The organism is Acidaminococcus massiliensis, assembly GCF_900095825.1.
In the GTDB taxonomy this organism is placed as follows: Bacteria; Bacillota; Negativicutes; order Acidaminococcales; family Acidaminococcaceae; genus Acidaminococcus; species Acidaminococcus massiliensis.
On the sequence record NZ_LT608315.1, the window covers coordinates 2,036,123 to 2,409,311 of the forward strand.

At 54.5% G+C, this 373,189-nt stretch carries 342 protein-coding genes, 8 tRNA genes, 6 pseudogenes, 1 riboswitch and 1 other annotated feature (1 of these 358 only partly in view); of the genes and pseudogenes, 44 read left to right on the plus strand and 312 right to left on the minus strand.

All coding sequences use genetic code 11. The annotated features are described in order from the left end of the window. The 39 genes from cas5c to BQ2657_RS09975 all read right to left on the minus strand — a co-directional run. Positions 1-146, minus strand: the 5' portion of a protein-coding gene (cas5c, locus tag BQ2657_RS09805) for a type I-C CRISPR-associated protein Cas5c (RefSeq protein ID WP_075580442.1). Its footprint begins 508 nt before the window's first position; 146 of the gene's 654 nt are visible here — the first part of the coding sequence; its start codon is at positions 144-146; its stop codon lies beyond the left edge, outside the window. 31 nt (positions 147-177) lie between these two features. Further along, positions 178-2,373 carry a CRISPR-associated helicase/endonuclease Cas3 gene (locus tag BQ2657_RS09810; RefSeq protein ID WP_083236248.1) on the minus strand — a complete coding sequence of 732 codons (2,196 nt, stop codon included), beginning with the start codon at positions 2,371-2,373 and terminating at the stop codon, positions 178-180. Positions 2,374-2,541: 168 nt separating this feature from the next. Further along, the gene (gene smpB / locus BQ2657_RS09815; protein WP_075580444.1) at positions 2,542-3,006 is read right to left on the minus strand and encodes an SsrA-binding protein SmpB; all 465 of its coding nucleotides are present in this window, start codon (positions 3,004-3,006) and stop codon (positions 2,542-2,544) included. Continuing rightward, on the minus strand, positions 2,957-5,416 hold the full coding sequence (gene rnr, locus BQ2657_RS09820; protein WP_075580445.1) for a ribonuclease R: 2,460 nt from the start codon (positions 5,414-5,416) through the stop codon (positions 2,957-2,959). Before rnr ends, smpB begins: the two co-directional genes overlap by 50 nt. Continuing rightward, a complete protein-coding gene (locus BQ2657_RS09825) occupies positions 5,413-5,814 on the minus strand; it encodes a PaaI family thioesterase (protein WP_075578801.1) in 402 nt (133 codons plus the stop codon). The genes rnr and BQ2657_RS09825 overlap by 4 nt, the downstream gene beginning before the upstream one ends. Before the next feature lie 343 nt (positions 5,815-6,157). Further along, entirely contained in the window at positions 6,158-6,310 is a 153-nt protein-coding gene (locus tag BQ2657_RS12995; RefSeq protein ID WP_154667109.1) for a hypothetical protein, read from the minus strand. A gap of 252 nt (positions 6,311-6,562) precedes the next feature. Next, positions 6,563-6,829, minus strand: a complete 267-nt coding sequence (locus tag BQ2657_RS13305; protein WP_222704327.1) for a hypothetical protein — start codon at positions 6,827-6,829, stop codon at positions 6,563-6,565. A 323-nt stretch (positions 6,830-7,152) separates the two neighbouring features. Next, positions 7,153-7,371, minus strand: a complete 219-nt coding sequence (locus BQ2657_RS09835; protein ID WP_075580447.1) for a helix-turn-helix domain-containing protein — start codon at positions 7,369-7,371, stop codon at positions 7,153-7,155. Between the two features lie 238 nt (positions 7,372-7,609). Further along, the gene (locus tag BQ2657_RS13150) at positions 7,610-7,777 is read right to left on the minus strand and encodes a hypothetical protein (protein WP_187119196.1); all 168 of its coding nucleotides are present in this window, start codon (positions 7,775-7,777) and stop codon (positions 7,610-7,612) included. A gap of 50 nt (positions 7,778-7,827) precedes the next feature. Next, positions 7,828-7,962, minus strand: a complete 135-nt coding sequence (locus BQ2657_RS13440; RefSeq protein ID WP_261796470.1) for a hypothetical protein — start codon at positions 7,960-7,962, stop codon at positions 7,828-7,830. Continuing rightward, the gene (locus tag BQ2657_RS13310; protein WP_232709069.1) at positions 7,950-8,972 is read right to left on the minus strand and encodes a hypothetical protein; all 1,023 of its coding nucleotides are present in this window, start codon (positions 8,970-8,972) and stop codon (positions 7,950-7,952) included. Before BQ2657_RS13310 ends, BQ2657_RS13440 begins: the two co-directional genes overlap by 13 nt. A 591-nt stretch (positions 8,973-9,563) precedes the next feature. Beyond that, positions 9,564-10,577 (minus strand): Gfo/Idh/MocA family protein, encoded by a 1,014-nt coding sequence (locus BQ2657_RS09845; protein ID WP_075580448.1) that lies wholly within the window; start codon positions 10,575-10,577, stop codon positions 9,564-9,566. A 21-nt stretch (positions 10,578-10,598) separates the two neighbouring features. Then, on the minus strand, positions 10,599-11,858 hold the full coding sequence (locus BQ2657_RS09850; RefSeq protein ID WP_075580449.1) for a sensor histidine kinase: 1,260 nt from the start codon (positions 11,856-11,858) through the stop codon (positions 10,599-10,601). A 12-nt stretch (positions 11,859-11,870) separates the two neighbouring features. Further along, the gene (locus tag BQ2657_RS09855; protein WP_075580450.1) at positions 11,871-12,551 is read right to left on the minus strand and encodes a response regulator transcription factor; all 681 of its coding nucleotides are present in this window, start codon (positions 12,549-12,551) and stop codon (positions 11,871-11,873) included. A gap of 30 nt (positions 12,552-12,581) precedes the next feature. Next, on the minus strand, positions 12,582-13,193 hold the full coding sequence (locus BQ2657_RS09860) for a GTP pyrophosphokinase (RefSeq protein ID WP_075581065.1): 612 nt from the start codon (positions 13,191-13,193) through the stop codon (positions 12,582-12,584). 101 nt (positions 13,194-13,294) lie between these two features. After that, the gene (locus BQ2657_RS12705; protein ID WP_083236249.1) at positions 13,295-13,495 is read right to left on the minus strand and encodes a hypothetical protein; all 201 of its coding nucleotides are present in this window, start codon (positions 13,493-13,495) and stop codon (positions 13,295-13,297) included. Continuing rightward, positions 13,496-14,074: an HD domain-containing protein gene (locus BQ2657_RS09865; RefSeq protein WP_083236250.1), complete on the minus strand. Its 579-nt coding sequence runs from the start codon at positions 14,072-14,074 to the stop codon at positions 13,496-13,498. A gap of 85 nt (positions 14,075-14,159) precedes the next feature. Beyond that, positions 14,160-15,443: a phosphopyruvate hydratase gene (gene eno / locus BQ2657_RS09870; protein WP_075580451.1), complete on the minus strand. Its 1,284-nt coding sequence runs from the start codon at positions 15,441-15,443 to the stop codon at positions 14,160-14,162. 134 nt (positions 15,444-15,577) lie between these two features. After that, on the minus strand, positions 15,578-17,107 hold the full coding sequence (gene gpmI / locus BQ2657_RS09875; protein WP_075580452.1) for a 2,3-bisphosphoglycerate-independent phosphoglycerate mutase: 1,530 nt from the start codon (positions 17,105-17,107) through the stop codon (positions 15,578-15,580). A gap of 8 nt (positions 17,108-17,115) precedes the next feature. After that, positions 17,116-19,041, minus strand: a complete 1,926-nt coding sequence (gene tpiA, locus BQ2657_RS09880) for a triose-phosphate isomerase (protein ID WP_075580453.1) — start codon at positions 19,039-19,041, stop codon at positions 17,116-17,118. A gap of 22 nt (positions 19,042-19,063) precedes the next feature. Next, positions 19,064-20,068 (minus strand): type I glyceraldehyde-3-phosphate dehydrogenase, encoded by a 1,005-nt coding sequence (gene gap, locus BQ2657_RS09885; protein ID WP_075580454.1) that lies wholly within the window; start codon positions 20,066-20,068, stop codon positions 19,064-19,066. Positions 20,069-20,089: 21 nt separating this feature from the next. Beyond that, on the minus strand, positions 20,090-21,151 hold the full coding sequence (locus BQ2657_RS09890; protein WP_075580455.1) for a sugar-binding transcriptional regulator: 1,062 nt from the start codon (positions 21,149-21,151) through the stop codon (positions 20,090-20,092). A 160-nt stretch (positions 21,152-21,311) separates the two neighbouring features. Beyond that, positions 21,312-22,151 carry a carboxylating nicotinate-nucleotide diphosphorylase gene (gene nadC / locus BQ2657_RS09895; protein ID WP_075580456.1) on the minus strand — a complete coding sequence of 280 codons (840 nt, stop codon included), beginning with the start codon at positions 22,149-22,151 and terminating at the stop codon, positions 21,312-21,314. After that, complete coding sequence (locus BQ2657_RS09900; protein ID WP_075580457.1) at positions 22,129-23,748, minus strand: L-aspartate oxidase; 1,620 nt, start codon at positions 23,746-23,748, stop codon at positions 22,129-22,131. Before BQ2657_RS09900 ends, nadC begins: the two co-directional genes overlap by 23 nt. A gap of 126 nt (positions 23,749-23,874) precedes the next feature. Further along, positions 23,875-24,780, minus strand: a complete 906-nt coding sequence (nadA, locus tag BQ2657_RS09905; RefSeq protein WP_075580458.1) for a quinolinate synthase NadA — start codon at positions 24,778-24,780, stop codon at positions 23,875-23,877. Positions 24,781-25,162: 382 nt separating this feature from the next. Next, positions 25,163-26,992 carry a glutamine--fructose-6-phosphate transaminase (isomerizing) gene (gene glmS / locus BQ2657_RS09910; protein ID WP_075580459.1) on the minus strand — a complete coding sequence of 610 codons (1,830 nt, stop codon included), beginning with the start codon at positions 26,990-26,992 and terminating at the stop codon, positions 25,163-25,165. A gap of 404 nt (positions 26,993-27,396) precedes the next feature. Beyond that, on the minus strand, positions 27,397-28,740 hold the full coding sequence (gene glmM, locus BQ2657_RS09915; protein WP_075580460.1) for a phosphoglucosamine mutase: 1,344 nt from the start codon (positions 28,738-28,740) through the stop codon (positions 27,397-27,399). Positions 28,741-28,773: 33 nt separating this feature from the next. Continuing rightward, positions 28,774-29,424, minus strand: coding sequence for a bifunctional phosphoribosyl-AMP cyclohydrolase/phosphoribosyl-ATP diphosphatase HisIE (hisIE, locus tag BQ2657_RS09920; protein WP_075580461.1), 651 nt, complete (start codon positions 29,422-29,424; stop codon positions 28,774-28,776). Further along, complete coding sequence (gene hisF, locus BQ2657_RS09925; RefSeq protein WP_075580462.1) at positions 29,421-30,179, minus strand: imidazole glycerol phosphate synthase subunit HisF; 759 nt, start codon at positions 30,177-30,179, stop codon at positions 29,421-29,423. Before hisF ends, hisIE begins: the two co-directional genes overlap by 4 nt. Positions 30,180-30,183: 4 nt before the next feature. Beyond that, on the minus strand, positions 30,184-30,912 hold the full coding sequence (gene hisA / locus BQ2657_RS09930) for a 1-(5-phosphoribosyl)-5-[(5-phosphoribosylamino)methylideneamino]imidazole-4-carboxamide isomerase (RefSeq protein WP_075580463.1): 729 nt from the start codon (positions 30,910-30,912) through the stop codon (positions 30,184-30,186). Beyond that, positions 30,909-31,523 carry an imidazole glycerol phosphate synthase subunit HisH gene (gene hisH / locus BQ2657_RS09935; RefSeq protein ID WP_075580464.1) on the minus strand — a complete coding sequence of 205 codons (615 nt, stop codon included), beginning with the start codon at positions 31,521-31,523 and terminating at the stop codon, positions 30,909-30,911. The genes hisA and hisH overlap by 4 nt, the downstream gene beginning before the upstream one ends. Beyond that, positions 31,524-32,111: an imidazoleglycerol-phosphate dehydratase HisB gene (gene hisB, locus BQ2657_RS09940; RefSeq protein ID WP_075580465.1), complete on the minus strand. Its 588-nt coding sequence runs from the start codon at positions 32,109-32,111 to the stop codon at positions 31,524-31,526. Between the two features lie 19 nt (positions 32,112-32,130). Continuing rightward, positions 32,131-33,282: a pyridoxal phosphate-dependent aminotransferase gene (locus BQ2657_RS09945; RefSeq protein ID WP_075580466.1), complete on the minus strand. Its 1,152-nt coding sequence runs from the start codon at positions 33,280-33,282 to the stop codon at positions 32,131-32,133. Positions 33,283-33,371: 89 nt separating this feature from the next. Next, positions 33,372-34,721, minus strand: coding sequence for a histidinol dehydrogenase (gene hisD, locus BQ2657_RS09950; RefSeq protein ID WP_075580467.1), 1,350 nt, complete (start codon positions 34,719-34,721; stop codon positions 33,372-33,374). Further along, positions 34,718-35,368, minus strand: coding sequence for an ATP phosphoribosyltransferase (gene hisG / locus BQ2657_RS09955; protein WP_075580468.1), 651 nt, complete (start codon positions 35,366-35,368; stop codon positions 34,718-34,720). Before hisG ends, hisD begins: the two co-directional genes overlap by 4 nt. A 12-nt stretch (positions 35,369-35,380) precedes the next feature. Next, on the minus strand, positions 35,381-36,556 hold the full coding sequence (gene hisZ, locus BQ2657_RS09960) for an ATP phosphoribosyltransferase regulatory subunit (RefSeq protein WP_075580469.1): 1,176 nt from the start codon (positions 36,554-36,556) through the stop codon (positions 35,381-35,383). Continuing rightward, positions 36,553-36,855 carry a YerC/YecD family TrpR-related protein gene (locus BQ2657_RS09965; RefSeq protein ID WP_075580470.1) on the minus strand — a complete coding sequence of 101 codons (303 nt, stop codon included), beginning with the start codon at positions 36,853-36,855 and terminating at the stop codon, positions 36,553-36,555. Before BQ2657_RS09965 ends, hisZ begins: the two co-directional genes overlap by 4 nt. Positions 36,856-37,092: 237 nt before the next feature. Next, positions 37,093-39,039 carry an oxidoreductase gene (locus BQ2657_RS09970; protein ID WP_075580471.1) on the minus strand — a complete coding sequence of 649 codons (1,947 nt, stop codon included), beginning with the start codon at positions 39,037-39,039 and terminating at the stop codon, positions 37,093-37,095. Between the two features lie 113 nt (positions 39,040-39,152). After that, entirely contained in the window at positions 39,153-40,016 is an 864-nt protein-coding gene (locus tag BQ2657_RS09975; RefSeq protein ID WP_075580472.1) for a LysR family transcriptional regulator, read from the minus strand. Between the two features lie 179 nt (positions 40,017-40,195). Further along, positions 40,196-40,305, plus strand: a riboswitch (SAM riboswitch). 71 nt (positions 40,306-40,376) lie between these two features. Between BQ2657_RS09975 and BQ2657_RS09980 the strand changes: the two genes are divergently transcribed. After that, a complete protein-coding gene (locus BQ2657_RS09980; RefSeq protein WP_075580473.1) occupies positions 40,377-41,414 on the plus strand; it encodes a methionine ABC transporter ATP-binding protein in 1,038 nt (345 codons plus the stop codon). Further along, on the plus strand, positions 41,404-42,066 hold the full coding sequence (locus tag BQ2657_RS09985; protein WP_075580474.1) for a methionine ABC transporter permease: 663 nt from the start codon (positions 41,404-41,406) through the stop codon (positions 42,064-42,066). The genes BQ2657_RS09980 and BQ2657_RS09985 overlap by 11 nt, the downstream gene beginning before the upstream one ends. Positions 42,067-42,194: 128 nt before the next feature. Here BQ2657_RS09985 and BQ2657_RS09990 read toward each other — a convergent pair whose 3' ends face one another. Further along, entirely contained in the window at positions 42,195-42,779 is a 585-nt protein-coding gene (locus BQ2657_RS09990) for a hypothetical protein (protein ID WP_143224874.1), read from the minus strand. 320 nt (positions 42,780-43,099) lie between these two features. Here BQ2657_RS09990 and BQ2657_RS09995 point away from each other — a divergent pair, with 320 nt between their 5' ends. Continuing rightward, positions 43,100-44,761, plus strand: coding sequence for a hypothetical protein (locus tag BQ2657_RS09995; RefSeq protein WP_143224875.1), 1,662 nt, complete (start codon positions 43,100-43,102; stop codon positions 44,759-44,761). On the opposite strand, the gene dpaL is transcribed toward BQ2657_RS09995, so the two are convergent. From dpaL to BQ2657_RS10015, 4 genes are read right to left on the minus strand one after another with little or no spacing between them, the layout of a single operon-like run. After that, positions 44,719-45,915 (minus strand): diaminopropionate ammonia-lyase, encoded by a 1,197-nt coding sequence (gene dpaL / locus BQ2657_RS10000; protein WP_075580477.1) that lies wholly within the window; start codon positions 45,913-45,915, stop codon positions 44,719-44,721. The genes BQ2657_RS09995 and dpaL overlap by 43 nt on opposite strands. Before the next feature lie 15 nt (positions 45,916-45,930). After that, the gene (locus BQ2657_RS10005) at positions 45,931-47,079 is read right to left on the minus strand and encodes an amidohydrolase (protein ID WP_075580478.1); all 1,149 of its coding nucleotides are present in this window, start codon (positions 47,077-47,079) and stop codon (positions 45,931-45,933) included. Between the two features lie 21 nt (positions 47,080-47,100). Further along, complete coding sequence (locus BQ2657_RS10010; protein WP_075580479.1) at positions 47,101-48,501, minus strand: alanine/glycine:cation symporter family protein; 1,401 nt, start codon at positions 48,499-48,501, stop codon at positions 47,101-47,103. 18 nt (positions 48,502-48,519) lie between these two features. Then, a complete protein-coding gene (locus tag BQ2657_RS10015) occupies positions 48,520-49,740 on the minus strand; it encodes a Zn-dependent hydrolase (RefSeq protein WP_075580480.1) in 1,221 nt (406 codons plus the stop codon). Between the two features lie 164 nt (positions 49,741-49,904). Between BQ2657_RS10015 and BQ2657_RS10020 the strand changes: the two genes are divergently transcribed. Next, positions 49,905-50,801 carry an AraC family transcriptional regulator gene (locus BQ2657_RS10020; protein ID WP_075580481.1) on the plus strand — a complete coding sequence of 299 codons (897 nt, stop codon included), beginning with the start codon at positions 49,905-49,907 and terminating at the stop codon, positions 50,799-50,801. A gap of 4 nt (positions 50,802-50,805) precedes the next feature. Here BQ2657_RS10020 and BQ2657_RS10025 read toward each other — a convergent pair whose 3' ends face one another. Then, a complete protein-coding gene (locus tag BQ2657_RS10025; RefSeq protein WP_075580482.1) occupies positions 50,806-51,198 on the minus strand; it encodes an ArsR/SmtB family transcription factor in 393 nt (130 codons plus the stop codon). Positions 51,199-51,292: 94 nt separating this feature from the next. Next, positions 51,293-52,764 (minus strand): annotated as a pseudogene (locus tag BQ2657_RS13735) (C69 family dipeptidase). Positions 52,765-53,110: 346 nt separating this feature from the next. Here BQ2657_RS13735 and BQ2657_RS10035 point away from each other — a divergent pair. The 4 genes and pseudogenes from BQ2657_RS10035 to BQ2657_RS10050 all read left to right on the plus strand — a co-directional run. Next, positions 53,111-54,406 (plus strand): ABC transporter substrate-binding protein, encoded by a 1,296-nt coding sequence (locus tag BQ2657_RS10035; RefSeq protein WP_075580483.1) that lies wholly within the window; start codon positions 53,111-53,113, stop codon positions 54,404-54,406. A gap of 70 nt (positions 54,407-54,476) precedes the next feature. Next, positions 54,477-55,376 (plus strand): carbohydrate ABC transporter permease, encoded by a 900-nt coding sequence (locus tag BQ2657_RS10040; RefSeq protein WP_075580484.1) that lies wholly within the window; start codon positions 54,477-54,479, stop codon positions 55,374-55,376. A 10-nt stretch (positions 55,377-55,386) separates the two neighbouring features. Further along, on the plus strand, positions 55,387-56,226 hold the full coding sequence (locus tag BQ2657_RS10045) for a carbohydrate ABC transporter permease (RefSeq protein WP_075580485.1): 840 nt from the start codon (positions 55,387-55,389) through the stop codon (positions 56,224-56,226). Positions 56,227-56,238: 12 nt separating this feature from the next. Next, positions 56,239-56,733 (plus strand): annotated as a pseudogene (locus BQ2657_RS10050) (ABC transporter ATP-binding protein); the annotation flags it as partial. A gap of 58 nt (positions 56,734-56,791) precedes the next feature. Here BQ2657_RS10050 and BQ2657_RS13740 read toward each other — a convergent pair. Together BQ2657_RS13740 and BQ2657_RS13745 are read right to left on the minus strand one after the other, a co-directional pair. Then, positions 56,792-57,667, minus strand: a complete 876-nt coding sequence (locus tag BQ2657_RS13740; protein WP_408607743.1) for an IS3 family transposase — start codon at positions 57,665-57,667, stop codon at positions 56,792-56,794. Next, positions 57,634-58,212, minus strand: coding sequence for a helix-turn-helix domain-containing protein (locus tag BQ2657_RS13745; RefSeq protein ID WP_075578809.1), 579 nt, complete (start codon positions 58,210-58,212; stop codon positions 57,634-57,636). The genes BQ2657_RS13740 and BQ2657_RS13745 overlap by 34 nt, the downstream gene beginning before the upstream one ends. A 17-nt stretch (positions 58,213-58,229) precedes the next feature. Between BQ2657_RS13745 and BQ2657_RS13450 the strand changes: the two genes are divergently transcribed. From BQ2657_RS13450 to BQ2657_RS10075, 3 genes are all read left to right on the plus strand, one after another. Beyond that, positions 58,230-58,850, plus strand: a complete 621-nt coding sequence (locus BQ2657_RS13450; protein WP_075580487.1) for an ABC transporter ATP-binding protein — start codon at positions 58,230-58,232, stop codon at positions 58,848-58,850. After that, entirely contained in the window at positions 58,847-59,608 is a 762-nt protein-coding gene (locus BQ2657_RS10070; protein WP_075580488.1) for a sugar phosphate isomerase/epimerase family protein, read from the plus strand. Before BQ2657_RS13450 ends, BQ2657_RS10070 begins: the two co-directional genes overlap by 4 nt. 98 nt (positions 59,609-59,706) lie before the next feature. Continuing rightward, entirely contained in the window at positions 59,707-60,717 is a 1,011-nt protein-coding gene (locus BQ2657_RS10075; RefSeq protein ID WP_075580489.1) for an oxidoreductase, read from the plus strand. 75 nt (positions 60,718-60,792) lie between these two features. On the opposite strand, the gene BQ2657_RS10080 is transcribed toward BQ2657_RS10075, so the two are convergent. From BQ2657_RS10080 to BQ2657_RS10090, 3 genes are read right to left on the minus strand one after another with little or no spacing between them, the layout of a single operon-like run. Further along, a complete protein-coding gene (locus tag BQ2657_RS10080; protein ID WP_198524552.1) occupies positions 60,793-61,995 on the minus strand; it encodes a CaiB/BaiF CoA transferase family protein in 1,203 nt (400 codons plus the stop codon). A gap of 8 nt (positions 61,996-62,003) precedes the next feature. After that, the gene (locus BQ2657_RS10085; protein WP_075580491.1) at positions 62,004-62,336 is read right to left on the minus strand and encodes an AtuA-related protein; all 333 of its coding nucleotides are present in this window, start codon (positions 62,334-62,336) and stop codon (positions 62,004-62,006) included. 1 nt (position 62,337) lies between these two features. Beyond that, on the minus strand, positions 62,338-63,708 hold the full coding sequence (locus BQ2657_RS10090; RefSeq protein ID WP_075580492.1) for an acyclic terpene utilization AtuA family protein: 1,371 nt from the start codon (positions 63,706-63,708) through the stop codon (positions 62,338-62,340). A gap of 159 nt (positions 63,709-63,867) precedes the next feature. Here BQ2657_RS10090 and BQ2657_RS10095 point away from each other — a divergent pair, with 159 nt between their 5' ends. Continuing rightward, the gene (locus BQ2657_RS10095) at positions 63,868-64,779 is read left to right on the plus strand and encodes a LysR family transcriptional regulator (RefSeq protein WP_075580493.1); all 912 of its coding nucleotides are present in this window, start codon (positions 63,868-63,870) and stop codon (positions 64,777-64,779) included. A 134-nt stretch (positions 64,780-64,913) separates the two neighbouring features. Here the strand turns inward: BQ2657_RS10095 and BQ2657_RS10100 are convergent, their stop codons facing one another. From BQ2657_RS10100 to BQ2657_RS13005, 37 genes are all read right to left on the minus strand, one after another. Continuing rightward, positions 64,914-66,053 carry a mandelate racemase/muconate lactonizing enzyme family protein gene (locus BQ2657_RS10100; protein ID WP_075580494.1) on the minus strand — a complete coding sequence of 380 codons (1,140 nt, stop codon included), beginning with the start codon at positions 66,051-66,053 and terminating at the stop codon, positions 64,914-64,916. An 11-nt stretch (positions 66,054-66,064) separates the two neighbouring features. Continuing rightward, a complete protein-coding gene (locus BQ2657_RS10105; RefSeq protein WP_075580495.1) occupies positions 66,065-67,351 on the minus strand; it encodes an SLC13 family permease in 1,287 nt (428 codons plus the stop codon). A 228-nt stretch (positions 67,352-67,579) separates the two neighbouring features. Further along, positions 67,580-68,680, minus strand: a complete 1,101-nt coding sequence (locus BQ2657_RS10110) for a helix-turn-helix domain-containing protein (protein ID WP_075580496.1) — start codon at positions 68,678-68,680, stop codon at positions 67,580-67,582. Between the two features lie 197 nt (positions 68,681-68,877). Beyond that, the gene (locus BQ2657_RS10115; RefSeq protein ID WP_075580497.1) at positions 68,878-69,972 is read right to left on the minus strand and encodes an amidohydrolase family protein; all 1,095 of its coding nucleotides are present in this window, start codon (positions 69,970-69,972) and stop codon (positions 68,878-68,880) included. Positions 69,973-70,073: 101 nt separating this feature from the next. Continuing rightward, on the minus strand, positions 70,074-71,642 hold the full coding sequence (locus BQ2657_RS10120; RefSeq protein WP_075581066.1) for an AbgT family transporter: 1,569 nt from the start codon (positions 71,640-71,642) through the stop codon (positions 70,074-70,076). A 247-nt stretch (positions 71,643-71,889) separates the two neighbouring features. After that, positions 71,890-72,321, minus strand: a complete 432-nt coding sequence (locus BQ2657_RS10125; protein ID WP_075580498.1) for an Asp23/Gls24 family envelope stress response protein — start codon at positions 72,319-72,321, stop codon at positions 71,890-71,892. Between the two features lie 15 nt (positions 72,322-72,336). Beyond that, positions 72,337-73,149, minus strand: a complete 813-nt coding sequence (locus BQ2657_RS10130; protein WP_075581067.1) for a nitroreductase family protein — start codon at positions 73,147-73,149, stop codon at positions 72,337-72,339. Positions 73,150-73,252: 103 nt separating this feature from the next. After that, positions 73,253-73,327, minus strand: a tRNA-Asn gene (locus BQ2657_RS10135). Between the two features lie 72 nt (positions 73,328-73,399). Beyond that, positions 73,400-73,831 (minus strand): GNAT family N-acetyltransferase, encoded by a 432-nt coding sequence (locus tag BQ2657_RS10140; protein WP_075580499.1) that lies wholly within the window; start codon positions 73,829-73,831, stop codon positions 73,400-73,402. 67 nt (positions 73,832-73,898) lie between these two features. Then, on the minus strand, positions 73,899-74,282 hold the full coding sequence (locus BQ2657_RS10145) for a metal-dependent transcriptional regulator (RefSeq protein ID WP_075580500.1): 384 nt from the start codon (positions 74,280-74,282) through the stop codon (positions 73,899-73,901). A 159-nt stretch (positions 74,283-74,441) separates the two neighbouring features. Beyond that, complete coding sequence (locus BQ2657_RS10150; protein ID WP_075580501.1) at positions 74,442-75,575, minus strand: cation diffusion facilitator family transporter; 1,134 nt, start codon at positions 75,573-75,575, stop codon at positions 74,442-74,444. A 211-nt stretch (positions 75,576-75,786) separates the two neighbouring features. Continuing rightward, entirely contained in the window at positions 75,787-76,671 is an 885-nt protein-coding gene (locus BQ2657_RS10155; RefSeq protein ID WP_075580502.1) for a DMT family transporter, read from the minus strand. A gap of 57 nt (positions 76,672-76,728) precedes the next feature. Further along, the gene (locus tag BQ2657_RS10160; protein ID WP_075580503.1) at positions 76,729-77,217 is read right to left on the minus strand and encodes a hypothetical protein; all 489 of its coding nucleotides are present in this window, start codon (positions 77,215-77,217) and stop codon (positions 76,729-76,731) included. Between the two features lie 13 nt (positions 77,218-77,230). Next, positions 77,231-77,659, minus strand: coding sequence for an FKBP-type peptidyl-prolyl cis-trans isomerase (locus BQ2657_RS10165; protein ID WP_075580504.1), 429 nt, complete (start codon positions 77,657-77,659; stop codon positions 77,231-77,233). 250 nt (positions 77,660-77,909) lie between these two features. Continuing rightward, on the minus strand, positions 77,910-78,680 hold the full coding sequence (locus tag BQ2657_RS10170) for an SDR family NAD(P)-dependent oxidoreductase (RefSeq protein ID WP_075580505.1): 771 nt from the start codon (positions 78,678-78,680) through the stop codon (positions 77,910-77,912). A 28-nt stretch (positions 78,681-78,708) separates the two neighbouring features. Beyond that, positions 78,709-79,251 carry a flavodoxin family protein gene (locus tag BQ2657_RS10175; RefSeq protein ID WP_075580506.1) on the minus strand — a complete coding sequence of 181 codons (543 nt, stop codon included), beginning with the start codon at positions 79,249-79,251 and terminating at the stop codon, positions 78,709-78,711. A 238-nt stretch (positions 79,252-79,489) separates the two neighbouring features. Further along, complete coding sequence (locus tag BQ2657_RS10180) at positions 79,490-80,287, minus strand: class I SAM-dependent methyltransferase (protein ID WP_075580507.1); 798 nt, start codon at positions 80,285-80,287, stop codon at positions 79,490-79,492. 151 nt (positions 80,288-80,438) lie between these two features. Beyond that, the gene (locus BQ2657_RS10185) at positions 80,439-80,852 is read right to left on the minus strand and encodes an amino acid-binding protein (protein ID WP_075580508.1); all 414 of its coding nucleotides are present in this window, start codon (positions 80,850-80,852) and stop codon (positions 80,439-80,441) included. Between the two features lie 19 nt (positions 80,853-80,871). Beyond that, positions 80,872-81,912, minus strand: a complete 1,041-nt coding sequence (locus BQ2657_RS10190) for a 3-deoxy-7-phosphoheptulonate synthase (RefSeq protein WP_075580509.1) — start codon at positions 81,910-81,912, stop codon at positions 80,872-80,874. A 23-nt stretch (positions 81,913-81,935) separates the two neighbouring features. Continuing rightward, positions 81,936-84,863 carry an insulinase family protein gene (locus tag BQ2657_RS10195; protein ID WP_075580510.1) on the minus strand — a complete coding sequence of 976 codons (2,928 nt, stop codon included), beginning with the start codon at positions 84,861-84,863 and terminating at the stop codon, positions 81,936-81,938. Between the two features lie 87 nt (positions 84,864-84,950). Beyond that, entirely contained in the window at positions 84,951-88,727 is a 3,777-nt protein-coding gene (locus BQ2657_RS10200) for a phosphoribosylformylglycinamidine synthase (protein ID WP_075580511.1), read from the minus strand. Between the two features lie 11 nt (positions 88,728-88,738). After that, complete coding sequence (locus BQ2657_RS10205) at positions 88,739-89,920, minus strand: GNAT family N-acetyltransferase (RefSeq protein WP_075580512.1); 1,182 nt, start codon at positions 89,918-89,920, stop codon at positions 88,739-88,741. A 13-nt stretch (positions 89,921-89,933) separates the two neighbouring features. Continuing rightward, the gene (locus BQ2657_RS10210) at positions 89,934-90,860 is read right to left on the minus strand and encodes a DUF2156 domain-containing protein (RefSeq protein ID WP_315968742.1); all 927 of its coding nucleotides are present in this window, start codon (positions 90,858-90,860) and stop codon (positions 89,934-89,936) included. Positions 90,861-90,921: 61 nt separating this feature from the next. After that, positions 90,922-91,530 carry a histidine phosphatase family protein gene (locus BQ2657_RS10215; protein ID WP_075580514.1) on the minus strand — a complete coding sequence of 203 codons (609 nt, stop codon included), beginning with the start codon at positions 91,528-91,530 and terminating at the stop codon, positions 90,922-90,924. A gap of 89 nt (positions 91,531-91,619) precedes the next feature. Next, positions 91,620-92,177 (minus strand): elongation factor P, encoded by a 558-nt coding sequence (gene efp, locus BQ2657_RS10220; RefSeq protein ID WP_075580515.1) that lies wholly within the window; start codon positions 92,175-92,177, stop codon positions 91,620-91,622. Positions 92,178-92,217: 40 nt separating this feature from the next. After that, a complete protein-coding gene (locus tag BQ2657_RS10225; protein ID WP_075580516.1) occupies positions 92,218-93,267 on the minus strand; it encodes a M24 family metallopeptidase in 1,050 nt (349 codons plus the stop codon). A 113-nt stretch (positions 93,268-93,380) separates the two neighbouring features. After that, positions 93,381-94,601, minus strand: a complete 1,221-nt coding sequence (locus tag BQ2657_RS10230) for a peptidase U32 family protein (protein ID WP_075580517.1) — start codon at positions 94,599-94,601, stop codon at positions 93,381-93,383. Next, positions 94,598-95,626 carry an endolytic transglycosylase MltG gene (mltG, locus tag BQ2657_RS10235; RefSeq protein WP_075580518.1) on the minus strand — a complete coding sequence of 343 codons (1,029 nt, stop codon included), beginning with the start codon at positions 95,624-95,626 and terminating at the stop codon, positions 94,598-94,600. The genes BQ2657_RS10230 and mltG overlap by 4 nt, the downstream gene beginning before the upstream one ends. A gap of 16 nt (positions 95,627-95,642) precedes the next feature. Continuing rightward, entirely contained in the window at positions 95,643-95,957 is a 315-nt protein-coding gene (locus BQ2657_RS10240; protein WP_075580519.1) for a DUF1292 domain-containing protein, read from the minus strand. 2 nt (positions 95,958-95,959) lie between these two features. Next, positions 95,960-96,379, minus strand: a complete 420-nt coding sequence (ruvX, locus tag BQ2657_RS10245; RefSeq protein WP_075580520.1) for a Holliday junction resolvase RuvX — start codon at positions 96,377-96,379, stop codon at positions 95,960-95,962. Beyond that, entirely contained in the window at positions 96,379-96,639 is a 261-nt protein-coding gene (locus BQ2657_RS10250; RefSeq protein WP_075580521.1) for an IreB family regulatory phosphoprotein, read from the minus strand. Before BQ2657_RS10250 ends, ruvX begins: the two co-directional genes overlap by 1 nt. Positions 96,640-96,913: 274 nt before the next feature. Further along, positions 96,914-97,444, minus strand: coding sequence for a TetR-like C-terminal domain-containing protein (locus tag BQ2657_RS10255; RefSeq protein WP_075580522.1), 531 nt, complete (start codon positions 97,442-97,444; stop codon positions 96,914-96,916). 37 nt (positions 97,445-97,481) lie between these two features. Beyond that, positions 97,482-100,109 carry an alanine--tRNA ligase gene (gene alaS / locus BQ2657_RS10260; RefSeq protein WP_075580523.1) on the minus strand — a complete coding sequence of 876 codons (2,628 nt, stop codon included), beginning with the start codon at positions 100,107-100,109 and terminating at the stop codon, positions 97,482-97,484. Positions 100,110-100,298: 189 nt separating this feature from the next. Then, positions 100,299-101,672 carry a DNA repair protein RadA gene (gene radA, locus BQ2657_RS10265; protein WP_075580524.1) on the minus strand — a complete coding sequence of 458 codons (1,374 nt, stop codon included), beginning with the start codon at positions 101,670-101,672 and terminating at the stop codon, positions 100,299-100,301. Continuing rightward, positions 101,673-102,107: a CtsR family transcriptional regulator gene (locus BQ2657_RS10270; protein WP_075580525.1), complete on the minus strand. Its 435-nt coding sequence runs from the start codon at positions 102,105-102,107 to the stop codon at positions 101,673-101,675. A gap of 83 nt (positions 102,108-102,190) precedes the next feature. Then, positions 102,191-102,463, minus strand: coding sequence for a DUF1294 domain-containing protein (locus tag BQ2657_RS10275; protein WP_075580526.1), 273 nt, complete (start codon positions 102,461-102,463; stop codon positions 102,191-102,193). 34 nt (positions 102,464-102,497) lie between these two features. Then, positions 102,498-102,671, minus strand: a complete 174-nt coding sequence (locus BQ2657_RS13005; protein WP_154667111.1) for a hypothetical protein — start codon at positions 102,669-102,671, stop codon at positions 102,498-102,500. 109 nt (positions 102,672-102,780) lie between these two features. Here BQ2657_RS13005 and BQ2657_RS10280 point away from each other — a divergent pair, with 109 nt between their 5' ends. Further along, positions 102,781-105,393, plus strand: a complete 2,613-nt coding sequence (locus BQ2657_RS10280) for a DEAD/DEAH box helicase (protein WP_075580527.1) — start codon at positions 102,781-102,783, stop codon at positions 105,391-105,393. A 3-nt stretch (positions 105,394-105,396) separates the two neighbouring features. Continuing rightward, positions 105,397-106,140: an SWIM zinc finger family protein gene (locus BQ2657_RS10285; RefSeq protein ID WP_075580528.1), complete on the plus strand. Its 744-nt coding sequence runs from the start codon at positions 105,397-105,399 to the stop codon at positions 106,138-106,140. A gap of 374 nt (positions 106,141-106,514) precedes the next feature. On the opposite strand, the gene BQ2657_RS10295 is transcribed toward BQ2657_RS10285, so the two are convergent. From BQ2657_RS10295 to BQ2657_RS13010, 6 genes are all read right to left on the minus strand, one after another. Continuing rightward, positions 106,515-106,694 carry a hypothetical protein gene (locus BQ2657_RS10295; protein ID WP_075580530.1) on the minus strand — a complete coding sequence of 60 codons (180 nt, stop codon included), beginning with the start codon at positions 106,692-106,694 and terminating at the stop codon, positions 106,515-106,517. A 51-nt stretch (positions 106,695-106,745) separates the two neighbouring features. Then, on the minus strand, positions 106,746-107,015 hold the full coding sequence (locus BQ2657_RS13160; RefSeq protein WP_187119198.1) for a hypothetical protein: 270 nt from the start codon (positions 107,013-107,015) through the stop codon (positions 106,746-106,748). 217 nt (positions 107,016-107,232) lie between these two features. Continuing rightward, a complete protein-coding gene (locus tag BQ2657_RS10300) occupies positions 107,233-107,538 on the minus strand; it encodes a YjcQ family protein (RefSeq protein WP_075580531.1) in 306 nt (101 codons plus the stop codon). After that, positions 107,531-107,761 (minus strand): glycosyltransferase family protein, encoded by a 231-nt coding sequence (locus tag BQ2657_RS10305; protein ID WP_075580532.1) that lies wholly within the window; start codon positions 107,759-107,761, stop codon positions 107,531-107,533. The genes BQ2657_RS10300 and BQ2657_RS10305 overlap by 8 nt, the downstream gene beginning before the upstream one ends. After that, a complete protein-coding gene (locus BQ2657_RS10310; protein ID WP_075580533.1) occupies positions 107,758-108,819 on the minus strand; it encodes an anti-CBASS protein Acb1 family protein in 1,062 nt (353 codons plus the stop codon). The genes BQ2657_RS10305 and BQ2657_RS10310 overlap by 4 nt, the downstream gene beginning before the upstream one ends. Beyond that, positions 108,819-108,968 (minus strand): hypothetical protein, encoded by a 150-nt coding sequence (locus tag BQ2657_RS13010; RefSeq protein WP_154667112.1) that lies wholly within the window; start codon positions 108,966-108,968, stop codon positions 108,819-108,821. The genes BQ2657_RS10310 and BQ2657_RS13010 overlap by 1 nt, the downstream gene beginning before the upstream one ends. A gap of 690 nt (positions 108,969-109,658) precedes the next feature. On the opposite strand from BQ2657_RS13010, the gene BQ2657_RS10315 reads away from it, so the two are divergent. Further along, the gene (locus tag BQ2657_RS10315; RefSeq protein ID WP_075580534.1) at positions 109,659-110,828 is read left to right on the plus strand and encodes an IS110 family RNA-guided transposase; all 1,170 of its coding nucleotides are present in this window, start codon (positions 109,659-109,661) and stop codon (positions 110,826-110,828) included. A 387-nt stretch (positions 110,829-111,215) separates the two neighbouring features. Here BQ2657_RS10315 and BQ2657_RS10320 read toward each other — a convergent pair whose 3' ends face one another. The 22 genes from BQ2657_RS10320 to purE all read right to left on the minus strand — a co-directional run bounded on the left by BQ2657_RS10320 (position 111,216) and on the right by purE (position 132,949). Continuing rightward, positions 111,216-111,509: an HIRAN domain-containing protein gene (locus tag BQ2657_RS10320; RefSeq protein ID WP_075580535.1), complete on the minus strand. Its 294-nt coding sequence runs from the start codon at positions 111,507-111,509 to the stop codon at positions 111,216-111,218. After that, complete coding sequence (locus tag BQ2657_RS13750; protein ID WP_390621278.1) at positions 111,506-111,757, minus strand: DUF4417 domain-containing protein; 252 nt, start codon at positions 111,755-111,757, stop codon at positions 111,506-111,508. The genes BQ2657_RS10320 and BQ2657_RS13750 overlap by 4 nt, the downstream gene beginning before the upstream one ends. Before the next feature lie 171 nt (positions 111,758-111,928). Beyond that, positions 111,929-112,002, minus strand: a tRNA-Trp gene (locus BQ2657_RS10330). 1 nt (position 112,003) lies between these two features. Then, positions 112,004-112,078: transfer RNA gene (locus BQ2657_RS10335), tRNA-Gly, on the minus strand. Positions 112,079-112,080: 2 nt separating this feature from the next. Then, a tRNA-Asp gene (locus tag BQ2657_RS10340) sits at positions 112,081-112,157 on the minus strand. Between the two features lie 73 nt (positions 112,158-112,230). Beyond that, on the minus strand, positions 112,231-112,422 hold the full coding sequence (locus BQ2657_RS10345) for a ferredoxin (RefSeq protein WP_071142542.1): 192 nt from the start codon (positions 112,420-112,422) through the stop codon (positions 112,231-112,233). 129 nt (positions 112,423-112,551) lie between these two features. After that, on the minus strand, positions 112,552-113,727 hold the full coding sequence (locus BQ2657_RS10350) for a M20 metallopeptidase family protein (protein ID WP_075580537.1): 1,176 nt from the start codon (positions 113,725-113,727) through the stop codon (positions 112,552-112,554). A gap of 17 nt (positions 113,728-113,744) precedes the next feature. Then, complete coding sequence (locus tag BQ2657_RS10355) at positions 113,745-115,148, minus strand: YfcC family protein (RefSeq protein WP_075580538.1); 1,404 nt, start codon at positions 115,146-115,148, stop codon at positions 113,745-113,747. Between the two features lie 31 nt (positions 115,149-115,179). Continuing rightward, positions 115,180-116,463, minus strand: a complete 1,284-nt coding sequence (locus BQ2657_RS10360; protein ID WP_143224877.1) for an L-cysteine desulfidase family protein — start codon at positions 116,461-116,463, stop codon at positions 115,180-115,182. Positions 116,464-116,692: 229 nt separating this feature from the next. Then, the gene (locus BQ2657_RS10365; RefSeq protein WP_232709073.1) at positions 116,693-117,358 is read right to left on the minus strand and encodes a GntR family transcriptional regulator; all 666 of its coding nucleotides are present in this window, start codon (positions 117,356-117,358) and stop codon (positions 116,693-116,695) included. A 76-nt stretch (positions 117,359-117,434) separates the two neighbouring features. Further along, on the minus strand, positions 117,435-117,974 hold the full coding sequence (locus tag BQ2657_RS10370) for a nitroreductase family protein (RefSeq protein ID WP_075580540.1): 540 nt from the start codon (positions 117,972-117,974) through the stop codon (positions 117,435-117,437). Between the two features lie 11 nt (positions 117,975-117,985). Further along, the gene (locus BQ2657_RS10375; protein ID WP_075580541.1) at positions 117,986-119,446 is read right to left on the minus strand and encodes a nicotinate phosphoribosyltransferase; all 1,461 of its coding nucleotides are present in this window, start codon (positions 119,444-119,446) and stop codon (positions 117,986-117,988) included. A 130-nt stretch (positions 119,447-119,576) separates the two neighbouring features. Next, positions 119,577-122,015, minus strand: a complete 2,439-nt coding sequence (gene pheT / locus BQ2657_RS10380; protein WP_075580542.1) for a phenylalanine--tRNA ligase subunit beta — start codon at positions 122,013-122,015, stop codon at positions 119,577-119,579. A gap of 14 nt (positions 122,016-122,029) precedes the next feature. After that, positions 122,030-123,052 carry a phenylalanine--tRNA ligase subunit alpha gene (pheS, locus tag BQ2657_RS10385; RefSeq protein WP_075580543.1) on the minus strand — a complete coding sequence of 341 codons (1,023 nt, stop codon included), beginning with the start codon at positions 123,050-123,052 and terminating at the stop codon, positions 122,030-122,032. A 34-nt stretch (positions 123,053-123,086) separates the two neighbouring features. Beyond that, positions 123,087-123,280: a binding site (T-box leader), on the minus strand. 75 nt (positions 123,281-123,355) lie between these two features. After that, positions 123,356-125,587, minus strand: coding sequence for a hypothetical protein (locus BQ2657_RS10390; protein WP_075580544.1), 2,232 nt, complete (start codon positions 125,585-125,587; stop codon positions 123,356-123,358). A 154-nt stretch (positions 125,588-125,741) separates the two neighbouring features. Then, entirely contained in the window at positions 125,742-127,253 is a 1,512-nt protein-coding gene (locus BQ2657_RS10395) for an IMP dehydrogenase (RefSeq protein ID WP_075580545.1), read from the minus strand. Positions 127,254-127,403: 150 nt separating this feature from the next. Next, a complete protein-coding gene (gene purD, locus BQ2657_RS10400) occupies positions 127,404-128,687 on the minus strand; it encodes a phosphoribosylamine--glycine ligase (RefSeq protein WP_075580546.1) in 1,284 nt (427 codons plus the stop codon). Positions 128,688-128,700: 13 nt separating this feature from the next. Continuing rightward, positions 128,701-129,303: an IMP cyclohydrolase gene (locus BQ2657_RS10405; protein WP_075580547.1), complete on the minus strand. Its 603-nt coding sequence runs from the start codon at positions 129,301-129,303 to the stop codon at positions 128,701-128,703. Positions 129,304-129,315: 12 nt separating this feature from the next. Beyond that, positions 129,316-129,927 carry a phosphoribosylglycinamide formyltransferase gene (purN, locus tag BQ2657_RS10410; protein ID WP_075580548.1) on the minus strand — a complete coding sequence of 204 codons (612 nt, stop codon included), beginning with the start codon at positions 129,925-129,927 and terminating at the stop codon, positions 129,316-129,318. Beyond that, on the minus strand, positions 129,920-130,975 hold the full coding sequence (gene purM / locus BQ2657_RS10415) for a phosphoribosylformylglycinamidine cyclo-ligase (RefSeq protein ID WP_075580549.1): 1,056 nt from the start codon (positions 130,973-130,975) through the stop codon (positions 129,920-129,922). Before purM ends, purN begins: the two co-directional genes overlap by 8 nt. A 12-nt stretch (positions 130,976-130,987) precedes the next feature. After that, positions 130,988-132,430, minus strand: coding sequence for an amidophosphoribosyltransferase (gene purF, locus BQ2657_RS10420; RefSeq protein WP_075580550.1), 1,443 nt, complete (start codon positions 132,428-132,430; stop codon positions 130,988-130,990). Between the two features lie 15 nt (positions 132,431-132,445). After that, positions 132,446-132,949: a 5-(carboxyamino)imidazole ribonucleotide mutase gene (gene purE / locus BQ2657_RS10425; RefSeq protein ID WP_075580551.1), complete on the minus strand. Its 504-nt coding sequence runs from the start codon at positions 132,947-132,949 to the stop codon at positions 132,446-132,448. A gap of 347 nt (positions 132,950-133,296) precedes the next feature. Between purE and BQ2657_RS10430 the strand changes: the two genes are divergently transcribed. From BQ2657_RS10430 to BQ2657_RS10440, 3 genes are all read left to right on the plus strand, one after another. After that, a complete protein-coding gene (locus tag BQ2657_RS10430; protein WP_261796540.1) occupies positions 133,297-133,542 on the plus strand; it encodes a UPF0236 family transposase-like protein in 246 nt (81 codons plus the stop codon). A 610-nt stretch (positions 133,543-134,152) separates the two neighbouring features. After that, complete coding sequence (locus tag BQ2657_RS10435) at positions 134,153-135,322, plus strand: IS110 family RNA-guided transposase (protein ID WP_075580553.1); 1,170 nt, start codon at positions 134,153-134,155, stop codon at positions 135,320-135,322. 333 nt (positions 135,323-135,655) lie between these two features. After that, the gene (locus BQ2657_RS10440) at positions 135,656-136,129 is read left to right on the plus strand and encodes a hypothetical protein (protein ID WP_075580554.1); all 474 of its coding nucleotides are present in this window, start codon (positions 135,656-135,658) and stop codon (positions 136,127-136,129) included. Positions 136,130-136,177: 48 nt separating this feature from the next. On the opposite strand, the gene BQ2657_RS10445 is transcribed toward BQ2657_RS10440, so the two are convergent. The 24 genes and pseudogenes from BQ2657_RS10445 to mraZ form a co-directional block, all read right to left on the minus strand. Beyond that, on the minus strand, positions 136,178-138,550 hold the full coding sequence (locus BQ2657_RS10445) for an endonuclease MutS2 (RefSeq protein WP_075580555.1): 2,373 nt from the start codon (positions 138,548-138,550) through the stop codon (positions 136,178-136,180). Between the two features lie 75 nt (positions 138,551-138,625). After that, positions 138,626-141,091, minus strand: coding sequence for a U32 family peptidase (locus tag BQ2657_RS10450; protein WP_075580556.1), 2,466 nt, complete (start codon positions 141,089-141,091; stop codon positions 138,626-138,628). 166 nt (positions 141,092-141,257) lie between these two features. Further along, positions 141,258-142,118, minus strand: a complete 861-nt coding sequence (locus BQ2657_RS10455) for a protease inhibitor I42 family protein (protein ID WP_075580557.1) — start codon at positions 142,116-142,118, stop codon at positions 141,258-141,260. 143 nt (positions 142,119-142,261) lie between these two features. After that, positions 142,262-143,119 (minus strand): hypothetical protein, encoded by an 858-nt coding sequence (locus BQ2657_RS10460; protein ID WP_075580558.1) that lies wholly within the window; start codon positions 143,117-143,119, stop codon positions 142,262-142,264. Further along, positions 143,109-143,621, minus strand: a complete 513-nt coding sequence (locus BQ2657_RS10465) for a hypothetical protein (RefSeq protein WP_187119200.1) — start codon at positions 143,619-143,621, stop codon at positions 143,109-143,111. The genes BQ2657_RS10460 and BQ2657_RS10465 overlap by 11 nt, the downstream gene beginning before the upstream one ends. Next, on the minus strand, positions 143,581-143,925 hold the full coding sequence (locus BQ2657_RS10470; protein WP_075580560.1) for a hypothetical protein: 345 nt from the start codon (positions 143,923-143,925) through the stop codon (positions 143,581-143,583). The genes BQ2657_RS10465 and BQ2657_RS10470 overlap by 41 nt, the downstream gene beginning before the upstream one ends. Next, positions 143,912-144,376, minus strand: coding sequence for a hypothetical protein (locus BQ2657_RS10475; protein WP_075580561.1), 465 nt, complete (start codon positions 144,374-144,376; stop codon positions 143,912-143,914). The genes BQ2657_RS10470 and BQ2657_RS10475 overlap by 14 nt, the downstream gene beginning before the upstream one ends. Beyond that, on the minus strand, positions 144,373-144,768 hold the full coding sequence (locus BQ2657_RS10480; RefSeq protein ID WP_075580562.1) for a type II secretion system protein: 396 nt from the start codon (positions 144,766-144,768) through the stop codon (positions 144,373-144,375). The genes BQ2657_RS10475 and BQ2657_RS10480 overlap by 4 nt, the downstream gene beginning before the upstream one ends. Before the next feature lie 15 nt (positions 144,769-144,783). Next, positions 144,784-145,977 (minus strand): type II secretion system F family protein, encoded by a 1,194-nt coding sequence (locus tag BQ2657_RS10485; protein ID WP_075580563.1) that lies wholly within the window; start codon positions 145,975-145,977, stop codon positions 144,784-144,786. Between the two features lie 199 nt (positions 145,978-146,176). Further along, positions 146,177-146,641, minus strand: a pseudogene (nrdR, locus tag BQ2657_RS10490) (transcriptional regulator NrdR). Positions 146,642-146,660: 19 nt separating this feature from the next. Next, positions 146,661-147,779 (minus strand): cell division protein FtsZ, encoded by a 1,119-nt coding sequence (gene ftsZ, locus BQ2657_RS10495; protein ID WP_075580564.1) that lies wholly within the window; start codon positions 147,777-147,779, stop codon positions 146,661-146,663. A gap of 142 nt (positions 147,780-147,921) precedes the next feature. Beyond that, on the minus strand, positions 147,922-148,248 hold the full coding sequence (locus BQ2657_RS10500; RefSeq protein WP_075580565.1) for a small basic family protein: 327 nt from the start codon (positions 148,246-148,248) through the stop codon (positions 147,922-147,924). Then, a complete protein-coding gene (locus BQ2657_RS10505; protein WP_075580566.1) occupies positions 148,245-148,937 on the minus strand; it encodes a DUF881 domain-containing protein in 693 nt (230 codons plus the stop codon). The genes BQ2657_RS10500 and BQ2657_RS10505 overlap by 4 nt, the downstream gene beginning before the upstream one ends. A gap of 13 nt (positions 148,938-148,950) precedes the next feature. After that, positions 148,951-150,135: a cell division protein FtsQ/DivIB gene (locus tag BQ2657_RS10510; protein ID WP_075580567.1), complete on the minus strand. Its 1,185-nt coding sequence runs from the start codon at positions 150,133-150,135 to the stop codon at positions 148,951-148,953. Position 150,136: 1 nt separating this feature from the next. Then, on the minus strand, positions 150,137-151,069 hold the full coding sequence (locus BQ2657_RS10515; protein ID WP_075580568.1) for a D-alanine--D-alanine ligase family protein: 933 nt from the start codon (positions 151,067-151,069) through the stop codon (positions 150,137-150,139). A 2-nt stretch (positions 151,070-151,071) separates the two neighbouring features. Next, positions 151,072-152,457: a UDP-N-acetylmuramate--L-alanine ligase gene (gene murC / locus BQ2657_RS10520; protein WP_075580569.1), complete on the minus strand. Its 1,386-nt coding sequence runs from the start codon at positions 152,455-152,457 to the stop codon at positions 151,072-151,074. Between the two features lie 12 nt (positions 152,458-152,469). Continuing rightward, positions 152,470-153,579, minus strand: a complete 1,110-nt coding sequence (murG, locus tag BQ2657_RS10525; protein ID WP_075580570.1) for an undecaprenyldiphospho-muramoylpentapeptide beta-N-acetylglucosaminyltransferase — start codon at positions 153,577-153,579, stop codon at positions 152,470-152,472. Next, entirely contained in the window at positions 153,576-154,949 is a 1,374-nt protein-coding gene (gene murD, locus BQ2657_RS10530; RefSeq protein ID WP_075580571.1) for a UDP-N-acetylmuramoyl-L-alanine--D-glutamate ligase, read from the minus strand. The genes murG and murD overlap by 4 nt, the downstream gene beginning before the upstream one ends. Before the next feature lie 258 nt (positions 154,950-155,207). Further along, positions 155,208-156,170, minus strand: coding sequence for a phospho-N-acetylmuramoyl-pentapeptide-transferase (mraY, locus tag BQ2657_RS10535; RefSeq protein WP_075580572.1), 963 nt, complete (start codon positions 156,168-156,170; stop codon positions 155,208-155,210). Next, complete coding sequence (locus BQ2657_RS10540; protein ID WP_075580573.1) at positions 156,164-157,546, minus strand: UDP-N-acetylmuramoyl-tripeptide--D-alanyl-D-alanine ligase; 1,383 nt, start codon at positions 157,544-157,546, stop codon at positions 156,164-156,166. Before BQ2657_RS10540 ends, mraY begins: the two co-directional genes overlap by 7 nt. Continuing rightward, positions 157,539-159,032, minus strand: a complete 1,494-nt coding sequence (locus BQ2657_RS10545; RefSeq protein WP_075580574.1) for a UDP-N-acetylmuramoyl-L-alanyl-D-glutamate--2,6-diaminopimelate ligase — start codon at positions 159,030-159,032, stop codon at positions 157,539-157,541. The genes BQ2657_RS10540 and BQ2657_RS10545 overlap by 8 nt, the downstream gene beginning before the upstream one ends. A gap of 144 nt (positions 159,033-159,176) precedes the next feature. Further along, a complete protein-coding gene (locus BQ2657_RS13165) occupies positions 159,177-159,401 on the minus strand; it encodes a septum formation initiator family protein (RefSeq protein WP_187119201.1) in 225 nt (74 codons plus the stop codon). 217 nt (positions 159,402-159,618) lie between these two features. Continuing rightward, complete coding sequence (gene rsmH, locus BQ2657_RS10555; RefSeq protein WP_075580576.1) at positions 159,619-160,548, minus strand: 16S rRNA (cytosine(1402)-N(4))-methyltransferase RsmH; 930 nt, start codon at positions 160,546-160,548, stop codon at positions 159,619-159,621. A gap of 153 nt (positions 160,549-160,701) precedes the next feature. After that, positions 160,702-161,127, minus strand: coding sequence for a division/cell wall cluster transcriptional repressor MraZ (mraZ, locus tag BQ2657_RS10560; RefSeq protein ID WP_075580577.1), 426 nt, complete (start codon positions 161,125-161,127; stop codon positions 160,702-160,704). A gap of 182 nt (positions 161,128-161,309) precedes the next feature. Between mraZ and BQ2657_RS10565 the strand changes: the two genes are divergently transcribed. The 3 genes from BQ2657_RS10565 (at position 161,310) to BQ2657_RS13760 (ending at position 163,020) form a co-directional block, all read left to right on the plus strand. Further along, on the plus strand, positions 161,310-161,531 hold the full coding sequence (locus BQ2657_RS10565) for a DUF1858 domain-containing protein (protein ID WP_022486910.1): 222 nt from the start codon (positions 161,310-161,312) through the stop codon (positions 161,529-161,531). A 68-nt stretch (positions 161,532-161,599) separates the two neighbouring features. After that, a complete protein-coding gene (locus BQ2657_RS13755; RefSeq protein ID WP_075578809.1) occupies positions 161,600-162,178 on the plus strand; it encodes a helix-turn-helix domain-containing protein in 579 nt (192 codons plus the stop codon). Continuing rightward, the gene (locus BQ2657_RS13760) at positions 162,148-163,020 is read left to right on the plus strand and encodes an IS3 family transposase (RefSeq protein ID WP_408607740.1); all 873 of its coding nucleotides are present in this window, start codon (positions 162,148-162,150) and stop codon (positions 163,018-163,020) included. The genes BQ2657_RS13755 and BQ2657_RS13760 overlap by 31 nt, the downstream gene beginning before the upstream one ends. 132 nt (positions 163,021-163,152) lie before the next feature. Here the strand turns inward: BQ2657_RS13760 and pyrE are convergent, their stop codons facing one another. The 10 genes from pyrE to BQ2657_RS10625 form a co-directional block, all read right to left on the minus strand. Next, positions 163,153-163,725, minus strand: coding sequence for an orotate phosphoribosyltransferase (gene pyrE / locus BQ2657_RS10580; RefSeq protein ID WP_075580578.1), 573 nt, complete (start codon positions 163,723-163,725; stop codon positions 163,153-163,155). A gap of 2 nt (positions 163,726-163,727) precedes the next feature. After that, positions 163,728-164,447 carry an orotidine-5'-phosphate decarboxylase gene (pyrF, locus tag BQ2657_RS10585; protein WP_075580579.1) on the minus strand — a complete coding sequence of 240 codons (720 nt, stop codon included), beginning with the start codon at positions 164,445-164,447 and terminating at the stop codon, positions 163,728-163,730. A gap of 12 nt (positions 164,448-164,459) precedes the next feature. Next, positions 164,460-165,398, minus strand: coding sequence for a dihydroorotate dehydrogenase (locus BQ2657_RS10590; RefSeq protein WP_075580580.1), 939 nt, complete (start codon positions 165,396-165,398; stop codon positions 164,460-164,462). Then, positions 165,392-166,159, minus strand: coding sequence for a dihydroorotate dehydrogenase electron transfer subunit (locus BQ2657_RS10595; protein ID WP_075580581.1), 768 nt, complete (start codon positions 166,157-166,159; stop codon positions 165,392-165,394). Before BQ2657_RS10595 ends, BQ2657_RS10590 begins: the two co-directional genes overlap by 7 nt. Positions 166,160-166,162: 3 nt before the next feature. Continuing rightward, positions 166,163-169,369 carry a carbamoyl-phosphate synthase large subunit gene (gene carB / locus BQ2657_RS10600; protein ID WP_075580582.1) on the minus strand — a complete coding sequence of 1,069 codons (3,207 nt, stop codon included), beginning with the start codon at positions 169,367-169,369 and terminating at the stop codon, positions 166,163-166,165. A 1-nt stretch (position 169,370) separates the two neighbouring features. Further along, positions 169,371-170,447, minus strand: a complete 1,077-nt coding sequence (carA, locus tag BQ2657_RS10605; RefSeq protein WP_075580583.1) for a glutamine-hydrolyzing carbamoyl-phosphate synthase small subunit — start codon at positions 170,445-170,447, stop codon at positions 169,371-169,373. Continuing rightward, on the minus strand, positions 170,435-171,727 hold the full coding sequence (locus BQ2657_RS10610; RefSeq protein WP_075580584.1) for a dihydroorotase: 1,293 nt from the start codon (positions 171,725-171,727) through the stop codon (positions 170,435-170,437). The genes carA and BQ2657_RS10610 overlap by 13 nt, the downstream gene beginning before the upstream one ends. After that, positions 171,711-172,667 (minus strand): aspartate carbamoyltransferase catalytic subunit, encoded by a 957-nt coding sequence (locus BQ2657_RS10615; protein ID WP_075580585.1) that lies wholly within the window; start codon positions 172,665-172,667, stop codon positions 171,711-171,713. Before BQ2657_RS10615 ends, BQ2657_RS10610 begins: the two co-directional genes overlap by 17 nt. A 209-nt stretch (positions 172,668-172,876) precedes the next feature. Beyond that, the gene (locus BQ2657_RS10620) at positions 172,877-173,305 is read right to left on the minus strand and encodes an HD domain-containing protein (RefSeq protein ID WP_075580586.1); all 429 of its coding nucleotides are present in this window, start codon (positions 173,303-173,305) and stop codon (positions 172,877-172,879) included. 2 nt (positions 173,306-173,307) lie between these two features. After that, positions 173,308-173,829, minus strand: coding sequence for a hypothetical protein (locus BQ2657_RS10625; protein ID WP_075580587.1), 522 nt, complete (start codon positions 173,827-173,829; stop codon positions 173,308-173,310). Positions 173,830-174,059: 230 nt separating this feature from the next. Here BQ2657_RS10625 and BQ2657_RS10630 point away from each other — a divergent pair, with 230 nt between their 5' ends. Next, on the plus strand, positions 174,060-174,938 hold the full coding sequence (locus BQ2657_RS10630) for an Rpn family recombination-promoting nuclease/putative transposase (protein WP_075580588.1): 879 nt from the start codon (positions 174,060-174,062) through the stop codon (positions 174,936-174,938). Between the two features lie 55 nt (positions 174,939-174,993). Here BQ2657_RS10630 and BQ2657_RS10635 read toward each other — a convergent pair whose 3' ends face one another. The 5 genes from BQ2657_RS10635 to BQ2657_RS10650 all read right to left on the minus strand — a co-directional run bounded on the left by BQ2657_RS10635 (position 174,994) and on the right by BQ2657_RS10650 (position 181,989). Continuing rightward, on the minus strand, positions 174,994-176,793 hold the full coding sequence (locus BQ2657_RS10635; protein ID WP_222704328.1) for a DUF2357 domain-containing protein: 1,800 nt from the start codon (positions 176,791-176,793) through the stop codon (positions 174,994-174,996). A gap of 7 nt (positions 176,794-176,800) precedes the next feature. Then, entirely contained in the window at positions 176,801-179,968 is a 3,168-nt protein-coding gene (locus BQ2657_RS10640; protein WP_143224880.1) for a hypothetical protein, read from the minus strand. 96 nt (positions 179,969-180,064) lie between these two features. After that, on the minus strand, positions 180,065-181,153 hold the full coding sequence (locus tag BQ2657_RS10645) for a glycosyl hydrolase family 18 protein (protein ID WP_075580591.1): 1,089 nt from the start codon (positions 181,151-181,153) through the stop codon (positions 180,065-180,067). A 21-nt stretch (positions 181,154-181,174) separates the two neighbouring features. Continuing rightward, positions 181,175-181,339, minus strand: coding sequence for a nucleoside triphosphate pyrophosphohydrolase family protein (locus BQ2657_RS13015; protein ID WP_154667113.1), 165 nt, complete (start codon positions 181,337-181,339; stop codon positions 181,175-181,177). Positions 181,340-181,395: 56 nt separating this feature from the next. Continuing rightward, positions 181,396-181,989, minus strand: a complete 594-nt coding sequence (locus BQ2657_RS10650; RefSeq protein ID WP_075580592.1) for an HD domain-containing protein — start codon at positions 181,987-181,989, stop codon at positions 181,396-181,398. Between the two features lie 250 nt (positions 181,990-182,239). Here BQ2657_RS10650 and BQ2657_RS10655 point away from each other — a divergent pair, with 250 nt between their 5' ends. Beyond that, on the plus strand, positions 182,240-183,778 hold the full coding sequence (locus BQ2657_RS10655) for a pyruvate kinase (RefSeq protein ID WP_075581069.1): 1,539 nt from the start codon (positions 182,240-182,242) through the stop codon (positions 183,776-183,778). 90 nt (positions 183,779-183,868) lie between these two features. Here the strand turns inward: BQ2657_RS10655 and BQ2657_RS13765 are convergent, their stop codons facing one another. The 5 genes from BQ2657_RS13765 to BQ2657_RS13170 form a co-directional block, all read right to left on the minus strand. After that, positions 183,869-184,744 (minus strand): IS3 family transposase, encoded by an 876-nt coding sequence (locus BQ2657_RS13765; RefSeq protein ID WP_408607743.1) that lies wholly within the window; start codon positions 184,742-184,744, stop codon positions 183,869-183,871. Then, positions 184,711-185,289, minus strand: coding sequence for a helix-turn-helix domain-containing protein (locus BQ2657_RS13770; RefSeq protein ID WP_075578809.1), 579 nt, complete (start codon positions 185,287-185,289; stop codon positions 184,711-184,713). The genes BQ2657_RS13765 and BQ2657_RS13770 overlap by 34 nt, the downstream gene beginning before the upstream one ends. Before the next feature lie 72 nt (positions 185,290-185,361). Next, positions 185,362-189,927, minus strand: a complete 4,566-nt coding sequence (gene gltB / locus BQ2657_RS10670) for a glutamate synthase large subunit (RefSeq protein WP_075580593.1) — start codon at positions 189,925-189,927, stop codon at positions 185,362-185,364. Positions 189,928-190,191: 264 nt separating this feature from the next. Continuing rightward, positions 190,192-190,941 carry a hypothetical protein gene (locus BQ2657_RS10675; protein WP_143224881.1) on the minus strand — a complete coding sequence of 250 codons (750 nt, stop codon included), beginning with the start codon at positions 190,939-190,941 and terminating at the stop codon, positions 190,192-190,194. A gap of 114 nt (positions 190,942-191,055) precedes the next feature. After that, on the minus strand, positions 191,056-191,226 hold the full coding sequence (locus BQ2657_RS13170) for a hypothetical protein (RefSeq protein ID WP_187119202.1): 171 nt from the start codon (positions 191,224-191,226) through the stop codon (positions 191,056-191,058). A 484-nt stretch (positions 191,227-191,710) separates the two neighbouring features. Between BQ2657_RS13170 and BQ2657_RS10680 the strand changes: the two genes are divergently transcribed. Next, positions 191,711-192,880: an IS110 family RNA-guided transposase gene (locus BQ2657_RS10680; RefSeq protein ID WP_075580534.1), complete on the plus strand. Its 1,170-nt coding sequence runs from the start codon at positions 191,711-191,713 to the stop codon at positions 192,878-192,880. Positions 192,881-193,063: 183 nt separating this feature from the next. Here BQ2657_RS10680 and BQ2657_RS10685 read toward each other — a convergent pair whose 3' ends face one another. The 8 genes from BQ2657_RS10685 to BQ2657_RS10720 all read right to left on the minus strand — a co-directional run bounded on the left by BQ2657_RS10685 (position 193,064) and on the right by BQ2657_RS10720 (position 199,146). Beyond that, positions 193,064-193,624 carry a hemerythrin domain-containing protein gene (locus BQ2657_RS10685; RefSeq protein ID WP_075580595.1) on the minus strand — a complete coding sequence of 187 codons (561 nt, stop codon included), beginning with the start codon at positions 193,622-193,624 and terminating at the stop codon, positions 193,064-193,066. Between the two features lie 11 nt (positions 193,625-193,635). Continuing rightward, complete coding sequence (locus tag BQ2657_RS10690) at positions 193,636-194,244, minus strand: hypothetical protein (protein ID WP_075580596.1); 609 nt, start codon at positions 194,242-194,244, stop codon at positions 193,636-193,638. A 14-nt stretch (positions 194,245-194,258) separates the two neighbouring features. Next, entirely contained in the window at positions 194,259-194,471 is a 213-nt protein-coding gene (locus BQ2657_RS10695; protein ID WP_075580597.1) for a DUF1858 domain-containing protein, read from the minus strand. A 187-nt stretch (positions 194,472-194,658) separates the two neighbouring features. Continuing rightward, on the minus strand, positions 194,659-195,768 hold the full coding sequence (hydE, locus tag BQ2657_RS10700) for a [FeFe] hydrogenase H-cluster radical SAM maturase HydE (protein WP_232709075.1): 1,110 nt from the start codon (positions 195,766-195,768) through the stop codon (positions 194,659-194,661). Between the two features lie 33 nt (positions 195,769-195,801). Further along, positions 195,802-196,323, minus strand: coding sequence for a YbaK/EbsC family protein (locus tag BQ2657_RS10705; RefSeq protein WP_075580599.1), 522 nt, complete (start codon positions 196,321-196,323; stop codon positions 195,802-195,804). A 796-nt stretch (positions 196,324-197,119) separates the two neighbouring features. After that, entirely contained in the window at positions 197,120-197,707 is a 588-nt protein-coding gene (locus BQ2657_RS10710) for a transposase (protein ID WP_455692632.1), read from the minus strand. Positions 197,708-198,076: 369 nt separating this feature from the next. Further along, the gene (locus BQ2657_RS10715; RefSeq protein WP_187119203.1) at positions 198,077-198,349 is read right to left on the minus strand and encodes a hypothetical protein; all 273 of its coding nucleotides are present in this window, start codon (positions 198,347-198,349) and stop codon (positions 198,077-198,079) included. Further along, entirely contained in the window at positions 198,346-199,146 is an 801-nt protein-coding gene (locus BQ2657_RS10720) for a UPF0236 family transposase-like protein (protein ID WP_075580602.1), read from the minus strand. Before BQ2657_RS10720 ends, BQ2657_RS10715 begins: the two co-directional genes overlap by 4 nt. Positions 199,147-199,354: 208 nt before the next feature. Between BQ2657_RS10720 and BQ2657_RS13330 the strand changes: the two genes are divergently transcribed. After that, complete coding sequence (locus BQ2657_RS13330) at positions 199,355-199,513, plus strand: site-specific integrase (protein ID WP_222704329.1); 159 nt, start codon at positions 199,355-199,357, stop codon at positions 199,511-199,513. A gap of 261 nt (positions 199,514-199,774) precedes the next feature. Here BQ2657_RS13330 and BQ2657_RS10730 read toward each other — a convergent pair. From BQ2657_RS10730 to BQ2657_RS10765, 8 genes are all read right to left on the minus strand, one after another. Then, positions 199,775-199,863: transfer RNA gene (locus BQ2657_RS10730), tRNA-Ser, on the minus strand. Positions 199,864-199,915: 52 nt separating this feature from the next. Further along, a complete protein-coding gene (locus tag BQ2657_RS10735) occupies positions 199,916-200,392 on the minus strand; it encodes an LURP-one-related/scramblase family protein (RefSeq protein ID WP_075580603.1) in 477 nt (158 codons plus the stop codon). A 157-nt stretch (positions 200,393-200,549) separates the two neighbouring features. After that, the gene (gene coaBC / locus BQ2657_RS10740) at positions 200,550-201,755 is read right to left on the minus strand and encodes a bifunctional phosphopantothenoylcysteine decarboxylase/phosphopantothenate--cysteine ligase CoaBC (protein WP_075580604.1); all 1,206 of its coding nucleotides are present in this window, start codon (positions 201,753-201,755) and stop codon (positions 200,550-200,552) included. 12 nt (positions 201,756-201,767) lie between these two features. After that, positions 201,768-201,989 carry a DNA-directed RNA polymerase subunit omega gene (gene rpoZ / locus BQ2657_RS10745; RefSeq protein ID WP_075580605.1) on the minus strand — a complete coding sequence of 74 codons (222 nt, stop codon included), beginning with the start codon at positions 201,987-201,989 and terminating at the stop codon, positions 201,768-201,770. Between the two features lie 13 nt (positions 201,990-202,002). After that, positions 202,003-202,647 (minus strand): guanylate kinase, encoded by a 645-nt coding sequence (gmk, locus tag BQ2657_RS10750; protein WP_075580606.1) that lies wholly within the window; start codon positions 202,645-202,647, stop codon positions 202,003-202,005. Continuing rightward, positions 202,640-202,930, minus strand: a complete 291-nt coding sequence (gene remA, locus BQ2657_RS10755; protein ID WP_075580607.1) for an extracellular matrix/biofilm regulator RemA — start codon at positions 202,928-202,930, stop codon at positions 202,640-202,642. The genes gmk and remA overlap by 8 nt, the downstream gene beginning before the upstream one ends. A gap of 20 nt (positions 202,931-202,950) precedes the next feature. After that, positions 202,951-203,847 carry a YicC/YloC family endoribonuclease gene (locus BQ2657_RS10760; protein WP_075580608.1) on the minus strand — a complete coding sequence of 299 codons (897 nt, stop codon included), beginning with the start codon at positions 203,845-203,847 and terminating at the stop codon, positions 202,951-202,953. 16 nt (positions 203,848-203,863) lie between these two features. Further along, on the minus strand, positions 203,864-204,487 hold the full coding sequence (locus BQ2657_RS10765; RefSeq protein WP_075580609.1) for a hypothetical protein: 624 nt from the start codon (positions 204,485-204,487) through the stop codon (positions 203,864-203,866). A 102-nt stretch (positions 204,488-204,589) separates the two neighbouring features. Here BQ2657_RS10765 and BQ2657_RS10770 point away from each other — a divergent pair, with 102 nt between their 5' ends. Both BQ2657_RS10770 and ilvD read left to right on the plus strand, forming a co-directional pair. Continuing rightward, a complete protein-coding gene (locus tag BQ2657_RS10770; RefSeq protein WP_075580610.1) occupies positions 204,590-206,329 on the plus strand; it encodes an Rqc2 family fibronectin-binding protein in 1,740 nt (579 codons plus the stop codon). Positions 206,330-206,421: 92 nt separating this feature from the next. Continuing rightward, positions 206,422-208,089, plus strand: a complete 1,668-nt coding sequence (gene ilvD, locus BQ2657_RS10775; RefSeq protein ID WP_075580611.1) for a dihydroxy-acid dehydratase — start codon at positions 206,422-206,424, stop codon at positions 208,087-208,089. Positions 208,090-208,175: 86 nt separating this feature from the next. Here the strand turns inward: ilvD and BQ2657_RS13775 are convergent, their stop codons facing one another. From BQ2657_RS13775 to BQ2657_RS10840, 13 genes are all read right to left on the minus strand, one after another. After that, entirely contained in the window at positions 208,176-209,051 is an 876-nt protein-coding gene (locus BQ2657_RS13775) for an IS3 family transposase (protein WP_408607743.1), read from the minus strand. Further along, the gene (locus tag BQ2657_RS13780) at positions 209,018-209,596 is read right to left on the minus strand and encodes a helix-turn-helix domain-containing protein (protein WP_075578809.1); all 579 of its coding nucleotides are present in this window, start codon (positions 209,594-209,596) and stop codon (positions 209,018-209,020) included. Before BQ2657_RS13780 ends, BQ2657_RS13775 begins: the two co-directional genes overlap by 34 nt. 78 nt (positions 209,597-209,674) lie before the next feature. Beyond that, positions 209,675-211,048 carry an aminopeptidase gene (locus BQ2657_RS10790; RefSeq protein ID WP_075580612.1) on the minus strand — a complete coding sequence of 458 codons (1,374 nt, stop codon included), beginning with the start codon at positions 211,046-211,048 and terminating at the stop codon, positions 209,675-209,677. 58 nt (positions 211,049-211,106) lie between these two features. After that, on the minus strand, positions 211,107-212,216 hold the full coding sequence (locus BQ2657_RS10795) for a glycoside hydrolase family 3 N-terminal domain-containing protein (RefSeq protein ID WP_075580613.1): 1,110 nt from the start codon (positions 212,214-212,216) through the stop codon (positions 211,107-211,109). Positions 212,217-212,317: 101 nt separating this feature from the next. Next, positions 212,318-213,106 (minus strand): enoyl-CoA hydratase-related protein, encoded by a 789-nt coding sequence (locus tag BQ2657_RS10800; protein WP_075580614.1) that lies wholly within the window; start codon positions 213,104-213,106, stop codon positions 212,318-212,320. Positions 213,107-213,126: 20 nt separating this feature from the next. After that, positions 213,127-213,987: a 3-hydroxybutyryl-CoA dehydrogenase gene (locus BQ2657_RS10805; RefSeq protein ID WP_075580615.1), complete on the minus strand. Its 861-nt coding sequence runs from the start codon at positions 213,985-213,987 to the stop codon at positions 213,127-213,129. A 134-nt stretch (positions 213,988-214,121) separates the two neighbouring features. After that, positions 214,122-215,273 (minus strand): acyl-CoA dehydrogenase, encoded by a 1,152-nt coding sequence (locus BQ2657_RS10810; protein ID WP_075580616.1) that lies wholly within the window; start codon positions 215,271-215,273, stop codon positions 214,122-214,124. Between the two features lie 89 nt (positions 215,274-215,362). Continuing rightward, a complete protein-coding gene (locus tag BQ2657_RS10815; protein ID WP_075580617.1) occupies positions 215,363-216,544 on the minus strand; it encodes an acetyl-CoA C-acetyltransferase in 1,182 nt (393 codons plus the stop codon). A 195-nt stretch (positions 216,545-216,739) separates the two neighbouring features. Continuing rightward, the gene (locus BQ2657_RS10820) at positions 216,740-217,141 is read right to left on the minus strand and encodes a zinc ribbon domain-containing protein (protein WP_075580618.1); all 402 of its coding nucleotides are present in this window, start codon (positions 217,139-217,141) and stop codon (positions 216,740-216,742) included. 9 nt (positions 217,142-217,150) lie between these two features. After that, positions 217,151-218,677: a hypothetical protein gene (locus BQ2657_RS10825; protein WP_075580619.1), complete on the minus strand. Its 1,527-nt coding sequence runs from the start codon at positions 218,675-218,677 to the stop codon at positions 217,151-217,153. 42 nt (positions 218,678-218,719) lie between these two features. Further along, entirely contained in the window at positions 218,720-219,352 is a 633-nt protein-coding gene (nth, locus tag BQ2657_RS10830; protein WP_075580620.1) for an endonuclease III, read from the minus strand. Then, entirely contained in the window at positions 219,352-220,713 is a 1,362-nt protein-coding gene (locus BQ2657_RS10835; RefSeq protein WP_075580621.1) for a PFL family protein, read from the minus strand. Before BQ2657_RS10835 ends, nth begins: the two co-directional genes overlap by 1 nt. A 12-nt stretch (positions 220,714-220,725) precedes the next feature. Then, positions 220,726-220,995 (minus strand): ACT domain-containing protein, encoded by a 270-nt coding sequence (locus BQ2657_RS10840; RefSeq protein ID WP_075580622.1) that lies wholly within the window; start codon positions 220,993-220,995, stop codon positions 220,726-220,728. Between the two features lie 480 nt (positions 220,996-221,475). Between BQ2657_RS10840 and BQ2657_RS10845 the strand changes: the two genes are divergently transcribed. Next, the gene (locus BQ2657_RS10845) at positions 221,476-222,351 is read left to right on the plus strand and encodes a phosphoribosylaminoimidazolesuccinocarboxamide synthase (protein ID WP_075580623.1); all 876 of its coding nucleotides are present in this window, start codon (positions 221,476-221,478) and stop codon (positions 222,349-222,351) included. A 184-nt stretch (positions 222,352-222,535) separates the two neighbouring features. Here BQ2657_RS10845 and BQ2657_RS10850 read toward each other — a convergent pair whose 3' ends face one another. The 14 genes and pseudogenes from BQ2657_RS10850 to BQ2657_RS10915 all read right to left on the minus strand — a co-directional run bounded on the left by BQ2657_RS10850 (position 222,536) and on the right by BQ2657_RS10915 (position 235,822). Beyond that, positions 222,536-223,309: a 5'-methylthioadenosine/S-adenosylhomocysteine nucleosidase gene (locus tag BQ2657_RS10850; RefSeq protein ID WP_075580624.1), complete on the minus strand. Its 774-nt coding sequence runs from the start codon at positions 223,307-223,309 to the stop codon at positions 222,536-222,538. Positions 223,310-223,312: 3 nt separating this feature from the next. Next, entirely contained in the window at positions 223,313-224,032 is a 720-nt protein-coding gene (locus BQ2657_RS10855) for an SIMPL domain-containing protein (protein ID WP_075580625.1), read from the minus strand. Between the two features lie 66 nt (positions 224,033-224,098). Further along, positions 224,099-224,620, minus strand: coding sequence for an RrF2 family transcriptional regulator (locus tag BQ2657_RS10860; RefSeq protein ID WP_075580626.1), 522 nt, complete (start codon positions 224,618-224,620; stop codon positions 224,099-224,101). Positions 224,621-224,669: 49 nt separating this feature from the next. Continuing rightward, positions 224,670-225,587 (minus strand): thioredoxin-disulfide reductase, encoded by a 918-nt coding sequence (gene trxB, locus BQ2657_RS10865; protein WP_075580627.1) that lies wholly within the window; start codon positions 225,585-225,587, stop codon positions 224,670-224,672. Continuing rightward, positions 225,584-225,910 carry a thioredoxin family protein gene (locus BQ2657_RS10870; protein WP_075580628.1) on the minus strand — a complete coding sequence of 109 codons (327 nt, stop codon included), beginning with the start codon at positions 225,908-225,910 and terminating at the stop codon, positions 225,584-225,586. The genes trxB and BQ2657_RS10870 overlap by 4 nt, the downstream gene beginning before the upstream one ends. Positions 225,911-226,038: 128 nt before the next feature. Continuing rightward, positions 226,039-227,348, minus strand: a pseudogene (locus BQ2657_RS13785) (Na+/H+ antiporter NhaC family protein). A 92-nt stretch (positions 227,349-227,440) separates the two neighbouring features. Next, positions 227,441-227,875 (minus strand): OmpH/Skp family outer membrane protein, encoded by a 435-nt coding sequence (locus tag BQ2657_RS10880; protein WP_075580629.1) that lies wholly within the window; start codon positions 227,873-227,875, stop codon positions 227,441-227,443. Between the two features lie 239 nt (positions 227,876-228,114). Next, positions 228,115-228,315 carry a heavy-metal-associated domain-containing protein gene (locus BQ2657_RS10885; protein ID WP_075580630.1) on the minus strand — a complete coding sequence of 67 codons (201 nt, stop codon included), beginning with the start codon at positions 228,313-228,315 and terminating at the stop codon, positions 228,115-228,117. A 52-nt stretch (positions 228,316-228,367) separates the two neighbouring features. After that, positions 228,368-228,658 carry a metal-sensing transcriptional repressor gene (locus BQ2657_RS10890; RefSeq protein WP_075580631.1) on the minus strand — a complete coding sequence of 97 codons (291 nt, stop codon included), beginning with the start codon at positions 228,656-228,658 and terminating at the stop codon, positions 228,368-228,370. Positions 228,659-228,923: 265 nt separating this feature from the next. Beyond that, positions 228,924-231,668: an isoleucine--tRNA ligase gene (gene ileS / locus BQ2657_RS10895; protein ID WP_222704335.1), complete on the minus strand. Its 2,745-nt coding sequence runs from the start codon at positions 231,666-231,668 to the stop codon at positions 228,924-228,926. 352 nt (positions 231,669-232,020) lie between these two features. Continuing rightward, the gene (locus BQ2657_RS10900) at positions 232,021-232,803 is read right to left on the minus strand and encodes a TrmH family RNA methyltransferase (protein ID WP_075580633.1); all 783 of its coding nucleotides are present in this window, start codon (positions 232,801-232,803) and stop codon (positions 232,021-232,023) included. Then, positions 232,800-233,459 (minus strand): potassium channel family protein, encoded by a 660-nt coding sequence (locus BQ2657_RS10905; protein ID WP_075580634.1) that lies wholly within the window; start codon positions 233,457-233,459, stop codon positions 232,800-232,802. Before BQ2657_RS10905 ends, BQ2657_RS10900 begins: the two co-directional genes overlap by 4 nt. An 8-nt stretch (positions 233,460-233,467) precedes the next feature. Continuing rightward, entirely contained in the window at positions 233,468-234,796 is a 1,329-nt protein-coding gene (locus BQ2657_RS10910) for a TrkH family potassium uptake protein (RefSeq protein WP_075580635.1), read from the minus strand. Positions 234,797-234,808: 12 nt separating this feature from the next. Next, complete coding sequence (locus BQ2657_RS10915; protein WP_075580636.1) at positions 234,809-235,822, minus strand: alpha-hydroxy-acid oxidizing protein; 1,014 nt, start codon at positions 235,820-235,822, stop codon at positions 234,809-234,811. Positions 235,823-236,107: 285 nt separating this feature from the next. On the opposite strand from BQ2657_RS10915, the gene BQ2657_RS10920 reads away from it, so the two are divergent. Beyond that, positions 236,108-237,259, plus strand: coding sequence for a sodium ion-translocating decarboxylase subunit beta (locus tag BQ2657_RS10920; RefSeq protein ID WP_075580637.1), 1,152 nt, complete (start codon positions 236,108-236,110; stop codon positions 237,257-237,259). Between the two features lie 13 nt (positions 237,260-237,272). After that, positions 237,273-237,395 (plus strand): hypothetical protein, encoded by a 123-nt coding sequence (locus BQ2657_RS13455; protein ID WP_261796511.1) that lies wholly within the window; start codon positions 237,273-237,275, stop codon positions 237,393-237,395. A 43-nt stretch (positions 237,396-237,438) separates the two neighbouring features. Here BQ2657_RS13455 and BQ2657_RS10925 read toward each other — a convergent pair whose 3' ends face one another. The 17 genes from BQ2657_RS10925 to BQ2657_RS11005 form a co-directional block, all read right to left on the minus strand. Next, positions 237,439-237,888: a GatB/YqeY domain-containing protein gene (locus BQ2657_RS10925; RefSeq protein ID WP_075580638.1), complete on the minus strand. Its 450-nt coding sequence runs from the start codon at positions 237,886-237,888 to the stop codon at positions 237,439-237,441. Between the two features lie 31 nt (positions 237,889-237,919). Beyond that, positions 237,920-238,096, minus strand: a complete 177-nt coding sequence (gene rpsU / locus BQ2657_RS10930) for a 30S ribosomal protein S21 (protein ID WP_012938095.1) — start codon at positions 238,094-238,096, stop codon at positions 237,920-237,922. A gap of 106 nt (positions 238,097-238,202) precedes the next feature. After that, complete coding sequence (locus tag BQ2657_RS10935) at positions 238,203-238,538, minus strand: histidine triad nucleotide-binding protein (protein WP_075580639.1); 336 nt, start codon at positions 238,536-238,538, stop codon at positions 238,203-238,205. Positions 238,539-238,565: 27 nt separating this feature from the next. After that, positions 238,566-239,879: a tRNA (N(6)-L-threonylcarbamoyladenosine(37)-C(2))-methylthiotransferase MtaB gene (gene mtaB / locus BQ2657_RS10940; RefSeq protein WP_075580640.1), complete on the minus strand. Its 1,314-nt coding sequence runs from the start codon at positions 239,877-239,879 to the stop codon at positions 238,566-238,568. 12 nt (positions 239,880-239,891) lie between these two features. After that, a complete protein-coding gene (locus BQ2657_RS10945) occupies positions 239,892-240,626 on the minus strand; it encodes a 16S rRNA (uracil(1498)-N(3))-methyltransferase (protein ID WP_075580641.1) in 735 nt (244 codons plus the stop codon). Position 240,627: 1 nt separating this feature from the next. Further along, on the minus strand, positions 240,628-241,569 hold the full coding sequence (gene prmA / locus BQ2657_RS10950) for a 50S ribosomal protein L11 methyltransferase (RefSeq protein ID WP_075580642.1): 942 nt from the start codon (positions 241,567-241,569) through the stop codon (positions 240,628-240,630). 242 nt (positions 241,570-241,811) lie between these two features. Then, complete coding sequence (locus BQ2657_RS10955; protein ID WP_143224882.1) at positions 241,812-246,821, minus strand: beta strand repeat-containing protein; 5,010 nt, start codon at positions 246,819-246,821, stop codon at positions 241,812-241,814. Between the two features lie 99 nt (positions 246,822-246,920). Continuing rightward, positions 246,921-248,090: an IS110 family RNA-guided transposase gene (locus BQ2657_RS10960; protein ID WP_075580209.1), complete on the minus strand. Its 1,170-nt coding sequence runs from the start codon at positions 248,088-248,090 to the stop codon at positions 246,921-246,923. 367 nt (positions 248,091-248,457) lie between these two features. Next, positions 248,458-248,730 carry a helix-turn-helix domain-containing protein gene (locus BQ2657_RS10965; protein WP_075580644.1) on the minus strand — a complete coding sequence of 91 codons (273 nt, stop codon included), beginning with the start codon at positions 248,728-248,730 and terminating at the stop codon, positions 248,458-248,460. Positions 248,731-248,743: 13 nt separating this feature from the next. Next, positions 248,744-249,088 carry a type II toxin-antitoxin system RelE/ParE family toxin gene (locus tag BQ2657_RS10970; RefSeq protein ID WP_075580645.1) on the minus strand — a complete coding sequence of 115 codons (345 nt, stop codon included), beginning with the start codon at positions 249,086-249,088 and terminating at the stop codon, positions 248,744-248,746. 427 nt (positions 249,089-249,515) lie between these two features. Beyond that, a complete protein-coding gene (locus BQ2657_RS10975; protein ID WP_075580646.1) occupies positions 249,516-252,587 on the minus strand; it encodes a type I restriction endonuclease subunit R in 3,072 nt (1,023 codons plus the stop codon). Between the two features lie 12 nt (positions 252,588-252,599). After that, on the minus strand, positions 252,600-253,823 hold the full coding sequence (locus BQ2657_RS10980; RefSeq protein WP_143224883.1) for a restriction endonuclease subunit S: 1,224 nt from the start codon (positions 253,821-253,823) through the stop codon (positions 252,600-252,602). Positions 253,824-253,832: 9 nt separating this feature from the next. Next, positions 253,833-255,440 (minus strand): type I restriction-modification system subunit M, encoded by a 1,608-nt coding sequence (locus BQ2657_RS10985; RefSeq protein ID WP_075580647.1) that lies wholly within the window; start codon positions 255,438-255,440, stop codon positions 253,833-253,835. A 367-nt stretch (positions 255,441-255,807) separates the two neighbouring features. After that, positions 255,808-256,344, minus strand: a complete 537-nt coding sequence (locus tag BQ2657_RS10990; RefSeq protein ID WP_187119205.1) for an RNA polymerase sigma factor — start codon at positions 256,342-256,344, stop codon at positions 255,808-255,810. A gap of 14 nt (positions 256,345-256,358) precedes the next feature. Beyond that, the gene (locus tag BQ2657_RS10995) at positions 256,359-257,294 is read right to left on the minus strand and encodes an ATP-binding protein (RefSeq protein WP_075580649.1); all 936 of its coding nucleotides are present in this window, start codon (positions 257,292-257,294) and stop codon (positions 256,359-256,361) included. A gap of 165 nt (positions 257,295-257,459) precedes the next feature. Then, positions 257,460-257,978, minus strand: a complete 519-nt coding sequence (locus BQ2657_RS11000; protein ID WP_075580650.1) for a hypothetical protein — start codon at positions 257,976-257,978, stop codon at positions 257,460-257,462. Positions 257,979-258,113: 135 nt separating this feature from the next. Further along, positions 258,114-258,341, minus strand: a complete 228-nt coding sequence (locus BQ2657_RS11005) for a helix-turn-helix domain-containing protein (RefSeq protein WP_083236256.1) — start codon at positions 258,339-258,341, stop codon at positions 258,114-258,116. A gap of 249 nt (positions 258,342-258,590) precedes the next feature. Here BQ2657_RS11005 and BQ2657_RS11010 point away from each other — a divergent pair, with 249 nt between their 5' ends. Next, complete coding sequence (locus BQ2657_RS11010; protein WP_075580652.1) at positions 258,591-259,142, plus strand: peptidoglycan recognition protein family protein; 552 nt, start codon at positions 258,591-258,593, stop codon at positions 259,140-259,142. 236 nt (positions 259,143-259,378) lie between these two features. Here BQ2657_RS11010 and BQ2657_RS11015 read toward each other — a convergent pair whose 3' ends face one another. Next, positions 259,379-260,548, minus strand: coding sequence for an IS110 family RNA-guided transposase (locus BQ2657_RS11015; protein WP_075580209.1), 1,170 nt, complete (start codon positions 260,546-260,548; stop codon positions 259,379-259,381). Positions 260,549-260,954: 406 nt separating this feature from the next. Between BQ2657_RS11015 and BQ2657_RS11020 the strand changes: the two genes are divergently transcribed. The 4 genes from BQ2657_RS11020 to BQ2657_RS11035 all read left to right on the plus strand — a co-directional run bounded on the left by BQ2657_RS11020 (position 260,955) and on the right by BQ2657_RS11035 (position 263,573). Then, positions 260,955-261,182, plus strand: coding sequence for a DUF1659 domain-containing protein (locus tag BQ2657_RS11020; protein WP_075580653.1), 228 nt, complete (start codon positions 260,955-260,957; stop codon positions 261,180-261,182). A 14-nt stretch (positions 261,183-261,196) separates the two neighbouring features. Continuing rightward, the gene (locus BQ2657_RS11025) at positions 261,197-261,445 is read left to right on the plus strand and encodes a DUF2922 domain-containing protein (RefSeq protein WP_075580654.1); all 249 of its coding nucleotides are present in this window, start codon (positions 261,197-261,199) and stop codon (positions 261,443-261,445) included. Positions 261,446-261,447: 2 nt separating this feature from the next. Further along, positions 261,448-261,597: a YvrJ family protein gene (locus BQ2657_RS12735; protein ID WP_083236257.1), complete on the plus strand. Its 150-nt coding sequence runs from the start codon at positions 261,448-261,450 to the stop codon at positions 261,595-261,597. A gap of 338 nt (positions 261,598-261,935) precedes the next feature. Then, complete coding sequence (locus BQ2657_RS11035; protein ID WP_198524555.1) at positions 261,936-263,573, plus strand: subtype B tannase; 1,638 nt, start codon at positions 261,936-261,938, stop codon at positions 263,571-263,573. A 306-nt stretch (positions 263,574-263,879) separates the two neighbouring features. On the opposite strand, the gene BQ2657_RS11040 is transcribed toward BQ2657_RS11035, so the two are convergent. From BQ2657_RS11040 to recG, 27 genes and pseudogenes are all read right to left on the minus strand, one after another. Further along, positions 263,880-265,070: a pyridoxal phosphate-dependent aminotransferase gene (locus BQ2657_RS11040; protein WP_075580655.1), complete on the minus strand. Its 1,191-nt coding sequence runs from the start codon at positions 265,068-265,070 to the stop codon at positions 263,880-263,882. A gap of 10 nt (positions 265,071-265,080) precedes the next feature. Continuing rightward, positions 265,081-266,739: a nucleoside kinase gene (locus BQ2657_RS11045; RefSeq protein WP_075580656.1), complete on the minus strand. Its 1,659-nt coding sequence runs from the start codon at positions 266,737-266,739 to the stop codon at positions 265,081-265,083. Positions 266,740-266,770: 31 nt separating this feature from the next. Beyond that, on the minus strand, positions 266,771-268,027 hold the full coding sequence (locus tag BQ2657_RS11050; protein ID WP_075580657.1) for a pyridoxal phosphate-dependent aminotransferase: 1,257 nt from the start codon (positions 268,025-268,027) through the stop codon (positions 266,771-266,773). Positions 268,028-268,135: 108 nt separating this feature from the next. After that, positions 268,136-268,687 carry a hypothetical protein gene (locus tag BQ2657_RS11055; RefSeq protein ID WP_075580658.1) on the minus strand — a complete coding sequence of 184 codons (552 nt, stop codon included), beginning with the start codon at positions 268,685-268,687 and terminating at the stop codon, positions 268,136-268,138. Next, entirely contained in the window at positions 268,677-270,974 is a 2,298-nt protein-coding gene (locus tag BQ2657_RS11060; RefSeq protein ID WP_075580659.1) for a prepilin peptidase, read from the minus strand. Before BQ2657_RS11060 ends, BQ2657_RS11055 begins: the two co-directional genes overlap by 11 nt. A 16-nt stretch (positions 270,975-270,990) precedes the next feature. After that, a pseudogene (locus BQ2657_RS13335) lies at positions 270,991-272,515 on the minus strand (YifB family Mg chelatase-like AAA ATPase). Positions 272,516-272,651: 136 nt separating this feature from the next. Next, positions 272,652-273,008, minus strand: a complete 357-nt coding sequence (locus tag BQ2657_RS11070; RefSeq protein ID WP_075580660.1) for a YraN family protein — start codon at positions 273,006-273,008, stop codon at positions 272,652-272,654. A 245-nt stretch (positions 273,009-273,253) separates the two neighbouring features. After that, the gene (locus BQ2657_RS11075) at positions 273,254-274,066 is read right to left on the minus strand and encodes a ribonuclease HII (protein ID WP_075580661.1); all 813 of its coding nucleotides are present in this window, start codon (positions 274,064-274,066) and stop codon (positions 273,254-273,256) included. Next, complete coding sequence (ylqF, locus tag BQ2657_RS11080) at positions 274,063-274,956, minus strand: ribosome biogenesis GTPase YlqF (protein WP_075580662.1); 894 nt, start codon at positions 274,954-274,956, stop codon at positions 274,063-274,065. The genes BQ2657_RS11075 and ylqF overlap by 4 nt, the downstream gene beginning before the upstream one ends. A gap of 180 nt (positions 274,957-275,136) precedes the next feature. Next, complete coding sequence (gene lepB, locus BQ2657_RS11085; protein ID WP_075580663.1) at positions 275,137-275,676, minus strand: signal peptidase I; 540 nt, start codon at positions 275,674-275,676, stop codon at positions 275,137-275,139. A gap of 57 nt (positions 275,677-275,733) precedes the next feature. After that, positions 275,734-276,075 (minus strand): 50S ribosomal protein L19, encoded by a 342-nt coding sequence (gene rplS, locus BQ2657_RS11090; RefSeq protein ID WP_075580664.1) that lies wholly within the window; start codon positions 276,073-276,075, stop codon positions 275,734-275,736. 119 nt (positions 276,076-276,194) lie between these two features. After that, positions 276,195-276,965, minus strand: coding sequence for a tRNA (guanosine(37)-N1)-methyltransferase TrmD (gene trmD / locus BQ2657_RS11095; RefSeq protein ID WP_075580665.1), 771 nt, complete (start codon positions 276,963-276,965; stop codon positions 276,195-276,197). 1 nt (position 276,966) lies between these two features. After that, positions 276,967-277,461, minus strand: a complete 495-nt coding sequence (gene rimM / locus BQ2657_RS11100; protein ID WP_075580666.1) for a ribosome maturation factor RimM — start codon at positions 277,459-277,461, stop codon at positions 276,967-276,969. Positions 277,462-277,465: 4 nt separating this feature from the next. Further along, positions 277,466-277,873, minus strand: a complete 408-nt coding sequence (locus tag BQ2657_RS11105; RefSeq protein WP_075580667.1) for a YlqD family protein — start codon at positions 277,871-277,873, stop codon at positions 277,466-277,468. Positions 277,874-277,884: 11 nt separating this feature from the next. Beyond that, entirely contained in the window at positions 277,885-278,112 is a 228-nt protein-coding gene (locus tag BQ2657_RS11110) for a KH domain-containing protein (RefSeq protein ID WP_012937861.1), read from the minus strand. Positions 278,113-278,123: 11 nt separating this feature from the next. After that, on the minus strand, positions 278,124-278,396 hold the full coding sequence (gene rpsP / locus BQ2657_RS11115) for a 30S ribosomal protein S16 (protein WP_012937860.1): 273 nt from the start codon (positions 278,394-278,396) through the stop codon (positions 278,124-278,126). Positions 278,397-278,423: 27 nt separating this feature from the next. Further along, a complete protein-coding gene (gene ffh, locus BQ2657_RS11120) occupies positions 278,424-279,770 on the minus strand; it encodes a signal recognition particle protein (protein WP_075580668.1) in 1,347 nt (448 codons plus the stop codon). Positions 279,771-279,772: 2 nt separating this feature from the next. Beyond that, positions 279,773-280,138, minus strand: a complete 366-nt coding sequence (gene ylxM / locus BQ2657_RS11125; protein WP_075580669.1) for a YlxM family DNA-binding protein — start codon at positions 280,136-280,138, stop codon at positions 279,773-279,775. 77 nt (positions 280,139-280,215) lie between these two features. Next, positions 280,216-280,617: a hypothetical protein gene (locus tag BQ2657_RS11130; RefSeq protein WP_075580670.1), complete on the minus strand. Its 402-nt coding sequence runs from the start codon at positions 280,615-280,617 to the stop codon at positions 280,216-280,218. Positions 280,618-280,629: 12 nt separating this feature from the next. Further along, positions 280,630-281,262: a thiamine phosphate synthase gene (gene thiE, locus BQ2657_RS11135; RefSeq protein ID WP_075580671.1), complete on the minus strand. Its 633-nt coding sequence runs from the start codon at positions 281,260-281,262 to the stop codon at positions 280,630-280,632. Between the two features lie 6 nt (positions 281,263-281,268). After that, positions 281,269-282,084, minus strand: coding sequence for a bifunctional hydroxymethylpyrimidine kinase/phosphomethylpyrimidine kinase (gene thiD, locus BQ2657_RS11140; protein WP_075580672.1), 816 nt, complete (start codon positions 282,082-282,084; stop codon positions 281,269-281,271). A gap of 59 nt (positions 282,085-282,143) precedes the next feature. Further along, complete coding sequence (gene tkt / locus BQ2657_RS11145) at positions 282,144-284,132, minus strand: transketolase (protein ID WP_075580673.1); 1,989 nt, start codon at positions 284,130-284,132, stop codon at positions 282,144-282,146. Between the two features lie 115 nt (positions 284,133-284,247). Then, a complete protein-coding gene (locus BQ2657_RS13185; protein ID WP_261796542.1) occupies positions 284,248-284,421 on the minus strand; it encodes an EamA family transporter in 174 nt (57 codons plus the stop codon). Positions 284,422-284,427: 6 nt separating this feature from the next. Then, on the minus strand, positions 284,428-285,102 hold the full coding sequence (locus BQ2657_RS11150) for a DMT family transporter (protein WP_198524557.1): 675 nt from the start codon (positions 285,100-285,102) through the stop codon (positions 284,428-284,430). 95 nt (positions 285,103-285,197) lie between these two features. Further along, complete coding sequence (gene fusA / locus BQ2657_RS11155; protein ID WP_075580674.1) at positions 285,198-287,276, minus strand: elongation factor G; 2,079 nt, start codon at positions 287,274-287,276, stop codon at positions 285,198-285,200. A gap of 221 nt (positions 287,277-287,497) precedes the next feature. Beyond that, positions 287,498-288,220 carry a TVP38/TMEM64 family protein gene (locus tag BQ2657_RS11160; RefSeq protein WP_075580675.1) on the minus strand — a complete coding sequence of 241 codons (723 nt, stop codon included), beginning with the start codon at positions 288,218-288,220 and terminating at the stop codon, positions 287,498-287,500. Positions 288,221-288,394: 174 nt separating this feature from the next. Then, positions 288,395-290,458 carry an ATP-dependent DNA helicase RecG gene (gene recG, locus BQ2657_RS11165; RefSeq protein ID WP_075580676.1) on the minus strand — a complete coding sequence of 688 codons (2,064 nt, stop codon included), beginning with the start codon at positions 290,456-290,458 and terminating at the stop codon, positions 288,395-288,397. Between the two features lie 119 nt (positions 290,459-290,577). Between recG and rpmB the strand changes: the two genes are divergently transcribed. Further along, entirely contained in the window at positions 290,578-290,769 is a 192-nt protein-coding gene (rpmB, locus tag BQ2657_RS11170; protein WP_012937850.1) for a 50S ribosomal protein L28, read from the plus strand. 62 nt (positions 290,770-290,831) lie between these two features. Here rpmB and BQ2657_RS11175 read toward each other — a convergent pair whose 3' ends face one another. From BQ2657_RS11175 to BQ2657_RS11215, 9 genes are all read right to left on the minus strand, one after another. Then, entirely contained in the window at positions 290,832-291,263 is a 432-nt protein-coding gene (locus tag BQ2657_RS11175) for a zinc-ribbon domain-containing protein (protein ID WP_075580677.1), read from the minus strand. Between the two features lie 15 nt (positions 291,264-291,278). Beyond that, on the minus strand, positions 291,279-291,761 hold the full coding sequence (locus BQ2657_RS11180) for a PTS sugar transporter subunit IIA (protein ID WP_075580678.1): 483 nt from the start codon (positions 291,759-291,761) through the stop codon (positions 291,279-291,281). A 364-nt stretch (positions 291,762-292,125) separates the two neighbouring features. Further along, a complete protein-coding gene (locus BQ2657_RS11185) occupies positions 292,126-294,198 on the minus strand; it encodes a polyribonucleotide nucleotidyltransferase (RefSeq protein WP_075580679.1) in 2,073 nt (690 codons plus the stop codon). 350 nt (positions 294,199-294,548) lie between these two features. Then, positions 294,549-294,989 (minus strand): Fe-S cluster assembly sulfur transfer protein SufU, encoded by a 441-nt coding sequence (gene sufU / locus BQ2657_RS11190; RefSeq protein WP_075581072.1) that lies wholly within the window; start codon positions 294,987-294,989, stop codon positions 294,549-294,551. 19 nt (positions 294,990-295,008) lie between these two features. Then, positions 295,009-296,229, minus strand: a complete 1,221-nt coding sequence (locus tag BQ2657_RS11195) for an aminotransferase class V-fold PLP-dependent enzyme (RefSeq protein WP_075580680.1) — start codon at positions 296,227-296,229, stop codon at positions 295,009-295,011. After that, positions 296,192-297,316, minus strand: coding sequence for a SufB/SufD family protein (locus BQ2657_RS11200; protein ID WP_187119207.1), 1,125 nt, complete (start codon positions 297,314-297,316; stop codon positions 296,192-296,194). Before BQ2657_RS11200 ends, BQ2657_RS11195 begins: the two co-directional genes overlap by 38 nt. Positions 297,317-297,333: 17 nt before the next feature. Further along, complete coding sequence (gene sufB / locus BQ2657_RS11205) at positions 297,334-298,800, minus strand: Fe-S cluster assembly protein SufB (protein ID WP_075580682.1); 1,467 nt, start codon at positions 298,798-298,800, stop codon at positions 297,334-297,336. A 16-nt stretch (positions 298,801-298,816) separates the two neighbouring features. Then, a complete protein-coding gene (sufC, locus tag BQ2657_RS11210; RefSeq protein WP_075580683.1) occupies positions 298,817-299,554 on the minus strand; it encodes a Fe-S cluster assembly ATPase SufC in 738 nt (245 codons plus the stop codon). 590 nt (positions 299,555-300,144) lie between these two features. Then, entirely contained in the window at positions 300,145-301,545 is a 1,401-nt protein-coding gene (locus BQ2657_RS11215) for a GntP family permease (protein ID WP_075580684.1), read from the minus strand. 195 nt (positions 301,546-301,740) lie between these two features. Between BQ2657_RS11215 and BQ2657_RS11220 the strand changes: the two genes are divergently transcribed. Beyond that, positions 301,741-302,733 carry a helix-turn-helix transcriptional regulator gene (locus tag BQ2657_RS11220; RefSeq protein ID WP_075580685.1) on the plus strand — a complete coding sequence of 331 codons (993 nt, stop codon included), beginning with the start codon at positions 301,741-301,743 and terminating at the stop codon, positions 302,731-302,733. A gap of 150 nt (positions 302,734-302,883) precedes the next feature. On the opposite strand, the gene BQ2657_RS11225 is transcribed toward BQ2657_RS11220, so the two are convergent. The 5 genes from BQ2657_RS11225 to BQ2657_RS11245 all read right to left on the minus strand — a co-directional run bounded on the left by BQ2657_RS11225 (position 302,884) and on the right by BQ2657_RS11245 (position 309,257). Continuing rightward, the gene (locus BQ2657_RS11225) at positions 302,884-304,185 is read right to left on the minus strand and encodes a cytosine permease (RefSeq protein ID WP_143224884.1); all 1,302 of its coding nucleotides are present in this window, start codon (positions 304,183-304,185) and stop codon (positions 302,884-302,886) included. 35 nt (positions 304,186-304,220) lie between these two features. Further along, positions 304,221-305,507, minus strand: a complete 1,287-nt coding sequence (locus BQ2657_RS11230) for an S-layer homology domain-containing protein (RefSeq protein ID WP_075580687.1) — start codon at positions 305,505-305,507, stop codon at positions 304,221-304,223. A 216-nt stretch (positions 305,508-305,723) separates the two neighbouring features. Next, the gene (locus BQ2657_RS11235) at positions 305,724-306,860 is read right to left on the minus strand and encodes a helix-turn-helix domain-containing protein (RefSeq protein ID WP_075580688.1); all 1,137 of its coding nucleotides are present in this window, start codon (positions 306,858-306,860) and stop codon (positions 305,724-305,726) included. Between the two features lie 105 nt (positions 306,861-306,965). Further along, positions 306,966-307,841, minus strand: coding sequence for a YitT family protein (locus BQ2657_RS11240; protein ID WP_075580689.1), 876 nt, complete (start codon positions 307,839-307,841; stop codon positions 306,966-306,968). Between the two features lie 12 nt (positions 307,842-307,853). Continuing rightward, positions 307,854-309,257, minus strand: coding sequence for a Sapep family Mn(2+)-dependent dipeptidase (locus tag BQ2657_RS11245; RefSeq protein ID WP_075580690.1), 1,404 nt, complete (start codon positions 309,255-309,257; stop codon positions 307,854-307,856). Between the two features lie 165 nt (positions 309,258-309,422). Here BQ2657_RS11245 and BQ2657_RS11250 point away from each other — a divergent pair, with 165 nt between their 5' ends. Next, positions 309,423-310,460 (plus strand): 2,5-dihydroxypyridine 5,6-dioxygenase NicX family protein, encoded by a 1,038-nt coding sequence (locus BQ2657_RS11250; RefSeq protein WP_075580691.1) that lies wholly within the window; start codon positions 309,423-309,425, stop codon positions 310,458-310,460. Positions 310,461-310,626: 166 nt separating this feature from the next. On the opposite strand, the gene BQ2657_RS11255 is transcribed toward BQ2657_RS11250, so the two are convergent. From BQ2657_RS11255 to polA, 9 genes are all read right to left on the minus strand, one after another. Further along, on the minus strand, positions 310,627-311,931 hold the full coding sequence (locus BQ2657_RS11255) for a YfcC family protein (RefSeq protein WP_198524559.1): 1,305 nt from the start codon (positions 311,929-311,931) through the stop codon (positions 310,627-310,629). A gap of 12 nt (positions 311,932-311,943) precedes the next feature. Next, positions 311,944-313,128, minus strand: coding sequence for a M20 metallopeptidase family protein (locus tag BQ2657_RS11260; RefSeq protein ID WP_075580692.1), 1,185 nt, complete (start codon positions 313,126-313,128; stop codon positions 311,944-311,946). A gap of 228 nt (positions 313,129-313,356) precedes the next feature. Then, positions 313,357-313,443: transfer RNA gene (locus tag BQ2657_RS11265), tRNA-Leu, on the minus strand. A gap of 57 nt (positions 313,444-313,500) precedes the next feature. After that, positions 313,501-313,586: transfer RNA gene (locus tag BQ2657_RS11270), tRNA-Leu, on the minus strand. A 33-nt stretch (positions 313,587-313,619) separates the two neighbouring features. After that, a tRNA-Leu gene (locus tag BQ2657_RS11275) sits at positions 313,620-313,706 on the minus strand. A 51-nt stretch (positions 313,707-313,757) separates the two neighbouring features. After that, positions 313,758-314,357 (minus strand): lytic transglycosylase domain-containing protein, encoded by a 600-nt coding sequence (locus BQ2657_RS11280; protein ID WP_083236260.1) that lies wholly within the window; start codon positions 314,355-314,357, stop codon positions 313,758-313,760. 148 nt (positions 314,358-314,505) lie between these two features. Then, complete coding sequence (gene coaE / locus BQ2657_RS11285) at positions 314,506-315,093, minus strand: dephospho-CoA kinase (RefSeq protein ID WP_075580694.1); 588 nt, start codon at positions 315,091-315,093, stop codon at positions 314,506-314,508. 10 nt (positions 315,094-315,103) lie between these two features. Beyond that, positions 315,104-315,925, minus strand: coding sequence for a bifunctional DNA-formamidopyrimidine glycosylase/DNA-(apurinic or apyrimidinic site) lyase (gene mutM / locus BQ2657_RS11290; protein WP_075580695.1), 822 nt, complete (start codon positions 315,923-315,925; stop codon positions 315,104-315,106). 9 nt (positions 315,926-315,934) lie between these two features. Beyond that, positions 315,935-318,556: a DNA polymerase I gene (gene polA, locus BQ2657_RS11295; protein WP_075580696.1), complete on the minus strand. Its 2,622-nt coding sequence runs from the start codon at positions 318,554-318,556 to the stop codon at positions 315,935-315,937. A 284-nt stretch (positions 318,557-318,840) separates the two neighbouring features. Between polA and BQ2657_RS11300 the strand changes: the two genes are divergently transcribed. Then, positions 318,841-320,034 carry an aminotransferase-like domain-containing protein gene (locus tag BQ2657_RS11300; RefSeq protein WP_075580697.1) on the plus strand — a complete coding sequence of 398 codons (1,194 nt, stop codon included), beginning with the start codon at positions 318,841-318,843 and terminating at the stop codon, positions 320,032-320,034. A gap of 66 nt (positions 320,035-320,100) precedes the next feature. On the opposite strand, the gene BQ2657_RS11305 is transcribed toward BQ2657_RS11300, so the two are convergent. Continuing rightward, positions 320,101-321,627 carry an alanine/glycine:cation symporter family protein gene (locus BQ2657_RS11305; RefSeq protein ID WP_075580698.1) on the minus strand — a complete coding sequence of 509 codons (1,527 nt, stop codon included), beginning with the start codon at positions 321,625-321,627 and terminating at the stop codon, positions 320,101-320,103. Positions 321,628-321,786: 159 nt separating this feature from the next. Here BQ2657_RS11305 and BQ2657_RS11310 point away from each other — a divergent pair, with 159 nt between their 5' ends. Genes BQ2657_RS11310 through BQ2657_RS13795 form a run of 3 tightly spaced genes read left to right on the plus strand, consistent with a single transcriptional unit; the run spans position 321,787 to position 324,814 of the window. After that, on the plus strand, positions 321,787-323,346 hold the full coding sequence (locus BQ2657_RS11310) for a Na+/H+ antiporter NhaC family protein (RefSeq protein WP_075580699.1): 1,560 nt from the start codon (positions 321,787-321,789) through the stop codon (positions 323,344-323,346). A 47-nt stretch (positions 323,347-323,393) separates the two neighbouring features. Continuing rightward, the gene (locus tag BQ2657_RS13790) at positions 323,394-323,972 is read left to right on the plus strand and encodes a helix-turn-helix domain-containing protein (RefSeq protein WP_075578809.1); all 579 of its coding nucleotides are present in this window, start codon (positions 323,394-323,396) and stop codon (positions 323,970-323,972) included. Further along, complete coding sequence (locus tag BQ2657_RS13795; protein ID WP_408607740.1) at positions 323,942-324,814, plus strand: IS3 family transposase; 873 nt, start codon at positions 323,942-323,944, stop codon at positions 324,812-324,814. The genes BQ2657_RS13790 and BQ2657_RS13795 overlap by 31 nt, the downstream gene beginning before the upstream one ends. Before the next feature lie 149 nt (positions 324,815-324,963). On the opposite strand, the gene BQ2657_RS11325 is transcribed toward BQ2657_RS13795, so the two are convergent. The 14 genes from BQ2657_RS11325 to BQ2657_RS11390 form a co-directional block, all read right to left on the minus strand. Next, a complete protein-coding gene (locus BQ2657_RS11325) occupies positions 324,964-325,794 on the minus strand; it encodes a MetQ/NlpA family ABC transporter substrate-binding protein (RefSeq protein WP_075580700.1) in 831 nt (276 codons plus the stop codon). A 93-nt stretch (positions 325,795-325,887) separates the two neighbouring features. Beyond that, the gene (locus tag BQ2657_RS11330) at positions 325,888-326,157 is read right to left on the minus strand and encodes a hypothetical protein (protein ID WP_075580701.1); all 270 of its coding nucleotides are present in this window, start codon (positions 326,155-326,157) and stop codon (positions 325,888-325,890) included. Next, positions 326,154-326,600 carry a VanZ family protein gene (locus BQ2657_RS11335; protein WP_075580702.1) on the minus strand — a complete coding sequence of 149 codons (447 nt, stop codon included), beginning with the start codon at positions 326,598-326,600 and terminating at the stop codon, positions 326,154-326,156. Before BQ2657_RS11335 ends, BQ2657_RS11330 begins: the two co-directional genes overlap by 4 nt. A 112-nt stretch (positions 326,601-326,712) precedes the next feature. Next, a complete protein-coding gene (locus tag BQ2657_RS11340; RefSeq protein WP_075580703.1) occupies positions 326,713-328,665 on the minus strand; it encodes a YadA-like family protein in 1,953 nt (650 codons plus the stop codon). A gap of 143 nt (positions 328,666-328,808) precedes the next feature. Further along, the gene (locus tag BQ2657_RS11345; protein ID WP_075580704.1) at positions 328,809-329,615 is read right to left on the minus strand and encodes an ABC transporter permease; all 807 of its coding nucleotides are present in this window, start codon (positions 329,613-329,615) and stop codon (positions 328,809-328,811) included. A gap of 16 nt (positions 329,616-329,631) precedes the next feature. Continuing rightward, the gene (locus tag BQ2657_RS11350; RefSeq protein WP_075580705.1) at positions 329,632-330,591 is read right to left on the minus strand and encodes an ABC transporter ATP-binding protein; all 960 of its coding nucleotides are present in this window, start codon (positions 330,589-330,591) and stop codon (positions 329,632-329,634) included. A 189-nt stretch (positions 330,592-330,780) separates the two neighbouring features. Then, positions 330,781-332,295 carry a capsule assembly Wzi family protein gene (locus BQ2657_RS11355; protein WP_075580706.1) on the minus strand — a complete coding sequence of 505 codons (1,515 nt, stop codon included), beginning with the start codon at positions 332,293-332,295 and terminating at the stop codon, positions 330,781-330,783. 315 nt (positions 332,296-332,610) lie between these two features. Further along, positions 332,611-333,780: an IS110 family RNA-guided transposase gene (locus tag BQ2657_RS11360; protein ID WP_075580707.1), complete on the minus strand. Its 1,170-nt coding sequence runs from the start codon at positions 333,778-333,780 to the stop codon at positions 332,611-332,613. Positions 333,781-334,509: 729 nt separating this feature from the next. Then, positions 334,510-335,463 carry a UPF0236 family transposase-like protein gene (locus tag BQ2657_RS11365; RefSeq protein ID WP_075580708.1) on the minus strand — a complete coding sequence of 318 codons (954 nt, stop codon included), beginning with the start codon at positions 335,461-335,463 and terminating at the stop codon, positions 334,510-334,512. A 193-nt stretch (positions 335,464-335,656) separates the two neighbouring features. Then, positions 335,657-336,049: a 30S ribosomal protein S9 gene (gene rpsI, locus BQ2657_RS11370; RefSeq protein ID WP_075580709.1), complete on the minus strand. Its 393-nt coding sequence runs from the start codon at positions 336,047-336,049 to the stop codon at positions 335,657-335,659. Between the two features lie 20 nt (positions 336,050-336,069). Then, positions 336,070-336,507 (minus strand): 50S ribosomal protein L13, encoded by a 438-nt coding sequence (gene rplM / locus BQ2657_RS11375; protein WP_075580710.1) that lies wholly within the window; start codon positions 336,505-336,507, stop codon positions 336,070-336,072. Positions 336,508-336,634: 127 nt separating this feature from the next. Further along, positions 336,635-337,534, minus strand: coding sequence for an ROK family protein (locus tag BQ2657_RS11380; protein WP_075580711.1), 900 nt, complete (start codon positions 337,532-337,534; stop codon positions 336,635-336,637). A 4-nt stretch (positions 337,535-337,538) separates the two neighbouring features. Continuing rightward, complete coding sequence (gene gltX / locus BQ2657_RS11385; RefSeq protein WP_075580712.1) at positions 337,539-339,005, minus strand: glutamate--tRNA ligase; 1,467 nt, start codon at positions 339,003-339,005, stop codon at positions 337,539-337,541. A 33-nt stretch (positions 339,006-339,038) separates the two neighbouring features. Continuing rightward, the gene (locus BQ2657_RS11390; RefSeq protein WP_075580713.1) at positions 339,039-340,292 is read right to left on the minus strand and encodes a DEAD/DEAH box helicase; all 1,254 of its coding nucleotides are present in this window, start codon (positions 340,290-340,292) and stop codon (positions 339,039-339,041) included. 584 nt (positions 340,293-340,876) lie between these two features. Between BQ2657_RS11390 and BQ2657_RS11395 the strand changes: the two genes are divergently transcribed. Continuing rightward, on the plus strand, positions 340,877-341,848 hold the full coding sequence (locus tag BQ2657_RS11395; RefSeq protein WP_075580714.1) for an RpnC/YadD family protein: 972 nt from the start codon (positions 340,877-340,879) through the stop codon (positions 341,846-341,848). A gap of 422 nt (positions 341,849-342,270) precedes the next feature. On the opposite strand, the gene BQ2657_RS11400 is transcribed toward BQ2657_RS11395, so the two are convergent. The 26 genes and pseudogenes from BQ2657_RS11400 to BQ2657_RS11520 all read right to left on the minus strand — a co-directional run bounded on the left by BQ2657_RS11400 (position 342,271) and on the right by BQ2657_RS11520 (position 370,853). Further along, positions 342,271-343,440: an IS110 family RNA-guided transposase gene (locus BQ2657_RS11400; RefSeq protein WP_075580209.1), complete on the minus strand. Its 1,170-nt coding sequence runs from the start codon at positions 343,438-343,440 to the stop codon at positions 342,271-342,273. A gap of 190 nt (positions 343,441-343,630) precedes the next feature. After that, entirely contained in the window at positions 343,631-346,354 is a 2,724-nt protein-coding gene (locus tag BQ2657_RS11405) for a two-partner secretion domain-containing protein (RefSeq protein ID WP_075580715.1), read from the minus strand. Between the two features lie 30 nt (positions 346,355-346,384). Further along, positions 346,385-348,151: a ShlB/FhaC/HecB family hemolysin secretion/activation protein gene (locus BQ2657_RS11410; protein ID WP_232709081.1), complete on the minus strand. Its 1,767-nt coding sequence runs from the start codon at positions 348,149-348,151 to the stop codon at positions 346,385-346,387. Between the two features lie 286 nt (positions 348,152-348,437). Continuing rightward, complete coding sequence (gene dnaJ, locus BQ2657_RS11415) at positions 348,438-349,607, minus strand: molecular chaperone DnaJ (protein ID WP_075580717.1); 1,170 nt, start codon at positions 349,605-349,607, stop codon at positions 348,438-348,440. Positions 349,608-349,629: 22 nt separating this feature from the next. Beyond that, a complete protein-coding gene (dnaK, locus tag BQ2657_RS11420) occupies positions 349,630-351,489 on the minus strand; it encodes a molecular chaperone DnaK (RefSeq protein WP_075580718.1) in 1,860 nt (619 codons plus the stop codon). Between the two features lie 52 nt (positions 351,490-351,541). After that, positions 351,542-352,150: a nucleotide exchange factor GrpE gene (gene grpE, locus BQ2657_RS11425; RefSeq protein WP_075580719.1), complete on the minus strand. Its 609-nt coding sequence runs from the start codon at positions 352,148-352,150 to the stop codon at positions 351,542-351,544. 10 nt (positions 352,151-352,160) lie between these two features. Continuing rightward, positions 352,161-353,201, minus strand: a complete 1,041-nt coding sequence (gene hrcA / locus BQ2657_RS11430) for a heat-inducible transcriptional repressor HrcA (protein WP_075580720.1) — start codon at positions 353,199-353,201, stop codon at positions 352,161-352,163. Between the two features lie 109 nt (positions 353,202-353,310). After that, complete coding sequence (gene hemW / locus BQ2657_RS11435; protein WP_075580721.1) at positions 353,311-354,444, minus strand: radical SAM family heme chaperone HemW; 1,134 nt, start codon at positions 354,442-354,444, stop codon at positions 353,311-353,313. Between the two features lie 17 nt (positions 354,445-354,461). Beyond that, entirely contained in the window at positions 354,462-355,409 is a 948-nt protein-coding gene (locus BQ2657_RS11440; RefSeq protein WP_075580722.1) for an L-lactate dehydrogenase, read from the minus strand. 104 nt (positions 355,410-355,513) lie between these two features. Further along, on the minus strand, positions 355,514-356,419 hold the full coding sequence (locus tag BQ2657_RS11445) for a DMT family transporter (protein WP_232709082.1): 906 nt from the start codon (positions 356,417-356,419) through the stop codon (positions 355,514-355,516). Between the two features lie 54 nt (positions 356,420-356,473). Then, positions 356,474-357,094, minus strand: coding sequence for a L(+)-tartrate dehydratase subunit beta (gene ttdB, locus BQ2657_RS11450; protein ID WP_075580724.1), 621 nt, complete (start codon positions 357,092-357,094; stop codon positions 356,474-356,476). After that, on the minus strand, positions 357,094-357,993 hold the full coding sequence (ttdA, locus tag BQ2657_RS11455; RefSeq protein WP_075580725.1) for a L(+)-tartrate dehydratase subunit alpha: 900 nt from the start codon (positions 357,991-357,993) through the stop codon (positions 357,094-357,096). Before ttdA ends, ttdB begins: the two co-directional genes overlap by 1 nt. 61 nt (positions 357,994-358,054) lie before the next feature. Then, positions 358,055-359,323, minus strand: a complete 1,269-nt coding sequence (locus BQ2657_RS11460) for an SLC13 family permease (RefSeq protein WP_075580726.1) — start codon at positions 359,321-359,323, stop codon at positions 358,055-358,057. A gap of 284 nt (positions 359,324-359,607) precedes the next feature. Then, positions 359,608-360,285, minus strand: coding sequence for a GntR family transcriptional regulator (locus tag BQ2657_RS13800; RefSeq protein WP_367620927.1), 678 nt, complete (start codon positions 360,283-360,285; stop codon positions 359,608-359,610). A 153-nt stretch (positions 360,286-360,438) separates the two neighbouring features. Then, a pseudogene (locus BQ2657_RS13805) lies at positions 360,439-360,657 on the minus strand (GntR family transcriptional regulator); the annotation flags it as partial. After that, a complete protein-coding gene (gene lepA, locus BQ2657_RS11470) occupies positions 360,647-362,452 on the minus strand; it encodes a translation elongation factor 4 (protein ID WP_075580728.1) in 1,806 nt (601 codons plus the stop codon). The gene lepA and the pseudogene BQ2657_RS13805, both read right to left, overlap by 11 nt. Before the next feature lie 151 nt (positions 362,453-362,603). Further along, positions 362,604-362,867, minus strand: a complete 264-nt coding sequence (rpsT, locus tag BQ2657_RS11475) for a 30S ribosomal protein S20 (protein WP_012938698.1) — start codon at positions 362,865-362,867, stop codon at positions 362,604-362,606. 75 nt (positions 362,868-362,942) lie between these two features. Next, positions 362,943-363,899: a bifunctional riboflavin kinase/FAD synthetase gene (locus tag BQ2657_RS11480; RefSeq protein ID WP_075580729.1), complete on the minus strand. Its 957-nt coding sequence runs from the start codon at positions 363,897-363,899 to the stop codon at positions 362,943-362,945. Continuing rightward, on the minus strand, positions 363,896-364,789 hold the full coding sequence (gene truB / locus BQ2657_RS11485) for a tRNA pseudouridine(55) synthase TruB (protein WP_075580730.1): 894 nt from the start codon (positions 364,787-364,789) through the stop codon (positions 363,896-363,898). The genes BQ2657_RS11480 and truB overlap by 4 nt, the downstream gene beginning before the upstream one ends. Beyond that, complete coding sequence (locus tag BQ2657_RS11490; protein ID WP_075580731.1) at positions 364,789-365,745, minus strand: DHH family phosphoesterase; 957 nt, start codon at positions 365,743-365,745, stop codon at positions 364,789-364,791. The genes truB and BQ2657_RS11490 overlap by 1 nt, the downstream gene beginning before the upstream one ends. Next, positions 365,738-366,094, minus strand: coding sequence for a 30S ribosome-binding factor RbfA (gene rbfA, locus BQ2657_RS11495; protein ID WP_075580732.1), 357 nt, complete (start codon positions 366,092-366,094; stop codon positions 365,738-365,740). The genes BQ2657_RS11490 and rbfA overlap by 8 nt, the downstream gene beginning before the upstream one ends. A 9-nt stretch (positions 366,095-366,103) precedes the next feature. Beyond that, the gene (infB, locus tag BQ2657_RS11500) at positions 366,104-368,683 is read right to left on the minus strand and encodes a translation initiation factor IF-2 (protein ID WP_075580733.1); all 2,580 of its coding nucleotides are present in this window, start codon (positions 368,681-368,683) and stop codon (positions 366,104-366,106) included. 16 nt (positions 368,684-368,699) lie between these two features. After that, positions 368,700-368,996 carry a L7Ae/L30e/S12e/Gadd45 family ribosomal protein gene (locus BQ2657_RS11505; protein WP_075580734.1) on the minus strand — a complete coding sequence of 99 codons (297 nt, stop codon included), beginning with the start codon at positions 368,994-368,996 and terminating at the stop codon, positions 368,700-368,702. Further along, a complete protein-coding gene (rnpM, locus tag BQ2657_RS11510; protein WP_075580735.1) occupies positions 368,983-369,255 on the minus strand; it encodes an RNase P modulator RnpM in 273 nt (90 codons plus the stop codon). Before rnpM ends, BQ2657_RS11505 begins: the two co-directional genes overlap by 14 nt. Further along, positions 369,252-370,361 carry a transcription termination factor NusA gene (nusA, locus tag BQ2657_RS11515; RefSeq protein ID WP_075580736.1) on the minus strand — a complete coding sequence of 370 codons (1,110 nt, stop codon included), beginning with the start codon at positions 370,359-370,361 and terminating at the stop codon, positions 369,252-369,254. The genes rnpM and nusA overlap by 4 nt, the downstream gene beginning before the upstream one ends. Before the next feature lie 30 nt (positions 370,362-370,391). Further along, the gene (locus BQ2657_RS11520; RefSeq protein ID WP_075580737.1) at positions 370,392-370,853 is read right to left on the minus strand and encodes a ribosome maturation factor RimP; all 462 of its coding nucleotides are present in this window, start codon (positions 370,851-370,853) and stop codon (positions 370,392-370,394) included. Between the two features lie 234 nt (positions 370,854-371,087). Here BQ2657_RS11520 and BQ2657_RS11525 point away from each other — a divergent pair, with 234 nt between their 5' ends. Next, a complete protein-coding gene (locus BQ2657_RS11525; protein ID WP_075580738.1) occupies positions 371,088-373,142 on the plus strand; it encodes a transglycosylase domain-containing protein in 2,055 nt (684 codons plus the stop codon). Positions 373,143-373,189: the final 47 nt, after the last annotated feature.

Genomic DNA, 373,189 nt, shown 5'->3' on the forward strand with positions numbered 1-373,189 from the left:
AGCCCCGGATGCCAGAATATGGCCTCCACCAGTCCCCGGGCCGCGGAAGGCGTCATCACATCGTAGCTCATCCGCTCCCCCTTCAGTTCCGGCCGGGTAAAGCAGGCATACTTCCCCCAGCAGTCGATTCGTACTCCATAACTCATGGAACCACCTCTGTTTCTCGTTGATATCGCTTCAGGCAAACAGCCCCCGTCCTTCTTCCTGTTGATAAGTAAGGCCGGTTTCTTCCTTATATACGGACAGATCTTTCAGCACTGCCATCTGTTCGTCCAGAGCCTCCGTCACCCCGTCCGCCAGCATCTGTTCATACAGCCCTGGCCGGGGGCCGGTCTGGGACCATACGCTGACCATATAACGGCCGGCTTTCCGCAGCAGCTTCCGGGTCCGGATGCCGCACTGGAGCTGGCGGACAATCTCCTGGGCTTCCTCATTCCAGGGGATCAGCACATTCCTGGTATGGTCTTCGATCAGTTGGAACTGTTGACCGATGGTGGCATAGGCTCCCTTGCCAGATAAATCGACAATTCCTTTTTCATCCAGTATACCGTTTTTTGCCCGATAAAGCCAGTCAAAGTAATTGGCAATGGCTTCCGGCGCTGCCAGGTCCTGGAACTTCTGTGCCACCAGCTGGGTGCTCTGCCGTTCCTGTTCCAGGAAGCGGGACTTCTGGCTGTTTTCCGTGGCGAAGACATAGACCAGGCTGTCCTCCGCTTTGCGCTTCCCTTCCCGGTTGCACCGGCCGGCCCCCTGGATCAGGGCATCCACCCCGTTTTCTTCCACATACACCACCGGGAAATCGATATCCACCCCTACAGAAATGATGCTGGTAGAGACCACCCGGCAGGGTTCTCCTTTTTTCAGCTTCTCCTTCATGGTGCGGATCACCTGCTGCCGATGGGCCGGGCAAAGATTGGTGGAAAGATAAAGGTGCTCTCCCTGGATCCGGCTGCTGATTTCCCGGGCCTCCCCTTTGGTCAGGCAGATGCACAGGCTCTGGGGCTGCCCTTCCATGGCTTCTGCCACCTGGTCATAGGACAGCACCCCCTCATTGACCAGCCGGGTCCGTTTGAAGAAGCGGTAAAGGCCGGGGATATCTTCCATCAATTCCTGGGGCTTTTCCTGGAGGAACCGTTCCAGCCGGGGCTGGGTGGCACTGCACAAAAGAGCCGAAGAGGAAAAATGCCGGACCAGGGCCTCCAGGCTCCGGAGCACCGGAGTCATATAGTTCACCGGGAACATCTGGGCCTCGTCAAACAGCAGCACACTGTTGGCCATGTTGTGGAGCTTCCGGCACCGGGAAGACCGGTTGGCAAAAAGGGATTCGAAGAACTGGACATTGGTGGTGACGATCACCGGTGCGTCCCAGTTTTCCGTGGCCAGCCGACGGGTGTCCATCTTTTCGTCCGTGTCCTCATATTCCACCTGGCTGTGGTGTTCAATGACATTTTCCTCTCCCAGGTAGGACCGGAGGATGTCCGCCGTCTGTTCGATAATGGAAGTATAGGGAATCACATAAATGATGTGTTTTTTTCCGCAGGTCCTGGCCTTTTCCAGCGCCCAGGCAAAGGCGGAAATGGTCTTGCCTCCGCCGGTGGGAACGGTCAGGGTATAGATCCGGTCTTCCTGATTCTTCCCCATCTGGATGCAACGCTGGAGGATCTCATATCGCTTCCGGTTCAGATCATTTTGCGGATGGAAGAACCCCTTTTCCTGCAAGGCAGAAAAGAACCGGTCATGGAGCTGTTCCAGGGAGGCAAAACCGCTCCGTTTCACCGCTCCCTCCTGCATATAGTCTTCCGTATCCAGAAAATCCCCATCCACCAGACAGGAATACAGCATCCGCAGCCAAAGACTGCACCCAATGAAATCCATCTTCCCCTGGATCTGGAAATCCTGGATGACTTGTTCGATTCCCTGGACTTGAACCGGCACTTTCAATTCCTGCCGCCAGGAAGAGCAATCCGGAACCGCTTTTTTCAGCCGGGCTGCAAAAGTGTTTTCTCCAGGCAAATCAGCATTTGTTCCCAAATCCGGCAACCCCGCATGGTGCCCGGCGATACAGAAAGCTTCCATAGTAGAAGTGAGATTTCCATTTTTTGCCAAAAGCTGGGCCCCCGCCGTAGAATGATCCACCCGGCCATGTTTCTGCCCCAAAAGATACTTCTGGAAATCCCCAGAGTACTTCCCAATATCGTGGAGCAGCCCGCACTGCCGGGCCGCCTCCTTCATTTCCGGAGTGGGAGCAAACTTCTCCGCCAGCCGGGCCACCTGCCGGAGATGGTCCAGCAGGAGCTGAGGCGGCCGTTTCCCCGCTGGATCCAGATGGGCCAAATATGGTTTTCCATTCACCATCACTTGTTGCAACTTCATCCCCTCCTTCTGTTCCTTTTACTATATCATATCTCGTGGGTAAAAAAACTCCCCGATGCACACCTTCCTGCAAATGATGTACCCTCCGTTCTTTTCCCCTTGCAAAAAAGCTGCGTCCCCACCGTTCCTTTCCAGGACGGCATGGTCCGCAGCTCATTTTGTTCCAGTTTACCGGTTCCGCTCTTTCATGGCCCGGTCGATATCCCGTTTGGCAGCCCGGTCCGCCATGGCCTGGCGCTTGTCGTAGAGTTTTTTCCCGGTGGCCAGGGCCAGTTTGCATTTCACCAGTCCGTGGCTGAAATACAGCTGGAGGGGGACCAGGGTGAACCCTTTTTCTTTGGTCTTCCCGATCAGCTTCTGGATTTCCCTTTTGTGCATCAACAGCTTCCGGTCCCGGAGGGGATCCACATTGAACCGATTCCCCTGTTCATAGGGGCTGATATGGAGATTGTAGATATACACTTCGCTGCTCTTGGTCACCGCTGCATAGGAATCCTTCAGGTTGGCCTTCCCCTGGCGGAGGGATTTCACTTCCGTCCCGGTGAGGACCATGCCGGTTTCATAGGTTTCATGGATGAAATAGTCATGCCTTGCTTTCCTGTTTTCTGCGATTACCTTCACTGGCTTTTCCATGTTTCCGATCCCTTCTTCTCCGCCGCCGGCGGTTGTTTTTCTTCTTTCCGGTGTTTTCTGCCGCCGTCCCCTGGGGCACCAGCTGGCTCAGAGCTGCTCCTTCCGCTTTTTGGGGCGTGTTTTTCTTCTTTTTTCGACGGCTGCTGTTCTTTTTGCCAGATGCCTTCCGGTCCCCGGACTTCCGGCCGGTGGTCTCGTTCCGCAGTTTCCCGGTGGCGATGCCGGTCTTGGTCTTTTTCTGCCGTCCCAGTTCCCGGCGCATCTGGTCCGCTGCCTCCGGAGTCAATCCAGCCAGGACGAAATCGATTTTCCGTTCGGAGACATCCACCTGGAGCACCTGGATCTCCACCTGGTCGCCCAGACGGTACCGATGGCCCAGATGCTGGCCGATCAGGGCATACTGGCCGTCCACATAATCATAATAATCGTCGGTGAGGCTGGAGATATGGACCAGCCCTTCCACCCCATTTTCCAGCTCCACGAAGAAGCCGAAGGAGGACACTCCGGAAATGGTCCCGGCAAATTCCTTCCCCACGAACTGGAGCATGTATTCGGCCATCTTCAGGTCCACGGTCTGCCGTTCCGCATCGATGGCTCCCCGTTCCCGGATGGAACAATGGGAAGCGATCAGGCTCAGGCGCTGGGTCCGCTCTTCTGCCTGCTGCCGGGTCAGCCGTTCTCCATCCAGCTGCCGGCGCAGGAGCCGATGCACCATCAGGTCCGGATACCGGCGGATGGGAGACGTGAAATGGGTGTAAAAATGGGCAGCCAGGCCGAAATGGCCGATGTTCTCTGTCTGGTAGACTGCTTGACGCATGCTCCGGAGGGCCACCGTAGAGATCAATTTTTCCTCCGGCTTTCCAGCCACTTTATCCAAAGCTCGCTGGAGATCTTTGGGACGCATCTTTTCTTCCACTTTCAGCGTGACCCCGAAGAGGGCCATCAGCTTGGCCAAGTTCTGGATCTTTTCCGGATCCGGCAGATCGTGGACCCGGTAGATGAAGGGCCGTTTGTGCCGGGCCATATAGCCTGCCACCGTTTCATTGGCAGCCAGCATGAATTCTTCGATGAGCATCTCGGCCACGGAACGTTCCCGCTTCACAATGGCCACTGGATGTTTCTGTTCATCCAGGAGCACCTTCTGTTCCGGCAGTTCGAAATTGATGGCGCCTCGGCGTTCCCGCTTTTTGTGGAGCACCTTCTGGAGCTGGGCCATGTTTTCCAGCATGGGGACGATATCTGCATATTTTTTCCGCAGGGCTTCGTCCTGGTCCACCAGGATGGCCCGCACATCGGGATAGTTCATCCGATGATGGTTGTTGATCACGCTGGGGGAAAGGGTAAAGGAGATGGTCCGGCCGGTCTTTCCGTCGATGAGCATCTCACAGCCCATGGTCAGCCGGTCTTCCCCTTCGTTCAGGCTGCAGATGCCGTTGCTCAGTTCCACCGGCAGCATAGGCAGGACCCGGTCCACCAGATATACGCTGGTGCCTCGTTCATAGGCTTCCTGGTCCAGCAGGGAATGGGGCTGGACGTAATAGCTCACATCGGCGATGTAGACCCCCAGGAAATAATTGTCTCCTTGTTTTTCCACATAGACCGCATCGTCCAAGTCTTTGGAATCCACCCCGTCGATGGTGATGATGTTCCATTTCCGCCGGTCCAGCCGGTTCTGGAGCTCCTTCTTTTTGATTTTCTGCTCTACTTTTTCCGCAGCTGCCTGGACCGGTTCCGGGAATTTGGTGGGCAAATCGTTATCTTTGATGATGGAAAGGATTTCCAGGCCGATATCCCCAGGTTTCCCAAGGATCTCCACGATCTTTCCTTCTGCATTCCGCCGTTCGTCCGGCCAGGTGGTGATTTCCACCACCACTTTTTCCTTATCCCGTGCTCCGTTGAAATCTTTCCGACGCACGTAGATGTCCCGGCCCACTCGTTTGTTGTCCGGGATCACAAAGCCGAACTCGCCTGATTTGCTGAAGGTCCCCACCAATTTGTGATGGGCCCGGTTCAGGATCCGGATGATCTTCCCTTCCTGCCGGTCGTCGAAACCGCTTTTCATCACCCGGGCCATGACCGTATCTCCATCCATGGCGCCGCTGAGGCTGCTGGCCGGGATAAAGAGATCTCCATCGGCGGTCTTCTCTTCCGGGATCACAAAGGCAAAGCCCTTGCTGGTCACCTGGCAGCGCCCCACCACCAAGCCCATAGCCGCGGGGAGCCCGTAGGTATTGAACCGGGTCTTCACCACCTGGCCCCGGTCTTCCAGATCTTTCAGCACCTGCCAGAACAGCTTCAGGTCACTGCCTTCCAGCGCCAGGGCCTTCAGCAGTTCTTCCGCCCCCAAGGGAGCTACCGGATGTTCCTTCATATACCCCAGGAGCTGGTTTTCCAATTCCGTGTTTGTCATGATCTCTCCTCATACATCAGCTTGCCGTCCGCTTCCGCGGCAATGGTCCCGTCCTCCCGGACCACCTGCCCGGTCATTTCCAGCAGCTGTCCTTTCCTCCGCTTCACTTTGGTGATCACTTCGATCCGTTCCCCGATCCGCACCGGCTGCCGGAAGCGGACCTCCAGCCGGGCCGTGTAGGCAACTTTGTGTTCATACATATAGGGGTAATTCCCCATGGTTTCGTCCAGCAGGGTGGAAATCAAGCCTCCGTGCATCCGGCCGTCATAGCTCTGATGGACGGGCTGGGGCACAAAGCTGGTATAGCAGCCTTCCGCATCGGTACGGAAATGGAGATGGAGCCCCATAGGGTTGTCCTTCCCGCAGCCGAAGCACATGGTATCTCTGGTTCTTTCCATATTCCTTATTCCTCCAAAAAGGCCTCAATGGCAGCATAAATGGCCTGCCGGCCCTTATATAATGTCATCACATGGCGGGCCTGAGGGATCCACAGCAGGNACCGTCAAGCGGTAGGGGTTCGCAACCGATCCACAGCTCCATTCTAATCGTACCGTAATTCACTATAAAAGAGAATATCTGGTACAACTCTATTATACGAGGGGTTCGCCGCAGGCAAACCCGTCCCGGCCGCCCAGAGGGCAAAAACTTCTATACCTATACACCCGCGAGGGCTCTCCGCCGGGAAGGCAGACCCGTTCGTCCCTGGCGGGAGGCTCACAGCCTATCGCCTTGTCCTGACGGTCAAAGGAGACCATCTGCAGGGGCAGATGCTTTTGAATGAGAAAAGCCGCAGGCCGGGAAGGGCGGGCCTGAGACCGTTTTCATTGCCCGGATGGCAGCCACATTGCTCTGGATTTCCGCTTCCGCAGCGGCCGGTTCCATGAACGTAGTCATAAACATCACCTCATTTCAGGCATGGAAAAAGCATCAGGCATTTCTGCTAGGTGCTTTCTGTTAGATTTTATTCAGCTTCTGGATGCGCTGGTTCGTATTGAATCCCATGATCGCCTGGATACGGCTTATCATGCTTTACCTTTTCGGTAAAAATATCAAAAGGAATCCCTTTTGGAAATGCATCACAGTAGGGACATCCCCGCATATCTTCCCGCGGATAAACCACATAATGCTTACAGCACCTACATCTATTTATCGGAAACATATTCCAAACCTCCTTTCTTTTTTAACAAATGCGACTTTATACCGCGGATCAGTCAAGTCATAGGTAATGGGCTCTTTCAGCTTCTTTTCAGTAGCCAGCCTATGAGGGATTTTCTCCCCTTCGTGCACCTTCACCGTATCCCCGCCATTATTTCCTGGTGTAATATCCACCAGAACCACCTTGCCGGCATGAGGATTTTTCGGAAGCACCTGGGCCTTTACCACATACTTGTCGTGCCATTGGCTATAGGTCATATCCGCCGGCAAATAGTAGTTCCGCCCTTTTTCGTCCCTGGCGATCCGTTTTCCTTCCTGTTTGTGCCCATCTTCAGGACCGTACAGGCTTCCGGCAATGGTAGACCGGCAATTCAAATGTAGGAGCGGCAGGCCCGGCCGCCCGCTGCTCCATCGTTTGGCCCTGCCTGCGGGATGACCGGGCGGGATTGCTGCGTAGCCCTGAGTCATCCCCTACGGAGTTCGCGGACCTTTCGATAAGGCTCCACAGGGGGCGGTCGTAGGGGGGTTCAAGACTTTTGCAAAGCAAAATGTCGCCAGAGCCGCCCGCTCCAAGGATTTCATTAAATTTCTGCCGTTTTTTTGCCGTCTGCCGGTCCGTATACCCGTTCCATCCCAGACCGAGTAATCAGCCAGGTACTGCCGGATTTCCGGGCTTCATCAGCGCGGAACCGGGGCTCTGCCCGGCTGTACCCAGTACAGGCCAGCCGTACAGTCACAGGCTTAAGGCCCCACAATTCTGCGGCTTCCGTTACACTCATAACTTCATCGATTGGATTCATTTAGACTTCCTCCTAGAATTTTCAATAAAGTGATAATTAAATTTTACAGTGCTTTCTATTTATTATCAAGCATATTTGCTTGATGGGGTAAATACAATGTCCCGGATGTCGGCCGCAAAGGCCGTTCCCGCCACACCGGCCACCAGAGCCAGAGTCATCGCCATAGTTTTCACGTTCTTCATCTTGCATCTCTCCTTTTTGTGCATAAAAATAGCAGACCCTATGGTCTGCCAAAAAGCTATTTATATTTAGGCCGCATCCGAACCCTGTACCCATTTGCCGATTGAATGTTATCAGCCGTGATAACAGCAATGGATACAGGGTTTTCTTCATCTGTTTCCACAATCACCCTGGTGATATCTTTCAGGATTCCTTCTTCCAAAGTTTTAGTGTCATTCTCTTTCATGTTCCCCTCCTTTTCAGGCATAAGAAAAGCCCGCTGCCGGAGCAGGGGGCTTAATTCTTTTCATTCTGTTGGTCTTCTTTCAATTCATCATACCATTGCTCAAAAAATGCTACCTGATCATTCCGATCAATAATATGATTATCTTTGTTCTCTGGAAAAGGCGTAATGTTTTTTATTTTTTCCATAAAATCAGCCCTCTCGCATGCAAATCTAATAGAAGGTCTTTCATCATGTATGTAATCATAATATCCTTTTCATTCTTAGATGCCTTTTGATAAGCATTGTCCATTTGAAGACTATTAAAATGGGAATAAGTCACTTTCTTTGTTTTCAGAATATCATATTCATCAGTCTTGGTCAATAGTTGAATGTGACCATTATTTCCAATTGCGGAAATATATTTTAGAGATTCTTGTTTGCAGAATTCGCTCAAATCATCTAGTGAAAAGCCTCCACACCTAGGATGATTATGCAGCAACCAGCTACTATAAAAGACACTGCTTGATAAATTAAGATTGCTTTCCGAGCCCTTTACGGAATCAATAAGATTTAAGTGATTATCTAGCAAAAAGGCGCCTTCATTACTGTCATTTTCATCTTTAGCAAACTTTAATAATTTCATTTGCCAATTTTGCATAATGAGATTTTGTTTATCGGATAATCCAGGATACTTAAATCGTCTTACATTTTGAATTGTCTTATCTGTTATTTCGACTTTTTCTCTCCTGGCGTATGAAACCATTTCAGAAAGCCTGCTTTCTGTCTTTCCAAATACATCAGACAAGTTTCTCGCCTTTTCCATCCACCCAACCCTTCCGGCTCTCCACTCCTGTTCGCCTTTCACTCCCAGGATGGCCTGCCGGATGTGCAGGGGCTGTTTGGCCAGCCAGACACGGCCGTTTTCTTCCACGTTGTCGGACCGTTTCTTTTCATCTATCTCACCCCAGTACACAGGGGCATAATGACACAAGCAATGAGGATGGGCCGGCTGGGGTACTACCTTGTCCTTGGGGAAAATTCCCTTCCCCAGGCCGTACAGGTCCGCATTGGCGTACATGTCACAGATGTCTTCCGCCGGGTGCCGGCTCCCCAGCTTCCACTTGTAGGCCACCACGTCTTCATCTTCCCCGTTCCGGGCCATGAAGGCATCGTAACGGGCCCTGGCCCCTTCCGTCCGGGCAATCCGTTCCGCCACGTACCGGCTTTTCTCCTGTATGGCGTTCTGGAGGGCTCTCTTGGCGGCTTTTTCGCTGCCGTGCTCCAGAGTTTATCCGCCTCCCTAACCAGATTGCAGGCAATAAAAAAGCAGAACCGTTTCCGATTCTGCTTTAAGCACAGTATATTATATTTTATTCATTAAAGGGTCAATAGTACAAAGGGAAGAAGGGCACCAACTATAGAGGCCGCACAACCGGCGGCCCGCCAGACAAAGGGTGAAAAGCCGCAGGCCGGGAAGGGCGGGCCTGCGGCCCGCCCCTCGTATAATAGAGTTGTACCAGATATTCCCTTTTATAGTGAATTACGGTACGATTAGAATGGAGCTGTGGATCGGTTGCGCGCCCCTACCGCTTGACGGTTTTTGTAGAGTCCGACCACAGAATTCATTCAATTTGTTAATGAGTTGGATACCGCTCGACGGTTCATATCTAGCGAGGATACATTATGATGAAGTCTCTGTGGCTTTGATGCACAGCTGCCAATTCAAAAAAAGGAGGTTGATTTTTATGNACGTTGGAGTCGGGCACTCGTTCACCAACTTTCGGAGATTTCCTATCCACAGGGGCGGTCAAATCGTATGACCAGCTGCTTTTTCCAGCACCTCACTGGCGGCAAGGGTCATCTTTAAATAAGCCTCCGCCTCTTCTTTTTTCTTCCCGTCCACGATCCGGGCAAAATCCTCGAACTCTTCCACCATCCGGTTTTCCCGTTTCGGCGGAATCCAGCTTTCAGTCACCTTTTCATTTTTCACAGCGGCGGTGCTGAACTGGTCCTGGTCCGGTCCCTGGATCAGGGTCCACTCCAGTTTTTCCGGGTGGATGGGCTTTCCTTCCACTTTCAGCCACCCTTTTTCTCCCTGGACCAGGAACCCGGAGGGGCTGTCGGAATCTTTGGCGGCGGACAGAGTTGCCTGGAACCCGGGGTATCCCAGGAGCAGCACGCCGGAGGTATCCACCTCATTCCATCCCCGGTTGGGGGCATACAGGACCTTTTCCGGCAGGCCCCAGAGCCCGGTGGTCCAGGCGATGTTGTACACGTTCAGGTCGTACAGGGCTCCCCCTGCTAGTGCCGGATCGAAGGCAGGGAGCACTTCCCCTGTAAGATACCGGTCATACCGGCTGGAATATTGGGAATAATTTCCCTGGACCAGCCGGATGGGACCCAGGGCCGGCACCAGTTCCCGGATTTTCCGAAAGAGAGCCCCGTGCCACAGAGGCATGGCTTCCAGCAGGATGAGGCCTTTTTTCCGGGCTAGTTCCGCCAATTCCTGGGTCTGGGTCAACCGGGTGCAGAAGGGCTTTTCCAGGATCACGTTTTTTCCAGCCAGCAGAGCTTTCCGAGCATAGGCATAGTGGACCGGGTTCACCAGGGCGATGTACGCCGTATCTACGTCTGCTTCCTGAAAAAGGGCCCGGCAGTCCGTATATACCCTGGAAATCCCATACTCCCGGGCCAGAGCTTCTCCCCGCTGCTGGCTGTGCTGCCGGCACCACAGGGCCTCCACCTGGATGGACGGCACCGCCTCCATAGCAGCCAAGGCCACAGGAGCAATGGCGCCAGTGCCCAGCATGGCCAATTTCATGAAAAAAGCCTCCTTTTCTGGTCAAAAGGTCACACCGAAGGTGATCACTCCCTCTTTGTATTCCACCTGGATCTTCCCTCCCAGGAGATGGGTGGCTTCTTCCGCCATGGAAAGGCCGATGCCGTAGCCGGCTTTTTGGCTGTTGTGGCTCTCATCTCCCCGGTAGAACCGTTCGAAGAAGTGGGTGTAATCCACCCCTGCCCCGTTTTTGTAGTCATTGGCTACACTGGCCCGGAAACCATGGCGGCCATGGGTTTCCAAAAAGGCCCGGATGGTGCCTCCCTCATCGCAGTATTTAGCGGCGTTGTCCATGAGGATATTGAAGATTTCATAGAGGTATTTGGGATCGGTTTCCCGTACGATCCCTTCCGGGATCTCTGTCACCAGCTGTTTCTTTTCACTCTGGACCACCGGAGCAAAAGCTTGGACAGCTTCCTGGAAGGTCCGGCTGATATCCACCGGTTCTTTTTTCAGTTCCTGTTCTTTCTTCTCTCCCAACTTGGCCAGCATGATCAGTTCGTTGATCAGCCGGGTCACCCGTTTCACCTGGAACAGGATGTTGTCCGTCCACTGGCTCTTTCCGCTGATCAGCTCCAATGCCTCTGCATTGGCAGAAATGATGGCAATGGGGGTCTTCAGTTCATGGCCTGCATTGGTGATGAACCGTTTCTGGCTGGCCAGGTTCTCTACGAAAGGACGGATGGCGTAATTGCTCAAAAGGCCAAGGATCAGCATATAGAGCAGGATACAGGCCAGGCCGAACCGGAGGGAATAGCGCATGAACGCCTCCACAGCCCCCACATCCCGGGTGCAGTCCATGACCACCACCAATTTTCCTCCCTCGGTCCGAGGTGTCACACTGAAGCAGTAGCTGGCCCGTTTGTTCTTGAACAGGCCCTGAGTCTGGGTGCCATCTGCCAAGCTCCGGGCAATCTCCAAAGCCTGGAGTTCATTGAAGGCGGAAATGTTGGACAGGTTCAGCCGGCGGATCTTGTCGTTTTCATCCAGGATGACGCTGAAATACCGGGTCTGGTGGGCAAATTCCGGGGTATCATTGTACCATTCCGGATCACTGAGCCAGCTTTCCGTGCTGGTCCCAGGCTGGTGGGAGGGCATGATGCCATCGTTCTGGACAATGGCGGTAAGAAGGGTGTTCACTTCTGACCGCATCTTCATATAGGTGATGCCGTTGATCAGCCCAAGGGCCCCGGCCAAGATGATGACCACGGCGATAAAAGCCAGCAGCAGGAATTTCCGCCGCAGACGATGGATCATATCCATAGGGCAGGCTCCTTAACTGGCCAGGGCCGGTGTCTGCAGCACAAAGGCCCCGTCCTGGTGACCATCGATGGTCAGATTGCCGCCGATGGCCCGGAGTTTTTCCCGGAGGTAGGACACATAGATCCACACGATCCCTGGGTCTTCCTGTTTTTCATCCTGCCAGATCCGATCGAAGAGCACCCGTGTCTCACAGGGTTTTCCAGGATGCTGCATGAAAAATTTCATCAGCTGGGTCTCCTTGGGAGAGAGCCGGACTGTGCTCTTGCTGGACAGTTCCCCTTCCGCACAGTTCAGGGTCACCGTCCCGGCCTGGAGGGTATCCCGGTTGAAATCCTCCTGGCGCCGGGTCAGGCTCCGGAGCCGTGCCAGGAGTTCTCCCATGGCAAAAGGCTTGGTCAGGTAATCGTCCGCCCCTGCATCCAGGCCATTGATCCGATCATCCACTTCTGCTTTGGCGGTGAGCATGATCACTGGAGTCCGGTCCCCTTCCTCTCGGAGTTCTGTCAGGGCGCTGATCCCGTCCTTCACCGGCATCATGATATCGAAGATCATGGCATCGTAGATTTCCTGGCGTGCCTTTTCCACAGCTGCCTGCCCGTCATAGACGGCATCCACCTGATAGCCAGAATATTCCAGCACGGCACATAGGGCCATGGACATGGCTTTTTCATCTTCCGCAAGTAATATTTTCATGGATTCTTGGCTCCTTTCCAGAGTGGCTCATCAGTTTTCCCGGATCAGTTTCCGGATGGTCTCCATGGACAGGTCGCAGGCGGCCAGTTCATCGGCGCACCGTTTCAGTTCCTGCCCGATCAATTCCGGATTCCTGATATCCCGTTTGTACTTCATCTCATGTTCCAGGCTGGCCCAGGAATCCATGGCAATGGTCCGCAGCTGCACTTCCGCATAGAAAATCCCCGGAGTATTCCCTTCCACATCGGGAAAGGGCTCCTCCAGGCGAAGGATCAGATGATAAGACCGATAGCCATTGGGTTTCACATTGTGCACATAGTCTTTTTCCCGGATGATGGTGCAGCCAGGGATCTGCCGGAGTAGACGGAGGTTCCGGTCGATGTCGCTGAGGAAGCGGCAGACGATCCGCAGGCCGATGGCATCATAGACCCCGTGGAGAGCCGACCGGGCATTGACCGGCAGACCTTTCCGTCCACATTTTTCCGCCATGCTTGCCGGGTCCTTGATGCGGTAGATCAAATGTTCATAGGCATTTTCCTTGTGTTCTTCCATCTCTTTCTGATTATACTGTTGGATCTGCCGGACCAGCTGTGCCTGGACTTTTTCCAGGACCGGCCGCCAGTCTTCATAGCTGCTGCCCATGGATTGGTTCAAATCAATTCCTCCTTTGGGAGTTATTTTCACATCTCTTTTCTTGTTATTGTATCATAGGAATATGGAATTTGTATGAAAATTGGGGGTACTCAGCCAGCCCCTTCCAATATCCTCCTTGCTTTTTCCTTCACGCTTTCCAGCTGGCGGGCGCTTTTCGGGTTGACCGGCTGGAAGTCCAGGAGTTCTTGGAAATATCCCTGCTGCCGGACCAGGGCAAGACTGGGCCCATAGGTAAAATCGAAGAGCTGGCACAGACAGCCCGTAAAAAAATCCAGAGCTGTCTTTTTCACTTATGTATGGACCAGCTTCTCCCCCAAGGCTTCTTCCAGCACCTTGGGGGAAATCTCTTGGCTGCCCAGATCTTTCAGAGACATTTGCCATATCTGTTCCGGATGCTCCAGATACCCGGCATAGACCCGGAATAAATCGATCTTGTCCGCATCCCGGATCAACAGGGCGAAATCCCGGGTTCGGCCGGTGATACTGGAAGGGACTGCATAGCCATTGTGCCATAAGATAGCCAATTCCAGGATCCGTTCCCGTTCTGGCTCCGGATCCGGCAGGAAATCCCGGATATGGCCTTTTTCGAACAGATACCAGACCCCATACCGAGCATGATCCATGGATTTATAATCGATGAAGGTATGGAACCGCCGAGCCTGTTCGAACCGGCCGATGTCATGGAGCAGCCCCAGCACCCAGGCCAGGTCCTGGTCCTTCCGAAGCCAGCCCAGCTGCCGGGCCAGTGTCTCACACAGGACGCTGACGGTCCGGGAATGGCGCTGCTTGCTGAGGATGCCGGGAGTATCCGGATTGAACTGAGAAACATACCGGTCAAAAGCAGCAGAAACAGATTGTTTGTCTAGCATGAGATTTTCCTTTCGTAAAAAAGGTGTGCCGCACGCTCCATGCAGCACACCTTTTTGTCATCCGGCCGCTGGCCGTTGACAGTTTTTATCTGATGTTGTAAAACACATCCATCCCATTGTACTGGGCAGCGGCTCCCAGATCTTCTTCGATCCGCAGCAGCTGGTTGTACTTGGCCACCCGGTCGGTCCGGCAGGGAGCTCCGGATTTGATCTGTCCGGCATTGGTGCCCACCACCACATCGGCGATGGTGGTATCTTCCGTTTCACCGCTCCGATGGGAAACAATGGCAGTGTACCCGGCCCGTTTGGCCATTTCGATGGCATCCAGGGTTTCGGTCAGGGTCCCGATCTGGTTCAGTTTGATCAGGATGGCATTGGCCACGCCCATTTCAATGCCCTTCTTCAGCCGTTCCACGTTGGTGACGAACAGGTCGTCCCCTACCAGCTGGACTTTTTTGCCCAGGGCATCGGTGAGCTGTTTCCAGCCGTCCCAGTCGTCTTCGGCCAAACCGTCTTCAATGGAGATGATGGGATATTTGTCGCACAGGGCAGCATACCATTCCACCATTTCGGCAGAAGTCTTCACGACCCCTTCCCCTTTCAGGTTGTACTTGCCGTCTTCGAAGAGTTCGCTGGCTGCCGTATCGATGGCCAGCATCACTTCCTTGCCAGGCTTGTAGCCGGCCTTTTTGATGGCTTCTACGATGACCTGCAGGGCTTCTTCGTTGCTGTCCAGGTTGGGAGCAAAGCCGCCTTCATCCCCTACAGCCGTAGCCAAGCCTTTGTCCTTCAATACCTTTTTCAGGGCCTGGTAGATTTCCGCGTTGATCCGCAGGGCTTCTGCAAAGCTGTCCGCCCCCACCGGCATGATCATGAATTCCTGGATGTCCACGTTGTTGTCCGCATGGGCACCGCCATTCAGGATGTTCATCATGGGAACCGGCAGTTCCTTGGCGTTGACCCCGCCCAGATACTGGTACAGAGGCAGGCCGATGGAAAGAGCCGCAGCCTTAGCCACCGCCAGGGAGACTCCCAGGATGGCATTGGCCCCCAGGCGGCCCTTGTTGATGGTGCCGTCCAGACGGATCATGGCTTCATCGATTTCCACCTGACGGGTAGGATCCAGCCCGATGATGGCATCAGCAATGGTGTCGTTTACATTGTCCACCGCTTTGGAGACCCCTTTGCCGCCGAAACGGTCTTTATCCCCATCCCGCAGTTCAACGGCTTCGTGGACCCCGGTGGAGGCTCCGGAAGGAACTGCAGCCCGTCCCACCGTGCCGTCATCCAGCAGCACATCCACTTCTACCGTAGGATTGCCCCGGGAATCCAGGATTTCTCTTGCACACACATTTTCAATGATTGGCATGGTAATCACCTCGTTATGGTTGAGCCTGGGGAACAGCATCCCCAGGCTGGTCACTAGAGACTAGTCACTAGTCTCTAGCCGATGGAAATCAATTTTGGCAAATTGATTTTGAATATGGAAACAACTTGAAAAGATTACTTGCGTACCAGCAGGGAATGGCCAGTCATGGCCTCCGGTTCGGGCAGATCCAGGAGATCCAGCAGGGTGGGGGCAATATCGGAAAGGCCTCCGTCTTCCACTTGGGTCCCCGGCTCCGCCCCCACCACCAGGAAAGGCACCGGATTGGTGGTATGGGCGGTCATAGGAGCATGGGTCACCGGATCTTCCATCTCTTCCAGGTTCCCATGGTCCGCAGTGATACACAGGGCACCGCCCTTTTGCAGCACGGTCTCCGCCAGGCTGCCCACACATTCGTCCACGGCTTCCAGAGCCTTCACCGCTGCTTCCAGGGAACCGGTATGGCCCACCATGTCCGGATTGGCGAAGTTCAGGATCACCAAGTCATACAAATCCTTGGCCAGGGCTTCCTGGAGCTTTTCCGTCACCAGGTAGGCGCTCATTTCTGGCTGCAGGTCGTAGGTAGCTACTTTGGGAGAAGGCACCAGGATCCGGTCTTCATTGGGGAAGGGCTGTTCCCGTCCGCCGTTGAAGAAGAAGGTCACATGGGCGTATTTCTCCGTTTCCGCAATGTGGAGCTGATGGAGGCCGGCCCGGGACACCACTTCCGCCAGGGTATCCTTGATTGCTTCCGGAGGAAAGGCAACCGCTGCCTGGAGGCCCTTTTCGTATTCCGTCATGGAAACGAAGTGGACCGGCAGGGCAGTTTCCTTCCGGGGGAATCCAGCAAATTCCGGATCTGTGAACACATGGGTCAGCTCCCGGGCCCGGTCGGGACGGAAATTAAAGAAAATCAAGCTGTCGCCCTTTTCCACCTTTCCATCCACTCCGGCCACCCGGAAAGGCACCACGAATTCATCGGTCTGGCCGGCTCCATAAGCAGCTGCCAAGCCTTCCGCCGCACTGGGTGCTTCCAGTGCTTCCCCGCCGGTCATGCAGTCATAGACTTTCCGGATCCGTTCCCACCTTTTGTCCCGGTCCATAGCATAATACCGGCCGGAAACGGTGGCAATCTGCCCCACACCCAGTTCCTTGCAGGCTTTTTCCACCTGTTCCAAGAAGGGAGCAGCACTTTGAGGAGGGGTATCCCGTCCATCCAAGAAGGCATGGACGCAGACTTTTTCAACGCCCATTTTCTGGGCCATGGCCAGGAGACCCAGCAGATGATCGATATGGCTGTGGACGCCCCCATCACTGAGGAGTCCCAAGAGATGGAGCTTTTTTTCTCCATCCCGGGCTTCTTCCATGGCTTTCACCAAGACAGGATTCTTTTCCAGGCTGCCGTCTTTCACGGCCCGGCTGATCCGGGTCAGGCTCTGGTAGATGATCCGGCCGGAACCGATGGACAGGTGTCCCACTTCCGAATTGCCCATCTGGCCTTCCGGAAGCCCCACCGCTTCCCCGGAACACCGGAGCTGGCTGTGGGGATACCGGTTGAAGTAATAGTCCAGATGAGGAGTCCGGGCCCGGGTCACCGCATTGGTGGAGCTGGGAGGTGCGATCCCCCAGCCGTCCAGGATCATCAGCATCACAGGTTTCTTTCTCATGGGACGCCTCAGAAAGTATTGGCAATGGCGCAGAATTCCTGGGCAGACAGGCTGGCCCCGCCTACCAGGACGCCGTCGATGCCGTCTTCATGGAAGGCATGGGCATTTTCGCTGGTCACGCTTCCGCCGTAGAGGATCCGCACCCGGCGGGCTGCCTCTTTGCCGAATTTCTCAGCCACAGCTTTCCGGATCAGGTCTGCGGCCGCCACGGCATCCCGTACTTCTGCACTCTTGCCGCTGCCGATGGCCCAGACCGGTTCATAGGCAACCAAAAGGTGCTGGATCTGCCCGTCGGTGAGCACATTGAGGACAGGAGTCAGCTGGCTCAGGATTTTGTCCTTGGTAGAACCGTTCTCATGTTCATCGGCATCTTCGCCCACGCACAGCACCGGATCCAGATCGTTCCGGAAAGCGGCCAGGACCTTCTTCACCACGATTTCATTGGATTCATGGAAGAATTTCCGCCGTTCACTATGACCCACCAGCACATACCGGGAACCGATTTCTGCGATCATAGGACCGGAGACAGCGCCGGTATAGGAGCCTTCATCTTCGTAGAAGATATCCTGGGCGCCGTAGCCGATGCCGTCATCATCCACCATGGCCGCCACGCTTTCCAGAGCGGTGAAAGGAGGGAACAGCACCACTTCCGCCCGGGCCATTTCCGTGCCATGGGCTACCTGATGGGCCAATTCCATGGCTTCTTCCACAGTCTTATGGCATTTCCAGTTGCCGGCCACGATGGGAGTCCGGAGATCATCCAGGGCAGCCAGGCCCGGCAGCACTTTGCCTTCCAGGTATTCCAGAGAGGCACCGCCGCCAGTGGACACATGGCTCATCTTGTCCGCCAGGCCCATCTGTTTCACCGCTGCAGCACTGTCGCCGCCGCCTACAATGGTGATGCCGTCAGAAGCGGCCATGGCTTCCGCCACCCGCCGGGTCCCTTCCGCGTAATTGGGCATTTCGAACACGCCCATGGGCCCGTTCCAGACGATGGTCTTCATGCCGGCCAAGGTCTGGGCATACAGTTCCGCCGTCTTGGGACCGATGTCCAGGGCCATATATTCCGGATTCAGGGCATCCAGGTCTTCTGCTTCATGGTCCGCTTCATTGGAGAAGCTGGCAGCCATGATCAAATCCACCGGCAGGAGCATTTTGGTCTTTTGGGCCGCAGCTTCTGCCAAGAGGTCCTTGGCGATCCCCAGGCTCTCTTTTTCCACCAGGGATTTGCCCAGGTTGTAGCCTTTGGCAGCCAGGAAGGTATTGGCCATGCCGCCGCCGATGAGGATCACATCCGCTTTCTTGATCAGGCTGCGGATGACAGCGATCTTATCTGCTACTTTGGCCCCGCCGATGATGGCGGCAAAAGGACGCTGTGGTTTATCCACCGCATTGCCCAGGTAGGCGATTTCCTTTTCCAGCAGGAAACCGGCCACAGCCGGCAGATAATGGGTAATGCCTTCCACAGAGGCATGGGCCCGGTGGGATACCCCGAACCCATCATTCACGAACACATCCCCCAGAGAAGCCAGTTCCTGGGCAAAATGGGGGTCATTCTTTTCTTCTTCCGGATGGAACCGGAGATTTTCCAGCAGCAGGATATCCCCGTTCCGCAGCTGGGCAGCTGCGGCCTGGGCTTCTTTTCCCACGCAGTCCGAGCAGAACTGCACCGGCCGGTGGATCAGCTGGCTCAGGGCTTCTGCCACCGGCTTCAGGCTGAACTTGGGGTTCACCTTGCCTTTGGGACGGCCCAGGTGGGCCAGGAGGATCACAGCGGCCCCCTGGTCCAGCAGGTAATGGAGGGTGGGCAGGGAGGCTTCGATCCGGATGAAGTCCGTGATCTCTCCCTTGTCGTTCATGGGGACGTTATAATCCACCCGGACCAGCACTCGTTTGCCGGTCAGTTGGATGTCTTTGACTGTTCTCTTATCCATGGCTCAGCGCACTGCCTTTCTCTTACAGGCCCTTTTTGGCCACGAACAGAGCCAGTTCCACCAGACGGTTGGAATAACCCCATTCATTATCGTACCAGGATACCACTTTGGCCACACGAGGTCCTACCATCATGGTGGACAGGCCGTCCACGATGGAGCTCAGGGGGCAGCCGCTGTAATCTTTGGAAACCAGGGGCAGTTCGTTGTAACCCAGGATCCCCTTCATGGTGGTTTCAGAAGCGACTTTCATGGCTTCGTTGATTTCATCTTTGGTGGTGTCTTTCTTCAAGGTCACAACCAGGTCAGTGAGGGAAACATCCGGAGTCGGGACGCGGATGGCCATGCCTTTCAGTTTGCCTTCCAGTTCCGGCAGGACCAGACCGATGGCTTTGGCAGCCCCGGTGGTGGTGGGGATGATGGAGCAGGCACCGGCACGGGCACGGCGCAGGTCTTTGTGGGCTGCATCCAGGATCTTCTGGTCGTTGGTATAGGAATGGACAGTGGTCATCATGCCGTTTTCAATGCCGAAGTTGTCTTCCAGGACTTTGGTAAAGGGAGCCAGGCAGTTGGTGGTGCAGGAAGCGTTGGAAATGATGTGGTCTTTCTTGGGATCGTACTTATCTTCATTGACCCCCAGCACGATGGTGATGTCTTCGCCTTTTGCCGGGCAGGCGATCAGCACTTTCTTGGCGCCATTGTCCAGATGGGGCTGTACGGTTTCCCGGGTCTTGAACTTACCGGTGGTTTCCAGCACCACATCCACGCCCATGTCACCCCAGGGGATTTCTTTCGGTTCGGTGAAGCGGGTGAATTTGATGGCTTTATCCCCTACATGCATCACGTCTCCATCAACGGACACATCTTCATCAAAGGTGCCATGGATGGAATCGTACTTCAGCAGGTGGGCATAGGTATCGATACCGGAACGGGCATTGACCGCTACCACTTCCACTTCAGGATTCTTCACAGCGATACGCAGCGCGCAGCGTCCAATACGACCAAAACCATTGATACCAATTTTTACCATTTTTCATTCCTCCTAAATTTTTTACTGATGGTTGGAATCAGCTTGCAGACAATCGATGATTTCCCGGGCGGCAGCTTCATCGGTGACCAGGATATCATCCTGGCCGCTGCGGAGCATGGAAAGGATCGCCCTTCCCTTGGAACGCCCGCCGGCAATGCCCATGACCGTGTGGATCTTTTCCAGATCATTGACCATGAGCCCCAGGGTGTCGGTGCTGTAGACCACCCGGCCTTTCAGGTCGAAATACTGCCCCAGGGCTTCCCCTACGGCGCCGGCCTGTTCCAACTGCCGCATCAGCTTCGGATCCATACCCCGTTTTTCTGCCATCACCAAGGCCTGTCCCATACCATGGACCAGGATATCCGCGCTTTTGATGGTTTCCACCACCTGCTTCACACGGGCATCTTCTTCCAGGATTTTCTGGAGCACATCCTCGCTGACACTGTCCGGCACATACAGCTGCAGGTACCGGGTCTTGAGGCGGCCGGCCAGCACGGTAGCAATGGTGTTGGCCTGGAGTTCCATTTTGTCTCCCAAGCCACCCCGGGCCGGGACCACAATGGTCTCCGGTTCGTTGCCAAAGGTGTTTTCCGCCATGGCAGCCACCGTGGTTCCTCCGGTGACAGCCACAATGTGCCTTCCATGATCTGCAAGAAGGCGCAGCAGGATACCGGCTGCCACTCGCCCGATTTCCCGGGTGACCACTTTATCCTGGTCCGCATTCCCGGGAAGCACCACCACTTTCTGGAGATGGAGCTTTTCCTGGAGCAGGGTTTCCAGGCTGGAAAGCTTCTGGAGCCGGTTCACATAGTCCCGGAGTTCCTGGAGGAGCACAGCTCCCTCATCAGTGATGCTCATGCCGGTGAGGGTGAAGTCCAAGAGACCCGCTTCCTTGAGGAAATCCACATGGGAGCGGAGGATCCGCTCGCTGAGCCCCAGCTTTTTGGCCAGGGTCCGGCGGCCGATGGGCTGGTCATGGCTGATCTGCCGGAGCACTTTGTAGCGCTCAGTCAGGAGATCCACCATTTCCGGGACCAGTTTATTCTGCAGGTTGATGATTCGATCCAAGCTGATGTTGCACATTTTGTCCCTCGTGGTACTTTTTACGTCCCACCCTGTTCGAAAAAAATAAATTTACTACGACTTCATTATAGCATAGATAAGAAAAAAAGGAAGGGGGCGCCCTTCCTTTTTTTCTGCCCTGCCTGCCAGGCAGGGCGGGTCACGAGTCGCGACCCACCTGTTATTTTATCTCCCCCACATCCAAACTGATGTCCAGGGCTTTTACGCTGTGGGTCAGGGCTCCGATGCTGATTACGTCCACGCCGGCTGCCGCAGCGGCTGCCAAGTTATGTTCATCGATGCCGCCGGAAGCTTCCACCACCGCCCGGTGAGCGATCATCTTTACGCATTCTTTCATAGTTTCCGGAGCCATGTTGTCCAGCATGATCACATCGGCCCCCCCTTCCAAGGCTTCTTTGGCCTGAGCCAGGCTTTCCACTTCGATCTCGATCTTGGTCATATGGCTGGCATAGGCTTTGGCCCGGGCCAGGGCTTCTTTTACGCCACCGGCCACGGCAATGTGGTTGTCTTTGATCAGGATGGCATCATAGAGCCCCAACCGGTGGTTGTGGCCCCCACCGGTGCGGACGGCATATTTTTCCAGGCACCGCAGCCCCGGAGTAGTCTTCCTGGTATCCACCACCCGGGTACCGTAAGGTTTGGCCAGATCTGCCAGCTTTTTGGTCCGGGTAGCGATGCCGGAAAGGTGCTGGAGCAGGTTCAGGGCCAGCCGTTCTCCCATGAGCACGCTGCGGGCACAGCCGCTGACTTCGGCAATGAGAGTGCCCGGTTCCAACAGGTCCCCGTCTTTGGCCAAGGCTTTGAATTCCAAGCGGGGATCCACTTTGGCAAAGACCTTCCGGGCCGCCTCCATCCCGCACAGGACCCCGGTATCCTTGGCATGGATGATGCCGCAGGTCACCGCTTCCGGAGGCAGCAGGGCCTCACTGGTCAAATCGCCGCTGCCGATGTCTTCTGCCAGCCATTCTTCCAGCTGTTTATCCAATGTTCCGCTGTACATGGGGTGCGCCTCCTTGAAGTTCTTCGATGCTGTGATGCTTCCAGCATTCCCGCGGTTCCGGATAATCCAGACGATAGTGGGCACCCCGGCTTTCTTCCCGCCGAAGGGCTGCCTGGGCAATGAGCCGGGAAACCAGGAGCTGAGACTTAAGGTCCAGCTGTGCGCTGGCAGAAGCCGCTGCCCCTTCATATTTTTTGCCGATGGCTGCCAGGGCATCCAGGGCTTTTTCAATGGATTCCCGGTCCCGGGCAATGCCCAGCTGCCGGCTCATGATTTCCTGGAGAGCCTTCCGGTCTGCCTCCAGGGTTCCTGGGGAAATCTCCCAGGGCTGGAGCCGAGACTGCCAATCGCTTTCTTCCGCAAATGACTGGCCAGCCGGAAGATCCTTGCACAGGGCTTGGGCCGCCCTCCGTCCGAACACCAGTCCCTCCAAAAGAGAATTGCTGGCCAGCCGGTTGGCCCCCTGGAGCCCGGTGCAGGCCGCTTCTCCACAGGCGTACAGCCGCTGGATACTGGTATGGCCCCAGGCATCGGTGCGGATGCCGCCCATCATATAATGGGCAGCCGGCGCAATGGGGATCCGCTCTTTGCGCATATCCACCCCATATTCCAGCAGGGTCCGGAAGATCATGGGGAATTTTTCCTCCACCCGGTCGATGACTGTGGCATCCAGCAGTACATGGTCACTGCCGCACGCCTTCATTTCCGTGGCTATGGCCCGGGCCACCACATCCCGGGGAGCCAGTTCCTTCATGGGATGGTATCCGGGCATGAACCGTTCTCCCCTTGTATTGTACAAAAGGGCTCCGGCGCCCCGGACCGCCTCCGAGACCAAAAAGCTGGGATGGCCGGGGATGGCCAGGGCCGTAGGATGGAACTGGACGAACTCCATATCCATCAGCTCCGCCCCCGCCCGGTAGGCCAAGGCCAGTCCGCTGCCCACTGCCCCTTCCGGATTGGTGGTATGGGCAAAGAGACGGCCCACGCCCCCGGTGGCCAGGACTGTTCCCCGGGCCCGGATATGAAGCATCTTTCCCTGATAGAGGGCCATAGCACCCCAGCAGATGCCGTCCCGGACCAAAAGATCCGTCACATAGCAGTGTTCCAAGGTACGGATCCGTTTTTCCCGGCCGGCGATCGCCCGGAGGGCCCGAGAGACTTCCGCGCCGGTGCTGTCGCCATTGGCGTGGACGATCCGGTTCCGGCTGTGACAGCCTTCCCGTCCCAGTGCCAAGGTCCCATCCGGGTTCCGGTCGAACTGCGCTCCGTGATGGAGCAGATCCAGCACCGCCTGAGGACCTTCCGTCACTACGATCTTTGCCATCTTTTCATCGGTCAGGCCGGCTCCGGCCACCAGGGTATCCTGGTAATGGAGGGATGGATCATCGTCCTTCCCCAGGGCTGCAGCAATGCCTCCCTGGGCTTTAGCGGTATTGCTGTCCTGGAGCTCATCCCGGACCGCCACTAGCACTTCCCGTCCGGCTTCCGCCAGGGACCAGGCAGTCTGGAGCCCAGCAGCCCCGGACCCGATTACCAAGATATCCGTTTCAATCACCGGCGCATCCGCCGTATCAAATTGCGTCCAATAGGTTTCCATGAGGAATCCTCCTTTTACAAGTGGCCGCCTGAGCAGCAGCCTGTTACAGCTGGTAGGACAAGGGAAGGAACCCGATCGACGGGTTCCTTGAAGAGAAACGCAGCTGCCGCTGACAGCCAGTTCAGTTCACTTCACTTCCAGCATCCGTTCCAAGGCCGTCCGGGCTTTCACTCTGATTTCTTCCGGCACCACGATCCGGGGTTCCAAAGTCTCCAGGGAACGCTTCACCAGTTCCAAGGTGGTCTTTTTCATATTGGGGCACAGCAGATTGCCGCCGGCCATGTAGAACTTCTTGTGGGGGCAGCTCCATTCCAGCTGGGTCAGCACCCCGCATTCCGTGGCGATGATGAATTCGTCTTCCGGACTTTGTTCCGCATAGTGGATGATGCCCATGGTGCTGCCCACATAATCCGCCAGGGCCCGGACTTCCGGCCGGCATTCCGGGTGCATGAGCACTTTGGCCGCCGGATGTTCTTTTTTGGCTGCTTCCACTTCCTCTACGCTGAGCGCATGATGGGTGGGGCAGGCTCCCCGCCAGGGCAGGATGGTGTGATGGGTCTTTTCCGCCGTAAAAGTGGCCAAGTTCTGATCCGGGACGAAAAGGATGGGCTGCTCTGCCGGCAGGCTTTCGATCACTTTCACCGCATTGGAGGATGTGCAGCAGATTTCACTGAGGGCCTTGACGCTGGCCGGGGTATTCACGTAGGAAACCACTTTGTATTCCGGATGGTCTGACAGAAAAGCCTTTACCCGCGCTTCCAAGGTATCGTCGAACATCCGGCAGCCCGCGTCGATGGCCGGCAGCAGGGTGATTTTCTCCGGGGAAAGGATGTTGGCAGTCTCCGCCATGAACCGGACCCCGCAGAAAACGATCACATCCGCATCGGTCTGGGCGGCCTGCTGGGACAGGGCAAAAGAATCACCGCAGAAATCCGCGATTTCCTGGATTTCCTCCGGCTGGTATACATGGGCCAGGATCACAGCATTCCGTTCTTTTTTCAAACGGATGATGGCATCGAACAAGTCTTCCATGGGTCAGGTCTCCTTTGAGAAACGGAGGATGCCGCAGCAAGGCACCGCTCCGAAGTATTGGGTACATTATACACGATTTTTCCTTTATTGTCATGTCAACAGATGTCAATAGATAATGCAATGAATCCATTGTAGCTGTTTTCCGGAGAAAGTGCAAGGCGGGGGTGTGAATGGATCCACACCCCCGGTCACGGGCACGAGTCTCGGGTCGCGAGCCTGGACGTTCAAGTTGTTTGTCCTTTTTCTATAGAATGATGAGAGAAAATCGAATGAAATCTGGAAAACCGGATTTTCGTTCTCCACCAACAAGCCCGCGACTCACGACCCGTGACCTTTTCCATAAAAAAATGCTCCCCGCGGGGAGCATTTTATCCTTATGAATTTATTCCACTGTCACGCTCTTGGCCAGGTTCCGAGGTTTATCCACGTCGCAGCCTCTGGCCAGGGCCGCATAATAGGCCAGCAGCTGCAGAGGGATGACGGCCAGGATGGGAGCCAGGTCTTCATCGGCTTTGGGGATGATGATCACGTTATTGGCATGTTTGGCCAGTTCCGTATCCCCTTCCATACCGATGCCGATCACGATGGCACCCCGGGTCTTCACTTCCTGGAGGTTGCTGATGGTCTTGTCATAGATATTGGACTGGGTGGCCAGGACGATCACTGGAACCCCTTCTGTGATGAGAGCCAGGGTCCCATGCTTCAGTTCCCCAGCGGCATAGGCTTCCGCATGGATGTAGGAGATTTCCTTCAGCTTCAGAGCCCCTTCCAGGGCCACGGCGTAATCCAGGCTCCGGCCTAGGAAGAAAGCGTCTTCCCGGTTGGCATAATTGGTGGCGTAGACTTTGATCTGGTCTACATGGTCCAGGATCTCATGCATCTGTTCCGGCACCGCCAGGACGCTCTGGATCAGTTCATGGAGCCGTTCGTCACTGAGTTTGCCTCTGATATGGGAAACATACATGCTCAGCAGCAGCATGACGATGAGCTGGGTGGTGTAGGCTTTGGTAGAAGCCACGGCGATTTCCGGTCCCGCATAGGTGTAGACCACCTGGTCGGCTTCCCGGGCAATGGAAGAACCCACCACATTGGTTACGGCCATGGTCTTGGCTCCCCGGCGCTTGGCTTCTTTCAGGGCTTCCAAGGTATCGCTGGTTTCCCCGGACTGGCTGATGACAATGCACAGGCAGCTTTCGTCCACAATAGGGTTCCGGTAGCGGAATTCCGAAGCGATGTCCACTTCCACTGGGATCCGGGCCATCTTCTCGATGTAATATTTCCCCACGATCCCCGCATGATAGGCCGTGCCGCAGGCCACGATGAAGATCTTCTTGATGTCCTTCAGGGTCTCAGCGGTCCAGCCCAGTTCGCTGAATACCACTTTGTCGCTTTCCTTGCTCACCCGGCCCCGGAGGGTATCCCGGACGGCCTTGGGCTGTTCGTAGATCTCCTTCAGCATGAAATGCTCGAAGCCGCCCTTTTCAGCTGCTTCCGCATTCCAGGTGACCCGGAAGACTTTTTTATCGATTTTCTTCCCTTCCAGGTCTTTGACAGTGACCCGGTCCGGTTCCACCACGGCCATCTCCCCATCGCTGAGGATATAGGTATCCCGGGTCTTGCTGATGATGGCCGGGATATCGGAAGCAATGTAATTTTCGCCCTTGCCCAGGCCGATGACCAGCGGGTTGTTCTTCTTGGCGCAGATCAACTTGCTGGGATCCTTGGCGCAGAGGAACACCAGGGAATAGGACCCTTTGATGGTGTGGAGCACCTTCCGGACGGTGCTTTCAAAATCCCCGTCCCACAGATCTGCCATGAGATGGGCTACGATTTCCGTATCGGTTTCGGAACGGAAGTGATGGCCTTTCTTCAGCAGAGCCTGCTTCAGGGGCATATAATTTTCGATGATGCCGTTGTGGACGACGGCAAACTGGCCGCTTTCATCCGTATGGGGATGGGCGTTGATATCGCTGGGTTTCCCGTGGGTAGCCCAGCGGGTATGGCCGATGCCCACCGTGCCCGCCGGTTCATGGCCTACGATTTTCTGCCGCAGGGCATCCAGCCGGCCCACGCATTTTTCAACATCGATCTTGCCATTGTTGTAAACGGCGATGCCGGCAGAGTCATACCCTCTGTATTCCAGTTTGCTCAGGCCTTCCATCAAAAAAGGAGTTGCCTGATGGCGTCCGATATATCCTACGATTCCGCACATAGTTGTGCCCTCCTGCGATTCTTTGTAGTTACCGTCTGCCGCGGTCCCTTCTGTATGCCTCCGTTGCCGGAGGGATTTGTAGGACAGCTTACGGTCTGCAGCTTACCGAGAGGCATCCGCTGACGACTCGATGGACCTCTTCCTCGTCGGCCAGGCCATGCCTGGCACCTGCGCTCAAAGATTTGCAGAAATCTCCTGGCCCGTTCCCCCTCAAAAACGAGCGGCCCTCCAGTCCGGTATGCCCGGAGAGCATGTTTCTGCAGATACTTTATCATACTATGTTTTGGACATGGGGTCAACTGGGAAGGGGGTGTTGCATGAGCAGCATCCCCGTCAGCGGTCAGCTGTCAACGGCCGCTGACAGCTGACAAAAAAAGGCGCTGCCTCAGCAGCGTCTCTTTTCTTTATGCCAGCTCTTTCCGTACCACTTCCGCAATGGCTTCCGTGATATTGTCCAGTTCCACCTGGTTGGGGCCCTGGGCCATGATCCGGATCAAGGGTTCGGTACCGCTGGCCCGGACCAGTACCTGGCCGTCGTCCCCCAGTTCTTCCGTATACTGACGGACCACCTGTGCGATGGCCTGGTTGTCCTGCCAGCCGTTCTTGTCCTTCACCCGCACATTGAGCAGGGTCTGGGGATATTTCACCATCAGGGCCCCCAGCTGGGACAAGGTCTGGTTGTGGCGCACCAGGCTGCTCAGGAGCTTCACCCCAGTCATCATCCCGTCCCCGGTGCGTACCAGGTCCCCGAAGATGATGTGGCCGGACTGTTCGCCCCCCAATTTGTAATCATGCTTCAGCATCTCTTCCAGCACATACCGGTCTCCCACGGAGGTCTTCACCGTAGAGCCACCATGTTCCTTCATGGCCTTGGCCAGGCCCACATTGCTCATCACCGTGGTGACCAGCACATTGTCCTTCAGTTTGCCGGCCTTCATCAGGTCCAGGGCGCAGATCAGCATGATCTGGTCCCCATCCAGCACTTCCCCGTTCTCATCTACAGCCAGGAGACGGTCCGCATCCCCATCGTTGGCCAGGCCACAGTCAGCGCCCAATTCCCGGACCTTGGCCTGGAGGGCTTCCAGATGGGTGGAACCGCAGCCGTTGTTGATGTTGATCCCGTTGGGTTCATGGAAGATGGGGATCACATGGGCTCCCAGAGTCCGGAGGATGGCCGGTGCAATCTCACTGTTGGCCCCGTTGGCACAGTCCATGACCACCTTCAGCCCATTGAGCTTCACATCAGAGCTGTCCACGATATGTTTCACATACAGCATGCCCATATCCGGTTCTTGGATCACCTGTCCCAGGTTGGACCCAGTCACCGTCTGGGTATAATCCACCGGCTGGTTCACGATGGCTTCGATTTCGTCCTCCACTGCATCCGGCAGTTTGTAGCCGGTCCGGGCAAAGAACTTGATCCCGTTGTCCTCAAAGGGATTGTGGGAAGCGGAAATCACCACCCCTGCATTGGCTTCCAGTTTTTCTGTGAGATAAGAGACCGCCGGTGTGGGGATCACCCCCAAGAGATGGGCGTTCCCTCCCGCGCTGCAGATACCGGCCGCCAAAGCGCTTTCCAGCATGGTACCGGAAAGACGGGTATCCCGTCCAATCAGGATCTTGGGTGTCTTCACCTCCCGTCCGAAATACTGAGCCGCCGCACGGCCCAGCCTGTATGCCAGTTCCGCATTGAGTACAGGACCATTGGCGACGCCGCGGACGCCGTCCGTTCCAAACATTCTAGCCATCAGAGCCCTCCAGCTTGTATAGGATTTTGCTGCTTATTTTTCTTCTTCTACTTTACGGCCTGCCATTTCCACCAGCATTTCACCGGGAGTAATGTTATGGTAAGCCAACAGCACTAAGCAATGATACCATAAATCCCCCATCTCGTAAACAACCTGGTCCGCGTCGCTGTTCTTGGAAGCCAGGATGGTCCGGGTGGTATTGGCGCCCAATTCTGCCAGGAGATTGTCCTGGCTGGGAGCCGGCAGCAGCTTCCGAGTCTCTTTCTGTTTTTCTTGGTAACAGACGATCTGTTTGTACAATTCGTTGATCACCTGGGGCAGCCGGTTGTCAGCCACAGGCAGGCTTTCCCCGGAGGCACTGTTCCACAGGGGATTGAAGAAACAGGAATAGTTCCCCGTATGGCAGGCAGCGCCTTTCTGCTCCACCTTGACCAGGAGCGCATCCCCATCGCAGTCATAGGTGATGCTGTACACCTTCTGGGTATGGCCGCTGGTAGCGCCTTTGTTCCACAGTTCCTGCCGGCTCCGGCTCCAGAACCAAGTATAGCCGGTTTCCACCGTGCGGGCCAGACTGGTGCCGTTCATGTAAGCCAGCATCAGCACCTTGTCCGTCTTCACATCCTGGACGATGGCAGGGATCAGGCCCCTGTCGTCAAACTTCAGCTTGCTGATATCGATTTTCATAACCGTACTTCCACTCCTTTGCTCCGCAAGTATTCCTTCACCTGGCGGATCGTGAATTTCCTGTAATGGAATACGGAAGCGGCCAGAGCTGCGTCGGCTTTGCCGGCCGTAAGGACTTCATAGAAATCTTCCAAAGAACCGGCCCCGCCGGAAGCGATCACCGGTACAGGGACCGCTTCAGCCACCTTCCGGGTCAGCGGGATGTCGAAGCCATCCTTGGTGCCGTCCGCATCCATGCTGGTCAGGAGGATTTCCCCCGCCCCCAGGGATACGGCTTTTTTCACCCATTCCAAGGCATCCAGCCCGGTGGGCGTATGTCCCCCGTTGATGTAGACTTCCCAGGAATCTTCTCCCCGGCGTTTGGCATCCACAGCCAGCACCACACACTGGTTCCCGAAAGCTTCTGCGCCCCGGGAAATCAGGCTGGGATCCTTCACTGCCGCGGTATTGAGGCTGGTCTTGTCCGCTCCGGCCAAGAGCACGGCCCGCATGTCCTCGATGGAAGAAATGCCGCCTCCTACCGTCAAAGGCATGAACACTTCCCGGGCCGTCCGTTCGATGGTTTCCACCATGGATTTGCGCTTTTCCAAAGAAGCGGTGATATCCAGGAACACCAGCTCATCGGCCTGCTCCTTTTCATAGAGGGAAGCCAGTTCCACCGGGTCTCCGGCATCCCGGAGGCTGACGAAATTGGTCCCCTTTACCACCCGTCCATCCTTTACGTCCAGACAGGGAATGATCCGTTTTGCCAGCATGGCTCTACGCCTCCTTCGCAATCGCTACAGCCTGGCGAAGGTCAATGGCGCCAGTATACAGCGCCTTACCTATAATACACCCTTCAATGCCATCTGTTTCTCTTTTTTTCAAAATTTTCAAATCTTCCAGGCTGGCCACTCCGCCGCTGGCTGTCACCGCCAGACCGGAAGCCTGGGCCACTTTCACGGTGGCTTCCACGTTCACCCCGCTGAGCATGCCGTCCCGGGCAATGTCCGTGAAGATGATCCGCCGGACGCCTGCTTCCGCCATTTTCCGGGCCAGGTCTTCTGCCTGGATATGGCCGCTGGCTTCCCAGCCTTCCACTGCCACGTCCCCGTTCTTGGCATCGATGCCCACCACGATCCGGCCCGGATACTTTTCACAAGCTTCCTTCACCAGATCTGGGTCCTTCACCGCTGCAGACCCCAGGATCACCTGGTGCACCCCCCGGTCCAGCAGCCGTTCTATCTGCTCCATAGTCCGGATGCCGCCCCCCACCTCGATGGGGATGCCGCCCTCTTTTAAGATGGCGTCAATGGACTGGAGGTTCCGGCTTTCCCCGGCGACTGCACCGTCCAGATCCACCACATGGATGCAGCTGGCTCCTGCCTGGGCCCACTGTCTTGCCATGGCACCAGGATCGGTGCTGTACACTGTTTCTCTGGAAAAATCACCTTTCACCAGGCGGACGCAGTTGCCTCCCCGCAGGTCGATGGCTGGATAGATGTTCATAGTTTCCACTCCTTGAAGGCTTTCAGCATGGCCAGTCCGGCAAATGAGGACTTTTCCGGATGGAACTGGAAGCCCTGTACGCTGCCCCGGCCCACGCTGGCCGTAATTTGGGTCCCGTAATCGCAGACGGAGGTAATGATGGAAGGATCATCAGGCACCGCATGGAAGCTGTGGACGAAGTACACATACTTCCCGTCCGCTTCCTCCATCAAAGGGGACGGATTCACCGTAGAGATCCGGTTCCATCCCATATGGGGGATCTTGTATCCAGTGACGATCTTCTTCACCTGGCCCTTGAAATAGCCCAGGCCCTTCACCCCCGGCGCTTCCTCGCTGCCTTCAAAGAGCAGCTGTTCGCCCAGACAGATGCCCAGGAAGGGCTTGCCGCTGTGGAGGGCTTCCTGGACTGCTTCTTCCAGGCCCCGGCTCCGCATGGTATCCATACAGTCCCCGAAAGACCCCACCCCGGGCAGGATCACCCGAGGGGCTTCAGCGATGACCTTGGGGTCTCCGGAAACAACTGGGGACGCTCCCACTTTCAGAAGGCCGTTGTATACGGAGTGCAGATTCCCCCGTCCATAATCGATGATCACAATGGTATCTTTGTCCATTTACAATGCCCCCTTGCTGCTCATCACCCCATGGACCCTGGGATCCAGGGCTACGGCCTGGCTCATGGCCCGGGCCACACCCTTGAAGATGGCTTCCAGCATATGGTGGGTGTTCTTCCCATAAGGCACATTGATGTGGAGGGTCAGGCCACAGTTCATGGCCAGAGCCCGAAAGAAATCTTCTCCCATCTCCGTATCGAAATTCCCCAAGGTCACCCGGGGAATGATCTCGGCGTTCCACACCAGGTAGGGCCGTCCGGAAAAGTCCAGGGCGATTTCTGCCAGGGCTTCATCCATGGGCAGCAGGAAGCTGCCGTACCGGTGGATGCCTTTTTTGTCCCCCAAGGCCTGGGCAATGGCCTGGCCCAAAGCGATTCCCACATCTTCCACTGTATGGTGGCAGTCCACTTCCAGATCTCCCTGGGCCCGCACCTTCAGGTCCATAAAAGAATGGACCGCCAGCAGGGTCAGCATATGATCCAGGAACCCTACTCCGGTGGAGATATCTGCCTTGCCGGTGCCGTCTAGATCCAATTCCACACAGATCTGGGTCTCTTTCGTATTCCGTTCCACTTTCCCTTGCCGCATATCCATGGCCTCCCTCAGCTTACTGGATGATATCCTTGACAGCCCCGATGATCAGGGGATTTTCTTCCGCCGTGCCCACAGTGATCCGCAGGCCCCCCGGCAGCCGGGGATTCCCCGAGTAGTTCCGCACCAGGATCTTCCGGGCCAGCAGTTCCCGGAACAAGTATCCGCCGGCGGCCATGGCTTTTTCCGCACTGGGCAGGCTGTCCGCCTTGGCTTTCACGGCCAGTCTTTCCAGGGCTTTCCCAGCCGGCAGGGCCAGGAGGAAGTTGGTGGCGCTGGGCAGGACCCGGAAGCCCAGCGCTTCCAGATGCTCCCGCAGATATTTCCGTCCACTAAGCACCGCATTCACCCGTTCCCGGAGTACATCCGGCTTGCTGTAGAGCAGTTCTGCCGTCAGGATGGACACCCCGTTCACCGTATAGGGCAGCAGCACTTTTTTCAGGATCTTCATCAGAGGAGCGCTGCCGATGCCGTAGCCGATCCGGAGATTGGCCAGGCCGTAGGCTTTGGAGAAGGTCTTCAGTACCAGCAGATTGTCCACCTGGTTCACCAGGGACAGGGTGCTCAGGTCTTCCATCTTCCCTTCTTCCACCGCAAATTCCATGTAGGCTTCATCCATGATCACCGGGCAGTCCACACTGCGGATGATTTTTTCCATACCAGCCTTGGGATTGAAGTTCCCGGTGGGATTGTTGGGATTGCAGATGATCAGGAGGGCCGGCTTTTCTTCCCGGCAGAAGTTGATGACCCCATCCGGATCCACATATCCGTCCGCCGTCAGCGGGAACAGCACCGGTTCGCTGTCCGCCAGGATGGCATAGGTCTGGTACATGGAAAAAGAAGGATTGGCGGAAGCAATCTTCCGGCCCGCACCCCCGAAAGCGTAGCAGGCTTTTTCCAACAGTTCGCTGGAACCGTTGCCGATGGCCACCTGGCTGGGATCGAATCCCAGCCGGTCGGCGATGACCTGGCAGAGATCTTCCCCATGCATGGAAGGATACCGGTTGAAGGCATGTCCCGCCAGCCGGCTCCCCAGTTCCAGACGGATCTCTGGAGTCATGTCCCAGTTGGTCTCATTGGCATTGACAACAATATCTGCATCAGGTACCGTTTCCACCTGATAGTCTTCGATCCGGGAAAGGCTCTCCCGGGCAAGGATATTACTCATAACAGCTCCCCCTCATTGATTGATTGCAGCGTGCTGCACCGGCAGCACACTTTTGTCTACAGTCAATAGTCAACGGCCAGCTGACCGTTTTACAGCTGTTTCTCCTTCCGGATCCGGATGGCATTGGCATGTGCCTGGAGCCCTTCCGCTTCTGCCATGGCGATGATGTCGTCAGCGGCTTCCGCCAGGGCTTCTTTGGTATAGGAGATGATGCTGGTCTTTTTCATAAAGGTTTCCACATTCAGCACGGAATAGAACCGAGCCGTGCCGCCAGTGGGCAGGATGTGGTTGGGGCCGGCGTAATAGTCCCCCAGAGGTTCTGGAGAATAGGCTCCCAAGAAGATGGCGCCGGCGTTGCGGATCTTGGGCACCAGGGCAAAAGGTTCTTTGGTGTTGATTTCCATGTGTTCCGGTGCGGAGATGTTGGCCATTTCCACCACGGTGTCCATATCCTTGGCCAGGATGATCTTCCCTTGGACGGCCAAAGACTGGGCAGCGATTTCCTTCCGGGGCAGCTTCTGGAGCTGGACTTCCACTTCGTCCGCCACCTTGTTTGCCAATCCTTCATCGTCGGTGATCAGGATGGCACAGGCCAGAGGATCATGTTCCGCCTGGCTCAAGAGGTCAGCCGCCAAGTACTGGTAATCGGCGGTCTTGTCCGCCACGATGAGGATCTCGCTGGGGCCGGCCAGCATGTCGATGTCCACATGTCCGTAAACCGCTTTCTTGGCCAGGGTCACGAAAATGTTCCCGGGGCCGGTGATCTTTTCCACTTTGGGGATGGTTTCTGTCCCGAATGCCAGGGCTGCAATGGCTTGGGCCCCGCCCATCTTATAGATTTCCGTAATGCCGATTTCCTTGGCAGTGGCCAGTACATAGGGATTCATCTTCCCATCCCGGCCGGCAGGAGCTGCCATGGCGATCCGGGGCACTCCCGCTACTTTGGCAGGCACTGCGTTCATGATCACGCTGGAAGGATAAGCTGCCGTGCCGCCGGGGACGTAGATCCCCACGCTGTCCACCGGGGTCATCTTCTGGCCCAGGAAGGACCCATAAGCCCGGGGAGTGAGCCAGGTCTTGGGCAGCTGTTCCTCATGGAACTTCCGCACATTGGCGATGGCCCGGCGGATAGCGCCCATGGTCTTTTCATCCACGGCCTTTTCCGCTTCCGCAAATTCCTCTTCCGTCACCCGGATGGTGGCGGGAGTCAGATCCGCTCCATCCAGCTTCTTGGTATATTCGAACAGGGCGGCATCCCCTTTGGCACGGATATCATTGACGATGATGTCTACTTCTTCCGCTGCGGTGAGAGGCCGGCCGAACATTTTTTCTACGGCTGCCGCCACTTTCGGGGACAGTTTCACTTCATCAAAAGATTTCTTTTCCAAGAGACGGCTGATCTCTTCCGCCGTACTTTTTCTTTCATCATAGACTTTCATTCCGGTTTTTCCTCCTTCAGGACTACTTTCAGATCTTCTACTAGCTTCCGGATCCGGTCGTACTGCATCTTGAAGCTGACTTTATTGGCAATGAGACGGGCCGTGGACGGGAATACCGTGGCCACTTCCTTCAGATGATTCTCTCTCAGGGTACGGCCTGTCTGGACGATATCCACGATCATTTCACTGAGCCCCACGATGGGCCCCAGTTCGATGGAACCGTTCAGTTTGATGATTTCCATCTGCATCCCCAGCTTGTCGAAGAAATCCGCTGCGCATTTGGGATACTTGGTAGCCACCCGCATATGGGCGTAATCGGTGATTTCCGGCAGTACCTTGGCTTCTGGCACCGCCATCATCAGATGGCATCCCCCGTAGCCCATATCCAGCAGTTCGTAGATGTCCTTCCGTTCCTCATTGAGCACATCCTTGCCGATGATGCCGATATCCGCCGCTCCGTATTCCACATAGGTGGGCAGGTCCACGGTCTTGACGATGATGAACTTCACCTTGGTCTCTTCGTTGGTGATGACCAGTTTCCGGGAATCTTCCACCACATTTTCCGCCGCATAACCGACTTTGGCCAGGAGTTCCACAGATTTTGCAAAAAGTTTCCCCTTAGGCAGGGCGATTGTCAAATAATCCATTCCGTCTCTCTCCTATCCTACATATGCTACGGCTTCACACCGGTTGGCCGCACAGGCTTTGGCTGCTTCTTCCGGGGTCAGGGCATTGGTAGCCACTTTTACGTTCTTGCCGCCCTTGCGCAGCTCGATGGCCTTCTGGATGGCTTTTCCCTGGCAGCCGGGTGCCCAGGCTACGTAAATATCCCATTTGGATTCTCGGTTGAACCGGCCGTCCCGGCGCAGGGACAGGATGATCCGGTCGATGCCCATGGCAAACCCCGTCGCTGGTTCTGGATCCCCGAAAGCTTCCATCATATGGTCGTAACGCCCGCCGCCGCAGATGTTGAACCCGATCTGGGGGGCATAAGCTTCGAACACCATGCCGGTGTAATAATCGAAGTTCCGGATCAGGGACAGGTCGAAGGACAGGTACTGTTCCACCCCATAGGATTCTGCCAGTTTATAGATGGCTTTCAGGTTCTTCAGGGCATCCAGGCTCTTGGGATTCTTCACCCGGGTTTCCAGGGTATCCAGCAGGTCACGGCCGCCTTGGAGATAGAGCAGATCCCGGAACAGGTCCTTCAGTTCCTTGGGGATGAACCGTTCTGCCGCTTCTTCTAAGCCCACTGCATTGTGGCTCAGGATCATGGTCTTTACGAAGTCCGCCTGTTTCTCCGTCAGCTTGGCTTCTTCCATGAGCCCAGCCAGGAAAGCGCTGTGACCGATACTGATGAGGAAATCCTGGAGTCCGGCGGCTTTCAGGCTGCTGACGGCCAGGGCCAGCACTTCCGCATCTGCCATGGGGGCTTCCGCCCCGATCATCTCGATTCCCGCCTGGGAGAATTCGCACTGGCGGCCGGCCTGGGTCTGTTCGTGACGGAACACATTGGCGATGTAGAACAGCCGCTTCACGCCCCTATCGTTTTTCAGCCGGGTAGCCACCATCCGGGCCAGAGGGGTAGTCATTTCACTCCGGAGCATCACCGTCCGGTTGTTCCGGTCCATGAACCGCATGCTTTCATCGCTGATGCCAGCCCCGCTTAGGGCAAAAGTATCGGCGTATTCGATGGTAGGGGTGATGGCTTCATCGTAGCCCCAGGAAAGGAAATTCCCGGCGATCCGATCTTCCAGCTCCCGTTTCATCCGGGCATCTCCCGGCAGGATATCTTTGGTCCCGTAAGGGATCCGCAGTACAGTACTGTTGCTCATTTCTCGTTAGCTCCTTCAGTCAAGATGGGGATCAGGGTACGGTACCCTCCCGCTCCATAGTTCAGACAACGATTGACCCGGGATACGGTGGTGCTGCTGGCGCCCGTATCCTTGACGATCTTCGCATAGTTCTCGCCGCGATGAAGACGCACCGCCACTTCCAGCCGCTGGCTCAATGCCTTCAGCTCATTGGGGGTGCAGATATCTTCCAGGAAGGCCAGGCTGCCGTCCACATCCTGCAGCAGGGTAAAGGCTTTGGCCAGCTGTTTCAGTTCCCGTTCATTCAATCCGGCTACCATGATCGTAACCCCTTTCTTTTCTGGAATCTTTGCCGTTCCGGACCTTTCCGGAACAATTGCTTTACTGATTTAATACTTTACTACGATGATGCGATAAATGCAAGTAGTATTTGGGAATTTGTGAAAATTTTTTATGCGGTTTTCTCCATTAAAAAAGAGGCTGCTGCACGTAATGTGCAACAGCCCGGTCTCATGAGCCGCATAGCGGCTCGGTTTCAAGTCTCGAGACCCGAGACCTCAAATATCCATCCCTGCCCAATGTCCCCAATACACTGCATTGGTGATGGTGGACACCCGTGCTGCGTCTCCGATGACCCTGACAAAGGGGGCACTGTTCCGCAAAGCCTCCACTACATCCGTCCGGGACCGCTGGCCCAGGGCGCAGATCACCGTATCCCCAGGCACCAACACCTGCTTTCCGGAAGGATCGGTGCAGAGGATACCCTTTTGGGTCACTTCTACCCCTTTGTATCCCGTGTGGACCGTGGCTGTTTTGGCGATTTCCGCCAGCAGCAAAGGACGGTGGCGCACATTGGCATCGGGGGCCAGGGTGGGACGCATTTCCACGATTTCCACCTTTTTTCCTTCCTGGCCCAGGTGGATGGCACATTCACACCCGGCCAGGCCGCCGCCGAACACCACCACATGGTCCCCCACTTTGTCTTTTTCCTTGTAGTAGTTGTTCACGATCACCACATTGTCCCCGTCCAGTCCTTTGATGGGAGGCACCAGAGGCGTGGAGCCAGCAGCGATGATCAGGGCATCGGGCTTTTCCGCCTCCACCGTTTCCGGGGTGGATTCCGTGTTCAGCCGGATCTCCGCTCCTGCCTTCCGGGCCAGCAGTTCGTAGGTATGGGCCAGCTGGTACATCTCTTTCTTGAAGGGAATGGCCTGCTCACTTTTCAGGATGCCCCCCACTTCCCCTTCTTTTTCCATCAGGATCACCCGGTGGCCCCGGCGGGCAGCGGTATAGGCGGCGTACAGGCCCCCAGGGCCTCCGCCCACCACAACCACTTTCTTCTTCACCGGTGCCGGCTGGACTTCCGTCCCGTCCAGTTCCCGTCCGATGAAGGGGTTCACCGTACACCGGCGAGTACCGGTGGCCGCCCGTTCCGCCATGCAGGTGAAGCACCGGAGACAATGGACGATTTCCTCTTCCCGGCCTTCTTCGATTTTCCGGGGCGTTTCCGGATCTGCCAGCAGCTGCCGGGCCATGTACACCACATCCGCCTTTCCGGAAGCGACGATTTCTTCCATCATGGCCGGGTCCGTGAGCCCCCCGATGGCAGCCACCGGTTTTGCTACATGCTTCTTGATTTCCGCCGCCAGGTACACATTCCGGCCGTGGTCCTCGAACATGGAGGGATGGGTGATCCCGAAAGTCTTCTGGTAAGTGCCGGCGGATACATGGATCAGGTCCGCATAGGGTTCGACGGCCTGGGCAATCTTCACCCCTTCGTCCAGTCCGTAGCCTCCTTCCGCAAATTCCGCCCCGCTCATCCGGAACTCGATGGGGAAAAAGGGCCCCACCGCAGCCCGCACCGATTTCAGGACTTCCACCGCAAACCGGGCCCGGTTTTCCAAGGAGCCGCCGTATCCGTCCTTCCGGTGGTTGAACAGGGGGGATAGGAACTGGTTGATCAGCCAGCCGTGGCCTCCATGGATCATCACCATTTCAAAGCCCGCCCGTTTGGCCAGGCCAGCAGCATGGCCGTAGGCAGCCACGATGTCATCGATCAGCTCCTGGGTCAGGGCCCGCACCGGAACCCCATCGGCCCGGACTCCGTCACTGGGGCCCCACTGATGGAGGCTGTGCTGCTTTTCCTTATCCGTCATGTAGGTACCGGCAAACTGACCGGAATGGGACAGTTCCAGGGAAGGGATGGCGCCATGCCGACGGATGGCGTCTGCCGTATAGGTGGCGCAGGCCAGGGAATTCAGGATGCTTTCATCCAGATGGTAGGCATGGGAGCCGTCGGTGGCCGGATGGACCATCAGTTCCGAAACTGTGACCGCCCCGGCTCCTCCTTTGGCCCGGAGTTCATAAAAGGCCGTGGATTTAGGGCCGATGCATCCGTCATTGGTGATGTCCGTACCTCCCATGGGAGCGGAGAAGATCCGGTTCCGGAAAGTGGTGCGTCCCAAGGTGATGGGGCTGGACAGATGGGGAAATTTGCGCTGCATGTGATTGCCTCCTCAAAAATCATTTCTATTGTATCTGTCTTCCACCCTATCATAAAAAAGAGACTGCCGTCCAGCAAGGAAGCGGCAGTAGGTATCAATAAATTGTTGATAGATTATACCAGTCGGGGACAAACCGCCAGCAGCTCCTGGAACAGGGTGTCTTCCGCCCGGTTTTGGGGGCACACAAAGAACACCTGCCAAGGGGCGGTTTCCCGGAGAGGGATCTGTCGGAGAGGAGCTTCTACAGGATGGATGGCCGCATCGATGCCGATGCCCCGACCCTCCCTGCAGAACTGGTAAATCAGGCTGCTTTCCATGGTCTTCACCGCAAAATGAGGCGTAAAGCCAAAATCCCCGCACCGCTCCGCCACATTGTGATAAATGGAAAAATGTTCGTTGAGGCACAAGAGGGGCTCCCCTTTCAAGTCTTCCAGGGACAGGCTGTCCCGGCCATAGAGAGGATGCCCTGGGTACACCACTGCTCCCACCGGCGCCCGGAACAGTTCTCGGCGAAAGAACCCCTCCGGAGCCTGCGTCCCCACGCAGAACCCGCAGGACAGGGTCCCTTCTTGGAGCAGCCGCAGGATATTTTCATTGAAATCCTCCACCCATTCCAGCCGGAATTCCGGATGCTGGGCAGCCGCCTCCTGGAGCTTCCCTATGGAAATCACATGGAGGACCCCGCAGGCGAAGCCCATCCGCAGTCCCTGCTGCTGTCGCTTCATTTCCTGGATCCCCAACTGGAGCCGGAGCAGCTGGGCGGAGAAAGAACGGCTGTGTTCATAGAAATAGTCTCCCTCTCGGGTAGGCTCCATCCCTTTGGGAGTGCGGACAAAAAGCTTGGCCTGGAGCTCCCCTTCCAGCACACCGATGATCCGGCTCACCCCCTGGGGCGTCAGGAACAGCACCTTGGCCGCCTGATGGATGCTTTTCTTTTCATAAACCTGCTGGAAACAGCGGATGGCCCTGGTATCCATGCTTCTTCCCTCCTTGGGGAGGATTGTAACACGGGAGGAGTAGGGTGTCAACGGATGGAGGATAGAGAAGGCTAAGCGATTCAGTAGCTAGGCGGTTGGGTGAATTGAGTCTCTTTACTAGGTTTCCCCAATCCCCATTGACAAACTGTACTTTATACGGTATCATTTAAAGCGCATTGATTTCATCGAGAGTAACGGAGGGACTGGCCCAATGAAGTTACGGCAACCATCAGCGGCGCAGCCGGCTGAACGGTGCTAAGTCCACCAGGCAGTGCCTGAAAGATGAAGATGAGTAAGCCCAACTGATTCCTCTTCACATCAGATGAAGAGGTTTTTTTATTTCTACGGAGGTGAACCCCCATGATAGAACTGCAGCATATCGAAAAGATCTATCATACAGCTTCAGGGGACCTACACGCCCTGAAGGATATCAACCTGACCATCAATGAAGGCGAGATCTTCGGGATCATCGGCCTTTCCGGGGCCGGCAAAAGCACCCTGGTCCGCTGCATCAACATGCTGGAAAAGCCCACCAGCGGCAAAGTGATCGTGGACGGCCAGGAAATGACCGCCCTGGGAGAAGAACAGCTGCGGAAAGCCCGGCAGAATATCGGCATGATCTTCCAGCATTTCAATCTGCTCTCCAGCCGCACGGTCTACGGCAACATCGCTTTCCCCCTGGAAATCCAAGGCATGGACAAGGCTTCCATCCAAAAGAAGGTGGCCCCCCTGCTGGAACTGGTCGGGCTCAGTGACCGGGCCGACCACTACCCCAGCCAGCTTTCCGGCGGGCAGAAACAGCGGGTAGGCATTGCCCGTGCCCTGGCCAGCGATCCCAAAGTGCTCCTGTGCGACGAAGCCACTTCTGCCCTGGATCCCCAGACCACGGAAAGCATCCTCTCCCTGCTCCGGGACATCAACAAACGGCTCCACATCACCATCGTCATGATCACCCACCAGATGAACGTGGTGAAGGAAATCTGCGACCGAGTGGCCGTCATCGAAAACGGAGAGATCATCGAACAGGGCTCCATGGTGGATATCTTCACCAATCCCCAGAAGGCTACCACCAAGGAATTCGTAGCCAGCATCCAGCACAATGACCTGCCGGATTTCGTCAAGAAGTTGGACATCCACAAGGAATACCGGCCTGGGGACAAGGCCCTGGTGAGCCTGAGCTTCATCGGGGACAGTGCGGGAGAACCCATCGTCTCTGTGCTGATCAAACAATACGATACCAATGTGAACATCCTCACGGCCAATATCGAGACCCTGCAGGATACCCCCTTCGGGACCCTGCTCATTGAAGTGGAAGGTGACGAGGCCCATCTGAAAAAGGCCCTGGATTACCTCCATGAAAGAAAAGTAAAAGATGAGGTGATCGGTTATGTCTCCTAATATGATCCATCTGCTGATCAAGGCCCTGGGGGAAACCCTTTACATGGTGGCCCTGTCCGCTGCCATTGCATCCCTCTTCGGCATCCCCCTAGGGGTGATCCTGACCATTACCGGGAAAGGGCACATCAAGGAAAACGCTGCCCTCCACAAAACCCTGGGCTCCATTGTGAATGCCCTCCGTTCCGTGCCTTTCATCATCCTCATGGTTGCCATCATCCCCCTGACCCGGCTGATCGTCGGTTCTTCCATCGGGACCACCGCTGCCATCGTCCCGTTGACCATTTCTTGTACCCCGTTCATTTCCCGGATCATCGAATCCTCCCTCCTGGAAGTGGATCCAGGGGTCATCGAGGCAGCCCAGAGCATGGGAGCCAGTCCCATGCAGATCATCTGGAAAGTGCTGCTGCCGGAAGCCATGCATTCCATCGTGCTGGGCATCACCCTGGCAGTGATCAGCCTGATCGGTTCCAGTGCCATGGCCGGAGCATTGGGCGGCGGCGGCCTGGGAGACCTGGCCATCCGGTACGGCTATCAGCGGTTCCAGGCGGACACCATGGTGGCCACGGTCATCGTGCTGATTGTCCTGGTCCAGGTGGTCCAGACCATCGGGAATCGGATCTCGGCTAAATTGAATAAGACGAAAATCAAATAGGATAGGGGCTGTTGCACAGAACGTACAACGGCCCCTTTCTTTCATGTATAATAGTATTTGCAGGATTCCTAAACTGCCCTGCACTCTGCTTAAAATTTTTTAATCACGGATCTTTCTTTTATTTCTCTTCAGATTCCTGCCTGGTTACAATAGACGAATGCCGGTTGGCTGAAGATTTTTTGCTGTTCCATTTCCCGATACTCCAGGAACTGGCCGACTGCGCCGGAGAGCATCCTCCAATTCCGGTAATCCTGCCAGCTGCTGCCCTGTCGGGGATCCTGTTGGGGATCAAACACCTTTTGGCTGGCGATCATCCCTGCCAGCGAAACTCCTGCGTTCAAAGGATCTTTCCAATAGGAAGCCAGCTGCTGTCCCAACTGTTGTTCATTTCCCCAGGAAGGAGACTGGAGCAGGGAGGAATGGGGATCCAGCCGCTGGAGATAAGCAGCTGGCGGCAGCGGATGCTTGAATTTGGACAAAAAGGCCGTTCCTATCCTCCTGGCAAAGGGGTCTTCATCCGGGTCGCCCTTATACAGGGGTTCAGCCAGGTACAGGCTGTCCAGATAAAAGGGATCCATACTGCCCTTCTGGGTTCCTGCGACCTTGGCATATCGGCTGCTTACCACGACCACATCGTACCACCCAGCGGGGCTATCGAATTCCATATCCGGATCCATGCCATTGGGCAGTGCCACATGATGCTCTTTGTCCATAAAAGAATGCTTCCCCCCGGATACACTGAGAGGATGATCCTCGGGGATTTCCATGTCTACTTCCGGATCCCTCTGAAAATCTGCCAGATACCAGGCAATCCCATGCCCCTTCAGGCCTCGGTTGTGAGACGGGTACTCCTGGTAGCGAAAAAGACGGATTGGGTGCGGGGTACCATTGAAGATCCTCATGTGGTTCAGAAGATTACTGTTTTCCATATTTATCCACTCCTTTATTATTGCTGCCTCCACTATACACGGCCGGATCCTTCCAGACAAAGGTAAAATAGCCATTTTCCTTATTTTTTCCTGAGGTGAACATCATGACTATGAGACAGACAAGGAAAGACGTTATCGACCTTCCTGATCCAGATAAGAACATCATGACCATCCAATCTGCAATCAACGAATGCTGGCTGCCTTTGGAAGATTTGATGAAAAAATTCTGCGGCCCAGTTGTCCATCCCTGGCTGTACACCGGTTTCACGGAATATCCAGCATATGAGAATCTTGGCAAACAGCGGAAGGCTCGAGAAAAATATCTGCAAGATCTTTGTCTCAAAGATAAACCAAAAGGACCGGAAGAAAAGGACCATCCTGAAAATTCTTTGGATATTTTCCAGGATCCGAACGTCAAGGGATTTTTTAGGAGACATTTTATCAACAACAACAATAGCGATAGCAATACCTTAGCGAAATTCCTGTCCCCCTACCAGAACAGTTTCCAAAAGCCAAAACCCAATGACAGACATAAGCAATTATATGATGCCAACCGGCTGGCCCAGCTGTATGTGGAATATTTTTTCAGGATAAAGGCCGGTGAAATATCCACCAACCACAAAGAAGCAGCTCTTCGGTGGCATCAGGAGGACTGGTCCTTCCTGGGCAAAAGGAAATATGATTATCTCCAAATCATCCTCCAGCAGCTCTACACGTCGGAAGAAGCCCAGGAGCTCCTGGAGCTTCCCAGCCGGAAAGCTCTTGATGCCTGGATTGTAAAGGGTTCCTTCGAGGGCAGCCTTTCCCTGGTCCCTGCCGCGCCCAACGATCCCCGTCACCCCAGCTTTTATCTGTGGGAAGAAGACCTGCTGGCAGACGTGTCGCACGGGGAAGATATAAGCCCTGAACTTCGGGGCCGCTGGTACAGTCCCCTGCACCGGAAACTGTATAAAGCCATCAAATACGGATATTGGCCCCTGACGAACGCCATCCTGGATTATAAAAATACCCCATCGCCAGATACGTTGATCACCTATGATCCTGCAGAGATCCTCTACAATCGATTAAAAGTGATCATGGGAAAAGAGGGAAAGGAAAAGCTGTATACTTCCCGGCTTTACGGCCTCCAGGACCGGAAGGAGCTCGCAGCCGCCTATTATCTTCTTGCCCAGCGTGCTGAAAGGATCAAGCATGAGATAAATGACATCCGAGAGAAAGAAAGAATAAACCTGAATGCAGATGTCCGTTACAAGGAATGTGTTTCTCAGCTGCTCAGTCCGGCCATCGACTTGGCGGAATTAGAGAAAGATGGCTTGGATGGTACTGACTGCAGAGGATTATTGGAGGATCAATGGATCGATCCTGCTGATGCCGGGGATCCCTTTCTGGACGCCCTGGAGCAGGCACAGGATCTGACCGAAAAGATGCAAAGGATCATCCGGCTGAAGTTGGAACTCAACCGGATGATCCGCGAACCCGAGAACAGATATGAAATTTACGCAGCGTTAGGGGGAATCAACTACAACTTCCGCCCCAGACCGACATCTGAGGAAGGAAGCAAGTATGGAATTGGACCACGGACGGTGGAGCTCAGCTTCTTGCCCAGTATCGTTCCCAGAGGATTTGCCTTCCTGGGTCCAGTCCGTATCCCCTTCTGTGCTGATACAGAGGACCTGGGAAATGCAGGAACTGCTCCCAAAATCATTGCACAGCCAGGGGAAACTCAGCCTCTTGCCCAGGTTCCATCCCAGACGATGCGCCGGTAGCTCTCCCGATCCGTAGCGCCTTCAGTGCTGATGCACAGGACCCGGGAATCTTTGTCCAGGCCCAGCTCCTCTCTCAGGGGTTCCTGCTCTTTGTTCCGGTACAGTTCACAGACAAAGCCGCTGGTCACCGCTCCGCTTTCTCCGGAAATCACCCTGGGGTCCCCGGGGACCGGCGCGCCCAGGATCCGCATGCCTTGGGCCGCCACCCAATCAGGGACAGAAGCAAAATGCTCGGCATGAGCTGCCAGTTCCCCCCAGCCCAAGGTACAGGGTTCCCCGCAGGCCAATCCGGCCATAATGGTGTCCAATGCCCCAGTCACAGTGTGGAGCTTCCCATCCCCGGCAGCAGCAGTACGGAAGATGCAGTCCGCCCGATTGGGTTCCACAATGGTGATCACGGGCTTCTGGCTGCCGTAATAATCGGCGAAGAATCCGGTGAGTGCCCCACTCATGGCCCCCACTCCCGCCTGGAGGAAAATGTGGGTGGGAGGCTGGGATAGAGCCTCTGCCGCTTCCAGGGCCAGGGTGGTGTACCCTTCCATGATCCACCCGGGAATGGTTTCGTATCCTTCCCAAGCCGTATCCTGGACCAATACTCCGCCAGTTTCTTCCGCCACCCGAGCAGCATGGCGCACCGTATCATCATAATTGAATTCCGTGATACAGGCATCGCTGCCCAAAGCCCGGATGTTCTCCAGCCTTTCCCGGGAACTTCCTTTGGGCATGAATACCCGGCTCTTCACTCCCAGGCAGTGAGCGGTCCAAGCAATGCCCCGGCCGTGGTTCCCGTCGGTGGCCGTCACAAAACACAGGTCTTTGATCTTTGCATGGACTGCAGGATCTTGGAGCAGGGCAAAGGTCATTTCTGTTATGGGGATCCCCAGTTTCTCTCCCAGGACTTGGGCCACGCAGAAACTGCCTCCCAGTCCCTTGAAGGCATTGAGGCCGAACCGGAAGCTTTCATCTTTCACATAGAACGCCTCCAGCCCCAAGTGTTTTGCCAATCCCTTCAAATCCACCAGGGGCGTGGGCGCATATCCTGGGATAGTCCGATGGAAGTTCCGGGCCGTTTCTGCTGCCTGTCGGGTAAAAAGCCCGTCCCATTGACATTTCCCGCTGGGTTTCCGGGTCACGATCTTGATTTCGTTCTCCATCGTCATGCTCCCTTCTTATGCTGCTAGCCGGAGTCTTACCAGCTCGGCCCAAAATTCTGCTCCCGTTGCCAATACATCATCATTGAAGTCATAGATATTCTGATGAAGAGAGACATTTCCGCTTTTCTCTTTTCCGGTTCCCAGAAGCAGGAAACAGCCAGGCACATGTTTCAGGAAAGCGGCAAAGTCTTCCGACGCCATCCATGGCTCACAGTCTCCAAAAGTACGGTTTTCTCCCACCACCGCCTGGGCAGCCCGCACCGCATATTGGACGCATCCGGCGTCATTGACCGTGGGGAAAAACTCATGGGTGTAGGCAAAGCTGCACTGGGCGTGGTTCATCCGACAGATTCCCTCCACAATATCCCGCATCCGATTTTCCACCAGCTGCTGGTCTTCCGGCGTGGTAGTCCGGGCATCTCCCCGTACCGTCACGGTGGTGGGGATGGCATTGTGAGCCCCATCTGTCTCGATTTCCGTGCAGGAGACCACCACTGGACGCATGGGCGGCGCATTCCGACTGACGATGGTCTGAAGTGCCAGATAAATTTCTGCAAAAGAGGCCAGTGGGTCATTTCCTTCGTGGGGAGAAGAAGCATGGCCCCCTTTTCCAGTAATGGTGAAGGAAAAATCATCTTCGCTGGCAGCCATGCCCCCCACCCGGGTGGAAAGGGTCCCGGCCGGCAGGAAAGGCGCATTGTGGAGGCCATAGATTTCATCCATGGGGAACCGTTCGAACAGCCCGTCATCGATCATGGCCTGGGCACCCCGGCCCGGTTCTTCTGCCGGCTGAAAGATAAAGCGGACCGTGCCATTGAAATTTTTCCGATCCGCCAGCAGTTTGGCCGCTCCCAACAGCATCACCGTATGGCCGTCATGACCGCAGCCATGCATTTTCCCCGGACACAGGGAGATATGGTCATGGCAGCTCCGTTCTGTGATATCCAGGGCATCCATATCCGCCCGGATGCCGATACAGCCTCCGCCATTCCCGCACCGGAGAGTGCCTACCACTCCGGTCCTGCCGATGCCTTCTTCGACCTGGATCCCCCAGGCCCGCATCTGTTCTGCAGTCAGCTGGGGAGCCGTTTTCTCCTCAAAGGCTGTTTCCGGATGCTGATGGAGATAATGACGCCAAGCCGTCAGCTGTTCTTTGAAATCCATTTCAATCCCATCCTTTCTTTGTCAGTCAAGATCTTCTTCATCCACTTGATGGGTAAAATCCCACACCGGCCGAGCGCCAGCTTCTTTTTTGGCACTCCATTGTCCGGCATAGTCTTTCAGGGCCAAGACCACATATCTGGAAAGTCTCAGCAATGCAATCACATTGAAGAATACCATGAAGGCGCTGGCAAAATCCACCAGATCCCACACCATAGGAACTGGAGCCACCGCACCAGCGATGATGATGGCGCAGCACAGCACCCGATAGATCGTGACAGCTTGGGGCTTCTTCACCAGGATCATCAAATTCACTTCTCCATAATAAATATCTGCCAGCAGAGTGGTGAAACCGAACAAGAACATAGCTAGGAACACAACCCACCGGCCTATGCTTCCCAGATTGCTTTCAAAGGCCAGCTGGGTCAGCGCAATTCCCGTTTCCCCCGTACCCAGCTGATTGGAAAGCAGGATACAGAAAGCTGTACAGCTGCAGATGATGATGGTTGTAATGAAAGTCCCCAACATGGCGGCAAAGCCTTGGTTCACTGGATGGGGAACTACAGCTGTAGCATGCATGGTAGGTGCTGTGCCGTTGCCTGCATCATTGGAAAACAATCCCCGGGCCACTCCGTACCGAAAAGCCTGCTGCACTGAATAGCCCGCCACACCTCCTGCAGCTGCCTGGCCGGAAAAGGCCCCTGTGAAAATCTGGCGGAGCATTTCCGGAAGCATGGAAGCATGGACCACCATCACCCAGATGGCCATAAGCAGGTATCCCAGAGCCATAAAGGGCACGATGTAGGATGCCACTTCTGACAGCCGCTTGATGCCTCCGAAGATGACCAAGGCTACTAGGATCAGCAGCAGGATGCCGGCTGCCAGAGGAGAGACCGGTGCCACCCCTGTAAGAGCTACAGAAATAGAATTGCTCTGGATCATGCAGTAGAAGAACCCGATGCCCACCAAAATGCTGATAGAATACAGGATGGACAATGCCTTGCTGTGAAGCCCCTTTTCCATATAATAAGCCGGTCCGCCCCGATAGGTCCCATCTGGATTCTTTACCCGGAACAGCTGGGCCAGCACCGCTTCCGCAAAGCTGATGGGCATTCCCAGCACGGCCGTCACCCACATCCAGAAGATAGCTCCCGGACCGCCGGAAGCCAGGGCTGTGGCCACACCCACCAGGGATCCGGTCCCTACCTGTCCTCCCACAGCGGCACACAGAGCTCCGAATCCCGACACACTTCCCTCGGCCTTTTCATTGCCTTTCATGCTGCAGGCCAGATTGCCAAACAGCCGGGTGAAGTAGCGGAATTGGGGAAAATGCAGCCGCAGCGTGAAAAACACCCCTGTCAGGAGCAGGATGCCCGCTACCAGCCAGCCCCAGAATACGTTGTTCATTGTGCGGATGATTTCCATAAAGTATTCTCCCCTTTCTTATGCCCCGATCATTTCCCGCACCACATCCAAGAACACATTGGCCCCGTTGATGCAGGCCTGGTCCGGGGTGTATTCGGCCGGATTGTGGCTGATGCCTTTGACGCTGGGTACAAAGATCATGGCGGTGGGACAGATCCGAGCCATCATCTGGGCGTCCTGACCGGCTCCGGACACCATCCGGCGGCATTTCAAGTTCCGGGCAGCAGCGGCTTTTTCCACTTTCTGACAAATTCCTTCATCAAAGGACACTGGATCGAAACAGGTCATCCGTTTGGCGGTGATTTCCACGCCCTCTTCCTGGGCCAGCTGTTCCAGATAGGCAGCCAGGATCTCTTCATCTCCATCCAATCTGGCCTTGTCCGGATTCCGCAGGTCGATGGTGAATTTCGCCTCACTGGGGATCACGTTCACCGCATTGGGCTGGTAGGCCATGGTGCCGATGGTGCACACCCCGCCAGATTTTTCCACCATCTGCCGACAGAACACATTGACTTTGGCCGCAGCCAGGCCCGCATCGTGGCGGAGCCGTGTGGGCGTAGTCCCTGCATGGTTGGCTGCTCCTTTGATGGTCACTTGCTGCCAGTGGATGCCCTGGAGATTTTCTACAGCTCCGATATCGTACCCTTCCACATCCATGATGGGGCCCTGTTCGATGTGGAGTTCCAGAAAGGCAAAAGGCTTCAGGAACCCGGGTTCCACGGTGCCCCCATATCCGATCCGCTTCAGTTCTTCCCCCAGGATGGTCCCATCCGTGCCTACAGAAGCCAGGGCTTCTTCGCAGGAAAGTCCCCCTGCGTACACCAGGCTGCCCATCATATCGGGCGAATACCGGACCCCTTCTTCGTTGGTGAACACTCCCACTACAAGAGGATGCTTGGGACGGACCCCTTGTTCCTGGAGGGTTTGGCACAGTTCGATGCCAGCCAGCACCCCCAGACAGCCGTCATACTGACCGGCATTGATCACCGTATCGATGTGGGACCCCACCATCATGGGGGTTTCTCCCTTGTTTTCCGGCGTTTCCCAGATGCCGAAGATATTCCCGATCCGGTCCACCACTACCTGGAGACCAGCTTCCTCCATCCATGCTGCTACCTGATCCCGGCCCTGCCGATTGGTATCACTGGCCGCCAGCCGGATCCGCCTGCCATCCTCTCCAATGCCGATTTTTCCCAAAGTATTGATATGTTCCATCAGACGCTTTCCATTGATTTCCATACTGTATACCTCCTTGGACTCCCTTTCTTGATGGTTTCATTATAAGAAATCCCTAGAAGGGATTCTATGCGAATCCTGATGAAAAATATCACTAAATTGCGTTTTTTGAAAAATCTGTTATACTGGAACCAAATCCATCTTCTTCAGACGAAAGGAGTTTTTCCATGCAGGTCACCAACATCCCAGTGGATGCCAGAAACCGGGAATCCACCCGCCACGGGACCCATGGATTTCCCATGGCTGTCTACAATTCCATCCTAAGCCGCAATGTACTGGGTTATACCCGGCTCCACTGGCATGAAGAACTGCAGTTCTGTGCCGTAGTCCAGGGTACTGTGACCTTTTCCGTCAACGAAGCCAGCTGGCAGCTTGAGACCGGAGACGGCATCTTCATCAACAGCGGTTATCTCCACATGGCCCGCCCCCTGGGAAATCCGGATGCCGGCTACATTTGCTTGGATATCCATCCCCGGCTGCTCTGCGGATTCCCCGGCTCCGTACTGGAACAAGACTATGTGCTTCCGGCCCTCTCAGATCCTGTACTGACTGCCCGGCCTCTATATCAAAGGGTCCCTTGGCAGGCGGATGTTCTCCAGAAGATCCGTGAAATCTACCAGGAAAGTGAAACAAAAAGACCGGGCTGGGAACTTTTTGCCACAGCCCGGCTCTATGAAATTTTCGCTGCCGTCCTCTGCCACCAGCCATCGGACGAGTTCCAGACACGGAAATGGTCCCGGGCCAATACCGTGGCCCAGCGGATCCTCAGCTACCTGACAGCCCATTATGGGGAAAAAATCACCCTGGCTCAAATAGCCGCTTATGCCTCCTATACGGAAAGCGAATGCTGCCGCATCTTCAAACGGTTCACGGGCGAATCCATCTTTGCCTATCTCCGGGAACTGCGCTTGGAACAGAGCGTCCGACTGCTGGATTCCACCGACCAGTCCATCAGTGAAATTGGAGAAAACTGTGGGTTCCGCTCCCCCAGTTACTACATAGAAGCCTTCCGTCAGCAGTTCCACTGTACGCCCTTCCAGTACAGGAAGAAAAAGCGGACTTGACTCTTCACTCTTCACTACTCTTCTCTGCTTCCGCCTCCTGCTCTGGACAGGTGATGTCGATGAGGAGTTCGATCATGTGGTGGAGGAGCCACACTTCCTCGGTATTGGCGGCTTTATAGTACATTTCTTTCCCGGCCCGGCGGCTGATGATGAGGCCGTTTTCCCGGAGGATCTTCAAATGATGGGACAGAGCTGGACTGCTCATGTGCATCAGTGCCGACAGGTTGATGACGCATTCTTCCATATGACACAAAAACCAGAACAGTTTGATCCGATTGGCATCCGCCAGGCTGCTGAACAGCCCAGACACCGCAGAAAAGTTGGCGTTTTCCGGCAGATCTTTCAAGATATAATTGATATTTTCTCCATGATTGTGGGGCAGCTGATTCTCAGCCATAACAATCCCTCCAATAGTCGTTGTTGTTTTTATTATACCACAAAAGGGGATGCCGCTTACGCAGCATCCCCTTTATAGTGAGTCGCAAAGCGGCTCACGCATCCGACCGTGCAAATCCGTTCTTCATCCCGTTGCTGGCAGCGTAGAGCACCTGACCCAGGACTTTTTGGGTCTCTTCTTTAGCCATAGCGGCCATTTTTTCGTTCCTTGCTTCCAAGTACAGACTCGGATTTTCCCCAGTTTCTCCCCGGTCCCCTTCCTTCAGCAGGGCATGAGCCCGGGCAGCTACCTTGTTCTGGTACCGTTCGATCAAATTGGCGCAGGCACCGAAATGGGCATCGGCCAAGGCTCCGATGAGTCGGTTAGCCCAATAGAACTGATTGGAATCCGGTTCTTCTCCTGTAACCGCCAGATATTCCGGAGTTTTGTCCACATTGGTATAAAATGGCACAAAGGCATTGAACACGTTGCACCCTTCGGCGATCCATTCCACCGCCCGCCGGTCTTCCGGCAGATCCGGCCGCAGTTGGGTGAGGGCCAGGAAATTGGTCCGGTTGATACCGATAGGCCGGTATTTCCCCCCCCCCGTAGGCTCCCATCTCCCTTGTGGCCGTAGGGATCATAAGGAGTCCCCTGGTAGTGGCTGCTGAGGATATATTTCACATCTTCCACCGTCACCTTCCGGTCCGGTTCTACAGACCAAGGCAAGTCGTCATCTTCTGGGTGGAAAGGGACTTCCGGGCCTTCCCACTGGATGCTGAAGGGAATCAGGCACCGGAGCATGTACCAGGCCCGAGGCGTATTGTAGGTATGGTCCGCATCATCGTGGCTGCCAAAGGCGGACCGGCAGTCAAAAGCCGTATCTTCCGCCACCGGTCCTTCCCTGTCTTCTGCCAGGGTCAGGTCCAGATGGTTTTCTTCAATAAAGGCTGCCAAATCCCGGGAGCACAGGTTGTCCTTCCCCGCTCCCAGGGCATCTGCCAGATCCAGGAAATCGATGCCCTGCTGGTTGGGCATCACCACCGCCTCATCATCAGGCACCCGCTTGGCGATCCAGTGATGGCCGCCGATGCTTTCCAGCCACCAGACTTCGTCCACATCCTGGAATCCGATGCCGTTCATTTCGTAGGTGCCGTACTGCTCCAGCAGGCTTCCCAGCCGCAGTACCCCCTCCCGAGCGGACCGGATGTAGGGCAGTACCAAGGTCAAAAGGTCCTCTTCTCCAATGCCTCCTGGCACCAGGGGATCGGCCCCCAGGACCCGGGGATTGGAAGTGATGGTCTCCGTTTCCGTCATGGCCACGTTGGCGGCGTTGATCCCCGCTTCCCCCCAGATCCCTTCCACAGCCTGGGCATTGGGCATGGCCGTATATCGGAGGGGATTGTCCGGCAGAGCGATCTCCACCTGGGAAATCACACTTTTATACTTCCGGGGTTGATCCTCCGGCCGGACCACGATGAATTTCTTGGAAGTGAACTTCCCGGAAGGAGAATCTTCGTTCCGGGCCATCATGGTAGATCCGTCAACGGTTGCATTCTTTCCTACTAATAAAGTGGTACAAGGCATAGTCCCATCTCCTTTCGTATACAGGAGAGGCTGCCGCATCTGCAGCAGCCTCCTTTTTTATTTTCTTTTCATTCCAGTAAACATGGTCATGGCAAAGGCGAAGACCGTGGCCCAAGCCCAGAATTTATGCTGTTTCATGGATGCATACCCCCTTGCAGGTCCTTCCCTGCCGCTTTTTCTTTATTATACCAAGCTAACCTAGGGAATGCAATCTTACAGAGTTTTACAAAGCACTGCAATAAATTACATCATTTTTACTTATGGACTGCGAAACTTTTACCTTATTTTCATATACTGATTTTGTTTCCAAATAAATCATTGTAATGACTGATAGGGAGGTAACGGAATGAACTGGAAAAAGACGATGGCGCTGGCCTTGGCTGGGGTCCTTTCCCTGGGGGTACTGGGATGCGGCGGCAGCACTGGATCCAAGAGTGCTGACAAGAAAGTGAAAATCGAATACTGGCATGTGGCTTCTGAAAGCTTCGGAGGCGCTACGGTGAAGCAACTGGTAGATGAATTCAACAAATCCCATCCGGATATCGAAGTCACCGCCAAATACAATCCGGACATGTACAAGGGCCTGACCCAGAATCTTCAGGCGGCCATGGCTTCCGGCAAGAATCCGGACGTGGTCCAGATGGGCTACAGCTATCTGAACTATGCCAATGACAACCTGAAGTACACTGATCTGAACGACCTGGCCAAACAGGACGACAAGGACAAGAACTTCCTGAAGAACAACTTCCTGCCCAACGTGCTGGCTCTGGCCCAGACCGAAGACGGCAAACAGATCGGTCTTCCCTATTCCGTTTCTGTTCCCGTACTCTACATCAACCCGGATCTGTTCAAACAAGCTGGCCTGGATCCGGACAACCCTCCCAAAACCTGGGATGAAGTGAAGAAAGCAGCGGAAACCATCAAAGCCAAGACGGGGAACGCCGGGTTCTTCATGCAGGAATATGCAGACAACTGGGCCCAGCAGGCTCTCATCGAATCCAACGGCGGAGCCATGCTGAAAAAAGAAAACGGCAAAGTCCGTGCAGCCTTCGACAGCCCGGAAGCTGCCCAAGCCTACCAGCTGCTGGCTGACATGGTAAAAGACGGCAGCGGACTCCATGCCACCAACGAAGAAGGATTCCAGGCTTATCTGTCCGGCAAGGTGGGGATGGTGTGCACCACCATCGGCAAACGGGCCAACTTTGAAAAGAGCGCCAACTTCAAGGTGGTAGCTGCTCCTTTCCCTGTGTTCCAAGGCAAACCTCGGAAAGTCCCTGCAGGGGGCAACTTCCTGATGTGCTTCTCCAAGGATCCGGCCAAACAGAAAGCCGCCTGGGAATTCATCAAATATCTGGAATCCAATGATGCCCTGACCAAATGGTCCACTGGCACCGGCTACCTGCCGCCCCGCAAAGGCATGGACAAGGAAGGTGCTTTCAAGAAAGTCATCGATTCCAACAAAAACATCCAGGCCGCCTTGTCCACCATGCCCAACTTGGTGAAATGGGCAAGCTTCCCTGGCCAGAACGGTCTCAAAGCAGAACAGCTGCTGATCGATGTCCGGGACGTGATCTTAAGCGGCAAGGAACCCGCCGCCCAGGCCCTCCAGGAAACCGCAGCAAAGGTCAACGAATTACTGTAGTTGACAGCTGACCGTTGACAAGGCTGTTGCACATGCAACAGCCTCTTTTATTAACGAAAGAAGGTATCCTATGCTCCATTCTTCCTCCCGGACTGGCGGGAACCGTGCCTGGCTCTACCTGCTCCCTGCCGTCCTGGTGTTTGTCATTTTTTATTACCGACCTTTGCTGGAAGACGCCTACCTGAGCTTCTTCCAGTGGAACATGATCAGCCCCACCATGAAATTCGTAGGACTTTCCAACTACCAGCAGATCTTTGCCAGCAAGGAATTCGGCAAAATCTTGGGGAACACCGGGGTGCTGGTGGTGCTCCTCCTCATATTCAACTTCCTGCTGCCCTACGGGTTCGCCTTTGTGCTCACCCAGCTGATTGGGAACAAAAAGGCCCAGGCCCTGTTCCGCTCGGTGTTCTTCCTGCCCAGCACCATTTCCCTGGCGGTGGCCAGCATCATCTTCCTGTGGATGTACAACCCACTGGCAGGGCCGGTATCCCTGGTGCTGAAGGCCTTCGGGCTGGAAAGTCCCCGCTGGTTCAAAGAAAGCGGGCTGGTGATCTTTGCCCTGTCCACCATCATCGGCTGGAAAGCCTTCGGCTATAACCTGATTGTATTGATTGCCGCCATGGTTTCCGTGCCCCGGGAACTGATCGAGGCGGCCAAACTGGAAAATGCCTCCAACTGGACCATTTTCCGGAAGGTGATCGTGCCCATGACTTCCCCTACTGCCCTCTACGTGTTCACCATCACCATCATCTTCGGTCTCCAGTACATGCTGGTGCCTACCAACATGCTGACCCAGGGGGGCCCGGACCAGGGCAGCTCCAATATTGTCTATATCGTCTACCAGTATGCCCTGGTATTTTTCCAGACTGGGAAAAGCGCTGCCTTTGCCATGCTGTGTATGGCCGTCTACGTGATTTTCCTGTTCCTGAAAGCCCGTTTCCTGGACAAACGGGTCCATTATGAAAACTGAGGAGGCTGCCATGCACAATCCTGAACCTGCTTCATCCCTGTGGGAAAAAGGCTGGATCCTCGTCATGGGACTGGCTGCTTTCCTCATGCTCTATCCCCTGCTGTTCATGTTCTCCACTTCCTTCAAGGATATGAACCAGATTTTCCAGGCCTCTTTGAATCCCTTTTCCTGGCCTCCCACCATGGCCAACTATGAAGTGGTGCTGGAAAAGTTCCCCTTCTACCAGTACCTGGGGAACACCCTGTATATCGCTGTCATCGTAACCCTGGGGAAATTGGCCACCAGCCTGTTGGCTGCTTTTGCCTTTGTCTATTATGAATTCCGAGGGAAAGAAAAGCTCTTTTCCGCCATGCTGCTGACCTTTTTCATCCCCACCACAGTGCTGGTGATGCCCAACTACCTGCTCATGAGCAAAATGGGCCTCCTGAACAATCCCTGGGGTGTCATCCTGCCGGAACTGGCAGACGGCATGGGGATCTTCCTCCTGCGCCAAACCATGCGGGGCATCCCCCGAGCGCTCCTGGAAGCCTCCCGGCTGGACGGGGCCACCCCCTTTACCATCCTTCGGCGGATCATCCTGCCCCTGGTAAAACCTTCTATCTTTGCCACCAGTATCTTTTTCTTTATCAATTCTTGGAATGAATATTTCTGGCCGCTTTTGATCCTGGCGGACCGGGACAACTATACCCTGCCCCTGGCCCTCCAGATGTTCATCAGTGCTGAAGGGGGCAGCGAATGGGGCATCGCCATGGCCGTTGCCATGTTCACCACCCTGCCGCCCCTGATCCTGTATCTGTTCACCCAGAAATTCATTCTCAATACCTTCATGCAGTCAGGCATGAAGGGCTGAAAGGACAATGCCATGCAAGAAAATACTTCTTCTTCCGGTCTCACTTTCCATCATGTTTCCAAAGTCTACGGCACCAATCAGGTGGTCCGGGACCTGGATTTTTCCATCCAGCCCGGAGAACGGCTGATCCTCCTGGGACCTTCCGGCTGCGGCAAGACCACCACCCTGCGGATGATTGCCGGACTGGAATCCATCACCAGCGGTGACCTGTACATGGGCGGGACCCGGGTCAACGACCTGGCTCCCGGCGAACGGAACATCGCCATGGTGTTCCAAAGCTATGCGCTCTATCCCCACATGACTGTATGGGACAACATCACCTTCGGCCTGCAGATCCAGAAACTGGACCCCAAGGAAATCGCCCAGCGGACCAACCAGGCAGTGGAGATTCTCCAATTGGATGGATTGACCCAGCGCTACCCCAAAGAACTCTCCGGGGGACAGAAACAGCGGGTAGCCCTGGCCCGGGCCATTGTGAAAAAGGCACCCTACTTCCTGCTGGATGATGTGACCCCAAAAAGTTAGACCTTAGTAACGAGATGGTTTTTACTGTCTCGTTACTTTTTTATGCTGCCAGCAAAGAAAGCCTGTATTGAACAGGACTTTTCCAGCCCAGTTTTTCCTTGATCCTTTGTTCGTTATAGTATTTGATGTATCGTTCGATAGCGGCTTTTAGTTCTTCGTAGCTGTAGTAGATCACTCCATAATACATTTCCTGTTTCATTAAGCCGAAAAAGTTTTCCATTACAGCGTTATCATGACAGTTACCCTTTCGAGACATGCTCTGAAAAATTCGTTCTTTTTTTAGTTTCCTGGTATAGGCCTTCATTTGGTATGCCCAGCCCTGATCGGAGTGAAACGTTCTTCGATATGGACAATCAGCAGTAATTTCGATTGCTTCAGCTTGAGCTTCCAGTATGCTTTCAGCCGAAGGACGTTTGGCTATTCCATAGCTGATGATTTCATCATCGAACATGTCCAGGAAAGGATCCAGATAAAGCTTGTGCAGGGTCAGATGTCCCTGTGTATCTACTTCATAATATTTGAATTCTGAAGTATCGGTCGTAATCTTCTGATGTGGGATATTCGTCTCAAAACGACGATGTATTCTATTCGGAGCAATGGTCCCTACCTTACCCTTATAGGAACTGTATTTACGGCTTTTCCGGGTAAAGGATGTTACCTGAAGGCTCAGTTTCTGCATGATACGTTGAACTTTCTTCTTGTTCACGCAAATCCCTTGATTCTTCAGCTCACCGGTCATGCGCCGATATCCATAATCTTTATGCTGGCTGCGGATTTCCTGTATTTTGTCCTCTACTTCCTGGTCTGGATTCACGCGGTCAAACCGTTTCTGCCAGTACATATAGGTCGCTTTGGGCATTTGAGTATAGGAGAGAAGGTCTTTCAATTTGAATGATCTTCGGAGACTGGAGATGATTTTCGCAACTCTCTCATTTTTGCTTCGTCCTCTAAACGCAGTCTCCTCAGTTCTTTTAAAAAAGCATTCTCTATACGGAGTTTAAGATTTTCATCCTCTAACTCCTTGACATGTTCCACACTGATGTCGACCATCGGCTGCTGAACCTGGGTATCTGTTTTTTTGGTTTGAGATTTGTTCAAAGTTCTCTTCCTGCCTTTTTTATGTGACCGTAAAGCATCTGGTCCCGCAATTCTAAATTCATTGACCCATCTGGCAATCATTGATGGGTTGTTGATCCCTACTTGAATTGCTAGTTCCTGATATGAGATTTCATTTGTTAAGTAAGACTCTACCACAGAAAGTTTTTCTTTGAAAGAGTATATTTTTTGAGAGCGGGATCTTTTCAGTCCATCATCACCAAATGCCTTGTAAGCAGCAACCCACTTTAGCAGCTGGCTGCTACTTGCCATCCCATATTTACGTGAAATAGAAATACACCCTTCGTCACTGTTCAAATATTCCAGTACTATTTTTTTCTTAAATTCATAGCTGTGTTTTGCCATAAAAAACTGACCCCCAATTGTTAGATTTTTGGTCTAACAATTGGGGGTCAGCTCAGGATGAGCCCCTTTCCAACCTGGATGCCAAGCTACGCCAGCAAGCCCGGACCCAGCTGGTGAAGATCCATCAGCTCTACAACCCCACCATGATTTATGTGACCCACGACCAGGTGGAAGCCATGACCGTCGCCACCCGGATCGCCATCATCAACCAAGGGACCCTCCAGCAGATCGGGACTCCGGAAGAAGTGTATCACCGGCCGGCCAACACTTTTGTGGCCCAGTTCATCGGTACCCCAGCCATGAACCTGCTGCCTGCCCAGGTCCATACGGATATCCTCCAATGGGGAGACCACCGGCTTCCCGTACCGTCCTTTGTAGAAGAGAAGATCCGACTCCAGGACCGGGTGATCCTGGGGATCCGGCCGGAAAAATGCCGATTTTCCGACCAACCCATGATCCCGGCAAAAAGAATCTACACCGAAGACCTGGGAAGCCACTGGATCACTTATCTGGAACTACCTACCGGCGAAAAGCTCCAGGTAAGCAGCCCGGCTCCCATGCCGGAAGACGCCCAGGGCATTGCCTTTGCCTGGCAGGATGCCTGTTTCTTTGACGGAACGAAGGAGGAACTGTTATGAAACTTTCTATCAGCGACCTGGCCTATGCCGGGTTCCGGTATCACGATTTCTGCCAGCTGCCCAAAACCTGCGGCCTGGAATTTTTCTACGAATTCGGTACTCCCACCTACTGGGATACGGTGCTGCCCCTGATGCTGGAGGGCCGGCAGAACGGAGTCAGCGTCCACGGCCCCTGCGTCCAGGTAAACTTGGCGGTGGACGAAAATGTCCGGTTCCTGGAAGTGTTCCTGGACACCTTCCGGTATGCCCAAAAGATCGGGGCAGAATTTGTGGTGGTCCACACCAATGAGGCTCTTCCGGAGGAAGACCCCTTTGTGCTACGGCAGCGGGTGATCCGGAAGCTGGCCCTGCTGCTCCAACTGGGCAAAGAAATGGGCGTCACCCCCGTGATCGAGAACGTGGGACTCCGGCCTTCCGGCAGTCTGCTCTTCGACCGGGAACAGTTCCTGGAACTACCCCAGATCTTCCCGGAAGCGGGATTCCTGTTAGATGTGGGCCACGCCCATGTAAACGGCTGGGATCTGGCCGCCACTGTCCGGGCTCTGGGGCACCGGCTGAAAGGCTGCCACCTCCACGACAACGATGGTACCGGAGACCAGCACCAATATCTGGAAAATGGAACCATCCAGTGGGCCCCCTTCTTTGAGGCCCTGAAAGAAAAGGCCCCGGAAGCCCGGCTGGTACTGGAATACGCCAAACTGCCCCCAGAAGGGATGGCAAAGCATGTGGAGAGTGTCAGGAAGGAATATGGGATATGAAAAAGGGGCTGCTGCCCATGCAGCAGCCCCTTGCTTTTCCTCCTGCTCCCTTGTATAATGACAATTGTATATAAAATAATTACAGGAGGAGCTATCTCATGAACCATCCCCTGCTCCACCAGCCCATCCCTCTGGGTTCCCTGACCCTGAAGAACCGTCTGGTGCTGCCTCCCATGGCTACGGAAAAAGCGGACAAAGGCCAGGTGACCCAGGCCCTTGTGGATTATTATGGAAATATGGCCCAGAGCGGGCCCGGTCTCCTGATCCAGGAACACTGCTTCGTCTCTCCGGAAGGCCGGGCCAGTGTCCATCAAATTGCTTTTGATGAAAGGGCGGATCTGGACGGATTGAAACGGATCACCGCCGCCGTCCATCAGCACCAGGTCCCCATCCTGGCCCAGCTGAGCCATGCAGGCAGTGCGGCCCATAAGGCCCTGACAGGACAGGAGCCTCTGGGGCCCAGTGCCGTCCTGAACCCGGCCCGGACCGCTTCCGCCTACGGACAGCCGGAACTGCCCCGTCCCATGGCGGAGAAAGATCTGATCCGGGTGCAGGACGCCTTCGCCTCAGCTGCCCTCAGGGCTTGGGAAGCCGGCTACGACGGAGTGGAGATCCACGCTGCCCACGGGTACCTGCTGAACCAGTTCTATTCTCCCCTCACCAACAAACGGACGGATGCCTATACCGGCAGCACCCTGGAAGGCCGTACCCGTTATCTCCGGGAAGTGATCCAGGCCGTACGGGCCGCCGTCTCGGCTGATTTTGTGGTGACCTTGCGGCTGGGAGGCGGTGACTACATGGAAGGCGGCTCCCGGCCGGAGGAACTGCCCCAGGCAGTGGAACTGCTGCAGCAGGAAGGCCTGGATGGCATCAGTTTTTCCGGCGGCATGTGCATCTTTTTCCGTCCCGGCCATCCGGAACCCGGTTATTTTGCGGAACTGTCCCAGGCCGCCAAAGAAACGGACCGGATCCCGGTGCTCCTTACCGGAGGCATCGAAACCGGAGATCAGGCAGAACACTTCCTGGCCACCGGTCAGGCCGATCTCATAGGCCTGGGCCGGGCCGCCCTGAAAGACCCTCAGGTGTTCCGGAAGATATTGGAGGAATAAAAAGAGGTGCTGTACGTGTTAATTTTCACACGTGCAGCACCTTTTCAACAATAAATTGTCAGCGGCCTTTTGCTGCTATAGGATTTTTTTCTCCCTGAGCCTAACCAATTCGCTATCCCGCAGGCCCAGTAGACCGCCAAAGACTGCTTTGTTATCCTGTCCAAGGGACGGTGCTGGTGTCCGGATCTTAGTCTGGGTATCCATCAGCTTCACGGCACAGCCGTTGACCGTAATCTTTCCCAGGGTGGGATGGTCCATTTCCACGAACATTTCCCGTTCTTTGACATGGGGATCAGCCAAGATTTGGGAAATGTCCAGAATAGGACCGGCAGGGATGCCATGACGCAGCAGGATTTCTACGGCTTCCTCCATGGTCTTATCTGCCAGCCAAGCTTCAAGGACCTCTTGGATGGCGTCCTGATTGGCCAGACGCCCGGACATATTTATAAATCGGGGATCTGTCACCATATCGGGCCGATCCAAGATTTCCACGCAAAGTTTTTCATAAAGGTGCTGATTGCCGGCAGCCACGATTACCACCCCATCCTTGCATCGGAAACCGTCATAAGGAGAGACCGAAGCATACCGATTGCCCATCCGCGGAGGGAGTTTCCCGCTTTCCAGATATTTCAAAGCGGTGTTCTCGGTGGCTGCAATGACACTGTCCATCAGAGAAACATCCACCCGCTGTCCTCGGCCGGTAAGGGACCGTGCATTGACGGCGGCCAGGATTCCGATCACCGTATGCAGTCCACCCAGTATATCGCCCAAGGCACTGCCTGCCCGGGTGGGAGCCCCGCCCTTGGGACCGGTGATGGCCATCATGCCGCCCATGGCTTGAGCCAAGATGTCATATCCTGGACGGCTGTGGTAGGGGCCGTAGCAGCCAAAGCCGGATACCGCTGCATAAATCAACTGAGGATTTAGTTCCTTCAAGGAATTATACCCCAGTCCCAGCTTATCCATAACCCCGGGCCGATAGTTTTCCACCACCACATCCGCCTTTTTTACCAGCCTGCGGAATAATTCTTTGCCTTCCGGAGCTTTCAGATTCAGGGTGATCCCTTTTTTATTCCTATTGAGATTGGCATAATAAAGACTTTCCCGTTTACCCAACAGATTTTTTTCTCGGAACGGAGGATAACTGCGGGTATCATCCCCGGTCCCGGGTCTTTCGATTTTGATGACCCTGGCCCCCATATCCGCCAGCATCATAGTACAGAACGGACCCGCAAGGACCCGGGTCAAATCCAGCACCGTCAGGTTTTCGAGTGCCATATGCCCGCTCATTTCAACTCCCCTTCATCCACATGGATCTTCATCCGCATCACAGCACTGCCCATAGATTTTCCTAAACTGTCCAGGCGCAGACTCATAGTCGCTCCCCCTCCCAGGGCATGTTCCATGACGAAGTTATAGCCACCCAGGGTGGGGATATCGTACCGTGTGATTTCTCCTTTGACCATATCTCCAAAATAGGTTTTCAGTTTTTCCGGTGTCACTTCCCGCCCTATAATGGCATAATAGCTTGGTTTCCGAGCGAAAACACAAACATTGCTGGTGTCCCCTTTATCCCCGCTGCGCCCATGGGCAATATCATTCAAATAGATTTCTGGCATTTCATTTCACCTCCAATATATGGCTTTCAATCTGAAGAGCATCCCGGGGCACACAAGTGGGCCACAGTGCCATGACTTCCTGTACATGAGGTCTGCCCCCAAAGAAAGAGGCTCCAGGGGGCCCATTCAGCTGCATGGGACTGACTTCTGGGATGATCTTGGCGCATTCTTTTTTATCTTTACTGAATATGGCAATCCGCAGGACACATTCATTCAGATTTGCCAGTGCCTCTTCGCTCATATCGGCCACCCCTAGATGCAGACTGTTTAGACCGATATAACTGATATGGACATCATCCGCTTTCATTCCCAGGCGCCGCATTTTCTTCATGATCAGTTCACCGCAGTACCGAGCTTTCTCATAAGCATCGGGCCAGGCGAAGGAAAGCATGGAAACTGTCTTCCAGCCTTTGTGATAACCGATACACAGTTTCAGGGTATCCGGTCTGGGCTTTCCTTTGATTCCAGAAATACGGACCCGATCCGGCCCCACCTGTCTGATAACAGCATGGGACACGTCCACATTGACGTCTGGAGTCAGATAATTGGCCGGATCCAGTATTTCATATAGAAACTGCTCTTTGCAGCTTTCTTCACTGATGATTCCCCCGCAGTCCGGTGCTTTAGTGATGTCCAGTGTCTCTTCGGTAAGTTCTGCTATGGGAAATCCCAATTCATCCATCCGGGGGACACTGCGCCAGTCATACATGAAGTTTCCGCCAGCACCCTGCCCCCCGCATTCCAGCAGATGGCCGGCCATGATTCCTCGGGCCAGATTGTCCCAGTCATCGGCTGCCCAGCCGAATTCGTGTTGCAAAGGAGCCAGGAATAGAGCGCTGTCAGCCGCCCGGCCAGTTACTACCACATCGGCCCCCTGAGCCAGACATCCTGCAATGCTTTCATGACCGATATAGGCATTGCAGTTGTAAATCTTATCAGCTATCTCCGTGAAATCTCCCTCACCGTCAAAGTTAGGAAATGTCCACCCATCCTTCAGCAATTGAGGGATCTTCTCTTTTATAGAGTCCCCGGTTACGTAACCGATTTTATACCCCGCCATGTGTTCCCCTTCTGCCCACTCCCGGATGGCATCCACACAGCCAGTGATATTCATCCCACCGGCATTGGTACAGATCCGGATGTGTTTATCCCAAGCTTCCCTGCCAGCTGAATGCAGCAGCCGGGTCACAAAATCTGGAGCATACCCCGCTTTGGGATTCTTTACCTGCTGCCTGGCCATGATGGACAGTGTCAGTTCTGCCAGATAATCACAACTCAGATACTGGATATCAGCCCTACGGATCATATGGATGGCTGCATCGGGGCTGTCCCCCCAAAAGCCCTGGCCACCGCCGATAGCGATTTTTTTCATCTGTCTCACCCCATTTTTGATATAAAGAAAATTAACATCTAGTTTTGTGCTTTCAATGTTTTATTTTCTATATCTTGCATTATAAGAGGGTTTTATGGTAATATCAAATTACTTGTATTCATCTTCATATTAGTTTAATTAATATCAATAGGAGCCATTATGGACTTTAACCTGGAATATTACCGTGCGTTCTACTATGCGGCCAAATTTGGCAGTTATTCCAAGGCCGCAGAGCATTTGTATCTGACCCAGCCGGCTGTCAGCCAATCCATCCATCGTTTGGAAAATAGCCTAGGCGGCTGTAAACTGTTTATCCGGAACTCTCATGGCATGGATCTGACCCCGGAAGGCAAACTGCTCTTTACTCATGTAGACAAGGCTTTTGAGCTGCTGACAGCAGGTGAAGTCAAACTATCCCGATTCAATAGCCTGGAAAACAGCGACCTGTATATCGGTGCCACTGAAACGGCCCTGGATTTCCATGTGCTGCCCCATGTCAATGCCTTTTCCCAACGGTATCCTCGGATCAGTCTCCATATCCAAGGCTGTCATTCTGGGGAACTGCTGGAAATGCTGAAAGCAGGCAAGATTGATGTGGCCTTCGGGGTGACACCGGTTTCCAGCAAATCCGGCTTCACATTTGCTTGTCTTCAGACTTTCCAAGATGTTTTTATTGCCGGTTCAGCTTTTTCAGATCTTGCTCTCCGGGAACTGGATCCAAAAGAGCTAACCCAGTTTCCCCTAGTGGTTGCCAGTCCTGGCAGCAGTTTTTCAGGGAACCTGACTCGCTGGCTTCAACAAGAACAGCTGGAATGGCAGCCCCGCTTCCATGTGCTGACTACTTCTTACATTCTTCCCTTTGTACAGAACAACATCGCTATCGGCTGTGTCCCCGAACTGTTTGCCCGGCAGTGGATACAGCAGGGGCAGATTGCTATCCTGAAAGTCAGGAAACTGCCGCCCCGGCGTTCCATTTTTGCCGCCTCCAATCCTGCCCTGCCGCTGAGTGCCGCCAGCCGGGAATTCATCCGGATCATGGAAGCTGAAGCCGACAGCCAGAAAACAGAATAGAAAACAGAACTATGGACAGGCTTCCCCGTTTTTTTCCGAAAAGAGCAAAGTGCTGCTGCATATGTGATTCTCACATATGCAGCAGCACTTTTTGGGTATCGCTTCACGAGTCTCCAGGCTCTTGGGTAAAATGATCAGCGGTCCATGATGGAACCATCATCCTGGAGATAGAATTTCCCATACAGTCCCTCGAATGGAAAACGGGTTTCAATGCCCTCTACCAGTTCAATGCCCAGCCCAGGCCCATCCGGGATCCGGATAAAACCATCCTGGAACAGGAATGGCTCCTTCATCTGCTCATCCAGCCGACATTTCCCTTCACTGTCCACAGGGTATTCCTGGATTTCGAAATTGGGGATACAGGCATCCAATTGCAGACAGGCAGCTGTAGAGACAGGGCCCAAGGGATTGTGGGGAATAACATAAATCTGTTTGGCTTCTGCCAAGGCAGCGATTTTCTTTCCAGCAGTGATTCCCCCAGCCAGACACAGATCCGGACGGATATAGGCGACCTTGGTTTCCGTCATCAGCTGGTCGAATTCCATCAGATTGATGAACCGTTCGCCCGTAGCTACTGGTATATCCACCTGAGAAATCAGCCGTTCCATAGCGAGGGGATTGTCGGGGATTGGATCCTCGTAAAAATAAGGATTGTACTTTTCCAGGATTTTCCCACAGGCAATGGCTTCTGCCGGCTTCATACCCCGATGGCATTCGATAGCGATATCCATGTCACCGCCCACTGCCCCACGGATTGCCTGGAGTTGTTTTTCCATCCGTTTCACCACCCGGGTAAATGATTCCGTGCCCCGGCCTTTTTCATCAGTCTCATGGCCCATGGAATAGCGGATGGCTGTATAGCCCTGTTTCTTCAACAACACGGCTTTTCGGGCCAGTTCTTCACAGGTATCTCCTTTATAGTTTACATAGATTCGCGCCTTATCCCTGACTTTTCCTCCCAGTAGTTCATAAATGGGAACACCGTAGTATTTCCCTTTTAGATCCCACAATGCAATATCGATCCCAGAAATGGCCGCCTGGATGATGGAACCTCGAAAATGCATAGCTCGCATCAGACCGGTATTGATGAATTCAATATCCAGGGGATTCCGGCCGATCAACAGCTTTTCCATAGTACGGACGCAGGCTGCCGTAGCTTCCTGGTAACACCAGGCGCCGCATTCTCCAATTCCCACCAGATCAGTATCCGTATGGATTTTCAGGAAGAGATACCTTTTTCCAGAAAGCAAAGTATCAATTTTCGTGATTTTCATGTTTGACCTCCTCAAAATGCCGGGTAGATTGTCATGACCCAGAAAACATAGCCCACGCTCAACAGGATGGAAAGGAGCCAACCCTGTTTCAAGAGTGCCTTCTGGTCATAGCCGCCTACAGACATGGCCAAAGGAAGGGCAGGTGTAGCCATGGGAGCCAGGATAGCGGCCAGTGCCCCAGAATATACCAGCAGGATTGGCCCGATGGGGTTGGCCCCCACTGCTTTGCAGGTCAGGATGGCAATGGGGATGAAGATTCCGATGACCGCTTTATTCAGCATGAGCTGAGTCAGCAGGAACGGTACCAGGAAAAAAATACCGCCTAGGAGATAACCGTTGTGGGATCCTGCCAGGAATTGGGAAACCGTTGCCCCTACGATATCTCCGGCACCAGTCACTGTGAGTGCTTTGGCCATGGCCAAACAGCCTACATAGATTGTAGAAGCAGAGACGGGAATCGCTGCAATAGCTTCTTTTTCTGTCAGTACACCGCAGAAAACCGTCAGACAGGCACCTCCAAAAGTGACCACCCAGGTAGGGATACCGTGAAACTGCTGGGTAATCAGCAGGAAAATCACCCCGAAGAAAATCACAACTCCCATAAGTTCCCCGAAAGGCGACAGGGGTTTCTTTTCCTTCGTTTTCGCCATATGATATTCAATCGGAACGACCGGCCTATCCGGCGCATGTTTAAACCCGTAAAAATAGGCCCACAGCAAGGTCACAATGGCCAGAGGCAGACGGGCGAACATGAAATCCAACGGGACCATGCGATACTGAGAAAGCCCGTATTCTGCAAGATATCCATTGTAAATCCCAGAATTGGTTATGGCGATGCTCAGTGGCAGGGCACAGCAGCAGACAATGGCCACCACGACCAACGGATAGGCTGTCTTGGAGGGTTCCAGATGGAAAGTTTCCGAAAGGGACAGACTCATAGGAAATACAATAGCAAAAACAGCCAAAGGACTGAAGATGAAGTTGGTCAGGAAAAATGCCATGATTAGATAACCTAAAAATGCATATTTCAGAGATCCCCTTGACCATTTCACGATGAAACGGGACAATTTTTCCGTGAATGTGGTGCGGTTCAGCCCGGCAGCTACAATGAACATGGTGATGATGATCATGTTGTTGGTATCCCCAAAACCGGCCAGCGCTTCCTGGGGCTTGAGACACTTAGTCACCACCAATGCCAGTAAGGTTGCCAGGGATACCACACTCATGGGGAATCGATTCCAGGCAAACAGAAGCATACACGCGGCAAAAATCGTAAGACAAATGGTTAGATTGCTCATCTCTACTTCCTCCTTCAGAATTCTTGTCTTTACTATATCTGAAGGCAGAAGTTTTTTCTTTGCTTATTTTTAGCATTCTATCTGAAATTTCAATGATTTTTCTTTTGGATGCAGCTGTCGAGCATAGTATAATGACTAAAAAAACAGCCTGTTCCTCCGTTCTCTGCCGGCGGAAAACAGGCTGTCTGCCAATTCTTTGTTGTCAAAATGGATATAAGATTCCATAATTTATGACCTAGTCGATTTTTCAGATTCCGGACAGACTTTTTCATAGAAATTCCGAGTCTGTTTCCGGAGTTCTTCTGTCCGATTCAGGAGTATCCGAGCCAGTGCCTGGATTTCCTCCCGTTCCGGGAATGACTGCCCCTGACGTTCTTCTGCTGGAGTTTTTTCTGCTTCTCCATAGGTGCTGTATCTTTCTAGTATGGACCAAATCTCTTTATTGCTCTGGTCGATGTATCTGACATGGTAATCTTTCACGTCTCGTACTTCGATATCTTCGAGCAGTTCCCGGTACTGAGAAGGTGTCCTTCCAAAAACTTCCTTGAATTTCACATTGAAAGATTTCAAGTTTTGGAACCCGTTATCCGTGGCGACCTCCAGGATCTTTTTGGTTGTACGGTCCAGTTCACGGGTAGCTTCCCGCAGTCTTTTCCGGGTTACATATTCATAAAAGTTGACCCCTATTTCCTTTTTGAACAGCTGAGACAAGTAATTTGTACTGTAACCGATTCTCTCCGCAGTTTCTGTCAATGTCAGTTTCTCCATATAATGGGCATCGATAAAATCCGTGGCCATCCGCAGTTTTTCGACTGTTTTCTGTGTCCTCTTCTTTTCTTCCGGATCCGGATCCTTATAGTATCGGGTCAGGAGGAAAAGTACGTCATAAAAAGACTGAAAGAAAGCAATTTTATCCATCTTGTCCCGCTTCACCATGGCCAGCATCATGGCAGCCATATCCCTGCGGAATACAGGATACCAAGTTGACTGTTCCGGATACATCCTGGAGTTTAAGGTAAATGTCATGTTCTGGCAGCCAGGACCGTTGTCGGAAAAAAATACCGGGTCCAGGCGAAAAAGCAGGGCGATGCTTTTTGGTTCCCGAGCCAGGGTGGCATGCCCGATTCCGGGATTGACCAAAACCAAATCGCCGGGCCGCAAAATGGTCCTCACTCCGTTGTTCAGCAGCTCCACTTCACCTTTCAGCAGCAGGAGCAGTTCCAAATCCCTGTGCCAATGATAATGGAATGTACCAATCTTGTAAATATACTCTTTCAGGGCAAGATGGTTCTGCGGCTCTTCATAAAAAAAATGAAAAGGCACTGCCATATTGTTTCTCCTTTCGTTCAAACATCTCATTTCCCTGCTCCATCATCAGGGTACAACTGTGCTGTTGGGTATTTTATTTTAAAATAAAACGAGACATTTTACAACCATACATCAAAAATCTTATGCTTATTGGGAAAAATAGTGAAAAAGGACTGCTGCACATGTGTGGTTTTCGCACGTGCAGCAGCCCCTTTTCCTTACACTCTTTCCCCGTTGATGAATACTGCCACCGGATCCTGGATCACCACGAAAGGTTTGTCCTTCCAGATGACAAGGTCCGCGTCTTTGCCGACAGCCAGGTTGCCTACCCGGTCTTCCACGCCCATGACCCTTGCCGGGTTGATGGTCACTGCCTCCAGAGCCCGTTCATAGGGCATTCCTTTGGCAATGGCCAAGCCCGCACAGAGGGGCAGATACTGGAGGGGAATCACCGGTGCGTCAGTGATCAGGCACACATCCCGGCCTTCCGCCAGTTTCACCACATTTTCAAAGCCTTTTCCGTGGAGTTCCACCTTGCTCCGATGTCCCAGGCTAGGTCCCAGCAGCAGAGGGATTTCCGGCCGTTTCCGGAGGAATTCCAGCACATCGGTTCCGCAGGTCACATGGTCCAAGGTGAATTTCAGGTGGAATTCATCACAGATCCGCACCGCCGTTACAATGTCGATGCCTTCATGGCAGTGGATCTTCAGGGCTTTCTCTCCCCGGATCACCGGCACCATGGGCTCCAGTTTCATATCGAATCTGTGATTGGGATCTTCTGCATAGGCTTTGGCCTGGAACAGAAAATTCCGCAGGGTAGCGGCGATCCCCATCCGAGTGGTCTCATACCCTTTCTTGGGATTTTCCCCCAAGGCACATTTCATGGCGAAATAAGGATCCAGGACCATATCATCGATGATCTCCCCCGCAGTCTTGATGCAGGCATACTGGCCGCCCACCACATTCAGGGACCCCGGGCCGCTGGCACAGGTGGTGATCCCTGCTTTACGCGCTTCCTGGAAGGTTACGTTCTGGGGATCGATGGCATCGATGGCCCGCATTTCCGGGGACAGGATGCTCTTTTTCTCGTTGTGGTCGGAATAGAATTCTCCCTGGGAATCTGCCTTCAGTCCCAGATGGGTATGAGCGTCCACCAGGCCGGGCGTCACATACATTTCCTGGACATCCAGCTCCACCTCTTCTTCGGCATCGATATGGGGAGCGATCTGGGCGATTTTCCCATCCCGGATCAAGATGTCATAGATGCCCCGTTCCGTACCGGGGTTCAACAGATTGGCATTGCGGATCAGCATAGTTTTACCTCCTTATATCGTTGGTCGTTCATCGTTCGTCGTTGGTCGTTCAACGTTCAGCGCAAAGCACTGCCCTCTGCACGCTGCACTTCCCACACCACTCAAATATACAGCGTCACCCCCGGCCCGATGGGCAGATCCAGGAGCATCCAGACGATGAACATGGCAGTCATGGTAGACAGGAGCACCATGGAATAGGGAATGGTCAGGGAGAATATGGTCCCCATCCCGATATCCCGCTGTTCCGTTTCTCCCGGCCGCAGGGGGATCAGCCCTTCACTCTGGTATTCTTCCAAGAGACCGATGATCACCGGCAGGGCTGAATGGAGAGGGGAGCAGATATTGGTGCAGGAATCCCCGATCCGGTAGGCCAGCTGGGCATAAGCTGGATGCACATGGAGAATGGCGAACATGGGAACAATCATAGGTGCAATCAAAAGCCACTTGGAAGAGCCGCTGGTCATGAAGGGGTTCACCAGCGTGGTCACAAGGATAACCAAGAGGCAGAGAGGCAGCACGCCCACATCGGCCCCTTTCAGGATTTCTGCTCCGGCAATGGCGACAATCCGGAAGATGTTGGATTTATTCACCATATCGATGAACACGCAGGCCATAAAGGTGGTGGTCATGAGGGGAATGGCTGTCTTCAGTCCGGCGTTCAGGATGCCAGCCAGGTCACGGCCTTTCTTGATTTGCCCGGTGGCAAAGGCATAGGGCATACCGGTGCTCACGAACAGGAAGGCGATGATCATGGTGATGCCTTGGAACAATGGAGATTTTGGCAGGAAGCCGCCCGCCTCGTTCCGCAAAATGGCATCCTGGGGTACGGTCAAAAGGGCCATCACCGCCAAGAAGAACAGGAACCCGTAAGCACTCCAACGCAGGCCCTTTTCCTGCTCCGGCGTGGGTTTATATTTTTCCAAAAGGGAACGGTCTACCACACCTTCCCCATCCCCCACCATCTTGCAGACCACTTTTTCCGTGAACAGGGTCAAAGTAATGGCTAGGAAGAATGTGGCGGAAGCCATGAAGAAATAGTTGATGGCTGGGTTGATGGCCACAGGAAGGCCCATCTGTTCCACGATGTTTTCCGTAATGCCGGCCAGCAGAGCATCCGTTCCAGCCAGGAACAGGTTGGCCGTAAAACCGCCGCTGCACCCTGCATAGCCCAGGATCACCCCAATGAGAGGATTTCGGCCCATGGCGTGGAAAATGACCCCGCCGATGGCCAGGGAGAAGTAGGTCCCGGCATCGCTCATCAGGTTGGCATTGACAGCCATAAAAGCAACGGCAAAAGTGATCAGGGATTTAGGAGCCTTCAGTAAGTATTTTTTCATCAAGGTCTCAAAGAAGCCGGTCTTATCGATGAAAGCCGTTGTAGCCATCATGACCAGGGTCAGCTTCAGGGGGGTATACCCCACATAGATGTCCGGATATTTGGTGATCAGATACCGGAGGTTGTCTGCAGACAGCAGATTGACCACCTTTACCGTCACTTCTTTTCCGGCAGCGCCTGCCGTCTTAGAGGCGCTGTAGTAGGTGATACTGGTTCCCAGCTGGCTGAAAATAAAGGATAAGACCAGAATTGCCACCAGGAGGATACCAAACAGGATGAAGGGATGCGGGAGTTTGTTGCCGCCTTTTTCGATGATATCAATAAAGCGGTTCATGAGAGATTTTTTTTCTTTTTCCATGGGATCACCTCTTATAATGATTTGATTACACTCATTATAAGAGATATTGAATTATTCGTCTAGTATGAATTTTATTAATTTACGATAATTTCCAATAATTTATCTTTCTGTCAAAGGACTGTGTACCGTCAAGGCAAAAGAGCAGAATTCTGTATATTCCAAATGGACAATTGAAAAGGGAGCTGCTGCGTGTGCAAATCCACACATGCAGCAGCTCCCCTTTTCATTGACCATTCTCCCGGTCTTGCTCTTCTTCAGCCGTCTCTTCCGCAGCAATGGGAAGCTGTTCCGCTCCTTCCAGCTGGGCCACGATGATATCCACCCGGTCCACCTGGAAATCCGTGATCCGGACCACTTCTTTCACCACGGCTTCCCGCAGTTCTTCCACAGTTTCCGGAATGGAAGCATCATAAGCAGCGGACACTTTCAGGACAAAACTCACATGGCCTTTTTTCACCGTGCCATTTTCCTGGACTTCCGCATCCGTCTTTTCCACCGAGACTGCAGGAGTATTCTTCCCGGCCAGCCCCTTGGCAAAAGACATGAGGCCGCCTCCGCTCTGTTCCCACAGGGTCACTTTCTCCACCCGGGCAGCAGCCAGACGGACCAGCTGGACAAAAACTTCTTCACAGATAATGGTTTTTCCCTGGATCATGGAATCAGCTCCTTTTTACCGGAACTCTACCTTTAGATGCTGCCGGTCCACCAAACGGTTATATTTATACTTGGGATACCCCACCAGCAGAGTCCCTACAATGACTTGTTTCTGAGGCACCTGGAGCAGTTCCCGCAAGGGGGCATAATCTGCCCGGGCACAGGTTTCAATAAAGCCCATGATCGTGGTTCCCAGGCCCAGGGTGGGTGCATATAGTTCCACATAGGCCCAAGCCTGTTCGCAGTTGCTCACACCAGTGACGTTCAGCCGGCGGGCCAGGGCAAAGACCAGCTGTTTGGCATTCCGTCCGATGATATCCACGCCCCGGTCCCGGTAGACTTCCAAGACTTTCCGGAAATACCGGCGGCGGGGAGAATTGTTGTCGATTTCCTCCTGCATCCAGTCGGCCACACAGTCCGTGATCTTTTTGATCAGTTCCCGGTCTGACACAACAATATAGTACAAGCCCTGGGAATTGGCAGCTGTAGGAGCATACCGAGCGATATCCAGCAACTGCTTCATCTTTTCTTCGCTGACCAGTTCAGGCGTGAAATTCCGGATGCTCCGGCGCATACGCAGGAAGTTGTAGGCCGTCTTGGCATCCAGCACTTCCATGGGGATGGGTTCAGTCTCTGCATAAGGGCAGCGGGAATTGTCAAGAGCACCGGTGGGGCAGACGGAAACGCAGTGACCACAGGACATGCAGGACATATCATTGATGCAGACGGGGCCGTTTTCTCCCATTTCAATGATACAGCTGGGACAGACTTTGGAGCAGATCCCACACTTTACACATTTATCTTGATCAACCGTTAAAATTCCAACCAAATAAAACACCTCATATTCTCTTGGACAGCTTCGGTGCCGGGCAAAGCGGCAAACCCATTATAATTTAAAAAAAGCCGGACATCCGTCCGGCATGATTTGCAATTGGCTCCCCGAGTAAGACTCGAACTTACAACAACTCGATTAACAGTCGAGTGCTCTACCATTGAGCTATCGGGGAATCTCAACGAAGATTATTCTACACGAAATCTTCATTGGTGTCAACAACAAATTTCAAAAAGACGGGATTTTTTTATTTTTCCATTTCCAAGGTCTTCTTCATCCATTGATGGAGCACGCCCTCTTCTGGTTCTTCCGGCCCATAGGCCTGATACCCCAGGGTTTCGTAGAAATGCCGGGCCCGTACTTGGGCATGGAGCTGGATTTCCCGTCCGCCCAGTTTCCGGACAGCCTCCTCCATCCCCCGGATCAGTTCCGATCCCACACCGGTTTTCCGCAGGGCTTTTTTGACAGCCACCCGCCCCAGGATCCAGGTTCCTGGTTCTGGGCCTGGGAAGAACCGGCAGACCCCTACAGGCTGGCCTCCATCATCCCACAAGAGGCCATGATGGGCCGTGCGGTCGGTTTCATCGAATTCCTCCTGGAAACCCTGTTCCCCGCAGAACACCTCTTCCCGCAGAGCCCGTGCTTCTTGAGGCAGCTGTTCGTAAGCCGTAAAACGCATGTTGTTTCCTCCTTTTGTGAAAGCACAGGGGTGCTGCACGTGATCCGCGCAACACCCCTGTGATCGGTTATTTTTTAGAACGAAGCCTGAGATATTCCTTTTTCAGGGCATCGAATGTCTCATCGCAGATATCGTGCTCAATCTTGCAGGCGTCATGTTCCGCATGTTCCCGAGATACCCCCAGGGACATAAGGATATGGGTCAGCACCTGATGCCGTTCATAAATCCGTTCGGCAATATCCCGCCCCGCTTCCGTTAAGTTGACGAACCCGGATTCATCCACGGTGACCAGGCCCTCTCCCCGGAATTTTTTCATGGCCACGCTGATGGTGGGCTTAGAATAGCCCATTTCATTGGCTATGTCAATGGAGCGCACCAGCCCCAGCCGATTTTTCAGCACCAGGATGGTTTCCAGGTACATTTCCGTCGATTCAGATTCATGGTATTCCATTCATTTCACCTTATTGCTGCAGCATCCAAGATGCCTGAATTTTGATAGTCTTTACATACTATTCTACACTATGCAAAGGAAATGTGCAAATTGGCAGGACGGGCCTTCCAAGACCTATTCATTCCGCCAGGAAATGACCATTCCTCATAGGCAAATGGATTATCCTTGGAGAGCCGAAATATCCCGGTCGATATCCACGGAGACCTGATAATCAGGATACAGCCGGGTGATTTCCTGCTGGAGCTCCTGGATGAGCGGCTCCCGATCCCGGCCAAAGGTGACCACCACATCAAAGCGCATGGTTTTCTTCGTCCTGTCCACATAGAATCCATGGACCTGGAGTGCCCAGGGATGCTTCATCACCAGCTGGCTCACCTGTTCCCGCATCTGGGCCGCTTCCGGATCCCGGGTGTTGTAAGAATACACGGTGACCCCGGACAGATGGACGCCGGTGGCTTTGAAGACCTTTTCGTGGATCCGGTGGGTCAGCCGGTCCACCTGCTCTACGGTCATCACATCGGGCAGTTCGATGTGGACGGAAGCATAGTTTCGGCCGGGTCCATAATTATTGATCATCAGGTCGTAGGCTCCCCGGATCTCCGGTTCTTCCACCAGGAGGTTCTTGATCTGCCGGACCAGAAGGGGATCCGGCCGCTCTCCTAAGATTTCGTTCAGGGTATCCCGGAGCATGCCAAAACCGCTTTTCAGGATGAAACAGGCAATCACCGTGCCCACATAGGATTCCAGGGAGACTCCGCAGCCCAGGTAGATCAAAGCCGCCACCAGGACGGAAAAGGAAAGGACTGCATCGAACAGGGCATCGGATCCGGAACCGATCAGGGCCCCGGAATCAGCTTCTGCTCCCTTGCGCTTCACGTACCGGCCCAGGATGATCTTGACGATGACAGCCACCGCCAGGAGCACGAGGGAAGCCGTGGTATATTCCGGAACTTCCGGATCCAGGATCTTTTTCACGCTTTCCACCATGGCGGTGACGCCAGCGTAAAAGATGATGATGGAAATCACCAGGGCACTGAGGTATTCATATCGGCCATGGCCGAAAGGATGCTCGAAATCTGGGTTCCGGTCCGCCAATTTGGCTCCGGCCACGGTGATCACTGAAGACAGCACATCGGACAGGTTGTTCAGTGCATCCATCAGGATGGCGATGGAGTTGGTGCTGAAGCCGACCACAGCCTTGAATCCAGCCAGCAGGAGATTGACCAGGATCCCGATGCAGCTGGTCCGCAGGATGATATTTTCCCGCCGCCCGTTTGTCAATGAAATACCCATAAGTACCAGCCAGCCTCTCTCGTACAGAATTGCCCCCATTATAGCACAAATGGAATGGTTGGAAAACGGCCATCCCGGCGTTTTCCTTCCGATGAATAGAAAGAAGTCAAAACGGCCTTCACGGGCCCTTCAGAAATTAGACGTCAGATTGTTGGCAATCAGCAGGACGGACTTGCTGCTTAACCGTACAAAACTGACGTCTGACTTCTTCTCAAGCCCCCTGGCGGGCCGCCAGGCTGTTCAGTACCATGGCCGCTACGATGCAGGCGGCTCCCAGGAGCAGGTGCGGGGTCATGACTTCTCCCAGCATGGCTACCCCTAGGACCATGGAAGTAAGGGGCTGGAGGGGATAAAAGGAGGCACAGTAGGTGGCCGGCAGCTTCTGGAGCAGCTCATTCCACAGCAGATGGGCCAGGGCCGTGCACACAATACAAGTGTACAACAAAGGAGCCCAGATATTCCCCGTAAAAGATACCGCAGCCCCGGTGGTCCGTACAAACACCCAGGCGCTGGGCAGAGACAGCAGGGCCGCAATGGCCATGCCGTACCCGGTGACCAGCAAAGGATCGTACCGGGCGGTAAGTTTTTTCAGATGGATGGTGGCATAGGCCCAGGAAAACAGGGCAAAGACGCAGATCACCATACCGGCGGTGGTCACCCCCTGGGTGGGCCTGCCGATGATGACGGCTGCCCCCACTACCGCCACCAAAAGGGATAACCCCTGGAGTTTGGTCACCTTTTCCCCCAGCAAAACAATGGCCAGGCCGGAAATCACCACCGGAGTCAGGGAATTGATCAGGGAAGCAAAAGAAGCACTGGAATATTGGATACCCAGAAACAGAGCCGCATTGGACAGGAAGTATCCCACCACTCCCACAAACAGCAGCTCGCCCCAATCCTTTCGGGCAATGGCGATTTGGCCGTGGAGACTGTGGTATCCCACCCCCAGCAGGATCACCGAAGAAAGGGCATACCGGATGAACAGCACCCACAGGGCCGGAATCTGCTGGAGCACCAGCCGACCGGAAATGTACAGGCTCCCCCAAATTACAATCACCAAGGTGCAGAGCAGCGGGCTCCGCCAATTTTTATCCATGAATATCGCCTCGAAATAGAATGGTTGGAAAACGCCCGGACGTTTTCCTTCCGAGCACTACACCATCCGCCCCTTCTCCCGTTTCAGGATCAGGGCCAGTTCTGGGTCTTCTCCCAGATCCACCGGGCCGAAGTTGGTGTGGTTCCCTTCTCCGTCCCAGCTGCAGAGCATGTATCCCATGGTGTTGGCATCATATTCCACAGTATAATACCGGGGATCTTCTCCCTGGAGCCCGTGGACCAGATAGGCCCGAGGACACAGGGTGTTGAAGTTCCAGCCTTCTTCAAAGGGAAAATGCATCCGCAGCACATAGCACTGGGGCTGTCCCGTGTGTTCGTTGCGGATTTCCAGTCCTTCCGCAGCGAAATCTTCTTCCTGATAGAACCTTTCGTTCTCGTCCCCGGTTTCCGGCAGGTCCGTCAGGACACTGGCACACAGGGTCCCAAAGGCATTTCCCAAAAGGAAAGGACTGATCTGCTTCCCCTCCGGATCCGGATAGACCACAGCAGGGAAGAATTGATGTTCCAGGAAATACAAAGGGTTCATGAGAATCCTCCCTTTACCCTTCCACCTCGACCAGTTCGATCTTGAAATTCAGTTCTTTGCCGGCCATTTCGTGGTTGGCATCGAAAGTGATGGTGGACCCGGTCTTTTCGGTGACCCGCACCGGGATCTGCTGGCCGTTAGGGGTGCCCAGGGCCACCCGCTGGCCCAATTCCAGGTTTTCCGAGCCGGGCATCTTGGCGATTTCCACGGTGAGGATGTTCTGGGGATTGGGCTGCCCATAGGCTTCTTCCGGCATCAGATGGATGTTCTTCACTTCCCCTACGGCCATGTCCCGGACCGCATCATCGAATCCCTTGATCATCATGCCGGCCCCGACCACGAATTCCAGAGGCTCTCCCCGGTCATAGGAAGAATCGAATTTGGTCCCGTCGTTCAGGGTGCCTTCATAATGGACTTTCACTTTTTTGTTTTCGTTGCTCATGATTGGCTCCATTCTGTCAGTTTTCTCAAAAATTATCAGACGGTTCTTATTGTACCGTACTGGGGAGAGAAAGTAAATGGCAGAAAGGCCGCCGGTTGGTCCGGCGGCCTTTGTCAGCGGTCAATTGTCGATTGTCAATGGGCGTTGGAGATCAGATGCTCCCCCATCTGGTTTTAAACTTATCGGCCTCTTGACGACCGTATTTGCTGGTACAATGGAACAGTCCCATCCAGCCAGTCAAATCCATTCCTTACAGAAATGCACCGTTGCAGACCTGGATGACCTGTCCTTTGACATGTTTTCCCATATCCGATGCCAGGAACAGACAGGCATTGGCCTGATCTTCCGGTTCACATTCCGGTCCTGGGAAATACACAAAATGCTTGCTGTATTCCAGCATTTTGGCGCCTCCCGGCTGCTTGCCCGCTTTGTTGGCCAAGTGAGCCGGGGTAATGGTGGATCCGGGAGCCACCGCATTGATCCGGATATTGGTATCGATCAGCCGCATGGCCACATTCTTGGTCAGCGTATTGATGGCGCCTTTGGAGGAAGTATAGGAAGCTCCACAAAAAGGCCGGGTCCCGTTTACGGAAGAAATATTGATGATGCACCCTTCATTTTTCGGCAGGAAGATTTTCAGGGCTTCCCGGATGAACCGGAAGGGTCCGAACACATTGGTTTGGTACACATATTCCAGCCATTCATCATCGGTTTCATCGATCATCTTCTGTTCCCCGATGGCCGCGTTGTTGATGACGATATCCAGATCTCCGTAGGTCTCCAATGCCATCTGGAATACCCGCTGTACATCTTCCAGATTCTTGTTGTCCGCCGCCACTCCGGTTACTTCATATCCTTTGTCCCGGAGCGCTTTTACCGCCGCTCCCAATTTTTCCTGGCCACGGGCAGTCATGATCACTTTGGCCCCTTCCCGGGCAAACACCTCAGCCATGGAAAAGCCCATACCGTAACTGGCTCCCGAAATAATGGCCACTTTTCCCTCCAGCATCTTTGCATCCATTGATTGTTTCCTCCCTATCTTGTCCAAATCATTGCAGTTTCATTCCAAAGTCATAGGCTCTGGCCAGATCCTTTTCCCGGGTTTCTGCTTCTTTCCCATCATTGACACCGCCACAGAAGAAAGAACCTGCCAGTTCTGCCCGGCCAAAGCAGTCCACCCAGCCCTGGAGCCCGGACAGTGCCTTCTCCGGCACATGAGGAGCATCCTCTGCCGCAGTAGACACCAGATACACCTTCCTGAACTGGTAATCGGACCCGAACAGGGGATTGCACCGGTCCAGCAGAGTTTTCATCTGGCCGCTCATTTCATAGTAGTAAATAGGCGTAGCGAACACCAGGGTATCGGCACGGCGGACCTTTTCCGCAATTTCCGCAGCCCCGTCATGGAATATGCATTGATGGTTTTCCAGACAGGCGAAGCACCCGGTGCAGAAATGGATTTCTTTTCCCTTCAGCGTCACCCATTCCACCTCATGGCCGGCGGCTTTGGCACCCCGGACCACTTCTTCCGCGAATCTGTCAGAGTTGCTTCCAGTCCGGAGACTGGTCCCGATTACAAGTACTTTGCTCATATGACCTCCTGTTGTCTCTCCAGCGTATTTCCCGCCCCGGAATCCAGGGTAAGGTGCTGTGTTTCTTACAGGGACCAGTGTAACACAGATTGGTATCCATTGCTAATTGTTATAATTCATGTTTAACGATACGTTTTTTGTATTGTTTAAAGAAAAAAGGAGGGACGCACCTGCGCCGCTGCATCCGCCTTTGAACATATCGGCTTCCGGGCAGCCAGGGTACGCCCTTCCCTGTTCCTTACTTTCTTCCCACCAGGAGACAGGACCCGGTGAGCATGGCTCTGCCGGCTCCTTCTTTTGTCATGAGGGTTCCATTATCGGTAGAGATGAGTTTGGCTTCTTTGCAGCCGCTTTCCAGGACCCGTTTCAGCAGGATGTCCCGGTCTCCATAGAATCCTTTGGTCATTAGGTCGTGGATCACAAAAATACCTCCCGGCTTCAAGGTCCGCAGGGCTTCCAGAATGGCGTCCACCCGATCCATACCCCGGACGTGGTGATAGACATAGTTGCTGATCACGGCGTCGAAAGTGTTGTCGGGGAATTCCACTTTCTGGGCGATGCCGTACATGAAGACCACGTGCTTTGCCCCTTCGGCTTTGGCATTGGCCTGGCACAGTTTCTGGTCCACGCCCGGGGTGACTTTGGGATCCCAGGGATCGGTGCCGATGATCACGGCGTCAGGATGTGACTTGGCCACTTCCAGAGTCAGGGCGCCGCTGCCGCAGCCGATATCCAGACATCTGCCCCTGGGTGGCAGTTCCACATAAGAGGCCACCCCTTTGAGGATCTTCCAGGCCAAGGAACTGGGGTTGGTCAGATCCATGGCTTTCCAGGCCGTCCACAGTTCCCAGGCCCGATACCCGAACCAGAATGCGGCCATGGTAAAACAGAACACCAGCACCAGACGGATGGGTACCGGAAGACCTCCCACGCCCCATGCCCCGAACACAATGGCCAGCAGCAGGGGGATCAGGGCCTTCACGCCGCTTTGGATGACAAATTTTTCAGGAAACCAGTTTTTATAATCAGGTTCCATAATTCCACCTCCCATACCGGGATAATTATAGCACAAAGGTAGGAAAAGGCCGCCGGAAAATCCGGCGGTCTTTGTCAACGGTCAGCGGCCGGCGTAAGACTGAAGGGGATGCTGCACCCATTTCACGTGCAGCATCCCCTTCTCTGTTCTCTCAGAACCGGTCCAGCAGGGTATACCCCTTCCCCTGGAGGAAGGTTTCGGTTTCGGGCTCATCGGTTTTCAGCACCACGATGGGGCTGGAAGTCTTCCGGTCGAAGGAAATATACAGATAACGGACAAACACGTTGGCCTGGCTCAGGTGGGTCAGGATCTTATCCAGGGTACCGGGCTGGTCGGAGCCCATATCCACAGCCAGCACATAGTCGATCCGGCACTGGTAGCCGGCTTCCTGGAGGGTGTCCAGCGCCTTGTCAGGATTGTCCACGATCAGCCGGATGATGCCGAATTCGGCGCTGTCCGTAGCCAGCATGGTGTAAATATTGATGTTGTCCTTAGCCAAGTCATTGGTGATCTTTCCCAAGGCCCCTTTGTGATTGGCCGCAAAAATAGAAATCTGCTTCAGCATGCAGTTTGCCTCCTTTTTCTCAGTAATCCACCCGGCCTGCCAGTTCCAGGATCAGTTCTTCGGTTTTCTGCCAGCCCAGACAGGGATCGGTGATGGATTTCCCATAGACCCCTTCTCCGATTTTTTGGCTGCCGTCTTCGATATAGCTTTCGATCATGATGCCTTTCACCATCTTCTTCAGATCCGTATTCATATGACGGCTGTACAGGACATCATTGGAGATCCGGATCTGTTCCAGGTATTTCTTGCCGGAATTGGCATGGTTGGCATCGATGACCACGGCCGGATTCACCAGGTCCCGTTTCCCGTATTCTTCGTAGAGCCGGACCAGGTCTTCATAATGGTAGTTGGGCAGGCTCTTACCGAATTTATCCACATACCCCCGGAGGATGGCATGGGCCAGAGGGTTCCCCTTGGTCCGCACTTCCCAGCCCCGGAACAGGAACTGCTGCTCATGCTGGGCAGCGGCAATGGAATTGAGCATGACGGAGATGTCGCCGGAAGTGGGATTCTTCATCCCCACCGGGATCCCCACCCCGCTGGCAATCATCCGGTGGAGCTGGTCTTCCACGGACCGGGCTCCGATGGCTGCATAGGAGACCAAATCGGAAAGATACCGGTGGTTTTCCGGATACAGGATCTCTTCCGCACAGGTGAAGCCGGTTTCCCGGATGACCCGGATGTGCATGTTCCGGCAGGCAATGATCCCCGCCAGCATATCTTCCTTCCCTTCCGGGTCGGGCTGGTGGGCCATGCCCTTGTAGCCCACTCCGATGGTCCGGGGCTTGTTGGTGTAGACCCGGGGAATGATGTACAGGGTATCCTTCACCTGCTCCTGGACTTTGGCCAGCCGGTGGCAGTAATCTACCACCGCATCCTCATTGTCCGCAGAACAGGGACCGATGATCAGCAGGAAGCGCTTATCCTTCCCAGTGAGGATATCCCGGATCTCGGCGTCCCGCCGCCGTTTGGTTTCATAGATGGCCGGCTCCACAGGATGTTCCACTTTCAATTCCTGGGGAGAGGGCATTTTCCGGATGAATTCCATTTCCAGTTCCATTGTATCCCTTCTTTCTTACGCTCTTATGCTTTGATGATTTTCTTGAAGAGCTCTTTATTCTCCTGGATCTTCCCTTCTCCGCCCACTACACAAAGGTATCCATCGGAAAGCGTGTCTTTGACCAAGGGTGCCAGAGCCCGGATATCGTCGACAGTACAGTCGATGATCTGGTCCCGCTTCTTCTGGGCGACGGCTTCCGGCGTCCCTTTCAGCCGGGCGGTAATGGCCTTTTCCAGATGCATAGCCGGGGTCAGCGGGGTATCCACCAAGCTGATGGTCCCGATCACATACTTGGTCATTTCCCGGTCGGAAGCCTGGAATTTTTCCAGGTAAGCCGGCAGATCCCGATAGGCCTGGAGGCTTTCCGCCAGTTTAGGATCCCGGTAGGAAGACAGATAGAAGGTACCGCTGGGATCGAACCGGGTACCAGCTCCGTAGGCGCCGCCCTGGACCCGGATCTTGGTCCACAGATAGCCATACCGGAGGATGGTCTCCAGCACCTTCATGGCTCCCGTATAATGGTAGCCATGGTCATGGAAGTTCCCTCCAGCCAGCACGTACTGGACCTTTCCGGAAGTGATGATCCCTTCATCCTTCCCAGGTGCTTCCAGCCGGGGCATGGGCTGGCCTGCATAGGGAGAATGGGGCAGCTGTTCCGTGAAGGCAGCCATCTTTTCCAGGGCTTCCTTCTCCATCTCTTTGTCACAGGAAAGGGATTGGAGCTGTTCATCCTGGTGGAAGAAAGCCGGCAGCAGCTGCTGGAGCTTTTCGATCACCTGATCCACCCGCTCCTCGAAATGGGCCCACAGATCCTGGAGGAACTGGTAATAAGTCAGCTGGTCGTGTTCCATGCTCCGGGCAGATTTGGAGAAATAGCTCATGAGCCGCAGGGTGGCTACCGTCATCCCCCGAGCAAAGAAGTTGTTGTCCCAGTCCGTCTTCACTTCGCTGACGATTTCCTTCAGCCGCTTCTTGTCATCCAGATGGCTCCGGAGAGCGATGCTGCTGAGGATCTCAAAGAGCTTGTCCTCGTTCTTTTCCAGCACCTTGGCCGACACCTTGAACACGTTCCGGTAGGTATTGGTGTCATTGTAACAGGTGTAGGGCTTCACTTCGAAGTTCAGTCCCCCCAGATACAGGTCCGCCAGAGTGGTCAGTTCCTCATAGGAATAGTCGTCGGTGTCCACTTTTCCCAGTACATCCGTCAGCAGATAGGCATAGCACAGCAAGTCTTCCGGCACCCCGGTCAGATCGAAGCACCAGTCGAAATAAGCAATCTTGTTGGTGAACTGATGGAGCACAAGACGGATATGTTTCCCTTCCTGGGTCACCTGGGGATGTTCAAAATCATTTTTCCGGGTAATGTCGGACCGCTGGAGCAGAGGAATGGAAGCCAGGGCTTCCGGAGTGTCAGGGGCAGCCTGGCGGGCATGGAGCTCGTCGGCGATGGTTTCCACTTCCTGGAGCTGACTGGCATCCATCTTTCTCTTCTTTTCCGCCATCTCTTGGGCGAACTGGGCAGCATCCCGGGCTTCCTTCCCCGGTTCAGGGGTCAGTGTCACCAGGCATTTATGGGTGTTGTCCAAGAGCACCGTTTCAATCAATTGTTCATAATACCCTTTGTCAATGGCACTGCGCAGGAAGTCCAGGCAGTCGGTGAACCGGAGGCAAGCAGTAGGGTCTCCCCCGTAGAGCCAGGTTTCCATCACATTCAGGCCATAGATCAGGCCTTTGGGATAGATATTGAAATCCGCTTCCCGCATCTTGAATTCTTCCGAATTCAGTTCTGCTTCCAGGAGCCGGCGAGGGATCCCGTTCCGGGACAGTTCCTGGAGGGTCCGGTACAATACCTTCACGAACTGGTCTTCCTTATCCGGATCGGATCCGCTCACTTCCACAGAGAACACCGGTTGGAGCTGGGATCCATTCAGGCTGCCGGACACATCGCTGCCGATGCCCGCCCGGAGAAGGGCCAGCCGCAGGGGAGCATTATTCCCGTCCAGGAGCACATGGGTCAGGAGCTTCAGGGCCATGATCCGTTTCTGGTCCAGGGCGGACCCTACTACGATGTTCATGGAAAGATAGGTCTTGTGAGCGGTGTCATCCCCTTCCGGCACCGGATAAGATGCCTTCACTTCCCGGGTCTGGTCGAAAGGTACCTGGAGGGGGATTTCCACCTTCAGCTTCCCCGTTTTGGGGAAATGGCTCAAGTAGTCCCCATCCAGGTAAGAAAGATAATCTTCCAGATCCATATTCCCGTACAGATAGATATAAGCATTTTCCGGGCTGTAGTACTTTTTGTGGAAGGCCACGAAGCCTTCCTGGGTCAGCTGGGGAATGGCGGACGGCAGGCCGCCGGATTCGAACCGGTAGGGGGAATCCGGGAACAGGGCCTTCATCACTTCATGTTCTTCAATGGCGTCGGGGGACGAATAGACCCCCTTCATTTCGTTGTATACCACCCCATTGTAAATCAGAGGTTTATCCCCTTCTTTCCCCAGTTCGTAATGCCAGCCTTCCTGGCGCAGTGTGAAGGGATTTTCTCCAATCAGGGGATAGAACACCGCATCTAGGTATACATCCACCAGGTTCCGGAAATCCTTATCATTCCGGCTAGCCACCGGATACACCGTCTTGTCCGTATAGGTCATGGCATTCAGGAACGTGTTCAAGGACCCTTTGACCAGTTCCACGAAGGGTTCCTTCAGGCGGTATTTCCGGCTGCCGCAAAGCACGGAATGTTCCGTGATGTGAGCCACCCCAGTATCATCCTGGCTGGGAGTCCGGAAACCGATGGTGAACACCTTGTTGTCATCGGCACAGCCCAGATAGAACAAATGGGCACCGCTGGCATCGTGGATCATCTCATAGGCTGTAGCTTCGATATCCGGCAGGGCTGTGATTTTTTGTACGGTAAAACCGTGGAGTTTCGTTCCAACAGAAAGTTCCATGCAGAATCTTCTCCTTTGTGTCTGATTTCGTCTTTTGTATAAAAGAAAGGGGAGCTGCTCCATAGCAGTCTCCCCTTCCCTGAAAAATTACTTGAAATACTGCACACCGCCCAGGAACAGGGGCTGCAGTTTGTTGCCTGGGATGTTCTTCATCAGGCCGTCAGTGAACCGTTCTGTATGGCCCATCTTCCCCAGGATCCGGCCGTCGGGGCTGGTGATGCTCTCAATGGCATACAGGGAACCGTTGGGGTTGTAAGGACTTTCCAGGGTGGGATCCCCAGCCTGGTTCACATACTGGGTGGCTACCTGGCCGTTGGCGAAGAGCTTCTTGATTTCCTCTTCCGTGGCCACGAACCGGCCTTCCCCATGGGAAACAGCCACCGTATGGATATCTCCCGGTTCCGTCAGGGCCAGCCACGGGGACTTGTTGGAAACCACTTTCGTCTCCACCATCCGGGAAATGTGCCGGCCGATGGTGTTGAAGGTCAGGGTGGGAGATGTTTCCGTCAGAGGACGGATGTCTCCGTAAGGCACCAGGCCCAGTTTGATCAGGGCCTGGAAGCCATTGCAGATTCCCAGGGCCAGGCCGTCCCGGTTGTACAGGAGATCCATCACGGCTTCTTTCAGGGCCGGGTTCCGGAACATGGTAGCAATGAACTTGCCGGAACCTTCCGGTTCGTCACTGGCAGAGAATCCGCCAGGGATGGCCAGGATCTGGGCTTCCTTGATCCGTTTGGCCATTTCTTCCACGCTCTCTTTGATGGCTTCCGCTGTCAGATTCCGGATCACGCAGATATCGGCTTTGGCACCGGCTGCTTCAAAGGCAGCAGCGGTGTCGTATTCACAGTTCAGGCCCGGGAACACGGGAATGAAGACCCGGGGCTGAGCCACATTATACGGTGCAGTGAGAGGCAGGTCGTTCCGGTAATAGGGCATCCGACAGATATCCTTTCCGGAATCCTTCACCACAGAGGGGAATACTCCTTCCAGGGTACGGGTATAGGCAGCCTTGATTTCGTCCAGGGTAATGGCCGTGTCGTTGACGGTGACTTTCCCATCGTCAGTCAGGGACCCCAGCACCAGGAAGTCGTTGCCTGCAAAGACTTTTTCCACATCGGCTCCCGGTGCCATTTCTACCAGGAAACCGCCGGGCTGCAGGGTGAACAGGCATTCCTCATGGAGGAAGGGTTTCACGAAGCCAAAGCCCAATCCGTTGCCCAAGCACATGGTGGAGATGGCGGCTGCCACGCCCCCTTCCTTCACCACACCGGCGGTGAGGATCCGTTTGCCCAGGATGGCTTTGTGGACATTGTCTAAGAGAGTCCGGAGGGCCGGGTAATCCACCACTTCGTGCTCATCGCAGGGCACGGGGATGAAAACCACGGTGTTGCCGGCCTGTTTGAATTCGTTGGAGATGGTATCGCGGCCGTCCATGACCCCCACTGCAAAGCAGATCAGGGAAGGCGGGACTTCCAGATCCATGAAGGTACCGCTCATGGAATCTTTGCCGCCAATGGCCGGCAGTTCCAGTTCGCAGCAGGCTTTATAGGCACCCAGGAGAGCGGCAAAGGGCCGGCCCCAGGTATGTTCCGTATGGAGTTTGGGGAAATATTCCTGCATGGAAAGACGCAGTTTCTTCGGATCGGCGCCCATGGACGCAGCCCGGCACACGGCTTCCACCACCGCGTACATAGCCCCGTGGTACGGGCTCCAGCAGCACACATTGGGATCATAGCCGCTGGCCATGATGGAGGTAGCGTTGGTCTTGCCATGGAGGACGGGCAGACGGGCTGCCATACCTTCGGTACGGGTCAGCTGGTTCCGGCCGCCGTAGGGCATCAGTACGCTGCCCCGGCCGATGGATCCGTCGAACCGTTCACCCAGTCCTTCTTCGCTGCATACGTTCAGCCGGTCTAAGTTGGCCAGCCAGGCTTCCTTGATGTCCTTCTTCCCTTCCACTTCTGCAGGGGTGCTATTGAAAGGAGAGGTTTCTTCCACTCCATCCACCACAACATTGGACTTTTGAGGAATGCCGTTGGTGTCCAGGAATGCCCGGGACAGGTCCACGATCTTTTCCCCTCTCCAGTACATCACCAGACGGGGATCTTCCGCCACTTCAGCCACTACCGTGGCTTCCAGATTTTCTTTGGCGGCAGCAGCCATGAACTTGTCCAGGTCGCCGGCGGCAATGCACACCGCCATCCGTTCCTGGGATTCACTGATGGCCAGTTCCGTGCCGTCCAGGCCTTCGTACTTCTTGGGTACCTTGTCCAGATTGATCACAAGACCCGGCGCCAGTTCCCCGATGGCCACAGAGACGCCGCCAGCCCCGAAGTCGTTGCACCGTTTGATGAGACGGGTCACTTCCGGATCCCGGAACAGCCGCTGGATCTTCCGTTCGTTGGGAGCGTTCCCCTTCTGGACTTCTGCACCGCATTCGCTGAGGGACTTGGTGGTGTGTTCCTTGGAGGCACCAGTGGCGCCGCCCATGCCGTCACGGCCGGTACGGCCGCCCAAAAGGATGATCAGGTCGCCGGCAGCTGGCCGTTCCCGGACCACAGCATCCCGGGGAGCAGCCCCGATGACGGCCCCTACTTCCATGCGTTTGGCCACGAATTTGGGATGATAGTATTCTTCCACAGAACCGGTGGCCAGACCGATCTGGTTGCCGTAGGAGCTGTACCCGGCAGCGGCCCCCAGGGTGATCTTCCGCTGAGGCAGCTTGCCCTTCAGGGTCTTTTCATAAGGAGTCCGGGGATCGCCGGATCCGGTGACCCGCATGGCCTGGTATACATAGCTCCGGCCGCTGAGGGGATCCCGGATGGCTCCGCCCAGGCAGGTGGCAGCGCCCCCGAAAGGTTCGATTTCGGTGGGATGGTTGTGGGTCTCGTTCTTGAACATCACCAGCCAGTCTTCTTTTTTGCCGTCCACGTCAATGGGGGCCACGATGCTGCAGGCGTTGATTTCTTCCGAAGCATCCAAATCGGGGATCTTCCCTTCCTTTTTCAGCTTCTTGGTGGCCAGGCAGGCCATGTCCATCAGGGTGATGGGGCGCTGGGTATCTTTCCCATAGACGAAATCCCGGTCTTTTTTATACAGGTCGTAGGCTTCTGCCACCGGCTGGGTGTAGACACCGTCGGTGATGGAAACGTTTTCCAGTTTGGTTTCAAAGGTGGTGTGCCGGCAGTGGTCGGACCAGTAGGTATCCAGCACCTTGATTTCGGTGATGGAAGGATCCCGGTCTTCTTTTTTAAAGTATTCTTGGATGAAAGCCAGATCTTCCAGGCTCATGGCCAGTTCCTGTTTGTTCAGGAAATCTTCCAGCCCTTTCCGGTCCAGGTCCCGGAACCCCTTCAAGACGGCTACCGGTTTGGGGACGTCCCAGGTCATATCCAAAGTTTCCGGTTTTTCGATGGCGGCTTCCTGGGCTTCCACCGGGTTGATGCAGTAATCCTTGATTTTTTCAAAGTCGGCGTCGGACAGATCCCCTTCCAGCAGGTATACTTTGGCGGCTGCCACAATGGGACGCTGTCCCTGGGTGATCAGCTGGATGCACTGAGCGGCAAAATCTTCTCTCTGGTCATACTGGCCGGGGAGCAGTTCCACGGCAAAGCTCCGGACCCCAGCAGGGATCTCCAGTTCTTCGTCCCGGACCACATCCACCGGCGCTTCGCTGAGCACCAGGTTCCTGGCAGCCTGGTAGTCCTCCTCGCTGAGGCCTTCCAGATCATACCGATTGACGATCCGGACGCTTTTCAGGTTCTTCAGGCCCAGGGTCTGCTGCAGATCAGAACACAGACCTGCTGCTTCCACAGCATATGCTTTCTTCTTCTCCACATAAATTCTTGTAATCTTGTCGCTCATGACAGCCTCCCTTAAAAATACTCATTGATAAAATTATTCTCCCGGGGGAACAATTTGTCAAGGATTTCCAGTGCATTTTCACTGTCCCCATAAATCATGCCAGCCTGTTGGAGCTGCCGGGCCCCATAGAGTCCGAAGAACAGCTGGGTGAAGGTTCCCGCATCCAGCAGCACTTCCGGATCATCCAAGGTATTCAGCAGCTGGATGCCCTTTTCCGTGAAGTCCAGTTTCACCAGCATGGTGTTGAGGGCGATCTGTTCATCTTTCAAGCCCAGGACCAGTTTCTTTCCCACCAGTTCCCGGGGTACGGGCATAGCTTTCAGACAGGCCGCGGCATTGAGGACCCGCCCCATCATGAAAGGGGCTTCCTGAGGGGCCAGGGCCTGGTCCGGCAGCTGGAGGTATGTCAGATCATCCTCCGCAGCCAGCCATTTCAGCCTTTGATAGATGCCGGCCAAGCCTTTGAAATACTGGAGCAGCCGGATCCTGCTGGGCGCATCCACAGCCAGGAGTTCCTGGACCGTCACCGTCCCACTCTCCCTATTATACAACGCATAAGCCGTCGGTGCACCGTCAAACTTTACAACAACCGTCTCAAAATTCTCCTGGGCTGCCGTCACTAAGGTATTTTCCCAGACCCGGTGATCCCGCTCGGCATAGCCGTGGTACCGGACCATGGTTTTGGCGTAAATCGGAGCCAGCAGGCTTTCCGCCTGCCGGGTATCTACCCGTTCCGCCGTAAAGCCGTCCAAGATCCGGCCTGCCAGGTCCAACTGGGCCAAGGGCAGGGTATACCGTTTCCGCAGATGGGTCCAGGCAAAGCCGTAAGGCTGGTAGATCCCGGCATAAATGGGCATGAGGATGGCAAAAGGCACCTGCATGGCCCGGAGAGTGGTAAAAGCCGTCTCCATCAGCTGGCCCATTGCATGCTGTCCCCGGGCCACTGGATCTGTAGCTACGCCTACGATATAAGGGACCTTCCAATCCTTTCCCCGGACCCGCAGCACATAGGGGTTCAGATGGAGCATAGTCTGGAGCCTCCCATCCTGGAACCCGCCCAGGATCCGGTTCTGCTTCAAGGCATATTCCTTGAAATACCATTCGTAAAAGGGCGTCCCCTTCTTCTCAAAGCAGTAATCCCATAGGTCCGCCGCCTGGGACAGGGTATCCTGCTGGAGCAAACGAAAATCCATGGCAATCCTCCTTTTAGCGGATGATCGTATTGTATTTTTTCACCATGAACACAGGCTTATAGGATTCCTTGGCTTCCCGGAGGCCCTCCTTGCCCATATCCTCTTCCCGGTTGATGTAGGTCACATCCGGCCATTCATGGGCGATGTATTCCTTGTTGATGGCGGTGTACAGGCCCCGGATGTCCGGATCCGCCTTTTCCACGTGGATCACCGCCGTATTCTTGCCGGTCCGCTCGCCAAAAGTAAAGGCCTTCACCTGGCCGTCCAGCCGGATCAGCCCGCCCCGGAGCTGGAGTTTGTCCAAATTATCCAGGCCTTCCCGGATGGCATCATATTCCGCCACAATGGAAGGATCGGTCAGTTCCCGTTCTTCCACCCACTGTTTGCCATAGGCGATGCATTCATCTTTGTTGGCCAGAGTGATGGGTTCGTAGACGAAATCCGGATGGTCCTTGATGAATTGATTGTAATGGTTCTTTTTGCCGTGGAGCTTGCGCCCGCTGAGGCTGGCCAGGCTGGCACGCTGATACACATAGTCCCAGTTGTCCCGGTCAGGGGTGAAGGTATTCACCTGAGGCAGATACTTCTGGAACCGTTCGATGGTATGCTCGTAGATGCCATGCATTTCAAAAGGTTCCCCTTTGAAATACTGCTTCAGGGCACAGATCACTTTGGGCAGATCCTCGTTGACTCCTCCAAACGGAGGCAGGACGAAGGTATTTCCGTTCACGGTCACTTTGATGAGCAGACAGCCATGGCTGATGCCCCAATAACTGTCATACTGGTTCCGCCAAATAAAGATGGAACCGAAACAGCATTCCGAGGCATGGTAATCCTCTTCGGTAAAATAATCATCGAATATCGGCTTGTCGTCAATACTGATGTGCTTGAATTCTAAAATAAAAATCGCTCCCTCATTTGTAAGATGATTGATTTGTATCTATTATTATAACAGATGAGTCAAGAGGCATAAACTGCCAGCGGGCAGGCAACAGCCCCCCTTACAGCATCCCCATATCATTCAGCCGATCCACCCGGAAGCCGTAATCTTCCGTCTGGACTACCTGGACGAAGGCCGTATTGGCCAGGCTCATCCGCCACATATTATCAATGGGAAAGCCTAGGATCCGGCAGACCAGGAGCCGGATCAATCCTCCGTGGCTGACGCACAGGATGGTGCCGTCCGGTTCCATTTCTTCTACCAGATCTGTAAAGGCCTTCCAGCCACGTTCCTGAGAAGCGGCCAGATTTTCCTCCGCTGCCAGATCCACCTGTCCCGGCTTGAGGAAAATATCCCGGAGCGTATCCGGATCCTTTTCCTGGATCTCTTTCAAATGGTGGCCATCCCATTTGCCGAAAGAGATTTCCCGCAGGCCCGGCACCACCATTGGTTCCAGGCCCCGAGCAGCAGCCAGAGGAGCAGCGGTTTCCTGGGTCCGGATCAAGTCCGAGGTATAGAGCGCATCCACTGGTACCCGGGATGCCCGGGTCACCAGGGCCGCCGCCTGCTTCCGGCCGGTATCATCCAAGGGATTGTTGCTCCAGCCCTGGAGGATGCCCTGCCGGTTGGCCAAGGTCTCCCCATGGCGTACCAAATAAATCGTCTTCATAAAGCCATCCTTTTCTAAACATTCCAGGCCAGCAAGAAACAAAAGGATACAAAACGGGGCTGTCCACGGACAGCCCCATTTTCTGCTTCTTAAGCTCTTGCAATGTAATCGCCGGTACGGGTATCGATCTGCAGCACATCCCCTTCGTTGATGAACAGAGGGACCTTTACGACATAACCGGTATCCATCTTGGCGTTCTTGCTGCCGCCGGTAGCGGTATCCCCTTTGATCCCCGGTTCGGTTTCCACTACGGTCAGTTCCACCGTGTTGGGCAGTTCCACGCCCAGGATCCGGTCCTTGAAGGTGATGACCTTCACATCCATGTTTTCTTTCAGGAAATTCACGGCCTTGCCCAGCTGGTCCTTGTTCAGTTCCAGCTGATCATAGGTTTCATTATCCATGAACACATAGGTGCCGTCGGATTCATACAGATACTGCATGCCCTTTCTTTCAACAATGGCATTTTCCAGACGTTCAGCAGCGTTGAAAGTCCGTTCCACCACAGCGCCGGTGCACAGATTGCGCATCTTGGCCCGTACGAAAGCGGCGCCTTTGCCGGGTTTTACATGCTGGAATTCAACGACCTGCCATGCATCGCCGTCAATTTCAACCGTTACGCCTGTTTTGAAATCATTTGTAGAAATCATGAAAACAACCTCCAAAATAGTAGTTTCTAATCTATAAGAATCAAAGTTCTACCAATTCTTTCGGGACGGAAGTAAGCCGCTCACAGCCGTCCCCGGTGACCAGCACCGTGTCTTCGATCCGGACCCCGCCTTGGTCAGGCAGGTAGATGCCCGGTTCGATGGTCACCACTGCCCCTGCCGGCAGCGGCCGGTCATTGGCTTTGTTCAGCACCGGTTTTTCATGGATGTCCAATCCTACGCCGTGGCCCAGTCCATGGCCGAAATTCGGTCCATATCCTTTGGCAGTGATGAAATCACGCACAGCCCGGTCCACCTGGATGCCGGTCAGCCCGGCCTTCAGGGTCTTTTCCCCCAGCAGGTTGGCCTCAAGGACGATTCCATAGATTTCCTTCTGCCAGGGCGCTGCCTTCCCCACCACCACCGTACGGGTGATGTCAGAGCAGTAGCCTTCGTAGGTAGCACCGAAATCAAAAGTGATGAAATCGCCCGGCTCCACCACCTTTTCCGAAGCCACCCCGTGAGGCAGGGCACTCCGTTTCCCAGAAGCACAGATTGTCTCAAAGGAAGGTTTGGTGGATCCCAGCTTCCGCATATTGTATTCCAGCTCAGCTGCCAAATCGCTCTCTTTCCGGCCGGCCCGGATATGGGGCAGCAGCTGCAGGAAAGCCTCATCAGAAATCGCTACGGCCTTGCGGATCAGGGTCATCTCTTCAGGGGTCTTCACCGCCCGGAGACCTACCAGATTCACATTCTTCCAGCGGACATCCGGCAGGGCTTTTGCCAGAGCACACTGTTCCGTATAGGAAAAATAGTCTCCATCCAGGGCCAGGTTCTCAGAATTCGGCAGCTTGGCCGCTTCCGGCCAGAATCCATGCTGGTGTTCGATCAGTTCACATTCCGGAGACTGCTGGCGTACCTGCAAAGTATACCGGGAATCCGTGATGATCACCGCCCGCCGGGGATCCACATACAGCAGGCTTTCTCCTCCTGTAAACCCGGTGAAGTACCGGATGGAGGAATCGCCTTTGATAAAGATGCCATCCACCTTTTCCTGTTCCAGGAAAGTCCGCAGCCTGTCCAAAGCCTTCATCCTATCGTCTCCTCGTCCATGGTCGAACAGAATCAGTTCGACTAATCTATTTTACTCTTAAACCCCTGAAAAAAGCAAGGGTTTCTATACAGTTTGTTACAAATAGTTTCGGTTCATCCTTTCAGCCGGCGTACCAAAGAGAAAGGTTCCATCCGGGAATCTCCTTTGGCAGTAAAGATCATCTGGGCATGGGGAGCGGCCTGGATGGGATTCCCTTCTCCATCCTGCATCTCTTCCAAGGTCCAGGAGAAGATTTCCCCGCCGGGAGTCAGCACTTCCAGCTGCTGGCCTTCCTTCACATGGTTCCGCTGTTCCAAGGCTGCCCGGCCGGTGCCAGGGTCAAAGCCCTTGACCAAGGCCACGAAATCCGCGCTCTGTTCATAGGAACTGGTGGTATAGACCTGGTCTTCCGGGCCGGTCCTGCGGACAGCGAATCCCGTAGTATAGGGCCGGTGGGACACTTTCTCCAGTTCTTCCCGGAGACTCTCCGGCACGGTGAAATGGGCCGGATCCTGCCAACACAGATCGATGGCCTTCCGGTAGGCGCTGACCACCGTAGCCACATAATGGACGCTTTTCATCCGTCCCTCGATCTTCAGGCTGCTGACCCCTGCCTCCATCAGTTGGGGCAGGTACTCCATCAGGCACAGGTCTTTGGAATTCATGATATAGGTGCCCCGCTCATCTTCCGCTATCGGGAACACCTCTCCAGGCCGGTTCTTTTCCGTCAGGCCGAACTCCCAGCGGCAGACCTGGGCACAGGCGCCCCGATTGCTGTCCCGGCCGGTGAAATAATTGCTCAGGAGGCAGCGGCCGGAATAGGAGATACACATGGCCCCATGGACGAAGACTTCCAAGTCTGCGGAGATTTTTTCCCGGATCTCCCGGATTTCCTGGATAGACAGTTCCCGGGCCAGCACCACCCGTTCTGCTCCCAGCTCTTCCCAGGCCTTTGCCGCAGCCCAGTTGGTCACATTGGCCTGGGTGCTCACATGGAGTCCCAGTTTGGGTACCGTCTTTCGAGCCGTCATCCAGACGCCCAGATCAGAAACCAGCAGGGCATCTACCCCGGCTTCTTCCAGATTCCGGAGGTATTCCGGCAGCGCGGTAAGATCGCTGTTGTGGGGGTAGATGTTCACGGTCACATAGACCTTCTTTCCCCGTGCATGGGCAAAAGCCGCCAGTTCCCGGATCTCCTCCAGGGAAAAATTGGCGGCAAAAGCCCGGAGCCCGAAAGCCTTTCCTCCCAGATAAACGGCATCGGCTCCGTACAGCAGGGCCATCCGGCCCTTTTCCAGGCTCCCGGCGGGAGCCAGCAGTTCTGGTTTGTTCACTGTGCTTCTCCTATGATTTCTCCAGGGTTCAGTTTCTGTATCATGGCTACATGTTCTTCGTAGGTTTTGGTGAAATGGTGATAGCCTTCCTTGTCAGCCACGAAATACAGATAATCGGTCATTACCGGATGGATCACCGCCCGCAGGGCATCCATACTGGGGTTCCCCACTGGTCCTGGGGGCAGCCCCTTGTTCAGATAGGTATTGTAGGGAGATTCCAGCTTCAGATCGTCATAAGTGACTTCTTTTTTCTGGGCCCCCAAGATATACTGGATGGTGGTATCGGACTGGATGGGCATCCCCATCTGGAGCCGTTTTTCAAAAACGCCGGCAATAAGAGGCATCTCCTCCTTATGGGTGGCTTCCCGTTCCACCATGGAAGCCAATGTCACGATATCCCGCAGGGGCAGATAGCTTTTGTTCAAATCGCTCCGCAGATCCGGCGTCAGTTTCTTGTTGAACTCCTGGACCATCATGGCCACAATGTCCTTGGCTGTAGCATTTTCCGGTACATTGTAGGTGGCCGGGCAGATGAACCCTTCCGCTTTGTAGACCACATCCGGATTGCTGGTCTCCATATAGGTATAAGGGGTGTAATTCCGGCAGGCATCCTTGAAGGCCTGGGCTGTGGCCAGGTGTTCCCGTTCCAGTTTCAGAGCCACTTCATTGATGGTAGCGCCTTCCGGCACAGCAAAACGGTTGGAATGGACCTTGCCCTTGGATAGGATATTGATGATTTCCCCATCGCTCATGCCGGCTGTGATTTCATAGGTCCCGGCCTGGAGGTGGTTCTCCAGACCTTTGACCCGGGCTGCCAGCCGAAAGGATTCCGGGGTCTGGATCAGTTTCTTGTCATGGAGCATAGTGGCGATATCCGAGGTGGTCATGCCCTGGGTTACGGTGAATTTTATCTTCTGCCCAGTAGCCAGGCTGGTGTTGGTATTGAAATAATCCAGGTACCAGTAGGCACCGAACAGCGCCGCCAGCAGCAGTGCGATCCCGATGGGTAAGAATTTTTTCCGCATGATGCTTCAGTCTCTCTTATTGGGCGTCCATTTCGTCCATGATTTCTTCATAGGCTTTGCGGACTGCTTCGAATTCTTCATCGGTGGGGTCCAGATACACCGGTTCCCCGTTCTCATCGAAATCCACCCGGGCGATGATCACATTGTCTTCCCCATCATCCGGATCCGTATCATCGTCTTCCGGTATCTGGGTCAAGAGGGCAAAATTCTTCTTGTCCATGGGGATCACCATTTCTTCCAGGTAATAGGTCTCATTCCCCTTTTCGTCGGTGATCACCACCACCGCTTCCTGGTCTTCCGTCGCCAGCAGCTTTTCGTCTTTCTTCTCCATTGTCAGTTCCTCCTCGGGCTGTCCAGATAATTTTGCAGGATGACCACAGCGGCCATCATGTCGATGATCTTCTTCCGTTTTTTCCTCTGGAGATCCGCCTCGATCAGGACTTTTTCCGCTGCTACCGTAGAGAGCCGTTCATCCCACAGGACAACCGGGATGGACGGGAAGCGTTCCTCCAGGATTTTTTTGAATTCTTCGCTGGCCCTGGCTCTGTCGCCAATGGACCCGTTCATGTTCTTGGGGTAGCCCAGTACAAACTGCCCCACTCCTTCTGCTGCCACCAGTTCTCCCAGGCGCTGCAGGTCATTTTCCAGGCCTTTCCGGCGGATAGTCTCCACCCCCCGGGCCAAGAAGCCGGTTTCGTCGCTGACGGCCACCCCGATGGTCCGGGTGCCCAGATCCAAGCCCATGATCCTCATCAGCGGCCCGATTCTTCCAGATAAGCCTGGAGCAGGGCTTCGATCAGCTCATATCTCTCGAAACGCCGGATCTTCAGCCGGGCATCTTTGTAACTGGTCACATAGGCCGGATCCCCGCTCAGGAGATACCCAGCCAGCTGATCGATGGGATTGTATCCCTTTTCTTTCAGGGCTTCTGCCACCTCCCGGATGGTTTCCGCCACACTCTTGGTTTCCGGAACCGGTTTGAACATAGTGGTTTCCTGTGTAGTACGAGACATGTCTCTCCCTCCTTTTTTGTCAAGAAGGGGCTGTTGCGTGCAACAGCCCCAGTCTCGGGTCTCGAGTCTCGGGCCGATGGAGAGGACCCGTCCCTTAATGCCGGGTTCTTTTGATTATACAGAACCACATCCGTACTGTATAGAGAAACGCATATCTGGATTTCAGACAATCTGGTTCCCCACATTCAAAAAAAATTGCCTGCAAATTTATCCATCGGCTAGAGACTTGAGACTGATTGGCTGAACGTGCGGTTTTCACGTTCGGCCAATCCACTCAATAAAAATACTGACTGATGATCAGTGGAATGGATTCCTGGAACAGGACCAGCATCACCTCGATGGGGACTTTCATCCCTTCCTGGATCCAGCGCATGGTCATTTCTTCTCCCCCGTAGATCACCATTTCTGTGGCGAACTGGATATGGGGGTTCTTCAGATCCGCACCGGCTTTTTTTAGCATTAGGTGATAGGCATCCCGGACGAACCGCCGGTTGGTCTTTCGGATGTCTTCCACATCGCAGCTGGCATACAGATTCTGCAGGAATTTCAAGTTGGCTTCGTACAATTTGAACTTTTTGTACAAGGCTTCCGACCAGCACCGGCTCTTCAAGATTTCCCGCCCATGCCGGGCCAGGATATGCAGATACACCCAGTGGGCCAGTTCCTTCTTGTTCTTGCAGCAGCGCTCAAAATCTTCGTTTTTCAGCCCCGCATCCCGGACAATCTCGTCCACCGTGATGTCGCGGAGGTGTTTCTTCTCCAGCAGATGGTACAGGGCTTTTCCCAGTTTTTCCTTTGGATCCATTTCCACACCTTCTTGTCAAGCAATCGTATTTTCTGTTTTACTGCAGCTGGCCTTCCACCAGTTCCCAAGCTTTATCCAGCCCGGCCTGGAGTTTGCTGGCATCCTTGCCGCCAGCTTGGGCCATATCCGGCCGTCCGCCGCCGTTGCCGCCCATGGCCTGGGCCACACCTTTGGCGATTTTGCCAGCATGGATGCCCTTCTGCACTGCCTCTTTAGCAGCCATGACCAGGATGTTCACCTTGTCGGCGCTCATGGGAGCTGCCAGGACCACCACCCCGCCGGTCTTATCCCGAAGGGTATCACCCATTTTCCGCAGGGCATCTACATCCTGGACTTTTACTTCCTGGACCAGCACAGGGACACCTTTTACTTCTTTGGCATCCGCCGTGACGCTGGCAGCCTGAGCAGCCACCAGTTTCTTTTCCATTTCATCGGCCCGGTGCTTTTCTGCCCGCAGGTCTTCCTGGAGTCCATTGATCCGGCTCACCAGGTTGTTGGGACGGCCCTTCACCGCAGCCGCCACTTCTCCGATCAGGCTTTCCAGTTCCCGGGTGTAAGCCAGGGAACCCCGGCCGGTCACTGCTTCGATCCGCCGCACCCCTGCGCCTACGCTGGATTCGGAAAGGATCTTGAAGAGCCCGATATGGCTGGTATTGGACACATGGACCCCACCGCACAATTCCATGCTGTAACCGGGCACATTCACCACCCGGACGATTTTGCCGTATTTTTCTCCAAAGAGAGCCATAGCGCCCATTTCTTTGGCTTTTTCCAGTTCCTGCTGGGAAATTTCCACATCCACCGCATCCAGGATCTTTTCATTGACGATATCTTCTACCTGGGCCAGTTCTTCTTCCGTCAGAGGAGAGAAATGGGAGAAGTCGAACCGGAGACGGTCCGGTCCCACATAGCTGCCGGCCTGGTTCACATGGCTGCCCAGCACCTGTTTCAGAGCTGCATGGAGCAAATGAGTGGCCGTATGGTTCCGGGCAATGTCTGCCCGCCGTTTCAGGTTCACTTCGAATTCCACTTCATCCCCTACGCTCAGGGTACCTTGTTCCAAGGTCCCCAGCTGGATGGTGAAGCCGTCAGGCAGCTTTTTCGTATCCGTTACATTAAAGATGCCCTTGTCAGACACCAGCCGTCCCGTATCTCCCAGCTGGCCGCCCCCTTCAGCATGGAAGGCCGTATTGGTTAGGATCACCGCCAGTTCATCCCCGCTCTTGGCGTTTTGGATGGCCTGGGTATCGTGAGCCGGGAAGATGGCAGCTACTTTGCCACTCTTGCTGGCTTCATCTACGGTCAAGTTCCCCAATTTCAGGTGACGGGTTTCGTAGAGCACCGGTTTGCCCTCTTTGTCGTTCCGAGCAGCCCGGGCTCTTTCCCGCTGGGCTTCCATGGCCTTTTCAAAGCCTTCCTTATCCATGGTGAAGCCCTGTTCTTCCAGGATTTCTTCCGTCAGTTCCCAAGGGAAGCCGAAGGTATCATAGAGCTGGAAGGCATCTTCCCCGTCAAGGACCGTGCTGCCAGCTTTCCGCATGGCATCGATTTTCTGGTTCAGCAGATCCGTCCCCTGTTCCAGGGTCTGGAGGAAGGAATTTTCTTCCATGGCGATGACTTTTTCAATGTAGCTTTTCTTTTCCCGCAGGTCCGTGTAATGGTCCCCATACATGTCGATGACCAGATCCGCGGCTCCTACCAGGAATTCCTTCCGGATGCCCAGCAGACGGCCGTGGCGGATGGCCCGGCGCAGCACCCGGCGGAGGATATAACCCCGTCCCTCATTGGAAGGCAGGATCCCGTCCCCGATCATGAAGGTGACGGAACGGGCATGGTCGGCAATGACCTTCAGGGAAATATCATCCTTGGGATCCGCATTGTAAGTCTTGCCAGAAATCTTGCAGGCATATTCGATGATGGGGAAGATCAGGTCCGTCTCGAAGTTGCTGGGTTTGTTCTGGAGCACAGAAGCCACCCGTTCCAGCCCTAGGCCGGTATCGATGTTCTTGTGCTGGAGCGGGGTGTAGCTGCCGTCCGCTTCTTTGTTGTACTGGGTGAACACCAGGTTCCACAGTTCCAGGAAACGGCCGCAGTCACAGCCAGGTCCGCAGTCAGGACTGCCGCAGCCCCGTTCTTCGCCCAGATCGATGTGGATTTCGGAATCCGGTCCGCAAGGGCCGCCGCTGGCAATTTCCCACCAGTTGTCGTCCAGCTTCACGATCCGTTCCGCCGGGACTCCGCATACATCATGCCACAGGTCATAGGCTTCCTGATCTTTGGGATAGACCGTGATCCACAGTTTGTCTTTGGGGAGTTCCAGGACTTCCGTCAGGAATTCCCAGGCCCAGGGAATCACTTCTTTCTTAAAATAATCCCCGAAGGAGAAGTTCCCCAACATTTCGAAATACGTATGGTGCCGGGCAGTGCGGCCCACATTTTCAATATCTCCGGTCCGGACGCATTTCTGGCAGGTGGTGATCCGTGTCGCAGGCGGTTTCACCTTGCCGGTAAAATACGGCTTGAAAGGAGCCATGCCTGCGCCGATCAAGAGAAGCGTAGGGTCATCGTGGGGAATGAGGGACGCACTGGGCAGCACCAGGTGGCCTCGTTCCTTAAAGAAATCAAGATATTTCTGCCGAATCTCATTACCACTTAAATATTTCATTACCAACTCTCCCAAATTCGCTCCAGCAAAAAGGAAAACTGCATCCCATCAGCCAGAAAATTAAATTCTCTTTCGTATCCCATAAATTATATAAAAAGTAAAGAGGGCTGTCAAATAAATAAGGGGTGTGAATAAATTCACACCCCGGTCACGGGCCGCGACCTGTGGCTGCTGCCCGGGCAGCAGCCCCTACTCCCTATACATCCCTGCAATAGCCTCTTCCACGGTCCTTGCTTGGATGATGGTCAATCCTTCTGGTTCTTTTCCGAATGGGAAGCTGCCTTTGGGGACGATGAACCGTTTGAATCCCAGCTGGGCAGCTTCTTTGATCCTCCGGTCCGTCAGTCCTACCCGGCGCAGTTCACCCGTAAGGCCCACTTCCCCGATGGCCAGCACCCCCATGGGCACCGGACGGTTCCGATAACTGGAAACCAAGGCCCCCAGGATGGCCAGGTCCGCCGCCGGTTCCTTGATTTTCATACCGCCTACTGCGCACACATAGGCATCCTGGTCTCCAAAATTCATGCCGCAGCGCTTTTCCAGCACCGCCAGCAGCATATTCACCCGGTTGAAATCCACTCCCACCACGGTCCTCCGGGGCAAGCCAAAGGGAGTATGGGAAACCAGGGCCTGGATTTCTGTGAGGATCGGCCGGTTCCCTTCCATGGCCGCCGTGATCACCGAGCCGGAAACCGCCTCTTCTTTGGCTTCCAAGAACAGGCCGGAAGGATTGGACACTTCCCGGAGCCCTTCTTCTTCCATAGAAAAGATCCCGCATTCACTGGTGGAGCCGAATCGATTCTTCAGCGCCCGGAGCACTCGATAGGTGTAGGAGCGGTCTCCTTCGAACTGGAGCACCACGTCCACCATATGTTCCAGCAGCCGAGGCCCGGCGATGTTCCCCTCTTTGGTCACATGGCCGATGATGATCACCGCGATCCCCGTCTCTTTGGCAAAAGTCAGCAGCTTGGCGGTACATTCCCGCACCTGGCCCACGCTGCCCGCCGCGCTTTCCAGCTCCTGGTTGTACATGGTCTGGATGGAATCGATGACCAGGAGGCGGGGTTTCACCTGTTTGGCCTGGACCAGGATGGTCCCCAGTTCTGTAGCCGTCATGATCTGCAGGGCATCCGTTGCCTGTCCCAGCCGCTCTGCCCGCATGGCCGTCTGGGCTTCACTTTCTTCCCCCGATACGTAGAGCACCCGTTCTCCACTAGCTGCCGCCTTCATGGAAACATCCAGGGTGATGGTGGATTTGCCGATGCCCGGAGCCCCGCCCAAAAGGATCAGGGAACCGGGGACGATGCCGCCCCCCAGCACCCGGTCGAATTCGTGGATCCCGGTAGTCATCCTCCGTACCTTCACCTTCTCCACCTGCTTCAAGGTCTTAGGGGTAGGAGATTCCGTCACCGCCAGATAGGAAGGCCGCTGCCGGCTGGGAGCCGGAACTGCAGTTTCTTCCACCAGAGTATCCCACTTCCCGCATTCCGGGCATTTACCCAGCCATTTGGGTGTAGAATACCCACAGTTCTGACATACGTAATGGGTCTGTGTTTTGGCCACTTATTCTTCCTCCTGGAGCAGCCGATACGCATTCCGCACGATCTGTTCCTTGTTTTCCTCGCTGACATGGTCTCCCAGCACATGGAGGAAATAATCCAGCAGCCGGGCTTCCCGGCCAGTGATCAGTTTGTGGGCGGCCAGAGCCTGGACCAGCTGATTGGAAGACAGGTCTCCTTTGCCCGCTGGCAGCTGGGATTGGACGGCTGTCTGCCGAGGCAGGCGGATGATCCGGATGAAGCCCCCGTTTCCCCGTTTGGACTCCACCTCATAGCCCCGTTCTGGGGTAAAGCGAGTGGTCAGGGTATAAGTGATCTGGCTGGGCGCACAGGACAGCTTTTCCGCCAGCTGGCTCCGCTTTACGTCCACCCGGTCCTGTTCGTTGGCGAACAGCTCGCTGATGATGAATTGCTCTATGGCATCTGCTATATTGCGCATGATGATTACCTCCTATGGGAAAGACAGGTTCTCCCATGCTCTATTATATTTGACATTTTGACGTTTGGCAAGAGGGAATTGTTTCACCCCATCACCCGCGCTCCCACAAAAATCTGCAGCCCCAGGATCACCGGCACCCCGATGGTGAATTTCAGATGTTTCGTCTTGTGCCTGAACAGAAACATGGCCAAAAGGGCCCCTGCACTGCCCCCCAGGGCCGCCAGACCCAGCAGCCGGATTTCCGGCACCCGCCAGGCCCCCTTTTTGGCACAGAATTTGTCATAGCCGTACACGGCAAAAGTAATGGCGTTGATCAGAAGAAGCCCCGTTGTAAGCGGGGTAAATGGGAAAGGCATGACATATACTCCTCCATGGTTTAGCGTGGATTGTTCATCGTTTCGGAAGCCATAAGAAAGAAGTCAGACCGGCCCTCTGGGCCATGATCCTCACCGGCGATGCCCCGGTCTTTCCGTCCCGCTGCCTCTGGTCCACCCTGCATCCTGCCAGAAGGACCAGCAGCAGGCACAGGGCCGCCAGGGCCATGGTCTTTCGTGGACATTTCATCGTGGCCGTCCTCCTTGTTTCTTTCTATTGTAGCATATAAAGGAAATATTGACTCTTTTCCCCCTTTTCCCTACAATGAAATTACCTGCAGTATAAAGGAGATCTGTCTATGAAAGCCCGCACACAACCCCTGGATTTTTTCTTTACCCCCGGCGGTTTCCAGCCGGATTCCCCGGAAAAAGGTCTATCTGCTGAACAAGCCCGGCTTCGGAAAAACTTCCAGGAACATCCCTGGCTGACCCTGTATCAGCTGGGCTTCTCTTCCCTTTCTCAGGATGCCAGTCCTTCCTTCCAGTTCCTTCATCGTCTAGCCGCCGCTTTTGTGGAAGCCCTGAGCCATGATCCGTTCCTCCAGATATCCCTGTCAGAAACCCGAATCCCTCTTTCCCCGGAACAGGAGGACAGGCTGCTGGACGGGGTTCCCTTTGCCCCCGGCAGCACCTGGATCGACTCAGGCTGGCTCCATCACGCCTGGGACCAGCTGAATCAGGCCTTTGCCCAGGATCTGGGGAAATTTTCCGGCACTGTGGAAGATTATCTGAAGACCCGGAGCGGTGCCCTCCGCCCGGCTGACCGGATCTACTTCCACCTGGTGGAAAACAAAAGGAGCGAAACCTATCCTTTCGCCTTCCTGGCCACCTATGCAACCTATGATGCAAAGAAAGAGGCCCGTCACATGCCTCTTTCCTATGCCCTCCAGGAATACAAGGATGACCGGGACAAGCTCATGCAGCTGCTTTCCTCCCTGGACAAGGTGGCCCAGATTTCTCCCTTCCACGGCCGGTTCATCTCCTCGGGAGAGATCTTCCACCCCTTTGGACTGACACCTTCGGAAGCCTATGAATTCCTGAAGACCATCCCCCAGGTAGAAAGCCTGGGCATCCGCTGCCGGATCCCCAACTGGTGGCGCCAGGGAAAACGCCAGGTCTCCCTGTCTGTGAAAATCGGAGACCAGGAAAAACCCCTGCTGGGCGCCGAGACCCTGCTGACCCTCCAACCTTCCCTGACTGTGGACGGGGTAACCCTCACCCCGGAAGACATTGCCCGGCTGCTGTCCGGTACCGAAGGCCTGGCCCTGATCAAGGGCAAATGGGTCGAAGTGGACCACCAGCATCTGAAGGAACTGCTCCAGCAACTGAAGGGATTTTCCGGCACCGTCACCGTGGCGGTGGCCCTCCGGGAAGAACTGTCCGTTCAGGACGGGGTGACTTTCACCCACGGCCAGTGGCTGACCAGGCTCCTGGACCGGCTGCGCCACCCGGAAAAGGCAGCTCCTCTGGAGGTTCCGGAAGCTGTCCAGGCCACCCTCCGTCCCTACCAGAAAACAGGATTCTCCTGGCTGTGCACCCTGTCCGATTATGGATTCGGCATGTGTCTGGCCGATGACATGGGGCTGGGAAAGACCCTGGAAGTCCTGACCTATCTGGCCCGTCAGCAGCAGAAGCTTCCGGAAGGACGGTTCCTGCTGGTAGTCCCGGCTTCTCTGCTGGACAACTGGTCCCGGGAACTGGACCGTTTCACTCCTTCCCTTTCCTATACCGTGCTCCACGGACGGACGGCCAAAAAGCTGGAAGAAGTGCTGGCTGATTCTCAGACCTTCCTGACCCTGACCACCTATGCCCTGGTCCCCCGTCTGGCCGGCCTCCAGAAAATCCCCTGGGACGGAGTGATCCTGGACGAAGCCCAGGCCATCAAGAACCCGGGCACCCGGCAGGCCCGTCAGATCAAAGAGCTGAAAGCCCGCCACCGTCTGGCCATGACCGGGACGCCGGTGGAAAACGACCTGTCCAATCTGTGGTCTCTTTTCGACTTTCTGGACCCGGGACTCTTGGGAAGCCGGAAAGAGTTCGCTGCCTACGCCGCAGGCCTGAAAAACAGCGGGAACTACGAACCCCTGCGGGCGGCTCTTTCTCCTTTTATCCTGCGCCGCCTCAAAACGGACAAGTCCATTATCTCCGATCTGCCGGAAAAGATCGAAAAGAACGAGTACATTTCCCTGTCTCCCCGCCAGGTGGCCCTGTACCGCAGCGAAGTCAGCCATTTCCGCACCTTGCTCCAGGAAGACACGGAAATCAGCGGGATCAGACGGAAAGGTCTGGTGCTGGCCATGCTCAACAAACTGAAGCAGATCTGCAACCATCCGGACCAGTTCCTGGGCACAGGGAACTACCAGGAAACCGAAAGCGGGAAATTCCGCCGTCTGGGGGAACTGTGCCGGAACATCTACGAAAAACGGGAGCGGGTACTGGTATTCACCCAGTACCGGGAAATCACCGATGCCCTGTCTGCCTTCCTGACAGAAGTATTCGGCCGGCCCGGCTTTGTGATCCACGGGGGCGTACCGGTGAAGAAGCGGCAGGCCATGGTGGACGCCTTTAACGGGGAAGACTATATGCCCTATATGGTCCTGTCCCTGAAGGCAGCCGGCACCGGACTGAACCTGACCAGCGCCAGCCATGTGATCCACTTCGATCGCTGGTGGAATCCGGCCGTGGAAAACCAGGCCACCGACCGGGCCTACCGGATCGGGCAGACCCGGAATGTGATCGTCCACAAATTCATCTGTTCCGGTACCATCGAGGAACGGATCGACGCCATGATCAACAGTAAAAAAGACCTGGCAGAACAGGTCATTGGAGGCAGTACCACATGGATCACCGAGCTTTCCGACCGGGAGCTGCTGGATCTGATGAAGTTGGACCTGCCGGAAAAGAGGCGGTAGTCCATGAGTGCCAAACGAAAATATTCCTGGGGTTTTTCCTATGCAAAGTATCCCCAGCCTACCATCGAAGCCCTGCAGAAGCAGGCAGAACAGACCCTGCGGAAGGCCGGTGAAAAAAGCCGACAGTATCAGCCGGTCCATGTAACCGGGACCCAGCTTTGCCGCCACTGGTGGGGCAAAGCCTGGTGCAGGGCCATCGAATCCTATTCAGATATCAGCAACCGGCTGGCCCGGGGACGCCGGTACCTGAAGGCGGATACCGTACTGGATCTCCAGCTGGCACCGGGAGAAATCCATGCCCTGGTCCAGGGATCCCGGGTGAGACCCTATAAGGTCCAGATCACCCTGGGCCCTCTTTCGGACCAGAACCGGAAGAAAATCGAGGAAGCCTGTGTGGGATTCCTTCCCAACATGGAAGCGCTGCTTAACGGAGATCTGCCTCCCACGGTAGCGGAGGTGTTCACCCAGGAAGGGGGCTTATTCCCCCGGCGCTGGGAACTCCATATCCGCTGCAGCTGCCCTGACGACGCCATTCTGTGCAAACATGCGGCCGCCGTACTCTACGGCGTGGGGGTGCGTATCGACGAAAATCCCTTCCTGTTTTTCCAGCTGAGAGGTATCTCGGTGGAAAAGCTGATCGGCCAGAAACTGGAAAGCCGGGTGGAAGAAATGCTGTCCCATGCCCAGGACGCCCCCACAGACCGAACCCTGCCGGAGGAGGAGATCGGGAAGCTGTTTGGGGTATAAAACGGCAAGAAATCAGACCGGCCCTGACTTCTTGCCTTGCTCTGCCGGGCGGCCGGGAAGGGCTTGCCTGCGGCAAGCCCCTACGCCGTCGCTGCCCTACGGCCGATGCAACACCGAACAACCGATGATAATCCCCGTAGGGGCGGTTCAAAACTTTTGCCCCTGGCAAAATGTTGCCAGAGCCGCCCGCCTCCTGCTGAATGTGAAAACTGCCCATTGTTCGCTCTTGGGTGCTTGCTTTCTTCCCAGGCGTCCAGGGTCCGCTGCATCCTGCCCAGCTTGATTCCGATTGCCAGTGCATCTTTTGTTTTCATCCTGTTTCCTCCTGTTTTCGGGTATAAAAATGCCGCCCCGCTAGGGACGGCTACTTTCAATCAGTCGACAATGATTCCTCTTTTTTCCCGCATTTCCTTTTTCCACTTTAAATAGTTTGCAAATGCTTTTTGGATTTCTAAAGGAGTATCTTTTTTTAGCCTGTTGCTGCACGCTGGAGCATTCTTGTCGAGATAATCCCAGAATTCCCGATATCCCCATTTTGAATAATCTTTTTCCATGGCATCTACCCCCTTTAAGTTTAATTATCTCCTATCCCCCGAAGAAGTCAACTAAAATTTAATATTCGCGTCATTCATGAATCGTTCTGTTTCCTCAAGAACTTGGGAAGCAGTTTTTCTAGGATGCGGTGATGTTAAGGCTTCCGCTATTGCTTCAGCAAAAAATTCTGCATGGTCTTGGTATGCATATTTGCTTAGAAGACGTGTAATTTCATTTTCAGTTTTCCCCCTCATCTTACACACATCCAAAACTATATAATCGCTGAAATTTTTAACAGTAGAACTTGCTGCGTTATTCTTGGTTAAAAATTCGTCTATCACATGACCATATTCATGGACTATGATGGATTGCCATTGAGTTCCTTTCGGATGAAATCCAATTTTTACATCTTTACGATGATCCAGACAATGGCCAGCAGCCGGCGCCGGAACGCTGCCTCAATACGGCGTTTGGGCTCCCAGAGATGACGGTTCTTTTTCATGGTTGCTCACTTTCAGGCATGAAAAAACCGCCGACGTTTTCACGAAGGCGGTTTTGTTAAAATCCAGGTGTATATAAGGGGTTGAGCTTTGTTTTTTCATAATCATCAGGGTACAGTCGATCCAGGCCTTTCAGAGTAATCTTTGGACGTCCTTTGCTGACCAGGAAGTGTCCATCTGTATCCACGTCCACGGAGATTCCTTCCGCCAGCCCTCCCTGGATCAGCATCCTCATCAAGGCTAGAAACCTGACCCGGGTGATTCCCAGGGTTTCCGGCGAAAGGCTGCGCTCATCGAAGGTTTCTGTATCCATGCTGGAATTCAACACGGATAGGATACGGTAAATGATTCGGATGTTATCCATGAGGAACGCCTTCTTTATCTAGCTGAAGAGCATAATAGATGGCATCTTCTTCTGTCTGGACGTCGCCATCTTTAATAGCTTCACTCATTTCCTGGCGCAGCTCATCTGTTTCAAGAGTCGCCCGGATTCCAAACAGAAATTTTTCATCTTTGGATATACTTTCAAGCGCCTCTATCATTTTTTGTTCGATAGCCGTAGGCTTCGGCAGTTTATATCCATTCATTTCAGTTTTCTTCTCCCTATAAACTGGTATTGATTAAACCCGCAATTCCGAAATGTGTATAAATAGTTCCCGATTGCTCTTTGAAGTACCGGCTTTGCTCTTTCTTCTTCAGTAAGGTTGGTATTCAGCTCACTGACCACTTTAGCATATTCCTCTTTTGGAAGTTTAACCTCTCGATGCTGACGATCAATCTTCCTTGACGTCTTCACCTTACCATTGTTTCTGGGATTTTTCAAGCTGTTCTTGCTACCGCTTGCTTTAGAGAACTGGCCCGTGTTGTTAGGGTTGCCTCCCCTGGGATGTTTCCCCTCCTCCCAGGAATCCATAGTTCTCTGGGGCCCTTTAGGTTGTGCAGATTCGTCCGGCCTAGGCGACGGGTCCTGCTTGCCATTTTCCCCGCTCTCACCCTGGTTTCCGAGGCTGCTGCGGGCATTTCCAAAGAATCCATCCATGTCGCCCATCCCCTTGTTGGGGTCCTGTATGGTATCGTCAGCCTTTTCGATGTCCTCATCGGTGATGTTGGTCCACATCCCGGTGATCTCGCTCTGGCTGCGCAGCTCTTTGAGAGCTGTGCGCTGAGAGATCAGGCCAGCCTGGAAGGTTATGGTCACAGAGTTGGTGTTCTTAGATGCCAGGTCGCTCATTTCATCTTCGTCTGGCCGCCGGACTGCGTTAAACTCAAAGTCCAGGCCGTCCGGGACAGCCCCAATGGCAGACATGGCCATAATGGGCAGCAGCTTGTCATAGATGGGTCGGAGGATGGATTCCTGCTTCTCTTCTATGGTGTCATAGTAGTTCTGCATGTCGCTTTCCCCTGTGGCATTCATACCGGCAGGGCTGCGGCCAAACAGTTTGGTGACCGGGGTCTCTGCGGCTCCGGCTACGTCCATCATGAACCGGTCATAGGTATCGGCAATCCCCCCGAAGGTGTACTGGTGAGTCTCGAAGCTGTCGTTTTCCCCGTCGATGACCGCAGCAAGCACACGGATTTTTAAATCCAGGTTTTTCCCATTTGTAGAGCTAATGAATTTCTCAGGGCAACAGTTCCCTGCACTCATTACCTCTGCTGTGTATCTAATTCAGGTATAGGATTCCTCCGTACACACTCAGCCCATTTTTCTTCCAGGATTTTTCGTTCCTTTTCATCTGTACATTTTTTTAATTTCTCGCATATTTCATATTCTTCTTTTGACGGTTGAATCATCATTTCTATTTTCCTCCATCAAAATGTCTCCAGCTGCCACATTTCCTGCAAACCAGGGTAATGGATCTTCTGCCTTTATCCAAAACAGTTATTTCTATATCCCTGCTGCCACACCGTGGACAGGGCCGGATTTCTCCTGTTGCCGCGTAAGCAATGGCATTGTCCAGCCAGGGGATATTTTTTCTTTTCTTCATTTTTTCTTTTTCCAATCCAAAAATCTGCATATCATATAGATAACATACAAACCCCAGATGATATAACTCAATGTGTCAATCTTGTGAGTGGATCCCAGTACACAGATTGTCATAAGGATATCAGTGGTTTTCAGTTTCATGCAGGATTCCTCTCTTTCATTTTATACAAAGGAGGCCAAATGATGTCGCATTTGCCTTGAAACATATAGGCCCTGCCGGGAGGCCGGGACGGGCTTGCCTGCGGCAAGCCCCTCGTATAATAGAGTTGTACCAGATATTCTCTTTTATAGTGAATTACGGTACGATTAGAATGGAGCTGTGGATCGGTTGCGAACCCCTACCGCTTGACGGTTTTCGTAGAGTCCGACCACAGACTTCATTCAATTTGTTAATGAGTTGGATACCGCTCGACGGTTCATATCTAGCGAGGATACATTATGATGAAGTCTCTGTGGCTTTGATGCACAGCTGCCAATTCAAAAAAAGGAGGTTGATTTTTATGCTTTGTATCGGAATTGACGTTGCAAAGCGGAAACATGACTGCTGTATCATTGACTCGGATGCATTGAAAACAGTTGAATCTTTTACATTTCCCAATTCACGGGAAGGCTTTGACATGCTCCTTTCCAAGATTTCTGAACTGGGCATTCCAAAAGATAAAATAAGAGTAGGATTGGAAGCAACCGGTCACTATTCCTCGAATCTCGCCCATTTCATCTCAGAACATGACCTTCCACTGCTCACTTTCAATCCGCTTCTCACGAATAGATACAAGCAAGGATTCAGCCTGCGTAAAACCAAGACTGATAAAGTCGATGCCTGCGCTATTGCACAGATGATTGTGTCAGGGAAAGGATCCCAAACCTACTCTTCTTCATTGTACCATAACGAGGAAATGAAATCACTCTCTCGTTACAGATCTCAAACCATGCAGAAGTGTTCCAAGCTAAAGATATCAGTTTCCCGTCTGGTTACGATTTTATTCCCAGAGCTGGAAGGGCTGACATCTTCCATCCATCTTGCTTCAATCTATGCGCTTCTAAAAGCCTATCCTGGCCATGAACAGATTGCTCATTGCAGCATGAAGCGGCTGACGCGCCTGTTAAGTGATGCCTCACAGGGGAGATTTGACAAAAGCAAGGCTTTGGAAATCCACCAGGCAGCATGCCGTTCTATCGGTAAAGTCTCGCTTTCGGCTTCTATGGAACTCGTCCATACCATTACGGATATTGAAGTGTTGAAGCAGCATATCGTTGAAATCGATGAGAAGCTTAAGGAAATGGTGGACCAGGAAGAATCTTCGATTATTGACATACCAGGGATCGGTTATACCCTTTGTGCCAGCATTCTGGGCGAAGTTGGTGATTTCAAGCGTTTTCCGGATGTCGACAAGCTCCTTGCTTACGCAGGGATGTCACCTTCCAAACATGACTCTGGAGACTACCATTCGAAGCATAACAAGATGGAAAAAAGAGGATCCCCCTATCTGCGAAAGACACTGTACCTTGCCGCCCGCCTGGTTGCACAGAACGTACCGAAATTCAAAGAATACCTTGAAAAGAAACTGTCAGAACACAAGCCTTACAAAATCGCTTTGTCCCATGTAGCCAAGAAACTGATCCGATTGATTTACCGGCTTGGTATTAGTGGCTGCCCTTATTTAGCCTGATTTTTTTAAGCCCACAAAAGGGGGCTTGGGTAAGTGCGCCCTTTTGCCAAGATCCATAGCAACTGAAATTTATTTTAAAATTGGCTTGACTTTATATAGTTGGTCTACGCCGTCGCTGCCCTACGGCCGAGAACAACGGTGTCCTCCGGTTGTTGTCCTTGGCGGGCCGGCCGCTGGCCGGACCTCTTGCACGGACAACCGCAGATTCCGTCCACCCGATTGAACAGTCACCATCCGCCCCTAACGTGGTAGGGGAGTGCCGCAGGCCCGCCCGTCCCGGCCTGCGGTTTTACAAGTTCAGACCCATCTGCCTCCTGGCAGATGGGTCTCCTTTGACGCGAGACGAGAGACAATGAGCGTTAGACTGAAAAGCGGCTTCCCCGCTTTTCACCCCTTCACCCGCGCCACCACTCCCCGGTCGGTGATCAGCACCACTTTGGCATGGGCTTTTTTGCCGATCTTGTCATAGATCCGTCCTGCACTGCAGGTATCTCCCAGCACGGTGTGGGTGCTGTTGGCCACGTAGCCCACTTTCCCGATACCCGGCAGTTCTGCTCGGATGGCTTCACGATCATACTCATTGTCCGGCTCCTTTTTCAGCACCAGCTCCATTTTCCGCCGAAATACTCCGTAACCCATATAATGATTGCAGCCTGTGATCGTAATGAAAATCTTTTTCATATTTCCCACCTTCCTTTTCTTGTTTCCATTATAGAAGATTTGATGGGTAAAATGGGGGACAGATAAGAGGCAATGGATTCCTTATCTCGTTTCACTCCGATGGTGGAAACAGAAACCGTTCCGCCGGGTTCAATCCCATCAAAGCAGAATTGAAAGCTGGCATCTTCCGCCCAGGACAGTGTTGGGATTGCCTTTCCCTGCATATCCTGCTGGAAAACCGCACCCTGCCTTGTTCTGCGGGGTATGATTCCCTATTTTTTATAAAAAATATCCCTATATTTTCCGAATAGGGAAAATATAGGGAATCCGTTCGTGCATTACACGATATTTAGTGATACATGACAACAGGTCGAAATCCTGAGAAACAAAGCTCCATTGCGAAAAAAGGACTTTCCTTTCGGAAAGTCCTTTAAAGTCTCTGGCAGGAGTACTAGGATTCGAACCCAGATCGACGGTTTTGGAGACCGTTGCTCTACCATTGAACTATACTCCTATGGAGCGGAAAACGAGATTCGAACTCGCGACCCCCACCTTGGCAAGGTGATGCTCTACCACTGAGCTACTTCCGCATTGGCGACCCAGGACGGACTCGAACCGACGATCTCCGCCGTGACAGGGCGGCATTCTAACCAACTGAACTACTGGGCCGTTGCCTCAACGCCTTCCAGCGCTGTCGACTTGTTTAGTATACGATACATCTGCCAGATTGTCAAGGGAATTTTTAATCTTCCACCTTTTCAATGGCACCTACTGGGCAGCCTTCCATGGCAGCCACTGCATTGGCTTCTTCCTCTGCAGGCACAGCATCCGGAATGGCTTCTGCCTGGCCGGCATCCGTCATATGGAACACTGCCGGGCAAGTCCCTTCACACAAACCACAACCGATGCAAGTTTCATTGACTTTGAATTTCATATTTCCCACTCCCCTTTTTACTGGAGCCAGGAGCCGGTCCCGTTGACCGTCTCCCTTGCTCTTTCTGGCTCCAGTATAGGGCAAAGGGGAAATGCAGACAGTTGGTATGACAACGTTCTGCGAAAAAATTCATTCAGCCACTTCTTTTTCCCATTCTAAGACATACTGGACGAAATACTGGACACCCAGGCCCAGGGCTTTTTCGTCGATGTCGAAATAAGGGCTGTGCTGCGGATACCGTTTGGCTTCATCTGCAAAGCCGCCGCCCAGGAGCAGCAGGCATTTGGGATTGTAATACTTGGCGAAGTCTTCCCCACCCATCTGCAGTTCCCAGTCGATGATCTTGTCTTTGTCGAAGACCTTTGCACAGGCCCGGCGTCCCGTATCCACACAGGCATCATCGTTGATCATAGGAGGCGGTCCGAAGTGGTATTCAGTGCGGATGGCAGCCCGGGTTGCGGTCCCGACACCTTGAGCTACCCGTTCCAAGATATGGGGGTAGGCTTCCCGCAGTTCCTTATTGAAGGTACGGGCAGTGCCGGACAGATGGGCTTCGCCCGGGATCACATTGGAAGTGGTGCCGCTCTGGAAGCTGGTGACGCTGAGCACGGCCGGTTCCAGGGGATTGACTTCCCGGCTGACCACGGTCTGGAGGGCGGTGACGAATTCTGAACCAGCCACAATGGGATCGATGGTCTGATGAGGCAGGGCCCCATGGCCCCCTTTCCCTTCCACATAGATATCGAAGGTATCCGCCGCACTCATCACGGGACCATAGCGCAGGGAAGCACAGCCTGCTGGGATCTTGCTCCAAATATGCAGGGCGATGAGCCGGTCACATTCCTTCACCAGGGGTTCTTCCTTCATATAGTAAGCCCCGCTGTCCTCGATGAATTCTTCTGCCGGCTGGAACAACAGCCGGACAGTGACTTTCAGCTGGTCTTTCATCCCAGCCAAGATCTTGGCCGTCCCCAGCAGGATGGTGATGTGGGTATCATGGCCACAGGCATGCATGGTGCCTTCATTCTGGGATTTATAGGCTTCCGTCCCCAATTCTGTGATGGGCAGAGCATCGATATCTGCCCGGATGCCGATGATCTTGTCCGAAGAATGCGGCCCCTTGACGGTGGCAATCACACCGGACTTGCAGGCTTTCACGCAGGGGATCCCCAATTTCCCCAGATACTCCATGATGTATTTCTGGGTTTCAAATTCCTTCCAAGATCTTTCTGGATGCTCGTGGAAATGTCTCCGCAGGGCAACCAGTTCTTCTTGGATTCCATTGACTTGTTCTTTTACATCCATTGTTCAACGCCTCCAGATCAAAATGGACCATAATTGATTTTTGTAGCGACCAGCAGTGCAATCACACATACCACAGTCAAGATCAGCAGCAATGGCGTCACGAACTTCCACCATTTCTTCAGCGGAATCCCAGCAATGGTCAGGAAGATCAGCAGGGTGCCGCTGGTGAACCAGGCGGAGTTGGTCAGCCCATCCCCGAATTGGAAGGCCAGGATCATGGTCTGCCGGGTCATCCCCACCAAATCTGCCAGAGGGATCAGGATGGGCATGAGGGCCATGGCTTTGGCGGAACCGGAAGTGATCAGTCCGTTGAACAGGGCGATGACGATCATGACGGCGATCGGAGTCAGGTATTTAGGCATAGCCATCAGAGGTTTGGAGATGCTGTTGATGATCGGGTCGATGATGGCAGAAGCGGTCAGTATCCATTGTATCCCTCTTGCCAGGCCGATGACAAGTGCCGGTGCCAGGCCGTCTTTTGCCCCGGCGATGATCACATTGACCAGTTTGCTGGCGGGGATCCGGTTGATCAGCCCGGCAGCGATGGCCGTGAAAAGGAAGCAGGCGGACAGGTCATTCATGGACCAGCCCATGGTGGAAACCCCCACGATGGAAGCTACGAAGGTGACCAGGAACACTACCAGAGAGATGCTCTGCCGCTTGTTCAGGGGGTCTTTCAAGGTTTCACTGTAATCGATGCGGAATTTGCTGTCGTCCAGATCCGCCGTCAAGGACGTGATCTTGCCGGATTTCACGCCTCTTGCATACCGCAGTACATAGACGGCCATGATGATATTGGCGATGATCAGCAGCACCAGACGGAAAAGGAAACCGGAGAACATAGGCAGCTGGGCGATTTCATCGGAAATGCCCACGGTGTACACACTGGTGGGAGAGAAGGAAAAGCTGATCATATCCACCATGGCGGAACAGGCCACACCGGTCATCAGGTCATAGCCCAAAGCCAGGCAGAGGGAAATGATGATGGGGATAAAGGGAACGATCTGTTCGTTCCACCCCAAAAAGCCGCCCAGGCAGCCAAAGACGAACATGATGGCGCAGAGGATTTTTTCAGAGCCCATGGTGTCTGATTTGGCCAGGACGCCGGCTACGGCCTTATCCAGGGTACCTGTCTGTTTGTAGACCTCGATGCACCCTGCTACCAGCATGACCAGGAACATCATGCTGGCACTGGAAACCAGCCCGTTGGGGATGGCCTGGAAGATAGCCTGGGGTCCCAGATAGATCTTGGGGACACTGTGGAAAGAATTGGGGACCACTACGGTCCGTCCGTTCATGCCCGTCCGTTCAAAGGCGCCAGGGGCGATCAGGAAGGACAGCAGCCAGCAGCCTATGATGACAGCGAAGACAATGACAAAGGCATTGATCGTGCCCACTTTCTTTTTTTCTTTTTTCTCCATTTTTTTCATCTCCTGTTACGTATTGGACAGGTTACTGCAGTGCAGCATCTACATCGACTTTACCGATCATGGTCTTCAAGATTTCGATATCCGTCTGTTTCATCCCTACCTTTCCCAGATACCCGATATTTTTGATGGTCTCTTCGATATTTTTGCCCACCAGTCCTTCGCCTTCCTTGAACACCTGGCCGTGCATGCTCATATAATGGCCCATGAGAGCTGCATGGACGGCAGCGGCGATTTTGGCGGCACAGCTGGGTTTGGCACCATCGCAGACCATCCCGCCCACATTGCACAGGGTGTTGGTGATGGTATCTGCCACATGCTGGTAATCCCGGGTGGCCATCCAGGTGATGGCTGCCCCTGCCCCGCAGGCGGCATTGACAGAACCGCAGAAAGCGGAAAGAGGCCCGATATAATGCTTGATGTAGACAGAGATCAGATCCCCGACGATCAGTGCCCGGAGTGTCTCATCGTGGGAGAGACCCCATTCTTTGGCATAGACCAAGATGGGCATGGTGACGGTGATCCCCTGGTTGCCGCTCCCGGCATTGATGACCACCGGTTTGGGGCATCCGCTCATCCGGGCATCGCTCCCAGCGGCAGCGGCTGCCTCGGCTCGGGCCATGACGCTATCCCCGATGGTCTCCCGGATGGTCCGGCCCACTTGCGTCCCCCAAGGATGATCCAGCCCTTCCTGGCTGATGGCCGCATTGTCTTTGATTTCTGTTTCCAGTACATCCCGCACTTTTTCCAGATCCACCGTGGAAGCATATTCCAGGATCCCTTCCAGGGACATGAGGTTCCGATCAGCCCCTTTATGCTTCCCTTCCTTGGCTTCCAGGCTCTGGTCATAGAGGACGTTGCCGTCCTGGACGATTTTGTACACATTGGTATGGTTCCCGGAAAGAATCACTTCTGAACTGTGTTTCTCTCCCCAGAGCTTTACATCGATGTACAGCCCCGGAACCCCTTCCACCAATTCCACATCACATACATTCCGAGCCACCAGTTCCCGGCAGGCTTCCCGCTGGGCGTCGGTGACACCGGCAATGACTTCCAGGACCTTCGACGGATCCCCGCCGCAGATGCCCAGTGCCGCAGCCGCTGGAATCCCTTTCTGGCCGTTGGAATTGGGGACGGTTACGCCTTTCACGTTCTTGATCATGTTCCCGGAGCAGTCCACCTCGTAACGGACCACCTCTTCCGGCAGGTAGCTTTTTGCCTTGGCAGCGGCATAGGCGATGGCAATGGGTTCTGTACAGCCCATTGCGGGGATCAGTTCCTCCTGTAGGATTTGCGAATAGTTATCCATGATTGCAGCAGACAGTGCCATCTTGCTTACCCCTTTTCTCCAAGAGATTTCGGATTATTGTCCTTGTTTATAATATATCACTAATATGATTAGTGTGCAAGAATTTTCTGAATACATAGTGTATTGCTAGCAATTAAAAAAGTAACGAGACGATAAAAGCCATCTCGTTACTAAGGTCTAACTTTTTTTGGGGTCACATCAGGCTTCACACACATGCAGCAGCCCCTTTTCACTTCAACAAGGTAAAATCTCCCAGATCCTGTTTCAGCATTTTTACCGCTTTGGCACTGTTCTTTTCCCGCAGGGCTCCCAAGATGGCTTTGTGATGCCGACAGTCGCAGGACATGTGGAGTTCCTGTTTGTCCACTCCCCACCGGAACTGGGCATAGGCACGGGTCAGCCGTCCCATACAGTTCTTTACCTGCTGATCGATGTAGTCGTTGCCGCAGGCATGGATCAGAGCCACATGGAATGCCAGATTGGCCATCCAGTGTTCCCGGGGCGTCACATCATCCCGCAGACATTCCTGGTTCAGCTTTTCCAGTTCGTCGATCTGATGATCGGTGATCCGATTTCCCCGGTTCAAGAGGGCCCCGCCTTCCAAACAATAGCGGAATTCCAGCATTTCCCGGATATCATCCATGGTCAGCCGGGTCACTTCGTAGCCATATCGGGGGATGTTCCGGAGCACATGGTTCTCACACAGGGCGATCAGGGCTTCCCGCACCGGAGATTTGCTGCACCGGTATTTCGCCACCAGGGTCCCCTCGTTCAGGATGTCCCCGGGCTTATGGACTCCTGCATAGATGTCTTCCATGATGGCATCATATACTATATCCTTAAGGTATTTTTTCTTCATCCTGCCACCCTCTTCCTTCCCTGCATCTCTTTTCATTATACTCTCTTTTTTTAGAAAGAGATAAAAAAGGACCCAGCCGGAAAAGCTCCGCTGCTTCCGGCTGGCCTTATGCTCAGTATTTTCCCCAGTGGATCCGTTCCGGCCGGGCTTCTTCCAGGGTCCGGGGCCGCAGTTCCCGGGCCGGATGGCCTAGGGCCAAGATGGCTTCTACTTCCACCCCTTCCGGAAGGTCCAGGAGCTGCTGGAGATATTGATGGGAGGTCAGCGGCTGACCGTCTTTGCCAAGGGTTTCCGAAACCATATGACGCACCTGGACCCAACAGCTGCCCAGCCCCAGTTCTTCTGCCTGGAGCATCATGGCGAAAAGAGCCAGAGAAGCGTCTTCCACCCAGGCATGGGAAGCCAGCTGCCCCATGACCACCACAGCCGCCCGAGCCTCTTCAAGCATCCCGGCGAAATGGGGTTTACAGCGGGCCAACGCATGGATGGTTTGCGGATCTTCCACTACCAGGAGTTCCGTACTGTGGAGATCCTTGCTGCTGGGAGTCATCAGTCCGGCTGCGGTGATTTTCTCCAGATCCGCCCGGCTCACCGGTTCCTCCGTATAATGGCGGACACTCCGCCGTTTTGCCAATAGGTCAAAGAATGCCATCCTGCGCCCTCCTATTTCCCTTTCTTGGCGTCTTCCAGCAGCCGCATCTTCATGGCATAGTATTTGGGGCTCATATCCAGAAAATGGGTATGGGGGTTGCTGAAGCGCTGTTCTTCCGGCCAGATCTCATGATCCAGCTGCTGCCGTACATAATGGCGGATTTCTTCCAGAGATGGAGAGGGATGGGTCCGTTTCCCTTTTTCCAGGACCAATTCCTGGAGTTCTCGGAAGGTGCAGTCCCGGAAAGTCATCTTCTTCCAGGGCCGCTGGGTATCCACAAAGGGGAATTCCTTCACTTCCCGAGGATCTTCATCCAAGAGGGTCAAGAGATCCGCAATGGCATGACCGGTCTTATCATACACCCTCCAAGCCCGTTTCCGGCCTGGATTGGTGATTTTTTCAAAGGTCTCGGAAATCTTGATTTTGGGGATGATGGCCTTGTCCTTGTGGACGGCAACCAGTTTGTACACCGCTCCGAACACTGGATCGCTCTTGGCGGTGATCAGCCGCTCTCCTACCCCGAAGGAATCCACACAGCCTCCCTGTTCCAGGATCGAGCTGATGGTGTATTCATCCAAGGAGTTGCTCATGACGATGATGGCATCGGTGAGCCCAGCTGCATCCAACATCTTCCGGGCCTTCTTGGACAGATAGGCCAGGTCCCCGGAATCGATCCGGATGCCCTTCAGCCGCTTGCCCATGGGTTCCAGGACTTCCTTAGCCACCCGGATGGCATTGGGGACCCCGGAATCCAGCACATCATAGGTATCTACCAAGAGGATGGCGTTGTCCGGATAGATTTCTGCAAACCGTTTGAAAGCAGTGTATTCGTCATCGTAATACATGACCCAACTGTGGGCCATGGTCCCGCTGACCGGAATGTTGAACATCTGCCCGGCCAAGACTGTCGCCGTACTGTTGGCCCCGCCGATGTAGGCAGCCCGAGCCCCGTAAACGGCAGCATCCATGTTGTGGGCCCGGCGGGCTCCGAAATCAGAGACACCCCGCCCCTGGGCTGCCTTGACGATCCGCTGGGCCTTGGTGGCGATCAGGGACTGGTGGTTGATCTCACAGAGGATGGCGGTTTCTACCAGCTGGGCATCGATGAGAGGAGCATAGACTGTCAGCAGGGGTTCATCGGGATAGATGATGCTCCCTTCCGGCATGGCATAGACGCTGCCCCGGAACTGGTAGGTTTCCAGCCACTGGAGGAAGGGTTCGCTGAACACATGGAGGCTCCGGAGATAAGAGATGTCTTCTGTGGAAAAATGCAGGTTCTCCAGATAATCCAGGACCTGCTCCAGCCCGGCGAAAATAGCGAAACCGCCGGCATCCGGATTGTTCCGATAAAACACATCAAAAGATACGTAATCGTCCCGGTCCCGTTCTTTATCTTCAAAATATCCATTGGCCATGGTCATTTCGTACAAGTCGAACATCATGGACAGGTTCCTTGCGTCAAATTGTTTCATGATCCTCCGCCTTTCCAGGTACTGTATTTGTAACCCATTGTACCACAGTTTGTCCGTTTTCGGAAAAGTAAATTAAGAAGGGGCTGTTGCACGTGTATAGTTTTTACACGTGCAACAGCCCCCTATCCCTTTACTCTCTCAGCGCTCCTTCGAAGCGATCCTGTACTTTCTTCACCACCTGGTTGATGATGTCGTTGATTTCCTTGTCTTTGAGAGTCCGTTCCAGATCCTGGAAGGTGAGGCTGAAGGCCACGCTCTTGCAGCCGCTCTTCACCTGTCTGCCGCTGTACACGTCAAACAGACGTACATCCTTCAGAAGAGGACCGGCCTGTGTGCGGATCTCCGCCATCAGATCCACGGCACTCACGGCCTTAGGCACCACCACGGCGATATCCCGGCTGGTGCTGGGGAACTGGGGAATATGGGTGAACTGGGGGATCCGTTCCGCGTCTTCCACGAAGCTGCTCAGGTCCATCTCCAGCACATAGGTTTCCGCACTGAGGCCGAACCGTTCCTGGACTTCCGGATGGAGAGCCCCCATGAAGCCCACAGCCTTCCCGTTGTGGAGCACGGTGCAGCTCTTGCCGGGATGGAGGAACTTTTCTTCCGGTTTGGCGTAAGTGACGCCGGAGGATTGGAGCACTTCCAGCACCCCTTCCAGAACCCCCTTCAAATCGAAGAAGTCCACTGCATCCTTGCTTTCGGTCCAGTTCAGTTCGTTCCGTTTCCCGGCCAATACCAGGCAGAGACGGGTCTTTTCCGCCGGCTGTTCCGTGAGAGGCAGGGCTTTTGGCAGGAACACCCGGCCCACTTCGAACAGGGCCACCCGGTCGTTCTGCCGGGCCAAGTTATAGGAAGCGGTATTCAGCAGGCTGGGCACCAAAGTCGTCCGCATGGTCCGGAAATCGTCGCTGATGGGATTGATGATCTGGATGGCTTTCCGGCGGCTGTCTTCTGCCGGAAGGCCCAGCTTATCGAAATCTCCGGCGTTGATGAAAGTGTAGGTCATCACTTCGTCCATTCCTGCATCGGCCAGGTAATTCCGGATCTTATCCTTCACATCTTCGATGGGAGCCTGCCCGCCCCGGGCCATATCCAGCTGAGGCAGGGTGGACGGGATCTTGTCGTAACCGTACATCCGGGCCACTTCTTCCGAAAGGTCCGCATCGCAGGTACAGTCATTCCGCCAGGTAGGGACCGTCACCAGCCAGCTGCCGTCGGCTTGGGGTTCCACTTCGAACCGGAGTCCTTCCAGGATGGTCCGCATCTGGTCATCCGTGATTTCTTCCGTGCCGATCCGGCGGCGGAGAGCTTCCGGCACGGCTTTGATCCGGACCGGTTCCTGGGGCACCGGGTAGTCTTCCACCACACCGGCTACAGCTTTGCAGGCCCCCATCTCTTCCAGCAGATGGACGGCCCGGTCCAGGGCATCGTGGTCCCGGATGGTATCCACGCCCCGTTCGAACCGCTGGGAAGCCTCACTGCGCAGGCCCAGATCTTTGGAGGTATGCCGGATGCTGGGTCCGTAGAAGGTGGCAGATTCCAGCATCACGTTCACGGTCTTGCCGGTGACTTCCGTCGCCAATCCCCCCATGACCCCGGCCAGGCCGATGGCCTTTTCCGGGTCTGCAATGACGATCATATTGGAGGTCAGGTCCCGTTTCTGGCCGTCCAAGGTCACCAGTGTCTCCCCTTCTTCCGCCCGACGGACGATCCAGGTGTGATCCTTTACCGTGTCATAGTCGTAGGCGTGCATGGGTTGGCCCAGTTCCATCATCACATAGTTGGTCACATCCACCACATTGTTGATGGGACGGATGTTCACGGCCCGGAGGAGTTTCTGCATCCACTCAGGGGATTCCGTTACCTGGATGTCCTTCACCAGACGCATAGCGAACCGGCTGCACAGATCCGGGCAGCCGATTTCCACCTTGGCACAGTCTGCCGCACTGCCAGCAGCTGCATCCCGGGTGGCCAACTTGGGAAGGCGCAGGTTCTCACCCAGCACCGCCGCCGTTTCCCGGGCCAGGCCCAGCATGTTGAAGCAGTCACTGCGGTTGGCGGTCAGATCGATATCCAGCACCACATCGTCCAGGCCCAGGAGCTTCTTCACATCCACCCCGATGGGAGTATTGGCCGGCAGGATGAAGATCCCGTCCCTCTGTTCCGGCAACAGCAGTTTGGCATCGATGCCCAGTTCTCCAGCGCTGCACAGCATGCCGTTGGAATCCAGTCCCCGCATCTTGGCGGCTTTCAGAGTCATGCCGTTGGGAAGATGGGACCCCACCACGGCCACCGGCACCATATCTCCCTGGTGTACGTTCTGGGCTCCAGTGAGGATCTGGACCAATTCCTGCTGTCCCAGGTCCATCTGGCACACCCACAGATGGTCGGAATCGGGATGCCGTTCAATCTGGGCCACCTTCCCGGTGATGACTCCTTCCAGGCCTTCCCCCAGATGGATCACCTGTTCCACTTCCAAACCCACCCGGGTCAGTTTATCCGCCAGCACTTCCGGCGTAACGGGAATATCCACATATTGTTTTAACCAGTTGATCGAAGCTAACATATCTCTTTGCCCCCTTAGAATTGACGGATGAACCGCAGATCATTTTCAAAGAACAGACGGAGATCGTCGATGCCATAGCGCAGCATAGCGATCCGTTCCACGCCCATCCCGAAGGCAAAGCCCTTCATCTTATCCGGATCATAGCCGCTCATCCGCAGCACGTTGGGATGCACCATCCCAGCTCCCAGGATTTCCAGCCAGCCGGAATTCTTACACACCCGGCAGCCCTTGCCTCCGCACATGACACAGCTGATGTCCACTTCACAGGAAGGTTCCGTAAAGGGGAAGAAACTGGGCCGCAGCCGGATTTTTACGCTGTCCCCGAACATTTCCTTGCAGAACAGTTCCAGGGTCCCTTTCAAGTCCGCCAGGGAAATATCCTTATCCACCACCAGTCCTTCCACCTGATGGAACATGGGAGAATGGGTGGCATCGTAGTCATTCCGGTACACGGTGCCCGGGCAGATCATCCGGATGGGGGTATTGGGTTCCCGGCTCTGCATAGTGCGGGCCTGTACCCCGGAAGTCTGGGTCCGGAGCAGCAGATCATCGGTGATGTAGAAGGTGTCCTGCATATCCCGGGCCGGATGGTCCTTGGGCAGGTTCAGGGCCTCAAAGTTGAAGTAGTCCGTTTCGATTTCTGGGCCTTCTTCCACTTCGAACCCCATCCGCATGAAGACTTTCTTGATGTCCCGCAGGGTCTGGGTCACCGGATGGAGATGGCCCAGGGCCGGTTTCCGCCCCGGCAGGGTGAAATCCAAGGTCTCGCTGGCCAGTTTTTCTTCCAGTTGATGGGCTTCCAGCAGCTTCATCTGGTCATTGATCCGCTGTTCCATCTTAGCCCGGACTTCGTTGACCATCTTGCCGATCTTCGGCCGTTCTTCTGCCGCCACGTCCCCCAGGCTCCGGAGGATGGAGGTCAGGGCCCCCTTCTTCCCCAGGTACTGGACCCGGATGTTCTTCAGATCTTCCACACTTTTGACTTCGCTGAGATCCTTCTGGATCTTCTCCCGCAGTTCCTGCAGTTTGTCACTCATGTTCACGCCTCCTAAAAAATAGAACCTCCGCCCCACAAGGGGCGAAGGTTCGCGGTACCACCCTATTTTTCACTCATTCAGCCGATAACGCAGCCAGCGCCGGGCCTACTCCGTTCAGTCCGGTTGCTCCCAGGTGAACTTCCTCATCTCTTTCCGTGCGGGGCTCCCACCTGCTCCCCACTCTCTGTGACCTCCGGAAATGCGTACTCTCCTGTTCATGGCAAGGTATGGAATTGAATGAAAATATTATAGCACAGTTGGAAAAAGGGGGCAAGAGGGCAGCTGCCGGCGGACTACAGTGCCTTATAAAGCTGCAGCCTGTTCCAGCTGTTCACTTAAGCGTCCCTGCTCCTTCAGTCTTTGAATATGGGCCCGGGTCAATTTTTTGCAGCTCTTTCCTGGCAGGGTCAGGCCGAACTGAAGCAGCTTCTCCTCGTCGATATCCACCTGGCTTTCGTCAATCACCTGGAGGATTGTCTGATAGGCCTCCATTTCCAAATTGAGAAAAATCTGGCCGTCCAGACAGTTCTCCTTCCCTCCGGTGACTTTTTCCACAAAGAAATCTGCCATTTCCTGGATATCTGATGGCTTATCCAACAGATGCAGCAGGTGGAAATTTGCCTCCCAGTCTCTGCGGAAAGCAATCTTGGCTCCCTGGGCAGCGTCCAATCCTTCCATGGCAGCCAGGAAAACCAAATTCCCCTGTTCCTGCTGCTTTTGGAGATACTCCAGGCAAACAGGAGTTTGGAGAATTTGCTCCGCCTGCTGCACAATTTTCTTTCTGTGGGTCCGTTCTGCATACTGCTGGACGTAGAAAGCCATCTGATACAAGGTGCCGTCGGGTTCCGCTTTGCCGATTTTCTCCAGGAAGCTGCGGAGCAGTTCCTTTTTCCCATGATAGGCTTCGATATCCGGAGCAGGACCACCTTTGATCATGGAACAAAGGATCTTTCCGGCATCCAGAAGATCTGCGCTGTCCGGCTGGCAGTTCCTGACCACCTCTGTCAGATCGATTTTCTGAGCGGCTTCCAGCGAGGAATATTCCGGCAGGATGATGTTGTCGATGCCTTCATGGAGGAGCCAGGCTTTGACTTCTTCATTGCATGGCTGCAGCTGATGGACCGCAAAGATCCGTCCCCAGCCATGGACTTTCTGCGCCAACTGAAAGATTTCAGCATCCCGGTTTTCCCAATTTTCCATATTCCGCAGCACATGGAAAGTGAATTCATCTGCCTGGCCCAGTTCACGGAGCATCTCTTTGTCCTTTTCTTCCCAGGGATGCCGGCTCTGTGCTGTCAAAAACAGAGCTGCTTTGACACATTCGATTTCTCCGGAACGTTCCATGAGATTCCAGGCAAAATCCAACAGCTTGTACACATCCAAAGATTCTTGGTGCCTGTAGAGCCAGGAACCGAGTGCATCCATATAAGGGAGCAGGATCTCATCCGAATCGGCAAAGAATGCTTTCAGGCAGTTTTCCGCAGCCACGCCATCTCCTTGGCTGGCCAGCCGGAAGGCTTTCTTCAGAGGCCGTGGCACCGGCCTGGGAACATAAGCATGATGATACCCGACCCCATCCGGGAACCCATCGATGAAAGAAGATTTCTGGGATTCCTTGGGAGGGCGCAAGGTAAAATCAGGAGACAGGCTTCCCTTTTCCTCCAGTTCGTGATGGATTTTCTGATACAGGGACTGTTCCCCGGAAGAGGCAATGCCCATGGCCCGCCGTCCCAAAGGGCCCCGGTAAAAAGAGAGGAGCGGTCCATCTGCTTTGGCCTCAGTCCTTTTCAGGATAAATGCCTCCTTCCAAATCCCTGTATACCGCCCAGCAAGCTGATTATGGACCGCCTTCAGCAGTTCCCCTTCGGTAAAAGCCATTTTGTTCTCTGCCTGGATCCGGGCCTTTATGATAAAACGGGAATAGGCGCTTCCCGGGATTTCTTCTTTCTTGATCAGCTTTTCATTCTCTCGCAGATATGGCTCCTCTTTTTCACAAAACAGCAAGTCCAGATAGCATACAGGGTACGCTACAGCCGTGAAATCCGGATGCCAATTTCCTGCATTCCCGGGGCTAAAGGCGTTGACAGCTTCTACAAAAGTATGGGTATCTTGGTAGGGCTGGGAAGGAAAATTCCAGTGCAGCTGCCCTTTGCCCATAAGAGGGCCTGAACCAAAGACATTGACGAACAGCCATCCACTAAAATTAGGAACCCTATGGGCTGTAAAATACTCCTCAAAGATTTTTTCCAACTGAGACTGGGGAGCCGGATAATTCCGCATGATCATATTTTCTCCATCTTTCAGCCTGAATCCGAATTCGATTCCATAAAGCATACCATCAGCAGGATCAAATTCATAAGATGCCTGCAAAAAAGCAGTTTCTCCAATCATACGGGAAGGCTGCAGAACCAGGAATTTGATTTCCTGCCTTTCCAGCCGTTCCAGCTGTTCCCTCAGCCGTTTTTCCGTTACCTTGCCATAGGTTTCCAGATCCGTTATCAGTTCCCAGCCAAGTGCCTTCTTTTTCACTGCCATGGTATCTCCTCCCCTTTTTCTACAGTATACCATATCATCTGTGGCATTTTCTGGACTGGGAAATACAACAGGAATGTTGAGTGGTTTGATTCTCCCTAAAGACGCAAAAAAGAAGGACCGTGATGATCCACAGTCCTTCTTTTTTGTTTCTGGATTATTTCGGATAGTTGCTGCTGGAATTTTCCTTCAGCAGTACGTCGTGGGCCCCGCCTTCTACCAGGCTGGTAGCGGATACCAAGGTCAGTTTGGCCTTTTTCTGCAGTTCGGGGATGGTGAGGGCCCCGCAGTTGCACATGGTGGACCGCATCTTAGAGATGGTCAGGTTCACATTGTCCTTCAGGCCGCCGGCGTAGGGTACGTAGGAATCCACCCCTTCTTCGAAGGAGAGTTTCTTGTCGCCGCCCAGGTCATACCGCTGCCAGTTCCGGGCACGGGCAGAACCTTCGCCCCAATATTCCTTCATGTAGGTGCCGTTGATGTTCACCTTGTTGGTGGGGGATTCATCGAACCGGGCAAAATACCGGCCCAGCATCAGGAAATCAGCCCCCATGGCCAGCGCCAGGGTCATATGGTAATCATACACGATGCCGCCATCGGAGCAGATGGGCACGTAGATGCCGGTTTCCTTGTAGTATTCGTCCCGGGCCTTGGCCACTTCGATTACAGCCGTAGCCTGGCCCCGGCCGATACCCTTCTGTTCCCGGGTGATGCAGATGGAGCCGCCGCCGATCCCGATCTTCACGAAGTCGGCACCACATTCTGCCAGGAAACGGAAGCCTTCGGCGTCAACCACGTTGCCGGCCCCTACCTTGACGGAATCACCGTATTTGTCCCGGATCCATTTCAGGGTCCGTTTCTGCCATTCGCTGTAGCCTTCGGAAGAGTCGATGCACAGTACATCTGCACCGGCATCCACCAGGGCCGGTACCCGCTGTTCGTAGTCACGGGTATTGATGCCGGCGCCTACTACATGGCGCTTCTGGTTATCCAGCAGTTCCAGGGGATACTGTTTGTGAGTGGAATAATCCTTCCGGAACACCATGTACATCAAATTGCCTTCCTTGTCGATGATGGGCAGGGTGTTCAGTTTGTGTTCCCAAATGATATCGTTGGCTTGTTTCAGGGTGATGTCGCTGCTGCCGACCACCATTTCAGAAACCGGAGTCATGAAATTCCGTACCTGGTCTTCCATGTCCATCCGGCTGATCCGATAGTCACGACTGGTGACGATCCCTTCCAAATGGCCGTTCTTGGTGCCGTCGCTGGTCACGGCCATGGTACTGTGGCCGGTCTTTTCCTTCAGGGCCAGCACATCAGCCAGGGTGCTGTCAGGGCGCAGGTTGGAATCGCTGACCACGAAACCGGCCTTGAAGCTCTTGACACGAGCTACCATGGCAGCTTCGCTTTCAATGGTCTGGGACCCGTAGATGAAGGAGATGCCCCCTTCCCGGGACAGGGCAATGGCCATATTGTCATCAGATACAGACTGCATGATGGCAGAAACCAGGGGAATATTCAAGCTCATCGCCGGTTCTTCACCTTTTTTGAATTTCACCAGCGGAGTCTTCAGACTCACGTTTGCCGGAATGCATTCACTGGATGAATATCCAGGAACTAAAAGATACTCACTGAAAGTATGGGCAGGTTCATCATAGATAAAAGCCATTGTATATCCCCCTTTAAAATATTTTTTCCATTTTAGCACCAGTCTGTCACAAATGCAACAGGTTTTTCTGGTTTTTTCCAAAAAACAACAGATCCACTGCAGAAACAGACCGCAGCGGCTGGTATCGGGCTGCGGTCTGGTGTCTGTACACTATTTCGTTTTCAGCCGGCGCAGGGCTCTCCAAGCAATATCCTGCCGGAAATGGGCTCCTTCAAAATGGATTTTATCCACCGCGTCATAGGCTTTCTGCTGGGCAGAGGGAATATCGTCCGCCACAGCGGTGACTCCCAGCACACGGCCGCCGTTGGTGAGGATCTTCCCATCCTCTTCCCGGGTACCGGCATGGAACACCACCACGTCTTCCATGGCGCCGGCTGCTTTCAAGCCGGTGATGGGAAGACCTTTCTTGTAAGATCCCGGATAGCCGCCGCTGGCCATGACCACGCAGACGGCCGCCTTATCGCTCCATTCCACCATTTCAGGCCGCAGGGTGCCCTTGGCGCAGGCCGTCATGATCTCGGCCAGGTCGCTTTGCAAGAGGGGCAGTACCACCTGGGTTTCCGGATCCCCGAACCGGGCGTTGAATTCCACCACTTTCACACTGTCCCCTTTGATCATGAGGCCGGCATACAGGCAGCCGGAATAAGGCCGTCCTTCCTTGGCCAGGGCATCCACGATGGGGCGCAGCACTTCTTTCACGGTCTTTTCTTTCAGGGCAGCGGTCATTACAGGCGCTGGGCAGTAAGCGCCCATTCCCCCCGTATTGGGGCCCTGGTCCCCATCGTTCACCCGCTTGTGGTCTTGGGCGGCCAGCATGGGGACGATGGTCTTTCCATCGGTGAAGGCCAGGAGGGAAGCTTCCTCCCCTTCCATGAACTCCTCGATGACCACCCGGTTGCCGGCGCTGCCGAACTTGTGATGCCCCATCATATCGTCCAGGGCATCCAGTGCTTCATCCTTGGTCATGGCCACCACGACCCCTTTGCCGGCAGCCAGTCCGTCTGCCTTGATCACGATGGGAGCGCCCTTTTCCTCTACAAAGGCACGGGCGTCAGCCAAATTGTCGCACACTTTGAAGAAGGCCGTGGGTACTCCGTATTTCTCCATCAGCTCCTTGGAGAAGATCTTGGAGCCTTCGATTTCCGCCGCTTTGGCACTGGGTCCGAAAATGGTCAGTCCCCGGGCTTTGAACACGTCCACGATGCCGGCCACCAGCGGAGCTTCCGGCCCCACCACCGTCAGGTCGATGGCATGCTTTTCCGCCCAGTCCGCCAGGCCGTCCAGGTCCGCGATATCAAGGTCCACACATTCCGCCAGGCCCTTCATCCCCGGGTTCCCCGGTGCTGCATAGATTTTCGTCACACTCTTGCTTTGGGCCAGCTTCCAGACCAGGGTATGCTCCCGGCCGCCGCCCCCGATTACCAGTACCTGCATGCTATGGCCTCCCTTATTCTGCGCTTTCCAGCTGTTTCTTCAGATAGGCTGCGATGGCCGTGTCGTATTCCGCCGTATGGGCAAAGGCTTCCTGGGCCAGCAGTTTCCGGGTATGGAGATCGATGTCCCCTTTTTCTTTCAGCATGTGGATCAAGTCTTCATACCGGTCCGGATTGGTGATGATCACCACATCATGGAAGTTCTTGGCGGAAGCCCGGACCATGGCCGGACCGCCGATGTCGATGTTCTCGATGGCTTCGGCTTCCGTCACATCCGGTTTGGCAATGGTTTCCTGGAACGGGTACAAGTTCACCACCACCAAGTCGATGGGCTGGATCCCGTTTTTCTTCATGTCTTCCATGTGTTTGGGGTTGCTACGCACCGCCAGGATGCCCCCGTGGATCTTGGGATTCAGGGTCTTCACCCGGCCGTCCATCATTTCCGGAGTCCCGGTCACGTCACTCACATAAGTCACCGGCACGCCGGCTTCCTTCAGTACTTTCATGGTGCCGCCGGTGGAAATAATCTCTACTCCATTGTTGCTGAGGAAATAGCCCAGCTTCACAATGCCCGATTTATTGGAAACACTCAGTAATGCTCTGCGAATTTTTAACATGGATCATTCTCCTTATTTCCGGATTTTCACTTTCCGGCCGTTTACGGTCAGCCGGTCTTCCGCCCACAGCTTCACCACTTCCGGCAGGATGGTATGTTCCTGGACCAGGATCCGGGCGGCCAGGGTATCATGGGTATCTTCATCCAGCACTGGCACAGCAGCCTGCATGATGATGGGGCCGGTATCCATCCCCGCATCCACAAAGTGGACGGTGCAGCCGGCAATCTTCACCCCGTAGTTCAAGGCCTGTCCCTGGGCGTCCAGCCCAGTAAAGGCAGGCAGCAAGGCCGGATGGATGTTGATGATCTTATGGTACCAGGAATTCACGAAATCTCCGCTGAGGATCCGCATGAACCCAGCCAGCACCACCAGTTCCACCTCCGCTTCCCGGAGTGTCTTGTCGATGGCTGCTTCAAAGGAAGCTTTGTCCACAAAGTCCTGGCGGGCAATGGCGTAATGGGGGATTCCCATCTTCTCCGCCCGCTGGAGGGCATAGGCTTCCGGACTGTCGCTGATCACCACGGCGATCTCGATGGGGAGATTTTCCTTCTGGATCTTGTCGGCCACGGCCTGGAAATTGCTTCCCCGGCCGCTGACCAGTACTCCGATTTTCCGTTTAGTCACCGAAGACCCCGCCTTTCATGACGGTCTTCTTCGTCCCAGGCACCACATGGCCTAGTTCGTAGAAAGTTTCCCCGTTTTCTTTCAGATGGGCCCGGACAGCATCGGCTTCGGCGGGATCCACCACCAGCACCATGCCCACACCCATGTTGAAGGTCCGGTACATCTCTTTCACCGGCACATTGCCCCATTCCTGGAGTTTCTGGAATACGGCAGGCACTTCCCAGGCATCTGCATGGACTTCTGCATCACAGTCTTTCGGCAGGATCCGGGGAATGTTGTCGTAGAAACCACCCCCGGTGATGTGGACCATCCCGTGGAGGTCGAATTTTTTAATCATGGGCAGGATGGTCTTGGGATACAGCCGGGTGGGGGTCAGCAGTTCTTCTCCCAGGGTCTTGCCGAATTCCGGGATATACGTGTCCACCGTGAAGCCCTGGGCTTCAAAGCAGATCTTCCGGACCAGGGAGAACCCGTTGGAATGGACCCCAGTGGAAGGCAGACCCAGGAGCACGTCCCCCGCTTTCACCTTATCTCCGGTGATCATTTTGCTCCGTTCCACCACACCGACGCTGAAACCGGCGATATCGTATTCATCCTTGGCATAGAAGCCGGCCATTTCAGCGGTTTCCCCGCCGATCAGGGCACAGCCGCTTTCTTTGCAGGCATTGGCCACCCCTTTGACGATGTCGGCGATCTTTTGGGAATCCACTTTGGCAGTAGCGATATAATCCAGGAAGAACAAAGGTTCTGCCCCCTGGACCAGGATATCATTGACACACATGGCCACGGCGTCCTGGCCGATGGTATCGTGCCGGTCCATCAGGAAGGCGATTTTCAGCTTGGTGCCCACACCATCGGTGCCGGATACCAGCACCGGATCCTGGTATTTATTCCCCAGGGCAAAGAGACCGCCGAAGCCCCCCAGATCCCCAATGACTTCCGGACGGTAGGTGGCCCGGACGCTGTCCTTCATCAGTTCCACGGCTTTATTTCCTGCGTCGATGTCCACCCCTGCATCTGCGTATGTAATGACCTTTTTCTCGCTCACGCTGTTTCCTCCTTAGCAACCCAGTTCAAACTGTAATTTGGATCCTTTTTTCATCTCTTTATCTGCTTCATCCGGATAATGGGAATTGAAGCAGGCATAGCACATATCATCCGGGTTCAGCACGGACAGGCTGGCCCGCAGGCCTTCCATGGTAATGTAATGGAGACTGTCCGCCTTGATGTACTGGCGGATCTCTTCTTCCGTCTTGCTGGCGGCAATCAGTTCTTTCCGTTCAGAAGTATCAATGCCATAATAGCAGGAATCCATCACCGGAGGAGAGCTGATGCAGACATGGACGGCCGTAGCCCCGGCATCCCGAAGGAGCTGGACGATCTTGCCGCTGGTGGTACCCCGGACAATGGAGTCATCCACCATTACCACGGATTTCCCTTCCACCAGGCTCCGGTTGGCGTTCAGTTTCAGCCGCACCGCATTGAGGCGCTGCTTCTGGGTAGGCTGGATGAAAGTCCGGCCGATGTATTTGTTCTTGGTAAGGCCTTCCACAAAGGGGATTCCTGCTTCCAAGCCATAGCCGATGGCAGCGGGCGTACCGGAATCCGGGACGGATATCACCACATCCGCCTTGATTCCCTTGGTTTCCCTAGCCAGGATCCGTCCCATGTTCAACCGGGCCTGGTACACACTTTCCCCGTCGATGATGCTGTCCGGACGGGCAAAATACACGTATTCGAAAATACAGTGGGCACAGTGAGCCGGCACATGAGTGCTGTACATGATGCTCTTGGGTTCTGTTTCCTCGTTGTCGATGACGATCATTTCCCCGGGCTTCACGTCACGCACATAGTGGGCCCCCACCAGGTCCAGGGCGCAGGTTTCACTGGTCACCACCCAGCCATGATCCAGCCGGCCCAGGCAGAGAGGCCGGAACCCGTAGGGATCCCGGAAGGCGATCAGCTGGTCATCATTCATGATCAGGATGGCAAAGGCACCCCGGATGGTATCAGCGGCTTCCGCCACCCGTTCCGGCAGTGTCTTTTTCCGGCTCCGGGCAATCAAGCTCAGCACCACTTCACTGTCGATTGTGGTCTGGAACACCACTCCGTCATTGGCCAGGTCCCTCCGGAGCTGGGCCGCGTTGGTCAGGTTTCCGTTGTGGCTCATAGCCAAGTTGCCCCCGTCGTAGAACACCTTCAGAGGCTGGACATTGTAGGGCATGCTGGCCCCTGTGGTGGAATAGCGCACATGGCCCGTAGCAATATATCCGTCCAGGCCCTTCAAGCCGTCCTTGAACACGTCGTTCACCAGACCCATGCCCTTCTTGATGTGCATGTTCCGGCCGTCGGTCACTGCAATGCCGGCGCTTTCCTGGCCTCTGTGCTGCAGAGCGAACAGCCCCCAGTAGGTATTCAGTGCTACATCGTCTTTCTTGGAATAAATGCCGAAGACACCGCATTCTTCATGGAGCTTGTCTTCTGCGAAATACTTTTCCCCCATAATTCCTCCCGTTTTTTATGCTTTGGCAGCAGCGGCTCTGGCCTGGGCCAGTTTTTCCCCTTTGGCTTTCACTTCTTCCTGCATCTTCACCCTGGCATCCGCCAGTTTCTTCACCAATTCCGGATGGGCTCCGGCCAGGATCTCCACTGCAAAGATGGCAGCGTTCTTGGCTCCATTGATAGCCATGGTGGCCACAGGGATCCCAGAAGGCATCTGGACGAAGCTCAGGAGAGAATCCATCCCGTTGAGGGGCGTAGCATTGATGGGGATCCCGATCACCGGCAGGGTGGTATAAGATGCAATCACGCCGCCCAGATGGGCTGCCGCCCCGGCAGCAGCGATGATAGCTTCCACACCCCGATCACGGGCGCCAGCGGCAAATTCCTTGACCAGTTCCGGAGTCCGGTGGGCACTGGCTACCACCACTTCCACCTCTACCCCGAACTCCTTCAGGGTCTTTTCCGCAGGTTCCAGCACCGGCCAGTCCGAATTACTTCCCATGATAATTGCTACTTTCATTCGTGAGCACCTCCAATGAAAAAAGGCCCTTGATACCGCCCGCACAGCCAGTGTTCAAGTTTCTCAGAGCCAAACCACCACAATCATTTTTCTTCTCTTATTCTATCAATGGACTGTTTCTCTGTCAATGTTTTATCGAACTTTTATAACATAAGTTACACTATCGTTCGAAACGGGGAAGGCTGATGCAGGGGCAACAGCCCCTTTTAGGAGTCCCGAGTCGTCAGTCTCGAGACCCGCGACCGATTCGCTATGCGGCTCTATAGCCAGGGGTTGTTGCACTTAGTGTAAAATAGTTCTCGGTGAAATGAATAATCCCTTATAAACTTGCAAAAAGGAAGACCTTCATCCTATACCACTACAGAGAGGAAGAGAATGTCAGGAAACTGCGGGCTTATTTGGAACATAACTGGGAATGCCTGACTCCTTTGCCGCTGAGGGAGGGACTGGAAGACTGTCGGAAAGGGCTGGGGACTTGTGAAAGCAACCATCGGACGTATACCTATCGGATGAAGAAACAGGGACGGCGCTGGAGCTATAGAGGCGGCCTGGCAATGGTCAAGGTAATCTGGGACTGCTGGCCGCAGCACTGAACTGGTGATAAGGACGGTCCCAAAGTCCGCCCTGTGAGGGGCGGACTTGGCCTCCGGCTATGCTGGTACTCTTTGCGGGTATACGTCGATACCCCGGGAGCTGGGAGGGCAGGCCCAGGAGGAGTCGGCGGGATAACATCGACAGTGGTCGTTCCACGGGTGGAGCACGCGGGCGATAGTGTCCGGCTTCCTGGTCCGTAGCCGCTGCCTTTGACCGACAGGGCAAGGCGATAGGCTGTGAGCCTCCCGCCAGGGACGAACGGGTCTGCCCTCCCGGCGGAAAGGTGAGGTGCAGGTCAGTACGGGTATAGGAGGACTTTTTCCCTCTGGGAGGCCGGGACGGGTTTGCCTGCGGCGAACCCCTCGTATAATAGAGTTGTACCAGATATTCTCTTTTATAGTGAATTACGGTACGATTAGAATGGAGCTGTGGATTGGTTGCTCGCCCCTACCGCTTGACGGTTTTCGTAGAGTCCGACCACAGACTTCATTCAATTTGTTAATGAGTTGGATACCGCTCGACGGTTCATATCTAGCGAGGATACATTATGATGAAGTCTCTGTGGCTTTGATGCACAGCTGCCAATTCAAAAAAAGGAGGTTGATTTTTATGCTTTGTGTCGGAATTGACGTTGCAAAGCGGAAACATGACTGCTGTATCATTGACTCGGATGCATTGAAAACAGTTGAATCTTTTACATTTCCCAATTCACGGGAAGGCTTTGACATGCTCCTTTCCAAGATTTCTGAACTGGGCATTCCAAAAGATAAAATAAGAGTAGGATTGGAAGCAACCGGTCACTATTCCTCGAATCTCGCCCATTTCATCTCAGAACATGACCTTCCACTGCTCACTTTCAATCCGCTTCTCACGAATAGATACAAGCAAGGATTCAGCCTGCGTAAAACTAAGACTGATAAAGTCGATGCCTGCGCTATTGCACAGATGATTGTGTCAGGGAAAGGATCCCAAACCTACTCTTCTTCATTGTACCATAACGAGGAAATGAAATCACTCTCTCGTTACAGATCTCAAACCATGCAGAAGTGTTCCAAGCTAAAGATATCAGTTTCCCGTCTGGTTACGATTTTATTCCCAGAGCTGGAAGGGCTGACATCTTCCATCCATCTTGCTTCAATCTATGCGCTTCTAAAAGCCTATCCTGGCCATGAACAGATTGCTCATTGCAGCATGAAGCGGCTGACGCGCCTGTTAAGTGATGCCTCACAGGGGAGATTTGACAAAAGCAAGGCTTTGGAAATCCACCAGGCAGCATGCCGTTCTATCGGTAAAGTCTCGCTTTCGGCTTCTATGGAACTCGTCCATACCATTACGGATATTGAAGTGTTGAAGCAGCATATCGTTGAAATCGATGAGAAGCTTAAGGAAATGGTGGACCAGGAAGAATCTTCGATTATTGACATACCAGGGATCGGTTATACCCTTTGTGCCAGCATTCTGGGCGAAGTTGGTGATTTCAAGCGTTTTCCGGATGTCGACAAGCTCCTGGCTTACGCAGGGATGTCACCTTCCAAACATGACTCTGGAGACTACCATTCGAAGCATAACAAGATGGAAAAAAGAGGATCCCCCTATCTGCGAAAGACACTGTACCTTGCCGCCCGCCTGGTTGCACAGAACGTACCGAAATTCAAAGAATACCTTGAAAAGAAACTGTCAGAACACAAGCCTTACAAAATCGCTTTGTCCCATGTAGCCAAGAAACTGATCCGATTGATTTACCGGCTTGGTATTAGTGGCTGCCCTTATTTAGCCTGATTTTTTTAAGCCCACAAAAGGGGGCTTGGGTAAGTGCGCCCTTTTGCCAAGATCCATAGCAACTGAAATTTATTTTAAAATTGGCTTGACTTTATATAGTTGGTCTACATCGTTGGGGTCAAAGACTCGTACATCTGGCGAGCCGCCGGTTGTGCGGCCTCTACGGGCCCATGCTCTTCACTCTTCACTCTGCACTCTTCACTTTCGGACATGAATGAATAACTATACTGTGATGAAGGCTTCACCGAGAACTTGTTGACACATACCGTTGTTGCGCGTTCCGTGCAACAACCCCTTCCAATATGCTATAATAGGACCAAAGAGGTGATTCCCATGAAACAGTCCATCTGGACACGGCTTTTTATGACCATCCTGACCGCTTTTTCCGTCTGTGGTTCTGCTCTGGCAGCCGGAGCGATCCCGGTGCCCAAACCGGGCCGTATCGGAGCCGCGGTGCCCCGCCCCACTGTGCCCATCGGTGATTATCAACGGCGGAATCCCATCCCTACTCCCGTTTACTCCCCTGTGACCCCGTCCCGTCCGGTACAGGTACAGAAGATTCCCCTGCGCCCCATCGTCCAGCCCATGACGGGAAGCCTGGCTCCTACGGGAGAACAGCTGGAGGTCTTCAAGCCCAACCTGACCCTGTTTTCCTGGGCTGCCCCCCGGGAAATCGGCACCCCCTTCAGCCAGACCTTCCTGAACAATCCCAGGGAGTCCCTGGTCTGGTGGAAACCCGCCAGCGCCATTACCCAGGGAGATATCTTCCAGAGCCGGCTGGCACGGATAGTGGAAGAGGTGAAGTAAAAAAAGGCTGTGAAGAAATGTACGATGCATTTCTTCACAGCCTTTTTTTCATTTCACCCACACAATGGTCGCCCCAAATCCCCCTTCGTTCAAGGGGGCCATTTCTGTTTTCAGCACGTTGGGGTGCTGGTCCAGGTATTCCAGGAGGCCTTTTCGGAGCATGCCGGTGCCCTTTCCATGGACCAGACGGAATCGATCCATGCCGGCCAAAAGGGCGTCGTCGATGGCCTTGTCCACATAGGGGATGGCTTCGTCCACGGTCTTGCCCCGTACATCGATCTGCACCGTGGCATCCTGGGCCTTCTTCACAAACAGATTATGGCCCTGGCTGGTGCTCTTTTTCAAGGTCCGGTGGGTGCTCCGGGGCTGGCTGGGGGCTTCCTTCAGCAGCAGACAGTCCTTCAGCTTCAGGTTCATCTTCATGATCCCGATCCGCACGGTGACTTCCTTGCCGTTCAAGGCCACAATGGTGCCGCTCTGGCCGATCTTCTTCACATACACCTTCTTGCCCACCGCCGCATTGCCGCTGGTGAGCCCCTGGCCTTCCGGCAGGGGCTTCCCGTCAATGGAGAAGTTCTTGTTCAGCACCTTCCGGGACAGTTCCGCCAGCTGTTCCACCTTCCGGCTTTCTACCATGTCCTGGTTGGCCCGGAGCTCCTTCAGGATGGAGGTGGATTCCCGCCGGGCGTTCCGGTACAGTTCGTCCGCCTGTTCCCGGGCCTTCCGCAAAATGGCGTTCCGGCTCTTTTCCAAGTCTTGTTTCTGGCGGGTCAGTTCGTTCTTCAGGTATTCCGCTTCCCGCTGGAGGGAAGCGATTTCATCCTTCCGGCTTTCGTATTCCCGGCGCTCTCCTTCCAGATTCTGGAGCACCCGTTCCATATTGCTGTGGCCTTCCCCGATGAAGGTCTTGGCTTCGTCCAGGATCTCCTGTGGCAGGCCCAGCCGTTTGCTGATATAGAAGGCGTTGGAACTGCCGGGCACCCCCATGAGCAGCTTGTAAGTGGGCCGGAGGGTTTCCGGATCGAATTCCACGCTGGCGTTTTCCATGCCCTCATGCTCGTAGGCAAAGGTCTTCAGTTCACTGTAGTGGGTGGTCATGATGGTGAGCACTTTTTTGTTGTACAGGTACTCGATCATGGCCATGGCCAAGGCCGCCCCCTCGGTGGGGTCGGTCCCCACGCATACTTCATCCACCAGCACCAGATCCCCTTCCCGGACTTCCTCCAGGATGGAGATCATGTTCTTCATGTGGCCGGAGAAGGTGGACAGGCTCTGTTCGATGCTCTGTTCATCCCCGATATCCGCATAGACGCCCCCGAATACCGGCAGGATGGCTTCTTGGGCTGGGACAAACATCCCAGCCTGGGCCATGAGGGCGAACACTCCCACGGTCTTCAAGGCCACGGTCTTGCCCCCGGTGTTGGGGCCAGTGATCAAAAGGGTGGTAAAATCATCCCCCAAGTTGATGTCTAAAGGCACCACCTTTTCCTGGTCCAAGAGAGGATGGCGTCCCTGGGTGATCCGCAGCCGCTGCTGGAGGATCATCATAGGCCGGCAGCAGTGGAGCTTCTGGGCCAAGGCAGCTTTGGCCCCGATCAGATCCACCTGGGCAGCCACTTCTAGGGAACTGAGGATGTTTTCCGCCTCGCTGCCCACATGGCCGGTCAGGGTCCGGAGGATCCGCTCTACTTCCGCCTGCTCCTCCAGCCGGTATTTCTTGATGTCGTTGTTCAGGTTCACCACGGCCATGGGTTCCACGAATAGGGTAGCCCCGCTGGCACTTTGATCATGGACCACCCCGGGGAAGTTCAGCCGGTATTCCTGTTTGATAGGGATCACGTATCGGTCTTCCCGCATGGTCACCAGAGCATCCTGGAAATATTTCTGGTTGTTGGGATCGTGTAAGATATTGGTAAGCTTGTCCTTGACCCGGTTCTTGGCCGCCAGGATCCCGGTGCGCAGGCCCTGGAGCTTCACAGAAGCATTGTCCTTGATGTTGCCTTTTTCATCCAGAGCGCTGGACAGCTGCTTGCTCAGCCGGGTGAAATCTCCCAGCTGGGGGCCGTAGTCCCGGAGGGCTGGAGCATTTTCCGTGTCTTCCAGCAGGAACTGTTTCAGATGACGGAGCCCATCGATGGTATCTCCGATGGCCTTGAAGTCTTCCGGTTCCAGGATGCTTCCCACCCGGGTCCGTTTCACCAGGGGGCTGATATCCGTCATGCCCCCCAGGGGCAGCCGCTTCCCTTCGTCCAACAGCTGGACGGCTTCGGCAGTTTCCTCTTGGGCCAGTTTCACCTGTTCGAACCGGCTGGAGCTCACCAGGTCCAGGGCCAGTCTCCGGCCCAGAGAAGTCCCCGCCTGGTCCGCCAAGAGAACCTTCACTTTATCGAATTCCAATGTATTGACAGCAAATTTCGCCATAATATCTCCTTTAATATTGAAAAGTCAGCAGCCAAAGGCGGGCTTCCGCCGCTGCCTGTTGACTGCTGACCGGTTTTACAGGACTCCCCGGAAATAATGTCCCCGAGTGGTGTGGGGACGGTTCTCTTCCACTTTGGTGTCCCCATCCAGCACGCCCCGGTACATAGCCGTCAGTTCACCCAGCTCTTCGGCAGTATAGCCCCGGCCGTCGATCCGCATCCGAGCGATCCCCGCCTTTTCCAGATCCGGCACATTGGCCAGCATGGAAAGAGGATGGCCGTTGAGCACGTGCATCCGGCCGAATTGGTCCTGCTTCAGGGGGAACCTTTCCTTCTTCCGGTCTTCCAGGAACCCTTGTTCTTTGCAGTGGAAGCTGCAGGACCCTTTGTGCAGGTTCCCTAAGAAACTCCCTTCCACGCAGTATTCGCTGACCATCATTTCCAGGGCCCCTTCTGCCAGACATTCGATAGGGAGAGGGCTTTTTTTCACCAGGGCCGCCACCTGCTGGAGGGTCAGTTCCGGAGACAGGGTAATCCCTGCAAAGCCCTGTTCCTGCCAGAACAGGATGCTCTGGCTGTTGTAGGCGTTCATGTCATAATCCAGCCACAGAGGCAGTCCCAGCTCCCGGGCCATTTCCACCAGCCCGTTGTTGGCAATCAGGAACCCGTCCGGTTGGAGGGCCGCCCACTGGGCCAGGGTGTTCCGGAAGTATTTCAGCTGGCCTTCGCTGACGATCCTACTGGTGGCTGCCAGCCACTGTTTCCCCCGGGCCCGGGTCCACCCGCTGATGGTCCGGTAATCTTCCAAAGTGAGAAGCGGCAGGGTATAGCTGTCTCCTCCCACCAGCAGCACATCGGCCCCGGCTTCCAGGGCCACCTTGGCCTTTTCCAGGGTGTCTACCTGGACGCTGAGCTGGCTGTGTTTCCGGGTACCATGGTTTTCCCGCTGCCGGAGCACCTCCTTGTGCCACACGGCCCTCTTCCGAGGCGGCAGAAAAGCATCCAACCTCTTCTGGGTCAGTTCTTCCACTGCGGCCCGGCGGGCTTCGTTGATTTCGCTCATGGGCACCATGACCCCTTCATCCAAATGGCAGACCAATTCTCCCAGGGAGAATTCCGTGGTCCCCAGCCGGTCCAGCTGCTTTTTCACAGCAGCTTCATCCAGGGCATGCTTCCTGGCCTTTTCCACGATGAACCCGGTTTGGGCAGAGCCGGTATTCCCCTCTTCATCCGTAAGGATTACCTCCATGGGCTGGCCCAGACGGGCAGTGACTTCCGCGTACAGAGGAATCCTTTTCTTGTGGTCTTCCCCGAAATACTGGGCGGCGTACTGCATCAGTTCATTGTCATAGGTCCGGAACACCCGGTCATTGAGCCGGATCCCCCGGGGCACGGGAATGGTGACACTGCTGCCGGCCCGGGCCACCGGCACCTGTTTTCCGTTTACGGTCATCTGTTCCACGGAGGTGCCTACCCGGCCTCCCACGCTGACCCAGAATTCCAGTCCGTCGCCCAGGTGCAGGTCCCGGTCCAGCTTCAAGGTACCGGCCGTATGGTCCTTGCTGAGGCTCTGGACCCGCCCCAGGAGCACCCCCCGGTTGTTGGGCCGCCGGTCGCTCATCATAGTCCGTCCGGGACGGTTCACCATATAGGCAGTGGTGAAATCCCGGTTGAAGATCTGCTCGATGTTGTCCCTGTCTTCCTGGGGCACTTCATAATGGCCGGCCAGGTAACTGTCGATGGCCCGGCGGTAAATATCCGTCACTACCGCCACATATTCCGGCCGCTTCATCCGGCCTTCGATTTTAAAGGAATGGATCCCTGTTTCGATCAGCTGAGGCAGCACATCCAGGGTGTTCAAGTCTTTGGGGGACAGCAGGTAATGGCCGGCATCCACCTTGGCCAGCAGGTCCTTCCCCTCCTTATCCACTAGGGTATAGGGCAGCCGGCAGGGCTGGGCACACCGGCCCCGGTTGCCGCTGCGGCCCCCGATCAGGCTGCTCATGAGGCACTGGCCGCTGTAGCAAACGCACAGGGCTCCATGCATGAAGCCTTCGATTTTGCCTGGAGTGGCTGCGCAGATGGTCTTCAAATCTTTCAAAGTGGTTTCCCGGGCCATCACCGCCTGTTCCATGCCATTGTGGTAGGTGAACAAAGCACCAGCGGAATTGGTCACTGTCATCTGGGTACTGGCGTGGAGAGGCAGTTCCGGAGCCACCTGCCGGGCCACTCGGATCACGCCCAGATCCTGGACGATGATCCCGTCCACCCCGATGTTGCTCAAAAAGCACAAATATTCCCCCAAATCGGGCATCTCTCCATCGTCCACCAAAGTATTCACGGTCACATAGATCTTCACCCGATGAAGATGGGCGAACTGGATGGCCCGAGTCATTTCTTCCGGCCCGAAGTTCTCCGCATAGGCTCGGGCCCCGAAATGGCTGCCTCCCAGGTACACCGCGTCGGCTCCGGCGAAGACAGCGGCCTCCAGGGCAGCCCAGGTCCCGGCCGGGGACAAGAGTTCGATATCTTTTCTTTCCATGATTGCTCCTTCTATTCCTTTTCAAAAAGGGAAAACTTCCCGTTCAACACTTCATTCATGACTTTTTATTTTACCATATTCTTCCGGCCCTTGCCAGCTCTCCCCGAGACACAGGGGCATAAGAAAAAGGCTGCTGCATGCGCAACAGCCCTTCTCATTCCCTGCTCTACCGTACCTTAAACTTGAAAACCCGTTCCCGCAGGGGAGCCGCCATGGTCTTGGCATAGACGGCCTTTACTTGGTAATCCCCCGGCTGGGTGAAGCTGGCAAACAAGATGGTCACCCCAGGAGATCCGGCTTGGCCGGTAGGGTTCAGGAGGGGCAGTGTGAAAGAATGGCCCAGATTGGCAAATCCCGGCTGGCTGCTCTGGTCCACCAGGACCCACTGGTTCCCACTGGTAGGGTTGGCTTCCATATAGAGAGCCACCAGTTCCCCAGGTTTCAGGTCCAGTGTCATGTCCTCCGCAGCACTGTCCAGTTTATAGCTGGTCAGCAGACGGGCTCCTTCCGCCACATTGATGGCCTTGACCAACTGGGTATAAGGCACCATGGTGTCCAAAGGTCCTTCCGGAGCCGAAGCTACCCGGATGCCGTTTTCTGCAAACACGTATTCCTTTCCTTGGAGATACTTGGCATATTCTGCTGAATTGGTATACAGCAAATCCTGATCCTCCAGGGCTTTGCCTCCTGATACGTCCAGGTTCAGCCCGCCATAGACAGTCCGGTCCCCTTCCGCCTTCAGGATCACGCTGAACAAAGTGGGCCGGTTCATGGTCACTTCATAAGAAAGGACAGCCTTGCCTCCTGCGGCCTTGCCCAGGGCATTGGCTTTTTCCTTGATCAAATGGTTCAGGTTGTTCTGCTGATAAGGTTCTTTCAGCCCATCTACAAAAGGGACCTGGCCGGAAGCCTTCCCTTCGGAATAGTCCTGGCGCAGCAGGGTGGTATGGCCAAACGCGAAAACAGGCAGCGGCAGCGCCAATGTGATGCCCAGTGCCAATGCGGCTGCAGATTGTTTCAGATGCATGGATGGATTCCTCCTTCGATTTGCCCAGCTGCTGCAGAGATTTCTTCTGCAGCAGGAGCCGGGGCTGGCAGACTGAGCCGCTCCGGTATCCTTTCTTTATTGTACACGAAAAAGGAGGACAGAGGGATGAAAATTTGGGGAACTCAAAACACATACCGGGTGCAGAAGGGCTCCAATACGGAGGGATCCGGCTGGAAAAGAGCCTTCTCATGGATCTGGATGTCTCTGCGGCAAGCTAGGATACCCTGCACAGCAGCCCCTTCTTCCAAAGTGATGCCGCCCGTTGCATACAGGTAAGCCTTATCCAGCCGCACTCCCCTCCCCACCCGCAGTTTTCCGAACACCAGGATCCGGAAATCCCCTTCTGCTGCGAAGGGCCCTTCCAGGTCTAAGTCCCGGCCGTGGACCAGGACAGCCCGCCCCCGGAGGATACTCTTCCCGCCCCAACGGAGCCGTTCCTTCCCATAACAGAGCTGTCCTGTCAGGGGCATTTCCATCCTCCGGGCATCCGGCAGGGGCCAGCTCCTGACCCTGGAAAACACCGTTTCTTTCACATACAGGACATGCTCCGCCCAACCGTTGCTCCAGATTCCTGTTTCCGGAAAGGAGCTACCTTCCTCCGTCCCCGGCATGGAGATTTCATAACGGCTGCCCTGCATCAAGGGTTCTCCTGAACCATGGCGGAGCTGGAGCCGTTCCTGGCGGAGCAGATCCTTTTTCTTTCCCTTCGTTTCCAGGGTGAGGAATACCTCCGGTGACTGGGGACCGAAAGAAATTCCCGGCAGCTTCCGTTCCCCAGATACAGTGAAAAACGGTTCCCCTTCCCGAATCCGGGCCAGGCTCTTCCCTAGGATTGCCCACTGCCGGGCCTCCTGCTGGAGCTGCTGGGTCTTGAGGCTCTGGGCTGCTGTCCGCAGGAAAGCCCAGGAAAAGCTGCCCAGAAGCACCAGCCCTGCCAGCAGCAGAGGAGTAAGCATTCCAGGAGACCGCTTACGGTCCATAGGAAAACACCTCCTGAAATTCTTTTTCCACCCCGGTTTTCCGATGGATCAAGGTCATCTTCCAGGAAAGCCGGCCAGGTCCTGCCAGTTTTGCCGCAAAACCAGTGACTGCCACATGGTCAGGAGAAATGGGGTTGACGCCAGGTTTCTTGGCCTGGGGATTCCAGGTCCGCCGGTACAGGACCGGACAGCGGGAAGAAGGCGATTCCTTCACATAATAATCCCGCCGGGCAAATCCTGGGCCTCCATAACACCGTACCACCGTCCCTTCCGGCCCCTCTGCCACCTGGACCTGTTCCACATCGAACAGGAACCGGGCTTCCAGCCGAGCATGGAGATCCTGCTCCACTCGATCCAGTTCCGCTTGGAGGCAGAGCCGTCCCAGAGCATGAAGTCCGTGGGGCACTGCCCGAAGCAGCAGTCCCACAAGGAGCATACCCAGAAGAAGGACCAGATATCCTTCAGCCACCAGGCTGCCCTGGCTTTTTTTCATAGCACCCATAGGTACAGAGGATCCTTTCTCCCTGGCGCAGGGTCACTTTCCGCAAAACCACCCCAGGCAGTCCAGCCACCGTATCCTGCCGGATATCCGCCTGGAACTCCTTTTCCCAGCGGGGAGGGAGGGCACCGGTATCCAGCAAATGCACCGCAGCCCGGCTGCTTTCTTCCAGGGTACGGCGGGCCAGGAAAAGACCCTTTCCGGCCTGGAACACTTCCAGAGCCAGGAGACCTCCAATAAGGACACAGACCCAGGCCCCTAATCCATCCAGCAGCAGGAACCCGGCCTGTTTCTTAGGGATTCCCATAGCTCATCCTCCCGGTCACCGGTTCAAAGGTCATCTCTCGGCCCAACTCCGGCTGGTTCAGATGCCGCAGTTCCAGGGTCAGGGGCTCTTCCACATTTCCGCCAGGGGTAAAGCCTCCCCCGGCCCCAGAAAGAGAAATTTCCCCAAGTCCCAGCCGGGGATAATCCAGGATCGTTTTCCGCCGGGTGCCTGCCACCGCATACAAGCGACTCCCGTCCGGGGTGCAGCGGAACCGGATATCATAATGATGGAGATACTGGGTCCTTTGCTGGAGAGCCGTCAAGGATCCGGCCAAGGCTCGTTCTGCCAGATCCAGCTGCCCCAGGGAATGCCATTTTTTCCACTGTCCCAGCCAAGGCAGGGTCAGGGCCATCCCCAGAAGAGATAAGCTCAGCCCCAGCAGGAGATCTGCCAGGAGAAAGCCCGGATGCTTCTTTCTTGCCCTTTTCATGATTGCTCTCCGGAATTGCCCTCCGGTTTCTCTCCCAGCTGGTCACTGCGCACGATATTTCCATTGCTCAGTTCAGCCGTAAAGATCACTGGATCGGCGGTTCCATCTTCGATCTGGATGCCCTTATAATCCCGGTTGGGCACATACTTCCCATTGACCAGGGCGGCCAGGGTCACTTCCTCCCCGCCTTTTTCCATCCGGTACAGCTGGGCTCCGCTTTCCAGCAAGGCCATGTCCGAGATCAGCTGGGTATCCTTGGATTTGTTGATGGCATTGCGGATAGAAGGCAGCAGGAAGGCGGCCAAACCGCCGATAATAGCCAGGACTGCCATCAGTTCGATCAAAGTAAAACCAGGTTTCTTTTTCCGTTGGATCATCTTTTTGCAAGTCATGTTCTTCTTCTCCTTTCAGGTCAGCAGGGGCAGTCCCTGCAGCAAATCACACAGAGGGGACAAGAGGAGGGCCATGAGACTGGCGCATCCTCCTGCCAATAAGACCAAGAGGGCCGGTTCCAAGAGGGTCCTGGCATTTTTCAGCCAGCTCTGGAAATCCTGGTCCAGGATATGGGCAGCTTCTGTCAAAAGAGCCGGCAGCTGGCCGCTTTCTTCTCCCAAGGCCATGAATTCCACTGCAAGGGGACTGAACAGAAAAGGCGTCTCCCGGGCGATGGCCGACAGGGAAGAACCTGCAATCACCGCTCTTTCCAGCCGAGCAGCCTGGAGCCGGAAAATCCCGGCTGGAAGGATCCCAGAAGCTTGGGGCAGGGCTTGGTCCAGGGGCAGCCCGCCCCGCAGGAGCAGGGCCAGGAGCCGCAGGAAACGGATTTCCCAGAAAGATCGGAGCAGCTGGGAAACCAAAGGACAGGACGGCAGCCAGCGGTCTCTCTCTTTCCAAAGGAATACAGGCAGGCTCCCCAGGGCCAGGACCCCAAGGAGGAGCAGCAGAAGATGGCTCTGGAAAAAATCCTGGCAGGCCAGCAGCACCAGGAATCCCCTGCCCGGCTGCAGCCCTAAAGAAGCATACAGCTCCCCGAAAAGGGGCACGAGCCACCAGCAGAAACAGGCTCCCATAGCCAAGGCCAAGCAAAGGACCAGGGCCGGGTAGAGACAGGCCTGGAGAACGGTTTTCTGATTTTCCCGCTTTTTCTGATAAAAAAGAGCCAGCTGCTGGAAGACAAAGGGAAGCTGTCCGCTGTTTTCCCCAGCTTCCGCCAACGAGGCAGCCAACAGCCCAGCCTGTTTTTTCTGCCGGGCCAGGACTTGGGAAAGGGACATTCCACGCTGGAGCCCCCGCTCCAATTCCCGGCAGAAAGCCCTGAGCCCTGGGGATCCATGGCCTTCCAAGGCACGGAGCGCCCGCAGGATGGGAAGCCCCCCCTGGAGCAGAAGTCCCAGTTTTCGGAAAAAAGTTTCCCGGTCCAGATCCGTCAACTTCTGCCGGCCCAAAAACAGCCGCTGGAAAGGACTCACTGGCCGGAGCTGCAGGATGTGGGGGAACCGGGCTTCCAGCTCCTTTCCCGCTTCCCTAAGGCATCCTGCCGCAAGGATTCCCTTACGGACCCGGCCTTCTCCATTCCGTGCTTTCCAGGCATAATAAGGCATTTGCTTCACCTCCCTTCTCTGTTTCCCTTTCGGGAAAGAAAAGGAAATCCCTTCCCAGACCGTCATTAAGTGTAAGAAAACCGGCATTTGGTAAAAAAAGACTGTGAAAAAATGAAAAATCATTTTTTCACAGTCCTTTTTTGTCACGATCTGTGACCAGAGGGGGTGCTGCACAGAACGTGCAGCACCCCCTCTTCTTTTATTTCTCTTTCCCTTTATCCAGCATATTCTGGATTTCCTGCATGAAACTGTTCACATCGGCAAACTGGCGGTACACAGAAGCAAAACGGACATAAGCGATCTGATCGATCTTTTCCAGATGGGCCATGACCACTTCACCGATTTTTGTGGATTTCACCTCGTTTTCTCCAGATGCCCGGATCTCATTCTCGATCTGGTTGGTCAAACTCTAGATCTGTTCGTAAGTGAAAGGCCGCTTCTCAAAAGCCCGCAGGAGGCCTGCCAAAATCTTCTTGCTGTCGAACATTTCCCGCCGGCCGTCCCGTTTGATGACCAAGAGAGGGATCTGTTCATATTTCTCGTAAGTCGTGAAACGCCGGCCGCAGCGGGGACACTCCCTCCGACGCCGGATGGACGCCCCCTCTTCAACGGAACGGGAATCGATGACACGGCTATCTTCGCAGCCACAGAATGGACATTTCATAACCTACACCCCCTGTTCCTTATTTGTTGCGGATCCAGGGCGGAATCTCCGAAGTGGGAGAAGTGAAGCTGCTCACCTTGGAACCGGCAGCTTCTTCGGCAGCCTTGGTGATCCGGCTGGTAGAAGTCTGGGGTTTCACAAAGGAAGCAGGTTTGGGGGTATTGCCCACGGAAGGTTTCCCTTCATCGATGCCGGTGGCAATGACGGTGACACGGATTTCATCTTCCATGTTCTCATCGATGTTGGCCCCGAAAATGATGATGGCATCCGGATCCACCACATCGGTGATGATCTTGCTGGCTTCATTCACATCCATCAGGCTCAGGTTGGGACCGCCGGTGATGTTCAGCAGCACACCCTTAGCGCCTTCGATGGTGGAATCCAGGAGCGGGCTCTTCACGGCATTTTCAGCAGCAGCCGCAGCGCCTTCATCCCCTTTGGCCGTACCGATTCCCATCATGGCAGAACCGGCATTAGTCATGACAGCCTTCACATCGTTGAAGTCCACGTTGATCAGGCCGGGGACGCTGATCAGGTCAGAGATCCCCTGTACGCCCTGGCGCAGCACATCATCGGCCAGTTTAAAGGCATCTTTCATAGAAGTCCGTTTATCCACGACCTGGAGCAGACGGTCGTTAGGGATGGTGATCAGGGCATCCACCTTGGCTTTCAGGTTAGCGATTCCCTGTTCAGCCACGTTGAAACGGCGGCGTCCTTCAAAGGAGAACGGTTTCGTCACCACACCCACGGTCAGTGCGCCGGCCTGTTTGGCCATTTCAGCCACCACATGGGCAGCTCCGGTACCGGTACCGCCGCCCATACCGGCGGTGATGAAGACCATGTCGGCACCTTTTACGCACTCTGCCAGTACATCTTTGGATTCTTCTGCAGATTTTTCCCCTACTTCCGGGTTGGCCCCTGCACCCAGGCCTCTAGTTTCGTCCTCACCGATCTGGATCTTGGTGGGGGCGCTGGATTTCTTCAGCTGCTGTGCATCGCAGTTCACAGCGATGAATTCCACACCCTGCAGTCCGGCTTCGATCATGCGGTCCACAGCGTTGTTGCCGCCGCCGCCGACGCCGATGACTTTGATTTTTTCCAGGGGCTGATCCATCGTATCTTTGTCTGCCTCAAACATGTTTCATGGTCCTCCTCATCTATTGTGTGATAAGATACTTGTTTCTTCGTACACTATATCTAGTATACCATTTAACAGATAATATTTCATCCCCATTTTGGGGAAAATTTTGCCTTCTTTGGTGGAGATTGTTCACCGCCTCTCAGTCCCCCATCAGCAGCCGCCGGATAATGGCGATGTTGTTGAAGATCCGGAGACCGAAGGCGATTAGGGCCACATAATACAGGTCGATGCCCAGCCGGTAGCCGAAATAACACAGGAACACGGCAAAGATCCCGTTGGCAAAAAAGCCGCTGAGAAAGATCCGGTGGTTGAAATGCCCTTCCAAAGAAGACCGGTAGCCCCCGAAAGCCGCATCCAGACAGCCCATGAAGGCCACCGCCACCAGCTTGCTGTACATGGGCGGCACCACAGGGAAATAAGCTCCCAAGGCAATCCCTGCCGCCAGCCCCAACAATGCGTAGATCATCCTTTGCCCCCTTCCTCCGGCCGGGCATATTCAAAGTGCCGGGTCCCTTTGTAAGCCGGGATCACCAGATTGTCCTTTTTCTTCACATCTACGGTGATGCCCCAGAATTTCAGGTTCTCCACCACTCCGCCCCGGAGCCGCAGAGCGCTTTCCAAGGTCTTAGGGTCACCGATGGCCCGGATCTCGTAAGGAGGACTGAACCGGGTATTGTTCACGGAGACCGTGGGACCGGCACACCGCACTTCAGAAATATCCAGCAGCCGTTCCTGATTGATGGAAAGGGCTTCCGCCCCGGCTGCCCGGAGTTCGTTCAGGAGCCGGAGCAGGTCATCATCATGGATCACATACAGATTGGGATTTTCCCCGGCTTTGGGAGTCACCTTGCTGTCATTGACCACCACCAGGACCCCGGGGCCATGGAGAGGGACTTCCCCCGCCTTGATTTTCAGGTCGTTCAGGACTTTCCGGTCTCCGCCGGCTCCCTGGGTCTCCATTTCTTCCAGTTTGGCGGACAATTCCTTATTTTCTTTCTCCGCATTCTTCAGTTTTTCCACCAGATCTTCCGCCCGCTGCTGGTTCACAGACTGCTTGGCCTGTTCAGCGCTGCGGAACTGGGTGGAAATCATCGCTCCTACGATCAAACACACCAGGAACACGAAGAATTTCTCTCTTGGACTGTGCGCAGCCATGCCATTCTCCTAACTACAGTTTGATATAGGGTTTCTCGTACGTCAGATCGATATACTGTGCCTTGATTTTCTTGGCTTCCAGCTCCTGGCAGATGGACTTGAAGGTTTCCAGCTTCTGGATTCCGTTCTCCCAGGTCCCCAGGATGATGGGGATCCCGTTGTGGAGGTAGATCTTGAGGCTTTTGTTTTCGCCCACATGGATTTCCATGATCCGGTCCCGCAGGTCCGGATCCAGTTTCCCCAAAAAGCCCAAGATTCCTTGGATTTCCTCATCCTCCGTCACATCTCCCAAATCTGCTGCAGCGATATGCCAACCGGAAACAAAGGGAGCCTCCCCGCCGGTGACCCCATCCGCTACGCCGATGATATGGCCGGTGGGATCCACTTGGGCATACTGTTTCCCTTCCATGGCCACATACAGAGCCGGCTTCCGGTCCGTGATCACCACTTTCAGCACATTGGGCCAGCCCAGAGCCAGCTCCGCCTTCTCCACTCGGTAATCGCTCCGGAGGCTGGCAAGGAGTTTCTGTCGGTTGATGTTGAAGATATTCAGAGGTTCCCCTGCATCCCCCATCTCCCGGACTTCCTCCAAGGTTACCGCCGTATCCCCCACCACCTGCAGCTGCCCAAAGGCCAGCCAAGGCTGATGGAGCAGCACATAAGAAGCGATGAGCAGCAGGAGGGAACACAGGAAGAGCGCGGCCCGGGCCTTGTTCAACCGGCGCCGGGGCTTCCTCTTGCTCATTTTCTCTCCAGAGTCCGGTGGTTTCCGTCCCTTTCTCCGCCTGCTTTTTTCAGGAGGGGTTCCCTGCTGTTCTTGCTGTCCCTGCCGGGACCGGAATGTCTCCCGTCCCGCAGCCCGGTCTTCCAGGGCCTGGGCTTCCTGGGCCTCGGTCCGGCCATAGATGTAAGCTTGGGCCTCCTGCCGGATCTTTTCCCGTTCCTGGGCGTTCACTTCTGCCTGTTTCCGGGCTTTTTCCTGGCGCAGCCGGGCCGCCCGCATCTCCTGGCGGAAGCTGCTGGTCCTGGGCTGCGTGTCCCCGGCTCTTCCCTGCCGACCGTCTGCCGGTTTTTCCTGGGGACCACCCTGGTCAGGCTGGTCCTTCCGGACCTCTACCTGCCGGTTTTTCCGAAGGTCCTCCCCGTTTCCCCGGTGCCCCCGCCCGATCCGGGGCTGGAGCCATTTGGGCCTCATCATCTCAATGGGCCGTCTTCAGGATCTTCTCACACAGATCCGGGAAGGAAATACCCATGGCCGCTGCCGCTTTGGGAATCAGGCTGGTAGCCGTCATCCCTGGGATGGTGTTGACTTCCAGGGCGATGCAGTCCCCGTTGTCCGCCAGCATCAGGTCCGTCCGTGCCACCCCGCTGCAGCCCAGGGCTTCATAAGCCGCCACAGCGATTTTCTGGAGCCGCTGGGTAGTCGCTGCATCAAAAGGAGCCGGGCAGGTATAGGTGGTAGCCCCTTTGGTATATTTGTTGTGGAAATCATAGAAATTCACATGAGGTTCGATGAGCACCAGAGGCATGGGAATGGCCCGTCCGTCTTCCCCCATCATTACGCCGGCAGCTACTTCCTTGCCGGTGAAGAAAGCTTCGCACAGCACATGGTCGCCGTACTTGAAAGCTTCGTCCAGGGCCCCGTCCAGCTGGCTTTCGTCTTTGACGATCACTACGCCGATGCTGGAGCCCTGGGTGGCCGGTTTCACCACACAGGGGATCCCGATTTCCTTCAGGATCCGGACCTTGGGTTCCTTATCTATTTTTTTGTCCAGGAAGATACATTTAGCGGTGGGTACATGGTTGTTCTGGAACAGGTGCTTGGTATAGACCTTGTCCATGGCCAGGGCACTGGCCAGGACGCCGCTGCCCGTATAGGGGATGCCCAGCATTTCCAGGATGCCCTGGAGCCGGCCGTCTTCCCCGTAGAGCCCGTGGACCGCATTGAACACAACCTTGGCCCCGGATTCCTTCAGCTGGTCCACGATGTGATGGGGATCTAGGTCGATGGCCACGGCGTCATACCCTTTTCCTTTCAAGGCATTCAGGATAGCGTTCCCGGTATTCAAGGAGACTTCCCGTTCCTTGGAAGGGCCTCCCATGACGACTGCGATACGATCTTTTTTATCCATTGTCAGTTCCTCCGTTCCAGTGCCTGTACCAGATGTTCACCCAGTTTGTAGATATCGCCGGCCCCGATGGTCATGATCAAATCTCCGCTCTGGGCCTCCTCTTTCAGGCGGTCCAGGATGGCCGGCTGGTCCGGCAGATAAGTCACTTCTTGGCCGGTGGTGGCCCGCACTTTATCCGCCAGCAGTTCGCCGGTGACTCCGGGGATGGGGTCTTCGCTGGCTGCATAGATATCCGTTACGATCAGCTGGTCCGCATCTTTGAAAGCCACGGCGAATTCATCCAGGAGCAGCTGGGTCCGGGTATACCGGTGAGGCTGGAACACCACGATCAGCCGCTGCGGATGGGTCTGCCGGGCTGCTTTCAAAGTCGCCTCGATTTCCGTGGGATGATGGGCATAATCGTCCACCACCCAAATACCGTCCACTTTTCCTTTGGTCTCGAACCGGCGCTTGGCCCCGCTGAATTTTTCCAAGGAAGCCAGGATCCCGTCCAGGGGAAGGCCCAATTCCCGGGCTGCTGCAATGGCTCCCAAGGAATTGAGCACATTGTGCCGGCCAGGGATGATCAGATGGCCTCGGCCGATGATCTCTCCTTTGTAGACCACATCATAATGGGTGCCATCCGTGCCATAGACGATGTCCTTGGCCTGGTAATCCGCATCCGTGCTGTCGATGCCGTAGCTGATCACCCGTTTGTCCGTATGTTCCCCGATGGTCCGCACCTTGGCGTTGTCATAGCAGAGGACGGCGCAGCCCTCTTCCTTGATCTGGGAGACAAACTGGGCAAAGGCCTTTTGGATGTTTTCTTCGCTGCCGTAATGGTCAAGATGGTCATCCTCGATGTTGGTGACCACGGCGATGTACGGCCGGAATTTCAGGAATGAACCGTCGCTTTCATCCGCTTCCGCCACCACATAGTCACTTTTCCCATTGGCCGCATTGGACCCTAGGTTGTTTACGATGCCCCCCACTACGATGGTGGGATCCAGGCCGCAGTCATAAGTGATGCAGCTGAGCATGGAACTGGTGGTGGTCTTCCCGTGGGCACCAGCCACGGCAATGCCCTTGTGCTTGTTCATCAGGTAGGCCAGCACATCGCTCCGGTGGATCACCGGCACTTGGCGCCGATGGGCTTCCACCAGTTCTGGATTGTCCGGATGGATGGCAGTGGAAACCACCACCACTTCCGCCCGTTCGATCTGGCAGGCCGCATGGCCGATGAATACCAGAGCCCCTTCTTTGGCCAATTTGGTAGCCATATAGCCGGGTTTGGCGTCGGAGCCGGACACATGATAGCCCCGTTTGATCATCACATAGGCCAGGGCGCTCATGCCGGCCCCTCCGATACCGATGAAATGTATGTTTTTAATCGTATCCAAATCAACCAATGGTCGTTCCTCCTATTTGTTCCGTTCTGCCAGTTCCATGGCAGCCTCTGCAATGGCATCCGCCGCCTGGGGCATGGCTGCCCGCAAGGCACTGCGGTGCATGGTTTCCAGCCGTTCCGGTTCCCGGAGCAGTTTTTCTACTTTTTCCAGGAGCCAGTCCCCTGTCAGGTCTTTGTCCAGCGCCACCAGGGCCGCTCCCTGGGCTGCCAGGGCCCGGGCATTGTATTCCTGGTGGTTGGCGGTAGCATAGGGATAGGGGACCAGGATGGACGGGATCCCCTTCACCATCAGTTCCGCCAGTCCGATGGCGCCGGCCCGGGAAACGGCCAAATCTGCCGCAGCCAGGGCCAGGGGCATATCGTGGAGATAGGGCACCACATGGATGTTCCCCGCATGGAGCACCTTGTCCCCCAAGGCTTCTGCATGTTTTTCATAGCCGGCGGTCCCGGTGGCATGGAGGATCTGGATCCGTGGATTCCCCGCCAGTTTCTGTTCCACCGTCACCATGGCCTGGTTGATGGTCCGGGCTCCCCGGCTGCCCCCAAAGGCCAGCAGGGTCGTCTTTTCTGGATCCAGGCCGAATTTTGCCAGACCTTCTTCCCGTCTGGCTTCCAGGATCTCCTGGCGGACCGGGTTCCCAGTATAGACTTTTTTGGCATGGGAGGCAAAGTATCGGCCCCCTTCCTTATAGCCCAGGAACACTTCATCCACGAACCGGGACAAGATCTTGTTGGTGACCCCGGGCATGGCATTCTGTTCCTGGATGCAGGTGGGCACCCGTTTCATGGCCGCCCAGAACAGGATGGGCCCGCACACATACCCCCCCGTGCCGATCACCAGGTCCGGATCCAGTTGGTTCAGCAGGCTGTAGGCTTCCTTCATACCCAACACCAGCTCACAGGCACTTTTCAGAGTGCCCAGGCCCAAGTGCCGTTCAAAGCCAGCCACCTGGATGAATTTCAGGGGATAGCCGTACCGAGGGATGATGTCCTTTTCCAATCCCTTCCGGGTCCCCACAAAAGTGATTTCACAGTCAGGGTCCAGCCGCCGCAGGGCACCGGCAATGGTCAGTGCCGGATAGATGTGGCCGCCGGTTCCCCCGCCGGACAGTACAACTTTCACGCTTCTGCCTCCTTGGCCAGATCATGGACGATCTGCTTGAACACCCGGCCCCGTTCTGGGAAATTGGCGAACATGTCATAGGAAGAACAGGCCGGGGAAAGGAGCACCACCTGAGGTGCCCGGGCCAGGCTGTAGGCTTTCCGCACGGCGTCTTCGAAGGTACCGTCGATCATGATGATGTGCTGCACCCCGTGTTTTTGTGCTGCTTCATAGAACCGCTGCCGAGCTTCTCCCAAAAGGATCAGGGCATCGGTCTTGGCCTTAATCGTTTCCATCAGATCATCCAGGCCGGTCATCTTATCGTGGCCTCCTGCCAGGAGGATCACATGGCCGTCCTTGAAGGCTTCCAGGGCCTTGATGGCAGAATCCGTATTGGTGGCCTTGGAATCGTTGTAGTATTTCACTCCGTTGATGGTGGTCACATATTCCAGCCGGTGTTCAACGCCCCGGAAATCTTTCAGTACCCGGGCCATGTTGACCGCAGTGACGCCAGCAAAATGGGCGGAGAGGCAGGCAGCCAATACATCTTGTTCATTGTGGGCCCCGAAGATCTGGAGGTCGGCCACTTGGCAGATCTTTTCCGTCTTCCCGTCCAGGGCCAGGGTGAACCATCCGTCTTGGATGAAGCCCCCTTCCGGCAGCACTTTCTGGGTGCTGAACCAGATCACCCGGCTTTTGGCCTTATCTCCCAGTTTGCTGGAAACCGGGTCGTCAGCATTGAGGATCAGGATCTGATCCGGAGTCTGGAAGGCAAAGATCTTGGATTTGGCAGCCACATAGCCGGCCATGTCCCCGTGCCGTTCAAAATGGTCGGGGGTGATATTTACGATGCAGGCCACGTCCGGTGCCAGACTGGTGGTCCCTTCCAGCTGGAAGCTGGAGAGTTCGGCGGCCACCCAGGAATCAGCGTCCAATTCCTGGAGCTCCTTGCTCAAGGCAAAACCGATGTTCCCGGCCACGGTGGTCTTCACCGGCAAGGTAGCCAGCATCCGGCCCAAAAGAGTAGTGGTAGTGGTCTTGCCGTTGCTGCCGGTCACGGCGCACCAGTGGCCTTTGTAGAGCCGGCTGGCTTCTTCCGCTTCAGCAATGATCTCCATCCCCAGTTTCCGGGCCTTTTTCACCGTTTCCGTGGTGAAGGGGATCCCGGGAGAGATGATGAAGAGACGGCACTGTTCCAGATAAGGTTCTGGATCTTCCCCGCAGACGTAGATCCCTCCCTTTTCCTGGAAAGCCTGCAGCCAGGCCGGATCCAGATCTTTTTTATCATCATTGTACAGGATCACCCCAGCACCTTTTTGGGCCAAGACTTCTGAAACGCCCTGGCCGCTGATGCCGGCCCCGTACACAAAGATTTTCTTCTTGTCATCCATGAATGATGCCCCCCAAGTTTATGTTTATCGTCCATCGTGAATCGTTTATTGAGTCGGAAGTCAGAAGTCGGAAGCCCCGGGATGAATTTGCAAAGCAAATTCTTTGAATATGTATAACCTTTGTACGAAATGGTCATCATGAGAATTTCTTTACTGGTTCTACATATTCAGTAGAATCCGTCCAGCCAGACGGATTCTGTCCTAAGGCTTCTGACTCCAGACTTCCGACTGCGGGCTATTGTTCAATCAGCAGCCCTATTACTTCATCAGATACATCCCCACACCCAAGAGGGAGAACAGGCAGCTGGCCAGGAAGAACCGCTTCACTACAATGACTTCTTTCCAGCCTCCCAGTTCGAAATGGTGGTGGAGAGGTGCCATCCGGAAGATCCGCTTCCCGTGGGTCATTTTGAAATACCCCACTTGGAGCATCACGGACAGAGCTTCCAGTACGTAGATGCCCCCGATCACCACCAAGAGCAGTTCCGTATGGGTCCCGATGGCTACCGCGGCCACCGCCCCGCCCAGTGCCAGAGAGCCGGTATCCCCCATGAAGCACTTGGCCGGATGATGGTTGTAGATGAGGAAACCCAGGCAGCAGCCCACGATGGAAAGGGCGAACAGGGCTTCCGGCAGGAGACCGCTGGCAAAACCGATATAGGCAAAAACCAGCATCACCGGGATGGTCACGCTGGAAGCCAGCCCGTCCAGTCCGTCGGTCAGGTTCACCGCATTGGTGGTGCCCACCAAAAGCAGCAGCAGGAAGAGATAATATCCGGTGCCCAGGTCCACCGTGGTGTTCACCAGGGGGACCCAGATCCGGGTGCTGTACACAGTCACGTCCCCAGGATAGAACAGGTAGACAGCCGCCACCAGGATCTGGAGGGCCATCTTCTGTTTGGACGTAAGGCCTAGGTTCCGCTTGAAGAAGATCTTCAGGCCGTCATCGATGAATCCGATGAGCCCATAGCCTACAAAGAGCCACAGAGCCACGATGGTCCGGGAGTCCAAGGGGATCCACAAAAGGGACGCCGCAATGGCCGCAGCGATCATCATCAGGCCTCCCATAGTGGGAGTGCCGCTTTTCTTCAGATGTTCTTTGGGGCCGCATTCCCGGATGCTCTGGCCGAAATGCCATTTGTGGAGCAGGGGCAGCAGGAACCGGCCGAACAGGGCCGTCAGGACAAAGGAAGTGACCAGGATGCCCACGCCGCTCAGCATGTCTTGGCCCCCTTCCGGAACACCGTATCGATCAAAGAATAGACTTCCATCCCATGGGAGCCTTTCAGCAGCACCACATCATCAGGCCGGACCAGCCGTTCCAGCACTGGAGCTGCCGCTTCCTTATTTTCCACATAGTGGACAGGGACACCGGCTTTTTCTGCCGCTTCCGCCGTATACCGGCTTTCCGGCCCATAGCAGATGAGGGCATCCACTCCGTATTTGCCGCACCATTCTCCCACCTGGGTATGGCCGCTGCGGGAATGGGCTCCCAATTCCAGCATATCTGCCAACACGGCGATGGCCCGCCCTTTCCCCTGGTCCTTTACTACATCTCCCAGGGTCTTGAGGGCTGCTTCCATAGAAGCTGGACTGGCATTGTAGGCATCGTTGATCACCGTCACCGGTCCGAAATGGAGGATTTCCTGGCGCATGCCGGTCATCTTCAGGTTTTCCAGACCCTGGGCGATGGCTTCGTCAGGGACGCCGTACACTTCCCCCACTGCCACCGCAGCCAGGGCGTTCATTACATTGTGCCGACCTAAAAGAGGCAGCTTCACTGCCTGTGTGTTCCCTGTGATCCGGCTCCGATACACGAATCGGGTGGCCAGTCCGTCGGCAGTGATTTCTACTGCCTTTACATCGGCGTCGCTGTCGATGCCATAGGTATGGACCGTAGCTCCGGTTTCCATGACGCTGACCCGAGGATCATCCCCGTTCAGGAAAGCATGGTTCTTAGGGGTGAAATCTTCCAAGATCTCACTTTTGGCCTTGGCGATGTTTTCCAGGGACCCCAGCAGTTCCAGATGGGTATCCCCTACATTGGTGATCACGGCGGCATCCGGGAACGCAATGTGCTTCATGGCCCGGATCTGTCCCAGGCCCCGCATGCCCATTTCCACCACGGCCATTTCCGTATCCTCCCGGATGGTCAGGAGGGTCTTGGGCAGGCCGATTTCATTGTTGAAATTGGCCTGGGTCTTGATCACCCTATATTTTTCTCCCAATACAGCAGCGATGCAGTCCTTGGTAGAAGTCTTGCCGTTGCTGCCGGTGATGGCGATCACTGTCAGTCCCTTTTGTTTCAGCCGCCAGCAGCTGGCGATCTTCTGGTAGGCTTCCAGAGTATCGTCCACCTGGATGCACCGGTCCGCTGGTACCCCTTCCGGCACTTCTGAGACCACCGCTGCCCGGGCTCCCTCCTGGAGGGCCTGGGCCACGAACCGGTGGCCGTCGAACCGTTCTCCCTTCAGAGCCACAAACAGGCACCCGGGCACAATGGCCCGGGAATCGGTGGTGACATCCGTAAACTCTTCCAAATCCCCCAGGGCCATAGGCACCTGGAGTGCTTCCTTCAATAAAGCAACATCAAGCATTGGTCTTCCCCTTCTGGAAAAAGTCACGGACCACTTCTCCATCATCGAAATGGATGGTCCGGTCCTTCAGGACCTGGTAGTTTTCGTGGCCTTTTCCCGCTATCATGACAACATCTTCCGGTTTGGCATGGGCCATGGCATAGTCGATGGCTTCCCGCCGGTCGGTGATCTTGTGGATTTCTTTTCCTTCCGGATTCTCTTTCAATCCTTCTTCGATATCCCGGATGATGGCTTCCGGATCCTCGGTCCGGGGATTGTCGCTGGTGACGATGACGATGTCCGCCAAATCAAGGGCAATCTGCCCCATGATGGGCCGTTTCTTCCGGTCCCGGTCTCCTCCGGCCCCGAAGATCACCCACAGTTTCCCTTTCGTGATCTGCCGGGCCGTCTTCAGCACGTTTTCCAGACCGTCCGGAGTATGGGCATAGTCCACCACCACCGTAAAAGGCTGGCCTGCATGGATCAGCTGGAACCGGCCAGGCACCCCAGCGAAATCGTCCAGTCCCCGGATGATATCTTCCCGGGACAGGCCTTCTGCGATGGCGGCACAGATGGACCCCATCACATTGTATACATTGAATTCCCCGGTGATGTGGAGTTTCAGATCCATTTCCCCCACAGGGGTATGGAGATTCAGTTCCATATGGGTGGCAGCCACGTGGAAGGTGAGGGGATACACATCGTTTTCCTTCCCCTTTCCATAGGTCATGATCTTCGTCTTCACCCGAGGCATGATCAGGGCCGAACTGGGATCATCGCTGTTGAACACCGCCGTCTTATTGGGTTTCACCCCTTCATGGAGACGGGTGAACAGCAAAGCTTTGGCTTCCCGATAGTTTTCCATGGTCTTGTGGAAATCCAGATGGTCCTGGGTGATATTGGTAAGGACCGCCGTATCGTATTCGATGCCGGCCACCCGGTCCAGGGCCAGGGCATGGGAAGAGACTTCCATGACACAGGTGTCACAGTGGTCTTCCACCATCTCATAGAGCATCTTCTGGAGGTCCACCACGTCCGGGGTGGTATTGTGGCTGGTGCGGACTTTTTCCCCGATCATCACATTGATGGTGCCGATGAGACCCACCTTGTGGCCGGTCCGGGTCAGGAGGGTCCGGAGGATATTGGTGGTGGTGGTCTTGCCGTTGGTGCCGGTGACCCCGATCATCCGCATTTTCCGGGCTGGCCAATCGTAGAACCAAGGTGCCAGGGTCTTCACCGCTTCCTGGGTGCTGGGGACCCGGATCACCGTCATCCCTTCCGGTGCTTCCGTTTCTTCTTCCGTCAGGGCAGCTGCAGCTCCCTGGGCTGCGGCCTTTCCGATGTATTTGTGGCCATCCGTATTGGCCCCTTTGATGCATATAAAAAGGCTGCCAGGGCCGGCGGTCCGGGAATCGATGGTCAAATCGCTGACAATCTGATCCGCTCCATTCCCTGTAACCACGGCACCAGGCAGCTGGCTGATTACATCCTGCAGTTTCCTTTCCATGTTGATCCCCCTTATGATTGGCAGACAACTGGAAAACAGGCTGTCTGCCAATGGCTATGTGGGCCTTTCGGGCCCGGTCTCGCGTCTCGAGACCCGTGACCGCTTTGGACAGGATACTGCCCAAAGCACAGGCAGCTCCGCTGCCTACTCTCTTACATAAATATTGCTCCGGGCAGTCTGCATCCCCAGTTTCTTTTCGGCGATGCTGGTGATCCGCTCCGGGCTCCGCAGCCGTTCCACGTCGATTTTCAATGTCTCATTTTCATCCAAGCATTTGGCCTCTTCGCTTTTCAGCTGGACCAATGCCTGGGAACGGGTATAATACAGGGCACTCAGGGCAATATTCACGAATACTAATGATAATACCAAACACACCAAAAATGCAACCCGACGAAGCACAATATTTTGCTCCTTTACGGCTTTTTTCGGCCTCACCGGACGGGAAGGCCGGTCATGCCCGGGAACAGGTTCTTCCTGGACAGCCGCGGAGCCATAACTATATGGATGATGAGACGGCCACTCCATGGGTCGACTGGATTTCCTGGTAACCATGCTGCCTCTCCTTCGTTGTTGGATGGATATCTTCCTAGATTTTTACGGCTCCCCGCAGCCTGGCACTCCTGGCTCTGGGATTCTCAGTCAGTTCGGCTTCACTGGGGGTGAACTCCTTCAGTTTCTTCAGTTCCGGCTTCCGGCCGCAGACACATACCGGCAGTTCCGGCGGACAGATGCAGCCCCTCTGGAGCCGTTTGAAAGCCTGTTTGATGATCCGGTCTTCCAAGGAATGGAAAGTGATCACTCCGATATGGCCTCCGCTCTTCAGATGATGGACCGCTGCCTCCATGGTGGCATCCAGGATCTTCAGTTCGTCATTCACTTCGATCCGGATGGCCTGGAAGGTCCGTTTGGCCGGATGGGGACCGTCCTGGCGAGCCCCCTTGGGGATGGCCGCCTTGATGATGTGCACCAGTTCCCCGGTGGTACGGATGGGATGTTCCTTCCGAGCCGCCGCAATGAACTGGGCGATCCGTTTGGCCCACCGTTCTTCTCCGTATTTGTAGATGATCCCGGCCAGGTCGTCTTCCTTATACCGGTTCACCACCTGTTCCGCCGTCAGGCTGGCTTCCTGATCCATGCGCATGTCCAAAGGACCGTCATGCATGTAGGAAAAGCCCCGTTCCGGAGTATCCAGCTGGTAGGAGGATACTCCCAGGTCGAAAAGGATCCCATCCACTTGGGAGATCCCCAGGTTTTCCAGGATCCGATCCAGGTTCCGGAAATTGTCATGGACGATCTTCACTTGGCACCGGGCGTCTTTCAGCCGCTGGGTAGCTGCCGCAATGGCATCCTCATCCTGATCGATGCCGATGAGCAGCCCTTCCGGGTCCAAAAGTTCCGTCATCCGATGGGAATGGCCCGCCCCGCCCAGGGTGCAGTCCACATAGATCCCCTTGGGATCCGTGACCACCCACTGGACACTTTCTTCCAATAATACACTTTTATGGACAAATTCCATGTCAAACCCCATTCTATCCGAAAGGCCGCACCGCAGCCTATTTTATCTTGCAGTCACTTTCTCTATCCGCCCTTTTCCAAGGGCGGGGGCCCAGCCGCCAGGCTGGTGGTGGGTTAGCCACGCCCGCTCCGTTTCCAATCAGGCCGAACGCCTTTACTCAAAATCCAATTCTTCGATCAGTTCTGCCACATCGCTTTCCACGGCTTTGGTATATTCCGCATAGCGCTGGGCATCCCAGATTTCTGCCTTGTTCCCCACTCCCACGATCAGGGCCGTTTCCCCAATCTGGGCATAGGTCCGCAGATTGGCCGGCAAGAGGATCCTCCCCTGTTTATCCGGTTCTGCTTCACAGGCGCCGCCGAAAATGAACCGGGACACGTCCCGCATTTTCTGCTTGGGCATCATTTTCTGTGCAAAGCTATTTTTCAGTTTTTCCCAGGCTTCCATGGGATACACATCCAGACAGCCATCCACTCCTTTGGTCACAACAAATGGTGTTCCCAGGCTTTCCCGCATTTTGGCCGGGACGAACAAACGGCCCTTGCTGTCCAGGGCATGTTCAAATTCACCCATCAACATAAGCCGTCCCTCCTGACCTTGAGAAAAATTCGCCACTTTTCACCACTTTTCACCATTATAGAATGTTTTTAGGGAAAAATCAATGAAAAATCGGACAAGACAACGGTAAACTTAGATTACAGGGTTGACAAAATATGATATAATGATTGCATACCCATTAAATGTAATCGAGGAGGATTCAGATGGAAAAAGTAACTGCTGATTCCAGCATTATCGAAACGGTGCAGATGCACCCTGAAATCGTCAATATCTTCATGCAGTATGGTTTGGGCTGCATCGGCTGCATGGCCGCCAACTTCGAAACCATCGGCCAAGGCGCTGCTGCCCACGGCATCGACGTGGATGCCCTGATTGCCGACATCAACGACTGCATTGCAGAGGTTGAAGGAGAAGAAAAGAAATAAAAAACAGGCTGTCTGAGCTGACCCCCAATTGTTAGACCAAAAATCTAACAATTGGGGGTCAGTTTTTTATGGCAAAACACAGCTATGAATTTAAGAAAAAAATAGTACTGGAATATTTGAACAGTGACGAAGGGTGTATTTCTATTTCACGTAAATATGGGATGGCAAGTAGCAGCCAGCTGCTAAAGTGGGTTGCTGCTTACAAGGCATTTGGTGATGATGGACTGAAAAGATCCCGCTCTCAAAAAATATACTCTTTCAAAGAAAAACTTTCTGTGGTAGAGTCTTACTTAACAAATGAAATCTCATATCAGGAACTAGCAATTCAAGTAGGGATCAACAACCCATCAATGATTGCCAGATGGGTCAATGAATTTAGAATTGCGGGACCAGATGCTTTACGGTCACATAAAAAAGGCAGGAAGAGAACTTTGAACAAATCTCAAACCAAAAAAACAGATACCCAGGTTCAGCAGCCGATGGTCGACATCAGTGTGGAACATGTCAAGGAGTTAGAGGATGAAAATCTTAAACTCCGTATAGAGAATGCTTTTTTAAAAGAACTGAGGAGACTGCGTTTAGAGGACGAAGCAAAAATGAGAGAGTTGCGAAAATCATCTCCAGTCTCCGAAGATCATTCAAATTGAAAGACCTTCTCTCCTATACTCAAATGCCCAAAGCGACCTATATGTACTGGCAGAAACGGTTTGACCGCGTGAATCCAGACCAGGAAGTAGAGGACAAAATACAGGAAATCCGCAGCCAGCATAAAGATTATGGATATCGGCGCATGACCGGTGAGCTGAAGAATCAAGGGATTTGCGTGAACAAGAAGAAAGTTCAACGTATCATGCAGAAACTGAGCCTTCAGGTAACATCCTTTACCCGGAAAAGCCGTAAATACAGTTCCTATAAGGGTAAGGTAGGGACCATTGCTCCGAATAGAATACATCGTCGTTTTGAGACGAATATCCCACATCAGAAGATTACGACCGATACTTCAGAATTCAAATATTATGAAGTAGATACACAGGGACATCTGACCCTGCACAAGCTTTATCTGGATCCTTTCCTGGACATGTTCGATGATGAAATCATCAGCTATGGAATAGCCAAACGTCCTTCGGCTGAAAGCATACTGGAAGCTCAAGCTGAAGCAATCGAAATTACTGCTGATTGTCCATATCGAAGAACGTTTCACTCCGATCAGGGCTGGGCATACCAAATGAAGGCCTATACCAGGAAACTAAAAAAAGAACGAATTTTTCAGAGCATGTCTCGAAAGGGTAACTGTCATGATAACGCTGTAATGGAAAACTTTTTCGGCTTAATGAAACAGGAAATGTATTATGGAGTGATCTACTACAGCTACGAAGAACTAAAAGCCGCTATCGAACGATACATCAAATACTATAACGAACAAAGGATCAAGGAAAAACTGGGCTGGAAAAGTCCTGTTCAATACAGGCTTTCTTTGCTGGCAGCATAAAAAAGTAACGAGACAGTAAAAACCATCTCGTTACTAAGGTCTAACTTTTTGGGGTCACATCAGTCACTGCGACAGCCTGTTTTTTGTCAATTGACAGGGGGTGTTGCACGTTACGTGCAACACCCCCCTCTTTTATTTCCCCGTCCGTCCCCGCTGGGTCAAGGGTACACCCTGTTTGCACAGGGGGCAGTCTTCGGGTTTATAGGCTTCTACGTCCAGGCGCAGCAGAGGTTCGGTGCGGACGCCGAAATCCACTTTGCCGCCGCTCCGGTCTACCAAAAGGCCCACCCCGATGGGTACGCCGCCTTCGCCTTTCACCACGTCCAGCACTTCCCGTACGCTGCCGCCGGTGGTGACGATGTCTTCCACGATCAGTACCCGGGTGCCCGGTTCGATGTGGAACCCTCTCTTGAATGTCATCTTCCCATTCACCCGTTCCGTGAAGAAGAACCGGGTGCCCAGGTTCTTGGCCACTTCATAGGCCAGCAGGATGCCGCCGGTCATAGGGCCCACCACCAGTTCCACGTTGTCGTTGACGAACCGGGCGGCGATTTCCTTGCACAGTGCTTCCGTGTACCGGGGCTGCTGCAGTACATTGAATTTTTCCACATAAGTAGGGCTGTGCAGGCCGCTGGTCAGCAGAAAATGACCATGCATCACCGCGTTGGTTTCTTCCAGCATATGCAGTACCGTTGTATCGTTCATTATCAAAAGGCTCCTTCCATTTCTTCCAGGATTTTCCGTACAGCTTCCTGTTTGTCTTTTGCTTGGGTGATGGGCCGTCCCACCACCAGATGGGTGGACCCGTTGCCGATGGCTGCCGCCGGAGTGGCGATCCGGCTCTGGTCGTTGGCAGCCGCCCAAGCCGGACGCACTCCCGGGGTCACGATGAGAAAATCTTTTCCGCATCTTTCCCGGATCCCGGCCGCTTCCCGGGGGGAAGCTACGACCCCGTCCAGGCCGCTTTCCTTGGTAAGGGCCGCCAGGTCCAGCACCTCTTCCCCGATGGGTTTGGCATAGTTCAGGGGTTTCCACTGGGCTTCATCCATACTGGTAAGCACGGTGACGGCAATCAGCTTAGGGGCGGGCCGGCCCATTTCCGCTGCAGCTTCCTGCACCGCCTTCATGCCTTCCGCCATCATCTTGGGGCCGCCCACCGCGTGGACGTTCATGATATCAGCCCCCAGCCGGGTCAGTACCGCCAGGCTGTGAGCCACCGTATTGGGGATGTCCTGGAGTTTCAGATCCAGGAATACCTTTTTGTCTTTATCTTTCAGATAGCGGATGATATCCGGTCCTGCTCCGTAGAACAGTTCCATCCCCACTTTATAGAAGGTCACTGCATCCCCCAGTTCCTCCACCAGGGCTTTGGCCCGGTCGAAGGTGGGGAAATCTAGGGCCGTGATCAGTCTGTCTCTTGCATCCATGGATTCCACTCCTCAGTTCCGTCCCGGCAGGGCCTGTCCCCGGAGTTCCTCCAGAGAAGCCGCCCCGCTGGCGTCCAGATAGTCCTGGATCCCCTGGCTGATGGTTTCCGCCAGGCTGGGATCCGTAAAGCTGCAGGTGCCCACAGCCACTGCCGTGGCCCCGGCCAGGATGAATTCCACTGCATCCTGCCAGCAGCTGATGCCCCCCATGCCGATGAGAGGCACCTTTACCGCCTGGGCCACCTGATACACCATGCGCACCGCCACCGGGTGCACCGCCGGGCCTGAAAGGCCTCCCACGATGTTCCCCAGCACCGGCCGCTTCTTCTGGATGTCGATCTTCATCCCCACCAGGGTGTTGATGAGAGAAATGGCATCGGTTCCGGCGGCTTCCACCGCCCGGGCGATTTCCGTGATGTCCGTCACATTGGGAGACAATTTGGTGATCACCGGTTTATGGGTGCGGGGCTTGGCCGCTTTCACCACTTCTCCTGCCGCATGGCAGTCAGTGCCGAAAGCCAGGCCCCCCTGGGCCACATTGGGACAAGAGATATTCAGCTCGATGGCGTCCACCCCGTCCACATCCAGCAGCTCTGCCAGAGTGCCGTAGTCTTCCGCACTGTCCCCGTCGATGTTCACGATCACCGGAGTCTTGGTCACCTGCCGCAGATGAGGCAGGGTTTCCTTGAGGAAGAATTCCACCCCGGGGTTTTCCAGCCCCACACAGTTCAGCACCCCTGCCGGGGTTTCCACCAGACGCTGGCCCTTGTTCCCGGGCCGGGGCTTCAGGGTGGTCCCCTTCACGGTAATGGCACCGATATGGTCCAGGTTGAGGAAATCGGTGAATTCCAGACCGAACCCGAAGGTGCCAGAAGCAGTGGTCACCGGTGTCTTCATGGTCACCCCCGCCAGGTCCACCTGCATCCGGGGATCTTCATAAGGCTTCACCATTCCACCACCTCCTGGCTCCAGAACACTGGGCCGTCCTTACAGATCTTCATCCGCCTGCCGCCTTTGCCCTCACAGGAACAGGACAGGCAGGCTCCCAGGCCGCAGCCCATGTATTTTTCCAGGGATACCTGGCAGGGCACCCCGTACTGGTCCACCACTTCCACCACAGCCTTCATCATGGGGCTGGGGCCGCACACATACACGCAGTCGTACTGTCCCGTGGCCAAAAGTCCCGGCAGTACCGCATTCACCGTGCCCTTCACCCCATATGAGCCGTCATCGGTGGTTTCATACTGCTTGGCGGTCTTATCCTTGAACAGATCTGCCCAGAACACTTCCGCTTTGGTCCGGCCCCCTACGATCACTTCCATTTTGTGGTCCGGGTCTGCTTGAGCCAGAAAGTGCAGAGGTGCCAGGCCCATGCCGCCGCCTACCAAAAGGCCCCGTTTGGCTCCCAGATGGAACCCGTGGCCCAAAGGCCCCACCACGCTGATGGGTTCCCCGGCCTCCATGTCATCCATGAGCTCCGTGGTCTCTCCCACGATCCGGTACATCAGGGAAAAAGTCCCGGCAGCCCGGTCTGCCCCGGCTACCCCGAAAGGCCGCCGAAGCAGGGGCTGGTGGAGTTTGTTCACCCGTACTGTCACAAACTGTCCCGGCTGGGCCGATTCCGCCACCTCTGGGCAGCGGATCTCCATGAGCCGGATATCCGGGGAGAGTTTCTCCTGCCGGACAATGGTTCCTTCTAAATATACTGCCATGGCTCACTCCGTTTTCAGATCCTGGAGGGCCACCACACTCACCACATGGCGCCGGCGCATGGCTCCCATGGCCTTGTACAGGGCCCGTGCGGTATCCAGGCTGGTCAGGCAGGGAATGGCATGTTCCACCGTAGAGCGGCGGATCTTGAAGCCGTCCCGGGTGGCATCGGAGCCGTGGGTCAGGGTATTGATCACCATGCAGATCCGGCCTTCCTTGATGTCATCCAGCAGGTTGGGGGTCCCGGCGCTGGCCTTTTCCACCCGGCCTACATGGATGCCCTTTTCTTCCAGGAACTTGGCTGTCCCGGCAGTAGCCACCAGTTCATAGCCCAGGTCTTCGAAGCCTTCTGCAATGGGCACTACTTCGTCTTTGTCCTGGTCCGCCACGGTGATCAGGATGGCCCCGCTCTTGGGGATATGGGTGCCGGCAGCGATGCATGCCTTATACAGGGCTCTGGGGAACTGGGCGTCGATGCACATCACTTCCCCGGTGGATTTCATTTCCGGCCCCAGGGTGATATCCACATCGGTCATCTTGTTGAAGGAGAAGACCGGTGCCTTCACCGCATAGTAATCCGGGAAGAGCTTCAGGCCCGGTTCCAGTCCCTGCTCCCGGATGGATACGCCCATGGCGCATTTGGTGGCCACATCCACCATGGAGATGCCGGTGACCTTGCTCAGGAAGGGCACCGTCCGGCTGGACCGAGGGTTCACTTCGATCACATACAGCTTTTCGTCCCGGACGATGTACTGGATGTTGATCATCCCATGGACTTCCAGACCCAGGGCCAGCTTGTTGGTATAGTCGATGATCTGTTCGATCACGTGCTCGCTGAGGGTCCGGGGCGGATATACCGCAATGGAATCCCCAGAATGGACCCCAGCCCGTTCGATATGTTCCATGATCCCGGGCATCAGCACGTCTTTGCCGTCGCAGATGGCATCCACTTCCACTTCCGTGCCCATCAGGTAGTGATCCACCAGCACCGGATGTTCCTGGGACGCCTTCACGGCGTTGTTCATATAGTATTTCAGTTCATCATCGTTGTAGACGATTTCCATGGCCCGGCCGCCCAGCACATAGGAAGGACGCACCATCACAGGGTAGCCCACATCGTTGGCCGCCTTCAGGGCTCCTTCGATGTCGAATACCGTATGGCCTTTGGGACGGGGGATCCCTACGCTGGTCAGCAGTTCGTCGAACCGTTCCCGGTCTTCTGCCCGGTCGATGCTGTCCACAGAAGACCCCAGGATCTTCACCCCGCAGTCGTTCAGAGGCCCCGCCAGGTTGATAGCCGTCTGGCCGCCAAATTGGACGATGACCCCTTCCGGTTTTTCCCGGTCGATCACGTTCAGCACGTCTTCCAGGGTCAGGGGTTCGAAATACAGCCGGTCAGCCGTATCGAAATCCGTGGAAACCGTTTCCGGGTTGTTGTTCACGATGATGGTTTCGTAGCCCAGTTCCTTCAGGGCCCAGACAGAATGGACGGAGCAGTAGTCGAATTCCACCCCCTGGCCGATCCGGATGGGGCCGGAGCCCAGCACCAGCACCTTCTTGTTGGGGGTATCTTCCACTTCGTCTTCCACCCCATAAGTGGAGTAGTAGTATGGAGTTTCTGCGTCGAATTCCGCCGCACAGGTATCCACCATCTTATACACCGGCAGGATCTTCCATTCCTTCCGCAGGGCCCGGATCTCCAGGCCGGTCTTCCCCACCAGCTTCCCAATGGTCACATCGGCAAAGCCCCGTTCCTTCACTTCCCGGAGGAGTTCCGGCGTCAGTTCCTCGCTCTTCAGCCGCACTTCCAGTTCCACGATGTGGCGGATCTTCCGCAGGAAGAATTCGTCGATCTTGGTGATGGCGTGGGCTTGGTCCACGGTCATCCCTCTCCGGAAGGCTTCCGCGATGGTAAAGAGCCGTTCATCGTCCACTTTCCGGACTTTGTCGAACACTTCTTGGTCCGTCAGCTTGTGGAGTTCCGGCATATCCATATGGATCAAGCCGATTTCCAGGCAGCGGACTGCCTTCAGCAGGCCGGCTTCAATGTTCCGTTCGATGGCCATCACTTCCCCGGTGGCCTTCATCTGGGTCCCCAGGGTATGGTCGGCATTGACGAATTTGTCAAAGGGCCAGCGGGGGATCTTGATCACGCAGTAGTCCAAGGTGGGTTCGAAGCAGGCGGAAGTCTTCTTGGTCACCGCGTTCTCGATTTCATCCAGGGTGTACCCGGCGGCGATCTTGGCGGCCACTTTGGCGATGGGATAGCCCGTCGCCTTTGAAGCCAGAGCAGAAGACCGGCTCACCCGGGGATTCACTTCGATGACGATGTATTCTTCGCTGTCCGGATTCAGGGCATACTGCACATTGCAGGCCCCTTCCACGCCCAGTTCCCGGACGATGTCGATGGCAGCGGTCCGGAGCATCTGGACTTCCCGGTCGGTCAGGGTCTGACAGGGCGCCACCACGATGGAATCCCCAGTATGGACCCCCACCGGATCGATGTTTTCCATGTTGCAGACAGTGATGCAGTTGTCTTCATGGTCCCGGACCACTTCGTATTCGATTTCCTTCCAGCCGGCCACGGACCGTTCGATCAGGGCCTGGCCGATCAGGGAGTACATGAGCCCTTTGGTGGTGATGTCATCCAGCTGGTCCATGTTGTGGGCAATGCCGCCCCCGGTGCCGCCCAAGGTATAGGCCGGCCGCACGATCAGGGGGAAGCCCACCTTCTTGGCGAATTCTTTGGCCGCATCCACGCTTTCCACGATGGTGCTCTGGGGAATGGGCTGGTGGAGTTTTTCCATGGTTTCCTTGAACAGTTCCCGGTCTTCCGCCTTCATGATGCTGGCGATCTGAGTGCCCAGGAGCTGTACATTGTATTTCTTCAGGATGCCCTTCTTATCCAGTTCGATGGCCAGGTTCAGGCCGATCTGCCCACCCAGGGTGGCCAAGAGAGAATCCGGCCGTTCCTTGGCGATGATGGCTTCCAGGAACTCCACGTCCAACGGTTCCACATAGACCCGGTCCGCAATGTGCACATCGGTCATGATGGTGGCCGGGTTGGAATTCACCAGCACCACTTCCAGCCCTTCTTCCTTCAGGGCCCGGCAGGCCTGGGTGCCGGAATAGTCGAATTCAGCCGCCTGACCGATGATGATCGGGCCGGAACCGATGACCATGACTTTTTTCACATTCTCTTTTTTTGGCATATCAGTGCCCTCCCATCATTTTGATAAACCGGTCGAACAGATAGGCGTTGCCGCTGGGACCGGGGGAAGCTTCCGGATGGTACTGCACTGTAAAAGTAGGATGGTCCAGATAGCGCAGGCCTTCGATGGTATTGTCGTTCAGGGAACGGTTGATCACTTCGATGGGCAGGCCCTTCAGGGAATCCTCGTCCACCATGTAGCCGTGGTTCTGGGACGTGATGCAGATCTTGTGATCCACCAGATCCCGGACCGGCTGGTTGATGCCCCGGTGGCCGAAGAGCATCTTCTTGGTCTTGGCCCCGTTGGCCAGTGCCATCACCTGATGCCCCATGCAGATGCCAAAGATGGGCTTCTTGCCGATCATCTTCTTGATGTTCTCGATTTCCGGCTTCAAGTCCGCCGGGTCCCCAGGGCCGTTGCTCAGGAAGATCCCATCCGGATCGATGGCCAGCACCTCTTCTGCCGGAGTTTCTGCCGGGAACACCGTCAGTTTGCAGCCTTTTTCCACCAGGCATTCCAGGATGTGCCGCTTCACCCCGTAGTCCATGACGGCTACGGAGTATTTGGCATCCTCCGGCCCCATGGTATATACCTTCTTGGTGGTCACCTGGGCCACCTGGTCATGTTCTTCCGGGGTAGCCAGGAGAGCCTGGATTTCGTCATCGGGAGTATCCGCCGGCACCAACACCCCCTGGAGAGTCCCGTAGGACCGGATCCGCCGGGTGATGGCCCGGGTATCCACTCCCGTGAGCACTGGGATATCGTTCTTTTCCAAGAATTCCATCACCGTGCCCTCATCCCGCCAGCTGGAAGGTTCATCGCACAGTTCGCTGACGATCAGCCCTTTATAACAGCAGCCTTCGCTCTGGTTGAAAAGATCATTGCAGCCGTAGTTGCCGATCTGGGGATAGGTGAAGATGACGATCTGCCCGCAGAAAGAGGGGTCCGTCAAAGTCTCCTGATAGCCGGACATGCCGGTGGTGAACACCACTTCCCCCACTGCTTTGTGGGTGCTGTAGAGGGTTCCCTCATAGACGCTTCCGTCCTTCAATACCAATTTGCCTTTTACTTTTTGCATACCACACCGTCTTTCATCACAAACCGGCCATCGACCATGGTCGCCACTGCCATGCCTTTGCAGTGCTTTCCGTCAAAGGGTGTCACTTTGCCCCGGGTATAGAATTTTTCACTGTCCACCGTCCATTCCCGGTCCAGATCCAGGATGGTGATATCCGCATTCCGGCCCACTTTCAAGCTGCCAGCGTCCAGATCCATGATCCGGGCGGGGCTGGTGCTCATTTTATCTACGATTTCATTGATGGAGAATTCTCCCGTATGGTACAGGTCCGTCAGGACCACCCCCACAGAAGTCTCCAGACCGCAGAACCCGTTGGGGGCATACCGGAATTCCACATCCTTTTCTTCCGGTGCATGGGGCGCATGGTCCGTGACGATGGCATCGATGGTGCCGTCCTTCAGACCTTTCCGCAGGGCTTCCACATGGTCCCAGCTCCGCAAAGGCGGGGAAACCCGGGTGGCCGTATTGTAGCCGGCACAGGCTTCGTCGGTCAAGGTCAGGTGGTGCACCGTCGCTTCGCAGGTGATGTTCACCCCTCGGGCCTTGGCCTGCCGGACAATGTCCACTGCCCCTTTGCTGGCGATGTGGGCAATGTGGATGTGGGCCCCGGTGTATTCCGCAATGGCCGCATCCCGGGCCACACAGATGTCTTCGGCGATGGAAGGGATGCCGGGCACCCCCAGCCGGGCAGAGACGGCCCCTTCGTGCATGAACCCTTCGTGGTTCATTTCTTCATCGATGTCGTGGCAAATGAGGGGCTTATCGAAAGCGCTTACATACTGGGCCGCCAGGTTCATCACATAGGCGCTGGACACATAGTGGCCGTCATCGGAGAAGCCCATGACCCCGTGCTGGGCCATGTCCCCCATTTCAGACAGTTCCTTGCCTTTTTCCCCTTTGGTGATGGCCCCGATCACTTCCACATGGACGTACCCTTCTTTCTGGGCCCGTTCCTGGATGCCGCTGACCACAATGGAGCTGTCGATCACGGGTTTGGTATTGGGCATGCAGGCCACCCGGGTGATGCCCCCGTGGGCTGCTGCCATGGTGCCGGTGACCAAATCTTCCTTGGCTTCCAGCCCCGGTTCCCGGAGATGGGTGTGGAGGTCGATGAAGCCGGGAGCCACCACAAGGCCCGTTGCGTCAAATACTTCATCCGCCGCTGCATCGATGTGAGGCGCCGCTTGGGCGATTTTCCCGTCTTCCACCAGAAGGTCCATCACCTGGTCCAGCTGCTGGCTGGGATCTACGATCCGTCCGTTCTTAATTAGCGTTTTCAACTGGCTTTCCTCCCATAATCGTCAAGAATAACACGGCCATCCGCACCGCGACCCCGTTGGTCACCTGTTCCCGGATCACCGCCTGGTCGCTGTAGCCCGTATCCCAGGAAATTTCCAGGCCTCGGTTCATGGGGCCCGGATGCATCACCAGGCAGTCCGGTTTGGCCAGTTTCATCCGTTCTTCGTTGACTCCGTAGATCCGGGCGTATTCCCGAGGCGTAGGGAACATGGCTTTATCCTGGCGTTCCAGCTGGATCCGCAGCACATCCACCACATCCGCCCCTTCGATGGCGTCTTCCACCCTTTTGTGTACCGTGACCCCCAGTTCCTGGATGTCGTGGGGGATCAGGGTCATGGGCCCTGCCACATGGACATCCGCTCCCAGTTTGGTCCAGGCCGCAATGTTGCTCCGGGCCACTCGGCTGTAGAGGATATCCCCGATGATGGCCATTTTCAGGCCCTTGAACTGTTTTCCGTGTTCCAGGATGGTGAACATGTCCAGGAGACCCTGGGTGGGATGGGCATGAGCCCCGTCCCCCGCATTGATCACAATGGGGGCAGCGATATCCGCTGCATATTTGGCAGCTCCTTCCACCGGGTGCCGCATGACGATGGCATCGCAGGCCATGGACTGCATGGTCAGGATGGTGTCCTTCAGGCATTCCCCCTTCTTCACACTGGAAGTCCCGGTGCTCAAATTGATCACATCGGCTCCCAAGTACTTCCCAGCCAGTTCGAAAGAACTCCGGGTCCGGGTGCTGTTTTCATAGAACAGGTTCACAATGGATTTGCCCCGCAGAGAAGGGAGCTTCTTGATGTCCCGTTTCATGACCTTTTTCATCTCTGCTGCCGTTCGCATGATCAGATCGTACTCTTCCACGGACAGGGAGGAAAGATCCAGGATATCCCGTCCGGACAGGCTGACTGCCGCCTTTGTCATGTTGTAGCCTCCTATTGTTACAGTTCGCTGGAATAAGGACCGGGCCAGTGCCCCATCCTGTTTCATAAAAATAAGCCTTCTCGTCCTAAGACAAGAAGGCTTCTAATTAAATGCTTCTGGATAAAAGTCCCTTTCTTAGTCTCACAGGACTAGGTTAAAAGGTAGTACTTTTGAAGTTTGTTCTAGTGTAGCACGGGGGGGAGGAAAAGTCAAGGCATCAGGATGCTGTAAGCTATCCGGTACTTTTCCACCCGCTTCCGGTCCTTTTCCGTCACTTCCGGCAGCCGGGTCAGGTCCATGTTGTTCCGCAAGTCCGCCTTTTTCACCGCGATGGCATAGGGATTCCCGCTTGCCTTGATGTTCCGCACATAGTCCAGATAGGGGATCTTTTTGTCGTGGGTCAAAAGGGCCACCGCCTCCGCCACGGTCTTCCCGAATAATTTTTCCAGGGTTTCCCGGTCCATGGCCGTATCTTCCAGGGTGTCATGGAGCATCCCCACCAGGGCATATGTCTCTCCCAAGGAGAGCACCTGGTCCGATACGAACTTCACATGATGGATATAGTCTTTTCCTGCCCGGTCCTTCTGTCCCGCATGATATTTCTTTGCCACCTCATAGGCCAATGTCAGTTTCTCCATTTTCACCGCTCCTTACTCTCCTCTGGATCTTCCAATGCATCCACGAACCGCACATCCCAGTCTTCATATTTCACCATCATTTCATGGATATGCTGGGCAATCATGATCGCCGGTGCCCCTGTATTCACATGATACATGAATCGGAACTCCTGGAAATGGAACGGTTCCCCCAAAAGGCCGCTGTAGAACCGGTCCAGTACCTGAGGAGTCAGCGGCCCCAGGGCTTTGCCCGGGCCTCCTTTTTGAGAAAATTCCCAGGCCTGGCCATTTTCATCGACAAAAAGGTATCCCTTCTGCCCGAACCGCCGGCTCATGGCAGGCCCCAGGCGTTCCAATTCCGGCCGGTACAGCACATTCATATGGACCAGCACCTGGCAGCAGGGCTGCCGGCCGCCCCATACCCATTCACAGTGGAAATCCACCAGGCGCAGCCATTGCTGCAGGGCTTCCAGATCCTTGGGCTTCGCCGAAAGAAACACCCCGCAGCGCTGCCGTCCGAACTGCTCCAATAATGGTTTTTCCATATCCATTCCCCCTTCCGCACTTTCATTGTAGCAGAAAAAGTGGGAAAAATGGGGGACAAATGGGAAGGACGTCAGACCGGTCCTTGATAAGAAGACAGGGCCGTGTCTGCCTTCTTTTCTCTCTTACAACACTTTTTTCCACTTAATGACGGTATTTTTCCACCCAGGAAGGAAGTTCTTGTTTCTTGACGAATGGTATCACTATACCTATTCTATAAGGAGGCAGAACTATGGAAAAAATCAAGACCTTTGACGAACTCACTATCCGGGATAATTTTCTCTTCCAGCATGTCATGCGCAATGAACGGCTTTGCACCCATCTCATCGAAAAAATCTTGAATATCAAAGTCCGTTCCCTCCACTACCTGGATTTCGAAAAGACCATCGACCTCCGTCTGGACGGCAAAAGCATCCGTTTGGATGTCTATGTAGAAGACGAAGAAGGCCGGGTCTACGATATCGAGATGCAATGCTCCAACTCCCCCAGGAACGACTTAGCCAAACGCAGCCGTTTCTACCAAAGTATGATCGATGGAGAACTGCTGGACAATGGCAAACCGTATGAAGAACTGAATCCCTCTTATGTAATCTTCATTTGTACATTTGACTCTTTCCACAAAGGACTTCCCATATACACATTTACCCATTGCTGTAAAGAGGATTACAAGGTACAATTAAAAGACGAAGAGACCCGGATGTTTCTCAACAGCAAGGGCAGTGAAAATGCAACAGATCCTGATATCGCTGCTTTTCTCCGGTATGTGGACGGAAAAGCTGCTAAGGGGAATTTCGTAGAAAGATTGGATCAGGAAGTCCATTTTGTTAAAAGTATAGATAAAGTGAGGCGAGAGTATATGATTTTAAGCGATGAAATCAGGAGACGCCAAAGAGAAGCCGCAGAAGAAGGCATGAAAAAAGGATTAGAACAGGGATTAGAACAAGGATTGGAGCAAGGCCGCCTGGAAGGGAAACGGGAAGGCAGTGAAAACGAACGCCGCCAGTTGCTGATGAACCTTTTGGACAGCGGTATGCAGGCGGAACAAATCGCAGCCGGAACCAAAGTTCCAGTAGAATACGTACGGAAACTGGCTGAAGAAATGAAAAATTAATATTTCAAAAGGGGCTGCTGCACGTGTGATTTTCACACGTGCAGCAGCCCCTTCTTCACTCCCTCAGCTCCCGCAAAAGTTCCTGGAGATTCTTCTGCTGGTTCTCTTCGCTGACTTCTTCGGAAGAGGGAATCACATTGGCCGCCGGGCGGATCTGGTTCCCTTCCAGCCGGCAGTTGTAGAAAGATTCCAGTTCCTGGTCTCCGTTGGTGAGCCCGTAGAGGATCTCCAGCCCCCGGATGGAAACGTCCACTTCTTCCCCTTCTTCCTCATAGGGCATGGGGCTCAGGGAAAGGAGATATTTATAGGCCATCTCCGGCATCAGCTCTTGGAGGACTTTTTTCTTATAGCTGTATTTGGCATCCAGGATCAAGTAAGTCTCCCGCCCTCTTCCCCGCCATTTCAGCAAATAGTCCGGGGTGTAATAATGGCCTTCCTCCAGGGCCTTGAAGGCATAGGTGGTATTCCGGTAGAGGTGGATGCCCCTTTCGGCGTTTTCCGCCTGGTCCGTGATCACCGGCTGGAAATACAGGGTCAGGCTCTCTTCTCCCTTGTGGAAGTGGAACACATTCTGGTAACCGGAAGGGTCGTACAGGTTCCGTGCCCCCTGGCTGTAGCGCTGCCGGCGGCGGCTGTCCAGGATGTAGCCGGCTCCCTGGAGCTGGCAAATCAGTTTGGCCAAGCAGTACACTTCGAATACGAAGGTGTTTTCATACAGGTTCAGCAGCATCTGCTCCCGGGGGAAGTGGTGGCAGGTATTCTGGATCCACTGGTGGATGCACAGGTAGATCCGGTGATACTGAGGAATCCGGAAAAAGGGTTCCGTGGGCACCGGCAACTGGAGGCCATCCAACAAGGTCACTGGAAGGATCTGCTGGTAGGAGACGAACATCTCCTGGAGCCGCTCTTCCACCTCTTCGCACCGTCCCAGGAAGCTCCGGAGCATCCGGGCCGCATTTTCATAGAGCACCTGGGAAGACAGGATATAGCCGTTTTCCAGGGCATCCGGCAGTTCCAGCCCTTGGAGCTGGTCCTGGATTTCCTTCCGTCCTTCCCCGATGTCGTAGAGCATCCGTTTGAGGAAGCTGAGGACCACCTGGTTCTCATAGACATCCCGGCTCATCTTATCCTGGGTCATCAGGAGCTTTTCGGGCAGGCAGTGCCGGTCCCCAACCTGGATCCCAGCAGGAGACTCCTTCAGATATTCCGGATGGCGGACCAGATACTGGAGGGTATGGGAATTCACCGTCTGGACTTTTTCCGTCCAGTCCACCACCTCGGCGGTTTCCAAGGTGTGGCGGCAGTTGGCCTTGAAATACCCATAGCTTTCTTCATAGACCTGGAGGATCTCATCGGCCAGGGTCAGTTGGGAAAGGAAATCCTGGAAATCGCTCCGTTCCCCCTGGACCAGGCCCCCGGTCTTTTCCCGGAGCAAGGGCTTCTGGTGGGCATAGATGAATTCCAGCATGGCTTTCAGGTTCTGCTGCTGGGGAGAAGGCTGGATCAGCACCGGCAGAAGGTCGGTATACCAGGTGCTGTCAGTGCCGTCTTCCTGCTGGAGGGTGATTTCCAGTTCCACCAGGCCCATATGGTAGGCAAAGATATTGTTGGGGAACAGGACGGTGCCGTGGCGCCGGTCGTACATACTGTTCAGCGGCTTTCCGTTCAGCGCCACCGCTACGGAAGCACAGTCCCAACCGGCAGGGAGCTCCAGGTCGTAGTGGAGGTTTTCCCGCACCCCCGGATGCCCCGCTGCCGCCAGGACCCGTTCTGCCGAATAGGGACGGGCCTGATCGGTCACCGGCAGCAGCAGTCCTGGCCCGTTCTGTTCCAGGAGACGGATGGTGTTTTCCATGGCCATCTCAGTGGAAGAACTGGAAGAACTTCATCCGCCGGTTCCCCCACTCCAGGATCTGATCCAACAGCGCCGCGCTCTGGACCATCCGGTTGCTGGCACAGTCATCCCGGAACTGGATCAGCCATTTTTCGAATTCTGCCCCATTGCCGCTGAGTTTGGGCAGGACTTTCTGGGCCACGGCATAGTCCAGGGCGATGACCCCGGGGCGGATGTGGTCTTCCGGTTCCATGAGACGGGAAGCCACCCGCCAGTACCGGTGCAGGGCCAGTTCAATCCGCATGCTCAGATAGATATTCTGTTCCGCCAGCCGGGCTTTCACCCGGTCATAGACATTCTGCTCCACGCTGGTCAGCTGGCAGCTTTCCCGGGGAGCCACATCGAAGAGGCTCTTCAGCTGCTGCCAGGAGACCTGCTGGATTTCCCCATTGCCCAATCCCCCGTCTACTTCTGGGACGAACTCCGTATGGGGCAGGGTGACGATCCAGGCCCGGTCGATCAGCCGGGGAGAAAGTGTCTCCGTGGTGTGGTCGTTGTTGATGGTAGCTAGGAAATGGAGGGTCTCCGGCAGCTGGAACCGATGGTTGTGGCCCAGGTTGATGGTGTGCTCCTCATTCCAATCATCGCATACATTCATGAAATCTGCCCAGTAGTATTCCATGGGGGAAAGGTTGGCTTCATCCAGGAGGATGTAATAGGGATACTGCCGGATTCCATGACGTTTTTCCCAATCCAGCAGCCGCAGCCCGTCATAGACATCCCGGTTGCTTTCTTCGAAGGCCTTGGTGAGGGGATTGTAATAGCCGATCAGATCCCGTTTGGAAGTCCAGCCCCGCTCCACGGAAACAGGGATATACCGATTGGTGGTGCTCATGAAATCCTGGGGCCCGATTTTCCGTTCGAACTGGGTCAGTCCCAGCACCTTGCCCAGAAGGTTGCAGAAAGAAGTCTTGCCGCTGCCGGGAGAGCCGGAAAACACCGTCAAAAAGCCCTGGGTAGCGCAGATCAAGAGATCCAGGATCAGGTTCCGGCTGTATTGGGGCCGTTCTTTCTGGATGGAAGTGATCAAGTATTCCAGGCATTTCCGATTGTTGCTGCTGGAAGCTGGGATCCCGTTGATCCGTTCTGCCAGCTCTTCTTCCGTCTGGGGCGGAGCCTGGCGGGTCTGTCTTTCCTGGACCAGGGCCAAGGCTTTCCGGTTCCGGGCGGATACACCCTTGGCGTTTCCCAGTTCCTGCCAGATATCCGGATACCGTTCCAAGAGGGCGGAGATGAAATCCTGTCCCCACCGTTTGTTCACATTGTCCAGGAGATGCTGGTACAGGAAGTCCCCCACCTCTTCATAGCCTTCCCGGGCCGCCTTATCCCCTTCCAAGATGGCTTCCAGCCGCTGGATCCGCTGCTGCCGGATGGCGGAGGGAAGATTGCTGAACAGCTGGTCCTGTTCCCGTTCCAGGAAGTTTTTCAAGGTTTCCGGCTTTACCATGTCGCCGGAATCCACCTGGGCGCTTTTCACCAGGCTCTGGAGCAGTACTTCATCCGGGGCCATATCCACCAGCTGGGAAGCCGTGCCCGGCAGACGATGGTAAAAGGTCCACTCTGTCTTTTCCTGCCGGCTGGCCCAGGTCCCTTCGGCCGGGGAGAAGACCACTTTCTGCCAGGTTTCCGGCGGGCAGGCAGTCAAGAGATACTGGTTGGCAGGCACTTCGCTTTCCACAAAGAAACCGAACCGGTTGTTCTTCTGGACTTCATAAGGGCCGGCGATCCAGCCATTTTCCAGCTGGATCAGGATCTGCTCTCCGGCAAAGAGATCCTCTTCCTGGAGCCGCAGCACCGTATCTTTAGAAATGGGATCCAGGAGCCTTTTTTCCGGCACCACCGTATACAGTCCCTTTTCAAAGGGATACTGCAGGTGCCCTTCCTTCAGGGCATCGATGCAGAACACCCGATAAGCGGTGGACCGGAGGTTCCCCTGGTTGTCTTTGTTTTCCACCAGGGTTTCCGGGCTGATTTCCAGGAAGATGATGTCATTCTCATGGAAATGGTCTTCCATATATTTCTGGTCGCTGTGGAGGCTGTACCACAGGTTGATGTTCTTGTACTGTTCTGCCCGGGGGATCAGGGCATCGATTTCTTCTCCCGAAAGGGCCCGGTAGGCTTCATCCTGCCAGATCCCCATGGGCGTGAAATTGTAAAAGCTGTCCACGATGTTGATCCGGCCCACATAGGTGGTGAAGTTCTTTTCTTCCGAGGCTTCCTGTCCGTCGTCGGCGCTTTCCGGAGCGGAGGCGGGCCCTGCAGGCACCATTGCCGCTTCCGGGGCCTGGGCAGGATCCAAGGCAGCAGAAACGGCCTGAGGTTCCGAGGTGGCCGGTGCCATGGTCTCCGCCGGAACTTCTTCCGGGGCCGGTTCCAGGACGGCATTCTTCTTTGCCCGGCCGTTCCGGTTCCGGACAGCCTTATCCCGCATCCGGCTGTCCCGGTTCTTCCGGGCAGCAGGCTCTTCCGGGTTTTCTTCTGCAGAGACTTCTGGTTCCCGGTTCTCTTTGGCTTCCCGGTCTCCCTTGGTCCCTTTGCCGTTTTTGGTCTCTTTGGTCTCTTTGGTTTCCCTGGCTTCCCGGGCCTCTTTTTCTTTCTTCTTCAGCAGGGCTTCTGCCTGGTGCTGCTTCCCTTCCGGATATGGCATTTCGGCCATTTCCAGCACCATCCACAGGGCGTTGGGCCGAAAAGGCTCTTTTTTCTTCTGGCAGATCCGTCCATATTTCAGCAGCAGGTCCGCCATGGCATCCGGGCTGTATTTGCTGATTTTTTTCATGTTCTCCGGATCTTTCCCCACGATCTGCTGCAAGTTCCGGCACACCTGGCCCAGGAAGGCTTGGAAGGTATAGGCGGCAATATCCTGGTAGATCCGGTCCCCTTCCTGGTACAGCTCGACGGCAAAGGGAACGATTTTCTCCCTCACCCGGGGGGACCGTTTGTCCAGTTTTCCCAGTTGGATGATGTATTTCCGGTATTTCCGGCTGTTCCCCTTCATGGGCTTCAGCAGTTCCTCCACTGGGGTGGTTTCAAACAGCATCTGCAGATAATGTTCCTGGACCTTGTCCGCAGTGCTGCTACTGAGATCGACGGGCAGGGCAGCCTCTTGTTTTTTTGGTAATTTCTGGGGTTTCATCATGGCCTCCGACACATAGGATATAAGAGTAATTTGACAAATAAAAAGAAAAGCCGACGCCTCTCCCAGCGCGGCTCTTCCTATTATACCCAATTTGGGTCATTTTTTCCACTTTTCCATGGTGCTCCACACGTCCGGCTCTTCCAGACCCTTCCGCCAGTAGGCGCTGCCAGCTAAGTCGTACCGGCTGATCAGGGCATTCTTCAGAGCCAGGCTCCGAGACTCTTCCTGCCACACCCGATGGAGCACCCCCTGTTCCCGGTATTCGAAATAATATTGGCCTTCTTCGCTGCGCCAAGCCGGCACCATCCCTTTTTCAGCGATCAGCTTCCGGGCACCTTCCATGGAAAGGGTCTTGGCGCTGACCTTTCCCTCTTCTTCCTTCCAGTCCCGCATGTAGAGGGGCATCCCCAGCACCAGTTTTTCTGCCGGGACTTCCTGTAACGTATTCCGGATGCCTTTTTCCACCCAGGGCAGGCTGGCTACGGAGCCGGCCCGGGGAGACAGCCGGGAATGCTCATCGTAGGCCATGAGCATCACATAGTCCACCTTCCCCGCCAGGGCCTTCCGGTCGTAGCAGCGGGACCAGTTGCTGTTGTCCGAGGGAACTGTCACATCGATGGAGACGGTATACCCTTCCTGCTGCAGGGGGCCGGCGATCTCTCCCACGAACTCCGTCAGCCGGTCGCTGTCTTCCGCCCGGATGTTTTCGAAATCCAGGTTGATCCCATCCAGCTGGTACTGTTTCGCCAGGGACAGGATCCCCTCCACCGCATTCTTCCGGCCGGCTGGATTGTCCAAGAGGCCATGGGTCCGGTCCGGGTCGAAGCCGTTGGTGATGAGCGCCCACACTTTATACCCCTGGGCATGGGCCTGGGGCGCATAGTCCAGGGACGCATGCTTCACCTGGATGTTCCCCTCTGTATCCCCGATCACGAACCAGCTGGGAGAAAGGACATTGATCCCCGGCAGCTTCTTTTCCCGGGAAAGCCGGGAAGCGTTTTCTCCGGGAGCCTGCCAGTCCCACACCAGCCCCACCGGACCCTCCACCTTCTGGGGACGGTAGGGTTCCTGGACCGGAGGCTGCTTCTCCTTTCCCGGCCCAATGCTTCCAGGGGTCCGGGCACAGGCCGTGCCGGTGAGGGCCATCAGGCAAAGGCAGAAAACGGGTATCCATCGTTTGTTCATGAAAGTCCTCCTGTCGTGCTTTTACTCTTTCAGTTCTTTTTCCTTTTCTTCCAAAAATTGTTCCACACAAGCGGCAAAATCCAGATCCTGCCGCTGGGACAGTACCGCCAGCCACCAGACGCACTCTCCGATTTTTGCAGCCAGCCTGTCCTTTTCCTCACTGGGCCAACGGCCCTGGGCAGCCATGGTCAGCCGTCCCTATTCTTCACGCTCTACTCTGTACTCTTCACTCTGCCCTGTTCTTACGGCTTCAAGTTCCCTTTTGCCACATTCCGGTCGATGATGGCCTGGACGGCCTGGCCGATCTTTTCGCTGCCTTCACCGGTATGGGCGTTCCGTTTTTCCACCTGCAGCCGGCCTACCTGGTGGAGCCGCCAGTCTTTTCCGTCATTGGCATCGTTCAGCAGGATGGGCTGGAAATTGTCCAGGGCATGGGCGTACCGGGCTTCCGGCGTATCTCCCCGATCGAATTCTTCAAAAAGATCCCGGAATTCCCGCGCCTGGTCTTCCGGCAGCAGTCCAAAGATCCGGTCCGCCGCCTTTTCCTCCCGTTCCCGCTGGGTCTTCACCCCTTCCGGGTCGTAGGCATAGGTATCCCCTGCATCGATTTCCACCACATCGTGAAGGAGGATCATCAAAAGGGTCCGGGCCAGATCGATCGGTTCGTTGGCATATTCCTGCAAAAGACAGGCCATCACCGCCATGTGCCAGGCGTGCTCCGCATCGTTTTCCTGCCGGCGGTATCCGGTGAGATGGGTCTGGCGGAGAATGGTCTTTTCCTTATCCAGTTCCAGGATGAACTGGAGCTGTTTGGCAAAACGTGGATCGTCTGTCATTTGTACTGCCTCCTGTTTCGTTCATTACAGGTTCCATTATACCATGGAAAAAGAGACTGTGCCCGCCGTCCTGTTCTGCAAGCCTTCCTCCGTACTTGATCCTCTGTAAAATTTCTGTAAAATCTGACGAGTTCTGTAAAACCTGGGTAAAATCTCCTCTTTCCGGCACTGTGCCAGTACGGAGGTGGTTTATACTAAAAGCAAGACAAGGAAAATCCAATGCTTTTTGTATCAATCGGGGTGTTTGACCATGAAAAATCAACTGTACAAATCACCGGAAGCGCTTTATCAGGGACTGAGCCGGCTGCGCCAGGATGTGCTGGTGAAGGGGGAAGCTCTGTATCGATCCTGGCGTCCCCAGATCCAGCGGACCCATTTCCTGAACAGCGCCTTGAACATGGCTTTTTATCTGGCTCTGCGTTCCCACGACCTGCGGAAGATCCAGCATTCTCTCCTGCCCCTGGGCCTTTCTTCCCTGGGCCGGGGCGAAGCCCGGACCATCACCAACCTGGATGCGGTGATGGCTTCTCTGGGACGGATCTGCCAGGTGCCCGAAGCCCAGCAGATTCCCTATCCGGATCCCAAACGGTTCTTTTCCGGGGATACCCTGCTCTCCTACAATACAGGGCGTCTCTTCGGCCGGGAAAAAAGCGGTACCCGGATCATGGTGACCCTGCCCACCGATGCAGCCCTGGACGGCGGGAAGCTGATCCGGGAACTGGTGGCTGCCGGCATGGACAGTGCCCGGATCAACTGTGCCCACGATACCCAGGCCGAATGGGAAAAGATGATCGGATACATCCGTCAGGCAGAACAAAAGACCGGCCGCCGCTGCCGGGTCCATATGGATCTGGCAGGGCCCAAGGTGCGGATCGATCATCTCCTGCTGCTTTCCCTGGATGCCCGGGTATTTCCGGGCGATTCCCTGTTCCTGGTCCGGGACAGCATCGCCGCCTGGGACCCGGCCTACCAAGGAGGGATCGTGATTTCCTGCAGCATCCCGGAAATCTTCCAGCACCTGAAAGCGGGAGACCCGGTGCTCATCGATGACGGGAAGATCCGGGCGGAAGTAGAAAAGATCGTCCCCCAGGGAGCTTGGCTAAAGATCCTTTACGCCCGTCCCGGGGGAAGCAAACTCAAGAACCAGAAAAGCCTGAACTTCCCCCAGACTCCGCTGGATATCTCCCCCCTCACCTCCAAAGACCTGGAGGACCTGGACTTTGTGGCAGCCCAGGCAGATTCCATCGGCTATTCCTTCGTGAAATCCGCAGAGGATATGGCCCGGCTCCAGCAGGAACTGCGCCGGAGATTGGGCCGGCAGTACCGGAAGAAGGCCATCATCGCCAAGATCGAGACCCGGGAAGCGGTCCACCACCTGCCGGACATCATCGTCCAAGCCGCCTCCCGGCAGCCCTTGGGCATCATGATCGCCCGGGGTGACTTGGCTGTGGAAGTGGGCTGGCAGCGCTTGGCAGAACTCCAGGAAGAGATCCTGTGGATCTGTGAAGCAGCCCATGTGCCGGTGATCTGGGCCACCCAAGTGCTGGAGAACCTGGTGCGGACAGGCCTCCCCTCCCGAGCAGAGATTACCGATGCGGCCATGGGGGAACGGGCGGAATGCGTCATGCTGAACAAAGGTCCCTACATCGTGGAAGGGGTCTCCGTCCTGAACAACATCCTGAAACGGATGGAATCCCACCAGTATAAAAAATCTCCGGAACTCCGTGCCCTGAGCCTGGCCAAGGAAGAATTCCAGCGGCTCAAGACAGCGGCAGGAGGGAAGAAATAAGGAAAGAGGGTGTTGCACAAAACATGCATGATGTGACCCCAAAAAGTTAGACCTTAGTAACGAGATGGTTTTTACTGTCTCGTTACTTTTTTATGCTGCCAGCAAAGAAAGCCTGTATTGAACAGGACTTTTCCAGCCCAGTTTTTCCTTGATCCTTTGTTCGTTATAGTATTTGATGTATCGTTCGATAGCGGCTTTTAGTTCTTCGTAGCTGTAGTAGATCACTCCATAATACATTTCCTGTTTCATTAAGCCGAAAAAGTTTTCCATTACAGCGTTATCATGACAGTTACCCTTTCGAGACATGCTCTGAAAAATTCGTTCTTTTTTTAGTTTCCTGGTATAGGCCTTCATTTGGTATGCCCAGCCCTGATCGGAGTGAAACGTTCTTCGATATGGACAATCAGCAGTAATTTCGATTGCTTCAGCTTGAGCTTCCAGTATGCTTTCAGCCGAAGGACGTTTGGCTATTCCATAGCTGATGATTTCATCATCGAACATGTCCAGGAAAGGATCCAGATAAAGCTTGTGCAGGGTCAGATGTCCCTGTGTATCTACTTCATAATATTTGAATTCTGAAGTATCGGTCGTAATCTTCTGATGTGGGATATTCGTCTCAAAACGACGATGTATTCTATTCGGAGCAATGGTCCCTACCTTACCCTTATAGGAACTGTATTTACGGCTTTTCCGGGTAAAGGATGTTACCTGAAGGCTCAGTTTCTGCATGATACGTTGAACTTTCTTCTTGTTCACGCAAATCCCTTGATTCTTCAGCTCACCGGTCATGCGCCGATATCCATAATCTTTATGCTGGCTGCGGATTTCCTGTATTTTGTCCTCTACTTCCTGGTCTGGATTCACGCGGTCAAACCGTTTCTGCCAGTACATATAGGTCGCTTTGGGCATTTGAGTATAGGAGAGAAGGTCTTTCAATTTGAATGATCTTCGGAGACTGGAGATGATTTTCGCAACTCTCTCATTTTTGCTTCGTCCTCTAAACGCAGTCTCCTCAGTTCTTTTAAAAAAGCATTCTCTATACGGAGTTTAAGATTTTCATCCTCTAACTCCTTGACATGTTCCACACTGATGTCGACCATCGGCTGCTGAACCTGGGTATCTGTTTTTTTGGTTTGAGATTTGTTCAAAGTTCTCTTCCTGCCTTTTTTATGTGACCGTAAAGCATCTGGTCCCGCAATTCTAAATTCATTGACCCATCTGGCAATCATTGATGGGTTGTTGATCCCTACTTGAATTGCTAGTTCCTGATATGAGATTTCATTTGTTAAGTAAGACTCTACCACAGAAAGTTTTTCTTTGAAAGAGTATATTTTTTGAGAGCGGGATCTTTTCAGTCCATCATCACCAAATGCCTTGTAAGCAGCAACCCACTTTAGCAGCTGGCTGCTACTTGCCATCCCATATTTACGTGAAATAGAAATACACCCTTCGTCACTGTTCAAATATTCCAGTACTATTTTTTTCTTAAATTCATAGCTGTGTTTTGCCATAAAAAACTGACCCCCAATTGTTAGATTTTTGGTCTAACAATTGGGGGTCAGCTCAGCAGCACCCTCTTCTTTTCACCCTATTTTCTCTTGAAAGGCCCGTTCTACGGCCTCTTTTTCTTCGTATCCTTCTTCCAGGTATTTCCGGATCAGCTGCTGCATCTCTTCATAATCCCGAGGAATGACCCGGGTGAAGCGCTGGACCGTATGTTCCCAATCTGCCAGCAGTTCTCTGGAAAGGGGACTGCCCGTCATGATTCCATGGCGGACCAGGATATCCCGGAGCTTTTCCTGTTCGGCCGGTTCCGCCACCGCCTCCAGGTTCACCATCCCCTGGTTGCAGCAGGCTTCGTCCAGATCCAACACATAGGCCGTACCTCCGGACATGCCGGCGGCGAAATTCTGGCCCACAGGCCCCAGGATCACCGCCGTCCCGCCGGTCATGTATTCACAGCCGTGGTTGCCGATGCCCTCCACCACCGCTGTTGCACCGCTGTTGCGGACGCAGAACCGTTCACCGGCCCGGCCGTTGATATAAACTTCTCCGCTGGTAGCGCCGAAGCAGGCCACATTGCCGATGATCACATTCTCTGAAGGAGCAAAATCTGCTGCTGCCGGCGGGAACACGGCGATCTTTCCGCCGGAGAGGCCCTTCCCCAGATAATCATTGGCATCCCCTTCCAGGCGCAGGGTCAGCCCCTGGGGAATGAAGGCCCCGAAGCTCTGGCCGGCACTGCCTACAAAGGAGAGCTGGATGGTATCGGCCGGCAGCCCTTCTTCCCCGTACCGGCGGAAGATCTCGCTGCCCAAAAGGGTCCCGGTGACCCGATTGGTGTTGTCGATCCGGAGCCGGGCCCGGATGGGTTTCTTCTCTTCCAGGGCCGGACGGCACATCCGCACCAGTTTGCCCTGGTCCAAGGTCTGTTCGATCTGGTGGTCCTGGGGCACCGCAAAATGATGGGCCTGGGCAGGATCCGTGTGAGGCCGGAACAGGAGTTTTTCCAGGCTCACCGTAGCTGCTTTCCAGTTGGCGATGTTCTCCTTCTGCTTCAGCCGGTCATAGCGTCCCACCATCTCTTCCACCGTATGGAAGCCCAGACGGGCCATGATTTCCCGCAGGTCCTGGGCCACGAATTCCATATAGTTGATGATGTGTTCCGGTTTGCCGGCAAAATTTTTCCGCAGTTCCGGCTTCTGGGTGCAGATGCCATAGGGACAGGTATTCAGGTTGCAGACCCGGATCATCCGGCAGCCCAGGGCGATGAGGGGCCCGGTGCAGAAGTCGAAGTTCTCCGCTCCGAACAGGGCGGCGATGGCCACATCATGGCCGGTGAGCAGCTTGCCGTCCACGGACAGTTTCACCCGATCCCGGAGCCGGTTCATCAGCAGGGTCTGCTGGACTTCGGAAAGGCCCATTTCCCAAGGCAGGCCCGTATGGCGCATGCTGGTCCGGGGTGCTGCCCCCGTGCCGCCCCCGTGGCCGCAGATGGTGATGCTGTCGGCTTTGGTCTTCACCACACCGGCGGCAATGGTCCCTACCCCGGAGCAGGAAGCCAGCTTCACGCTGATTTCTGCCTTCTTATTGATGTTCTTCAAATCGTAGATCAGCTCGGCCAGATCTTCGATGGAATAGATATCATGATGGGGAGGAGGAGAGATCAGGGAAACCCCCGGCGTGGAATGACGGGTGTAAGCGATGGCGGGATCCACCTTGCTGCCCGGAAGATTCCCTCCCTGTCCCGGCTTAGCGCCCTGGGCGAATTTGATCTGCAGTTCGTCGGCGTTCACCAGATAATTCCCCGTCACCCCGAAGCGGGCAGTGGAGACCTGTTTGATGGCATCGCTGGGATTGCTGCCATCCGGCCGCAGGGTGAACCGTTCAGAGTCTTCGCCTCCCTCGCCGGTATTGCTCCGGCCGCCCAGGCGGTTCATGGCAATGGCGATGCATTCGTGGGCTTCCTTGCTGAGAGCCCCATAGCTCATGGCCCCGGTGCGGAACCGCTTGACGATGGATGCTACTGGCTCCACTTCTTCCACCGGGATGCTGCAGCCGTCCGGGTAGTCGAATTCCAACAGATCCCGGAGGCGGAACAGGGCGCCGCTGTTGACTCTGTCCGCAAACTGCCGGTAAGCATCCCGGTCCCCTGTCCAGCACGCTTTCTGGAGCAGAGCGATGGCCTCCGGATCCAAGATATGGGGTTCAGGCCCGTTTTTCTTATAGGCATAGATGTCCCCATCGGACAGCCCCTGCTTTCCCTGGAACGCCTGACTGTGGCGCATTTCCGTTTCTCGGGCGATTTCTTCCAGACCCAGTCCTTCAATCCGGGAAGGAGTATGGACGAAATACTTGTTGATCACATCCTTGTTGATGCCCACGGCTTCGAAGATCTGAGCCCCGTGATAGCTGCGGACGGTGCAGATCCCCATTTTCGACATGACGGTCTGGATGCCGGCAACAGCGGCCTTCAGGTAGTTTTCCTGGGCTTCTTCCCCGGTGACGCCGGCCATCTTGTGGCCTTCTGCCAGCGCTTTCAGGGTATCCAGGGCCAAGTAGGGATTGACGGCGGTGATGCCGTACCCGATCAGGGTGCAGAAATGGTGGATTTCCCGAGGTTCCCCGGATTCCAGGATCAGCCCCACATCGGACCGGACGGTCTCTTTGATGAGGAAGTTGTGGACCGCAGCCGTAGCCAGAAGGGCCGGGATGGCAGCCAGATACGGGCTTATCCCACGGTCGGAGAGGACCAGGATGTTGGCGCCGCCCTGGACGGCCTGGAGGGCATCTTTGCACAGCCCATCGATGGCTTTTTCCATGGCCTGGGCTCCCTCGCTGACAGGATACAAGAGGGACAGGGTGACGGTGCGGAGCTTCTCGTTTTTCTGGCTCTTGATCACCGCCATCTCTTCATTGGTCAAAAGGGGCCGATCCACCGCCAAGGCATAGGTCCCTTTTTCATCAGGATCCATGATATTGGCTACGTTGCCGATCATCACGGAAGTGGAGGTGACGATGCTTTCCCGAAGGGCATCCATGGGCGGGTTGGTGACCTGGGCAAAGTTCTGCTGGAAATAATCGTAGAGCATCTGGGGCTGTTCGGAAAGCACCGGCAGCGGACAGTCCACCCCCATGGCGCCCACCGGCTCCTTCCCAGTCCGGGCCATGGGCACCAGGATCTGGGCCAGATCTTCTTTGGTATAGCCGAAAGCCTGCTGCTGTTCCAAGAGGGCATCCGGCTTCGGTTTTTCCAGACTGGCATCCCCCGCTTCCTCCATCAGGTCCGGCAGATCCACCAGGTGTTCCTGGCACCACTGGCCATAAGGATGGGCAGAAGCCATGATATGCTTCACTTCCGCATCCGGGACGATCCGTTTCTGCTCCGTATCGATGAGCAACATCTTGCCCGGTTCCAAGCGGCCCTTGGAAAGCACCTCCTTGGGATCCAGGCGGACAGCCCCCACTTCCGAAGTCAGGACCACCCGTCCGTCTTTGGTGATGCAGTACCGGGCCGGGCGCAGACCGTTCCGGTCCAGCATGCCGCCGATCCGGGTGCCGTCGCAGAAACAGATGGCCGCCGGACCGTCCCAGGGTTCCATCATGAAGCTCTGGTAGCGGTAGTAATCCCGTTTTTCCTGGCTCATGAGCGGATCCTTTTCCCAAGGTTCTGGGATCATGGTCATCATGGCATGGGCCAGGGAATGGCCGGACATGTACAGGTATTCCAGGCAGTTGTCGAACATAGAAGAATCACTGCCGGTGGCATCCACCACCGGAAACGCCTTATCCAGTTCCGGATATTTCAGAGAATGGGCCTTGCCTTCCCGGGCGTTCAGCCAATTGGTATTGCCCCGGATGGTGTTGATTTCCCCGTTGTGGATCATGTACCGGTTGGGATGGGCCCTTGCCCAGCTGGGGAAGGTATTGGTACTGAACCGGGAATGGACCAGGGCCATGGCACTGGTGAAATCCAGATCGGAAAGATCCAGGTAGAAATGGCGGATCTGGGTGGCCGTCAGCATCCCTTTAGAGACGATGGTATGGCTGGAAAGGCTGGCAATGTAGAAATCCGACCCCATTTTCTTGCTGGCCGGGGTGATTTTCTTTTCCGCCAGGCGCCGGATCACATAGAGTTTCCGTTCGAAATCCATGGGGTCCTGGAGATCCCGGCTGCGCCCGATGAACACCTGGACGATCCGGGGCCGGACAGAAGCTGCCGTTTCTCCGATGCAGGTATCATCCACAGGCACTTCCCGCCAACCCAGGACGGTCTGGCCTTCTTCCCGGACAATCTGTTCAAAGGCTTCTTTCTGTTTCTCCAAGAAAGCATCGTATCGATGGGCAAAGATCATCCCTACCCCATACTGGCCTTCCGGCGGCAGTTGGAATCCCAGCACAGCACATTCCCGGCTCAGGAAGGCATGGGGGATCTGGACCATGATCCCGGCCCCGTCCCCGCTTTTATGGTCGGCGCCTTCGCCGCCCCGGTGCTTCAGGTTCTCCAGGATGTCCAGGGCATCGTAGACGATGTCATAGGACCGTTCTCCCTTGATGTTGACGATGAAACCCACCCCGCAGGCATCGTGTTCGTTGACCGGGTCATACATGCCCTGCCGCTGCGGCAGGTCCCGCAAATTTTCTTCCATTGTGCAGCCCCCCAAAAATATAGAAATAGATCTCTGATACGTCCTCAGAAGAAAGTTTGTGGATCCGTCCAACGCCGCTTGCTGCAGCCAAGGTTTTGTCCTCTGGAAACGTTCTTTCTTCCGTAAAACAGTAGAGTATGTGCATAAGTTTACTATTATTTTTCAACTCTGTCAAACGATTTTATACACAAAGTCCGTATTTAAGATACTTTTGTATCTTAAATACGGACAAATTAGAAAGAATACAGTATTCTTTTATTTTCTTCAATTGTTATACGTATTCAGCTGGATGCTCCTGGGGTAGTCGTCGAACCAGAGATATTCCCCGTGGCCGATGGCGTAGGCGGCGAACTGGCCGGCTTTGGGAACATTCCGGAATCCGTAAGAAGCCGCATAGTCTTCCAGGCTGCTGGCACAGCCCAGGCCCGACCGGTCGAACTTCCGGTCCCCTTTCCGGTAGATCCGGATGCGGCGGACCGTTTGATTTTCCAGGAATAGTTCCAGACCCAGCCGGGTGTACTTCCATTTTTCAGCCACCACATGGCCGTTCCGGTCCTGGACCCGCTCCAGCCGGTCCGGGATGCCATAGGCGGCTTCCACGGCCCCTGCAGGGGTATCCAGCCCGATGCCTCCCACCGATTCATAATGCAGGGGTTCTGGGGTCCGGCTCAGGAGACGGCCCTTCTCTCCCCGATGGGGATCCCCGCCCAGGAACACATGGGCATGCCAGCTATCCTTCTGGAGGCTTTCACAGACAAGGGGCAGTTCCCGGAGCCCTGCCGCTTCCCGGATCTTCACCCGGCAGCTGAAATCGCTGCTGCCGCCGGCCAGTCCGGCCACTTCTTCCACCGGGCAGCCGTTGACCGTATCTTCTCGGATATCCAGCACCACCTGGCCAGAAGCATCATACCATTTGCCCAATACCTTGGCAGGCAGCCCCATGGCCAGCGCCTCTGCCGCCATCGATAGAGAAAGCCCCGTCACCAGGGTCAGCAGAACCTTTTTTCCATCCATGATCCTTCCCCCCGTTTCTGCAAGAAATTCCAAATCCATTATAACACGGAAAGGAAAGAATTTTCTGGATTCTCTTTCATTCTACCGGGATCCGGATCTCGGTGGATGATTCCCTCAGATTCCTTCTGGAGCCTGCCTCCTCAGTTTCTTGTAGAGCACCAGGCAGATCCCTACGGAGACCAGGGATCCGCCGGCCGTGGCCAGGCCCATGGGCAGCAAGGTAGCGGGAAAGGCCTTGCTGGCAGCGTAGACCAGAGGGATCCGGGCCAGGACAATGGAAATCACATTATGGAAAAAGGAAAATTCCGAACGGCCGCAGGCACAGAAAAATCCACTGAAGCTGAAATGGATCCCTGCGAAAAGGGTATCCCACGATATAGCCCCTGAGATAGGGGGCTCCGGCGCCGATCACCTCTGGATCCGCGGTGAAAGCCCCTCGTATAATAGAGTTGTACCAGATATTCTCTTTTATAGTGAATTACGGTACGATTAGAATGGAGCTGTGGATTGGTTGCGAACCCCTCGTATAATAGAGTTGTACCAGATATTCTCTTTTATAGTGAATTACGGTACGATTAGAATGGAGCTGTGGATCGGTTGCGAACCCCTACCGCTTGACGGTTTTCGTAGAGTCCGACCACAGACTTCATTCAATTTGTTAATGAGTTGGATACCGCTCGACGGTTCATATCTAGCGAGGATACATTATGATGAAGTCTCTGTGGCTTTGATGCACAGCTGCCAATTCAAAAAAAGGAGGTTGATTTTTATGCTTTGTATCGGAATTGACGTTGCAAAGCGGAAACATGACTGCTGTATCATTGACTCGGATGCATTGAAAACAGTTGAATCTTTTACATTTCCCAATTCACGGGAAGGCTTTGACATGCTCCTTTCCAAGATTTCTGAACTGGGCATTCCAAAAGATAAAATAAGAGTAGGATTGGAAGCAACCGGTCACTATTCCTCGAATCTCGCCCATTTCATCTCAGAACATGACCTTCCACTGCTCACTTTCAATCCGCTTCTCACGAATAGATACAAGCAAGGATTCAGCCTGCGTAAAACCAAGACTGATAAAGTCGATGCCTGCGCTATTGCACAGATGATTGTGTCAGGGAAAGGATCCCAAACCTACTCTTCTTCATTGTACCATAACGAGGAAATGAAATCACTCTCTCGTTACAGATCTCAAACCATGCAGAAGTGTTCCAAGCTAAAGATATCAGTTTCCCGTCTGGTTACGATTTTATTCCCAGAGCTGGAAGGGCTGACATCTTCCATCCATCTTGCTTCAATCTATGCGCTTCTAAAAGCCTATCCTGGCCATGAACAGATTGCTCATTGCAGCATGAAGCGGCTGACGCGCCTGTTAAGTGATGCCTCACAGGGGAGATTTGACAAAAGCAAGGCTTTGGAAATCCACCAGGCAGCATGCCGTTCTATCGGTAAAGTCTCGCTTTCGGCTTCTATGGAACTCGTCCATACCATTACGGATATTGAAGTGTTGAAGCAGCATATCGTTGAAATCGATGAGAAGCTTAAGGAAATGGTGGACCAGGAAGAATCTTCGATTATTGACATACCAGGGATCGGTTATACCCTTTGTGCCAGCATTCTGGGCGAAGTTGGTGATTTCAAGCGTTTTCCGGATGTCGACAAGCTCCTTGCTTACGCAGGGATGTCACCTTCCAAACATGACTCTGGAGACTACCATTCGAAGCATAACAAGATGGAAAAAAGAGGATCCCCCTATCTGCGAAAGACACTGTACCTTGCCGCCCGCCTGGTTGCACAGAACGTACCGAAATTCAAAGAATACCTTGAAAAGAAACTGTCAGAACACAAGCCTTACAAAATCGCTTTGTCCCATGTAGCCAAGAAACTGATCCGATTGATTTACCGGCTTGGTATTAGTGGCTGCCCTTATTTAGCCTGATTTTTTTAAGCCCACAAAAGGGGGCTTGGGTAAGTGCGCCCTTTTGCCAAGATCCATAGCAACTGAAATTTATTTTAAAATTGGCTTGACTTTATATAGTTGGTCTATAACGGTTGTAGAGTCAAGAAAAAAAGGCTGTTGTATGCGTATGATTTTCACGCATGCAACAGCCTCTCCTATCTGTCACAGATACTTCTTCTCTAATTTTTCCAAAATGGCCAGGTAATGATCCTGGACCCCTTTGGCACTTTCTTCTTCTTCGAATTTCCGGCTCCGGGCATCGATGGCGGTCATGTCTTCCGGCGGCAGTTGATTCTCAGCAAAGGTGTACACCACATTGTTTTCCTTTTCAACATGGCGTTTCAGCAGCCGGGCATACCCCATGGTTTCCGTCAAGATATCCAGCTTATATTCGGTCTTAGGTTCCTTTTCGTACTGGTCCAGTGCCGTAGCCAGGCTCATCACATGGTCCCGTCCCAGGTCGTGCTCCACCAGCATCCCATGGGTTACCAAGTTATCCGCCACCCGGCCCAATTTGGCCACCATCACCGGGAACAGAAACTTTTCTTCCTTCCCATGATGGTGTTTGTCCGCATAGTTCCGGATGAAATCCACCATCTCCCGGAAATCCCCCAGATCCACCGGCGCTCCTTCCAAGATCCCGATGCAGACCTGACGGATCACTTCCAGCATCCGGCTGATGTTGTGATGTTCTTCTTTCATCAACTCAATACTGTAAGTCATATTTTCCTCCTTCAGGCGGCTTTGGGGCGGAGCACGTAATGGGTATGGTCTTCCTGTTCCAGAGTATAGCCGGTCTGTTCCAGCATCCCTTCCATCATGGCATCCCGCAGGATATAGTACACCCGAGGGTCCACATCTGCCTCCTGCCAGTAAGCCCCATGGAGATCATCGGTCTGGTCCCAGGCAAAAGCATCGGGGTCCTGGTCGGTGACCTGGTTCACCCGGTCGCAGGGCATGCCATTGAGGAACGCGTCTTCGAAAGCCCGGTAGATGGCAGAAGCATCGGCATCTGCTCCCAGAGCCCGGTCCCGGCCCACTTCCCTGGCCAGTTTTTCCAGTTCTGGCAGCAGGTCATCGTTGTGGTGGAGCAGGGCTGAAACCAGCTGGGCATAGCGGCCTTCCGCATCGTGGATCCGGCTCTGGAGCCAGCCATGGATATTCATGGTATCGATCAGTTCGTCCAGGGGACGGGTTTCTTCCTTTACATAGTCGGCAGCCGGCTTATCTCCGGTGCCCCAGCCCTGGGCTTCCGCTTCTGCCGCGATCCGGGCGATGATGGCCTCCTGGAGCTGGATCTTGCCGTACAGCCAATGATGGATGGGTCCCAAAAATGCGCTCATGGTCTCCCCTCCCCTCAGTCTTCCGCCAAAGCGGCGTTCACAGCATCAACCACCTTTTGCGGGTCCAGCCCATGGACAAAGGCAGCGTCATTCAGAGATTCCATCTGGGAAGAGGGGCAGCCCAGGCAATGCATCCCCACAGCCTGGAGAGCCGGGATGGCTTCCGGATATTCCGCACAGATCTTGCCGACCAACATTTCGCCCGTGATTTTTTTTGCAGTTTCCATAATTGTTTCCTCCATTGTATGATGATTTTTTATTTTTCCCAATCAACAGAACCTGGCCTTGGGACAGGTCTTTTCCATCAGCCATTGACCTTTGACCGATTTTGTTCGTTGTTTCCTTACAGCTGTAAGTATACCGGAGGAAAGAAAAAAGATATGTTGTTTAAACAACATATCTTACTTTTCTTTTTCAATTGTTTTCAGTGGGTTCCGTTTCTTCCGAAACAGCCGGATCCTGTTCTGCCGGCTGGGGATCTTCCACTCGGTTCTCATAGAGGAGGGAGTCGCCCCGGCCCGGGGTCAGGGAATACCCATAATTCTTCAAGTATCGGTACATGACCTCCACGGTGTGGAGCATTTTCTTTTTGGAACTGTGGTCCAAATCCTCGGGATCGGCCGGAGGCGCCATGGGCATCCGCAGTACATTGGCTCCACTCTGGACGCTGAGGATCTGCCCGTGGGCGTGGATCCGCCGGAGGGACCAGGGCGCCACGATATTGGCCCGAGGAAACAGGATCCGCAGCACCGCTGTCAGCCGCAGGTATTCTTCCAGGGCCATCCGGTCCTGTTGGCGGAAAGGCGTCCCGTCTTCCGGCAGGAAGGGAGTCAGCGTGATGGAATGAGGAGCCAATTCCTGGAGCAGGGTAAGATCCCGGACCAGATATTCCGTCTGTTCATAGGGAGCCCCCACCAAGAAGCCGGTATCCGTTTCGTATCCCAGTTCCTTCAGGTCGTTCACACAGGCGATCTTGGTGGACAGGGCATGGGTGGGCGGATGGAGGCGAGAAAAATGCAGGGGATCCGCCGTCTGGAAGCTGAGGAAGTACCGCTGGGCACCAGCCTGGTGGAGCCGATGGTAGGACTGCCGGCTCCGTTCCCCGATAGAAAGCCCCAGGGCGCAGTCCGGGAACTGCTTTTTCAGGTTCTGCAGCAGGTTGCACATGATCATATCCGTGTAGTAATGATCTTCTCCGCCCTGGAGGAGGAAGGACCGGATGCCCAGTTCGTACCCCAGGCCGCAGGCTCCCCGGATCTGTTCCCAGTTCAGACGGAACCGGGCCAGGTCGTTGTTTTCTGCCCGGCGCTGGCAGAACAGGCAGTTCTGGGGACAGTGGTTTGTGAATTCCAGGACCCCCTGGAAATACACTTTTCGATGAAAGACGAAATTCATGGCCTCCTGGGCCCCTCGGAACAGCTTGGCCCGGAGCAGAGGATCTTCTGTCAGCAGAAGTTCCTTATATTCCTCCTCCGTCAGAACGGAATATTCCTTCAGCTTATCCACCAGATCCACGATTGCCACCTGCTCTTTCTTTCGATTTTTCCTATCGCTTTATTATAATGCCTGCTGGGCCTCATTGTCCACCAAAGCCATGGCCGCCACATGGACGGTGGTCCCTTTCTTTTCCAAAAGCCGCAGCAAATCCCTTGCCGCCAGATAGACTGTAGCCGTGTTCTCGTTGGGATGGATCCCGATCCGGCCCGCCCCTTCCAAGAACCGCCGGTCCAGGAAGAATTCTACCCTGTGCCCAGCATCGTTGAGCAGCCCGAAAGGCGTCACCGATCCAGGAGCCAGCTGCAGGAAGGAGGCCAAATCTGCTGGAGAAGCCAAGGAAAGCCGCCGGGTCCCCTGTTCCTTCTGGAAAGCCTTCAGATCCAGCCGGCCCTCCCCTTTCACCGTGATCAGTCCGTAAAACCTTTTTTTATCGTCCCGCACAAATAGATTGCAAGCCAGATCTTCCGGATACGGCAGCACAAGGGAATGGGTCCCTTCCATAGTAAAGACCGGAGGGTGTTCTGTCACGGCAAAAGGGATCCCCTCTTCTTCCAGCAGCCGGTAAATCGCCTCTTTTTCCATCCTGGCCCCTTCCTTTCAGAAAAAGAAAAAAGGCTGTCCGCTAAGACAGCCCTTCGGTTATGGCGGAAAGGTGGGAAAAGCCTTTACCATAGCCGTTTTAAAGGCTGAATAACAGAAAGTGCGCAAAAAGTGCGCAACCACTGAATTTTAATCTTCATTGCACCCCTGTAATTATAACAAGGCTCCTGGATTCCTTCCAGGGGCTCTTTATTTTGTCTGATATATAGGCAACCACATTCCCATTCTGGGAATCTGCTTCCAGGGGCTTTTTTGTCTTGTCTGATATATTGGCCCGTGTTTGTTATCACGGATTACTATGATATAATGGTTTCGTTGTCGTCCCCATTCTGGCAACAGAAGGGGGGTGTAAGTATGAATCACCTTTTGTCCTTCCTGGTGTCCGTTGCGGCTAGTGTAGTTGGCTACTACATTCGCAAATGGTTAGACGGGCACGATAAAGACGGCAACTAGCCAAAAAATACCCCCGGGCTAGACCCCCGGGGGTATTCGTGCAAGTATGCACCTTTTGTCCTTCTGGCTGATTCCATTATAGGCCAGCCAGACAAGAAAGTCAATCATTGGACAACGAACGGTATGTGTCAACAAGTTCTCGGTGAAACCTTCATTGCCGTATAGTTATTCAGAAATAGGGTCAAAAATTTTTTATCGTTGCTTCGAGGTCGACGACGTAGACCAACTATATAAAGTCAAGCCAATTTTAAAATAAATTTCAGTTGCTATGGATCTTGGCAAAAGGGCGCACTTACCCAAGCCCCCTCTTGTGGGCTTAAAAAAATCAGGCTAAATAAGGGCAGCCACTAATACCCAGCCGGTAAATCAATCGGATCAGTTTCTTGGCTACATGGGACAAAGCGATTTTGTAAGGCTTGTGTTCTGACAGTTTCTTTTCAAGGTATTCTTTGAATCTCGGTACGTTCTGTGCAACCAGGCGGGCGGCAAGGTACAGTGTCTTTCGCAGATAGGGGGATCCTCTTTTTTCCATCTTGTTATGCTTCGAATGGTAGTCTCCAGAGTCATGTTTGGAAGGTGACATCCCTGCGTAAGCCAGGAGCTTGTCGACATCCGGAAAACGCTTGAAATCACCAACTTCGCCCAGAATGCTGGCACAAAGGGTATAACCGATCCCTGGTATGTCAATAATCGAAGATTCTTCCTGGTCCACCATTTCCTTAAGCTTCTCATCGATTTCAACGATATGCTGCTTCAACACTTCAATATCCGTAATGGTATGGACGAGTTCCATAGAAGCCGAAAGCGAGACTTTACCGATAGAACGGCATGCTGCCTGGTGGATTTCCAAAGCCTTGCTTTTGTCAAATCTCCCCTGTGAGGCATCACTTAACAGGCGCGTCAGCCGCTTCATGCTGCAATGAGCAATCTGTTCATGGCCAGGATAGGCTTTTAGAANTTCGCCGCAGGCAAACCCGTCCCGGCCTCCCAAAGGGGAAAAGTCCTCCTATACCCGTACTGACTTGCACCTCACCCTTCCGCTGGGAGGGCAGACCCGTTCGTCCCTGGCGGGAGGCTCACAGCCTATCGCCTTGCCCTGACGGTCAAAGGCTGCGGCTACGGACCAGGAAGCCAAATGGTCTCGCCCGCGTGCTCCACCCGTTAAGCGACCACTGTCGATGTTATCCCGCCGACTCCTCCTGGGCCTGCCCTCCCGGCTCCCGGGGTATCGACGTATACCCGCAAAGAGCACCAGCATAGCCGGAGGCCAAGTCCGTCCTTATTACCAGTTCAGTGCTGCGGCCAACTGTCCCATGGGACTGCAGCTGGGACCGTAATTGGCAATTCTGCACTGATGGGTACCTACGTGAGGGACGAATATCGGCTTTTTCACCGCTTCTCTCACCGCATTCCGGTACTCTTTCCGGGTTTTCAACGGCATAACGCACAAATCTCCTGCCAGGGCCTGCTCCAGGTCAGCGTTCTTCAGGCCACTGATCACCTTGACCATTGCCAGGCCGCCTCTATAGCTCCAGCGCCGTCCCTGTTTCTTCATCCGATAGGTATTTCACAAGTCCCCAGCCCTTTCCGACAGTCTTCCAGTCCCTCCCTCAGCGGCAAAGGAGTCAGCCATTCCCAGTTACGTTCCAAATAAGCCCGCAGTTTCCTGACGTTCTTTTCCTCTTCGGCAGTGCTGGCTTCTCCTTCCAGCATGTCCAGGCAGCAGTGGACACCCTCCAGGTCGTGTTGCCAGACCTTGTGATGGAAACGGTCAACCACGCTGCCCTTTGGCTGCCCTTTCATCAGGACACCGTCTCCCTCGATGAACAGGTATTTTGGTTTTTCCAATGGTTCATCACCGCAGAAGGCCGGGTTGGCTTGGGATTCCTCGTACTGGGCGTACTTGTCTCCCACCGTCCTGACTATCCTGCCTACTGTCTGATGGCTGATATCCAGCGGAGTCAGGGTATTCACTGCCTCAGCTGCAGCCCGATAGACGCTGCCGGCTGCCACTTTGGTTACTGAGTACAGGAGCAACGGAGAATACCGTTGATAAGGTGACAGACCCAGGATATTATCCAAAGGATAGAATGGCTTTCCGCCTTCGCGCCGGACCAGACGGCGGGAAAATGTGACCGTCCCGAACATGCAAAGCACAGTACGCTGGTCGATCCGCAGTACTTCCTGTTTTCCCGCATACTGCCTGGCCATCTCAGCATCGTAAATCTCCAGAGCCCGGGCGAAGGCCTGGGACTGGAGCTCGATTCCCCGCCGCCAGACCTCCTTTTCCAGTGCCAACCCGTTGGAACACCCCTTTATTAAGTTGATGGATTCTGATACAATGAAATCCATGGAAGACCTTCTCTCCTATCTGTAGTGGTGTGGTAACTAATACTATAGGATGAAGGTCTTCCTTTTTGCAAGTTTATAAGGGATTATTCATTTCACCGAGAACTATTTTACACTAAGCAACAAGCGACAGGAACAATGGGGCCGCCGGGGCAACAGCCTTTGTAGCAAGTACAAGGACAGGGGCTATATATTCACCACTGACACGGGTATGCCCTACAATCTGCAATACATTAACAAACAGTTGCGTGCGATAGATATTCCAGGAAAGCATATTACCACCCATGTTTTCCGCCACACTCATATAAGCATGCTTGCGGCTATGGGTGTGCCGTTGAAAGCCATAAATGCAGAGAGTCGGTCACAATGACCCCAAAACGACACTGGCTATATACACCCATGTAACCGAATCCATGGAAAAACAGCTACAGGACAGCCTGGAAAAAATGAGCATTTAAAAAAGTGCGCAAACAAAAAGTGTGCAATCTGGAAAAATGCGCAAAAGTGCGCAAAAGGGGGGATAAAAAAAGAACAACGGAAAACGGTTCAAATCACTGTGAAAGCCCGCTACACCTTGTTTTCAGTAGGCTTTGAACAATGTCGAACTGTTGCCGTTGTCCCGGAAAATAAATGGCGGAAGGGGTGGGATTCGAACCCACGGTCCCTTGCAGGATCGCCAGTTTTCAAGACTGGTGCCTTAAACCGCTCGGCCACCCTTCCATGTATAGAACAGATTAAGTATAGCGTAGGGGGGTGGGATTGTCAAGGTTCCTTATTTTTTCTCCCGGCTGCATTTCTCCGCATCCATGGCCAAGGCAAACATGAGCACATGGAGGGCGTCGGCCGGATTGCCGATATCCAGTACATAGGTATCGGACAGATGGAACAATTCCTTGCCGATGGTGGCGATCCAATTGTCCTGGGCATCCCGGATGGTGTAATCCCATTCCAGGAAATTCCCATCCACCTTCCAGCCGTTGAAGTCAATGGCGAATTTGGGAGAGAACAGGGACAGCTTCTTGCTGATCCGTCCGATGTACCGTCCCCCTTCATACAATTCGAACTTGGGCAGGAAGGTGATGATTTTTTCCTTCACCAGGCCCAGCTCATGGCCCTGGGGATCGCAGATCTTCAGGCAGTGCCCCCAGGCCAACTGCCCTTTCACCACAAAGACCGTACTGCCGTTTTCGTCGTAGATATCATAACTGTCGAACCAGGAAAAGATCCGCTGGCGGAATAAGAGTTTCACGGCCGTACCTCCTTTAAAAGACATCAGACCCGGCCCTTGCGGGCCTTTCAGATGTCAGACGTCAGATTGTTCGTAATAAAGCAGATCAGACCTGCTGCTTAACCGAACAAAAGCTGATATCTGACGTCTCAAGGCCCCTTGGGCCGTGTCTGACATCTTACCGGGTCCCCTTCACTGCATCTCTCACGATATCCAGGATATGGTTCCCCACTTCTTCCTTGCTCATGAGCTCCAGGCTGCGGATCTCGCCGCTGGGGAACAGCAGCTTCACCACATTGGTATCGGTGCTGAAGCCAGCGCCCTTCATGGTCACGTCGTTGGCCACGATCATATCCAGGTTCTTTTTCTTTACCTTGGCCGCGGCATTTTCCAGCAGGTGCTGGGTCTCTGCCGCAAAGCCCACCAGGAACTGTCTTTTCTTTTCCTGGCCCAGCTGTTTCAGGATATCCGGGTTCTTGTCCAGGGCAATGGTCAGGGTCTCGTCGTTTTTCTTGATTTTCTGGGCTTCTGCATGGTGGGGCCGGTAATCTGCCACCGCAGCCGCCATGATCACCACATCCACGGCTGGATAAGCGGCCAGCACGGCATCCATCATTTCCCGGGTGGTCTCCACATCCTGGAACACCACATTCCGAGGTACGGGAAGGGCTGTCGGACCGGAAATCAAGGTGACTTCTGCACCCCGCCGGGCAGCGTCCCGGGCAATGGCATACCCCATTTTCCCGCTGGAGCGGTTGCCGATGAAACGGACCGGATCGATGGCTTCCCGGGTACCCCCGGCGGTCACCAAAATCCGGAGGCCCCGCAGGTCCCCTTCCCGGCTGGCCAAAAAGGCGTCGAGGAAGGCCTTGATGTCTTCCGGTTCCGGCAGCCGCCCGGAGCCGTTCACCCCGCAGGCCAGATGCCCAGCCGCACTGGGCATGATGGTGATCCCGTCCTGGCGCAGGGTAGCCAGGTTCCGGACCACTGCCGGATTTTCCAGCATATTGGTATTCATGGCCGGACAGATGATCTTGGGTCTGTCACAGGCCATCAGGGTGGTGGATAAAAGGTCATCGGCAATGCCATTGGCCATTTTCCCGATGATGTCCGCCGTCGCCGGTGCCACCACCATCAGGTCGCACCAGCGGCCGATGGCCACATGTTCCACATTGAACTCCGCATTGCCGGCCCACAGGTCCGTGGCCACCGGGTTCCCGCTGATTTCTTTGAACAGCAGCGGGGAAACCAGATGGGTGGCCGCTTCCGTCATGATCACCCGCACCTGGGCTCCGGCCTGGACCAATCGGCTCACCAGGGTCACGGCCTTGTAGGCGGCAATGCCCCCCGTCACGCCCAACGCAATCTTTTTGCCTTCCAGCACGGCTGCCTCCTGTTATTTTTTCATTTCCTTCAGGTCTTCTTTGGTGGCAATGGTCACCAGACCTTCGCCGATTTCCTTCAGGGCGATGGAAACCGGTTTGTTGGAATCGCACTTCACCAGGGCAGGAGCATGGTCCACCAGCTGCCGGGCCCGCTTGGAAGCCATAATCACCAGGGCATACTTGCTGCCGACTTTATCAGCCAGATAATCAATAGAAGGATCAATCATGGACATAGTGTACTCTCCTTTACTTCTCCTGCGCCGGTGCGCAGTCACAGTTGCCGTTATGGCAGATTTCATCAACAATGTAATAGGTGCGTCCCACCCGCAGGTGTTCCACATCGATGATCTTGCTTACTTTATCCGTGGCCTTCTCCACTTCGTCGTTGACCACGATGTAGTCATACTTGGAAGCATAGGCCAGTTCACTGGTAGCAGCACTGAGCCGGCGTTTGATCACGTCCACGGCATCGGTGCCCCGTTTGTAGATCCGCTTGGACAGTTCATCCAGGGAGGGGGGAACGATGAACACGAAGACCCCGTCCGGATAGCTTTTCTTCACCTGGAGGGCGCCCTGAGGATCGATTTCCAGGATTACGTCCAGGCCTTCTGCCAGTTTGTCCAGCACATACTGCCGGGGAGTCCCGTAGTAGTTGCCGTAGACGGAAGCATGTTCCAAAAGGCCTCCATTTTTGATCATCTCTTCGAACTCATCCCGGGTCTTGAAGAAATAATTCACTCCATCCACTTCCCCGTTCCGGGGCTGGCGGGTGGTGCAGGAAACCGAGTAGGCCATGTGTTCCCGTTTTTCCCGGAGCCGGGCACAGATGGTCCCCTTCCCGGCACCGCTGGGCCCGCTGAGCACCAGCAAAATCCCCTGAGGCTTATTCATCGTCTTCCTCCCTCTCTTCTGCAGCCGGTTCTTCCTGGGCTTCCTGGGTCACAAACCGGTTGGCAATGGTTTCAGGCTGCAGGGCAGACAGCACGATATGGCCGCTGTCCATAATCAATACGGCCCGGGTGCGCCGTCCGTAGGTGGCATCGATGACCACGCCCTTGTCCCGACCATCCTGGATGATCCGCTTAATGGGAGCGCTTTCCGGGCCGATGATGGTGATGACCCGCTGTGCGGAGACAATGTTGCCGAAGCCGATGTTGATCAGTTTGATGTCCATAAATAACTTCTCTCCTAGTCTTATTGTATATTCTGGATTTGTTCCCTTACCTTCTCGATTTCGCTTTTCATATCCACGATGGTCTGGATGATCGGAGCATCCCCTGCTTTGGAAGCAATGGTGTTGGCTTCCCGATTCATCTCCTGGACCAGGAAATCCATCCGCCGCCCCACAGGGGCCTCTTCCCGGAGCAGCTGGCGGAACTGCCGGAGATGGCTGTGGAGACGGACGATTTCCTCCGTCACATTCACCCGGTCTGCATAGATGGCCGTTTCCTGGATGACCCGGCTCTCGTCCAAAGGCCCGCTCCCTGCTTCCTGGAGCAGCTGGCGGAGCTGCCGTTCCAGCTTCTGCCGGTATTCCAGCACCGTTTCCGGTGCCCGTCCTTCGATGGTCTCCAGCTGCCCTTCGATGACAGCGATGCGTTTTTCCAGGTCAGCTGCCAGCTGGCGGCCTTCTGTCCGGCGCATTTCCAGCAGATGGGCCAACGCTTCATCCGTTGCCTGGGCGATCCCCGGCCACAGTCTTTCCAGATCTACGGCTCCTTCTTCCGGGAGCAGTACATCAGGACAGCCCGCGATGAAAAGCAGTTCCTGAGAGAATGATTCCCCAGGAGAACCCAGCAGGTGGGCAAGTTCTTTCAAACTATCATGATAAGCTTTTGCCAGCCCTTTGTCAATCTTAACTTGTCTGCCTTCCGCTCCCGTATATCCAGAAGTAATGAATACATCGATGTGTCCCCGGCTGATCTGTGCCAAGATCTTCCGGCGCAGGCGGTTTTCCAGGGGATTCAGGAACCGAGGCAGCCGCAGGGCCGCCTCTCCGTACCGATGGTTCACGGTCTTGATCTCGATCTGGAAGGTGAAATCTTCCTCTTCCCATTGGCCCCGGCCGTAGCCGGTCATGCTCTGGACCATCTTTCCTCTCCTCTTTTCAGTTCATGGCAGTGAGCTTCAGGACAAATTCCCGAGTCCCCCCATATTCATCGGTGGCCGCCAGGACCATGGTCCGGCTGGGATCCACCTTGGTCAAATCAAAATAGACGAAATACTGCAGGTCCCACACATTGTTGTCTTCCAGTTCCCCGCTCTGTTTGTTGGGGATCTCCATATCCCGCTGGGAAGCACTGTTCAGGTTGCAGTAATAAGGTTCCAGCACCTTCTGTCCCTGGTACAGCTTCACCTTCAGGTTCTTGGGTTCCAGTTTCACGCTGGTGCTCAAGTTGAGGCCCAAGGCCAACACCCCATCGTACTGCTTGGCCACCTTCATCCCCTGGGCCACCGTAGGAGTGTTCCCTTCACTGGCCCGCTGCCGGGCATCCACCGCTGCTGTCAAATAGGGGGTATAGACCACCACCCGCTCCCGCAGCCCGTAGGGATTCATCTGCTTCCGGTCGTAAACTGTCCAGGGGGCCAGCACTTCTCCCAGGGAGGCCCCTTTCCTTTCGGCTCCGTAGGTCTGTGCCGACTGGATGGTATTGGGAGTCAGGGGAAGCATAGCAAAGACAGGTTGGGAAAACAGCAGGAAGACTGCTGTGCAGAAGCCCAGTTTTTTCATGATATCCTCTCCTTTACAGTTTGACCGAAAAGTCTTATACGGTTATACTAATCAATATATTATAACGAATTTAACGAAACCGTGCAAATATTGGAGGAAATCATGAATTTAGAAGGAATTGCCCTGCAGCTCCTGACCCGGGAACTGACAGCTGCCCTCAGCGGCGGAAAGATTTTCAAGATTTTCATGCCCAGCCGGGCTTCCCTGCTGCTGCAGGTGAACCAGCAGAACCGGACGGTGAACCTGCTGGTGGATATGAACGGAGATTCTCCTCTCATCACCCTGCCGGAAACTTTGCCGGAACGGCCGGACCTGCCGCCCAGTTTCTGCATGCTGCTCCGGAAGCATCTGGAAGAAGGGCGGATTGCCAAAGTCTCCCAGCGGGGGCTGGACCGGATCCTGACCCTGGATGTGGACCTGATCGGAGCCGAACGGAAGATCATCACCAAGAAGCTGATCCTAGAGCTCACTGGCAAGAACAGCAACATCATCTTCGTGGACGAAAAAGGCATCATCCTGGATGCCCTCCGGCACATCAGCAAGGCCCAGAGCCGGTTCCGGCAGATTCTGCCCAACCTGCCCTATGCCCTGCCTCCCGCCCAGGAAGGACTGGATTTTCTCCAGGCGGACCCCCATGCCATCCGGGAAGCCGCCGTGGCCCAGGGGGATGTTTCTCTGGTACAGGGCCTCATCGCTGCTACCCAGGGCATCGGGAAATACACTGCCCAGGAAACGGTCCTGCGCAGCGGCTGTGAAGGCCCGGTGAACCTGCTGGACCTGGAAGGAGCCCGGAAGCTGGAAGGCGCCATCACTGGGCTCCAGGAAGAGATCCGCCGGCGCTTGGACGGGACGGACCCTACCGTGGTAGCCCAGATCGACAGCCGGAACCGGATGAAGAACCTGGTACCCTACGTTCCCCAGACCCATCCAGAATGGACCCGGATGACTTTTCCGTCTCTCTTGGCGGCCCAGGCCTACAGTGCTTCCCTGATCCCGGTCCAGATCCCGGAAAAGGACCAGCTGACCAAACTGGTGGCCGTCCAAGAAGCCAAGACGGAAAAGAAGCTGAAGTTCCTGGCCCAGGACCTGGCTCGAGCGGAGAACGCCGAGACCCAGAAAATCATAGCGGATACCCTGATGGCCTACGGCTGGTCCCTGGAAAAAGGCCGGACTTCCTGTGAACTGGAAAGCCTCTACGACGGAAAGAAGCTGAAGATTGCCCTGGCCCCGGAACTCACGGCCATGGAAAATGCCCAGGCTTATTACAAGCGGTACAACAAATTCAAGCGGGCGGTGGGAGAGATCCAGCAGCAGCAGACAGAAGCCCAGGAGCTCTTGACGTATCTCCAGAGCCTGGAAGTATCCCTGGAGACTGCCTCCACCAAAGGAGAAATCGCCGAAATCAAGCAGGAGATCATCGGTCTGGGGCTCCTGCCCCGTCCCCGGAAGAAGCAGCCTTCCCAGAGCCGTTCCACTCCTCTCAAAGTGGTGCTGACCCCGGAGACCTTCCTTTATATTGGAAAGAACAACCGGCAGAACGATGAAGTGACCTTCAAACTGGGCAGGGGCAGCGACCTGTGGTTCCACGCCAAGAACATCCCCGGATCCCATGTCATCTTGAAGACCACCCTGCCCCAGCCCCGGCAGGAAGATATCTTGGCCGCCGCCCAGCTGGCTGCCGGCTACAGCAAGGGCCGCAGCGCCGACCGGGTGCCGGTGGATTACACGGAAAAACGCTTGGTGAAAAAACCCAGCGGGGCCAAACCCGGGTTCGTGATCTACACCGGCCAGACCACCTTATATGTTAAACCTTGTACAACTGTCCACGTATCAAAAGACTGATTTGTTTTTTTCATTGACAGCTGTTACACTCCGTGCTAGATTATTCCTTATATCGCGGCACAATGCCAGTTTTAAGGGAAAAGAGGAGTATTATGAGAAGTACGACAGTGAAAAAAGGTTCTACCCGGGCGGCTCACCGCTCTCTGTTCTATGCGATGGGATATACGGAAGATGAATTGAAGAAGCCCCTGATCGGGATCTGCAATGCCCAGAATGAGATCATTCCCGGCCATATGGATCTGGACCGGATCGCCAAAGCTGTAAAATATGGTGTGCTGGAAAACGGCGGCACCCCTATTGAATTCCCTGCTATCGGCATTTGCGACGGCATCGCCATGGGCCATGACGGGATGAAGTATCCCCTGGCCAGCCGGGAACTGGTGGCGGACAGCATCGAAGCCGTGGCCAACGGCCATGCTTTCGACGCCCTGGTGCTGATCCCCAACTGCGACAAGATCGTCCCCGGGATGCTGATGGCGGCGGCCCGGCTGAACATCCCTACGGTGGTTGTGAGCGGCGGGCCCATGCTCCCCGGCCGCTACCAGGGAAAAGACATCAGCGTCAGCACGGTATTCGAAGCTGCCGGCCGTTTCGAAGCCGGAAGCATCAGCAAAAAGGAACTGTCGGAGATCGAACACTGTGCCTGCCCTGGCTGCGGTTCCTGTGCCGGCCTCTTCACTGCCAACACCATGAATTCCCTGACGGAAGTGCTGGGCATGGGACTGCCGGGCAACGGGACCATCCCGGCTGCCTACCAGGGAGCCCGGATCGCCCTGGCCAAGGAAGCCGGGAAACAGGTGATGGAAATGCTGGCCAAGAATATCTGCCCCAAGGACATCATGACCGCCAAGGCCTTCCGGAACGCCATTACCGTGGATATGGCCATGGGGGGCTCCACCAATACCTGCCTCCATCTGCCGGCCATCGCCCATGAAGCAGGGGTGGACCTGCCGCTGGAACTGTTCGATGAAATCAGCAAGCATACCCCCTACTTGACCAAGCTGAGCCCTGGCGGGACCTTCCATATGATCGACGTGGAAGAAGCCGGCGGGATCCGTGCCGTCATGAACGAACTGGCCAAACACGGCCTGATTGAAAAGGACTGCCTGACCGTCACCGGCAAGACCGTGGGCCAGAACATCAAAGGAGCCAAGATTCTCCGTCCGGAAGTGATCCATACAGTGAAAGACCCCATCCGGAAGACCGGCGGCATCGCCGTGCTGAAAGGGAACATCGCCCGGGACTGCTCCGTGGTGAAAGAAAGCGCCGTGGCTCCGGAAATGCTGAAGCACTCCGGGCCGGCCCGGGTCTTCAATTCAGAAGACGAAGCCATCGAAGCCATCGTGGGCAAGAAAATCAAACCGGGTGACGTAGTGGTGATCCGCTATGAAGGACCCAAGGGCGGTCCTGGCATGCGGGAAATGCTGAATCCCACTGCCGTGATCACCGGCATGGGCCTGGGCAAATCGGTGGCCCTCCTGACCGACGGCCGTTTCTCCGGTGCCACCCAGGGAGCCTGCATCGGCCATATCTCTCCGGAAGCCCGGGAAGGTGGCAATATCGCCCTGATCGAAGAAGGGGACATCATCGACATCGACATCCCCAACCGGACCCTGAACGTACGGGTCAGCGACGAAGAGCTGGCCAAACGGAAAGAGAACTGGGTCTGCCCTCCCCCGAAGGTGAAAAAAGGCTACCTGGCCCGGTACGCCTCCTTGGTATCTTCCGCTGCACAGGGAGCGGTGCTGAAGTATAATTGATGAAAAAGGGGTTGTTGCACGCGCTGATGTGACTCCAAAAAGTTAGACCTTAGTAACGAGATGGTTTTTACTGTCTCGTTACTTTTTTATGCTGCCAGCAAAGAAAGCCTGTATTGAACAGGACTTTTCCAGCCCAGTTTTTCCTTGATCCTTTGTTCGTTATAGTATTTGATGTATCGTTCGATAGCGGCTTTTAGTTCTTCGTAGCTGTAGTAGATCACTCCATAATACATTTCCTGTTTCATTAAGCCGAAAAAGTTTTCCATTACAGCGTTATCATGACAGTTACCCTTTCGAGACATGCTCTGAAAAATTCGTTCTTTTTTTAGTTTCCTGGTATAGGCCTTCATTTGGTATGCCCAGCCCTGATCGGAGTGAAACGTTCTTCGATATGGACAATCAGCAGTAATTTCGATTGCTTCAGCTTGAGCTTCCAGTATGCTTTCAGCCGAAGGACGTTTGGCTATTCCATAGCTGATGATTTCATCATCGAACATGTCCAGGAAAGGATCCAGATAAAGCTTGTGCAGGGTCAGATGTCCCTGTGTATCTACTTCATAATATTTGAATTCTGAAGTATCGGTCGTAATCTTCTGATGTGGGATATTCGTCTCAAAACGACGATGTATTCTATTCGGAGCAATGGTCCCTACCTTACCCTTATAGGAACTGTATTTACGGCTTTTCCGGGTAAAGGATGTTACCTGAAGGCTCAGTTTCTGCATGATACGTTGAACTTTCTTCTTGTTCACGCAAATCCCTTGATTCTTCAGCTCACCGGTCATGCGCCGATATCCATAATCTTTATGCTGGCTGCGGATTTCCTGTATTTTGTCCTCTACTTCCTGGTCTGGATTCACGCGGTCAAACCGTTTCTGCCAGTACATATAGGTCGCTTTGGGCATTTGAGTATAGGAGAGAAGGTCTTTCAATTTGAATGATCTTCGGAGACTGGAGATGATTTTCGCAACTCTCTCATTTTTGCTTCGTCCTCTAAACGCAGTCTCCTCAGTTCTTTTAAAAAAGCATTCTCTATACGGAGTTTAAGATTTTCATCCTCTAACTCCTTGACATGTTCCACACTGATGTCGACCATCGGCTGCTGAACCTGGGTATCTGTTTTTTTGGTTTGAGATTTGTTCAAAGTTCTCTTCCTGCCTTTTTTATGTGACCGTAAAGCATCTGGTCCCGCAATTCTAAATTCATTGACCCATCTGGCAATCATTGATGGGTTGTTGATCCCTACTTGAATTGCTAGTTCCTGATATGAGATTTCATTTGTTAAGTAAGACTCTACCACAGAAAGTTTTTCTTTGAAAGAGTATATTTTTTGAGAGCGGGATCTTTTCAGTCCATCATCACCAAATGCCTTGTAAGCAGCAACCCACTTTAGCAGCTGGCTGCTACTTGCCATCCCATATTTACGTGAAATAGAAATACACCCTTCGTCACTGTTCAAATATTCCAGTACTATTTTTTTCTTAAATTCATAGCTGTGTTTTGCCATAAAAAACTGACCCCCAATTGTTAGATTTTTGGTCTAACAATTGGGGGTCAGCTCACGCAACGTGCAACAACCCCTTTTTCATTTGCTCTCAAAAAACGCTTTGTACGCCCGGTAGGTCTCGTAGGCATCGGCTTTGCTCAACAGGTCATAGGGAGAATGCATGCTCAGCATGGCGGTGCCGCAGTCCACCACCTCGCAGCCCCAGTCCGCCAGCATGAAGGCGATAGTGCCGCCGCCTCCCTGGTCCACCTTCCCCAGTTCCCCGATCTGCCAGGCCACTCCAGCTGCATTGAAGATGGTCCGGATTTTCTGGATGAATTCGCTGTTGGCATCGTTGCTGCCAGCCTTGCCCCGGGCCCCGGTGTATTTGGTCAGGGCGACCCCGTACCCTAGAAGGGCCGCATTGTCCTTCTCTGTCACTTCCGGGAACATGGGATCCAGGCAGCTGTTCACATCCCCGGAAAGCATCTCGCTGTTTTCCATGGTTTCATAAAAGTCCAACAGCGTGCCCCGATCCTGGAGAGCCAGGAGCTTCATGACGAATTTGACGAAGTAAGAAGACTGCATCCCTGTATTCCCGTAGGAACCGATTTCTTCCTTATCCGTAAAGAGGGCCGCCTGGGTCTTCCGGCCGGGAGCGGCTTCCAGGATGGCTTCCAAGTTGGCATAGGAGCACACCCGGTCATCCTGGCCGTAGCCGGTGATCAAGGAACGGTCGAAGCCCACATCCCTGCTTTTCATAGCCGGGACCAATTCCAGTTCCGCCGTGGTGAAGTCCTCTTCTTCCACCCCATAGGTCTGTTCCAAAAGGTCCAGCAGGGCATCCTTCACCTTCTTGTCCTTTTCTGTATGGGTGCCGATCACCGCCTGGAGCTGCTCCCCGGTGACTCCTTCCGCCAAGGTCTTCTTCATCTGGTCCTGGGCCATGTGGATCAATAGATCTGTAATGTAGAATACCGGATCCTTTTCGTCCATGCCGATGTTCACTTCGATGGTCTTTCCCTCTTTGGTATGGATGACCCCTGCCAGGGCCAAGGGGATGCAGGGCCATTGGTACTTCTTGATGCCCCCGTAGTAGTGGGTGCGGAAATACACCACCCCGTCCTGTTCATGGACTGGGTTTCCCTTCAGATCCAGCCGGGGAGAATCGATATGGGAGCCCACGATCTTCAGCCCTTCGTGGACGGGTTCTTCGCCGATGACGGCCAGGATGCAGGCTTTGCCCTTCTGGTTCCAGTAAACTTTGTCCCCGGGCTTCAATTCTTTACAGTCATACAGGGGCCGGAAGCCAGCCTTCTCTGCCTGTGCCAGGATCTCCCGCACTGCCAGCCGTTCAGTTCGTGCCCTGTCCAGGAACGCCTTGTAGCGTTCTCCGTAGGCCATGACTTCTTTCCGCTCTGTATCATCCATCCGCGCCCAGGCGGGAGCTTTTCTGCTGTAAGGTTCATGCATCGTAAAAAACCTCCTATTTCTTTACTGTACTGTGCCCAGTATACCATATTTTACTGGACTACAGGGTTCCTTTTGCCTTGAGGATCCGGTACAAGGATTCATCCACCTGATCCTGGGGCAGCTTCCCTGCCTGGATGGCCCGGGCTATAGCAGCGTGGACCCGGCGGATCTGTTCCGGATCGTGGCACACCATCACCAAGTCCGCCCCGGACAACAGAGCCCGGACCGCCGCTTCTTCCAGGGGCCAGCTGCCCGCAATGGCCCCCATGGTCAGATCGTCGGTCAGGATGAGCCCGTCAAAATGGAGCCGCTTCCGGAGCAGGTCTCCCATGATGGTTTGGGACAAAGAGGCAGGCCATTCCGGATCCAGGGCCGGATAATCCACATGGGTCACCATGATGGCGAACCGAGGATCGGGATATTTTTCCAGGGCCCGGCGGAAGGGCATCAGGTCTTCCCGCTCCAGGGTTTCCCGACTGGCGGAGACCGTGACCCTGCCCTTGTGGGTGTCTTCCTGTCCTTTCCCCAGCCCGGGGAAGTGCTTGAGGCAGGCCATCAGGTGGACCTCCTGGTATCCCGCCAGAGCCTGTTCCACGAAGCTGGCGGCAGTGGCTGGATGGCTGCTGTAGCTGCGGCCGGCACCGCTGCCCACATCCGCCACCGGGGCCAGGTTCAGGTTGAATCCCAGCTGCTTCAGGGCCTTACCGGTTTTTGCCGCCCATTTCCGGGCTTCTTCCGGTTTCCCGGCAGCCCCGATGGAAGCCTGGGAAGGTGGGGCCGGCAGGCTGTCCTTCATCCGGGCCACTTGACCTCCCTCTTCGTCCAGGCCGATGAACAGAGGCATCTTGCCGGCCAAAGCCTGGAGACGCCTGTTCAATTCCTTCACCTGGGCGGGGCTTTCCATGTTCCGGTCAAAAAGGATCACACCCCCGTAGGGATGATCCTTCATCTCCTGCTGGAAAGAAGTGGAGGGAGAAACGCCGTCCATCCCCACCAGCATCAGCTGTCCGGCTTTTTCCTCAGGGGTCATGGTGGCGATTCTTGCGGCGATAGGGTCCAATTCCGCCGGCTGTCCCGTCCCCGGTTCCTCTGGAAAACGGGGCCGCAGCACCATCCCCACCACAGCCGTCAAGAGGATGCAAAAAATACAAAGCCAGAGTTTTTTCATTTTATTTCCTCATAGTAAAAAGAACCCGTCTGTTGAGGCGGGTTCTTTCCTTCGGCCGCTGACCATTGACAGCTGACCGCTGACAGGCTGCGCAGCAGCCCTTATTTGTTCAAAAACACCGGTTTCCGTTTTTCCAGGAACGCCTTCATGCCTTCCTTCTGGTCCAGTGTAGCGAAACAGGTCCCGAACACCTGGGCTTCGTAGCTGAGGCTGGATTCCAGATCCATGCTTGCGCCCCGGTTGATGGCATCCTTCGCGCTGGCAATGGCAATGGGTGCTTTTTTCATGATCTTCCGGCAGATTTCTTCGCAGGCAGGGATCAGCTGATCCGGTTCCACCACCCGGTTCACCAGGCCGATCCGGAAAGCTTCCTGGGCATCCACCATGGCACCGGTATAGATCATTTCCTTGGCATAGCCCTTCCCGATCAGACGGGACAGGCGCTGGGAGCCGCCGAATCCAGGGATGATCCCATAGTTCACTTCCGGCTGGCCAAATTTGGCCGTAGTAGAAGCAAACCGGAAATCGCAGGCCAGAGCCAGTTCACAGCCGCCCCCTAAGGCATAGCCGTTGACGGCAGCCACCGCAACCACCGGCAGCTTTTCAATGGCATCGAACACTTCATGGCCCAGGTTGGAGAAGTCTCTCCCTTCCACTGCTGTCATGGTGCTCATGGCTTTCAGATCCGCACCGGCTACGAAAGCCTTTTCGCCGGCACCCCGGATGATCACTGCTTTGACCTCCGGATCCGTTGCCAAGCGATTGAAGCAGTCTTTCATTTCCTGCAGGGTGGCGGTATCCAGGGCATTCAGGAATTTCGGACGGTTGACAGATACTGTAGTCACACCGTCATCTGCAATTTCCACCAACAAATTTTTATATTCGTACATGGGTGACACCCCTATTCAGATTATTTCTTGTTGTATTCGTAGAAGCCCTTGCCGGTCTTCCGGCCCAGGTATCCAGCTTCCACCATTTTCCGCAGGAGAGGAGCCGGACGGTACTTGGGATCGCCGAAGCCCTTGTACAGCACTTCCATAATGGCCAGTACCGTATCGTTGCCGATCAGGTCGGACAGTGCCAGAGGCCCCATGGGATGGTTGAAGCCCAGTTTGGCCACGGCATCGATATCTTCGGCACTGGCAACCCCTTCACTCAGGGTGAAGATGGCTTCGTTGATCATGGGGATCATGATCCGGTTGCCTACGAAACCAGGAGCATCGTTGACTTTCACTGGGTTCTTATCCAGCGCCTTGGCCAGTTCATAGACTTTGTTGAAGGTATCTTCGGAAGTCCCCAGTCCCTTGGTCACTTCCACCAGCTTCATCACAGGAGCTGGGTTGAAGAAATGCATGCCGATGAATTTGTCCGGACGGGAAGTCCCGGCAGCCAGCATCGTGATGGAAACAGAAGAAGTATTGCTGGCAATGATGGCATCTTTCGGCATCTTTTCATCCAATTCCTTGAAGATCCCTTGTTTGATCTTGATGTTTTCCGTAGCCGCTTCAATGGCCAGGTGCACATCGCAGTTTTCCGGAGTCAGTTCCACCACGCCGTGGATCCGTGCCAGAGTGGCCTTTTTGTCCTCTTCGGTGATCCGGCCCTTAGCCACACTGTGGGCCAGGTTCTTTTCGATGTTCCCCAGTCCCCGGTCGACGAATTCTTGTTTGATGTCCCGCAGGGTCACTTCCACACCATGGGCCGCCATGACCTGAGCGATCCCGCTGCCCATCTGACCGGCGCCGATAACCATGACTTTCTTCAGTTCCATAAGAAAAGATCTCCTTTACAATGAATTTAGAAATCTCTAAAAATCCAGGAACTTTTCTGTAGAAAAGTCCCTGGGTAAAGGAAGGGCTGGCAAAACACCAGCCCCCCTTGTTCCTTCTTCCTTATCGAAAGAAATTATTTTTTCTTGTCCTTCAGCAGAGCACGGGAAGTCACGATCCGCATAACCTGGTTGGTGCCTTCGTAGATCTGGGTGATCTTGGCATTCCGCATGTAGCGTTCTGCAGGGTAATCCACGGTGTAGCCATAGCCGCCGAAGATCTGTACCGCATCGGTGGTCACTTCCATGGCCACATCGGAAGCGAAGCATTTTGCCATGGCAGCTGCTTCGGAATAAGGTTTCCCTTCGTTCTTCAGCATGGCAGCATGGTATACCAGATACCGGGCAGCTTCGATCTTGGTAGCCATATCGGCCATCATGAACTGCAGAGCCTGGAATTTGGAAATAGGACGGCCGAACTGTTCCCGTTCCTTGGAATATTTCACAGCAGCAGCCAGAGCGCCTTCTGCAATGCCCAGAGCCTGAGCAGCTACGCCGATACGGCCGCCATCCAGGGTTTCCATGGCAATCTTGAAGCCTTCCCCTTCTTTGCCCAACAGGTTTTCTTTGGGGACTTCGCAGTCTTCAAAGATCAATTCTGCGGTGATGGAGGTATGGCCGCCCATCTTGTCTTCCACTTTGCCGAAACGGAACCCGGGCATGCCCTTTTCCAGGATGAAAGCAGAAATCCCATGTACGCCCTGGCTCTTGTCGGTCATGGCGAATACCACGTAGGTATCAGCTTCCTTGCCGTTGGTGATGAAGATCTTGGAGCCGTTCAGGATGTATTTGTCACCCTTCAGGACAGCTGTGGTCTGCTGAGCGGAAGCATCGGTCCCGGCAGAAGGTTCGGTCAGGCCGAATGCCCCTACGTGGGTCCCTTCAGCAATGGGGGCCAGGTATTTCTGTTTCTGTTCTTCCGTCCCGAACATGTAAATCGGGGTAGCACACAGAGAAACGTTGGCGCTGAGGGTGATACCGGTACCATCATCTACTTTGGACATTTCTTCCACTGCCAGGATGTAGCTCAGGACATCCAGGCCCATGCCGCCGTATTCTTCCGGGAAGCAGATGCCGCAGAACCCGGCTTCACCCATCTTATCGATCAGTTTCCGATCCCAGATATGGGCTTTGTCTCTTTCTTCTACCGTAGGAGCCAGGAATTTTTCAGCAAATTCCGCAGCCATATCTTTGATCATCTGTTGGTCTTCAGTCAGGTTAAAATCCATAGTGATATACCTCTTTCCTCTTTTTTCCTTTTTGTAAGGATATTTTTTAGAGGGAACCCCGCTTCAGGAAGCAGTGCTCCCTGGATTGCTTAGAGCATTTCCACAACAGTGGCCGTTCCCATGCCGCCGCCGATGCAGAGGGTAGCCAGCCCGCGTTTCTTGTCTCTGTGTTTCAGGGCATACAGCAGGGTGACCAGGATCCGGGCACCGGAAGCACCGATGGGATGGCCCAGGGCGATGGCCCCGCCGTTCACATTGGTCTTGGCCCAATCCAGCTGCAGTTCCCGGCCCACTTCCACAGTCTGGGCGGCGAAAGCTTCGTTGGCTTCCACCAGATCCATGTCCTTCACTTCCAGTCCGGCTTTAGCCAGGGCCTTCCGGCTGGCAGGGATGGGTCCGATCCCCATGATGGCAGGATCCACACCGGCAGAAGCATAGGATACGATCTTGGCCATAGGTTTGATCCCCAGTTCTTTGGCTTTGTCAGCGCTCATGATGACCAGAGCAGCAGCGCCATCGTTCAGGCCGGAAGCGTTGCCGGCGGTGACAGTGCCGCCTTTCTTGAAGGCTGGGCGCAGTTTGGCCAGGACTTCCATAGTGGTCCCCTCTTTGGGGAATTCATCGGTATCGAAGACTTTTTCGCCTTTTTTCGTTTTAATGGTCACAGGGACGATTTCTTCTTTGAAAGCACCGCTCTTGATGGCTTCGATGGCTCTCTGCTGAGAACGGCAGGCCACTTCATCCTGGTCTTCCCGGGTGACGCCGAATTTTTCAGCGACGTTTTCAGAAGTGATGCCCATGTGGTAATCATTGAAAGCATCCCACAGGCCGTCCCGGATCATCACGTCCACCATTTTCTGGTCACCCATCTTCAGGCCCCAACGGGCTTTCCCAGGGACCGTGAAAGGTGCATTGGACATGCTTTCCATGCCGCCGGCTACTACGATGTCATTGTCGCCGGCCAGGATGGACTGGGCAGCCAGTTCCACGCATTTCAGCCCGGAACCGCAGACTTTATTGACCGTAAATGCAGGGACTTCCACCGGCAGTCCGGCAAAGATGGCAGCTTGTCTTGCAGGGTTTTGGCCCAGGCCTGCCTGCAGCACGTTCCCCATGATGACTTCATCCACCTGTTCCGGCTTCAAAGCAGCCCGGTCCAGGGCTTCCTTGATGACTACGGCACCCATCTGAGGAGCAGAGAGCGGGGTCAGGCTTCCGCCAAATTTCCCGATAGCCGTTCTTACAGCACTTGCAATGACAACTTCACGCATAACAAAACCATCCCTTCTAAAATTGAATTAGAAACAAACAGTATTGCATCCATACAGCAGCACTCCGGGGGCGTTTCCCCTCCTGCCGCCACACTGATTGGTTCAGGCAAATTGCAATCAGGGTTTTCTTATGGACTTGATTATACACTAATTATAGCGCAAAGGGAAGCCTCCAGTTTTCTGAAAATTGGCTGTTTACCATCTGATGAAAAAATTACGAAAAAATGTCCATACCAAGATGGCTCCTACACCCACCAAAGCAAAGCCCAAGAGGGTGGGCAGCAGGAATACCACCCCCAGGAGCAGGGCGGTCGCCACCAGCACCAGCCGGGCATTCATCTTCACCAATTCCCAGATACCCCGCCACTTGGCCTTTTTGGCCTCTTTTTCCTGCTGACGGCGCAGATCTTCCCGGTCGTAGACCCTCCAGTCCCCATCTCGGGGGCCTTCCCGGCCGGTCTCAATAGTCACCCCTTCAAAAGCATCCCTTTCTTCCTCGCTCATCACCTGGGCTTCCACGTCTTCATTGGGCGTACCGCAGCCCGGACAGGCTTCCATATCGTCCGGATATTCCAATCCGCAATGCTTACAGATCATAACTTACTCCTACACAAATTTAGAAAACAGCATCAGGAACCCCATTTCATCCAAGTAACGGGGGTCCGAGGGTTCCAGTTTCAGCTGGTTCCGGATTTCCATATATGCCCGGGTCAGATCCCGGTGAGGGATCCCAAAGGTTTCCAGATAGAAAGGCTTCTTCTGGGCCGCCCGTTTCTCATTGATCTCCAGGAAGTTTTCCACCAGGGCCGCCGCCCACACCTGGGGTTCATAGGCTCCCGTATACGGCTCTCTTTTCTGGAAGTCCGCCCACATGTGGCGGATGAGCCGGATGTCATACTCGCTGCGTCCACTGACCAGGAGGATTTCCTGGATGAGTTTTTCCACCGGAGAAAGTTCCTCCGGAAGGGCAACCGGCAGATAGTCCAGCTGCTTCGTTGCATAGGGAAACCGGCAGCCAGCGGGATTTTTCCCCATGAGCCTCAGCACCTGGCGGCAGACCAGGGCATGGCGGGAAAGGAATTCCGACCAATCCGCACCGGGGAGCTGGATATCGTACCAGTCCCGGCATTCTGCCAGCACTTCCAGGAGCCGTTTCCGGGCCAGAGGCTTCAAGTTGTAGCTTTGGAGATAATTCATCCCCATACTCCGGTTGTAGAACACATGGCCCATCATGACCCGGTCCTCCAGCGGCGCCTCTCCCTCCAGAGAGAAGCTCAAGTAATAGGGTTCCCCTGTGAGGAAATCCCGGCAGACATACCGGTACTCATCCACTGCCTCCTCGATGGTGAAAATAGACAGGAAACCCATGCACAGTTCATTCACCAGCTGGAGATAGGCGCTGTGCCCGTTTTTCCGGAAATATTCCAAGGGGGTCAGATCGCCTTCAATCAGGTGGTAATCGAAGAGGAAATAATCCCAGTAACCCCGCCAGAAGGCATCCATTCCATCGTTTTCCAGGTCCAGGGTCCCCAGAGCTGTTTCATACAAAGTGACGGAACGTTCAAAATCCAGGTTGAATTCATCCTTCTGGAAAAACTGATGGATTTCTTCCATCACACCATGGAGGGCTTCCCCTGCATTCAGGAACACCCTGCCTTCCGGCGGCGGGGCGCTCCTTTCTTCCCTGGCTTCTTCCCCAGGCAGGTACTCCCCGTTTTCGTCGATGATGGCCAAGGTCCCGTCATCCCGGAGCAGCTGTTCCCGGGCCAGATAAGGAGCCAGGGAACTGGACAGTTTCCCCTGCTGCTTCAGGAACACGAAAAAACTGCCCAAGGTATCCAAGAAATCCCGTACCGAAGCATAGGAAACCTGGAAATCTACCACATTCCGTCCGCACCAGGAAACCAGATCCACAATGTCGTCTTCTGTCATTTCGTCCAGGGTCATTTCTGCGTTCTCTATGTAGATGCACAGCATCACCAGCTGTTCCCACTGATGCTGCATGGCCGGGTCATCCACACCATGCCACCCCAGGTTCCGGAAGTACGCTTCCACGTCTTCCTGAGGCAGCACCATTTCCCAGCCGCTGTCATTGGTGTAAAAATTTTCTATTGCGTCATAGACATTCGGCATTGTTCGTCACCTTACTTCAGATTGTTTGCTGTGATCAGGCCCTCATTCCAGGATCCGGGAAGGACAGAAATCCACCACCGGACAGGCACTGCACTCCGGTTTCCGGGCCTTGCAGATTTTCCGTCCATGCCAGATGAACCAGTGGTGGGCTTCCCCCCACTGGGACCGCGGGATCAGCTTCATCAAGTCCTGTTCCACGGCCAGGGGATCATTCCCATCCGAAAGACCCAGCCGGTGGGCCACCCGGAACACATGGGTATCCACGGCGATGGCCGGCTGGCCAAAGGCCACGCTGAGCATCACGTCCGCCGTTTTCCGCCCCACCCCGGGGAGACTCAGGAGGCTTTTCATATCCTGAGGCACTTCCGAGTGGAACTCTTCCACCAGTTTCCGGCAAAGACCCAGGAGGTTCCGGGCCTTGGAACGGAACAGGCCGCAGTCCCGGATCTTTTCCTCCAGCTGTTCCTGGGTCAGGGCACCCAGCTTTTCCGGTGTATTGAATTCCGGGAACAGCCGGGCCGTCACTTTATTCACCCGTTCATCGGTGCACTGGGCCGAAAGGACCACAGCCACCAGCAGTTCAAAAGGCGACCCGTAATGGAGGGCCGTCCCCTGTCCCCGATAGGTTTCCTCCAGTCCTTTGAGGATGGCCTGCACCCTTTCTTTCTTCCGCATCAGTTGGTCAGGCTCCGTACCGGTGCCGGGATCCGTCCGCCCCGATGGATGAACACATCGGGTTTGAAGGAGTTCACGGCAATGATGGGAGCATAGCCCAGGAGCCCGCCGAATTCCACCTTGTCCCCCACCTTCTTGCCGGGTACAGGGATCAGCCGGACGGCGGTGGTCTTGTTGTTGATCATCCCCACTGCCGCTTCGTCGGCGATAACCGCAGAAATGGTCTCTGCCGTGGTGTCCCCCGGCACTGCGATCATATCCAGGCCCACAGAGCAGACGCAGGTCATGGCTTCCAGTTTCTCAATGGTCAGAGACCCTTTTTCCACAGCAGCGATCATGCCTGCATCTTCAGAAACAGGGATGAAGGCGCCGCTCAGGCCGCCCACATAGCTGGAAGCCATGAGACCGCCCTTTTTCACCGCATCATTGAGCATGGCCAGGGCCGCCGTAGTGCCCGGGCAGCCGCAGGATTCCAGGCCGATTTCTTCCAGGATATGGGCCACGGAATCCCCTACCGCCGGAGTGGGCGCCAGGGAAAGATCGATGATCCCGAACTGGGTATCCAGCCGTTTGGCCGCTTCCTGGGCCACCAATTGGCCCACCCGGGTGATCTTGAAGGCAGTTTTCTTGATGGTTTCCGCCACCACACCGATATCTTCTCCCCGGACCGCTTCCAGGGCATGTTTCACCACACCGGGCCCGGATACCCCTACATTGATGACCGTTTCCGGTTCCGTGACCCCGTGGAAAGCGCCGGCCATGAACGGGTTGTCCTGGACCGGGTTGCAGAAGATCACCAGTTTGGCACAGCCCAGGGCATCCTGATCTGCCGTGAGACGGGCAGTTTCCTTCACCACCTGGCCCATTTCCCGGACGGCGTCCATATTGATGCCGGCCTTGGTGGAGCCGATGGCCACGGAAGAGCAGACGATGTCCGTGGTGGCAAGGGCTTCCGGGATGGATTTGATCAAAGTCCGATCGCCGTGGGTATAGCCCTTTTCCACCAGGGCGCTGAAGCCTCCGATGAAGTTGACCCCCACCGCTTTGGCTGCGTCATCCAAGGCCTTAGCCAGGGGCACGTAGCTGTCAGTCTGGCAGGATTCCCCCACCAGAGAAATGGGAGTCACGGAAATCCGTTTGTGGATGATGGGCACTCCCAGCTCCGCTTCCAGCTCTTCTCCCACCTTCACCAGGTTCCGGGCTTTGTCCGTGATCTTCTCATAAATCTTCCGGGCGCAGACCTTCACATCCGGATCTGCACAGTCCCTGAGGCTGATGCCCATGGTGATGGTCCGCACATCCAGGTTGTTCTGGGTGATCATCCGGGTGGTTTCCAGTACATCTTTGATTTCGTAAAACATGGATGGGCCTCCTTAGATCCGGTGCATGGCCGTAAAGATCTGTTCGCTCTGGACCCGGATCTCCACACCCAGTTCCTTGCCCAGGGCCGTGGCCTTTTCCTTCAGGGTTTCTACAGAAACCTTTGCGTTGTCCAAGTCGCCGATCAGGACCATGTTGAAGAAGCCGTCATCGATGTTCTGGTTGATGTTCAGGATATTCACATTGTTTTCAGCCAGCAGGGTGCTCGCCTTGGCAATGATGCCCACTCTGTCTACACCTACAATTGTCATAACGATACGCATAAGCTAACATCCTTTCTTTTTCAGGGACTCCGGGATTTGTTTATACAGGAGTTTACAATTTATTATACGATAAATTTCCATCAGCTTCAATGTTACTGACAGAATCCACGAGAATTTCACGATTTTCCGCGGAGGGTGGAATGGGGAAACGTTTCGCGCAAAGGGAGACCAAGTGCTCCCTTATTTGCCTTCGAACACCAAGGAAGAGGTCAGACCGGCCCTTACGGGCCTTTCAGATGTCAGACATCAGCTTGTCCGCAATAAGCAGAACGGGCCTGAATCCAATCCCGACAAAGCTGACGTCTGATGTCTCAAGGCCCCTTGGGGCCGTGTCTGAAACCGCTGCAGGCCCATTCCCCATTCCGTATCATATGAAACAAACATTCTCCCACATAACGATAAAATTATTCGACTTAAATCCCATCCTGTGATATGATAGGAGTACAGATTTTTACTGTTTATTTTCAAGGAGGATGGATCATGCAGGAATACAAACCCGTTAAATCTGGGAAAGTTCGTGAAATCTACGATCTGGGCGACAGCCTGATCATGGTGGCTTCCGACCGGATCTCCGCGTTCGACCACATTCTGAAAAACACCATTACCGACAAAGGGGCCGTCCTGACCCAGATGTCCAAATTCTGGTTCGACTATACCAAAGACATCATCCCCAACCATATGATCAGTGTGGATCCTGCGGATATGCCTGAATTCTTCCAGACTCCAGAATTCGCCGGCAAGAGCATGAAATGCCGGAAGCTGAACATGATCCCGGTGGAATGCATCGTCCGGGGATACATCACCGGAAGCGGCTGGGAATCCTACAAAGAAAACGGCACGGTCTGCGGCATCAAGATGCCGGAAGGGCTGAAAGAATGCCAGAAACTCCCTGAACCTCTCTTCACCCCCAGCACCAAAGCAGAACTGGGCGACCACGATGAAAACATCACCGAAGAACAGTGCGTCACCTACCTGGAAAAGATCTTCCCGGGAAAGGGTGCGGAATACACCAAGGCCATCAAGGATGCTACCATCGCCCTCTATAAGAAATGTGCTGATTATGCTTACCAGAGAGGCATCATCATCGCAGATACCAAATTCGAATTCGGCCTGAACGAAAAAGGAGAAGTAGTCCTGGGAGACGAAATGCTCACTCCGGACAGCTCCCGTTTCTGGCCTCTGGAAGGCTATGAAGCCGGCAAGACCCAGCCTTCTTACGACAAGCAGTTCGTCCGTGACTGGCTGAAAGCCAACCCGGACAGCGACTATCTGCTGCCCCAGGATGTAATCGACAAGACCATTGCTAAATATAAAGAAGCCTACGAAATGCTCACCGGGAAGAAGTTCGGAGAGTAATCGAAAAAAGCTGCCGCCCAGTGCGGCAGCTTTTTTATGATCAGAAAGATGTCAGACCGGCCTTTCAGGCCTTTCAGGAGTCAGAGGTCAGCTTGCCTGCGATGAGGAGGACCGGACCTGCATCCAAGCCGAACAGAGCTGAGTCTGGTGTCCCACGGCCCCCTTGGGGGCCGTGTCTGACATCTTACCACTCCCCCTCTTCCTTCTTCACTATCCCAACAATCCACTCCTGTACCGCCCGGGCGGTTTCTGGGTTGAAAGGTTCCCCGGTCCGGTTGTTGTTGGAGATCACCCGCACGGCTCCGAAAGGGACGCCGAAACGGGCTGCCGTTTCCCCGGCTGCCGCTGTTTCCATCTCTTCGCACAGGGCTCCTGTAGCTGTTTCCAGCTGCCGGATGGTATCCGGGCAGTCGTTCCACCGGTCTGCCGAAGCAATGGTCCCCAACAAGACCTGTCCCTGGGTATATTTTCCGGTCATCTGATCCAGCCACCGAACAGCTGCCTCACTGCACCGATGGTAAAAAGGCCGTTCTCCGGTGAACCCGCTTTCTTTGCTTTCCCCTTCCAGGGCCTCCAGATCCAAGTAATAGTCCTTCCCATACCGGGACTGGAACAGGGCATTGGCATTGAACCAACGTTCTCCCACTACCAGATCGAAGGGATGGAGATCTTCCGGGTAGCCTCCCGCCGTCCCCTGGTTCAGCACCAGCGACGGTTGGAAAACCGCGCACCCTACAGCCGTCGCCGCTGCTGCAGCGGCTGCCCCGATGCCCGTCCGGCTCAGGACCACTGGCTGGTCTCCCAGCTTCCCTTCCCAGAAAAGGAATGTCCCGTATTGGAAGCTCCGGCAGCCCGTCAGGGCCCCCCGCAGCTGGGCGATTTCCAATTCCATGGCTCCCTGCAGTAAAACCGGCTTTCCCCCTTGGAGAAAAGCCGGTTTTTGCTTGTACCCTTCCATCTCCTACTCCAAGGTCAGAGCGAATAAGGTGTCCACCCGCACGCTGACCGTCAGGGCTTTGGGTGCCAACTGGGTAGGCGTCGCCTCATCTTCTGCTGCCATTTTGTTCATCCGGGCCAACAGAACGGGCTGAGCTGCCACTACGGAACTAGAGGGTACGCTGGCCTGCCGGAGCACGCCAAGACCTCTGCCCCCTGCATTGGCCACTGTCTGGGCAGTATATCTGGCGTTCTCCACCGCCTCACCCAGCAGCTGCCGTTTGATCAGGTCTTCATTCTGGAGGCCGAACCGGACCCCATTCAGCCGATTGGCGCTTTCCAGCCCTTTGTCGATGAGAGTTCCCAGCTGATCCAGGTTCTTCTCCTTCACTTCCCAGGCCCCGTACACCTGATAGCCTGCCAGTTTCTGGGTGCCGTTCTTCTGGTATTCATACCGAGGAGCCACATTGTAGCTGATGGTGGCAATATCGTCTCGAGCCACTCCCTGGGCCAGCATGGTATGGATGAATTTCTGGCTGGCCTGGGCCCCGGCTTCCCGGACTTCCTCCAGCGTGGCTCCCTGCTTCTCAAAGGCAAAATTTACCGTGGCCATATCCGGATCCACCGTACGGCTGGCCGTTCCCGTGATCTGGATGGTGTCCAAAGGCTGGTCAGCCCAGGCCGGTGTGGCGTGGAGGCTGAAAGCCAGGACTGCTGCTGCAAACAAAGCTCCGAATTTTTTCATAGAATCACCCCATAAGAATTATGTGAACACAGGTATTATAGCACACTTCTGAAGAAAAATGACCGATCAGTCACACTTGTCCTGTTTTTCCCCGGCGGATTCTTCTTCCTGGACCTTCTGCCAGGCCGGGCAGTCCCCGCTGAGTGCCCCATGGCATTCCTTCATGCTGCTGCGCTGGGTCTCCACGATTTCCCGGGTCACATCTCCCAGGGTGATCCCCTTCAGATGTTCCATGCACAGACGGTCCAGATCCCGGTACAGGGCATCGAATACCGAAGACATCCCGCTGCTGATGAAGCAGTTGTTCTCTTCATTGCCGCTGCGCCATTTGGTATCCACAAAGACCGTACCCATGCCCTGGGCAATCTCATACAAGGTGACTTTTTCCAACCCTTCACAGGGACAGTAGCCTCCCACATGGCCTTCCCGGGTGGTTATGATGCCCATTTTCTTCAATTTGCCCATGATTTTCCGGACCCGCGCCGGGTTGGTGCAGATGTTTTCCGCCAATTCCTCGCTGGAAGCCAGGCACCCCCGATGAGACAAATAGACTAACGCATGGACAGCCACAATAAAATCACTTTTCATGATTGCTCACAAAGCAGGCCGGATCCATCCAGCCTGCTCCTTCCTCCTCTTATTTTTCATTCAGGTATTCTTCTGCGAAATGGACAGCCACCGCCCCGTCAGCTGCAGCAGTGATGATCTGCCGGACTGCTTTGGTCCGCACATCCCCTGCCGCGAACACCCCGGGCACAGAAGTCTTCGTATCTTCTCCAGCAATGATGTAGCCTGCCTGATCAGCGGCCACCTGCCCTGCAGCCAAGCTGCTCTCCGGCAGCTGTCCGATGGCTACGAAAAGTCCGTCCGCCCGCAGTACCCGGGTTTCCCCGGTCTTTACATCTTTCAGTTCCACAGCAGTGAGCTTCTTGTCCGCCTGGAGCCCAGTCACTACACTGTTCCAGATGATTTCCACACCGGCATCTTTCAGCCGCTGGAGATAGATGGGAGTGGCCCGGAGAGTATCCCGCCGGTGGACCAGATAGACTTTTTTCGCCAGCTTGGCCAGGTACAGGGCGTCCCCTACTGCTGTATTGCCGCCACCGTTGACCACGACGATCTTATCCTTATAGAAGCTGCCGTCACAGGTGGCACAGTAAGCCACGCCGCGGTTCACCAAAGCCTCTTCCTGAGGGATCCCCAATTTCCGGGGATGGGCCCCGGTAGCCAAGATCACCGTTTTTCCCAGGAAAGTCCCTTCGGAAGTTTCTGCCACTTTGGGATCGGCCAAAAGATCCAGACGGGTCACATCGGCATAAATCGTTTCCGCTCCGGCCTTTTCAGCCCCTTCCTGCATCCGTTCTCCCAATTCGAAGCCGTCCACTACACCGGGAAAGCCAGGATAGTTTTCCACGTCGCTGGTAGTGGCCATCTGTCCGCCGGGTGACAGCTTTTCCAGCACCGCTGTGGAAAAACCGCTCCGGGCTCCGTAAAGAGCCGCCGTATAGCCGGCAGGGCCCCCGCCGATGATCAGGATATCATAGACTTTGCTCATAATACCCCTTTCTCCTGGAGCCAGGTCTTCACTGCCGCTTTGGAGGGCGGGTTCACCAGCAGTTCACTGCACTGGCCGCCCTTCACCAGCATCAGGCTGGGGATAGTCTCGACCTTGTACTGTTCTGCCAATTCCCGTTCTTCATCGATGTTCACGCCGCCAAAAGAAACCTTGTCGGCAATTTCCATGGCCAGCTGGCCCAGTGCCGGTTTCAGCCGTTTGCAGTAACCGCACCAGGGAGCGGAAAAGCCCACTACCATCGGTTTGCTGCTTTGGAGTACCTCTTTGTCAAAATTATCTTTCGTAATATGTAAGAATTCCATCAAAATGACCTCCTTGAAGGATCCCCTTGGGATCTTTAATACTGTAATTCTAGCAAATACAGTTAAGAAAGTCAAGAGGGGGATGCCGGCTCTCGGCATCCCCTTCTTTGTCAGCAGTCAACAGTCCCCTATTTCCCCTCATGTGTTCCCAGCTGGATGGTGATGCAGGCAGCGATGAGAAGGGCATATACGTAGTAGCAGTATTTCATCACGTCCAGGGGAGAAGTGCCTGCCAGCTGGGTGACGATCAGCATCCCCCCGTCGTGGGGCATGACGCACAGAAAACTGCAGGCAAAGATATCCACCAGGCTGGCCAGCCGCTTGGGAGCAATATCGTACTTTTTCCCGATGACCTTGGCAATGGGGCAAGTGACGATGATGGCGATGGTGTTGTTCACCATGGCCGCTGAAAGGATCCCTGAAAGGAGGCCGATGCCGTATTCCGCCCCTTTCCGGCCGTGGATCCAGCCGGTGATCTTCGCCACCAGCCATTCTACGCCCCCGTAGTACCGGACCAGGCCGATGATCCCAGAAACCAGGATGGCCACCATACTGATGGAAAACATATCCGCCATCCCATCTCCCAGACCTTTGGACCAGGTAAAGATGTCCACTGTTCCCTGGGCAAGGCCGATGATCCCGGTCAAAAGGATCCCCCCGAACAGCACCAGAGCCACATTGATGCCCATGAGAGCCATCACCAGGACCACCACATAGGGCATACCTGGAAGATGTCGTAATCCCCCACCTGGATGCCGCCCTGGACCTGGCCGCTGACCAGATAGAACAGCACCAGGCTCACCAGGGCCGCCGGCAGAGCGATGGCAAAGTTCATCCGGAACTTGTCCCGCATTTTGGATCCGCACCCTTCTGCTGCTGCAATGGTAGTATCAGAAATCATGGAAAGGTTATCCCCGAAATAAGAGCCGCAGATCACTGCCGCGCACACAGCAGCTGCGTTGAGCCCAGCTCCCTGGGCCACCCCGATGGCCACCGGCGCCATGGCTGCAATGGTCCCCATGCTGGTGCCGATGGCGGTGGAAATGAAGCAGCACATGAGGAACACCCCAGGGATCAGGAAAGAAGGCGGGATGAACTGGAGACAGAAGTTCACCACGGAAGTCTTGCCCCCGATGGCGGCCGCCGCTCCCTGGAATCCTCCGGCCAAAAGATAGATCAGTACGATCATCATGACCCCGGGATCTCCCATGCCGGTACAGTAGACCTTCAGTTTTTCGTCAATGGGGCCTTTTTTCCAGAGATAAAACGCCGCCAATGTCCCGGCCAGAAGTGCCACGTGCCGAGGCAGGAAACTGAAAGGTTTCGGGACCCCCATGAGGGTAAAACAAAGTCCGCAGCCAATGTACAGACCCAGGAACACCAAAAGGGGCAGGAAGGCCAAGCCCCCCAGATTGCGGCCATCGTCGTTGTGATTCATCATCGTTTCCTTTCTAAAAAAAAGGCTGTTGCCTGCGCAACAGCCCCGTCAATGCTCAATGGTCAATTGTCAATGGCCGAAGCCAGGTCCTTTTATTTCGCTCCTACGGCCTTCAGCACATCATTGGTGATGTCCACACCGCCGTCCACTACGGCACCGGCACTCAGCACCGTGTTGATGCCTTTTTCCTTGGCCACTTTATGGACAGCATCCAGGATCTTTTTCCGGATGGGATCGAACAAATCCTGTTCTCTCTTGGCGATCTGTTCCGTCAAGGTGTTATCCAGAGCCCGTTTGCCATTGTCATCCAAGCTGGGTGCCTTTTCCTGGAATTCCTTCTGGGCCTTCTGCTGTTCCAGGCTCATGGCAGCCCGGGCAGAAGCGAAATCAGGATGGTTGGAGAACACCTTATTTAAATCCACATAGCCGATGGAGTCAGCCGCATAAGCCGTAGCCGGTACCAGAGCGCCGGAGTATCCAACACACACCAGCAATGCCATAACCAGTGCCATAAATTGTTTTTTCACGTAAAATCATCCTTTCTGTGAGCAAACTTACAAAGTTGCAAAAAGAGAATCTAACAGGAGTCATTATATCATGAGTGGTTTTTGGACGCAAGCGGAAAAGGGGGTGTGAAAGAATTCACACCCCCGGTCGCTTGCCTGGTCGTTCAAGCCGTTTGCTCTTTTCCTACAGTATGATAGAAGAAAATCCGCAGGGATCAGCAAAACTGAATCTTCGGTCTGCACCAACAAGCCCGCGGCTCTCACGCCAGCTCATATCCCGCGTCTTCGATGACTTTCTTGAATTCAGCTTGGGGGATATCCCGGTCCGCAGTCACTTTGGCCGTGCCTTTTTCCAGGTTCACTTCTACGGCAGATACACCGGCCATGGCCGCCAGGGCATCATGGACGTGTTTCTGGCAGTTGACGCACATCATTCCATTGACTTTCAGTTCTTTTTCCATTGTAATTTCCTCCTTCAAGGTCTACAGGCAATCCAACCTTTTTTCACTTTTTTCATTTCATCAGTTTCTGCAGGGTTTCGCACAGCTCATCCACTACAGAATCATCCCCCGCCCGGATATCGTTCACCACACAGCTTTTGATGTGGTTGGCCAGGAGCTTTTTATTGAAGGCATTGAGGCCGTTGGTGATGGCACTGACCTGGGTCAGGATGTCCACACAGTACCGGTCCTCCTCCAGCATTTTTTTCACTCCCCGCACCTGGCCCTCGATCCGGTTCAGACGGGTGATCAGGTCCTGATAATCCTTGCAGTCTTTATCCCGCACTGTCTTCAGATGTTCCATGGTACTATACCTCCGTTACGTATATTGTAGACGGAAGAAAAGGGATTGTCAAGATGACAATCCCTTGATTTCTGCAGCCTAGCAGCAGAAATCAGTCAGAAGTCGGAAGTCTGGAGTCAGAAGCCTTTGGACAGAATCTGCCTGGCTGGCAGATTCTTTTGATTGTATAAAACCTCCGCTTTACATCTTCAAAGAATTTGCCTGCAAATTTTACCTTTGGCTTCCGACTTCAGACTCCGGACTCCAGACTAAGCCGCTCAGCGGCTCAGTCCACCGCCTCACAGCACTTGGCACAGAGAGTAGGATGCTTGGGATCCTGGCCCACGGTCTTGCTGTAGCACCAGCACCGTTCGCACTTCTGCCCTTCGGCGGCTTCCACCACCACTTTCAAGTCGTCCCGGCCAGTGGCTTCTCCAGCATCGGTGAGCCCTTCGTGGACCACTGCCTGGGACACGATCAAGAGGGTGGGCAGATCCTTTTCTACGGCCTTCAGTTCCGCCAGGGCATCCCCGGTGGCATACAGTTCCACCTTAGCGTCCAGGGAATGGCCGATGGTCTTGGCCCGACGGGCACCTTCCAGCACCTTGGTGATTTCACCCCGGATAGCGATGAAGGCATCCCATTTGGCTTTCAGGTCTTCCTTCACATATTCCGGATGAGCCTGAGGCCAAGGCAGCATCTGCACGCTCTTCGGCGCATCTGCCGGCTTGTTCATGTATTGGTACACTTCTTCCATGGTGAAGCTCAGGACGGGCATCAGCATCACCATCAGTTCCCGGAGGATCTGGGTCATGGCAGTCTGGGCGGACCGGCGGGCCTGGCTGTCCTTCCGGCTGGTGTACAGACGGTCTTTGATGATGTCCAGATAGAAGGAGCTCATATCCACAGTGCAGAAATCGTGGATGGCATGGAACAGCACATGGAAGTCATAGGTCTCATAAGCTTCGGTGACTTCCTTCTTCAGGGCTTCGAAGCGCATGAGGGCCCATTGATCCAGTTCTTCCATTTCTGCAAAAGGCACCTTTTCTGTTTCGTAATCGAAATCATGGGTATTCCCCAGGATGTACCGGATGGTGTTCCGGACTTTCCGGTAGGCTTCTGCCAGCTGCTTCAAGATCACAGGAGAGATCCGCACATCCTGCTTGTAGTCAGAAGAAGCCGCCCACAGCCGGACGATATCGGCCCCATACTGGTCGATGACTTCCTGAGGCACTACTACATTCCCCAGGGATTTGGACATCTTCCGGCCTTCCCCATCCAGCACGTAGCCGTGGGTCAGTACGCTCCGGTAAGGAGCCTTGCCGGTGACGGCCACACTGGTCAAAAGGGAGCTCTGGAACCAGCCTCTGTGCTGATCGCTGCCTTCCAGGTACATATCCGCCGGCCAGCTCAGTTCCGGACGGCGCTTGCACACCCCCATGTGGGAGGAGCCGCTGTCGAACCACACGTCCATGATGTCCTTTTCCTTCCGGAAGTGGGTGCCGCCGCATTTGGGGCATTTGATCCCTTCCGGCAGCAGTTCTTCGGCAGTGTGGTTCCACCAGGCATCGCTGCCTTCTTTATCGAAGATGGTGGCGATCTTTTCCACCGTCTCTTCGTTGATCAGAGGTTCCCCGCAGTCTTCACAGTAGAAGATGGGGATGGGTACGCCCCAGACTCTCTGCCGGGAAATACACCAGTCATGCCGGTCGGCCACCATGTTGTGGATCCGGGATTCGCCCCAGCTGGGGATCCACTGGACGTCTTCGGCGATGGCTTTCAGGGCTTCATCCCGGAACCCGTCCACAGAGGCGAACCACTGCTCGGAAGCCCGGAAGATGATGGGGTTCTTGCAGCGCCAGCAGTGGGCGTACTGGTGATGGATGTTCTTCTTGCCCAGGAGCACGTTCTGTTCTGCCAGATGTTTGATCACCAGGCCGTTGCTGTCAAAGACGAATTTGCCTTGGAGCAGTTCCCCTGCTTCCGCAGTGAAACAGCCCTTCTGGTCCACCGGACACAGGATGGGCAGTTTGTATTTCAGGCCGGTGAGATAGTCCACATCCCCATGGCCGGGAGCCGTGTGGACGCAGCCGGAACCGGATTCCTTGTCCACATAGTCCGCCAGCACCACCAGGGATTTCCGGTGGTCGTATTCCGGGAAGGGATGTTCACATTCCGCATATTCGAAGGCACGGCCTTTGGTGGTGCCCAGCACAGGGCCGAATTCCACGCCGCATTCTTCTGCCACTTTGTCCACCAGGTCCGCTGCCATGATCAGCACTTCCCCGTTGTATTCCACCCAGGCATAGTCGAAATCCGGGTTCAGTGCCACAGCCACGTTGGCAGGAATGGTCCAGGGGGTGGTGGTCCAAATCACCATATAAGCCTTTTTGCCCTTGGCTGCTTCTGGAGTCAGGCCGTTATCCTTCACCAGGGGCATCTTCACAAAAATAGTCGGCGTCTTCTGGTCGGCATATTCGATTTCTGCTTCTGCCAGAGCCGTTTCGCAGTGAGGACACCAGTAAACAGTCTTTTTGCCTTTATAGATGTAGCCTTTGTTGGCCATGGTGCCGAACACCCGGATCTGTTCTGCTTCAAAATGAGGATCCAGCGTCACATAGGGATGGTCCCAGTCACCCAGCACGCCCAGCCGTTTGAAATCTTTCCGCTGGGTATCGATCCACTGGAGGGCATATTCCCGGCACATTTTCCGCAGTTCCACCGGCGACAGTTTGTGACGGTCCACCCCGGTGGCCTTCAGGCAGGCGTGTTCGATGGGCATGCCATGGGTATCCCAGCCAGGGACATAAGGGGTATCGTACCCCTGGGCATATTTATATTTCACGATGATGTCCTTCAGGACTTTGTTCAGGGCATGGCCCATGTGGATCTTGCCGTTGGCATAGGGAGGTCCGTCGTGGAGGACGAATTTCTTATGGCCTGCATGGAGTTTCTGCTTTTCTCCATAGATATCATTTTTATACCAGAAATCCAGGAAATCCGGTTCCCGTTTGGGCAGCCCTGCCCGCATGGGGAATTCCGTTTCCGGCAGATTCAGGGTCGCAGCGTATTTGTCGTCTTTTTTACTCACCGTTCTACACCTCCAAAAAAATAAGTCCCGTCCCCCGAAAGGGACGGGACAAAGGGCCCGTGGTACCACCCTCATGACAGCTTGGCTGCCACTCTCTATGAGATAACGATCATAACCCGGGTCCACCTACTGCTGGTTCGATGACCGGCTCCAGAGTGATCTTCTTCCCAAAGGCCTCCTGCCCGGGCTCCCACCCTCCCCGGATCGCTGTACCAGCCTTCAGGCGTACTGTCTCTTTCATCGCCTGTTGGTTTAAAATTCGTGTCTATTATACACTTCTTATACAGAGAGGTCAACTGGAAAAGGAGCGGGCTGCTTCAAACATCACGATTCCCCCGGCCACGGCCACGTTCAGGCTTTCGGCCTGGCCGGCCATAGGGATCTTCACCTTCTGGTCCGCAGCGGCGAGGATCTCCGGGGAGACCCCTTCCGCCTCACTGCCCAGTACCAGGGCGGTCTTTGCCGGCCACTGGAGCTTCGTCACGTCTTCCGCCCCTTCCAGGGCCGTAGCCCATAGGGCGTATCCGTTTTTCCTGCACCAGGTTTCCATTTCCCCAGCCTTGACTCCAGTGTACACCGGCAGATGGAACAAGGACCCCATGGTGGACCGGACCACTTTGGGATTATACAGGTCGGCGGTATCTTCCAGCAGCACCACCCCAGCTGCCCCCAGGGCGTCGGCGGTGCGGATCAGGGTCCCCAGGTTCCCCGGGTCCCGGATCTGATCCAGCACCAGCACAAGCCCCCGCTCCGGGGCAAAGCTGTCCAGATTTTCCTGGCGGATCTCCACCAGGGCCGCCACGCTCTGGGGGTCTTCCGTAGCTGTGATCTTCTGGAGCACCGGCAGGGGCACTTCATACCAGGGCAGAGCGCTTTCTTCCGCCCGGCGTTCCCAGCCTTCCGGCAGCCGGGTAAAGAAGAGGGCCCGGAGTGTCCAGCGAGAAGCAAGGGCTTCTTCCACTGCCCGTTTCCCTTCCAGCAGGAACAAGCCCTCCTTCTGGCGGTATTTTTTCATTTTCAGGGAAGCTGCCCGCTTCACCAGATCATTCTTCAACGATGTCAGGGTGCTGATCATATGCCGTCCTCCAGGGCTTCCACGCTTTTCCGGCTGCCGATGACCACCAGCAGATCCCCTTCCAGGAGGGGCTTGGTGGGTTCCAAGGTCATTTCCGTGGTACCGTCCGCATGCTTGATGGCCACCACATTCACCTGGTATTTCTTCCGCACATCCAGTTCTGCCAGGCTCTTCCCTACCACCTTCCGGGTCAGGTTCACTTCCATGAGGCAGATGTTGTCAGAGAGTTCCACGAAATCCAAGATGTTGGTATAGGCCAAGTTGTGGCCCACCCGGCGGCCCATGTCCCGTTCCGGATAGATGATCTTGGTAGCCCCCAATTTTTCCAGCATCTTCCCATGGAGGGCATTGGAGGCCTTGGCCACAATGGTCTTCAGCCCCGCTTCCCGGAGCAGCATGGTAGCCAGGAGGCTGGGTTCCAAGGTCCCGATGGCCACGATCCCTACATCGAAATTCCGGATGCCCAGGCTGTTCACGGTCTTTTCGTCGATCACATCGCAGACCACTGCATGGGTCAATTTGTCCGCCATGTTTTCCACTACATCTTCATTGTTGTCGATGCCCAGAACCTCATGGCCCAGGGCCGTCAGGGTCTCTGCCACACTGCTGCCGAAGCGGCCCAGCCCCCAGACGATAAATTGCCGTTTGTCTTTCATGATGACTCCTAACCGATGATGATATTTTCCTTGGGATAATGGATGTGTCCCGAAGGCTTGTTGGCCGCCAAGGCCAGGGCAAAGGTCATGAACCCCACCCGCCCGGCATACATGGACAGGATCAGGATGATCTTGCTGGCGGTACAGATATGCTGGCTGAGCCCGGTGGAAAGCCCCACTGTGGCATAGGCCGAGACCACTTCAAAAGCCGCCGCCAGGAAGGTGGTATCTTCCAGGCAGGTAAGGGCCAGGATGGCGAATACCACCCACAAAAGGGACATGCTGGTAATGGCAAAAGCCTGGAACATGGTCTCGCTGGTGATCCGCCGCCCGAAGATCTCACATTCCCCCCGGCCCCGGACCACCTGCCAGATGTTCAGGAGCAGCAGGGCAAAGGTGGTGGTCTTGATGCCGCCCCCAGTAGATGCCGGTGACGCTCCGATGAACATGAGCAGGATGGTGAAGATCATGGTGGGGACCCGGAGACTGTTCAGGTCCACCGTGTTGAAGCCCGCTGTCCGGGGGCTCACCGACTGCATGAAACTGGCCCAGAAGGCGTCGTTCCAAGAAAGTCCGGCCAAGGTTCCCGGATTGTCTTTTTCCAACAGGGCAAATCCCACCATGCCACCCACGATCAAAAGGATCGTACTGGTCAGGACCATCTTGCTGTGGAGCTTCAGTTTCCGGAAATCCCGGTTCTTCACCACATCCCGCATGACTGCGAACCCCAGCCCTCCCAGGATGATGAGGAAGCAGATGGACAGGTTCACCACCGGGTCCCCCACATAGGCCGTCAGGCTCTGGTAGTGGCCGAACAAATCGAAGCCAGCGTTGCAGAAGGCGGAAACCGCATGCCAGTACCCGTAGTAAATCCCTCGGATCCCATACTGGGGCCAAAATCGGAGGGCCAATACTGTACCGAAGAAGCCCTCGATCACCGCTGTGTATTTGGCGATCCGCAGGCTCATCCGCACCACCCCATCCAGTTCATCTTGGTTCAGGGAAGCTTGGATGTTGAGCCGGGACTGGAGATCGATCTTTTTCCGCAGGAGCACCGAGAAAAGGGTGGCGAAGAGTACCAGCCCCAGACCTCCCAGCTGGATCAGGGCAATGATCACCAATTGGCCGAAGGTGGAAAAATACGTCCCTGTATCCACCACAATGAGCCCGGTGACGCAGGAGGCGGAAGTAGCGGTGAAAAGGGCGTCCACAAAGGACAGGGAAGACCCTTCTGCACTGGAAAAGGGCAGCATCAGCAAAAGAGCTCCAGCCAGGATCAGCCCGGCAAAAGTCAGGGCGATCAGCTGGGAGGGAGAAAAATGTCTGATCTGGTTCAAGACCCCTCCACCTTATTTCCGGACCATTTCCCTGGTGATTTCTTGGAGAGAAGCGGCCCCGCACATTTCCATGGTGTCTGCCAGCTCAGCCCCCAATTTGGCTGCCAGGAGCCCAGCGCCTTCTTTGCCGCCCCCATAGACCGCATTGACGAAAGGACGGGCGATGAGCACCGCATCGGCCCCCAGGGCCAGGGCTTTGAATACATCCACCCCGCTGCGGATGCCCCCATCCACGAAGATCTTCAGGGTGCCGCCCACCGCCTGAGCGATTTCTTCCAGCACTTCCGCCGTTGCCGGGCTCTGGTCCAACACCCGGCCCCCGTGGTTGGACACCACGATGGCTGCCGCGCCGGCTTCCCGGGCCTTCAGGGCCCCTTTGACGCTCATGATCCCTTTGATGATGAAGGGCAGACCAGCATCTTTGATGATGGCCTTCATTTCCTCCACGGATTTGCTCCCCGCAGGAGGCACGAAGTTCTTCAGGAAGGGCAGACCGGCTGCATCTACGTCCATGGCCACCGCAAAGGCTCCGGATTTTTTCACCAATTCCATTTTTTCGGCAATCATCTGGGCATTCCAAGGCTTCACCGTAGGTACCCCCACGCCTCCGCAGGCTTTGATGGCGTCCGTGGCTCCCTGCATCACCATGGGATCCATGCCGTCACCGGTGAAAGCGGCAATGCCGGCTTCTGCACAGCCGGGCACCAGTTCCGCATTGTAGGTCACATCATTGTATTTGTCGCTGTAATGCATGGCCACAGCCCCCACCGGGCCGGCAAAGATCGGATATTTGAAGGAGCGGCCGAACAGTTCGATAGAAGTATCCACCGGCCGTTTCTCACAGAGGGTATCCATGACGACCCGGACTTCCTGCCATTTGGCATAGTTCCGGATGGCTGTATCCCCCACTCCTTTGGCACCGGGCCCCGGGATGGTATTCCGGCAGGCGACCCCGTTGCACACCGGGCATCCCTTGCATTTTCCCAGACACTTTCTGGCATTTTCCATGACTTCCTTGAAATCCATACCTGTCACTCCCCTGTGTATAAAGAGGCAAAGCCTCTTAGATTCGATTCCTATTATACCACATTGCAGCCCTGGGATTAGTGATTAAGTGGTTTTCTTCCCTCTGCACTCTTCACTTTATCCCTTGCACTTCCCCCAAAAATACGCTATAATACCCATACCAATTGGATAGTCCCTTCCTGCGGATGGCACAGGGGTAGGAAGGATCATGAGGACCTGGCATTGTAAAATGTCCGGTCCTCTTTTTAATGTTCTACCTGGCACATTCTATGATGAGGTGATTGTATGTCAAACGCAAGCAGAGTCTTTCAAGAATTGTTCGCCGGTGTCATCGGCATGGGCGACTGGACCGTCTGGGTCATGCTGGCCATCGGCGCCCTGCTGATCTGGCTGGGGGTCCGCAAGGGATACGAACCGGTCCTATTGTTCCCCATGGGGGTGGGTTGCATCCTGGCCAATATCCCCGGTCATTTCGCCGTGATGCCCACCAGCGGCGGAGAACCTGGCTTCCTGACCGTCCTGTATCAGATGGGGATCGCCAATGAGCTGTTCCCGGTGCTGATCTTCATCGGGATCGGCGCCATGTGTGACTTCACCCCCCTGCTCCGGGCCCCCTACATGATGCTGTTCGCTGCGGCTGCCCATCTGGGGATCTTCGCCGCCACCCTCTGTGCAGCCCTGGCAGGTTTCCCCTTCAATGAAGCTGCTTCCATCGGCATCATCGGAGCCGCCGACGGCCCCACCACCATCTTCGTGGCCCAGAAATTTGCCACCGAGATGTTGGCGCCCCTGACAGTCACCGCCTTCTGCTACATGTCCCTGGTGCCCATCATCCAGCCTCCCGTAGTAAAGCTGCTGACCACCAAGGAAGAACGACTGATCCGGATGCCCTATCAGGAAGAAAAGCCCGTCTCCCAGGCAGCCCTCTTCCTGTTCCCGCTTATGGTCACCCTGATTGCCGGGATCATCGCCCCCATCTCCGTACCCCTGATCGGAGCCCTGATGTTCGGGAACCTGCTGAAAGTGTCCGGCTGCTGTGACAGCCTGTCCAACTGTGCCCAGAATGAACTGACCAACCTGGTGACCCTGCTCCTGGGGATCACCGTAGGAGCCACCATGACCGCGGAAAACATCCTGACCCTCCAGGTCCTGAAGATCCTGGCCCTGGGTGCGGTAGCTTTCGTATTCGATACGGTGGGAGGCCTCTTATTCGCCAAACTGGCCAACTTGTTCCTGAAGAAAAAGATCAATCCCATGATCGGGGCCTGCGGCATTTCCGCTTTCCCCATCTCCGGACGGGTCATCTCCAAAATGGCCTTGAAGGAAGATCCTACCAATTTCATCATCCAGCAGGCCATCGGCGTGAATGTGGCCGGTCAGGTAGCCAGCGTGGTTGCCGGCGGCCTGGTCATGGCCCTGATCCCTGTGCTCATGTAAAGGAGGCAAAGAGATGGATTCCGTTACCGCATCTTTGGAACTGCTCATCATCGCTTATCCCCTGGTGTTCGTGGTCATGGCCCTTTTCGCCGGCCTGACCTGGGGCTTGACCAAACTGTTCCCGGCGAAAGAATGAAAAAGGGTGTGCTGCACATTGCGTGCAGCACACCCTTTATTTTTCAGCCCAACAGAGATTTCACCATGGCATTGACCCTCTGGCCGCTTGCTTGGCCTTTGGCTCTGGCCATCACAGTCCCCATGACCTTGCCCATATCCTTCATGGATTTGGCACCGGTCTTGGCAATCGCCTCTTCCACGATGGCTTTCAGTTCGTCATCGCTCAGCTGCTGGGGCAGATACTTTTTCAGCACATCGATTTCCTGCTGATTCTTCTCCACCACATCCGGCCGATTGGCATCCTTGACTTCTTTGATGGTATCTTCTCTTTGTTTGACTTCCTTCATGATGACCGCCAGGACGGCATCATCATTCAGCTCTGTCTTTTCGTCAATTTCCTTATTCCGAATGGCAGCCCAGACCATACGCAAAACGGCCAGCCGAAGCTTGCCGTTTTCCCGGTCTTTCATGGCTTGTTTCATGTCGGTTTGCAGAATCTCTCGTAAAGACATCTTCTACGCCCCCAAATCAAGTCCCTGAAGATTATCTGGATTTGCGTTTTCTAGCAGCTTCAGACTTCTTTTTCCGTCTTACGCTGGGTTTTTCATAATGTTCGCGTTTTCTCACTTCGGACAGAACGCCAGCTTTCTGCGTAGCCCGTTTGAAACGGCGCAGAGCGCTATCCAAAGATTCGGTTTTGCCAACTCTGATCTCAGTCATCTATATCCCTCCCTCCACGATCTCTTTCGGGAAGTGTAATTTAACATTAACACCTAGTCATTATACCTTAGATTTATGGTCTCTGTCAACAGAAAATCCGCAATCTTCAGCAGGGAGGCCAGCCCAGTTCTTTTCCGCCCAGGATGTGGATATGCAGATGGGGCACGGTCTGTCCCCCTTCCACGCCGGTGTTCACCACAATCCGGAAGCCTTTTTCGGCAATGCCCAGTTTCTTCACGATTTCCGGCAGTACCTTCTTCACATGGACCAGGATCTCAGGGGATGCGGTGAGGATATTCTCCGTATGTTCCTTGGGAATCACCAGCACATGGACCGGCGCCCCGGGATTCAGATCGTTGATCACGATCACCTGGTCATCTTCGTAAACCCGTTTGCTGGGGATCTCCCCGGAAACGATTTTGCAGAATACGCAGTCAGTCACAGTCTCACCCCCTGTTCATGGAATATCTTATATTATATCACCCTTCAGCCCGTCCTCAAAGAGCTTTTCTAAGCGAACGGGAGAAATTTTTCCCTTCATGTTTTCCGGACTGTCCGCATACACCCGCACATATCCGGGAGTGAGGCCTTCCCACAGGCCGTTCTTCTTGTTCCGGCGCTCCCAGAGCACGGTGCTTTCCCGGCCGATCTGTTCCTGCCGGTAAGCCAGGTTCCCTTCCTTATCCACTTCTTCCAGCCGGTGGACCCGGTCCTGTTTTTCCTGGTTGGAGATCTGGTCCGGCATCACCGCCGCCGGAGTCCCCTTCCGCTGGGAATAGGGGAAAATGTGGATCTTGCTGAACCGGCACTGGCGGATAAAATCCAGGGAGGCCTGGAAGTCCGCTTCCGTCTCGCCAGGAAAGCCCACGATCACGTCGGTGGTAATGGCCACATGGGGCACCAGGCGCCGGATCTTCTCCAGCAGCTGGGCGAATTTGGCCGTGTCATAGGGCCGGTGCATCCGTTCCAGGGTGCTGTCGCAGCCTGCCTGGAGAGGCAGATGGAGATGGGCGCACAGCCGGGGCTCTTGGGCCATCAGTTCCAGCAGGGCATCTTCCACTTCCACGCTTTCCAAGCTTCCCAACCGCAGCCGGGGCACCTGGGGCTGTGCAGAAAGAGCCGCCTTCACCGCGTCGGACAGATGGGGTCCCCCGGGGATTTCCTTCCCGTAGCAGCCCAGATGGATGCCGATCAGGACGATTTCCTTGTACTGCTCCGCCGTCAGTTTGGCCACTTCTTCCCGGATGTTTTCCAGGGACCGGGAGCGGAGATGGCCCCGGGCGTAGGGGATGATGCAGTAGGCGCAGTACTGGTCGCACCCTTCCTGGATCTTCAGGAAGGCCCGGTTCCGGCTGGCATCCACCGCCGCATCCAGTTCTTCGAATTCCCGTCCCACCGGCAGGTCGTGGACCGCATTGATGGGGGCTTCTTCCGGGCTTTCTCCCAGCCGTTCCTGGACCAGTTCCACCACCTTGCTCCGGTCCTGGTTCCCGATGATCAGGTCCACCCCGTCGATGTGGACCACTTCGTCAGGAGAAGTCTGGGGATAGCAGCCGGTGACCACGATGAGAGGCTTGGGGTCCCGTCGGGCCGCCCGGTGGATGATCTTCCGGCTCTTGCTCTGGCCCATGTTGGTCACCACGCAGGTGTTGATGAGACAGATGTCCGCCGGCTCCTCGAAATCCACGATCTCATAGCCCGCATCCCGGAACAGTTTCTCCATGGAAGCGGTATCCGACTGGTTCACCTTGCATCCCAGTGTATAAAAAGCGATTTTCTTCATGCTGTGTTTTTCTTATCCTCCCAAATTCCCTGTTTCGTACATAATGGCCGTAAGGGTGGCCAGAGCCGCCGTTTCCGTCCGCATGATCCGGGGCCCCAGGCTCACCGAATGCCAGCCCAGTTCCTGGGTCAGGGCGAATTCGTCCTTGGAGATGCCCCCTTCCGGACCGATCAGGAAGGCGATGGAGGTTGCTTCCTTATGGGCCGCCAGCACCTCCCGGATGCCCCGGGTGTCTTCCACTTCATAGGCCACGATCTTCAGTTCCGCCGGACACTGGGTCACTATGTCCCGGAACCTGGCCGGCAGGGCCACCTGGGGAATGATGTCCCGCTTGCTCTGCTTGGCCGCCGCTTCGGCGATTTTCTGCCACCGTTCCTGCTTTTTGGCCGCCTTGGCCGGGTCCACCTTCACCACCGAATGGTCCATGATGGCCGGGCGGATCTCCGTGACCCCCAGTTCGATGGCCTTCTGGATCACCCATTCCAGCTTGTCCTGTTTGGGCAGCCCCTGGATCAGGGTCACTTTCACCGAAGGTTCGTGGCTTTTTTCCAGGGTTTCCACCAGAGCCAGGTCCACCCGGTTTTCCCCGAAGCCGGTGATCTTCATCACTGCCGCCACCTGGTCCAGGCTTACGATCTGGAGCTGTTCCCCCAGCTTCATCCGCAGCACATGGGTGATGTGGTGGGCGTCCTGGCCGTCGATGGACATGGTTTCCCCGAAATCCCGGGGTACAAAGAACCGGTACACGTCAGCCTTCCTTTCCCATGGTCACGGCACACCAGCCTGCCTTCCGTTTCACATCCAGGAAGGTGAAGCCGTTTTCCCCAGCCGCTTTTTCCACATCCGGCAGCCGTTCCTCGATGATGCCGCTGGCCAGGAACCGGCCGTTCTGCCGCAGCTTCACCGCCACTTCCGGGAGCACCAGGATGATGATGTCCGCAATGATGTTGGCAATGATCAGATCCGCCTGGCCCGGGGTGCCGTCCAGCAGGTTCCCCTGGTTCACGGTGATCCGGCTGCTGAGCCCGTTCTGGGCAATGTTCTCTTGGGCCACTTCCACGGCCTTTTCGTCGATGTCCGCCGCATGGATGGTCTTGGCCCCCAGAAGAGCCGCCGCCATAGCCAAAATGCCGCTGCCGGTGCCCACATCGAACACTTCACAGTCCGGTGTCACCAGGTCTTCCAACCGTTGGATGCACATGCTGGTGGTGGCATGGGTGCCGGTGCCGAAGGCCATTCCCGGATCCAGGGCGATGACCTTTTCGTCCCCCTGGGGGGCATAGGTTTCCCAAGAAGGTTTGATCACGATCTTCTTCCCCACTTTGGTGGTGTGGAAGTACTGTTTCCAGGTGTTGGCCCAGTCCTTTTCGCTGATCTGCCGGAACAGGGTGGGGCCGAAGCGGAATTTCCCGATCCGGCCTTCGATCACCTGGAGGCCCTGTTCAATGGCGTCCAGTTTCTGCTGGAGCTGGTCGTTTTCCGGGTAGTAGGCAGAAACGGTGACCACTTCCGTATTTTCCTGATGGGGGATGTCGCACAGTTCCCAGGTGGCACTTTCCCGCAGCTGGTTCAGCAGCAGAGGGTCTTCGATTTCCACCCCGTTCCGGGCCCCCACCTCCCGGAGCAGATCTGCCACAGCCTCTACGGCCTCATGGGTAACTTTTATGCTAACTTGCAGCCAAGATTCCATATGTAACGCTCCTTTGTACAGATATCATATTATTATACCATATTACGTTGGTGGGGGGAAGGTGGATAAGTGGAAGACGTCAGATTGCCCGTAATAAGCAGGACGGGCCTCCATCCGATTCAAAGAAAGCTGACGTCTGACATCTCAAGGCCTGTCAGGGCGGTATCTGATATCTTTTGATGCATTGACTACTGACAGGCACACAAAAAGGACTGCCGCAGCAGTCCTTTTTGTGTGCAACCTCAATTAAATCTCACATACACCGCCTTCAGGTCTTCCAGCCCCAGGCCCATTTTCTGGAACCCGGTGTGGAGGGCCGCTTCGGACAGTTCCTTGTTCTTCTTCGGATCCCCGGCTTCCAGCAGCTGGAGGGCTGCTGCATCCACAGGATGGATATTGAAGGAGACGCCGTTGTACACCAGCCGGTAGGTCCCTTCCCCGCCCGGCAGGGTCAGGGTGGTGGTGTATTCCCGGTGCTGGGTCTTTGCCTGATCCGGTTCCGGCAGCCGCATGCCGCTGGGAGTGATCTGCACCTTCTCCGGCAGGCTTTCCACGTCGAAGGTACCGTAGTTGGTCACCTTGCCGTCCAGTACCTTGAAGAAGGGGATGGATTTCTTTTCCCGGTACCAGGTCCGTCCGCCGTCCCGATGTTCCTCTTCGCCCCGGAAATCGTCCATGGAAGGTTCTTCCACTTCTCCTTTCCCTTCGGGCACCGGATTGGGTCTGTCCGGCGTGATATCCGGCTTCACCGGTCTTTCCACCGGGGTGATGGTCACCGTGGCGTCCCCGCCCAGGATGTTGTAGTTCTTCAGGAAGTCCAGATACTGATTGGTGGTTTCCGTAGTGAACTCATACCGTCCCGGAGCGTTGGTGTAGGAATTGTTGTCCAGGTACGCATTGCCGTAGGACCCGTAGTTGAACTTCAGGTCGGATACGTTCTTTGCGTCCCCGTTGGTGAGGCCCGTCACTCCGGATGTGGTGAACTTCACAGTGCCAAAAGGCGTAGTCACGTCTTTGGTAGTAACGGTCAGGTCCGCCTTCTTGACGATCACATCCCCGGTAATGGTGACGAGGTAGTTTTTCCGGGCATCGCTGCCATTTTCATGGACGATCCCGCCTCCGTCAGATTCCAGGTCATTTTTGTAGATCCCGGCATCCGCCGTAGTCCGGCCGGCCCGGTTGGTTTCATAGGCCCCGCCGGCTTTGGGGGTCATGGTGAGCCCAGCGGTGGAAATGGTATCCCCATTCACCAGTGGCGGCGTAGCGATTTCCTTGAAGGACCGGTCCGCCGAACCGTAGGTCTGGATCATCTCATTATCCACGGTGATGGCCACCGGGGTCAGGGTCATGGTCCCTTCGGACAGTTCCAGATTGTAGTTCTTCAGCGTGTCTTTATCCAGCTGGGTATCGATCCGGTAGCTGTCCAGGCTGCCGTCCGCCTTGTACTTCACATCATTGGTCCGAGTGTCGCTCAGCAGGGCCTTAGAGGTGTTGTGGATGCCGATTTCAGAAACCAGATCCGCCAAGTCATCCCCGTTCTGTTCCCCGGTGACTTCCGTTTGCTTCAGGTCCGCTCCCACTTTGTCCGCGGCCCCGTAAGCTTCGGTGTAGTCCCCCACCTTCAGTTTCAGGGTGGCCTTGTCGATGGAAGCATCGGCTCCGTCGATCTTTACGGTGTAGTTCTGCAGGGTCTTCTCTGTAGTCCCGGTCAGTTGATACCCAGTGCCTGCATCCTGGGTCTTGGCGCCCTTGGCGATCTTATCCGGATCCGTAGCGTCCCCGGTATTGGTGTAGGTGATATCCCCGTTGGCAATGGCTTTCGTCACTACATCCGTGCTGTCCCCGTTGGCCATCTCCAGCTTACTGGCGTCGTAGCCGTACTTGCCGGTATCGAAAGCCGTACCGTAGGTAGTGGATACGTCGTTGAGCTTCAGATGGATCTCTGCTGGGGTGACAGTGGATGTCCCATCCACGTAGGTAACATCATAGTTGTTGGCTGTATCGCCGGCAACCGTGAAATTCCCGATCAGCTTCCAGTCCCCCACGTCCTGGGTCTTTACCTTGTCGTTATTGGCATCGGTCTTTTCCCCGGTGTTGGTGTAAGTGACGCTGATCTGGTTGTTCTTCAGGGTTTCATCCGTATCTCCGTTGGCGTTGCCGGAAATGGTGTAAGTGTACTTCGTCTTATCGAAGCCCGTACCGTAGACCGTGCTCACGTCTCCTACGGTCAGGGTCAGTTTGGCCTTCTTCACCGTAGAAGTCCCCGGGTTCACCACTTTGATGTTGTAGTTGTCCAGGGTCTTGGCAGTGCTGCCGGTAATCTGGTAACTGCCTGCGTTCTGGGTCTTGACATTTTCGTTATTGGGATCGGATTTCGCCCCGCCGTTCACATAAGTGAAATCGCTGTCCTGGAGGACATCGGTGATGGCCGCTGCGGCATCCCCGTTGGTCAGCCCCTGCAGATCTGCCGCATCCTTTTTGTACCCATAGGTGCTGCTGTCGAAGCCCTGCCCATAGGTAGTGGAAACGTCTTTCAAAGTCAGGGTCAAGTCCGCCTTATCCACGGTGGAATCAGCCCCGTCGATGAACACCTTATAATTCTGCAAGGTCTTCTCCGTGGTCCCGGTCAGTTTGTATCCTGTTCCTGCGTTTTGGGTCTTCACATTCTCATTGTCCGGATCCGCAGCGTCCCCGGTGTTGGTGTAGGTGATATCCCCGTTGCCAATGGCTTTCGTCACTACATCCGTGCTGTCCCCGTTGGCCATCTCCAGCTTACTGGCATCGTAGCCGTACTTGCTGGTATCGAAAGCCGTGCCGTAGGTGGTAGATACGTCGTTGAGCTTCAGATGGATCTCTGCTGGGGTGACAGTGGATGTCCCATCCACGTAGGTAACATCATAGTTGTTGGCTGTATCGCCGGCAACCGTGAAATTCCCGATCAGCTTCCAATCTCCCACATCCTGGGTCTTTACCTTGTCGTTATTGGCATCGGTCTTTTCCCCGGTGTTGGTGTAGGTGACGCTGATCTGGTTGTTCTTCAGGGTTTCATCCGTATCCCCGTTGGCGTTGCCGGAAATGGTATAGGTGTACTGGCTCTTGTCGAAGTCATTTCCGTAGACTGTGTTCACGTCCCCTACGGTCAGGGTCAGTTTGGCCTTTTCCACCGTGGATTTCCCATTGGTGATATGGACGGTATAGTCAGAGAGTTCCTTGCTGGCAGCCCCCTGGAGTGCATAGGTCCCGGCATTCTGGGTCAGGGCCCCATTGGCAATCTTGACCGGATCGGTGGCATCCCCGGTGTTGGTGTAATTCAGGAACTTTTCTCCCAGAACAGCATCCTGGGTATCCCCGTTCACCAGTCCGCCTTTTGCCGTATCAATGGTGTAGGTATACTTGTCCGTGTCAAAGGCCGTCCCATAAGTGGTGGACACATCCCCCACCGTCAGGTAGAGATCCGCCGGGTTCACCGTGAGGGTGCCGCTGCCGGTGACCTCATAGTTGGCCGAAGCATCGCTGCCGTCGCTGGCCTTTATCTCTGCACTGGAAGTCAAGTATTGCTTATCATAACTGCCTACGTGGGCCGTATCGTTGCTGCCCTTGCTGTCCGCATAGCTGCCGTCGGTGGCAATGGTATATTGGATATCGCCCAGCTTATCTCCGTTTACCAGCTGGGTTTTGTCGTAAGAAGGCGTCCCATTGGTCACTGCAGTATTGCCATAGGTCTGGGTGCCATCGGTGCTGATGGTCAAGGTCTTCCGGAGAATTTCGATATCCCCATTGACCGTTTTCAGGTCATACCCGTTCAGCGCCTTGGCCCCATTTTCATCTACATGGAATACATAGAAGGCCTTTTTCCCATCAGAAGCCGTCTTGTCTTCGTCCCCCTGGGTCCGGGTGGCCCCTGCCGCTGCCCCATCACTGGAAACAGCCACAGCATCCGTCCCGGTTTTTGTCCCATCAGAACTGGTCACGTAGGTCAGATAGTCGGCTTCCTTGAAATTGCTGAACTGGGTCACATCGATATCGCTGCCGTTGGAATCCTTATAGGTGGCCGAGGTGCTCAGCAGATCCCGCAGCTGGTCATCGGTAAGGGTATCCCCGTAGGTCTTCTGTTGGCTGCCCCCGGAAATGGTGATCACCGGAGTCACCTGGAAGATGAACTTGTTGCTGCTGGTATCCGTATAGTCCGTAAGGGTATTGCCGGAACTGTTGCCGAGTACCGTGCTGTTGGCATCGGATTTGGCCGTCCACTGGGCATTGGTACCGCTGATCAGATTGCTGCCCAGGCTGGTACCGTAGTCGCTGGGGGAATTCACATAGACCTGCCAGGTGCCTCCGGTACCGGTGGTGATGGCAGATGTGCCGGTGGTGCTGTTCACCAGGGACCCCTGGCTGCCTTGGGCATCCACCACCACGGCTCCTTCTGCAGTGCTGGCTGCGGCCAGAGTACCTTCCGTGGCTTCTCCCTTGTAGTCCACCCCGGTGCCCAAAGTGATCCGTCCCTTATCTCCGGTGGAAGTGAGGCTGATCTTCCCGCCGTTCAGGGTGTTATTGCTGTCGGTATACCCGTTAGATTCCACCCCGTGGACTGTCAGATCACCGGCCGCTTGGATGGTCACACTGTCCAGCTGGAAGGCGGTGTTCTGATACCCATCGGTACGGGTGGCGATGTCGCTGGCAGAAGAAGTGGTATCCGTGGTGCCGGAATGGATTTCCCCGCCTACCGATACGGTGCCCCCGGAAAGGTAGACCCCATGGTCCGCATAGATGGTGCCGTATTTGTAGTTGGTGGCTGTATTCTTTTCATTCCCGATGGTCACAGCCCCGGTGCTTTCGATATTCACCGTATCCAGGGCCTTGCCCTTCCCGATATCCCCTTCTAGGCTGACAGTGCCAGTGCCGGCTTTGATGTTCAGGCTGGAATTGGCCAGGTTGGTTTCCTTGATGAAGCCTACGGTGGTATCCCCGCCCATGGCCGCATCGTCCCATTTGCCGGTGGTGCCATACCCTACGGTCAGGAAAGGTGCACTGTTGTCCGGCTGGGAACGGGTCTTGTTCCCGTCTTTATAGGTATCCCAGTTCACATACCCATAAACGGTTTCTCCATAATTCCCCGTCTTCCAGTTGGAATTGGCATTGCTGTAGAACTGGGTCCCCTTTCCATTGTTGGCTTCCCCTTCGGGACCGGTGACCCAGTACATCCCATCCTGATAGGTAGGATCATCGGGCATGCCGTAATAGGAATAGACCAACTATATAAAGTCAAGCCAATTTTAAAATAAATTTCAGTTGCTATGGATCTTGGCAAAAGGGCGCACTTACCCAAGCCCCCTCTTGTGGGCTTAAAAAAATCAGGCTAAATAAGGGCAGCCACTAATACCCAGCCGGTAAATCAATCGGATCAGTTTCTTGGCTACATGGGACAAAGCGATTTTGTAAGGCTTGTGTTCTGACAGTTTCTTTTCAAGGTATTCTTTGAATCTCGGTACGTTCTGTGCAACCAGGCGGGCGGCAAGGTACAGTGTCTTTCGCAGATAGGGGGATCCTCTTTTTTCCATCTTGTTATGCTTCGAATGGTAGTCTCCAGAGTCATGTTTGGAAGGTGACATCCCTGCGTAAGCCAGGAGCTTGTCGACATCCGGAAAACGCTTGAAATCACCAACTTCGCCCAGAATGCTGGCACAAAGGGTATAACCGATCCCTGGTATGTCAATAATCGAAGATTCTTCCTGGTCCACCATTTCCTTAAGCTTCTCATCGATTTCAACGATATGCTGCTTCAACACTTCAATATCCGTAATGGTATGGACGAGTTCCATAGAAGCCGAAAGCGAGACTTTACCGATAGAACGGCATGCTGCCTGGTGGATTTCCAAAGCCTTGCTTTTGTCAAATCTCCCCTGTGAGGCATCACTTAACAGGCGCGTCAGCCGCTTCATGCTGCAATGAGCAATCTGTTCATGGCCAGGATAGGCTTTTAGAAGCGCATAGATTGAAGCAAGATGGATGGAAGATGTCAGCCCTTCCAGCTCTGGGAATAAAATCGTAACCAGACGGGAAACTGATATCTTTAGCTTGGAACACTTCTGCATGGTTTGAGATCTGTAACGAGAGAGTGATTTCATTTCCTCGTTATGGTACAATGAAGAAGAGTAGGTTTGGGATCCTTTCCCTGACACAATCATCTGTGCAATAGCGCAGGCATCGACTTTATCAGTCTTGGTCTTACGCAGGCTGAATCCTTGCTTGTATCTATTCGTGAGAAGCGGATTGAAAGTGAGCAGTGGAAGGTCATGTTCTGAGATGAAATGGGCGAGATTCGAGGAATAGTGACCGGTTGCTTCCAATCCTACTCTTATTTTATCTTTTGGAATGCCCAGTTCAGAAATCTTGGAAAGGAGCATGTCAAAGCCTTCCCGTGAATTGGGAAATGTAAAAGATTCAACTGTTTTCAATGCATCCGAGTCAATGATACAGCAGTCATGTTTCCGCTTTGCAACGTCAATTCCGACACAAAGCATAAAAATCAACCTCCTTTTTTTGAATTGGCAGCTGTGCATCAAAGCCACAGAGACTTCATCATAATGTATCCTCGCTAGATATGAACCGTCGAGCGGTATCCAACTCATTAACAAATTGAATGAATTCTGTGGTCGGACTCTACAAAAACCGTCAAGCGGTAGGGGCGCGCAACCGATCCACAGCTCCATTCTAATCGTACCGTAATTCACTATAAAAGGGAATATCTGGTACAACTCTATTATACGAGGGGCGAGCCAAAGGCCCGCCCTTCCCGGCCGCCCGGAGGGTTCCCTTTAAAAAAATTTGCCTGCAAATTTTATCCTTGTGCACCTCCCTAAAGGCACGCCTGGTGAAAAAACAAAGCAATCATACAAACTTAATTTCCAGTTTTTTCCCCAATCCATGAGCAATCTTGCACAGCGTTGCAATGGAGGGCATGGCCTGTCCTTTTTCAATCCGGCTGATATTGGACTGGCGGATGCCCGTCCGCTGTGCCAGTTCAGACTGGGTCAGTTTTTGTTCGCTCCTGGCTTTCAAAACCATCATCATCAGCTGGTATTCCATCTCGCTCTTATCCCACTCCTTTTTGAATGTGGGATTTTTCATCTGTTCTTTCAGATACTTATCAAAATCATCCATGATCTTTCACCCCTCAATCCATGCATCGATGCAGATAATCTATCCTTATCTCTTTAGCTCGTTTGATTTCTCGAGCCGGCGTTTTTTGCGTTTTCTTAACAAAGCCGTGGGTTAATACAGCCCTGTCGCCTACAATAAAGAAATATAATACTCGGGTAATATCGCTGCCGACCTTTGCCCGCAATTCTAATATACCATCATCCAACGACTCCGATAATGGCATTCTGAGATTGTGCCCCAAATCCTGCAGGGCCATAATGGAACGAAGCATTTTTGTCCGCATTTTCACATCAAGACTGTCTAAGAATTCTTTTACTGGTACATTGCCGTTTATATCGGTGTAGAATATAATCTCCATAAATTATTCCTTTCATGATATATTTATTATATATCACGAAAGGAATAAAAGCAAACTTTTAAATCTTGGATATACCATCCTTCGGCCGCTGACCGTTGACAAAATTCGTTCAAAATCATCTTGCCCTGGCAGATGATCTCTATCTGCGTGAGACGTGAGGCGCTGGGCTTGAGGCGATTCCTGCTTCCAAATATATTTACTTCCGAATGGGTAAAACCTTCTCTACCCTGATCTGTTCCAGCAGCATCCTGGGAACATTCAGCCCATATACAATGATAAAATAGCCTCTTTCAAAAAAACGGACCCTCTTTCCAGAAGGTCCGTTTTCTTTACGCCAAACGTCTCTCGCCCCACGCAATAGGGCGCCGGCCATTCCGGCCGGCCCGTTTCACCGGGGCTTCGATGAAAGCCGGATTTTATCCCGCCTTTACTGTTCAATCAACTTCTGCAGCTTCTCCACGTACATCGTCCTGATCGCGTTCAACAAATTTCCCCAGTACTTCAACCCGATATCCGGATGGGTCTGCCGGTATTCTTTTACATGGCTGTTCTTCTTCAAGGCGTCCTGGTTCACCTGTTTGTCGTGGGGATCTTTTCCTGCATCGTAGGTTTCCATGAAGAATTCCAGGGCTTCCGGGTCCACGCACCATTCCTGGGCGAAGCTGTCGATGATGGCCTTTGCTTTGGCCCGCACCCGGTCGTTCATTACATCCACGAAGCTCTGGTTCACAAAGGCTGCCGGATTGTCCCGGTATTCCTGCCAGATTTCTTCCAGAATCTGGGCTCTGGCTGGATTGGTCTTCCGGAACCGTTCGATTTCTTCGGCAATTTCCTGGAAAATCTTCTGGTTTTTGGCACTGTCCGCAATCATCAGAGCCGATTCATCGGGCCGGGTGGCTTCCATCAGTTTCAGGATATAGTCCTCGTCGATCTGGTCCCGGTGCCAGCAGCGCAGTTGGTAGTTGACGACGATGTTGGTCTCTTCATCCCCATCATCATCCTGGTCCTTCTTGAGTTCTTCTTTCACATTGTTGAACTTGCCGCTGTACCTTTCGATGATTTCTTCGGCAATCTTGTAATCCCGTTCCAGGTCACGGTCCTGGAATTCAGAATACACCTGGATATCCCCATAGGCATCGTCAAAATTCCGGAAGGCCTTCAAAAAGGCGATTTTCTGCTTCTTCGTCAGCCCATCTACCGCTTCCGGGCTGGCAGCTGCCTGGCGGAGTTTCCCCAGGGCTTCCCGGAATTTCATTTCCGCTTCTTCCCAGGTGGGCGCCTGGACAAAGCTGCCGCCCCCCGCGGAATACAGGGTCATGGCCTCATCCACCGCCCGTTTGAAATGGGCCGGCACCTGGAAGGTGACGATCTGCCCGAACCGTTTCTGGCTGTCAAAGAGCCGGTTGGTCCGGGAAAAGGCCTGGATGATCCCGTAGGACCGCATAGGCTTCCGGTCGATGAACAGGGTGGAAAGGCAGGGCGCATCGAACCCGGTAAGCAGCCGGTCCACCACGATCACCAGGTCCAGCTGGGCTTCCCGCACCTGGTACCGGGCCTTCTTACGGGCCAGACGGTCGTTTACATTGGCGTTGTAGGCGTTCAGCTGGTCCAGGCCGAACTGGGTGCCGAACATCTCGTTGTAATCCTGCAGGGATTCCTTCATCCGGTCCTGGTTCACCGTGCTGTTGTCCTCATTTTCCGTGACGGAATAGGTAATGGCCACTTTGGGGAAATCCGCCAGCTTCCGTTTGATGGCGCTGCTCACTTCCACCCCTGGCACTTCTCCGGCCTTCACCTTCTGGAACAGCTGGTAATACCGCTGGGCCTGCTGGATGGAACTGGTGGTGAGAATGGCGGTGAAGCTGTTCCCCTTCCCCCGGTCCAGGCCCAACTTCCCGCTGGAACGGTTGATGATGAAATCCACCACCTGGCGCATGTGCCCTTCGTCCTCGTAGGCGGCATCCAGGATTTTCTCCTGGAGCAGGGCTTTTTCCACGCTGAATCCGTCCTGGTCTTCTTCCCAGCCGGTTACATGGTTCTCCCGGGCCAGTTCTTCCATGTCGAAAGTGTTGTGGTATTCCACCTGGAACCCCAGCACCGCCCCGTCGTGGAGGGCTTCTTTGATGGTGTACCGGTGGAGGCACTTGCCGTACTGTTCCTGGGTGGTCTTGGGCAGGTTCCCGGCGCTGTTCTTGGCATCCTGTTCAAAAATCGGGGTGCCGGTGAACCCGTACCACAGGGGCCGGGTGAAATACTGGTCCAGCTGGGCCTGGGCTGCCGGGGACACCGCCCGGTGACATTCATCCACCACAAACACCAGCCGGAGCTTGTGGAGCTTTTCGTATTTGTCGCACCCTTCCGGGTACCGCTTCATAACAATCTGGAGCTTCTGGATGGTGGTGACGATCACGTCCCCGCCTTTGGCCTGGAGCTTCTTGACCAGGTCCCCGGTGTTGTCCGTTTCGTTCACATCGATGGTGTCATACTGGGCATAGGCCTGGAAAGCCCCGGTGGTCTGGTTGTCCAGGTCTTTCCGGTCCACCACGAAGATTACCTTGTCCACACTGGGGATCTGGGTCAGATAATGGGCCGTTTTGTAGGAAGTGAGGGTCTTGCCGCTCCCGGTGGTGTGCCAGATGAAGCCGGACTGGGTGCCCCCATCCGTATAGGGATTCACGGCGTTTTTCACCGCTTCGATGGCATGGATCTGGTAGGGCCGGAGCAGGATGATGGCCTTCCGTTCGCTGTCCAGCACCGTATACTGGGACACCATCCGATGGGCCGCGGGAATGGACAATACCTCCCGGGCAAAGGACAGATAGTCTGTCTGGGGCTGGTTCTTGTCATCCAGCCACAGGGACAGGAACTGGGGATTCAGGCTGCTTTCCGCTGCTGCTGCAATGTACCGGGTATCCGTTCCGTTGGATACCACGAACATCTGGAGGGTGGAAAAAATATCCCGGAACACCCCTTCTTTCAGGTATTTCTTGATCTGGTTGAAGGCCTCCATATAGGGATGGGCCCGGTTCTTCAGCTCGATGTGGATCATGGGCAGCCCGTTGATGAGGAGGGTCACGTCTCCCCTGCGGTTCCGGTCCAGAGCCTCCCTCCGGGGGAACTGGATCTGGTGCACCACTTCGTATACAGAAGAACCCCCGGCCACATCCACCCGTTTGAACACCACCGGATGGATGGTGCCCAGGCTGGCGTCTTCCCGCTGGATGTCCACCCGGGCCACTCCGTTTTCGCCCAGCATCCATTTGGCCCCGTCATAAAAGGTGGGGAAACGGAGCTGGTTCTGCACCTGGAGGAATTCCCCGTCGGTGAGCGGATGGGCGTCAAACAGCTCCTTGTTGTTGTTCACCAGGATCCGCCGGAAATTGTCCCACAGGTCCTGGATGGTGTGGAGGTCCTCCCGGAGGGTCCACTGGGACTGCTGTTCCGTCAGCTGCCGGAGCAGGTGCTGCTCCATGCTTTCTTCCGATTCATAGGAAGTCATACGGTTTCCCCCTTATACAAACAGATTTTGGAGCAGGAATTTTTTTACTGCCTGGAGCTGGGTGATTTTTTGCTGGTGGAGGGTGATGAGGTTATCAATGTTATTAAAGTAATTTCCAATTATTATTTGTTCTTGTACAGAAGGAATCAAAATTTTTGTTTTAAGAATATTATCGTTATACAATCTCTTAATTGTACTGCCTTCTATACCCGCCCATTTCACAATCTTATAAAGTTGTATTAAAAACGAATTTTGGATCCTATTATCATGTTTAAGCCAAACAATATTGGAATCCTGATAATAAGCATCTTCTCCCGTATATTCGACGGTTCTGCCAATACTTCCAGATGCGGAAATCAGAATATCACCTTTCTCTGGATATGGATATTTCTTTTTGTATTCATCAAAAAGATTTTTTGAAATATAGGCATCAGGTTTTCCACCAAATGTACCAATTTTATAAAAAGGGATATCACCATTCTCCGTCGTCTGATTCTTAAAAATACGCTTACACATAGCAACTGAGCCAAAATCCCCCAACTTCCGCTGTTCCCACTCCCCTGTAAATCCTTTAAACCGGATTTTCGGGACCTTCTCTCCTTTGGCCGGGAACAGATTCTGGAGGAAATAGGCTTTCAGCTTTTTCAGCTGGTCGGACTTGCGCTGATGAAGGGTTATAGTGTCATCAATTTCAGAAAAGAAGGTACCAATTTGATGCTGTTCTTCTTCTGATGGCACTAAAACTTTTTGGCTTTCCAATTCACTTTTATTTAGATTTCCAATAGCCCCATTGCCACCTGCAACATGAGTTCTAATAAACCTTTGATACCACAGCGAGCCTAGTAATGCATTTACAAATTTAGTGTCAGTTCCTGATCCTAAAAGCATAAAGCCACCATGAACTGCCATACTATCAGTAATATTCTTAATAATTGCATGCTTTCCGACGAGTTTAGAAGAGCCATTTGCAGCAGTAATTAAGATGTCACCATTATTAACTAATGGTATATTTACCGATGCTGCATCAACAAAAACATCATCGTCATTGATTGTAAATGTATTTCCGTTGATATTCGATGACCGTAATACTCTTATACCTGACTGTCTCACATCAGCCGGAGAATAAGTTAACCCACGTCTTAATTGAAGCAAGTCTCTGAACTTACGCTGTTCCCAATCATCCGTAAACCCCTTGAACCGTACCGCCGGAACCTTCTTCATGTCTTTTTTCATCATCCCATCTCCTTACTGAAACAGGTGAAGCAGGTCCTGGAGGTCTTTGGCCTTTTTCGGGTCGTCGGTGGTCAGCTCTTCCATCATATCCGCCAGTTCTTTTTCTGCAGCCTGGATCTGGTGGTTGGTATCCGCCATTTCCCGGTTCACTTCTCCCAGATCGATTTCCGGTTCCGGTTCGGAGGTATCCACATACCGGGGGATGTTCAGGTTGAAGTCGTTTTCCTGGATTTCCTCAAAGGAGGCCACATGGGCAAATTTGTCCACGTCCTTCCGGTCCACGTAGGCCTGGAACAGCTTCTGGATGTTGGCCTGGGTCAGGGTGTTCTTAGCCTTGCCTTTTTCAAATTCCTGGCTGCCGTCGATGAACAGCACATCCCGGCCGGGACGGTCTTTTTTCAGCACCATGATGATGGTGGGGATGCCGGTGGAATAGAAGATCCCTGCCGGAAGGCCGATTACTGCATAGATGTACCCTTTTTCCAGCAGCTTTTGGCGGATCTTCCCTTCCGCAGCCCCCCGGAACAGTACCCCGTGGGGCAGGACGATGCCCATGGTGCCGGACTCTTTCAGATGGTACAGGCCGTGGAGCAAAAAGGCATAGTCGGCCTTGGATTTGGGAGCCAGCACCCCGTAATCGGAAAACCGGGGGTCACTTTCAAACCCCTTGTCCGCACTCCAGTGCTGGGAATAGGGCGGGTTCATCATGACCCCGTCAAAATTCGTCACTTCATCACTGGGCCAATCCCGGTCCAGGGTGTCCGCATTCCGCAGATGCTGGTTGGTGGCAGCGATCCCGTGGATGATCATGTTCATCCGGGCCAGGTTGTAGGTGGAAGTTTTGATTTCCTGTCCATAATAGGCAATGGAATCCACATCCTGGATATAATGACGCACATTCAGCAGCAGGGACCCGGACCCCATGGCCGGGTCGTAGGCGCTGAAGCCCTTTTTGGCTTCCTGGCCCCAGGTCACAATGTGGGTCAGCAGTTGGGAAACCGATTGGGGGGTATAGAATTCTCCTGCCTTCTGGCCCATATCGGAAGCAAAGGTGCCGATCAGATATTCATAAGCATCCCCCAGCACATCCCCGCTGTGGCTGTCCAGGTTCAAGGGAGACAGGGCCGTCATCACCTGGGCGATCATGTCATTCCGCTTCTGGGGAGTGGACCCCAGCTTGGTGGAATACAGGTCCACATCGTCGAACAGATGGCCCAGAAGGTCCGGATTGGACTGTTCAATGTCCCGGAAGGCCTGGTTCAGATTTTCCAGCTGGAAGGTCTGCTTCCGGATGGAATCCATCAAAGCGGCAAAGGTAAAGTCCGGTTTGATTTCATAATCCATGTTCATGGTTTCCAGCAGGTCTTCGTGGAATTCTTCCGCATCGTAATATTTTTTATACACCCCCTGACGGGCCTCTTCCGTGGCCACATCCTGTGCTTCCACTTCCCCGGCATCCACCAGGGCATTGGCAGCCGCTTCCAGGGTTTTGTCGGACAAATGCTTGTAAAAAATAAGGCCCAGAGCATAGTTCATATAGTCCGCTGCCCCCATGGTCTGGCGCATCACGTTGGCAGAATCCCACAGAACCTGTTCCAGGCTTTTTTCGTCAGTGCTCATCGTTGTGAATCTCCTTTAGGATAATTTGGCATGCTTGTTTGTGATATTTTTATTGTATCACAGAATCAGGGCCTCTTTTTCGTCAATTTTATTATACCCCACCCCCTGTCCAAAAAGGCGGACAAAAAAAGACGTCAGACTGGCCCTTGGGGCCGCATCTGACGTCTTACAAGAGCCCTGCCGGGCGGCCAGGGAAGGGCTTCCCTGAGGGCAGCCCCTACCACGTTGGGGTCAGAGATGCAACAGAAAATCAGAGAAACGGGGTTGTCAAAAAATCCGTTCCTGTGACCGTTGTATCCAACATCCGACCCCAACGGTGTAAGGGCGAGCCCCAGGCCCGCCCGTCCCGGCCCCTATGTCCCCCTCTTCACTCTCCCCTCTTCATCTTCTCCAGCGCCTTCCGGTATCTGCCATACAGGGTGGACAGGGGGCACTGGTAGGCTTCCTGGAGCTTTTTCCAGGGGATTTGCTGGACGGCCGCCTGGCGGACCAGGAGCCGTTCCTTGGGGGTGAGCTGTCGGAAGGCTCTGCGGATTTCTTCCGCCTGGATCCCCCGGAGGAAATCTTCCTGGTAGCTGGATCTTCCTCCTTCCATCACTTGGACCTTCTCCTGGATGCGTTTCTGCCTGGCTTCTTTCCGGATGTAATGGGACAGCAGGTAGGTCAAATGGGTCTTCACGAAGCCAGGGAACTTTCTGGCATCTTCTCCCGGATATTTCCGGATGGCTTCCAAAAGGCCCAGCACCAATTGGCTGGCCAGGTCCGTCCGCCGGGAATAGTCCCGTTCCTGGGCGGCCAGTTTCCGTACCAAGGGCCGGAAAGTGGTGACGATGGCCAGCTGGGCCTCCTGGTCACCCTGTTTCGCCAAAACAAGCAATTTTTCCAGTTCTCTTTCTTTTTCCATAGTGCCACCTTCCTTCATCCCTTCTCGAATAGTTCCATGGGTTCTTCCCCTCCTGGCCGGCTGCAGCAGATTCCCCCAGGTTCCAATGCCCAGCGCCGGTCCAGCCCATAGAAGGGCAGGGGCACGGTCATCCCGGCCAGACGGCTGACGATCCGGGCCGCTGTTTCTGCATCCTGCTTGTCCCCATTGCCCCGCACCTGGGCCATCTTTTCTCCCAAGGCCTTCAGACTGTCGTTACTGGTCACCAGGGTCATTTTCTGCTGCCGGTACCGGACGTCGATGACCCGGGCCAATTGCTCCAGCCCCCAAGCATTGAACCGTTCCGACCCCAGGTCGTCGATGATCAGACAGTCTGCATTTTCCAGGCTCCGGTCCGGGGTATCGGGATGTTTCAGATTCTCCCGGAAGCGGCACCGGAGCTGGGAGGTATTGGTGAAAAGGACCCGCTGGCCCTGCTGGACCAGGAGATTCCCCACGATGGCTGCCAGCAGGGTCTTGCCGGTGCCTCGGCTGCCGTAAAGATACAGGCCCTTTCCCGGATCTTTCTGCCGGACCAAGCGTTGAGCCATCCGCACCGCCAGCCGGTTGCCGTCCGTCACCTGGTAATCGGCAAAGGTCTTTCCCTGGAACAGCTTGGGAAGGTTGGCTTCCTGCCTCCGTTCCTGGATCCGGAGCTTCCGTTCCCGCAGCTTCTTCCGGGGGCAGGGCGTCAGCGGGAAATACAGATAGCCCCGATGGCTGGTCAAAAGAGGCATCATCCCCGGAATGGGCTGCCGGCAAATGTCCCCGCTGCATGCCCTGCAAAGATCCTGCTGTTCCTTCACCTTTTGGATATGGAATCCGCGGTTCTCATAGTACTCCCGTTTCACGTAAGCCGGAGGACCGATCAAATTGGTCACTTCCACGTAATCCAGTTTTGCTTCTCCAGAAGCCTGTTTCTTTACTTCCACCACAATGTCTCCTTTCCAAAGACCCTGACGGCTCCATGGCTGTCGGGATTTTTTTCTTTTTTATCACTTTTTCTTTTCTGACTCTACCCTAACCTAAACTAACCTGTGGCTTCCGTTGGTATGCCCACGGGGACGTCAAGGCTTGTAGAGCCAGGTTGGATGGGCTTATCCCTCCTCCCTTCCAAAATCTTTTCCGGCCGCTTGGCTGTCACTGGGCTGCCATTTGTCATCCGGTCCGTCATACCACGAGTCTTCCCCATGGCTGTCATCCAGGCAGTCCCAAAGGATGCCAGGATGGCTGTCAGGGCGGCTGCCCGAATGGCTGACGTAAGATCTACAATCATCCAATACAGCATAGCTTCTGTCCCGTAAAACTGTAACATAACGTTTCTCCTGGTGGATACTCGGGGTGTACCGGTCTTTGCGGATCCAGTTGTGCTGCCCCCAGTGGGTGATGCAGAGGACTCCGCTGATGAAGGGGATCACAAAGCCGGATTGTTTCAGCTCTTCCAGAGATTCCGGCTGACATCCGGTGAGCCTCACGATGCCCAGGGGATTGCTGACGAAACCGTCATCATCGGCATGGAGGACCAGGTGCATATAGAGCGCCTGGGTATCAGGCGCCAGCACCAAGAAGCGTTCATCATCGGTGATTTTTGAATTGATCATACGGCGGCAGGCCATAAGAAAAGCACTCCTTTCTCTTTCGCACTATTCTGTCTATAAGAAAAGCCAGGACCCCCGGAAGAGACCCTGGCTTCGGGACAGCAGTCACCGTTTGTCCCTGTCGTTTCTTTTCGATTCCCTCCTTTGCTGTCCTTAGGGCAGGTTGTCCATCATTTCTTCAATGGGCAGATTGGTTACTTTGCTGATTTCTTGCAGAGTCCTGATGGATGGCATGTACTTGGGGTTCTGTTCCCTGGTCGCTTTCTTCATACGGGTCAGTGTACGGACGGAAATCCCCGTATCTTCTGACAGCTGTTTCATGGTGATCTCATGGAATGTGAGCCAGAAGAAAAGTGATTGGAAAACAGGCATCTGCAGCATCTCCTTCAAATAAGATTTTGGTTATAGTTATTATTATACTTGTGTAGAAATATCTGTAAATACTTTGGACACATGTGTCCGGTCCGCCCTAAAAAATGCGCCGAAAAATGATCCAAAATGTAAACCCCGTAAGGCACAAGACAGTGCATCGTCCATATGGCAGCAGGGAGACTGATTCGGCCCCGTTCGCAAAAAATACTCGAAAAAATCCTCGCTCCCGTCTCTTATACAGTGTAAGGAGGCGGTGACATGGAAGAAATCAAACGGCAGGAAGTCCTGGAACTGGCCCGCAGGGCCCGTGGGCGCATCCAGAAAATCTACCTGCACTGGACGGCTGGACGGTATGACCAGCTGTTCCCAGACTATCACCTGCTGATCCGGGGGGACGGGAGCCTGGTCACCAGTACCCGGGACTGGACCCGGACCCTTCCCCACACCTGGAACCGGAATACCGGTGCCCTAGGCATTGCCCTGTGCTGTGCCAGAGATGCCGTGCTCTATGCCGACGGCACCTTCGATTTGGGGGACTATCCCCCCACTTCCCTGCAGGTGGAAAGCGCATCCATCCTGCTGGCTGCTCTGTCGGATGTCTGGAAACTCCCTCTGGAGCCTGCCCATGTCATGACCCATGCAGAGGCTGCCGACCTGGACGGTTACGGGCCGAGCATGGCCGGGACTCCCGCTTTTGAACGGTGGGATCTGTGGAAGCTGAAAGACTACGACGGAGTATGGCGCGGCGGCGGGGCGGTACTCCGGGGAAAGGGGCTGTATTATCAGTGGCTGAAGCGGAAAAAGGCGTGAGCCTTTTTCCTGTCCGCGGTCAGCTGTCAACGGTCAACGGCCGATAGATGCCAAATACTGCGCATTTGCCTTTGAACGTATAGCCCTCTGGACGGCCGGGATGGGCTCCCCCGTTCGATTGCAACGAGGTAGACCAACTATATAAAGTCAAGCCAATTTTAAAATAAATTTCAGTTGCTATGGATCTTGGCAAAAGGGCGCACTTACCCAAGCCCCCTCTTGTGGGCTTAAAAAAATCAGGCTAAATAAGGGCAGCCACTAATACCCAGCCGGTAAATCAATCGGATCAGTTTCTTGGCTACATGGGACAAAGCGATTTTGTAAGGCTTGTGTTCTGACAGTTTCTTTTCAAGGTATTCTTTGAATCTCGGTACGTTCTGTGCAACCAGGCGGGCGGCAAGGTACAGTGTCTTTCGCAGATAGGGGGATCCTCTTTTTTCCATCTTGTTATGCTTCGAATGGTAGTCTCCAGAGTCATGTTTGGAAGGTGACATCCCTGCGTAAGCCAGGAGCTTGTCGACATCCGGAAAACGCTTGAAATCACCAACTTCGCCCAGAATGCTGGCACAAAGGGTATAACCGATCCCTGGTATGTCAATAATCGAAGATTCTTCCTGGTCCACCATTTCCTTAAGCTTCTCATCGATTTCAACGATATGCTGCTTCAACACTTCAATATCCGTAATGGTATGGACGAGTTCCATAGAAGCCGAAAGCGAGACTTTACCGATAGAACGGCATGCTGCCTGGTGGATTTCCAAAGCCTTGCTTTTGTCAAATCTCCCCTGTGAGGCATCACTTAACAGGCGCGTCAGCCGCTTCATGCTGCAATGAGCAATCTGTTCATGGCCAGGATAGGCTTTTAGAAGCGCATAGATTGAAGCAAGATGGATGGAAGATGTCAGCCCTTCCAGCTCTGGGAATAAAATCGTAACCAGACGGGAAACTGATATCTTTAGCTTGGAACACTTCTGCATGGTTTGAGATCTGTAACGAGAGAGTGATTTCATTTCCTCGTTATGGTACAATGAAGAAGAGTAGGTTTGGGAACCTTTCCCTGACACAATCATCTGTGCAATAGCGCAGGCATCGACTTTATCAGTCTTGGTCTTACGCAGGCTGAATCCTTGCTTGTATCTATTCGTGAGAAGCGGATTGAAAGTGAGCAGTGGAAGGTCATGTTCTGAGATGAAATGGGCGAGATTCGAGGAATAGTGACCGGTTGCTTCCAATCCTACTCTTATTTTATCTTTTGGAATGCCCAGTTCAGAAATCTTGGAAAGGAGCATGTCAAAGCCTTCCCGTGAATTGGGAAATGTAAAAGATTCAACTGTTTTCAATGCATCCGAGTCAATGATACAGCAGTCATGTTTCCGCTTTGCAACGTCAATTCCGACACAAAGCATAAAAATCAACCTCCTTTTTTTGAATTGGCAGCTGTGCATCAAAGCCACAGAGACTTCATCATAATGTATCCTCGCTAGATATGAACCGTCGAGCGGTATCCAACTCATTAACAAATTGAATGAATTCTGTGGTCGGACTCTACAAAAACCGTCAAGCGGTAGGGGCGCGCAACCGATCCACAGCTCCATTCTAATCGTACCGTAATTCACTATAAAAGGGAATATCTGGTACAACTCTATTATACGAGGGGCGTGCCGCAGGCCCGCCCTTCCCGGCCTGTGGGTTTAACCCTTTAAAGGAACCCGCCCCGGTGGGTTCCCTCCATCGGCGTGAGACGCTTTTCTCCCCCCGCCCCCTTACACTCTCTGACCTGGATCATCTTGTAAACAAAGGAGGAATGAACCAATGGCAGCAACGAAAGACCTGACTGCAGTGACCCTGCAGCTAGAAGTGAAGAATGGGGTGGACAAGAATGACCAGCCCAAATTCAAGAACATCAGCTACGACAACCTGGACACCAAGGCCACAGCGGACCAGCTGGCGGAAATGGGCAAAGAATTCGGCGGGCTGATGGAAGAAGCTCCCCACGGCCTGTACGTGGTGGAACGGCATCAGCTCACGGAAGAAGTGTAAAGGAGGCATGACAGATGGCAGATTCCCGGAAATTGGACCTGATCTTCAAAGACAGCAAAAAAGCCACCAAGAACATCCGCATCCCCAATCCCCGTACGGACGTGGATAAGGAAGCGGTGCTCCCGGTGATGGAAAAGGTGGTGGAAAGCAAGATTTTCCTCTCCCGGAACAACCTTCCGGTGGAAACCGTCCAGGCAGCCAAGGTGACGGACGTACAGGACCTGTTGGCGGACCCGGCCGCTGACGAAAGCGCCGAGGGCTGACCATGGACGACCTGACCCTGCTGGCCGGCCAGGCTGCTCAGTACGGCTTCCCCATGGTCATCTCCTGGTACCTGTTGGTACGGATGGAAGAGAAACTGGAGAACCTGACCCAGAGCATCGAACGGCTGCGCATGGCAGTGAAGATGGAATAGAGAAAAAGCGTGCTGCGAAAAAAATCGCGGCACGCTTTTTTTCAATGGTCAAGAGAGAAGTCAGGCCGGCCCGCCGGGCCTTTCAGAAGTCAGACGTCAGATTGACCTGAGCTAAGCAAATCGGTCCTGCTGCTAGACTGGACAAATCTGAATTCTGACTTCTTCTCAATCCCTCTGGCCGGAGGCCTGCTCTCCACTCTGCACTCTTCCCTCTGCACTGGTCTCTTCATCTCCCCTTCATTTTCCTTCGCTATACTATAAGCCAACAACGATAGCTGCATACCTGGTATGGGCCCATCGTTGTTTTTTATTTTACCGGAAAGGATCGTGTTTTGCTGATGATGACCAAAAAAACTCTTTCGGCTGCCATTCTCTGCAGCCTTTGCGCTTTTCCTGCCTGGGCTGGGGCTGCCGCTCAGACGGCAAATTCCCAGACCGCTGCTCCTGCTGTTTCTGCCCAAGCGGCTCCGGCAGTTCCTTCCCCATCCCAAGCTTCCTATGACTTGACTTTCCCCGCTGCCAAAGGGGTGAAAGAATCCCTTTCTCTGGACAATCGCCAAGTCACCTACTATGCATACCGGGATCTGGTTTACGTAGCCCATCCCAAAAATGCCGACTATGAAAAAATGAACATCTTTATCCCTGCTGCCTATCTGGAGGGAAAATCCGTCAATGGCTATACGGCCCAGACGGCTCCCATTTTCCTGCCCAACCAGGTGGGCGGCTACATGCCCGGAAAGGCTGGGGATCCTAAGGATACCCATGTGATGGGCGGCGGCAGCACTTCCACCCTGCTCCAGGCCCTGGACCGAGGCTATGTGGTGGCTTCTCCTGCCATCCGGGGCCGCAGCACCACCGATGCCAACGGCACTTATGTGGGCAAAGCTCCGGCGCTCATCGTGGACTACAAGGCAGCCGTCCGGTATCTCCGCCACAACCGGAAACAGCTCCCGGCCGGGGACACAGAAAAGATCATTTCCAACGGAACCAGTGCAGGCGGTGCCCTTTCCGCCTTGCTGGGAGCCACCGGGAACAGCCCGGATTATGAACCGTACCTCCGGGAAATCGGGGCTGCGGAAGAACGGGATGATATCTTTGGCTCCATGGACTACTGCCCCATCACTGACCTGCCCCATGCAGATTTGGCCTATGAATGGGTCTTCAATGGAGTGAACACCGCCCACCAGAGCTTTACCATGCAGGCCCCCAGCCAGGGAGGAGCCAGTTTCCCTGGGACCGGAGCCGCTCCTGCTGCCGGCACCGTTGCTGACCGTCCGGCCAATGCTCCTCGGGAAACCGCCCAGGGTACCCCGATGACCAGCGCCCAGAAGAAGGTTTCCAGCCAGCTGAAAGCGCTGTTCCCTGCCTATGTGAACAGCTTAGGACTGAAGGTTGCGGAAGGCCGTCTCCTGACCCTGGACAAAAATGGCAGCGGGTCCTTCAAGGAATACATCAAGGGCATCTACATGGCTTCTGCCCAGAAAGCCCTGGACAGCGGAGCAGATCTTTCCAAGCTGGACTGGCTGACGATCAAAGACGGCAAAGTAAAAGACATGGATCTGGCCAAATATGCTGCTTTTGCCACCCGTCTGAAAGTAGCGCCCGCCTTTGACAAGCTGGATGGTTCTTCCGGAGAAAATGATGAATTTGCCACCAGTACCAACCAGCCCCGCCATTTCAGTACCTTCGGCTATGAGCACCGGACGGACAAGAATCCCATGGCGCCGGCAGGAGATATCAAACTGCTGAGTCCTCTGGAATATATCGGAAAGGAATCGGTGACCCTGGCTCCCCACTGGCGGATCCGCCACGGCTCTGTAGACCGGGATACGGCCATGCCCGTGCCGGCCATGCTGGCCCTGAAGCTCCAAGAGCAGGGCAAGGACGTGGATTTTGCCGCCGCCTGGGGCAAAGGCCACGCTGGAGACTATGACTTGGATGAGCTGTTCGCCTGGATCGATTCGATTTGCAAATAAAAAGGGGGATGTTGCACGTTGTGTGCAACATCTCCCTGTCACTGGTCTCTTGTCACTGGTCACTGGACGAAGGAAGGCAGCCGAGCTGCGGCTGCCTTTCATTGTATGACGCCGGCTCAGACGCGCCTTTGGCTTGTCCTTGCCTCTCCAGAAGAAACCAAGACAAGCAACGGATTAAAAGAAAGGCAAACTCCTATTTTTATTCGAAAGAACCCGCCAGCCACGGGTTCTTTCCATTGGCCAGAGACCAGTGACCGTTGACCAGTGACAAAAAAGGGCTGTTGCGCATGCAACAGCTCCTTTTTCTTATTTTCTCCCCGGATACTTTTTCAGTCCTTCTTCCAGGATCCGCATGGCTTTTTTCAAGTCTTCGGTATTGAGCACGTAGGCCAGCCGGGCTTCATCCTGTCCCCGCTTCACATCGGAGGCATAGAATCCGTTGCCGGGGGTGATCATCACCGTTTCCCCGTCGATATCAAAGTCTTCCAAGAGCCATTTGGCAAATTTTTCCGTATCATCGATGGGCATCTTCACCATCACATAGAAGGCCCCCTTGGGATCAGAAGAAATCACCCCAGGCATCCGGGACAGGCAGGCTTTGATGGTATCCCGCCGTTTGGTATATTCCTTTTTCACATCCTCCCAATAAGATTTGGGGGTGGTGTAAAGGGCAGCAGCTCCCAGCTGTTCGATGTTGGGGCAGGAAAGACGGGCCTGGCAACACTTCAGCAGTTCCTGCTGGAGTGCCTTGTTCCGGGTGATCACGCAGCCGCTCCGTGCGCCGCAGGCACTGTACCGTTTGGAAACGGAATCGATGAGGACCAGGTAGTCATCCAATTCCCGGAGCTGTCCGAAGCTGGTATAGACCCCATCATAGACGAATTCCCGGTACACTTCATCGGCGATCAGGGTCAGATCGTATTTCCGGACGATCCGGGACAGCATATCCATTTCCGCCCGGGTGTAGATCACTCCGGTGGGATTCCCTGGGTTGCAGATCAGGATGGCTCGGGTCCGGTCGTTGATGTATTTTTCTACTGTCGCCTCATCCGGCAGATGGTAGCCGGTATCAGGAGAAGTGGGGACCCCGTTGATTTCCACATTGTAAGCCCCAGTGAAACTCTTATAGTTGGCATAGAAAGGCTCGAACATCAGGATGTTGTCCCCAGGATCGCAGGTGGTCATCACCGCAAAAGAAACGGCTTCACTGCCCCCATTGGTCACAAAGATGTCATCCAGGTCGTACTCCATGCCCCAGCCGGCATAATAATTCCGGATTCCCTGGAGCAGCTTCTCGTTCCCTTGGGATTTTCCATAGGCCACCACTTTTGGATGATAGGATGCCACCCCTTCAAAAAAACTATCCGGGGTGGGGATATCCGGCTGTCCAATATTCAAATGATAGATTTTCTTTGTCTTTTCCACCCGGTTGGCAATGGGAGCCAGTTTCCGGATGGGAGAAGTGGGAATGTGCAGCGTCCGCTGAGAAATATGCATGTTGTTCTCCTTATAACAAATCTCCAAAAATCGAATGGCCGATGAATTCCCGGATAATGGAGTTATTGGGAATGGCCTTATCATCAATGGGTTCCACGATCTGCAGCATGTCCAGGAAATTCCGCGCCACCGGATATTCTGCTGCGTCCCGGGGAATCTGTTCCAGGAGCGGGCAGGCATATTTCTTGAAGACAGCCAATTCATAGATCAGGGTGGTATTGAACATGATGTCCGCTTCCTCGCTGAAGGGGAAAATATTCTCCTCTTCCCCATCCCGGACCTTGCTCCAGTTCTGGATGGTCTGCCGGGCATCGTGGGACCGGAACTGGGAATCCCGCACCATCCGCCGCAGCAGCCGCATGTCCGTGGTGGGAATGCGGTTGTAATCATCAAAGGATAAGGGCGTCAGGGCACTGATGTAGATTTTCATCTTGTTCCGGCGCCGGACCCGGGAAGACAGTTTTTCATTCATCCCGTGGATCCCTTCCACCACCAGGACCCCGTCATCTCCCAGGAATTCTTTCTGGCCCCGGTATTCCCGGTGGCCGGTCTTGAAGTTGAAGTAGGGGATCTCTACCGTCTCATCCCGGAGCAGCCGTTCCATATGATCATTGAACAGTTCCGTATCCAGAGCTTCAATAGATTCGAAATCGTAGCTTCCGTCCGGCAGGCGGGGAGTCTGCTCCCGTTCCTTGAAATAGTTGTCCAGAGAAATGGGGATGGGACGCAGCCCATTCACCCGCATCTGTACTGCCAGCCGCTGGGAAAAGGTGGTCTTTCCGGAAGAAGAAGGGCCGGCGATCAGGACCAGCCGTACATTCCGGTCATCCGCATTGATTTCATCAGCGATCCGGGCAATGGATTTTTCATGGTAGGCCTCGCACATCTGGATGATGCCCCGGCTGTTGCCTTCCCGGATATACCGATTCAGGGCAGCTACCGTAGGACAGTGCATCACCTGTCCCATCTTTTCAGAATCGGCATAGACTTGGGCCAGCTTCTTCCGTTCCACATAAGGTTCCAGTTTCTCCAGCTGTTCCTGCCGCCCGTACCGGAGCAGGATCCCGGACCCCATCCACACCAGCTGGAAAGCTTTCAGGCAGCCCAGATTGGGCAGCAGGGGGGTAACAGAATAGGCATATTGATCCCCCAGCTGATAGATGTTAATCTTGTGGTTCTCCGGAAGGGCCTCTAAGAGCGGAGCTTCATCCTGATACAGCTGCGGGTTCACATAGGGCCAGGCCCCGTCCCGCTCCACCTGTTTCACCTGGATGGGTTCCTGGTCCCGGATCATCTCTTCCATGCAGCGGGTGATGTCTTCCAAATCATACTTGCTCAGGAAGATTTTATTCTTCACGGCACAGTACAGCCCATGGCCGAAGGTGTTTTCCACCTCCAGGCGGATTTCCGGCCGTTGCCGGGCCATGGCCGCAATCAGGGCGAACTGGAAGGTGGCGATGTAGGCCCGGTAGCCGGTTTCGCTGTCCAGAGGATAGAAGCCCACATGATCTCCCTCCCCAGGGCACAGCTGCAAGGGCTGTATCTCACCGTTGATCACCCCCACGGCAATGGGACTGTCATACTGTTCCTGATGATCCCTGGCTATGGTCAAAAGTGGTGTCCCCGTCTGATACTGTCTCCTGGCTCCGTCCGGTCCAATGATCTCCATCTCTTCCGCTCCCCTTTTTCTTATTGTTTTTTCAGTCTTCCCCCACTGCATCCATGGCTTCCTTGATTTTGGCAGCCATGCCGTAGATCTTCTTCTTGGGCACGCCGCACACGGCCACCCGTACTCCCGCTGCCAGCGGCACACAGAAGATGTTGTCTTCATGGAGCTTGCTGCAGACGGCTTCCGGATCTTTCGCCGGAATGGACAGGAAGAATCCAGAAATGTACGGCAGCATCTTCAGCCCGCACTGCCGGGCTTCTTCCGTGAAAATATCTCCCCGTTCCTGGATCATGCTGTAATAATGGGCCCGTTCTTTCTGGATGGTATCCAAGAGTTCCGGATCGCTGTAAATGGTATCCAGGGTATCCATGGCACCTCGGTTGCAGTTGGACCAGCAGGCCCGGCTGGTGTACTTGTTGACGTTGATGAATTCCAGGATCTGTTTTTCATCGCTGGTGACCCCGATCAGGGCACCGCAGCGCTGTCCGTACATGGAAAAACTCTTGGACAGGCTGTAGGCAATGAGCCCAAAGATATTGCTGGGCAGATTGGACAGCTTCCGGAAGATCTTCCGGACCTCTTCCCGTTCCCCGGCATAATCGATGTATGCCACATCCAGGCAGAGGGCAGCGGACTTGTCCGTACCAGCCAGGACATCTTCCAGCATCTTCACCACATTCTCGATTTCCTCCGGAGTGAGACTGAACCCGGTGGGATTATGGGCCGGGGTATTGATGATCAAGAGGATCCGGTCCTGCTTGGCCAGGATTTCCCGGACTTTCTTTTCACAGCCAGCCAGGTTGAACTTATGGTCTGCCGTGACCATGGGATATGTATCCAGGTGACGGTCCATATCTTCACAGATTTGTTTGTAGGCCCCCCAGTACCATTCGGAAGTCAGGATGGTATCTCCGGATTCCGTATAGTTCCAAACCGCATGATGGATGGCCCCTGTACCGCCGGCAGTAGCAATAGCAGCCGTAAAGCCTTCCGGACGGGACTTGCAGAAGCAGGCGTTCTGCACCAGTTCCAGGTATTCCGGCAGACCCATGATGGGAGCGTATTGGAAATACTCTGCATCTTTCAGGCTCCGGTAGACCTTGCTGACGGTGGGCAGCACCACAAAGTTTTCATCATTGTCCAGGATGCAGCCGATGGTGGCATTGACCACGGATTCCGCTCCAATTTCACTGATCCTTTTTTGGGCGGCTTCACTGGCTCCAAAAATCCGGTCCTTTGACGTTTTGGTTTTCTTCTGTGCATGTGGTGCAACACAGCTGTTGATCATAATATAGGTCCTCCCCTCGGTAAAAAGCGAACGTTCCACAACAGGAAATAATCGTTGTACATTACATTATCTCATTATTAACGAAATCGGTCAATAACTCCGGACTATTTATCTTGATTTGGAACTTTTCATCGGCCCAGAAAGGAATTTTCCCTGAAAGACCAATGTTTTCCCCATTTCCCGGCTCTCCAAGCGCCCCTCCCGGGTCCAGGTACCCGGAAAAGCTGCCTCCCACTGCTGGAAAAAAGCCAAGAAACTGGGGTAGGAACCCTCTAAGACAACTTCTGCACCAATTTCTCCTGTCTTTCCGTTTTTGTCCAAAGGAAGCAGGCGCAGACACCGGATCTGACTGCAGTCAGCTGTACGGGCCAGGGCTTCCAGCCAGTGTTCCCGGGACTGGGGAGCTTCCAGTTCCTTCCCGTTCCCTGCCAGCTGTCGGGCAGCCTCCTGCGCCTCCTGAGGATTCCATTGCCGGGCAAAAGCTGCCAGGATCTGGAGCTGCTGCTGGATTTGCTGCTGCTGCCTGCAGCCTTCCTGGATCTTTCTCCCTAAGGGGAAAAGGACCCCGCTCCACAGCAGGAACAGGGCCAGGAAGATCCCTACAGGGCGGGCGCTCTTTCGGCACCCGTTCCAAAAGATTGTTTTTTTCTCAAGTTCCATGGTTTTCCCCTTTCCATTGCAGCCGGATGGTGAATTCTTCCGTTCCGGAAACTTCTTCCTGATGTTCCAGCCCCACACCGGCCGCCTGGGGCTGCTGTTGGAGACGCCGGACCAGCTGGAGTATGCTCTCCCGTTCCAGGCTCTTTCCTTCCAGAAGGAGTACCTGTCCCCCCTGCCCCTCTTCCTGTTCCACTCGGGTTATCCAGCAGCTGGAGGGAAAAGTGCGGCCCAAAAGGGGAAGCATTTCTCCCCAGGGCAGCTGCCGGTGCAGCAGTTCCGCCCGGTTCTTTTCCTGCCGTTTCTGCACTTTCTGGGCTTCCTGCTGTTCCCGCCAAAGCCGTTCCCAGCCGGCAGCCTGACGGAGCTGCTGCCGGCATTTTCCCAGGTTCCGTTCCACCAAGAAATGAGCGCCGGTCCCGGCCAGCCAGACCGCCAGGGAACAAGCCAACAGCCCTTTTCCCACCCGGGTCCAGCGCTCCGGATCCAGGAAACTGCTTCCCGAAGGAGAAGCATAACAAAAAGGCCCCTTTTCCTTACCAGGGAGGATGCTGCCCAAAGCGCTCCACAGTCCGAGAGAAAGGCGCTTCTTGTTCCCGTCTCTATAATAAGGAGCCCACTGGCAAAGAGGTTCCACCTCCAAACAGGCTGCCGGGCAGTCCCACAAGCTCTGGAGATGATCCAGCCAGGCCTGCTGTTCCTCCGGGGAGCCTCCGGCCAGAAAGACAGCAGAGGGCCCTTCCTGGAACCGTTCCCCTATGGCAGGACCGGCTTTTTCCCAAACTTGCTGGAAGAGGGATTCCCGGTCTTCAGTCCAAGCATCCCTCCCGGCCTCTCCTCTCTCCAGCCGGCAGGTCCCCAGCAGCCTGCCGGCTCCATACCAGGCTCCTTGGAGGGAATTCTCTGCCAGGACCAGCAGGAAAGGCGCTGCTGCTTCTTCCAGCCAGCGTCCCCAGGCCTGGGGAGCCGCTTCCAAACGCAGGAGCCGCCAGTCCATCCCTTCAGCCAGAGTCCTGCAGGTTTCCAAGATTTCCTCAGGGACGGCCCCGGCCAGAAGGGTTTCCGGATGGTCCGGAAAAGGAGAAAGGGCCAGCTGGAAAGTGCCGGGACCATAGGGGATCTGCTGGAGGATTTCCCAAGGAGCAGCCTCCTGCTGTTCCCGAAAGGACATCCCTGGCAGGGACAGTTCCTGGAAAGCCATCAAGTCCGGTTCCAAGGAAAAGACGGCCTCCCGTACCGTAATTCCCCGTTTGGCGCAGACCTCTCGGAGCCATAGGACCGCATCTTCGGTCTGCTGCCGTGCCAGCCCTTTCCGGATCCGGTCTGGCCAGCAAAGTTCCAGGAACCGCTCTACTTCCCAGTGCTCATCCTGCTGCCGGACCTGGACCAAGGTCACTTCTTCCTTTCCGATCTGGACGCCCAACAGCTGGGCTGGCCAAGGTGCCAATTTCCTCCGGAGCCAGCCACCGGCCTGTGCCAGTTTTCTCCAGCTAGGAAAGGATCCCCCTTCCAGCATCCCCAACATGGGCAGCAGATCCGTTTCCGGGAAGGATTCCATAGGCCCTGTCAATTCCAAGATCTGGAGCAGCAGTGCACAGCCGCAGAAAAAAGGAGCCAGGGGCACCGGTTCCCGCATTTTGGCCCGACGGTCTTCCCGGGCCCGGAGGCCCTTGGCCAACACAAAAGAAAGAGCCATTCCCATAGCCAGGAAAAAGCTCCTGAATCCCTGGACCGGTCCCAGCCAGAGGCCTAGGACGGCGGCCAGCTTCGGATCTCCCTCCCCCATCCCTCGGGGAGAAAGGCAGCGGATCAGCTGCAGGAAACCGCCCAAAAGGACCGCGCCGGCAAGACCAGGGAGCAGGGACTGCCCTTTAAGGACCCGTAGGACCAGGAACAGGATCCCCAGCGGGCAGAACAGGCCTTCATATAACTGGAGTTCTTCCATATCCAGCCAGGATAGGAGCAGCAGCAGTGACAAAGAGAGCCAGCGGACTCCCAATACCGGCAGCGTGCCTGGGAACCAAGCGGCCAGGAGAAACAGACAGCCTGTCAGCGCTTCCCACCAGAAAAGGGAAACGGGCAGTTTTTCTCCACAGTAACGGCAGCGGCCTCTCTGGCACAGATAACTGAAGAGGGGCACCAGATCCCGAGGTGCCAGGGGATGGCCGCAGGTTTCGCAGTGGGACCGGGGAAAGAGCACTGATCCGTCCCGTTGGAACCGGTCCGCGCAGAGGCACAGGAAACTGCCGGCACAGCAGCCCAGGATGAAGGAAAGCAAGTATTTCGCCATTTCCATCTGCTCCTTTCTATCCTTGGATGCTGGTCCGCAGCTGGATGGCCTCTCCCAGATGGAGAGCGGTGATTTCCTGGCTGCCGGCCAAGTCTGCGATGGTCCGAGCCACTTTGATGATCCGATCATGGCTCCGGGCACTGAGTCCCAGGTTCACGAAATATTTTTCCAACAGGGCTTCCGCCTGGGGTGTCAGCGGGCAGCATGCCTTCACTTCCCGGCGTCCCATGCTGGCATTGCAGAACAGATGGGTCCCTTTCAGCCGCTCCCGCTGGATCTGCCGGGCCGCCACCACCCGCTGCCGGATGGAGGCCGAACTTTCTTCCCGTTTCCGGCTTTTCATTTCCTGGTATTGGAGCCGGGGCACATGGATCTGGATATCGATCCGATCCAATAGAGGTCCGGAAATCTTTTTTTGATACCGGGCAATGTCTCCCGGCCGGCAAGTGCACTGGTGCAGCTGGTCTTCTTCTCCCCAGAAGCCGCAGGGGCAGGGATTTTGGGCCGCCACCAGGATGAACCGAGCTGGATAGGTCAGGGAAGCCTGGACCCGGCTGATGGTGACCATCCCATCTTCCAGCGGCTGCCGAAGCACTTCCAAAGCGCTCCGGGAAAACTCAGGGAGTTCATCCAGGAACAGGACCCCATGGTGGCTGAGGGTCACTTCTCCCGGCCGTGGGATGCTCCCTCCCCCGATCAGGGCGGATTGGGACACGGTGTGATGGGGACTGCGGAAAGGCCGTTCTGCCATGATGCCGTGACGGCCCTGGAGGAGACCGGAAATGCTGTAGATCTTCGTGACTTCCAGGGCCTCCTCTTCTGTCATGGGAGGCAGGATGGTGGGCAGCCTCCGGGCCAGCATGGTTTTCCCTGCGCCGGGTGCTCCCACCATCAAGCACATTGTGCCCTCCGGCAGCAGCAATCTCCAGTGCCCGTTTGGCCACTTTCTGCCCCTGGACATCGGCAAAATCCACCAATCCCTCCTGGGGTTTTTCCAATTCCAATATTTTCTTGGCCAGAGGCTGGAGGGGATGCCGTCCCTGGAAATGGTCGATGATTTCTCCCAGATTCCCAGCTGTATACACAGCGATGCCATCCACCAGCTCCCCTTCAGCCCGGTTGCCGGAGGGGATGAAGATGGCCGGCATCCCTTCCTCCCTGGCCCGGAGGATCATGGGAAGGATACCGTTCACCGGCCGCAGGGAACCATCCAAGGCCAGCTCTCCAGCAAAGACGGGCATGGGATCCGGCAGTGTGACATACTGTTTGGCAGCCAGGACTCCCATGGCGATGGGCAGATCCAGCCCGGCCCCATCTTTTTTTAGGTCTGCGGGAGCCAGGTTCACGGTGATATGGGTATCGGGGAACCGGAAACCGGAATTCTTCACTGCTGCTTTGACCCGTTCTCGGGCCTCTTTTACTGCCACATCCGGCAGGCCTACCATTTCAAAAGCCGGCATACCGTTGGTCACATCCACTTCTACCGTAACCATTTCTCCGTTGATGCCTCGGGTGGTCTCCCCCCAGGTCCGTGCATACATGGGATCAGCTCCTTTGTAGTGAATCATTCATCGTGTGTCGTTTGTCGTGGTTCGTTCATCGTGTCTCGTTTTGTTGGAAGCCAGCTGGGCCGGCTTCCTTCGGCAGTTGACCATTGATAATTAACAGATTTTATCTTTAAAAGCAATTCTTCAAATGATTCAGAGAAATTTCTCCATACAGATCTAAGATTTCAATGATATCGAACCGGCACCGGCAGCGGAATACCGGATGTTCCCGGAGATAACACCAGGCCGTTTTCCGCAGGCGGAGCTGCTTGGTCCGGGTCACTGCGGCTGCCGGACGGCCGAATTTCAGGCTGTGCCGGCTCTTCACTTCTACAAAAGCCACCACCCCCCGGTGCCGGGCCACAATATCCAATTCTCCCCAGGCACAGCTGTAGTTCCGGTCCAGGATCTCATAGCCCTGCCTTTCCAGATACCGGACCGCCCTGTCTTCTCCCCAGTTCCCGAACTGGCGGCGCTGGTGGACCATGCATATCACTCCTTTCATAGCTGTAGAGCCGCTCACGGCTCAGTCGGAAGTCTGAAGTCGGGAGTCCTTGGATAAATTTGCAAGCAAATTTTAGAATATGTATAACCGTTGGGCGAAATGAAATCTTTGAACACTTCCGATTCTGGTTCTACATAATCAGAAGGACCTGACATCAAGACAGGTCCTGTCCTGAGGCTTCAGACTTCTGACTCCCGACTGATGGCTGTTGCCCTGGCAACAGCCCCCTACTTCAGTTTCAGCAGTTTGTTTTCACTGACGGCGGGTTCTTTCAGCCCCATGGATTTCAGGGGTTCATAACTTCTCCGGTGCCAGGGACAGGGACCGCAGTCCAGGATGGCCTGGATGTGCTGGGCCGTTCCGTATCCTTTGTGCTGGGCAAAGCCGAACTGGGGATACTGGCTGTCCAGTTCCTGCATCAGATGATCCCTTGTCACTTTAGCAATGATGGAAGCTGCCGCCACCGCCGCACTTTTGCTGTCCCCATGGACCAGGTCCTCCACCGCCATCCCAGGGATTTCCAGAGGCATGGCATCGGTAATAGCCGCCTGGGGCCGTACCTTCAGGTGGGTCAGACAAAGAGTCATGGCCTTTTTCGCCGCCTGGTAGATATTCAGCCGGTCGATTTCCCGGGGCCCCAAGATGCTGACGGTCACACTCACTGCCTGTTCCAAGATTTCTTGATACAAAGTCTCCCGCCGGGCAGCCGTCACTTTTTTCGAATCGTTCAGCCCCGGCAGCCAGATGGTGTGGGGCAGGATCACTGCCGCCGTGACCAAGGGACCGGCCAAAGGGCCCCGGCCCGCTTCATCGCAGCCAGCTACCTGCTCCAGGCCTTTTTCCCAGAAGGCCCGTTCCAGATCCTGGAGACGGTCCAGCCTTTCCCGTTCTGCCGCCCGAGCCGCCTGTTTCCGTTCATAGGCTTCCAGCAGCTTCCGGACTCCAGCCCGGGAGTCCTGCCGCCAGACAGCCAGTTCTTCCGGAGCAGGGCCTGCCTTCAGCTTTTCCCGGATAGCCTGGATGCTTTCTCCCCGGGTCATGATTCTGCACTTTCCCCAGGGGCTTTTTCCAGGCTGAAGGCCCCCAGCTTCCCCATCTTGAAATCCCGGAGGATCATCTGGATGGTCTTGTTCAGGTCCAGGTTCCCGCCGGCCTTCAGACAGCCCCGGGCCCGGGCAATCTTTTCCTCCACGGTTTCTACCGTGTCTTCCGGTGCCAGTTCGATCCGGTAGCTGGCAGCCAGTTCCTGGGGATACAGCTTCACCAGCCGCTGGACCAGGATGTGGACGGCCGTTTCCTGATCGAAGACTTCTTCCCGGATGGCCCCAGTGACAGCCAGACAGAAACCGGTTTCCGGATTGTCGAATTTGGGCCAGAGGACCCCTGGCGTATCCAGCAGTTCCAGTCCCTTTCCCAGGATCACCCACTGGGGTCCCCTCGTCACCCCCGGCTTATTCTGGGCCGCAGCTTTGTTCTTTCCCAGGAGACGGTTGATCAGGGTGGATTTTCCCACATTGGGGATGCCTACGATCATCACCCGGATAGAACGGTTCCGGACCCCCTTCTTCCGCCATTTTTCCAGGGTAGGTTCTCCCGCTTTCTGGATGGCGCTGATGAGGGCTTTGATCCCTTTGCCCTTTTGGCAGTCCACTTCCAAGGCCGTGAAACTGTGTTTCTTGAAATAAGCCAGCCAGTCCCGGGTCCGGTCCGGATCGGCCATATCGGTTTTGTTCAGGACCACGATTTTCTGCTTGCTGCCGATCAGCTGCTGGAGCATAGGATTGGCACTGGATCGGGGAATCCGGGCATCCAAGAGTTCTACCACCACATCCACCAGTTTCAGGTTGGCTTCCATCATCCGTTTGGCCTTGGTCATGTGGCCGGGGAACCACTGGATATGGAATTTCTTTCCGCCGATTGTATTTTCCATGGAAACTTCCTTTCTATTAGAAAAACAGGCACGTCCGTGCCCGGTCTATTTGCATAGGCCCCATTATACCATGATTCCCCAAGAGAAGCGAATGATGGAAAAAGCAGGTCATTAATGGGAATTTGGTGCAGTAAAGGGGCTGTGAAAAAATGAAAGATCATTTTTTCACAGCCCCTTCTTTCACGGCAGCGCTCTTACTTGTCCCAAGGGCCAGAAGATGAAGCTGGCCTTGCCTTTCACCAGGCTCAGGTCCACGAAGCCCACATCCCGGAACCGGCTGTCTTCGGAGTTATTCCGGTTGTCCCCCATGACAAAGATATGGCCGGCAGGGACGGTGGTCTTAGGCAGGTTGGTATGGAAGGGTTCCCGGATGTAGCTTTCATCCAAGGCTTGCCCGTTCACATAGGTCTTCCCGTCCCGGATCTCGATGGTGTCTCCCCCTACGGCGATGACCCGTTTGATGAAGTCCCTGCGGGTATCGCTGGGATATTTGAACACGATGATCTCTCCCCGTTTGGGCTGGCGGGTGTAATAGACCAGTTTGTTCACCAGGAGCCGTTCCTGATCCTGGAGGGTGTTCATCATGGAAGGGCCGGAAACCATATAGGGTTCCACCAGGAAAGTGCGGATTCCGAAGGCCAGCACCACTGCCACGATGATGGAAATCAGCCAATCGCTGACGGTATCCTGCCAGGAGCCAGATTTCTTTTCTTCGCTCATGAATATCTCCTTCACAGAAAAAAGGCAGTTGCCGGAGCAACTGCCTCATTGATCCGATTACCGACGTTCTCTGATACGAGCGGCTTTACCGGTCAGTTTACGCAGATAGTACAGTTTTGCTCTGCGTACCACACCTCTGTGAGATACCACGATCTTTTCCAGACGCGGGGAATGCACAGGGAACATTCTTTCCACACCCACACCGGAAGCAATGCGGCGAACGGTGAACATTTCCCGGGAGCCAGCACCGCTCCGGGCAATGCAGACGCCTTCAAACAGCTGAACACGTTCACGGGTACCTTCGACAACCTTCACATAGACTTTCAGGGTATCGCCAGGACGGAATTCAGGAATGTCGGAACGCAGCTGTTCCTTTTCAATTGCTTCAATAACGTTCATTTATAATTTCCTCCTCAGAATCCAAGACGTTCATGTCTAGCCACGTGCTAACAGCGGACCGCCCGTTAATGCATACGCTGTATTATACCATACAGCCGGCTCTCGGTGCAACCAGAAAGTCAGGATTCCTGGCTTTTTCCGGCTGCCCGGGACTTCTCTTTTTCTTCTTCTTCCATGGCCAAGAACAGTTTCCCGTCCCCTTTCTGCCACTGCATGCTCCGCAGCAGCTCCGGGCGGTGGCGGAACGTAGCCCGCAGGCTTTCCTTCCGCCGCCACTGGCCGATTTTTGCGTGGTCTCCGGAGAGCAGGATCTCCGGTACGGTTTTGCCCTGATATTCCACAGGGCGGGTATACTGGGGATATTCCAGCAGGCTGTCCTGGAAAGAATCTTCTTCCGCACTCACCTGCTTGCCCAGTACGCCGGGGATGAATCGGGCCACGGCATCCATGATGCACAGGGCAGGCAGTTCACCTCCGGTAAGGACGAAATCCCCGATGGAAAGCCGGAGATCAGCTTCTTCAAGGATCCGTTCGTCAAAACCTTCATAATGGCCGCAGAGAAAGATCAGGTCCCTGCCACTCCGGGCCAGCCGGCAGACCCGATCCTGGCGGAGGGGTTCCCCCACCGGGGTCAGGGCAGCCACAAGGGCGTCGGGAGCCAATTTCCGGGCCCGGTCCAAGGCTGCCAAAAAGGTCTGGGGCTTCAGGACCATGCCGGCACCGCCGCCGCAGGTGGTATCGTCCACGCTCCGGTGCCGGTCCGTAGCATAGTCCCGAGGATCCACACAGTCTACTGTGAGCAGCCCTTCTTGGGCTGCCCGTCCCAGGATGCTCCAGGCGCTGGCACTCCTGATCATCTCCGGAAAGAGAGTGATAAAGACGAATTTCATATCAAATCCACTCCGGCAGGACGACCACGATCTGTTTCTTTTCCCAGTCGATATTCCGGATGTTGTCCGCAATGGCAGCCACCAGGATTTCTTCTCCCTGGGGCGGAGCAATGACGAACACATCGGTGGATCCCGGACTGATCACGTCCTTCAGGGTGCCCACAGGCTCCCCTTCCGGCGTAACTGCGGCAAAACCGATGATATCCCGGACATAGAACTGGCCTTCCGGCAGAGGGGGGAGTTCTTCCGGGCGCAGGACCAAAGTCCGTCCCCGGAGGGTTTCTGCATCGTCCATGGTGTCAATGCCCTCCACCTTCATCAGGTATACATTCTTGTGCTGGCGCAGGCTCACCACGTTGAATTCCCGGCCATTGTCCAGGGTGATCTTTTTCATTTTGGCGTACCGCTCCGGATGGTCCGTCTGCGGCATAATGCGAAATTCGCCCCGCACGCCATGCGGGGCGACAATTTTGCCAATCACGATATGCTGTTCCATAGGCTTACGCTCTGAATCCGACGACTTTGCCGTCTTCCACGACGATTTCCGCCCCCATGAGGGCTTCCAGGTCGCTGCCGATGGTAATCTCTACGGAACGTTCCAGTGTACCATGACCGACTTCACTGCCGATTTCCAGGTTTTCGGCCCGTTCCAGCTTGTCTTTCAGTTCCTGGAGAGCATGGCCCCGCTGGGCCTTTTCATACTCGATCTGCTCCTGGAGCCCCCGGACAGCTTCCGGACCGGCCGCGGACTGTTCATTCAGCGCCCGCTTGGCATTGAACTGGAACTGTTCGAAATCCAGTTCAGCAGCCTGGACCTGACGTTTCATATCTGCAATGATCTTGGCTTTCAGGTCTTCTGTGACCTTGGCCTTGATGACTACAGGCACCCGAACGATCATTTTATCCATGGTAACCACCTTTAATCGATATCAACGATGACTTTTACGTTTTCGCGGGTAGCAGCTGCTTTCATCACCAGACGGATGGCCTTGGCAATGCGGCCTTGCTTGCCGATCACTTTACCCATATCTTCAGGCGCCACGTGGAGTTTCAGGATCACGGAAGATCCGGTCCTTTCCTCCTCCACCTGGACCTCGGAGGGATTATTCACGATAGCCTTAGCAATCACTTCAACTATCTCTTTCATAGTCGTCCTCCTTATTTTGCTGCCTTTTCGCCAGCCAGTTTCGCCATCAGACCCTGTTTGCTGAACATGGAGCGGACCGTATCAGTCGGCTGTGCTCCCTTCTTCATCCAGGACAGAGCTTTTTCTTCATCGATGGTAACCACAGCAGGATCAACGGTAGAATCGTAAGTCCCTACGGTTTCGATGAAACGGCCGTCACGAGGAGCGCGTTCATCAGCGACCACGATACGGTAGAAAGGGCTCTTTTTGGCACCCATACGTTTCAGACGGATTTTAACTGCCACAACATTCACCTCCTTGCCAGATTGTTTTTATTGCATGAAAGGCAGTTTGAATCTGCCCTTCCGTGCATACTTGTTCATGCCCTGCATGGTCTTCATGAGCTTCTTGCTCTCTTCGAACTGCTTCAGCAGCCGGTTCACATCCTGGACCCTCTGGCCGCAGCCGGCTGCAATGCGTTTGCGCCGGGACCCGTTGATGATACGGGGATTCTGCCGTTCCTGAGGCGTCATGGAATAGATGATGGCTTCCAGACGGCGGACTTCCTTACCGTCCAGATCCACTCCTTCCAACTGCTTGGCAAATTTACCCATGCCAGGGATCATACTGAGAATGGATTCCAGGGACCCCAGTTTCTTGACCTGTTTCATCTGGTCCAGGAACATGTCCAGGGTAAATTCATTCTTCTTCAGGGATTCTGCCATTTTTTTTGCCGAATCCACATCGATGGCTTCCTGAGCCTTTTCGATCAGGGAGAGCACGTCCCCCATGCCCAGGATCCGGGAAGCCATCCGGTCAGGATAGAAGGGCTGGAGGGCATCCAGTTTTTCTCCCATCCCCACAAACTTCACCGGGCAGTTGGTCACTGCCTTTACGCTGAGTACGGCGCCTCCACGGGCGTCGCCATCCAGCTTGGTCACGATCAGCCCTGTGATACCCAGAGCTTTATTGAAGGAATCGGCCACCGTAACGGCGTCCTGACCGGTCATGGCATCCACCACCAGCAGGATTTCGTCCGGATCGACCGCAGCTTTCATGTCTTTCAGCTCATCCATCAGGGTTTCGTCCACATGGAGACGGCCGGCGGTATCGATGAGCACCGTATCGCACAGCAGGGCATTGGCCCGCTTCAGGGATTCTTTGGCGATTTCCACCGGAGAGACCTGGTCTCCCATGGAGAACACCGGCATGTCCAACTGTTTGCCGATAACTTCCAACTGGGTAATGGCGGCAGGACGGTACACGTCTCCGGCCACCATCAGTGGTTTCTTCCCATTTTTCCGCAGGTAGTTGGCTAGTTTGCCCACGGTAGTGGTCTTGCCGGCGCCCTGGAGCCCCACCAGCATGATCACAGTCGGCGGATTGGCTGCCGTGTTCAGCTTGCTCTGGGTGCCTCCCAAGAGCTCGATGAGCTCCTCATGGACGATTTTCACGATATATTGGCCGGGAGTGAGATTGGGGTCAACCTGCTGCCCCATGGCCCGCTCCTTGATCTTGGCGGTGAATTCTTTGACGACCTTGAAGTTCACATCCGCTTCCAGCAGGGCCAGCCGGACTTCTCGGAGGGTCTCTTTCAGATCCTGTTCGGAAACCGTCTTCTGTCCCCGCAGCTTCTGGATGGCCGCCGTCAGTTTGTCGGTTAAGATTTCAAAAGCCATAATTACCTGCTTTCGTCAATGATGCTTTTCAGGATGCCCTCCACCTTGCCTAGGCGAGGATCGGGGCTGTCACTGGAACGGCAGGCTTCCAGGAGCTTCACGGCCCCCCGCAGCCTGAACTGCCTTTCCTGGTCCTGGTGCAGCAGGTGGAGCTTGCTTTCATACTTTTCCAGGGTCTGTTCCACCCGGCGCAGCAAATCATAGACCGCCTGACGGCTGGTTTGGGTATTTTCCGCGATTTCCCCCAGTGAAAGGTCATCGTAAAAATACTGTTCCATGATTTTCTGCTGTTTGTCCGTGAGCAGCCCACCGTAGATGGCATAAAGCTGACCGAAACGGATCCTTTTTGCAAAGCCTTCATCCTGCATGAATATCACCGGGTGCTATTGTACTATAAAGAAAAATCCCTGTCAAGGATTTTTCCTTGACAGGTTCGTTTTTTCTTTCAGAACAAGCTTTCCTGTTCCGGTCCCTTCTTTTGGGGAGTTTTCCGTTCTTCGCTGGGTTTGGCCTTGGGAGAGAACAGATCCCGGTCCCCGTACAAGACCTTTTTCTGGACTTCCAGATCATCCTTTTCCCACCGGACCGCATGGCGGGTGTATTTCTTCAGCAAAGGAGACCGGGGATGCTTCTCTTTGTTCAGGTTCACCAGATCGTAGGCCTCCGTGATCATCCGACCCAGGACGGAATTGACCCCATTGGCCGTACTCTCCCGGACCCGTGCCTGGTATTCCGCATACAGCTCCGGATCTTCCTGGAGGAACAGGAACACCTGGTCCGTAATCTGCCGAGTAAACCGGGAGAGGAGTTTCTTCCCCAGTTTTTCCGTTTTCAGGTCGCTTGCCATGGTTCCCTCCTGTTACTTCTTCCGAGCCTGGAGCCGTGCCTTCATCCGCACAACCGCAGCCGTGATATCCTCCGCCCCCAGGATGGCACTGATCATAGCACAGCCGGCGGCGCCTTGGTCCATCACCTGATCCAGCTGAGCTTCATGGATGCCCCCGATGCCTACCACGGGAATCTGTACTGCCTGGATGATTTCCCGGAACCTGCCCGGAGCCAGCACCGAAGCATCTTTCTTGCTGCCAGTGGGATAGAGAGCCCCTACACCCAAGTAATCCGCCCCCTGGGCTTGTGCTTCCAGCGCCTCTTCCAGATTGTGGGCAGAAATGCCGATGATGGCCTCCTGTCCCAATACCGCCCGGGCTTTTTGGATGGCTTCATCCTCCTGGCCCAGATGGACCCCATCTGCTCCCAGGATCTTGGCCGCTTCCACATTGTCGTCCACTAGGAAGGGCACTTTGTACTTCCGGCAAAGGGCCTTCACCTTCTCTCCCTCTGCCAGGAGCTCTTCCATACCCAGTTCCTTTTCCCGAAGCTGGAGCAGAGTGACGCCAGCCCGGAGAGCTTCTTCCACGGCTTCATAAAAATCCCTGCCTCGGAGGCAGTGCCGGTCCGTCACCAAATACAGGCTTAAATCGAACTGCTTCATGGCATATCACTCCCAGCCGGCTTTCCGGTACAGATTTACAAAATGATGGATGGGACCGTGGCCATGGCCTACGGCCAAACCGTTCTGGATGCCCAAGGCCACATAGGCTTTGGCCTTTTCCACTGCTTCTGGCAGGGAGCAGCCTGCTGCCAGTTCCGCAGCCAGGGCGGAAGAAAGGCTGCAGCCGGTACCGTGGGTATTGGGGTTGGCGAACCGCTGGCCGGAGAACCATTTTCCCTGGAGCCAGCTGCCTTCTCCCGGATACAGCAGATAATCATCGGCGGTATCCGCCAGATGACCCCCTTTCAGGAGTACGGCCCGGGCTCCTTTTTGACAAATAGCGGCTGCTGCCTTTTCCATATCTTCCTGGCTGTGGATGGAAAGGCCGGACAGCACTTCCCCCTCCTGCATATTGGGAGTGATCAATGTAGCCAGGGGCAGCAGCTTTTCCTGCAGATCCTTCCGGGCGTCCTTTTCCAGGAGATAGCTTCCAGAAGTAGCCACCATCACCGGATCCACCACCAGTACTTTGGGGGCATACTGCTCCATTTTTCGGGCGATGGCCCGGATCAGGGCAGAATTGGACACCATTCCCACCTTCACCCCGTCCACCCGGATATCTTGGAATACCGCGTCGATCTGGGCTTCCACCACTTCCGGGTCGATGTTCTGGATGGCTGTGACCCCAGTGGTATTTTGGGCCGTCACGGCAGTGATTACGCTCATGCCGTAGCAGCCATGAGCGGCAAATGTCTTCAAGTCCGCCTGGATGCCGGCGCCGCCGGAAGAATCCGACCCGGCAATGGTCAACAGATGGAACATGTTTTTCTCCTTCTTTCTGAAAAAGGCTGCCGCCTGAGCGACAGCCTTTTTTCTTCCAATTATTTCAGTTTCTTCACCATTTCCACCACATGGTCCACGGTGAAGCCGAATTCTTTGTAGACGGTCTTACCGGGAGCAGAGGCACCGAACCGATCAATGCCCAGGACTCTGTCTTCGCTGCCGGTATACCGGGCCCAGCCGGTGCGTACCCCAGCTTCCAGGGCGATGGCAGGCACATCCTTGGGCAGGACTTTCTTCTTGTACGCGCTGCTCTGCTGTTCGAACACATCCCAGCTGGGCATGGAGACCACCTGGACACCGATGTGTTTTTCTTCCAAAGCTTTCTGGGCTTCCAGGGCCAGATGGACTTCGCTGCCGGTGGCAATAAGCACAGCCTTCAGCTTCTCTTTGGGAGAGGGGCTCAGCACATAGGCTCCTTTGGGAGCGCCTTTGGCGATGACTTTTTCATAGCCGTGGAGCACAGGCAATCCCTGACGGGTCAGGAGCAGGCAGGTTGGCTGCTTCCGGTTTTCGCAAGCAGCCTTCCAGGCCACTGCCGTTTCCAAGGCATCTGCCGGCCGGAATACGGAAACATTGGGGATCAGCCGCAGGCTCATGGCCTGTTCGATGGGTTCATGGGTGGGACCATCTTCCCCCACGAACACGCTGTCATGGGTATAGACGAACACGCTGCCGATGCCCATGAGGGCTGCCATCCGCACAGCCGGACGCATGAAATCGGCAAACACCAGGAAGGTGGCCCCAAAGGGCAGGATCCCGCCATGGAGGCAGAGGCCATTGACGATGCAGCCCATAGCATGCTCCCGGATCCCGAAATGGATGTTCCGGCCGGTCCGGTCATCAGCAGAGAAGAATCCCTTCCCCTTCATTTCCGTCTTGTTGGAAGGACCTAAGTCAGCACTGCCCCCGATGAGAGCCGGAATCTTGTCTGCCAGCAGCTGGAGCACCGTGCCGGAAGCTGCGCGGGTAGCCACACTGTCCGTGTCTTTAAAGGCGGCCAGCAGATCCTTCAGGTCCAGATCCATTTTTCCGTCGATCCGGTCTGCCAATTCCTGGGCCAGTTCCGGATAGGCCTTGGCATAATCTACCATCAGCTGGTTCCAGTCTCCTTCCTTTTTCTGGCACTGGGGCAGCTTGTCCGCAAAATGCTTCTTCACTTCTTCCGGCACCACGAAGGACTGGCTGCCGTCCCAGCCAGCGGCTTCCTTGGTCTTAGCCACATTTTCAGGTCCCAGGGGTTCCCCATGGGCACTGGCCATATCCTGCCGGGGGCTGCCGAAACCGATATGGGTCTTCACGATGATCAGGGAAGGTTTCCGGGTTTCTTTCTTGGCCGCTTCGATGGCTTTGGTCAGGGCTTCCACATCTTCGGAAGAAGCCACCCGGAGCACCTGCCAGCCATAGGCCTTGAACCGGGCGCCTACATCTTCCCGGAAGGCGATGTCCGTGCTGCCTTCGATAGTGATCTTATTGTCATCATAGAGGAAAATCAGTTTCCCCAGACCCAGAGTGCCTGCCAGAGAAGCGGCCTCAGATGCCACCCCTTCCATCTGGTCCCCGTCGGAAGTGATGCCGTAGGTATAGTGATCCACCACCTGGTAGCCTTCTTTATTGTAGCGGGCCGCCAGCATCTCTTCGGCCATAGCCAGCCCCACCGCCATGGCAAAGCCGTGGCCCAGAGGACCGGTTGACACATCCACCCCAGGAGTCACCCCATATTCGGGATGGCCCGGAGTTTTGCTGCCCCACTGCCGGAAATTCTTCAGATCTTCCAGGGACAGGTCATATCCGGCCACATGGAGCATGGCATAGAGCAGGGCGCTGCCATGGCCTGGAGACAGGACGAACCGGTCCCGGTTGAACCAGTTGGGATTTTCAGGATTGTATTTCATGAACCGGTCCCAGATGGTGTACATCAAAGGAGCCGTCCCCAGAGGCAGGCCCGGATGGCCGGAATTGGCCGCCTGCACTTCATCGATGGACAAAAAACGCAGGGTGTTGATGCTTTCAGTATCAATATTTTGCATGAAAATAATCCCTCCATACCGGATGTAAAAAAGTAGTATACACAGTCATTCATTCTGATTATAGGCCATTTGAGGGGGTAACGCAAGAGGGCTGCTGCCTATGCAGCGACACCCTTCACTGTCTCAGCAGCGCCACGCTCCCCAAGACGATGAGAAGCCCTCCTACCCAGGAATATAGGGTGAGGCTTTCTCCCCACAAAAGGGCCCCGGCCAGGATGTGGAACAGGATACCTGTGTACATCAGGAAATTCACCATAGTGGGATGGATGTGGGTGCAGCCCCAAGTCAGGCATACCTAGCCCAGCAGCGCCGACAAGGCCAGTTCCCCGATCCACCCCCATTCCCAGCCGGAAGGCAGGGTCCATTGGCCGGTGGCTCCCATGATCACCAGTCCGCCCAGGGTACTGTAAAGCTGGAAGTAAAAGACCAGCTCCGTCTGGGTATGGCCTCCGTTCTCCGTCATCTTCCCGATGCACACATAGGCACTGGCCGCAAAGAAGGCGGATAGGATCCCAAAGATGGCATACACATTGAAGGAATGGAAATTCCACACCTGGAGGACGATGGCCGCTCCCAGGGCAATCATCCCCAGCCAGGGGACTTCCCGTCCCTGGAGACGCCCTTTCAGGAAAACTGGGGACAGGAGGCACATGAAGAAAGCAGACAGCTGGGTAAGGATCTCCGCATCCCCCAGTGTCAGCCCATTGAGACAGTAGAAAAAGAACAGCAGGCAGACGCCCCCGAACAGTCCCCGGAGATGGAGCAGCCCCCGGTCTTTTCCGGAAAACACCGGCAGGGATTCCACCCGGGCCATGAAAGGCAGGAACAGCATACCCAACAGCCCCCGGAAGAAAGTGATCTCCCCGGTGCCCAGGTACAGCAGCTTTTTGGCCCCGATATCCATGGTGGTAAAGAATACGGCTGCCAGGATGGAAGCCAAGATGCCTTTTTTGGTGGTAGAAAAAGTCACGGATCCTTCCTCCTTGTGAAAACGATTCCCCCTCAGTTTACACAAAAACCGGACCTCCTGCAATGGCCAGGAGGTCCGTTGGATGCAAATCCTTTTTACTTTTTGGCAGCTTCTGCCTTTGCCTTGGCATCTGCCACGATCTTTTCTGCCAGTTTGGGCGGCACATCCTCATAGTGGTCGAATTTCATCTCGAAGGTCCCGGTCCCCTGGGTCAAGGCCCGGAGATCCACGGCGTAATCCAGGATTTCCGCATAGGGTACCTGGGCCTTCACCACAGCCCGGCCGTCTTCTGCGGACTGCATCCCCAGGATCCGGCCCCGTTTGCCGTTCAGGTCGGAAATGATGTCCCCCGTCATCCGTTCGTCGCAGTACACATCCAGGTTGTAATAGGGTTCCATAAGCACGGGTTTGGATTGTTCCGCAGCTTTCTGGAAAGCCATATGGGAAGCCACCTTGAAGGCCATTTCTGAAGAGTCCACCGTATGGTAGGACCCATCCAGCAGGGTGATTTTCAGATCCACCACAGGGTAGCCGGCCAGGATCCCGTGCTCCATGGATTCCTTCATGCCCTTTTCCACCGCTGGGATGTACTGGCGGGGCACGGCACCCCCGAAGATCTTGTCCACGAACTCGAAGCCGCTGCCCGGAGGCAGAGGTTCCATCTTGATGACCACATGGCCGTACTGGCCATGGCCGCCGGTCTGTTTCTTGTACTTGCCTTCTACTTCTGCAGACCCCCGGATGGTTTCCCGATATTCCACCATGGGCGGTTTCAGCACTGCATCCACGCCGAATTTCCGTTTCATCCGTTCCATAAGGATTTCCAGATGCTGATCTCCCATGCCGCTGATCAGGGTTTCCTTGGTCACCGGGTTCCGGCTGACGATGAAGGTAGGATCCTCGTCCATCAGTTTGCCCAGAGCTGCGGCGATTTTGTCTTCATCCCCCTTCTTCTTGGGAGAGATGGCCCGGCTGTACATGGGCAGCGGATATTCGATGGGCGCAAACTGCACCGGTTCCTCCTTGGCACTGAGGGTATCTCCGGTCATGGTGAACTGGAGGCGGGAAATGACCCCGATGTCCCCGGCCACGATCTGTTTCATGGGCAGAGGATTCTTGCCTCGAAGGGTGTTGATATTCCCCACTTTTTCCATTTCATCCCGGCTGGCATTGTATACAGTGCTGTCGGCCTTGATGATGCCGGAGAACACCCGGACAAAGCTCATCCGCCCCACGAAAGGATCGGAAGTGGTCTTGAACACAAGGGCAGCCAGCGGAGCATTGGAGTCCCGCCGTTCCACCTGACCGGTCTTCAGGTTGGTCACATGGTATTCGTTCAGGACAGCAGGGAAGGTGTAGTCCACAATGGCGGAGAGGGTCCGGCCCAGGCCGATGTTCTTGAAAGCAGAACCGCAGAGCACCGGGAAGATGATGCCCTGCCGGATGCCCTTCACCAGACAGTGCATCACTTCTTCATCGGAAATGGTCTCCCCTTCCAGATACCGTTCCATCACCTCATCATCGGCTTCCACCGCCGCTTCCACCATTTTGTCATGGGCATCCTGGACCCAGGCTTTCAGGTCTTCAGGGACTTCGATCTCGTCCGCTCCGTTCCCGTTGCCCTTATAGGCTTTTTGGTTGAACACATCGATGACCCCGCAGAAATCCTCTTCCTTCCCCAAAGGCAGTTCCAAGGGCAGGATCCGTTTGCCGATCTTGGCCCGGAGATTGTCCAGGATATTGTCGTAATCGGCGTTTTCCCGGTCCATCTTGTTCACAAAGATCAGCCGGGGCAGACCAGCTTCTTCCGCCAGTTTCCAGCACTGTTCCGTCCCGATCTGGACCCCGCTGGTGGCGCTGACCACGATCAATACGCTGTCTACGGCTCGAAAGGCCCCTTTGACTTCTGCCACAAAATCTGCAAAGCCTGGTGTATCGATGAAATTGATCTTCACATCCCGCCATTCCACGGGAGCCAGAGTAGCGCTCACGGAAACTCCCCGCTTGATTTCTTCCGGTTCGAAGTCCGTGGTGGTCTGCCCATCTTCCACCTTGCACATACGGCTGATGGCACCGCTGCGGTAGAGCAGTGCTTCTGTAAGGGAAGTGGTCCCTGCACCTCCATGCCCAACAATTGCCACGTTCCTGATTTTATCGCCTGTATACTCTTTCACTGTACAGCCCCCTTTATTCCGTAAGATGCGGGATTCCCGGCTGCCAGGAGCAGCCTTCCCAAGATTCTTGTCTGATGGTACTCTTTTTCGGGGAATAGGCACTGTTTTCCTGCTTTTAACAGAAAACTTTCGAAATTCCCACAAAATAAAAAGGAATGTGTAACGATAGATACACATTCCTTTACAGATGGTTTGCCATGCTTTGACAATCCTGCCGTCCTTTATGCATTCCGGTCCTTGTACCGATTGTACAACAGCAGTCCATAAGCCAAGATCACCAAGGTGGCCAGGATGGCCAGCCGGTCCATATGCTGCCGGAAATGGATGATGTCGTGGCCTACCACCACTTCCAAGGCTGTGGAAGGGAATTTTCCTACAAAAGTGGCAATGATGTAATCCCGGAGCTTCATCCGGCTGATGGCCCCCAAACAGGTGAGGATCCCAGAAGGGAAATAGGGCAAGGTCCGGGCCAGGGCCATGGCCACTAGGCCGTTGTCGCTGCTCATTTCATCCAGCCGCTGGAGATTGTTGCTCTTAGCGATGACTTTTTCCGCCGTGGACCGGAGAAAATACCGCATGATCAGAAAACTGAGGATGACCCCCACACTTTCCGCCGCCCAGGAAATCAAGATCCCCAAGGGTAGTCCGAACACCACCCCATTGGCGGTGGAAAGGAAGATCGACGGGAGACAGCCTGCTGCATTGATGAAAACATCCAGCAGGAAACTGATGGCCACCGCCCAAGGCCCGAAGGAACGGAGGAAGCCCACCGTTTCCTGGATATTCCCGCCTCTGGCCAGGTGGATGATCTGTGGATAGAAACCGGGATCCAGGAAATGGATCAGAGCCAGGACCCCTAGGAGGCCGGCAAACGCGATGATCTTAAAAGTCCCTTCCGAACCATGATCTTTGGTAGGGACCGGGGATTGTATAGGTGTTTCCATGATGTATGTGCTCCTTCTGACAGAATGGATGAGGGTTCGATTTGGATTTTCTTTATTATAATGTGCCATTGTTACAGAAATGAAAACTACCTGTAAATAGAGCTTAAAAAAACGAGGATGCTATTGTATGGACAGAAGCTTCTGACTGGATGGTGCTGCCCATGAGCCACCCTCCTACGCATTGAAGATCCGCTCGAACCGCTCATCGAACTGGGTAGTGGCGGCGGCCCGGATCACTTCCTGTTCCGTCTTAGGATCACTCATGGCCCACTGGGCTGCCTTCCGGGCTTCCAGCAGGGTGTCCGTGTCCCGAAGGATATCCGCAATGTACAGATCCGACAGCCCATGCTGCCGCAGTCCGAAGAACTGACCGGCCCCCCGGAGTTCCAGGTCTTTTTCCGCCAGGAGGAAGCCGTCGCTGCAGCTGCGCATGATCTGGAGCCGTTCCAAGGTCACTGGATTGGTGGAAGAAGTCAGCAGCACACAGTAGGACTGGGCGCTTCCCCGTCCCACCCGGCCCCGGAGCTGGTGCATCTGGGCCAAGCCGAACCGATCCGCCCCCTCGATGATCATCAGGGTAGCATTGGGCACGTTCACCCCCACTTCCACCACCGTGGTGGTAATCAGCACCTTGGTTTCATTCCGGGCAAAACTTTCCATCACCGCGTCCTTCTCTTCCGGTTTCAGCCGTCCGTGGAGCAGGCCGCAGGGAATCCCCCGGAGATAGGTGGAGGTCAATTCTTCATACAGGTCCGCAGCCGCCTTGGCATCCACCCCTTCGCTTTCTTCGATAAGGGGGCAGACCACATAGGCCTGGTGCCCTTCCTGGACCTGGTGGACCAAGCCCTTATACACCGCCCCCCGCTTATCTTCCGTATAGCACAGGGTCTGGACCGGTTTCCGACCCGGGGGCAGCCCCTTCATCAGGGACACATCCAGATCCCCATATACCGTAAGGGCCAGGGTCCGAGGGATGGGAGTGGCGGTCATGACCAGCACATGGGGCGCATAGGGACTCTTATCCTGGAGTTTCGCCCGCTGGGCCACCCCGAACCGATGCTGTTCATCGGTGATGGCCAAGGCCAGGGAATGGAACACCACCGCATCCTGGATCAGGGCATAGGTCCCCACCACCGCCTGGATGGAACCGTCCGCCAGGCCTTCCAGTACCTCCCGCCGGGCTTTGGCCGTCAGGCCCCCGGTCAAAAGCGCCGTCCGGATCCCCGCTGGTTCCAGTACCTTCTGCATTTCTTGGTAATGCTGCTCCGCCAGGATTTCTGTAGGAGCCATCAGACATCCCTGATACCCGTTTTCCACGGTTTTGGCCAAGGCCAGGAGAGCCAGGGCCGTTTTCCCAGATCCTACATCCCCTTGGACCAGCCGGTTCATGGGTTCCGGGCTCTGCATATCATCATCGATTTCCTGCCAGGCTTTTTTCTGGCTGTCCGTCAGGGAAAAACCCAGGAGTCCCCGGACCTTCCGGACCAGTTCTCCGCACCGGGCCATCTTGATGCCCCTGCTGTCCCGCTTGATTTCCACCCGATGATGGAGCAGCCCACACTGGAGGAAGAACAGTTCCTCAAAGATCAGCCGCTGCCGGGCTTTTTCCAAGAGTTCCGGACTTTTGGGAAAATGGATGTTTTCCAGGGCTTCCAGCCGGGGCAGGAAATGTCTGGCCTGGAGGATTTTCTCCGGCAGGCATTCCGGCAGTTCTTTCCGCGCCAAGGCCAAAGCCTGGCGCACCGCCCCCCGCACCTGATTCTGAGTCAAACTGCCGGTAAGGGCATAGGTGGGGAGGATGCCCGGGGCTTCCGCCTTTTCTTCCTTCACATGGGAGAGGCTGGCACTGGTGACGCTTTTGGCGGTACGGCCCAGGTTCACTTTCCCGATGACGAACACTTCATCCCCTGTATGATAGACCCGGGTCATATAGGTCTGGGCCCCGAACAGGACGATTTCCGCGAAGCCGGTGCCATCCCCCACGGTAATGGTGGCATATTTCATGTTCCGGGCACTCCTGCGGTTGTTCAGCCGCACGATGGTCCCTCGGAACAGCTGCATCTCCCCGGCTGTGGTCAGTTCGCTGATGGTCTTTATATGGGAATAGTCCAGATAGCAGCCTTGCCGGGGAAAATGGTTCAGCAGGTCACCGATGGTCACAACATTGATATTTTCAAATTCCTGGGCCTTTTTGGGCCCGATGCCTTTGAGTTTGGTTACTGGTTCCTGCCACCACATGGCTCTTTTCTCCTTTTCTCATGGTTTTCTACTTGCAATTATAATCCAATTTGTGTTAAAATAGCTACATTGAGTTTTAAAAATAACGCATTGCCTTATAACTTGAAGGAGGTGGGACCATGGCATGCATCTGTGAAATCTGCAACAAAGGTGAGCTGTCCGGCAACAACGTCAGCCATTCCAATAGACATGTAAAACGTTCTTGGAAACCTAACGTTCAAAAGGTCAAAGCGGTGGTAGACGGTGAAGTGAAGAGCATCAACGTGTGCACTCGCTGCTTACGTTCCGGCAAGGTAACCCGCGCCATCTAAGCTATAGGTTACAGCATAAAAAAGCTGACTGCTTCGGCAGTCAGCTTTTTTGTTGCTTTTTCCTACAGCTTCGCCCCGCAGAACGGGCAGAACGCCGCATTTTTGGGCAGAGCCGCCTTGCACTGGGGACAGATCCGCCGCTCCAGATAAGCCTGGGCCTTTTCTTCAAATAGGGACACGAACCGGTCCGTTTCCCGGTTCTGGGGTTTCAGGCTGTAGACTTCCATGCGCTTTTTATGGATGTCCACGATGACCTGGCACCCTTCTTCCAAAGCCTGTACGGCAAAAACGATCTCCTTCCGTTGGGGTTTGCCGAACAGAAAAGATTTTTCTTCAGAAACCAGGGAGCCATTCAGCAGCATCCCAGTATCATCCTGCTTTTCGATATCCACTTCCATCTCCCGGCAGACCTGGAGTCCCAGTTCCCAGGCAACCGCTGGAGTAAGATGATAGACCTGTTCCACGAAGCTGCCGCCGCTGCCGTTCACTTTCATATGCTGCCTCCCCCATCAATTCAGGGTGACGGTCAAGACGGTATCTTTTCCCGCCTGTACCGGCCCTTCTTGGGCTTTTTCCATTTTACCCACTTTGTCCCCATTGGTGATCACCATGGGGGTACTCAAATCGCAGCCGCAGGCTTCCAGCTTTTCCCGGTCAAAAAGGATCAGCGGCTGGCCGGCCTTGACTCTTTCTCCGCTTTTGACCAGGGCTTTGAACCCCATACCCTGCTGTTCCACCGTATTCAGGCCCACATGGAGCAGGATTTCCAGTCCGTGTGCCTCGGTCAGGGCAATAGCATGGGCCGTATCCGGCACATAAGAAACTTCTCCGTCACAAGGGGCAACCAGTTCTCCCTTTTCCGGCTGGACAGCCACTCCATCCCCCAGCATTTTCTGGGCAAAAGCTTTGTCCGCTACCTTCTCCAGAGGAATCAATGTCCCGGTCAGTGGAGCCAGCAGTATTACTTTTGTTTTCCTGAAAAACAATCCCATAGCAGTCTCTCCTTGTTTCTGTGTGTACCATATTATTGTAACATGAAAAAGGGGCTGTGAAAAAATGAGAAAAATCCTTTTTTCACAGCCCCTTTTTGTCACTGGTCAACGGTCACTGGTCACTGGCCGATGGAAAGAACCCGTGGCTGACGGGTTCTTATAAATAAAAAACAGGATTGTGCTTTTCTTTTCATCCGTTGCTTGTCTTGAGTTATTCTGGAGAGGCAAGGACAAGCCGAAGGCGCGTCCGAGCCGGCAACATACAATGAAAGGCAGCCGCATCCCGGCTGCCTTCCTTCGTCCAGTGACCAGTGACAAGAGACCAGTGACCGGGGGTGTGAATTTTTTCACACCCCCTTTTTTCTTATTTCAAGCAGGCTTTCCGGGACAGGTTCAGCCGTCCTTTGGAGTCGATTTCCACCAGCTTCACGACGATTTCGTCGCCTACGCTGACCACGTCTTCCACTTTTTCCACCCGTTCTTTGGCCAGCTGGGAAATGTGCACCAGCCCTTCCCGGCCGGGCATGAATTCCACAAAGGCCCCAAAATTCATGATCCGGGTGACTTTGCCGGTGTACACCTTGCCCACTTCCGGTTCCGCCGTGATATCCTGGATGGTCTTGATGGCCGCATCGGCAGAAGCGCTGTCAGCCGCAGCGATGTACACGGTTCCATCATCGTTGATGTCGATCTGGGCACCGGTATCTTCCACGATTTTCTTGATCACCTTGCCCCCAGGTCCGATGATGTCTTTGATCTTCTCCGGGTTCACCTTGATGGTGGTGATCTTGGGGGCGTATTTCTTCAGCTGCTTCCGAGGTTCAGAAATGCATTCCAGCATCTTGCCCAAGATGAAGGCACGGCCCTTTTTGGCCTGGGCCAGAGCAGCCTGGAGGATATCACGGGTCAGGCCGTCCACTTTGATATCCATCTGGATGGCGGTGATGCCCTTGGATGTACCGGCTACCTTGAAGTCCATGTCTCCGTTGGCATCTTCCAGTCCCTGGATATCGGTCAGGATGGTGAAATTCTCGCCTTCCTTCACCAGGCCCATGGCCACCCCGGAAACAGGAGCCTTGATGGGCACCCCAGCGTCCATCAGAGACAGGGTGCTGGCACAGGTGCTGGCCATAGAAGAGGAACCGTTGGATTCCAGCACTTCGGAAACCAGTCGGATGGTATAGGGGAATTCTTCCTCAGAGGGAATTACTGGCAGGAGAGCTCGTTCTGCCAGGGCCCCATGGCCGATTTCCCGACGGCCCGGGCTGCGCAGAGGTTTGGTTTCTCCTACGCTGTAGGGCGGGAAATTATAATGGTGGATATAGCGTTTCTGGATATCTCCAGCCAGGGTTTCCAGGGTCTGGGCATCCCGGAGAGGTGCCAAGGCCAGGCAGTTCAGCACCTGGGTCTGGCCACGGGTGAACAAGCTGCAGCCGTGAGGACGGGCCAAGAGCCCTACTTCGCAGCTGATGGGACGGACTTCATCCAGGGCACGGCCATCAGGACGGATCTTATCCACGGTGATGATGTGCCGGAACACCCGTTTCACCAATTTGGCTACCACATGGGCAATGTCAATCTCATTGTCCGGATACAGTTCTGTAAAGTGGGCCAGGATTTCCTCCTTGGCTTCGCTGACCATCTTATCCCGGTGCAGCTTGTCCGGATCCATCAGAGCATCATGGATCTTGGGTTCACCATAGGCTTCGATTTCCTGAGCCAGTTCTGCAGGAGGCGTATAGACTTCGAAATCCATCTTGGGTTTGCCCACTTCGGCCTGGATCTTTTCCTGGAATTCCACCAGTTTCTTGATTTCTCCGTGAGCGAACCAGATGGCGTCCAGCATCACTTCTTCAGAAACTTCCTTGGCACCGGCTTCCACCATCAGGATGGCGTCCTTGGTGCCGGCTACGGCCAGGTTCAGTTCACTGACTTTGGCCTGTTCCACGGTGGGCTGCACAATGAACTGCCCATCGATGAGGCCCACCCGGACACCGGCAATGGGTCCTTCAAAGGGGATATCGGAAATGGACAGGGCACAGGATGCGCCAATCATAGCCGGAATGTCCGGGGCATTGTCCGGATCCACGGAGACAGCCGTCGCAACAATCTGTACATCGTTGTGGTAGCCGTCTGGGAACATGGGCCGGATGGGACGGTCGATGAGCCGGGAGGTCAAGATAGCCGTTTCTGCCGGCCGCCCTTCTCTCCGCAGGAATCCGCCCGGGATTTTGCCCACTGCGTACATCTTCTCTTCAAAATCCACTGTCAGCGGGAAGAAATCCACCCCTTCTCTGGGGGTATCGGTACCCGTCACAGCCACCACCACGGCCGTTTCGCCATAGCGGACCAGCACTGCGCCATTGGCCTGTTTGGCAATCTTGCCTGTTTCAATGGTGAGGGTCCGGCCTCCAAATTCCGTACTAAAACTATGCATCCTATGCATCCTCCTTCTTTTTCTCTCTTGACATTATGGGTAGATTATACTACACCGACGGGGAAAAAGCCATAAAAGGGGTGTGAAAATATATTTTTCACACCCCGGGCGCGGGCTTGGACAGCCATAACCAAAGATCCGTATGCTTTACACAAAACAGTTTTTTCACTTTTTCCAACAAAAAAGATGTTGTCCGTAAAAAGTACGGACAACACCTCTTTACCATTTAAATCTGTTTCTCCGGATGCATGAATGAGGTCATTTCGACAAGCATAGGAAAATTCCGTTGATTGCCGACGAGCCTGCGACTCACGGCCCGCGACCCGCAACCGGTGCTGCGAAGCAGCACCTTATTTGTTCTCTTCCTTCTCCAAGGCATCCTTCAGGGTATGCCATGCCAGGACGGCGCATTTGACCCGGGCGGGCATGTTGGAGATGTTCTTCAGGGCGATGGCATCGTCCAATTCTTCCAGCTTGGCGTCATCGGTCTCTTCCCGCTTGATCATGGCCAGGAACAGATCCACCAGCCGAAGGGCTTCCTTCACCGATTTTCCCCGGATCAGGTCGATCATGATATCCGTGGAAGCCTGACTGATGGCACAGCCGTGGCCGGTATAAGCCGCATCTTTGATGATTCCATCCTGGATATCCGCCTGGAGAGTGATGTCATCTCCGCAGCTGGGATTGTGGCCGTGTTCCTGGAGATTGTGGGGATCCAGCTCATGTTTGTTGGCCTGATCCTGGTTATGCTCCAGGATAATATCAGAGTACAGTTGGTTCATATCTTCCATCATCATTCACCTGTTTCCTTCAATCTTTGAAGCCCATGACTTTCCGGACTTCCGGCAGCTTGGACAGGAAATAATCCACTTCCTCCAGGGTATTGTAGATGTAGAAGCTGACCCGGTTGGAGGCTTCCACATGGAGATGGGCCCCCAGAGGCTGGGCACAGTGATGGCCGCTGCGGATGGCAATGCCGTAGCTGTCCAGGATGGTAGCCGCATCGTGGGGATGGACCCCGTCGATGGTAAAAGAGATCACCCCGGTCTTTTCAGAAGGATCCGTAGACCCCAGGATGTGGATATGAGGGAGCTTCAGCATCCCTTCCAGGCAATGTTTGGTGAGTTCATGTTCGTGTTCTTCCACCTGGTCCATGCCGATGTCGTTCAGGTAATCCACCGCTGCATGGAGGGCCACTGCTCCTTCCACGTTCTGGGAACCAGCTTCGAACTTATAAGGCAGTTCATTGAAGCTGGTGGTCTGTTCCTGGACGTATTCGATCATGTCCCCGCCCAGCAGGAAAGGTTCCATATCTTCCAGCAGGGCTTTCTTCCCGTAGACCACCCCGGTGCCAGTGGACCCCAGCATCTTGTGGCCGGAGAACACATAGAAATCGCAGTCCAGATCCTGGACATCAGTCTTCATATGAGGCGTGGACTGGGCGCCGTCCACGATGGCAATGGCTCCCACTTGATGGGCCCGTTCCACCAGTTCCTTCACCGGCCGTTTCATTCCCAACACATTGCTCACCGCAGCAAAGGATACGATCTTGGTCCGGCTGTCGATTTTAGCAAGGTCTTCTTCCGTAAAGTGCCCCGTCTCATCCAGGTACATATAGACCAATTCCGCGCCGGTCTTCTGGCAGGCTCTCTGCCAGGGCACCAGGTTGGAATGGTGTTCGGAAATGGGGATCACCACTTTGTCGCCTTTTTGCAGATGGGTTTCCCCATAGCTCCGGGCAATCAGGTTCAGCCCTTCGGTGGAGTTCCGCACAAAGATCACTTCTTCGAAATGCTTGGCGTTGATGAACTTCCGCACCGCTTCCCGGGCTTCGTCATACAGCTCCCCTGCCTCGATGGACAGCACATGGGCCCCCCGGTGGGGGTTCCCATTGTGATGTTCCAGCAGGTCCACCATGGCGTGGATCACCTGATAGGGCTTCTGGGTAGTGGCAGCATTATCCAGATACACCAATTGATGTCCGTTATGGACTTTAGTCAAGATGGGGAAATCTCTGCGTACATTTATCATGGCAATTTCCTTTCTGGTGGCAGAACTGCATTTTCGTCCGTACAGCCTGGAGCGCCCTGTTTTCCAGATTTTCATCTCCCAGCTGGTCGATGACCGGCCGGATATTGCTTTCCACGATGATCAGCTGGGCTCCAGCTTCATTGAAGCCCCGGCTCATCAAATAGAACAGCATGTCCTGGTCGATCTGACCGGAACTGGAAGCATGGTTGCCCACCACATCGTCTTCCTTGCACAGGAGCAGAGGAACTGAAATGGAATGGACCCCTTTGTTCAGCAGCAGGCACACATCGGATTCGTTGCCCACTGCCTTTTTCCCGCCCCGGAGGAAATCAATGGTCCCCCGGAAATATTTCTTGCTGGTCCCCATCAGGGCGCCAGTGGTCAGGATATCCGTATCGGTTTTGCATCCCTTGGTGGGAACCCAGTAAGAATAGTCAAACAGCTGGTCATCACTGCCCAGGTACATGGAAGCGCTTTTGAACTGGGCCTCATCATGGTCCAGATCCGTCCGCACATATACCAAGTTCTGATGGCCGCCCACTTCAGCGCTGACGAATTTTACCTGGGCTTCTTTCCCTTCCCGGGTCAGCCGCTGGTCGATGTGCCGGACCTTTTCTCCGTGGATCTGGACTTTGCTGATGGTCACCTGGGCCCCGTCCCCTGCATCCACATACTGGAGCAGGTTCACCAGCCCATTTTCCGCATCACCGTCAAAGAGTTCGTACACATGGAGCCGGCTGTCCTTGCCAGCCTGGAGCTTCAGCTGACCCACCAGCCGAGGCGCCTCTTCCGTCACCGTGTAGGTGATCCACACAGAGGCTTCTTCTCCTTCGGGCACCGTCACCCTGCAGTTTATATTGCCGCCCTTTTGGGCCTGGGCCAGGGCTTCCCGGCTGGCTCCCTGGAAATCTCCCAGATCCGGCAGCCCATTCCCTTCGTAGGTTTCCACTTGGGCGGAACCTTCCTGGCGTACAGCCAGTTCCACCGGCTGCAGTTCTTGGGTTTCCAGAGGATCCAGTTCCAGATGGTTCACTTTCATCCACCGGAAGGTGGGACGCGGAAGTTCATTGAATTGTTCTTTGGTCATCATTCTCCGCCTCCCTTTTACATGGAACCTTTCAGTTCCAGATTGATCAGATTGTTCATTTCCACTGCATATTCCAAAGGCAGTGCCTTGGAAACAGGATCCACAAAGCCCCGTACCAGCATGGCCCGGGCTTCGTCCTCGCTGAGGCCCCGGCTCATCAGATAGAAGATGGCTTCATCGGAGATCCGGCCGATCTTGGCTTCATGGCCCAGATCCACATTGTCGTTCTTGATCACGATGGCTGGGATGGTATCGGACTGGGACTGTTCATCCAGCATCAGGGATTCGCAGCTGACGTTGGATTTGGACCCTTCCGCACATTCGTTGATCACCACGCTGCCCCGGTAGATGCACACCCCGCCGTCCTTAGAAATGGATTTGGAATTGATGTTGCTGGTGGTGTGGGGAGCATTGTGGACCACCTTGGACCCGGTGTCCAGGTACTGGCCCTTGCCGGCAAAGGTGACCCCGGTGAATTCACAGTGGGCCCCTTCCCCGTTGAGGATGCTCATGGGGTACAGGCAAGAGGTGTGGGACCCGAAGGACCCGGTGACCCAGTTGATGGTACCGTTCTTCCCTACGATGGCCCGCTTGGTGTTCATGTTGTACATATTCTTGGACCAGTTTTCGATGGTGGAATAGGTCAAAGTGGCGTCATCTCCGATGAACAGTTCCACCGCCCCGGCGTGGAGGTTGGCCACGTTGTACTTGGGGGCGGAACAGCCCTCGATGAAATGGACCTTGGCTCCCTTTTCCACAATGATCATGGTGTGTTCGAACTGACCAGCTCCCGGTGCGTTCAGCCGGAAATAGCTCTGGAGGGGAATGGATACATCCACCCCTTCCGGCACATAGACGAAGGAGCCGCCGGACCATACCGCTCCGTGGAGGGCGGCGAACTTATGGTCCGTAGGAGGGATCAGCTTCATGAAATGCTTCCGTACGATGTCTTCGTACTTTTTCACCGCCGTATCGAAGTCGGTGTAGATGACTCCCTGCTTCACCAGTTCATCCTGGATGCTGTGGTACACCACTTCAGAATCATACTGGGCACCCACCCCGGCCAGGGAAGTCTTTTCGGCTTCCGGGATCCCCAAACGGTCGAAGGTATCTTTGATGTCTTCGGGCAGGTCGTTCCAGTTGGCGCTCATCCGGGCATTGGGGCGCACGTAAGTGACGATGTTGGCCATGTCCAGACCGCTGATATCCGGACCCCATACCGGATAGGGAATCTGGTAATAAAGGTCCAGGGATTTCAGCCGGGCGTCCAGCATCCATTTGGGTTCGTCCTTCTTGGCAGAGATTTCCCGGACCACATCCGGGGTCAGCCCTGCTTCTGTCTTGTATTCATGGTTGGAAGCCTTCTTGAAATCGTACATGTTGCTGAAATCAGTCAACGCGTCGATGGTCTTCCGTTCTTTCTGCAGTTTCTGTTCGTCAGCCGCGGTTTCCCGGGCCAGCGCTGCGTTCTTTTCTTCCGTCATTGTGCTCACCCGCCCGTTATTTCTTGTAAGCGTCGTAGCCGTTGGCTTCGATTTCCTGGATCAGGGAAGCATCTCCGGTCTTGACGATCCGGCCGTTGATCAGCACATGGACCACGTCCGGATGGAGCTTCTGGAGGATCTCACTGTGGTGGGTGATGATCAGCAGGGAATTGTTCTCGTTGTGGTATTTGTTCACTGCTTGGGAAACAATCCGCACTGCATCCACATCCAGGCCGGAATCGATTTCGTCCAGCAAAGTCAGTTTCGGTTCCAGCATGCACATCTGGAGGATTTCATTCTTTTTCCGTTCCCCGCCGGAAAAACCGTCATTCACATACCGGTCTGCATAACTCCGATCCATGGACAGGGCGTCCATTTCCTGATGGAGTTTTTTCCGAAAGGGCATGATCCGCTGTTTTTCTCCGGAAATGGTGCCCTTGGCATTGCGGATGAAGTTTTCCACCGTGATTCCCTGGACGGAGATGGGGGCCTGGAAGGCCATGAAGATCCCTGCCTTGGCTCTTTCATTCACCGGTTCGTGGGTGATTTCCTTGCCTTCGAAATAAATGTGGCCTTCGGTCACAACGTATTTGGGGTTGCCCATAATGGTGTTGAACAGGGTGGATTTGCCGGCACCATTGGAGCCCATGATTACATGGGTCTCGCCTTTGTTGATGACCAGATCCAGTCCCTTCAGGATTTCCTTACCCTCTACGGCAACTTTCAATCCTTCCACGCGTAATAATTCACTCATACTAACCTCTCCTACCCACGGGCCCTTCAATGCCCGTGTACTGAAATGAAATCTTGTGCTGTATCTTACCGCTCCGGATCCCCTCCTGCGCAAAGGATCAGGGACCGTGGGGAAATAAGAAAATGGACCAGGATTTCCGGTTCTACTGTAATCAAAAAATATTCACCTGAAATCCTTTCCCTATTATAAATGATTTTCTCCAGTTCCACAATATATCATAGTGCAAACAGGGGAATTTTTTTGGATTTTTGGAAAGGTTTTTGTTACGGGTGAAACAAAAAAAAGGTGTGAAAAAATTCACACCCCCGGTCACTGGTCTCTTGTCACTGGTCACTGGTCACTGGACGAAGGAAGGCAGCCAGGCTGCGGCTGCCTTTCATTGTATGATGCTGGCTCGGACGCGCCTTCGGCTTGTCCTTGCCTCTCCAGAATAACTTAAGACAAGCAACGGAAGAAAAGAAAAGCACAATCCTGTTTTTTATTCATAAGAACCCGTCAGCCACGGGTTCTTTCCATAGGCTAGTGACCAGTGACCGTTGACCAGTGACAAAAAAATAGGGGCTGTTGCATATGCAACAGCCCCCAGTTGCTTACCCCAGAATCAGATACAGAATATACACATTGATCATGGCGGCGATGCCGGTGACCAGGGTTCCCATGGTCTGGGCCCGGTAGCCGTCCTGGACTTCCATGTCCCCGAAGTTGGTAACCACCCAGAAATAGGAGTCATTGGCATGGGAGACCGTCATGGCCCCGGCCCCAATGGCGATGACCGTGATGGCTGCCAGCATAGGGGTCCCCAGTCCCAAGGTCCCCATGAGGGGTGCCATGATCCCGGCCGTAGTGGTAATGGCCACAGTGGAAGATCCCTGGGCCGTCTTCAGGATGGCGGACAGCAGGAAGGGGAAGAAGATCCCCAGGCTGGCCAAGGTATTGGAATTTTCCTTGATGAACGCCACCATACTGGTAGAAGCGATGACTTTCCCCAATACGCCCCCAGCGGCCGTGATGAACAGGATGGGCCCTACCACTTTCAGGGTTTCATCGGTGATTTCATAGAAAGCTTTCATCTTGTCCGGTACGGTGCTCTGCATCAACACCAGGATCCCCAGGATCACCCCTACGCTGATGGCGATGATGGGGGTACCCAAAAAGGTGATGATGTCTGTTTTGGTCCCGGCCATAGCCATAGCGCTGGACAGACCCATAAGGATGATGGGGACGATGATGGGGGCGAAGCTCATGAAAGCACTGGGCAGCTGGCCGTAACTCTTGATCAGTTCTTCATAAGTCTGCTGGGTTTCTTCCGGCGCAGCACTTTCTGCCTGTTCTTCCTTGGATTTCACTTTGGTCCCGATATAATTGGCATAAAAATAGGCAGCGATCATAGGCAGGATGGAAGAAGCGGCCCCCAGGCCGATGACCAGGATCAGATTGGGTTCCAGCCCCATCCCTTCATAAATGGTGTTGGCGGCGGCAATAGGCCCAGGCGTGGGGGGAATGAAACAGTGGGAAATATACAGTCCCATGGACATGGCCACAGCCGTGGCTACAGCAGAACAGTGGGTCCGGCGGACCAGCGCCTTCCGGATGGGGTTCAGGATGACGAACCCGCTGTCGCAGAACACGGGAATGGACACGATCCACCCCATGATCAATACAGCCAGGCTGGTGTTATTCTTCCCTACCAGACGGACCACGCAGTCGGCCATTTTCAGGGCCGCCCCGGTCTTTTCCAGCAGAGTCCCGATCAAAGCCCCCATGATGATCACGATCCCGATGCTGGTGAACGTCCCGGCGAACCCGGCACTGACTACATCGGCGATTCCCAATACTTTCCCGTGCTTCACCAGAGGGATCCCGCCGATCAGGCCGAAGATCACAGAAACCCCCAGGATAGCCAGGAAAGGATGGATCCGGAATTTTGAAATGGCTACGATCATAATGATGATGGCAATCACAAACGCAAAAATCAAAGGTAAGCCAGTCATTTTCCACACATCCCTTCATAAACATTTTGATTGCGGCCTTTTGATTTGCAGCTAATAGTATACGCTATTTTCGAAGAAAGTAAACTATATTTTTTATATAGCTTCCATCAATTTTCCTCTGGTCAGGTGTTCCTTTTTCTTCCGGAACAGGATATCATAAAGGAAAAAACCATATCTTACCCTGAGGAGGCTGCCATGACCAAAGGAATCAATCAAAAACTGAAGATGCTGTACCTGGAGAAGATCTTCCAGCGGGAAACCGATGATGAACATGGTCTCACCCTGCAGGAAATCACGGAACGGCTGAACAAGGATGGGGTCAATGCAGACCGGAAGACCCTTTACAGCGATTTTGCGGAGCTGAAGAAATACGGTCTGGATATCATCAGTTCCAACGGCGGACGGAACTGCACCTACCATCTGGGAAATCGGGAGTTCGAGCTGGCCGAGCTGAAGCTCTTGGTGGATTCCGTCCAGGCGGCCCGCTTCATCCCGGATAAAAAATCCCACAGTCTCATCGGAAAGCTGGAAAAACTAGTCAGCCGGGAACAGGGCAAGAGCCTCCAGCGCCAGGTGCTCATCGCCGGCCGGGTGAAGACTCTGAACCGCTCCGTCTATCTGACGGTGGACAAACTCCACCAGGCCATCAATGCAGGGGTACAGGTCCGTTTCCACTATACCCGCTGGAACATCAACAAAGAACTGGTCCCCCGCAACAACGGGAATTGGTTCCAGGTCAGTCCCTGGCTGATGATCCTGTCCGATGAAAACTACTATCTGGCGGCTTACTATGAAAAAGCCGGGGAGATCCGCCATTATCGGGTAGACAAGATCAAGGATCTGCAGCTGCTGCAGGATCTGCCCCGAGAAGGAGAAGCTGCCTTCCGGAAACTGGACATCCCCCAGTACGCCAACATCCATTTCGGCATGTTCAATGGGGAACAGACGGAAGTGGAGCTGAAAGTCCAGAATGAAAAAGTAGGCATTTTCATCGATCGGTTCGGCAAAGATATCATGCTGATCCCCCAGGGGCCCGATACCGTCTCCCTGACCGTAAAAGTGGATGTCAGCGACCAGTTCCTGGGCTGGATCATGGCCCTGGGAGAAGGCGTGGAAATCTGCAGCCCGGAATGGGTCCGGGAAAAAATGGTCCAGGAAGCCCGGCGGATTTTGCAGGTGTATAAATAGAAGGGGGGGTGTTGCATAGGCAACGGCCTCTGCCAGTGCTCAGGTTTCAACGGCTAACTACACAAGGAATCCAGCAAAGCTGGTATTGAATATAGAAAAGATGTGAAAGATGCCATGTCTATTTCTAGCGGGTCATCTTCCACATCTTTTTTATCTGCAGAAATAATTCTGTCCGATTTTTTTCTTTTTTTCTTGAAGATCTTTCTCTCGACGAAGCAAGGTATACAATACTATCGCTGCGGCAATCCCTTGAGCATAGGGAATTCCATAAGGAACCAGTTTGATGATGGCATACCCGGCCAGCCAGGAAAACACACCGATTCCATTCCATTCTCTCTGTTCTTGGAATCGTTCCGGATTCCCCTTCCCCGTCAGCCAGTAATCAGCAATGATTACACCAATCATGGGCATCATCAGATCTCCTAGGATATTCAGGAAATCTACGAAATGGTCGGCCATTCCCAATACGGCGCACAGCGTCCCCAAAGCTCCGGATACCATAGTTGCGGCAGCACGACGATTGTCAGGGAGGTTCAACATCAAGACTGCATCAATACCACCTGAATAGGCATTCATGGTATTGGTCGTCCAGGTAGCGGCAATCAATACCAGCATGCCGATCACTGGGATCCCGATTTCACAAAATACCAGTGTGATATCATACTGTTCCGCGACCTTGGTCATGACGGCTCCCAAGACGACCATAAGGATACTTGCCGGCATCACCCCGATGACACTGGATAAAATGGTATCTTTTCGGGTCCGTTGGTAGCGGGTCACATCTGAAGCAGCCAAACACCCTGCAGCCATATAATTCACTGTCAAAATCACGCCCTGGGCAAAACTCATGGTGATATGGGGATTGGGCTTAAAAAGGCCTGCCGTACCAAATTGATGCAGAGCCATGAAACAGCCAACAATTGTAGTGACAAACAGCGCCGGTACAGCAACGGAGTTCAGTTTATCCAATGCATTGATACCATAAACAGCAGTAACCAACATCACCGCCCCCCAGACTACAGTGGAAAGCGTATCAGAAAAAGAAATATGGAAGGATTCCAAAAGAAGATTGGAAAAAGCACTACCACAGACTTTGGTCTGCACAGCAAACCAGCCTATCATGGAGACAAAAGTGATGCTGCTGACCAAATATCGGGCACCCTTCCTGCCAAATCCACTAGTGGCCGTAACACAGGTGGGTACTCCCAAATCGCTTCCAATGATTCCCATCAAGCAAAACAGAACGATAACAATGGTATATCCTATAGTGCCGGCTAAAATGGCTTCTCCCAGTTCCATCCCTTCTGCCAAGATTCCTCCCAAAAGCAGGCTCGGCACACAGATCATCAATCCAGCCTGGATCAGGGCCACATCAATCCAACTTTTGCGTTCCTCCATGGGAACGGGCTGCAATGTCGTTGTTTCAATCTGACTATGCTGTCCTTTGTCCACAGAAATCCCTCCTTTTCCCACACTCTCTTTATCCTTTAAAAATCAAAATCTATTTCCGTCCACAAAGTCCGTCCGTTCTTATGATTTTTTTCCCCTTTCAAGTCATAATACTCCAGTATCCCATAAATGTTCTTTTCTATCGCAAGGATGCCTCCCAGCATATAGCCCCGAAAGCCATGCAGAGGATCAATCCGGTATTGGCCGTTCATGGTATGAGACAGGACAGTCGGTGCAGGCTGGTCATACCACGCGCCGTATAGATTCCAGGTACCCTGCTGCTGCTCCGCAAAATTTCCATAAATCAGATTCAATACATATCCATTTTGATTGGCCCCCCGATGTTCCACATATTGATTTTTCCCATGGAGAAAAATACCTTGCGCCTGCCATTTTCCTTGCTGATAGCCCACGCCGGCTGTCAATACCTGAGTGTTGCCCTGGAGTCCTCCTTCAATCCGTACGTTGTTGATATGGGAATAACCTGCTGAAAAACGGATATCATTCCATTTCTGGGAAGCTTCTACACTGAAAAATGTATCAGCAATGGCCGGTTGAGGATTCCAGCCAAAACTACTGAGATTGGCCACTTTCCCCCCCGAAAGCTGCAATGTAGACTCTTCCCCGTTCCAGCGCAGTTGGATGCCATCAACATTATCATCGTAAAAGTTTCCTTTTGCAATGACTTGCTCATACCTTCCTGCCGTCAGTTCAGCTGCTCCCAATCTGCCATCCAGATGCAACCGCTGGGCATCCACATCACTGTCCCCCGATTCATTTTTTCCTTTGAAATACTGATTGTTTTCCAGCATCACCTGATAAGTCCAATTAGGCTGTATATTCCCTGTAATGAAAAGACGGCTGCGGAGGTCATTCAGCGTATTCTCACAATCATCCTTTCGAAAAGCCTTTCCTGACAATTGTCGGTAACTGAACTGGATATTGCCGGTAATCTGTACTTGATCTTCTCTTTGTTCCATTCTAGCAAGGCGGAGCCCCAGTCCATCCAATTCTTCCCTATATTCCTGCACCAGAGGATGAGCTGCCTGGATTTTTCCCTGTGACATGGCTCGTGCTATTAGCTGTGCCAGCTCATAGCGGGTCACTGTTTTTCTGCCTTTGAACAAGCCATCTGGATATCCTTTGAGGCATCCCTCTCTCCATAACTGCTCAACTGCCGGATAGGACCAGTGTCCCTCAGGTACATCCGCAAATGGATTGGCAGCCTGGCAAATTCCCGTCCCACCCAGGATCCCGCTGACAGCTGCTGTCCCTACCCCAACTAAGGTTTTCCATAATACACTTTTTTCCTTGTTACTCCCCATCTCATTCTTCTCCCCTCCAATACTTTATTTTTCACCCATTTGTTTTTATTATAAAAATATCGGCGGAGGTTTTCTTTATGAATTTTACAAAAATCGTCCCTGATTTTCGTGTTTTTGTTGTATTTTAGGGGTACAAAAAAGGTCTCACCCTCAGAAAGGGCGGGCCCCTTAGAATTCCAGCAGATTCGGGAAACCACAGATGATCCACGTTCTGCATCACCTGACTATTTTTTGAAGTTCTACTGCCAAGGCGATGGTTTCATAGAACCGGATTGTATTGTCCTGGAGATGCAATGCCTGTTTTACCCGGTTGATCCGGTAACGCACCGTATTTTCATGCTGGCGGATCTCCTCGGCTGTCTTTTTATAATTCCCTGCATTGGAGACAAAAGCTTCAATGGTATGCAGGAATTCCGGCAGGGATTCTGTTGACACTTCCCGACTGACAGCCTCCACATACGCCTGATAAAATTCCCGTTCTTCCTGGCTTCCCTGGTTCATGATAAGCAGCTGCAGAGAAGACAACGGATCATAACTTTCCACGGGAAGCTGCATTGTCTTAGCGATTTCGGAAGCTCTTTCCGCTTCCAGGAGTGCTTCCCGTATTTCTCTCAGACTGTGGATACGGCTGATGCCCCCATGGTATCCAGCAAAATATCTCTCCAGAGAGCGGGCAATGGTTTTGGTATGTTTCTGGAGTTTTTCTTTTTCTCTTCCACTCAAAATCATGAAATTATTTTTTCCCGTGACCAGCAAATCATGTCTATAATCCTGAAAATATCTTGTCAATTCCAACTGGGAAAGCAGTGATACAAAATCTCCTTTCACCGCAAGGACTTGTATTTGATTCTCAAAAGCCGGATTCAAACTTTGCAGGATTTCCCAACGTTCCTTTTCCGAAACTGCTTCAAACCGGATTTGATACAGTTTCTGCAAGTTGGCACTGTTTTGCATATCGATGGAAAGAAATCGATTCAGAACGTCCATGATCTGTGCATAAGAATTTTCCTGGACCAGCTGAAGAACTGGAAAGTGATGGGTTTCACAATACGCCAGTGCTGTAACATCAAGGACGCTGCTGTTGCCCGTTGAAACAATCAGCAAACCTGCTGAATCATGTTCTACGAGACTGAATAGGAAATCCTGCAAATTGGAATCTCCTTTCCGGAACTGTTCAAGGCAGGAAAGAAAAAGATCTCCAGGAACCAGTATCTGATCAGCCAGTTCAGGATGGAATGGGCAATCAAAAACAGAAATCCGGCATACTCTGCGAGAAACTCCTTTTTGTCCGGCGAGGATCCTGCATCCTGAAAAAATAGGATGGCCTAAAAGTTGCTGTAATGGGATGCCCATACTTGTACACTCCTTTTCTATAATGGAAGCTCTTATTTTTTTCCATTATAGAAAAGTTATTTTCTCCAGTCAATGCAGCCGTTATGATCCTGCTGAACCTGTAGCCTAGAGTCTCCGTTGGAAGTTCCCTTCAACCTGTACTCTCTCTTCCAACAATAGAAAGGCAGATGGATCCAATTCATGGAGCAATTCAAGCAGTTCCGCCTGTTCATATTTATTGACCATAGTGAGTAAAATATCCTCTTTTTCTCCTGTGTAAGCACCTCTGCCAATCCATTTCGTCACACCTCGTCCCGTTTTCTCCATGATCTGCGTATCCACGCCTTGTTTTTTTGTAATAATCAGCACTTTTACATTGATTGTCTGAAAGTGAAAATGGTCCAAGGAAACCATGTAAAAAATCATATAAAGAAGGGAATAAAGCAATGTGGAGACCTGAAAAAGGAAAGCATATACTACATATAAAGCGGCATTGAATAAAAGAGAAAATTTCCCTACTGTACAGCTTGTGCTATGACGGGAAAACCAGACTCCCAGGATTTCAATTCCGCCACCGGATCCGCCTGCGGTCAGCATCAGTCCGATTCCAAAACCAGTAATGACACCTCCAATCAGCAAACTTGCCAAGGTATCTTGGAGCAGATCACTTTGCAATACAGGAACCATAGCCGTAAAAAAACTAATACCAGCTGTTCCCCAGAGACTTTTTAACAGAAAAGATTGTCCAATTTGGAAGCGAGCCAGCAACAAAAGAGGTAAATTCAGCAGAGCATAGATGATTCCATATAACTGAAAAGGGAGATTTGTCAAGTGAAAGAAGGATTTTCCTTCTTCGCTCAACAGCTGTGCCAGGCCAACCAGACCTCCGCTGTATAAACGCATCGGTATGATAAACCAATTCAAACCACAGGCATAGACTGCACATCCAAGAAAAATCACCAGCCATTGAAAACTGGGCCGACGAGTCAGGATCTGAAACATGGTTGATTCTCCTCATTCTTCCAGTAATTTTTCCAACGCATCGATATAAATCTGTGTCATCTTCTCCAAACTTTCTATCTCCAGGAATTCATCATCTTCATGGGCCAATTCTTTTTCTCCAGGAAAGAGTGGTCCAAACGAAACCGTGTGGGGCAAGTATCTGGCGTAGGTTGCCCCTCCGATTGCAAACGCATCATGTTGGAAATCGCCGGTGACTTCCTGATAGGCCTCCATGAGCTTTTGGACCAAAGGATCTTTTTTGTCAATGTACAAAGGATCCATGGCCAATCTTTCCTTTACCTGGAACCCCGATGCAGAAAATTGTCCCATCATTGCATCAACGATCCACTGATGGTTCTTAGAACAAGGATACCGCACATTGGCTTCTATCAAAAATGCATTTTCTCTCTGTTCTGCTTTTCCGATATTCAGCGTAAGCCGGCCTGATTCAGCATCTTCACAAGCACAGTTCATTTTTTCACCAAAAACGGTCCTGCCTATGAGTTTCTCATATTTTTCCAAAAATGCCTGGCAGCTGAAAGTTAGCCCACTGTCCAAAAGAGCTTCGACCAAAATGCTGATTGCGTTCTTGCCCAATTCCGGAGACATGGCATGGGCAGCTTTGCCTCGGGTCTGTAGGATTAAATGAGAAGAATCTTCATCTTCCTTGATTTGCAGTTGGGGATTGGACTGCAGCCTGGCAATGATATCTTTCTCAGACGGTAATACTTTCAAAATACATTCTGCCCGATCCGGGACTATATTCCGGCCTGCCCCCCCCTGGAACTGAAGGACTGGGATCACTTCAGGCCCTTTTTCCGATACAGCCGGATATAACAAATCAAAATCAATCAGGCCTTTTTCACAATTCACCAGTGGAAAATAACCATCTGGCACAAATGACTCATCGGGCAGCCGTTCTGCCTTTTTCTTGTAATAAGCAATGCACTGCATCCCCTCTTCTTCATCGCACCCGGCAATCAGGCGTATGCTGCAACCTTCTGGGATCCGTTTTTCCTGCATCAAATACCGCATAGCATAAAGACAGCTGACTAATGGGCCTTTGTCGTCGGAGACTCCCCTCCCATAAATCTTATTTTGCCGGATCACCGGTTGAAAAGGAGGTGTCGACCAGCCTGGACTGGCTTTAACTACATCCAAATGACCTAAGATTCCAATCATCCTGTGTCCCTGTCCGGCTGTGACCTCTCCCGCATACCCATCATAATTTCGGGTTGCAAATCCCATTTGACCTGCAAGCTTTAAAAAAGTTCCCAAACCAATGGCTATGTTTTTCCCAAAAGGCTTGCCGACTCCCGCTGAAGCGGGATCCCATACCGTTGGAATCTGAACCAGATGGCTCACCAGTTCAATCATTTCTGGAAGTTTTTCTCGAAGATATTGTTTCTGTTCCATATTCATCCCTCCTTATCAGTTTACATTATAATTTCTGTACTTTAACAAGAAATTGTATTGCTTTTAAAAAATACAGATAAAATTTGGAACCATTTTAAAGATAAAAATGACAGTCCTGGGTAAAATGAAAACAGAATCAACTTATTACAGAAAGAAGGTTGAAAAATGGTTCATTTCGAATTGCAGAATGCTGCTGACAAGCTGATCCAGGAAATTTTCCAAGTCCGTAAAGACGAAACTGTCATTATTACGGCTGATACCGGTTCTGATATGGAGCTGGTCAATGGTGTTGCTTCAAGTGCTTACAGTGCCGGGGCAAAGCCTATGGTCATTACCCTGGCTATGCCCAGAGGCGTAGGAAAAGCAGCAGACCCAGACCTGCCGGTTGCCGAACTGACCGGTGCCCTGGCTGCCTGCGATGTCTGGATTGAATTCAATCATCAGTGGCTCCTTTATTCCACTCCTTTTGAGGAAGCTCTGAAAAGAAATCCTAAGCTACGTTACATGTGTCTAGTAGATTTTGACTGTAATCTTTTGATCCGGTTGGTAGGGAAAGTCAAAACAAAGCAACTAAAAAAATTCATGACTCGGGTAGCCGAACTCCATCAAACTGCCAAAGCCCTGCATGTGACCACACCAGCGGGTACAGATGTAACATTCCGTCTGGATCCCACGCACGTGATTTCCAACGACTGTGGAGATGCCTCAAAACCCGGAATGCATTTCCTGACAGGGCAGTTGAATGTGATTCCTGATTTTTCTTCCACCAATGGAACCATTGTTTTTGATGGAACCATTACCCCGCCTTTTGGAAAGATTCCTGATGCACCGGTAATCCTTACTGTTAAAAAAGGAAAAATCATCAAAATCGAAGGAGGCCGTGCTGCCCGAGAATATGAACAATGGCTCGACTCTTTTCAGGATGAGAATATGCTGCGAATGGCTCATATCGCCTACGGATTCAATCCTGGTGCCAAGCTCACTGGAAATATCTGTGAAGATGAACGAGTATGGGGCTGTACCGAATGGGGCATTGGTTATGTTAGTCCCACCGAAGCTCCTCCTGATGGACAGAATGCAAAATCTCATACAGATGGAATCTGCCTGAATTCCAGTGTCTGGATTGATGGACGTCAGATTCTGGATAAAGGAAAAATCTGTGATCCAGAACTTCTGCAATTATCTCCTGTGGATAAAAAATAAACTAGGGGCTGCTGCATTTTCCGTGCAACAGCCCCCTAGTTTATTTTTCATACCCTTACAACCCCGTCCAGCCGGCCAGCTGCAGGATGGCCAGAGCGATGGAAGCCAGGATGCTCTGGAGCAGCAGGAACGGTGCGAACCATTTGGCATATCGGTTGTAAGCGACTCATGCGATCCCCAGGGATCCCATGATGGTCCCAGCCGTAGGCACGATGCAGTTGGAGAGACCGTCCCCGAACTGGAATGCCTGGACGGCCACCTGCCGGGTGATCCCCGTGAGATCTGCCAGAGGCACCATCAGGGGCATCACCGCCGAAGCCTGCCCGGATCCGGAAGGGATGAACAGATTGATGAACAGGTTGGCCCAGAACATCAGGATGGCGCCGATCACCGGTCCGAAGCTCCCGATGGGAATGGAAAGGTAATAGACGATGGTATTCAGGATATGCCCGTCTTTCAGGATGACGGAGATCCCATTGGCGAAGGCAATGATGAAGCCCGCATTGAGCATGGGCTTGCACCCTTCCAGGAAGGCTTTGGTAGTGCCGTTCACTCCCAGCCCCAGGACTCCGCCCTGGATGAGCACGGCCAAGAACATGATGGCGGCGATCTGCTGGTTTCCCCATTTGGCGAACACGGCTCCGGTCATGATGGCAATGATGGCCAGGACCATCACACCCAGACAAGTCTTTTGAGTCAGGTTCAGCTTGCCGGCCGATTCGAAGGTCTCCCCTTCCTGGGCGCCCATGTATTCACTGACGGCCATCCCTTCCTGGTAGCACAGGCTCTTGGTGGGATCTTGCTGGATGCTCTTGATGTATTTCATCACCAGGACATAGTTGAGGACGAAATTGACCCCGTGGAACACGAACCGCACCGGCATTCCGGAAAACACCGGCAGTTCGGCAATGGGATGGGCCACCCCCAGGGTGGACGGATTGGCCCAGCCCACGTTGAACCCAGAATAGGCCCCCAGATAGATCATCATGAAGCCGGCAGCCGCATCCAGCCCCATGGTCTTGGACAGGATCATGCCAATGGGGATCAAGGCAACCGTGGGGTTGGCAAAGACTCCCGTAGCGCCCCCGATGGACATGAAGGCCATGATGACAAAAACGATCTTACTGAGATTCCTGGCTCCCCCTTTGGCAGAAAGGGAACGGAAAGCCACTTCTACAGCCCCGCTCTTCTGCATCATATGGACGGCGGACCCCGTGAAGAGGACCATGGCAAACAGCACGGAAGCTCTCTGGAAGCCGGTGACCACTGCATTCAGCACGGCGAAAGGTCCTTGCGGCGACTGGGCTACCGCATGGTAGGTCCCGGCCACCACCCGGGTCATCTTCCCCACTTTCACCGTATCATATTCCCCGGCCGGCAAAATAACCGTCAAAAGGGCTGCCACACAGATCAGGAAGAACAGCAGGGCAATGGTTTCCGGAAAAGCAAATTGTTTTTCTTTTTTCCCCATCATCATCTCTCCTTATGGTTTTGCCAGATAATCCCGGGTGAACTGGGTCAGGACCTTCACCCCGGTGGGCAGGGCTTTTTCATCAAAGATATTCTTGGGATTGTGGAGCCCCAGCCGGCTGTTGGGTTCCTCCGGGTTGCCGGTCCCCAGCCGGAATTGACATCCCGGGCACAGTTTCGGGAACATCCAGGAAAAGTCATCGGACCCGGTAGAAGGATACGGAATCTGGCGGATATTCTCTTTTCCGATGGTTTCCGCTGCCGCCTTGGCTATGGCGTCGATTACGGCGGGGTCATTGATGAGAGGCGGCATCCCGTCCGCCCATTTCACTTCCCCTTTGCCCCTAAAGGCCGCCGCTCCGTGTTCCACGATCCGGTCGATTTCCTCATGCATCAGTTTCCGGCTGCCAGGCTCCAGGCTACGGAGAGTCCCGATGATTTCCACTTTTTCCGGGACCACATTCCCAGCCTTGCCCCCATGGATGGACCCAAAAGTCAGCACCGCCGGATAGACGGGCCGGTTCACCCGGGAAACCACCGTCTGCAGTTCTGCCAAGAGATAGCCGGAGATCATGATGGGATCCACGAAGTTTTCCGGATGGGCCCCATGGCCGGCTTTCCCGTGGACCGTGATATACAGGAAATCTGAGGAAGCATTGGCCGGTCCTTTGATGAGGCCGATGGTCCCGGCATCCCATTCGGGGGAGCAATGGAGTCCGGTGAGGACATCCGGGGGATATTTCTCATAGAATTTCGTAGCCAGCGTGTCCAGTGCTCCGTACAGGGCTTCTTCCGCCGGCTGGAAAATGAACAATACATTGCCGTGAAGTTCTTCCCTGACCTCTGAAAGGCATTTAGCCGTATACAGCAAAACGGTCTGATGGATGTCATGGCCGCAGGCATGCATCACACCCTCGCACTGAGACGCAAAAGGCAGCCCGGTCTGTTCCACGATGGGCAGGGCATCGATGTCTTCCCGCAGTCCCACCGTCTTGCCGGGCTTTCCTCCCCGCAGCAAAGCAATGCAGCCCGTCTTCATCCCCACGTCCAATACCTCGATGCCGCACTCTTTCAAAAAGTCCTCGATCCGTCGGGTGGTCTCGAACTCCTGATTGCTCAGTTCCGGATGGGCATGGATTTCCCGCCGCGTGGCGACCATATCCCCCACATACTTTTCTACCAATGCATTTGTATCCATCTGCTCCCCTCCAATTTTCTTTTTCGCCTTTTGTTTACATTTTTATCATTTTTATTTAGAATTATACAATCGATTGAAATGGCTGTCAATTATTTATGCCTGATCATACAAAACATTTACCATTATACAAAGGAATGTCTACAAAATAAAGTACTATTGACCATAATTCCGATTCTTATACAAACACAAAAAAAACACACTGCTTTCACAGTGTGTCCGTCTTTTGAATGGTGCGGGCAAGAGGAATTGAACCTCCACGGGGTTGCCCCCACTAGCTCCTGAAGCTAGCGCGTCTGCCAGTTCCGCCATGCCCGCATATAAAATTTTCCTGCCGAAGGCCTCCGCCTTTTTCGCCCCATCCTGTCATAGAGTTGGTGCGGTTGGCGGGACTTGAACCCGCATGAGGTTACCCTCACCAGCCCCTCAAGCTGACGCGTCTGCCTTTCCGCCACAACCGCAGAGTTGTGTGTGATTGCTCAGGTGAAAAAGTTTGGTGCGGGCAAGAGGAATTGAACCTCCACGGGGTTGCCCCCACTAGCTCCTGAAGCTAGCGCGTCTGCCAGTTCCGCCATGCCCGCTTGTTCCTTCAATCGGCAACAAAGAAATAATATCACAAACGAGAAAACTCGTCAATAGTTTTTTAAAGTTTTTTTGTATAAGTTCTGGTAGCTGTTCCGGTCATCCAGGACTTTCTGCACATAGATCCGGGTATCACTGAAAGGGATCTGGGAAATATTGCTGAAGTCAAAATCCCAGCCATAATCCTTCATCCATTCTTTGACGGTTCCCCGTCCTGCATTGTATGCAGCCAGCATCAGCACCTCATTGCCGTGGAATTCATGTTCCAGCTCTGCCAGATACCAGCAGCCGAACTTGATGTTCAGTTCCGGTTTCAGCAGCATGGAGTCCCGGAAATTGGGAAAGTCCGTGCATTTGGCGATCCAGGCTCCGGTTTCCGGGGTGATCTGCATGAGTCCCATGGCCCCTGCCTTGGATTTTGCCTCCGGTTTGAAATTGCTTTCATTTTTGATGACAGCCACTGCCAGGAAGGGATCCACCCGGTACTGGGCGCTGTACAAATGGATTTCCCTGGCATAGGGCCAGTTGTAGACGAATTTCCGCTGGGCTGTATCTGTTTTCCAGCCAAAATATCCAGCCACCATCAGCAGCAGGAAAATCAGCACAACAGGAAGACATCCCGGCCGTTTTGTCTTTCTTTTCCGTTCCAAAACAATCCCTCACATTTTATCTCAGTCCTCTTGCCGGCAGAAATGGTCACTGCCCTGCCGGAAAAGGATTCCTTTGATTCCATTTTATTCTATATCATATCAAATCTGCCGGATGTCTTTCAACCATTCTTTGCTGGAAGCGGTCTACTCACGGCCGGAGGGCTGCCAGGGCCTGATCCACCTGAGCATACAGTTCTTCCAAGGTGCCCCGGTTATCCAGGATCACCTGGGCCCGTTTCTTTTTTTCCTCCAGAGACAGCTGCTTTCCGATCCTGTCCTCCACTTCTTCCCGGGTCATGCCGGAACGGAGCATGGCCCGCCGGATCTGCTCCTCTTTCGGAAGGTATACCAGCCACACGGTATCGGCCGTCTTTTCCCAGCCGCATTCCAAGAGCAGCGGGGCGTCCAGTACCACCACAGGATCTTTTCTGTGAGCTTCCAGAAAGGCGTCCCGTTTTTTCTCGATGGCACTATGGACGATGGCATTGAGCTGCCGGAGGACTGCCGGATCATGGAAGGCCCGTTCTGCCATTTTTTTCCGGTCCAGTTCTCCGGCCGAAGTGAGGATGTCCGGTCCAAAGCTGCACACCAGTGCTCCCAAGCAAGGTGACCCTGCTTTTTCCACTTCCCAGGCAGCTCCATCCGCGTCGAATACCGGAATCCCCTTCCGCTTCAGATAGGCACTGACGGTGCTTTTGCCCGATGCAATACCCCCTGTCAATCCAATGACTGTCATGGCCCCTCCTCTATTTCTGGCAATGGGGACAGTACACACTGCCCCGCCCGGCTACCTTGATCTGTTTCAGCAAAGCCCCGCACCGTTTGCAGGGCCGTCCCTTCCGGTGGTACACCTGGAGATACAGGCTGTTATCTCCCATGTTCCCATCGGCATCCTGATAATTCCGGAAGGTGGTGCCATGGTGTTCCAAGCCCTGGCGGATCACGTCCCGGATGGCCAGGGTCAAGGCTTCCCAGTCCTTCCGGGTCATCCGGTTCACCCGGCGGGTGGGACGGATCCCTGCCGCGAACAGAGCTTCATCTGCATAGATGTTTCCCAGCCCTGCCAAGATAGTCTGATCCAGGATGAACGCCTTTACTACGGCTGTCTTGCCCCGGGCTTTTTCCCGGAGATATCCCGGCGTCAGCCCCGGATCCAGAGGTTCCGGCCCCAGGCCTTCATACCCTTTGTCCCGCCAGCCGTCCTCTCCTACCAGCGCCGCCACTCCAAAAGTCCGGATATCGGTAAAATAAAGATTCTCCTCTCCGGAAAGGAAAAAGGCCATCCGGGTAAAGGGAGGTTCCGGGGCCGTTTTAGGGAGAGCCAGCAGGGCTCCGGTCATCCGGAGATGGATCAGGAGCCAGCGTCCCTTTTCCAGGTCCAGCCGCAGGTATTTCCCCCGCCGCTGGACACCGGTGAACCGGGCGCCCTGGAGCTGCCGGGCAAAGATTTCCGGTTCCGGATGGAGGATCATTTTGGGCAGATCCACCCGGACTTTTTCAATGGTCTTTCCTATAATATGAGGAAGCAGGCTGATCCGCACCTGTTCCACTTCCGGCAGTTCCGGCATATTCCCTCCTTACTTGGCCTGGGCCCAGTTCTTCCCCACGGCTACATCGGCCACCAAAGGGACCGCAAGTTCCACCGCATGTTCCATGGTATCCTTGACGATCCGGGCCACCTGGTCCTTTTCTTTTTCCGTGACTTCCAGCACCAATTCGTCGTGGACTTGGAGCAGCACCCGGCTTTTTACCTGGGCCTGCCTTAAGTTCTCAGCCACTTTCAGCATGGCAATCTTGATGATATCCGCCGCCGTTCCCTGGATGGGGGTATTGATGGCCGTCCGTTCTGCAAAGCTCCGGCGGTTGAAGTTCTTGGCTTTGATATCCGGCAGGTACCGGCGGCGGCCAAAGAGGGTTTCCACATAGCCCAGTTCCCGGGCTTTCTGTTTCTCTCTTTCCATATAGGCCTTCACCCCCGTATACCTGGCGAAATAGCTGTCGATGTACTGGGCCGCCTCTCCCCGGGGGACTCCCAGCTGCCGTGCCAGGCCGAAATCGCTGATCCCGTAGATGATTCCGAAATTCACGGTCTTGGCCTTGCTCCGCATGTAAGGAGTCACCTGATCCAGGGGCACACTGAAGATTTCTGAAGCCGTCCGAGCGTGGACATCCTGGCCGTGGCGGAAGGAATCCAGGAGCAGTTCATCCTGGGCGATACTGGCCATCACCCGCAGTTCCACCTGGGAATAGTCGCAGCTCATAAGCAGATCATAGCCTTCCCCGGGCACGAACATTTCCCGCATCCGTTTCCCCACTTCCGTCCGGGTGGGGATGTTCTGGAGGTTGGGTTCCGTGCTGGAGAGCCGCCCGGTGACCGTGGCCATCTGATTGAAATGGGTATGGATCCTTCCCGTAACAGGATTGATCAGGGGATGGAGGCCCAGGAGATAGGTAGAAAGCAGTTTGGAGAGCTGCCGGTAGGCGATCAGTGTCTCGATGATAGGATGTTCTCCCTGGAGGGCTTCCAGTACGGATACATCGGTAGAATATCCAGTCTTGGTTTTTTTGATGATGGGAAGTCCCAATTTTTCAAAGAGCAGGCTGCCCAGCTGTTTGGGAGAATTCAGGTTGAATTCTTCCCCTGCCTGGTCCCAGGCCTGCTGTTCCAGGGCCTGGACCTTCTTTGTCATTTCTTCGGTGACTTCGTCCAGCATGGCCTGGTCGACGGTGATCCCGGCGAATTCCATTTCTGCCAGGTTTTCCGTCAAAGGCAGTTCGATGTCTTCATACAGCCGGGTCAAATCCCGCTCCTGGAGCTTTTCCCGGAGTACGGGCACCAATGCCGCCGTATCCTGGGCGGCTTCTCCGCTGGTCCCGGAGAGGAACTCTTCTCCCAGCCCCCGGATTCCATAGCCGCTGGCCCCCGGTTCGAACAAATAGGCTGCCAGCGAAGGATCATCGATGATACCCCGGAGCTCCCGCCCCTGTCCCAGCATATATTTGTACAGTTCTTTGGGGTCGGCCGCCGCCTTGGGCAGCGTTCCATCTTGGAGCCAAGAGAGGACAGCCTCTTTCCCGGCCTTTTCCGGCTGGAGGGCATAATGACGGTCCTTGAATACCAGATCCAGGGAAACCAATTCCAACTTTGGAAGGGTTCCGGCCGTTTCATAGGCAAGCGCCACCTGTGCCCCTTGGGTTTTGATTTCTTCCATCAGTTTCTCCGCCTGGGCCGGATCTGTGACTTCCACCGTTTCCAGGGCCTGGGTTTCCATTGGTTCCCCGAAAAGAGACAGGGGATCATCGCTGCTGCCGGCATCCGTCCCTTCCGCGCAGCCCAATACAGGTACGAACCGGTCCCACAGATTCCGGAACTGGAGTTCCTGCATCAATTTCCGGCATTCTCCAGTCATTCCGGTCAGCAGGTACGCTGCAGGATCCCGGTCAATGGGGACCTCCAGGCAGATGGTGGCCAGCTCTTTGGAAAGGAGTGCCTGGTCTCGGTTATTCCGAAGTTTTTCCTGGAGGGCCTTTCCCTTCACCTCCTCGGCATGATCCAGGACATTTTCCACGGTCCGGTACTGGGTGATCAGCTTCAGAGCTGTTTTGGGCCCCACTCCCGGCACTCCGGGGATATTGTCGCTGGTATCCCCCATCAGCCCTTTGAGATCGATGATCTGCCGAGGTTCCAAGCCCTGGTATTCTTCTCCAAAGGCTTTTTCATCGTAGACAGCGATATTGGAGATTCCCTTTTTGGTGAAAAGGACTTGGACATTGTTTTTGATCAGCTGGAACTCATCCCGGTCCCCGGTAACGATCTTGACCTGGACATTTTCCGGTGCAGCGCTGGAAAGGGTCCCGATGATGTCATCGGCCTCGTAATTGTCCACTTCCAGGGTGGGGATCCCCATGGCCTGGAGCAGCTCCATGGACAGGGGAAATTGTTCCTTCAGTTCTGGCGGTGTGGCTTTGCGCTGCCCTTTATACGCAGAAAATTTTTCCGTACGGAATGTTTTGCGGGATTTGTCAAAAGCCACCAGCATATAGTTGGGCTGGATTTCTTGGAGCAGTTTCAGGAGCATATTGCAAAGGCCATACACCGCGCCGGTGTTGACCCCTTTTTGATTAGTCAGGGGAGGCAGTGCAAAGAAAGCCCGGTGGATCAGGCTGCTGCCGTCGATCAAAAGGAATTTTTCGTCCATGATACACCTTCCTCAGTGTTATTCTAATTGTATTATTATAGCATATTTGGAGGGAACAAAGGGGATGCTGCATACAACGTGCGGAGCCCCATATCCATACTATATTACTGTATTTTTATTTCATTATTTTTCTGTACCGAACTATACAAAAACAAAGTTATTAAGTTTTTGTATACTGTATATTAAATTCATTATCTTGACGCTGGGATCAGATGGTGATAGCATTTTTTAGGATTGATTGAAAGGCATCAAGAAAAAGATGCCTTTGGGGGAGGTTTTTAATCATGGAATACAAATTTGCCCAACGGATGGCCGGGATGCAGGCCTCTGCTGTACGGGAAATCCTGAAAGTGACCCAGCGTCCGGAGGTCATTTCATTTGCCGGAGGGCTGCCTGCACCGGAACTGTTCCCAGTGGCAGAAATCGGCAAAGTCTGCGAAGAAGTCTGTACAGCAGAAGGCCATAAAGTCCTCCAGTATGCCACCACAGAAGGCCGGCCCACCCTGCGGGCCAAGATTGCCGACCGGATGAACCGGAAATACAGATCCCATCTGAAAGCGGAGAACATCCTGATCACCACCGGATCCCAGCAGAACCTGGATATGGCCGGGAAGATCTTTTTCGACCAAGGAGATGTGGTCCTGATGGAAAGTCCCACCTACCTGGCTGCCATCAACGCTTTCAAGGCCTATCAACCGGTTTTCAAGGAAGTCCCTACCGACGAAAAGGGCATGATCCCGGAAGAACTGGATAAAATCCTGGCAGAAACGCCCCGGGCCAAGCTGATTTACGTGATTCCGGATTTCCAGAACCCCACCGGCATCTGCTGGACCCTGGAGCGGCGTCAGAAATTCATGGAAATCATCAACAAATACGAAATCCCCGTGCTGGAAGACAATCCCTACGGAGAGCTGCGGTATGAAGGGGAAACCCTCCCCTCTCTCCAGAGCATGGATACCAAAGATCTGGTCATGGCCATGGGGACCTTTTCCAAAACCTTCTGCCCGGGCCTGCGGATCGGCTGGCTGGCTGCTCCCGCCGCCCTGATGAAGGAATTCGTCAAGGTGAAACAAAGTGCCGACCTGCATACTTCCGCCTTCGACCAGGCCATCATCGATCGGTACATGGATGAATACAGCTTAGATGACCATGTAGCAGAAATCAACAAGCTGTACAAGCACCGCCGGGATCTGCTCCTGAAGACCATGGAGGAAACCTTCACTGACGGGACCACCTGGACCCACCCGGAAGGAGGCCTGTTCCTGTGGCTGACTTTCCCGGAAGGCGTCAGTGCCCGGAAAGTCTTCGACAAATGCATCGAAAAGAACGTAGCCGGGGTGCTGGGCGAATTCTTCTACCCCAACATCAAGAACGACCGGCACATGCGTATCAACTATTCCAACATGCCGGATGACCGGATCGTAGAAGGAGTCAGACGGATGGCCGAAGCGCTGAAGGAGATCAAAGAAGGAAAATGAAAAATGGGGCTGTGAAGAAATGAAAAATCCATTTCTTCACAGCCCCATTTTATTCCTGCAGCAAACCTACTTTCTCGGCCAGCAGGGAGTCTCGATGCCCAGCATCTTTTTCCCGTCAAAAGGTTCGGAGCTGCCGCTGACGAAATGGCGTTCTGCCTTCAGCACATACTGGAAGCCTTTGTACAGAAGGGGTACGTTGCAGTACACCATGATGATGTTGGCCAAGTCAGAAAAAGCCCACAGGTTGCTCAGGTCGTAGCCGGCAATGTTCACCAGGATCCCAAATGTCGCCACCAAAAGGCAGAGACACCGTACGGTGACGATCACCTGGGGATTTTTGCTCAGCCGAGCCGCGGCAATCTCTGAAAAGGAGACCATACCGATCAGACAGGTATAGGCAAAGAGACAGAAACAAAGGGTCAGTGCCAGGGTCACTGCCAGGTTGAGCCCAGGCGTATGGGTCAGCTGGGTCACGGCCATCAGATATTTGGGCAGTTTCCCCGCTGCTTTCCAGGCTGTGGGATCTTGGGTCCAGGAATGGGCCATGATGACGATGAATCCGGTCATGGTGCAGATGATGTGGGTATCCAGGAAAACCCCGGCAGCTGACAAAAGTCCCTGTTCACAGGGATGTTGATCGTCCGCAGAAGCTGCCGACATAGTAATGGTCCCCTGGCCGGCTTCGTTGCTCATGAGGCCCCGTTTGACCCCCTGGACCAACACCGTGCCGAACACACCGCCGAAGAAGGCTTCCGGCCGGAAGGCCCCAGCAAACACAGCCTGGAAGAAATAGGGCACCGAATCCGCATTTGCCACAATGAGAAGGACCGTCGTGGCCACATAGACCACAGCCATCACCGGCACCATGGCATTGGTGGCCTGGGTAACTTTCTTGATGCCCCCAAAAGCCAGGACCGCTGTAAAGAGCAGGACAACAGCCGCCGTCCCATAATAGAAGAAAGATTTGGTAGGGATTTCCGCTCCCGTAATCATGGAACCGATGGCCCCTACAGAAGAAACCACATTATACCCCTGGGCAGGCAGGCATCCCAGGGCATAGAAAATGTACAGCAGGGAAAGGAAGATTCCTACATTCCGGCTGCCTCCGAACAAGGCTCGGCCATAGAAGGGCAGGCCGCCTACGAACGCTCCTTGGCGTTTTTCCTTGAAAAGCTGGGCCATGGTCCCTTCCACAAAAGCCGTCGCCATACCAAAGAAAGCTGAGACCCACATCCAGAACAGAGCTCCCGGTCCTCCTACGGAAATGGCGCCCGTCACCCCTAAGATGTTGCCAGGCCCCACCCGCATAGCAGAACTGAGCATGAAGGCAGCCAGGGGAGAAATCCCCGTAGCTGCACTGCGCCGGTTCACCAGCAGCCGGATGGCCTCTCCCATATGGGTCAGCTGGATGAAATGGAGACGCAGGCTAAAATAGATGCCCGATCCGACCAGGACAATAATTGCGAACGAAAAGCTTCCTAACAGAGGTAAATTTTTGTACCAGGAAAACTGGGTAGGGATGTCCCAAAAAAAGTCGGACAGAGGGCCTACAAATTTTAGGACGGAGTTGATCCATGCAAACAAATTTTCCATAAGCATCTCCCTCATTCGTATTTTATTTCTTTAACTATACCACAGCCAGGGAGATTTTCAACAAATTTCGTCAATACTGTGAAATACCAGAAGAAGTATGATAAAATAAAACATATTTTTTCGATTTTCAATCTGTTTCTGTAAGAAAAGGAGTACATCATGGAACCTGTAGACGTAGGGATTCTTTCCCTTCTCCCCCCTATTATCGCAATTTCTCTGGCCCTGATCACAAAAGAAGTCATTTCCTCACTGATGCTGGGGATCCTTTCCGGAGGACTGCTCTATGCAGCCGCTTCCGGCGGCGGCCTGGTGGATATGAGTTCGGCCGCTTTCGAAATCATGTCCAAGACCGTGGGCACCCCGGATAAATTCAATATCATCCTGTTCCTGGCCCTTTTGGGCGCCCTGGTCTGCGTGGTGAACAAAGCCGGGGGATCCCAGGCCTACGGAAACTGGGCCACCCAGAAAATCACCAGCCGCCGGGCCGCTGAATTGGCTACCAGCATCTTGGGGATCCTGATCTTCATTGACGATTATTTCAACTGCCTGACCGTCGGTACGGTCATGAAGCCAGTCACGGATAAATACCGGATTTCTCGGGCAAAGCTGGCCTATATCATCGATACCACCGCAGCCCCGGTCTGTATCATCGCTCCCATTTCCAGCTGGGCAGCAGCAGTGGGGTCCACCCTTTATGAAACCGGTGCCTTTCCCAACGAAATGGCGGCTTTTTTTGCCACCATCCCTTACAATATGTATGCCATCCTTTCCATCCTGATGGTCACCATCCTGTCCGTCACCGATCTGGAATTCGGTCCCATGGCCAGTGTGGAATACCAAGCAGAAGAACATGGAGATCTGGGTGCCATTGACAAGAAAATGACAGAACAGCAGCAGCCGGTGACCTCCAAAGGGACGGTTTATGATCTCTTGATTCCCATTGCGTCCCTGATCGTATTCACCATCCTGGCCATGCTGTACAATGGCGGGTTCTGGGCCAAGGGTCTTTCCTTCCAGGAAGCCATCGGCAACTGCAATTCCTCTGCGGCCCTGGTGCTGGGCGGTTTCTGGGCCCTGGCGGTAGCCTTTTTCCAATTCGTTCCCCGGAAGCTCATGACCTTCCGGCAGTTCATGGACAGCATCGGTGCAGGGATCAATACCATGGTCCCTGCTTACATCATCCTGACCCTAGCCTGGACCATTGGAACCCTGTGCCAGAATTACCTGGGTACCGGGAAATACATCGGCATGCTGGTGGAAACCAGCAATCTTCCCATGGAACTGCTTCCGGCCATCGTATTCCTAGTGGCAGCAGGGCTGTCTTTCTCCATTGGCACCGCTTGGGGCACCTTTGGGCTCTTCATCCCCATTGTGGTGTTCATCTGTCAGTCCGCCACCCCGGCCATCATGACGGTGACTCTTTCCGCGACCCTGGCAGGTTCCGTTTTCGGGGACCACTGCTCCCCCATTTCTGATACCACCATCCTGTCTTCTTCCGGAGCCGGGTGCAGTCACATCCAGCACGTGGGCACCCAGATTCCCTACGCCTGTTTGGTGGCTGCCTGCTGTTTCGCCGCCTACCTGGCCGCCGGTTTTTCGGGCGGCAGTGTCCTCTTGACCCTAGTGACCGGGATCGGCCTCCTGCTCCTGGCCCTGTTCACCCTACACAAAAGAGCCAAGAGAAGACTGGAAAAAGAGGCTGCTGCGTTGATGAGCTGACCCCCAATTGTTAGACCAAAAATCTAACAATTGGGGGTCAGTTTTTTATGGCAAAACACAGCTATGAATTTAAGAAAAAAATAGTACTGGAATATTTGAACAGTGACGAAGGGTGTATTTCTATTTCACGTAAATATGGGATGGCAAGTAGCAGCCAGCTGCTAAAGTGGGTTGCTGCTTACAAGGCATTTGGTGATGATGGACTGAAAAGATCCCGCTCTCAAAAAATATACTCTTTCAAAGAAAAACTTTCTGTGGTAGAGTCTTACTTAACAAATGAAATCTCATATCAGGAACTAGCAATTCAAGTAGGGATCAACAACCCATCAATGATTGCCAGATGGGTCAATGAATTTAGAATTGCGGGACCAGATGCTTTACGGTCACATAAAAAAGGCAGGAAGAGAACTTTGAACAAATCTCAAACCAAAAAAACAGATACCCAGGTTCAGCAGCCGATGGTCGACATCAGTGTGGAACATGTCAAGGAGTTAGAGGATGAAAATCTTAAACTCCGTATAGAGAATGCTTTTTTAAAAGAACTGAGGAGACTGCGTTTAGAGGACGAAGCAAAAATGAGAGAGTTGCGAAAATCATCTCCAGTCTCCGAAGATCATTCAAATTGAAAGACCTTCTCTCCTATACTCAAATGCCCAAAGCGACCTATATGTACTGGCAGAAACGGTTTGACCGCGTGAATCCAGACCAGGAAGTAGAGGACAAAATACAGGAAATCCGCAGCCAGCATAAAGATTATGGATATCGGCGCATGACCGGTGAGCTGAAGAATCAAGGGATTTGCGTGAACAAGAAGAAAGTTCAACGTATCATGCAGAAACTGAGCCTTCAGGTAACATCCTTTACCCGGAAAAGCCGTAAATACAGTTCCTATAAGGGTAAGGTAGGGACCATTGCTCCGAATAGAATACATCGTCGTTTTGAGACGAATATCCCACATCAGAAGATTACGACCGATACTTCAGAATTCAAATATTATGAAGTAGATACACAGGGACATCTGACCCTGCACAAGCTTTATCTGGATCCTTTCCTGGACATGTTCGATGATGAAATCATCAGCTATGGAATAGCCAAACGTCCTTCGGCTGAAAGCATACTGGAAGCTCAAGCTGAAGCAATCGAAATTACTGCTGATTGTCCATATCGAAGAACGTTTCACTCCGATCAGGGCTGGGCATACCAAATGAAGGCCTATACCAGGAAACTAAAAAAAGAACGAATTTTTCAGAGCATGTCTCGAAAGGGTAACTGTCATGATAACGCTGTAATGGAAAACTTTTTCGGCTTAATGAAACAGGAAATGTATTATGGAGTGATCTACTACAGCTACGAAGAACTAAAAGCCGCTATCGAACGATACATCAAATACTATAACGAACAAAGGATCAAGGAAAAACTGGGCTGGAAAAGTCCTGTTCAATACAGGCTTTCTTTGCTGGCAGCATAAAAAAGTAACGAGACAGTAAAAACCATCTCGTTACTAAGGTCTAACTTTTTGGGGTCACATCAGCGCACGCAACAGCCTCTTTTTGAGGTCACGGGTCACGAGTTGTGAGTCGCGACCAGGGGGGGCTGCATATGCAGCCCCCCCTCTTTTCATTTCGCCGGTACGATCGTCCCTTTGAATTTTTCTTCGATGAATTTCTTCACCGCTTCGGAATGGAAAATCTCGGCAATCTTTTTATATTCCGCCTTGTCCTTGTCCTTTTCCCGGGCTGCCAGCACCATCACTGCCAGCGGTTCATCATCCTTTTCCCAGAAGAGTCCCTGTTTCTTTACGTCCATGCCGGAACTCATCACATAGTTCATGGTGATCACGGCCAAGTCCACATCTGCCAAGCTCCGGGGCAGCTGGGCCGCTTCCAGTTCCTTGAACTTCAGGTTTTTCGGGTTTTCCACCACGTCGTTCACCGTGGCTTTGAACCCCACCCCTTCTTTCAGTTTGATCAGGCCGGCCTTTTCCAGGAGAACCAGGCCCCGGCCCCCGTTGGTGGGATCATTGGGAATGGCCACTGTGGCTCCTTCGGGAATGGCCTTCAGATCATGGATCTTGTCACTGTAGATCCCCATGCGCATCAGGATGGTATTCCCGATGGGCACCAGTTTGGTCCCGTTCTGTTTGTTGAAATTGGCCAAGAAGGGCGCATGCTGATAGCTGTTCAGATCCAGGTCCCCTTCCGCCAAGGCTTTGTCCGGAGTGATATAATCGGAGAATTCCACCACTTCCACCTTCAGTCCCTGTTTCTTGGCTTCCTCTGCTACCGCATGGACCACATCCGCATGGGGACCTGCCGTAGCCCCGATTTTAATGGGCTTGCCGCTGTCCGCACTTTTCTTGTCTCCTGCGCTGCCGCCGCAGCCGGCTGTCAGCAGAGCCGCCGCAGCCAAACCCGCCAAAAACAGCAAAACTTTCTTTTTCCCGTTCATCTCATCGCTCCCCTTTAATTCATATTATTTTAGTAGTAATTGATGTGTATATCATAGACGGAAAAAGAGGAGCTGTCAAGGGGATGTTGCCTTTTACCGATTGATCCACTCATTCACCTTCCGGTTGTAGTACTCATTCTTTTTCTTTTGGACCCATTTGTCCCGTTCGTCGCAGATGGCCAGCATCTCGTCCACCATTTCTTCCGCTGTGGCGGGCTGGACATGGAGCAGATACTGGATCATCCGTTCCACAGTGCTTTCTGTGCCCAGATTCTGGGCCATCAGCTCTCCCAGTTCCGACGGGTACCCCAGGTTCACCACTATATCCACCAGTTCCCGGCTCAGTTGTTCCAATCTTGTCATCGTCTGCTTCTCTCCTTTGTCCGTTCTCCCCGCACCAGCCGGCACACCAGGCGCAGCACCAGGGCCCCGGCCAACACTCCGCAGGTATCCAACAGTACATCCGACACCTGGGCACTGCGGCCTGGACTGAAGAGCTGGATTCCTTCATCCACAGTTCCCACACAGGCTCCCCAGAAAAGCACCGAAAAGAGGTTCCGTTTCCCGTAGAGTCCTGCCAACCCGGAAAGGACCATCCCCAGGGCCGCAAATTCCGTGAGATGGGCCAGTTTCCGGATGGTATAGAAGTTCAGACAGCTCATTCCCGGCAGGTTCCCCCACCGAGCCAGAGCCAAATGGAGCACCGACTGGCTCTCCACCTGGGATGCCGTACCATTTTGGAGAGAGTGCCCCCAGATGAACCCCAGCAGCAGTACCAACAGCATCCAAAGCACCCGACGGCCCATAGCCCCACCTCCTGTTCGATGGGTATTATTATAGCATAAATAGAGAGAGGTGTTGCACGTTGCGTGCAACACCCCGGCCGCGGGCGCGAGCCATGACTCGCTTCCCCCACTTTCATTTGTGTCCCAGCAATTCCGCCACAGCTTTTTCCAGCTGGGCGATTCTTTCGTTCTGGCTCTGGGTCTGCTGCTGCAAGTCACTGATTTCCCGAGCCTGGCTCTCTACTTTGCCGATGAGGGCATGGCGGCTCATCCCCGCATAAGGACTGCTCTTCCCCAGTTTCAGGCTGATGCCCAGGTTCACCATGTTTTCCCCGTTGCCAAAGGTGCCTCCTGCCGACACCATGGTCTTGTGGTCCGGCCGATAGAACACCCCGATGGCTGCCGCGTTGGCATCCCGATAGTTCCCGAACCCGGCAGCGAAATCCCATTTGTCATCCGGATCGAAATCTTGGGGATGGAGGGCCGCCAAGGCTGCTGCCCCTGCCCCCACCTTATTGATCCTGGAATCCAGATTGCTCACCCGGTTGTTCAGTTGATTGATATTTTGCGCATTCTGCCACACATCCTGCTTCACCTGGTACAGCTGGCTGCCGTTCACCGCTTCTTTGGAAGTTTGTGAGACTTCTCCCTCTGCCAGTCCGGTGATTTTCCGGTCTTCCATGGCAAGGCCTTCTCCATTGAGCACCGGGCCACCATCCTGGATGGTCACCGAATCCACTTTCAGATGGGGATCCAGTTTCACCTGCACATCTGCTGCATCGCTGCCATTCTGTTTCACCACCGTATGGATATTGATTCCATCCCCGGTAATGGTCTGGGTATCTCCGTTGTTGATCTGGGCTGTCCCTTCATCTCCCTGGAGCTGGATGGGATTCCCATGGACTTCCACATAATAGGCGTTCCTATCTCCGGTCTGTCCGCTGCCAGCTGCCTCCCCAGCCTCTTTTTCACTGGCATGGTGCTCTTCCAGGTCTTTTCCATAGACCACATGGGTCCGGTTCTCCTCCGTATCCAACCCGATCAGGCTGGCACTGATGGTATATCCATCACCTGCTTTTTGGATGGTGATTCCCTTCCCTGCCTGGAGGCTGATGCTGGAGCCGCTCCTGATCTGTCTGCCCAAGGCGTAGAGCTGGCTGCCGTTCACCGCATCGGTGCTTGTCTCACTGATCCGTCCTGCCGCCACATGGGTCAGTGTCCGGTCAGATGATTTGCCATTTACCGTCCACCCCAAGCTTACGGTCCCCACCGGGGATTTTCCGGCAAAGGCGGACAGATACAGCCGTTTTCCTTCCACGGTGGTAATGGAAGCGGATGAAGTCTTCACCACCGGTTCCGTTTGGGAATAATACCCCAGAGCTACGGATTTATCCACCGAAGCCGTGGCGTTGGTACCTAAGGCCAGGCTGTTCTGTCCCTGTGCCTGGCTCCCATACCCCAGAGCCACCGCTTTATCGGCGGACGCAACTGCCGTAACCCCCAAGGCCACTGCATCCGTTGTTCCTTCCTTCACGCTGGCCCCATACCCCAAAGCCGTGCTTTTTGTTCCCAGGGCATTGGATCCCTGCCCCAGGGCCGTGCTCTTTTCCCCTTTGGCTTCTGCAAGGGAACCGACAGCCGTACTGGAATCTCCTTCTGCCCGTGTCGTCCGGCCGATGGCCGTAGAATTGGTACCGGATGCTTTGGCTTCCGCCCCCAGAGCCGTACTGTGGCCACCGGTAGCCGTAGTTTGGTATCCGATGGCCACTTTGGAAGACCCGTTCGTCCCTGTATCCGTGTTGTATCCTAGGACAACGGATTCACTGGCTGTGGCTTTTGCCAGGTTCCCAATGGCGATGGACCAATTGCCCACTGCCTTGGCTTCCCCACCGATGGCCATGGCATAATTCCCGGTGGCCCCGTCGTTGGCATAGTTGCTGCCGTCCTGGGTCAAGGCATAGGTATTGCTGTAATAGTGGATTTCATCAGTAGGATTGGCAGCCCAGCCAATCTGCGGCAATGGCAGCTGGAGCAACATTCCCGTACAGGCCAGAAGCAGAAATTGTTTTTTCTTTTGTGTAAGCATACCCTTCGCCTCCCCGTTATATTATTTTGTAATGACTGATGTTCTCTTCTTACTATACATGATACAATATTTTTCAGATTTTTCAATTATACTTTCGTATATAAATGAAAAAAGAGGCTGTTGCGCATGCAACAGCCCCTTGTTCATTTATCCCCTTCCACCATGGCATGGAACCGTTTGAAGCCCCACCGGCCCATGAGAACACTGCTTATCACTAAGCCCAGGAGAGAATATCCCAGAGGCATGCTCCGGATCTGGGGAGTCATCACGTACCGCAATGCCTCATTGGCGTAGACCAGCGGGTTCAGCAGTACCAGCTTCTGGAACACCGGCACCGGATCCAGGGCATACCAGGAGAAGAAGATGGCTCCAGAGAACACCACTGGCATCAAGAAGCCAGGGAACATGGCTGCGATTTGCGGAGGCTTTACCACTGTCCCCACCAAAAGGCCCAAAGTAGCGGAAGCCAAGGCAATCAGTACCAGTACCAGGAGCAGCAGAGGGATTTCCCCAGCCGTCATCCCCAGCTGCAGCCGGCTCCCCATGAAAATCAAGGAAATGGGCAGGACGATCAGCCCGCCGATGAAGGCTTCGATGATCCCCACCAGCATCTTGGCATAGGCCACCACGTTCCGGGAAACGGGTGCCTGGAGCCGGTCCTCGATTTCGTGCATATTGTTGAAATCCATAGTAAAGGGAATGGCCGTGCCGTGGATCCCGGTGATCAAGATGCTCATCCCCACCATGCCCGCAAACATTTGGGTGGGAAACGTCTCCGGCAGGAGCCCGATGGCTGGCAGCACATAGCCGTACACCACGATCAGCACCAGGGGCAGCATCCCCACCCGGAAGATGAATTCCTTTTTATCCCGCCACTGGGCCAGGAGATCCCGCTGGACCATAGCCCAGAAAGCCTGCTGGGTTACACTATTTTTCCGTTCTTCACTCATTGTTATCGTCTCCTCTTCAATTGGCACTGTTCATGGCTTTTCCGGTCAGATAGACAAATACATCGTCCAAGGTCCGGGTGGAAAGAGAAATGTTCTGGAGGGTCCGCTGCTTGTCTTCCGTCCAGCGGATCACCCCGTCAAAATCCGGTTTGCCTTCCAGATACAGCTGCAGCACGCCGTTCTGGACCTTGGCACTGGCCACTCCCGGCAGTTTGGCGGCAGCATCCACCAGCCGGTCATCCACCTTGTCCAGCTTCAGGGACAGGATGTTCCTGGAGGGGATCATGGCTTTCAGCTGGTCCGCCGTACCCATGGCCTTCAGTTCGCCTTGGTTCACAATGGCGATATTGTGGCAGAACCGTTCTGGTTCTTCCATATAGTGAGTGGTGAGGAAAATGGTGGTCCCCTTCCGATTCAGCTCCAGCATATTCTCCCAGAGGATTTCCCGGTAATTGGGATCCAACCCCGTCGTAGGCTCATCCAGGAAGAGGATTTCCGGGGTGTGCATCATAGCCCGAGCGATTTTCAGCCGCTGGGCCATCCCACCGGAAAAGCCCCGGACATAATCATCCTGCCACTGGGTCAGCCCGAATTTCTCCAGGTATTCATCGGCCTTTTTTTCTGCTTCCACCGGATCCATCCCAAAATACCGAGCGTGGAACAAGAGATTTTCCCGGGCGGTCAGAGAGCGGTCCAAGTTGTTGTGCTGGGCCACGACCCCGATCCTGCTCCGGGCGGTGATGGGATCCTGCAGCACCGAATCCCCATCCAGCAGGATCTCTCCTCCATCCGGTTTCAGCTGGGTGGTCAGCATGCTGATGGAAGTACTCTTCCCGGCTCCGTTGGGTCCCAGGAAACCGAAGATTTCTCCCCGTTCCACTGAGAATGAAATCCCTTTCACTGCCTTGACTACATGACCGCTTTTCAGATGGAATGTTTTCTGCAGGTCTTTGACCTGTAAAATCAAATCGCTCATACCAAACCCTCCCAAGATCAAGAGCATAGCTCTTGTTGAATTATTACCATTACCCCGTATGGGTATTTCTTATTACGTGTTGTATTATATACCCCATATGGGTATATGTCAACAAAAAAAAATAAGGTGCTGCACAAAACTTGCAGCACCTTCCGTCAGCAGGCAGCGGTCAAAAGTCGACAGCTCCCTTTAAAACTCCCACTCTGCTTCTGCTCCGGCAAACAGGGCGTGATCCTTGCTTCCCTGCTTCACCGCAGCATACCCCACGGTCCCATTCAGGTAGAGATTTTCTTTCAGTTTCTTCCGTCCCGTCAGCCCCGCTTCCTGGACCACAGGTCCATCCATCCCCCGTTCTCTTTCCGTCCGCTGGTAATAGAGCCCCAGCCGGTCCGCTCCGGGGAAATAATGGTTCACCCTGGCATAATACTTCCGGGCATCGCTGCCCATGGCATCTCCCAGGATATCTCCGCTGTAGGTCCAACCGTCTTGGTACGTCCCATGGGTATACCAATCCTGGTTGGTATAGGCGGTTTCCAGGAGCAGGTCCCAGGAACCGTCCTTCGTCAGTTGGGGGAAATAGACCCCGCCCCGGTATCCCCAATCCGAAGGCAGCCCATGGGCCTGGTCCTCTCCGTACATTTCTCCATAGAATTGGACCCCTGGCAGACGGAAGCGGAAATCCAAACCGGCAATGTCATCCCATTTGTCCTTATGGTCCGCATTGTGTCCGTAGCTCCACTTGCCCCAGTCGTGGGAATCCAATCCATTGCCGTCCCCTCCCAGGAGGGATACCCGGGAAAGGCCCAGGGTGAACCATCGAGCAGGGGTCACATCCAATCGCAGTCCCAGGAGTCCCGGGTGATTGTAATCCTGCCGGCCCCAGCCCGCTGCATCCGCAGCCCGGTCCCCATCCAGCCGTCCATAGAAGGCGTGGAAATCCACCTGGCCCAGGAACCGGAAAAAGCCTCCGGCTTGGATGGGTTCGTTCAGGTGAGCCTGGATCAGGGTCAGGGGTTTCATATTATTTCCCAGGAGCAGGTTCCCACTAGCACCCTGGCCCCAAACCAGGGCTTCCCGGCCCAATTCCCAAGCCCAGGCTCCGGTCCGGGTCTTCACATAGGCTTCTTCCAGGCTGGCCGTCCCTTCATTGTCTTTATCCCAGGCAGCCCTTCCCTGGATTCCCAAGGCCACTTCGCTGCCCAGATTCCCGGAAGCTTCCAGTTCGGCACCCAGTCCACCGTTCCGGCCGATTTTGTGCCCGTTCTGTTGCTCTCCGAAGGGTGCCCATTCGCTGGCCGTCCGCCTGTCCCGGTAGGTGAACCGGTCACTGTGGAGATACCCGGTACCGAAAGTCAATTTCCGCAGCCGGAAGGGATCTTGCCCCTTGCCTTCCCCCTGGAGGGCTGCTGCTTCCGGTGCCACCAGCTGTTTCAAGGCAGCCAGGTCGTCAGCCAAATAGGCCGGCAGGGGCTTTTCCGCTGCCTTCCTTTCCGCTTCCAGTACCCATCGGGCCATCTGCTGCCGGCTGTAGGGACGCGCCCCATTGGGCAGGGAATCCAGATACCCCATTCCGGACAGTTTGTCGATACTGTCATAATAATGGCTGTCCACCGGGACATTGGCCGATACCTGGGCCCGAGCCGGCGCAGAAAAGGAAAAAGCCCCCGCAAATAGGGACAGCAGCAGCAAACAGGATTTATTCATAACAGGAAAGCCTCCTTGGGGATTGATGGAATTCTAGCAGGAAGTTCAGGCCATTTTGTCAGTCCATTATACCATAAACCGCTTCTGTCGTGACAGAATTCTGTATGGTAAGTATGTGTCAACAAGTTCTCGGTGAAACCTTCATTGCCGCATAGTTATTCAGAAATAGGGTCAAAAATTTTTTATCGTTGCTTCGAGGTCGACGACGTAGACCAACTATATAAAGTCAAGCCAATTTTAAAATAAATTTCAGTTGCTATGGATCTTGGCAAAAGGGCGCACCTACCCAAGCCCCCTCTTGTGGGCTTAAAAAAATCAAGCTAAATAAGGGCAGCCACTAATACCAAGCCGGTAAATCAATCGGATCAGTTTCTTGGCTACATGGGACAAAGCGACTTTGTAAGGTTTGTGTTCTGACAGTTTCTTTTCAAGGTATTCTTTGAATTTCGGTACGTTCTGTGCAACCAGGCGGGCGGCAAGGTACAGTGTCTTTCGCAGATAGGGGGATCCTCTTTTTTCCATCTTGTTATGCTTCGAATGGTAGTTTCCAGAGTCATGTTTGGAAGGTGACATCCCTGCGTAAGCAAGGAGCTTGTCGACATCCGGAAAACGCTTGAAATCACCAACTTCGCCCAGAATGCTGGCACAAAGGGTATAACCGATCCCTGGTATGTCAATAATCGAAGATTCTTCCTGGTCCACCATTTCCTTAAGCTTCTCATCGATTTCAACGATATGCTGCTTCAACACTTCAATATCCGTAATGGTATGGACGAGTTCCATAGAAGCCGAAAGCGAGACTTTACCGATAGAACGGCATGCTGCCTGGTGGATTTCCAAAGCCTTGCTTTTGTCAAATCTCCCCTGTGAGGCATCACTTAACAGGCGCGTCAGCCGCTTCATGCTGCAATGAGCAATCTGTTCATGGCCAGGATAGGCTTTTAGAAGCGCATAGATTGAAGCAAGATGGATGGAAGATGTCAGCCCTTCCAGCTCTGGGAATAAAATCGTAACCAGACGGGAAACTGATATCTTTAGCTTGGAACACTTCTGCATGGTTTGAGATCTGTAACGAGAGAGTGATTTCATTTCCTCGTTATGGTACAATGAAGAAGAGTAGGTTTGGGATCCTTTCCCTGACACAATCATCTGTGCAATAGCGCAGGCATCGACTTTATCAGTCTTGGTCTTACGCAGGCTGAATCCTTGCTTGTATCTATTCGTGAGAAGCGGATTGAAAGTGAGCAGTGGAAGGTCATGTTCTGAGATGAAATGGGCGAGATTCGAGGAATAGTGACCGGTTGCTTCCAATCCTACTCTTATTTTATCTTTTGGAATGCCCAGTTCAGAAATCTTGGAAAGGAGCATGTCAAAGCCTTCCCGTGAATTGGGAAATGTAAAAGATTCAACTGTTTTCAATGCATCCGAGTCAATGATACAGCAGTCATGTTTCCGCTTTGCAACGTCAATTCCGATACAAAGCATAAAAATCAACCTCCTTTTTTTGAATTGGCAGCTGTGCATCAAAGCCACAGAGACTTCATCATAATGTATCCTCGCTAGATATGAACCGTCGAGCGGTATCCAACTCATTAACAAATTGAATGAAGTCTGTGGTCGGACTCTACGAAAACCGTCAAGCGGTAGGGGTTCGCAACCGATCCACAGCTCCATTCTAATCGTACCGTAATTCACTATAAAAGAGAATATCTGGTACAACTCTATTATACGAGGGGGGTCGCCGCAGGCAAACCCGTCCCGGCCTCCCAGAGGGAAAAAGTCCTCCTATACCCGTACTGACCTGCACCTCACCCTTCCGCTGGGAGGGCAGACCCGTTCGTCCCTGGCGGGAGGCTCACAGCCTATCGCCTTGCCCTGACGGTCAAAGGCTGCGGCTACGGACCAGGAAGCCAAATGATCTCGCCCGCGTGCTCCACCCGTTAAGCGACCACTGTCGATGTTATCCCGCCGACTCCTCCTGGGCCTGCCCTCCCGGCTCCCGGGGTATCGACGTATACCCGCAAAGAGTACCAGCATAGCCGGAGGCCAAGTCCGCCCTGCAGGGGCGGGGGACCGTCCTTATTACCAGTTCAGTGCTGCGGCCAACTGTCCCATGGGACTGCTGCTGGGACCGTAATTGGCAATTCTACACTGATGGGTACCTACGTGAGGGACGAATATCGGCTTTTTCACCGCTTCTCTCACCGCATTCCGCTACTCTTTCCGGGTTTTCAACGGCATAACGCACAAATCTCCTGCCAGGGCCTGCTCCAGGTCAGCGTTCTTCAGGCCACTGATCACCTTGACCATTGCCAGGCCGCCTCTATAGCTCCAGCGCCGTCCCTGTTTCTTCATCCGATAGGTATACGTCCGATGGTTGCTTTCACAAGTCCCCAGCCCTTCCCGACAGTCTTCCAGTCCCTCCCTCAGCGGCAAAGGAGTCAGCCATTCCCAGTTACGTTCCAAATAAGCCCGCAGTTTCCTGACGTCCTCTTCCTCTTCGGCAGTGCTGGCTTCTCCTTCCAGCATGTCCAGGCAGCAGTGGACACCCTCCAGGTCGTGTTGCCAGACCTTGTGATGGAAACGGTCAACCACGCTGCCCTTTAGCTGCCCTTTCATCAGGACACCGTCTCCCTCGATGAACAGGTATTTTGGTTTTTCCAATGGTTCATCACTGCAGAAGGCCGGGTTGGCTTGGAATTCCTCGTACTGGGCGTACTTGTCTCCCACCGTCCTGACCATCCTGCCTACTGTCTGATGGCTGATATCCAGCGGAGTCAGGGTATTCACTGCCTCAGCTGCAGCCCGATAGACGCTGCCGGCTGCCACTTTGGTTACTGAGTACAGGAGCAACGGAGAATACCGTTGATAAGGTGACAGACCCAGGATATTATCCAAAGGATAGAATGGCTTTCCGCCTTCGCGCCGGACCAGACGGCGGGAAAATGTGACCGTCCCGAACATGCAAAGCACAGTACGCTGGTCGATCCGCAGTACTTCCTGTTTTCCCGCATACTGCCTGGCCATCTCAGCATCGTAAATCTCCAGAGCCCGGGCGAAGGCCTGGGACTGGAGCTCGATTCCCCGCCGCCAGACCTCCTTTTCCAGTGCCAACCCGTTGGAACACCCCTTCATTAAGTTGATGGATTCTGATACAATGAAATCCATGGAAGACCTTCTCTCCTATCTGTAGTGGTGTGGTAACTAATACTATAGGTCTTCCTTTTTGCAAGTTTATAAGGGATTATTCATTTCACCGAGAACTATTTTACACTAAGGTATGGTAATGACTCCACAAAAAAAAGCGTGCCGCGAAAATCGCAGCACGCTTTTTGTACTTTCCAGTCCCCAAAATGGGTAATTATCTCTTGGAGAACTGGGAAGCCTTTCTTGCTTTTTTCAGGCCGTATTTGCGGCGTTCCTTTTCCCGAGGATCGCGGGTCAGGAGACCAGCTTTCTTCAGCAGAGGACGGAAATCAGCATCCACTTTCAGCAGGGCACGGGCAATACCATGACGGATTGCACCAGCCTGGCCGGAAATCCCACCGCCAACAACATTGGCAATGACATCATATTTGCCCAAGGTTTCGGTAGTATCCAGCGGTTGACGGACTACCAGTTCCAGGGTCTTCAGGCCGAAATACTGACCCAGTTCACGGCCGTTCACTACGATCTTGCCTTCGCCCGGAACAAGGCGAACACGGGCAACAGAGCTTTTGCGGCTGCCAGTTGCATCATACGTAACTTTTGCCATTTTCTAGTTCTCCTCTCCTCTTAGCGAATATCGATGGTCAGAACTTCAGGCTTTTGTGCAGCATGAGGATGTTCAGAACCAGCGTATACATGCAGTTTCTTGATGATCTGATTGCCCAGACGGTTATGGGGAACCATCCCACGGACAGCCAGTTCAACCATTCTTACAGGGTCGTTCTTCAGCATATCCCCTGCTTTGGTGTATTTATCGCCGCCCAGATACCCGGAATGACGGAAGTAAATCTTCTGGACCAGTTTCTTGCCGGTCAGTTTCACCTGAGCAGCATTGATGATGATCACGTGATCACCGGTATCCATATGCGGGGTAAAAGTCGGTTTATTTTTACCGCGGAGCACTTTGGCAACTTCTGCAGCCAGGCGGCCCAGAGTCTTGTCAGCGGCATCCACTACATACCATTTGCGTTCAATGGTAGCCGGGGTGGCCATGTATGTTTTCATCCTTATTCCTCCTAATACAAACTCAAACTTGAACTGTATCCAGTGATGAGTCTTTGGGTACGGGCCGGGGCTAACGGCGCATACTCAAAGTGATACCGTAATATTGTACAGTATATTACAGGTATTGTCAACTTTTTTTCTTTTCTCTGGCCAGGAAGTTATACAGGGCTCCGATCAGCCCTGCATCGTTCCCCAGACCAGCGAAAGCTACGGTGGTTCCCTCCAGGACCACAGGCAGCAATTCCTTCTTCAGGCTGTCCCGGAGCATCGGTTCCAACAGGTCTTCCTGGGCCATGATGCCTCCTCCCAGGATCACCCACTGGGGATTCAGCAGGTAACAGATCGCCGCAATGCCCGTGGCCCATTGATGGACGGTCTCCCGGAGCAGCCGGTGGAGCGGTTTATCCCCGTGGCGGACCATTTCGCAGAGCAGCTTCCCGTTCAGGGTTTCCGGTTCCACCCCTTTCAGCCGGGCCGCTTTCCGGATCAAGGCGGTCACCGAGGCGCCTTCTTCCCAGGGGATCCGGCTCCCCAGTTTGGCCTGGCCCGCCTCTCCAGCGGTGAAACAGTGGCCGGGCCACAGCCTGCCGTCCCATACGAAAGCGCCGCCGATGCCGGTGCCGATGGTGATGCAGAACAGGCTTTTCGCTCCCCGTCCGTTCCCCAGCCAGTATTCTCCCAGAGCAGCCGCATTCACATCATTTTCCACCCAGCAGGGCAGCTGCAGCCGGCGGGAAACCAGCTGCACCAGATTGACCCCGGTGAGCCCCGGAAAATGAGGTGCAGCGTGGATCACTTCCCCGGTCTGGGGATTGATCATCCCCGCCATGGAAATGGCCGCCCCCTGGACTTTGAAATACTTCTGGTAGGAGCCGATCAGCCCCATCACCTGGTCCAGGAAGGCATCCACCCCGTCCTTGGCGATGCAATTGGGGAGGCTGTCCTTGTTGAACAGTCTCCCTCTGCTGTCTGCCAGGCCGTATTTGATGGCGGTGCCACCGATATCCAGGCAGATGTATTTATCCATGGTTTCAGCCCTGTGCTTGGATGAAGGTGATGGCCTTTTCCAGCCGTTCCAGGGTCTTTTCCCGGCCCAGCAGCACCATCACATCGAACATGCCCGGGCTGAAGGTCCGGCCCGTAAGAGCCAGACGGGTGGGATGGATCACTTTGCCCAGAGAGAGCCCCAGTTCTTCCGCCAGCTTGTTGTAGCAGGCTTCCGTGGTCGCCAGGTCGAATACCGGCAGGGCAGCCAGGGCATCATGGGCCTTCTGGAGCAGATCCGCAGCTTCCGGCTTGAAGGATTTGGCCACACCTTTGGGATCATAGCTGTCCACGTCCTCAAAGAAATAGCGGGAACCTTCCGCCAGTTCCACCAGGGTCTTCACCCGCACCCGGACCACGTCCACCAGATGGTCGAAGTAGGCTTGATGAGCGGGCAGATAATCATCGTCGATGAGCCCGGCTGCCTTGAAGAAGGGTACCGCTGCATCGGCGATTTCCCGCAGGGGCAGGCTGGAAAGGTACTGGCCGTTGAGCCAGGTGAGTTTCTTCACATCATAGATAGCAGCCTTCTTGGACATCTTGCTGAAGTCGAAAGCTTTCACCGTATCTTCCAGGGAGAAGATCTCCTGGTCGTTGCCGGGAGCCCAGCCCAACAGGGTCAGGTAGTTGATGATGGCTTCGTGGAGATAGCCCTTGTCACGGAACTCTTCCACAGAAGTGGCCCCGTGGCGTTTGCTCAGTTTGCTCCGGTCCGGTGCCAGGATCATGGGCATATGGCCGAATTCCGGTGCCTTCCAGCCCAGGGCATCGTAGATCACCAGCTGTTTAGGCGTGTTGGTCAGGTGTTCTTCCGCCCGCAGCACATGGGTCATGCCCATAAGATGGTCGTCCACCACCACGGCAAAGTTGTAGGTGGGGATCCCGTTGGATTTCATGATGACGAAATCATCGAACTGGTCCCAGTTGAAGGTCACATCTCCATGGATCATATCATGGACGGTAATGGATCCTTCCTGAGGCAGCTTGATCCGGACAGAATGGGGTTCCCCGGCCGCCACTCTCTTCTTGGCTTCTTCCGGATCCAGGGCCCGGCAGACCCCGGCATAATGGAAAGGCTGCTTTTTCTTCCGCTGTTCTTCCCGCTGGGCTTCCAGATCGGCAGCGGAGCAGAAGCAGTAGTAGGCCTTGCCCTCGTCCACCAGCTGCTGGCAGTACTTCCGGTACAGATCCAGCCGTTCAAACTGGTAATAAGGACCATGTTCCCCCCCTACTTCCGGGCCTTCATCCCAATCCAGGCCCAGCCATTTCAGGCTGGTGATGATCTGGGAGACGGAATCTTCCTTCAGCCGGTCCCGGTCCGTATCTTCGATCCGCAGGATCATCTTCCCGCCCTGGCTCCGGGCAAACAGCCAGTTGAACAGAGCCGTCCGGGCCCCGCCGATATGCAGATACCCCGTAGGACTGGGGGCAAAACGTACACGTACTTCACTCATGGTTAGCACCTCTCCATTTTTACTTGCTTTTCTTTATTTTTCTTTCTTTTTCTGTTTCCGGGACGCTTCCGCGTATTTGGTCCCCCGTTTGTTGGGACCCACAGCGCTCTTGCCCCGTTTGGGCACCCGTTTCTTCTTGGGGCGCACCGGCTTCACCGTCCGCCGGACTTTTTCTCCTGCCAGGTTCTGCCGTTCCAGGGTAATGGCCAGCTTCTTTTCCAGGTTCTGGAGCCACCGGGTCTCATCGGCGGTGTAGAAGGTGATGGCCGTCCCTTCGCTGCCGGCCCGTCCGGTCCGTCCGATCCGGTGTACATACCAGTCAGGATCGTGGGGGATATCGTAATTCACCACCTGGGTGATGCCTTCCACATCCAGGCCCCGGGCGGCGATATCGCTGGCCACCAAAATCTGGAGCTTGGCCTTCCGGAAGTTTTCCATCACCTGGCGCCGCTTGGTCTGGGACATATCCCCATGGAGCACATCCACATTGAAGCCTTCGCCATAGAGCCAGTCGGACAGTTCCACGGCCCGCTCCTTGCTGCAGCAGAACACCAGCATCAGGAAGGGATTGTACCGGCGGATCAGGGATGCCAGGGCCTCCTTCTTGTGCTCTTCGCTGACCTTGATGCAGATCTGGTGGATGGTGGAAGCGGTGGCTTCCTGGGGAGCGATGTCGATGACCATAGGATTGGTGGTGAGTTTCCGGCTCAGCTTCCGGACTTCCTCATCCAGGGTGGCGGAACAGACCATGGTCTGATGGACCTGGGGCATCAGTCCCAAGAGAGTCTCGATATCCTCTCCGAAGCCCTGGCGAAGCATCTCGTCCACTTCGTCCAGTACCAGGTATTTCACCCCGCCCAGGCTGGTGTTGCCTTTCCGCAGGTGGTCCAGCAGCCGTCCCGGAGTTCCCACCAGCACCTGGGCCTTGTGGCCGATTTTCCGTTTCTCTTCTTCGAAATCCCGTCCGCCGCTCACCGTCAGGGTATAGATTCCAGTATCCCCGTCCAGTTTCCGGATCTCGCCAGCCGTCTGCTGGGCCAGTTCCCGGGTAGGGGAAAGGATCAGGGCCTGGACGAATTCTTTTTTCGGGTCTACTTTATCGAACAGGGGGATCACAAAGGACAGGGTCTTCCCCACCCCTGTCTGGGCACGGGCGATCACGTCCCGCCCGTTCAAAAGAGCCGGGATAGCACGCTCCTGCACAGGCGTCGGGATATCTTTTCCAGTCCGGTGGAGTTTGTCCACCATTGCATCATTCACTTTCAGCTGGGCAAAGCCTGCCGCCATGGGATCATCTCCTCTCATTTTTCAATCGTACCCTTTATTATAGCGTAAAAAACGGAGGAAGGGAAGGAAATGAGGATCAAAGAAGTCAGACAAAGCCCTCTGGACGGCCGGGACGGGCTCCCCTGCGGGTAGCCCCTACCACGTTGGAGTCAGAGATGCAACGGAAAATCATAGAAATCGGGTTGTCGAAGATTCCGTTTCTATGACCGTTAGATCGGACGTTCGATTGCAACGGTGTAGACCAACTATATAAAGTCAAGCCAATTTTAAAATAAATTTCAGTTGCTATGGATCTTGGCAAAAGGGNCAAAGGCCCGCCCTTCCCGGCCGCCTGTTTTTCATAGTCAAGAAGTCAGACATCAGCTTTTTGGCGATGAGCAGGACGGACCTGCTACTAAGCCGTACAGAGCTGACGCCTGACGTCTCAAGGCCCGTCAGGGCCGTTTCTGAATTCTTGTTTCTCTCTTACAACACTTTTTTCCACTTAATGACGGTATTTTTCCACCCAGGAAGGAAGTTCTTGTTTCTTGACGAATGGTATCACCATTGGACCCTTGCAAATTTTATAGAAAGATGGTGATTCCATGAAAATCTCTACCACTGTTGCCCAGGATCTGGACACGTGGCAGGAAGAACAAGCCTTGGATGCTGCCTGCTGCCGGCTCCTGGCCAACAAAATCGTTTTGGCCCATATCCTCCAGGGCTGTCTCCCGGAATATGAGCACTGTTCCATTCCCGAACTGCTTCCCTGTCTGGAAGGGACGCCGGAAATCTGCTCTGCTCCTGTGGATCAGGATGCTTTGAATCCCGGACGCATCAGAGGCGAAAACACGGCGGACAAAAGCATCACGGAAGGGAATGTGAATTTTGACATCCTGTTTTCGGCACGTACTCCCAATGGCAGGGATTCTCGGCAGATTTTCATCAACGTGGAAAGTCAGAATGACTGGGACCCGGGCTATCCCCTGCTGAAGCGGGCCTTCTATTACTGTGGAAGGCTGCTTTCCCGGCAAAAAGGGATTGTCTTCCAGAATTCTGACTACCAGAAACTCCAGAAAGTCTATTCTCTCTGGGTCTGCCTGGACCCACCGAAATCCAAGCAGAACACACTGACTGCCTTCCATATGAAAGAAGAAAATTTGGTGGGGAATGCCAAATATGATAAAATGGATTATGATATGGTGTCCATGATGCTGATTTGCCTAGGACAGCCGGACCATCGGCAGGAGGACATCATCCACCTGCTCAGTGTCCTTTTGTCCACAGAAATGGACCCTGATGTAAAGAAAGAGATCCTGGAACGGGAATATGATATTCCCATGACCATTGAGATGAAAAGGGAGGCGGAAACCATGTGCGGTATCGGACACGCCATTGCGAGAAAGAACTTGGAAAAGGGGATAGAACAAGGCCTTGAAAAAGGCCGCTTGGAAGAACGGGAAGCCAACATTATTGCCATGCTGAAAGAAAAGGTCCCCATGGCGACCATTTCCCGGATCACCCATTACTCCCTGGATCAGATCCAGAAGCTGGGGAAATTGCATGGGGTGCTGTAAGTAGGATAGCCCTTAATAAGAATTCAGACCGGCCCTTTCGGGCCTTTCAGATGTCAGACGTCAGCTTGTTGGCGATAAGCAGGACGGACCTGCTGCTTAACCGAACAAAAGCTGACGTCCGACGTCTCAAGGCCCGGCAGGGCCGTGTCTGAATTCTTTTTGACGTCTCAAAACCCTCTGGACGGCCGGGACGGGCTCCCCTGCGGGTAGCCCCTACCACGTTGGGGTCAGAGATGCAACGGAAAATCATAGAAATCGGGTTGTCGAAGATTCCGTTTCTATGACCGTTAGATCGGACGTTCGATTGCAACGGTGTAGACCAACTATATAAAGTCAAGCCAATTTTAAAATAAATTTCAGTTGCTATGGATCTTGGCAAAAGGGCGCACTTACCCAAGCCCCCTCTTGTGGGCTTAAAAAGATCAGGCTAAATAAGGGCAGCCACTAATACCCAGCCGGTAAATCAATCGGATCAGTTTCTTGGCTACATGGGACAAAGCGATTTTGTAAGGCTTGTGTTCTGACAGTTTCTTTTCAAGGTATTCTTTGAATCTCGGTACGTTCTGTGCAACCAGGCGGGCGGCAAGGTACAGTGTCTTTCGCAGATAGGGGGATCCTCTTTTTTCCATCTTGTTATGCTTCGAATGGTAGTCTCCAGAGTCATGTTTGGAAGGTGACATCCCTGCGTAAGCCAGGAGCTTGTCGACATCCGGAAAACGCTTGAAATCACCAACTTCGCCCAGAATGCTGGCACAAAGGGTATAACCGATCCCTGGTATGTCAATAATCGAAGATTCTTCCTGGTCCACCATTTCCTTAAGCTTCTCATCGATTTCAACGATATGCTGCTTCAACACTTCAATATCCGTAATGGTATGGACGAGTTCCATAGAAGCCGAAAGCGAGACTTTACCGATAGAACGGCATGCTGCCTGGTGGATTTCCAAAGCCTTGCTTTTGTCAAATCTCCCCTGTGAGGCATCACTTAACAGGCGCGTCAGCCGCTTCATGCTGCAATGAGCAATCTGTTCATGGCCAGGATAGGCTTTTAGAAGCGCATAGATTGAAGCAAGATGGATGGAAGATGTCAGCCCTTCCAGCTCTGGGAATAAAATCGTAACCAGACGGGAAACTGATATCTTTAGCTTGGAACACTTCTGCATGGTTTGAGATCTGTAACGAGAGAGTGATTTCATTTCCTCGTTATGGTACAATGAAGAAGAGTAGGTTTGGGAACCTTTCCCTGACACAATCATCTGTGCAATAGCGCAGGCATCGACTTTATCAGTCTTGGTCTTACGCAGGCTGAATCCTTGCTTGTATCTATTCGTGAGAAGCGGATTGAAAGTGAGCAGTGGAAGGTCATGTTCTGAGATGAAATGGGCGAGATTCGAGGAATAGTGACCGGTTGCTTCCAATCCTACTCTTATTTTATCTTTTGGAATGCCCAGTTCAGAAATCTTGGAAAGGAGCATGTCAAAGCCTTCCCGTGAATTGGGAAATGTAAAAGATTCAACTGTTTTCAATGCATCCGAGTCAATGATACAGCAGTCATGTTTCCGCTTTGCAACGTCAATTCCGACACAAAGCATAAAAATCAACCTCCTTTTTTTGAATTGGCAGCTGTGCATCAAAGCCACAGAGACTTCATCATAATGTATCCTCGCTAGATATGAACCGTCGAGCGGTATCCAACTCATTAACAAATTGAATGAATTCTGTGGTCGGACTCTACAAAAACCGTCAAGCGGTAGGGGCGCGCAACCGATCCACAGCTCCATTCTAATCGTACCGTAATTCACTATAAAAGGGAATATCTGGTACAACTCTATTATACGAGGGGTAGGCCTTGTCGTTGTTGGTAGAACCGGTTTTGTTCAGTACGCCGGATCCCCGGCCACCGGCCCAGAGGATCTGCTGTCCGTTGGGCGTGGTCAGGGAGTTTTCCAGGATGGTGGTGATGGTGGCCAGGTAGGAATCCCCTACGGCGGAACCCCCTTTGGTATCTCCCTGGGCCAGTTCTTTGGATGCGAACCAGTTGGTAGCCAAGAGATGGCTGATGTCATCCTTCAGGTTGTTGTAGACCGTCTCTCCATTGAGCATCTTGGTGGTATCGGTGCTGGCCGTATCACTCTGGAGATTGGAAAGAGCCGTGGCCAGGTAGGTCTTGAACTGGGCTGCGGTCACATTCGAACCATCGGCATTGCGCACATAAGTATTGGTCTTATTGCCCACCGTTTCGGTCACGATTTTGACCCCGCTGTCCTGGCTGATATACCGATTGGCAAAGTTGGCCGTGTTATAGGTGAGTTGGTAGTTCAGCCATTGTTCCAAGGTCATGCTGCCCTTGGTGATGACGACGGAAGCATAGCCCTTCCCCTTATCCACGCTGACGCTGGTAGAACTCCCATCTCCCAGCCAGCGGACATTCTGGGTATCGGCTTCAGAGAAGGTGTAATGGGGCTGTCCAGCAGCATATTCCTGGGCTTCCGTGGTATATTCATAGGTCCCATCTGCCTTCTTCACATAATTGCCGTTGGCGTCTTTTACATAGTTGACGCCCTGATAATGATAGGCCGGGACCGTGCCGCTTTTCAGGTAGTTTTCCACGGTCTTTTCCACCAGGGTATCCCAGGTGTCCGTCCCGTATACATAGGCCCCATAACTGTTCCCGGAGTTGATGATCCCGGTGGCCGTCACATCTCCTCCCCCGGAATCCAGGGTCAGAGTTCCCCCGTTGAGGCCGATGGCGATTTCCCCGTTAAGGGTGATCTTCCCGCCGCTGGTCTTGATCAGCCGGTCATCCTTTGCCCCATCCGCTGTACCGCTGCTGTCCACATGGCCAAAATAGGTACCGACCGTATGGCCCGTAGGATCTGCCTTGCCCGTAAGGGTCCCTTCCCCATACCCTTTGGTATTGGCAGAATCACTGGCATATTTCACCGTCCCGCCAGTAGCAGAGGTGAAATCTCCCCCATTGGTATCGATGTTCGCATTGATGATCACGGCACCGATCTGGTCCCCGTTGCTGTCCGCATTCAGGACCACATTCAATTTGTTGGACGTGGAAGAGATATTGCCATTGATGGTGATATTCCGCATGGCATCCAGGGTAAAGGTGGCATCTTTTCCTGCTGTCTTTTCGATATCATTTTTGACGATGATATTGGCGGATCCGTTGGTGGCTGCTGCCTGGATGGTCACATTGGTGCCCGCATTCAGCATTTTTTCCACCATATCGGTAGAGATCCAGGTCACGGCGCTGTTCACGGAAGAGGCATTGGCGGTGGTGGCATCGGGGTCGTTGTAGCCGATGGAGGCACTGCCACTAGTGAAATCAGAATCTGCAGCAGTTTTCTTTTCCGCGTTGTCATAGTTGCTGGTGGTGGTGGGATCACTGTCGGCAATGATCACATCCAAGGGGTCCAGCAACCATTCCCCGGCCTTGCCCTGGGTCCCTTTGGCGTCGATGGTCAGCCCATTTCCCAGGCTCAGCACGTCCCCGGAAGTTTCGATCTTGCCCCCGTCCACGCTGCCTTTGGCCAGCAGGTTGGTGTTGTCGTGGACCACGGTCTTCTGACCGATGACTTTGATGCTGCCGGCGCTCTGGCCTTCGTCTGTGCCGGATGCGTCCAGGGTTCCGCTCACTTCCACTTGGCCGCTTTGGCCCCCGTCCAGGAGGATTTGGCCTTTTTCATCTTTCCGCAGGGTCCTGGCTTCGATGGTGCCGGTATTATTCACTACGGTGCCCAGCACATCGTCGGCACTTTTAGCGGTCATTACCACATAGCCCCCGTCGGCCTGGATCCTGCCGCTGTTGAGGGCTTTAGCCTGGGCCAGTTCTCCGTCCACGGCATAATTCAGCTTCCCGTCGCTGTCCGGGGAAAGGGTCAGCTGTTTGGCGGCGGCCAGGGCTACGGTGCCCCCCGGATTGCTGATGGTACCGGTATTTTCCACCTGGGCCGCATGGAGGGCCACCAGGCCGCCCTGGGCCGTGATGGTGCCCTCATTCAGGATGGCGCTGTTGTTCCCTTCCCCGATGGTCAAGTTCAAGTTGGCGGTACTGCCTGCGAAACTCTTCATGAAAGTGTCGCTGAGCTGGGCGGTGGAAGCCACCAAGCTCCCTACTTCAATGCTAGACGTCTTGCCGAACACCACCCCGTTGGGGTTCACCAGAAACAGGTTCCCGTTGGCGGACAGAGCCCCGTCGATGACGGATTTCTGGCCTCCGGTGATCCGGTTCAGGGCCACCGCGTCCCGGCCGGGCTGGGCGAATTTCACCGCTTCATCCCGGGCAATGTTGAACTGGGTCCAGTCCACCGCCATTTTCCCGCTCTGCTGGGTGACGGTCATGTTCTTCCCGTTCTGGGCAATGGTGCCCTGGCCGGACTGGATCTGGCCGCCAGTGGGCATGGCATAGGCCGTTCCCCCCAGGGACAGGGCCAACAGCACCCCCGCCGACAGTTTCCGTTTCCATTTCTTCGTATATTTCAAATGTTTATCCATAGTTCTGTTCCTCCAGTGAACCTTCATCTCTTAGAAGTACACGCCGCCGATCAGCCAGAAATGACCGTTCTTATGGCTGGTGTCGCTGACCGGTTCCTCGGCTCCCAATCTCCAGGCATAATCTGCCCGGACGAACCAGTCCTGATACCGGGACCAGATCAGCCCGATGCCCACATCCTGCAGGTTCCGATGGTTCTTTTCTCCCGCCGGGGTCAGGCTGCTGTCATGATTCATCCATACGCCCCCGTGTTCCAGGTAGAAGGCCAGGTGGAGCTGCTGTTCCTGCTTCTTGAGCGGCAGCAGCCAGCGGAGTTCCGCCCTTGTGAGATATCCAGTATCCCCGGAGCCTTCACTGGTGGGGTACGCCCGGAGGCCGTAAGGCCCGCCCAGATAGAAATGTTCAGAAGAATCCAGGTTGGAGAAGGCGTACTGGCCCCGGGCAGTCAGCAGCAGGTACGTCCGGCCGTCCAGGTTCTGCCGCCGCTGGATGTAGCCGGTGGCCTTGTGGTAGGTGCCGTTGGTCCGCGGGCTGCCGGCCAGCCACTGGGTATAGATATCGGGAGAATAGAAAGCATCATTGGTGATGTTCCCCCATTTGTATTCCACCCGCCAATCAGTGGACCCCAGGGTATCTTCGTCGTCCCCATAGAGGGACAGGATCCCTGCATCCCCGTTCTTGTCTCCGTAGGTGGAATTCCAGATCCGGCGGTATTCATCTTTGATGTCGCTGTGTTCGTAGCGGACCCCGGCGTACAGGTTGTGCTTCCGGCTCCGGCGGATGGCATAATCCAGCCCCAGGGATGCCACCTTGGAGTGGCCCACCCCATCGTACTGGGCGAATTCATCTCCCAAATCGTAGCTGAGCACGTTGTATCCGGCAGAGAAACGCCATCCATCCCGGATCACCGGCAGGGTGTAGTTCAGGCCCCAGTCGAACATCTTCCGGCCGGAAGTGGAGACATTGGCCATCAGATGGTCCCCTTCGTGGGCCAGGTTCAGGAAGTCGTAATTCACGGAATACTGGTTGTACCCCATGGACCGGCTGCCGTAGTTGCTGGCCGTGAAGAGCCCCTGTTTGCCTTTGTATTCATCCACATCCAGCACCACATGGACGCTGCCAGGCTTGGAGCCTTTCTGCAGCGTAGCCTTGGCATCAGCCCCAGCCAGGTCGGTCAGGAGCCATACGGCCCGTTCCAGGCTGTCCCGGGTGAGATATTTTTCTTTCTTCAGGAAGTTGGTTTCCCGTTCCAGGGCCCCCAGATGGATCTTGGTGTGGTTGTTCAGGGTGAAGCCGTCCAAGGTCCCTACGGTGACAGCGTATTCCACGATCCCATCATTGATCTTCTGCACCGGCAGGTAGGCATGGGCCACCAGATACCCTTTGCCCCGGAAGTACCGAGTCAGGGTGTCAGCCCCGTCCTGGAGGTCTTTAAAAGAAAGCAGCTGGCCTTTTTTATCCGCCAGCAGGGCTTGGAGCTCCGCTTCCGGGATCACATCCTGGCCGGTGATCTTGAATCCGTTCACTTGGACCTTCAGGGTATCCGGCAGTTCCATTTTGGGCCGTTCTGTTTCTTCGATGGCGATCTGACCGGCGGCAGAGGCGGCCCGCTGGGCTTCCGCCCGGGCCCGGTTCCGTGCCTCGTTCTGGAGCATGGTAGCATCACTCTGCCGTTCCCGGACAGTCCGAAGGGCTGCTGCGTCTTCCTGACTGGGTGCGGCTCCTGCTATAGCAGTGGGCAGCACGCCCAAGCTCAGGGCAATGGCGGCCCCGATCAATGGATTTAACTGTTTTTTCATTATGATTGTCTCCCCTTAAGCTGTCCTGTAAAAGCAATTATAAATAATTGTTTTCTTTTTAGTATACTTTCGTATCTATTCTGCGTTCTCCTATTATATACGAATCATTATTGAATATCCACTATTCTTATCCGATTTTTTGTTTGGATATCTGATGTTCACAAATTCTTTCCAACTGATTGTTTTTTGTCTATACTGAAATTTGGTACATACAAAAAAAGGGTTGTTGCACGTTTGTGATTTTCACACGTGCAACAACCCTTTATCTGTTTACTCCAACCTGACCTTACTTGAACAGGTCTTTGATCTTGTTCAGGAAGCTCTTTTCTTCCGGATTGATGCTGCCTCCTCCGGCTTCGCCGAATTTCCGCAGTGCATCTTTCTGGGCATCGCTGAGCCCGGTAGGGATCACCACTTTGATCCGGACCATCTGGTCTCCCTTTTGGCCCGTCCGCAGGGATACGATCCCTTTCCCCTTCAGGCGCAGGATCTTATTGGGCTGGGTCCCTTCCGGGATCTTTACCTTCACCTTGCCATAGAGGGTGGGCACCTCGATTTCCGCCCCCAAAGTCGCCTGGACGATATTGATGGGCACTTCACAGGTGACCGTGGTGCCTTCCCGTTCAAAGAACTTGTGAGGTTTCACATACAGGTACACATACAGGTCCCCAGGGCGTCCGCCCCGGATCCCAGCTTCCCCTTCTCCAGCCACCCGCAGACGGGAGCCGTTGTCCACCCCGGCAGGGATCTTCACTGTCAGGATTCTCCGCTTCTTCACCCGGCCTGTACCGTGGCAGCTCTTGCAGGGATTGGTGACGATTTTCCCGGTCCCATGGCATTTGGGGCAGGTCCGTACATTGACCACCTGGCCAAAGAGAGAATTCTGGGTGACCCGGATTTCCCCAGTCCCATGGCATTCCGGACAGGTTTCCGGCGTACTGCCGGGGGCTGCTCCGGAACCGTGGCAAGCCTCGCATTCCTCTTCCCGGTTCAAGGGCACCTTCTTTTCCGTACCAAAGGCAGCTTCCTCAAAGGTGATCTGGGTATCCATCCGCAGGTCGGACCCCTGCCGGGGACCGTTGTCAGCCCGCCGGCCGGCGCCGCCACGGCCGGCACCTCCAAAGAACATATTGAAGATGTCGTCCATGCCTTCGCCGCTGAAGCCGCCGAACCCTTGGAATCCGCCGCCGAAGGGATTGCCGGCACCTGCGCCGGGCCCTCCCCCGTTCTGGAAAGCGGCATGGCCGTACTGGTCATAGGCCGCTCTCTTCTGGGGATCGCTGAGGACACTGTAGGCTTCGTTGGCCTCTTTGAACTTATCCGCTGCTTCCGGATTGTCTTTGTTCAGGTCAGGGTGATACTTCCGGGCCAGTTTGTGGTAAGCCTTTTTCAGCTCGTCGGCTGTAGCATTCTTGGAAACGCCCAGCACTTCATAGTAGTCTCTCTTCTCTGCCATCCGTATCTCCCTCTAGGAAAGCTTATTTCTTGTCGTCGTCCACGACTTCAGCATCCACTACATCGTCGTCGGCTTTCTTGCTTTCATTTCCTGCACTGGCACCTGCACCGGTATTGGCGTTGGCACCGGCAGCACCCTGGGCTGCACCCTGGTTCTGCTTATACAGTTCAGCACTCAGTTCATACAGAGGTTTCTGCAGGGCTTCGGTATCGGCTTTGATCTTGTCGGTATCGTCGCCTTTCATGGTTTCTTTCAAGGTGGCGATGGCGTCCTGGACCTTCTTGATCAGGTCGTCATGACCCTTGCCGCTCATGTCTTTGATGGTCTTTTCAGCTTGGTAGATCAGGGTATCGGCCTGGTTCTTGGCTTCTACCGCTTCCTTCCGCTTCTTGTCAGCGGCTTCGTTGGCCTGGGCTTCCTTGACCATCTTATCCACTTCTTCCTTGCTCAGGCTGCCGGAAGAAGTAATGGTGATCTTCTGTTCCTTACCAGTGCCCAGATCTTTGGCGCTGACGTTCACGATGCCGTTGGCATCGATGTCGAAAGCCACTTCGATCTGAGGGATTCCCCGAGGAGCAGCCGGGATGCCGGACAGTTCAAAACGACCCAGGGTCTTGTTATCCGCAGCCATTTCCCGTTCGCCCTGGAGGACATGGATATCCACAGAGGGCTGGTTGTCGGTAGCCGTGGAGAATACCTGTTTCTTAGAAGTCGGGATGGTGGTGTTCCGGTCAATGATCTTGGTCATCACACCGCCCATGGTTTCGATACCCAGGGACAGCGGCGTCACATCCAGCAGCAGGACGTCTTTCACATCCCCAGCCAGTACACCGGCCTGGATGGCAGCACCCATGGCCACACATTCATCCGGGTTCACCCCATGGGCCGGTTCCTGTCCCATGGTCCGTTTGATGGCTTCCTGCACCGCAGGGATACGGGAAGAACCGCCTACCAGCAGGACCTTGTTGATGTCTTTCGGGGTCATGTTGGCATCGCTCAGGGCCTTGTTGACGCAGACGATGGTCCGGTCTACCAGGTCGCTGGTCATTTCGTCGAATTTGGCCCGGGTCAGATCCAGGTCCATATGGAGCGGGCCGTTGGGGCCTGCAGAAATGAAGGGCAGGTTGATATTGGTGGTCAGCATATTGGACAGTTCGATCTTGGCTTTTTCAGCCGCTTCCCGGATCCGCTGCATGGCCATCTTGTCTCCGGTCAGGTCGATGCCGTTTTGTTTCTTGAACTCATCGCACATCCAGTCCATGATGCGCTTATCGAAGTCATCGCCGCCCAGATGGGTATCCCCATTGGTGGATTTCACTTCGAATACGCCGTCGCCCAGTTCCAGGATGGACACATCGAAGGTGCCGCCGCCCAGGTCATAGACCAGGATGGTATGGTCGTCGGATTTGTCGATGCCGTAAGCCAAAGCTGCAGCCGTCGGTTCATTGATGATCCGCTTTACATCCAGCCCGGCGATCCGGCCTGCATCCTTGGTGGCCTGCCGCTGGCTGTCGTTGAAGTAAGCCGGTACGGTGATGACAGCTTCGGTGACTTTTTCACCCAGATACCGTTCTGCATCGCCCTTCATCTTTTCCAGGATCATGGCAGAAATCTGTTCCGGCGTATAATCCTTGCCGTCAATGGTCACAGTGTATTTGGTGCCCATATGCCGTTTGATGGAGCTGATGGTCCGTTCCGGGTTGGATACAGCCTGGCGTTTGGCCAATTGGCCTACCAGTCTTTCCCCGTTTTTCGTAAAGCCCACCACGGAAGGAGTCAGCCGGCCGCCTTCCTGGGTGGTGATAACCGTAGGTTCGCCGCCTTCCATCACAGCGACTACGGAGTTGGTGGTCCCCAAGTCAATACCAATAATCTTAGACATAATGAATTCCTCCTGTCAAATCTGGAATTATCAATCGTTCAACACGTCGTTTTCAATCGTTACGGACAACCCGCACTTTGGAATGGCGGATCACGTCGTCACCGATCTTGTAGCCCTTTTCCAGGACCAAGTCGATGCTTTCATCCGGCAGATCCGGATTGCTGCCCTGCATGACGGCTTCGTGGATCTGGGGATCGAAGGGTTTGCCTTCCGCCGGTATCTCTTCGATATGCAGGGTCTGGAGTGCCTTTTCGAACTGCTTGTGGATCATCCCCATGCCTTTCTTCAGGGCGTCTCCGTCTTTGCTGGCTTCCAGGCTGGCTTCCGCCCGCTCGAAATTGTCCAGCACCTTCAAAAATTCCCGGGCTACCTGTCCGGTGACATACCGGCCCAGCCGTTCCCGTTCTTCATTGTTCCGTTTCCGGAAGTTGTCAAAATCGGCCTGCAGCCGCAGGAGCCTGTTCTGCAGTTCAGCGATTTGCTTTTCCTGCTGGGCGATTTTTTCGTCCCTGGGATTGGGTTCCGCTGCTTTTTCGTCTTTCACGTCAGCCGCTCCAGCTCCTGCCGTCTTGGCCTGTTCCGCGGTTTCTTCCGCCGCCGTCTGGGCCTGGGCCGTTTCTGCCTTCACGGTTTCCGGATTCTTCTGCTGCTCCTCTTTCATTGGTCCTCCCCTACTTTTCATCCATTTTATTCATGACCACCCGCAGGTAGTTGTGGAGGTAATCCATCACGGAAATCACCTTCCGGTATTCCATACGGGTCGGTCCCAGGACAGCCAGGGTCCCCACCACCTGTCCGTTGAGCCGGTAGATGGCCTGGATCATGCTGCAGTCCTGGATGCCGGAAAATTTGTTTTCACTGCCGATGGTCACCTTGAGACCGGAGTCTTTGTCGGCCATCAGCATATCCTTCAGCATCTGCTCTTCCTCCAGCACACTCAGCAGCTCTCGGATCCGTTCCGGATCCTTGAATTCCGGCTGGCTGAGCAGCTGTTTGGTACCGCCCAGGTACATCTTGTTCTCCTGCTGGCCGCTCCGCATCTGTCTGACCACTTGGATCAGAGAAGCATACAGGGCTTTGTCTCCAGCCAGAGCATCCCGGACGTCTTTCAGGATCTGGTCCGTGATATCGTCCAGTTTCATCCCATGGAGTTTGTTGGTGACCCGCTGGGCCAGGGTGTCCATTTCCAGGCGGCTCATGCCAGCCGGGATCTGGATCACACTGTTGTCCATCCGCCCATCATTGGCCACGATGCACAAGATGGCCTGGTGCTCGTTGAGAGGCAGGAAGCGCAAGTAGGAAAAGACGCTTTCACTGTCCTTGTTGGCCAGCACCACGGACACATTCTTGCTCATCCGTGACAGGATCTTAGCGGTGGACTGGAAGATATCGTCGATGCTGTGGACCCGTTCCCGGAACCAGCTGTTGATCAGCGCCACGTCATTGGGCGCCAAGGCATCCGGTTTGGCAAGGGAATCCACATAGTACCGATAGGCAGCCGCTGACGGGACACGTCCTGCCGAAGTGTGCGGCTGTTCCAGATAACCCAGCAGTTCCAAGTCGGACATCTCGTTCCGGATGGTTGCCGGGCTGATCCCCAGATTGTATTTCCTGGCGATGCTGCGAGATCCTACAGGCTCAGCCGTTTCAATATAATCTTCAATGATCAGTTGAAGGATTTTTTTCTTGCGGTCACTTAGCACTGTAATCATCTCTCTTCTTGATTGTTAGCACTCTAATGGTTGGAGTGCTAACATCTAAGTGTAAAGATACACCTCTTTAGTCAAATTGTCAATAGATTTGCAGAAAATATTTTTCTTTTTACAGAAATTCCTCAAAGGCCAGATTGCCGTACTGCATTCCCCGTTCCGTCAGATGGATCCGGTCTCCTTCCCGGGCGATCCAGCCCCTTTCAGCACAGGCAGCAAAAGCGTCTTTATATAATGGAAAGAAACTGCTGCCGGTGCGCTGGCGGAATTCAGCAAGGGAGAGTCCCTTGGCAGTGCGCAGGCTCATGAATACCAGCTCTTCCCGGCGAATCTCCGGAGACAGCTCCTCCTGTTCCGGGGCCTCTCCCCGGAGATAGGCCGTCAGGTTCCGGGGATTGGTTTCCCGGCTGATGCCGTCGAACCGGCAGGCTGCCGCCCCGAAGGCCAGATAAGGATCGTAATGCCAGTACACCTGGTTGTGCCGGGATGCCTGGCCGGGCCGGGCGAAGTTGGAGATCTCATACCGCTGGTAGCCGGCTTGGGGCAGGGCTTCCATAAGGAAATCATACATGGCTCCCGTCTCGTCTTCTGGGGGCAGGGCTGCTGTTCCCTCCCGGACCTGTTTGGCCAGGAGCGTCCCTTCCTCCACGGTGAGGCCATAGACGGACACATGGTCCACCCCAGTTTGCAGCAGCCGTTCCAGAGAATCCTGGACGCTTGCCGCCGTCTGGCCTGGATACCCGTAGATCAGATCCCCGCTGATCCGCTGGAATCCGGCTTCCCGAGCCAGGGCGATGGCCGCTTCCGCATCTTCTGCCGTATGGACCCGTCCCATGGATGCCAGTTCGGCCGGCTGGAAGGACTGGATGCCCAGGCTCAGCCGGTCGAAGCCCAGCTGCCGGTAAAATTGGAGCTTGTCCAAGTCCACCGTCCCCGGATTGGCCTCCAAGGTGGCTTCTGCTGGCTGCTGCCAAAATCCCCGCTCCTTCAGGGCCGTGACCACCGCCTCCATAGCATCCAGAGGCAGTACACTGGGAGTCCCTCCGCCGAAATACACCGTAGCATGGGGAGAAACCGGCAAAGCCGGCGTACAGGCGGAGATTTCCTCCGCCAAACGCCGGGCATAGTCGCTCATGATATGTTCATTGTAAATCTGATAGGAAGCGAAATCGCAGTAGGCACATTTATGGACACAGAATGGAATGTGGACATAGACCGCCTGATAAGATTCCCAGGGCTTTGCCATGCTGTTCCCCCCTGCCTTCACGCCATCCCGATGGTGGCTGCCGTATCCTTCAGGATCTGGGCGGAACGGGCCAGGGCTTTCTGTTCACCCTCGCTGAGGGAAATGGGGACGATCTTTTCAATGCCGTCTTTCCCTACGATGGCCGGCAGGCTCAAGGTCGCCCCTGTCAGTCCGAATTCCCCATTCAGATAGATGGAAACCGGCAGGATGCTTTTTTCATCCCGGACGATGGCACTGCAGATCCGCTGGACCCCCATGGCAATACCGTAATAGGTAGCCTTTTTCTTTTCGATGATTTCATAGGCGCTGTTCTTCACGCTGTCGGCGATCTGTTCCATGGCCTTTTCATGGTTATAGAATCCCCGCATCTCGCAGAAGTCGTGGATGGATACACCTCCTACGCTGGCGCTGCTCCACACCGGGATTTCGCTGTCCCCATGTTCTCCGATGATATAGGCTTCGATGTTCCGGTTGTCCACATCCAGATGCCGGCCCAAGAGGAATTTCAGCCGGGCAGTATCCAGCACGGTCCCGGACCCGAATACCCGATTCCGGGGCAGCCCGGACATCTTCTGGGCCACATGGGTGAGGATATCCACCGGATTGGCCACGATCAGTAGGATCCCTTCATAGTCCCTTTTGGCAATTTCCGGGATGATACTGCGCAGGATGCCTGCATTCTTTTTCACCAGATCCAGCCGTGTCTCTCCCGGTTTCTGGCCGGCTCCGGCAGTGACCACAATAATAGCCGCATCAGTTACGTCATCGTAACTGCCTGCATAGATATCCATGGGAGCGGCAAAAGTCATGCCATGGTTGATATCCATGGCCTCCCCTTCTGCCCGATTCCGGTCCACATCCACCAGGACCATTTCCGAAAACAGCCCGTGCTGCATCAGGGTGTAAGCGGTAGCGGCACCAACCATGCCGCAGCCGACAATGGCGACTTTTCTGCTGTTGATCATCGATTTGGACTCCTTTCTGTCTGGTCCCTGAAATTCCCAGGAAACCGATATGTATATATTTTAAATACATTTCTATTATAACAGAAAAAAAGAAAATGCGAAACCTAGAGCTGCGCCAGCAGCACTGCCACGAACACCAGCACGCAGCCGATGATTTCCCGGAAGTCCATCACTTCCCCCAGGAACAGCCAGCCGGAGAGCACAGCGAACACGGATTCCAGGCTCATGATCAAGGTAGCAGTAGTGGGTTCGGTGTATTTCTGGCCGATGATCTGGAGGGTATAGGCCACCCCGCTGGAGAGCACCGAAGTGTATAGCAGAGGCCACCGGCCCCCCCACAGGGCACTGCCCAAGCCTCCTGCCGGCACCCTTTCCCACACTAGGGCCCCCAGGGCGGACAAAAGGCAGGTCATGGCGAACTGGATCCAGGCCACCCGTACCCCGCTGGCCCCTTTCCGGAGGAAATGGTCCACAAAAAGGATGTGGAGGGCGAAGAACACCGCACAGCAGAACACCAGGAAATCCCCGAAAGAAACGGTAAAGTCCCCCTTCACGCACAGCAGATAGAACCCCACCAGGGACATGGGCACGCACAGAAGCAGGATCTTCCGCACTGTCCGCCCCAAAAAGCGTCCCAGGATGGGCACCAGGATGATGTACAGGGCCGTGACGAAGCCGGCCTTCCCGGCGGTGGTCATGGAAAGCCCCACCTGCTGGAGGTTGCTGGCGATCCCCATGATCAGTCCGCAGCAAAGGCCTCCTTTCACCGTTACCCCATCCGGCTTCAGCCGCTGCCACAGATTGCCCCGGTGTTTTCCCCCAAAAGCCAGTACCACCGGCACCAGGACTCCAGTGGCCAAAAGGTTCCGGGCGGCGTTGAAGGTAAAAGGCCCCACATAGTCCATGCCCACGCTCTGGGCCACAAAAGCGCTGCCCCAGATCAAAGCCGTAAGCAGCAGCATCAGATTTCCTTTCACTTGCTCCATAGTATTCCCCTTTTCGTCAGTCATAGGAAAAGGATACCATAAAAAGGGGCTGTTGCCTAGGCAACAGCCCCCTTCTCCTTATTTAATGAACCGAACGTGGGGAATGATTTCCTCGTACACTTCTTCAGCCCGTTTCTTATAGGTCTTCTTGTTTTCTTCGAACAGGTTGCCGCCTTTGGTATCAACAGCCACGATCAGGGGCCCCAGTTCTTCCACTTCACTGGTCCACAGGGTTTCCGGCATCCCCAGATCTTTCCACTGGGCATCGATGATCTTCTTGAAATGGACAGCGGAGACCACGGCACAGCCGGCGGGGAACACACAGAAGATGGTCTTGTACTTCTGGCAGGCATCCATGGTATCCTGGCCCATGCCCCCTTTGCCTACGATCAGCTTCACGCCGGTCTGGGGAATGAAATCCTTTTCGAATTTTTCCATCCGCATGGAAGTGGTAGGTCCAATGGAAACCATTTCATAGGCATTTTCCTGGCCTTCGATGGGACGGACGATAGGGCCAGCATGGAAAATGGCGCCCCCTTCCAGGTCCACCGGCAGCTTCCGGCCTTCTTCGATGAGACGGCGGTGAGCCACATCCCGGCAGGTGGTGATTTTGCCGGTCAGATAGACGATATCTCCGATTTTCAGGTTCTCGATATCTTCGGATTTAATGGGTGTATGCAGCACGACTTTGTTAGCCATTATAATTCAGCCCCCTTATGAGAAGTGATGGTGTAATGCAGGTCTTTGTCGAAAATGATGTGGCCCCGGCGATGGTTCCAGCATCCGATGTTCACAGCCACCCCGATGGCAGACGGATGACGGGCGGTGTTTTCGATGTGGACGCCCAGGACGGAAGCACTGCCGGTCATACCCTGAGGCCCCAGGCCCATCTTATTGATGCCTTCTTCCAGGAGTTTTTCCATTTCTGCAGCCCGGGGATTGGGGTTGTGGGATCCCAGAGGACGCATCAGGGCTTTTTTAGAAAGGAGAGCGGCAGTTTCCACAGAAGTGGCCACCCCGACCCCTACCAGGAAAGGCGGGCAGGCATTGGGTCCGTAGGTATACATACGTTCCAGGACGAACTTGGTGACTCCTTCATACCCTTCACCGGGCATCAGTACCATGGCATGGCCCGGCAGGGTGCAGCCGCCCCCAGCCATATAGGTGTCGATTTCGCAGGTATCGGAATCCGGGACGATTTCCCAGAACACGGTGGGAGTCCCCTTCCCTACGTTCTTGCCAGTGTTGTATTCATCGAAGGTCTCCACGCTGTTGTGGCGCAGGGGGGTGGCGAAGGTGGCCTGGACGGTGGCTTCCTTCAGCAGGCCTTCCAGTTCCCCAATCAGCGGGAAGTTGGTGCCGCATTTCACGAAATACTGGAGCACTCCCGTATCCTGGCAGGACGGACGGTTCAGTTCCTTAGCCAGCTTCTGGTTCTTGGCGTAGGTTTCGTACAGCAGCTTGGCAATGGGCACCGTTTCCTTTTCGGCCAATTCCTTCAGTTTGGCGGCCACATCATCGGGCAGTACTTTGGCCGTATAGCCGACGAACTTGGCCATGATGTCGGTCATCTGTTTGACTTGGGCTTCTTTAGACATTTGCAGTTCCTCCTTATACTTGAACACACAGGTTGTTTTCTATTCATCGATTCCGGTTCCATCAGGGATAGAAGGGGAACAGGATGGGCAGCAGGATCAGGGAGACGATGTAGCCAATAATCACCATGGGCAGTCCGGCTTTCACGTAATCGTTGAAATTGTAGCCCCCGGGAGCGAATACCATCATATTGGCCGGCATCCCGATGGGAGTGGCGAAAGCCAGAGAAGCTCCGATGACCGTTGCGACGATCACCGCTTTGGGGTCCGCCCCCATGGCTTCGGAAATGTTCACGCTGATGGGGATCAAAAGGGCCGCCGTGCCGAAGTTGCTCATGAAGTTGGTCATCACGCAGCTGAGCAGCAGGATCACTGCCAAAAGCAGCAGCGGGGAAGCATTGGATCCCAACAGGCTGATCACCGTATCGGCCACGGCCTTGCCGGCGCCGGTCTTGGCCAGGGCTTTGGCCAGAGCCAGGGTGCCGCCGTACACGAACAGGGTCTGGAGGTCGATGGACTGGTAAGCCTGCTTTTCACTGATGACGCCCAGGGTCACCAGCACCAGAGCTCCGATGCAGCCGGACAGGTAGAATTTGATGCCGATCTGTTTTTCGAAGATCATGGCGATGATGGTGAGGACCATGACGATCAGGGAAACTTTCTGTTTCCAGGGAGCCACCTGGGAGAAATCCGGAGCTTTGTCGTAGATGCTCTCCCCGGTCTTGCCCTGGTGGTCCGGCAGGAACCGGTAGCCCACGGTGGCAAAGAACAGGGTGCCAATCAGCAGGATGGGCAGTCCCACATAGCCGTATTCAAAGAATCCGATATCCTGGCCCACCGCTTCCAGGGCGCTTTTCCCTAACAGGTTCCCAGGAGCCCCGATGATGGACAGGTTGCCGCCCATAGCCGCTGCGAAGATGAGCGGCAGCAGGAGCCGGGACCGGGCAAAACCGGATTTGGAAGCGATGCCGATGACTACAGGGATCAGGATGGCGGCGGTGCCCGTATTGGACAGGAAACCGCTCATGATGCCGGTGACCAGCATGACGGAAACGATCAGCTGCCGTTCAGTCTTGGCAAACCGGGTCACGATGCCCCCTACCTTGTTGGCCATGCCCGTTTCAAAAAAGGCACCGCCGATGACGAACATAGCCACGAACAGGATCAGGTTGTTGTCCACGAACCCAGCAAAGGCATCCTTGGGGCTCAGGACCCCAGTGAGGACCAGCACCATCAGGGCAATCATGGACGTAACCGCCAGGGGCAGCTTTTCGGTGACAAACAGGATGATGACAAGGACCAGTAACGTTAAAGTTATGGCAATGGGTGACATTATGGTTTCTCCTCCTTTGTTCTCCATCAATCCTGCGCGCTGGATTTAATTTTGATATTTGATAATGTATCCATTTCTTGATGATACTATACCCCCATTGGCAGAAAGAGTCAATGGGGATTTGGAATTATCTGATTTTTGGCTACAAGTTGGATAGAATATCATAAATACAAATTAGTTGCTGCCGAAGCAACAGCTAATTTTTGGGTCTCGAGTCTCGAGCTATGAGTCTCGAGACTCGAGACCGAGCCGCTGTGCGGCTCTACTGCTAAGGGCGGGGGCGCTCACGCACCCCCGCCCTTTTCCACCTGTTCCCGATAGTTGGTGAGGATGTTCTCCATGCTCCGTTTCATGTGTTCATCCATGAGTTTCCGGGCCTGTTCCGGGTCGTGGTCCCGGAGGGCTTCCATCAGCTGCTCGTGTTCAAAGAAGGAAATCTTGGCATAGTCGGTTTCCGTCACCAGGAACCCTAAGGAAAGGCCGTTCCACAGGCTTGCCAGGATCTGGGTCAGCTTGGGATTGTCCGCCGCCTCCCACAGGGCCATGTGGAAACTCTCGTTATAATGCTTATAATCCCCATACCGGTGTTCTTCCATACATTTGACCATACCGGCATAGACCCGTTCCACTTCTTTGAGGTCGCTGCCAGGCCGGGCAGCCAGGGCTGCTGCTTCTCCCTCCAGCAGTTCCCGGACGGCAAAATGGTCCCGGATGGATTTTTCATCGATGCCCAGTACCACGGCTCCCTTGTTGGGACGCAGCCGGACCAGCCCCTGGCTGGCCAGCAGCTGCAGAGCTTCCCGCACCGGGGTGGCAGAGACTCCCATATGCCGGGCTGTCTCTTCCAAAGTCAGGATACTCCCTTCCGGGATCTCCCGACGAAGAATGGCCTTCCGCAGATAGGAGGCCACCTGTTCCCGGGCCGGCAGGAGATGGATCTTCCCCACCTGTTTTGCGGAGATTTCCGTTTCCACCCGGGGATAGTCCGGAGAAGGCTTGCCGGAACCGGCCCGGGAAGAGGTTTTCCCCGTCAGTGCCGCTTCTCCAGCCATCTCCTTCCGATTCTCCAAAAGCTCCCGGGCGTGGGAGGAAACCACCATATGCCGGTTGCTGAGCCGAGTCACCAGTCCTTCCAGCTGCAGGCTCTGGAGGGCCTCCCGGATGGGCATCCGGGATACGCCGTAGGTTTTGGCCAGCTCCACCTGTTTCAGTTCCGTACCCGCTTCCAGATCACCGGAGGCCATCCGTCCCCGAAGGGACTGGCAGATCAGTTCTTGGGTGGATTTCTGCAGGGTCACCATGGGACCAGCTCCTTTCCCTCCATCATTTGTCATCCATTTTCAAGATGGCCATAAAGGCTTCCTGGGGCAGTTCCACGCTTCCCACCTGCTTCATGCGCTTTTTCCCGGCCTTCTGCTTTTCCAGCAGCTTCCTTTTCCGGGTGATATCTCCCCCATAGCACTTGGCCAGCACATCCTTCCGCAGGGCACTGACATTTTCCCGAGCGATGATCTTGCTGCCGATGGCTGCCTGGATGGGAATCTCAAAGAGCTGACGGGGAATCAATTTCCGCAGCTTTTCCACCAGGGCACGGCCCCAGTACTGGGCCCGGTCCCGATGGACGATGGCACTGAGGGCATCCACCGGATCTCCGTTCAAAAGGATATCTACTTTCACCATATCGGAAGCCCGGTAGCCGCTGAGTTCATAGTCCAAGGACGCATACCCTCGGGAAACACTTTTCAGCCGGTCGAAGTAATCGAAGATGATTTCCGACAAAGGCAGGGCATAGTGGATCATCACTCGGTTTTCGTCCAGGTAGGTCATATTCTGGTACTCTCCCCGTTTTTCCTGGGACAGTTCCATGATGGACCCTACGAAATCCTTGGGCACGATGATGGTGGCATTCACGAAAGGTTCTTCCACATGCTCGATTACCGTGGGATTGGGGAACTGGGAAGGATTGTCCACCATTTCGATTTCCCCATTGGTCTTCACCACTTCATAGATGACGTTGGGAGCAGTGGTGATCAGGGTCAGGTTGTATTCCCGTTCCAGCCGTTCCTTGATCACGTCCATATGGAGCAGCCCCAAAAAGCCGCAGCGGAATCCGAAGCCCAGGGCGGTGGAAGTTTCCGGTTCAAAGGTCAGGGAAGCGTCGTTGAGCTGGAGTTTTTCCAGGGCATCCCGGAGATTGTCATAATCAGAATTTTCCACAGGGTACAGGCCGCAGTACACCATGGGGGTGGCTTTCCGATAGCCAGGGAGAGGTTCCTTGGCCGGACGATTGTTGTCGGTGATGGTGTCCCCCACCCGAGCATCCTTCACGGTCTTGATGGAAGCAGCCAAAAAGCCCACCTGTCCTTCTCCCAATTCCGGTACATTGACCATGGCCGGTTTAAAGACCCCCACTTCCGTCACTTCATAGACTTTGCCGGTGGCCATGAGCCGGATGGACATGCCTTTCTTCAGGCAGCCATTCACCACCCGCACATACAGCATGACCCCTTTGTAGGCATCGAATTTGGAATCGAAGATCAGGGCCTGGAGAGGTGCTGCCGGATCCCCTTTGGGCGGAGGCACCCGTTTCACCACCGCTTCCAGCACCTGGTCCACCCCCAGGCCGGTCTTGGCACTGCAGAGCACACAGTCACTTTTGTCGATGCCCAGCACATCTTCGATTTCCTTTTCTACCAGGGGCACATCGGCACTGGGCAGATCGATCTTGTTGATCACCGGAATGATCTCCAGGTCATGGTCCATGGCCAGATACACATTGGCCAAAGTCTGGGCCTCGATGCCCTGGGTGGCGTCGATGACCAGGAGGGCCCCTTCACAGGCTGCCAAGGCCCGGGAGACTTCATAGGAGAAGTCCACATGCCCCGGGGTATCGATCAGGTTCAGGATATAGTCATTCCCGTCCTTGGCCTTGTAGTCCAGCTGGACGGCCTGATCCTTGATGGTGATGCCCCGTTCCCGTTCCAGGCTCATGGAGTCCAGGATCTGGTCCTCCATTTCCCGTTTGGACAGGGTCCCGGTCATTTCAATGAGCCGGTCGGCCAGGGTGGATTTCCCGTGGTCGATATGGGCGATGATGGAAAAATTACGGATATGATCACGTTTTGCCATGGGTTCTCTCACTTTCTATGATTCACCTGCAGTGCAGGCTGGAATTTCAATATTTTATTATATCATGCTTTTTGATGGATTGTCGAAACTCCTTTTCCATACAACAAAAAAGGCCGGCAACCAATGTTGTCAGCCTTCCTGCTGTTCAGCCTTATTTTACTGCATTGACTTTCTTAGCTAAACGGGATTTTTTGCGAGCTGCGGCTTTTTTGTTCACCGTGCCCTTCCGAGCAGCTTTATCTAATAAGCTCGCTGCTACTTTCAAAGTGGCCTGGGCCTCTTCTTTGGATCCTGCAGCAGCAAAAGCTTCAACCTTGCGTGCGGTGCTGCGGATTTCAGCTTTCACCGGGCCATTGGCAGCGCGCCGTTCGGCATCAGTCTTGACACTACGAATGGAAGACTTAATATTCGGCATGTTCTCACCTCCACCAATAAGCTTTACCAAAATATAATATCATGGATGGACCCTTTGTGCAAGGGATTTTTCCATTTATTTCTTTTCCCGGGTTCCCTCTCCTTCCTGGGCCAGCAAAAGTCCCTGGGCCATCCGGGCATCTTCCTTCAGCTGTTCCTGGAGCTTTTCCAGGGAAGAGAACTTCTGTTCTCCCCGCAGCCGCATCAGCAGCTGCACCCGGAGCTCTTTTCCATACAGATTGTCATGGTAATGGAAGAGATGGGCCTCCAGCCGGGTTTCCTGATTGGCAAAGGTGGGATTATCCCCCACATTCACCATGGCCCCGTACCAGGCAGCATCCACCAGCACCCTGCCTGCATAGACCCCGAAGGCTGGGATGGCGAAATGCTGTCCCAGGAGCCGGAGATTGGCGGTGGGGAAACCCAGCAGCCGTCCCCGCTGATCCCCCGGCACCACTTGGCCCCGGATCTCATAGGGACGGCCCAGCATCGCAGCAGCCAGTTCCACCCGTCCGGCCGCGATGGCTTTCCGGATGTTGGTGCTGCTCACCACCAGCCCGTCTTTTTTCAAGAGAGGACGGGACAGGATGGTGAGGCCGAAACGGGTATGCTCCGTTTTCAGGAGCCGTACATTGCCCTTTCCCCCTGCGCCAAAGCTGAAGTTGTCCCCGATTCCCACGGCCCGGACCCCGCAGCGGACCAACATTTCCAGGAAAGCATCGGCGCTCATGGCCGCCAATTCCCGGGTAAAGGGGATGTTCACCAGGATGTCCACCCCCAGTTCCACCATCAGCTTCACTTTGGTAGCGTTGTCCAAGAGCCGGGGCGGTTCCAGTTCCGGCTTCAGGCTGGCCAGGGGATGGGTGCTGAAGGTAAAGACCATCAGCTGCAGGTTGTGCTGCCGGGCGTAGGTCCGGGTGGTCCCGATGACTTCCTGGTGTCCCAAATGGACCCCGTCAAAGGTCCCCAGGGCTGCTGCAGAAGGCAGGAGATGGGCATTATGCAGTTCGTCCAGTGATGTGATCAGTTTCATGGTTCCTTCCCTGTCCTATCCTCCACTTCCGGGATATGGATGATCTTGTGGGCCCGGAGACGCCCGTCCACTGCCCGGGCCAGCCCCACCAGGAGCCCTTCTCGGGTCCAGAGCTGGTAAAGGATCCCTTCCTGGATCCCTGGCAGGGTGGTAGCTACCCCCTGGGCGATCCGCCGTCCTTGGAGGCTGTTCACTGTAAGCCTGGGAAAAGCCGCCAGGATGGGTTCGATGCCCTCACAGCAGCTGGCAGGATCCGCTGCGATTTCCTGGAGAGTATGGGCGTCTTCCAGCCGGAACACCCCAGCTTTCCGCCGGAGCAGGAAACTCATGGTCCCTGCCATCCCCAGTTTGGCTGCCAGGTCCTCGCACAGGGTCCGGATGAAGGTACCCTTGGAACAGGTCACGTCGAACACCAGGGTCTTTCCGGTATAGTCCACCAGCTCCAATGCATAGAGGGTGATGGGCCGGGGTTCCCTCTTGACTTCGATGCCCTGCCGGGCCAATTTGTACAGCTTGGTCCCTTTCACGCTGATGGCAGAGTACATGGGCGGGATCTGGGTCCCCTCTCCCCGGAAGGAAGCCAGGGTCCCTTCGATTTCCTTCTCAGTCAGATGCCTCACCGGACTCTGGGCAATGACCTGCCCTTCCGTATCTCCGGTATCCGTCCGGATCCCGAAAGTCAATTCGGCCCGATAGCTCTTTTCCTCATGGGCTGCATACTCCAGGAAACGGGTGGCGGTGCCGGTAAAGACCGGCAGCACACCGGCAGCCAGGGGATCCAATGTCCCCCCGTGGCCGATTTTCTTCATATTGAGGATTTTCCGCAGGGCCCCTACCACATCATGGCTGGTCATGCCCGGTGGTTTGAGTACGTTGAAAATCCCATCCATCACAATGCCTCCAGTGCCTTTTCCAGGGCCTCCAAGAGAGCCTTCTTAGCCTCTTCCAAAGGCAGGCCGATGGTACAGCCCGCTGCCTTGGGATGGCCTCCTCCGTTGAAGGCCACGGCCACTTTGCTCACATCCACCTGTTTGGAGCGCATGCTCACCCGGGTGGATTTGGGTTCCACCTGCTTGAAGAGCACGGCCACATCCACCCCGGCAATGTAGCGGGGATGATAGATGAAGCTTTCCGTGGAAATGGTCTTGTCATAAAGGGCAAAAGGCACTTCCAGGGTAGCGATCCTGCCCCCTGCATAAAAGTGCAGGCTGGGCAGCACCTTGGCCAAAAGCTCCACCGAGTTCCGGGCCTTCAGCTCCAGCTGGTCGGAGATCTCATCCGGCCGGACGCCCCGTTCCAAAAGGTCCGCCGCCACCCGCATGCACCGAGGGGTGGTGTTGGCGTACTTGAAATAGCCGCAGTCGGTGACGATGGCCGTATACAGGTCCGTGGCCAGTTCCTGGTCCACGGGCACCCTGTTGGCTTCCAGCATCAGGTACATGATTTCCCCGGTGGCCGCTGCCTTTTCATCCAGCAGCAGATAATCCGCATACCGGGTGTTGGACACATGGTGGTCGATGTTCAGGATGGGCGCGGATAGGCATTTCTCTGCCTCCCCCATCCGGTCTTTGGAAGACGCATCCACCACCACCGTCAAATCGCAGGGGATCTTTTCCCCCGCTTTGGGCTGTTCATAGGCTTCCAGCCCCGGGAGGAACTGGTACACGGCCGGCAGGATGTCATCCACCAGCAGCCGCACCCGTTTTCCGGCCAGCTTCAAGGCACGGGCCAGACCCAGGGTGGACCCCAGGGTATCCCCGTCCGGACCCACATGGCTCACCAATACCAGGCTCTGGGCCCCCATGAGCAGCTGCCATGCCTCTCTCAGGTCCACCTCTTTACTCATGGTTCTCTTCTTTCTTCAGTTCATGGAGGATGGATTCGATATGGGCGCTGTATTCCATGGACGTATCCTTGTGGAAGCTGAGCACCGGAGCCACCCGCAGCTCGATGCGCCGGGCGATTTCCCGCCGGAAGAAGCCCAGGGCGGACTGGAGGCCCTTCCAAGCCTCCGCCTGCTGTTCTTCACTGCCATAGAGACTCACATAGATTTTGGCATAGCTCAGGTCGTTGCTGACTTCCACACCGGTAACGGTCACAAACTTCACCCGGGGATCCTTCACATCCCGGATCAGCATGTTGCTCATTTCCTGCTTGATCAGCGCCTGCAGTTTTTCCGCACGAAGTTTCGACATAGTATCTCCTTATTCTGCGGCCACTTCTTCCATCACGTAGACTTCCAGCTGGTCGCCTTCCTTGATGTCCCGGTAGTCGGCCAGGGTCAGCCCGCATTCGAAGTTGGCTGCCACTTCCTTCACATCGTCCTTGAACCGGCGCAGGGAATCCAGTTCCCCTTCGTGGATCACGATGCCGTCCCGGACCAGCCGCACCTTGGCGGACCGGGTGATCTTTCCGTCTTTCACATAGGCCCCGGCAATGAGGATCTTGTTGATGGGGATCACTTTCCGGATCTCCACATGGCCGATGATCTTTTCCTTGAACTTGGGGGCCAGCATCCCTTTGATGGCGGCTTCCACATCGTTCAGGGCATCGTAGATAACCCGGTAGGTCCGGATATCCACTTTTTCCGCTTCGGCGGTCTTCCGGGCATTGGCATCCGGACGGACGTTGAAGCCGATGATCAGGGCGTTGGCTGCGGAAGCCAGCATCACGTCGGATTCATTGATGGCGCCCACGCCGGAATGGACGATGACCACTTTCACCTCATCGTTCTTGATCTTGGTGAGGGCCTGTTCCAGGGCCTGGATGGTGCCCTGCACATCGGCTTTCACCACGATGTTCAGATCCTTCAGTTCCCCTTCTTGGATCCGGTTGAAGATATCGTCCAGGGAAACCTTGGCCTTCTTCTGTTCTTCCATCTTCTGCTTGGCCAGGCGTTTTTCCGCCACGGACCGGGCTACATGTTCTTCGCAGGCATCCAGGATATCCCCGGCTTCCGGCACGTCGTTGAGCCCAAGGACTTCTACAGGAGTGGAAGGCAGGGCCTTTTTCACCTTTTCGCCCCGGTCATTGACCATGGCCCGGACTTTGCCGTAGCAGGTGCCGGCCAGGATGGAATCCCCGATATGCAGGGTGCCCCGGTCGATGAGTACAGAAGCTACAGGGCCTCTGCCCTTATCCAGCTTGGCTTCGATGATGGTGCCGTGGGCCGGCAGGTTGGGGTTGGCTTTCAGTTCCAACATATCCGCCACCAGAAGAATCATTTCCAAGAGGTCGGAAATGCCGGTCTTCTGCCGAGCAGATACCGGGACCATGATGGTTTCGCCGCCCCAGGCTTCCGGGATCAGTCCGTGTTCCGACAGCTGCTGCATGACGAAATCCGGATTGGCCCCTTCCTTGTCAATCTTGTTGATGGCCACGATGATGGGGACCTTGGCCGCTTTGGCATGGTTGATGGCTTCGATGGTCTGGGGCATCACCCCGTCATCAGCGGCCACCACCAACACGGCGATATCCGTCACCTGGGCCCCCCGGGCACGCATGGCCGTAAAGGCTTCGTGGCCCGGCGTATCCAAGAACACAATGGGCTTGCCCTGGCAGACGACCCGGTAGGCCCCGATGTGCTGGGTGATCCCGCCGGCTTCCCGGGCGGTCACATTGGTCTTCCGGATGGCATCCAGGAGAGAGGTCTTGCCGTGGTCCACGTGGCCCATGACCGTCACCACAGGGGGACGGGGCACCCGCAGGGCTGGGTCATCCTCCACTTCCGGCACTTCCGTAGGATCTGCTTCAGGGGGCGGTTCTTTGATTTCGCAGTTGAAATCCATGCCCACCAGTTCCGCGGTCTCATGGTCGATTTCCTGGTTGATGGTGACCATCTTGCCCAGCATGAACAATTTCTTGATCACTTCATTCACGTCCCGGCACAGGAGCTTGGCAAAATCCTTGACACTGATGCTCTCGCCCACTTCGATGCTGGAAGGACGCACCGTTTCCACCTTCTTGGCCGGAGCGGTATGGGTATTGGTGTTGTTGTTCCGATGTTTGTGATTCTTCATCATATGATCTGCACTGCGGGTAGGACGGTCCTCCCGGGTAGCGTAAGAGCCCTTGATCTTCTCCCGTTTTTCCTGATGGTTATGGCCGCCGCTGCGTTTGCCCATTTCTTTGCCGGCATGGGCGCTGTTCATGTTCACAGGGGCTGCTGGTTTGGTACCCCTTCCGTTCTGGGGTTTGTTCCGGTTATTGCCGCTGCGGTCGTTGTGGCTGAACCGGTTCCCGCCATTTCCGTTCCGGCTGTTCTGGCCGTTCTGGGGACGGTCGCCCCGCCGGCCGCCATCCCGGTTCTGGTTCTGGCTGTTCTGGGGACGGTCGCCCCGCCGGCCATTGTCCCGGTTCTGGCCGTTCCGTTCCCGGTTCCGGTCATTGTTCCGATCATTGCTCCGCAGCTCTCCCCGGCTGTCGCCCCGCCGGTCATTCCGGTTTTCCTGGGCCGTCCGTTCCCCGCTGCGGGCCTGTTCCTTCTGCTGGGCATGATGGGCCTGGATGGCCGCTTTGCCCACCGCCACGTCACTCTTCACCTGGGCCACTTTTTCCATGACAGGCTTCACCACTTGGGCCGCTTTATCCTGGGCCTTCTGGGCAGCCGCCTTCACCGTCCCCTGGTTGTTCTTCAGCCCCTTCACGATCATATCCCGCACGCTGGTCTCCACCGTGCTCATATGATTCTTCACGTTGATCTTATGGTCAGCCAGAAAGCCCAGGACTTTCTTGTTGTCCAGATTCAGTTCTTTGGCAATTTCATAGATTCTATATTTTGTCATCCGCACACCTCCATAGTTACAAGCCCATCATCTTTCGAAAATTGTCGTCCAGGAGAATGACAGCAGCCCGGGGAGCTTTCCCGAGGGCGGCCCCCATCCGTGCCCGGTCCAACCGTTTTCCGTAAGGGACCTGGTTGGCGTCGCACCAGCGCTGGATCTTTTCCACCGTGCGCTGGGAGGCATCTGCGGCAATCAGCACATAGCGGGCACGCCCTTTTTTCAGCGTGTCCCATATGCCCTGATCGCCGGATGCCACTTTTCCGGCTCTCTGTGCCAGGCCCAGGGCGAAGCAGAGTTCCTCATCGGTTTTCATGAGACAGCTCCGCCAGCAATGCTTCCTTGGTTTCCGGAGGAACCTTCACCTGCAGGGCTTTTTCCAGGCTTTTGCTCTGGAAAGCCTTTTCGATGCAGGCAGGGTTGGGACACACATAGGCGCCCCGGCCCGGTTTCTTGCCGGAACGGTCCAGGCTCACTTCCCCTTCCGGGGAACGGACGATCCGGACCATTTCTTTCTTATTGTGGGTCTCCCCGCAGCCGATGCAGGTGCGCTGGGGGATTTTCTTCACTTTCATGCGTCCTCACCACTTTCCTCAGGAGCCTCCTGGGCTTCCTGGGCCTGGGCCGCTTCTGCTTCTACTTCTGCTGCCGCAGCCTGGCTTTCGCTCTTGATGTCGATCTTCCAGCCGGTGAGTTTGGCAGCCAGGCGGGCATTCTGCCCTTCCTTGCCAATGGCCAGGGACAGCTGGTAATCAGGCACCACCACCCGGCAGATCTTTTCTTCTTTGCTGGCCCGGGCGGAGACCACTTTGGAAGGAGACAGTGCGTTAGCCACGTACTCTTCCGGGTCCTCGCTGTATTTCACGATGTCGATCTTTTCGCCCCGGAGTTCATCCACGATGGCCCGGACCCGCATGCCCTTTGGGCCCACACAGGCCCCCACCGGATCCACACTGGGATTGGTGCTGTGGACAGCGATCTTGCTGCGCATCCCCGGTTCCCGGGCCACACTGTCGATGACCACGGTGCCGTCCTGGATTTCAGAGACTTCCAGTTCGAACAGCCGTTTCAAGAGGCCGGGATGGGTCCGGGACAGGATGATCTGGGGCCCCTTGGTGGTCTTTTTCACTTCCACCACATAGCACTTCAGGCGCTGATGGTAATCATACGTCTCATGAGGGATCTGTTCATTGGGCAGCAGCAGGCCTTCTGCCGTCCCCAGGTCGATGAACACGTTGTGTCCTTCGATCCGCTGGACAGTCCCGGTGACGATGTCATTTTCCCGGTCGGAATACCGTTCATACACCATGCCCCGTTCTGCCTCCCGGATCCGCTGGACAATCACCTGCTTGGCATTCTGGGCAGCGATCCGGCCAAAGTTCTTGGGGGTCACTTCCGTTTCCAGGATATCCCCGGCCTGATAATGGGCATTGAGCTTCTGGGCGTCTGCCAGGCTGATTTCCGTCGTCGGATCCGTGACTTCTTCTACAATGTTCTTCCGGGCATAGACATGGATCTCCCCGGTCTCTTTATGCATGGAAACCCGCACATTCTGGGCAGAGCCGTAATTCTTTTTATAGGCGGTGATCAGGGCTTCCTCCACTGCACTGTACAGTACATCCGGAGAAATCCCCTTCTCCTTGGCCAAGAGCGCAATGGCTTTCACGAAATCCGCATTCACTTCAAAACTCCTCCTTAATATAATTATAAATTAAAAATCGATATGGGGCCGGACAGAAGCAATGAGCTTCCGTTCAATGGTCCGTTCCTGCTGCTTGCCATCTTCCACCACCAGATGGTCTGCATCATGGCTCTTCAGCACGGCGGTCAGCTGCTTTTTCCCTTCATAGGGGGCGAAAAAGGCCAGATCCACCTTGGTTCCATAGTGGGCCGCCAGGTCCTTATCTTTTTTCAGGGGCCGGTCGATGCCGGGAGACGAAACTTCCAAATAATACTTTTCTTTAATGAAGTCTTCCTCATCCAGCTTTTTGGCCAGGGCATTGCTCACCGCCGAGCAGTCATCGATATCGATGCCGCCCTCCTTGTCGATGAACACCCGCAGGAACCAATCCCGTTCCCGCACATACTCCACATCCACCAGTTCAAGGCCGGCTGTTTCCACAATGGGAGACACCAATTCCGTCACTCGCTCCGTGATTTTCTTTTTGTCCATTCAGACACCTCTGCTTCTTCCTTCCTAGTAAACGAAAGAGCGGGTATAAAATACCCACTCTCTAAGGTCTGCCTCAGTTTTCTAAGTCATTATAACACTGCCGGAAGAAAATGGCAACCTAAAGCCTTTCCTCTTCTAAACAGGGAGTTATACAACTAACAAGCCAAATGTGGTATAATATCCTGTAACTTATGTTCTCAATCTCTATTTTTATCTATTATAGGAGCTGACGTGATGACAAGCAACAAAAACAAGAACTGGAGGATGCCCTTCGGTTCCCCTTCCCCCCACAAACGCAAGAAACTGGGCGGGACGATTTTTTCAGCGATCATGGCCCTGATCCTGGTAGGTTTCCTGTCGGTTGCCGCCTTCTTCGCCGTGGCCAAATTCACCACAGCCAAGATCCTCACCAAGGACATGGCCCCCATGGCTTCTTCTCAGTTTTTTGATGCCAAGGGCAATCTGATCACCACCGTAGATTCTGAGGAAGACCGGATCCCGGTGACCATCGACAAGGTGCCCAAGAACCTGCAGCACGCTTTCCTGGCAGCGGAAGACATCCGTTTCTATGAACACGGCGGCATCGATTTCCGGGGCATCGGCCGTGCCATCTACACCTACATCCGGTGGGGCGAGGTCCAGGGCGGCAGCACCATTACCCAGCAGCTGGCCAAGAACTACTTCCTGACCCAGGAACAGACCCTGAGCCGGAAGCTCCATGAAGCCTTCATCGCTCTCCAAATCGAGCAGAAATACACCAAGAAGGAAATCCTGGAAATGTACATGAACCAGATCTACTTCGGCCAGGGTGCTTATGGGGTGGAAACCGCCTCCAACACCTATTTCGGCAAACATGTGGAAGATCTGGACCTGGCCCAGAGTGCCATGATTGCCGGGATCCCCAAGAGCCCCAACTACTATTCCCCCCTGTCCAATCCCAAAGCCGCCAAGGCCCGGCAGAAGACAGTGCTGGAACAGATGACCAAATACGGGTTCATCACCAAGGAACAGGCGGATGAAGCCTATGCGGAACCCCTGACCTACAAGAGCCTCAATGAATCCCCGGGCTCCAAGAAATATTTCATCGATTACTGCATCCAGCTGCTGGTGGATAAATTCGGTCCTGATGCCGTATACAAACAGGGGCTGAAGGTCTACACCACCCTGGATCCGGATATGCAGAAAGCCGCTGAAAAAGCGGCGGCCCTGACGCCTACATATTATACGGACAGCAGCAAGCTGAAACAGCCCCAGAGCGCTATTGTAGCCGTAGATCCCAAGACCGGCTACATCAAGGCCATGATCGGAGGCCGGGGCACGGACCAGTTCAACCGTGCCGTGATGGCGGAACGGCAGCCTGGTTCTTCCTTTAAGCCTTTCGTTTACATGAACGCCCTGGAACAGGGTGCCACTCCCAGCGATACCGTCCAGGACTCCCCCATCCCGGGAGACTGGAACCCCCAGAACTATGACCGGAGCTTCCATGGCACCGTGTCCTACCGGACGGCACTCACCTATTCCTACAACGTGCCTGCCGTCAAGGTGGCCATGAAGTACGGAACGGAAAAGACCCTGAAACTGGCCAAACGGCTGGGGATCACCACCCTGGTGGATGATGACGACAACGCAGCCATGGCCCTAGGGGGCCTGACCCACGGGGTGACGCCTCTGGAAATGGCCGGTGCCTATGCGGGCATCGCCAATATGGGGAAATTCAACAAACCCACTCCCATTGTGAAGATCCTGGACCGGAACGGCAAAGTGCTCTATGAACACAAAACCAATCCCACCCAGGCTGTGAAACCGGAAACCGCCTACATGATGATTTCCATGATGGAAGACGTTATGACCCGGGGTACTGGCCGGGGGGCCGCCATCAACCGTCCCTGCGCCGGGAAATCCGGGACCACTGACACTTACCATGATGCCTGGTTCGTGGGCTTTACGCCCAACCTGGCCTGTGCCGTATGGATCGGGGATGACAACAACGAATCCCTGGGCGGCATGACAGGTGGCGGTGAGCCGGCCACTCTGTGGCGGACCTTCATGAGCGGTGCCTTGGACGGCATCCCTGCAGAAGACTTCGAAAAGCCGGACGGCTTCAAGATGCCTGCACCGAAATATGAAGCCCCCAAAGCCCAGCCTAAGAAAGACACCGCCAAGAAACAAGATACCAAGAAACAGAACTCCAAGAAAGAGGACTCCCTGCCAGGCGGCGGGAACGTCCCTCAGCCGCCTCGGTCAGGAAAGAGCTCCACGCCCCCGCCGGTACGGCCGCCGAAACAGTGAGTATAGAAGAAAAAAATCCCTGCCGCAGTTGCGGCGGGGAGATTGTT

Excerpts from the sequence above, each read along its gene's own strand:
- BQ2657_RS09810 (WP_083236248.1), bottom strand. The coding sequence starts at position 2,373 with ATGAAGTTGCAACAAGTGATGGTGAATGGAAAACCATATTTGGCCCAT.
- smpB (WP_075580444.1), bottom strand. The coding sequence starts at position 3,006 with ATGGAAAAGCCAGTGAAGGTAATCGCAGAAAACAGGAAAGCAAGGCAT.
- rnr (WP_075580445.1), bottom strand. The coding sequence starts at position 5,416 with ATGACAAACACGGAATTGGAAAACCAGCTCCTGGGGTATATGAAGGAA.
- BQ2657_RS09825 (WP_075578801.1), bottom strand. The coding sequence starts at position 5,814 with ATGGAAAGAACCAGAGATACCATGTGCTTCGGCTGCGGGAAGGACAAC.
- BQ2657_RS12995 (WP_154667109.1), bottom strand. The coding sequence starts at position 6,310 with ATGACTACGTTCATGGAACCGGCCGCTGCGGAAGCGGAAATCCAGAGC.
- BQ2657_RS13305 (WP_222704327.1), bottom strand. The coding sequence starts at position 6,829 with ATGACCTATAGCCAATGGCACGACAAGTATGTGGTAAAGGCCCAGGTG.
- BQ2657_RS09835 (WP_075580447.1), bottom strand. The coding sequence starts at position 7,371 with ATGAATCCAATCGATGAAGTTATGAGTGTAACGGAAGCCGCAGAATTG.
- BQ2657_RS13150 (WP_187119196.1), bottom strand. The coding sequence starts at position 7,777 with ATGAAAGAGAATGACACTAAAACTTTGGAAGAAGGAATCCTGAAAGAT.
- BQ2657_RS13440 (WP_261796470.1), bottom strand. The coding sequence starts at position 7,962 with ATGGAAAAAATAAAAAACATTACGCCTTTTCCAGAGAACAAAGATAAT.
- BQ2657_RS09845 (WP_075580448.1), bottom strand. The coding sequence starts at position 10,577 with ATGAAATTGGCCATGCTGGGCACTGGCGCCATTGCTCCTGTGGCCTTG.
- BQ2657_RS09850 (WP_075580449.1), bottom strand. The coding sequence starts at position 11,858 with ATGGATATGATCCATCGTCTGCGGCGGAAATTCCTGCTGCTGGCTTTT.
- BQ2657_RS09855 (WP_075580450.1), bottom strand. The coding sequence starts at position 12,551 with ATGAAAATATTACTTGCGGAAGATGAAAAAGCCATGTCCATGGCCCTA.
- BQ2657_RS09860 (WP_075581065.1), bottom strand. The coding sequence starts at position 13,193 with ATGGGCAGCAGCTATGAAGACTGGCGGCCGGTCCTGGAAAAAGTCCAG.
- BQ2657_RS09865 (WP_083236250.1), bottom strand. The coding sequence starts at position 14,074 with ATGCTAGACAAACAATCTGTTTCTGCTGCTTTTGACCGGTATGTTTCT.
- eno (WP_075580451.1), bottom strand. The coding sequence starts at position 15,443 with ATGCCAATCATTGAAAATGTGTGTGCAAGAGAAATCCTGGATTCCCGG.
- gpmI (WP_075580452.1), bottom strand. The coding sequence starts at position 17,107 with ATGAGAAAGAAACCTGTGATGCTGATGATCCTGGACGGCTGGGGGATC.
- tpiA (WP_075580453.1), bottom strand. The coding sequence starts at position 19,041 with ATGGATAAGAGAACAGTCAAAGACATCCAACTGACCGGCAAACGAGTG.
- gap (WP_075580454.1), bottom strand. The coding sequence starts at position 20,068 with ATGGTAAAAATTGGTATCAATGGTTTTGGTCGTATTGGACGCTGCGCG.
- BQ2657_RS09890 (WP_075580455.1), bottom strand. The coding sequence starts at position 21,151 with ATGTGCAACATCAGCTTGGATCGAATCATCAACCTGCAGAATAAACTG.
- nadC (WP_075580456.1), bottom strand. The coding sequence starts at position 22,151 with ATGTACAGCGGAACATTGGATAAACAGCTGGAAGAATGGCTGGCAGAA.
- BQ2657_RS09900 (WP_075580457.1), bottom strand. The coding sequence starts at position 23,748 with ATGGAAACCTATTGGACGCAATTTGATACGGCGGATGCGCCGGTGATT.
- nadA (WP_075580458.1), bottom strand. The coding sequence starts at position 24,780 with ATGGAAGACTTGTTCGATGCCATCATCCGTTTGAAAAAAGAACGGAAT.
- glmS (WP_075580459.1), bottom strand. The coding sequence starts at position 26,992 with ATGTGCGGAATCGTAGGATATATCGGACGCCATCAGGCAACTCCTTTT.
- glmM (WP_075580460.1), bottom strand. The coding sequence starts at position 28,740 with ATGGCTAGAATGTTTGGAACGGACGGCGTCCGCGGCGTCGCCAATGGT.
- hisIE (WP_075580461.1), bottom strand. The coding sequence starts at position 29,424 with ATGAAAATCGATATCAGCAAGCTGAAGTTTGACGACAGGGGCCTGATC.
- hisF (WP_075580462.1), bottom strand. The coding sequence starts at position 30,179 with ATGCTGGCAAAACGGATCATTCCCTGTCTGGACGTAAAGGATGGACGG.
- hisA (WP_075580463.1), bottom strand. The coding sequence starts at position 30,912 with ATGAACATCTATCCAGCCATCGACCTGCGGGGAGGCAACTGCGTCCGC.
- hisH (WP_075580464.1), bottom strand. The coding sequence starts at position 31,523 with ATGGACAAAGATACCATTGTGATCATCGATTATGGACGGGGGAATCTG.
- hisB (WP_075580465.1), bottom strand. The coding sequence starts at position 32,111 with ATGCGGCAAGGGAAAGTGGAACGGAATACGAAAGAGACCCAGATCTGT.
- BQ2657_RS09945 (WP_075580466.1), bottom strand. The coding sequence starts at position 33,282 with ATGAGTAATATCCTTGCCCGGGAGAGCCTTTCCCGGATCGAAGACTAT.
- hisD (WP_075580467.1), bottom strand. The coding sequence starts at position 34,721 with ATGAAAGTCTATGATGAAAGAAAAAGTACGGCGGAAGAGATCAGCCGT.
- hisG (WP_075580468.1), bottom strand. The coding sequence starts at position 35,368 with ATGGATTATTTGACAATCGCCCTGCCTAAGGGGAAACTTTTTGCAAAA.
- hisZ (WP_075580469.1), bottom strand. The coding sequence starts at position 36,556 with ATGAGCAACAGTACTGTACTGCGGATCCCTTACGGGACCAAAGATATC.
- BQ2657_RS09965 (WP_075580470.1), bottom strand. The coding sequence starts at position 36,855 with ATGGTAGCCGGATTGAATGAACGGGAACTGAAACAGCTGGCCAAAGCC.
- BQ2657_RS09970 (WP_075580471.1), bottom strand. The coding sequence starts at position 39,039 with ATGCAGCGCAAATTTCCCCATCTGTCCAGCCCCATCACCTTGGGACGC.
- BQ2657_RS09975 (WP_075580472.1), bottom strand. The coding sequence starts at position 40,016 with ATGGATACCAGGGCCATCCGCTGTTTCCAGCAGGTTTATGAAAAGAAA.
- BQ2657_RS09980 (WP_075580473.1), top strand. The coding sequence starts at position 40,377 with ATGATAGAACTGCAGCATATCGAAAAGATCTATCATACAGCTTCAGGG.
- BQ2657_RS09985 (WP_075580474.1), top strand. The coding sequence starts at position 41,404 with ATGTCTCCTAATATGATCCATCTGCTGATCAAGGCCCTGGGGGAAACC.
- BQ2657_RS09990 (WP_143224874.1), bottom strand. The coding sequence starts at position 42,779 with ATGGACAAAGAGCATCATGTGGCACTGCCCAATGGCATGGATCCGGAT.
- BQ2657_RS09995 (WP_143224875.1), top strand. The coding sequence starts at position 43,100 with ATGACTATGAGACAGACAAGGAAAGACGTTATCGACCTTCCTGATCCA.
- dpaL (WP_075580477.1), bottom strand. The coding sequence starts at position 45,915 with ATGGAGAACGAAATCAAGATCGTGACCCGGAAACCCAGCGGGAAATGT.
- BQ2657_RS10005 (WP_075580478.1), bottom strand. The coding sequence starts at position 47,079 with ATGGATTTCAAAGAACAGCTGACGGCTTGGCGTCATTATCTCCATCAG.
- BQ2657_RS10010 (WP_075580479.1), bottom strand. The coding sequence starts at position 48,501 with ATGGAAATCATCCGCACAATGAACAACGTATTCTGGGGCTGGCTGGTA.
- BQ2657_RS10015 (WP_075580480.1), bottom strand. The coding sequence starts at position 49,740 with ATGGAAATCAATGGAAAGCGTCTGATGGAACATATCAATACTTTGGGA.
- BQ2657_RS10020 (WP_075580481.1), top strand. The coding sequence starts at position 49,905 with ATGCAGGTCACCAACATCCCAGTGGATGCCAGAAACCGGGAATCCACC.
- BQ2657_RS10025 (WP_075580482.1), bottom strand. The coding sequence starts at position 51,198 with ATGGCTGAGAATCAGCTGCCCCACAATCATGGAGAAAATATCAATTAT.
- BQ2657_RS10035 (WP_075580483.1), top strand. The coding sequence starts at position 53,111 with ATGAACTGGAAAAAGACGATGGCGCTGGCCTTGGCTGGGGTCCTTTCC.
- BQ2657_RS10040 (WP_075580484.1), top strand. The coding sequence starts at position 54,477 with ATGCTCCATTCTTCCTCCCGGACTGGCGGGAACCGTGCCTGGCTCTAC.
- BQ2657_RS10045 (WP_075580485.1), top strand. The coding sequence starts at position 55,387 with ATGCACAATCCTGAACCTGCTTCATCCCTGTGGGAAAAAGGCTGGATC.
- BQ2657_RS13745 (WP_075578809.1), bottom strand. The coding sequence starts at position 58,212 with ATGGCAAAACACAGCTATGAATTTAAGAAAAAAATAGTACTGGAATAT.
- BQ2657_RS10070 (WP_075580488.1), top strand. The coding sequence starts at position 58,847 with ATGAAACTTTCTATCAGCGACCTGGCCTATGCCGGGTTCCGGTATCAC.
- BQ2657_RS10075 (WP_075580489.1), top strand. The coding sequence starts at position 59,707 with ATGAACCATCCCCTGCTCCACCAGCCCATCCCTCTGGGTTCCCTGACC.
- BQ2657_RS10080 (WP_198524552.1), bottom strand. The coding sequence starts at position 61,995 with ATGGCACTCGAAAACCTGACGGTGCTGGATTTGACCCGGGTCCTTGCG.
- BQ2657_RS10085 (WP_075580491.1), bottom strand. The coding sequence starts at position 62,336 with ATGCCAGAAATCTATTTGAATGATATTGCCCATGGGCGCAGCGGGGAT.
- BQ2657_RS10090 (WP_075580492.1), bottom strand. The coding sequence starts at position 63,708 with ATGAAAAAAATCGCTATCGGCGGTGGCCAGGGCTTTTGGGGGGACAGC.
- BQ2657_RS10095 (WP_075580493.1), top strand. The coding sequence starts at position 63,868 with ATGGACTTTAACCTGGAATATTACCGTGCGTTCTACTATGCGGCCAAA.
- BQ2657_RS10100 (WP_075580494.1), bottom strand. The coding sequence starts at position 66,053 with ATGAAAATCACGAAAATTGATACTTTGCTTTCTGGAAAAAGGTATCTC.
- BQ2657_RS10105 (WP_075580495.1), bottom strand. The coding sequence starts at position 67,351 with ATGAGCAATCTAACCATTTGTCTTACGATTTTTGCCGCGTGTATGCTT.
- BQ2657_RS10110 (WP_075580496.1), bottom strand. The coding sequence starts at position 68,680 with ATGGCAGTGCCTTTTCATTTTTTTTATGAAGAGCCGCAGAACCATCTT.
- BQ2657_RS10115 (WP_075580497.1), bottom strand. The coding sequence starts at position 69,972 with ATGCTGATCCGCAATGCCAATCTGTTGAACCCCGGTACGGAACGGGGC.
- BQ2657_RS10120 (WP_075581066.1), bottom strand. The coding sequence starts at position 71,642 with ATGAACCGCTTTATTGATATCATCGAAAAAGGCGGCAACAAACTCCCG.
- BQ2657_RS10125 (WP_075580498.1), bottom strand. The coding sequence starts at position 72,321 with ATGATCCAGGGAAAAACCATTATCTGTGAAGAAGTTTTTGTCCAGCTG.
- BQ2657_RS10140 (WP_075580499.1), bottom strand. The coding sequence starts at position 73,831 with ATGCGTTTTACGGCTTACGAACAGCTGCCTCAAGAAGCACGGGCTCTG.
- BQ2657_RS10145 (WP_075580500.1), bottom strand. The coding sequence starts at position 74,282 with ATGGAATACCATGAATCTGAATCGACGGAAATGTACCTGGAAACCATC.
- BQ2657_RS10150 (WP_075580501.1), bottom strand. The coding sequence starts at position 75,575 with ATGGGTATTTCATTGACAAACGGGCGGCGGGAAAATATCATCCTGCGG.
- BQ2657_RS10155 (WP_075580502.1), bottom strand. The coding sequence starts at position 76,671 with ATGGATAAAAATTGGCGGAGCCCGCTGCTCTGCACCTTGGTGATTGTA.
- BQ2657_RS10160 (WP_075580503.1), bottom strand. The coding sequence starts at position 77,217 with ATGAACCCTTTGTATTTCCTGGAACATCAATTCTTCCCTGCTGTGGTC.
- BQ2657_RS10165 (WP_075580504.1), bottom strand. The coding sequence starts at position 77,659 with ATGAGCAACGAAAACAAAAAAGTGAAAGTCCATTATGAAGGCACCCTG.
- BQ2657_RS10170 (WP_075580505.1), bottom strand. The coding sequence starts at position 78,680 with ATGGATGCAAAGATGCTGGAGGGAAAAGTGGCCATTATTTCGGGAGCC.
- BQ2657_RS10175 (WP_075580506.1), bottom strand. The coding sequence starts at position 79,251 with ATGAGCAAAGTACTTGTAATCGGGACCAGTCTCCGGACTGGAAGCAAC.
- BQ2657_RS10180 (WP_075580507.1), bottom strand. The coding sequence starts at position 80,287 with ATGGAACCTGATTATAAAAACTGGTTTCCTGAAAAATTTGTCATCCAA.
- BQ2657_RS10185 (WP_075580508.1), bottom strand. The coding sequence starts at position 80,852 with ATGCTGAAGCAGATTTCTATTTTTGCGGCCAATCACAAAGGGGCCTTG.
- BQ2657_RS10190 (WP_075580509.1), bottom strand. The coding sequence starts at position 81,912 with ATGGAACTGGAAATGGAATTCATCCGGAAAATGCCCTCTCCCCAGGAA.
- BQ2657_RS10195 (WP_075580510.1), bottom strand. The coding sequence starts at position 84,863 with ATGGAACTTTCTGTTGGAACGAAACTCCACGGTTTTACCGTACAAAAA.
- BQ2657_RS10200 (WP_075580511.1), bottom strand. The coding sequence starts at position 88,727 with ATGAGCGACAAGATTACAAGAATTTATGTGGAGAAGAAGAAAGCATAT.
- BQ2657_RS10205 (WP_075580512.1), bottom strand. The coding sequence starts at position 89,920 with ATGGATTTTCGTTTGCTCCAGCAGGATACCCTGTCCCAGGCGGCGGAC.
- BQ2657_RS10215 (WP_075580514.1), bottom strand. The coding sequence starts at position 91,530 with ATGAAGACGATTTATTTGGTACGCCATGGGGAGACCTTGGCCAACCGG.
- efp (WP_075580515.1), bottom strand. The coding sequence starts at position 92,177 with ATGATTTCTACAAATGATTTCAAAACAGGCGTAACGGTTGAAATTGAC.
- BQ2657_RS10225 (WP_075580516.1), bottom strand. The coding sequence starts at position 93,267 with ATGAAGGCTTTGGACAGGCTGCGGACTTTCCTGGAACAGGAAAAGGTG.
- mltG (WP_075580518.1), bottom strand. The coding sequence starts at position 95,626 with ATGCGGAAAAAATTCTTACCCATCGGGATCGCACTGCTGCTGGCGGCG.
- BQ2657_RS10240 (WP_075580519.1), bottom strand. The coding sequence starts at position 95,957 with ATGGAGAAGAAAGACGAAAAGCTGCTGGCGACGGAAGACCAGGAAGCG.
- ruvX (WP_075580520.1), bottom strand. The coding sequence starts at position 96,379 with ATGAGGATCATGGGCTTGGATCTGGGCACCCGGACCATCGGGGTGGCC.
- BQ2657_RS10250 (WP_075580521.1), bottom strand. The coding sequence starts at position 96,639 with ATGTCTCGTACTACACAGGAAACCACTATGTTCAAACCGGTTCCGGAA.
- BQ2657_RS10255 (WP_075580522.1), bottom strand. The coding sequence starts at position 97,444 with ATGGATCCAAAGGAAAAACTGGGAAAAGCCCTGTACCATCTGCTGGAG.
- alaS (WP_075580523.1), bottom strand. The coding sequence starts at position 100,109 with ATGAAATATTTAAGTGGTAATGAGATTCGGCAGAAATATCTTGATTTC.
- BQ2657_RS10270 (WP_075580525.1), bottom strand. The coding sequence starts at position 102,107 with ATGCGCAATATAGCAGATGCCATAGAGCAATTCATCATCAGCGAGCTG.
- BQ2657_RS10275 (WP_075580526.1), bottom strand. The coding sequence starts at position 102,463 with ATGCCTTTCCCATTTACCCCGCTTACAACGGGGCTTCTTCTGATCAAC.
- BQ2657_RS13005 (WP_154667111.1), bottom strand. The coding sequence starts at position 102,671 with ATGAAATGTCCACGAAAGACCATGGCCCTGGCGGCCCTGTGCCTGCTG.
- BQ2657_RS10280 (WP_075580527.1), top strand. The coding sequence starts at position 102,781 with ATGAAAGCCCGCACACAACCCCTGGATTTTTTCTTTACCCCCGGCGGT.
- BQ2657_RS10285 (WP_075580528.1), top strand. The coding sequence starts at position 105,397 with ATGAGTGCCAAACGAAAATATTCCTGGGGTTTTTCCTATGCAAAGTAT.
- BQ2657_RS10295 (WP_075580530.1), bottom strand. The coding sequence starts at position 106,694 with ATGGAAAAAGATTATTCAAAATGGGGATATCGGGAATTCTGGGATTAT.
- BQ2657_RS10300 (WP_075580531.1), bottom strand. The coding sequence starts at position 107,538 with ATGGATAACATCCGAATCATTTACCGTATCCTATCCGTGTTGAATTCC.
- BQ2657_RS10305 (WP_075580532.1), bottom strand. The coding sequence starts at position 107,761 with ATGAATGGATATAAACTGCCGAAGCCTACGGCTATCGAACAAAAAATG.
- BQ2657_RS10310 (WP_075580533.1), bottom strand. The coding sequence starts at position 108,819 with ATGAGTGCAGGGAACTGTTGCCCTGAGAAATTCATTAGCTCTACAAAT.
- BQ2657_RS13010 (WP_154667112.1), bottom strand. The coding sequence starts at position 108,968 with ATGATGATTCAACCGTCAAAAGAAGAATATGAAATATGCGAGAAATTA.
- BQ2657_RS10315 (WP_075580534.1), top strand. The coding sequence starts at position 109,659 with ATGCTTTGTATCGGAATTGACGTTGCAAAGCGGAAACATGACTGCTGT.
- BQ2657_RS10320 (WP_075580535.1), bottom strand. The coding sequence starts at position 111,509 with ATGAAAAAGATTTTCATTACGATCACAGGCTGCAATCATTATATGGGT.
- BQ2657_RS10345 (WP_071142542.1), bottom strand. The coding sequence starts at position 112,422 with ATGAAATTCAAAGTCAATGAAACTTGCATCGGTTGTGGTTTGTGTGAA.
- BQ2657_RS10350 (WP_075580537.1), bottom strand. The coding sequence starts at position 113,727 with ATGGATGTAAAAGAACAAGTCAATGGAATCCAAGAAGAACTGGTTGCC.
- BQ2657_RS10355 (WP_075580538.1), bottom strand. The coding sequence starts at position 115,148 with ATGGAGAAAAAAGAAAAAAAGAAAGTGGGCACGATCAATGCCTTTGTC.
- BQ2657_RS10360 (WP_143224877.1), bottom strand. The coding sequence starts at position 116,463 with ATGGATAACTATTCGCAAATCCTACAGGAGGAACTGATCCCCGCAATG.
- BQ2657_RS10365 (WP_232709073.1), bottom strand. The coding sequence starts at position 117,358 with ATGAAAAGAGATGCAGGGAAGGAAGAGGGTGGCAGGATGAAGAAAAAA.
- BQ2657_RS10370 (WP_075580540.1), bottom strand. The coding sequence starts at position 117,974 with ATGGCATTCTTTGACCTATTGGCAAAACGGCGGAGTGTCCGCCATTAT.
- BQ2657_RS10375 (WP_075580541.1), bottom strand. The coding sequence starts at position 119,446 with ATGAAACAATTTGACGCAAGGAACCTGTCCATGATGTTCGACTTGTAC.
- pheT (WP_075580542.1), bottom strand. The coding sequence starts at position 122,015 with ATGTTAGCTTCGATCAACTGGTTAAAACAATATGTGGATATTCCCGTT.
- pheS (WP_075580543.1), bottom strand. The coding sequence starts at position 123,052 with ATGAGTGACAAACTGCAGGAACTGCGGGAGAAGATCCAGAAGGATCTC.
- BQ2657_RS10390 (WP_075580544.1), bottom strand. The coding sequence starts at position 125,587 with ATGGCAGTGAAAAAGAAGGCACTTGGCTGGGAACTGATAACGGATCTG.
- BQ2657_RS10395 (WP_075580545.1), bottom strand. The coding sequence starts at position 127,253 with ATGGCTTTTATCTATGATGAACCTGCCCATACTTTCAGTGAGTATCTT.
- purD (WP_075580546.1), bottom strand. The coding sequence starts at position 128,687 with ATGCAGGTACTGGTAATCGGGGGCGGCGGCCGGGAGCATACCCTGGTC.
- BQ2657_RS10405 (WP_075580547.1), bottom strand. The coding sequence starts at position 129,303 with ATGTTAAAAATTCGCAGAGCATTACTGAGTGTTTCCAATAAATCGGGC.
- purF (WP_075580550.1), bottom strand. The coding sequence starts at position 132,430 with ATGGGGGAAAAGTATTTCGCAGAAGACAAGCTCCATGAAGAATGCGGT.
- purE (WP_075580551.1), bottom strand. The coding sequence starts at position 132,949 with ATGAAAGTAGCAATTATCATGGGAAGTAATTCGGACTGGCCGGTGCTG.
- BQ2657_RS10435 (WP_075580553.1), top strand. The coding sequence starts at position 134,153 with ATGCTTTGTGTCGGAATTGACGTTGCAAAGCGGAAACATGACTGCTGT.
- BQ2657_RS10440 (WP_075580554.1), top strand. The coding sequence starts at position 135,656 with ATGAAACAGTCCATCTGGACACGGCTTTTTATGACCATCCTGACCGCT.
- BQ2657_RS10445 (WP_075580555.1), bottom strand. The coding sequence starts at position 138,550 with ATGGCGAAATTTGCTGTCAATACATTGGAATTCGATAAAGTGAAGGTT.
- BQ2657_RS10450 (WP_075580556.1), bottom strand. The coding sequence starts at position 141,091 with ATGGAAAGAAAAGATATCGAACTCTTGTCCCCGGCCGGGACCTGGGCT.
- BQ2657_RS10455 (WP_075580557.1), bottom strand. The coding sequence starts at position 142,118 with ATGCATCTGAAACAATCTGCAGCCGCATTGGCACTGGGCATCACATTG.
- BQ2657_RS10460 (WP_075580558.1), bottom strand. The coding sequence starts at position 143,119 with ATGGACCGTAAGCGGTCTCCTGGAATGCTTACTCCTCTGCTGCTGGCA.
- BQ2657_RS10465 (WP_187119200.1), bottom strand. The coding sequence starts at position 143,621 with ATGGGTGCTATGAAAAAAAGCCAGGGCAGCCTGGTGGCTGAAGGATAT.
- BQ2657_RS10470 (WP_075580560.1), bottom strand. The coding sequence starts at position 143,925 with ATGGGAATCCCTAAGAAACAGGCCGGGTTCCTGCTGCTGGATGGATTA.
- BQ2657_RS10475 (WP_075580561.1), bottom strand. The coding sequence starts at position 144,376 with ATGAAAAGGGCAAGAAAGAAGCATCCGGGCTTTCTCCTGGCAGATCTC.
- BQ2657_RS10480 (WP_075580562.1), bottom strand. The coding sequence starts at position 144,768 with ATGACTTGCAAAAAGATGATCCAACGGAAAAAGAAACCTGGTTTTACT.
- BQ2657_RS10485 (WP_075580563.1), bottom strand. The coding sequence starts at position 145,977 with ATGCCTTATTATGCCTGGAAAGCACGGAATGGAGAAGGCCGGGTCCGT.
- ftsZ (WP_075580564.1), bottom strand. The coding sequence starts at position 147,779 with ATGTTTGAGGCAGACAAAGATACGATGGATCAGCCCCTGGAAAAAATC.
- BQ2657_RS10500 (WP_075580565.1), bottom strand. The coding sequence starts at position 148,248 with ATGATCTACGCATTGTTGGGGCTGGCGGCAGGGATTGCCTTGGGAGCT.
- BQ2657_RS10505 (WP_075580566.1), bottom strand. The coding sequence starts at position 148,937 with ATGGCTGCGCACAGTCCAAGAGAGAAATTCTTCGTGTTCCTGGTGTGT.
- BQ2657_RS10510 (WP_075580567.1), bottom strand. The coding sequence starts at position 150,135 with ATGATGAGGCCCAAATGGCTCCAGCCCCGGATCGGGCGGGGGCACCGG.
- BQ2657_RS10515 (WP_075580568.1), bottom strand. The coding sequence starts at position 151,069 with ATGGATAAAAAAGATCGTATCGCAGTCGTCATGGGAGGCCCTTCCAAG.
- murD (WP_075580571.1), bottom strand. The coding sequence starts at position 154,949 with ATGGATGACAAGAAGAAAATCTTTGTGTACGGGGCCGGCATCAGCGGC.
- mraY (WP_075580572.1), bottom strand. The coding sequence starts at position 156,170 with ATGCTGAGCGGCGTGGGCATCCTGGTCACTTCCTTTGTCCTGACGGCC.
- BQ2657_RS10540 (WP_075580573.1), bottom strand. The coding sequence starts at position 157,546 with ATGCTTGATGTTGCTTTATTGAAGGAAGCACTCCAGGTGCCTATGGCC.
- BQ2657_RS10545 (WP_075580574.1), bottom strand. The coding sequence starts at position 159,032 with ATGGAAAGGAAACTGCAGGATGTAATCAGCCAGCTGCCTGGTGCCGTG.
- rsmH (WP_075580576.1), bottom strand. The coding sequence starts at position 160,548 with ATGGAATTTGTCCATAAAAGTGTATTATTGGAAGAAAGTGTCCAGTGG.
- mraZ (WP_075580577.1), bottom strand. The coding sequence starts at position 161,127 with ATGTTGATGGGTGAATTTGAACATGCCCTGGACAGCAAGGGCCGTTTG.
- BQ2657_RS10565 (WP_022486910.1), top strand. The coding sequence starts at position 161,310 with ATGGAAAAAGTAACTGCTGATTCCAGCATTATCGAAACGGTGCAGATG.
- BQ2657_RS13755 (WP_075578809.1), top strand. The coding sequence starts at position 161,600 with ATGGCAAAACACAGCTATGAATTTAAGAAAAAAATAGTACTGGAATAT.
- pyrE (WP_075580578.1), bottom strand. The coding sequence starts at position 163,725 with ATGAACGATACAACGGTACTGCATATGCTGGAAGAAACCAACGCGGTG.
- pyrF (WP_075580579.1), bottom strand. The coding sequence starts at position 164,447 with ATGGATGCAAGAGACAGACTGATCACGGCCCTAGATTTCCCCACCTTC.
- BQ2657_RS10590 (WP_075580580.1), bottom strand. The coding sequence starts at position 165,398 with ATGGTGAAGCCTTATGAAGATCCCCGGATGCAGGTGGACCTGGCGGGG.
- BQ2657_RS10595 (WP_075580581.1), bottom strand. The coding sequence starts at position 166,159 with ATGGCAGTATATTTAGAAGGAACCATTGTCCGGCAGGAGAAACTCTCC.
- carB (WP_075580582.1), bottom strand. The coding sequence starts at position 169,369 with ATGCCAAAAAAAGAGAATGTGAAAAAAGTCATGGTCATCGGTTCCGGC.
- carA (WP_075580583.1), bottom strand. The coding sequence starts at position 170,447 with ATGCAAAAAGTAAAAGGCAAATTGGTATTGAAGGACGGAAGCGTCTAT.
- BQ2657_RS10615 (WP_075580585.1), bottom strand. The coding sequence starts at position 172,667 with ATGACAAAGGCGGCAGTCAGCCTGTCCGGACGGGATATCCTGGATCTT.
- BQ2657_RS10620 (WP_075580586.1), bottom strand. The coding sequence starts at position 173,305 with ATGGAGAAACTGACATTGGCCTATGAGGTGGCAAAGAAATATCATGCG.
- BQ2657_RS10625 (WP_075580587.1), bottom strand. The coding sequence starts at position 173,829 with ATGGAAAAACCATTATTGGAGCAGTTCGGACGGCAGCGCTGCGGGGTG.
- BQ2657_RS10630 (WP_075580588.1), top strand. The coding sequence starts at position 174,060 with ATGGAAAAAATCAAGACCTTTGACGAACTCACTATCCGGGATAATTTT.
- BQ2657_RS10635 (WP_222704328.1), bottom strand. The coding sequence starts at position 176,793 with ATGGAAAACACCATCCGTCTCCTGGAACAGAACGGGCCAGGACTGCTG.
- BQ2657_RS10640 (WP_143224880.1), bottom strand. The coding sequence starts at position 179,968 with ATGATGAAACCCCAGAAATTACCAAAAAAACAAGAGGCTGCCCTGCCC.
- BQ2657_RS10645 (WP_075580591.1), bottom strand. The coding sequence starts at position 181,153 with ATGAACAAACGATGGATACCCGTTTTCTGCCTTTGCCTGATGGCCCTC.
- BQ2657_RS13015 (WP_154667113.1), bottom strand. The coding sequence starts at position 181,339 with ATGGCTGCCCAGGGCCGTTGGCCCAGTGAGGAAAAGGACAGGCTGGCT.
- BQ2657_RS10650 (WP_075580592.1), bottom strand. The coding sequence starts at position 181,989 with ATGACAGACGATCCACGTTTTGCCAAACAGCTCCAGTTCATCCTGGAA.
- BQ2657_RS10655 (WP_075581069.1), top strand. The coding sequence starts at position 182,240 with ATGAAAAATCAACTGTACAAATCACCGGAAGCGCTTTATCAGGGACTG.
- BQ2657_RS13770 (WP_075578809.1), bottom strand. The coding sequence starts at position 185,289 with ATGGCAAAACACAGCTATGAATTTAAGAAAAAAATAGTACTGGAATAT.
- gltB (WP_075580593.1), bottom strand. The coding sequence starts at position 189,927 with ATGGAAGAAAATTTGCGGGACCTGCCGCAGCGGCAGGGCATGTATGAC.
- BQ2657_RS10675 (WP_143224881.1), bottom strand. The coding sequence starts at position 190,941 with ATGGATGGAAAAAAGGTTCTGCTGACCCTGGTGACGGGGCTTTCTCTA.
- BQ2657_RS10680 (WP_075580534.1), top strand. The coding sequence starts at position 191,711 with ATGCTTTGTATCGGAATTGACGTTGCAAAGCGGAAACATGACTGCTGT.
- BQ2657_RS10685 (WP_075580595.1), bottom strand. The coding sequence starts at position 193,624 with ATGACTTACAGTATTGAGTTGATGAAAGAAGAACATCACAACATCAGC.
- BQ2657_RS10690 (WP_075580596.1), bottom strand. The coding sequence starts at position 194,244 with ATGAGCGCATTTTTGGGACCCATCCATCATTGGCTGTACGGCAAGATC.
- BQ2657_RS10695 (WP_075580597.1), bottom strand. The coding sequence starts at position 194,471 with ATGGAAACTGCAAAAAAAATCACGGGCGAAATGTTGGTCGGCAAGATC.
- BQ2657_RS10705 (WP_075580599.1), bottom strand. The coding sequence starts at position 196,323 with ATGGAAAAAGAGGCGATTTACCGGCTGCTGGAAGAAGAGGGGATCCCT.
- BQ2657_RS10710 (WP_455692632.1), bottom strand. The coding sequence starts at position 197,707 with ATGAAGCGGCTGACGCGCCTGTTAAGTGATGCCTCACAGGGGAGATTT.
- BQ2657_RS10715 (WP_187119203.1), bottom strand. The coding sequence starts at position 198,349 with ATGAAGAAACAGGGACGGCGCTGGAGCTATAGAGGCGGCCTGGCAATG.
- BQ2657_RS10720 (WP_075580602.1), bottom strand. The coding sequence starts at position 199,146 with ATGGATTTCATTGTATCAGAATCCATCAACTTAATAAAGGGGTGTTCC.
- BQ2657_RS13330 (WP_222704329.1), top strand. The coding sequence starts at position 199,355 with ATGCCCTACAATCTGCAATACATTAACAAACAGTTGCGTGCGATAGAT.
- rpoZ (WP_075580605.1), bottom strand. The coding sequence starts at position 201,989 with ATGTCCATGATTGATCCTTCTATTGATTATCTGGCTGATAAAGTCGGC.
- gmk (WP_075580606.1), bottom strand. The coding sequence starts at position 202,647 with ATGAATAAGCCTCAGGGGATTTTGCTGGTGCTCAGCGGGCCCAGCGGT.
- remA (WP_075580607.1), bottom strand. The coding sequence starts at position 202,930 with ATGGACATCAAACTGATCAACATCGGCTTCGGCAACATTGTCTCCGCA.
- BQ2657_RS10760 (WP_075580608.1), bottom strand. The coding sequence starts at position 203,847 with ATGGTCCAGAGCATGACCGGCTACGGCCGGGGCCAATGGGAAGAGGAA.
- BQ2657_RS10765 (WP_075580609.1), bottom strand. The coding sequence starts at position 204,487 with ATGAAAAAACTGGGCTTCTGCACAGCAGTCTTCCTGCTGTTTTCCCAA.
- BQ2657_RS10770 (WP_075580610.1), top strand. The coding sequence starts at position 204,590 with ATGAATTTAGAAGGAATTGCCCTGCAGCTCCTGACCCGGGAACTGACA.
- ilvD (WP_075580611.1), top strand. The coding sequence starts at position 206,422 with ATGAGAAGTACGACAGTGAAAAAAGGTTCTACCCGGGCGGCTCACCGC.
- BQ2657_RS13780 (WP_075578809.1), bottom strand. The coding sequence starts at position 209,596 with ATGGCAAAACACAGCTATGAATTTAAGAAAAAAATAGTACTGGAATAT.
- BQ2657_RS10790 (WP_075580612.1), bottom strand. The coding sequence starts at position 211,048 with ATGCATGAACCTTACAGCAGAAAAGCTCCCGCCTGGGCGCGGATGGAT.
- BQ2657_RS10795 (WP_075580613.1), bottom strand. The coding sequence starts at position 212,216 with ATGAAAAAACTCTGGCTTTGTATTTTTTGCATCCTCTTGACGGCTGTG.
- BQ2657_RS10800 (WP_075580614.1), bottom strand. The coding sequence starts at position 213,106 with ATGTACGAATATAAAAATTTGTTGGTGGAAATTGCAGATGACGGTGTG.
- BQ2657_RS10805 (WP_075580615.1), bottom strand. The coding sequence starts at position 213,987 with ATGGAACTGAAGAAAGTCATGGTTATCGGCGCCGGTCAGATGGGCAGC.
- BQ2657_RS10810 (WP_075580616.1), bottom strand. The coding sequence starts at position 215,273 with ATGGATTTTAACCTGACTGAAGACCAACAGATGATCAAAGATATGGCT.
- BQ2657_RS10815 (WP_075580617.1), bottom strand. The coding sequence starts at position 216,544 with ATGCGTGAAGTTGTCATTGCAAGTGCTGTAAGAACGGCTATCGGGAAA.
- BQ2657_RS10820 (WP_075580618.1), bottom strand. The coding sequence starts at position 217,141 with ATGATCTGTAAGCATTGCGGATTGGAATATCCGGACGATATGGAAGCC.
- BQ2657_RS10825 (WP_075580619.1), bottom strand. The coding sequence starts at position 218,677 with ATGCCGAATGTCTATGACGCAATAGAAAATTTTTACACCAATGACAGC.
- nth (WP_075580620.1), bottom strand. The coding sequence starts at position 219,352 with ATGCGGAAGAAAGAAAGGGTGCAGGCCATCCTCAAAGGACTGGAGGAA.
- BQ2657_RS10835 (WP_075580621.1), bottom strand. The coding sequence starts at position 220,713 with ATGTTTTACGAAATCAAAGATGTACTGGAAACCACCCGGATGATCACC.
- BQ2657_RS10840 (WP_075580622.1), bottom strand. The coding sequence starts at position 220,995 with ATGCGTATCGTTATGACAATTGTAGGTGTAGACAGAGTGGGCATCATT.
- BQ2657_RS10845 (WP_075580623.1), top strand. The coding sequence starts at position 221,476 with ATGCAGGAATACAAACCCGTTAAATCTGGGAAAGTTCGTGAAATCTAC.
- BQ2657_RS10850 (WP_075580624.1), bottom strand. The coding sequence starts at position 223,309 with ATGGAAGGGTACAAGCAAAAACCGGCTTTTCTCCAAGGGGGAAAGCCG.
- BQ2657_RS10855 (WP_075580625.1), bottom strand. The coding sequence starts at position 224,032 with ATGAAAAAATTCGGAGCTTTGTTTGCAGCAGCAGTCCTGGCTTTCAGC.
- BQ2657_RS10860 (WP_075580626.1), bottom strand. The coding sequence starts at position 224,620 with ATGAAAAGTGATTTTATTGTGGCTGTCCATGCGTTAGTCTATTTGTCT.
- trxB (WP_075580627.1), bottom strand. The coding sequence starts at position 225,587 with ATGAGCAAAGTCTATGATATCCTGATCATCGGCGGGGGCCCTGCCGGC.
- BQ2657_RS10870 (WP_075580628.1), bottom strand. The coding sequence starts at position 225,910 with ATGGAATTCTTACATATTACGAAAGATAATTTTGACAAAGAGGTACTC.
- BQ2657_RS10885 (WP_075580630.1), bottom strand. The coding sequence starts at position 228,315 with ATGGAAAAAGAACTGAAAGTCAATGGAATGATGTGCGTCAACTGCCAG.
- BQ2657_RS10890 (WP_075580631.1), bottom strand. The coding sequence starts at position 228,658 with ATGGAACATCTGAAGACAGTGCGGGATAAAGACTGCAAGGATTATCAG.
- ileS (WP_222704335.1), bottom strand. The coding sequence starts at position 231,668 with ATGCGGGCAGGGCTGCCCAAACGGGAACCGGATTTCCTGGATTTCTGG.
- BQ2657_RS10900 (WP_075580633.1), bottom strand. The coding sequence starts at position 232,803 with ATGATCAGCACCCTGACATCGTTGAAGAATGATCTGGTGAAGCGGGCA.
- BQ2657_RS10905 (WP_075580634.1), bottom strand. The coding sequence starts at position 233,459 with ATGAAAGACAAACGGCAATTTATCGTCTGGGGGCTGGGCCGCTTCGGC.
- BQ2657_RS10915 (WP_075580636.1), bottom strand. The coding sequence starts at position 235,822 with ATGGATTTCAAGGAAGTCATGGAAAATGCCAGAAAGTGTCTGGGAAAA.
- BQ2657_RS10920 (WP_075580637.1), top strand. The coding sequence starts at position 236,108 with ATGTCAAACGCAAGCAGAGTCTTTCAAGAATTGTTCGCCGGTGTCATC.
- BQ2657_RS13455 (WP_261796511.1), top strand. The coding sequence starts at position 237,273 with ATGGATTCCGTTACCGCATCTTTGGAACTGCTCATCATCGCTTATCCC.
- BQ2657_RS10925 (WP_075580638.1), bottom strand. The coding sequence starts at position 237,888 with ATGTCTTTACGAGAGATTCTGCAAACCGACATGAAACAAGCCATGAAA.
- rpsU (WP_012938095.1), bottom strand. The coding sequence starts at position 238,096 with ATGACTGAGATCAGAGTTGGCAAAACCGAATCTTTGGATAGCGCTCTG.
- mtaB (WP_075580640.1), bottom strand. The coding sequence starts at position 239,879 with ATGAAGAAAATCGCTTTTTATACACTGGGATGCAAGGTGAACCAGTCG.
- prmA (WP_075580642.1), bottom strand. The coding sequence starts at position 241,569 with ATGGAATCTTGGCTGCAAGTTAGCATAAAAGTTACCCATGAGGCCGTA.
- BQ2657_RS10960 (WP_075580209.1), bottom strand. The coding sequence starts at position 248,090 with ATGCTTTGTGTCGGAATTGACGTTGCAAAGCGGAAACATGACTGCTGT.
- BQ2657_RS10965 (WP_075580644.1), bottom strand. The coding sequence starts at position 248,730 with ATGGATGATTTTGATAAGTATCTGAAAGAACAGATGAAAAATCCCACA.
- BQ2657_RS10970 (WP_075580645.1), bottom strand. The coding sequence starts at position 249,088 with ATGGAGATTATATTCTACACCGATATAAACGGCAATGTACCAGTAAAA.
- BQ2657_RS10975 (WP_075580646.1), bottom strand. The coding sequence starts at position 252,587 with ATGACTTCCTATGAATCGGAAGAAAGCATGGAGCAGCACCTGCTCCGG.
- BQ2657_RS10980 (WP_143224883.1), bottom strand. The coding sequence starts at position 253,823 with ATGATGAAAAAAGACATGAAGAAGGTTCCGGCGGTACGGTTCAAGGGG.
- BQ2657_RS10985 (WP_075580647.1), bottom strand. The coding sequence starts at position 255,440 with ATGAGCACTGACGAAAAAAGCCTGGAACAGGTTCTGTGGGATTCTGCC.
- BQ2657_RS10990 (WP_187119205.1), bottom strand. The coding sequence starts at position 256,344 with ATGGAAAAAGAAAGAGAACTGGAAAAATTGCTTGTTTTGGCGAAACAG.
- BQ2657_RS11000 (WP_075580650.1), bottom strand. The coding sequence starts at position 257,978 with ATGGCCTGCCGCCGTATGATCAATTCAAAAATCACCGATGATGAACGC.
- BQ2657_RS11005 (WP_083236256.1), bottom strand. The coding sequence starts at position 258,341 with ATGCTGCAGATGCCTGTTTTCCAATCACTTTTCTTCTGGCTCACATTC.
- BQ2657_RS11010 (WP_075580652.1), top strand. The coding sequence starts at position 258,591 with ATGGAAGAAATCAAACGGCAGGAAGTCCTGGAACTGGCCCGCAGGGCC.
- BQ2657_RS11015 (WP_075580209.1), bottom strand. The coding sequence starts at position 260,548 with ATGCTTTGTGTCGGAATTGACGTTGCAAAGCGGAAACATGACTGCTGT.
- BQ2657_RS11020 (WP_075580653.1), top strand. The coding sequence starts at position 260,955 with ATGGCAGCAACGAAAGACCTGACTGCAGTGACCCTGCAGCTAGAAGTG.
- BQ2657_RS11025 (WP_075580654.1), top strand. The coding sequence starts at position 261,197 with ATGGCAGATTCCCGGAAATTGGACCTGATCTTCAAAGACAGCAAAAAA.
- BQ2657_RS12735 (WP_083236257.1), top strand. The coding sequence starts at position 261,448 with ATGGACGACCTGACCCTGCTGGCCGGCCAGGCTGCTCAGTACGGCTTC.
- BQ2657_RS11035 (WP_198524555.1), top strand. The coding sequence starts at position 261,936 with ATGATGACCAAAAAAACTCTTTCGGCTGCCATTCTCTGCAGCCTTTGC.
- BQ2657_RS11040 (WP_075580655.1), bottom strand. The coding sequence starts at position 265,070 with ATGCATATTTCTCAGCGGACGCTGCACATTCCCACTTCTCCCATCCGG.
- BQ2657_RS11045 (WP_075580656.1), bottom strand. The coding sequence starts at position 266,739 with ATGGAGATCATTGGACCGGACGGAGCCAGGAGACAGTATCAGACGGGG.
- BQ2657_RS11050 (WP_075580657.1), bottom strand. The coding sequence starts at position 268,027 with ATGATCAACAGCTGTGTTGCACCACATGCACAGAAGAAAACCAAAACG.
- BQ2657_RS11055 (WP_075580658.1), bottom strand. The coding sequence starts at position 268,687 with ATGGAACTTGAGAAAAAAACAATCTTTTGGAACGGGTGCCGAAAGAGC.
- BQ2657_RS11060 (WP_075580659.1), bottom strand. The coding sequence starts at position 270,974 with ATGGCGAAATACTTGCTTTCCTTCATCCTGGGCTGCTGTGCCGGCAGT.
- BQ2657_RS11070 (WP_075580660.1), bottom strand. The coding sequence starts at position 273,008 with ATGGTCCACCAGCGCCGCCAGTTCGGGAACTGGGGAGAAGACAGGGCG.
- BQ2657_RS11075 (WP_075580661.1), bottom strand. The coding sequence starts at position 274,066 with ATGACCCGGGGAGAAAGCATCCAGGCTATCCGGGAAAAGCTGAAGGCA.
- ylqF (WP_075580662.1), bottom strand. The coding sequence starts at position 274,956 with ATGGAAAATACAATCGGCGGAAAGAAATTCCATATCCAGTGGTTCCCC.
- lepB (WP_075580663.1), bottom strand. The coding sequence starts at position 275,676 with ATGAGCGAAGAAAAGAAATCTGGCTCCTGGCAGGATACCGTCAGCGAT.
- rplS (WP_075580664.1), bottom strand. The coding sequence starts at position 276,075 with ATGAACGTTATTGAAGCAATTGAAAAGGAACAGCTGCGTTCCGACATT.
- trmD (WP_075580665.1), bottom strand. The coding sequence starts at position 276,965 with ATGAAATTCGTCTTTATCACTCTCTTTCCGGAGATGATCAGGAGTGCC.
- rimM (WP_075580666.1), bottom strand. The coding sequence starts at position 277,461 with ATGGAACAGCATATCGTGATTGGCAAAATTGTCGCCCCGCATGGCGTG.
- BQ2657_RS11105 (WP_075580667.1), bottom strand. The coding sequence starts at position 277,873 with ATGGATAAAATGATCGTTCGGGTGCCTGTAGTCATCAAGGCCAAGGTC.
- BQ2657_RS11110 (WP_012937861.1), bottom strand. The coding sequence starts at position 278,112 with ATGAAAGAGATAGTTGAAGTGATTGCTAAGGCTATCGTGAATAATCCC.
- ffh (WP_075580668.1), bottom strand. The coding sequence starts at position 279,770 with ATGGCTTTTGAAATCTTAACCGACAAACTGACGGCGGCCATCCAGAAG.
- ylxM (WP_075580669.1), bottom strand. The coding sequence starts at position 280,138 with ATGCAGGATGAAGGCTTTGCAAAAAGGATCCGTTTCGGTCAGCTTTAT.
- BQ2657_RS11130 (WP_075580670.1), bottom strand. The coding sequence starts at position 280,617 with ATGGCAAGCGACCTGAAAACGGAAAAACTGGGGAAGAAACTCCTCTCC.
- thiE (WP_075580671.1), bottom strand. The coding sequence starts at position 281,262 with ATGAAGCAGTTCGATTTAAGCCTGTATTTGGTGACGGACCGGCACTGC.
- thiD (WP_075580672.1), bottom strand. The coding sequence starts at position 282,084 with ATGTTCCATCTGTTGACCATTGCCGGGTCGGATTCTTCCGGCGGCGCC.
- tkt (WP_075580673.1), bottom strand. The coding sequence starts at position 284,132 with ATGCAAAATATTGATACTGAAAGCATCAACACCCTGCGTTTTTTGTCC.
- BQ2657_RS11160 (WP_075580675.1), bottom strand. The coding sequence starts at position 288,220 with ATGGAAACACCTATACAATCCCCGGTCCCTACCAAAGATCATGGTTCG.
- recG (WP_075580676.1), bottom strand. The coding sequence starts at position 290,458 with ATGTGGTGGCAGGAACCAGTAACCAAACTCAAAGGCATCGGGCCCAAA.
- rpmB (WP_012937850.1), top strand. The coding sequence starts at position 290,578 with ATGGCATGCATCTGTGAAATCTGCAACAAAGGTGAGCTGTCCGGCAAC.
- BQ2657_RS11175 (WP_075580677.1), bottom strand. The coding sequence starts at position 291,263 with ATGAAAGTGAACGGCAGCGGCGGCAGCTTCGTGGAACAGGTCTATCAT.
- BQ2657_RS11180 (WP_075580678.1), bottom strand. The coding sequence starts at position 291,761 with ATGGGATTGTTTTTCAGGAAAACAAAAGTAATACTGCTGGCTCCACTG.
- BQ2657_RS11185 (WP_075580679.1), bottom strand. The coding sequence starts at position 294,198 with ATGCATAGTTTTAGTACGGAATTTGGAGGCCGGACCCTCACCATTGAA.
- sufU (WP_075581072.1), bottom strand. The coding sequence starts at position 294,989 with ATGGAAGATATGAACCAACTGTACTCTGATATTATCCTGGAGCATAAC.
- BQ2657_RS11195 (WP_075580680.1), bottom strand. The coding sequence starts at position 296,229 with ATGATAAATGTACGCAGAGATTTCCCCATCTTGACTAAAGTCCATAAC.
- BQ2657_RS11200 (WP_187119207.1), bottom strand. The coding sequence starts at position 297,316 with ATGACCAAAGAACAATTCAATGAACTTCCGCGTCCCACCTTCCGGTGG.
- sufB (WP_075580682.1), bottom strand. The coding sequence starts at position 298,800 with ATGACGGAAGAAAAGAACGCAGCGCTGGCCCGGGAAACCGCGGCTGAC.
- sufC (WP_075580683.1), bottom strand. The coding sequence starts at position 299,554 with ATGAGTGAATTATTACGCGTGGAAGGATTGAAAGTTGCCGTAGAGGGT.
- BQ2657_RS11215 (WP_075580684.1), bottom strand. The coding sequence starts at position 301,545 with ATGACTGGCTTACCTTTGATTTTTGCGTTTGTGATTGCCATCATCATT.
- BQ2657_RS11220 (WP_075580685.1), top strand. The coding sequence starts at position 301,741 with ATGACCAAAGGAATCAATCAAAAACTGAAGATGCTGTACCTGGAGAAG.
- BQ2657_RS11230 (WP_075580687.1), bottom strand. The coding sequence starts at position 305,507 with ATGGGGAGTAACAAGGAAAAAAGTGTATTATGGAAAACCTTAGTTGGG.
- BQ2657_RS11235 (WP_075580688.1), bottom strand. The coding sequence starts at position 306,860 with ATGGGCATCCCATTACAGCAACTTTTAGGCCATCCTATTTTTTCAGGA.
- BQ2657_RS11240 (WP_075580689.1), bottom strand. The coding sequence starts at position 307,841 with ATGTTTCAGATCCTGACTCGTCGGCCCAGTTTTCAATGGCTGGTGATT.
- BQ2657_RS11245 (WP_075580690.1), bottom strand. The coding sequence starts at position 309,257 with ATGGAACAGAAACAATATCTTCGAGAAAAACTTCCAGAAATGATTGAA.
- BQ2657_RS11250 (WP_075580691.1), top strand. The coding sequence starts at position 309,423 with ATGGTTCATTTCGAATTGCAGAATGCTGCTGACAAGCTGATCCAGGAA.
- BQ2657_RS11255 (WP_198524559.1), bottom strand. The coding sequence starts at position 311,931 with ATGGGGAAAAAAGAAAAACAATTTGCTTTTCCGGAAACCATTGCCCTG.
- BQ2657_RS11260 (WP_075580692.1), bottom strand. The coding sequence starts at position 313,128 with ATGGATACAAATGCATTGGTAGAAAAGTATGTGGGGGATATGGTCGCC.
- coaE (WP_075580694.1), bottom strand. The coding sequence starts at position 315,093 with ATGACAGTCATTGGATTGACAGGGGGTATTGCATCGGGCAAAAGCACC.
- mutM (WP_075580695.1), bottom strand. The coding sequence starts at position 315,925 with ATGCCGGAACTGCCGGAAGTGGAACAGGTGCGGATCAGCCTGCTTCCT.
- polA (WP_075580696.1), bottom strand. The coding sequence starts at position 318,556 with ATGGACGAAAAATTCCTTTTGATCGACGGCAGCAGCCTGATCCACCGG.
- BQ2657_RS11300 (WP_075580697.1), top strand. The coding sequence starts at position 318,841 with ATGGAATACAAATTTGCCCAACGGATGGCCGGGATGCAGGCCTCTGCT.
- BQ2657_RS11305 (WP_075580698.1), bottom strand. The coding sequence starts at position 321,627 with ATGGAAAATTTGTTTGCATGGATCAACTCCGTCCTAAAATTTGTAGGC.
- BQ2657_RS11310 (WP_075580699.1), top strand. The coding sequence starts at position 321,787 with ATGGAACCTGTAGACGTAGGGATTCTTTCCCTTCTCCCCCCTATTATC.
- BQ2657_RS13790 (WP_075578809.1), top strand. The coding sequence starts at position 323,394 with ATGGCAAAACACAGCTATGAATTTAAGAAAAAAATAGTACTGGAATAT.
- BQ2657_RS11325 (WP_075580700.1), bottom strand. The coding sequence starts at position 325,794 with ATGAACGGGAAAAAGAAAGTTTTGCTGTTTTTGGCGGGTTTGGCTGCG.
- BQ2657_RS11330 (WP_075580701.1), bottom strand. The coding sequence starts at position 326,157 with ATGACAAGATTGGAACAACTGAGCCGGGAACTGGTGGATATAGTGGTG.
- BQ2657_RS11335 (WP_075580702.1), bottom strand. The coding sequence starts at position 326,600 with ATGGGCCGTCGGGTGCTTTGGATGCTGTTGGTACTGCTGCTGGGGTTC.
- BQ2657_RS11340 (WP_075580703.1), bottom strand. The coding sequence starts at position 328,665 with ATGCTTACACAAAAGAAAAAACAATTTCTGCTTCTGGCCTGTACGGGA.
- BQ2657_RS11345 (WP_075580704.1), bottom strand. The coding sequence starts at position 329,615 with ATGAGTGAAGAACGGAAAAATAGTGTAACCCAGCAGGCTTTCTGGGCT.
- BQ2657_RS11350 (WP_075580705.1), bottom strand. The coding sequence starts at position 330,591 with ATGAGCGATTTGATTTTACAGGTCAAAGACCTGCAGAAAACATTCCAT.
- BQ2657_RS11355 (WP_075580706.1), bottom strand. The coding sequence starts at position 332,295 with ATGAATAAATCCTGTTTGCTGCTGCTGTCCCTATTTGCGGGGGCTTTT.
- BQ2657_RS11360 (WP_075580707.1), bottom strand. The coding sequence starts at position 333,780 with ATGCTTTGTATCGGAATTGACGTTGCAAAGCGGAAACATGACTGCTGT.
- BQ2657_RS11365 (WP_075580708.1), bottom strand. The coding sequence starts at position 335,463 with ATGGATTTCATTGTATCAGAATCCATCAACTTAATGAAGGGGTGTTCC.
- rpsI (WP_075580709.1), bottom strand. The coding sequence starts at position 336,049 with ATGGCAAAAGTTACGTATGATGCAACTGGCAGCCGCAAAAGCTCTGTT.
- rplM (WP_075580710.1), bottom strand. The coding sequence starts at position 336,507 with ATGAAAACATACATGGCCACCCCGGCTACCATTGAACGCAAATGGTAT.
- BQ2657_RS11380 (WP_075580711.1), bottom strand. The coding sequence starts at position 337,534 with ATGGATAAATACATCTGCCTGGATATCGGTGGCACCGCCATCAAATAC.
- gltX (WP_075580712.1), bottom strand. The coding sequence starts at position 339,005 with ATGAGTGAAGTACGTGTACGTTTTGCCCCCAGTCCTACGGGGTATCTG.
- BQ2657_RS11390 (WP_075580713.1), bottom strand. The coding sequence starts at position 340,292 with ATGGCGGCAGGCTTTGCCCAGCTGAAAGTGAATGATGCAATGGTGGAC.
- BQ2657_RS11395 (WP_075580714.1), top strand. The coding sequence starts at position 340,877 with ATGAAAATCTCTACCACTGTTGCCCAGGATCTGGACACGTGGCAGGAA.
- BQ2657_RS11400 (WP_075580209.1), bottom strand. The coding sequence starts at position 343,440 with ATGCTTTGTGTCGGAATTGACGTTGCAAAGCGGAAACATGACTGCTGT.
- BQ2657_RS11405 (WP_075580715.1), bottom strand. The coding sequence starts at position 346,354 with ATGGATAAACATTTGAAATATACGAAGAAATGGAAACGGAAACTGTCG.
- BQ2657_RS11410 (WP_232709081.1), bottom strand. The coding sequence starts at position 348,151 with ATGAAAAAACAGTTAAATCCATTGATCGGGGCCGCCATTGCCCTGAGC.
- dnaJ (WP_075580717.1), bottom strand. The coding sequence starts at position 349,607 with ATGGCAGAGAAGAGAGACTACTATGAAGTGCTGGGCGTTTCCAAGAAT.
- dnaK (WP_075580718.1), bottom strand. The coding sequence starts at position 351,489 with ATGTCTAAGATTATTGGTATTGACTTGGGGACCACCAACTCCGTAGTC.
- grpE (WP_075580719.1), bottom strand. The coding sequence starts at position 352,150 with ATGAAAGAGGAGCAGCAGAAGAATCCGGAAACCGTGAAGGCAGAAACG.
- hrcA (WP_075580720.1), bottom strand. The coding sequence starts at position 353,201 with ATGATTACAGTGCTAAGTGACCGCAAGAAAAAAATCCTTCAACTGATC.
- hemW (WP_075580721.1), bottom strand. The coding sequence starts at position 354,444 with ATGGCAAAGCCCTGGGAATCTTATCAGGCGGTCTATGTCCACATTCCA.
- BQ2657_RS11440 (WP_075580722.1), bottom strand. The coding sequence starts at position 355,409 with ATGATCAACAGCAGAAAAGTCGCCATTGTCGGCTGCGGCATGGTTGGT.
- BQ2657_RS11445 (WP_232709082.1), bottom strand. The coding sequence starts at position 356,419 with ATGACTGACGAAAAGGGGAATACTATGGAGCAAGTGAAAGGAAATCTG.
- ttdB (WP_075580724.1), bottom strand. The coding sequence starts at position 357,094 with ATGGCTAACAAAGTCGTGCTGCATACACCCATTAAATCCGAAGATATC.
- ttdA (WP_075580725.1), bottom strand. The coding sequence starts at position 357,993 with ATGTCTAAAGAAGCCCAAGTCAAACAGATGACCGACATCATGGCCAAG.
- BQ2657_RS11460 (WP_075580726.1), bottom strand. The coding sequence starts at position 359,323 with ATGTCACCCATTGCCATAACTTTAACGTTACTGGTCCTTGTCATCATC.
- lepA (WP_075580728.1), bottom strand. The coding sequence starts at position 362,452 with ATGGCAAAACGTGATCATATCCGTAATTTTTCCATCATCGCCCATATC.
- rpsT (WP_012938698.1), bottom strand. The coding sequence starts at position 362,867 with ATGCCGAATATTAAGTCTTCCATTCGTAGTGTCAAGACTGATGCCGAA.
- BQ2657_RS11480 (WP_075580729.1), bottom strand. The coding sequence starts at position 363,899 with ATGAAACTGATCACATCACTGGACGAACTGCATAATGCCCATCTCCTG.
- truB (WP_075580730.1), bottom strand. The coding sequence starts at position 364,789 with ATGGATGGGATTTTCAACGTACTCAAACCACCGGGCATGACCAGCCAT.
- BQ2657_RS11490 (WP_075580731.1), bottom strand. The coding sequence starts at position 365,745 with ATGAGTAAAGAGGTGGACCTGAGAGAGGCATGGCAGCTGCTCATGGGG.
- rbfA (WP_075580732.1), bottom strand. The coding sequence starts at position 366,094 with ATGTCGAAACTTCGTGCGGAAAAACTGCAGGCGCTGATCAAGCAGGAA.
- infB (WP_075580733.1), bottom strand. The coding sequence starts at position 368,683 with ATGACAAAATATAGAATCTATGAAATTGCCAAAGAACTGAATCTGGAC.
- BQ2657_RS11505 (WP_075580734.1), bottom strand. The coding sequence starts at position 368,996 with ATGAAAACCGATGAGGAACTCTGCTTCGCCCTGGGCCTGGCACAGAGA.
- rnpM (WP_075580735.1), bottom strand. The coding sequence starts at position 369,255 with ATGAAAGTGAAGAAAATCCCCCAGCGCACCTGCATCGGCTGCGGGGAG.
- BQ2657_RS11520 (WP_075580737.1), bottom strand. The coding sequence starts at position 370,853 with ATGGACAAAAAGAAAATCACGGAGCGAGTGACGGAATTGGTGTCTCCC.
- BQ2657_RS11525 (WP_075580738.1), top strand. The coding sequence starts at position 371,088 with ATGACAAGCAACAAAAACAAGAACTGGAGGATGCCCTTCGGTTCCCCT.